This is a genomic window from Methylorubrum extorquens (assembly GCF_024169925.1).
Classification (GTDB): Bacteria; Pseudomonadota; Alphaproteobacteria; order Rhizobiales; family Beijerinckiaceae; genus Methylobacterium; species Methylobacterium extorquens_A.
In genome coordinates this window covers 2,650,836-3,098,138 of record NZ_JALJXF010000001.1, presented here as the reverse complement: position 1 = coordinate 3,098,138, position 447,303 = coordinate 2,650,836, and the positions used below count along the sequence as shown (strand labels likewise).

At 69.1% G+C, this 447,303-nt stretch carries 445 protein-coding genes, 2 tRNA genes and 1 pseudogene (2 of these 448 running past the window's edge); 215 read left to right on the top strand and 233 right to left on the bottom strand.

What is annotated here, in order from left to right; all coding sequences use genetic code 11:
• A protein-coding gene (gene mdoH, locus J2W78_RS14700; protein WP_253371640.1) for a glucans biosynthesis glucosyltransferase MdoH crosses the window boundary here: on the top strand, positions 1-464 show its 3' end. It extends 1,468 nt beyond the left edge of the window; the window shows 464 of its 1,932 coding nt (coding positions 1,469-1,932); its start codon lies beyond the left edge, outside the window; the stop codon is at positions 462-464.
• Positions 465-755: 291 nt separating this feature from the next.
• On the opposite strand, the gene J2W78_RS14695 is transcribed toward mdoH, so the two are convergent.
• Both J2W78_RS14695 and J2W78_RS14690 read right to left on the bottom strand, forming a co-directional pair.
• Complete coding sequence (locus tag J2W78_RS14695) at positions 756-1,220, bottom strand: hypothetical protein (protein ID WP_253371638.1); 465 nt, start codon at positions 1,218-1,220, stop codon at positions 756-758.
• A gap of 115 nt (positions 1,221-1,335) precedes the next feature.
• Positions 1,336-2,544, bottom strand: a complete 1,209-nt coding sequence (locus J2W78_RS14690) for a trans-sulfuration enzyme family protein (RefSeq protein WP_253371636.1) — start codon at positions 2,542-2,544, stop codon at positions 1,336-1,338.
• 200 nt (positions 2,545-2,744) lie between these two features.
• Here J2W78_RS14690 and J2W78_RS14685 point away from each other — a divergent pair, with 200 nt between their 5' ends.
• Positions 2,745-3,260: a TspO/MBR family protein gene (locus tag J2W78_RS14685; protein WP_253371634.1), complete on the top strand. Its 516-nt coding sequence runs from the start codon at positions 2,745-2,747 to the stop codon at positions 3,258-3,260.
• Between the two features lie 4 nt (positions 3,261-3,264).
• Here the strand turns inward: J2W78_RS14685 and J2W78_RS14680 are convergent, their stop codons facing one another.
• From J2W78_RS14680 to J2W78_RS14670, 3 genes are all read right to left on the bottom strand, one after another.
• Positions 3,265-3,630, bottom strand: a complete 366-nt coding sequence (locus J2W78_RS14680) for a response regulator (RefSeq protein WP_253371630.1) — start codon at positions 3,628-3,630, stop codon at positions 3,265-3,267.
• A 163-nt stretch (positions 3,631-3,793) separates the two neighbouring features.
• Positions 3,794-4,363, bottom strand: a complete 570-nt coding sequence (gene hpt, locus J2W78_RS14675; RefSeq protein WP_253371628.1) for a hypoxanthine phosphoribosyltransferase — start codon at positions 4,361-4,363, stop codon at positions 3,794-3,796.
• Positions 4,364-4,549: 186 nt separating this feature from the next.
• On the bottom strand, positions 4,550-5,299 hold the full coding sequence (locus J2W78_RS14670) for a zinc-ribbon domain-containing protein (protein ID WP_253371626.1): 750 nt from the start codon (positions 5,297-5,299) through the stop codon (positions 4,550-4,552).
• A 169-nt stretch (positions 5,300-5,468) separates the two neighbouring features.
• On the opposite strand from J2W78_RS14670, the gene ftsE reads away from it, so the two are divergent.
• The 3 genes from ftsE (at position 5,469) to J2W78_RS14655 (ending at position 8,093) form a co-directional block, all read left to right on the top strand.
• Positions 5,469-6,170 (top strand): cell division ATP-binding protein FtsE, encoded by a 702-nt coding sequence (gene ftsE / locus J2W78_RS14665; protein WP_253371624.1) that lies wholly within the window; start codon positions 5,469-5,471, stop codon positions 6,168-6,170.
• Positions 6,167-7,147: a cell division protein FtsX gene (locus J2W78_RS14660; RefSeq protein ID WP_253371622.1), complete on the top strand. Its 981-nt coding sequence runs from the start codon at positions 6,167-6,169 to the stop codon at positions 7,145-7,147. The genes ftsE and J2W78_RS14660 overlap by 4 nt, the downstream gene beginning before the upstream one ends.
• A gap of 241 nt (positions 7,148-7,388) precedes the next feature.
• Positions 7,389-8,093 carry a YdcF family protein gene (locus J2W78_RS14655; protein WP_253371620.1) on the top strand — a complete coding sequence of 235 codons (705 nt, stop codon included), beginning with the start codon at positions 7,389-7,391 and terminating at the stop codon, positions 8,091-8,093.
• Positions 8,094-8,192: 99 nt separating this feature from the next.
• Here J2W78_RS14655 and J2W78_RS14650 read toward each other — a convergent pair whose 3' ends face one another.
• Positions 8,193-8,567, bottom strand: a complete 375-nt coding sequence (locus J2W78_RS14650) for a response regulator (protein WP_253371618.1) — start codon at positions 8,565-8,567, stop codon at positions 8,193-8,195.
• Positions 8,568-8,854: 287 nt separating this feature from the next.
• Between J2W78_RS14650 and proB the strand changes: the two genes are divergently transcribed.
• From proB to rsfS, 4 genes are all read left to right on the top strand, one after another.
• Positions 8,855-9,988, top strand: a complete 1,134-nt coding sequence (proB, locus tag J2W78_RS14645) for a glutamate 5-kinase (RefSeq protein ID WP_253371616.1) — start codon at positions 8,855-8,857, stop codon at positions 9,986-9,988.
• A 139-nt stretch (positions 9,989-10,127) separates the two neighbouring features.
• Positions 10,128-11,426, top strand: coding sequence for a glutamate-5-semialdehyde dehydrogenase (locus tag J2W78_RS14640; protein WP_253371613.1), 1,299 nt, complete (start codon positions 10,128-10,130; stop codon positions 11,424-11,426).
• 55 nt (positions 11,427-11,481) lie between these two features.
• Positions 11,482-12,039 (top strand): nicotinate-nucleotide adenylyltransferase, encoded by a 558-nt coding sequence (locus J2W78_RS14635; RefSeq protein WP_253371611.1) that lies wholly within the window; start codon positions 11,482-11,484, stop codon positions 12,037-12,039.
• A gap of 273 nt (positions 12,040-12,312) precedes the next feature.
• Positions 12,313-12,615 (top strand): ribosome silencing factor, encoded by a 303-nt coding sequence (gene rsfS, locus J2W78_RS14630; protein ID WP_003600601.1) that lies wholly within the window; start codon positions 12,313-12,315, stop codon positions 12,613-12,615.
• Positions 12,616-12,686: 71 nt separating this feature from the next.
• Here the strand turns inward: rsfS and J2W78_RS14625 are convergent, their stop codons facing one another.
• The 5 genes from J2W78_RS14625 to J2W78_RS14605 all read right to left on the bottom strand — a co-directional run bounded on the left by J2W78_RS14625 (position 12,687) and on the right by J2W78_RS14605 (position 17,655).
• Positions 12,687-13,397, bottom strand: a complete 711-nt coding sequence (locus J2W78_RS14625; RefSeq protein ID WP_253371609.1) for a DUF4166 domain-containing protein — start codon at positions 13,395-13,397, stop codon at positions 12,687-12,689.
• Between the two features lie 53 nt (positions 13,398-13,450).
• Positions 13,451-14,011, bottom strand: a complete 561-nt coding sequence (locus tag J2W78_RS14620; RefSeq protein ID WP_253371606.1) for a GbsR/MarR family transcriptional regulator — start codon at positions 14,009-14,011, stop codon at positions 13,451-13,453.
• Between the two features lie 90 nt (positions 14,012-14,101).
• The gene (locus J2W78_RS14615; RefSeq protein WP_253371605.1) at positions 14,102-15,142 is read right to left on the bottom strand and encodes an aldose epimerase family protein; all 1,041 of its coding nucleotides are present in this window, start codon (positions 15,140-15,142) and stop codon (positions 14,102-14,104) included.
• Between the two features lie 81 nt (positions 15,143-15,223).
• Positions 15,224-17,014, bottom strand: coding sequence for an ABC transporter ATP-binding protein (locus J2W78_RS14610; protein ID WP_253371602.1), 1,791 nt, complete (start codon positions 17,012-17,014; stop codon positions 15,224-15,226).
• Positions 17,015-17,106: 92 nt separating this feature from the next.
• A complete protein-coding gene (locus tag J2W78_RS14605; protein WP_253371600.1) occupies positions 17,107-17,655 on the bottom strand; it encodes a Spy/CpxP family protein refolding chaperone in 549 nt (182 codons plus the stop codon).
• A gap of 218 nt (positions 17,656-17,873) precedes the next feature.
• On the opposite strand from J2W78_RS14605, the gene J2W78_RS14600 reads away from it, so the two are divergent.
• Positions 17,874-18,803: a metal ABC transporter substrate-binding protein gene (locus J2W78_RS14600; RefSeq protein ID WP_253371598.1), complete on the top strand. Its 930-nt coding sequence runs from the start codon at positions 17,874-17,876 to the stop codon at positions 18,801-18,803.
• Positions 18,804-18,807: 4 nt separating this feature from the next.
• Here the strand turns inward: J2W78_RS14600 and moaD are convergent, their stop codons facing one another.
• From moaD to J2W78_RS14580, 4 genes are all read right to left on the bottom strand, one after another.
• The gene (moaD, locus tag J2W78_RS14595; RefSeq protein WP_253371596.1) at positions 18,808-19,059 is read right to left on the bottom strand and encodes a molybdopterin converting factor subunit 1; all 252 of its coding nucleotides are present in this window, start codon (positions 19,057-19,059) and stop codon (positions 18,808-18,810) included.
• A 145-nt stretch (positions 19,060-19,204) separates the two neighbouring features.
• Positions 19,205-19,804, bottom strand: coding sequence for a CDP-diacylglycerol--glycerol-3-phosphate 3-phosphatidyltransferase (gene pgsA / locus J2W78_RS14590; protein ID WP_253371594.1), 600 nt, complete (start codon positions 19,802-19,804; stop codon positions 19,205-19,207).
• Between the two features lie 85 nt (positions 19,805-19,889).
• On the bottom strand, positions 19,890-21,938 hold the full coding sequence (gene uvrC / locus J2W78_RS14585; protein ID WP_253371592.1) for an excinuclease ABC subunit UvrC: 2,049 nt from the start codon (positions 21,936-21,938) through the stop codon (positions 19,890-19,892).
• 95 nt (positions 21,939-22,033) lie between these two features.
• Entirely contained in the window at positions 22,034-22,759 is a 726-nt protein-coding gene (locus J2W78_RS14580) for a protein phosphatase CheZ (RefSeq protein WP_253371590.1), read from the bottom strand.
• 231 nt (positions 22,760-22,990) lie between these two features.
• On the opposite strand from J2W78_RS14580, the gene J2W78_RS14575 reads away from it, so the two are divergent.
• On the top strand, positions 22,991-23,701 hold the full coding sequence (locus tag J2W78_RS14575) for a L,D-transpeptidase (protein ID WP_253374047.1): 711 nt from the start codon (positions 22,991-22,993) through the stop codon (positions 23,699-23,701).
• 79 nt (positions 23,702-23,780) lie between these two features.
• Here the strand turns inward: J2W78_RS14575 and J2W78_RS14570 are convergent, their stop codons facing one another.
• The 5 genes from J2W78_RS14570 to lgt form a co-directional block, all read right to left on the bottom strand.
• Positions 23,781-24,518, bottom strand: coding sequence for a DUF2076 domain-containing protein (locus J2W78_RS14570; protein WP_253371588.1), 738 nt, complete (start codon positions 24,516-24,518; stop codon positions 23,781-23,783).
• A 224-nt stretch (positions 24,519-24,742) separates the two neighbouring features.
• Positions 24,743-25,615, bottom strand: coding sequence for an outer membrane protein (locus J2W78_RS14565; protein WP_253371586.1), 873 nt, complete (start codon positions 25,613-25,615; stop codon positions 24,743-24,745).
• 396 nt (positions 25,616-26,011) lie between these two features.
• Complete coding sequence (pgeF, locus tag J2W78_RS14560; RefSeq protein WP_253371584.1) at positions 26,012-26,779, bottom strand: peptidoglycan editing factor PgeF; 768 nt, start codon at positions 26,777-26,779, stop codon at positions 26,012-26,014.
• 26 nt (positions 26,780-26,805) lie between these two features.
• Entirely contained in the window at positions 26,806-27,891 is a 1,086-nt protein-coding gene (locus tag J2W78_RS14555; RefSeq protein ID WP_253371582.1) for a class I SAM-dependent methyltransferase, read from the bottom strand.
• Between the two features lie 2 nt (positions 27,892-27,893).
• The gene (gene lgt, locus J2W78_RS14550; protein WP_253371580.1) at positions 27,894-28,784 is read right to left on the bottom strand and encodes a prolipoprotein diacylglyceryl transferase; all 891 of its coding nucleotides are present in this window, start codon (positions 28,782-28,784) and stop codon (positions 27,894-27,896) included.
• A 140-nt stretch (positions 28,785-28,924) separates the two neighbouring features.
• On the opposite strand from lgt, the gene J2W78_RS14545 reads away from it, so the two are divergent.
• The 3 genes from J2W78_RS14545 (at position 28,925) to J2W78_RS14535 (ending at position 32,608) form a co-directional block, all read left to right on the top strand.
• A complete protein-coding gene (locus J2W78_RS14545) occupies positions 28,925-29,605 on the top strand; it encodes an MgtC/SapB family protein (RefSeq protein WP_253371578.1) in 681 nt (226 codons plus the stop codon).
• Positions 29,606-29,708: 103 nt separating this feature from the next.
• Complete coding sequence (locus tag J2W78_RS14540) at positions 29,709-31,340, top strand: alpha-D-glucose phosphate-specific phosphoglucomutase (RefSeq protein ID WP_253371577.1); 1,632 nt, start codon at positions 29,709-29,711, stop codon at positions 31,338-31,340.
• On the top strand, positions 31,337-32,608 hold the full coding sequence (locus tag J2W78_RS14535) for a hypothetical protein (protein WP_253371575.1): 1,272 nt from the start codon (positions 31,337-31,339) through the stop codon (positions 32,606-32,608). Before J2W78_RS14540 ends, J2W78_RS14535 begins: the two co-directional genes overlap by 4 nt.
• 25 nt (positions 32,609-32,633) lie before the next feature.
• Here J2W78_RS14535 and J2W78_RS14530 read toward each other — a convergent pair whose 3' ends face one another.
• The 6 genes from J2W78_RS14530 to J2W78_RS14505 all read right to left on the bottom strand — a co-directional run bounded on the left by J2W78_RS14530 (position 32,634) and on the right by J2W78_RS14505 (position 38,708).
• Positions 32,634-33,539, bottom strand: a complete 906-nt coding sequence (locus tag J2W78_RS14530) for a cell wall hydrolase (protein WP_253371573.1) — start codon at positions 33,537-33,539, stop codon at positions 32,634-32,636.
• Between the two features lie 106 nt (positions 33,540-33,645).
• Positions 33,646-33,903 carry a hypothetical protein gene (locus J2W78_RS14525; RefSeq protein WP_253371571.1) on the bottom strand — a complete coding sequence of 86 codons (258 nt, stop codon included), beginning with the start codon at positions 33,901-33,903 and terminating at the stop codon, positions 33,646-33,648.
• A 188-nt stretch (positions 33,904-34,091) separates the two neighbouring features.
• Entirely contained in the window at positions 34,092-36,758 is a 2,667-nt protein-coding gene (ppdK, locus tag J2W78_RS14520) for a pyruvate, phosphate dikinase (RefSeq protein WP_253371569.1), read from the bottom strand.
• Positions 36,759-36,977: 219 nt separating this feature from the next.
• Positions 36,978-37,130, bottom strand: a complete 153-nt coding sequence (locus J2W78_RS14515) for a DUF3096 domain-containing protein (RefSeq protein ID WP_003599447.1) — start codon at positions 37,128-37,130, stop codon at positions 36,978-36,980.
• Between the two features lie 116 nt (positions 37,131-37,246).
• On the bottom strand, positions 37,247-37,897 hold the full coding sequence (locus J2W78_RS14510; RefSeq protein ID WP_253371567.1) for a hypothetical protein: 651 nt from the start codon (positions 37,895-37,897) through the stop codon (positions 37,247-37,249).
• A gap of 130 nt (positions 37,898-38,027) precedes the next feature.
• Positions 38,028-38,708: a L,D-transpeptidase gene (locus tag J2W78_RS14505; RefSeq protein ID WP_253371566.1), complete on the bottom strand. Its 681-nt coding sequence runs from the start codon at positions 38,706-38,708 to the stop codon at positions 38,028-38,030.
• Between the two features lie 189 nt (positions 38,709-38,897).
• On the opposite strand from J2W78_RS14505, the gene J2W78_RS14500 reads away from it, so the two are divergent.
• Positions 38,898-39,347, top strand: a complete 450-nt coding sequence (locus tag J2W78_RS14500; protein ID WP_253371564.1) for a VOC family protein — start codon at positions 38,898-38,900, stop codon at positions 39,345-39,347.
• 82 nt (positions 39,348-39,429) lie between these two features.
• Positions 39,430-39,690, top strand: coding sequence for a hypothetical protein (locus tag J2W78_RS14495; protein ID WP_253371562.1), 261 nt, complete (start codon positions 39,430-39,432; stop codon positions 39,688-39,690).
• Between the two features lie 57 nt (positions 39,691-39,747).
• On the opposite strand, the gene J2W78_RS14490 is transcribed toward J2W78_RS14495, so the two are convergent.
• Positions 39,748-40,197: a Crp/Fnr family transcriptional regulator gene (locus J2W78_RS14490; RefSeq protein WP_253371560.1), complete on the bottom strand. Its 450-nt coding sequence runs from the start codon at positions 40,195-40,197 to the stop codon at positions 39,748-39,750.
• Positions 40,198-40,792: 595 nt separating this feature from the next.
• Between J2W78_RS14490 and J2W78_RS14480 the strand changes: the two genes are divergently transcribed.
• Positions 40,793-40,981: a general stress protein gene (locus tag J2W78_RS14480; protein ID WP_012254235.1), complete on the top strand. Its 189-nt coding sequence runs from the start codon at positions 40,793-40,795 to the stop codon at positions 40,979-40,981.
• Positions 40,982-41,105: 124 nt separating this feature from the next.
• On the opposite strand, the gene J2W78_RS14475 is transcribed toward J2W78_RS14480, so the two are convergent.
• A complete protein-coding gene (locus J2W78_RS14475; protein WP_253374046.1) occupies positions 41,106-41,579 on the bottom strand; it encodes a MarR family winged helix-turn-helix transcriptional regulator in 474 nt (157 codons plus the stop codon).
• A gap of 124 nt (positions 41,580-41,703) precedes the next feature.
• Here J2W78_RS14475 and J2W78_RS14470 point away from each other — a divergent pair, with 124 nt between their 5' ends.
• Positions 41,704-42,483, top strand: coding sequence for a DUF1499 domain-containing protein (locus J2W78_RS14470; protein WP_253371556.1), 780 nt, complete (start codon positions 41,704-41,706; stop codon positions 42,481-42,483).
• A 120-nt stretch (positions 42,484-42,603) separates the two neighbouring features.
• On the opposite strand, the gene J2W78_RS14465 is transcribed toward J2W78_RS14470, so the two are convergent.
• On the bottom strand, positions 42,604-43,536 hold the full coding sequence (locus J2W78_RS14465; RefSeq protein ID WP_253371554.1) for an MBL fold metallo-hydrolase: 933 nt from the start codon (positions 43,534-43,536) through the stop codon (positions 42,604-42,606).
• A 107-nt stretch (positions 43,537-43,643) separates the two neighbouring features.
• Entirely contained in the window at positions 43,644-44,705 is a 1,062-nt protein-coding gene (locus J2W78_RS14460) for a DUF2865 domain-containing protein (protein WP_253371552.1), read from the bottom strand.
• Between the two features lie 701 nt (positions 44,706-45,406).
• Between J2W78_RS14460 and J2W78_RS14455 the strand changes: the two genes are divergently transcribed.
• The gene (locus J2W78_RS14455; protein WP_003599466.1) at positions 45,407-45,583 is read left to right on the top strand and encodes a DUF1328 domain-containing protein; all 177 of its coding nucleotides are present in this window, start codon (positions 45,407-45,409) and stop codon (positions 45,581-45,583) included.
• Positions 45,584-45,662: 79 nt separating this feature from the next.
• On the opposite strand, the gene J2W78_RS14450 is transcribed toward J2W78_RS14455, so the two are convergent.
• On the bottom strand, positions 45,663-45,884 hold the full coding sequence (locus tag J2W78_RS14450) for a NepR family anti-sigma factor (RefSeq protein ID WP_253371550.1): 222 nt from the start codon (positions 45,882-45,884) through the stop codon (positions 45,663-45,665).
• A 179-nt stretch (positions 45,885-46,063) separates the two neighbouring features.
• Here J2W78_RS14450 and J2W78_RS14445 point away from each other — a divergent pair, with 179 nt between their 5' ends.
• Both J2W78_RS14445 and J2W78_RS14440 read left to right on the top strand, forming a co-directional pair.
• A complete protein-coding gene (locus tag J2W78_RS14445) occupies positions 46,064-46,867 on the top strand; it encodes a response regulator (protein ID WP_060770309.1) in 804 nt (267 codons plus the stop codon).
• Positions 46,868-47,331: 464 nt separating this feature from the next.
• The gene (locus tag J2W78_RS14440) at positions 47,332-47,694 is read left to right on the top strand and encodes a hypothetical protein (RefSeq protein ID WP_253371548.1); all 363 of its coding nucleotides are present in this window, start codon (positions 47,332-47,334) and stop codon (positions 47,692-47,694) included.
• Positions 47,695-47,785: 91 nt separating this feature from the next.
• Here the strand turns inward: J2W78_RS14440 and J2W78_RS14435 are convergent, their stop codons facing one another.
• Positions 47,786-48,325, bottom strand: a complete 540-nt coding sequence (locus J2W78_RS14435) for a YkgJ family cysteine cluster protein (RefSeq protein WP_253371546.1) — start codon at positions 48,323-48,325, stop codon at positions 47,786-47,788.
• Between the two features lie 122 nt (positions 48,326-48,447).
• Between J2W78_RS14435 and J2W78_RS14430 the strand changes: the two genes are divergently transcribed.
• The 3 genes from J2W78_RS14430 to J2W78_RS14420 all read left to right on the top strand — a co-directional run bounded on the left by J2W78_RS14430 (position 48,448) and on the right by J2W78_RS14420 (position 51,328).
• Positions 48,448-49,839, top strand: a complete 1,392-nt coding sequence (locus J2W78_RS14430; RefSeq protein WP_253371544.1) for an aminotransferase — start codon at positions 48,448-48,450, stop codon at positions 49,837-49,839.
• Positions 49,840-50,160: 321 nt separating this feature from the next.
• A complete protein-coding gene (locus tag J2W78_RS14425; RefSeq protein ID WP_253371542.1) occupies positions 50,161-50,376 on the top strand; it encodes a hypothetical protein in 216 nt (71 codons plus the stop codon).
• 37 nt (positions 50,377-50,413) lie between these two features.
• On the top strand, positions 50,414-51,328 hold the full coding sequence (locus J2W78_RS14420) for a metallophosphoesterase (protein ID WP_253371540.1): 915 nt from the start codon (positions 50,414-50,416) through the stop codon (positions 51,326-51,328).
• Positions 51,329-51,344: 16 nt separating this feature from the next.
• Here J2W78_RS14420 and J2W78_RS14415 read toward each other — a convergent pair whose 3' ends face one another.
• The 6 genes from J2W78_RS14415 to J2W78_RS14390 all read right to left on the bottom strand — a co-directional run bounded on the left by J2W78_RS14415 (position 51,345) and on the right by J2W78_RS14390 (position 55,164).
• Positions 51,345-51,563 (bottom strand): hypothetical protein, encoded by a 219-nt coding sequence (locus J2W78_RS14415; protein ID WP_003599481.1) that lies wholly within the window; start codon positions 51,561-51,563, stop codon positions 51,345-51,347.
• Between the two features lie 56 nt (positions 51,564-51,619).
• The gene (locus tag J2W78_RS14410) at positions 51,620-52,057 is read right to left on the bottom strand and encodes a GNAT family N-acetyltransferase (protein WP_253371538.1); all 438 of its coding nucleotides are present in this window, start codon (positions 52,055-52,057) and stop codon (positions 51,620-51,622) included.
• Complete coding sequence (locus tag J2W78_RS14405) at positions 52,054-52,980, bottom strand: DNA-3-methyladenine glycosylase family protein (RefSeq protein ID WP_253371536.1); 927 nt, start codon at positions 52,978-52,980, stop codon at positions 52,054-52,056. The genes J2W78_RS14410 and J2W78_RS14405 overlap by 4 nt, the downstream gene beginning before the upstream one ends.
• 49 nt (positions 52,981-53,029) lie before the next feature.
• Positions 53,030-53,317 (bottom strand): hypothetical protein, encoded by a 288-nt coding sequence (locus J2W78_RS14400; protein ID WP_253371534.1) that lies wholly within the window; start codon positions 53,315-53,317, stop codon positions 53,030-53,032.
• A 207-nt stretch (positions 53,318-53,524) separates the two neighbouring features.
• Positions 53,525-54,679: a ribonuclease D gene (rnd, locus tag J2W78_RS14395; protein ID WP_253371531.1), complete on the bottom strand. Its 1,155-nt coding sequence runs from the start codon at positions 54,677-54,679 to the stop codon at positions 53,525-53,527.
• A 95-nt stretch (positions 54,680-54,774) separates the two neighbouring features.
• Positions 54,775-55,164: a hypothetical protein gene (locus J2W78_RS14390; protein ID WP_253374045.1), complete on the bottom strand. Its 390-nt coding sequence runs from the start codon at positions 55,162-55,164 to the stop codon at positions 54,775-54,777.
• Positions 55,165-55,332: 168 nt separating this feature from the next.
• Here J2W78_RS14390 and J2W78_RS14385 point away from each other — a divergent pair, with 168 nt between their 5' ends.
• Entirely contained in the window at positions 55,333-56,589 is a 1,257-nt protein-coding gene (locus J2W78_RS14385) for a D-alanyl-D-alanine carboxypeptidase family protein (RefSeq protein WP_437178542.1), read from the top strand.
• Positions 56,590-56,625: 36 nt separating this feature from the next.
• Here the strand turns inward: J2W78_RS14385 and J2W78_RS14380 are convergent, their stop codons facing one another.
• Complete coding sequence (locus J2W78_RS14380) at positions 56,626-58,527, bottom strand: AsmA family protein (protein WP_253371529.1); 1,902 nt, start codon at positions 58,525-58,527, stop codon at positions 56,626-56,628.
• Between the two features lie 369 nt (positions 58,528-58,896).
• On the opposite strand from J2W78_RS14380, the gene J2W78_RS14375 reads away from it, so the two are divergent.
• From J2W78_RS14375 to J2W78_RS14350, 6 genes are all read left to right on the top strand, one after another.
• A complete protein-coding gene (locus J2W78_RS14375) occupies positions 58,897-59,637 on the top strand; it encodes a CoA transferase subunit A (protein WP_253374043.1) in 741 nt (246 codons plus the stop codon).
• 107 nt (positions 59,638-59,744) lie between these two features.
• Entirely contained in the window at positions 59,745-60,404 is a 660-nt protein-coding gene (locus tag J2W78_RS14370; protein WP_253371527.1) for a 3-oxoacid CoA-transferase subunit B, read from the top strand.
• A gap of 171 nt (positions 60,405-60,575) precedes the next feature.
• Positions 60,576-60,983 carry a hypothetical protein gene (locus tag J2W78_RS14365; RefSeq protein WP_253371525.1) on the top strand — a complete coding sequence of 136 codons (408 nt, stop codon included), beginning with the start codon at positions 60,576-60,578 and terminating at the stop codon, positions 60,981-60,983.
• A 165-nt stretch (positions 60,984-61,148) separates the two neighbouring features.
• Positions 61,149-61,517: a hypothetical protein gene (locus J2W78_RS14360; protein WP_253371524.1), complete on the top strand. Its 369-nt coding sequence runs from the start codon at positions 61,149-61,151 to the stop codon at positions 61,515-61,517.
• A 39-nt stretch (positions 61,518-61,556) separates the two neighbouring features.
• Positions 61,557-62,927, top strand: coding sequence for a PepSY-associated TM helix domain-containing protein (locus J2W78_RS14355; protein ID WP_253371522.1), 1,371 nt, complete (start codon positions 61,557-61,559; stop codon positions 62,925-62,927).
• A 60-nt stretch (positions 62,928-62,987) separates the two neighbouring features.
• Complete coding sequence (locus J2W78_RS14350) at positions 62,988-65,318, top strand: TonB-dependent receptor family protein (RefSeq protein ID WP_253371520.1); 2,331 nt, start codon at positions 62,988-62,990, stop codon at positions 65,316-65,318.
• A gap of 68 nt (positions 65,319-65,386) precedes the next feature.
• Here the strand turns inward: J2W78_RS14350 and J2W78_RS14345 are convergent, their stop codons facing one another.
• Positions 65,387-66,337 carry a DUF6925 family protein gene (locus tag J2W78_RS14345; protein ID WP_437178543.1) on the bottom strand — a complete coding sequence of 317 codons (951 nt, stop codon included), beginning with the start codon at positions 66,335-66,337 and terminating at the stop codon, positions 65,387-65,389.
• Between the two features lie 30 nt (positions 66,338-66,367).
• Positions 66,368-67,933 (bottom strand): glutamine-hydrolyzing GMP synthase, encoded by a 1,566-nt coding sequence (gene guaA / locus J2W78_RS14340; protein ID WP_253371519.1) that lies wholly within the window; start codon positions 67,931-67,933, stop codon positions 66,368-66,370.
• 169 nt (positions 67,934-68,102) lie between these two features.
• On the opposite strand from guaA, the gene J2W78_RS14335 reads away from it, so the two are divergent.
• On the top strand, positions 68,103-68,330 hold the full coding sequence (locus J2W78_RS14335; RefSeq protein WP_056195039.1) for a hypothetical protein: 228 nt from the start codon (positions 68,103-68,105) through the stop codon (positions 68,328-68,330).
• A gap of 186 nt (positions 68,331-68,516) precedes the next feature.
• Here J2W78_RS14335 and J2W78_RS14330 read toward each other — a convergent pair whose 3' ends face one another.
• From J2W78_RS14330 to J2W78_RS14320, 3 genes are all read right to left on the bottom strand, one after another.
• Positions 68,517-69,128, bottom strand: a complete 612-nt coding sequence (locus tag J2W78_RS14330) for a phosphatase PAP2 family protein (protein WP_301288586.1) — start codon at positions 69,126-69,128, stop codon at positions 68,517-68,519.
• Positions 69,129-69,235: 107 nt separating this feature from the next.
• Positions 69,236-70,264, bottom strand: a complete 1,029-nt coding sequence (locus J2W78_RS14325; protein ID WP_253371515.1) for an alpha/beta hydrolase — start codon at positions 70,262-70,264, stop codon at positions 69,236-69,238.
• A 134-nt stretch (positions 70,265-70,398) separates the two neighbouring features.
• Positions 70,399-71,748 (bottom strand): RsmB/NOP family class I SAM-dependent RNA methyltransferase, encoded by a 1,350-nt coding sequence (locus tag J2W78_RS14320; RefSeq protein ID WP_253374041.1) that lies wholly within the window; start codon positions 71,746-71,748, stop codon positions 70,399-70,401.
• Between the two features lie 95 nt (positions 71,749-71,843).
• Between J2W78_RS14320 and J2W78_RS14315 the strand changes: the two genes are divergently transcribed.
• A complete protein-coding gene (locus J2W78_RS14315; RefSeq protein ID WP_253371513.1) occupies positions 71,844-72,032 on the top strand; it encodes a hypothetical protein in 189 nt (62 codons plus the stop codon).
• A gap of 22 nt (positions 72,033-72,054) precedes the next feature.
• On the opposite strand, the gene panE is transcribed toward J2W78_RS14315, so the two are convergent.
• Positions 72,055-72,993, bottom strand: coding sequence for a 2-dehydropantoate 2-reductase (gene panE / locus J2W78_RS14310; protein ID WP_253371511.1), 939 nt, complete (start codon positions 72,991-72,993; stop codon positions 72,055-72,057).
• 205 nt (positions 72,994-73,198) lie between these two features.
• On the opposite strand from panE, the gene J2W78_RS14305 reads away from it, so the two are divergent.
• Entirely contained in the window at positions 73,199-74,080 is an 882-nt protein-coding gene (locus tag J2W78_RS14305; RefSeq protein ID WP_253371509.1) for a hypothetical protein, read from the top strand.
• A 218-nt stretch (positions 74,081-74,298) separates the two neighbouring features.
• The gene (locus J2W78_RS14300) at positions 74,299-75,144 is read left to right on the top strand and encodes a hypothetical protein (RefSeq protein ID WP_253371507.1); all 846 of its coding nucleotides are present in this window, start codon (positions 74,299-74,301) and stop codon (positions 75,142-75,144) included.
• A gap of 510 nt (positions 75,145-75,654) precedes the next feature.
• On the opposite strand, the gene guaB is transcribed toward J2W78_RS14300, so the two are convergent.
• Positions 75,655-77,148: an IMP dehydrogenase gene (gene guaB, locus J2W78_RS14295; RefSeq protein WP_253371505.1), complete on the bottom strand. Its 1,494-nt coding sequence runs from the start codon at positions 77,146-77,148 to the stop codon at positions 75,655-75,657.
• A 264-nt stretch (positions 77,149-77,412) separates the two neighbouring features.
• Between guaB and J2W78_RS14290 the strand changes: the two genes are divergently transcribed.
• From J2W78_RS14290 to recN, 14 genes are all read left to right on the top strand, one after another.
• Complete coding sequence (locus J2W78_RS14290) at positions 77,413-78,579, top strand: FtsW/RodA/SpoVE family cell cycle protein (protein WP_253371503.1); 1,167 nt, start codon at positions 77,413-77,415, stop codon at positions 78,577-78,579.
• Positions 78,576-79,688 (top strand): undecaprenyldiphospho-muramoylpentapeptide beta-N-acetylglucosaminyltransferase, encoded by a 1,113-nt coding sequence (gene murG / locus J2W78_RS14285; protein WP_253371501.1) that lies wholly within the window; start codon positions 78,576-78,578, stop codon positions 79,686-79,688. The genes J2W78_RS14290 and murG overlap by 4 nt, the downstream gene beginning before the upstream one ends.
• 151 nt (positions 79,689-79,839) lie before the next feature.
• Positions 79,840-81,246: a UDP-N-acetylmuramate--L-alanine ligase gene (gene murC, locus J2W78_RS14280; protein ID WP_253371498.1), complete on the top strand. Its 1,407-nt coding sequence runs from the start codon at positions 79,840-79,842 to the stop codon at positions 81,244-81,246.
• 3 nt (positions 81,247-81,249) lie between these two features.
• Positions 81,250-81,693: an endonuclease domain-containing protein gene (locus J2W78_RS14275; RefSeq protein ID WP_253371497.1), complete on the top strand. Its 444-nt coding sequence runs from the start codon at positions 81,250-81,252 to the stop codon at positions 81,691-81,693.
• 93 nt (positions 81,694-81,786) lie between these two features.
• A complete protein-coding gene (gene murB, locus J2W78_RS14270; RefSeq protein ID WP_253371481.1) occupies positions 81,787-82,716 on the top strand; it encodes a UDP-N-acetylmuramate dehydrogenase in 930 nt (309 codons plus the stop codon).
• Positions 82,717-82,753: 37 nt separating this feature from the next.
• Positions 82,754-83,641 (top strand): SMI1/KNR4 family protein, encoded by an 888-nt coding sequence (locus J2W78_RS14265; RefSeq protein WP_253371479.1) that lies wholly within the window; start codon positions 82,754-82,756, stop codon positions 83,639-83,641.
• A gap of 62 nt (positions 83,642-83,703) precedes the next feature.
• Entirely contained in the window at positions 83,704-84,627 is a 924-nt protein-coding gene (locus J2W78_RS14260; protein ID WP_253371477.1) for a D-alanine--D-alanine ligase, read from the top strand.
• The gene (locus J2W78_RS14255) at positions 84,594-85,532 is read left to right on the top strand and encodes a cell division protein FtsQ/DivIB (RefSeq protein WP_253371475.1); all 939 of its coding nucleotides are present in this window, start codon (positions 84,594-84,596) and stop codon (positions 85,530-85,532) included. Before J2W78_RS14260 ends, J2W78_RS14255 begins: the two co-directional genes overlap by 34 nt.
• 62 nt (positions 85,533-85,594) lie before the next feature.
• Positions 85,595-86,917: a cell division protein FtsA gene (gene ftsA, locus J2W78_RS14250; protein ID WP_253371473.1), complete on the top strand. Its 1,323-nt coding sequence runs from the start codon at positions 85,595-85,597 to the stop codon at positions 86,915-86,917.
• Positions 86,918-87,123: 206 nt separating this feature from the next.
• A complete protein-coding gene (gene ftsZ, locus J2W78_RS14245) occupies positions 87,124-88,881 on the top strand; it encodes a cell division protein FtsZ (protein ID WP_253371471.1) in 1,758 nt (585 codons plus the stop codon).
• Positions 88,882-89,242: 361 nt separating this feature from the next.
• Complete coding sequence (lpxC, locus tag J2W78_RS14240) at positions 89,243-90,190, top strand: UDP-3-O-acyl-N-acetylglucosamine deacetylase (RefSeq protein ID WP_253371469.1); 948 nt, start codon at positions 89,243-89,245, stop codon at positions 90,188-90,190.
• 165 nt (positions 90,191-90,355) lie between these two features.
• Positions 90,356-91,231 (top strand): outer membrane protein assembly factor BamD, encoded by an 876-nt coding sequence (locus J2W78_RS14235; protein ID WP_253371467.1) that lies wholly within the window; start codon positions 90,356-90,358, stop codon positions 91,229-91,231.
• Positions 91,232-91,528: 297 nt separating this feature from the next.
• Positions 91,529-92,437, top strand: a complete 909-nt coding sequence (locus J2W78_RS14230; RefSeq protein ID WP_253371465.1) for a glycosyltransferase family 2 protein — start codon at positions 91,529-91,531, stop codon at positions 92,435-92,437.
• A 60-nt stretch (positions 92,438-92,497) separates the two neighbouring features.
• Positions 92,498-94,210: a DNA repair protein RecN gene (gene recN / locus J2W78_RS14225; RefSeq protein ID WP_253371463.1), complete on the top strand. Its 1,713-nt coding sequence runs from the start codon at positions 92,498-92,500 to the stop codon at positions 94,208-94,210.
• 95 nt (positions 94,211-94,305) lie between these two features.
• On the opposite strand, the gene J2W78_RS14220 is transcribed toward recN, so the two are convergent.
• From J2W78_RS14220 to J2W78_RS14200, 5 genes are all read right to left on the bottom strand, one after another.
• A complete protein-coding gene (locus J2W78_RS14220; protein WP_012254285.1) occupies positions 94,306-94,599 on the bottom strand; it encodes an RNA polymerase sigma factor region1.1 domain-containing protein in 294 nt (97 codons plus the stop codon).
• A gap of 71 nt (positions 94,600-94,670) precedes the next feature.
• Entirely contained in the window at positions 94,671-94,943 is a 273-nt protein-coding gene (locus J2W78_RS14215; protein WP_147018903.1) for a YiaA/YiaB family inner membrane protein, read from the bottom strand.
• 31 nt (positions 94,944-94,974) lie between these two features.
• A complete protein-coding gene (locus tag J2W78_RS14210; RefSeq protein WP_253371462.1) occupies positions 94,975-95,667 on the bottom strand; it encodes a PspA/IM30 family protein in 693 nt (230 codons plus the stop codon).
• 105 nt (positions 95,668-95,772) lie between these two features.
• On the bottom strand, positions 95,773-98,088 hold the full coding sequence (locus J2W78_RS14205; RefSeq protein ID WP_253371459.1) for an FdhF/YdeP family oxidoreductase: 2,316 nt from the start codon (positions 98,086-98,088) through the stop codon (positions 95,773-95,775).
• A 295-nt stretch (positions 98,089-98,383) separates the two neighbouring features.
• On the bottom strand, positions 98,384-99,460 hold the full coding sequence (locus J2W78_RS14200; protein ID WP_253371457.1) for a hypothetical protein: 1,077 nt from the start codon (positions 99,458-99,460) through the stop codon (positions 98,384-98,386).
• Between the two features lie 333 nt (positions 99,461-99,793).
• Here J2W78_RS14200 and dnaK point away from each other — a divergent pair, with 333 nt between their 5' ends.
• From dnaK to J2W78_RS14180, 4 genes are all read left to right on the top strand, one after another.
• On the top strand, positions 99,794-101,713 hold the full coding sequence (dnaK, locus tag J2W78_RS14195; protein WP_253371455.1) for a molecular chaperone DnaK: 1,920 nt from the start codon (positions 99,794-99,796) through the stop codon (positions 101,711-101,713).
• A gap of 249 nt (positions 101,714-101,962) precedes the next feature.
• A complete protein-coding gene (gene dnaJ / locus J2W78_RS14190) occupies positions 101,963-103,120 on the top strand; it encodes a molecular chaperone DnaJ (RefSeq protein WP_253374040.1) in 1,158 nt (385 codons plus the stop codon).
• A 158-nt stretch (positions 103,121-103,278) separates the two neighbouring features.
• Positions 103,279-103,935, top strand: a complete 657-nt coding sequence (locus tag J2W78_RS14185) for a class I SAM-dependent methyltransferase (RefSeq protein ID WP_253371453.1) — start codon at positions 103,279-103,281, stop codon at positions 103,933-103,935.
• 218 nt (positions 103,936-104,153) lie between these two features.
• A complete protein-coding gene (locus tag J2W78_RS14180) occupies positions 104,154-104,480 on the top strand; it encodes a hypothetical protein (protein ID WP_253371451.1) in 327 nt (108 codons plus the stop codon).
• Positions 104,481-104,502: 22 nt separating this feature from the next.
• Here J2W78_RS14180 and deoA read toward each other — a convergent pair whose 3' ends face one another.
• The 4 genes from deoA to cdd are packed head-to-tail and all read right to left on the bottom strand — an operon-like array spanning position 104,503 to position 107,793.
• Positions 104,503-105,813 (bottom strand): thymidine phosphorylase, encoded by a 1,311-nt coding sequence (gene deoA / locus J2W78_RS14175; protein WP_253371449.1) that lies wholly within the window; start codon positions 105,811-105,813, stop codon positions 104,503-104,505.
• Entirely contained in the window at positions 105,810-106,568 is a 759-nt protein-coding gene (gene deoC, locus J2W78_RS14170; protein ID WP_253371447.1) for a deoxyribose-phosphate aldolase, read from the bottom strand. The genes deoA and deoC overlap by 4 nt, the downstream gene beginning before the upstream one ends.
• Positions 106,569-106,577: 9 nt before the next feature.
• Complete coding sequence (locus tag J2W78_RS14165; protein WP_253371445.1) at positions 106,578-107,390, bottom strand: purine-nucleoside phosphorylase; 813 nt, start codon at positions 107,388-107,390, stop codon at positions 106,578-106,580.
• Positions 107,380-107,793 carry a cytidine deaminase gene (gene cdd, locus J2W78_RS14160; RefSeq protein WP_253371444.1) on the bottom strand — a complete coding sequence of 138 codons (414 nt, stop codon included), beginning with the start codon at positions 107,791-107,793 and terminating at the stop codon, positions 107,380-107,382. Before cdd ends, J2W78_RS14165 begins: the two co-directional genes overlap by 11 nt.
• A gap of 145 nt (positions 107,794-107,938) precedes the next feature.
• Here cdd and J2W78_RS14155 point away from each other — a divergent pair, with 145 nt between their 5' ends.
• Both J2W78_RS14155 and J2W78_RS14150 read left to right on the top strand, forming a co-directional pair.
• The gene (locus J2W78_RS14155; RefSeq protein WP_253371442.1) at positions 107,939-108,163 is read left to right on the top strand and encodes a DUF2093 domain-containing protein; all 225 of its coding nucleotides are present in this window, start codon (positions 107,939-107,941) and stop codon (positions 108,161-108,163) included.
• Positions 108,160-108,585: a hypothetical protein gene (locus J2W78_RS14150; RefSeq protein WP_253371440.1), complete on the top strand. Its 426-nt coding sequence runs from the start codon at positions 108,160-108,162 to the stop codon at positions 108,583-108,585. Before J2W78_RS14155 ends, J2W78_RS14150 begins: the two co-directional genes overlap by 4 nt.
• A 12-nt stretch (positions 108,586-108,597) precedes the next feature.
• On the opposite strand, the gene lpxK is transcribed toward J2W78_RS14150, so the two are convergent.
• The 3 genes from lpxK to J2W78_RS14135 are packed head-to-tail and all read right to left on the bottom strand — an operon-like array spanning position 108,598 to position 111,639.
• Positions 108,598-109,581: a tetraacyldisaccharide 4'-kinase gene (gene lpxK / locus J2W78_RS14145; RefSeq protein ID WP_253371438.1), complete on the bottom strand. Its 984-nt coding sequence runs from the start codon at positions 109,579-109,581 to the stop codon at positions 108,598-108,600.
• A 7-nt stretch (positions 109,582-109,588) separates the two neighbouring features.
• Entirely contained in the window at positions 109,589-110,893 is a 1,305-nt protein-coding gene (locus tag J2W78_RS14140) for a 3-deoxy-D-manno-octulosonic acid transferase (protein WP_253371436.1), read from the bottom strand.
• The gene (locus J2W78_RS14135) at positions 110,890-111,639 is read right to left on the bottom strand and encodes a lysophospholipid acyltransferase family protein (protein ID WP_253371434.1); all 750 of its coding nucleotides are present in this window, start codon (positions 111,637-111,639) and stop codon (positions 110,890-110,892) included. The genes J2W78_RS14140 and J2W78_RS14135 overlap by 4 nt, the downstream gene beginning before the upstream one ends.
• 224 nt (positions 111,640-111,863) lie before the next feature.
• On the opposite strand from J2W78_RS14135, the gene J2W78_RS14130 reads away from it, so the two are divergent.
• The gene (locus J2W78_RS14130) at positions 111,864-112,805 is read left to right on the top strand and encodes a metallophosphoesterase family protein (RefSeq protein WP_253371432.1); all 942 of its coding nucleotides are present in this window, start codon (positions 111,864-111,866) and stop codon (positions 112,803-112,805) included.
• A gap of 16 nt (positions 112,806-112,821) precedes the next feature.
• Here the strand turns inward: J2W78_RS14130 and J2W78_RS14125 are convergent, their stop codons facing one another.
• On the bottom strand, positions 112,822-113,298 hold the full coding sequence (locus tag J2W78_RS14125) for a response regulator (protein ID WP_003606671.1): 477 nt from the start codon (positions 113,296-113,298) through the stop codon (positions 112,822-112,824).
• A 381-nt stretch (positions 113,299-113,679) separates the two neighbouring features.
• On the opposite strand from J2W78_RS14125, the gene J2W78_RS24745 reads away from it, so the two are divergent.
• Both J2W78_RS24745 and J2W78_RS14110 read left to right on the top strand, forming a co-directional pair.
• Positions 113,680-114,519: a cold-shock protein gene (locus J2W78_RS24745; RefSeq protein WP_301288585.1), complete on the top strand. Its 840-nt coding sequence runs from the start codon at positions 113,680-113,682 to the stop codon at positions 114,517-114,519.
• 128 nt (positions 114,520-114,647) lie between these two features.
• On the top strand, positions 114,648-114,893 hold the full coding sequence (locus J2W78_RS14110) for a porin family protein (RefSeq protein WP_253371430.1): 246 nt from the start codon (positions 114,648-114,650) through the stop codon (positions 114,891-114,893).
• A gap of 36 nt (positions 114,894-114,929) precedes the next feature.
• Here J2W78_RS14110 and J2W78_RS14105 read toward each other — a convergent pair whose 3' ends face one another.
• Positions 114,930-116,339: a leucyl aminopeptidase family protein gene (locus J2W78_RS14105; protein WP_253371428.1), complete on the bottom strand. Its 1,410-nt coding sequence runs from the start codon at positions 116,337-116,339 to the stop codon at positions 114,930-114,932.
• Positions 116,340-116,436: 97 nt separating this feature from the next.
• Between J2W78_RS14105 and J2W78_RS14100 the strand changes: the two genes are divergently transcribed.
• The 5 genes from J2W78_RS14100 (at position 116,437) to J2W78_RS14080 (ending at position 121,279) form a co-directional block, all read left to right on the top strand.
• Positions 116,437-117,285: a tetratricopeptide repeat protein gene (locus J2W78_RS14100; protein ID WP_253371426.1), complete on the top strand. Its 849-nt coding sequence runs from the start codon at positions 116,437-116,439 to the stop codon at positions 117,283-117,285.
• A 185-nt stretch (positions 117,286-117,470) separates the two neighbouring features.
• Positions 117,471-117,776: a 50S ribosomal protein L28 gene (gene rpmB, locus J2W78_RS14095; protein WP_003599321.1), complete on the top strand. Its 306-nt coding sequence runs from the start codon at positions 117,471-117,473 to the stop codon at positions 117,774-117,776.
• Positions 117,777-117,887: 111 nt separating this feature from the next.
• Entirely contained in the window at positions 117,888-118,817 is a 930-nt protein-coding gene (locus tag J2W78_RS14090) for an AEC family transporter (RefSeq protein ID WP_253371424.1), read from the top strand.
• A gap of 109 nt (positions 118,818-118,926) precedes the next feature.
• Positions 118,927-120,630 carry a lysine--tRNA ligase gene (locus J2W78_RS14085; RefSeq protein ID WP_253371422.1) on the top strand — a complete coding sequence of 568 codons (1,704 nt, stop codon included), beginning with the start codon at positions 118,927-118,929 and terminating at the stop codon, positions 120,628-120,630.
• Between the two features lie 25 nt (positions 120,631-120,655).
• Complete coding sequence (locus J2W78_RS14080; RefSeq protein WP_253371420.1) at positions 120,656-121,279, top strand: tetratricopeptide repeat protein; 624 nt, start codon at positions 120,656-120,658, stop codon at positions 121,277-121,279.
• Between the two features lie 35 nt (positions 121,280-121,314).
• On the opposite strand, the gene J2W78_RS24900 is transcribed toward J2W78_RS14080, so the two are convergent.
• From J2W78_RS24900 to J2W78_RS14065, 3 genes are all read right to left on the bottom strand, one after another.
• Positions 121,315-121,530: a hypothetical protein gene (locus J2W78_RS24900; RefSeq protein ID WP_437178544.1), complete on the bottom strand. Its 216-nt coding sequence runs from the start codon at positions 121,528-121,530 to the stop codon at positions 121,315-121,317.
• Positions 121,530-121,742, bottom strand: coding sequence for a type II toxin-antitoxin system prevent-host-death family antitoxin (locus tag J2W78_RS14070; protein ID WP_253371417.1), 213 nt, complete (start codon positions 121,740-121,742; stop codon positions 121,530-121,532). Before J2W78_RS14070 ends, J2W78_RS24900 begins: the two co-directional genes overlap by 1 nt.
• Before the next feature lie 163 nt (positions 121,743-121,905).
• On the bottom strand, positions 121,906-122,295 hold the full coding sequence (locus tag J2W78_RS14065; protein ID WP_253371416.1) for a DUF2809 domain-containing protein: 390 nt from the start codon (positions 122,293-122,295) through the stop codon (positions 121,906-121,908).
• Between the two features lie 86 nt (positions 122,296-122,381).
• Between J2W78_RS14065 and prfB the strand changes: the two genes are divergently transcribed.
• Positions 122,382-123,510, top strand: a protein-coding gene (gene prfB / locus J2W78_RS14060) for a peptide chain release factor 2 (protein ID WP_253371414.1) whose coding sequence is annotated in 2 segments (ribosomal slippage) — positions 122,382-122,450 and positions 122,452-123,510 — 1,128 coding nt in all. Because the reading frame shifts where the segments join, the coding sequence is not laid out codon by codon here.
• A 148-nt stretch (positions 123,511-123,658) separates the two neighbouring features.
• On the opposite strand, the gene J2W78_RS14055 is transcribed toward prfB, so the two are convergent.
• Complete coding sequence (locus J2W78_RS14055) at positions 123,659-124,828, bottom strand: M23 family metallopeptidase (RefSeq protein ID WP_253371412.1); 1,170 nt, start codon at positions 124,826-124,828, stop codon at positions 123,659-123,661.
• 174 nt (positions 124,829-125,002) lie between these two features.
• Entirely contained in the window at positions 125,003-125,470 is a 468-nt protein-coding gene (locus J2W78_RS14050; RefSeq protein ID WP_253374039.1) for a peroxiredoxin, read from the bottom strand.
• 150 nt (positions 125,471-125,620) lie between these two features.
• Here J2W78_RS14050 and J2W78_RS14045 point away from each other — a divergent pair, with 150 nt between their 5' ends.
• Together J2W78_RS14045 and J2W78_RS14040 are read left to right on the top strand one after the other, a co-directional pair.
• Positions 125,621-129,070 (top strand): DUF3971 domain-containing protein, encoded by a 3,450-nt coding sequence (locus tag J2W78_RS14045; protein ID WP_253371411.1) that lies wholly within the window; start codon positions 125,621-125,623, stop codon positions 129,068-129,070.
• A 547-nt stretch (positions 129,071-129,617) separates the two neighbouring features.
• The gene (locus J2W78_RS14040) at positions 129,618-130,694 is read left to right on the top strand and encodes a fatty acid desaturase (protein ID WP_437178545.1); all 1,077 of its coding nucleotides are present in this window, start codon (positions 129,618-129,620) and stop codon (positions 130,692-130,694) included.
• Positions 130,695-130,736: 42 nt separating this feature from the next.
• On the opposite strand, the gene tyrS is transcribed toward J2W78_RS14040, so the two are convergent.
• Positions 130,737-132,008, bottom strand: a complete 1,272-nt coding sequence (gene tyrS / locus J2W78_RS14035; RefSeq protein WP_253371407.1) for a tyrosine--tRNA ligase — start codon at positions 132,006-132,008, stop codon at positions 130,737-130,739.
• A gap of 137 nt (positions 132,009-132,145) precedes the next feature.
• Here tyrS and J2W78_RS14030 point away from each other — a divergent pair, with 137 nt between their 5' ends.
• A complete protein-coding gene (locus J2W78_RS14030) occupies positions 132,146-133,279 on the top strand; it encodes an anhydro-N-acetylmuramic acid kinase (RefSeq protein WP_253371405.1) in 1,134 nt (377 codons plus the stop codon).
• A 10-nt stretch (positions 133,280-133,289) separates the two neighbouring features.
• Positions 133,290-133,913 carry a DUF3578 domain-containing protein gene (locus tag J2W78_RS14025; protein ID WP_253371402.1) on the top strand — a complete coding sequence of 208 codons (624 nt, stop codon included), beginning with the start codon at positions 133,290-133,292 and terminating at the stop codon, positions 133,911-133,913.
• Here J2W78_RS14025 and J2W78_RS14020 read toward each other — a convergent pair.
• Positions 133,907-134,200 (bottom strand): addiction module antidote protein, encoded by a 294-nt coding sequence (locus J2W78_RS14020; protein WP_253371400.1) that lies wholly within the window; start codon positions 134,198-134,200, stop codon positions 133,907-133,909. The two genes, J2W78_RS14025 and J2W78_RS14020, sit on opposite strands and share 7 nt — an antisense overlap.
• On the bottom strand, positions 134,197-134,499 hold the full coding sequence (locus J2W78_RS14015) for a type II toxin-antitoxin system RelE/ParE family toxin (RefSeq protein ID WP_253371398.1): 303 nt from the start codon (positions 134,497-134,499) through the stop codon (positions 134,197-134,199). Before J2W78_RS14015 ends, J2W78_RS14020 begins: the two co-directional genes overlap by 4 nt.
• Positions 134,500-134,629: 130 nt before the next feature.
• On the opposite strand from J2W78_RS14015, the gene aroC reads away from it, so the two are divergent.
• From aroC to J2W78_RS14000, 3 genes are all read left to right on the top strand, one after another.
• Entirely contained in the window at positions 134,630-135,730 is a 1,101-nt protein-coding gene (aroC, locus tag J2W78_RS14010; RefSeq protein ID WP_253371397.1) for a chorismate synthase, read from the top strand.
• A 35-nt stretch (positions 135,731-135,765) separates the two neighbouring features.
• Complete coding sequence (gene ribB / locus J2W78_RS14005; RefSeq protein ID WP_253371395.1) at positions 135,766-136,842, top strand: 3,4-dihydroxy-2-butanone-4-phosphate synthase; 1,077 nt, start codon at positions 135,766-135,768, stop codon at positions 136,840-136,842.
• A gap of 167 nt (positions 136,843-137,009) precedes the next feature.
• Positions 137,010-137,243, top strand: a complete 234-nt coding sequence (locus J2W78_RS14000) for a hypothetical protein (RefSeq protein WP_253371393.1) — start codon at positions 137,010-137,012, stop codon at positions 137,241-137,243.
• A 25-nt stretch (positions 137,244-137,268) separates the two neighbouring features.
• On the opposite strand, the gene J2W78_RS13995 is transcribed toward J2W78_RS14000, so the two are convergent.
• The gene (locus tag J2W78_RS13995; RefSeq protein WP_253371392.1) at positions 137,269-138,120 is read right to left on the bottom strand and encodes a histone deacetylase family protein; all 852 of its coding nucleotides are present in this window, start codon (positions 138,118-138,120) and stop codon (positions 137,269-137,271) included.
• 377 nt (positions 138,121-138,497) lie between these two features.
• Between J2W78_RS13995 and J2W78_RS13990 the strand changes: the two genes are divergently transcribed.
• From J2W78_RS13990 to J2W78_RS13960, 8 genes are all read left to right on the top strand, one after another.
• Complete coding sequence (locus J2W78_RS13990; RefSeq protein ID WP_253371389.1) at positions 138,498-139,136, top strand: L,D-transpeptidase; 639 nt, start codon at positions 138,498-138,500, stop codon at positions 139,134-139,136.
• Positions 139,137-139,308: 172 nt separating this feature from the next.
• Positions 139,309-139,767, top strand: coding sequence for a hypothetical protein (locus J2W78_RS13985; RefSeq protein ID WP_253371387.1), 459 nt, complete (start codon positions 139,309-139,311; stop codon positions 139,765-139,767).
• Positions 139,768-139,994: 227 nt separating this feature from the next.
• Positions 139,995-141,998 (top strand): acetyl-CoA carboxylase biotin carboxylase subunit, encoded by a 2,004-nt coding sequence (locus tag J2W78_RS13980; protein ID WP_253371384.1) that lies wholly within the window; start codon positions 139,995-139,997, stop codon positions 141,996-141,998.
• Between the two features lie 191 nt (positions 141,999-142,189).
• Entirely contained in the window at positions 142,190-142,312 is a 123-nt protein-coding gene (locus J2W78_RS24740; protein WP_301288584.1) for a hypothetical protein, read from the top strand.
• Positions 142,313-142,339: 27 nt separating this feature from the next.
• A complete protein-coding gene (locus J2W78_RS13975; protein ID WP_253371382.1) occupies positions 142,340-142,771 on the top strand; it encodes a gamma-glutamylcyclotransferase family protein in 432 nt (143 codons plus the stop codon).
• 366 nt (positions 142,772-143,137) lie between these two features.
• The gene (locus J2W78_RS13970) at positions 143,138-143,422 is read left to right on the top strand and encodes an acylphosphatase (RefSeq protein ID WP_253371379.1); all 285 of its coding nucleotides are present in this window, start codon (positions 143,138-143,140) and stop codon (positions 143,420-143,422) included.
• A 101-nt stretch (positions 143,423-143,523) separates the two neighbouring features.
• Entirely contained in the window at positions 143,524-144,237 is a 714-nt protein-coding gene (locus J2W78_RS13965; protein ID WP_253371377.1) for a DUF599 domain-containing protein, read from the top strand.
• Positions 144,227-144,490, top strand: coding sequence for a DUF3253 domain-containing protein (locus tag J2W78_RS13960; RefSeq protein ID WP_253371375.1), 264 nt, complete (start codon positions 144,227-144,229; stop codon positions 144,488-144,490). Before J2W78_RS13965 ends, J2W78_RS13960 begins: the two co-directional genes overlap by 11 nt.
• 7 nt (positions 144,491-144,497) lie before the next feature.
• Here the strand turns inward: J2W78_RS13960 and J2W78_RS13955 are convergent, their stop codons facing one another.
• The 4 genes from J2W78_RS13955 to epmA are packed head-to-tail and all read right to left on the bottom strand — an operon-like array spanning position 144,498 to position 148,082.
• Positions 144,498-145,295 carry a YdcF family protein gene (locus J2W78_RS13955; RefSeq protein WP_253371374.1) on the bottom strand — a complete coding sequence of 266 codons (798 nt, stop codon included), beginning with the start codon at positions 145,293-145,295 and terminating at the stop codon, positions 144,498-144,500.
• 50 nt (positions 145,296-145,345) lie between these two features.
• Entirely contained in the window at positions 145,346-145,969 is a 624-nt protein-coding gene (locus J2W78_RS13950) for a glutathione S-transferase family protein (RefSeq protein WP_253371372.1), read from the bottom strand.
• Entirely contained in the window at positions 145,966-147,027 is a 1,062-nt protein-coding gene (locus J2W78_RS13945; protein ID WP_253371370.1) for a lysine-2,3-aminomutase-like protein, read from the bottom strand. Before J2W78_RS13945 ends, J2W78_RS13950 begins: the two co-directional genes overlap by 4 nt.
• A complete protein-coding gene (gene epmA, locus J2W78_RS13940; RefSeq protein WP_253371368.1) occupies positions 147,024-148,082 on the bottom strand; it encodes an EF-P lysine aminoacylase EpmA in 1,059 nt (352 codons plus the stop codon). Before epmA ends, J2W78_RS13945 begins: the two co-directional genes overlap by 4 nt.
• Before the next feature lie 123 nt (positions 148,083-148,205).
• Here epmA and efp point away from each other — a divergent pair, with 123 nt between their 5' ends.
• Positions 148,206-148,772, top strand: a complete 567-nt coding sequence (gene efp, locus J2W78_RS13935; RefSeq protein ID WP_003599274.1) for an elongation factor P — start codon at positions 148,206-148,208, stop codon at positions 148,770-148,772.
• 3 nt (positions 148,773-148,775) lie between these two features.
• Here the strand turns inward: efp and J2W78_RS13930 are convergent, their stop codons facing one another.
• The gene (locus J2W78_RS13930; RefSeq protein ID WP_253371366.1) at positions 148,776-149,762 is read right to left on the bottom strand and encodes a heparan-alpha-glucosaminide N-acetyltransferase; all 987 of its coding nucleotides are present in this window, start codon (positions 149,760-149,762) and stop codon (positions 148,776-148,778) included.
• Positions 149,763-150,182: 420 nt separating this feature from the next.
• On the opposite strand from J2W78_RS13930, the gene J2W78_RS13925 reads away from it, so the two are divergent.
• Genes J2W78_RS13925 through J2W78_RS13900 form a run of 6 tightly spaced genes read left to right on the top strand, consistent with a single transcriptional unit; the run spans position 150,183 to position 156,509 of the window.
• On the top strand, positions 150,183-150,728 hold the full coding sequence (locus J2W78_RS13925) for a cold-shock protein (protein ID WP_253374038.1): 546 nt from the start codon (positions 150,183-150,185) through the stop codon (positions 150,726-150,728).
• A complete protein-coding gene (locus J2W78_RS13920) occupies positions 150,725-151,234 on the top strand; it encodes a DUF192 domain-containing protein (protein WP_253371364.1) in 510 nt (169 codons plus the stop codon). Before J2W78_RS13925 ends, J2W78_RS13920 begins: the two co-directional genes overlap by 4 nt.
• A gap of 2 nt (positions 151,235-151,236) precedes the next feature.
• On the top strand, positions 151,237-152,979 hold the full coding sequence (locus J2W78_RS13915) for a magnesium chelatase subunit D (protein ID WP_253371362.1): 1,743 nt from the start codon (positions 151,237-151,239) through the stop codon (positions 152,977-152,979).
• A gap of 8 nt (positions 152,980-152,987) precedes the next feature.
• Positions 152,988-153,896 carry an alpha/beta fold hydrolase BchO gene (gene bchO, locus J2W78_RS13910; protein ID WP_253371360.1) on the top strand — a complete coding sequence of 303 codons (909 nt, stop codon included), beginning with the start codon at positions 152,988-152,990 and terminating at the stop codon, positions 153,894-153,896.
• Positions 153,897-153,940: 44 nt separating this feature from the next.
• The gene (gene crtI, locus J2W78_RS13905) at positions 153,941-155,467 is read left to right on the top strand and encodes a phytoene desaturase family protein (RefSeq protein ID WP_253371358.1); all 1,527 of its coding nucleotides are present in this window, start codon (positions 153,941-153,943) and stop codon (positions 155,465-155,467) included.
• The gene (locus tag J2W78_RS13900) at positions 155,448-156,509 is read left to right on the top strand and encodes a phytoene/squalene synthase family protein (RefSeq protein ID WP_253371356.1); all 1,062 of its coding nucleotides are present in this window, start codon (positions 155,448-155,450) and stop codon (positions 156,507-156,509) included. Before crtI ends, J2W78_RS13900 begins: the two co-directional genes overlap by 20 nt.
• Before the next feature lie 84 nt (positions 156,510-156,593).
• Here J2W78_RS13900 and ureG read toward each other — a convergent pair whose 3' ends face one another.
• From ureG to J2W78_RS13865, 7 genes are all read right to left on the bottom strand, one after another.
• Positions 156,594-157,208 (bottom strand): urease accessory protein UreG, encoded by a 615-nt coding sequence (gene ureG, locus J2W78_RS13895; protein WP_253371354.1) that lies wholly within the window; start codon positions 157,206-157,208, stop codon positions 156,594-156,596.
• 16 nt (positions 157,209-157,224) lie between these two features.
• Positions 157,225-157,959 (bottom strand): urease accessory protein UreF, encoded by a 735-nt coding sequence (locus tag J2W78_RS13890; protein WP_437178546.1) that lies wholly within the window; start codon positions 157,957-157,959, stop codon positions 157,225-157,227.
• On the bottom strand, positions 157,892-158,383 hold the full coding sequence (locus tag J2W78_RS13885; RefSeq protein WP_253371351.1) for an urease accessory protein UreE: 492 nt from the start codon (positions 158,381-158,383) through the stop codon (positions 157,892-157,894). Before J2W78_RS13885 ends, J2W78_RS13890 begins: the two co-directional genes overlap by 68 nt.
• A 3-nt stretch (positions 158,384-158,386) precedes the next feature.
• Positions 158,387-160,114 carry an urease subunit alpha gene (gene ureC / locus J2W78_RS13880; RefSeq protein WP_253371349.1) on the bottom strand — a complete coding sequence of 576 codons (1,728 nt, stop codon included), beginning with the start codon at positions 160,112-160,114 and terminating at the stop codon, positions 158,387-158,389.
• Positions 160,115-160,116: 2 nt separating this feature from the next.
• Complete coding sequence (locus tag J2W78_RS13875) at positions 160,117-160,677, bottom strand: HD domain-containing protein (protein ID WP_253371347.1); 561 nt, start codon at positions 160,675-160,677, stop codon at positions 160,117-160,119.
• Positions 160,674-161,294, bottom strand: coding sequence for an urease subunit gamma (locus tag J2W78_RS13870; RefSeq protein WP_003600223.1), 621 nt, complete (start codon positions 161,292-161,294; stop codon positions 160,674-160,676). Before J2W78_RS13870 ends, J2W78_RS13875 begins: the two co-directional genes overlap by 4 nt.
• 98 nt (positions 161,295-161,392) lie before the next feature.
• On the bottom strand, positions 161,393-162,319 hold the full coding sequence (locus J2W78_RS13865) for an urease accessory protein UreD (RefSeq protein ID WP_253374037.1): 927 nt from the start codon (positions 162,317-162,319) through the stop codon (positions 161,393-161,395).
• Between the two features lie 209 nt (positions 162,320-162,528).
• Between J2W78_RS13865 and J2W78_RS13860 the strand changes: the two genes are divergently transcribed.
• Complete coding sequence (locus J2W78_RS13860; RefSeq protein WP_253371345.1) at positions 162,529-163,047, top strand: flavin reductase; 519 nt, start codon at positions 162,529-162,531, stop codon at positions 163,045-163,047.
• A 233-nt stretch (positions 163,048-163,280) separates the two neighbouring features.
• Here J2W78_RS13860 and J2W78_RS13855 read toward each other — a convergent pair whose 3' ends face one another.
• Together J2W78_RS13855 and J2W78_RS13850 are read right to left on the bottom strand one after the other, a co-directional pair.
• Positions 163,281-163,529 (bottom strand): hypothetical protein, encoded by a 249-nt coding sequence (locus tag J2W78_RS13855; protein ID WP_253371344.1) that lies wholly within the window; start codon positions 163,527-163,529, stop codon positions 163,281-163,283.
• A gap of 640 nt (positions 163,530-164,169) precedes the next feature.
• Positions 164,170-165,546, bottom strand: coding sequence for an 8-oxoguanine deaminase (locus tag J2W78_RS13850; protein ID WP_253371342.1), 1,377 nt, complete (start codon positions 165,544-165,546; stop codon positions 164,170-164,172).
• Between the two features lie 277 nt (positions 165,547-165,823).
• Between J2W78_RS13850 and J2W78_RS13845 the strand changes: the two genes are divergently transcribed.
• Positions 165,824-166,456: a hypothetical protein gene (locus J2W78_RS13845; RefSeq protein WP_253371340.1), complete on the top strand. Its 633-nt coding sequence runs from the start codon at positions 165,824-165,826 to the stop codon at positions 166,454-166,456.
• Between the two features lie 60 nt (positions 166,457-166,516).
• Here the strand turns inward: J2W78_RS13845 and J2W78_RS13840 are convergent, their stop codons facing one another.
• Complete coding sequence (locus J2W78_RS13840; protein ID WP_003600212.1) at positions 166,517-166,750, bottom strand: hypothetical protein; 234 nt, start codon at positions 166,748-166,750, stop codon at positions 166,517-166,519.
• A 531-nt stretch (positions 166,751-167,281) separates the two neighbouring features.
• Between J2W78_RS13840 and J2W78_RS13835 the strand changes: the two genes are divergently transcribed.
• Complete coding sequence (locus J2W78_RS13835; protein ID WP_253371338.1) at positions 167,282-168,295, top strand: NAD-dependent epimerase/dehydratase family protein; 1,014 nt, start codon at positions 167,282-167,284, stop codon at positions 168,293-168,295.
• Between the two features lie 232 nt (positions 168,296-168,527).
• The gene (locus J2W78_RS13830) at positions 168,528-169,844 is read left to right on the top strand and encodes a UDP-glucose dehydrogenase family protein (RefSeq protein WP_253371336.1); all 1,317 of its coding nucleotides are present in this window, start codon (positions 168,528-168,530) and stop codon (positions 169,842-169,844) included.
• Between the two features lie 133 nt (positions 169,845-169,977).
• Here J2W78_RS13830 and J2W78_RS13825 read toward each other — a convergent pair whose 3' ends face one another.
• Positions 169,978-170,322, bottom strand: coding sequence for a hypothetical protein (locus J2W78_RS13825; protein ID WP_253371334.1), 345 nt, complete (start codon positions 170,320-170,322; stop codon positions 169,978-169,980).
• Between the two features lie 722 nt (positions 170,323-171,044).
• Between J2W78_RS13825 and J2W78_RS13820 the strand changes: the two genes are divergently transcribed.
• Together J2W78_RS13820 and J2W78_RS13815 are read left to right on the top strand one after the other, a co-directional pair.
• A complete protein-coding gene (locus J2W78_RS13820; RefSeq protein ID WP_253371333.1) occupies positions 171,045-171,272 on the top strand; it encodes a hypothetical protein in 228 nt (75 codons plus the stop codon).
• Positions 171,273-171,581: 309 nt separating this feature from the next.
• Positions 171,582-171,854: a hypothetical protein gene (locus tag J2W78_RS13815; RefSeq protein ID WP_060770422.1), complete on the top strand. Its 273-nt coding sequence runs from the start codon at positions 171,582-171,584 to the stop codon at positions 171,852-171,854.
• Between the two features lie 55 nt (positions 171,855-171,909).
• Here the strand turns inward: J2W78_RS13815 and ilvA are convergent, their stop codons facing one another.
• Together ilvA and J2W78_RS13805 are read right to left on the bottom strand one after the other, a co-directional pair.
• Positions 171,910-173,442 (bottom strand): threonine ammonia-lyase, biosynthetic, encoded by a 1,533-nt coding sequence (gene ilvA, locus J2W78_RS13810; RefSeq protein ID WP_253371331.1) that lies wholly within the window; start codon positions 173,440-173,442, stop codon positions 171,910-171,912.
• 87 nt (positions 173,443-173,529) lie between these two features.
• A complete protein-coding gene (locus tag J2W78_RS13805) occupies positions 173,530-174,105 on the bottom strand; it encodes a PilZ domain-containing protein (protein ID WP_253371329.1) in 576 nt (191 codons plus the stop codon).
• Positions 174,106-174,558: 453 nt separating this feature from the next.
• On the opposite strand from J2W78_RS13805, the gene J2W78_RS13800 reads away from it, so the two are divergent.
• A complete protein-coding gene (locus tag J2W78_RS13800; RefSeq protein WP_253371327.1) occupies positions 174,559-174,777 on the top strand; it encodes a SlyX family protein in 219 nt (72 codons plus the stop codon).
• 231 nt (positions 174,778-175,008) lie between these two features.
• Here J2W78_RS13800 and dksA read toward each other — a convergent pair whose 3' ends face one another.
• The 3 genes from dksA to J2W78_RS13785 form a co-directional block, all read right to left on the bottom strand.
• Entirely contained in the window at positions 175,009-175,428 is a 420-nt protein-coding gene (dksA, locus tag J2W78_RS13795) for an RNA polymerase-binding protein DksA (protein ID WP_253371325.1), read from the bottom strand.
• A 254-nt stretch (positions 175,429-175,682) separates the two neighbouring features.
• Positions 175,683-176,702 carry a hypothetical protein gene (locus tag J2W78_RS13790; RefSeq protein WP_253371323.1) on the bottom strand — a complete coding sequence of 340 codons (1,020 nt, stop codon included), beginning with the start codon at positions 176,700-176,702 and terminating at the stop codon, positions 175,683-175,685.
• A gap of 1 nt (position 176,703) precedes the next feature.
• Positions 176,704-178,077, bottom strand: a complete 1,374-nt coding sequence (locus J2W78_RS13785) for an MBOAT family O-acyltransferase (protein WP_253371321.1) — start codon at positions 178,075-178,077, stop codon at positions 176,704-176,706.
• Positions 178,078-178,419: 342 nt separating this feature from the next.
• Here J2W78_RS13785 and J2W78_RS13780 point away from each other — a divergent pair, with 342 nt between their 5' ends.
• Complete coding sequence (locus tag J2W78_RS13780) at positions 178,420-178,716, top strand: GCG_CRPN prefix-to-repeats domain-containing protein (protein ID WP_253371319.1); 297 nt, start codon at positions 178,420-178,422, stop codon at positions 178,714-178,716.
• A gap of 44 nt (positions 178,717-178,760) precedes the next feature.
• Here J2W78_RS13780 and J2W78_RS13775 read toward each other — a convergent pair whose 3' ends face one another.
• Positions 178,761-179,201 (bottom strand): flagellar assembly protein FliX, encoded by a 441-nt coding sequence (locus tag J2W78_RS13775; RefSeq protein WP_253371318.1) that lies wholly within the window; start codon positions 179,199-179,201, stop codon positions 178,761-178,763.
• A gap of 254 nt (positions 179,202-179,455) precedes the next feature.
• Here J2W78_RS13775 and J2W78_RS13770 point away from each other — a divergent pair, with 254 nt between their 5' ends.
• From J2W78_RS13770 to J2W78_RS13755, 4 genes are all read left to right on the top strand, one after another.
• Positions 179,456-180,598, top strand: a complete 1,143-nt coding sequence (locus tag J2W78_RS13770) for a flagellar basal body P-ring protein FlgI (protein ID WP_253371316.1) — start codon at positions 179,456-179,458, stop codon at positions 180,596-180,598.
• 26 nt (positions 180,599-180,624) lie between these two features.
• Positions 180,625-180,984, top strand: a complete 360-nt coding sequence (locus J2W78_RS13765) for a rod-binding protein (protein WP_253371314.1) — start codon at positions 180,625-180,627, stop codon at positions 180,982-180,984.
• Positions 180,974-181,453: a hypothetical protein gene (locus tag J2W78_RS13760; protein ID WP_253371312.1), complete on the top strand. Its 480-nt coding sequence runs from the start codon at positions 180,974-180,976 to the stop codon at positions 181,451-181,453. Before J2W78_RS13765 ends, J2W78_RS13760 begins: the two co-directional genes overlap by 11 nt.
• A 335-nt stretch (positions 181,454-181,788) precedes the next feature.
• Positions 181,789-181,965 (top strand): hypothetical protein, encoded by a 177-nt coding sequence (locus J2W78_RS13755; protein ID WP_253371310.1) that lies wholly within the window; start codon positions 181,789-181,791, stop codon positions 181,963-181,965.
• 224 nt (positions 181,966-182,189) lie between these two features.
• Here the strand turns inward: J2W78_RS13755 and flgH are convergent, their stop codons facing one another.
• The 4 genes from flgH to flgF all read right to left on the bottom strand — a co-directional run bounded on the left by flgH (position 182,190) and on the right by flgF (position 185,681).
• Positions 182,190-182,942, bottom strand: a complete 753-nt coding sequence (gene flgH / locus J2W78_RS13750) for a flagellar basal body L-ring protein FlgH (protein ID WP_003606667.1) — start codon at positions 182,940-182,942, stop codon at positions 182,190-182,192.
• A gap of 56 nt (positions 182,943-182,998) precedes the next feature.
• Complete coding sequence (gene flgA / locus J2W78_RS13745; protein ID WP_253374036.1) at positions 182,999-184,045, bottom strand: flagellar basal body P-ring formation chaperone FlgA; 1,047 nt, start codon at positions 184,043-184,045, stop codon at positions 182,999-183,001.
• Between the two features lie 14 nt (positions 184,046-184,059).
• Positions 184,060-184,851 (bottom strand): flagellar basal-body rod protein FlgG, encoded by a 792-nt coding sequence (gene flgG / locus J2W78_RS13740; RefSeq protein ID WP_003606772.1) that lies wholly within the window; start codon positions 184,849-184,851, stop codon positions 184,060-184,062.
• An 89-nt stretch (positions 184,852-184,940) separates the two neighbouring features.
• Positions 184,941-185,681, bottom strand: coding sequence for a flagellar basal-body rod protein FlgF (flgF, locus tag J2W78_RS13735; RefSeq protein WP_253371308.1), 741 nt, complete (start codon positions 185,679-185,681; stop codon positions 184,941-184,943).
• Between the two features lie 273 nt (positions 185,682-185,954).
• Between flgF and fliL the strand changes: the two genes are divergently transcribed.
• The 4 genes from fliL (at position 185,955) to J2W78_RS13715 (ending at position 189,055) form a co-directional block, all read left to right on the top strand.
• On the top strand, positions 185,955-186,470 hold the full coding sequence (gene fliL / locus J2W78_RS13730) for a flagellar basal body-associated protein FliL (protein WP_253371306.1): 516 nt from the start codon (positions 185,955-185,957) through the stop codon (positions 186,468-186,470).
• 79 nt (positions 186,471-186,549) lie between these two features.
• On the top strand, positions 186,550-187,770 hold the full coding sequence (fliM, locus tag J2W78_RS13725) for a flagellar motor switch protein FliM (RefSeq protein WP_056195371.1): 1,221 nt from the start codon (positions 186,550-186,552) through the stop codon (positions 187,768-187,770).
• A 14-nt stretch (positions 187,771-187,784) separates the two neighbouring features.
• Positions 187,785-188,270, top strand: coding sequence for a DUF6468 domain-containing protein (locus J2W78_RS13720; protein ID WP_253371304.1), 486 nt, complete (start codon positions 187,785-187,787; stop codon positions 188,268-188,270).
• A complete protein-coding gene (locus J2W78_RS13715) occupies positions 188,267-189,055 on the top strand; it encodes a MotE family protein (protein WP_253371302.1) in 789 nt (262 codons plus the stop codon). Before J2W78_RS13720 ends, J2W78_RS13715 begins: the two co-directional genes overlap by 4 nt.
• Positions 189,056-189,058: 3 nt before the next feature.
• Here J2W78_RS13715 and J2W78_RS13710 read toward each other — a convergent pair whose 3' ends face one another.
• Positions 189,059-189,553 (bottom strand): glutathione peroxidase, encoded by a 495-nt coding sequence (locus tag J2W78_RS13710; RefSeq protein WP_253371300.1) that lies wholly within the window; start codon positions 189,551-189,553, stop codon positions 189,059-189,061.
• A 330-nt stretch (positions 189,554-189,883) separates the two neighbouring features.
• Here J2W78_RS13710 and J2W78_RS13705 point away from each other — a divergent pair, with 330 nt between their 5' ends.
• From J2W78_RS13705 to J2W78_RS13695, 3 genes are read left to right on the top strand one after another with little or no spacing between them, the layout of a single operon-like run.
• Positions 189,884-190,594 carry an invasion associated locus B family protein gene (locus tag J2W78_RS13705; RefSeq protein ID WP_253371298.1) on the top strand — a complete coding sequence of 237 codons (711 nt, stop codon included), beginning with the start codon at positions 189,884-189,886 and terminating at the stop codon, positions 190,592-190,594.
• Positions 190,595-190,641: 47 nt separating this feature from the next.
• On the top strand, positions 190,642-191,883 hold the full coding sequence (locus J2W78_RS13700) for a lytic murein transglycosylase (protein WP_253371296.1): 1,242 nt from the start codon (positions 190,642-190,644) through the stop codon (positions 191,881-191,883).
• Positions 191,884-191,886: 3 nt separating this feature from the next.
• Complete coding sequence (locus J2W78_RS13695) at positions 191,887-192,471, top strand: NAD(P)H-dependent oxidoreductase (protein WP_253371294.1); 585 nt, start codon at positions 191,887-191,889, stop codon at positions 192,469-192,471.
• 6 nt (positions 192,472-192,477) lie between these two features.
• On the opposite strand, the gene J2W78_RS13690 is transcribed toward J2W78_RS13695, so the two are convergent.
• On the bottom strand, positions 192,478-192,873 hold the full coding sequence (locus J2W78_RS13690) for a GFA family protein (RefSeq protein ID WP_253371292.1): 396 nt from the start codon (positions 192,871-192,873) through the stop codon (positions 192,478-192,480).
• 155 nt (positions 192,874-193,028) lie between these two features.
• The gene (locus tag J2W78_RS13685) at positions 193,029-194,372 is read right to left on the bottom strand and encodes a dicarboxylate/amino acid:cation symporter (RefSeq protein WP_253371290.1); all 1,344 of its coding nucleotides are present in this window, start codon (positions 194,370-194,372) and stop codon (positions 193,029-193,031) included.
• A gap of 311 nt (positions 194,373-194,683) precedes the next feature.
• On the opposite strand from J2W78_RS13685, the gene J2W78_RS13680 reads away from it, so the two are divergent.
• Complete coding sequence (locus J2W78_RS13680; RefSeq protein WP_253371288.1) at positions 194,684-196,561, top strand: sensor histidine kinase; 1,878 nt, start codon at positions 194,684-194,686, stop codon at positions 196,559-196,561.
• Positions 196,558-197,910 (top strand): sigma-54-dependent transcriptional regulator, encoded by a 1,353-nt coding sequence (locus J2W78_RS13675; protein WP_253371286.1) that lies wholly within the window; start codon positions 196,558-196,560, stop codon positions 197,908-197,910. The genes J2W78_RS13680 and J2W78_RS13675 overlap by 4 nt, the downstream gene beginning before the upstream one ends.
• Positions 197,911-198,026: 116 nt before the next feature.
• Here J2W78_RS13675 and J2W78_RS13670 read toward each other — a convergent pair whose 3' ends face one another.
• The 8 genes from J2W78_RS13670 to J2W78_RS13635 all read right to left on the bottom strand — a co-directional run bounded on the left by J2W78_RS13670 (position 198,027) and on the right by J2W78_RS13635 (position 208,201).
• Positions 198,027-199,085: a GGDEF domain-containing protein gene (locus J2W78_RS13670; RefSeq protein ID WP_253371284.1), complete on the bottom strand. Its 1,059-nt coding sequence runs from the start codon at positions 199,083-199,085 to the stop codon at positions 198,027-198,029.
• Positions 199,086-199,340: 255 nt separating this feature from the next.
• Positions 199,341-202,301 carry a bifunctional diguanylate cyclase/phosphodiesterase gene (locus tag J2W78_RS13665; protein WP_253371282.1) on the bottom strand — a complete coding sequence of 987 codons (2,961 nt, stop codon included), beginning with the start codon at positions 202,299-202,301 and terminating at the stop codon, positions 199,341-199,343.
• A 292-nt stretch (positions 202,302-202,593) separates the two neighbouring features.
• Positions 202,594-204,066, bottom strand: a complete 1,473-nt coding sequence (gene gatB / locus J2W78_RS13660) for an Asp-tRNA(Asn)/Glu-tRNA(Gln) amidotransferase subunit GatB (protein ID WP_253371280.1) — start codon at positions 204,064-204,066, stop codon at positions 202,594-202,596.
• 73 nt (positions 204,067-204,139) lie between these two features.
• The gene (locus J2W78_RS13655; RefSeq protein WP_253371278.1) at positions 204,140-204,922 is read right to left on the bottom strand and encodes a class I SAM-dependent methyltransferase; all 783 of its coding nucleotides are present in this window, start codon (positions 204,920-204,922) and stop codon (positions 204,140-204,142) included.
• A 155-nt stretch (positions 204,923-205,077) separates the two neighbouring features.
• Positions 205,078-205,965, bottom strand: coding sequence for a cation diffusion facilitator family transporter (locus J2W78_RS13650; RefSeq protein ID WP_253371276.1), 888 nt, complete (start codon positions 205,963-205,965; stop codon positions 205,078-205,080).
• Positions 205,966-206,038: 73 nt separating this feature from the next.
• Positions 206,039-206,290, bottom strand: coding sequence for a hypothetical protein (locus tag J2W78_RS13645; protein ID WP_253371275.1), 252 nt, complete (start codon positions 206,288-206,290; stop codon positions 206,039-206,041).
• A 32-nt stretch (positions 206,291-206,322) separates the two neighbouring features.
• Positions 206,323-206,571, bottom strand: coding sequence for a hypothetical protein (locus J2W78_RS13640; protein WP_253371273.1), 249 nt, complete (start codon positions 206,569-206,571; stop codon positions 206,323-206,325).
• A gap of 67 nt (positions 206,572-206,638) precedes the next feature.
• The gene (locus tag J2W78_RS13635) at positions 206,639-208,201 is read right to left on the bottom strand and encodes an FAD-dependent monooxygenase (RefSeq protein ID WP_253371271.1); all 1,563 of its coding nucleotides are present in this window, start codon (positions 208,199-208,201) and stop codon (positions 206,639-206,641) included.
• Between the two features lie 92 nt (positions 208,202-208,293).
• Between J2W78_RS13635 and queA the strand changes: the two genes are divergently transcribed.
• From queA to tgt, 3 genes are read left to right on the top strand one after another with little or no spacing between them, the layout of a single operon-like run.
• Positions 208,294-209,394, top strand: a complete 1,101-nt coding sequence (gene queA / locus J2W78_RS13630) for a tRNA preQ1(34) S-adenosylmethionine ribosyltransferase-isomerase QueA (RefSeq protein ID WP_253371270.1) — start codon at positions 208,294-208,296, stop codon at positions 209,392-209,394.
• The gene (locus J2W78_RS13625) at positions 209,391-210,233 is read left to right on the top strand and encodes a nucleotidyltransferase domain-containing protein (RefSeq protein ID WP_253371268.1); all 843 of its coding nucleotides are present in this window, start codon (positions 209,391-209,393) and stop codon (positions 210,231-210,233) included. The genes queA and J2W78_RS13625 overlap by 4 nt, the downstream gene beginning before the upstream one ends.
• Entirely contained in the window at positions 210,230-211,381 is a 1,152-nt protein-coding gene (tgt, locus tag J2W78_RS13620; protein ID WP_253371266.1) for a tRNA guanosine(34) transglycosylase Tgt, read from the top strand. Before J2W78_RS13625 ends, tgt begins: the two co-directional genes overlap by 4 nt.
• A 93-nt stretch (positions 211,382-211,474) precedes the next feature.
• Here tgt and J2W78_RS13615 read toward each other — a convergent pair whose 3' ends face one another.
• Together J2W78_RS13615 and J2W78_RS13610 are read right to left on the bottom strand one after the other, a co-directional pair.
• Entirely contained in the window at positions 211,475-211,732 is a 258-nt protein-coding gene (locus J2W78_RS13615; RefSeq protein WP_253371264.1) for a hypothetical protein, read from the bottom strand.
• A 240-nt stretch (positions 211,733-211,972) separates the two neighbouring features.
• Positions 211,973-213,040: a hypothetical protein gene (locus tag J2W78_RS13610; RefSeq protein ID WP_253371262.1), complete on the bottom strand. Its 1,068-nt coding sequence runs from the start codon at positions 213,038-213,040 to the stop codon at positions 211,973-211,975.
• Positions 213,041-213,174: 134 nt separating this feature from the next.
• On the opposite strand from J2W78_RS13610, the gene J2W78_RS13605 reads away from it, so the two are divergent.
• A tRNA-Lys gene (locus J2W78_RS13605) sits at positions 213,175-213,250 on the top strand.
• Between the two features lie 43 nt (positions 213,251-213,293).
• On the opposite strand, the gene J2W78_RS13600 is transcribed toward J2W78_RS13605, so the two are convergent.
• The gene (locus tag J2W78_RS13600; protein WP_253371260.1) at positions 213,294-213,614 is read right to left on the bottom strand and encodes a hypothetical protein; all 321 of its coding nucleotides are present in this window, start codon (positions 213,612-213,614) and stop codon (positions 213,294-213,296) included.
• Positions 213,615-213,954: 340 nt separating this feature from the next.
• Here J2W78_RS13600 and J2W78_RS13595 point away from each other — a divergent pair, with 340 nt between their 5' ends.
• The 4 genes from J2W78_RS13595 to J2W78_RS13580 all read left to right on the top strand — a co-directional run bounded on the left by J2W78_RS13595 (position 213,955) and on the right by J2W78_RS13580 (position 219,372).
• A complete protein-coding gene (locus tag J2W78_RS13595) occupies positions 213,955-215,289 on the top strand; it encodes a leucine-rich repeat-containing protein kinase family protein (RefSeq protein ID WP_253371258.1) in 1,335 nt (444 codons plus the stop codon).
• 99 nt (positions 215,290-215,388) lie between these two features.
• On the top strand, positions 215,389-216,927 hold the full coding sequence (locus J2W78_RS13590) for a CYTH and CHAD domain-containing protein (RefSeq protein WP_253371256.1): 1,539 nt from the start codon (positions 215,389-215,391) through the stop codon (positions 216,925-216,927).
• 123 nt (positions 216,928-217,050) lie between these two features.
• Positions 217,051-217,557, top strand: a complete 507-nt coding sequence (locus tag J2W78_RS13585) for a CYTH domain-containing protein (protein WP_253371254.1) — start codon at positions 217,051-217,053, stop codon at positions 217,555-217,557.
• An 87-nt stretch (positions 217,558-217,644) separates the two neighbouring features.
• On the top strand, positions 217,645-219,372 hold the full coding sequence (locus J2W78_RS13580; RefSeq protein ID WP_253371252.1) for an adenylate/guanylate cyclase domain-containing protein: 1,728 nt from the start codon (positions 217,645-217,647) through the stop codon (positions 219,370-219,372).
• A 12-nt stretch (positions 219,373-219,384) separates the two neighbouring features.
• Here J2W78_RS13580 and J2W78_RS13575 read toward each other — a convergent pair whose 3' ends face one another.
• The 3 genes from J2W78_RS13575 to J2W78_RS13565 form a co-directional block, all read right to left on the bottom strand.
• Positions 219,385-220,206, bottom strand: coding sequence for an alpha/beta fold hydrolase (locus J2W78_RS13575; RefSeq protein ID WP_253371251.1), 822 nt, complete (start codon positions 220,204-220,206; stop codon positions 219,385-219,387).
• A gap of 68 nt (positions 220,207-220,274) precedes the next feature.
• Positions 220,275-221,462, bottom strand: coding sequence for an L-dopachrome tautomerase-related protein (locus tag J2W78_RS13570; protein WP_253371248.1), 1,188 nt, complete (start codon positions 221,460-221,462; stop codon positions 220,275-220,277).
• Positions 221,463-221,555: 93 nt separating this feature from the next.
• Entirely contained in the window at positions 221,556-222,650 is a 1,095-nt protein-coding gene (locus J2W78_RS13565; RefSeq protein ID WP_253371246.1) for a catalase family protein, read from the bottom strand.
• 201 nt (positions 222,651-222,851) lie between these two features.
• Between J2W78_RS13565 and J2W78_RS13560 the strand changes: the two genes are divergently transcribed.
• Positions 222,852-223,094, top strand: coding sequence for a hypothetical protein (locus J2W78_RS13560; RefSeq protein ID WP_253371244.1), 243 nt, complete (start codon positions 222,852-222,854; stop codon positions 223,092-223,094).
• 80 nt (positions 223,095-223,174) lie between these two features.
• Here the strand turns inward: J2W78_RS13560 and J2W78_RS13555 are convergent, their stop codons facing one another.
• From J2W78_RS13555 to J2W78_RS13520, 8 genes are all read right to left on the bottom strand, one after another.
• Positions 223,175-225,307, bottom strand: coding sequence for a sodium-translocating pyrophosphatase (locus J2W78_RS13555; protein WP_253371242.1), 2,133 nt, complete (start codon positions 225,305-225,307; stop codon positions 223,175-223,177).
• A 348-nt stretch (positions 225,308-225,655) separates the two neighbouring features.
• Positions 225,656-226,027: a hypothetical protein gene (locus J2W78_RS13550; RefSeq protein WP_253371240.1), complete on the bottom strand. Its 372-nt coding sequence runs from the start codon at positions 226,025-226,027 to the stop codon at positions 225,656-225,658.
• Positions 226,028-226,094: 67 nt separating this feature from the next.
• The gene (locus tag J2W78_RS13545; RefSeq protein WP_253371238.1) at positions 226,095-227,693 is read right to left on the bottom strand and encodes a glycosyltransferase family 2 protein; all 1,599 of its coding nucleotides are present in this window, start codon (positions 227,691-227,693) and stop codon (positions 226,095-226,097) included.
• 2 nt (positions 227,694-227,695) lie between these two features.
• On the bottom strand, positions 227,696-228,124 hold the full coding sequence (locus J2W78_RS13540) for a hypothetical protein (protein WP_253371236.1): 429 nt from the start codon (positions 228,122-228,124) through the stop codon (positions 227,696-227,698).
• A 978-nt stretch (positions 228,125-229,102) separates the two neighbouring features.
• Entirely contained in the window at positions 229,103-229,450 is a 348-nt protein-coding gene (locus tag J2W78_RS13535) for a hypothetical protein (RefSeq protein ID WP_253371235.1), read from the bottom strand.
• A gap of 215 nt (positions 229,451-229,665) precedes the next feature.
• Positions 229,666-229,881 (bottom strand): hypothetical protein, encoded by a 216-nt coding sequence (locus tag J2W78_RS13530; RefSeq protein WP_253371233.1) that lies wholly within the window; start codon positions 229,879-229,881, stop codon positions 229,666-229,668.
• A gap of 216 nt (positions 229,882-230,097) precedes the next feature.
• Positions 230,098-231,318: an LL-diaminopimelate aminotransferase gene (locus J2W78_RS13525; protein WP_253371231.1), complete on the bottom strand. Its 1,221-nt coding sequence runs from the start codon at positions 231,316-231,318 to the stop codon at positions 230,098-230,100.
• 139 nt (positions 231,319-231,457) lie between these two features.
• Positions 231,458-231,823, bottom strand: a complete 366-nt coding sequence (locus J2W78_RS13520; RefSeq protein WP_253371229.1) for a hypothetical protein — start codon at positions 231,821-231,823, stop codon at positions 231,458-231,460.
• Between the two features lie 126 nt (positions 231,824-231,949).
• On the opposite strand from J2W78_RS13520, the gene J2W78_RS13515 reads away from it, so the two are divergent.
• On the top strand, positions 231,950-233,767 hold the full coding sequence (locus J2W78_RS13515; RefSeq protein ID WP_253371227.1) for a PHA/PHB synthase family protein: 1,818 nt from the start codon (positions 231,950-231,952) through the stop codon (positions 233,765-233,767).
• Positions 233,768-233,876: 109 nt separating this feature from the next.
• Positions 233,877-235,694, top strand: coding sequence for a YbaL family putative K(+) efflux transporter (gene ybaL, locus J2W78_RS13510; protein ID WP_253371226.1), 1,818 nt, complete (start codon positions 233,877-233,879; stop codon positions 235,692-235,694).
• Between the two features lie 113 nt (positions 235,695-235,807).
• On the opposite strand, the gene J2W78_RS13505 is transcribed toward ybaL, so the two are convergent.
• The 6 genes from J2W78_RS13505 to J2W78_RS13480 all read right to left on the bottom strand — a co-directional run bounded on the left by J2W78_RS13505 (position 235,808) and on the right by J2W78_RS13480 (position 243,198).
• Positions 235,808-236,926 carry a helix-turn-helix transcriptional regulator gene (locus tag J2W78_RS13505; protein ID WP_253371224.1) on the bottom strand — a complete coding sequence of 373 codons (1,119 nt, stop codon included), beginning with the start codon at positions 236,924-236,926 and terminating at the stop codon, positions 235,808-235,810.
• Between the two features lie 373 nt (positions 236,927-237,299).
• Positions 237,300-239,390, bottom strand: coding sequence for a glycine--tRNA ligase subunit beta (gene glyS / locus J2W78_RS13500; protein ID WP_253371222.1), 2,091 nt, complete (start codon positions 239,388-239,390; stop codon positions 237,300-237,302).
• A 171-nt stretch (positions 239,391-239,561) separates the two neighbouring features.
• On the bottom strand, positions 239,562-241,442 hold the full coding sequence (locus J2W78_RS13495) for a PhoX family protein (protein ID WP_253371220.1): 1,881 nt from the start codon (positions 241,440-241,442) through the stop codon (positions 239,562-239,564).
• Positions 241,443-241,535: 93 nt separating this feature from the next.
• On the bottom strand, positions 241,536-241,979 hold the full coding sequence (locus tag J2W78_RS13490) for a DUF3828 domain-containing protein (protein WP_253371219.1): 444 nt from the start codon (positions 241,977-241,979) through the stop codon (positions 241,536-241,538).
• 3 nt (positions 241,980-241,982) lie between these two features.
• Entirely contained in the window at positions 241,983-242,945 is a 963-nt protein-coding gene (locus J2W78_RS13485) for a glycine--tRNA ligase subunit alpha (RefSeq protein ID WP_253371217.1), read from the bottom strand.
• Between the two features lie 94 nt (positions 242,946-243,039).
• A complete protein-coding gene (locus J2W78_RS13480; RefSeq protein WP_253371215.1) occupies positions 243,040-243,198 on the bottom strand; it encodes a hypothetical protein in 159 nt (52 codons plus the stop codon).
• A 251-nt stretch (positions 243,199-243,449) separates the two neighbouring features.
• Here J2W78_RS13480 and J2W78_RS13475 point away from each other — a divergent pair, with 251 nt between their 5' ends.
• Positions 243,450-243,692 carry a hypothetical protein gene (locus J2W78_RS13475; RefSeq protein ID WP_253371212.1) on the top strand — a complete coding sequence of 81 codons (243 nt, stop codon included), beginning with the start codon at positions 243,450-243,452 and terminating at the stop codon, positions 243,690-243,692.
• 114 nt (positions 243,693-243,806) lie between these two features.
• On the opposite strand, the gene J2W78_RS13470 is transcribed toward J2W78_RS13475, so the two are convergent.
• The 5 genes from J2W78_RS13470 to J2W78_RS13450 all read right to left on the bottom strand — a co-directional run bounded on the left by J2W78_RS13470 (position 243,807) and on the right by J2W78_RS13450 (position 246,933).
• Complete coding sequence (locus J2W78_RS13470) at positions 243,807-244,370, bottom strand: TetR/AcrR family transcriptional regulator (RefSeq protein WP_253371210.1); 564 nt, start codon at positions 244,368-244,370, stop codon at positions 243,807-243,809.
• A gap of 3 nt (positions 244,371-244,373) precedes the next feature.
• Positions 244,374-244,838, bottom strand: coding sequence for a DUF1348 family protein (locus tag J2W78_RS13465; RefSeq protein WP_253371207.1), 465 nt, complete (start codon positions 244,836-244,838; stop codon positions 244,374-244,376).
• A 141-nt stretch (positions 244,839-244,979) separates the two neighbouring features.
• Entirely contained in the window at positions 244,980-245,840 is an 861-nt protein-coding gene (locus J2W78_RS13460; protein ID WP_253371205.1) for a S49 family peptidase, read from the bottom strand.
• Positions 245,841-245,963: 123 nt separating this feature from the next.
• A complete protein-coding gene (locus tag J2W78_RS13455) occupies positions 245,964-246,716 on the bottom strand; it encodes a tRNA1(Val) (adenine(37)-N6)-methyltransferase (RefSeq protein ID WP_253371202.1) in 753 nt (250 codons plus the stop codon).
• A complete protein-coding gene (locus J2W78_RS13450; RefSeq protein ID WP_253371201.1) occupies positions 246,706-246,933 on the bottom strand; it encodes a putative signal transducing protein in 228 nt (75 codons plus the stop codon). The genes J2W78_RS13455 and J2W78_RS13450 overlap by 11 nt, the downstream gene beginning before the upstream one ends.
• A gap of 193 nt (positions 246,934-247,126) precedes the next feature.
• Between J2W78_RS13450 and J2W78_RS13445 the strand changes: the two genes are divergently transcribed.
• Positions 247,127-248,149, top strand: coding sequence for a polyprenyl synthetase family protein (locus tag J2W78_RS13445; RefSeq protein ID WP_253371199.1), 1,023 nt, complete (start codon positions 247,127-247,129; stop codon positions 248,147-248,149).
• Between the two features lie 103 nt (positions 248,150-248,252).
• Here the strand turns inward: J2W78_RS13445 and J2W78_RS13440 are convergent, their stop codons facing one another.
• The 4 genes from J2W78_RS13440 to J2W78_RS13425 all read right to left on the bottom strand — a co-directional run bounded on the left by J2W78_RS13440 (position 248,253) and on the right by J2W78_RS13425 (position 251,999).
• Complete coding sequence (locus J2W78_RS13440; protein ID WP_253371197.1) at positions 248,253-249,128, bottom strand: 4-(cytidine 5'-diphospho)-2-C-methyl-D-erythritol kinase; 876 nt, start codon at positions 249,126-249,128, stop codon at positions 248,253-248,255.
• 262 nt (positions 249,129-249,390) lie between these two features.
• Complete coding sequence (locus J2W78_RS13435) at positions 249,391-251,286, bottom strand: tetratricopeptide repeat protein (RefSeq protein WP_253374035.1); 1,896 nt, start codon at positions 251,284-251,286, stop codon at positions 249,391-249,393.
• A 132-nt stretch (positions 251,287-251,418) separates the two neighbouring features.
• Complete coding sequence (locus J2W78_RS13430; protein WP_253371195.1) at positions 251,419-251,715, bottom strand: hypothetical protein; 297 nt, start codon at positions 251,713-251,715, stop codon at positions 251,419-251,421.
• A 71-nt stretch (positions 251,716-251,786) separates the two neighbouring features.
• A complete protein-coding gene (locus tag J2W78_RS13425) occupies positions 251,787-251,999 on the bottom strand; it encodes a hypothetical protein (protein WP_003597985.1) in 213 nt (70 codons plus the stop codon).
• Between the two features lie 395 nt (positions 252,000-252,394).
• Between J2W78_RS13425 and J2W78_RS13420 the strand changes: the two genes are divergently transcribed.
• Both J2W78_RS13420 and J2W78_RS13415 read left to right on the top strand, forming a co-directional pair.
• Positions 252,395-252,634, top strand: coding sequence for a hypothetical protein (locus J2W78_RS13420; RefSeq protein ID WP_253371193.1), 240 nt, complete (start codon positions 252,395-252,397; stop codon positions 252,632-252,634).
• 146 nt (positions 252,635-252,780) lie between these two features.
• A complete protein-coding gene (locus J2W78_RS13415) occupies positions 252,781-253,104 on the top strand; it encodes a hypothetical protein (protein ID WP_253371191.1) in 324 nt (107 codons plus the stop codon).
• A 50-nt stretch (positions 253,105-253,154) separates the two neighbouring features.
• Here the strand turns inward: J2W78_RS13415 and J2W78_RS13410 are convergent, their stop codons facing one another.
• Positions 253,155-254,489 carry an LLM class flavin-dependent oxidoreductase gene (locus J2W78_RS13410; protein ID WP_253371189.1) on the bottom strand — a complete coding sequence of 445 codons (1,335 nt, stop codon included), beginning with the start codon at positions 254,487-254,489 and terminating at the stop codon, positions 253,155-253,157.
• Positions 254,490-254,654: 165 nt separating this feature from the next.
• On the opposite strand from J2W78_RS13410, the gene J2W78_RS13405 reads away from it, so the two are divergent.
• From J2W78_RS13405 to J2W78_RS13390, 4 genes are all read left to right on the top strand, one after another.
• Entirely contained in the window at positions 254,655-255,623 is a 969-nt protein-coding gene (locus J2W78_RS13405) for an SPFH domain-containing protein (RefSeq protein ID WP_253371187.1), read from the top strand.
• Positions 255,624-255,829: 206 nt separating this feature from the next.
• Entirely contained in the window at positions 255,830-257,500 is a 1,671-nt protein-coding gene (locus J2W78_RS13400; protein WP_253371185.1) for a cyclic peptide export ABC transporter, read from the top strand.
• A 158-nt stretch (positions 257,501-257,658) separates the two neighbouring features.
• Positions 257,659-257,934, top strand: a complete 276-nt coding sequence (locus tag J2W78_RS13395) for a type II toxin-antitoxin system Phd/YefM family antitoxin (protein ID WP_253371183.1) — start codon at positions 257,659-257,661, stop codon at positions 257,932-257,934.
• Positions 257,931-258,332 carry a type II toxin-antitoxin system VapC family toxin gene (locus J2W78_RS13390; RefSeq protein WP_253371181.1) on the top strand — a complete coding sequence of 134 codons (402 nt, stop codon included), beginning with the start codon at positions 257,931-257,933 and terminating at the stop codon, positions 258,330-258,332. The genes J2W78_RS13395 and J2W78_RS13390 overlap by 4 nt, the downstream gene beginning before the upstream one ends.
• A gap of 67 nt (positions 258,333-258,399) precedes the next feature.
• Here J2W78_RS13390 and parE read toward each other — a convergent pair whose 3' ends face one another.
• A complete protein-coding gene (gene parE / locus J2W78_RS13385) occupies positions 258,400-260,463 on the bottom strand; it encodes a DNA topoisomerase IV subunit B (RefSeq protein WP_253371179.1) in 2,064 nt (687 codons plus the stop codon).
• 353 nt (positions 260,464-260,816) lie between these two features.
• Here parE and J2W78_RS13380 point away from each other — a divergent pair, with 353 nt between their 5' ends.
• Positions 260,817-261,008, top strand: coding sequence for a hypothetical protein (locus J2W78_RS13380; protein ID WP_253371178.1), 192 nt, complete (start codon positions 260,817-260,819; stop codon positions 261,006-261,008).
• Between the two features lie 24 nt (positions 261,009-261,032).
• Here J2W78_RS13380 and J2W78_RS13375 read toward each other — a convergent pair whose 3' ends face one another.
• From J2W78_RS13375 to J2W78_RS13360, 4 genes are all read right to left on the bottom strand, one after another.
• Entirely contained in the window at positions 261,033-262,073 is a 1,041-nt protein-coding gene (locus J2W78_RS13375) for a threonine aldolase family protein (RefSeq protein WP_253371177.1), read from the bottom strand.
• Positions 262,074-262,210: 137 nt separating this feature from the next.
• A complete protein-coding gene (locus J2W78_RS13370) occupies positions 262,211-263,977 on the bottom strand; it encodes an ABC transporter ATP-binding protein (RefSeq protein WP_253371176.1) in 1,767 nt (588 codons plus the stop codon).
• 205 nt (positions 263,978-264,182) lie between these two features.
• The gene (locus J2W78_RS13365) at positions 264,183-265,538 is read right to left on the bottom strand and encodes an MFS transporter (protein ID WP_253371175.1); all 1,356 of its coding nucleotides are present in this window, start codon (positions 265,536-265,538) and stop codon (positions 264,183-264,185) included.
• Positions 265,535-266,191: a PRC-barrel domain-containing protein gene (locus J2W78_RS13360; RefSeq protein ID WP_253371174.1), complete on the bottom strand. Its 657-nt coding sequence runs from the start codon at positions 266,189-266,191 to the stop codon at positions 265,535-265,537. The genes J2W78_RS13365 and J2W78_RS13360 overlap by 4 nt, the downstream gene beginning before the upstream one ends.
• Before the next feature lie 313 nt (positions 266,192-266,504).
• Between J2W78_RS13360 and J2W78_RS13355 the strand changes: the two genes are divergently transcribed.
• Positions 266,505-266,879 carry a hypothetical protein gene (locus J2W78_RS13355; RefSeq protein WP_253371173.1) on the top strand — a complete coding sequence of 125 codons (375 nt, stop codon included), beginning with the start codon at positions 266,505-266,507 and terminating at the stop codon, positions 266,877-266,879.
• A 79-nt stretch (positions 266,880-266,958) separates the two neighbouring features.
• Here J2W78_RS13355 and J2W78_RS13350 read toward each other — a convergent pair whose 3' ends face one another.
• Positions 266,959-267,399, bottom strand: a complete 441-nt coding sequence (locus J2W78_RS13350; protein WP_253371172.1) for a PRC-barrel domain-containing protein — start codon at positions 267,397-267,399, stop codon at positions 266,959-266,961.
• A 323-nt stretch (positions 267,400-267,722) separates the two neighbouring features.
• Here J2W78_RS13350 and J2W78_RS13345 point away from each other — a divergent pair, with 323 nt between their 5' ends.
• The gene (locus J2W78_RS13345) at positions 267,723-268,055 is read left to right on the top strand and encodes an SWIB/MDM2 domain-containing protein (RefSeq protein WP_253371171.1); all 333 of its coding nucleotides are present in this window, start codon (positions 267,723-267,725) and stop codon (positions 268,053-268,055) included.
• An 88-nt stretch (positions 268,056-268,143) separates the two neighbouring features.
• On the opposite strand, the gene J2W78_RS13340 is transcribed toward J2W78_RS13345, so the two are convergent.
• Together J2W78_RS13340 and J2W78_RS13335 are read right to left on the bottom strand one after the other, a co-directional pair.
• Positions 268,144-268,935, bottom strand: coding sequence for an SDR family NAD(P)-dependent oxidoreductase (locus J2W78_RS13340; RefSeq protein ID WP_253371170.1), 792 nt, complete (start codon positions 268,933-268,935; stop codon positions 268,144-268,146).
• Positions 268,936-269,017: 82 nt separating this feature from the next.
• Positions 269,018-270,397 carry an MFS transporter gene (locus J2W78_RS13335; protein ID WP_253371169.1) on the bottom strand — a complete coding sequence of 460 codons (1,380 nt, stop codon included), beginning with the start codon at positions 270,395-270,397 and terminating at the stop codon, positions 269,018-269,020.
• Between the two features lie 185 nt (positions 270,398-270,582).
• On the opposite strand from J2W78_RS13335, the gene J2W78_RS13330 reads away from it, so the two are divergent.
• Together J2W78_RS13330 and J2W78_RS13325 are read left to right on the top strand one after the other, a co-directional pair.
• Positions 270,583-271,602: an alpha/beta hydrolase gene (locus J2W78_RS13330; protein WP_301288578.1), complete on the top strand. Its 1,020-nt coding sequence runs from the start codon at positions 270,583-270,585 to the stop codon at positions 271,600-271,602.
• Positions 271,603-271,683: 81 nt separating this feature from the next.
• The gene (locus tag J2W78_RS13325; protein WP_253371168.1) at positions 271,684-272,553 is read left to right on the top strand and encodes an NAD(P)-dependent oxidoreductase; all 870 of its coding nucleotides are present in this window, start codon (positions 271,684-271,686) and stop codon (positions 272,551-272,553) included.
• Between the two features lie 50 nt (positions 272,554-272,603).
• On the opposite strand, the gene J2W78_RS13320 is transcribed toward J2W78_RS13325, so the two are convergent.
• Complete coding sequence (locus tag J2W78_RS13320; protein WP_253371167.1) at positions 272,604-273,311, bottom strand: glutathione binding-like protein; 708 nt, start codon at positions 273,309-273,311, stop codon at positions 272,604-272,606.
• 170 nt (positions 273,312-273,481) lie between these two features.
• Here J2W78_RS13320 and J2W78_RS13315 point away from each other — a divergent pair, with 170 nt between their 5' ends.
• The 3 genes from J2W78_RS13315 to J2W78_RS13305 all read left to right on the top strand — a co-directional run bounded on the left by J2W78_RS13315 (position 273,482) and on the right by J2W78_RS13305 (position 274,164).
• Positions 273,482-273,697, top strand: a complete 216-nt coding sequence (locus tag J2W78_RS13315) for a hypothetical protein (RefSeq protein ID WP_253371166.1) — start codon at positions 273,482-273,484, stop codon at positions 273,695-273,697.
• Positions 273,698-273,748: 51 nt separating this feature from the next.
• Positions 273,749-273,825: transfer RNA gene (locus J2W78_RS13310), tRNA-Pro, on the top strand.
• A 27-nt stretch (positions 273,826-273,852) separates the two neighbouring features.
• On the top strand, positions 273,853-274,164 hold the full coding sequence (locus J2W78_RS13305; protein ID WP_253371163.1) for an ETC complex I subunit: 312 nt from the start codon (positions 273,853-273,855) through the stop codon (positions 274,162-274,164).
• Between the two features lie 60 nt (positions 274,165-274,224).
• On the opposite strand, the gene J2W78_RS13300 is transcribed toward J2W78_RS13305, so the two are convergent.
• The 3 genes from J2W78_RS13300 to J2W78_RS13290 all read right to left on the bottom strand — a co-directional run bounded on the left by J2W78_RS13300 (position 274,225) and on the right by J2W78_RS13290 (position 276,743).
• A complete protein-coding gene (locus J2W78_RS13300) occupies positions 274,225-274,686 on the bottom strand; it encodes a nucleoside deaminase (RefSeq protein WP_253371162.1) in 462 nt (153 codons plus the stop codon).
• Positions 274,687-274,699: 13 nt separating this feature from the next.
• Complete coding sequence (locus J2W78_RS13295; protein WP_253371160.1) at positions 274,700-275,764, bottom strand: spore photoproduct lyase family protein; 1,065 nt, start codon at positions 275,762-275,764, stop codon at positions 274,700-274,702.
• Positions 275,765-275,942: 178 nt separating this feature from the next.
• Positions 275,943-276,743, bottom strand: coding sequence for an SHOCT domain-containing protein (locus J2W78_RS13290; RefSeq protein ID WP_253371158.1), 801 nt, complete (start codon positions 276,741-276,743; stop codon positions 275,943-275,945).
• A 227-nt stretch (positions 276,744-276,970) separates the two neighbouring features.
• On the opposite strand from J2W78_RS13290, the gene glgX reads away from it, so the two are divergent.
• From glgX to J2W78_RS13275, 3 genes are all read left to right on the top strand, one after another.
• A complete protein-coding gene (glgX, locus tag J2W78_RS13285) occupies positions 276,971-279,241 on the top strand; it encodes a glycogen debranching protein GlgX (RefSeq protein ID WP_253371156.1) in 2,271 nt (756 codons plus the stop codon).
• A 172-nt stretch (positions 279,242-279,413) separates the two neighbouring features.
• Positions 279,414-281,018, top strand: coding sequence for a hybrid sensor histidine kinase/response regulator (locus J2W78_RS13280; protein WP_253371154.1), 1,605 nt, complete (start codon positions 279,414-279,416; stop codon positions 281,016-281,018).
• 27 nt (positions 281,019-281,045) lie between these two features.
• Positions 281,046-281,363: a plasmid stabilization protein gene (locus J2W78_RS13275; protein ID WP_253371152.1), complete on the top strand. Its 318-nt coding sequence runs from the start codon at positions 281,046-281,048 to the stop codon at positions 281,361-281,363.
• Positions 281,364-281,414: 51 nt separating this feature from the next.
• Here J2W78_RS13275 and J2W78_RS13270 read toward each other — a convergent pair whose 3' ends face one another.
• Positions 281,415-282,629, bottom strand: coding sequence for an NADP-dependent isocitrate dehydrogenase (locus J2W78_RS13270; RefSeq protein ID WP_253371150.1), 1,215 nt, complete (start codon positions 282,627-282,629; stop codon positions 281,415-281,417).
• A 144-nt stretch (positions 282,630-282,773) separates the two neighbouring features.
• Positions 282,774-283,286: a hypothetical protein gene (locus tag J2W78_RS13265; protein WP_253371148.1), complete on the bottom strand. Its 513-nt coding sequence runs from the start codon at positions 283,284-283,286 to the stop codon at positions 282,774-282,776.
• A gap of 183 nt (positions 283,287-283,469) precedes the next feature.
• Between J2W78_RS13265 and J2W78_RS13260 the strand changes: the two genes are divergently transcribed.
• From J2W78_RS13260 to J2W78_RS13245, 4 genes are all read left to right on the top strand, one after another.
• Entirely contained in the window at positions 283,470-284,018 is a 549-nt protein-coding gene (locus J2W78_RS13260; RefSeq protein ID WP_133090371.1) for a formaldehyde-activating enzyme, read from the top strand.
• Between the two features lie 105 nt (positions 284,019-284,123).
• Positions 284,124-284,384, top strand: a complete 261-nt coding sequence (locus J2W78_RS13255) for a type II toxin-antitoxin system ParD family antitoxin (RefSeq protein ID WP_253371147.1) — start codon at positions 284,124-284,126, stop codon at positions 284,382-284,384.
• The gene (locus J2W78_RS13250) at positions 284,381-284,677 is read left to right on the top strand and encodes a type II toxin-antitoxin system RelE/ParE family toxin (RefSeq protein WP_253371145.1); all 297 of its coding nucleotides are present in this window, start codon (positions 284,381-284,383) and stop codon (positions 284,675-284,677) included. Before J2W78_RS13255 ends, J2W78_RS13250 begins: the two co-directional genes overlap by 4 nt.
• 31 nt (positions 284,678-284,708) lie before the next feature.
• Positions 284,709-285,446 (top strand): RNA methyltransferase, encoded by a 738-nt coding sequence (locus J2W78_RS13245; protein WP_253371143.1) that lies wholly within the window; start codon positions 284,709-284,711, stop codon positions 285,444-285,446.
• Between the two features lie 3 nt (positions 285,447-285,449).
• Here the strand turns inward: J2W78_RS13245 and J2W78_RS13240 are convergent, their stop codons facing one another.
• From J2W78_RS13240 to J2W78_RS13205, 8 genes are all read right to left on the bottom strand, one after another.
• Complete coding sequence (locus J2W78_RS13240) at positions 285,450-285,791, bottom strand: hypothetical protein (RefSeq protein ID WP_253371141.1); 342 nt, start codon at positions 285,789-285,791, stop codon at positions 285,450-285,452.
• Between the two features lie 29 nt (positions 285,792-285,820).
• On the bottom strand, positions 285,821-286,834 hold the full coding sequence (locus tag J2W78_RS13235; RefSeq protein ID WP_253371140.1) for a zinc-dependent alcohol dehydrogenase family protein: 1,014 nt from the start codon (positions 286,832-286,834) through the stop codon (positions 285,821-285,823).
• A gap of 119 nt (positions 286,835-286,953) precedes the next feature.
• Positions 286,954-288,639, bottom strand: a complete 1,686-nt coding sequence (locus tag J2W78_RS13230; RefSeq protein WP_253371138.1) for a methyl-accepting chemotaxis protein — start codon at positions 288,637-288,639, stop codon at positions 286,954-286,956.
• A 514-nt stretch (positions 288,640-289,153) separates the two neighbouring features.
• A complete protein-coding gene (locus J2W78_RS13225; RefSeq protein ID WP_253371136.1) occupies positions 289,154-289,702 on the bottom strand; it encodes a L,D-transpeptidase family protein in 549 nt (182 codons plus the stop codon).
• Between the two features lie 7 nt (positions 289,703-289,709).
• Positions 289,710-291,005 carry an O-acetylhomoserine aminocarboxypropyltransferase/cysteine synthase family protein gene (locus tag J2W78_RS13220; protein ID WP_253371134.1) on the bottom strand — a complete coding sequence of 432 codons (1,296 nt, stop codon included), beginning with the start codon at positions 291,003-291,005 and terminating at the stop codon, positions 289,710-289,712.
• Between the two features lie 140 nt (positions 291,006-291,145).
• Positions 291,146-291,532 carry a response regulator gene (locus J2W78_RS13215; protein WP_253371132.1) on the bottom strand — a complete coding sequence of 129 codons (387 nt, stop codon included), beginning with the start codon at positions 291,530-291,532 and terminating at the stop codon, positions 291,146-291,148.
• Between the two features lie 332 nt (positions 291,533-291,864).
• Positions 291,865-293,262, bottom strand: coding sequence for a heterodisulfide reductase-related iron-sulfur binding cluster (locus tag J2W78_RS13210; protein WP_253371130.1), 1,398 nt, complete (start codon positions 293,260-293,262; stop codon positions 291,865-291,867).
• A 156-nt stretch (positions 293,263-293,418) separates the two neighbouring features.
• On the bottom strand, positions 293,419-293,787 hold the full coding sequence (locus J2W78_RS13205) for a DUF6460 domain-containing protein (RefSeq protein ID WP_253371128.1): 369 nt from the start codon (positions 293,785-293,787) through the stop codon (positions 293,419-293,421).
• A gap of 222 nt (positions 293,788-294,009) precedes the next feature.
• On the opposite strand from J2W78_RS13205, the gene J2W78_RS13200 reads away from it, so the two are divergent.
• The 3 genes from J2W78_RS13200 to pdeM are packed head-to-tail and all read left to right on the top strand — an operon-like array spanning position 294,010 to position 298,271.
• A complete protein-coding gene (locus tag J2W78_RS13200; protein ID WP_253371126.1) occupies positions 294,010-294,960 on the top strand; it encodes an alpha/beta hydrolase in 951 nt (316 codons plus the stop codon).
• Positions 294,961-294,999: 39 nt separating this feature from the next.
• The gene (locus J2W78_RS13195; RefSeq protein ID WP_253371124.1) at positions 295,000-297,516 is read left to right on the top strand and encodes a ligase-associated DNA damage response DEXH box helicase; all 2,517 of its coding nucleotides are present in this window, start codon (positions 295,000-295,002) and stop codon (positions 297,514-297,516) included.
• A gap of 41 nt (positions 297,517-297,557) precedes the next feature.
• Complete coding sequence (pdeM, locus tag J2W78_RS13190; protein WP_253371122.1) at positions 297,558-298,271, top strand: ligase-associated DNA damage response endonuclease PdeM; 714 nt, start codon at positions 297,558-297,560, stop codon at positions 298,269-298,271.
• A 6-nt stretch (positions 298,272-298,277) separates the two neighbouring features.
• Here pdeM and J2W78_RS13185 read toward each other — a convergent pair whose 3' ends face one another.
• On the bottom strand, positions 298,278-298,715 hold the full coding sequence (locus tag J2W78_RS13185; RefSeq protein ID WP_253371120.1) for a DUF3429 domain-containing protein: 438 nt from the start codon (positions 298,713-298,715) through the stop codon (positions 298,278-298,280).
• Between the two features lie 301 nt (positions 298,716-299,016).
• Here J2W78_RS13185 and J2W78_RS13180 point away from each other — a divergent pair, with 301 nt between their 5' ends.
• From J2W78_RS13180 to J2W78_RS13170, 3 genes are all read left to right on the top strand, one after another.
• Positions 299,017-300,342 carry a chloride channel protein gene (locus tag J2W78_RS13180; protein WP_253371118.1) on the top strand — a complete coding sequence of 442 codons (1,326 nt, stop codon included), beginning with the start codon at positions 299,017-299,019 and terminating at the stop codon, positions 300,340-300,342.
• Between the two features lie 73 nt (positions 300,343-300,415).
• On the top strand, positions 300,416-300,595 hold the full coding sequence (locus J2W78_RS13175) for a DUF1328 domain-containing protein (RefSeq protein WP_056202595.1): 180 nt from the start codon (positions 300,416-300,418) through the stop codon (positions 300,593-300,595).
• Between the two features lie 17 nt (positions 300,596-300,612).
• The gene (locus J2W78_RS13170) at positions 300,613-301,458 is read left to right on the top strand and encodes an SDR family oxidoreductase (RefSeq protein ID WP_253371115.1); all 846 of its coding nucleotides are present in this window, start codon (positions 300,613-300,615) and stop codon (positions 301,456-301,458) included.
• A 76-nt stretch (positions 301,459-301,534) separates the two neighbouring features.
• On the opposite strand, the gene J2W78_RS13165 is transcribed toward J2W78_RS13170, so the two are convergent.
• The 4 genes from J2W78_RS13165 to ribH all read right to left on the bottom strand — a co-directional run bounded on the left by J2W78_RS13165 (position 301,535) and on the right by ribH (position 303,974).
• Positions 301,535-301,750 (bottom strand): hypothetical protein, encoded by a 216-nt coding sequence (locus J2W78_RS13165; RefSeq protein WP_253371114.1) that lies wholly within the window; start codon positions 301,748-301,750, stop codon positions 301,535-301,537.
• 201 nt (positions 301,751-301,951) lie between these two features.
• Positions 301,952-302,929 carry a thiamine-phosphate kinase gene (gene thiL, locus J2W78_RS13160; RefSeq protein ID WP_253371112.1) on the bottom strand — a complete coding sequence of 326 codons (978 nt, stop codon included), beginning with the start codon at positions 302,927-302,929 and terminating at the stop codon, positions 301,952-301,954.
• 5 nt (positions 302,930-302,934) lie between these two features.
• The gene (gene nusB / locus J2W78_RS13155; RefSeq protein ID WP_253371110.1) at positions 302,935-303,456 is read right to left on the bottom strand and encodes a transcription antitermination factor NusB; all 522 of its coding nucleotides are present in this window, start codon (positions 303,454-303,456) and stop codon (positions 302,935-302,937) included.
• Positions 303,453-303,974 (bottom strand): 6,7-dimethyl-8-ribityllumazine synthase, encoded by a 522-nt coding sequence (ribH, locus tag J2W78_RS13150; protein ID WP_253371109.1) that lies wholly within the window; start codon positions 303,972-303,974, stop codon positions 303,453-303,455. Before ribH ends, nusB begins: the two co-directional genes overlap by 4 nt.
• A gap of 541 nt (positions 303,975-304,515) precedes the next feature.
• On the opposite strand from ribH, the gene J2W78_RS13145 reads away from it, so the two are divergent.
• Together J2W78_RS13145 and J2W78_RS13140 are read left to right on the top strand one after the other, a co-directional pair.
• Positions 304,516-306,066: a UbiA family prenyltransferase gene (locus tag J2W78_RS13145; protein WP_253371107.1), complete on the top strand. Its 1,551-nt coding sequence runs from the start codon at positions 304,516-304,518 to the stop codon at positions 306,064-306,066.
• Positions 306,066-306,491: a GtrA family protein gene (locus J2W78_RS13140; protein WP_253371105.1), complete on the top strand. Its 426-nt coding sequence runs from the start codon at positions 306,066-306,068 to the stop codon at positions 306,489-306,491. Before J2W78_RS13145 ends, J2W78_RS13140 begins: the two co-directional genes overlap by 1 nt.
• Here J2W78_RS13140 and J2W78_RS13135 read toward each other — a convergent pair.
• A complete protein-coding gene (locus J2W78_RS13135; protein WP_253371103.1) occupies positions 306,479-307,699 on the bottom strand; it encodes a hypothetical protein in 1,221 nt (406 codons plus the stop codon). The genes J2W78_RS13140 and J2W78_RS13135 overlap by 13 nt on opposite strands.
• Before the next feature lie 294 nt (positions 307,700-307,993).
• On the opposite strand from J2W78_RS13135, the gene J2W78_RS13130 reads away from it, so the two are divergent.
• Entirely contained in the window at positions 307,994-308,515 is a 522-nt protein-coding gene (locus J2W78_RS13130) for a hypothetical protein (protein ID WP_253371101.1), read from the top strand.
• Between the two features lie 13 nt (positions 308,516-308,528).
• Here J2W78_RS13130 and J2W78_RS13125 read toward each other — a convergent pair whose 3' ends face one another.
• From J2W78_RS13125 to nrdR, 3 genes are read right to left on the bottom strand one after another with little or no spacing between them, the layout of a single operon-like run.
• The gene (locus tag J2W78_RS13125) at positions 308,529-309,167 is read right to left on the bottom strand and encodes a riboflavin synthase (protein ID WP_253371099.1); all 639 of its coding nucleotides are present in this window, start codon (positions 309,165-309,167) and stop codon (positions 308,529-308,531) included.
• A 1-nt stretch (position 309,168) separates the two neighbouring features.
• On the bottom strand, positions 309,169-310,245 hold the full coding sequence (ribD, locus tag J2W78_RS13120; protein WP_253374033.1) for a bifunctional diaminohydroxyphosphoribosylaminopyrimidine deaminase/5-amino-6-(5-phosphoribosylamino)uracil reductase RibD: 1,077 nt from the start codon (positions 310,243-310,245) through the stop codon (positions 309,169-309,171).
• 50 nt (positions 310,246-310,295) lie between these two features.
• Positions 310,296-310,853 (bottom strand): transcriptional regulator NrdR, encoded by a 558-nt coding sequence (nrdR, locus tag J2W78_RS13115; RefSeq protein WP_253371097.1) that lies wholly within the window; start codon positions 310,851-310,853, stop codon positions 310,296-310,298.
• A gap of 148 nt (positions 310,854-311,001) precedes the next feature.
• Between nrdR and J2W78_RS13110 the strand changes: the two genes are divergently transcribed.
• A complete protein-coding gene (locus tag J2W78_RS13110; RefSeq protein WP_253371095.1) occupies positions 311,002-311,193 on the top strand; it encodes a hypothetical protein in 192 nt (63 codons plus the stop codon).
• Between the two features lie 292 nt (positions 311,194-311,485).
• Here the strand turns inward: J2W78_RS13110 and glyA are convergent, their stop codons facing one another.
• The 8 genes from glyA to J2W78_RS13070 all read right to left on the bottom strand — a co-directional run bounded on the left by glyA (position 311,486) and on the right by J2W78_RS13070 (position 317,538).
• Positions 311,486-312,790, bottom strand: coding sequence for a serine hydroxymethyltransferase (glyA, locus tag J2W78_RS13105; RefSeq protein ID WP_253371093.1), 1,305 nt, complete (start codon positions 312,788-312,790; stop codon positions 311,486-311,488).
• Positions 312,791-313,157: 367 nt separating this feature from the next.
• Positions 313,158-313,643 carry a F0F1 ATP synthase subunit B family protein gene (locus J2W78_RS13100; RefSeq protein ID WP_253374032.1) on the bottom strand — a complete coding sequence of 162 codons (486 nt, stop codon included), beginning with the start codon at positions 313,641-313,643 and terminating at the stop codon, positions 313,158-313,160.
• 90 nt (positions 313,644-313,733) lie between these two features.
• Complete coding sequence (locus J2W78_RS13095; RefSeq protein ID WP_253371091.1) at positions 313,734-314,339, bottom strand: F0F1 ATP synthase subunit B family protein; 606 nt, start codon at positions 314,337-314,339, stop codon at positions 313,734-313,736.
• Positions 314,340-314,536: 197 nt separating this feature from the next.
• Positions 314,537-314,764 (bottom strand): F0F1 ATP synthase subunit C, encoded by a 228-nt coding sequence (locus J2W78_RS13090; RefSeq protein ID WP_003601125.1) that lies wholly within the window; start codon positions 314,762-314,764, stop codon positions 314,537-314,539.
• A 60-nt stretch (positions 314,765-314,824) separates the two neighbouring features.
• Complete coding sequence (locus J2W78_RS13085) at positions 314,825-315,580, bottom strand: F0F1 ATP synthase subunit A (protein ID WP_003601124.1); 756 nt, start codon at positions 315,578-315,580, stop codon at positions 314,825-314,827.
• 136 nt (positions 315,581-315,716) lie between these two features.
• Positions 315,717-316,070 carry an AtpZ/AtpI family protein gene (locus J2W78_RS13080; protein WP_253371089.1) on the bottom strand — a complete coding sequence of 118 codons (354 nt, stop codon included), beginning with the start codon at positions 316,068-316,070 and terminating at the stop codon, positions 315,717-315,719.
• 163 nt (positions 316,071-316,233) lie between these two features.
• Entirely contained in the window at positions 316,234-316,887 is a 654-nt protein-coding gene (locus J2W78_RS13075) for a DsbA family protein (protein WP_253371087.1), read from the bottom strand.
• Positions 316,888-317,061: 174 nt separating this feature from the next.
• Positions 317,062-317,538 (bottom strand): DUF721 domain-containing protein, encoded by a 477-nt coding sequence (locus tag J2W78_RS13070; RefSeq protein ID WP_253371085.1) that lies wholly within the window; start codon positions 317,536-317,538, stop codon positions 317,062-317,064.
• 171 nt (positions 317,539-317,709) lie between these two features.
• On the opposite strand from J2W78_RS13070, the gene mutY reads away from it, so the two are divergent.
• A complete protein-coding gene (mutY, locus tag J2W78_RS13065) occupies positions 317,710-318,924 on the top strand; it encodes an A/G-specific adenine glycosylase (protein WP_253371084.1) in 1,215 nt (404 codons plus the stop codon).
• A 58-nt stretch (positions 318,925-318,982) separates the two neighbouring features.
• Here mutY and J2W78_RS13060 read toward each other — a convergent pair whose 3' ends face one another.
• Positions 318,983-320,179, bottom strand: coding sequence for a site-specific DNA-methyltransferase (locus tag J2W78_RS13060; RefSeq protein WP_301288577.1), 1,197 nt, complete (start codon positions 320,177-320,179; stop codon positions 318,983-318,985).
• Positions 320,180-320,608: 429 nt separating this feature from the next.
• Between J2W78_RS13060 and J2W78_RS13055 the strand changes: the two genes are divergently transcribed.
• From J2W78_RS13055 to J2W78_RS13030, 6 genes are all read left to right on the top strand, one after another.
• Complete coding sequence (locus J2W78_RS13055; RefSeq protein ID WP_253371082.1) at positions 320,609-320,956, top strand: septal ring lytic transglycosylase RlpA family protein; 348 nt, start codon at positions 320,609-320,611, stop codon at positions 320,954-320,956.
• Positions 320,957-321,083: 127 nt separating this feature from the next.
• Positions 321,084-321,401, top strand: a complete 318-nt coding sequence (locus tag J2W78_RS13050; RefSeq protein ID WP_253371080.1) for a polyhydroxyalkanoic acid system family protein — start codon at positions 321,084-321,086, stop codon at positions 321,399-321,401.
• A gap of 107 nt (positions 321,402-321,508) precedes the next feature.
• Positions 321,509-321,730: a hypothetical protein gene (locus J2W78_RS13045; protein WP_253371078.1), complete on the top strand. Its 222-nt coding sequence runs from the start codon at positions 321,509-321,511 to the stop codon at positions 321,728-321,730.
• A gap of 155 nt (positions 321,731-321,885) precedes the next feature.
• Positions 321,886-323,709: an ABC-F family ATP-binding cassette domain-containing protein gene (locus tag J2W78_RS13040; protein ID WP_253371076.1), complete on the top strand. Its 1,824-nt coding sequence runs from the start codon at positions 321,886-321,888 to the stop codon at positions 323,707-323,709.
• 330 nt (positions 323,710-324,039) lie between these two features.
• Entirely contained in the window at positions 324,040-325,701 is a 1,662-nt protein-coding gene (locus tag J2W78_RS13035; RefSeq protein ID WP_253371074.1) for a porin, read from the top strand.
• 214 nt (positions 325,702-325,915) lie between these two features.
• Positions 325,916-327,916, top strand: coding sequence for a flagellar motor protein MotB (locus tag J2W78_RS13030; protein ID WP_253371072.1), 2,001 nt, complete (start codon positions 325,916-325,918; stop codon positions 327,914-327,916).
• Positions 327,917-328,179: 263 nt separating this feature from the next.
• Here J2W78_RS13030 and J2W78_RS13025 read toward each other — a convergent pair.
• Positions 328,180-329,412 (bottom strand): annotated as a pseudogene (locus J2W78_RS13025) (adenylate/guanylate cyclase domain-containing protein); the annotation flags it as partial.
• A gap of 139 nt (positions 329,413-329,551) precedes the next feature.
• Here J2W78_RS13025 and J2W78_RS13020 point away from each other — a divergent pair.
• Positions 329,552-330,145 (top strand): HD domain-containing protein, encoded by a 594-nt coding sequence (locus J2W78_RS13020; RefSeq protein ID WP_253371071.1) that lies wholly within the window; start codon positions 329,552-329,554, stop codon positions 330,143-330,145.
• Here J2W78_RS13020 and J2W78_RS13015 read toward each other — a convergent pair.
• A complete protein-coding gene (locus J2W78_RS13015; protein ID WP_253371069.1) occupies positions 330,135-332,459 on the bottom strand; it encodes a lytic transglycosylase domain-containing protein in 2,325 nt (774 codons plus the stop codon). The two genes, J2W78_RS13020 and J2W78_RS13015, sit on opposite strands and share 11 nt — an antisense overlap.
• Before the next feature lie 197 nt (positions 332,460-332,656).
• Between J2W78_RS13015 and dapA the strand changes: the two genes are divergently transcribed.
• Positions 332,657-333,547, top strand: coding sequence for a 4-hydroxy-tetrahydrodipicolinate synthase (dapA, locus tag J2W78_RS13010; protein ID WP_253371066.1), 891 nt, complete (start codon positions 332,657-332,659; stop codon positions 333,545-333,547).
• Between the two features lie 102 nt (positions 333,548-333,649).
• The gene (gene smpB, locus J2W78_RS13005) at positions 333,650-334,123 is read left to right on the top strand and encodes an SsrA-binding protein SmpB (protein WP_003602874.1); all 474 of its coding nucleotides are present in this window, start codon (positions 333,650-333,652) and stop codon (positions 334,121-334,123) included.
• 152 nt (positions 334,124-334,275) lie between these two features.
• On the opposite strand, the gene J2W78_RS13000 is transcribed toward smpB, so the two are convergent.
• The 5 genes from J2W78_RS13000 to rpoZ all read right to left on the bottom strand — a co-directional run bounded on the left by J2W78_RS13000 (position 334,276) and on the right by rpoZ (position 339,657).
• Positions 334,276-334,932, bottom strand: a complete 657-nt coding sequence (locus J2W78_RS13000) for a LabA-like NYN domain-containing protein (RefSeq protein ID WP_253371064.1) — start codon at positions 334,930-334,932, stop codon at positions 334,276-334,278.
• A 513-nt stretch (positions 334,933-335,445) separates the two neighbouring features.
• The gene (gene pyrE / locus J2W78_RS12995; RefSeq protein ID WP_253371063.1) at positions 335,446-336,036 is read right to left on the bottom strand and encodes an orotate phosphoribosyltransferase; all 591 of its coding nucleotides are present in this window, start codon (positions 336,034-336,036) and stop codon (positions 335,446-335,448) included.
• 152 nt (positions 336,037-336,188) lie between these two features.
• Positions 336,189-336,539 carry a hypothetical protein gene (locus tag J2W78_RS12990; RefSeq protein ID WP_253371061.1) on the bottom strand — a complete coding sequence of 117 codons (351 nt, stop codon included), beginning with the start codon at positions 336,537-336,539 and terminating at the stop codon, positions 336,189-336,191.
• 113 nt (positions 336,540-336,652) lie between these two features.
• The gene (locus tag J2W78_RS12985) at positions 336,653-338,884 is read right to left on the bottom strand and encodes a RelA/SpoT family protein (RefSeq protein ID WP_253371059.1); all 2,232 of its coding nucleotides are present in this window, start codon (positions 338,882-338,884) and stop codon (positions 336,653-336,655) included.
• Positions 338,885-339,246: 362 nt separating this feature from the next.
• The gene (gene rpoZ / locus J2W78_RS12980; protein WP_003602879.1) at positions 339,247-339,657 is read right to left on the bottom strand and encodes a DNA-directed RNA polymerase subunit omega; all 411 of its coding nucleotides are present in this window, start codon (positions 339,655-339,657) and stop codon (positions 339,247-339,249) included.
• Positions 339,658-339,860: 203 nt separating this feature from the next.
• Here rpoZ and J2W78_RS12975 point away from each other — a divergent pair, with 203 nt between their 5' ends.
• The 4 genes from J2W78_RS12975 to J2W78_RS12960 all read left to right on the top strand — a co-directional run bounded on the left by J2W78_RS12975 (position 339,861) and on the right by J2W78_RS12960 (position 342,689).
• A complete protein-coding gene (locus J2W78_RS12975; protein ID WP_253371057.1) occupies positions 339,861-340,427 on the top strand; it encodes a NifU family protein in 567 nt (188 codons plus the stop codon).
• A gap of 159 nt (positions 340,428-340,586) precedes the next feature.
• Complete coding sequence (gene tsaB, locus J2W78_RS12970; RefSeq protein WP_253371053.1) at positions 340,587-341,267, top strand: tRNA (adenosine(37)-N6)-threonylcarbamoyltransferase complex dimerization subunit type 1 TsaB; 681 nt, start codon at positions 340,587-340,589, stop codon at positions 341,265-341,267.
• A complete protein-coding gene (locus J2W78_RS12965) occupies positions 341,264-341,785 on the top strand; it encodes a GNAT family N-acetyltransferase (RefSeq protein WP_253371052.1) in 522 nt (173 codons plus the stop codon). Before tsaB ends, J2W78_RS12965 begins: the two co-directional genes overlap by 4 nt.
• Positions 341,786-341,810: 25 nt before the next feature.
• Positions 341,811-342,689 carry a lysophospholipid acyltransferase family protein gene (locus J2W78_RS12960; protein ID WP_253371051.1) on the top strand — a complete coding sequence of 293 codons (879 nt, stop codon included), beginning with the start codon at positions 341,811-341,813 and terminating at the stop codon, positions 342,687-342,689.
• A gap of 4 nt (positions 342,690-342,693) precedes the next feature.
• On the opposite strand, the gene J2W78_RS12955 is transcribed toward J2W78_RS12960, so the two are convergent.
• On the bottom strand, positions 342,694-343,134 hold the full coding sequence (locus tag J2W78_RS12955) for an MEKHLA domain-containing protein (RefSeq protein WP_253371050.1): 441 nt from the start codon (positions 343,132-343,134) through the stop codon (positions 342,694-342,696).
• A 116-nt stretch (positions 343,135-343,250) separates the two neighbouring features.
• Here J2W78_RS12955 and miaB point away from each other — a divergent pair, with 116 nt between their 5' ends.
• The 6 genes from miaB to J2W78_RS12925 all read left to right on the top strand — a co-directional run bounded on the left by miaB (position 343,251) and on the right by J2W78_RS12925 (position 350,122).
• Positions 343,251-344,591, top strand: a complete 1,341-nt coding sequence (gene miaB / locus J2W78_RS12950; protein ID WP_253371047.1) for a tRNA (N6-isopentenyl adenosine(37)-C2)-methylthiotransferase MiaB — start codon at positions 343,251-343,253, stop codon at positions 344,589-344,591.
• A gap of 36 nt (positions 344,592-344,627) precedes the next feature.
• Positions 344,628-345,734, top strand: a complete 1,107-nt coding sequence (locus J2W78_RS12945; protein WP_253371045.1) for a PhoH family protein — start codon at positions 344,628-344,630, stop codon at positions 345,732-345,734.
• Positions 345,735-345,750: 16 nt separating this feature from the next.
• A complete protein-coding gene (gene ybeY, locus J2W78_RS12940; protein ID WP_253371043.1) occupies positions 345,751-346,236 on the top strand; it encodes an rRNA maturation RNase YbeY in 486 nt (161 codons plus the stop codon).
• Between the two features lie 36 nt (positions 346,237-346,272).
• Positions 346,273-347,415, top strand: a complete 1,143-nt coding sequence (locus J2W78_RS12935) for a hemolysin family protein (protein ID WP_253371041.1) — start codon at positions 346,273-346,275, stop codon at positions 347,413-347,415.
• Positions 347,416-347,546: 131 nt separating this feature from the next.
• Positions 347,547-349,238 (top strand): apolipoprotein N-acyltransferase, encoded by a 1,692-nt coding sequence (gene lnt / locus J2W78_RS12930; RefSeq protein WP_253371039.1) that lies wholly within the window; start codon positions 347,547-347,549, stop codon positions 349,236-349,238.
• Between the two features lie 182 nt (positions 349,239-349,420).
• Positions 349,421-350,122: a BA14K family protein gene (locus J2W78_RS12925; protein WP_253371037.1), complete on the top strand. Its 702-nt coding sequence runs from the start codon at positions 349,421-349,423 to the stop codon at positions 350,120-350,122.
• Positions 350,123-350,227: 105 nt separating this feature from the next.
• Here J2W78_RS12925 and J2W78_RS12920 read toward each other — a convergent pair whose 3' ends face one another.
• Positions 350,228-351,820 carry a catalase gene (locus J2W78_RS12920; protein WP_253371035.1) on the bottom strand — a complete coding sequence of 531 codons (1,593 nt, stop codon included), beginning with the start codon at positions 351,818-351,820 and terminating at the stop codon, positions 350,228-350,230.
• 155 nt (positions 351,821-351,975) lie between these two features.
• Between J2W78_RS12920 and J2W78_RS12915 the strand changes: the two genes are divergently transcribed.
• The 3 genes from J2W78_RS12915 (at position 351,976) to J2W78_RS12905 (ending at position 354,463) form a co-directional block, all read left to right on the top strand.
• Positions 351,976-352,947: a LysR substrate-binding domain-containing protein gene (locus tag J2W78_RS12915; protein WP_253371033.1), complete on the top strand. Its 972-nt coding sequence runs from the start codon at positions 351,976-351,978 to the stop codon at positions 352,945-352,947.
• A gap of 119 nt (positions 352,948-353,066) precedes the next feature.
• A complete protein-coding gene (locus J2W78_RS12910; RefSeq protein WP_253371032.1) occupies positions 353,067-354,122 on the top strand; it encodes an AbrB family transcriptional regulator in 1,056 nt (351 codons plus the stop codon).
• On the top strand, positions 354,119-354,463 hold the full coding sequence (locus tag J2W78_RS12905; RefSeq protein ID WP_253371030.1) for a diacylglycerol kinase: 345 nt from the start codon (positions 354,119-354,121) through the stop codon (positions 354,461-354,463). The genes J2W78_RS12910 and J2W78_RS12905 overlap by 4 nt, the downstream gene beginning before the upstream one ends.
• An 86-nt stretch (positions 354,464-354,549) precedes the next feature.
• Here J2W78_RS12905 and J2W78_RS12900 read toward each other — a convergent pair whose 3' ends face one another.
• Together J2W78_RS12900 and J2W78_RS12895 are read right to left on the bottom strand one after the other, a co-directional pair.
• Positions 354,550-354,747 carry a hypothetical protein gene (locus tag J2W78_RS12900; RefSeq protein ID WP_253371028.1) on the bottom strand — a complete coding sequence of 66 codons (198 nt, stop codon included), beginning with the start codon at positions 354,745-354,747 and terminating at the stop codon, positions 354,550-354,552.
• Positions 354,744-354,944: a hypothetical protein gene (locus J2W78_RS12895; RefSeq protein ID WP_253371026.1), complete on the bottom strand. Its 201-nt coding sequence runs from the start codon at positions 354,942-354,944 to the stop codon at positions 354,744-354,746. Before J2W78_RS12895 ends, J2W78_RS12900 begins: the two co-directional genes overlap by 4 nt.
• A gap of 274 nt (positions 354,945-355,218) precedes the next feature.
• Here J2W78_RS12895 and J2W78_RS12890 point away from each other — a divergent pair, with 274 nt between their 5' ends.
• A complete protein-coding gene (locus J2W78_RS12890; protein ID WP_253371024.1) occupies positions 355,219-355,776 on the top strand; it encodes a metallophosphoesterase family protein in 558 nt (185 codons plus the stop codon).
• Between the two features lie 9 nt (positions 355,777-355,785).
• Here J2W78_RS12890 and murI read toward each other — a convergent pair whose 3' ends face one another.
• On the bottom strand, positions 355,786-356,661 hold the full coding sequence (gene murI, locus J2W78_RS12885; protein WP_253371023.1) for a glutamate racemase: 876 nt from the start codon (positions 356,659-356,661) through the stop codon (positions 355,786-355,788).
• Positions 356,662-356,882: 221 nt separating this feature from the next.
• Between murI and egtB the strand changes: the two genes are divergently transcribed.
• The 3 genes from egtB (at position 356,883) to J2W78_RS12870 (ending at position 359,732) form a co-directional block, all read left to right on the top strand.
• Positions 356,883-358,145: an ergothioneine biosynthesis protein EgtB gene (egtB, locus tag J2W78_RS12880; RefSeq protein WP_253371022.1), complete on the top strand. Its 1,263-nt coding sequence runs from the start codon at positions 356,883-356,885 to the stop codon at positions 358,143-358,145.
• A gap of 45 nt (positions 358,146-358,190) precedes the next feature.
• Entirely contained in the window at positions 358,191-359,168 is a 978-nt protein-coding gene (gene egtD, locus J2W78_RS12875; protein WP_253371020.1) for an L-histidine N(alpha)-methyltransferase, read from the top strand.
• Positions 359,169-359,306: 138 nt separating this feature from the next.
• Complete coding sequence (locus J2W78_RS12870; protein ID WP_253371018.1) at positions 359,307-359,732, top strand: DUF992 domain-containing protein; 426 nt, start codon at positions 359,307-359,309, stop codon at positions 359,730-359,732.
• A 10-nt stretch (positions 359,733-359,742) separates the two neighbouring features.
• On the opposite strand, the gene J2W78_RS12865 is transcribed toward J2W78_RS12870, so the two are convergent.
• Positions 359,743-360,183: a DUF779 domain-containing protein gene (locus tag J2W78_RS12865; protein WP_253371016.1), complete on the bottom strand. Its 441-nt coding sequence runs from the start codon at positions 360,181-360,183 to the stop codon at positions 359,743-359,745.
• A gap of 223 nt (positions 360,184-360,406) precedes the next feature.
• Between J2W78_RS12865 and J2W78_RS12860 the strand changes: the two genes are divergently transcribed.
• The 3 genes from J2W78_RS12860 (at position 360,407) to J2W78_RS12850 (ending at position 365,463) form a co-directional block, all read left to right on the top strand.
• Complete coding sequence (locus J2W78_RS12860; protein ID WP_253371014.1) at positions 360,407-363,094, top strand: nitrate reductase; 2,688 nt, start codon at positions 360,407-360,409, stop codon at positions 363,092-363,094.
• A 117-nt stretch (positions 363,095-363,211) separates the two neighbouring features.
• Entirely contained in the window at positions 363,212-364,669 is a 1,458-nt protein-coding gene (cysG, locus tag J2W78_RS12855; RefSeq protein ID WP_253371012.1) for a siroheme synthase CysG, read from the top strand.
• Positions 364,670-364,872: 203 nt separating this feature from the next.
• The gene (locus J2W78_RS12850) at positions 364,873-365,463 is read left to right on the top strand and encodes an SCO family protein (protein WP_253371010.1); all 591 of its coding nucleotides are present in this window, start codon (positions 364,873-364,875) and stop codon (positions 365,461-365,463) included.
• Here J2W78_RS12850 and J2W78_RS12845 read toward each other — a convergent pair.
• Positions 365,414-367,321 (bottom strand): glycosyltransferase family 2 protein, encoded by a 1,908-nt coding sequence (locus J2W78_RS12845; protein WP_437178547.1) that lies wholly within the window; start codon positions 367,319-367,321, stop codon positions 365,414-365,416. The two genes, J2W78_RS12850 and J2W78_RS12845, sit on opposite strands and share 50 nt — an antisense overlap.
• Before the next feature lie 89 nt (positions 367,322-367,410).
• Here J2W78_RS12845 and J2W78_RS12840 point away from each other — a divergent pair, with 89 nt between their 5' ends.
• Positions 367,411-368,340: a transporter substrate-binding domain-containing protein gene (locus tag J2W78_RS12840; protein WP_253371008.1), complete on the top strand. Its 930-nt coding sequence runs from the start codon at positions 367,411-367,413 to the stop codon at positions 368,338-368,340.
• Between the two features lie 95 nt (positions 368,341-368,435).
• Positions 368,436-368,648 (top strand): hypothetical protein, encoded by a 213-nt coding sequence (locus J2W78_RS12835; RefSeq protein ID WP_253371006.1) that lies wholly within the window; start codon positions 368,436-368,438, stop codon positions 368,646-368,648.
• 109 nt (positions 368,649-368,757) lie between these two features.
• Here the strand turns inward: J2W78_RS12835 and cobT are convergent, their stop codons facing one another.
• The 3 genes from cobT to J2W78_RS12820 all read right to left on the bottom strand — a co-directional run bounded on the left by cobT (position 368,758) and on the right by J2W78_RS12820 (position 372,820).
• Positions 368,758-370,665 carry a cobaltochelatase subunit CobT gene (cobT, locus tag J2W78_RS12830; protein ID WP_253371004.1) on the bottom strand — a complete coding sequence of 636 codons (1,908 nt, stop codon included), beginning with the start codon at positions 370,663-370,665 and terminating at the stop codon, positions 368,758-368,760.
• A gap of 120 nt (positions 370,666-370,785) precedes the next feature.
• Complete coding sequence (gene cobS / locus J2W78_RS12825; RefSeq protein WP_253371002.1) at positions 370,786-371,769, bottom strand: cobaltochelatase subunit CobS; 984 nt, start codon at positions 371,767-371,769, stop codon at positions 370,786-370,788.
• Between the two features lie 343 nt (positions 371,770-372,112).
• Positions 372,113-372,820 carry a J domain-containing protein gene (locus J2W78_RS12820; RefSeq protein WP_253371000.1) on the bottom strand — a complete coding sequence of 236 codons (708 nt, stop codon included), beginning with the start codon at positions 372,818-372,820 and terminating at the stop codon, positions 372,113-372,115.
• Between the two features lie 167 nt (positions 372,821-372,987).
• Between J2W78_RS12820 and J2W78_RS12815 the strand changes: the two genes are divergently transcribed.
• Positions 372,988-373,266: a BolA family protein gene (locus J2W78_RS12815; RefSeq protein ID WP_253370998.1), complete on the top strand. Its 279-nt coding sequence runs from the start codon at positions 372,988-372,990 to the stop codon at positions 373,264-373,266.
• Positions 373,267-373,300: 34 nt separating this feature from the next.
• Complete coding sequence (gene arfB / locus J2W78_RS12810; RefSeq protein WP_060770601.1) at positions 373,301-373,723, top strand: alternative ribosome rescue aminoacyl-tRNA hydrolase ArfB; 423 nt, start codon at positions 373,301-373,303, stop codon at positions 373,721-373,723.
• Between the two features lie 13 nt (positions 373,724-373,736).
• On the opposite strand, the gene J2W78_RS12805 is transcribed toward arfB, so the two are convergent.
• Both J2W78_RS12805 and J2W78_RS12800 read right to left on the bottom strand, forming a co-directional pair.
• Positions 373,737-374,495 (bottom strand): YoaK family protein, encoded by a 759-nt coding sequence (locus tag J2W78_RS12805; RefSeq protein WP_253370996.1) that lies wholly within the window; start codon positions 374,493-374,495, stop codon positions 373,737-373,739.
• A 35-nt stretch (positions 374,496-374,530) separates the two neighbouring features.
• The gene (locus J2W78_RS12800; protein ID WP_253370995.1) at positions 374,531-375,526 is read right to left on the bottom strand and encodes a class I SAM-dependent DNA methyltransferase; all 996 of its coding nucleotides are present in this window, start codon (positions 375,524-375,526) and stop codon (positions 374,531-374,533) included.
• A 45-nt stretch (positions 375,527-375,571) separates the two neighbouring features.
• Between J2W78_RS12800 and J2W78_RS12795 the strand changes: the two genes are divergently transcribed.
• The 3 genes from J2W78_RS12795 to J2W78_RS12785 are packed head-to-tail and all read left to right on the top strand — an operon-like array spanning position 375,572 to position 378,890.
• A complete protein-coding gene (locus J2W78_RS12795) occupies positions 375,572-376,630 on the top strand; it encodes a ligase-associated DNA damage response exonuclease (RefSeq protein WP_253370993.1) in 1,059 nt (352 codons plus the stop codon).
• Positions 376,627-378,411, top strand: coding sequence for a cisplatin damage response ATP-dependent DNA ligase (locus J2W78_RS12790; protein WP_253370992.1), 1,785 nt, complete (start codon positions 376,627-376,629; stop codon positions 378,409-378,411). Before J2W78_RS12795 ends, J2W78_RS12790 begins: the two co-directional genes overlap by 4 nt.
• Positions 378,408-378,890: a secondary thiamine-phosphate synthase enzyme YjbQ gene (locus J2W78_RS12785; RefSeq protein ID WP_253370990.1), complete on the top strand. Its 483-nt coding sequence runs from the start codon at positions 378,408-378,410 to the stop codon at positions 378,888-378,890. Before J2W78_RS12790 ends, J2W78_RS12785 begins: the two co-directional genes overlap by 4 nt.
• 6 nt (positions 378,891-378,896) lie before the next feature.
• Here the strand turns inward: J2W78_RS12785 and J2W78_RS12780 are convergent, their stop codons facing one another.
• Positions 378,897-379,343, bottom strand: a complete 447-nt coding sequence (locus J2W78_RS12780) for a DMT family transporter (RefSeq protein WP_253370988.1) — start codon at positions 379,341-379,343, stop codon at positions 378,897-378,899.
• Positions 379,344-379,464: 121 nt separating this feature from the next.
• Between J2W78_RS12780 and J2W78_RS12775 the strand changes: the two genes are divergently transcribed.
• Complete coding sequence (locus tag J2W78_RS12775) at positions 379,465-380,391, top strand: LysR family transcriptional regulator (RefSeq protein ID WP_253370986.1); 927 nt, start codon at positions 379,465-379,467, stop codon at positions 380,389-380,391.
• On the opposite strand, the gene J2W78_RS12770 is transcribed toward J2W78_RS12775, so the two are convergent.
• Positions 380,367-380,531, bottom strand: a complete 165-nt coding sequence (locus J2W78_RS12770; RefSeq protein WP_253370984.1) for a YqaE/Pmp3 family membrane protein — start codon at positions 380,529-380,531, stop codon at positions 380,367-380,369. The two genes, J2W78_RS12775 and J2W78_RS12770, sit on opposite strands and share 25 nt — an antisense overlap.
• Before the next feature lie 102 nt (positions 380,532-380,633).
• Complete coding sequence (locus J2W78_RS12765; protein ID WP_253370982.1) at positions 380,634-382,835, bottom strand: FAD-dependent oxidoreductase; 2,202 nt, start codon at positions 382,833-382,835, stop codon at positions 380,634-380,636.
• 121 nt (positions 382,836-382,956) lie between these two features.
• Here J2W78_RS12765 and J2W78_RS12760 point away from each other — a divergent pair, with 121 nt between their 5' ends.
• Positions 382,957-383,754 carry an EAL domain-containing protein gene (locus J2W78_RS12760; protein WP_253370980.1) on the top strand — a complete coding sequence of 266 codons (798 nt, stop codon included), beginning with the start codon at positions 382,957-382,959 and terminating at the stop codon, positions 383,752-383,754.
• 66 nt (positions 383,755-383,820) lie between these two features.
• On the opposite strand, the gene J2W78_RS12755 is transcribed toward J2W78_RS12760, so the two are convergent.
• From J2W78_RS12755 to J2W78_RS12745, 3 genes are all read right to left on the bottom strand, one after another.
• A complete protein-coding gene (locus J2W78_RS12755) occupies positions 383,821-384,318 on the bottom strand; it encodes a hypothetical protein (RefSeq protein ID WP_253370979.1) in 498 nt (165 codons plus the stop codon).
• A 127-nt stretch (positions 384,319-384,445) separates the two neighbouring features.
• Complete coding sequence (locus tag J2W78_RS12750; protein WP_253370977.1) at positions 384,446-385,654, bottom strand: acetyl-CoA C-acetyltransferase; 1,209 nt, start codon at positions 385,652-385,654, stop codon at positions 384,446-384,448.
• 72 nt (positions 385,655-385,726) lie between these two features.
• A complete protein-coding gene (locus J2W78_RS12745) occupies positions 385,727-387,517 on the bottom strand; it encodes an acyl-CoA dehydrogenase C-terminal domain-containing protein (protein WP_253370975.1) in 1,791 nt (596 codons plus the stop codon).
• A 310-nt stretch (positions 387,518-387,827) separates the two neighbouring features.
• Between J2W78_RS12745 and J2W78_RS12740 the strand changes: the two genes are divergently transcribed.
• Together J2W78_RS12740 and J2W78_RS12735 are read left to right on the top strand one after the other, a co-directional pair.
• Positions 387,828-391,157: a tetratricopeptide repeat protein gene (locus J2W78_RS12740; protein ID WP_253370972.1), complete on the top strand. Its 3,330-nt coding sequence runs from the start codon at positions 387,828-387,830 to the stop codon at positions 391,155-391,157.
• A 554-nt stretch (positions 391,158-391,711) separates the two neighbouring features.
• Positions 391,712-392,038, top strand: a complete 327-nt coding sequence (locus J2W78_RS12735) for a hypothetical protein (RefSeq protein ID WP_253370970.1) — start codon at positions 391,712-391,714, stop codon at positions 392,036-392,038.
• Positions 392,039-392,156: 118 nt separating this feature from the next.
• Here the strand turns inward: J2W78_RS12735 and J2W78_RS12730 are convergent, their stop codons facing one another.
• Complete coding sequence (locus tag J2W78_RS12730; RefSeq protein WP_253370968.1) at positions 392,157-393,101, bottom strand: alginate O-acetyltransferase AlgX-related protein; 945 nt, start codon at positions 393,099-393,101, stop codon at positions 392,157-392,159.
• A gap of 137 nt (positions 393,102-393,238) precedes the next feature.
• Between J2W78_RS12730 and J2W78_RS12725 the strand changes: the two genes are divergently transcribed.
• From J2W78_RS12725 to J2W78_RS12715, 3 genes are read left to right on the top strand one after another with little or no spacing between them, the layout of a single operon-like run.
• Complete coding sequence (locus tag J2W78_RS12725) at positions 393,239-393,757, top strand: 2'-5' RNA ligase family protein (protein WP_253370967.1); 519 nt, start codon at positions 393,239-393,241, stop codon at positions 393,755-393,757.
• Complete coding sequence (locus tag J2W78_RS12720) at positions 393,754-394,557, top strand: phosphatase PAP2 family protein (protein ID WP_253370965.1); 804 nt, start codon at positions 393,754-393,756, stop codon at positions 394,555-394,557. Before J2W78_RS12725 ends, J2W78_RS12720 begins: the two co-directional genes overlap by 4 nt.
• Before the next feature lie 56 nt (positions 394,558-394,613).
• Entirely contained in the window at positions 394,614-395,918 is a 1,305-nt protein-coding gene (locus J2W78_RS12715) for a Gfo/Idh/MocA family protein (RefSeq protein ID WP_253370963.1), read from the top strand.
• Positions 395,919-396,019: 101 nt separating this feature from the next.
• On the opposite strand, the gene J2W78_RS12710 is transcribed toward J2W78_RS12715, so the two are convergent.
• From J2W78_RS12710 to coxB, 12 genes are all read right to left on the bottom strand, one after another.
• Positions 396,020-396,166 (bottom strand): hypothetical protein, encoded by a 147-nt coding sequence (locus J2W78_RS12710; RefSeq protein ID WP_253370961.1) that lies wholly within the window; start codon positions 396,164-396,166, stop codon positions 396,020-396,022.
• 80 nt (positions 396,167-396,246) lie between these two features.
• Complete coding sequence (locus tag J2W78_RS12705; RefSeq protein ID WP_253370959.1) at positions 396,247-397,542, bottom strand: M16 family metallopeptidase; 1,296 nt, start codon at positions 397,540-397,542, stop codon at positions 396,247-396,249.
• Between the two features lie 192 nt (positions 397,543-397,734).
• The gene (thrC, locus tag J2W78_RS12700) at positions 397,735-399,147 is read right to left on the bottom strand and encodes a threonine synthase (protein ID WP_253370957.1); all 1,413 of its coding nucleotides are present in this window, start codon (positions 399,145-399,147) and stop codon (positions 397,735-397,737) included.
• Between the two features lie 85 nt (positions 399,148-399,232).
• Positions 399,233-399,661 (bottom strand): DUF4864 domain-containing protein, encoded by a 429-nt coding sequence (locus J2W78_RS12695; RefSeq protein ID WP_253370955.1) that lies wholly within the window; start codon positions 399,659-399,661, stop codon positions 399,233-399,235.
• Between the two features lie 83 nt (positions 399,662-399,744).
• A complete protein-coding gene (locus J2W78_RS12690) occupies positions 399,745-400,515 on the bottom strand; it encodes an SURF1 family protein (protein ID WP_253370953.1) in 771 nt (256 codons plus the stop codon).
• Entirely contained in the window at positions 400,516-400,890 is a 375-nt protein-coding gene (locus tag J2W78_RS12685; protein ID WP_253370951.1) for a DUF983 domain-containing protein, read from the bottom strand.
• A 126-nt stretch (positions 400,891-401,016) separates the two neighbouring features.
• On the bottom strand, positions 401,017-401,874 hold the full coding sequence (locus tag J2W78_RS12680; RefSeq protein WP_253370949.1) for a cytochrome c oxidase subunit 3: 858 nt from the start codon (positions 401,872-401,874) through the stop codon (positions 401,017-401,019).
• Positions 401,875-402,019: 145 nt separating this feature from the next.
• Complete coding sequence (locus J2W78_RS12675) at positions 402,020-402,628, bottom strand: cytochrome c oxidase assembly protein (RefSeq protein WP_253370947.1); 609 nt, start codon at positions 402,626-402,628, stop codon at positions 402,020-402,022.
• Between the two features lie 12 nt (positions 402,629-402,640).
• A complete protein-coding gene (locus J2W78_RS12670) occupies positions 402,641-402,805 on the bottom strand; it encodes a hypothetical protein (RefSeq protein WP_253370945.1) in 165 nt (54 codons plus the stop codon).
• Positions 402,806-402,813: 8 nt separating this feature from the next.
• Entirely contained in the window at positions 402,814-403,767 is a 954-nt protein-coding gene (locus tag J2W78_RS12665; RefSeq protein WP_253370943.1) for a heme o synthase, read from the bottom strand.
• 165 nt (positions 403,768-403,932) lie between these two features.
• Positions 403,933-405,561, bottom strand: a complete 1,629-nt coding sequence (ctaD, locus tag J2W78_RS12660; protein WP_253370941.1) for a cytochrome c oxidase subunit I — start codon at positions 405,559-405,561, stop codon at positions 403,933-403,935.
• 77 nt (positions 405,562-405,638) lie between these two features.
• Positions 405,639-406,478: a cytochrome c oxidase subunit II gene (gene coxB / locus J2W78_RS12655; RefSeq protein ID WP_253370939.1), complete on the bottom strand. Its 840-nt coding sequence runs from the start codon at positions 406,476-406,478 to the stop codon at positions 405,639-405,641.
• 255 nt (positions 406,479-406,733) lie between these two features.
• Here coxB and fdhD point away from each other — a divergent pair, with 255 nt between their 5' ends.
• The gene (gene fdhD / locus J2W78_RS12650; RefSeq protein ID WP_253370937.1) at positions 406,734-407,609 is read left to right on the top strand and encodes a formate dehydrogenase accessory sulfurtransferase FdhD; all 876 of its coding nucleotides are present in this window, start codon (positions 406,734-406,736) and stop codon (positions 407,607-407,609) included.
• Between the two features lie 25 nt (positions 407,610-407,634).
• Here the strand turns inward: fdhD and J2W78_RS12645 are convergent, their stop codons facing one another.
• Complete coding sequence (locus J2W78_RS12645; protein ID WP_253370935.1) at positions 407,635-408,651, bottom strand: hypothetical protein; 1,017 nt, start codon at positions 408,649-408,651, stop codon at positions 407,635-407,637.
• A 636-nt stretch (positions 408,652-409,287) separates the two neighbouring features.
• Here J2W78_RS12645 and gltB point away from each other — a divergent pair.
• Entirely contained in the window at positions 409,288-414,006 is a 4,719-nt protein-coding gene (gene gltB, locus J2W78_RS12640; RefSeq protein ID WP_253370933.1) for a glutamate synthase large subunit, read from the top strand.
• A 123-nt stretch (positions 414,007-414,129) separates the two neighbouring features.
• Entirely contained in the window at positions 414,130-415,563 is a 1,434-nt protein-coding gene (locus J2W78_RS12635; protein WP_253370931.1) for a glutamate synthase subunit beta, read from the top strand.
• Between the two features lie 78 nt (positions 415,564-415,641).
• On the opposite strand, the gene J2W78_RS12630 is transcribed toward J2W78_RS12635, so the two are convergent.
• The gene (locus tag J2W78_RS12630) at positions 415,642-416,589 is read right to left on the bottom strand and encodes an MBL fold metallo-hydrolase (protein WP_253370929.1); all 948 of its coding nucleotides are present in this window, start codon (positions 416,587-416,589) and stop codon (positions 415,642-415,644) included.
• A 178-nt stretch (positions 416,590-416,767) separates the two neighbouring features.
• On the opposite strand from J2W78_RS12630, the gene J2W78_RS12625 reads away from it, so the two are divergent.
• Together J2W78_RS12625 and J2W78_RS12620 are read left to right on the top strand one after the other, a co-directional pair.
• Positions 416,768-418,108 carry a sensor histidine kinase gene (locus J2W78_RS12625; protein ID WP_253370927.1) on the top strand — a complete coding sequence of 447 codons (1,341 nt, stop codon included), beginning with the start codon at positions 416,768-416,770 and terminating at the stop codon, positions 418,106-418,108.
• Positions 418,109-418,116: 8 nt separating this feature from the next.
• Positions 418,117-418,776 (top strand): response regulator, encoded by a 660-nt coding sequence (locus tag J2W78_RS12620; protein WP_253370925.1) that lies wholly within the window; start codon positions 418,117-418,119, stop codon positions 418,774-418,776.
• A gap of 24 nt (positions 418,777-418,800) precedes the next feature.
• Here J2W78_RS12620 and J2W78_RS12615 read toward each other — a convergent pair whose 3' ends face one another.
• The 3 genes from J2W78_RS12615 to galE all read right to left on the bottom strand — a co-directional run bounded on the left by J2W78_RS12615 (position 418,801) and on the right by galE (position 422,497).
• Positions 418,801-420,246, bottom strand: a complete 1,446-nt coding sequence (locus tag J2W78_RS12615) for an SGNH/GDSL hydrolase family protein (protein ID WP_253370923.1) — start codon at positions 420,244-420,246, stop codon at positions 418,801-418,803.
• A gap of 80 nt (positions 420,247-420,326) precedes the next feature.
• Positions 420,327-421,508, bottom strand: coding sequence for a lytic murein transglycosylase (locus J2W78_RS12610; RefSeq protein WP_253370921.1), 1,182 nt, complete (start codon positions 421,506-421,508; stop codon positions 420,327-420,329).
• The gene (gene galE, locus J2W78_RS12605; protein ID WP_253370919.1) at positions 421,505-422,497 is read right to left on the bottom strand and encodes a UDP-glucose 4-epimerase GalE; all 993 of its coding nucleotides are present in this window, start codon (positions 422,495-422,497) and stop codon (positions 421,505-421,507) included. The genes J2W78_RS12610 and galE overlap by 4 nt, the downstream gene beginning before the upstream one ends.
• Before the next feature lie 174 nt (positions 422,498-422,671).
• Between galE and galU the strand changes: the two genes are divergently transcribed.
• Positions 422,672-423,538 (top strand): UTP--glucose-1-phosphate uridylyltransferase GalU, encoded by an 867-nt coding sequence (galU, locus tag J2W78_RS12600; RefSeq protein ID WP_253370917.1) that lies wholly within the window; start codon positions 422,672-422,674, stop codon positions 423,536-423,538.
• Between the two features lie 241 nt (positions 423,539-423,779).
• Here the strand turns inward: galU and J2W78_RS12595 are convergent, their stop codons facing one another.
• The gene (locus J2W78_RS12595) at positions 423,780-424,676 is read right to left on the bottom strand and encodes an N-formylglutamate amidohydrolase (protein ID WP_253370915.1); all 897 of its coding nucleotides are present in this window, start codon (positions 424,674-424,676) and stop codon (positions 423,780-423,782) included.
• Positions 424,677-424,985: 309 nt separating this feature from the next.
• Between J2W78_RS12595 and cpdR the strand changes: the two genes are divergently transcribed.
• From cpdR to J2W78_RS12575, 4 genes are all read left to right on the top strand, one after another.
• Positions 424,986-425,342, top strand: coding sequence for a cell cycle two-component system response regulator CpdR (gene cpdR / locus J2W78_RS12590; RefSeq protein ID WP_003603128.1), 357 nt, complete (start codon positions 424,986-424,988; stop codon positions 425,340-425,342).
• Positions 425,343-425,464: 122 nt separating this feature from the next.
• Positions 425,465-425,722: a glutaredoxin 3 gene (grxC, locus tag J2W78_RS12585; protein WP_253370914.1), complete on the top strand. Its 258-nt coding sequence runs from the start codon at positions 425,465-425,467 to the stop codon at positions 425,720-425,722.
• Positions 425,719-426,564, top strand: coding sequence for a carbon-nitrogen hydrolase family protein (locus J2W78_RS12580; RefSeq protein ID WP_253370912.1), 846 nt, complete (start codon positions 425,719-425,721; stop codon positions 426,562-426,564). Before grxC ends, J2W78_RS12580 begins: the two co-directional genes overlap by 4 nt.
• A gap of 20 nt (positions 426,565-426,584) precedes the next feature.
• Positions 426,585-427,058 carry a DUF1178 family protein gene (locus J2W78_RS12575; RefSeq protein WP_253370910.1) on the top strand — a complete coding sequence of 158 codons (474 nt, stop codon included), beginning with the start codon at positions 426,585-426,587 and terminating at the stop codon, positions 427,056-427,058.
• A 231-nt stretch (positions 427,059-427,289) separates the two neighbouring features.
• Here the strand turns inward: J2W78_RS12575 and J2W78_RS12570 are convergent, their stop codons facing one another.
• From J2W78_RS12570 to argH, 3 genes are all read right to left on the bottom strand, one after another.
• Positions 427,290-427,964: an invasion associated locus b family protein gene (locus J2W78_RS12570; protein ID WP_253370907.1), complete on the bottom strand. Its 675-nt coding sequence runs from the start codon at positions 427,962-427,964 to the stop codon at positions 427,290-427,292.
• A 155-nt stretch (positions 427,965-428,119) separates the two neighbouring features.
• Positions 428,120-428,431, bottom strand: a complete 312-nt coding sequence (locus J2W78_RS12565; protein WP_253370906.1) for a hypothetical protein — start codon at positions 428,429-428,431, stop codon at positions 428,120-428,122.
• Between the two features lie 124 nt (positions 428,432-428,555).
• On the bottom strand, positions 428,556-429,947 hold the full coding sequence (gene argH / locus J2W78_RS12560; RefSeq protein WP_253370904.1) for an argininosuccinate lyase: 1,392 nt from the start codon (positions 429,945-429,947) through the stop codon (positions 428,556-428,558).
• 39 nt (positions 429,948-429,986) lie between these two features.
• Here argH and tlpA point away from each other — a divergent pair, with 39 nt between their 5' ends.
• The 3 genes from tlpA to J2W78_RS12545 all read left to right on the top strand — a co-directional run bounded on the left by tlpA (position 429,987) and on the right by J2W78_RS12545 (position 432,404).
• On the top strand, positions 429,987-430,640 hold the full coding sequence (gene tlpA, locus J2W78_RS12555; protein ID WP_253370902.1) for a thiol:disulfide interchange protein TlpA: 654 nt from the start codon (positions 429,987-429,989) through the stop codon (positions 430,638-430,640).
• Between the two features lie 89 nt (positions 430,641-430,729).
• The gene (gene nhaA, locus J2W78_RS12550; RefSeq protein ID WP_253370900.1) at positions 430,730-431,971 is read left to right on the top strand and encodes a Na+/H+ antiporter NhaA; all 1,242 of its coding nucleotides are present in this window, start codon (positions 430,730-430,732) and stop codon (positions 431,969-431,971) included.
• 85 nt (positions 431,972-432,056) lie between these two features.
• On the top strand, positions 432,057-432,404 hold the full coding sequence (locus J2W78_RS12545) for a PetM family of cytochrome b6f complex subunit 7 (RefSeq protein ID WP_253370898.1): 348 nt from the start codon (positions 432,057-432,059) through the stop codon (positions 432,402-432,404).
• Positions 432,405-432,440: 36 nt separating this feature from the next.
• Here J2W78_RS12545 and J2W78_RS12540 read toward each other — a convergent pair whose 3' ends face one another.
• Positions 432,441-432,836 (bottom strand): PRC-barrel domain-containing protein, encoded by a 396-nt coding sequence (locus J2W78_RS12540; protein WP_253370896.1) that lies wholly within the window; start codon positions 432,834-432,836, stop codon positions 432,441-432,443.
• Positions 432,837-432,952: 116 nt separating this feature from the next.
• Here J2W78_RS12540 and mepA point away from each other — a divergent pair, with 116 nt between their 5' ends.
• From mepA to J2W78_RS12525, 3 genes are all read left to right on the top strand, one after another.
• Positions 432,953-433,882, top strand: a complete 930-nt coding sequence (gene mepA, locus J2W78_RS12535) for a penicillin-insensitive murein endopeptidase (protein ID WP_253370893.1) — start codon at positions 432,953-432,955, stop codon at positions 433,880-433,882.
• Between the two features lie 90 nt (positions 433,883-433,972).
• Complete coding sequence (locus tag J2W78_RS12530; RefSeq protein WP_253370891.1) at positions 433,973-434,272, top strand: type II toxin-antitoxin system HigB family toxin; 300 nt, start codon at positions 433,973-433,975, stop codon at positions 434,270-434,272.
• Positions 434,269-434,712, top strand: a complete 444-nt coding sequence (locus J2W78_RS12525) for a helix-turn-helix domain-containing protein (RefSeq protein ID WP_253370889.1) — start codon at positions 434,269-434,271, stop codon at positions 434,710-434,712. Before J2W78_RS12530 ends, J2W78_RS12525 begins: the two co-directional genes overlap by 4 nt.
• Before the next feature lie 34 nt (positions 434,713-434,746).
• Here the strand turns inward: J2W78_RS12525 and msrA are convergent, their stop codons facing one another.
• Positions 434,747-435,406 (bottom strand): peptide-methionine (S)-S-oxide reductase MsrA, encoded by a 660-nt coding sequence (gene msrA, locus J2W78_RS12520; protein ID WP_253370887.1) that lies wholly within the window; start codon positions 435,404-435,406, stop codon positions 434,747-434,749.
• Positions 435,407-435,581: 175 nt separating this feature from the next.
• Here msrA and J2W78_RS12515 point away from each other — a divergent pair, with 175 nt between their 5' ends.
• Both J2W78_RS12515 and J2W78_RS12510 read left to right on the top strand, forming a co-directional pair.
• Positions 435,582-436,646 carry a PAS domain-containing protein gene (locus J2W78_RS12515; RefSeq protein WP_253370885.1) on the top strand — a complete coding sequence of 355 codons (1,065 nt, stop codon included), beginning with the start codon at positions 435,582-435,584 and terminating at the stop codon, positions 436,644-436,646.
• Positions 436,647-436,857: 211 nt separating this feature from the next.
• Positions 436,858-437,808, top strand: coding sequence for an IS110 family transposase (locus tag J2W78_RS12510; protein ID WP_253370883.1), 951 nt, complete (start codon positions 436,858-436,860; stop codon positions 437,806-437,808).
• Between the two features lie 189 nt (positions 437,809-437,997).
• On the opposite strand, the gene J2W78_RS12505 is transcribed toward J2W78_RS12510, so the two are convergent.
• Positions 437,998-438,252 carry a hypothetical protein gene (locus tag J2W78_RS12505; protein WP_253370881.1) on the bottom strand — a complete coding sequence of 85 codons (255 nt, stop codon included), beginning with the start codon at positions 438,250-438,252 and terminating at the stop codon, positions 437,998-438,000.
• 441 nt (positions 438,253-438,693) lie between these two features.
• Positions 438,694-439,380, bottom strand: coding sequence for an HAD family hydrolase (locus J2W78_RS12500; RefSeq protein ID WP_253370879.1), 687 nt, complete (start codon positions 439,378-439,380; stop codon positions 438,694-438,696).
• 77 nt (positions 439,381-439,457) lie between these two features.
• Here J2W78_RS12500 and J2W78_RS12495 point away from each other — a divergent pair, with 77 nt between their 5' ends.
• Positions 439,458-441,227 carry a carbamoyltransferase family protein gene (locus tag J2W78_RS12495; RefSeq protein ID WP_253370877.1) on the top strand — a complete coding sequence of 590 codons (1,770 nt, stop codon included), beginning with the start codon at positions 439,458-439,460 and terminating at the stop codon, positions 441,225-441,227.
• A 46-nt stretch (positions 441,228-441,273) separates the two neighbouring features.
• Here the strand turns inward: J2W78_RS12495 and J2W78_RS12490 are convergent, their stop codons facing one another.
• The 5 genes from J2W78_RS12490 to J2W78_RS12470 all read right to left on the bottom strand — a co-directional run bounded on the left by J2W78_RS12490 (position 441,274) and on the right by J2W78_RS12470 (position 445,372).
• Positions 441,274-441,612, bottom strand: a complete 339-nt coding sequence (locus tag J2W78_RS12490) for a hypothetical protein (protein ID WP_253370875.1) — start codon at positions 441,610-441,612, stop codon at positions 441,274-441,276.
• 97 nt (positions 441,613-441,709) lie between these two features.
• Positions 441,710-442,384 carry a haloacid dehalogenase type II gene (locus tag J2W78_RS12485; protein ID WP_253370874.1) on the bottom strand — a complete coding sequence of 225 codons (675 nt, stop codon included), beginning with the start codon at positions 442,382-442,384 and terminating at the stop codon, positions 441,710-441,712.
• Positions 442,385-442,421: 37 nt separating this feature from the next.
• Positions 442,422-443,951, bottom strand: coding sequence for a murein biosynthesis integral membrane protein MurJ (gene murJ, locus J2W78_RS12480; protein WP_253370872.1), 1,530 nt, complete (start codon positions 443,949-443,951; stop codon positions 442,422-442,424).
• 145 nt (positions 443,952-444,096) lie between these two features.
• Complete coding sequence (locus tag J2W78_RS12475; RefSeq protein WP_253370870.1) at positions 444,097-444,663, bottom strand: hypothetical protein; 567 nt, start codon at positions 444,661-444,663, stop codon at positions 444,097-444,099.
• Between the two features lie 109 nt (positions 444,664-444,772).
• Positions 444,773-445,372, bottom strand: coding sequence for a superoxide dismutase (locus J2W78_RS12470; protein WP_253370868.1), 600 nt, complete (start codon positions 445,370-445,372; stop codon positions 444,773-444,775).
• Between the two features lie 370 nt (positions 445,373-445,742).
• Between J2W78_RS12470 and J2W78_RS12465 the strand changes: the two genes are divergently transcribed.
• A complete protein-coding gene (locus J2W78_RS12465) occupies positions 445,743-446,735 on the top strand; it encodes a hypothetical protein (protein ID WP_253370867.1) in 993 nt (330 codons plus the stop codon).
• 69 nt (positions 446,736-446,804) lie between these two features.
• Here the strand turns inward: J2W78_RS12465 and J2W78_RS12460 are convergent, their stop codons facing one another.
• Positions 446,805-447,303, bottom strand: partial view of a sensor histidine kinase gene (locus J2W78_RS12460; RefSeq protein ID WP_253370865.1) — the final stretch only. 1,253 nt of this gene lie beyond the right edge of the window; the window shows 499 of its 1,752 coding nt (coding positions 1,254-1,752); its start codon lies beyond the right edge, outside the window; its stop codon occupies positions 446,805-446,807.

The following is a 447,303-nucleotide window of genomic DNA, read 5'->3' as shown; positions in this document are numbered from 1 at the left end:
CGATCTGGGTGCTGCTCTGGCCGGTGATGGCGCTGTTCGCGGCGGGCGCCGTGTTGACGACGCTGTTCGGGCGGGTGGTTCGCTGGGACACGCAATCGCGCGACGACCGCAGCGTGCCATGGCGAGAGGCGTTCCGCCTCCAGAGCGACGCGGTCGCGGCGGGTGGGGCGCTCGCGGTGCTGCTCGCCTTCGGAAGTTCCTGGCTCGCCTTGTGGATGGCGCCGGTCGCCCTCGCTCTGCTGACGAGCCCGCTCCAGAGCGTGTTCACCAGCAGCACCCGCCTCGGCCTCGGCTCGAAGGCGCTTGGCCTTTTCCTCACCGAGGACGACACGCGCCCGGCCCCTGAACTGCTCGAACTGCACCAGAGCCGCACCGCCGGTGCCGAGCCGGCCGCGATCACCGCCGCGCCGTCCCCTTGGCTCCCCGTCACCATCGACGAGGCGGGCGCGCAGACCCTGCGCTGAGCCTTCGGCGCCGGAGCGGATTCCGGTTCGGCGTCATGCGGGTTCCGGCTGATCTCTTTGGAAGCCCCCGATTCCCCTCTCCCCGCACGCGGAGAGTGGGCCATGTCTCCCCCTCTTTGGGGAGCGTGGCGAGGCGGCAGCCGAAGGTGAGGGGCCTGACCGGAAGACTCTCCTCCGAAACCGCCCCCTCACCTTCGCTCCGGCGACGCCTCCTCTGCCTGTCTGCACGCCCCGAAAGCGATCAATCGCTCTTTCGCAAGCCGAGAACGTGCCCACCGATGAACCGCCGGGCTACTTGCCCTCGAGCACCTCGATCGGATTGGTGCGCTGGGTGGGCGCAGGTTCACGGGTGAGTGCGCTCCCCCCCTTCCTGCCGCCGCTCGTCCCACCGCCGACATCAGACTTGGCCGTCGAGTCGAGGGCGGGCTCCGACGGGACCGTGCCGCTCGCCAGTTCGAGGCAGGTCAGCAGTTCCACGTAGGACGGGAAGCCGCCCGCCTGGAATTGCTGCGAGCACTGCGTCTTGGCCGGAGCCGGAAATTGGCTCCAGCGCTCCTTCAGATCCCGCTCGGCGCCGCGCTCGGAATTGAGGCAGGCATCGGCATTGGCGTTGTCGCTGAGCGTCTTCTGCACCCGCTGTGCCGATTGGCAGGTCGATTCGACGTCGAGCTTCGGCGGTCCGTCCTCGGCCTGCGCTGTGCCGCAGACGAGGCCGAGGGAGAAGGCGGCGAGGAGGAAAAGCGTACGGTTCATCATGACGGGTCGCGTCCCGGTGGGGCTCATCGCCCGACAACGCACGGAGCCCCGCAACGGCCACGCACCTTCCACAAAATTCGATCAAGGCGTCAGCCGGTCGGCCCAAATGCGCCGGTCAGACTCGCGCGCCCGTCAGAGCCGCGTCGAGATCGCGAAGCAGGTCGTCCGGATCCTCGATGCCGACGGAGAGGCGCAACAGGTCGGGCGGGCAGGGGGTACCCGGCCCCTCCACCGAGGCGCGGTGTTCGATGAGGCTCTCCACGCCGCCGAGCGAGGTCGCCCGCTTCCAGAGTGTCACCCGCGCGGCGGTCTCGATCGCCGCCGCCTCGCCGCCAGCCGCGCGGATCGAGAGCATGTAGCCGAACCCGCCCTGCATCTGCCGCGCGGCAACCGCGTGGCCGGGATGCTCGGGCAGCCCCGGATAGAGCACCGCGCTCACGAGCGGATGCGCGGCGAGCCGCTGCGCGAGATGAAGCGCCCCGGCGCTTTGGGCGGCGGCGCGCAGGGGCAGGGTGCGCAGACCCCGCATCAGCAGATAGGCCTCGAACGGGCCGAGGATCGCGCCCCAGCCGCCGCGGATCGCCACGAGACGATCCCAGAAGGCATCCTTGCGCGCCCCGGCCAGGACGCCGGCCACCACATCGGAATGGCCGTTCAGGATCTTGGTGGCCGAATGCATCACGATGTCGGCCCCGAGCGTCAGCGGCCGGGTGAGGATCGGGCTCGCGGCGGTCGAGTCGACGGCGACCCGCGCCCCGGCGGCGTGGGCGATCTCGGCGATTCGAGCGATGTCGGTGACCGTGCAGAGCGGGTTGCCCGGCGTCTCGATCCAGACGAGCCGGGTTTGGCCGGGCCGGATCGCGGCCCGCACGGCCTCGGGATCCTCCATCGGAACGAAATCGACCGCGAGATCGAGGCGCGGCGCCTCCTGCCGCAGCCAGCGACGCAGCCCCCAGTACATGACTTCGGGCGCGATCACGTGGTCGCCGCGCTCCAGCGCGCAGAACACGGTCGACGCCGCGGCCATGCCGGAGCCGAACAGCAGGGCGCCCGCTTCCGCCCGTTCGAGCGCGGCGATCACGTCCTCCGCCTCGCGCGTCGTGGCGTTGTCGGGCCGGGCGTAGATGAAACCGGAGCGGTAGGCGTTGTCGGGGTCGCGCAGATAGGTGGTCGAGAGATGGAGCGGCGGCACCACCGCCCGCGTCACCGGATCGATCCGGCCGAGCGCCTGCGCGGCCAGCGTCGCCGGGCGCCATTCCTCAGACGAAAGTGCCTCGGAGGAGGCTGCATCGGAATCGCCGTAAGGCACGTTGGACCGGCTCATGGGCTTCCTCGCTATGGAGCGTCGTCCCGAAAGGTGGCCACCGGCCTTCGGAAAATGGGTGATGCGAGAACACAAACCTCGATGATCGTCTTGGATATCGGATCCGAGACAATCATCGAGGTCGGGTCGAGATGTTGGCTTGAGCGAATCCGCAGGACCGGGCAAGGCGGAGAAATGAGCGACGGAGCTTTGCACAGCGCATGAGCGCACTGGACATCCCCGAGCGGCCGGCCCTGCCGCCGATCCCACGGCTCGCTGCCGCGATCCTCCCCGTCGTCTTGGTGACGGCGGTGGGGTCTCTCTCCACCGGCTCCAATATCGAGGAGTGGTACACGACGATCCGCAAGCCGGCCTTCAACCCGCCGAACTGGGTGTTTCCGCTGGCCTGGACCGTCCTCTACGCCTTGATCGCCGTTTCGCTCTGGCGGCTGCTCGGCGCGCGCCCAGTGCCAGGGCCGGCCCGGAAGGCGTGGTGGCTCGCGCTGGCCGCCTTCGGTGCACAACTCGTCCTCAATGCGGCCTGGACACCGGTTTTCTTCGCCGCCCACCAGCTCGGCCTCGCGCTGATCGTCGCGATCGCCATGCTCGTGATGATCCTGTGGACGATCCGCCTGTCGTGGCGCTTCGACCGGGCCGCAGCGTGGCTGCTCGTACCCTACGCCGCCTGGGTGGCCTTCGCCTGCCTGCTCAACGGCACGATCTGGCAGATGAATTGAGGCGCTACGCGGCCAGCGCCCGCATCACCGTGGAGCGCAGGTCGGCGAGCGAAAACGGCTTGGTCAGCACGTCGGTGACGATGGCGTCGAGGCCGCGGGCGCGCTCGCGCTGGTCGGCAAAGCCCGTCATCAGCAGGATCGTGAGATCGGGATAATCGCGCTTGGCCGCGAGCGACAGCGCGATGCCGTCCATCAGCGGCATGCGGATATCGGTCAACATCAGGTCGAAGCCGCCGCCGGCTTCCGACAGGCGATCCAGACCGTCGCTGCCGTCGATGGCCGTGACGACGGTGTGACCGTCCAATTCCAGTCCGCGCTTGAGGAAGCCGCGAACCGTATCCTCGTCATCCACGAGCAGGATGCGCGCCATGGTCGGGCGTCCTCTACCGTTCCTTCGATGTGGATCGTCGCGCCCGAGTGACCGCTGGGAAGCGCGGCCTGTCAAGCCTCATAGGCCGACAGAGTTCCATCGGCGGCCGATTTCGAGCAAGTATCGCGTTCTTATCAAGAATTTGCCTGACCGGGATTGGCGGTCAGGCGCCGCCGAACAGATCCGCGTCGCTGCTGTCGTAGTCGACCAAGCCGACGAAGGGGAGCTGGCGGAAGGCGTGGGCGGCATCCATGCCGTAGCCGACCACGAACACGTCCGGGCAGGTGAAGCCGACGAAATCCGCGTCGATCGTCACGGCACGCTTGCCCGGCTTCTCCAAGAGCACCGCGGTCAGCACGCGCTTGGCGCCGCGGGCCATCAACAGATCCTTGGCGAAGACGACGGTGCGGCCGGATTCGAGGATGTCGTCGACCAGCAGCACATCACGGCCGCGCACCTCGCTCTGAACGTCGCGCAGGATCTCGACTTGGCCCGAGGAGACGGTAGAGTTTCGGTAGCTGGAGAGATGCACGAACTCGACCTGCGGCGAGAGCCCAGCCCGGTGGAGCGACCGCAGCAGGTCGGCGGCGAACATGAAGCTGCCCTTGAGCACCGCGACGACGAGCAGGTTCTCGGGCTTGGCCGCGACGATCGCGTCGGCCAACTCTTCGTTGCGCTTGGCGATCGCCGCCTCGTCGAACAGGACACGGACGCGTTTCGATGCGGTGCTCATGCGGCTCGTGATGTCTTCGCTGAATCTCTGCGGCGCGAACCGCCCTCGGCCACGCCACGCTGCACCTTACCATGCGCAGCGGGCTCCGCCAGCGCTACGGACCCGCGCAGCCGAAGCGCCCGCTGCCGGATCGGCGCAATCCACAGATGTGAGTCCGCGCGCGACGACGGCTTTCCCAGGATTGCTCTAAGGGGACTCGCCGGCTCCCGCGCCGACGGCGGCTTCGTCCGAGAAGCGCACCTCGACCTGCCGACCCTTCTCCGGGGGAGCCGAGAGGCTCGCCTTGAACCGCGCCCGTTCGCCGGACTCCAGGGCTGCGCGCGGTCCCGGAACGGTCCAGCGGTAGAGCGACTGGCCCCCGGCGTCGCGGACCTCGACCTCGATCGCCGGCACGACGACGCGGTCTCGGGCAACCGCCACGAGGTCCCCCTCCACGACGAGCCGGGCGGGGTTGCTACCGTCGGCAGCGACCTGAAACGCGGCGATGTCGGTCAGATCGATGCCGCGCAAATTCACCGGCAGGCCGACGCGGGCGAACAGCCCCGCCGTCTGCGGCATCGCCCGCACGACGCTGGCGCGCCCGAGAAGCGCCAACGGCAGGGAGGCGGCGAGGACGAGAGCGGCAGCAAGCGCCGGGGAGAGCCGCCGGGCCGGGCGCTTTGGCTTGCCCCGTTTGGCGGGCTTCGCGGGGCTCGTCCGAGGGCGTGGCACCGGTTCGTCAGCCGGGGCCTCGGCCCTCGGCGCCGGCTCCGGCGGAGCGCTGGTCCCGGGCTCCTCGGCCGCCGACATCTCGTCGAACATCGCGGCCACCACCTCGTCGGACGAGATGAACCACGTCTCGCGGCAGGCCGCGCAGCGCACCGAGCGCCCGCTGGTGCCGACGCGGTCGGCATCGATACGATACTCGCTGGCGCAGGCCGGGCAGACGATCAGCATGGGATGGGTTAAGCCGCGTCGGTGTCAGGTCCCGGCAGCGGGTTGCCGCGCTCTCGAAAAGGACACAAACGTTGTCCCCGAGTAGGGTTAACCGGCGGTGAAGCCGGGTGTGGCACAGGGGGCCTGTGTCGCGTGCGAAGCGTGGAGTGAGCGGGCCTTGTCGGCTGGGATGAAAACGGGCAGCCTCCTGTCCGGCGCGGAGGAGCCCGTCGTCCGGTTCGAGAGCGTCGGCATGCGCTACGGCCTCGGGTCGGAGGTGCTGTCCGATGTGAGCTTCGAGATCGCGCCGCATTCCTTTCAATTCCTCACCGGCCCGTCAGGGGCGGGCAAGACGACGCTGCTGCGCCTGATCCTGCTCTCGGTGCGCCCGACCCGCGGCATCGTCTCGGTGTTCGGCCGGGAGGTGAGCGGCATCTCCAACGACGCACTCACGGGCCTGCGCCGCCGCATGGGCGTGGTATTCCAGGATTTCCGCCTGCTCGATCACCTGACGACCTACGAGAACGTGGCCCTGCCCCTGCGCGTGCAGGAGCGGGCGGAGGCGAGCTACCGGGCGGAGGTCGTCGAATTGCTGCGATGGGTGGGCCTGGGCGAGCGCATGCACGTCCTGCCGCCGCTGCTGTCGGGCGGCGAGAAGCAGCGCGCGGCGATCGCGCGGGCCCTGATCGCGCGGCCGGAACTGCTGCTGGCCGACGAGCCCACCGGCAACGTCGATCCGAGCCTCGCCCGGCGCCTGCTGCGGCTGTTCATGGAACTGAACCGGCTCGGCACCTCGGTGGTGATCGCCACCCACGATTACGGTTTGATGGATCTCGTCGAGGCACGCCGCATGGTGCTCGCCGACGGCCGGCTGCGGGTGGAAGCCCCATGACCGAGGTACGCTCCCCCGCCCGGACCGGTGCGGCCGCGGCGAAAGTAGCGGCGCCCGCGTCCGAGCCGCCGCTTCCGGCCAACCTGCGCCGCAACGCACCCCTGGTGCCGACCGATTCCGCCGCGAGCCGGGCACTTGCGGCGGTCATCGCCATCCTCACCTTCCTTGCGGCACTCTGCGCCGGTGCGGCGGAGATCGCCGTCTCCAGCGCCAGCCAGTGGCAGGGCAGCGTCGCGCAGGAGGTCACGGTGCAGATCCGGCCCGGAGCCGGGCGCGACATCGAGGCGGACGTGAAGCGGGCCGAGAGCCTCGCAAGCGCCGCGCCGGGCATCGCCGGGGCGCGCATCTTCTCGAAGGCGGAATCCGAGCGCCTGCTCGAACCCTGGCTCGGCAGCGGTCTCGACATGTCGGACCTGCCGGTACCACGCCTGATCGCGCTGACGCTCGCGAGCGACCGGAGCCCCGACCTCACCGCCCTGCGCGCCGCCCTCACCGACGCGCTTCCGGGCGTGGCGAGCCTTGACGACCACGCGCTCTGGCTCCAGCGCCTCTCGACCATGGCCAACACCTTCGCCGGCATCGGCATCGGCATCGTCCTTCTGGTCCTGTTCGCCACCGGGCTCGCCGTGGTCTTCGCCACCCGCGGCGCCATGGCCGGCAACCGCGAGGTTGTCGAGGTGCTGCACTTCGTGGGCGCCGACGACGACTACATCGCCAAGGCCTTCCAGAGCCGCTTCTTCCGCCTCGGCTTGAGGGGAGGGGCACTGGGTGCCGGCGCTGCGCTTCTGACCTGTGCGCTCGCGGGTCTGTTCGCCCGTATGTGGCGGTCCGGTCCGGCGGGCGAGGAGATCGAGGCGCTGTTCGGGACGTTCCAGATCGGCTGGCAAGGTTACGCGATCATCGTGCTCATCGGCGTGATCGCGTCCCTCGTCACGGCGGCCGTGTCTCGCTTCACCGTGCGCCGGTTCCTCCGATAGAGTCAGGTCGATCGAACCCGTTAACGTTTCGACAACCATTGGGAACCGAGAGTCCCGGCACCGAACCGTTCATGAGCCCCTGTTTTCGTCCGTCATGCTTCCGCGAGTGCCCCGCCGACAGGCGGCCGGCCGGGGCCGGCTCCCAAACGACTCGCCCTGCGAGTCCCAGTGCGAAGCGCTCGGATGGTCCTGGGCGGCGGACCCGTCGGCCCGCGCATCGTCGCAGCCCTGCGCATCTCGAATGACCGAAGCCCCTGCGCGGCCGCGGCGCGGCATCCATCTATTTCGGGCCTTCGTCGGCCTTTCCCTCCTCGGCCTGCTCGCGCTGGCGGGCGGCTTTCTTGCCTTCGTCGCGGAGGTCGAGCAGGCCGACCGGCCGAGCCTGGACGGCGTCGACGGCATCGTCGCCATGACCGGCGGCTCACAGCGCGTCGGCGATGCCATCGATCTCCTGGCGGAGGGCCATGGCCGGCGGCTGCTGATCTCCGGCGTCAACGAGCGCACCACCCGCGAGGAGATCGTGCGCCTCAACCCGTCACAGGAACCCTGGATCACCTGCTGCGTCGATCTCGATTATCGGGCGCGCAACACCATCGGCAACGCCATCGAGACCCGGCGCTGGATGCGTCGCCACAGCTTCGGCATCGTCGTGGTCGTGACCTCGAACTATCACATGCCGCGCACCCTGGTGGAGCTGCGGCACGCCCTGAAGGACGGCGAGACGCTGATCCCCTATCCGGTCGTCTCCGATGGGCTCGATGTCGGCCGCTGGTGGGCGGATCCGGCGGTCACCCGCCTGCTCGGCGCGGAATATCTCAAGTTCCTGGTCGCCTGGGGGCGGACCCGCTTCGAATCCGATCCGGAGCAGTCACGCTTCGCCGTGCTGATCGGGCGCCGCCAGCCTGTGAAGATCGTGGCCGAGCGACTGCTGCGCGAGGCGAACTGACAGTCGCGGCGGCCAGCCGATCCGAGTCGGAGCTTTCGAGACCCGCCCCGTCTTCGTTCGCCGGCGTCGGCCAGGCCGGAGACAGGCGGTGTGGAGAGGTCAGGCGGGGGTCATCATCCCGCTCAGCGCCCTCAGCACCGTATCGAACGCGACCGGCTTCTCGAATCTTGGAATCGCCGCGTACCTGTCCGGGAGGGCACCGGCATCGTAGCCCGTCACGAACACGAAGGACGCACCTCGGGCAATCAGCCGGTCGGCGACGACGTAGGCACGCTCACCCCTGAGATCGAGGTCGAGAATCGCGCCGTCCAGAGCGGCCTCGGAATCGAGGATCTGCAGGGCCGCCTCGACGCTGGCGACCGGGCCGTGGACGACGGCCCCGGCTTTCTGCAAACCCTGGCGCAATTCGTCGGCCCAGAAATAATCGTCCTCGACGATCAGGACGCGACGGCCCAGTAGGGCACGGACCGGCAACGAGGCACTCCCTGCTTTCCGATGCGGCCGAGAGGCACGCTGGCACGGCGTGAAAACGGTCTCCAGATGGGATCATACAGTTTTCACAACCTGAAGTGCGTCACTTTCCCTTGCGCACTATCCCCCCGCACCAAAAACACGCACAGGCTGTACCGCGCGGAATGCCGTGAAGGTCTCGCGCATGGGAGGGATCTGGCCAGGGCCGGGCGTTTGAGGCACAGGAACCGGCCTCGCACCGGCGATCACCAGATTCTCCGTAACGCCCAATTTTTCGTATCGACTGTCGCATGACCGTGGTCCGCCCTCCCGCTCTCGAAGATTTCCGCCGCGTCGTCGTGAAGGTGGGCTCGGCCCTCCTCGTGGATCGCGCGCGGGGACGCCTGCGGCACGCGTGGCTCGCCGCGCTCGCCGAGGACATCGCCGACCTGCATGGTCGCGGCGTCGATGTCGTGGTCGTCTCGTCCGGCGCCATCGCCCTCGGGCGCACGGTGCTGGGCCTTCCGCCCGGTGCGCTCCGCCTGGAGGAGAGCCAAGCTTCGGCCGCGGTCGGCCAGATCGCACTCGCCCGCTACTGGACCGAGGCGCTCGGTCACCACGACATCGTCGCGGGGCAGGTGCTGGTGACGCCGAAGGACACCGAGGAGCGCCGCCGCTACCTCAACGCCCGCGCGACCGTGCAGAAGCTCCTCGAAGTGCGCGCGGTCCCGGTCGTCAACGAGAACGACACGGTGGCGACCGCCGAGATCCGCTACGGAGACAACGACCGGCTGGCGGCGCGGGTCGCCACCATGATCGGCGCCGACGTTTTGGTGCTGTTCTCCGACATCGACGGCCTCTACACCGCGCCCCCCCACACCGATCCGCAGGCGCGGCACCTTCCGGTGATCGAGCGGGTGACCCCGGAGATCGAGGCGATGGCCGGGGGGCCCGCCTCCGAATTGTCCCGCGGCGGCATGCGCACAAAAGTCGAGGCGGCCAAGATCGCCGCCAGCGGCGGTACCCACATGGTCATCGCCGACGGGCGCGGAAAGAATCCGCTGCGCGTGGTCCGCGAGGGCGGACGCTGCTCGTGGTTCCTGTCGGGCTCGACCCCCACCGCCGCGCGCAAGACCTGGATCGCGGGCTCGCTGGACGCCTCCGGCATCCTCGTGGTCGATGCCGGCGCCGCCCGCGCGCTTCAGGGCGGGGCGAGCCTGCTGCCGGTGGGCGTCACCGCCATCGAGGGGAGCTTCGCCAAGGGTGACGCCGTGCTGATCCGCGACCCCGAAGGGCGCATCCTCGGGCGGGGGCTCGTCGCCTACGACAGCGCGGACGCCGCCGCCATTATCGGCCGCTCAAGCCGCGAGATCGCCGCCGCCTCGGTCCAGGCCGGGCGCACGGAGATGATCCACCGCGACGATCTTGCAATGATCGGAGCCTGACGTGGCCCGCTCCGGCAAGGCAACTTAACATCGACGCTTGTTCAACCCCAAGGCGATGTGCAAAGGGGCGCGGGAGGGTGCATATGCACTTGAATACTCACGCGCGCCGCCCCGGCGGCGCCAGACGGGAAGCGGGAACGTGCCTGTCCTGAATCTTAAGTCCGATCTCGCGGACGCCGACGACCTCGATACGATGATGGCCGGCATCGGAAAGCGCGCCCGCGCCGCCGGCCGGGCGATGGCGCTAGCGCCGGCGCAGACCAAGGATCTGGGCCTGCGTGCCATCGCCGATCAGATCCGCGCCAGCGCCCCGGCGATCCTGCGCGAGAACGCGCGGGACGTCTCCGCCGCGCAGGCCGCGGGCCTCACCAACGCGATCATCGACCGCCTGACCCTGGACGAGGGCCGCGTCACCGCGATCGCTGAGGCGGTGGAGAAGGTCGCGGGCCTCGCCGATCCGGTCGGGCGCCAGCTCGCCGCCTTCGAACGGCCGAACGGCCTCCTGATCGAGCGCATCTCGGTGCCCCTCGGCGTCGTCGGCGTCATCTTCGAGAGCCGCCCCAACGTGACCGCGGATGCCGGCGCGCTCTGCCTCAAGGCGGGCAATGCCGCCATCCTGCGCGCGGGCTCGGATTCGCACCGCACCGCGACCGCCATCGCGGCGGCGATGAGCGAAGGCCTCGCCCGCGCCGGCCTGCCCGCGGATGCGATCCAGCTCGTGCCGACCCGCGACCGGGCGGCGGTCGGCCTGATGCTCACCGGCCTCGGCGGCTGCGTCGACGTGATCGTGCCCCGCGGCGGGCGCAGCCTCGTGGAGCGCGTCCAGGCGGAGGCCAAGGTGCCGGTCTTCGCCCATCTCGACGGCATCTGCCACGTCTACGTGGCCGAGGGTGCCGACCTTGGCATGGCCCGCACCATCGTCCTCAACAGCAAGATGCGGCGCACCGGGATCTGCGGCGCCGCCGAGACGCTGCTTGTCGATGCGGCGGTCGCCAAGACCCACCTCAAGCCTCTGGTCGAGGCGCTGCTCGAATCCGGCTGCGCCGTGCGGGGCGACGCGGCGACGCAGGCCGCCGACCCGCGGGTGAGTGCGGCGACCGACGCGGATTGGCGCACCGAGTATCTCGACGCAATCATCTCCGCGAAGGTGGTGGATGGGCTCAACTCGGCCATCGCTCATATCGAGGCCAACGGCTCGCACCACACCGACGCGATCATCACCGACGACACCGAGGCCGCCACCCGCTTCCTCAACGAGGTCGATTCGGCGATCGTGACCCACAACGCCTCGACGCAGTTCGCCGATGGCGGCGAGTTCGGCTTCGGCGCCGAGATCGGCATCGCCACCGGGCGGATGCATGCCCGCGGCCCGGTCGGCGTCGAGCAGCTCACCACCTTCAAGTACCGGGTCCACGGCAGCGGCCAGACGCGGCCGTGACGCGCTGACGGCGGTTCCTCTGCGCGATCACAGACTACCGCCGGCCGCGCCCGGCATGCGGATCGGCCTCTACGGCGGTTCGTTCAACCCGGCGCATGCGGGGCACCTGCATGTCAGCCGCACCGCCCTGCGGCGCCTTCGGCTCGATCGGGTCTGGTGGCTCGTCACCCCCGGCAACCCGCTGAAGGACCATGGCGTGCTCGCCCCGCTGGACGAGCGAGTGGCGCAAGCGCGGGCGCTCGCCACCGATCCGCGCATCGCGGTCACCGGCTTCGAGGCGGAGATCGGCAGCCGCTACACCGCCGATACGCTGCGCTGGCTGGTCCGCCGCCGACCGGCCCTCCACTTCGTGTGGATCATGGGCGCGGATTCGCTCGGCACCTTCCATCGCTGGCGCCGTTTCGACGAGATCTTGTCGCTGATGCCCGTCGCGGTGATCGACCGTCCCGGTTACACGCTGAAGGCGCCTTCGGCGCGGGCGGCACAGACCTTCGGATCGGCCCGAATTCCAGAGGCGAACGCCCCCACCCTTGCGGTCCATCCCACACCAGCCTGGGCCTTCCTGCACGGGCCGCGTTCCGGGTTATCCTCAACCGCCTTGCGGACACGGTGACGGCGCCCTCTGCCAACGCGGCTCCGGGACGATCATGACCGCGCCGGCCGGGGTTTTGGCCATCCAATTGCGGCGCACGAGCCTTAGGGCGCTTCTTGCGCTTGAAAAGTGGGCCGAAAGCGGCCAATTTCAGCGCGTGGCGGGATCGCCGCGAATTGATCTTCAGGAACCGAGACCCTGTCCGCACACATTCCACACGTCGGTGTCAGCTTCGATGCCGAGCCTGCCTCCTCCGACGCGCTGAAGGCCCTGGCCCTCGGATGCCTCGATGAGATGAAGGCCGAGGAAACCGTCGAGATCGACCTCGCGGGCAAGACCTCGCTCGCCGATACGATGATCATCGCGTCCGGCCGCTCGCAGCGCCATGTCGGCTCGATCGCCGACAAGATCATCCAAGAGATGAAGGCCAAGGGATTCGGCAATGCCCGCGTCGAGGGCATGCCGGCCTGCGACTGGGTGCTGATCGATGCGGGCGACATCCTCGTCCACATCTTCCGCCCCGAAGTCCGCGGCTTCTATAACCTCGAGAAGATCTGGGGCGCCGACCGGCCGTCGGGCGCATTGCTCGCAGGTTAGCCCTTTCTTTTAGCATCGTCTTCTTCCGAAAGCCGGGGACCACCCCTCGGGACGATGCTCTGAACCCTCGATCAGGGCAGCGCGGCGGTGACCTCGTCGCGGGCCTCGACTTGGTCGCAGAACACCGCCTCCTGGCGCAGCAGCCGGCCGAGCCAGGCGTGGCGGATTTCCAGAATGAAGCGGAAGGCGCGGGCGCCGGTGGCGCCGTGGCTGACCGTCAGCGTGCCCGGCGTCAGCCATCGCGGCAGGATGAGCCGGAAGCCCGGCAAGTCGATGAAGTAGCGCTCGCTGCGAAACACCAGCGCCCGATCCTCGACCAGAACCCGCAGACTCATGCCGAGCCCGGCGCCGACCCGCTCCTCCAGCCCGGTCGGCCCCCGGAAGCGCTTGGCCGAGTGGATCGCCTGCGGGAAGCCGGAGCCGCGGGCGTAGAGCCGCGTCCAGATCTGGCCATTGCCGGCGCCGTCCTGAGTCACGGCCACAACGCTCGGCACGTTGGCGATCCGGGTCGTCGGCAGCGGCGCGCCGACGAGGCGCAGGGCCTGCGCGAGCAACCAGCCGAGCCGGGTCAGATGGGTCTCGACCACACGCCCGGCATAGACCGCGCTCTCACCCTCGCCGAGCCGCTTCGAGAAGCGCCGCCGCACGGCTGGCGGCAGCCGCGCCCAATCCGCCTCCGGCACCAGCGCGCGAAAGCGCAGGTCGAACAGTTCCGCCGGGCGAACCGGGCTCGCGGTCGGGGCTCTTGCGATAGGGACAGCAGCTTCGGCGGCGACGCGCATCAACGGCCTCCTCTAATACTCTCCCGGACGGCGGACGCCCGGCCGGCGGGGGATCAGGTCTCGGACTTCACGGGCAGGTAGCGGACGATGCGGCCGCCGAGCCGGATCAGCTTGGCCAGGGTGTTGTGGGGCACGTTCAGCATCTGCGCGTACCAGCCGTCGAGCGTCTGGGTGAAGTCGAGCATGGCCTTGAGCCGCCGCCCGGCCACGGCTCCGACCCGAGGGTCGCCCTCGGCCTCGGCCACACATTCCCGCAGGGCCTTGAGCGCCGGGTCGATCTCCCGCTCCTTGCGGCCGGCGGCGATGCGGGTGACCATCTCCCACAGATCCGTCTCGGCGACGAAGAAGTCCCGCCGCTCGCCCAGCACCGGCACACGCCGGATCAGGTTCCAGGCCGCCAATTCCTTCAGCGAGTTCGAGACGTTCGAGCGCGCGATGCCGAGCGTCCCCGCGATGTCCTCTGCCGCGAGCGGCTTGTCGGAGAGGTAGAGCAGGGCGTGGATCTGAGCGACGGAGCGGTTCACGCCCCACTGCCCACCGAGATCGCCCCAATGAAGGATGAACCGCTCCACCGCAGGCGCGAGGGTTTGCGGCTGGTCTGAAATTTCTGTCATGACAGAAATTTCAGACCAAATGAGATGGATGTCAAGCGCGCGGGTTCACGTCCGTCGCTTTCCTTGCACCGATACGGCCGCCCGTCCCGCTCACACAGCCGAGAACCGGTAGGTGGTGCTCGAGGTGAAGACCTCTCCCGGCCTCAGGACAGTGCTCGGAAAGTTCGGATGGTTCGGCGCATCCGGAAACCCCTGCGTCTCGAAGCAGACGCCGTCGCCCGAGCGGTAGGTACGGCCGGACGGGCCGACCAGCGAGCCGTCGAGATTGTTGCCGCTGTAGAGCTGCAGCGCCGGCTGGGTCGTCGCGACGTCGAGGCGCCGCCCGCTGGCTGGGCAAAGGCAGGAGGCGGCCGGGCGTAGCGTGCCGGCGGGGCCTCGCAGAGCGAAGGTATGGTCGTAGCCGCCCGCGATCACGATCTGCTCGTGGCCCTGCCGGATGCGCGCGCCGAGCGGGGTGGCTTCGCGGAAATCGAAAGGCGTTCCGGTGACCGGCGCGATGATTCCGGTCGGGATCTGCGTCGTGTCCGTCGGCGCGTAGGCGTCGGCGAAGATCTTCACGACGTGATCCATCACGTCGCCCGTGCCCTCGCCGGCGAGATCGAAGTAGCTGTGGTTGGTCAGGTTCAGCACCGTCGGCCGGTCGGTCTCGGCGCGGTAATCGATGCGCAGCGTTCCGGGCTCGGGCAGGCTGTAGACGACCTCCACGTCGAGATTGCCCGGAAAGCCCTCCTCGCCATCGGGGCTGCGCCGTCTCAGCACGATCCGCGTCTCGTCCGCCTCCGCCACCTTCCACAGGCGCTTGGCGAAACCCTTGGGACCGCCATGCATGGAGTTGGGCGGCTCGTTGATCGGCAGTTCGAAGGCGGTGCCGTCGAGGGTGAAGCGCCCCCTGGCGATGCGGTTGGCGTAACGCCCGGCAATCGCCCCGAAATGCGGGCTTACGGTCTCGTAGCCCTCCACCGTGTCGAGGGCGAGGACGACGTTGGCGCGGCGGCCCTCCCGGTCCGGCACCTCGATGGCGGTGAGAATCGCGCCGTAATCGATCACCTGAACCCGCAGATCGTCGCGCACGAGGGTGTGCCGCGTGACGCGCTCACCCGCCCGCGTCTTTCCGAATGGCTCTGGCCGCATTCCTGTCTCCCGCCGTGACCGGGAATTACGCGCGAGAGGCCGTGCGGGTCGCACGGGGCCGGTCGATTCATGCCACCGCTGTCAGACGGGGGCCGCCTGCGCTCTCGATACGCCGGAATCGTCCGACAATTGCAGCCGGTGGAGGCGTGCATAGGTCCCGCTTGCGGCCACCAACTCATCGTGGCGTCCGAGTTCGATCACCCGGCCCGCCTCCAGCACCGCGATGCGGCCCGCCTCGCGTACGGTCGAGAGGCGGTGGGCGATGACCAGCGTCGTGCGCCCGCGCATCAGCCGCTCCAGCGCCTCCTGCACGAGATGCTCGGATTCGGAATCGAGGGCGGAGGTCGCCTCGTCGAGGAGCAGGATCGGCGCGTTCTTGAGGAAGGCGCGGGCGAGCGAGATACGCTGGCGCTCGCCCCCCGAGAGCCGGCCGCCGCCCGGCCCGACCCGGAACGCGTAGCCCTCGCCCAGACGCGTGATGAAGCCGTGCGCCGCCGCGGCCCGCGCCGCCGCCTCGATCTCGTCCTGCGTCGCGCCGGGCCGGCCGAAGCCGATATTGGCGGCGACGGTGTCGTCGAACAGCACGACTTCCTGCGACACCACCGCGATCGCCGCGCGCAGGGAGGCGATGGTTACGTCGCGCACGTCGGTGCCGTCGATGAGAACCCGGCCCGCCGTCACGTCCTGAAGCCGGGGGACGAGGTTGAGCAGCGAGGATTTGCCCGAGCCGGAGCGACCGACCAGCGCCGTGGTCGAGCCCGCGGGCACCACGAGGTCGATGCCCTCCAGGGCGGGCGCGTCGGCCCGGTAGCGAAAATGCACGGCCTCGAAGCGGATCTCGCCCCGCGACACCGTGAGTGGACGGGCCGACGCGGATTCGCGGATCGTCGGCTGCTCGTCCATCAGGGCGAAGTAGCGCGTCAGCGCCGCCGCCGCCTCCTGAAGGATGGCGTTGAGGGTGCCGAGCGCCCGGGCCGGCTGCGCGGCGAGCAGGAGCGCGGCGACATAGCCGGTGAAGTCGCCGACGGTGCGGTCACCCGACATCACCCGCTGGCCCACCAGCACGAGCACGCCCGCCACCGCGAGACCGCCGCCGATCTCCATCAGCGGGTCGAGCCGGCCGCGCGCGTTGGCCGCCTTCATCTTGAGGCGGCGCACCTCGTCGAGCGCCTGGGCCGCGCGGTCCTTGAGATAGCCTTCCAGCGCGTAGGTCTTGGCGACGCGGGCGCCCTGGAGGCTCTCGGTGATGAGGCTCGCGGTCGCGCCCATCTGCTCCTGGGTCGTGGTCGAGACCTGGCGCAGCCGCTTGCCGATCCGGTTGACCGGGCCGGCGACAAGGGGGGCCGTGACCGCGGCGGCGAGCGTCAGCAGCGGGTCCATCCAGACCAGCGCGATCACGAGCGCGGCCAGCATCGCCACATCGCGCAGCAGCACCGTCGAGATGCGGGTCAGCGCCTCCTTGATGAAGGCGAAGTCGGTGGTAAAGCGCTGGGTGAAGGCCGCCGGGCTCTCGCGGCCGAGTTGGGCGAGGTCGGCATCGATCAGGTGGGCGTAGAGCGCGGCCTGCATGTCGGCCTCGACGCGGGTGACGACCCGGTTGGTCAGCACCGTCTGCCCGAACAGGGCGAAGCCGCGGGCGGATGTGACGGCGATGACGATGAGCGGGCCGTAGGCCAGCGCGCTCATGTCCTTGCGGTCGAACGCGTCGAAGGCGGCCTTGATGAGGGCCGGGTAGAGCCCCGTCGCCGCGCCGACGACGGTGATCAGCACGAGGACCACCGCGAGCGTCGCGCGGTGGGGTGAGAGCCATTCCCGCCAGAGCCGCCCGAGCAGGGGAAGGGTGTCGCCTCTCAGAAGCGGCCGGCGCGCCATCGTGTACCGTGTCTGTGCTGACCCCGGCCGGAACGACCGGAGCCCGCGGTGTTTGCCGCCGCGCGGCTCGCGGATCAAGCGACCGCTGTCCTTCAGTCGCGCTCGCCCCCGTGCCGGTGCCCGTGCTTGTGCGGTCCGCCGAAGGGGCGCATCGGCCGGGCGAGCACCATGGCGCGGCGCTTCTGGCCTTCGTCCAGGCTGGCGAAGAGCGGCGTGCTGGCATCGGCGAGCTTGCGCAGGGCTTCGCCACGAGCGGTGGCCGCGTCGGCCATGGCGCGGAGCGTGCCGGGGGCGTCGTCGACCATCCGGCCGCGCTCCCGCCGCGCCTCACGCTGGGCGGCGCGCTGCTTCGAGAGATCGCGCAGGGCCGTCTCGACCGGCGGCCATAGCTTCTCCTGCTCGGGGTTCAGCTTCAGTCCGGCATGCAGGCCGGCGAGGCGGGCATCGGCGAAGGCCGCTCGGTCCTCGGCCGAGAGCGCCGACCAGCGCCCGTGCCGATGGCCGTGGGGGCCGTCCGCGAAGGGGCCGCCCCAGTCGCCGGCATGCACCGCCGCGGACCCGAGGCCGGCCGCACCGAGGACCGCCAGCCCCGCCAGCAGGAGCCCGGCCCTGCTTCGCTTGCTCAGGTTCGGCTTGGTCATCACACACCCTCCACCGTTCAGGGGCCCTTGCCCCGACCCCGAGAGGATGGGTCCGCTCCGTCTCTCGCGTGTGTCCGCTCGTCTCCGGTTTGTGTCTGCTCCATGAAACCTTCTCCATGTTGGCAGCCCGGCACGTTCTGCGCTGCACAATCGCCACCCGGCTCTTGGCAATGTGATAATGTTACATTATCACCGCGGCTAAGCGGAGGAGTGTCGGTATGGGTTTGGGCGTGGGGCGCGGCGTCGCCATCGTTGTTCTGGTGCTGCTCGGCCTTGCGCCGTCGATGGCCGCGGCGGAGGGGGCGCGGCTGAAGGCAGTGGCGACCTTCTCGATCCTGGCCGACCTCGTTTCGCAGGTCGGCGGCGATCAGGTCGCCGTGACGAGCCTCGTCGGACCCGACGCCGACGCTCACGGCTACTCCCCAACGCCGGGCGACGCCCGCAAGCTGGCCGAGGCGAATCTCGTCGTCGTCAACGGCCTCGGCTTCGAGGGCTGGATCGAACGGCTGATCAAGGCCTCGGGCACCAAGGCGCCGGTCACCATCGCTTCGAAGGGGGTGAAGACGGTCGCGGGCAGCCACGACCACGATCACGCCGAGGATCACGGACACGATCACGGCGACCACCCCGATCCGCATGCCTGGCAGAACGTGGCGAATGCCAAGCTCTACGTCGCCAACATCCGCGACGGCCTCAGCGCCGCCGACCCGGACCACGCCTCGTTCTACGCCGCGAACGCCGCCGCCTACACGCAGAAGCTCGATGCGCTGGACGGGGAGATCCGCTCGGCGCTCGCCGGGATCCCGGAGGAGCGGCGACGCATCATCACCACGCACGATTCCTTCGGCTATTTCAGCGCCGCCTACGGCATGCGCTTCCTGGCGCCGCAGGGCATCTCCACGGATAGCGAGGCCGGTCCGAAGGACGTTGCCCGCATCATCCGCCAGATTCGCCGGGACAAGGTACCGGCGGTGTTCGTGGAAAGCATCGCCGACCCGCGGCTGATGCAGCAGATCGCCCGCGAGAGCGGTGCCAAGGTCGGCGGGCGGATCTACTCCGACGCGCTGAGCGCGCCGGGTGGGCCGGCGCCGGGCTATCTGGAGATGATGCGCGCCAACCTCAACGCGTTCCGGGACGCGCTGAGCTGAGGGCCTAACCGCCCGTCATCGGTGGGAAGAAGGCAATCTCCTGCGCTCCGGCGATGGCGCTGCCGGGCTTGGCGTGGACCCGGTCGATGGCGGCGCGCACCACGCCCTCGTTCTCGAAGGCGTAGGCGTATTCCTCGCCCCGTGTCTTCAGCCAGCCGATCAGGTCGGCGACGGTGGCGACGCCGTCGGGCGGGCTCACCGTCTCCTCGGGCTTGCCAACGCGCTCGCGCACCCAGGCGAAGTAGACGAGCTTCATCTTGGAATCGTCCTCGTTGATGTGAACGCGCAAAGGCGCCTGCGTGCCGTCATTGCGAGGCGGAGCCGAAGCAATCCAGGGCTCCGCTCTTTCCGGACATGCCGCGATCTGGATCGCTTCGCATTCGCTCGCGATGACGGGCGCTTCAGCGCGGATCGTCGATCACGTGCCGGATCCCGGCCCTCATGTAGTCCCAGCCGGTGTAGAGCGTGAGGGCGGCGGCGAGCCAGAGCAGAACGATGCCGGCGGTGAGACTGCCGGGAAGGACGGCGTCGCCGGCCGGGCCGGCGACGAGGAAGCCGAGGGCGATGAGCTGCACCGTCGTCTTCCACTTGGCGATGCGGCTGACCGGCAGGCCGACTTTCAGCTCCGCCAGATACTCGCGCAGGCCGGAAACCAGCACCTCGCGGCACAGGATGACGATGGCCGCCCAGAGCGACATGCCGGCGATAGTGCGGTCGGCGGCCAGCATGAGGAGGAGGGCGGCGACGAGGAGCTTGTCGGCAATGGGGTCGAGCATCCGCCCGAGCGCCGAACTCTGCGCCCAGGCGCGGGCGACGTAGCCGTCGAGATAGTCGGTGATCGCGGCGGCCACGAACACGCCGAAGGCGGTCCAGCGCGCGGCGAACTCGTCCGGCCAGAACAGCAGGACGACGACGACCGGCACCGCGACGAGGCGGCCGTAGGTGAGGCAGTTCGCGAGCGTCCAGGCCTGCGACCGGCGTCGGGGGAGGACGGCGTTCATCGGCGGGGTGAAATCATGGGCGGCCGGGGGCGTCAACCGCGTCGTCGCTGCATCGGGTGCGGGCTCTCTCGGCACGGGGCTCGGCTCAAGCATTGGCGTGGAAGAAGTCGTAGACCGCCCGCGCAGTGGCGGCGTTCACGCCGGGCGCCTTGGCGAGATCCTCCAAGGCGGCGCGTTCGATGGCTTTCACCGTCCCGAAATGGTGCAGCAGTGCGCGCTTGCGAGTGGGGCCGATCCCGGCGATCTCGTCGAGCGGGTTTTTCGTCATCTCCCGCTTGCGCCGTGCGCGGTGGGTGCCGATGGCGAAACGGTGGGCCTCGTCGCGTAGGCGCTGTACGAAATAGAGCACGGGATCGCGCGGCGGCAGCTTGAACGGGCTGCGGCCGGGGACGAAGAAGGTCTCGCGGCCGGCATCGCGGTCGCGGCCCTTGGCGATACCGACCAGGGGCACGCCGGTCACGCCAATCTCGGCGAGCGAGGCGCGGGCCGCCTCCAATTGTCCGGCGCCGCCGTCGATCAGCACGAGGTCGGGCCAGGCGGGGAAGGCATCGGGATCGTCCGGCACCTCGGCCACCGCCGGAACGGCTTGCTCCGGGGCCTGCGGCTCGCCGGCCTCGCCTTCCTGTGGCGTGCGCGGCGCCTCCTTGGCCAGCCGCTTGAAGCGGCGGGTCAGCACCTCGCGCATCATTCCGAAATCGTCGCCGGGGGTCAGTTCCTCCGACTTGATGTTGAAGGTGCGGTAATGCGTCTTCATGAAGCCGGTCGGCCCGGCGACGATCATGCCGCCGACTGCCGCCGTGCCGGAAATGTGCGAATTGTCGTAGACTTCGACCCGCCGCGGCGGCTTGTCGAGCCCGAAGGACTGGCCCAGCGCGACGAGGAGCTTGCCCTGCGAGGCGGTGTCGGCGAGCCGGCGCCCGAGCGCCTCCTTGGCGTTGCGTTGCGCGTACTCGACGAGGTTCTTGCGCTCGCCCCGCTGCGGCTGGTGGACCTCGACGCGGTGCTCGACCCGGCTCGAGAGGGCGGCGGCCACGAGTTCGGCATCCTCGATCGTGTGGCTGACGAGGACGAGCCGCGGGGCCGGCTTGTCGTCGTAGAACTGCGAAATGAACGAGGCCAGCACCTCGTCCACGCTCATGGAGCGGTCCGCCTTGGGGAAGTAGGCGCGGTTGCCCCAGTTCTGGAAGTTGCGGAAGAAGAACACCTCGATGCAGAACTGGCCCGCCTGCTCGTCGATGGCGAACACGTCGGCCTCCTCGACGCCTTGCGTGTTCACCCCCTGCACGCCCTGGATCGCCGAGAGTGCGGCGATCCGGTCGCGGAAACGCGCGGCACGCTCGAATTCGAGGGCTTCGGAGGCGCGCTGCATCTCCTCGCGCATCCGGTCCTTCACCGCGTTCGACTTGCCCGAGAGGAAGGCGCGGGCGCTGTCGGCGAGGGAGGTATAGTCGTCCAGGGCGATCTCGCCGGTGCAGGGGCCGGAGCAGCGCTTGATCTGATAGAGCAGGCAGGGCCGGGTGCGGTTCTCGTAATAGCTGTCCGAGCAGGTCCGCATCAGGAAGGCGCGCTGGAGCGCGTTGACGGTGCGGTTGACCGCCCAGACATTGGCGAAGGGACCGTAATAATTGCCCTTTCGGCGGCGTGCGCCGCGATGCTTGACGATCTGCGGCGCCGGCCCGTCGCTGGTCAGCAGGATGTAGGGGAACGACTTGTCGTCCCGCATCAGCACGTTGAAGCGCGGCTTCAGCTGCTTGATGAGGTTGGCCTCCAGCAGCAGCGCTTCCGTCTCGGTCGCCGTGGTGACGAACTCCATCGCCGCCGTCTGGGCGATCATCCGGGCGATGCGGTTGGAATGCGCCTGACCGCGGGCGTAGGAGCCGACGCGGGCCTTCAAGTTCTTGGCCTTGCCAACGTAGAGCACGTCGCCCTTGGCGTCGAACATCCGGTACACGCCCGGCGAGGTCGGCAGGGTCGACCAGAACCGGCGGATGATCTCGGCGCCCGCCTGGACGGCGCCGGGCTCGAAATCGAAGTCGATCTCGGGCGCCTCGTCGAGGGAGGCAGCCTCGGCCTCGTCCTCGTCGAACCCGTCGGGCGGGACGTCGTCGAAGGCGGATCGGGTCGCGCGGCTCATGGCCCCGATGTAAGCCGCGGCGATTCCGGTTGAAAGGGCCGCGGTCGCCTCAGCCAGGACAATCGCTCCAAGCGATGGCCCTGTGACGGGAAGCGTCAGTCGAACAGGGCGTCGATGTCCGACTGATCGACGTGACCGGGATCGTCCTGAAGCTTCGGGCCGTTGAGAAGCGAGCTCTCGTCGTTCTCATCGACAACGGCGGTCTCGACCGCGAGCAGGTCGCGGAAGCCTTCGAGCCCGCTCCAGGCCTCGATAACGCGGTCGAGATGCTCCTCGACGAATTTCAGCACGTTGACGATCTTGCTGATGCGCTGACCGGTCAGATCCTGGAAGTTGCAGGCCTCGTAGGCTGAGATCACGTTGTCGAGGATGCCGTCGACGTTCTCCTGGGCAGCCTTGGGCAGGCGCAGGCCGCGCATCATGTTGGCGTTGGTCTCGATCCGCTCGATGCTGCCGAGGATCGTCGAGGTGGCCTGCTCGGTCGATTCGACCACCGCATCGAGCTCGCCGGCAACGCGGCGCATGCCCTTGCCCGTGGTCTCGGAGCGGTGGAGGCTGGCGATCTCGCCCTTGGTGCGGGTGATCGCTTCCTTCATCACTTCGAGCTCGTGGCGCATCGCGAACGCATCGTTGAGCTCGCGGCGGCAGGCTTCGATGGTCTCGCCGGCACTGGCCTGGGTGATGCGGCGCAGGTCGTTGATCGCCGTCAGGATTTCGTCGAGCCGCGGATTCGGAGTTGCCTCGGCCGGAGCCGCAGAGACACCGGCCGCCGGAACGGGCAAGCCCAGGCTTTCCTCGATGCGGTAGCGCTTGGTGATCATCGGTCGGACAGGCCTTCGAGGTAAAATTTCGCCTGACACAATCCCGTGCACTGGTTTCGATTTGCTGAAAGTTTTCCGAGGAGCGGGGTCATTTACGGCCCGTTGACGACAACTCGGACTTAGCGGGGGCTCGAGCCCCGGAGGAAATGATTCACCACGTCCATTCATCGCCCGCAGGCACGACCCGGAAAAGACTTGCCGCATCACACGTGTGCAGAGCAGGGGCCGGGGATGCGGGCGAAGTGGGGCGGGGCGCTGGCGGCGCTCGCGGTGCTGGGGTCGAGCGTGGTGGCGCAGGCGGAGCCGGGCCGCTACGGCGGCGGCTTCATCGAGTTCCTGATGACGGGAGATGGGTCGAGCCCGGCCCGGCGCGCGTCGGTCGATGGCTACGGGGCTCTCGGCGAGCCGCGGCCGCTAGCCGTCCCGCAGCCGCGCGCCCGGTTCGCGGCGCTGCCGACGCGGCCGGCGCCTGAGGAGGGAATGATCGCGCGTACCGTCGATCCGCGCTTTTCCCGGCAGGTTGTGGCCTATGACGGGCCGGGTCGTGCGGGCCAAATCGTCATCGATACGAACGCCAAATATCTCTACCTGATCCAGCCGGAGGGCCGAGCGATCCGCTACGGCATCGGTGTCGGGCGGCCGGGCTTCGTCTGGACGGGTGCGAAGACGATCTCGGCCAAGCGGGAATGGCCGGATTGGACGCCGCCTGCCGAGATGCTGCGGCGGCGCCCGGACCTTCCGCGGCACATGGTGGGGGGCCCGGAGAACCCGCTTGGGGCCCGGGCAATGTACCTCGGCACCTCGCTCTACCGCATCCACGGCACGAACGAGCCGCACACGATCGGACAGAACGTGTCCTCGGGCTGCATCCGCATGATGAACGAGGACGTGATCGACCTCTACGAGCGGACGCCGGTGGGCACCCGTGTCGAGGTGATCTGACGCGATCTTACGAAAGCAGAAGCCCGGCGCCGTGGGAGCGGCGCCGGGCTTTGCAAGCATTCAAGACGTGCGGGCGGGATCAGGCCCAGTCGTCGTCCCCGCCATCGCCGAGGTCGCCACCGAAATCGTCGCCGCCGCCGCCGCCGAACGAGGCGTCTTGGAAGCCGCCGTCGCCGCCACCGAGCGCCGACCCGAGATCCTGATCGCCGCCGCCACCGAACATGCCGCCGCCGGTCTCACCGCCGGCCAAGCCCGCCGCGGAGGCGCTACCGAGTTGCGAGTGGCCGCCCGCGAAGGCATTGGAGAGGGCGCTGCCGAGCAACATGCCGCCCGCTGCACCGGCCGCCATCGGCAGGGCGGTCGCCAGGAAGCCGCCGCCGCGCGCGGGCTGCTGCGCCTGTCCGCCCCAAGGCCCACCCTGCGGAGCGCCACCGTAACCCGGCTGCGGACCGCCCTGCGGACCGCCATACCCGCCCTGCTGGCCGTAGCCACCCTGCGGGCCCCAGGCCTGTCCCGCCGGTGGCCGCTGCGGCTCGGAGCGCTGGCCGCCGCCGAAGATGCTCGACAGGAAGCCGCCGCCACCACCGCCGGCCGGCTGCGACTGAGCTTGCTGGCGCGCCTGTTCGAGCTGCTGGTTGAGGCTCTTGATCGCCTCTTCCTGTACGTAGATGAGCTGCGCCATGGCGTAGGGCGCGTAAGGCTGGTTGCGGAGCTTCTCGGCAATGAAGCGCTCCGCATCGGCGTCCCGGGCCTGGCCGGATGCCTGTTCGAGCCGCTGGAAGATGCCGTTGATGATGTCGCGTTCTTCGCTGTTCATGGAGCCGTCTCCCTGAGGCGCCGACGGCGTCGACACCGCGCGGCGGCTACGAGATGGGGACCTGTGGAGCTTTTGTCAGGGGGCCAGCGTCGATTCCCCGCTCGCGGCGGGGCGGTTCGTACCCAGGCGCCGCACGGAATGGCCATAAAAAAAGCCCGGCGCGAAGCCGGGCTTTTCTAAGGGAGGTCCGGCGGTCCGGTGAGGGACCGCCGAAGTTCCGGATACTAGTACGAGCCGAACTTGTAGTTCAGGCCGGCGCGGACGACGGCGAACTCGGTCTCGCGGACCTGCTGGCCACCGCTGACGAGCACGACGCCCGGGCTGGTCACGGAGACCGTACGGCCCTGGTTGTCGGTGGCGAAGGCGCCACGGCCGCCGGTGCCGCGGTCGAGGTTCACGTACAGACCTTCGACCTTCAGGGTCACGGCCGACGACTTGAAGAAGTTCAGGAACGAGTCGGTCGGGAGAGCGTACTCGATACCACCACCAGCGGCCCAACCGGTCTGGAAGTCGTTGCTCGACACGCCGGTGCCGAACTCACGACCGCCGCCGGAACCGTAGGCGAAGCCGCCGGTGCCGTACACGAGGGTGCGGTCGAAGGCGTAGCCGAGACGGCCGCGGACGGTGCCGAAGAAGTCGAGGCCCGAGAGACCGGCCGGGTTGAACACCTGCTGGGCGGCCAGCGGGCTGGTCGACAGGAAGCGGTTCCGGTCACGGCCGAAATCGGCGTACTGGGCGTCAGCCTCGACGCCGATCACGACGCCCGAGCCCGGGGTGAACTGGTAGTTGTAGCCGATCTGACCACCGCCGACGAAGCCCTCGTTGGACTCGCGGTTGTTGAAGGCCACCACGGCCGTGGTGCCCGGGGGCACGAGCAGGGAGGCCGGGCCGACGCCGATCACGGTCGGGACGCGGTCGTCCTGGGTGCCGAAGCCGTAACCGGCGTTGAAACCGGCGTAGAAGCCCGTCCAGGTGAACACCGGCACCGGCTGGAACACCGGCGGGGGAGCCGCGCGGCGCGGGAGGTCGGCAGCGAGCGCCGAACCGGCGAAGGCGATGCCGGCGATGGCCGTGCCGGCGCGAAGGAAGGATTTCATTACTCTGGTCCTCTCTGACTGTACCGATGCTTCCGGAGAAGCGAGGCGGCACGGTGCCCCGTATCTATGCCAGCATCTCGGAAGATGCTGTTGCGGCTTGACCACGCCGACCGTCTCGAAAGCGGCCCCTTTGTGGCGGTGGTCTTTGTCCGCCGTCGTTCCAACCGGGAAACGTTACCGAACGGCCAAGGTTCACATACGGCCGAGCTTTTTTTGGTGACGGTTCCGGACAGATTGTCGCAGGGGTGCAACCACGGCGTTCCGCGACGGGGAGAGGCTTACGATGGATGCAGTGCGGGATGCGAGTGCTTCAGCGCACAAAAGCCCGGCCGTAGGCACCCTTGCGGCCGGCGTTGCACGGATGCAACGATTTCTGTGGGATCTCCGAAAAAACCCCTACGGCGTCAATGCGATCGCCGAGATCAGGCGCCCGTAATCCGGTTCGCTCCGGTGCGTGGTACGGCGGAAACTATAGAACCGGTCGGGATCGGCGTAGGTGCATAAGCCGAGCGAGGTCGCCTCGCCGATCCCCGCCTGGGCCAGCCGCGCGAGAATGAAACCCGGCAGATCGAACTGCGCGTGGCCCGGCCGCCCTTCTTTGAAGAAGGCCTCGCAATCGGTCACCTCGGCCCGGAAGCGCTCGATGAAATCCAGACCGACCTCGTAGCAGGCTTGCGCGATCGTCGGCCCGAGGACAGCGACGATGCTCCGGCGTTCGGCACCGAGCGCCTCCATGGCCGCGACCGTCGCTTCGACCACGCCCCCGAGCGCGCCCTTCCAGCCGGCATGGGCCGCGCCGACGACGCGATTTTCCGGGTCGGCGAACAGGATCGGCCCGCAATCGGCCGTGGCGATGCCGAGCGCGAGGCCGGGCACGCGCGTCACCATGGCGTCCGCCTTCGGGCGCTCGGCCAGGGGGAAGGGCACTTCGACGGTCACGACCTCAGCCGAATGCACTTGGTAGAGGCTGACGAGATTCTCGCGCGGGAGCCCAAGCTGCGCGCACATCCGCGCCCGGTTCTCGGCGACCGTTACCGGATCGTCGTTCGAGCCGATCCCGCCGTTCAGCGAGGCGTAGAGCCCATCCGAGACGCCGCCCTGCCGAGTGAAGAAGGCGTGCCGGATGTAGGAGTGCGAGCTCAGCTCGGGCGCTTCGATGAACATGGTCTCGCAGACTTTCTCTGGAAGTCTCAGGAAGGGGGCGGAAGCGCCGGGAGCGGTCCGAGCGCGGGATGGCTGGCGCAGAGCACCTTGAACAGGGCGCCCATCCCGCGCGGGTCCGGGTCGGTCAGGCGAAAGGCGGCGGCGTCGATCGCCTGCGTCTGATCCGGCGTGGCGCGAGCCTTGAGCCGCTCGGCGCGCATCGCAAGGCCGAGCCCCAGCAGGAAATCGCGCTGCGTCACGGGGCCGTGCACGGCGGCGTCTTCCGCGGCCGCCGCGCGGGCCAGCGCGCCGAAATCGACGTGCAGCGTCAGGTCGGCCTCGCCGGGCCGGGCGAGCGGGTCGGCAAAGCGGTGGCCGGCAACCGCCTGGAAGGTGTCGCCGAAGCCGGGCTGGTCGTATCCGTAATCGATCGCGAGGAGGACGCCGCCCCGCGCGACGAGACGGCGGCCGAGATCGCGCATCACGGCGAGCCCCTGGCTCGGCAGGGTCAGCACCGCGCCTGCCGACGCCGGCGCCGTAAGACGCGGATCGGGCTCCGGGTCGAGGCCGAAGGCCAGGGCGTCGCCCTCCGGCGTCAGACCCACGCGGCGCTCGCACCATCCAAGCGCCGTCCGGACGAACTGGCGGGCGGGGAGGGCGTCGAAGAACTCGTTGGCGATGACGAGAAGCGGCGCATCCGGCAGGCTTGCCACCGAGTCGTGGAAGGTCGGCGCTGCGTCGGCGAGCCGGTCCGCCTGGAGCCCGCGCAACACCGGGCTGGTCTCGACGAGATGCAGCTCGAAGTCGCTGCCGGCCGCGCGCAGGGCCCGCAGCGCGTCGGCCATCAGCGTGCCGCGGCCGGGCCCGAGTTCGACGAGGCAGGGACGCACGCCCGTCGCCGGCATCATCGCCAGCACCGCGGCGGCCCAGGCGCCGACCAGCTCGCCGAACATCTGGCTGATCTCCGGCGCGGTGACGAAGTCGCCGGCCCGGCCGAAGGGATCGCGCGTGGCGTAGTAGCCGTGCAGCGGATGCCCGAGGCAGAGCGCCATGTAGCGGTCGAGGCCGAGCGGTCCGCTCGCGTGGATCTCCCGCGCCAGGATCGCCAGCAGCGGCGTCGCCTCGGGGCTCACGTTCAGATCTGCCCCGCTTCGGCCTGGATCTCCGGCCCCGTCTTCCGAGGCCGCGTCACCCCGCGGGCAGCAAGGACGATGTAGACGAGCCCGACCAGCGCCATCGGCACGCAGAGCAGCATCCCCATGGTCACGCCGCCGCCGAGCGCGTTGACGTCCTGCCCGAACAGGAAGCCGAGCTGCCGGTCCGGCTCGCGGAAGAATTCGCAGAAGGTTCGCGCCAGCGCGTAGCCGAGGACGAAGATGCCGCCGAGCAGCCCCGGCTTGCGGAAGCCGAAGCGGCGCACGGCGAGCGCCATGACCACGAACAGCAGCAAGCCTTCCGTCGCGGCCTCGAACAGCTGGCTCGGATAGCGCGGCACGTCGCCCCCGGTGGGGAAGACGACGGCGTAGGGGAAGTCCGGCGCGGCGCGCCCCCAGAGTTCGCCGTTCACGAAGTTGGCGATGCGGCCGAAGAACAGACCCACCGGCACCACCACCGCGGCGATGTCGAGCATGGTGTAGCCGTTGAGGCCGCGCGCCCGCGCAAAGAGCAGCAGCGCCAGAATCGCCCCGAGGAACCCGCCATGGAACGACATGCCGCCGTTGCGGATCGCCAGGATCTCCATCGGATGATCGAGATAGAGCGGCAGGTTGTAGAACAGCACGTAGCCGATCCGTCCGCCGAGCACGACGCCGAGCGCGACCCAGACGATCAGGTCGTCGATATCGGCGAGCGTCGGACGCCTGACCACGCCCCAGAGCGAATCCGCCGCGACCAGCCGGCGCGCATAGAACCAGCCGCCGACGAGCCCGGCGATGTAGGACAGGGCGTACCACTTGATCTCGACCGGTCCGATCGAGACCGCGACCGGATCGATGGCCGGGAAGGGGAGGGCAAGAAGCGGCGGCATCGACGGCCCACGAGCGGCTGACGGTTCTGGAATGCGCGCCGCATTGGACCCGTGCCGCCGGGGGCGTCAAGGCAGAGCCGTCGTTGCACGCCGGGAGAACTGGACGCACTCTCGGCCGCCCACGCGAATCGGGAGGAGCGATGCTCGGCAACGCGGAAATGGTGGCGCGCCTCGTGCTCGCGGGGGCGATGGGTAGCGTGATCGGCTTCGAGCGGGAGCGGCTGCTCTGGGCCGCGGGCCTGCGCACGCACATGCTGGTCTGCGTCGGCGCCTGCCTCTTCATGATCGTCTCGGCCTTCGGCTTCTCCGACGTGCTCGGACAGAAGAACGTCACCCTCGACCCCTCGCGCATCGCCGCGCAGGTCGTCTCCGGCATCGGCTTTCTCGGCGCAGGCACGATCCTCCTGCGCGGCGAGGTGGTGAAGGGGCTCACCACCGCCGCGAGCCTGTGGGCGGTGGCGGCCATCGGCCTCGCGGTCGGCGGCGGCCTCTACGTGGCGGGCATCGCGGCGACGATCCTCGTTGTCGGCATCCTCGCGGGCGTGAAGCCGATCGAGGAGAGCTGGCGCGACCGGTTGCGCACCCACACGCTCCACCTCACCGTGAAGGCCGGCAGCCTCTCGATCGACACGCTGCAGGACGCCACCGGCGAGCGGGCCTCGCGCGTGCGCCAGTTCGTGGTGCGCCCCGGCGGGGAAGAGGGGCTGGAGGAGGTGACGATCGCCTTCGTCCGGCTCTCGCAGACGAGCGTCGCGGCCATCGCGGAGCGCCTGCGGCAGAATCCGGCCGTGGTGACCGTCCGTCTCGGCTCCGACCGCTGATCGCCGCATCGGACGATACTGAAATCGGCATCGCAACCCTATACGAACCGGCAAACCGCGCTACGACGTGCGGAGTTTGTCCTTCGCGAGAATCGAGCGAACCATGGCGTCGAAGCGGGTTCCTACCAGCCCCTATCCGGACCAGAAGCCCGGCACCTCGGGCCTACGCAAGAAGGTGCCCGTCTTCCGGCAGCCGCACTACGTCCAGAACTTCGTCCAGGCGATCATCGACTGCATCCCCGACCGGAAGGGCGCGACCCTGGTGATCGGCGGCGACGGGCGCTTCTACAACGAGCAGGTGGTGCAGATCGCCCTGAAGATCGCCGCCGCCAACGGCTTCGGGCGGGTGCTGGTCGGGCAGAACGGCCTGCTCTCGACGCCGGCCGCGTCCTGCGTCATCCGCAAGCACGGCGCGGTCGGCGGCATCGTGCTGTCGGCGAGCCACAATCCCGGTGGGCCGGATGGCGATTTCGGCATCAAGTTCAACGGCAGCAACGGCGGCCCGGCGCCGGAAAACGTCACCGCTGCAATCTTCGAGCGCACCAAGGCGATCGGCGATTACCGCATCTCCGATGCGCCCGACCTCGACCTCGGCCGGATCGGCACGAGCGAGATCGACGGGATGACGGTGGAGGTGGTCAATCCGGTCGCCGATTACGCCGAGTTGATGCGCACGCTGTTCGACTTCGAGGCGCTCGCCAAGATGTTCGCCTCCGGCTTCCGGATGCGCTTCGACGCGCTCTCGGCGGTCACCGGCCCCTACGCCAAGGCAATCCTGGAAGGGGCGCTGGGCGCGGCGCCGGGCACCGTCGTCAACGGCGAACCCAAGCCCGATTTCGGGGGGCACCATCCCGACCCGAACCCGGTTCACGCTCACGAACTGTTCGACCTAATGCACGGGCCCGACGCGCCGGATTTCGGCGCGGCCTCCGATGGTGACGGCGACCGCAACATGATCGTGGCGCCCGGCCTCTTCGTCACGCCGAGCGACAGCCTCGCCATCCTCGCCGCCCACGCCCACCGCGCACCGGGCTATGCCGGGGGCCTTGCCGGCGTCGCCCGCTCGATGCCGACGAGCCGCGCGGTAGACCGCGTCGCCGCCGCGCTCAAGATCGAGGCGTTCGAGACCCCGACCGGCTGGAAGTTCTTCGGCAACCTCTTGGATGCCGGCCGCATCACGCTCTGTGGCGAGGAGAGCGCCGGCACCGGCTCGAACCACGTGCGCGAGAAGGACGGTTTGTGGGCGGTGCTGCTCTGGCTCAACATCCTGGCCGCGACCGGCAAGCCGGCGCAGGAGCTGGTGCGGGCGCATTGGGCCGCGTTCGGCCGCGACTACTACACCCGCCACGATTACGAGGAGATCGACTCCGGCGCCGCCAACCGGCTGATGGACGGGCTTCGCGCGAAGATCGGCTCTCTGCCGGGCACCCGGATCGGCGGCTTCACGGTGAAGGCGGCGGACGATTTCCGCTACGTCGATCCGGTCGACGGTTCGGTGACGGAGGCGCAGGGCGTGCGCGTGACCTTCGCGGAGGATGCACGCATCGTCTACCGCCTCTCGGGCACCGGCACCGCCGGGGCGACCCTGCGCGTCTACCTCGAGCGCTACGAAGCCGCCCCCGATCGGCTTGAACTGCCGGTGGCCGACGTGCTCGGGCCCGTGGTCGCGGTGGCGCGGGAACTGGCGGACATCGCGGCAATCACCGGCCGCGCGGAGCCGAGCGTCGTGACGTGACGCGAAGAGGTCGCGCGCGCGGGGCGGGGCTCGGCCTCGCCCTGCTGCTTGCGGCAGGGCTGCCCGCCCGCGCCACCGAGGTGATGCTCGGGTCTTCCCGCTTCGAGCTGCCCGCCGTGTTCGAGGGTTGGACGCGCCGGGAGGCCGGCGACGGCCTTGTGTTCGAGCGCGTCTTCGAGCCGACCACGCCGCGCGGGCGCAAGGGCGCCGCGATCCTGATCGTCGCCAAGCCGACGCCGGCCTCGGGCCGATTCGACGATACGTTCGGCGCCTTCGTCCGCAGCCTCAAGCAGATCCCGCCCGGTGAGAAGCCGCTCACGTCGAGGACGGGCGAAACCCTCGACGGGCACCGCATCCGCGTCGAGCAGCGCTGCTGCCGCACGGCCGACGGCCTCCGCATGGCGGCGTGGCATATCGGGATCGACACCAAGTCGAGCGAGCATTTCCTGATGCTCCTCACGCTTCAAACCGAACGCGAGCAGGAAAAGCCGATCCGCGAGGGGTTCGAAGCGCTGGTGGCCTCCTACCGCCCGGCCAAGGACGACCGCGGCCTCGCCCTCTCGCCGGCCCGGGGGGATGGCGGCCTCGACGGTCTCTACACGCGCACCAAGACGCAGCTCCGGCCCAACGCCTTCGGCGGGATGGACTTCACCGCGGATCAGGACACGCTGCTCTTCGACAAGGGCGGCCTCTACACCGCGGAGCTTCCGCGCGTCGGCGACATGACCGCCCATTGCCGATCCAAGCCGAAGAGCTGCGGCACCTACGCGCTGAAGGGTGGCTGGTTCTCCGCCGACCGCATCGAGCGGGTCGAGGTTGAGGACGGGTTCGGGCGCGTCACGCGCTCCGGCGAAGCGTTTTCCCGCACGAAGGACGGGCTGACCCTCGGCGACCATACCTACTTCGCGGTGCCGCCCTTCGCCGACGGGCACCGCTTCGACGGCACGTGGAACCACACCTTCGGATCGAGCGGCGCGATGGGCTCGGTCGGCGGCACGCACACCCTCGCCCTGACGCCCGACGGCCGCTTCACCCGCGAGGGCGGCGTCGGCTTCTCCTCCACCGGCGGTTCGATGGACGGCAGCACCGTCGTGGCCGGCCACAGTCGGCGGCCGGTGCGGAACGGCCGCTACACGGTCTCTGGTTACCGGCTGACCCTGACGGACGAAACCGGGGCCGAGGAGACGCTGAGCCTGTTCGCGCCCGACCGGGATTCGCACAAGCTGCTGGTGATCGGCGGCGCCAACTATCTTCGGAAGGGGCGGTGAGTGGAGACCCCGGCGTCGAACGGCATCACGTTTGGTTCGGCTTCAGCTGATAGAAGATGTGCCGGCCAATCATGTCCTTGCGCTTGAGCCGGCGCGACCAGCCGGGGCGGACGTAATCGGCGTGGTAGTGGGTCGCGCCGCCGACCTCGCTGACATAGGTGCGGCCGTCGATCACCGCGCTGGCGACGCGGGTCGCGCTGCGCCAGGATTCCGCATCGGTGATGCGCAGCGACTTGCCCTCGCAGGCGAAGGAGAACTGGCAACCCATGAAGCGGTGGCGGTTCTGGTAGACGACGCCGCAGACCGAGGACGGGTAGAGCCCGCTCTTGACGCGGTTCAGAATGACTTGTGCGACGGCGGCCTGACCCTCCTCGGGCTCGCTGCGCGCCTCGAAATAGACGGCCTCGGCGAGGCAGCGCTGCTCGCGGTCCATCGCATTCGGATCGATCAGGTCGGCATAATGGGACTTGGCCTCCGGCGCCGTCATCTGCGGATCGAGGGCGGAGGGGCCGCGGTCGAGACGAGCCGAGAAGCCGGGAAGCGCGAGGTTCGCCGCGGCGACCTCGATCGGGGTCGCGTCGGCGGGCGCCGGCGTCACCGAGGATAGCGCAACGGCGCGGGGCGTGGCGGGGGTGGCGCCGTCCGAGTCGGCGAGCGCGGGGAGTCCGTCCTCTCCCGGCTCGGCTTCATGGGAGGCGCCGGGCGCCACCAGACCGGCATCGATGACGTCGGGGCTCCACGTCGTGGAGGCGACCAGCGCGCTTGTCGCGGCAACATCCCGCTCGGACAGCCTCCCGGAGCGGAGCGTCGCGTCGGTGCCCGCGGTAGCGGTGAAGGAAACCAGCAGGCCGCTCGCCAGCATCCACGGCACCACGGCCGAGACGATCCAGCGGGGGCCAAGCCCCAGGCCTCGAACGCGCCTCGTACGCAACGCCGACACTCCACGCTCACGAGCGGCCGGAAGGCCTAGCTTAGACCAAGCCGGGGCGACCGTTCCTCATGAGCGGAGTTTAATCGCGAACGTGGTTGCCGGACGGTTAAGGGTTCGGGCGGACGTGTTGCCGGATCAGGCCGTTGACGAGAATCGCGGCGTAGCCGCTGCCGTTCTGGGCGGCGACGATCATCCGGCCCGCCTCGCGGTCGTTGCGGTCGGCCTCGAAGTAGACGAGCCCGGTCACACCGACCGCCGCGGTCAACGCAGCGATGATCCAGAGATAGGCCGCCTGCATCGCCCGGTGACCGGGAACGATGGCGCGATGATCGAGGAGGGCAGAGGGGGAGTCGGGGTGCGACATGCCTGGAAGTCCCGCGAATGCCCTGGTCGGAAGACCAATCGGCGCTCTCCGCGCTATGGACTCCGGCTAGCAGGTAACGTGCCCACGCGACACGGGTTCAGGCCGCTGTCCGCAAAATTATTGCGAAGCTTGCCCCACCTCCCGGAAGGCCCCCGCGGGTCATGCCCGCGGAGGCGTGGGTCGTTTTCTCAGGCGTCCTTGCCGAGGGCCGCCTGCGCCGCCGCGAGGCGGGCGATCGGCACGCGGAAGGGCGAGCAGGACACGTAGTCGAGTCCGACCTCCTGGCAGAAGGCGATCGAGGCCGGGTCACCGCCATGCTCGCCGCAGATGCCGAGCTTGAGCCCGGCGCGGGTTGCACGGCCGCGCTCGACGCCGATCCTCACCAACTCGCCGACGCCCTCCTGATCGATCGATACGAACGGATCGACCGCGAGAATGCCCTTCTGGGTGTAGGGCCCGAGGAAGGTCGCGGCATCGTCGCGAGAGATGCCGAGCGCCGTCTGGGTCAGGTCGTTGGTGCCGAAGGAGAAGAACTCCGCGGTCTCGGCGATCTCGCCGGCCTTGAGCGCGGCGCGGGGCAGCTCGATCATCGTGCCGACCTGATAGTCGAGCGTGGCGCCCGTCTCCTCCGACACGGCCTTGGCCATGGCGTCGATGCGGGCCTTGACGATGTCGAACTCCATCCGCGTGAACACCAGCGGCACCATCACCTCCGAGGTCACCGGGGCGCCGGTATCCTTGGCGGCCTGAATCGCGGCCTCGAAGATCGCGCGGGCCTGCATCTCCGCGATCTCGGGGAAGGCGATGGCGAGGCGGCAGCCGCGGAAGCCGAGCATCGGGTTGTGCTCGGAGAGTTCGCGGATGCGATTGCGGATCTTGTCCTCGCTGATGCCGGTGGCCGACATCACCTCGCGGATTTCCTCGTCCGTGTGCGGCAGGAACTCGTGCAGCGGCGGATCGAGCAGGCGGATCGTGACGGGCAGGCCCGACATGATCGTGAACAGCTCGACGAAGTCCTGCCGCTGGTAGGGGAGGATCTTGGCGAGCGCCGCGCGGCGGCCTTCGGTGTCGTCGGCGAGGATCATTTCGCGCACGGCGATGATCCGATCACCCTCGAAGAACATGTGCTCCGTGCGGCACAGGCCGATGCCCTCGGCGCCGAACTTGCGGGCGGCGCGGGCGTCGGCCGGGGTGTCGGCGTTGGTGCGGACCTTCATGGTGCGGACGGCGTCGGCCCACTCCATCAGGGCGGCGAAATCACCCGACAGCTCCGGCTGGAGCATCTTGACCTCGCCCTGGATCACCTGGCCGGTCGAGCCGTCGATGGTGATGACGTCGCCCGCCTTCAGGGTGACGCCGCCGACGGTGAGCGTCTGCGCCTTGTAGTCGATCCGGATCGAGCCGACGCCGGAGACGCAGGGCTTGCCCATGCCGCGGGCGACCACCGCCGCGTGGCTGGTCATGCCGCCGCGGGTGGTGAGGATGCCCTCGGCCGCGTGCATGCCGTGGATGTCCTCCGGCGAGGTCTCGATACGCACGAGGATGCAGCGGCGCTCGGCCTTCTTGGCGGTCTCGGCAGCTTCCGAGTTGAACACGATCTCGCCGACCGCCGCGCCGGGCGAAGCCGGCAGGCCGGTGGCGATGACCTTGCGCTCGGCATCCGGATCGATGGTCGGGTGCAGAAGCTGATCGAGCGCGCCGGGCTCGATGCGCTTGATCGCCTCTTTCTTCGAGATCAGGCCCTCGCCCGCGAGTTCCACGGCGATGCGCAGGGCCGCCTTGGCGGTGCGCTTGCCGTTGCGGGTCTGGAGCATCCAGAGCTTACCGCGCTCGATGGTGAACTCCATGTCCTGCATGTCGCGGTAATGCTTTTCGAGGATCCCGTAGATCCGCGTCAGCTCGGCGAAGCTCTCGGGCATCGCCTTTTCCATCGACGGCTTATCGGACTTCGCCTCCAGCCTCGCCTTCTCGGTGATGTCCTGCGGCGTGCGGATACCCGCCACCACGTCCTCGCCCTGGGCGTTGATGAGGAACTCGCCGTAGAGCGCGCTCTCGCCGGTGGAGGGGTTGCGGGTGAAGGCGACGCCAGTGGCCGAGGTGTCGCCCATGTTGCCGAACACCATGGCCTGGACGTTCACCGCCGTGCCCCAGCTCTCGGGGATCTGGTTCAGCTCGCGGTACTTCTTGGCCCGCGGGATCATCCAGGAATCGAACACCGCGCCGATCGCGCCCCAGAGCTGGTCCTCCGCCCCCTGCGGGAAGTCGGAGCCGTGCTCGTCGCGGACGATCTTCTTGTAGACGCCGATCAGGTGCTTCCAGTCATCGGCCTTCAGGTCGGTGTCGAGGGTGAGGCTCTTCTGCTCCTTGTAGTGCTCCAGCGCCTCCTCGAAGGCGTGGTGCTCCACGCCGAGCACGACGTTCGAGTACATCGTGATGAAGCGGCGGTAGGAATCGTAGGCGAAGCGCTCGTCCTCGGCGTCCTTGGCCAGGGCCTCGACGGTGGCGTCGTTGAGGCCGAGATTGAGCACCGTGTCCATCATGCCCGGCATCGAGGCCCGCGCACCGGAGCGGACCGAGACGAGCAACGGCTTTTCGGCATCGCCGAAGCGGCGGCCGGTGAGCGTGCCGACCTTGTCCAGGGCTTCCTTCACCGCGTCGGTGAGCTCGGCCGGGTAGGTCTCGCCATGCTGGTAGTAGTAGGTGCAGACTTCGGTGGTGATGGTGAAGCCGGGGGGAACCGGAAGGCCGAGATTTGACATCTCGGCGAGGTTCGCGCCCTTGCCGCCGAGCAGGTTGCGCATCGACGCCTCGCCCTCGGCCTTGCCATCACCGAAGGAATAGACCCATTTCGTCATCAGGCTCTCCGCTGGACGGATGTGGCGACCTTAGCGCCGTTCACGCGGGCGTGGCGCATCTCATGTCGCAGTGCAAGGATTAGCTTCGTGTCGCTCCGCGGCCGGGAGTGACGATGTGAAGGCGCTGTCAGGAACGAAAGTACGCACCTCATACGACAGGCACCTTCCGCGCGTTCAGCGCGTTTCGTCCGAGCCGCTTCGAGCGCCACGGGGCGCGGTTCAAGAAAAATGACGCAGCACACCCAGGCCGATCAACCCAACGACGATTAGGTAGACCGCGACGATATAGTTCAGGAGCCGCGGCGCGATCAGGATGAGGATGCCCGCCAGGATCGCGATGATCGGCTGCAGGTTCGACACGGTGATGGTCATGCGCACACTCCACGGCCAAGCTTGGCCGCACCGAAAAAATGCTCCGGCCCCGGCTGCGGTTCCTCACTCGGGACATCGAGCCGGGCGGTCTACGTCCGGTCAGCCCGTCCGGATCGTCAGTCCCTGTAGGCGTGACGCTCATAGAAGCGGACGTCGTCCCTTAGGATATCGTTGAGTCGCGATATCAACTGCGTGTCGCCGAGCATTTCCGATCTCTCGTCGTATCGTGGCGTCACGTTGATCTCGTGGTCGGGATTGATCGGCTGTTCCGCCAGCGCCGATAGGGAAGCGAAGAATACGTCCCGCCGATCATGACGGCCGATGAGGTCGAAGCACGACATATCGACACCGCCAAAATACGTTCTCGACATCAAATGCGTGTAGGTCGGAATACGCGCCATTTCCAAGACCGTCAGCTTGTTCTTTTTGATATATTGAAGGAGAATACCACCGGCATTATCGGGAACCGATTGGAAATAAAAATACGTCGACATCAATGCATCGACGGGATGGCGCAGCATCACGAATCGCCGCGCGTCAGGGATGCGCCGATATTTGTTGATGTGAAGATGACCGTAGACGCACTCAATGCCGGCCGGGATCGCGAAGTCGCGCGCGAAATAGCCGATCGGATCGAACGCCATCGGTAAGTCGACGCGGGGAGGCGCCTCGTCGTAATCGCGCAATAGACGCGCGCCATAGGTCTCCGTGAGGGCCATGCCCACGGATGAACCGCCCGCTTTCGGGTAATGCACGCCGATCAGCATCCAACGGCTCCTTCCTGCTCGATCCTGCGTCGCCGGATCGGCCATCCCCTGCCCGCGCACGGCCACGCCTCATAGGGAGGCTGACCGTCAGGGGCAGGATCCGAGGTGACAGTTAGATGCGAGGGCGTCCTCAGGCGCGATACTTGCCGCTGCGCTTCACGATCACACGGGCGCCGACTGGGACGCGCTCGTAGAGATCAACGATATCCTCGTTGAGCATGCGCACACAGCCCGAGGACATCTGCTCGCCGATGCTCCACGGCTCGTTGGTGCCGTGGATGCGAAACAGCGTGTCGCGGTTGCCGTTGTAAAGGTAGAGCGCCCGCGCGCCGAGCGGGTTATCGATGCCGCCCTTGCGCGAGCGCTCGATGCCCGGATTGAGCGAGACCATCGTCGTGGTGGGGCTCCAATCCGGCCACACGCCCTTGCGGCCGATGCGAGCGTCACCCTTCCAAGAGAAGCCGGCCTTGCCGACGCCGACGCCGTATTGGAGCGCCGTGCCGCCCTCCTGAACCAGGGCGAGATGACGCTTATCGATATCGACGACGATCGTGCCCGGCGCCTCAGGACCGCTATAGGCAACTTCCTGACGGCGGTACTTCGGGTCGATACGCGACCGATCGACCAGCGGCACGTCGAACGGCTTGTCGGGCATCGTACCGATGTACCAGGCCGCATCGTCGTCGCCTCCGGCCATCCGGCCCGGCTTCGAGGATTGGCAGGCCGCCAGCGGAATGAGGCAAAACGCGGCGAGCAAGACTCGACGGATGCTGGTGCGCGCCGTCTTATCAGCGGTTCGGGGGGCTGCCATCGCGGCTCCTGTCACCGCCGACGGGGGCGGGTTGGCGTTGCAAATCATCCGCCATGACTACCCGTCCTTGAGCGGATCGGGTGTGACTTCGAGGCCGCATCGGCGGAGGAACGTTGCCGTGAGGCCGTCTCGCCGCGGGCCTAGACCGCGTTATCTGCCGCACAAGATCGCGTGAGGAGGCGATGTCCCATGCCCGAGACCGAGACTGTGACCGAACTCGTTGTAGAAGCAGGCACCGACGTCGCATCACTGGCGCCGGCGATCCACCTCGACCATTGCGTGATCCACGTCTCCGACTGGGAGCGCTCGACGGCCTTCTACCGGGACGTGTTGCGGGCCGAGGTGATCCCGATCGGCAAAGGGGTCGCGTTCCGGTTTGGTGGGGTGCAGCTCAATGTGCACGGCCCCGGTCAAATCGGGTCACCGCGGGCGCGCGAGCCGGTGATGCCCGGAGGCAGCGATCTGTGCTTCCGCTGGTCGGGCTCGATTGAGGACGCGATGGCACATCTCGCAGCCCACGGCGTAGCGGTCGAACTCGGGCCGGTGGAGCGCAACGGCGCGGCGGGGCAAGGCGTGAGCGTCTACTTCCGTGATCCGGACGGCTCGCTCATGGAGTTCATCACCTATCCGACACCGTGAATGCACCGCGGATGGCGCAACCGGCGATGACGGCCGATCGTTGACCGATGGTGAGGGGCGGCGAGGGACGATGGAGCGAGCGATGCGACGCCTGACGATCACGACGCTGGCTCTGTCCGCAGCGATCCTACCAGCCGGTCCGGTCTGGGCCTTCGGCTCCGGTGGCGGGTCATCGGGCGAGGGCGACGGCTACCTGCGTCAGGAACTCCAGAATCCCGGCTATATCGAGCCGAGCCCCTATGCCTATCGCAACGGCTACCGGCCGAACGATCCGGGCGCCGAATACGAGGCGCGCCGACGGGGTTATCCGATCTACGGCCAGTGGGGCTGGAAGTATCGCTGAGCGTCCGCGTCGCTCACTTTCAGAAAGCGGCGTCGGACGCTCAGGTCTTCGATTAGCTCAAGCGTTGCCGACACGCTCGGCCAGGCGCTGATTGGTCTGCTCCAGACGCAGGGCGAGTTCGCGCATGACGGCGATGCTGATCTGCGGAAACTGCGCGAGCAATTCGATGAAGACGTCGCGGTCGATCCGCAGCGCCGTCGTCGCAATGTCTGCGGTGACGGTCGCCGAGCGCGGCTGATCGGCCAGGATGCCCATCTCGCCGACGAGAGCGTTGGGGCCGAGCAGGGCGAGACGGACCGGGCCAAACGGGCCATCGATCGACACCGCCGCCGATCCTTCGAGGATGAGATAGGCCGCGTCCGCCGCCTCACCGCGCGCGAAGAAGGCCTGTCCCGCCTCGAAATGCACCCGCTCGCTGGTGAAAGCGAGAAGCTTGAGGCGGGACGGCTCCACCTCGCGGAACAACGGCACCTGCCGCAGGGACATCACCTCGGTATCGAGGGTCATGGACTTACTCCGATGCGCCCCCCTGGGCGGCAGGCGGAAAGGGCCGCGGGTAGACGCACCTGCGAACCGTGTCAAAGTCGCGGTTCGCTTGCTTGCTGACGTCCTTGAAAATGAGATCCGACACGACCGCCTAATCGGCTCACGCGAACGGCAACATAATGCCGCAAGCACCGATCAACGCCGGGTCGAGAGTCCGATCTCGCCGGGACCCGGCTTCTCGCGCTTCGCGCTCGCATTCGGCTGCGGCGAATCCATGGGCTCCTCGTGCGTCTTGGGCGTCGGACTGTCTTCTGGGGCCGGCATGGCTGGCAGTGGCGTCCTATTCGGCTCGGGGGCAACCGCGCCTCTCGAGGCCGGGTCAGCCTTGGCTGCAAGCGAAGGCTTTACCATATATCTGTTCGTCATCCCGGTTCCTGTCGGCTGTGGATGGCCTGTGGAGACGCGTTCACAAGTCCGCGCAGTTCGTTGGCGTGTGCGGCGCTAACGTGTGGATGAGACAGGGGTTTCCCCGGACCCGGCGGTCGATACAGCCAAGGAACAATCGATTGGGATGAAGGTTGAGAAGGGTGTGAAGAGTTAGCCTGAGGAGGCGTTGATGGCATCTGGTAATTCCACCTCGAAGCGAGGTTTCGCTTCCATGAATATCGAACGGCAGCGCGAGATCGCTAGTAAGGGCGGTCGTTCCGTCCCGGCGGATAAGCGGTCGTTCTCGCAGGATCGTGAACTGGCCTCTTCGGCTGGCCGCAAGGGTGGTCAATCGACCGGCCGCACGGGCGAGGCTTAATCCGGCTGCGGCGGTGACGGGCGCGAGTTTCGTGCCCGACCGCCCAGCCTTCCTGAAACAAGAAATATAATTCCATTCGACAGGCGCCGAGGGCGTCTGTTTTTTTGGAGCTATGAGCGGACCTTTAGAGCGCGGCGTCCGAGCGAGCCAGTTCACGCCATTTGACGACCAGATCTTCGAACATGCGGAGATCGGCTTCGTCGAGCCGGCCCAGGGTGCGTGCGACATAGTCAGCCTGCGCCGCGATCCCGCGAGCAGCCACTCGTGCGCCGGCCTCCGTGAGATGAAGTGCGTGGGATCGGCGATCACCGGGGATCGGGCGACGCTCCACGAGACCGGCCTCGACAAGGCGGTCGATGAGGCCGGAGACGTTGCCCTTCGTGACGTAGAGCCGGGCCGCCAACTCCTGCTGCGTCAGCCCCTCACGCTCGCTCAACGTCGACAGCACATCGAATTGCGGGATCGACAGACCGAGTTCCCGCAACTCCGTCGCGACCGCTGCGGTGACCCGCCGGCTGAGACGGATGAACCTAAACCAGACCCGGAGCGGATCGACGGGTTCGGTGTTCGATACGGGGCGGTCTTGACGCTCGGACATGTCCGTCCAGCTTGTAGCAGAGGGATGCATCCCGGACAGCCGAGTGGCGCGCCCCACCCCCAGCCTGTAGACTGCCGGTCGGGTTATCCTCGTCTTCTTCTCTTCCTCATTCGTCTCCGGGGCCATGCGCCGTCAGCTTCTCGATGAACCGGTGACCCGGGCCGGCCGCTACGCGCGAACGCTCGCCTTGTTCTCCTTGATCGTGACCGCGATGGCGGTGCTGATCGTGCGCAGCCCGTCGGCGGAACCGTCAGCGGCCCTTGCCGTGCTGGGGGGCGGCGTCGCGCTCTCCGTCATCGCGGTGGCACTGGCCCTGTTCGCGATGGCGCGGGTCTGGCGGGAGGGCGCGGGCGGGCTCGGCGCCGCCGTCGGCGGGCTATTCGTTGCGAGCCTCGTTCTGGCCTATCCGGCCTATGCCGCGCTCAAGGGCGTGCGCTTGCCGGCATTGACCGATGTGACGACGGATACCGATCGCCCGCCCGCCTTCTCACGCTCGCGCCTTGCCTTCGCCGCCCGGGACGGCCGCTACCCGGCAGAACCCGGACCGGCGGCCCGAGAGGCGCAGCGAACGGCCTATCCGCAGATTGCACCGCTCACCCTCGACGTGGAGGCCGATGAAGCCTTCGAGCTGGCCCGCAAGGCGGCGGTGAACCGGAAGTGGCAGATCGTCGAGGCGATCCGGCCCGGCGGGCGGGTCGGCAACGGCCGCATCGAGGCGGTGGCCCATACCCGGATCCTGAACCTACCCGCCGACATCACCGTGCGGGTGCATCCGCGGGCCGACGGCGCGCGCATCGACGTGCGCTCGGCCTCCCGGCTCGGCGACCGCGACTTCGGCGACAATGCCGACCGCATCCGCTCCTATCTGGACGAGGTCGCCAACCTCGCCATCGCCCTGAAATAACGGCTCGAAGAATCCGGGCTTAGCGCATTATCCCGAAAGGTGGCCTCCGGCTTTCGGAAAAGACGATGCAACACCAAGGGACGAAAGCATCGTCCTGGATCCGATATCCAAGACAATGCTTCAGGCGGGGCGGAACGCTCCCCCAAGCAGGGGCGGGCCCTCGGTGACCGCGAGGCCCCGCTCCACCAGATCCTCGAGATGGGCAAAGACCGAGAGGGCCGCCGCACCCCGCAGATGCGGGGCGAGCCCCTGATAGACGGTGCCGACGATGGTCGCGATGTCGTGATCGCCCGCGGCCAGCCGGGCGCGGATCGCTGCCTCCCGTTGGCGGCGGTGAGCGGCGAGGCCGCGCACGAAGCGGCGCGGATCGCGCACGGGCCCGCCATGGCCCGGCCAGTACAGCGTCTCGCCCCGCTCCCGCAGCCGCTCCAGCGATACCATGTAGGCCCGCATCGACCCGTCGGGCGGCGCAACGATCGAGGTCGACCACGCCATGACGTGATCGCCGGAGAACAGCACGTTCTCCTCCGGCAGAGCGAAGGCGAGGTGGTTCATGGTGTGGCCGGGCGTGGCGACGGCGGTCAGCGTCCAGCCCTCGCCGGCCAGGCTCTCGCCGTCCGCCAATTCCCAGTCGGGCCGATGGTCGCGGTCGGCGCTGGCATCGAGGATGGGCAGCTCGTTCTCAGCGAGTTGCCGTGCGGCCCGGTGCGGACCGCAGCCGATGATCGGTGCGCCGGTCTGCGCCTGCAGGAGACGCGCACCCGGAGAATGGTCGCGGTGGGTGTGGGTGACGACGATGGCCGCCACCTCCTCGCCGTCGAGCGAGGCCAACACCCCCTCGACATGCCCGGCATCCGCCGGCCCCGGATCGATCACCGCGACCCGGCCGCGTCCGACGATGTAGGAGCAGGTGCCGCTCGCGGTGAATGGGCCGCCATTGGGGCAGATCCGCCGCCGCACGAGGGGGCTCAGCGCCTCCGTTTGCCCCGCGGCGGGCAGAGTGCTCTCGAAACCGGGGGAGGGGGCCTGCGCGTCCGCGGACGATTCACTCATAGACGACGGCTTCGATGCGACGAGGGTGACGCCCGCCTACGACAGCCCGGCGCTTTCGCCAACTCGTGGGGAAGAGTTCGTGGGGCCGCGTTCGTGGGGCCGAACGATCAATGCCCGAAGGGTGAGGGTGACACGACGCGAACCGCCCCGAACCCTTCGCCGCGCGAAACGACCGGCGCGAAACCGAAGGAAGCCCCGGCGGTCGGCAGGATCAGGATCTGCGCCTCGGCGACCTGCAGGCGTCGCGAGCCGTTCCCCTTCGCCCGCAGAGCTTCACGGAACGCAGCGGTCGCCGCATCGCGACGCATGGCGCCGACGCGATCCTCGATGGCGTTGCGATGCTGCCGGCTCAACGCGGCGACGCGGTAATCGACGAGCGCCGGCCCCGTGCGCGAGAGGCCCGCGACGAGATCCGCTCCCTCCTCCGACGCGACGACGTCGCCCGGACGCAGCGTTCGGTCCTCGGTCAACGGCATCAACAGGCCCACGGCGCCCGGCGGCTGACAGGAGCAGTTCTCGACGCGGGTGCGGCGGTAGAGGTTGGCAGTTGAGGCGCGCAGATAGGGTCGGCCGTCGAGGGCAACGGACTGCTCGAGTTCGCCCCGCCCCGGCGCTAGGGTGAACAATTCGGTCGGTGAATTGGGACAGGCCGCAGCGCAGGCCACCGCATGAACAGGGAGGTCGGCCCGCGCATGCAGGTGGCCGAGGGGGAAGATGTACCCGTCGCACCGGCGCATGCAGACGGTCCGCGTTCCGGCAGCGAAGGAGGCCGGAGACTCCACCCTTGCTCGGGCGCGAATGGGCGTCGAACGCATATCGAGGCGCCGCGTTCGTTGCACGAAGCGATGTCCGGCAACGCGCCGCATGTCGGGGAGGGACGCGTAGCGCCGGGGTGCCCTCGGGGCTGGCTTCGCGATCGTTGCGGGCGCGGGGCTTGCCGCCCCGAAGATCGTCTCGAACAGCCCGTTGAGCAGGCCGCGCTCCGAGGCACGCACCCTCGTCGTCGCGCTCATCATCCCGAAGCCGATCAGCAGACCTACGAGCGCGGTGGCGACGAGGCTGCGCCGCGGGCGCACTCGTGCTGCGCCGGTACCGCTCTTGGCCGCCCGTGTCTCGGCAACCCGTGTCTCGGCCACCCATGCGCCGGGTGCGCGCTTGCCGAACCCCATCGTTGCCGCCCCCGTAGATCCGGCGCGGTCGCCACGGAGACGAATCCGACCGGACGTTTCGCCCGAGATCCAGCTAGTCGGCCGTTCGAGGAGGGGACAATGTCGGCAAACCACGCAGGAATGGCTGCACCTGCGTTTTCACGGCGCGCCGAATTGCAAAGCATTGAGACGCCAGCCTCTTTCGATCCGTCTGGCGAACGGCGCGGCACATCGGCAGGCATCGTATCTGTGGACGGCTCGATGTCATGAAAAAAGCGCTGCCCGGTGGGACAGCGCTTGGGACGACCACATTCGGGCCGAACAAAAACGGCCGCGTCAGCGCCGGCGAACCGACTTCACGCGAACGGGGATGGGCTGGAGAACCGGTTGGGGTGACAGCGCCGAAACGAGCCGTGCAGCGGCCTCCAGAACGGCTTTCGCTTGAGCGATACCGGGGACGAGGATCTTTTTCTGTGCGGGCACGCCAAAGGCCTCCTTCACATCATCAAGTCTGAGTGTCGTCTGATCGTCTAGGGGTAAGATGGTGACGAACGGTCGAATTTGCCAGTCGGTTCCAGGGGCGTAGCACGGTCGCAGGCCCACCGTAACAAAGTGTTCACAGCCTTGGAAACGTACAAGGAACCTGCGACGAAAACTTGGCGTTATTGCTTCCAAGAGGACGCGGCACGGGCCGCGCCAGTTCTTTTAGAAGGAAGTTCGACATGCTCGGTTGGGCTGTTACGTTCCTGGTGGTTGCCCTCGTCGCGGCCCTGCTGGGCTTCGGCGGCATCGCCGGTACGGCCATGGAGGCCGCAAAGCTCGTCTTCTTCGTTGCGATCGTCCTGTTCGCGATCTCGGCCGTGATCGGCCTGATGCGCGGTCGTTCGCCGACTTTGTAGCCGTTCGCGACCATGACAAACGAGCCGCACCCGGCAGCGGGGGCGGCTCGCGCCGTTCAAGACGTAAAAAGATATCGGCTCAAGCGCTCGCCGAATCCTCCGGATTGGGTGCATCGTCTTCCAGGCGTGCGATCAGATCCCGAAAACGATCCGGGATCGGTTGTTGAACGACGGAGTCGTAAAGGGTGCGCAGGTGGGATCCGATGCGCCTTTGCGTCTGGTCATTCAAACCATTCTCGCTACGCCCTCGAGTGGGCCGGTCCCTGGAAGGGAACGCGCCGGCCGGCTCGTCCTCGTTCATGCTTTCAAGATCCCCTTGGCGCCACATCTGCCGCGATTGTCTTGCAGCTTGACATGAGTCATGGCTGCAGCAGCAACGCCGACATGCGGCTGGGGTTCCGCATAGGCCAGGAACGGACGTCGAGCCCCCGCGTTAGGGGCGCAGCGACAAACGAAGAGCAAAGAGGCTCAGGGGAACTCATGTCCACAGCACAACTGGTCGTGCAGCACCTTCCGTATCTGCGCCGTTATGCGCGCGCGCTCACGGGCAGTCAGGTGGCGGGCGATGCCTATGTCGCGGCCACCCTCGAAACGCTGGTCAACGAGCCCGAGACCCTCGGCCGCAGCACGAACGTCAAGGCCGACCTCTTTCGCGTCTTCACGCGGATTTGGAACTCGCTCTCCGTGAACGGCCACAGCGATCAGGTGCAGCACGACCTGCCGGCCGAGGTTCGGCTCGGCCAGATCACGCCGCTGCCTCGGCAGGCGTTCCTGCTCTCGTGCCTCGAAGGCTTCTCCGAGGAAGATGCGGGTGTGATCCTCGATGTGGACGTCTCCAAGGTGCGCGACCTCGTGGACGAGGCGGGCCGCGAGCTCGCCGCCGACATGGCCACGGAGATCCTCATCATCGAGGACGAGCCGCTGATCGCCATGGATCTGGAAGCCCTGGTCGAGGGCCTCGGCCACAACGTCATCGGTGTGGCGCGCACCCGCACCGAAGCGGTCAAGATCGCCTCCGAGAGCAAGCGCCCCGGCCTGATCCTGGCCGACATCCAGCTCGCCGACGGCTCGTCGGGCCTGGATGCGGTCAACGATCTGCTGAAGACCTTCGAGGTGCCGGTGATTTTCATCACGGCCTACCCTGAGCGCTTCCTCACCGGCGAGCGCCCCGAGCCTGCCTTCCTCATCGCCAAGCCGTTCCAACCTGCAAACGTGTCGGCCGTCATTAGCCAGGCGCTGTTCTTCCAGCAGAGCGCGCGCCGCCGCGAGGCGCACAGCGCCTGAACCTGAGCTTCAGAACGGAAACCGAGGGCGCCGACCAACAAGGCCGGCGCCCTTTTTTCGTGTGCAATTAGAACGTCTTGACGACCATCACTGGCCCGCAGAGTTCCCGCTGTGCATGCGCACGAAAAAACGGGCCGGACCATTGTCCGACCCGTGAAGAGGTTCCGGCCGATGCACAAGGGGAATGCGGGGAGGACCAGAGTGGCCGGGTGATTCTCTAACGGATGACTATCGGCCGGGTTCCGGACTCGGCGCCGAACCCATCACATTTTTCATCCACAGGTGCTTTTATATCACGACCATCCGGCGGCCGCCGCCTCCACCCGCCCGCCGCGTTGCGACAGCGTGCGCGCCCATCGAGCCTAGAATACTGATTTGATCCGAAGCGGGACAGTGAAGGAACCGGAGATCTGCAAGCAGCGTTGTGCTGACAACCTGTCAAGCTCCCATCGGAGATCGCAAAGATGCTTCGGACCGGCTTCGCCCTCGGTGTGAGTGTTCCCGCTGCGATCATGACACTGCTGCTTCTGCCGGTGGTTCGGCAGGAGGCCGATGCGATGGGGGCTCCGACGGCTCCGCGCGTCGCTTATGAGGCGCCGGCCACGCCGCTGCCGGGTATGCGCCCCTATTCCACCGCCCTCACCCCGATCCATGTGGCGACGGCGCCCCGCCCGTCCACGCGTTCGGAGTCGCTGCCGGCCCGCTCGGCTCAGGAAGAGTTGCCGGCCAAGCCCCGTCGCCTGACGCGGGAGGGCTGCGAGGCTCCGCTCAGCTCGCTCGTCGGGCCGGAAGCGCGCCGCATGGTCCCGGGCCGTTGCATGACCTGATACGTCCGAGCGGATTGGACAGGCAGGCCCGAGCCGCACCGGCATCAAGCTTCGGGAGCTGTAGGGTCGAATGCTTTAGCGACGGCTTGCCTCAAACCGGCTGCGAAACTTTCTCGACATCGGCGGTCATTCCCGCCGGTCCCATCCGCTCCCGGCCGACCAGACGGTCGCCGGGCTCGAAACTGCCGAGGGCCACGTCCCGATCCGGCAGGACGACCGTCGTCATTCTGTTGACGTGGACGAGCACGTAGCGCCGCAGCGGCAGTGACGCCGCAGCCCAGCGCCGCAACTGGTCGTGATAGGGCGCGCGCTTCCAAGCCCCCGCCTGACCGGGATCGACCTGAACGTTGAGGAAGCGGGTCACGGGATCGAGGCTGAGCACCATCTTGGCCCGATCCGGACGCCATTCCGGTCCGATCCAGACCTCCGTCATCCAGAGACAGTGGAAGGCCCGGCAATGGTCGGGCCGGTCTTCATGGATGCCGCAGCCTCCGCCGGAGCGGACATGCCGGCACCACCGCCCCGCCGGGCTCTCGACCGCGGGCACCTCGTAGACCTTGCAGCACAAGGTGCAGGGGCCGCAGGTGCGGCCCGGAGCGGGCACGGCGACGATGGTGGCCGGATCGAGCATCGCGAGCGAGTCGGTTGTGTTGATCGATGAGGCGAACGGCGCCTTCCTGCGGGAGATTGCGGCCGTTAGTGTGGCGGGGTTGCCGGCGCGCCCCGTCGGCGAAGACTTCCGGCTGCTGCATCATGCTGTCGAACATCGCCGCCCGCGACGTCGAGACCCTGATCCACCCCTACACCAACCTGTCCACCTTCCGGGAGACGGGCCCGCTGGTGCTGGAGCGAGGCCACGGCGTCTGGGTCTACGACACGGACGGGCGCCCCTATCTCGAAGGCATGGCCGGGCTGTGGTGCACGGCCCTGGGCTACGGCAACGAGGAGTTGGTCGAGGCCGCCGCCGATCAGATGGGCCGGCTGCCCTTCGCCCACCTGTTCTCAGGCCGCAGCCACGATCCGGCGATCGAGTTGGCCGAGACGCTGAAAGAGCTGATGCCGGTCCCGACTTCGAAGATCTTCTTCACGTCTTCAGGGTCGGAAGCCAACGACGCGCAGGTCAAGCTTCTCTGGTACATGAACAACGCGCTGGGGCGCCCGCGCAAGAAGAAGATCATCGCCCGCAAAAAGGGCTATCACGGCGTCACCGTCGCGACCGCCTCGCTCACGGGCCTTCCCGCCAACCACGCCGATTGGGACCTGCCGATCGACGGCTTTCTCCACGCCGCCTGCCCGCACCATTACCGCGGCGCCGAAGCCGGCGAGACCGAGGAAGCGTATTCGCAGCGCCTCGCGGCGGAACTCGAAGCGCAGATCCTTGCCGAGGACCCTGACACCGTCGCCGCCTTCTTCGCCGAACCGGTGATGGGGGCGGGCGGGGCCATCGTGCCGCCGGCCGGCTACTTCCCGGCGATCCAGGCGGTGCTCGACCGCTACGACGTGCGCCTCGTCGCCGACGAGGTGATCTGCGGCTTCGGCCGGCTCGGGACGTGGTTCGGCAGCGAGGCGCTCGGCATGCGCCCGAACACCCTCTCCTTCGCCAAGGCCTTGACCTCCGGCTACCTGCCGCTCGGCGGCATCAGCATCGACGAGCCACTCTACCGGGCGATGCTCGACGAGAGCGTCAAGCTCGGTGGCTTCGGCCACGGCACCACCTATTCCGGGCATCCCGTCGCCTGCGCCGTGGCCAATCGCGCGCTGCACATCTACCGGCGCGACCGCATCGTCGAGCGGGCCGGGGAGCGTGCACCGCATTTCCAGGCGGCTCTGGCCCGGCTGGCCGACCATCCCCTCGTCGGCGAGGCGCGGGGCATGGGGCTGATCGGCGGCATCGAGATCGTGGCCGACAAGCCTTCGAAGCGGCAGTTCGAGCCAAAGGCGGCGGTGGCGGCGCGCTGCGTCGCCTTCGCGCAGGACGAGGGTCTGATCGTGCGCTTCCTGGCCGGCGACCGCATCGCCGTCTGCCCCCCTCTGGTGATCGAGCCCGACGAGATCGACACCTTGTTCGAACGCCTGAGCCGCGCCCTGGATCGCACCGCGGCCTGGATCGCGCAGGAAGGCCTGCAACCCATGCCGGCCCGGTGAGAAGCGCATCCGGACGGCGGATCAAGTCACCGGCTCTTCGGGTGTAAATCCACGGGGGGCGTTGCAAGATGGGCCCCGCTGCAATGCACTATCGCGTGGCCGAAAAGCGACCATAGGCCGTGCCCGATTTGTCGCCTTGCGCGAAATTCGGGCTCATCCGCTGTCTTAAGCTTCCGTTCATGTCGTTGGGTCGATCACAGAAGGGACGGCATCTTCGCAATCTCGCCACGAGCGGGGTGTTGAAGGGTCGTCCTCGCCATGGTCGCGAGGCAGACGATCGAGCCACTGCGGTCGCCCCGACGCGCAAACAGGACAGGACCCATGTACGCCCCCAGCCGAACCCCGACCTTCGCGGCAGAGCCGGGCATCGCCCCCCCGGTGACCGTGGCCGGGGATCGCGAGAATTTCCGCCCCGTCGCCCTGCCGGCGCTCGCCGCCGCGGTCCATGTCGGCAGCGCTGCCACGAAAGCGGCCCGCGCCAAGGCCGAGGCCCGGAAGGCCGTTCGCTTCGTACACGAGGATGAGCCTGTCGATTGAGGCTTGACGCTGCCGCCGCGCCATCGGCTCTGGCGGCATGCTCATTCTTCCGACTCGCAGGCAGGTTCTCGGCGGATTCGGCGCCTCTGCGCTGACGCTCGGCTCCGGGGGCGCCTACGCCTTCATCGTCGAACCACGGTTCCGGCTCGCGCTGACCCGCTACGGCCTGACGCCGCCGGGGTGGGTTCCTGGGCACCGGCTGCGCATCGCGGTGCTTGCCGACATCCATGTCTGCGAGCCTTACATGCCGCTCGACCGGGTGGCCGAGATCGTGGCGGCGACGAACGCGCTCGCCCCCGACCTGATCCTCCTGCTCGGCGATTACCCGGCCGGCCGGAAGGTGACGTGGCACCGGGTGCCGCTCTCCGATTTTGCGCGGCTCGCCGAGGGTCTGCGCGCACCGCTCGGCACCTACGCCGTCCTCGGCAACCATGATTGGTGGGACGATCCGGAGGCAATGCGTGCGGGCAAGGGGCCCGTCGAGATCCGGCGGCTGCTCGAAGCGCGCGGCATCCCGGTTCTGGAGAACGACGCGGTTCGTCTGACGCATAGCGGCCGGCCGTTCTGGCTCGCCGGGCTCGCGGATCAGGAGCCGTTCCTCCCGCTCGGCAGCCGCCGGAGCCTCGCCGACCTTCCGGGCACGCTGGCGAAGGTGACGGATGCGGCGCCGGTGATCCTGATGGCGCACGAGCCCGACATCTTCGTGAACATGCCCGCCCGCGTCTCCCTCACGCTGTCGGGCCATACCCACGGCGGCCAGATCCGCGTGCTGGGCTACTCGCCGGTGCTACCCTCCCGTTACGGCCAGCGCTTCGCCTACGGCCATGTGGTCGAGGACGGGCGCCACCTCATCATCTCCGGCGGCCTTGGCGTCAGTGGGGTCGGCATCCGCTTCGGGGTGCCGCCGGAAATCGTCCTGATCGAACTCGGCGGCGAACCGCCCGCGGCCTGAAGAAATCCGCGCCCGCTCAGCCCTTCCGGCGCGGCGCCGCACCGACATGCAGGAAGCTGCGCTCGCCGGTCGCGGCTTCCGCGACGTGCTGGATGGTGTCGAGTAGCTGGGCGATCGGCCGCGGACCGGCATGGGGCGCCAGCGCGTCCGGTGCGACCCGGCGGGCGACGGTGCGCCCGGCCACGAGCTGCGCCTCGCTGAGGACATCGAAAGTACGGCCGACTCGTCGGTTCATCGCTCTCTCCGCTGAGCCCAACCGTGACGCCATCATGGTAAACGAGGCGTTAATGCTTACAGCACGAGGCGGTAGCGGCAGAAGTCGTCGGCCGCGACAAAGCGCTCGTAGAGTCGCCGGGCCTCCGCGTTCCCGGTTCGCGTGTGCCAGTAGAGCCGCGACCAGCCCCGTGCCTTGCCCCGATCGACGAGGTCGGCGATCAGCGCCCTGCCGATGCCGCCACCGCGCACCTCGGGCGCGACGAACAGATCCTCCAGGTAGCAGACCGGCGCGGTGGTCCATGTCCCTTCGTGCAGGACGTTGACCGTCATGCCGACGAGCGTCCCGTCCCGCTCCGCCAGCCGTGCGAACACGGGCGAGGCCGGATCGAGGATGCGGGCCCATGTCGCGGCGGTGACCGCCTCTGGCAGCGTCTCAGCGTAGAAGGCCAGGTAGCCGGCCCAGAGCCGGCGCCACCCGGCCTCGTCTTCGACGGCGGGATCACGGATCATCATGGCATCCTCCGCGCGGCGTCCTCGGCCCAGAGATGGATCGCCGCGTAGGCGCGCCAGGGCCGCCAGGCCGCCGCGCGGTCGAGAAGTGCCGGTCGGCTCGGCCGCCCGGCGCCGGTATCGAGGGCGCGCATCAACCCCACATCTCCCGCCGGGAAGGCATCGGCCTGCGCCAGGGCGCGCATGGCGACGTAATGCGCGGTCCAATCCCCGATGCCGGGCAGGGCCTTCAGCCGCGCGACCGTTTCATCGAGTCCGCCCCCGGATGCGAACAGATCCGGCGTGGCGAGCATCGCTGCGGCCAGCTCCTGGATCGCCCGGCCGCGGGTGCGGGGCATGTTGAGCACGAGTGAGATCTCGGCGTTCACGAGCTGCTCCGGCGTCGGGAACAGGTGGGTGAGACCGGGCTCACCCCCCCACGTCTTTCCGTCGAGGGGCGTGCCGAAACCCGCGACGAGGCGGCCGGCGAGACGCGTCGCGGCGGCGACCGAGACCTGCTGCCCGAGGATCGCCCGGACCGCCAGTTCGAACCCGTCGAAGGCACCCGGCATCCGCAGACCGGGCCGACGCGCCACGAGGGCGGCGGTGAAGGGATCGCGGCCGAGGCCGGCACCGATCGCCCGCGGGTTGGCGTCGAGATCGAACATCGCCCGCACCCGCGCGAGGATTCTTTGGTGGTCGTCCTCCGAGCCGAGGCCGCGGATGCGGACCGACAGAGCGCTCGCCTCCGGCGCGACGGAGAGGATGCCGTGGCGCCCATCAAGGACGAAGGTGCGGGAATAGCGGCCGGGCGTCACGGTTTCGACGCCGGGGCTGGCATGGTCAGCGAAGAAGCATTCGAGATGCGCCCAATCGTAGGGTTGGGGGCAGGCCAGGGTAAATTCGGCCCCGTCCTCTCGGGTTGCAGGCGTCGAGGTGCGCGTCATGGAACGGTGGGGAGCGTGGCAGTGAGTCGGCGCCACTGTTGAGCCGACGTCAGTCCAGCGCAACCGGTTCGGTGCTCTCGAACTCCGCGGCGTCGCCGACGAGGTCGGTGAGAGACACAGGCAAGCTCCGGGAATCCTTCAGATGCAAGGTCGCATCCGGCGTGATCCAGAGCGGGCGCAGGGCCGCGTGCCGGCCGGCGAGGCTGCCATGGGCGACCACGATGCCGTCACGGCGCTCGATGACGATCTTGTAGCGGACCGCGACCGGCTCGATCCCCTGAGCGGACAGGGTACCGCGGCCACTCAGAACCTGAAGGACTTCGTTCGGCTCGAACATGGGGAGAGGTCAGCGGCCGGGAATGAGAGGCAAAATGGCTTGCCACTTAATCCCGAACTACGGCACCTGCGTTCCGACGCCAAGGTGCCGCGATGACAGTTCCCCGCTTCTCCCAGCCAACGCAAGCCGTGGCAGCAGGCTCGGCGTAGAACGGAGCTGTTCGTCACGGCCGAGCCGTCAGGGCATCGCCCGCCGGACAGGGAACGCTTACGGCAGTTCGCGCACGGTGACCCGGCCGCGCTCGACCGAGAGCGCCATGCGGCCGTGCTTGAGCGCCAGGGCCTTGTCGCCGAACAGGGAGCGGCGCCAGCCCTGGAGCACGGCCACGTCCGCCGCGTCGTCCTCGGCGAGTGCTTCGAGGTCATCGACGGTGGCGATGATCTTGGGTGCCACGCCCTCGGCCTCGGCCACCGCCTTGAGCAGCACCTTGAGCAGATCGATCAGGGCGCCGTTGCCGCCGCCGCGGGCGCGGCTGCGCTCGGGCACGGCGATCTGCGACGGGTCGCGGGCGAAACCCCGCTCGACCGCGGCGAGAATCTCGGTGCCGGTGCGCGAGCGCTCGAATCCGGCGGGGATGGTGCGCAGGCGGCCCAGGGCCTCGACGCTGCGGGGGCCGGCGGTGGCGATGTCGATCACCGCCTCGTCCTTGAGGATGCGCCCGCGGGGCACGTTGCGGCTCTGCGCCTCCGCCTCGCGCCACGCCGCGACTTCCATCAGCACCGCGATCTCCCGTGGCTTGCGCATCCGCCCCGAGAGCCGGCGCCACGCCTGTGCGGGCTCGGCCTGATAGGTCTCCGGCGAGGTGAGGACCGCCATCTCCTCGTCCAGCCAGAGGCCGCGGTCGGTGCTCAGCAACTCGGCGGCGAGCACCTGATAGATCGTCACGAGATGGGTGACGTCCGACAGGGCGTAGGCGAGTTGCGCCTCGGACAGGGGACGCCGCGACCAGTCGGTGAAGCGGGAAGATTTGTCGATGCGCGCCTTAGCGACATCGTTGACCAGTTGCTCGTAGGAGACCGAGTCGCCATAGCCGCAAACCATGGCCGCGACCTGCGTGTCGAAGAACGGGTGCGGCAAGAGCCCGCCGAGCAGCCAGATGATCTCAAGATCCTGCCGGGCCGAGTGGAACACCTTCACGGTGCTCTCGTCGGCCATCAGGTCGAAGAACGGCTTGAGGTCGAGACCTTTCGCCAGTGGATCGACGAGGCAGGCAAATCCGTCGGGCCCGGCCATCTGGATCAGGCAGAGCTTCGGATAATAGGTCGTCTCGCGCATGAACTCCGTATCGACGGTCACGAACGGCTGCGCGGCGAGTTGGGTGCAGGCGTCGGACAGAGCCTGCGTTGCGGAGATCAGTTCCATAGAACCGGCTATACCGAAGGACGTGCGTCACCGCGAGCCGATGAGGGGCCTCTTGTCCCCACGCGATTGCGCTTCGCGACGAAAACTTCGCTCCTTCACGCAGCCCGACGGGGGATGCGCGCGCTCCGGGCCCTGCGCTGCGCCTCGGCGCGCGCGAGCAGCCAATCAAGGATACCGGTTTCGATCCGCGTGCCGGTGGCAGGCTCGGTGAGACGGCGGATGCGGTCGGCACGCAAGCCGCGATAAAGCCCGTGCGCCCGGTCGGTGCCACCGAGCAAGGTGCGGCCGGGGCCGAGCTTCAACTCACGCGCATCGAGCGTGCGGGTCGTCCAGGCGCCGCGGGCGTCCTCGTAGACGACCTCGAAACGGCCTTCGAGCGGCAGCGTGCGCCACGCGCCCTGCATCTCACTGTCCGAAGCCGGCGCAGGCGCACAACGGGAGCGGGAGGACGGCGCATCCGTGGGGTGAAAGCGTCGATATTTCATGGACTTGATATGGGATTTGCCATGGTTTTCCACAAGGATATGCATGCCCCTTCGGCGCGCTCATGACGCGCTGCGGGATCGAACTTTGCCTTCGATATCGAATTGTATCCGGGCTAAGGTCACGCTTGATCGGCGCGGGCGGCAAACGGGATCGTGGGAGAGGCCAGGATGAGTGAGAGACGGTTCCGAGCGGCGCGCTGGGCGCTCGCGGGAATGCTGGCCGCGGTCGTCAGTGCCTTTCTCCATCCGGCGCCCGCGCGCGCCCAAAGCTTCCAGACGGCGGCCGCGCACGCGATCCTGATCGATGCCGAGTCCGGCTCGGTGCTGTTCGAGAAGGCCGCCGACGAGCCGTTCTCCCCGGCGAGCATGGCTAAGCTGATGACGGCGGAAATCGTGTTCCGCGCCATCAAGGAGGGGCGTCTCTCCATGGACACCGAGTTCACGGTGACCGAGGACGCGTGGCGCCGCGGCGGAGCCGGGGGCGGCGGCTCGTCGATGTTCGCGCAGGTCAACAGCCGCATCAAGCTCTCCGACCTGCTGCGCGGCCTGATCGTACAGTCGGGCAACGACGCGGCGATCACCATCGCCGAGAACATGGCGGGCACCGAGGACGCCTTCGCCGGGATGATGAACCAGCGCGCCAAGGAGATCGGGCTGACGCGCTCGACCTTCCGCAACGCGACCGGCTACTCGGCCCCCGACCAGAAGGTGACCGCCCGCGACATGGCGCGGATCGGCCAGCACCTCATCGACACCTACCCCGAGTTCTACAAGATCTATTCCGAGCGCGAGTTCACCTGGAACAAGATCAAGCAGCAGAACCGCAACCCGCTCCTGACCCTCGATATCGGCGCCGACGGCCTGAAGACCGGCTATCTCGAAGAATCGGGCTACGCGCTCACCGGCTCTGCGGTGCAGAACGGCCAGCGGCTTATCATGGTGGTCTCGGGCCTCAAGACCGCGCGCGACCGCGCGGCGGAAGCCCGCAAGATGATGGAATGGGGGTTCCGTGCCTTCGAGCCGCGGCAGGTCTTCAACGCGAACGAGACGATCGCGGACGTCTCTGTCTTCGGCGGCGAGAAGGGCTCGCTGCCGGTGGTGGCCAACAAGCCGGTGCGCCTGCTGCTGCCGCGCGGCACCTCGGACCGGGTGACCGCCAAGGTGGTCTACCAGGGGCCGCTCGTTGCGCCGGTGGCGCAGGGCCGCGAGGTCGGCCGCCTGCGCGTCACCCGCGGTGACACCCTCGCCCTGGAGCAGCCGGTCTACGCCGGGGAGACGGTGGAGGCCGGCACCCTGTCGCAGCGAGCACTCGACGCGGCGCTGGAAGTCGGCACCGACCTCGTCCGCCGCGCCTTCGAGAAGGCCAAGGGCGGCAACGGCGCCGGCAGCACGTCCACGGCCGGTACGGCGAGCGGCAACTCCTGAGACCGACGCCCTGACCGGACGTCGCCGGTCCGGATGTCAGGGGGCGGTGTTCGAGGGCACGTAGGCGCGGATGCCAAGCGGCAGATCGGCGCCGGGCCTCTGGAAGGAATCGGGGGCGACAGGCGGGCGTGCCTCGCCCCCGGCCGGACGCGGCGCGGCGCTGGCCCGGACGCTCACGGCATCCCAGGGACCACCGATCTCGAACAGCGTGGCGGGGGTTGACGCCCCGTCGGCAGAGGCGGTCGCCCGCGACAGGATTTCGGCCCGCGCCTGGAAGCGGCGGTCGGCAAGGGCGACACGTCCGTTCAGGGACGCACCGAGGGTGCGGGAGGCAAGCCGGCCCTCGACGATCTCTCCGACGCCATCGGCGAACAGCAGGGTCACGGCGGCGTGTTCGAAGGGCGTCCGGCCGTTGCGCCGGGCCAGGGCCCCCGGCGCCACCGCGCCGCCGCGGTGGACCACATCGGCGAGATCGAGGCCGGACAGGGCGCCGTCCGCGCTCTCCAGCGCAACCCGGCCCGACACGGAACGGGCCAGGGCATCGACGTCGTGGCCGGCTCCCTCCAGCGCGAGACTGCCCCGCGTCGCCCCGAGCACCCAGCGGGACTGGCCGAGATCGTCCAGCAAGGCGCCAAGATCGAGCCCGTCGAAACTGCCCTGCGCCTTCACGCGGGTCAGGGCCGCGTCGCTCCCATCGGCCGCAAGCGAAACCCGACCTTTGACCATGCCGCCGCGTACGTTGGCGCGGCCGAGCGACGCCTCGATGCCGTCCTCGCGCACGAGAACGCTGGAGGCGAGATCCGTCATTTGCACCGGCCCGATCCGGGCATTGCCGGCGGAGATCCGCAGATCGAGGTCCCCCCCGGTGAAGGGACGCAAGGCGAGGGACCGGCCGCGCCAAGCTGCATCGTCGGTCCCACGATCGAAGCCTGTCAGGCGCAGAAGCCCAGCGAGCAACGGCGAGAGGTTGAGGTTCTCAGCGGCGAGCGTGGCCTGTACCGCGTTGCGCTGCGGGCCGAAGGTGGCCGAGCCGGCCCCCTCCAGCACGTTCCCGTCGCTGCGCACGGTGACGCTCGGAAACTGGATCTGGCCGGAGGCCGCCTCGAAGCTGCCCTCCACGGCGAAATCCTCGACGAAGGGCGACAGAGCGACACCTCCGCCGGTCAGGGCCAGCGTCTTGTGAAGGGATCGCGTCTGGAGGCTGCCAGTGCCCGAGGCCTTGAGGCCGTCGCGCAGGCTGCCGCTGCCTTCGGCGCTCAGCGAACCCGTCGGCCATGTCAGGGCGGCGGTGAACGGACTCTCGCCCCCGGAGAAGAGCGCGTAGGGACGCAGACCCGTGAGCGTGATCCGGGCGCTGCCATCGCCCCAGCGCAGCCCCCCATTCACCGCGAGGCTCTCGCTCCAGGCCGGCCAGGAGATCGTGAGATCGACGTCGCGGGCCGTCTGCAGCGTTCCGTCCCGCGGGTCGCGGCCCTTGAGCGCGCAGCGGGCGAGGATGATCCGTCGGGGCCGGTCACCGTCCTCGCCGGCGATGCTGTGGGTCAGACGCTCGGCCGCCGCGGACCAGCGGGTATCCCCCGCCTCCTGCGGCAGCACCAACTCCGAACCGTCGAGCGTCAGGGAATCGACCTCGACCCGGCCGGTGAGCAGGGCAGCGAGACCGAGTTGAAGCGACAGATTCCCGCCCGCAGCCAGCACCGGCCCGGCGGCATCGCCCTCGGTCAGGCGGATATCCTCGAACACGATCCGGGGGAGCGGCAGCAGCACGACCTCCGTGCGTCCCCGGGCGTCGAGCGCCACGCCCCAGCCCTGTTGCAGGCCCCGGCTGACGAAGCGGGCCGCGCCAGGAGCTTCGATCGACCAAGGCAGACAGGCAGACACCAACCCCGCAGCAACAAGTCCGAGTGCGAGGGTGGAAAAGGTGCGGCGCAGCGACATTGCACTCCGTGGGCAGGCGACGCGGATCGGATTCGGCCGAACCGCATCGGCGTGGCGAGCCGTGCGTTCCGAGTCCTTAGCCGGTTCCGGTCCTTCTGTCTCGCGACCGGGGGAAAGCCGGCCCGCAACGCGGTGGACGGCGCGGGCCGCCTCCTCGATGAGAGTCGGCCTCGCGCACCGGGCGAACGGTTACGGCGCGGGGTTTTTGCATTGCGCACAAATGCGTCGCCGGTTTGACGGAGCCCGCTTCGCGTTGCACACCCGGTCGCCATCGATCGGGAGCGCGGCCGGCCGCCGATTCTCGGACATTGTATCGTGGCCAACGAATCTTGGCCCGCCCTGGCGGAAGACGAGGAAGGGACGCTGTCGATGAAGAAGGTCTACCCGGATCCGAAGGCGGCGCTCGCCGGCCTCCTGCGCGACGGCATGACGATCATGGCCGGCGGCTTCGGCCTGTGCGGCATCCCGGACGAGTTGATCGACGCGATCCAGGCCTCCGGCGTGAAGAACCTGACCATCGTCTCGAACAATGCCGGCATCGACGGCGTGGGTCTCGGCAAGCTGCTCGACACCCGTCAGGTCAAGAAGATGATCTCGTCCTATGTCGGCGAGAACAAGGAATTCGCCCGCCAGTATCTCGGCGGCGAACTCGAGATCGAGTTCAACCCGCAGGGGACGCTGGCCGAGCGCATCCGCGCCGGCGGCGCCGGCATCCCGGCCTTCTTCACCAAGACCGGCGTCGGCACCAAGGTCGCCGAGGGCAAGGAAGTGCGCGAGTTCGACGGCGAGAGCTATGTGATGGAGCGCGGGCTGTTCGCGGATCTGGCCATCGTCCACGCCTGGAAGGGCGATACCGAGGGCAACCTCGTCTACCGGAAGACGGCGCGCAACTTCAATCCGATGATGGCCACCGCCGCGGAGGTGACGGTCGCGCAGGTCGAGCATCTCGTCGAGCCGGGCGAGATCGACCCCGACCACATCCACACGCCGGGCATCTTCATCGGCCGCATCCTCCACGTGCCGGCGCGCGAGAAGCGCATCGAGCAGCGCACCGTGCGCAAGCGCAAGGAGCCCCAGGCAGCAGCGGCGGCCGGCGGCGGCCAGATCTGATTCGACCATCGGCCGAGAGGCTATGAGCGCGACGGCGCGTCGCCGCCCCTGCGGCGGCTGGCGCATCGTCACCCCGAAGATGCGCCAACCGAGGGAACGTCAAGACAATGGCCTGGACCCGTGAGCAGATGGCGGAGCGCGCCGCCCGGGAGCTGGAAGACGGCTTCTACGTGAACCTCGGCATCGGCATTCCGACGCTGGTATCGAACTACATCCCCGAGGGCATGTCGGTGCAGTTGCAGTCCGAGAACGGCATGCTCGGCATGGGGCCGTTCCCCTACGAGGGCGAGGAGGATCCCGACCTCATCAATGCCGGCAAGCAGACCATTACCGCGCTGCCGACCACGAGCTACTTCTCCTCGGCCGACTCGTTCGGAATGATCCGCGGCGGACATATCGACCTGTCGATCCTCGGCGCGATGCAGGTGGCCCAGAACGGCGACCTCGCCAACTGGATGATCCCCGGCAAGATGGTGAAGGGGATGGGCGGGGCGATGGACCTCGTGGCCGGCGTCAAGAAGGTCGTCGTGGTGATGGAGCACGTCGCCAAGGGCAAGGACGGCTCGGAAGCACCCAAGCTCCTGAAGGCCTGCGACCTGCCGCTGACCGGGACGCAGGTGGTCGACATGGTCATCACCGATCTCGGCGTCTTCACCATCGACAAGAAGGGCGATGGCGGGATGACCCTGGTCGAACTCGCCGACGGTGTCACCGAGGATGAGATTCGCGCCAAGACCGAAGGGGACTTCGCCGTCGCCCTGAACTGAGACGCGAGGGCCGACAGGGGAGGCGGCCCGTTTCGGGACGCCTTCCACGCCCCCCGGCCGGGCATGGCTAAGCAGGCATTAATCGGGATCGTCGAAAGCTTCGCATCGACCGGACGGCGCCGTGAGAGCGCGCCGGTCGGGGAGCTTTCCGCGATACGAAGGTACCTGTGTATGCGTAGCGTTCCGGGAACGGACAACGTCATTCCCTTCCGTCGGCCTGCAGCCGCGCGGCAGGGCGCCATCAACGCGGCATTTGGAGCGGGCGAGCCTCCCCGCAGCCGGTCGAGGAGCGACCAGCGCAACCTGATGGATGCGGTCTATGCCACGGGCAGCCTGCGGGTTCCGGCGGACGACCGCGAGACCAAGCTCATCGCCTCGCGCCTGCAGGTCTACGGCTTCCTGACGATCGAGGAGATGGGCGAGGACGGTGGCTTGCGCCGCCTGCGGCCCTCCGAGGCGATCCGCGCCCGCTCCGAGCGGCCCTGGCGCCTGTCGAAGGCGAGCTACGGCGCGAGCCTCGCGGTGACGATTCCGTCCGTCGATGACTTCCTGTTCGAGCCGGCCGGCATGCCGGCCTGATTCCAGCGTCGCGAGACGCGCGCCACCCGCGCGTCCGCGTTAACCGGCCGCGCCAGCATCACGCCGGATATCGGATCCGGCACGGTGCTCGCGGCTCTTGTTTTGCATCATCTTTTTCCCAAAGCCGGTAGCCACCTTTCGGGATGATGCTCTAGAAGCGTGGCCATGCGCGAGCGCCCGCACCGATCCGTGCACGGCCGGGCGATCATCGGAGTGATCGCGCTCTACGCGCTTGTCATCCAGGCTTTCCTCACGGTTCTCGCGCCCGCCCTGCCGCGCTTTGAGGGCGGCGTCCTCTGCGCGGAGCATCTGGCGCCCTCCGGTACGCCGGCCGACGACGAGCAGCCCTGCGGCCATCACACCTGTTGCACGCAGGTCCAGGCGGTCCATCTCCTGCCGCTAGCGCAAGCCGCCTCCACCGTCGCGGTCTGGCCGCCGCGCGCCGCCCCCGTGCCGTGGTACGCCGCGGGGACGATCCAAGCCCGCGCACCGCCCGATCAGGGCAGCAGTCCCCGAGGTCCGCCCGCCGCCTGAGCCGATCGCCCCGATCCCTCAGACGCGGATTTCGAACCCATGCCTCCCACCCTGTCGGGCACCGGCGGCTTCACCGCCGCGCCGGCCCTGCGCGCCTCGCGCGATGCGGTCTACCGTGCCGTATGGCGCTGGCACTTCTATGCCGGCCTGCTCTGCCTGCCCTTCCTGATCCTGCTCTCGGCCACCGGCGCGCTCTACCTGTTCAAGGCCGAGATCAACGCGACCGTCTTCGCCCACCGCACGACGGTCGCGCCCTTGGGCCGAGCCCCGCTCGGGCCCGACCGCTTGATCTTCAACGCCATGCAGGCGGTGCCGGACGGCAATCCGCTCTCCTACACCGAGCCCGCCAGCCCCGCCGCCTCGGCCCTCGTGACCCTGGCCGAGGGTGGGGCCAAGTTGCTCGTCTACCTCGACCCCTATACCGGCGACGTGCTCGATCGGGTCGCCGCGGATCGCGAGTTCTTCGGGATCGTGCGCGGGCTGCACAGCCTCACCCTGTTCGGGACGGCGGCGAACGCCCTCATCGAGATCGTGGCCGGGTTCGCGATCATCCTCGTGGTGACCGGCGCCTATCTCTGGTGGCCGCAAGGGCAGGGTCGCGCCGTGAGCCTGCGCGAGACGCCGCGCCGCCGGGTCTGGTGGCGCGATCTTCACGCGGCCACCGGCCTGTTCGCCGGGGCGGGCCTGCTGTTTCTCGCGCTCACCGGTCTGCCCTGGTCGGTCTGGTGGGGGCAGGAATTGCGGGCGTGGTCGAACCGGGCCGGGCTCGGCCAGCCGGCCCAGCTCTGGGCCGGCAAGGCCGTCTCCACCGTGCCGATGGGCGCGCGGCTGGACAGTGCCGGCTGGGCGCTCGAAGACGCGCCGATGCCGCGATCGCCCCCCTCCGGAGCACCGTCCCTCGGCATCGACCGCGCGGTCGAGACCCTTCGCGACATGGCTCTGCCCGGCGGCTTCGAACTGGCGCTGCCTTTGACGGAGACCGGCGTCTACGCCGCCTCCGCCTATCCGCGCGACGTCACGGGTCAGCGCATGGTCTCCCTGGACCGGTACAGCGGACAGCCGATCATCGATGTGCGCTTCGCCGATCTCGGTCCCGTGGCGCGGGCGATCCAGTACGGCATCGGCATCCACAAGGGTGAGTTCTGGGGACGGGCGAACCAGTTCGCCATGCTCGCCTTCTGCCTCGGCACGATCCTGCTCTCGGTCACCGCCGCGGTGATGTGGTGGAAGCGACGCCCGGCCGGACGCCTCGGCACGCCGCCCTGGCCCCGGGACCGGCGCGTCGTCGCCACCGTCACCGCTCTGATGCTCGGCCTCGGCGCCCTGTTCCCGCTGACCGGCCTCGCGATCCTGGCCCTGATCGGCCTCGACCTCGCCGTCCAAGGCCTGCGCCCCGCCGCGCGCACCTGACGCCCGCCCTTCGCGGGCCGCCGCGGCCTGCCCCGATCTCACGATGCTACGAGCCGTCCCATGTGTTCCCACCCCGCCGCGCGCCGTGCCGCCTGGCTCTTCGCCGCTGCGCCGCTCACCCTGTCGGGGGCGGCCCCAGCCCAGACCGTCGGTGATTCCATCACCCTGGAGGAACTCGCCGTCACCGGCGAGGGCACGCCGCAGCGCCGAGCGGCGGCCGGGTCCGGTGCGACGGGCTTCGGGGTCTCCGGCCCGCCGGGTGCGGCCCCCCTCGCCATCGAGCGTCCGGCCGGGCAGGTCGTCACCGCGGTCGGGCGCGAGGGGACGATCGCCAACCGCCCCGCCACGTCCATCGGCACGGTGCTGCTCGACAGCCCCGGCGTGACCCTGCGCCAGGGCAATGGCGGGCGCGACGTGGTGATCTCGATCCGTGGCAACAACGCCCGCGCCACCGGCGTCACCCGCAACATGGTGGTGCTAGAGGACGGCTTCCCCGTCACCCAGCCCGACGGCGCCTCGCGCTTCGATCTGGTCGATCCCCGCGCCTATTCGCGCATCGACGTGTTCCGCGGGCCGCAATCGGCGCTGTTCGGCAATTTCGCCACCGGCGGTGCGCTCGCCTTCCGCACCCGCACCGGCCGCGAGATCAACGGCTACGAGGTCGGCATCGATGCCGGGAGCTTCGGCTACCTCAGCCACTACTACAGCGTCGGCGGCGTGAGCGGCCCGTTCGAGATCAGCCTCTTCGCCAGCGATGTGCGCGCCAACGGCTATCAGGACCATTCTTCCTACGACACCCAGACGATCAACCTGCTCGCGAGCTACACGCCGAGCCCCGACAACCGCTTCACCCTCAAGGTCATCAACAACGAGGTCACGGCCAACATCCCCGCCCGGGCCTCGCTCGACCAGTTCCGGATCAACCCGTACCAGCGCGGCTGCGACGCGGCGGCGACGGCAGCACCCGGCTGCACCACCTTCGGCCTCCTGGCGAACGGGGCCTTCGGCCCGCGGGTGCCGGTGACGGCGAGCGAGGGCGCGTTCCGCCGCAACGACCGGCGCACCATCGTCGCCGGGCGCTGGGAGCACGACATCGACGCGCAGACGGCGTGGCGGGTGCAGGTCGGCTTCGACGAGCGCAACTACAACCAGCCGTTCTACACGACCTCGGGACGCGGCAGCCTGCCGTCATACTTCGTGCAGACCGACCTGACCCGCCGCGGCGAGCTGTTCGGCCTGCCGGCCGTCGGCAGCGTGGCGCTCGCTTACAGCGCGGTCGACATCGCGGCCTCCGTCTACAACCGTGCGCCCTATGGCGGAGCCCGCCTCGGCGCCCTGATCGGGTTGCAGGAGGCGCTGCAATCGAACCTCGGCGGCCGGGCCCGGCTCGAACTCGAACTCGCACCGCAATGGACGGCGGTGGCCGGCATCGGCGCGGAGGAATCCAGCATCGTCGGGCGCAACCGCACCTTCGCGACGACGGCCGCCGACACGCTATCGACCCTGGCGCAGGCCGACCGCCGCTTCCTCAACGTCGCGCCGGAACTCGCCCTGGTCTACCGACCGGATCCGGATTGGGCCCTGCGCGGCCGGGTGGCCACCGGCTACGCGACGCCGTCCTTCTCGAGCATGTTCGTGAACGCCACCGGCCTGCCCGGCAACAACACCGACCTGAAGACGCAGGAGAATCTGGGCTTCGATCTTGGCACCGACTTCATGCCCTTCGAAGGGATGCGGCTCAGCCTCACCGGCTTCTACGAGTTTTTCCACAATGAGTTCGTCACGCAGTCGCCGGGGGCGGGCCTGCTGAACTACACCTTCAACGCGCCGGCCTCCGAGCATCGCGGCATCGAGGTCGGGGCCGATTGGACCTTCGCTCCGGGCTGGCGCGGGGTGCTGGCCTACACCTTCGACGATCAGGTCTACACCGATTACGTCGAGCAGCTCAGCGCCGCCGCGCTCACCGCCCGCTTCGACCGGACCGGCAATCGCATTCCCGGCGTGCCGGCGCATCAGCTTCTCGCACGGATCGGCTACGACGTGCCGGCCGGCGCCCTCGCCGGGCTCGGCGGCTTTGCCGAGGTGGTGGCACAGGACGGCTACTTCATCGACAACGCCAATTTCCTGAAGGTGCCGGGCTTCGCGATCCTGAACCTCAACATCCACTACGCAGCGCTGCTGCCGAACGGCTACGCCCGACGGATCGACCTGTACGGCGAGCTCCGCAACGTCTTCGACACGACCTATGTCAGTTCGGCCAACCCGCTGGCGAACACGCTCAACGCGGCGACCGGCGCCCAGAACGGCCGCGCCGCCCTCACCGGCACGACGGGCTCGATCTTCGCCGGGCCGCCGCGCACCTTCGTGGCGGGAATGAAGCTGTCGTTCTGAGGACGATCGTTTGCCCTGTGGCCTCGGCCGGCCCTCTCCGCGCATGGCGGAGAAGGCAGGCTCCGGCATCAAGCACGCTCGGCGGCGTCCTCGCCGCGGAGGAGACGAGCTTGCATCTCGGCGGCGCGGCGGGCCGATCGGGCGTGTCTCGGTGAGACGGCTTTCGACGGCGTCATCCCGCGCTTGACCGACAGGAGATCCGGATCGCCCCAGCGTTCCAGCAAGGCCTGGAAACCCGCGTGACGGGCGGGGTCGAAGGGAATACGGCAGCCCAACGCGTCCTTGTAGGAATGTGGCGGGTGCATTCCGCCGCAGGGCACGAAGCCGTCGGGGATCGGCGTCGTCGCCGCATGGGTGCGTCCGGCTCGCAGCAATTCGGGCAGAACATGCGTGTGCGGCCCCTCAGGACTCGTCTCGCCGGGGCCGGGGATCGGCGCATAGACTTCGATCCGGCCGATCCGCGTGCAGAAGATCCGGTGCGGGTTCATCGCCACGAGGCGCGGGCCGACTGGGCTGCCGGGAGCGAAGACCGGCCGGCCGACGCCGGCCCGCAGGCAGGCGACGGCCTCGGGGTCGCTCGTGCGAACGCAGGCATCGACCGCCAGCAGCCCGAGTCCCAGATCGAACAGGATCGCCGCCCGTTCCTCCGCGCGCGCCGCCTCCCTGTCGGGGCCGAGTTCGGTGACGACGCTCCGCCCGCTCATGGCGCAGGCGGATTCGGGCAGGCACAACGCCACGGCATGGTTGTAGCCGTCGGAGAAGCCGGTCTCGTAGGCAAAGGGCCTGAGATCGGCGGCCGGCGTCAGGGCGATGGCGCCGCGGGCGGTGGCGAGACCCATCCGCGCGTCGGGGAGCGGACACACCGACTCGCCGGCATCGCGCATGAACTCGGCGATGGCACCAAAGCTGCCGAGGCTCCAGGCGACATCAGCGTCGGCCAGGGCGCCGCGCAGCAGCGCTTCGACGTCAGCGGCCTCTGCCCATGGTGTCAGGGGCGCAGCCGGAAGACCGGACTCCATCGTGTGTGGTTCGATCGGGTGGATCCGGGATCACTCCCACTCGATCGTGCCGGGTGGCTTCGAGGTGATGTCGTAGGTCACCCGGTTGATGCCCTTCACCTCGTTGATGATCCGCGTGGCGACGCGGCCGAGGAAGGCCATGTCGAAGGGGTAGAAGTCGGCGGTCATGCCATCGACCGAAGTCACGGCGCGTAGCGCGCAGACGTGGTCGTAGGTACGCCCGTCGCCCATCACGCCCACCGTCTTCACCGGCAGGATCACCGCGAAGGCCTGCCAGATGGTGTCGTAGAGACCGGCCTGCCGGATCTCGTCGAGATAGATCGCGTCGGCCTTACGCAGGGCTTCCAGCTTCTCGCGCGTAATCATCCCCGGGCAGCGAATGGCGAGGCCCGGTCCGGGGAAGGGGTGGCGGCCGACGAAGCTCTCGGGCAGGCCGAGTTCCTTGCCCAGCAGGCGCACCTCGTCCTTGAACAGCTCCCGCAGGGGCTCCACCAGCTTCATGTTCATCCGCTCGGGCAGGCCGCCGACATTGTGGTGGCTCTTGATCGTCACGGAGGGACCGCCGGAGAAGGACACGCTCTCGATCACGTCCGGATAGAGCGTGCCTTGGGCGAGGAACGCGGCGCCGCCGATCTTGCCGGCCTCGGCCTCGAACACGTCGATGAACAGGCGGCCGATCGTCTTGCGCTTCACCTCGGGGTCATCGACGCCCTCGAGCGCGCCGATGAACAGATCCTGCGCCTGAACGTGGACGAGGGGGATGTTGTAGTGGTCGCGGAACAGGCGGACGACCTCGTCGCCTTCGCCGAGACGCATCAAGCCGTGATCGACGAAGACGCAGGTGAGCTGATCGCCGATCGCCTCGTGGATCAGCACGGCCGCGACCGAGGAATCGACGCCGCCGGAGAGGCCGCAGATCACCTTTTCCTTGCCGACCTGCTCGCGGATCTTGGCGATCGCCTCCTCGCGGTAGGTGCCCATGGTCCAGTCGCCGGAGCAGCCGGCGATGTCACGCACGAAGTTGCGGATCAGCAGCGCGCCGTGGGGCGTGTGATGCACCTCCGGATGGAACTGGACGGCGTAGTAATGGCGACCTTCGTCCGCCACCGCGGCGAAGGGCGCGTTGCGCGACATCGCGATGGTGGCAAAGCCCTCCGGCAGCTTCGTCACCCGGTCGCCGTGGCTCATCCAGACCGGGTACTTCTCGCCCGCGTGCCACACGCCCCGGAACAGCGGCGAGTCCGACACGATCTCGACCTCGGCACGGCCGAATTCGGCGTGGTGGCCGCCCTCGACCTCACCGCCGAGCTGGGCCGCCATGGTCTGCTGGCCGTAGCAGATGCCGAAGACCGGCACGCCGGATTCGAAAATCTTCTGCGGCGCGCGCGGCGACAAGTCCGTCGTGACCGATTCCGGGCCGCCGGAGAGGATCACCCCCTTGGGCCGGTGCGCATCGAAGGCGGCCTCGGCCTTCGTGAACGGCACGATCTCGCAATAGACACCCTCCTCGCGGACGCGGCGGGCGATGAGCTGCGTCACCTGGGAGCCGAAATCGACGATCAGGATCTTGTCGTGGTGGGAGGTGTCGATGGTCATGCTGCCTCGGGCCTTCTGCGATACCGGTTAGACGAGGCTTTGGGGCGGCGCAACGCGCGCGGAGTTCGGAGACATCGGCAGCAGTCCTCAGGTCGCTGCCGTTAATCTCACGTTCACGCTTTCGGGGCGACACGGCACGCCCCTCGAAACGGACAGGAGCCATCCGACCATGAGAGCAGCCCTCTTCGGAATCGCCGTCACGATCGCAGGTTTCGGCGCCGCCGCGCCGGCCCAGGCCCTCCCCCTTTCCGGCGCCGCTCCGCTGACGGACGGACTTTTCCAGCAGGCGCAGTACAGCCGGCGCGTCGTCCGCGGTCCGCGCTGCAAGACCGTCGTCACCAAGCGTCGTGGCCGGTTCGGCCGCGTGGTCATCACGCGCGAGCGCCGCTGCTTCTGATCACGGCGCCTCACTCAGAGCGACGAGCGGCCCCCGGAAACGGGGGCCGTTTTTGTTCGGCGTGCTCGCTATCGCGCGGAGCCGATCTTCGGGCGCCGTCCGCACCGGAAGGGAAGCCGCGGTCCCGAGCTTTTAGCCCGCTAGCGGCGGTGGAGCAGGGCTTTGCCTCGATAAACCGCGGTCCCGTCAGCCGTGTCGCCGAGCTTCATCCGTGAAGGGGCGGTGGCTGACCGCTTCGGCTGCGATACCGATCACGGCGCCGGCCATGACATCGGCGGGAAAATGCGCGCCGCGGACGACCTGTGTGGTCGCGATGGCGGCAGCGGCGCAGTAGGCCGGGGCCGCGAAGCCGGGATAGGCACGCGCTACCGATCGAGCCACGGCAACGCTCAGGGCTGCGTGCCCCGAGGGGAAGGACTGCCAGGGGCCATCGCCGGTCCCAGGCCGACCGCGCGAATAGAGCCCCTCGTCCATGAACACGTTGGGACGGGTGCGGTGGACCGTCCGCTTGATCGTCGTCTTCACGAGGCTCGCCACAATGCCCGCCGCGAGCATGTTCTGTCCCGCACGCGCGAGACGGCGGTCGCGGGCGACCATGCCAAGGGCAAGAGCCGTGGCCGATAGAGCGAAAAGAGCCTGCCAGCTGCCGATTTCGCTGGCCGATCCCATTGCTTGCACAGCCGGATGATCCTTCGCCCGCGCGAGCGAGACCCCGGATGCGACGTCGGCCACCTCAATGCCTGCGGCCACTCGCGTGGCTCGGGCGTGGATCGAACGTCTCGGTGTCTTCGCAAGCATGGCCCTAAACGCCCAGGACCGACAATCGTTCGCGGCACCGGACGCGTCCGCGAGCGGGCATCCGAAGCGCTGACCGGTGTCCGTGCGGAAGCGGTCACCGCCCGTCGCTACGACTTCAGCAGACCGTGGCCGCGCATCCAGGCCATGAACAGGGCGGGCCATGCCGCGGCGGGACTGCCCGGCACGCCGAGTCCGAAGCCGTGGCCGCCGCGCTCGAACAGGTGCATCTCGGCGGGCACCTTCGCCGCCCGCAGGGCGGCATACATCAGGAGCGGATGGTCGGTCACCGCGATGCGGTCGTCGGAGGCCTGGACCATGAAGACCGGCGGCGTGCGCTCGTTGACCTGAACCTCCACCGAGTAGGCCCGCCGCCGCGCATCGGGCGGGTCGTCGCCGACGAGCACCCGACGGCTCGACATGGTCCGGTCGAACGGCGCGCGCATGGTGACGATCGGGTAGATCAACCCGGCGAAGGAGGGGCGGGCGCTGAGGCCGTCCGCCTCGTCGGTGTCGTCGTAGAGATCCTGCTCGGCATCGGTCGCGGTCACGCCCATCAGGTGGCCGCCCGCGGAGAAGCCGAGCACGCCGATCCGGTCGGGGTCGAGGCCGTACTCCTCCGCCCGCCAGCGCACGAGGCGCATGGCCCGCTGCGCGTCCTGGCGCGGTGCGTCGGGGCCGTCGCGCCATTCCTCGCTCGGAAGCCGGTAGACCAGCACGAAGGCGGTGATGCCGGCGCGCGCCAACCATTGCCCGACCGGCAGACCCTCGTTGCCGATGTCGATGCGCAGATAGCCGCCGCCCGCCGCGATCAGGATGCCGGCACCGTTCGGGCGCTGGGGGCGGATCACGAGAAGGCAGGGTCGCACCACGCCGGTGATGACGCCGGTCAAGGTCTCGTCGAACCGATATTCCGAGCGGAACGGCCCGCCGCCGCCCGGAGGCAGGTCCGGCCATAGATCGATGATTTCGAGGTCGGAGCCGGGCGCGGATTTCGGCAGCGGCTGGACGACGTCGCCGGTCTGCGGACGCACCGGAAGACGCACGGCCGGGGGGACATCCGCCCCCTGCGCCCGCGCCTCGGCTCCGGTCAGCACCGCAGCCGTCCCCGCGAGCAGGGCTCGCCGGTGCAACGTCATGGTCTCGGCCTCGCCGTCATCGAAACTCCCGCCGCGACAATGCGCGGGAATCCCGTCCGTGGCGGCTGCCCCGGCCTATCCCCCGCGCGGTTCCGGGGACAACGGGATCAGCGCTCAACCGATCCGGCCCCGGATCAGCTTTTACGTGTCATTGTCGCGACATAGAAACCGTCGGTACCTGTGAGCGCCGGGCTCATCTGGATGCCGCGGGCCGTCTTGCGGACCCGCTCGTCGAGACCGGGAACGGAGGTGAGATCGGTCGCCACCGGCCGGATCGCCCGGCTGCGCTGGAGCAATCCGTCCACGGCGGCGTCGTTCTCCTCGGGCAGGAGCGAGCAGGTGACGTAGACGACGGTTCCACCGGGGCGCAGCAGACGGGCCGCCCGGTCGAGCACCTCGGCCTGCTCGGCGATCCGGCCGGCGAGGCTGCCCGGCCGCAGGCGCCACTTGGCGTCCGGGTTGCGGCGCCACGTGCCGGTGCCGGTGCAGGGGGCATCGACCAGAACCCGATCGACCGTGCCGTCGAGAGGCGCCAGCACGTCGGAGCGCGCCTTGCCGGTCCGCGGCGTGCGCACCTCGACCTGCGCTCCCGAGCGGCGCAGGCGCTCGTGGATCGGGGCGAGACGGCGCGGGTCGGCATCGGTGGCGATGATGTGAGCGGCGTTGCCGGTGATCGCGGCGAGCGCCAGCGACTTGCCGCCCCCGCCCGCGCAGAGATCGACGACGGTCTCGCCCGGCTTTGCCCCGGCGAGCAGGCTCGCGATCTGCGAACCCTCGTCCTGGATCTCGAATCCGCCTTCCAGGAAGAGCGGATCGACATGGAGCGCCGGGCCGCGCCCGTCCTCGCCGAGCGGAATGCGCAGGCCCAGCGCCGAGAGTGGCGTCATCTCGGGCGAGAGGTCGGCCAATGCCGCGAAGGCCTCTTCGCGGCTCTGCTTCAGGGTGTTGGCGCGGATGTCGAGCGGTGCCCGGCGGCCGAGCGCCCGCAGTTCGGGCAGCAGTGCATCGCCGAGCAGCGCGGTCAGCGAGGGCAGCACGAAGGCCGGCGCATCGCCGGCGACTTCGGGGGGCGCGTCGGCGAGGCTTCCCTCCGTCAGCCGCTTGCGCTCGTCCTCGGTCAGGGGAGGGGGGGCGAAGCGCGCCCCGTCGAACAGCGAGGCGATGCTGGTCTCGGCGAGGCCGCGCTGGAGGCGCAGCATGCCGATCACGATGGCCCGACCGTTCTCCGCGCCCATGACCCAGGCGGCAGAGGCCCGGCGCCGCAACCCGTCATAGACGAGGCTCGCGATCGCCGCCCGGTCGCCCGAACCGGCGAAGCGGTGAGCAAGCCCCCAATCCTTGAGGGCGTCGGCGGCCGGGCGGCGGCGCTCGGCGATGTCGTCGAGGATCTCGATGGCGGCGGAGAGGCGGGCGGAGGGGGTCAGGATCGGCTCCGGAAACGTTTCGTTAAACTTGCCGTGGTGCGGCCACGCTTGGACCCGCAGCCCGACACGATAAGGCCGAGCTTCCGGCACTTTGGACGTTCAGAACGGCACGATGGCCCTGTCCGTCAAGGACAAGTGAGGAAAGGACCCTTGTAATGCCGTCCGTGAACCTGAGTTTGAAGCCTCTGATGTGCGCGGGCCTGCTCGCGCTCACGCTTGCCGCCTGCTCCACCGCGCCGGCTGCGCCCAGCCTCGACCCGGTGCCGCCGCCCGCCCGCCGGCCCGACGCCAAGACGCAGCTCGAATACGGCAACCCGCCCCCGCCGCCGCCCGGCCGCTACTGACGAACGGCGCGGGCGGGGCGGATCAGGCCGCCTCGCGGGTGCGCCGGTGCTCGTAGGCCTTGAGATGCGTCAGCACCCGGGCGAGCACCGGCGTCTCCACGCCCTTGGACTGCCCGCGCGCGATCAGGTCGCCGATGATGTGGTCGGCCTCGATGCGGGCGCCGCCCTCGATGTCACGCAGCATCGAGGCGGTCATCGCCGAACCTTCCGCCGTCAGCATCTTGCGGGCGCCGGCGAAGACCTTCTCGCGGGCGGCGTTTCCGTTGGCGGCAGCCACCGCCTGGCACTCGTCGTGCAGCGCTTCGATGAAGGCCCGGCCGCCGGGCGCCGCGACGATGTCGCCGAGCGCCGAGCGCATGAGGGTCGTCGATCCCGCGAGCGTCGCGAGGAAGACCCACTTCTCCCACATCTCCAGCAGGATCTTGTCGCTGGCCCGCGGCTGGAACCGCACGCCCTCCATCTGCGCCTCGATGCGTCCGATCCGCTCGGAGCGCGACCCGTCGCGTTCGCCGTAGGTGAGGGTGTGCAGATCGGTCATCTGCCGGATCTCGCCGTCACCCGTTAGCGTCGCGACGATGGCGCAGCTTCCCCCCAGCACCCGGTCGGCGCCGAACGCCTGATCGAGCACGTCGAGGTGACGTAAGCCGTTGAGAATCGGCAGCACCGCCGTGTCGGCTCCGATGGCCGGGCCTACGTCCGCGACCACCGAGTCTAGGTCGTAGGCCTTGGCCGAGAGGAGGACGAGGTCGAACGGCCCGGCCCCGGCGAGCGCGTCCGCCGTCACGGTCTTCGGCGCGTCGATCCGGATGTCGCCAACCGGGCTGCGGACCGAGAGGCCCCGCGCCGCCAGCTTTTCTGCGCGCGCCGGGCGCACCAGAAACGTCACGTCCCGCCCGGCTTCCACGAGCCGCGCCCCGAAATAGCCGCCCGTCGCGCCAGCTCCGACCACGAGAATCCGCATCGTCCTCCCTTTCCTGCTGATTCCTCACATAGGCCGAAGCGGCGCCGCCCGCACCCCGCCGGAGGTGGGATGCGAGGGCGATTTTCGAGACGGCGGCGTGCCGCGCGCCACGATGGAATCGTAACGTTCCGGCCGCTAAGCTTGAATCCACCAGACGGCCCCTGCATTCCGCACCGGCGATTGCTGGCTTCCGCGGATTTCACCCATGCGCACCCTTCCGACCCTCGCCGTTCTGGTGGCCGGACTACTTCCCGCCCTCGTCGCACAGCCCGTTTCGGCCGCGGAACGTCAGCCTTTCGAAGTTGTGAAGGGGTGGGAAGTCGAGCGGACGGTCGGCGATACCAGTGCCAATCCTTGCATCATGACCCATGCCTACGAGGACAAGGACGACAACAACGCTGCCAATGCGGTCGTCTTCGCTCTCCGGGGCTCCTCGGCCGCGCTTGTGCTGGTCTATCAGGGATGGGACTTCGACAAGGAGGAGTCGGTCAAGGTGCCGCTTTTCCTCGACAAGAAGCCGATCAAGGTGAAGACGACCTGGATCGGCGACGGGAAGACCCTGCGCACCCAGCTGCCCGATAGCGTCGTTCCCGATCTGCTCGCGGCCAAGACCGTGATCCTGCGCTTCGAGGACAGCGACGCGGATTTCCGGATCCCGGATTTCGCGGCGGGCTACGAGTCCCTGCGGCGCTGCGATGCCACGCCGGCCAAGTCCGCCGCGGTTGCCGCCCCGGCTGCCCCCGCCGAACCGCCTGCGCCGTCGCAGCAGCGAATTGCGGCCTACGTGATCGGGCTGTCGGTGCAGCGCGTGCTGAAGGACTGTGACGTCTCCACCACCGGCAAGCAGCGCGCCGGCGTGGAAGCCAGGATGGCCGCGCTCCAGCCGGAGATGGCACCGATCGAAGCGCAGGTGCGCAGCGAATTGAAGCGCAACGGCGAGTCCTGCCCGGCGGCTGACAGGCAGGCGGACTTCCAGGAGATCCTGCGGAAGTTCGTCGAGCTGAGCCCCGAAGACTTGGTCGCCGCCCTGGAGAAGCAGCCTGCTCCGGAAAAGAGCCCGAACGCCCCCGCCGATCCGAAGCTGTGAGGCCCTGCGACCGCGAATACGGTGCGGGGCTTAGAATGAGGGAGGGCCGAACCGGCTTCTCGGGAGAGGCTCTTCTTCGCTCCTACCCATAAAACGCTGTGAGGGACGCCCGCTTCGAGGCTGGTTGTGCCGACGGGCTGCGGCTAGGCTTACCCGGCCGGCTGGCCATCCTGCATTCCGCGGGCGGCGAGGGCCGGCCGTCCCCGCGGAGATGTCGCGTGCGCCTCTCACCCGTCACGGCAGCGATGCTGGCGACGCTCCTCGGCGGCCCGCTTGCCGCGGCGGACCGTGCGCCGGTCGAGACCGTGCGCGGCTGGACGGTGGAGCGCCGTGGCGGCGAAACCAACTCGCCCAGCTGCCGGACGACCCACACCGAGACGAGTGCGCAGGGCGAACTCACCGGCCTCGTGATCGTCTCGATCGATCAGGGCGGGCTCACGCTCGCGGTCGCCGACCGGAACTGGGACTTCGCGGCGGGCGAGAGGTTCAGCGTGCCGCTTCTGCTCGACGGGAAGCCGGCCGGCGCGACGCTGATCTGGACCGGCGATGGCCAGATCCTGCGCACGGCGCTTCCGGAGACGATCGTGCCGGCCCTGCTGGAAGCGCGGGCACTGTCCCTGCGCTTCGCGGATGGCGACAGGGCGCTTATGGCTCCCGATCTCGCCGCCGCTCTCGCCGTTCTGCGACGCTGCGCGACCGTCGCTTCGAATCGGCCGACGGTCGCGGCCGAACCGCCGCTGCCGCCTCGCGCACGGATGGCCACCTATACGGTGGGCCTCGCCCTGCAGGGGGTGCTGCGGACCTGCGACGTGACGGCGACCGATGCGCAACGCTCCGCCGTCGATACGAAGATGGCGGCACTCCAGCCCGAAATGGCGCCCTACGAGACGGCGATGCGGGCGCAGGTCACGAAGTCCCGCGGCTTCACCTGCCCCACCGCCGACAAGGATGCGGAGTTTCAGGAGGCGCTGCGCCGGTTCATTACTTTAAGTCCGGACGAGTTCGCGACGGTGATCGACCAGCAAGCGGAAGCTCCCCCGGCCACGTCGGCCGTCAAACCGTAGCGTATTGTCGAAGCGATTTCGCGCGGCTCAAACCACGCCATCGAGCGTGTAGATCCGATTATGAGAAGCTTTTCTTGCACCGGCCGAAGTCGCCGCTCGAATTTCGGAGCGCCGGCAGACCATCGCGGCCGATGCATTCTTCCCAAAAATTTCTCTCCGCAGCCACCCCGAGGCCCGCGGAGACTTTTTACGGCCGAGCTTGATCTAAATTAAACCGTCAAACACTGGATTGCCCTACGCTTGTCTTCTTGCGGAGACTGACCATGCGGCGCATCCATTCTGCGTATCCGGCGGCAGCACAGGATCGCGCGGTCGCAGCCACGCTTTGCGTTCTGGTTTTCTTGGAATGTCTGACCCTGATCGCGAGCGTGATCTGGCTATGAGTGTCTCTCACAAAACGCCCGATGCGACGCCGTGCCCGGAACGGGGACGATCGGTGATTGGGCGTCTCTTGAGGCACTCTGAGTCCGGCGCCGCGAGATTCACCAACGGAATCTCGCGGCCCCGTCGTCAGGCGCGGCTCGGATAATTCGGGCTCTCGCGGGTGATCGTCACGTCGTGGACGTGGCTCTCGCGCAAGCCCGCATTGGTGATGCGCACGAACTGCGCCCGCTCCTGGAACTCCGGCACCGTCGGGGCGCCGACATAGCCCATCGCAGCCCGCAGGCCGCCGGCGAGCTGGTGCAGCACCGCCGCGACCGGGCCCTTGTAGGGCACCTGCCCCTCAATGCCCTCCGGCACGAGCTTGTGGGTGTCGTTGACCTCGGCCTGGAAGTAGCGGTCGGCCGAGCCGCGCGCCATCGCGCCGACCGAGCCCATGCCGCGGTAGCTCTTGTAGGAGCGGCCCTGGTAGAGGAACACCTCACCCGGCGCCTCGTCGGTGCCCGCCAGCAGCGAGCCCAGCATCGCCACCGAGGCACCCGCCGCGATCGCCTTGGCGAGGTCGCCCGAGAACTTGATGCCGCCGTCGGCGATCACCGGCACGTCGGCGCCATGCGCCGCCTCGACCGCCTCCATCAGCGCCGTGAGCTGCGGCACGCCGACACCGGCGACGATGCGGGTGGTGCAGATCGAGCCCGGTCCGATACCAACCTTGATCGCGTCGGCGCCCGCATCGATCAGGGCGCGAGCGCCCTCGGCGGTGGCGACGTTGCCGGCGATGATCTGCACGGCGTTGGAGAGCTGCTTCACCCGCGCCACGCTGTCGAGCACCTTGCGGGAATGGCCGTGGGCGGTATCGACTACGACCACGTCGCAGCCCGCATCGATCAGGCGCTCGGCCCGCTCGAAGCCGGCATCGCCCGTGGTGGTCGCCGCCGCGACCCGCAGCCGGCCTTGCTCATCCTTGACGGCGTTGGGGTAGGTGACCTGCTTCTCGATGTCCTTGACGGTGATGAGGCCGATGCAGCGGTAGTGGTCATCGACCACGAGCAGCTTCTCGATGCGGAATTGGTGCAGCAGGCGCTTGGCCTCGTCCTGCGTCACGCCCTCCCGCACGGTGATGAGCCGGTCGCGGGTCATCAGTTCGGCCACGGGCTGGCCGGCATTGGTCGCGAAGCGCACGTCGCGGTTCGTGAGGATGCCGACGAGCTTGCCGCGCGAGCCGTTGGGGCCGCGCTCGACCACCGGGATGCCGGAGATCCGGTTCTTCTTCATCACCTCGAACGCGTCGGCGAGCGTCTCGTCGGGGTGGATGGTGATCGGGTTGAGCACCATGCCCGACTCGTACTTCTTGACGAGGCGGACCTGCTCGGCCTGCTCGGCCGGCTCGAGGTTGCGGTGGATCACGCCGAGGCCGCCGTTCTGGGCCATGGCGATGGCCATGGGCGCCTCGGTGACGGTGTCCATCGCCGAGGCGATGATCGGCATGTTCAGCCGGATCGTGCGGGTGAGGCGGCTGGCGATGTCGACCTCGCCCGGCATGACCGAAGAGGCGGCGGGGCGCAGCAACACGTCGTCGAAGGTCAGGCCCTCGATGATCGAGTCAGCGCTGATACGAGCCATGGAAACCAACTCCGAGAGACGAGTGTTGCGCCGGGCCGGAAGGGTCCGGCCAGCGGGATCGGGTTGGCAGGGGCCAGTATCATGGGCGCCCGGCGCACGCAAAGCCGGCGCGTCCTTAGGCGGTGCATGGCTGACCGGCAATCCGCAACGCCCGGCAAATCTCGTCGCGGACGGCAAGACACCGTTAACCCTTACGTTCCACCATCCGGGCTGGCCGTCCGCGTCTCTTCGCGGGACCGGCCGGCTGGAGACGAGCCCCTCGCCATGATGTCGCGCGCCGAACGCAGCCCCCTCGCGGATTGGTGGTGGACGGTCGATCGCGGCCTGCTTGCGGGCCTCGGCTGCCTGATGGTGGCCGGCCTCGTCTTCCTGATGGGCGGCGGCCCGCCGGTGGCCGAGCGCATCGGCCTGCCGACCTTCTACTTCCTCAACCGGCAGGCGATGTATCTCGCCCCCACCATCCTGCTCATCATCGCCGTGTCGTTCCTGTCGGTTCGCCACATCCGGCGCTTCGCCCTGGTGACGTGGCTGCTCGGCGTGGTGCTGTGCGTCGCGGCCGGCAAGTTCGGCCCCGAGATCAAGGGCGCGCATCGCTGGATCCAGTTCGGCTCCTTCGGCCTCCAGCCCTCCGAATTCGTGAAGCCCGCCTTCGTGGTCGTCACCGCCTGGGCCTTCTCGGAGGGCGCCAACCGCCGCGACATGCCCGGCGTCATCTTCGCGTTCCTGCTGCTGCCGATGACCATCGTGCCGCTGATCCTTCAACCCGATTTCGGCCAGACCATGCTGATCACGATGGTGTGGTGCACGCTGTTCTTCGTCGCCGGGCTGCACTGGTTCTGGGTGGCGGGCCTCGGCTTTGCCGGCATGATCGGCGTGTTCACCGCCTACACCTTCCTCCATCACGTCCGCGAACGCATCAACCGCTTCATGGACCCGGAATCCGGCGACAGCTTCCAGGAGGTCTGGTCGCGCGAATCGTTCAATTCCGGCGGCTGGTTCGGCACAGGCCCCGGCGAGGGCGTGGCCAAGCGCCACCTGCCCGACGCGCATACCGACTTCATCTTCTCGGTGACCGGCGAGGAATTCGGCGTGCTGGTCTGCCTCGGCCTCGTCGCACTGTTCGCCTACATCGTCATCCGTGGGCTGAAGCTCGCGCGCCGCACCGACGACACCTTCACGAGGCTCGCCATCACCGGTCTGACCACGCTCTTCGGCCTCCAGGCCTGCATCAACATGGCGGTGAACACGCAGCTCATGCCGGCCAAGGGCATGACCCTGCCGTTCGTGTCCTACGGCGGCTCCTCGCTGATCTCGCTGGCGCTCGGCATGGGCTTCCTCGTGGCGCTCACCCGCAAGCGCCCCCGCACCACAGCGGTCAACCAACGTCCGCCCGGCACCATGCCGTCGGCCGTTCCGGGACTGATGCAGTGACCGTCTTCACGCCGCTCGTCCTCGTTTGTGCCGGTGGAACCGGTGGACACCTGTTCCCGGCCCAGAGCCTCGCCTACGCCCTGAAGGATCGTGGGATTCGCGTCGCACTCGCCACCGATGCCCGCGTCGATTCGATCGCGGGCGATTTCCCGGCGGAAGAGATCGTCACCATCGCCTCGGCCACGCCCTCGGGCCGCTCGGTGCTGCGCCGGGCCGGCGCCGTGGTCACGCTCGGCCGGGGCTTCGGTCAGGCGGCCCGCGCCGTGCGGCGGCTCAATCCGGCGGCGGTCGTCGGTTTCGGCGGCTATCCGACCGTGCCGCCGATGCTGGCGGCGCAGTTGCTGCGGGTGCCGACCATCCTGCACGAGCAGAACGCGGTGATGGGCCGGGCCAACGGTTTCCTCGCCAAGGGCGCGCGGGTCATCGCCACCGGTTTCAAGGAGGTGCGCGGCGTCCCCGAGAAGGCGACCGCGCGCCGCGTCCATACCGGCAACCCGATCCGACCGGCGGTGCTGGCCGTCGCCGAGACGCCCTATCCGGGTCTCGATGAAGGCTCTCCCCTGCGCCTCCTCGTGTTCGGCGGCAGCCAGGGCGCCCGCGTGATGAGCGAGGTCGTCCCGGCGGCAATCGAAAAATTACCGCAGGACCTTCGCGCCCGGCTCCACCTCGTGCAGCAGGCCCGGCCCGAGGATCTGACCGCAACGCAGAACCGCTACCTCGCCATGGGGCTCGGCGGCATCGAGGCGGCGCCGTTCTTCAAGGATCTGCCCGGCCGCATGGCCGCCGCCCATCTCGTGGTGGCCCGCTCCGGCGCCTCGACGGTCTCCGAACTCGCCGCCATCGGCCGGCCCGCCATCCTCGTGCCGCTGCCCGGCGCGCTGGATCAGGATCAGGCGGCCAATGCCGCGACGCTGGCCCAGATCGGCGCCGCGCTCTCGATTCCGCAGACCGCCTTCACCCCCGACAGACTCGCCGCCGAGTTGGTGGACCTCTTCGAGGCGCCGCGGAAATTGACCCAGGCCGCCGCTGCGGCCAAAACCGCCCGCATCCTCGACGCGGCCGACCGCCTCGCCGCGCTCGTCGCCGAGACGGCCGCGGCCGCAACTTGAAATCTGCGGCCAGCCCAAGAGGCTTGCCGCGTCCGGCGGACGACCGCCGCCCCGCAGTCGCGGGGGCGGACGACGACGATTCAGGATCGTCGAAGTCCGGAAGCGAGACGGCCGAGGCTCGCCGGAGCCGCGGACTCAAAAGGTTTTCGACATGAAGCTGCCCGAAAAGCTCGGCCCCATCCACTTCATCGGCATCGGCGGCATCGGCATGTCCGGCATCGCCGAGGTCATGGCCAATCTCGGCTATACGGTGCAGGGCTCGGATGCGAACGACAACGCCAACGTCCGGCGCCTCTCCGAGAACGGCATCCGCACCTTCGTCGGCCACCGGGCCGAGAACGTCGAGAACGCGGCCCTCGTCGTGGTCTCCACCGCGATCCGCCGCGACAATCCGGAGCTGATCGAGGCCCGCGAGCGCCGCCTGCCGGTGGTGCGCCGCGCCGAGATGCTGGCCGAGCTGATGCGCTTCAAGTCCTGCGTCGCGGTGGCCGGCACCCACGGCAAGACCACGACGACCTCGCTGGTCGCCACCCTGCTCGACGCCGGCAACCTCGACCCCACCGTCATCAACGGCGGCATCATCAACGCCTACGGCACCAATGCCCGCATGGGAGCCGGCGACTGGATGGTGGTGGAGGCCGACGAATCCGACGGCACCTTCCTCAAGCTGCCGGCCGATGTCGCCATCGTCACCAACATCGACCCCGAGCATCTTGATCATTTCGGCTCGTTCGAGGCGATCAAGGACGCGTTCCGGCGCTTCATCGACAACATCCCGTTCTACGGCTTTGCGGTGATGTGCATTGATCACCCGATCGTGCAGGATCTCGTCGGGCATATCGAGGACCGGCGCATCATCACCTACGGCGAGAACCCGCAGGCCGACGTGCGCCTCATCGACATCGACCTGAAGGGCGGCCAGAGCCGCTTCCGGGTCATGATCCGAGACCGCCGCCCCGGCTTCCGCATGGAGATCGAGGATCTCGTCCTGCCGATGCCCGGCCGTCACAACGCGCTCAACGCCACCGCGGCGCTGGCGGTGGCCCACGAACTCGGCGTGCCGGCGGACGCGATCCGCAAAGCGCTGGCCGGCTTCGGCGGTGTCAAGCGCCGCTTCACCCGCACGGGCGAGTGGAACGGCGCGACGATCTTCGACGATTACGGCCACCACCCGGTGGAGATCCAGGCGGTGCTGCGCGCGGCCCGCGCCTCGACCGACGGTCGGGTCATCGCCATCGTGCAGCCCCACCGCTACACCCGGCTTCAGTCGCTGTTCGAGGATTTCTGCACCTGCTTCAACGACGCCGACACGGTGATCGTCGCCCCCGTCTACGCGGCGGGCGAGGCACCGATCGAGGGCATCGACCGCGACTCGCTGATCGCCGGCCTGAAGGCCCGCGGCCACCGCGACGCCGTCGCCCTGGAGCGGCCGGAGGATCTGGCCCGGCTCGTGGCCAGCCGCGCCGGCGCCAACGACTACGTGGTGTGCCTCGGCGCCGGTACGATCACCCAGTGGGCCTATGCGCTGCCGGGCGAACTGGCGGCGTTGCAGGGGTGAGATGTGCGCTCCGCGGACGACGAGCGGAGGCAGTTTCGCAAACGGCTTCGGCATGACCAGACCGAGGCCGAGCGCCGTCTCTGGCTTCGTCTCCGCGACCGTCGTCTCGCCGGGTTCAAGTCCGTCCGGCAAGAGAGCATCGGCCGTTATGTGGCGGATTTCTGCTGCCGTGAGGCGAGGCTGATCGTCGAGTTGAACGGCAGCCAGCACGCGGACTGCGCCTATGACGCCGAGCGGGATGCGTGGCTGGTCGCGCGTGGCTACCGCGTCTTGCGCTTCTGGAATGCCGAGGTCATGACCAATACCCTTGGTGTGCTCGACACGATCCTCGCCGCACTTCCCCCATCTCCCCGCACGCGGGGAGAGGGTCGCGACGACCTCGTCGTCGGCGCGACGAGCCCGCAGGGCGATGGTGAGGGGGGCTTCTCAAGCGGAGCTGCCTCCTGATCCGCCCCCTCACCCTCGGCTGCCGCCTCGCTTCGGCGACGACGAGGTCGGCAAAGCCCTCTCCCCGCGTGCGGGGAGAGGGGGGAAACGGATATGACCGCGCACTCCCTTATCGACGACATTCGCGCCGCAGCGCCCGACCTCCGCGGCCGCATCCTCGAAAACCAGTCGCTCGCCGACCTCACGTGGTTCCGCGTCGGCGGGCCGGCGCAGGTGCTGTTCAGCCCGGCCGACGAGGAGGACCTGTCCGTGTTCCTCGCCGCCCTCGATCCATCGGTGCCGGTCACGGTGATCGGCCTCGGCTCGAACCTGATCGTGCGCGACGGCGGCATCCCCGGCGTGACGATCCGGCTCGGCGGCAAGGCCTTCGGCTCGGTCGAGATCGATGCGGAAAAAATCCGATCCGGCACCGCCGTGCCCGACATGCGGCTCGCCAAGGCGGCGGCGGAAGCCAGCCTCGATGGGCTCGCCTTCTTCCGCGGCATCCCCGGCTCCGTCGGCGGCGCGCTGCGCATGAACGCCGGGGCGCATGGCGGTGAGACCACCGACGTGCTGGTGGAGGTCCGCGGCATCGACCGGAAGGGCGAACTCCGCCGCTTCACCCATGCCGAGATGGGGTTCCGCTATCGCCATTCCTCGGCGCCCGACGACGTGATCTTCACGGGCGCGACCTTCCGCGGCCGCCCCGGCAACCGCGAAGAGATCGAGGCGGAGATGGAGCGGGTGACCGCGGCGCGCGAGGCCGCCCAGCCGATCCGCGAGCGCACCGGCGGCTCGACCTTCAAGAACCCGGCGGGCGGCAAGGCATGGCAGCTCATCGACGCCGCCGGCTGCCGCGGGCTGAGCCGCGGCGGGGCTCAGGTCTCGGAGATGCACTGCAACTTCCTGATCAACCGCGGCGGCGCCACCGCCACCGACATCGAGGGGCTCGGCGAGGAAGTGCGGCGCCGGGTGCGCGAGCATTCGGGCTTCGAACTGCACTGGGAGATCAAGCGGATCGGCGTCGAGGCGTCACCCGCCTGACGGATCGCCCGCGTCGAGACCGGAGGACGCATCGCCCATGGCTTCGACCGACCCCACGGCCCTGACCGAGCATCTCGGCAGGCTCGTCGACGACATCGCCGCCGCGGCCGATCGGGCCCGGACAGGCGGCGACATCCTGCGCCTGCGCGACCGGCTCAACCGTGAGTGGGACGGCGCGAAACCCGGTGCCCACCTTGCCCCGGAAACCTACGCGGCCCTGCGGCTTCGCTGCGAGGCCGCGCATACCCGCCTTACCGAACGCTTCGTCAGCCTCAGGGATTCCACCCCGCAGCCGGAGCCGCGCCTCCTCATCGATCCCGACGGCCCGACCGTCGCGACCTTTTTCGAGGCGGATACGCCGGCCGTGGATTGGGCGGCCGGGGCCGAGGCGGCGATCGGCGTGGCCGAAGCCCGCCTCGGGACGAGGCTACCCGAGACGCTCAAGGCGCTCTACCGGCGGCGGAACGGCGGGGCGACGGACTTCTTCCTCGCTACGGATACCCCCGACGCCCCCCTCGAATTCGAGGGCGACGCGGCGGTCCGCGAGGCCGACGAGGTCTGGCGGACGGTGCTGCCCGGCTTCGACCTGGCCGCCCTGGAGCGGCTGGAGAGCCTCGGCGCGGTCAGTGACGGCATCGACTTCGGCAGCGAGGACGAGTCCTGGCGCGCCGTGCTGCCGGAGATCGATCGCCTGATCGCGCTCAGCAATCACGGCTCCGACCTCTGGCTCTGCCTCGATTACGCGGACGCGGTCTTTGAACCGTCGGTGGTGCTGTTCGACGCGATCGCGCCGGATGGACCCGGCCGCATCACCTTCCGCCGCCCCGATTTCGCGCGCTTCTTCGACGGGCTGCGGCGGCACGGCATCACCGTCGAGGACGGCGTCGCCATGCGCGGCAGCCGGCTCCTCGGCGAGGAGGCCTGATTGTCTCGCCCAAACCATCGGGCGCCCATGGCGCCCAACCAGCCCTGAAAGGCTCGTATCCGATGTCCAAGCACGTCGCCGTCCTGATGGGCGGCTGGTCCTCCGAGCGAGAGATCTCGCTGCGCTCCGGCAACGCCTGCGCCGGGGCGCTGGAAGGGGAGGGGTATCGCGTCACCCGCGTCGATGTCGGGCCCGACATCGCCACGGTGCTGACCGACCTCAAGCCCGACGCGGCCCTCAACGCGCTCCACGGCCCGGCGGGCGAGGACGGCACGATCCAGGGCCTCCTGGAGATCCTGAAGATCCCCTACACCCATTCCGGCGTGCTGGCCTCGGCGCTCGCGATGCACAAGGAGCGTGCCAAAACGGTCATGAAAGCGGCCGGCGTGAGCGTGCCGGAGGGCCGGGTCGTTAACCGTCATGATGCGGCGAAGTCACACCCGTTAACCCCTCCCTATGTGGTGAAGCCGATCGCCGAGGGCTCCTCCATGGGGGTCATCATCGTGCGCGAGGAGCGCTCGCACCCGCCCCAGATCCTGGCCTCCGACGCGTGGGTCTACGGCGAGGAAGTCCTTGCAGAGACTTACGTTGCCGGCCGCGAGCTAACCTGCGCGGTGCTGGGCGACCGGGCGCTCGGAGTCACCGAGATCAAGCCCGTTTCGGGGGAGTGGTACGACTTCGACGCCAAGTACGCCGGGGGGGGGTCGATCCACGTCCTCCCCGCCGATCTTAAACTAAATATTTACCAGCGTGTCCAAGAGTTGGCGTTAACGGCGCATCAAGCACTGGGATGCCGTGGCGTCAGCCGTGCCGACCTTCGTTACGACGACACACCGGGTGGAACCGGTGCTCTCGTCGTCCTCGAGGTCAACACGCAGCCAGGGATGACCCAGACGAGCCTTGTGCCGGAGATCGCGGCCCACGCAGGCCAGAGTTTCGGTGAACTCGTCCGATGGATGGTGGAGGACGCTTCTCTCAACCGCTGAACGCAGCCGGTACCCCCGGCAGCGGCGGGATCCTCGCGGGCTTAAGGCTCCCGAAGATCCTCAGGCGGTTCTCGTCGGCGCGTCGGCTCCGGCCGGCGGTGCCGATCGAGGCACGCGTGCCGCGGCTCGCGGGCACGGCGCTGGTCGCCGGGCTTGCCGGCACCGTGGCGCTGACCGGCTTCGTCATGAGCGGGCGCTACGACAGCTTCGTCGCCGAGAACGGCCGGCCGCTCGACATCCTCGCCCGGATCGCCGGATTCGGCGTCGAGCGAGTGACCATCACCGGCCTGTCGCGGATGTACGAGCGCGAGGTACTGAGCACCGCCGGCATCGACTGGCGCTCCTCCGTGCCGTTCCTCGACGTCGATGGCGTGCGCGAACGCCTGCTCGCCGAGAAGCTGATCGCCAGCGCCTCCGTGCGTAAGCTCTACCCCAACGAAATCGTCATCAATCAGGTCGAGCGCGAGCCCGCCGCCCTGTGGCAGCAGAACGGCGAGATCCAGGTGATCGCCGCCGACGGCAAGGTGATCGATGACCTGCGCGACGAGCGCTACGTCAACCTGCCGCTCGTGGTCGGTTCGGGCGCTAACGAGCGCCTCAAGGAATATCTCGCGCTGATCGAGGCGGCGGGTCCGCTCGGATCGCGCATCCGCGCCGGCACCTATGTCTCCGGCCGGCGCTGGACGCTCAAGCTCGACGGCGTCGACATCCGCCTGCCCGAGGCCGACCCCGCCGAGGCGCTCGCCCGGCTGGTGCGGCTGGAGCGGGAGAGCAGGATTCTGGAGAAGGACATCATCGCGGTGGACCTGCGCATGGCCGATCGCGTCGTGGTGCGCCTGACCGAGGAGGCTGCGGCCGCCCGGGCCGAGAGCCGCAAGAAGCCGAAGAAGGGGACCGCGACATGAGCGCGTTCCGCCCCGCCGCACTCTCCTCCGTGTCCTGTCGCGTATCCGCCGAGTAGCGTCCGATGCAGACCCATCACGGCCTCACGCCGCGCCTGAAACCGCTCTCCGCCCGCCGGAGCGCGACCATGTCGGTGCTCGACATCGGCACCAGCAAGGTCGTTTGCCTCATCGCCGAGCTGCAGCCGGCCGAGGCGATGTCGACCCTGCGCGGGCGCACCCATCTCGCCCGCATCATCGGCATCGGCCACCAGCGCTCGCTCGGCCTCAAGGGCGGCGCCATCGTCGATCTGGAAGCCGCCGAGGGCGCGATCCGTCAGGCGGTCCACGCCGCCGAGCGGATGGCCAAGGCCGAGGTCCAGTCGGTCATCGTCAACATTTCCGGCGGGCGCATCGCCTCGCAGCATTTCGAGGCGCGGGTGAATGTCCGCTCCGGCACCGTCACCGGCTCCGACGTCGAGCGGGTTCTGGAGACCGCCAGCGCCCACGGCGTCAGCCCCGGCCGGGCCGTGCTGCACGCCCTGCCGACCGGCTACGCGCTGGACGGGCAGGGCGCGGTGATCGACCCGTCCGGCATGATCGGCAACGCGCTCGGCGTCGATCTCCACGTCGTCACAGCGGAAGCCGCTGCCGCGCGCAACCTGATGCTCGCGGTCGAGCACTGCCATCTCGGCGTCGATGCGGTGATCGCCACGCCCTACGCCGCCGGCCTCTCGGCACTGGTGGACGACGAGGCCGAACTCGGCTGCGCCGTGGTCGACATGGGCGGCGGCACCACCAGCGTCGGCGTCTTCATGGGCGGCCACCTCGTCCATTGCGACGCGGTCGCGGTCGGCGGCCATCACGTCACCATGGACATCGCCCGCGGGCTCTCAACGCGGGTCAACGTCGCCGAGCGGTTGAAGACCCTCTACGGCTCGGCCATCGCCACGGCCTCCGACGAGCGCGACATGATCGCCGTGCACGGCGTCGGCGAGGACGAGGGCGAGGCGCCCGGCCACGTGCCGCGCTCGCAGCTCGTGCGCATCGTCAAGCCGCGGGTCGAGGAGGTGCTCGAACTCGTGCGCGACCGCCTGCACAACGCGGGATTCGGCGCCCAGGCCGGCCGCCGGGTCGTGCTCACGGGCGGCGCCAGCCAGCTCGTCGGCCTGCCGGAGACGGCCCGCCGCATCCTTCAGGGACAGGTCCGGATCGGGCGCCCGCTCGGCATCCGCGGCCTGCCGGAAGCCGCCAAGGGGCCCGCCTTCTCGGCCTCGGTCGGCCTGCTGGTCTACCCGCAGGTGGCGCATGCGGAGCATTTCGAGCCGCGGGGGCAGGGCGCCTTCGCCGGCACGGGAACGGACGGCTACTTCTCGCGGGTCGGTCGCTGGATCCGGGAGAGTTTCTAGGGCGATGTCGCGCGAAACCGGTCCGGTTCGCGTGAAGACATCGTGTCGAGACAAGGACTTGGAGACGTCCCCGGCCTGACGGGGCAGGGAGCGGCTCCGAAAGAAACGACCCCGCGCCGCCGCGAGGCCAGCGCGGGACAAGCAAGACAGGGCAGGCGTCGCAAGGCGTCGTTCAGGCAATCAAAAGTCACGAAGGGCAAGACCACATGGCCATCTCTCTTCAGGCTCCGGACATCCGGGAACTCAAGCCCCGCATCACCGTGTTCGGCGTCGGCGGCGCGGGCGGCAACGCCGTCAACAACATGATCGAGTCGGGGCTGCTCGGCTGCGAGTTCGTCGTGGCGAACACCGACGCCCAGGCGCTCACCTCCTCGAAGGCCGAGCGGGTGATCCAGATGGGCATCGGCGTGACGCAAGGGCTCGGCGCCGGCTCGCACCCGGAAGTCGGCTCGGCGGCGGCCGAGGAGGTGATCGACGAGATCCGCGATCAGCTCTCGGGCGCACACATGGCCTTCATCACCGCCGGCATGGGCGGCGGCACCGGCACCGGTGCGGCTCCGGTCATCGCCCGCGCGGCGCGTGACATGGGCATCCTCACGGTCGGCGTCGTCACGAAGCCGTTCCAGTTCGAAGGCATGCGCCGGATGCGCACGGCCGAGGCCGGCATCCAGGAGCTTCAGGCGGCGGTCGATACCCTGATCGTCATCCCGAACCAGAACCTGTTCCGGGTCGCCAACGAGAAGACCACCTTCGCCGACGCCTTCGCGATGGCCGACCAGGTGCTCTACTCGGGTGTCGCCTGCATCACCGACCTCATGGTCAAGGAAGGCCTGATCAACCTCGACTTCGCCGACGTGCGCGCGATCATGCGCGGCATGGGCAAGGCGATGATGGGCACCGGCGAGGCCTCCGGCGAGAACCGCGCCAACCGCGCGGCGGAAGCCGCGATCGCCAACCCGCTCCTCGACGACGTGTCGATGAAGGGCGCGCGCGGCCTGCTGATCTCGATCACCGGCGGCTCCGACCTCACCCTCTACGAACTCGACGAAGCCGCCACCCGCATCCGCGAGGAGGTCGATTCGGACGCCAACATCATCCTCGGCGCCACCTTCGACGAGAGCCTCGACGGCATCATTCGCGTGTCGGTGGTGGCCACCGGCATCGAGCCGGCGCTGATCTCGGCCGATTCCCCGAACAACCCGGAGATCGCCCAGACCGAGCAGCGCATCGCCGAGGTCGCCGAGCGTCTGCGCTCCGAGGCCCGCGCCCGCGCTTCCGCCGCGCTGAGCCCGGCCTCGACGCACCAGCCGGCGCAGCAGGTCGCGCATCAGACGGCGTACCGCCCCGGCCCCGAGCCGCTGCTCGCCCCGAACGCGGGCCCGCGGCCCATGCTGTCGGAGCCGGTGGCGCCGGAGCCGATGCGCGCCGAGCCCGCCCCGGCGATGCACCACCACGATGTGGTGCTGACCCAGGCGCCGGCCCGCGCCGCCGTCCCGGCCTACGAGCCGCCTGCCCCCGCCCAGGCGCCGGAGCCCGCCCAGGCCGCGAACGGCCCCTACGTGCCGCCGCGTCCGCAGCTCGCCCGCCCGCCGCGCATGCCGCAAATCTCGGACCTGCCGCCCCACACCCAGGCGCAGATCCTCAAGAGCCGCGGCGAGGAGACCCAGCCGGAGCCGAGCCAGGATTCCAAGCGCATGACACTGCTGCGCCGGCTCGCGACCGTCGGCTTCGGCGGTCGCCGCGAGGAAGCCGAGGCCGCCCCGGTCCCTGCGCCCCGCGCCGCCGCGCCGGCTCCGGTCGCCGCGCCCCGCGTCGAGCCGGCCCTGCGGGCGCCCGCGCCCCAGGCCCCGCAGTACCGCCCCGCTCAGGGCAATCTGGACGCGCAGGGCCGTGCTCTGCCGCCGCGGATGATGGAAGACGACCAGCTCGAAATCCCGGCCTTCCTTCGCCGCCAAGCGAACTGAACCGAGAACTGAAACACGGATCGCCTGTGGATCGATGGGGGCAACTCGGCCTCCATCGACCCTCACTGGGGTATTTCGGCCACAGACCCGGAACCGCAAGGTTCCGGGTTTATCTACTTGTTAAGACACTGATCAGAAAATGCTTTTCAAAGATCGTGGCGAAACCGTGGCTGTAACAGATCGTAAGAATCCGTGATTTGGCCGGCCTGATTGCCACAGCTATACACGCTTCCGGAACGACAGAAGGCGCGGCTGGTCGATCGACTGCCAGCGCTCGCAGGGGCTTCAAGCAGCGGACGGACTTTCTCATACCGCCCCCCGAAACGGGTGCGCGGGAAGGATCCTGGCCGAGGGCTAAGGTATGCGGACGAACCAACAGACAACACTCAAAACGTCCGTGACCCTGACCGGAATCGGAGTCCACTCCGGCAACCCGGCAGAGATCACGCTCCACCCTGCCAAAGCCAACCACGGTATCGCGTTCCTCCGGACGGGCACGACCACCGGCAACGACCGGATCATCAAGGCCCACTTCGCCTGCGTCTCCGCCACCGAGCTGTGCACCGTCATCGGTGACGTCGAGACCGGCGCTGTCGCCACCATCGAGCACCTGATGTCGGCCCTCTACGGGCTCGGTGTCGACAACGCTCTGGTCGAGATCGACGGCCCCGAGATGCCGATCCTCGACGGCAGCGCCCGCCTCTTCGTTCAAGCCATCGACAGCGTCGGCCTTGCCCTCTGCGGCGCACCGCGCCGCTGGCTCAAGGTGCTTCAGCCCGTCCGTATCGAGGCCGGCCGCGCCTTCGCCGAACTCCGCCCGATCGACCGCGGCTTCCGCCTCGACGTGGAGATCGACTTCGAATCCCCGGTGATCGGCCGCTCGCGCAAGGCGATGGACCTGACCCCGGCCGCCTACCGCCGCGAGATCGCCCCCGCCCGCACCTTTGGCATGATGAAGGACGTGGAGCGCTACTGGAAGGCGGGCTTCGCGCTCGGCGCCTCCCTCGACAACACGGTCGCCGTCGGCGAGACCGCCGTCGTCAATCCGGAGGGCCTGCGCTTCTCGGACGAGTTCGTCCGTCACAAGTTCCTCGACGCGGTCGGCGATCTCGCGCTGGCCGGCCTGCCGCTTCAGGGCGCCTACCGCTCCTATTGCGGCGGCCACCGCATGAATGTCGGCATCCTCGAAGCCCTGTTCGCCGACCGCGCGAACTACGCCATCGTCGAGGGCCAGGGCACCCGCCGCGAGACCACCCGCACCGAATTCGGTGCCGGCCTCGGGATCGCCGCCTTCGCCGCCGAACTGTAACCCGGACGCCACATCGGCCCTCGATCCGCGTCGCAGGCGGAATACCTTAAAGGTTCCCTACGCCCTGCCGTTTTGACGCCCGAATCGACCGCCAACCGTAAAAGCCTGCGCGTAGGTCGCGCGCCGCCCTTCAAGCGGCCGGGCCTGACAGGGAAATTGACCGCGATGCCTGTGACCTTCCCGACCCGTGGCGCGATGGCGGCCGTGCTCCTCAGCCTCGGGCTCGGGCTCGGCGGCTGCGATGCCCTCGATCCGACCAACCTCTTCGCCGAGAAGTACAAGCCCGAGGCGATCCCGGACACGCCCGCGGACAAGCTCTACAGCGAGGGCTTGGCGAAGATGGAAGACAAGGATTACGAGAACGCCGCCAAGCAGTTCGATCAGCTCGACAAGCAGTACACCTATTCCGACTGGTCGCGGAAAGGCCTGCTGATGACGGCCTACGCGAACTACGAGGGTGCGAAGTACGACGAGGCCATCACCGCCTCGAAGCGCTACCTCCAGCGGCACCCGGCGAGCAAGGACGCGGCCTACGCCCAGTACCTGATGGCCATGTCGCAATATAAGCAGATCCCGGACGTGACCCGCGATCAGGAGCGTTCCGAGCGCGCCCTCATCGCCCTCCAGGAACTGGTGCAGAAGTACCCGACCTCCGAATACGCCGCCGACGCCAAGGCCAAGATCCAGATCACCCGCGACCAGCTCGCGGGCAAGGAGATGGAAGTCGGCCGCTTCTACCTCGAGAAGCGTGCCTTCCCGGCAGCGATCAACCGCTTCCGCGACGTGGTCAGCAAGTACCAGACGACCCGCCACGCCGAAGAGGCGCTGGAGCGTCTGGTCGAGGCCTACATGGCGCTCGGCCTGACCGGGGAGGCGCAGACCGCAGCCGCCGTGCTCGGTCACAACTTCCCCGACAGCCCCTGGTACCAGGATGCCTACAAGCTCCTGCAGACCGGCGGCCTCGAGCCGCGCGAGGAGAAGTCCTCCTGGCTCAGCAAGGTCTATCGCGGCGTGATCGGCAAGACCGCCGCCGCTGACTGACGGTGCGAGGGCATCGTCCCGGAGGACCGCCTCGGGCTTTCGGACGAAGATGATGCAGCAGTGAGAGCCCTGAGCATCGTCCCGAATCCGATATTCGGGACGATGCTCTCGCGTTCGCGACGACGGCGTGTGCGGGCCCCGATACGATCGGCCGATCCGCGTAGGAGATGCCCCCAGAGCCGCCTCGAAGGCGCGTTCGCCGTCATGGGGGAGGGGCCTCGCAGGCTTACGGTGAAGCCGCCCCATCCGTTTGCAATCCCGACCCGTCGGCGCAGATTCCAGGATACGCTGCCTGCCATGAAGGCCCTTCTGCGCTGGCGCAGAGCCCTTGCCGACCATACCCTGCGCAGGAAGCCCGACGCGGTGACTCTCGTGGCGATTGCCCGCAACGAGGGTCCCTATCTCGTCGAGTGGCTCGCTCACCATCTCGCGGTCGGATTCGATCGCATCGTCGTCTATGACAACGAGAGCCAGGACGACACCCGCGCCCTGTTCAAGGCGCTGAGCCCCCGCGATCTCCGGCTGCGGCGCGTTCCCTGGCCGTCTCCGCTCGACGATTCGGCGCAGGTGCTGGCCTATCACCACGCCCTCACGGGTCTTGCGACACCCTGGGTGATGTATCTCGACCTCGACGAGTTCCTCGTGCCGTTCGGCCATGCCGACATGGCCGGCCTGATCGGCTCGCTGCCCGAAGACGTATCGAGCCTGCACGTGAACTGGCGCGGTTTCGGCTCTTCCGGCCATACGCAGCCGGGCTACGGGCTGATCACCCGCGCCTTCACCCGCTGCGCTCCGCACGACTGGGGCAACCACTATCACTTCAAGACCCTGGCGCGTGCCAGAGACGTCTCGGCCGTGCGCATCCACGACGTCTGCCATCATCGCGGCCGGCGGGTGCTGTCGGACGGAAGGGGTTTTGCCAACACCTCGGACGGCACGTCGGACCGCGTCGTCTACGATGGCGTTCAGATCAACCACTACCAGTGCAAGACGCTGCCGGAATTCCAGGCGCGGATGCGGCGCGGGGATGCGAACTTCCCCAACCACCATCCCGGCCGCCTGCGCGACGATACGCTCGCGCGTTTCGAGGTGCTCGACCGCAACGAGACGGAGGACCACGCCATCCGTGCTTTCGAGGCGCCGTTCGAGTCCGAGTACCGGCGACTCTGTGCCATCCTCGGCCGGAATCCCGCACTTTCCGGGTGAAGTCTCCGTGGCTTGCGGCTAAACCCGCGCACAATCCAAAAGGGGCTCTGGCGCCGCTTCATGCTCGTCCAGCTCGCGATCCGCGACATCGTTCTGATCGACAAGCTCGAATTGACCTTCTCCGGGGGGCTCACCGTTCTCACGGGTGAGACCGGTGCGGGCAAGTCGATCCTGCTCGACGCGTTCGCCCTGGCGCTCGGGGGGCGCGGCGACGGCGGTCTCGTGCGGCAGGGCGAGGCGCAGGGCGGCGTCACCGCCGTGTTCGACGTGGCCCTCGACCATCCCGCCCGCGCCGTCGCGGCAGCCGCCGAGATCAACACCGACGGCGACCTGATCCTGCGCCGCACGCAATTCGCCGACGGGCGCACCCGCGCCTTCGTCAACGACCAGCCGGTCGGCGTGCAGACCATGCGGGCGATCGGTACGGCGCTCGTCGAGATCCACGGCCAGCACGACGACCGGGCCCTGGCCGAGCCCACCACCCACCGCAGCATCCTCGACGCGTTCGGCGGGCTTCAGGGCCCGCTCGCGCAGGTGGCGTCGGCCGCCAAACGCGTGCGCACCGCCCGCTCGACGCTGGCCGAGCAGCGCGAGCGGGTCGAAGCCGCGCAGAAGGAAGCCGATTTCCTCCGCCACGCGGTGGAGGAGCTGGGCCTTCTCGATCCGCAGGCGGGCGAGGAGGCCAAGCTCGCCGAGCGCCGCACGCTGATGCAGCAGGGCGAGAAGGTCGCCCGTGAGTTGAACGAGGCGCTCGATCTCGTCGGCGGCTCCGGCTCGCTCGTGCCGCATCTGTCATCCGCCGTGCGCCGCCTGGAGCGGCGCAGCGCCACGGTGCCGGCTCTGGTCGATCCGAGCATCGCCGCCCTCGATGCCGCGCTGGTGGCCCTCGACGAGGCGCGCGCCGCCCTCGATGCCGCGGTGCTCGCCGCCGAGTTCGATCCGCGCGAGTTGGAGCGGGTCGAGGAACGGCTCTTCGCCCTTCGGGCCGCGTCGCGAAAGTATTCGGTCCCGGCCGACGACCTCGCCGCCCTGCGCGGTCGCTACGATGCGGACGTTGCCGCCCTCGATGCCGGCGAGCAGGCGCTCGCCGGGCTCGAGGCCGAACTTGCGGCGGCGGAAGCGGCCTATGCCCAGGCGGCCAAACGGCTCGGCGACGGGCGTCGCAAGGCGGCCAAGGCGCTCGATGCGGCGGTGCAGGCCGAGCTGCCGCCGCTGAAGCTGGAGGGCGCCCGCTTCATCACGCAGATCACCGTAGACGAAGCCTCGCGCGATGCCGCCGGCACCGAGCGGGTCGAGTTCTGGGCCCAGACCAATCCCGGCACCCGCGCCGGTCCGATGATGAAGGTGGCGTCGGGCGGCGAGCTGTCCCGCTTCATGCTGGCGCTCAAGGTCGTGCTCGCCGGCAAAGGTTCGGCGCCGACGCTGATCTTCGACGAGATCGACACGGGCCTCGGCGGCGCGGTGGCCGACGCCATCGGCGCGCGGCTCGGCCGGCTCTCGGAGCAGGTTCAGGTGGTGGCCGTGACCCATGCGCCCCAGGTCGCCGCCCGCGCCGTGACGCATTTCCGCATCGCCAAGGATAGCGTGAAGGACGGTGCGAAGGGGAAGGCGCCCAAGGGCGCGGAGAAGGGCGCCGACCGGGTGACGACACGGGTGATCGGGCTCGCGGCGGATGCGCGCCGGGAAGAGATCGCCCGGATGCTGGCCGGCGCAACGGTCACCGACGAGGCGCGGGCGGCGGCGGCGCGGCTCCTGTTGGGAGCAGAGGGTTAGAGCATCATCCCGAAAGGTGGCTTCCGGCTTTCGGAAAAAGATGATGCAAAGATAAAAGGCCAGAGCATCGTCCTAGATCCGCCATCCAGGACGATCTAGTCGCCCTCGTCGAGTTCGATGCCGTACTCCGCCAGCACCCAGAAGATGGCTTCCAGATCGTCCGCCGTCACATCGCGCGGCGGCAGCGCCTCTTCGAGGTCGTCGTAGGTCAGCGAGCGGCGGCGCTCCGCATCCGCCTTGGCCAGCAAGCGATCGACCGTCATGCGGATGTCGGCCGGCAGGGCATCGTGGCTCGGCAGCACGATCCCGCCTGCCGGGCGCAGGGCGTCGCTGAGCAGGCGATCGATGATCGCCTGCCGTCGCGCATGAGCTCCGTCCGAACTGTCCATGCCACGGAATATGGACCGGCGCGGGCGCGCGTCGAGTCTCCCCCGGCCACCGTCTTGAATGACTCCCTGCATCACTCCTTGCCGACCGACATGAGCAGGCGCTCGGTGCGGGCATCCTCCAAGCGGTTGACCATGCGGCGGCCCTCGTGGACGTCGCGAAGCGTCTTGGTGGCGGTGATGCAGGACTGGACCAGCATCACCGTGCCCATGGCGAGATAGCCCTTCATCCAGAAGTCGAGGGGCATGAACAGGATGCCGAAACCGACGAGTGCGGCGGAGGCGACGAACGAGGCTTGGGTGAAGACGACCCAGGCGCCGGTATGCTGCGCAGTGTCTTGGGACATGGTGCAATTCCTTGGGACGAGGGAGGACGGATCAGGCGGAGGCGGCGCGGGCGGCCTCGGCGCGGCTTCGCAGGCGGGCGAGCACGTCGTCGGAGGAGGGGCGCGTCCGGGGGCCGAAACCCTCGCGTTCGAGGCGCTCGGCAAGGGTCTCCGCAGGCGTCTCGAGCGCGGCCAGCGCGTCGTCGGCATCCGTTGCCTCGGCCTGGATGCGCTGAAGCCGGGCCAGCGTCGCCTCGGCCTGCCGCAAGGTCGCGCGATCCGGCACGCTCTCCGTCCGGCGCAGACGCCGGACCGCCTCGGAGGCCGCCGCCACCCGCCGGCCGCGCTCCAGGGCCGCCTGCCGCCCCGTCGCGTCCGCAAGCACCGCACGCATCCGGGCCACCTCCGCCGCGAAGGTCGCCCGTGCCGCGCACAAGGCATCCCGCTCGGCTTCGAGGCTGGCGATCGCGTCGGCGGCCTCGCGGGCCAGATCCTCGCGGCCCGCCGCGAGCGCGGCCACGGCGCGGGTCTCCAGATCGGCGGCGCGTGCCTCGACCTGCGCCAGACGCCGCGCCTCCGCGCTATCCCCGGCCATGGCCGCGGCCAGCGTGCGTCGGCCGCGCTCCAAGTCGGCGGCGGTCTCGCGGATCTGCTGATCGAGCACGAGAAGGGCGTGGCGGTCGTGGGCCTCCTCGCAGGCCTGGGCGGCAGCACCGCGGGCGAGGGTTCGCAACAGCGTCAACATGGCATCACTCCGAGGGCGTGACCGCGTGGTCACACCCTCATGGATGCCTCCGGTTTGCACAGCGTACAAGTGACGTTTTGCACGCTGTACAATGCGGCTGGCTGCTCAGTCCGTCACGGCCAACACCGCTGCCCTGGCGACCCGCACGGGGATCGCCTTGGCGGCCGGCACCTTGGCCTGGGCATCGTGGTGCCAGAGGGGGATCAGCACGTTCAACTCCGGGTAGTAGCCGGCGCAATTGCCCGCGGGGATGTCGTATTTGACGATCCGCAGACCCTTCACCTCGCGGGCGAACTCGTCGGCGGCCTCGGTCACGACATCGACGGTCTCGCCGTCCGCGAGTTGAAGGCGTTCGATGTCGTTCTCGTTCATGAACAGCACTTGGCGGGTGCCTTTCACCCCGCGGAAGCGGTCGTGATAGCCGTAGATCGTGGTGTTGAACTGGTCGTTCGAGCGCAGCGTGATGAGGTCGAGCACGTCGCGCCGGTCGCTCTTCATGTCCGGGTCCATGTCGAGCCCATCCGGCGGCACGGCGAAGTTCGCCTTGCCGGTCGGCGTCTCCCATTTGCGCTCGCGGGCGGCGACCGGCTTGTGCTGGCCGCCGGGCTCGAACAGGCGCGCGTTGAAGTCCTTGAATTTCTCCGGGTACGTCGCTTCGATGGCGTCGCGTACCCGCGCATAATCGCCGACCCAGGCGTTCCAATCGACCTTGGGGTTGGCCGGCAGCGTCGCCTTGGCCAATTGCGCCACGATCCAGGGCTCGGAGCGCACATGGTCGCTCACCGGCCGGGCGACGCCGCGCGAGCCATGGAAGCAGGATGTCGAATCCTCCATCGACACGGCCTGCGGCCCGCTCGCCTGCTCGTCCACCTCGATCCGGCCGAGACAGGGCAGGATGTAGGCGATCTCGCCGCGCACGAGATGCGAGCGGTTGAGCTTGGTCGAGACTTGGACGGTGAGACGCAGCGAGCGCCAAACCTCCTCCATCCGCTTGGTGTCGGGGATCGCGCGGATGAAGTTGCCGCCGAGTCCGATGAACGCCTTCACCTTGCCTTCGAGAACGCCCTCGCAGGTCTCGATCGTGTTCATCCCCTTCTCGCGGGGCGGCTCGAAGCCGTACATTTCCTTGAGTTTATCGAGCGGCACCAGAGACGGCTCGTCGGCGATGCCGACGGTGCGCTGGCCCTGCACGTTCGAATGGCCGCGAACGGGGCAGATCCCGGCGCCGGGCCGACCGATGTTCCCACGCAGGAGCAGCAGGTTGACGAACATCTGCACCGTCTCGGTGCCGCGGCGATGCTGGGTCAGGCCCATGCCGTAGACGCCGATCACCGCCTGCGCGCGAGCGTAGACGGCAGCCGCCGCCTCCATCCCCTCGCGCCTCAGGCCGGACTTCGTCTCCAGCGCCGGCCATTCGAGCCGATCGCAGAATTTCTCGAATGCATCGAAGCCGTGGGTGTGCTCCGCGATGAAGTCGACGTCGAGGATGCGCGGACGCCCCTCGCTTTGCGCCTGCCGATCCATGGCGAACAGCGCCTTGCAGATGCCGCCGAGCGCCGCGATGTCGCCGCCGGCCTTCACCTGATGGTACTGCGTCGAGATCTGCGTCGAGGAACGGGTCAGCATCTCGACCGGCGATTGCGGATTGGTGAAGCGCTCCAGGCCACGCTCCCGCAGTGGGTTGAAGGTGATGATGGGCACGCCCCGGCGGCGGGCATCCTGCAGCGGGTGGAGCATCCGCGGCGCGTTCGAGCCGACATTCTGTCCGAAGAACAGGATCAAGTCGGTCGACTCGAAATCCTCCAGAATCGTGGTGCCGACGGGCACGCCGATCGATTGCGGCAGCGCCTTCGACGTCGATTCGTGGCACATGTTCGAGGAGTCGGGCAGGTTGTTGTTGCCGTACATCCGCGCGAACAGCGCGTACATGTAGCTCGTCTCCAGCGACGCACGGCCCGACGAGTAGAACACCGCCGATTTCGGGTCGGTCTCGCGCAAGGCCTTCAGCTCAGCGCCGATCTCCGCGAAGGCCTCTTCCCACGAGACGGAGACGTAGCGGTCGCGCTGCGAATCGTAGCGCAGCGGATGGGTGAGCCGGCCCTTCGCCTCGAGGTCGTAATCGGGCCAAGTCAGCAATTCGGTGACCGAGTGGCGCTCGAAGAAGTCGGGGCCGATCCGCTTGCGGGTCTGCTCCCAGGCAGTCGCCTTGGCGCCGTTCTCGCAATACTCGAACGTGGCGGGCTTAGCCGGCTTCGACCACGCGCAGGACACGCACATGAACCCGCCCGGCTTGTTCTGCTTCAACAGCATCGCCGCGCCGGAAGCCGGGATCTCCTCGCGGGTCAGAATGTCGACCAGCGACCGGGCTGATCCCCATCCCCCGGCCGGGTCGGTATAGGCTTCGATCTTCTGGTCGGGCATGGCCGGTCTCGCTGCGCGTGGACCTCCGGCCAACCTTCAGGCGAAACGCAGAGTTCCGCCCGTGCGACGATGCCTGCGGCGCTCTGCGAGGCACTCAGGGCGATCGCTCGAAGGCGATCACCCTGATCCTTAGCTGGCCTCAATCGCCGGCGCCCGCCTCCGCGGGCTCAGGCTTCCGCTTCGCTCAATGCTTTTCAGGACTGAAGTTCTGAAAAGCCCGCTCCGCGCGGCGCTCTTCGCGCTGCGAAGCCGCTAAAGCGGCTTCGAGCGTTGGCCCTGGCGAGGCGCCACGCGGCTACTGGTCGGCGAACGGCTCCGCCGCCTGAGCGTCGGGGTTCATCCCCTCCACCGGCACTCGGCTGCGGCGGGGACGCGCCGGAGCGTTCGCCGCCGTCGGCGTCGCGGTGTTGGCGCCGAGCCGCGTCGCGAGCGCGATCGCCCGCGCCTCGGTGAAGCGCAGGTGGCAGTAGCCATGCGCGCCCTCGCGGGCATAGGTCCGGCAAGCCTGCTCGCGGTCGGAGGAAAAGGCCGCCTGCTCCTGCACGATCGGGCGCACGTCGCCGCCCCGCGCCCGCTGGGTCATGATCTTGTAATTGTCCCGCACCGCCTTGTCGGCGACGCCGCGGGCAGTGTCGAATTCGCCCGCCTGCGGAAGCAGCGCGGCGGCGTTCGGTCCCCACAGGCCCGACGGCGTGGTCTCGCAATCCGCCGCCGTGAAGGTGCAGGCCGATCCCGAGCCGAGCGGCGTGGCGAGCACGCTGCCGTCGAGGATCTCGAAGCGCAGCGGGCATTCGGCGCTCGCCGTCGAGAAGCGTGAGACGCCCTGCGCGCGGCCCTCGGCGCTCAACGGCATCGGCTTGCCGCCATCGAGCTTCACCGTGCAGTTCTCGGTCGGCTGCGAGATCTTGGTGCCCGGCAGCGTCATTTGAGCGGTGTAGGCCGAGCCGCTCCGCTCGATCTTCAGCGATCCGTTCAGCCCGTTCAGAAGCAGGTCCTGACCCGCGACGTTGTCCTCGGCCGGCACCCGCAGCACCACGGGCTGGCGGGGCTGGGCCGGCGCGCTCGGCCGCGTCTCGGCGCCTTCGCCCGGCGCCGGGGTGCCCGGATCCATCGGTTGCGGCGGCGGCTGGACGGGCACGTTGCGCGGCGGCTGCGGAGGACGGGCCGCCCGCCCGATGCCGAACAGCTCCTCGAAGAAGTTCTGCGCCTGAGCCGGGGTGGCCGGGGCCACGGCCAAGCCGGCGAACACGAGCAACGCCCCCGTCGTAACGCGGATCGGACGAGACTTCTTCGCGAAAACCCTCTCGGACACGGGCACGAACATCAGGCGGTCGGCCTCCCGGTTTGACGCCACTTCACGGGCGGTATGCATGAGCCATAGGCCGGTGTCCTAGCACGTCACCCGTGGCGTGGACGTGGCAGCCTGGCAACAAACAAGCCTTCCTCTCGGCGCCGTACCTCGAAAAACAGCCTCGGCGCGGCGGAGGATGACGCCCGCCGCTCAACCGTCAGGCGCGTTCTTGCGGCGGCGTAGCCGTCTTCTTATATGCGGCGGGACACGGGACGAGGCCTTTCGAAGCACAGCCCGCCAGGGCGTTGCGCTTCGGACCATCCCGTTCTCAAACCAGATGTTTTCAACCGCCATGGGTCGAGCTGCTTCGGGGCTCGGCGGTCTGCTTGAAAAATCCAACAGAGGGATCCCACCATGGGTAAAGTGATCGGTATCGACCTCGGCACCACCAATTCCTGCGTGGCCGTCATGGAAGGCACGCAGCCGCGGGTCATCGAGAATGCGGAAGGCGCCCGCACCACCCCGTCCATCGTCGCCTTCACCGACGACGGGGAGCGCCTCGTCGGTCAGCCCGCCAAGCGGCAGGCCGTGACCAACCCGGAACGCACCTTCTTCGCGATCAAGCGTCTGATCGGCCGGACCTACGACGATCCGCTGACGCAGAAGGACAAGGGCCTCGTGCCCTACACCATCGCCCGCGGCGACAACGGCGACGCCTGGGTCGAGGCCGACGGCAAGAAGTATTCGCCCTCGCAGATCTCCGCCTTCACCCTTCAGAAGATGAAGGAGACGGCCGAGTCGCATCTCGGCCAGCCGGTGACGCAGGCCGTCATCACGGTGCCCGCCTACTTCAACGACGCCCAGCGTCAGGCCACCAAGGATGCCGGCAAGATCGCCGGCCTCGAAGTGCTGCGCATCATCAACGAGCCGACGGCGGCCGCTCTCGCCTACGGCCTCGACAAGAAGAAGGCCGGCACCATCGCGGTCTACGATCTCGGCGGCGGCACCTTCGACGTGTCGATCCTGGAGATCGGCGACGGCGTGTTCGAGGTGAAGTCCACCAACGGCGACACCTTCCTCGGTGGCGAGGACTTCGACAACCGCGTGGTCGAGTACCTGACCGCCGAGTTCAAGAAGGAACAGGGCATCGACCTAACCAAGGACAAGCTCGCCCTCCAGCGCCTCAAGGAGGCCGCCGAGAAGGCGAAGATCGAGCTGTCCTCGGCCACCCAGACCGAGATCAACCTGCCCTACATCACCGCCGACGCCTCCGGCCCGAAGCACCTCGCGCTCAAGCTCAGCCGCGCGAAGTTCGAGTCGCTGGTCGATGACCTCGTGCAGCGCACGATCGAGCCGTGCCGCAAGGCGCTCAAGGATGCCGGCGTCTCGGCCTCCGAGATCGACGAAGTCGTGCTCGTCGGCGGCCAGACCCGCATGCCCAAGGTGCAGGAGGTCGTGAAAGCGTTCTTCGGCAAGGAGCCCCACAAGGGCGTCAACCCGGACGAGGTCGTCGCCATCGGCGCCGCAGTCCAGGCCGGCGTGCTTCAGGGCGACGTGAAGGACGTGCTTCTCCTCGACGTCACCCCGCTCTCGCTCGGCATCGAGACGCTGGGCGGCGTGTTCACCCGCCTGATCGACCGCAACACCACGATCCCGACCAAGAAGTCCCAGGTCTTTTCGACGGCCGAGGACAACCAGAACGCGGTCACCATCCGGGTCTTCCAGGGTGAGCGCGAGATGGCGGCGGACAACAAGCTGCTCGGTCAGTTCGATCTCGTCGGCATCCCGCCGGCGCCCCGCGGCATGCCGCAGATCGAGGTGACCTTTGACATCGACGCCAACGGCATCGTCAACGTGACGGCCAAGGACAAGGCGACGAACAAGGAGCACCAGATCCGCATCCAGGCCTCGGGCGGCCTCTCCGACGCCGACATCGAGAAGATGGTCAAGGACGCCGAGGCGAATGCCGAGGCGGACAAGAAGCGCCGCGAGCTGGTCGAGGTGAAGAACCAGGGCGAGAGCCTGATCCACGCCACCGAGAAGTCGGTCGCGGAGTACGGCGACAAGGTCTCGGCCGCCGACAAGGGTGCCATCGAATCCGCCATCACCGCCCTGCGCTCCGCACTGGAAGGTGAGGACGCCGAGGGCATCAAGGCCAAGACCAACGACCTGATGCAGGCCTCGATGAAGCTCGGTGAGGCGATGTACGCTGCCTCGCAAACCGAGGGTGCGCCCGGCGCCGAAGGTGCCGCATCCACGGACGAGAAGAAGGACGACGTCATCGACGCCGACTTCCAGGAAGTGGACGAGAACGAGCGCAAGAAGCGCGCGTAAGTCCGCAAGGACGGTCCGGGAGCGGTGCGCCAGCGCCGCTCCCGACAATATTTCATCGTCATCGGCACGGACGGCTTGATCCTCGGGCAAGGCTCGGGGATCAACCATGCCGGGCTCCGATAGAAGCGAAGGTCGATCCGGCCAATCCCGTTCGAGTCGGGAGGCGGATCGCAGCGGCGCCGAAATCCGGCAGGAATGCTGGTCAGCGAGTCGGCAGCCGACGCGAACGAGAGGCTCCAGGGGCCGGGAATGTCGAAGCGGGACTATTACGAGGTCTTGGGTGTCACGAAGACCGTGACGGAGAGTGAGCTGAAGGTCGCCTTCCGCAAGCTCGCCATGGTCCATCACCCGGACCGCAATCCCGGCGACAAGGAAGCCGAGATCAAGTTCAAGGAAGTCAACGAGGCCTATCAGTGCCTCTCCGACGGCCAGAAGCGCGCGGCCTACGACCGGTTCGGTCACGCCGCCTTCAGCCAGGGCGGCGCGGGCGGCCCCGGATTCGGAAACGAGTTCGGCGACTTCATGTCAGACATCTTCGAGAACTTCTTCGGGGACGGGCGCGCCGCACCCGGCGGTGCGGCGGGACGCGGGCGCGGTGGTGCGCCGGGCCGCGAGCGCGGTTCAGACCTGCGCTACAACCTCGAAATCAGCCTCGAAGAGGCGTTCGCGGGCAAGACCGAAACCATCCGCATCCCGACCTCGATCGCCTGCGAAGTCTGCTCGGGCACGGGCGCCAAGGCCGGCTCGAAGCCGCGCACCTGCTCGACCTGCGGCGGCTACGGCCGGGTGCGGGCGGCACAAGGCTTCTTCGCCATCGAGCGGACCTGCCCGAACTGTCACGGCCGCGGCGAAGTCGTGGACGATCCCTGCACGGCCTGCTCCGGTGCGGGCCGGGTCAACCGCGAGCGCACGCTGTCGATCAACGTCCCGGCGGGTGTCGATGACGGCCTGCGCATCCGTCTCGCGGGCGAAGGCGAGAGCGGCATGCGCGGCGGGCCCTCGGGCGATCTCTACGTCTTCCTCTCGATCAAGCCGCACCCGTTCTTCCAGCGCGACGGGGCCGACCTGTTCTGCCGCGTGCCGATCTCGATGGTGACGGCGGCGCTGTCCGGCGAAATCACCGTGCCGGTGATCGACGGTTCGCAGACCCAGGTTCGCATCCCCGCCGGCACCCAGACGGGCAAGCAGTTCCGCATCAAGAGCAAGGGCATGCCGGTGCTGCGCTCGCGGGAGGTCGGCGACCTCTATATCCAGGTCTCGGTGGAGACGCCGCAGAATCTCACCAAGCGCCAGCGCGAGCTGTTGCAGGAGTTCGACCAGAGCGCCTCGGACGAGAACCACCCGGAAAGCGCCGGGTTTTTCTCGAAAGTGCGTGACTTCTTCGTGAGCGGCTCGACGCGGGCGTGATCGCCCGCGCCGCACCGGATCAAACCCCCTGTTCCACCGGTTATGACCGCGGCTTACCGCTGCGGTCCTGTGTCCAGCGTCGTAAGGCGAAGCTTGACTGCCTACGGGTTTTCGTCGTCTAGCCTGTTCGATCCATGATGAGCCGAGGACCTTCGGACGTGCCGCCGCTTCGCCGTTCCAGTGCCCGAGCCGTCTCCGCCGCACGCACCGTCCGTGAGCGCAAGGATCCGTTGGAGGACGAGGCGCGCTTTCTGCGCTCCTGGTTCGAACGCCCGCTCGTCACGGGCGCGGTGACACCCTCAGGCCGGATGCTGGCGCGCACCATGGCCGCCTATGCCGATCCGAACGTCAACGGACCTGTGATCGAACTCGGACCGGGCACCGGCCCCGTGACCGAGGCCCTGATCCGCCGCGGCTTCGATCAGGACCGACTCGTCCTCGTCGAGTTCAATCCCGATTTCTGCACGCTGCTGCGCCGCCGCTTCCCCGGCGTCACCGTGATCTGCGGCGATGCCTACCGGATTCGCGAGACGCTGCGCGACCGGCTCGGCAGCCCCTGCGCTGCCACGATTTCCAGCCTGCCCCTGTTCACCAAGCCGCTGGAGCAGCGCTTCGAACTGCTGCAAGGCGCCCACGACCTGATGCATCCGGGCGCGCCCTTCGTGCAGTTCACCTACGCCGTGGTGCCGCCGATTCCGGCGAAATGCGAGGCGGGCAGCTACACCGCGAGCCGCTCCAACCGCGTCTGGCTCAACCTGCCCCCGGCCCGCGTCTGGGTCTATCGGCGTCCCGAGCCGAAGGCCGGCGAACGCTGAGTTTCAAGGCGCCGCTGGACCAAGCCGGCTCGCGAAAAGCCACCGGCGGGCGCGCTCAATGGAAATCGTCGTGCTGAATCCCGGTTTCAGATCGTTCTCCGCAATCGGGTCGGGGCATGTTTCGCATTGTTGAAATATTGCTCAGTACCCGTTCATCCGCCGGCTCATAGCTTCGTCGTCAAGGCCGTTGGGACGGCCCGATGAACGGAGATCACACGATGTCGGATACATCCTCGGCGCGTCGAACCCGCTTCGCCTTCGCCGCACTCGCCCTGATGGCCGGTGGCCTGTTCGGCGGCAGCACCGCCAACGCCGCCCCGCTCGCGCCGGCTCCGGAAGCGGCTCTCGCCTCGGCGGCGACGGTCGAGACGGTGCAGTGGCAGCACCACCATTTCGGCCACCGTCACCATCCCCGCCATTGGGGCCACCGCCACCATCACCACGGCCACTGGGGGCATCACCGCCGGCACTGGGGCCACCGCCATCACCATCACGGCCACTGGGGCCATCACCGTCGGCATTGGGGCCACCGCCACCACTGGTAGGGCGTGAGGCGGGCGAAGCCGTTCAGCCCAGCCGCTCCAGTACGGTCTCGCGCGGCTCCCGCGGGGTTGCGCCGAGCCGGTAGGCCGCCCGCAGCGATACCGCCGCCCGCTCGGCGGCGGCATCGTCCGCGGCGTGGACGATGCCGATCGGATCGTTCGGGGACACCCGATCCCCCGGCCGCGCGAGACCGGTGAAGCCGACCCTTGGATCGATCGCATCCTGCGGCCGGGTACGCCCGCCGCCGAGGGCGATCACCGCGAGGCCGACGGCGCGGGTCTCCACTGATTCCACCACGCCCGCTTCCTGCGCCAGCACCGGCCGCACGACCGGCGCCCGCGGCAAGTGCCGGTCCGCCGCCTCGACGAAATCGCTGGGGCCGCCGAGCGCCGTCACCATCCGCGCGAAGACCTCGCAGCCGCGGCCCGATTCGAGCGCCGCCGTCAGTTGCCCCTCCGCCTCCGCGACGTTTGCAGCCAGCCCCCCGATCACCACCATCTCGGCCGCCAGCGCCAGTGTGACGGCGTGGAAGCGCGGTTCGCGGGCGCGGCCGGTGAGGTAGTCGACGGCATAGGCCACCTCGACCGCGTTGCCGGCGCAGGAAGCCAGCGGGGCATCCATGTCGGTGATGAGCGCGCGCGTGCGTAGGCCCGCCGCATTGGCGACCGTCACGATGCTCTCGGCGAGCGCTTGCGCATCGGCGCGGCTCGCCATGAAGGCACCGGAGCCGGTCTTCACATCCATGACGAGGCCCTGGAGCCCCGCCGCGAGCTTCTTGGACAGGATCGATGCGGTGATGAGATCGAGCGATTCCACCGTCCCGGTCACGTCGCGGATCGCGTACAGGCGCCGGTCGGCCGGCGCGAGGTCAGCGGTCTGGCCGATGATGGCGCAGCCGACTTCCGCCGTGACCTTGCGGAAGCGGTCGAGGCCCGGCGCCACATCGTAGCCGGGAATGCTCGCAAGCTTGTCCAGCGTGCCGCCGGTATGTCCGAGGCCGCGCCCGGAGATCATCGGCACGTAGCCGCCGCAGGCGGCCACCATCGCGGCAAGCGGCAGGCTCACGGTGTCGCCAACGCCGCCGGTGGAGTGCTTGTCGAGGACGGGGCCGGGCAGATCCCATGCGAGCACCGTGCCCGAATGTGTCATGGCGCGGGTCAGCGCCACGCGCTCGTCGAGCGGGAGGCCGCGAAAGAACACCGCCATGGCAAACGCCGCGGCCTGCCCCTCGGTGACCTCATCCCGCGTCAGCCCCTCGACGAAGCCGGCGATGTCGGCCTCGGACAGGACGCGTCCGTCGCGCTTGTCGCGGATGATCTCCTGGGGCAGCCTCATCGCGCATCCTCCCCGGCGCGAACGAGTTCGGCGTGGAGCGCGCTGGCACCGATGCGGAAAGTCGTCGGGCTCACCCAATCCGGCCCCATGATCCCGTCGGCGAGCGCGAGATACGCGGCGGCGTCCTCGACCCGGCGCAGACCGCCCGAGACCTTGAGCCCCACCGCTCGGCCGCTGCGCGCGCGGATCGTGCCCAGCATGATCTCGGCCGCCGGCAGCGTTGCCGAAACAGCCGTCTTGCCGGTGGAGGTCTTGATGAAATCAGCCCCGGCCTCAAGCGACAGGCGGCTCGCCTGCGCGATCAGGTCCGGGTCTTCGAGTTCGCCGGTCTCCAGGATCACCTTGAGGAGCCGGCCCGCGCAAGCCGCACGTACGGCCTCCACCATGGCGCGGGCGCTTTCCACGTCGCCGCGCATCAACGCGCGATAGGGCAGGACGAGGTCGATCTCGTCGGCGCCGTCCGCGAGCGTGGCCTGGGTCTCCGCCACCGTGCGCGCCACCGCCTCGCCGCCCTCCGGGAAGTTGACGACGGTGGCGACCCGCACGCCGCTTGCCCGAAGCGCACGGACCGAATCGGCAACAAATCGCGGCCAGACACAGACGGCCGCGACTCCGCTGGAGCGGGCTCTACCGCACAGGTCTTCGATGGAAGCGGCGGTGCAGGCGTCGCTGAGATCCGTGAGATCGAGCAGCGGCAGGGCGCGTCGCGCCACGCGCGCCGCATCCTGCGGGGGAAGGGGGGCTGAAGCGGTCATCGGCGTTCCTTACGCTTCGGGCAGTCGGCCGACGAAGCCGGTGGCGAGCCGAGCGAGATCCGCCCCGGCGCGGGCAGCCACCGCCTTTGTCTCGGCATGGTGCGGGTCGCCGCCCGCGATCCCCGCCGCGAGGTTGGTCACCACGGAGATCGCCGCCACGGGCATCCCGAGGAAACGGGCGAGGATCGTCTCCGGCACGGTGGACATGCCGACGAGGTCGGCGCCGAGAATCCCGGCCATGCGCACCTCGGCCGGCGTCTCGAAACTCGGCCCGGAGAACCATGCATAGACGCCGGCAGCTAGCGGCAGGCCGATCTCCTCGGCCGCCGCACTCAAGAGAGCACGCAAGTCCGGATCGTAGGCCTCCGTCATCGGCACGAAGCGGGCGTCGCTCGGCTCCCCGATCAGCGGGTTGAGGCCGGACAGGTTGATGTGGTCGGCCAGCATCACGAGGCGGCCGGGGCCGATTTCTGGGCGAAGCGAACCGGCCGCGTTGGTGAGCAGCAGCCGCGCCGCGCCGAGCGCCCGCGCGGCGGCCAGCGGCACCCTCATGGCAGCGGCATCGCCGGTCTCGTAGGCGTGGGTCCGCCCCTCGAATACGAGCACCGGCCGCCCCGCGAGACGCCCGCGATGCAGCCGCCCGCCATGGCCGCTGACGCCGGGGGCGGGAAAGCCTGGGATGGTCGCGTAGGCGAGGCTGCAGCGATCCTCGATCGCCTCGACCAGGGCGCCGAGTCCCGTCCCCGTGACGATCGCCAAGTCGTAGGGGCCGGCAAAGCCTTCCGCCCGCAGATAGGCGGTCGCCGCCTCGTCAGGCGCCATGGACGAAATGCTCCGGGCCGAAGGAGGCGGGCAGCAAGTGTTCCAGCGTGTAGCGCGCCCGCACGCCGTCGGGACCGGCTGAGAGGATCGGCGTGTCAGGCCGCGCGAACTCCCGGATGCGCTGGCGGCAGGCGCCGCAGGGCGTCACCGGGGCGGGACTGTCGGCCAGGACGAGAATCGCCCGGATCTGCCGGCCGCCGGCCGCGATCATCGCGGCGATGGCGCCGGCCTCGGCGCAGGTGCCGACCGGGTAGGCGGCATTCTCGACATTGCAGCCGGCATGGATGAGGCCGGTGTCGTCCACCAGCGCGGCGCCGACGGCAAAGCCCGAATAGGGCGCGTGCGCCTGTCCGCGCACGGAAGCGGCGGCCGCGAACAGGGCATCGAGATCGGGCTCGGTCACGGATGAGGCCTGAGCGGTTCGCGGTGCATCCTGCGGTTTGGCCCGAGGAAAGGGGCCCTGTCGAGGGGGGCAACGGTCGACAGAGGCGCGCACGGCTTCTAAGGCAGGCCGAGCGCGCGCGGGCGCGGCACCGGGAGCCCACACAATGCTCGGACGCTACGAACGGGGATCGACCGGCGGCGAGGCCAAGGTCGAGTACGGCGACGGCACCATGCGGGTGGTCAAGCCCGGCACCTACGTCCGCTGCGCCGTCACCGGCGAGCCGATCGCCCTCGACGCCCTGCGCTACTGGAACGTCGATCGCCAGGAGGCCTATGCCACCCCCGAGGCGGCGATGCAGCGCCTCAAGGAGACCGGCGCGGCGCGTTGACGGCACGACGGTCGTTCCGTCGCCCGGCTTCAACCGACTGGGTCGGGCTCGGCTTCCTCGGCGGGGCGGCGGGCCTCTTCTTCATCGCCGCCAGCGACTTCGGCGCAGTCATCACCGGGCTTTCGGCCGGCGAGGAATTGATCGAGGTCTCGAGCCACGCACCCGCGGCGCTGCCGGCGGCCGTCGGGCTCGGCGCCTTCGCGGCGATGCTGCTGCGGCGACGAGGGACGCCGCGCGGTGACACACAGCTCATGGCGGTCGCACTCGCCTGCATTCCGCTGATGCTCCTGCTGCCGATCCCGTACCTGCTGACGTGGCGGTCCGTGTTGCTCGACCACGGCTACGCGCAGTGCGAGACGGCCGTCGCCGGCCGGCGCAAAGTGTACCGCTGGGTTCGGGCCGATTCCGGCTCCTGCCGCTGAAAGGCGCCCGCGTCAGGCCTGGGCGAACGCTGCCGCGAGTTGCTGGCGAAGATGCGCTTCATCGGCGAAGGCGAGAGCGACCCGCAGTACCTCCACCGCCCCGCGCGCCTCAGCTGGCAGACGCACCGCATCCTTCTCCGTCGTGACCAGGCGAGCGCCCTCGCGCGCCGCGAGCGCCGACAAGGCTGCCCAATCCTCCGGCCGGTAGGGGTGATGGTCGGCAAAGGCCCGCTCCGCTACGATCTCGGCGCCCAGGCTCTGCAGCGTCTCGAAGAACTTCTGCGGACGGCCGATCCCGGCAAAGGCGACGACGCGGCAGCGGGCCCAGTCCGGTCCGGTTTCGGGCACGAGACGGGCGCGGTGGACCGGCAGGCCGCGCGCTTGCGCCTCCGCCGCCATCGCCTCGCCGGGGGGCCCCTCGCCGACCAGCACGAGGCCGGCGACATGGGGCCATTGCCGGGCCAGCGGCGCCCGCAGCGGCCCGGCGGGAAAGGGCAGACCGTTGCCGAGGCCAGCGCCGCCATCGACCACCGCGAGCGACAGCGTCTTGGTCAGGCTCGGATTCTGCAGGCCGTCATCCATGACGATCACGTCGGCGCCGGACGCGGCGCAGAGGTGGGCGCCGGCCGGACGGTCGCTGGCGACGATGGTGGGTGCGGCCCGCGCCAGCAGCAGCGGCTCGTCGCCGACCTCCGCCGCCCCGTGGCGTGCGGGATCGACGACGAGCGGCCCGGCGAGCCGGCCGCCATAGCCCCGGCTGAGCAGGGCGGGCGTTCGGCCGAGATCGCGCAGCAGGCGGACGAGGGCGAGCGCCGTCGGCGTCTTTCCGGCGCCGCCGAGGGTGAAGTTGCCGACGCACAGGACCGGGCAGGGCGGTGCCGCGCCGGGCCTGTCCATCCGGTTCGCGGTCAGGCCGCCATAGACCCGCCCGGCGGGAGCCAACAGCCGGGCGAGCGGATGCGTGGGCGGCCGGGACCAGAAGCCGGGCGGGCGCATCGCGGCCTCAGTCGCGCTCGCGGGCGGAGAGCTTCATCTGCACGACATAGGGTTCGAGCACTGCGAACGTGCGCCCCACCGCGCCCTCGAACGGCAGAAGCGCGGCCTGACCCTTGGCCCACATCGCCGCCAGCGCGCGCGGGTCGGCGACCAGTTCGCTGACGGCCTTCTGGAGTTCCGCCTCGTCGGTGACCGTGCGCGCGCCGCCCCTGGTGTCGAGTGCACCGTAGGGTTCGAGGAAGTTGTGGACATACGGGCCATGCAGGATCGCGCTGTCCAGGCGCACCGGCTCGATCGGGTTCTGGCCCCCGTGCGGCACCAGCGAGCCGCCGAGGAAGACCAGCGGGCAGAGCCGGTAGAATAGGCCGAGTTCGCCGATCGTGTCGGCGACGTAGAGGTCGATCGAGGGCAGCGGGCGTCCGCCCTTGGCGCGCCGGTTCACCCGTAGGCCGGCGGCGGCGGCGATCCGCGCCACCTCCTCGCCCCGCCGCGGATGGCGCGGCACGATCACCGTCAGCAGGCGCGGGAAACGTGCTTTGAGGCTGGCATGGACACGGGCGATCACCTCGTCCTCGCCGGAATGGGTGCTGGCCGCGACCCAGACGGGGCGATCCCCGATCATGTCGCCGAGGTAGGCGAGTTGCTGGGAATCGGCAGGTGGCACGGCCGAATCGTATTTGAGATTGCCGACGACGTTGATGCGCGGCGCACCGAGTCGGGCGAAGCGCTCCCCGTCCTCGCGGGTCTGGACGAGGCAGACCGCGATCCGAGCCAGCAGCGCCCGGGCGGTGTCGGGCGAACGCGTCCAGGCCTTGAACGAGCGCTCCGACATCCGGCCGTTGACGAGTACCAGCGGGATGCCCCGGCGGTGCAGCGACACGATGGTGTTGGGCCAGATCTCGGATTCGGCGACGATGGCGAGATCGGGCCGCCAATGCGCGAGGAAGCGCTCGATCCAGCGCGGCGCGTCGAGCGGCATGTATTGATGCACGGCGCCGGGGGGCAGGCGCTTGCTCAGCAGGTCGGCGGCGCTGCGCGTGCCGGTGGTTACGAGAACCGAGCAGCCGCGGGCGATCATGCCCTCGATGAGTCCGACGAGGGAGAGCGCTTCGCCGATGCTCGCCCCGTGCATCCAGACGAGATGGCCCACCGGCCGCGCCCGGCCGGGCAGACCACGGCGCTCCGGCAACCGCCCCGGATCCTCCTTGCCCCGGCGCGAGCGCCACGCCAGCAGCCCCGCCACGGCCGGCTCGCCGAGATAGAGGCCGTAGCGGTAGGCGCGCAGCGCAACGGGAAGCTTCGGGACCCTCACGCCGGGCTGCCCTGTGATGCGGGAGCGGACACGCCGCCGACCCGGTCCGGCCGGCCGACGAGGGTGTAGGCCCGGTCATGGACGCGGTTCAGTTCGGCCTGCACCCGCTGCCGCAGGGCATCGACGGCCTCGGGCGTGACCTCGCGGGGAACGAAGGTCGCCTCGCCGAACACCATCGCGCCGCGGCCGAAGGGCAGACCGAGGCAGGCCCGGTCCCAGGAATTGAAACGGATGTGCCGGCTCGTCACCACCGCCACCGGGACGATGGGCGCACCGGAGAAGCGCGCGAGCTGGATGATGCCGGCGTCGCAGACACGGGAGACCTTGGGCACGTCGGCTGAAAACGCGACGGTCTCGCCGCCCTTCAGCGCTTTGACCATGGCCCGCAGGCCCTCGGCGCCGCCCTTGGCACGGGCGTCCTTGACCGCGCGACCGCGGGCGCCGGACGCGCGCATCACCCGCACCCCCATCCGGGTCAGGGCCATGGTGTTGATGTTGCCGTCGGGCGAGCGGGAGATGATCGTGGCGACCCGATCCTGCGGGCGGCTCATGAACGAGATCATGATGTGCTGGCCATGCCACATCGCCGCGATGAAGGGGCCGAACGCATCGAGCCGCGCATAGGCGTCGGCCGGCTCCAGGCTGAAGCGGTTGGTGCGCCGGACGAGCCGGAGATAGCCCGAGGCCAGATGGCTGAGCACCCATTGGACGCTCGGCTTGCGGCCGATGGTCTTGATCAGGCCCATGGGTTCTGACCGCTCTGTCCCGATTCGCTCAATCGACCGACCGCCGGTCTCCCGCGCCGAACTGCGGGGTCGGCGGCTGTCTAGACCCGACCGTGCGGGGTACGCAACGGAGCGGCCCTCACATCGTCAGCTGGTTGACACGAAGCCAAACGGGCTCAGCGGCGCGATGCGGCAGGATGCCCGATATTGACGCCGGCCCGCGTTGCCGCGATGCGAGGCGGCGTATGTTCCGTCTTGCTCATCTCACCGATCCCCATGTCGGGCCGCTGCCGCGGCCGCGCCTGCGCCAGCTTCTCAGCAAGCGGGCGACCGGCTACGTGAACTGGCGCCGGGGCCGTGGACGCCACCACGACATGGACCTCCTGGGTGCCCTCGTGGCCGACCTGCACGGCCAGGCCGTCGACCACGTCGCCTGCACCGGCGACCTGTGCAATCTCGGCCTTCCGGATGAATGGGAGAGCGCTCGGGTGTTCCTCGAAGCGCTGGGTCCGGCGGACCGCGTGAGTTTCGTGCCGGGCAACCACGACGCCTATGTCCGCGGATCGCTGGAGGGGCTGCTTGCCGCTTGCGGCGGCTGGACGGAAGCCGACGATGGGCAGATCCGCCTCTTTCCCTACCTGCGGCGGCGCGGGCCGCTCGCCCTGGTGGGGCTGTCCTCGGCGATCCCGACCAAGCCGTTCGTCGCGAGCGGCCGGCTCGGGCCGGTGCAGATCGAGGCGGCCGAGCGCGTGCTGCGCGACCTCGCCCTGGCGCCGGATCGGCCCTGCCGGGTGGTGATGATCCACCACCCGCCCCATCCGGGCGGGGCGGCCTCGGGGCGCGAATTGAAGGATGCGGCCGCCTTCGCCGCGATGATCGGCCGGGCCGGGGCGGACCTGATCCTGCACGGGCACAACCATGTCGGCAGCGTGGCCCGGATCACCGGGCCCGACGGGCGGCAGGTGCCGGTGGTCGGCGCGCCCTCGGCCTCGGCGCGCACCCTGCTCACCAACCGGCGCGCCTCCTATTACCTCTACACGATCACGCCGGGCGAGAACGGCTTCCGGATCGCGGTGACCGAGCGCGGCCTCGACGAGGCCGGCGGCATCGGCGAGCTGTCCGGCTTCGACATCGAGACGCCGCCCGCCGACCGGATCGGACTGAACCATCGGCGGCGGCGCACCTGAACCGGCCCGGTTCGGGTCAGAGCGCGCCCATCTTCGACAGTCCGTTGGCCCGGGGCAGGGGCCGCAGCAGGCTCTTCACCTGCGAGAACGGCCGCGGCCGGTTGATCACCTCGTCGAGGCGCGACCACAGGGTCTTGGGCGAGAACGGCTTGGAGATGATCTCGTTGACGCCCAGCGCGATCGCACGATCGACCACGTTGCGGCGCGGCTGGGCCAGCATGAGGATGATCGGCACCGTCGGCGAAGGCGAAGTGGCCGGAGTTCTGGCGAGCCGGATGAACTCCTCGCCCGACAGGATCGCCAAGTCCCAATCGATGATGGTGAGGTCGGGCTTGCTCTCGGCGAGCACGCCGAGCGCCTCCGCGCCGTCGGGCGCCTCCAGCACGCGCTTGATGCCGACGCGCATCAGCATGTCGCGCACGATGCGGCGGATGTAGAGGCTCTCGTCCACGACGAGGGCGGAGAGATCCGGGAAAGTCGGAGTTGCGATCATCGGCAGCCGGTGCCCGGTTCGGATCCGGGCGGTTTCGCGGCGAGACTAGCTCCGTCGGGTTTGCGTTTTCCTAAAGCGCGGCCGCTCGCGCGGGAATCATGGGCGAGAATCGCCCCCCTCTGCGTGCCTTGCGTGCAAGCGGGATTCGGGGCCGGCGGCAACCCAAAGGGGGTACGTACGCAGTTTCACCGCGAAAATGAGGAGCCCGCAGCACGGATCGGTTAGAAGAACCTTGCGGTATGCGCGGGATTGCGTCAGACCTAAGGCATCGCTCCCGGTAGCCGCAGCCGGGGGGATGATAGTGCGGCGCGTCGGCTGTCTCGAGATAGCGCGCACGCGGTATTCGAGACTTGGCGAGCGGACGGTTTTTGCGAGCTTTCAATGGGACGTGGTCGTGATTTCAGGGGGCCGCAGAAGCGTGGCTTCGACGAGGGTGGTTCCGAGCCGCGTTGGCCCGACGAACTTCCCCCGGGCGGTGGTGACCGCTTCGGCGGCGGCGGTAGCGCCGGCGGCAACCGCTTCGGCGGCGGTGGTGGTGGTTTCGGCGGCGGCGGTGGCGGCTTCGACCGCGGCCCGGCGCGCGCGGCGGCTGCACCGACGGGACCGGAGCGTGATGCGACGGTCAAGTGGTTCAACAAGGAGAAGGGCTTCGGCTTCGTGGAGCTCGGCGACGGCTCCGGCGATGCCTTCCTCCACATCCGCGCAGTCGAGGCCGCCGGTCACGACGATCTCCTTCCCGGCACACGCCTGACGGTCCAGACCGCGCAGGGCCAGAAGGGCCCGCAGGTCACCGCAGTGAACAGCGTCGACACCTCCACGGCCGAGGAGGCTCCGCCCCGGCGCGAGGCTCCGCGCTTCGGTGGCGGCGGTGACCGCTTCGGCGGTGGCGGCGACCGTTTCGGCGGCGGTGGTGATCGCTTCGGCGGCGGTGGCGGCGACCGTTTCGGTGGCGGCGGCCGTGATCGCTTCGGTGGTGGCGGCGGCGGTGGCCGCGTCGCCTCCGGCCCGTCGGTCGAAATGACCGGCACCGTGAAGTGGTACGACCCGGCCAAGGGCTTTGGTTTCGTCTCGGTGAACGACGGCGGCAAGGACGTGTTCGTCCACCGTTCGGCGCTCTCCCGCGCCGGCCTCGACTCGCTGGCCGAAGGCCAGCAGGTCACCCTTGGCGTCGTCGAGGGCCAGAAGGGCCGCGAGGCCTCGAGCATCACCGTCGAGTATTGATCGACGAAGGGTCGCGCGGCGGCCCGAATGACAGCTTCCGAAGCGGCGGCCTCAGGGCCGCCGTTTTCGTTTGTCGAGTTGGCTGTTTCGGCTGGCTTCAGCCGGCAACGACGGTGAGGGAGAACGCGATGCGTCGGACCGTCAGCGTGCTCGGCCTGTTCCTCCTGTGCACGGCACCCGCCGCAGCAGAGGATTTTTCCGGCTTCTACGCGGGCGTGAATGCGGGCTGGGCGTTCGAACGCAGCGGAAGCCGGGATCCGTCCGTACCGGCGGCACCGGATGCGGCCAAGCCGGATGTGGGGCTTCCGCCAAGCGTGGCACGGGTTCAGGAGCGGCAAGTGCCGACTCCCCCGCATCCAACCGGGCGCCGCTGATCGGCGATCGCCGACGCCCCGTGGGAAAAAGAGCCGTCAGACGTCGCGGCCGTACCGCTCGGCCACCAGGGCGTAGGCGAGGCGGGCGGTCTGGACCTCGCCGCCCTCCGGCCGTCCGGGCTTGGTCGAGGGGTTCCAGCCGTAGAGGTCGAAATGCACGTGCGCCTTGGTCCGGCGCACGAAGCGGCGCAGGAACAGGGCGGCGGTGATCGCCCCGGCAAAGCCGCCGCCCGGCGCGTTGTTGAGGTCGGCGACCTTGGAATCGAGCAGGCTTGCATAGGGCGCGTGCAGGGGCAGGCGCCAGACCGGATCGTTGACGCGCAGGCCCGCCTCCGCGACCGCAGCCGCCAGTTCCTCGTCCTCGGTGAAGAAGGCCGGCAGATCGGGGCCCAGCGCCACCCGAGCGGCGCCGGTCAGGGTCGCGAAATCGAGGATGAGGTCCGGCTCCTCGGCATCGGCCAGCGCCAGTGCGTCGGCAAGGATCAGGCGCCCCTCCGCGTCGGTGTTGCCGACCTCGACGGTGAGGCCGGCGCGGGAGCGGATCACGTCGCCGGGCCGGAAGGCGTCGCCGGCGATGGCGTTCTCGACGCTCGGCACGATCAGCCGCAGCCAGACGGGCAGGCCGGCCCCCATGATCATCTCGGCCGCCGCCAGGGCCGCGGCAGCGCCGCCCATATCCTTCTTCATCAGCAGCATGTTGGAGGCCGGCTTGATGTCGAGCCCGCCGGTGTCGAACACGACGCCCTTGCCGACCAGCGTCACCCGCGGCGCGTCCTCGGCCCCCCAGGTCAGATCGATGAGGCGGGGCGCCCGCGGCGAGGCCACGCCCACCGCGTGGACGAGAGGGAACTCGTTTTCGAGTTCCTGGCCCACGGTGACGGAGACCGACGCGCCGAACCGCTCGCCCAGAGCCCGCACGGCGGCCTCGACCTCGGCCGGTCCGAGATCGTTCGCCGGCGTGTTGACGAGGTCGCGTCCGGCCGCGACCGCAACGGCCAGCCGTTCGATCGCCGCCGCGTCGATTCCATCCGGGGCGACGAGGCGCGGGCGGGGCTCGCCCGGCTTGCGGTAGCGCTCGAACCGGTAGCTGCCGAGCCGCCAAGCCAGCGCCGCCTCGCTCTCATCGAGACCGTCGCACGGCTCGAACCGGTAATCGCCGGGGGGCAGGGCACCCGGAAGCTTGCCGGCGAGAAAGCGGTCGCGACCGCCTGCTTTCGCGTTGCCCAGGCCGAACAGCACGCGGCCGAGCCCGCCGTCTTCTCCCGGCAGGAGGGCGACGCGGCCGGCCTTCGGCACAAAGCCGGTGGCCTCGGCAAAGCTGCGCTGGAGCGGCGGCAATCCGGCCGCGACGGCGTCCCATCCGTCTTCCGTCACGCAGCGGATCGGGACCGCGTCCGCGCCGGAATCGAGGAGAGAGGGACCGTGCTGGGTTCGAGGTGCGGACATGGAAAATAAGCTTAACCGGCCATTAGGGTTAACGCTCTATCACCCCGCCATCGGCAAGGCGCAAGCGCCGGCCGTGGCATTGGGGGGAGAGGACACCATGACCGGCATTGGCAGCGCGGCTCCGAGCCAGCCTGGAATGGTCCGGACACGGCGTCTGCTCGCCCTGACCCTCGTCGGCCTCGGGCTGGCCGGATGCCAGAGCCGCTCACCCGAGACGACCGGCTCGATCGGCAGCCCCAACCTGCTCGGCGCGAACCGTGCCGAACGCTCGCCCCGCGCCGAAATCGATGCCCTGGCCGCGCGCTACGACGCGGACCCGAACGACGTGCGCTCCGCCATGCGCTATGCCGCGGCCCTGCGGGCGACCGACCAGAAATCGCAAGCCGTGGCGGTGCTGCAGCAGGTCGCCCTGCGCAACCCGAAGGACAAGGTCGTGCTCGCCGCCTACGGCAAGAGCCTTGCCGACGCCGGCCGCTACCAGGAGGCCAACGAAGTCCTTCAGAACGCCCACAGCCCGGCCCAGCCCGATTGGCGCGTACTCTCGGCGCAGGGGATGGTGGCCGATGAGACCGGCGACCACGCCCGGGCCCAGGGCCTCTACGACACCGCCCTGAAGATCGCGCCGAACGAGCCGCGGATCCTGTCGAATCTCGGCCTGTCCTACGCACTCTCCCGCCGGCTCGACGACGCCGAGACGACCCTGCGCCTCGCCGTGGCCCAGCCGAAGGCCGATGCCCGCGTGCGCCAGAATCTCGCTCTGGTGCTCGGCCTCAAGGGCCGCTACGACGAGGCGGAGCAAGTGCTGGCTCAGGATCTCGGTCCGGCGGAAGCGGCGGCCAACATGCGCGAGATGCGCGCCATGGCAGCCCGCCGTGCGGCACCGAAGACGGCCCAGGCCGCCACTGCGACGCCGGGGCGGCAGCTCGCACGGTCGGCGATCCAGTAAAGCCTTCATCTTTGCCCGCCGACCTTGACGAAACCGGCGCATCTCCCCTATAGGCTCGCCACTTCCATAGGACTCCGCCGGTATCGATTGTCGCGAGGGTTCGACGCCCTCGGCGCGAGAGCCGTGTGGCATTGCCGAAACGCTTCAGCGCCGAGACCCGGCCTAACGTTGACAGGACTGTAACGATGTCGCGTCGCTGCGAACTCACGGGCAAGGCCGTTCAGGTCGGTCACCTCGTGAGCCACTCGAACCGGAAGACCAAGTGCCGGTTCCTGCCGAACCTCTGCAATGTCACGCTGCAGTCGGACACCCTCAACCGCCGCGTTCGCCTGCGCGTGACCGCCCACGCGCTCCGCTCGGTCGAGCATCGCGGCGGCCTCGATGCCTTCCTCGTGAAGGCCCGTGAGATCGAGCTGTCGCAGACGGCCCGCCTGCTCAAGCGCGAGATCGAGAAGAAGATCGCCGAGCCGGCCACGCCCGCCGCCGCGTAAGTCTTATCGGGCCGGCTTAACGCCTGAACGATCGTCCAACCGAATCGAGAGGCCACCGGATGCGCGGATCGCGCCCGGTGGCCTTTTCCGTTCGACAGGGTACCCCGGCCGATGACGGCGCTCACCCTCATCATCCCGATCTTCGGCCTCGTGCTGGTCGGCTGGCTCGCCTCGCTGACGAAGATCATCTCGGAGCGCGTCGGCGACGGGCTGTCCGAATACGTCTTCGCACTGGCGGTGCCGGCGCTCATCGTCTCGACGCTGACGCGGCCGGGCCTGTCGGGCGAGATCGCCTGGGGCTACTGGGCGAGCTATTTCGGCGGCGCCGCCATCGCCTGGGCCACCGGCTCGCTGATCGGGCGCCGCACCGAGGGCGTGGACCGGCGCGGCGCCGTGCTGCACGGCTTTGCCGCGAGCCAGTCGAACACCGTCTTCGTCGGCGTGCCGATGATTCTCCAGGCCTACGGCGAATCGGGCGCCTTCCCGCTGTTCATGCTGCTCGCCGTCCACTTGCCGCTGATGATGGGCGCGGCGACCTTCCTGATCGAATCGGAGGGCGGGCGTCCCCTAAGCCAGCGGCTGAAGGCGCTGGGCCTCGCGCTCGGTAAGAACCCGATCTTCCTGGCGCTCGCCGTCGGCATGGCGATGAAGGCCGCGGGCCTGTCCTTCACCGGCATCCCGAAGGCGCTGGTCGATTCGCTGGCCGGCACCGCTTCGACCTGCGCGCTGATCGCGCTCGGCGCCGGCCTCACCCGCTACAAGGTGCTGCACGACCTGCGCGGCGCCAGCATCGTCGCGGCCCTGAAGCTCGGCCTGCACCCACTCGCGGTCTACGGGCTCGCCTTCCATGTCTTCACCATGCCGCCGGCCTATGCCGGCGTCGCCGTGCTGTTCGCGGCGATGCCCGTGGGCATCAACGCCTACCTGCTGGCCGTGCGCTACAAGAGCGAGCAAGGCCTGGTCGCCGCGGCCGTGCTGGTTTCGACGCTGGCCGCGACCGCCACGACGGTAGGCTGGCTTCTGGTGCTCGGGCGCGGATGACCGGGCTGCGTTGACCCCGGCCCCCTCGCTCCATAGGTTGCCCGCTCTTGCGCCCCGGCCCGATCGGCCGGTGCGGCGCCCGTCCTGAACCCCGAAAAGCTCCCGTCCGATGTCCGCGCCCTTCCGTCTCGACCCCGACATTCTGGAGGCTGCCGCCTCCGCCGCCGCCTGGCCGTTCGACGAGGCGCGCAAGCTCGTGGCGCGGCTGGAGCGCAAGCCCAAGAGCGAGGTTCTGTTCGAGACCGGCTACGGCCCCTCGGGCCTGCCGCATATCGGCACCTTCGGCGAGGTCGCCCGCACCTCCATGGTGCGCCACGCCTTCCGCGTGCTGACCAAGGACGCGGTGCCGACCCGGCTGATCGCCTTCTCCGACGACATGGACGGCCTGCGCAAGGTTCCGGACAACGTGCCGAACCGCGAACGACTGCGCGAGGCCCTCAACCTGCCGCTGACCCAGGTGCCCGACCCGTTCGGCACCCATGACAGCTTCGGCGCGCACAACAACGCCGAGCTGCGCCGCTTTCTCGACGCCTTCGGTTTCGACTACGAGTTCCGTTCGGCCACCGAGTGCTACCGGGCCGGCCTCTTCGACGACACGCTCCGCCTCGTGCTGGAGCGCTACGAGGCGGTGATGGCGATCATGCTGCCCTCGCTGCGGGCCGAGCGCTCGGCGAGCTACTCGCCGTTCCTGCCGATCCACCCCGTAACCGGCCACGTGATGCAGGTGTCGATCGATGAGGTGCGCCCGAGCGCCGGCACCATCGTCTGGCGCGACCCGGCGACGAACGAGGCCTACGAGACTCCCGTGACGGGCGGCCACGTCAAGCTGCAATGGAAGCCCGATTGGGCGATGCGCTGGGTCGCACTCGGCATCGACTACGAGATGGCCGGCAAGGACCTGATCGATTCGGTCAAGCTCTCGGGCCAGATCGCCCGCGCGCTCGGCGCCGAGCCGCCGGAGGGGTTCAACTACGAACTCTTCCTCGACGAGAAGGGTCAGAAGATCTCGAAGTCGAAGGGCAACGGCCTGACCATCGACGAGTGGCTGACCTATGCCACGCCCGAATCGCTCGCGCTGTTCATGTACAACAAGCCGCGCGAGGCCAAGCGCCTGTTCTTCGACGTGATCCCGCGCCACGTCGATGAGTACGACAACTTCCTGGGCCGCTACGCGGGCCAGGAGGCGAAGCACCGGCTCGGCAACCCGGTCTGGCACCTGCACGCGGGCGCGCCGCCGGCCGTCGAGACCATCGACGAGGCCGGCACGACGCTCTCCTTCGGCATGCTCCTGAACCTCGTGGCGGTGGCCAATGCCGAGGACGAGGCGGTGCTGTGGGGCTTCATCCGCCGCTACGCGCCGAACGTCGGGCCGGAGACGCATCCGCGGCTCGCCGGGCTCGTGACGCGGGCTCTCGCCTATTATCGGGACTTCGTGCGCCCGGAAAAGCAGTACCGCCCCCCGACCGAGGAGGAGGCCGCGGCGCTCAGCGACCTGTCGCAGACGCTCGCCGAGCACGAGGACTCGACCGATCCGGAGGCGCTGCAGGCCATCGTCTACGAGGTCGGCCGGCGGCACTTCCCCGATCTCTCGGGCAAGGCCAAGAGCCCGGACGGTCGGCCCGGCGTCTCGAAGACGTGGTTCGCCTCGATCTACAACGTGCTGTTCGGCGAGGCGCAGGGGCCGCGCTTCGGCTCGTTCATCGCCCTCTACGGCGTGGCGGGCACGCGAGCGCTGATCGAGAAGGCGCTGAGCGGCGCGCTGGTGGCCGAGCATGCGGCCTTCCTCGAGAGCCGCAAGGCCGCAGCGGCGTAAGCGCGGGATGGGGCGGATGCGGAGGATGAGGGCATTGGCAGGCATCCTCGGCGTTCTCGCCACCCTGTTCGACACCTCCGCCTCGGCGCAGGTCGCGCAGGGCATCAAGGCTTATGCGCGCGGCGACTTCCCGGCGGCGATGCGCGCCTTCGAGGCAGGCGCGGCAAAGGGCGATCCCCAAGCCCTCTACAATCTCGGCGTCGCCTACGCGGAAGGGCGCGCCGTGCCGGCCGATCCGGCCCGCGCCCTCGGCTATTACCGGCAGGCGGCGGAGGGCGGCAGCGTGCTCGCCGCCTTCAACCTGGGCCAAGCCTATCGCAAGGGGCAGGGCGTTGCCGCCGACCCGGCGCAGGCCGCCCACTGGTACGAGCAGGCAGCCCAGGGCGGCCACTACAAGGCCGGCAACGAACTCGGTATCCTCTACATCGAGGGCAACGGCGTATCGCGCGACCCCGTCGAAGGCATGGCCTGGATCTACCCGGCCACCCACGCCTCGATCATGGACCCATCCGCCATGGCCAACGCGATCCAGGCGGCGGGCATGCTGAACGGCACACAGATCCAGGAAGCGCAAGCGCGGGGGAAGACGTACTTCCAGCGTTACATCGCGCCGAACCAAGCGGTGGTGCGAGCGATCTCCGGGCGTTGAGCCGTATTCAGGCTTGGCCGCAGGCGAAAAAACCTTCAGCTCGTCCACGGATTGATCACCGGCGCACCCGTCGGCTCGAAATCGGCCACGTTGCGGGTCACGACCGCCATCCCGTGCACCAGCGCCGTCGCGGCCAAGATGTAGAGGTCGCCGGCCTCGATAGCCTCAGCGAACGCTGCAACGCCGCGATCAGCCCGGCCGAGGCGAATCCTCCGCACCTCGGACAGGACGCAGGTGGCGAGAACGTACATCACGAAAAGTCGGCGGGCCGAGCTTCGACATCGATCCGCGGTGGCTCGAACGCGATCTCCGCCGCGCCCGGCATCGCCAAGACATCAGAGATGTTGCGCCGCTGCCCCGTGAGCCGTCGACACTCCGCGATGGTCAGCAGCACATGGGCCGGCTTGCCCCGATCGGTGATGAAGACGGGGCCCTGCTCGGTCGCCTTCTTAGCGCGGGTCACGTCCTGATTGAGTTCGCGACGGGAGAAGGTCGTGATGGTTACGACAGCACCTGAACAGACATTTTTTGAGTTGTAGGTTTGTTACTATGATTTCAACCTGTGGCCGACACGGGTTGGCGGACTGCTCCATCGGATCACGCAGACGGAGCGCTCCCAGCGGCGATCAACGCCGTCGCGTCGCCGCATCGAGCGTCGCTGCGAGCCCGATGCCAACGGCATAGGCGACCATGTTCCAGACCGAAAAAATACGCCCCAGCAGGAGCTGCCCCGCCAGCGTCAGGCGGAAGGCGTCGAGCCCCGGCGTGTGGATGAGGCGGAACAGCTCGACCAGCACCGCGGCGAGCAGGGCCACAGCGGCGAGCCGGCCGGTCGCGGCCCTCGGGCGGACGAAGGCGACGAGCCCGTAGACCATCGCGCCCCACAGGACCGAGCCTCCATACTTCACGACCTCCCTCGGCAGGCCGAGCGGCAACAGGCGCAGGCCGACGCCGGCGGCGATCACGGCGAGGGTGGCGGCCAGCAGGAGAAGGCGGCGTGATCGGAGGCTCGGCATCGCGGCGGTTTACAGGGCAGCGGTTTACAGGGCGGGAGGCGCCCGGTATCACCCCGGACCACACCGACAAACGAGTTTCACACCAGATGCGCGCCGAGATCGAACAGGCCTCGGATGCCGCCAAGCAGTCTATAGGGCTGCTGAGGAGGCATCTTTGACTGGGACACCGTCGATAAACGTCTCGCGGAGCTGAACGCGGCTTCCGAGAACCCCGACCTCTGGAACGATCCGGAGGCCGCACAGAAGGTCATGCGCGAGCGCCAGGAGCTCGACGAGGCCGTCACCGCGATCAAGAAGCTCGAACGCGATCTCGACGATGGCGCGACGCTGATCGAACTCGGCGAGATGGAAGGCGACCAGGCCTCCATCAACGAGGGCGAGGCCACGATCAAGGCGGTCGAGAAGGAAGCCGCGAGCCGTCAGGTCGAGACCCTGCTCTCGGGTGAGGCCGACGGCTTCGACACCTATCTCGAAGTCCATGCGGGCGCGGGCGGCACCGAGAGCCAGGACTGGGCCAACATGCTCCAGCGCATGTATGCCCGCTGGGCCGAGCGCCGGAAGTTCAAGGTCGAGATCGTCGAGATGACCGATGGTGAAGAGGCCGGGATCAAGGGCGCCACGCTCCTGATCAAGGGCCACAACGCCTATGGCTGGCTCAAGACCGAGTCGGGCGTGCACCGGCTCGTGCGGATCTCGCCCTACGATTCCAACGCGCGGCGGCACACCAGCTTCGCGTCGGTCTGGGTCTATCCGGTCGTCGATGACCGGATCGAGATCGAGATCAAGGAATCGGACTGCCGCATCGATACCTACCGGTCGTCGGGCGCGGGGGGCCAGCACGTCAACACGACCGATTCGGCGGTGCGCATCACGCACAACCCGACCGGCATCGTCGTGGCCTGCCAGCAGGAGCGCTCGCAGCACAAGAACCGGGCCACCGCCTGGAACATGCTGCGCGCCCGCCTCTACGAGGCCGAGCTGAAGAAGCGCGAGGAGAAGGCCAACGCCGAGGCGGCCTCGAAGACCGAGATCGGCTGGGGCCACCAGATCCGATCCTACGTGCTTCAGCCGTACCAGCTCGTGAAGGATCTGCGCACCGGCACGCAATCCACCGATCCGGACGAGGTGCTCGACGGCGACCTCGACCCGTTCATGGAAGCCTCGCTGGCGCAACGCGTGTTCGGCGGCAGCGAAGACGTCGCGGACATCGACTGATACGGTTTCCGCTCGATTCGAGCGGGAAGCTTATCAGTGAGCCCGCGCGGCACCTGAGCGGAGCCCAGATCCGCTATCCCGAAGGGATCGATCGGATCTGGTATGACGCCCCCTGTCTCCTCCCCGCGCGGGGAGGAGACAGGGGGCGTCAATCCGCGAAGTCGAGCTGCGCACCGGCCCGCAGGAACCGCTGCGGATCGACCGGCTCGCCATCGATGCGGGTCTCGTAATGCAGGTGGCTGCCGGTCGAGCGACCGGTCGAGCCGGCAAACCCGACCACACTCCCCGCCTCGACCCGCTGGCCGACCGAGACCGCGGTGCCGGAAAGATGCGCGTAGCGCGTGGCGAGGCCGCGGCCGTGATCGACCTCGACCATGTTGCCGTAACCGCCGGCATACTCGGCCGCCGTGATCCGCCCGGCGGCGGTGGCCCGGACCGGAGCGCCGGTCTCGGCACGCATATCCACGCCCGTGTGGAGCGCGTAGCCGCGGGTGAAGGGGTCGAGCCGGGCGCCGAAGCTGCTGGTGAAGGCAAGCTCGCCCGGAAGCGGCTGGCGGAAGGGGAGGGCGGCGGTCACCCGGCGCAGATGCGTCTCCTCCTCGATCTGGCGCCGAGCCTCGGCCAGCGCCTGCTCGAAGGCATCGGGCCCGAGCGGAACCAGCGGGCCGCCGACGCCGCCCGGAGGCGGATCGAACCGAGCCGGGGAGAGACCCGTGCGGGCGATCAGGTCGCGGAACCGCTCGGCGCTGCGCCCGGCCTCAAGAGCAAGGCCGGCCGCGGCGCGCGACTGAGCCTCGGTGATACGCTGGAGCGCACCCTCCAGGCGCGACAGGCGGGCGGATGCGGCGCGTCCGGCGGCCTCGGCCCGGTCCTCGCCGCCCATGCGCAGTTCCGGCGTCGGGAACGGCTTCTGGACACGGGCCGCGGGCTCCGCGACCGGGGCAGGCGGCGGCACATCGATGGGTGCTGCGGCCCCACCCAGCCCCGAGAGCAGCCCCTGGCGCTTCTCGATCAGGGCCTGCCGCTCGGTCAGGGCGGAGAGCCGGCTCTCGACGCTGCCGCGCTCCGCGTTGCGCTCGGCCGCCGCGCGGTCGAGGGCGCGCTGGAGGATGCCGATCCGCTCCTCGTAGGTGAACTGCATCGCGCTCTGGCGCGAAACGAAGCGGGCCAGCATCTCGTCGTGGAAGACGAGAGTATAGCTCGCGGCGGCCGCCCAGAGCGTCGAGACGGCGAACCCGAGGCCGAGCGCCCGGACGAGACGGCGCTGGGAGAGAGGGGAAAGGCCGGCACTGCGGCAGGCCTGAGCAGTCGATGGCATGGCACGTCGGACGTTCGAAGACGGGCCCGATCACAGACGATTAAGGTTAAGGAAGCCTCGCATTTCCGAGCGATCCGCCGCCCCGAAGGAGACAAGAAGCTTCCGCCTGCAACATTGCACCATCCCGAGAGCCGATGACCGTCTTTCGGGATGATGTCGGCGGGCGATCCGTCTTCAGGCCAATGCCTGAACCGCCGCCAGAACCTCCTCGACATGGCCCGGCACCTTCACCTTGTGCCAGATCCGCGCGATCCGCCCCTCGCGGTCGACGAGCAGGGTCGTACGCTCAACGCCCATATATTTTCGGCCGTACATGCTCTTCTCGACCCAGACGCCGTAAGCTTCCAGCATCGATTTGGCTTCGTCGGAGGCGAGCGGAAAGGTCAGCCCGTACTTCGTCCTGAATTTATCGTGACTTTTGACGGAATCCGGTGAGACCCCGACCACCTTCGCCTCGGCCACGGCGAAGGCCTCGCTCTGGGCGTTGAAGTTCTGCGCCTCGAGGGTGCAACCGCTCGTGTCGTCCTTGGGATAGAAATAAAGCACGACTTTGTGACCGCGTAGACTTTCGAGAGAGATGGTCTCTCCCCCCGCTCCGGGTAACGAGAACAGGGGTGCGGGATTGCCAGTTTCCAGCGGCATCTCGCCTTCCTTTCGGCCGATTGATGGTGTGCCTGACCCCATGCACGCAGACCTCCCGGGACGCCATGCCGGAGTGGTTCGAATCCTGAGGAAAGAGGCCGCGGCAAACGGACCTCCGCCCGAACCCACGGGTGCAGCAGCGAACGAGTGATGGATCAGGAAACGGCCAGGACCCTGCTCCAGGAGGCGGTCGAGGCGCCTGCGCCGCGCCAAGCGCGCCGCCGTCGGCGGCCGGTGCTGTGGTGCGCGCTGCTGCTCGTCTTCCTGCTCGGGCTCGGCGGCGGGCTCGTCGCCCTGCGATTGTCGCAGGGTCCGCTGCGCATCGACGGCCTGACGCATCAGGTCGCCGAGGCGGTGGCGGGCCGCTTCGGGCCGGGCTGGCGCGTGGCGTTGCGCGACAGCGCGCTCGAACTCGACAGCGAATCCTCGCTGGCACTCCGGGTCGGCGGGCTCGACATCTTCAATCCGGAGGGCGCGCTGGTGGTGCGCGCCCCGCTTGCCGTGGTCAGCCTCGATACGTGGAGTCTGCTGCGTCTTTCGGTCCAGCCGCGCTCCATCGAATTCCGCGACATCGAGATGACCGCCCTCGTCCACGACGATGGCTCCATCGCCTTCGCGGCCTCGTCACCGACGCTCGGGGAAGGGGCAGGGGAGGCAGCCAAGCCTCACACCCTGCCGAGCGTGGACGCCGCGCGCGGCACCGTCTCGCCGGTCTCGGCGGCGGTCGCCTCGATCTTCGGTGTGGTGCTCGATCCGGCCGGCGTCATCGGCGCCCTCGACCGGGCGCGGATCACCAACGGGCGCCTGACCCTCGTCGACGATGCCCGGCATCAGGCCACCTTCGAGCGGGTGAACGGCCTGTTCCGCCGCGGCACCAGCGACGATTCGCGGGTGTTCGAGCTGCGCATCGACGGGCCCAACGGCGAGTGGCGCTTCGGCGGGCGCGTCCACGAGGCGGGGGAGGGGCGGCGCGCGGGCGTCATCACCCTGGACGACCTGCCCGTCACCGACCTCCTGCTGCTGTCAGGCCACTCGAAGATGCCGGTGGAGACCGATCTCAAGTTCTCGGCCCGAGCCGACGTTTCGCTGTCGGGGGGGCGCATCGAAACGATGAAGGCCGAGGTGAAGACCGGCGGCGGCACGCTCCTCATCGATGAGAAGGACTTCAACCCGGTCGTCATCGACGAGTTGCGCGCCGAGGCGGGCTGGGACGAAGCGCGGCGCGCGCTGGCCATCTCCGCCATCGACTACAAGGGCGGCGGCAACGACGCGCACCTCACCGGCGCCTTCGCCATCGGCCCGCCCGGAGCCGAGGACGCTTGGACGCTCGATTTTTCAGGCAAGGATGCCCTGCTGCGCGGCGCCGCCCGCAGCGACCCGTCCTTCCGCGTCGGCGAGATCAGCGGGCGGATCACCGGCCGGGCGGGGGGCGTGAACATCGAGTCGATCGCGCTGGCGGGCGACGGCCTGCACGGCCGCCTGAGCGGGACGGTCGGCACGCGGGCCGACGACGAGGGCATCACCCTGCACATCGTCGCCAACGACACCGACGGCCGCAAGGCCATGCGGCTCTGGCCCGAGAACATCGCGCCGGGCGTGCGCAACTACCTCGTGGACGAGCTGCGCGGCGGACGGCTCGATCAGGCCGACATCCAGATCGACATGAGCGGACCGGAACTCGCTGCGGCGACCCGCGGTGACCCAATGCCGGATGCCGCGCTCAACGTGACCTTCGCGGTCTCGGATGCCAGCCTGAACGTCTCTCAGGATGCGCCGCCGCTGAGCCACGGCCGGGTCACCGGCACGATCACCGGCCGCAGCACGACGATCCAGAACGCCACCGCCGAGATCCGCCTTTCCGACACGCGGGCCCTGACGATCTCGGACGCCTCCTTCCTGATCCGCGATCCGCAGCCGGACAAGATCATCGCTCATCTCGGCCTGCGGCTGTCCGGCTCGGTCGATTCGCTGGCCGCACTCCTCGAAACCCCGATGTTCAAGGGGCTCACCGGCGCCGACATCGATCCGGCCACGCTGAAGGGCAAGGCGGACCTGCGCCTCGACGTGCCGATCAACCTCAAACACGTGCCCGATCTCGCCGAGATGCCGGTGACGCTGACCGGCTCCGTCACCGAATTCAGCATGGACAAGGCGGTCGGCAAGGACCGTTTCGAAGCGGGCCGCTTCACGCTCTCCTTCGACCGCAGCGGCTTCGCCCTCAAGGGCGACGGGCGGCTGCTCGGTGCCGCCGTTGCCATCGACCTGAAACAGCCCAAGCCCGGCGCCCCCGGCGAGGCGGTGGTGAGCCTGAATCTCGACGACGCCTTCCGGGCAAAGCGCGGGCTGCCCACCGCGCCCCAGCTCGGCGGCGTCATTCCGGCCCGCGTCGTGGTGCCGGTGGGGCGCCCCGCCTCCGCCGGAAAGCCGCCGGCCCGGGTCGAGGCTGACCTGACCCGCGCCTCGATCAACGGGCTGATGCCCGGCTGGACCAAGCCCGCGGGCAAGGCCGGGCGCCTCGGCTTCACCTTGGTGGAGGCGGCGGGCGGCGGCATGGAGCTGCGCGACATCACCCTCGACGCCGCGCCCGCGCTCGCCCGCGGCAGCGCCACGATCTCGGCCGAGGGCAATCTGGAGCGGGCGGACCTGACCGCGCTCAAGCTCTCGCCGGGCGACGACATGCGCGTCAGCCTCGACCGGGCCGGCTCGACCTACAAGGTCGCGGTGAAGGGCGCCGTCGTCGATGCGCGGCCCTTCCTCAAGGGCATGACGGACGACGGCAAAAGCAACAAGGATCCCGGCAAGGACATCGAGGCGGATATCGCCGCCAACATCATCTCCGGCTTCAACGGCGAGTCCCTCACCAACGCGACGCTGAAGGCGAGCTTCAAGGGGGGGGATCTGCGCGCCGCCCAGTTCAAGGGTCGTTTCGGCGGGGCACCGCTCAGTGCCGTGGTCCGAAGCGAGCGCGGCGCACCGCTGCTGACCCTCGACTCCGCCGATTCCGGTTCGACGCTGCGCTTCCTCGACATCTACAAGCGGATGTATGGCGGGCGGCTCGCGCTCAACATCTACCTCAACGACGGCCCGCAGGCCGGCGTTGTCCAGATCAAGGATTTCGCCCTGCGCAACGAGCCGGCCCTGTCGAGCATCGTCGCCCAGGCGCCGCCGCCCTCGGACGGACGGCGGGCGGCCCCCAACGCCAATGACGTCAACTTCGACAAGATGCGCGCGAACTTCACCCGCAACGGCCCGCGGGTGAGCTTTTCCGACGCGGCGATCTCGAACGCGGCGATGGGCTTCACCGCCGGCGGCTGGCTCGACACCGCCAAGGAGCGCACGCAGATCGACGGCACCTTCGTGCCGCTCTACGGGCTCAACAACGTGGTGGCGCAGGTGCCTTTGTTCGGGCCTCTGCTCGCGGGCGGCAGCAACGAGGGCCTGTTCGCGGTGAACTTCAACGTCTCGGGGCCGATTGCCAAACCGACGGTCAACGTGAACCCGCTCTCGGCGGTCGCCCCCGGCTTCCTGCGCAAGCTCTTCGGCGCCGGCAGTGGCGACGCCTTCGCGACCGGCGCCACGCAGGAAGGGCCGGAACGGTAGGATCCGGAGCCGAGGCCCTCCGACCGCCTGGAGAGCCCGGTCGAGGTGGGGGCGGATGACATCCGAACTGCGCCGAGAGCGGCCTCGAACGGGCGCGACGCGACACAACAGCGCTGGGTGACAGCGACCCTCATCGAGCGCGTTGAGCCTCATGAGGCACGCGCAGGAGCCCGCATCGAAAACCGACGCGGATCGGAGGCGGAACGGTGCTTCAAGTCGCGCCTTTCCAAGGTTCGGCCTTTCGCATACGGCCTTGAGGCCAACCGGTTTGTACGGCCTGACCGGTAACCGCGTCCGAGCCCGGCGCTCATCGCAGCGATATCGAAGGGCGGGGAAGAGATTTTTTCGACGTAATTCCCTGCGAGGTCATGGCGCGCGGCTGAGTGGGTCGCACCCTCCGAGCGGCTCGCCCCCAACGTCGATGAAGACCCGTCCGGACCGTGGAAACGGGACCGACGGCATCGGCCTCGTCCGCATCACGCGGTCGGTTCCTTCGCACGCCTATCCCGCCTCGCAAGGCGTTCGACGAACAGGATTGCCGGCCACTGTGATTGCCACACCATCGAACCCGACCGCGACAGGCCGGCACGCGGACGAGGCCTCCCGGACCGACGACGCGCGGCTCGCGCGCGAGGTGGCCCGGCACTGCGCCGCGTTCCGCGAACCGATTCCCCGGATGGCCCTTCGGCAGGTGGCCGATACGCTGCTTCCCTACCTGATCCTCTGTGCCGCCATGCTCGTCGCGGCGGCGAACGGCTACGCGCTTCTCGCCCTGCCGCTGGCCGTGCCGGCGGGCGGTCTCCTGGTGAGGCTCTTCATCATCCAGCACGATTGCGGGCACGGCTCGTTTCTGCCGTCACGCCGCGGCAACGATGGGCTCGGTCGCGCCCTGAGCCTGCTGACGGTGACGCCCTACGACAGCTGGAAGCGCGCCCATGCCCTGCATCACGCCACCACCGGCGATCTCAGCCGCCGCGGCACCGGCGATGTCCATACCCTGACCGTGCGCGAGTACCTCGCGCTGCCGCGCTGGGGCCGGCTGCGCTACCGGCTTTACCGCAATCCGTTCATCCTGATCGTGCTCGGCTCTCCGATCAACTTCCTCATCCTGCAGCGCCTGCCCTCCGGCGTGGGCCTCCCGTGGCGGACGGCGTGGCGCGACGTGCTGGCACTCGACGCCGTGCTCCTCACCGCCCTGGCGGTGCTGGCGCTGGCAGTCGGCGGCATCGGGCCGGTGCTCTGGGTGTTCCTGCCGGTGATCACCATCGCCGCCTGGATCGGAGGCTGGTTGTTCTATGTCCAGCACCAGTACGAGGAGACCGTCTGGGAAGAGGCCGACGCCTGGGATTTTCACCGCGTGGCGCTCGGCGGCAGTTCCTACTACGCGCTGCCGCGGGTTCTGCAGTGGTTCACCGGCAATGTCGGCCTGCACCACGTGCACCACCTCAACAGCCGCATCCCGAACTACCGCTTGCAGGAATGCCTCGACGGCCACGAGGTTCTCGGGCGGGTGGGCCGCCTGACCCTGCGCGAGAGCCTGCGCTGCCTGAAGCTGGCGCTCTGGGACGAAGAAGCGCGCAAGATGGTCGGCTTCGCCCGCGTGCGCGGGCTTCAGGCCGCCTGAGGGGCACGGGGCGCAGTCCCCCGTACCGGTCGGGCGGAGCGGCTATTCCGGCCGCAGCAGCACGTGCTTCTTGCGTCCGAACGAAAGCTTGATCACGCCCTCCGCCGTCAGGTCTTCGGTCCGCAACACCGCCTTCTCGTCGCTCACCTGTACGTCGTTGACCCGCAAGCCGCCGCCCTTGATCTGGCGGCGCGCCTCGCTGGTCGAGGGGACGAGCTTGGCGTAGTCCGGGCCGAAAGCGGTGAGCACGCCAAGTCCCGCCTCGATCACCGCGGACGGCACGGGAATGGTCGGTAGGGATTGCGCCAGCGTGCCCTCGACGAAGGTCTTGCGGGCGGTCTCGGCGGCAGCCGAGGCTGCCGCCGCGCCGTGCATGAGCGCCGTCGCCTCGGTGGCGAGGATCGTCTTGGCCTCGTTGATATCAGCGCCCTGAAGCGCGGCGAGGCGCTCGATCTCAGGCAGCGGCAGCAGTGTGAACAGCTTGAGGAAGCGCCCAACATCGGCGTCCTCGGTGTTCCGCCAGAACTGCCAGTAATCGTAAGGCGAGAGCATCCCGGCATCGAGCCAGACGGCACCGGCCGCGGTCTTGCCCATCTTGGCGCCAGACGACGTGGTCAGCAGCGGGCAGGTCAGGGCGTAGAGCTGCGGCGTGCCCATGCGGCGGCCGAGATCGATGCCGTTGACGATGTTGCCCCACTGGTCCGACCCGCCCATCTGCAGGCGGGTGCCGAGGCGGCGATTCAGCTCCACGAAGTCGTAGGATTGCAGGATCATGTAGTTGAATTCGAGGAACGACAACTCCTGGTCGCGCTCCAGCCGCATCCGCACGCTGTCCATCGACATCATGCGGTTGACCGAGAAATGCCGGCCGATGTCGCGCAGCATCTCGATGTAGTTGAGCTTCGTCAGCCACTCGGCGTTGTCGACCATGACCGCCCCGTTGCCGTCCTCGCCGAAGGAGAGGAAGCGGGAGAAGGTCTGCTTGATCCCGTCCTTGTTGGCCTCGATCTGCTCCAGCGTCAGGATCTTGCGCGCCTCGTCGCGCCCCGAGGGATCGCCGACGCGGGTGGTGCCGCCGCCCATCAGCACGACCGGCCGGCCGCCGGTCTGCTGCAGCCAGTGCAGCATCATGATCGAGAGCAGGTGGCCGACATGGAGCGAGGCCGCCGTGCAATCGTAGCCGGTATAGGTCGTCAGCCCCCCTTCCGCCGCCAGCGCGTCGATGCCGGCGAGATCCGAGGCCTGATGGATGTAGCCGCGCTCCTGCAGCACCCGGATGAAGTCGGATTTCGGCGCGAAGCTCTCGGCGGTCATCGTGATCGGTCTCGGATGGTTTGGCGGCGCGACAGGGGCGCGGCCGGAATGCTATCCCGCGAGGGGAAGCGCTCGCGCGGGCTCTTAGCAGGGCAGGCTGCGAAAGGCACGAGCCGGAACGGCGGAGAGGGGCGGCCATGGCGATGAAGCGCGCGATCGGCCTGATGAGCGGCACGTCTCTCGACGGGATCGACGTAGCGCTGATCGAGAGCGACGGCGAGCACATCCGCCTCGTCAAATCCGCCAACGGCTTCGTCGCACCGCTCGGGCCGACGGGCTATCGCGGCTACGGCGAGGCCGAGAAGGCGCTGCTGCGCGAGGCGACCCGTGACGCGGAAGGGCTGCGGACGCGCACCGACCGGCCGGGACGCCTCGCGGAGGCGGAAGCGTTCGTCACCCGCGCCCATGCCGAGGCCATCGAAGCGTTCCTGGCGGAGCACGATCTTCGGCCCGAGGATATCGACGTCGTCGGCTTCCACGGCCAGACGGTGATCCACCGGCCGAAGCTCGGGCTTACGGTTCAGGTGGGCGACGGCGCGGCCCTGGCCAAGCGCCTCGGCATCCGCGTCGTGTCCGACATGCGCGCCAACGATGTGGCGCAGGGCGGGCAGGGCGCGCCGCTGGTGCCGGTGTTCCACAGGGCGCTGGCCGAGGCCGCGGGAATCGCCGGCCCGCTCGGCATCCTCAACATCGGCGGGCTCGCCAACGTCACCCTGATCGATTCGAGCGGTACCCTGCTCGCCTTCGATACGGGGCCGGGCAACGGCCCGATCAACGACTGGATGAAGGAGCGGGTGGGCCAGGATTTCGATGAGGGCGGCGCCACCGCCGCCCGCGGCACGGTGGACGACGATCTGCTCGAAAACCTGCTCGGCCACCCGCTGATCCGGCGCGCGCCACCGAAATCGCTGGACCGCAACTGGTTCTCGCACCGGCTCGCCGGCTACCTCACGGTCGAGGATGGCGCGGCGACGCTGACGGCCTTCAGCGCCCACGCGGTCGCCCGCAGCCTCAGTTTCGCCAGCGAACACCCGACCCGCTGGATCGTCGGGGGCGGAGGCGCGAAGAACCGCACGCTGATGGCGATGCTGGAACGGCTCCTCGACGCCGAGGTGCTGAACGCGGACGACATCGGCTGGTCCTCCGACTTTCTGGAGGCGCAGGCCTTCGCCTATCTCGCGCTGCGCGCTCTGGAAGGCCTGCCGCTCACCTACCCGACGACCACGGGCGTCGCCGCGCCGGTTACCGGCGGGGTCGTTTCCGAGCCGTGAGCCTCGCCCGTTGAGTCTTGGCCACGCCCTGCGCCGCATCGTCGAGGAATACCCGCTCGCGCGCACCGATCCGCCGGCCGGGCATCCGCTCGCGCACGTGATCCGAAAAGGCGCGCCCGACGAGCTGCGCCGGGCGCTGGCGCCGCTCGACGGGCCGTTCCTCGTCAAGGGCAGCCCCGGCCGCGGCAGCCATTGGGCCGCGGTGCCGTGGCTCGCGGTGTTCGACCCCGCCGTGACCACCAGCGCCACAAGCGGCTACTATCTCGTCTACCTGTTCCCGGCGCATCGCGAGGCGGTGCATCTCTCGCTGGCGCAAGGGACGGTGGCGGCGATCCGCGAGCACGGGCCGCGCTCGGGCGAGCATCTGCGCGCCAGCGGAGCCCGGCTGCGCGAACGGCTCTCGGATTTCTCGGATGTCATGCCGGTTCCGGCGATCACACTCGGCACCGCAGGCGAGTTGCCCGAGGGCTACGAGGCCGCCCACATCCTCGGCCTGACCTACGAGCTGGCCGAACTCGGCGACGAGCGGCGCCTGCACGCCGACCTCGCCAACGGCCTCGCCGCCTATCGGGCGCTGAAGGCGCGGGGTGGGCTCGACGGCAACGTCACGGCGCAACACCGAGCCGATCAGTGAGGAAAAGCGACCGAAGCCGTAAGTCGGACGTTCAACGCATTGAGGACGCGCAAAGCCGTATCCAGGCTCGGATTGCCGTCATCCGACAACGCCCGATAAAGACTCTCCCGCGACAAACCCGTCTCGCGAGCGATTTGGGTCATACCGCGCGCGCGCGCCGCGACACCGAGCGCCCGGCGAAACAGCGCGGCATCTCCCTCCTCGATGGCAGCAGCCAGATACTCGGCAACCGCCTCATCGCTATCAAGGAATTCGGCAGAGTCGTAGGGGCTGGTTTCCGTCATCATTCCGTTCCGTCCAGCATCGTCGCCAGGGTCTTCGCTCGGGAAATGTCGCGCTTCTGACTCGCCTTGTCCCCTCCGCACAGCAACACGACCAGGGTCTTTCCACGATACGTAAAGTAGACGCGGTAGCCCGGTCCGTAGTCGATCCGCATTTCGCTGACGCCACCGCCGACCGATTTCGCGTCACCTTCATGGCCGAGTGCGAGGCGATCGATCCGCAAGGCGATCCGTGCCTTCGCGCGATCGTCCCGAAGCCCCTTGAGCCAATCCGCGAACGTTCGGGTGCGGATGATGTCCGGCATCTCAAACTGTAGTCCATAGGCTACGATCAGGCAACATCTCGATCCGCAAGTGGACGGGTAGCGCCTCTCGTTGGTTCGGGGATCGGCCAAATTTGTGCGGGCCGGCATCCCGCGCTAAGGCACGCGCGCCATGTCGCACAACACCTTCGGCCACCTGTTCCGCGTCACCACCTTCGGCGAGAGCCACGGGGTGGCGCTCGGCTGCGTGGTGGATGGTTGCCCGCCCGGCCTCGCACTCGAAGCCGAGGAGATTCAGGCGGAACTCGACCGGCGCAAGCCCGGCCAGTCGCGCTTCACCACCCAGCGGCGCGAGCCCGATCAGGTGAAGATCCTGTCCGGCGTGTTCAGCGACGACCGCACCGGCGGGCGTCAGCTCACCACCGGCACGCCGATCGCGCTGATGATCGAGAACACCGACCAGCGCTCAAAAGACTATTCGGAAATTCGCGACAGCTACCGCCCCGGCCACGCTGACTTCACCTATGACGCGAAGTACGGCATCCGCGATTACCGCGGCGGGGGACGCTCCTCGGCGCGGGAGACCGCGGCGCGGGTCGCGGCCGGCGCCGTCGCCCGCAAGGTCATCCCCGGTATCACCATCCGCGCCGCCCTCGTGCAGATGGGGCCGCATGCCATCGACCGCGCGAACTGGGACTGGGAGCAGGTCGGCCAAAATCCGTTCTTCTGCCCCGACGCGAAGGCGGCGGCACTCTACGAGACCTATCTCGACGAAATCCGAAAGGACGGCTCCTCGGTCGGCGCGGTGATCGAGGTGACCGCCGAGGGCGTACCGCCCGGACTCGGCGCACCGATCTACGGCAAGCTCGACGCGGATCTCGCCGCGGCGATGATGTCGATCAACGCGGTCAAGGGCGTCGAGATCGGCGACGGCTTCGCCGCCGCGGCTCTGCGCGGCGAGGACAATGCCGACGAGATGCGCGCCGGCAATGACGGCCGCCCGCGCTTCCTCGCCAACCATGCCGGCGGTATCCTGGGCGGCATCTCGTCGGGCGAGCCGGTCGTGGTACGCTTTGCCGTGAAGCCGACCTCCTCGATCCTGACCCCGCGCCGGAGCGTGAACCGCGATGGGGCCGAGATCGACCTCATCACCAAGGGCCGTCACGACCCCTGCGTCGGCATCCGCGCCGTCCCCGTTGCCGAGGCGATGATGGCCTGCGTGCTGGCCGACCATTATCTTCGCCATCGCGGGCAGAACGGCGAACGCGCCTGACTGCTCCTTTCGAACCGCTGAACGAGACGAAGCCCGTGCCCCATTGCAGCGTCACCGAGGCCATCGAAGCCTTCGCCCGCGGCGAGATCGTGGTCGTCACCGACGACGACGACCGCGAGAACGAGGGCGACCTCGTCGTCGCCGCCTCGCTCTGCACGCCGGAGAAGATGGCGTTCATCATCCGCAACACCTGCGGCATCGTCTGCGCGCCGATCACCCTGGACGAGGCGCGCCGTCTCCACCTCGACCCGATGGTGGCCTCGAACGATGCGCCGCTCGGCACCGCCTTCACCGTCACGGTGGACGTGCGTCACGGCCTCACCACCGGCATCTCGGCTGAGCAGCGCTGCAACACCGTTCGTGCGCTGGCCAACGGCAACATGGGCGCGGGCGACTTCGTGCGGCCCGGCCACGTCTTTCCGCTCATCGCCCGCGACGGCGGCGTGCTGATGCGCTCCGGGCATACGGAAGCGGCGGTCGATCTGTGCAAGCTCGCCGGTCTGCCGCCGGTGGGCGTGATCTGCGAACTCGCCAACGACGACGGCACCGTGATGAAGGGGCCGCAGATCGATGCGTTTTCCGAGCAGCACAGCCTCAAGCGCGTCTCGGTGGCCGATCTCATCGCCTACCGGCAGGCCCGCGACCGGCTGGTCGAGCGGGTCGGCTCCTTCCCGGTCAAGACCGAGTTCGGCGCGATGACCGGCTACGCCTATGTCACGCCGTTCGAGCCGATCCAGCAATTCGCCTTCGTCCACGGCGCCATCGGCGACGGCCGCAACGTGCCGGTGCGCCTGCACCGCTCGAACGTCGTCGCCGACGTGATCGAGGGCGGCGGGCAAATCGAGAGCGTGATGCGGCGCTTTGCCAAGGAAGGCCGCGGCATCCTCGTCTACCTGCGTGACGGCACGGCGGGCGTCCCGCTCAACCGGTACGCTGAGGAGGGCGCGGAGGCGCAGCGCGTGCGCCAGTGGCGCGAGGTGGGTCTGGGCGCGCAGATCCTGCGCGACCTCGGCGTCGTCTCGATCCGCAACCTGTCCTCGTCGTCGCGCTCCTATGTCGGCCTGTCGGGCTTCGGCATCGAGCTGGTGAGCGAGGAACCGCTGGAAGGCTAAGCGGCTGCGCGCGCCGACGGGGTGCCCCTCTCCCCGCGTGGGGGCGAGGGGATGCGCACCGAGTTCGGCGCTCACTCGGACACTCGTTTCACCTCTTGCGGCCAAGCGCGGCCGTTCCCAGGTCCTGTAAGGCGGCGACATCGCTGCACAACGGAAGGGAGCACCGCATGGCCCTCGTCCCCTGTCCCGCCTGCGATCACCGCGTCTCGGAGAAAGCCCTCGCTTGCCCCTCCTGCGGGCATCCCGGCCGTGCCGCCGACCGGCACGGGGTCGTGCCGGCGCTGAGCCGCGTCGCCGGAACCTACGTGTCGGCGAACGCCGTGACCGGAGCGATCCTCGGCAGCGTGATGTTCCTCAGCGTCGCCGCCGTGCTCATCACCCTGATCCTCGCCCACCGATAGGCCGATCGAGCCGGGGCGGTGCCCGTCACCGCCCCATCAGTGCATCCATGTGCGCGGCGACCGAGCGGGCGAGCCCGTCGAGGCTGTAGCCGCCCTCCAGGATCGAGACGATGCGCCCGCCCGCGTGCCGGTCGGCGACCTCCATCAGCCGCCGCGTGGCCCAGCCGAAATCCGCCTCCTCGAGCTGGATGTTGGCCAGCGGATCGAGCTTGTGTGCGTCGAACCCGGCCGAGATCACGATGAGATCCGGCGCGAAGGCGTCGAGCCGTGGCAGGATGCGCGCCTCGAACGCCTCGCGAAACAATTCGCTGCCGTCGAACGCCTTGAGCGGCGCGTTGACGATGGTGTCGTGGTCGCCGCGCTCACCCGTGGCGCCGGAGCCCGGAAACAGCGGCATCTGGTGGGTCGAGGCGTACATCACGGTCTTGTCGGCCCAGAAGATGTCCTGCGAGCCGTTGCCGTGGTGGACATCCCAATCCACCAGCGCGACGCGCGTGGCGCCGAATGCCTTCTGGGCGTGGCGCACGGCGATCGCCGCGTGGTTGAACAGGCAGAAGCCCATGGCGCGTTCGCGTTCGGCGTGGTGGCCGGGCGGGCGCATGGCGACGAAGGCGTTGGCGCACTCGCCCTTCATCACCGCATCGACCGCGTGGTTCGATCCACCGATGGCGTGCAGGCAGGTATTGAGCGAACCCGGCGACATCAGCGTGTCGCCGTCGATCTGGAAGAAGCCCTCGTCCGGCGAGGCCGCGACGATGGTCTCGACGAAGGAGGCCGGGTGGACGAGTTCGGCGGTCGCCGCCTCGGCTTTGGGCGCGTGGCAGCGCACGAGGGCGGCGAAGCGCTCGTTCTCGAGCGCGCGCTCGACCGCCTGCATGCGGGCGGGCCGCTCGGGATGGCCGGTCGGGACCGCGTGTTCGACGGCGCTCGGATGGGTGACGTAGAGGGTGCTCAGGGCCGTTTCTCCCGGTGCCCAAGACGGTGATGCCCGTTCGGGCGCCCCGCCTCGTCACCTGCCGCCCTGCGAAAGCGGGGCGAGCGTGTTGCTGCCGATGCGGCGTGTCCGATCTTCCGCCGGACCTGCCACCGCGCTCGCTGTCTCGAACTTGTCGATCTTGTCGCCCGCGCGCAACAGCGCAAACCGGGACAGGCGCGCGGATCGATCTCGTCCACAACCGGCCGTGCCACGGTCCAAGCTTGGCCACAAACGATCCTTCAACCTGCGGTGGTTTCTTCGAACGACCGCCCCCCGTCATGCGCGCTTCACCCGCCCTCGCTCTTCTCGTGGGGCTCGTGCCCCTGGCGGCCTGCCAGTCACAGACGGCGCAGGTCGCTCCACCCGTCCCCGTGGTTGCCGAATTGCCCGCCGTTCCCCCGCTGCCGCCGGGGCCGGAGCGGGATGCGGCCTGGATGAAGCTGGCGCCGAAAGCCCCGCTCGATCCGGCTCTGGCCCGCACCACCGTGGATTTCGCGACCCGCGAGCCCGTCGGCACCCTCGTCGTCGAGACGGCCGAGCGGCGGCTCTACCTCGTGCAGCCCGGCGGAAAGGCGATGCGCTACCCCGTCTCGATCGGCCGGGCAGGAGCCGAATGGACCGGACGGGCCGAGATCGACCGCAAGCTCGAATGGCCGGACTGGAACCCGGCCCCGGAGATGATCGGCCGCCACCCGGATCTGCCGCCGCGCCTGGAGGGCGGCCCGTTCAGCCCGATCGGCGCCCGCGCGCTCTATCTCGCTCAGAACCGCAAGGACACGCTCTACCGTATCCACGGCACCAACGAGCCGGAGACGATCGGGCAGGCGGTCTCCTCCGGCTGCATCCGCATGCTCAACGAGGACGTGATGGACCTCTACGAGCGCGTGCCGGTCGGGACGAAGGTCGTGGTTCGCTGAAGAGAGTCTTACTTTCGCAAAGCAAGCTTTTCGAAAGGCTCAATCGTGAGCAGCCGTTTACCTGAACACGGGTTCAGATTTAGCCATTAACCTCTTCGAGCGTTGTCGGTCCGTAATGTCAGCACAGACACGAACGAACACCGGCAACGACGAACTCGAAAGGCACCAGACCATGACCAACACTGCGCTTGAACTGTTCTGCACCCGCATCGTCGACGCCGGCAGCCTGAACCAGGACGACGTTCGCGAACTCGCCCGCGACATCCTCCCCGACGGCATCATGGGCCGCGACGAGGCCGACCTGCTGCTGGCGCTCGACCGCGCCGTCACCGACACCCACGAGGGCTTCTCCGCCTTCGTCACCGCGGAAGTCGTGAACTTCGCCGTCTACGGCGAGCGCCCCACCGGCATCATCACCCGCGAGATGTCCGCGTGGCTCTCTGCCTCCATCGCCGGCCGCAAGGGCCCGACGGCGCTTGGCAGCCGCATCGCCATGGAGATCGTGCGCGAGGCCGAGACCAGCGACGAGACGCTGATCGCCTTTGCCCTCAAGGCCAAGAGTGCCACCGCCAAGAACGCGGCCGCTAAGTCCGTCGCGTGCCGCACCGGTCGCCTGCCCTGCGCTGCATGATGAATTCAGTTTTGAGGCCCGATGCGGCGACGGCATCGGCCCTGCGGCCAGCATCCGGGCACCGTCGAAATTCGAATTGACCGCTCTTCAATCGGATTTCATCGAAGCCGGCCTTTTGGGGAGTGGCGCACAGCTTCCGTCTCTCGCGCAACTGCTTTATCGGGATGCGTTCGGGCTTGCCTTCGGGAGGGGCAGGCCGAGACAGTCTCCCTCAAGAAGCGGCTGCGATGTTCGATAAGATCCTGATTGCCAACCGGGGCGAAATCGCCTGCCGCATCATCAAGACGGCCCGGAAGATGGGCATCAAGACGGTGGCGGTCTATTCGGACGCCGACCGTGATGCGGTCCACGTCGCCATGGCCGACGAGGCGGTGCATATCGGCCCGGCACCCGCCGCGCAGTCCTATCTCTTGATCGACAAGATTATCGACGCCTGCAAGCAGACCGGCGCCCAGGCGGTCCATCCGGGCTACGGCTTTCTCTCCGAGCGCGAGGCGTTCCCGAAGGCGCTGGCCGAGGCCGGCATCGTCTTCATCGGCCCAAATCCCGGCGCCATCGCCGCCATGGGCGACAAGATCGAATCGAAGAAGGCCGCAGCCGCGGCCACCGTCTCGACGGTGCCGGGCTTCCTCGGCGTGATCGAGAGCCCTGAGCACGCCGTGACCATCGCCGACGAGATCGGCTATCCGGTGATGATCAAGGCATCGGCCGGCGGCGGCGGCAAGGGCATGCGCATCGCCGAATCGGCCGACGAGGTCGCCGAGGGCTTCGCCCGCGCCAAGTCCGAGGCCTCGTCCTCGTTCGGCGACGACCGGGTGTTCGTGGAAAAGTTCATCACCGACCCGCGCCACATCGAGATCCAGGTGATCGGCGACAAGCACGGCAACGTGATCTATCTCGGCGAGCGCGAGTGCTCGATCCAGCGCCGCAACCAGAAGGTCATCGAAGAGGCGCCGTCGCCGCTCCTCGACGAGGAGACCCGCCGCAAGATGGGCGAACAGGCCGTCGCCCTCGCCAAGGCCGTGAACTACGACTCCGCCGGCACCGTGGAGTTCGTCGCCGGCCAGGACAAGTCGTTCTACTTCCTCGAAATGAACACCCGCCTTCAGGTGGAGCACCCGGTCACCGAGATGATCACCGGGCTCGACCTCGTCGAGCTGATGATCCGGGTGGCCGCCGGAGAGCCGCTGCCGCTGACGCAAGCCGAGGTGAAGCTCGACGGCTGGGCGGTCGAGAGCCGCGTCTATGCCGAGGATCCGACCCGCAACTTCCTGCCGTCGATCGGCCGGCTCACCACCTACCAGCCGCCGGAGGAAGGCCCGCTCGGCGGGGCGACCGTGCGCAACGATACCGGTGTGGAGGAGGGCGGCGAGATCGCGATCCACTACGATCCGATGATCGCCAAGCTCGTCACCTGGGCGCCGACCCGCCTGGAAGCCATCGACGCGCAGGCGACCGCGCTCGACGCCTTCGCCATCGAGGGCATCCGCCACAACATCCCCTTCCTCGCCACCCTGATGGCCCATCCCCGCTGGCGCGAAGGCAGGCTCTCGACGGGCTTCATCAAGGAGGAGTTCCCGGAGGGCTTCATCGCACCCGAGCCTGAGGGGCCGGTGGCCCATCGGCTCGCGGCGGTCGCGGCGGCGATCGACCACAAGCTCAACATCCGCAAGCGCGGCATCTCCGGCCAGATGCGCGATCCGAGCCTTCTGACCTTCCAACGCGAGCGCGTGGTGGTGCTCTCCGGCCAGCGCTTCAACGTCACCGTCGAGACCGCGGGCAACGACCTTGTCGTCACCTTCGACGACGGCACGGTCGCCCCGGTGCGCAGCGACTGGCGCCCCGGCGCGCCGGTCTGGAGCGGCACGGTCGGCGACCAGTCGATCGCGATCCAGGTGCGCCCGCTCCTCAACGGCGTGTTCCTGCAGCACGCGGGCGCGGCGGCGGAAGCGCGGGTCTTCACCCGCCGCGAGGCCGAACTCGCCGACCTGATGCCGGTCAAGGAGAATGCCGGCTCCGGCAAGCAACTCCTTTGCCCGATGCCCGGCCTGGTCAAGCAGATCATGGTCACCGAGGGCCAGGAGGTGAAGAACGGCGAGCCGCTGGCCATCGTCGAGGCGATGAAGATGGAGAACGTGCTGCGCGCCGAGCGCGACGGCACCGTCTCCAAGATCGCCGCCAAGGAAGGCGACAGCCTCGCGGTCGATGCGGTGATCCTGGAATTCGCCTGATCGGACCAGCGACCGTCCGTCGCCGTGGCGTTGATCGTCCTCGGCGGCGTAAAGCCGGTCACCGCCATGAGCTTCGGTGCCGCGACTGCGCCGTCGCTCAGCTTCGGAACGATCGCGTCCGCCGTGTTTTGAATTTCAACCGCGGCAGGATTGCATTGGAACGGCAGACGGATTCTCAGAAGCCTTCTGCCATGAGTTCCGGCGAGATCTTCGTTACCTTCGCGATCCCCGCCGTCGTCCTGTCGATGGCTTATCTCGCCATGCTTGCCAACGAGCGGGCCGTGAAGCGCGAGTATCGGACACCCGGCGCGTAGGCGCGCCGCCCCCTCTGCCGAAAAGCCATGCCCCTCTATTTCGCCTACGGCGCCAACATGGACGCCGCCGCCATGGCCCAGCGCTGCCCGGCCTCGCGGCTGATCGGGCGCGGGCGCCTGCCGCGGCACCGCTTCATCATCATGCGCGAGGGCTGGGCCTCCGTGGTCCGCGCGCCGGGCGCCACCGTGTGGGGCGTGCTGTGGGAACTCGCGCTCTCCGACGTACCGGCCCTCGACCGCTACGAGGGCGTGGCGAGCGGCCTCTACGTGAAGGCGTATCAGCCGATCGTCGGCGATGGCGGCACGAAACGCGCCCTGATCTATCTCGGCCGCAGCGGAGCCGGCGGCCTGCCGCGGCCGGGCTATCTCGAAGCCGTGCTCGCGGCGGGGCAGGCGGCGCAACTGCCCGGCCCCTACCTCCAGGAAATCCGCGGCTGGCAGCGCCGCACTCCGGCCTGATCGGCGCGACGCGCACGACCCGAAGCGACCCTTGGCACTTGAACGGCGCAGTTCCGGCCGGAGCGTCCTCGAAAAACCTGATCGGCAGTCGGCTCTCCGCCGCGCTGCTTCGGCAACTGCGTCGGCGGCGTGCTCGTCATCTCGTAACAAATCCGGTTGATCCCTTCGGGGTGGCGGATTTGGGCCTCGCTCGAGCGCCGCGCGGGCTGAGCGATACGCTTTTCGCTTCGATCAAGCGGAAAGCGTATCGCTGGCGTGGTATCTCACCAACCGACCGCAGGCGGCGATCGCGCGCCGCCATGACAACCCCATAGCCGGGAGCGAGAGGCGCCCGGCTCCGGCAAGGAACCGGGAGTCCCCTCCATCTTGAGCACCGACAGCAAGACCATCCGCCTCGTGATCCGCGGCCGTGTGCAAGGCGTGTCCTACCGGGCCTGGACCAAGAAGCAGGCGGACCGGCACGGCGTCGCAGGCTGGGTCCGCAATCGGCCCGACCGGACCGTCGAAGCACTGTTCTCCGGCCCCGCCGAGTCGGTCGATGCGCTGCTCGCCGCGTGCCGGCGCGGTCCGTTCGCGGCGCGCGTCGACGGCATCGAGGTGAGCGAGGAGGCCGTGCCCGCCCCGATCACGGGTTTCGAGATCCGCGCGTAGACATATCGAGGGCTTGCCCACCGGGCCTTCGGCCTGTAGCCGCCGGAGCAGCATGCCCATCCGGACCGGCAAGACGACACCGCGATGACGACGCCCTGACCATGTGGGACCTCCACGCCTTTTCCCCGCTCGACTTCGCGGCGCTCGTCTTCTTCGTGGCGTCCTGGGTCGGCTACAGCCTCGCCGTGCAGCGGCGGCGGGGCAGCCGGCTGAGCCTCAGCCAAATCATGAACCGGCAGCGGCACCGATGGGCCGCCCAGATGATCACCCGCGACAACCGCGTGGTGGACACGACGATCAACGCCTCGCTTCAGAACGGCACGGCCTTCTTCGCCTCCACCTCGCTGATCGCGCTCGGCTCGGTGCTGACGCTCTCGCGCTCGGGTGACGACGTGCTCAACCTGTTCTCCGCACTCCCCTTCGGGGCGGGGACGACCCGCCAGACCTGGGAGATCAAGGTCGCCGGGCTCGCGGTGGTGTTCGTCTACGCCTTCTTCAAGTTCGCCTGGGCCTACCGTCTGTTCAACTACGGCGCGATCCTCATCGGCGCGGTGCCGCCCAAGGGCTCGGGCGCCTCCGAGGCGGTGATGCTCCGCGCCGCCGAGCGGGCCGGGGCGATGAACGTGGCCGCGGGCTCGCATTTCGCCAAAGGCCAGCGTGCTTTCCTGTTCGCGCTGGCCTATCTCGGCTGGTTCGTGAGCGCGCCGGTTCTGATGCTTGCCACCGCCAGCGTTGTCTGGGTGATGTGGCAGCGCCAGTTCTCCTCGCGGATTCGCGCCTTTCTGCTCGCCGAGGAAGACTTGCATGGCCGATGAAGCCGCGATCGAAGAGACGATGCTGCGGCTCGTGAACGAGCGCGGAGCGGACAAGACCTGCTGCCCCTCCGAGATCGCCCGCGCGCTCGGGGGCCCGCATCCCGATGGCTGGAGCCCGTTGATGCAGCCGGTCCGCCGCGTCGCCGTGCGGCTGACGAAGGAAGGCCGGGTGCAAATCATGCGCAAGGGCAAGCCGGTGGACGATCCCGACGATTTTCGTGGGATCTATCGCTTGAGCCTGCCGCGGGCGTGACGGCGGCTCACGGCGCCGGCATCACCGCGTCGGTGTAGCCGGTGAGCCGGTACGCGATCATGCCGATCCACTCCTTCACGCCGATATCGAGTTCCGCCAGACCGGTGGAGGCGAAGCTGGCGAGGCGATACGCGTCGCGCGGCCAGTTGGTGCGGTAATCGACCGGGTAGGCGGTGACGTCGAAGCCGGCCTTGCGGAAGCAGCCCATCGAGCGCGGCATGTGCCAAGCTGAGGTGACGAGGAGCCAGCGCTCGCCGGGCTTCGGCTGCACCATCCGCGCGGAGAACACCGCGTTCTCATGCGTGTTGCGCGATTGCTGCTCCAGGATCAGGCGGTTGCGCGGCACGCCGAGGGTGTCGGCGTAGCGGCTGACGATCTCCGCCTCCGAGACCGCGTCCTCGCGGGTGCTGCCGGCGCCCCCGGAGAAGACGAGGCGCGCCTGCGGATAGCGCCGGGCAAGGTCGGCCAGCGCAATGGCCCGCTCGCCAGCCTCGTTGACGGTGATCTGGTCACGGCCGATCGAGGTGTCGGCCTCGACCGTCCCGCCGAGCACGACGATGCCGGTGACCGGCGTGCCGTCATCGGTGAAGCTCGGAAACCGGTTCTCCAACGGCGCCAGCGTCCAGGCCGAAAGCGGCGAGAGCCCGGCGACCAGGAGCCCAATGAGGCCCGCGACCGTGAGAACCCGTCCGACCCCGCGGCCGACCTCGGTGAAGAGCAGCAGGCAGCCGAGAAGCCCCAGCAGGATCAGGAAGTTCGACGGCGTGAGGACGAAGAAGATCAGCTTCGAGAGCGGGAAGAACATCGTCTTCTTTCGTCCGGGGTTCGACACAGGCTGACCTCCGCCGGGAAAAGTCAGGTGAGCGGCAGCGACAGAACGGCCGAGGTGGCGGGCCGTTGCGCGAGCAGGCTCAACCAGCGGCGGATGTTCGGGCGCTCCTCCCGCTCCAGCGGCAGCTGGAACCAGCGGTTCGCCGCGAGCCCGACGGCGATGTCGGCGATGGAGAAGTGCTCGCCAGCAACAAAGGGCGTCTCCGCGAGATGCTGGTCGAGCAGGGCGGCACAGCGCTCGGACCCGGCCCGCGACGCCTCGATCAGCCGCGCGTCCTGCTTGTCGGGGGCGACGCGCACGAGTTGGAGGAAGGCGTCGCGCATCGTCGGGGTGAAGGCGGTGGCCTGCCAATCGAGCCACTGGTCGATCAGCGCGCGGGCGCGGGGCGCCTCCGGCAGGGCCAGCGGGCCGCCATGGGCGTAGGCGAGGTAGCGCAGGATCGCATTCGACTCCCAGAGGACGAAGCCATCCTCCTCCAGCGTCGGCACGAGGCCGTTGGGATTCATCGCGCGGTAAGCGGCGTCGCCGACGATGCCGTGGGCGCCGCCCGCCTCGATGTGTTCGTAGGCCAGACCCAGCTCGTCGAGCGCCCAGAGCGCCTTCTGGACGTTTCCGGAGCTGGCCCGCCCCCACAGCTTCAGCGTCATCCTCGGTCCTCGTCGTCGCTCTTCGGGGGATAGGCGTGAACGGCCCCACTCGGATCGGTCACACGCCAGGACGCGCCCGCGGCGTCAAGGTAGCCCGGCCCCACCGGCACCTTGCCGTGGCCGCCGGGAATGTCGAGCACGTAGAGCGGCTGGGCGAGGCCGGAGAGGCGACCGCGCAAGGCTCGCATCAGCGCCTGCCCCTCCGGCAGCTCCGTGCGCAGATGGCCGGTGCCCGGCGCGAGGTCGCCGTGGTGGAGGTAGTAGGGCTTGATCCGGTTCTCGACGAAGCGGCGCATCAGGGCTTCCAGCGTCTCCGCATCGTCGTTGACGCCGCGCAGGAGCACGCTCTGGCTCACCATCGGGATTCCGGCATCGACCAGCCGGGCGATGGCGCCCTGCGCGGCCGGCGTGAACTCGCGCGGATGGTTGGCGTGGAGCGCCACGAACACCGCGCCGGAAAAGCCCTTGAGGGCAGAGACCAGGGCCGCATCGACGCGGGCGGGCTCGACCACGGGGACGCGGGTGTGGAAGCGCAGCACCCGCACATGCGGGATCGCGCCGAGCGCCTCCGCGATCGCCGCGAGCCGCCGGGGCGAGAGGGCGAAGGGGTCGCCCCCCGTCACTACCACCTCCCAGATCTCCGGGTGGGCGGCGATGTAGCCGTAGGCTTCCGCCAACTCCGCCTCGCCGAGCGAACCTTGGCCGGCGGGCCCGACGCGCTCGCGGCGGAAGCAGAAGCGGCAATAGACTGGGCAGATGTGCAGCGGCTTCAGCAGCACCCGGTCGGGATAGCGGTGGACGATGCCGGGCACCGCCTCGTGCGCGTCGTCGCCGATCGGGTCGGCGCGTTCCTCGGCCCGCGTCTCGATCTCCTCCGCACGCGGCACGAATTGGCGGGCGATCGGGTCGCCGGGGTCGTTGGCGTCGATCAACTCGGCCATGTCGGCGGTCACCGAGACGGCGTAGCGCGCCGCGACCCGCTCCAGGGCGGGGAGGGCGGCTGCATCCACCAGCCCGGCACGGGCCAGCGCGGTGGCGCTCTTCAGGACGAGGCTCACCGCGACCGGTTCCGGGTGACCGGTGTCCAGATCACGTCGTCGATGCGCGGTGCGCCGGTGGCCAGCATCACCAGCCGGTCGAAGCCAAGCGCGATGCCGCTCGCCTCGGGCATCACCGCCAGCGCTTCCAGAAAGTCTTCGTCGATGGGGTAGCGCTCGCCGTAGACGCGAGCCTTCTCCGCCATCTCCGCCTCGAAGCGGCGGCGCTGCTCCGCCGGGTCCGTGAGTTCGCCGAAGGCGTTGGCGAGTTCCACGCCGCAGGCATAGAGTTCGAAGCGTTCGGCAACGCGCGGGTCGCGCGGGCTCGGCCGGGCGAGCGCCGCCTCGCTCACCGGGTACTCGCACAGGACTGTCGGGCGCCCCTGGCCGAGATGCGGCTCGATCAGCCCGACGAGGACGCGGCTGAACAGGTCGGCCCAGGTGTCGTCCGGCGCCACCCGCAGGCCGCGGGTCATCACCGCATCGGCGAGGCCATCGCGGTCCGTCGCGCCGTCGGGCGAGACCGTGGCGAGGAGGTCGATGGCCGCAAAGCGCTGGAACGCCTCCGCCAGGGTCAGCCGCTCGAAGGGTGCGAACGGATCGGCCTCGCGCCCGCGGAAGGTGAGGCGCCGGGCGCCCGCGGTTTCGGCGGCAAGCGCCAGCAGGGCGGCGCAATCCTGCATCAGCGCGTCGTAGGGCTCGCCCGCACGATACCATTCGAGCATCGTGAATTCGGGATGATGCAAGGCGCCGCGCTCGCGGTTGCGGAAGACGTGGGCGAGGCTGAACAGGCGCGGCTCGCCCGCCGCCAGCAGCTTCTTGCAGGCGAATTCCGGCGAGGTGTGGAGGTAGAGCGGCTCGCGGCCGCCATCGGGCAGGATCGCCTCCGTGGCGAAGGCGGAGAGATGCGCTTCGTTGCCGGGCGAGACTTGCAACGCGGCGGCCTCGACCTCGACGAAGTCACGCTCCGAAAACCACGCCCGAAGCCCCGCCAGGATGCGGTTGCGGGTAAGCAGCAGAGGCCGGCGATCCGCATGGAGGCCGGGATGCCACCAGGGCGAAGACTCGTGACTCACGCGAAAACAGCCTCCGGCTGGCAACCGAGCCGCGGATAGGGTAGGGCCTCGCGGATGATTCCGCTCATCCGGCCGAGACGCCGGTGAAGAGCCGCCGTTCTCGTCAAGCCAAGGTCCACGCTCGTGAAAGTGATCGCCAGTACCCTTCGCAAGGGCAACGTCGTCGATAAGGACGGCAAGCTCTACGTCATCCTGACGGCGGAGAACATCCACCCCGGCAAGGGCACACCGGTGACGCAGCTCGACATGCGCCGCATCACCGACGGCGTGAAGATCTCCGAGCGCTACCGCACCACCGAGCAGGTCGAGCGCGCCTTCGTCGAGGACCGCGACCACACCTTCCTGTACCAGGACGGCGAGGGGTATCACTTCATGAACCCCGAGAGCTACGAGCAGATCGCCGTGCCCGCGGACGTGGTCGGCGACGCCGCCCCCTACCTGCAGGAGGGCATGACCGTGACCCTCTCGACCCATAACGGCGTGCCGCTGACCATCGAGCTGCCGCAGCGCATGACCTTCGAGATCGTCGAGACCGAGCCGGTCACCAAGGGCCAGACCGCCTCCTCGTCCTACAAGCCGGCGCTCCTGTCGAACGGCGTGAAGACCTCGGTGCCGCCGCATGTCAGCACCGGCACCCGCGTCGTCATCATGACGGCGGACGGCTCCTACGTGGAGCGCGCCAAGGACTAACGTTTACGGCGGGGCCGCGGTGCCTTCCGCGGCCTCGTAGCAAAGCTGCGAGAGCCCCTGCGCCTTCGCTCGTTCCTCCGCAGAATAGGGCTTGCCCGAGCCCCAGAGCCCCTCCCGCCGTAGGGCTTCCGCCGTGCAGCGGGCGGCGATCCGGCAAGCCTCCGCCTCGCCGCCGGTGCGGGTGCAGTTGCCGACGTAATCCTTGCGGAAGTTCGCGAGCCCCGCCTTCGGATGCGGCCCGGTCAGCGTGACGAGGCCGGTGAACAGGGCGAGCAAAGCCGGCTGGTGGACGAGATAGACCGCAAGGCTGTGCCGCCCGGCAAAGGCTGCCCCGCGCGCCACGGCGCTCCGGGCCCGCCAACGGCCGAGCCACGATCCGGCCAAAGCCGGCCGCGCGATCCGGGCGAGCGCGATCCCGGCCAGTACCATCCCGAACCAGGGAAACAGCGGCACCCAATCGTTGGTGTCCGGCAGGCCCCGGCCGAGGCCTAGAAAATAGAGTTCCGGCGCATCGAGCAGGGGATGGGCCACGATGCGGGGCGCCGCCAGCACGGCGGCGGCCGCGAGCGCCGTCACCGGGGCCGGCAGGAATACGAAGGGCAGGCCGAGCACGCTCGAGACGGCGATGCAGTGCAGGATGCCGAAGAAGATGTAGCTCTGCGGAAACGCGATCCACGTCGCCCCCGTGATGAGGAGCGCCGCCCCGCCGATCCGCGCGAGCCGGAGGGCGAAGGGCCGCCAGCGCACGCCGTCGCCGTTGGCGAGCACGAGGCCGATGCCCACCAGCAGCAGGAAGGAGCCTGCGATGCCGTGTGCCGCGAGCCGTCCCGGCGGGGTCAGCGCGAAGTTCTGCGGCGTGAGTTGCAGGAAGCCCAGATCCCACAGCCCGTGATAGGCCGCCATCGCCGCGAGCGCCGCGCCCCGGGCCAGATCGAGGGCATCGATCCGCCGGCTCGAACGGGGGGGCGTGAATGCGGAGGAGGCAGGCATAGCCGCGCCCTATCACTGTTCCCCGGCCGAGGCGAAGGGCGCGCGCAGGAGCCGCTGCCCGTTGCAGAGGCAGCCTTGCGGCCATTCGAATCAGCTCGATGCGAGACCGCACCCAAGCCGACGGCGGCGCGGGTGATCCTAAGCCGTTGTCCGGCCATGCTCTCCCGGCCCGGATCGACACTAGATCAGTTGATCGGGCGGGCAATCGGGCGCGTGGGCAATGCGGCATTGACGCCATGCAACCGAAAAATGATCACTTGCACTGTCCCGTTGCCGGCCAAACGGGCTTCCCGCGTAATCTGACTTTGTTAACGTAGCGCCGGGATTGCGCCGCGCGATTCGGCACGGGTTGCTTACATGTCGAACGAACACGAACTGAGTGCCGTCGGGCTTCGTATGCCGGAGACGCGAGACCGCGCGATGGAGCGTGAGAGCGAGGACGAGCGTCCGGCCGAACTCTTGGAGGTCGCCGGGCGCATCAAGTGGTTCGACGTCTCGAAGGGCTTCGGCTTCATCGTGCCGGATGACGGCTCGGCGGACGTGCTGCTGCACATCACCTGCCTGCGGCGGGACGGGCACCAGGCCGCGAGCGAAGGCGCGCGGATCGTGGTCGAAGCGGTGCAGCGCGCCCGCGGCTGGCAGGCCTTCCGGGTGCTCTCGCTCGATCAATCGACCGCGCTCCACCCCTCCGAACTGCCGATGGCACGTACCCACGAAGTCGTCATACCGACGAGTGGCCTGGAACGCGCGGTGGTGAAGTGGTTCAATCGCCTGCGCGGCTTCGGCTTTCTCAGCCGCGGCGACGACACGCCGGACATCTTCGTGCACATGGAGACCCTGCGCCGCTACGGTATCGCCGAGCTGAAGCCCGGCGAGGAGGTGATGGTGCGCTACGGCGACGGCTCGAAGGGTGCTATGGCGGCGGAAGTCCGCCTCGTCGACGGGGCGCTTCCGGCTTCCCATTGACGGTGATCCGCGTGCCCGTGCTTCCCTCTGCGTCAAAGCTTTTGCGCCTCGCCGCCTGCCTCGCTGCGCTGGCGGCTTTGCCGGTGCTCCCGCTCCGTGCGCAGGAGGCGGCCCCCGCCGCGCAGGCCGCGACCGAGCCGCTCGGTGTCGTCGCCAAGAATGGGCGCCACGCCTTCCAGGTCGAGGTGATGCGCACCGATGCGCAGCGCGCCAAGGGGCTGATGTACCGCCGCTCCATGGCCGCCGACCACGGCATGCTGTTCGATTTCGAGCGGCCGGCGCCGGCCACGATGTGGATGAAGAACACCTACCTCTCGCTCGACATGGTGTTCATCCGCTCCGACGGCTCGATCGCCCGGATCGCCCCGGATACCGAGCCGCTCTCGACCAAGGTGATCCCGTCGGGCGAGCCGGTTCTCGCGGTGCTCGAACTCAACGCCGGCACCGCCGCCAAGCTCGGCATCCGCGCCGGCGACCGGGTCGAGCACCCGATGTTCAAGCGCTAGCCGTGACGGCCCCGGAACCCGACGATCCGGCCGGGGCCTGGACCGATGCGCTGCGCGCCGCCGCCCTGTTCGCCGCCGACCCGCACGGCCTCGGCGGGATCGTGGTTCGGGCCGGGGCGGGTCCGGTGCGCGACCTCTGGCTCGATGGTCTCCGCGCCCTGCTCACCGGCCCGGTGCGGCGGATGCCGCCGGGCATCGCCGACGACCGTTTGATCGGCGGCCTCGACCTGCCCGCCACCCTGCGCGCCGGCCGCCCGGTGATCCAGCGCGGCCTGCTGGCGGAGGCCGATGGCGGGGTCGTCGTGGTGCCGATGGCCGAACGCCTCGAGCGCGGCACCGTCGCCCGGCTCGCGGGCGCCCTCGACACCGGCACGCTGGCGCTGGAACGCGACGGCCTCGCCGCGCGGCTCCCGGCCCGGTTCGGCCTCGTGCTGCTCGATGAGGGCCAAGAGGAAGAGACCGTCGCGGAGTCGCTCGCCGACCGGCTGGCACTCCGCATCGACCTCACCGGCGTGAGCCTGCGGGATGCGAACGTAGACCCTGCCCATCCCAACGGCGAAGCGGCTAAAGAAGCGAACCAACCCGCGCCCGACGCGACGGCCACCCTCTGCGCCATTGCGGAAGCCTTCGGCATCGCCTCGCTGCGGGCGCCGCTTCTCGCCCTGCGGATCGCCCGGATCATCGCCGGGAAGGCCGGCCGCGACGAACCGAACGAGGCCGACCTGATCGAGGCCGCCCGCCTCGTCCTGGCGCCGCGGGCGACGCGCCTGCCCGCACCGCCGCCGGCCGAGCAAGAGGCGCCGGAGCCACCGCCGCCGGAGCCGCCGCAGGACACCGACCGAACGCCGGAGGACGCGCCTGAGCGCGCGGACGCAACGCCAAGAGAACCCGACGAGACGGTGCTCGACGCGGTCCGCGCCGCCCTCCCGAAGGACTTGCTCGCCCGGCTCCTTGCCGGCGGCCCGCCGCTGCGGACGGGCGCAGCCGGACGGATGGGGGCGGCCTCCGCCTCGCCGCTCACGGGCCGCCCGGTCGGAAGCCGTCCCGGTGATCCGCGCCGGGGACGGCTCGACCTGATCGCGACCCTGCGCGCCGCAGCCCCGTGGCAGCGTCTGCGCCGGGGCGAAGCCGATCCGTGCCGCGTCCTCGTCACCCCGGAGGATTTCCGGATTCGACGGCTGAAGCGGCGCAGCGAGACGACGACGATCTTCTGCGTCGATGCCTCCGGCTCGGCGGCGCTCGAACGGCTGGCGGAGGCCAAGGGCGCCGTCGAACTCCTGCTCGCCGAGGCCTATGTCCGGCGCGACCGCATCGCCCTTGTCGCCTTCCGCGGCGCGCGGGCCGAGACCGTGCTGCCGCCGACGCGCTCCCTGGTCAGGGCCAAGCGCGTTCTCGCGGGTCTGCCCGGCGGAGGCGGCACGCCGCTCGCCGCCGGGCTCGACACCGCCGCCGCCCTGGCCCTCGGCATCCGGCGCGCGGGCGGCAGCCCGGTCATCGTCCTGCTCACCGACGGGCGCGCCAATGTCGCCCGCTCCGGCCTCGGCGGCCGGGCGCTGGCCGGCGAGGAGGCTTTGGCCGCCGCCCGCGTGCTTCGGGTGCAGGCGCTTCCCATCCTCGTGATCGACACCGGCGCTCGGCCCGACGGGGCACGCGGCCTCGCCGAGGCGGCGCAGGGGCGTTACTGTCCGCTGCCCCATGCCGATGCGGGCAGCGTCAGCGCGGCGGTGCGCGCCGCCACAGCCTGAGGCCCGCTTTGCCCTTGCCCTTGAACGACGACCGGCCGGATTGGGAGCGCGACGGCCGCGATTGGCCGCACCGGGCGGCGAGCCGCTTCGTGGAGGCCGCGGGCCTGCGCTGGCACGTGCAGGAATTCGGCGATCCCGACGCACCCGGCCTGCTGCTCCTACACGGCACCGGCGCCGCGACCCATTCGTGGCGCGGGCTGGCGCCGCTCCTGGCGCAGGGCGGCTTTCGCGTCGTGGCGCCCGATCTGCCGGGCCACGGCTTCACCGATCCGCTTCCCCCCCGCCGGCTCTCCCTGCCGGGCATGGCCGAGGCGGTCGGAGACCTCGTCACCGCTCTCGGTTCGACCCCACGGCTCGCCATCGGCCATTCGGCGGGTGCGGCGATTCTCGCGCGGATGTGCCTCGACCGGCGCATCGCCCCCGACCTGCTGGTGGCGCTCAACGGCGCGCTGACGCCGTTTCCGGGCGTCGCCAGCTTCCTCTTCCCCGGCATCGCCCGGATGCTGTTCCTGAACCCCGTGACCCCCAAAATCTTCGCCTGGAGCGCCGACCGGGCGGCGGTGCGCCGGCTGATCGACGGCACCGGCTCGCGCCTCGACCCGCAGGGGCTCGACCTCTACCGGCGGCTGTTCACCCGGCCCGGCCATGTCTCGGGTGCGCTTGGCATGATGGCGAACTGGGATCTTCCGGCGCTCGCCCGCGACCTGCCGCGGATTGAGACCCGCACCCTGCTGATCGTCGGCGGGGACGACAAGGCGATCAAGCCGGACGATTCCTTCGCATTGCGCGAGCGGCTGCGGAACGCCCGCGTCGAGCTGTTGCGCGGGCTCGGCCACCTTGCCCACGAGGAGGCGCCGGAGCGGGTGGCGGAGATCATTCTGGCGGAAGCGGAGGCCATTCGCGCCGCAGTCCCCTGAGACGCCTCTTGCGCTGACGAAAATCCCAGCCATAGTGTCAACCTATGTTGACACTCGCCGACAAACCGATTGTCGCGTCCGGCCCCAATGCCCGGCCGCATGCGATCGTGATCGGGGCCGGCTTCGGCGGGCTGGCGGCGGCGGTTCGGCTCGGCGCCCGCGGCTATCGCGTCACCGTTCTGGAGCGGCTCGACCAACCGGGCGGCCGCGCCCGCGTCCACCGTCAGGACGGCTTCACCTTCGATGCAGGGCCGACCATCGTCACCGCGCCGTTCCTGTTCGAGGAGCTGTGGCGGCTGTGCGGGCGGGACATGCACGAGGACGTGACCCTCGTGCCGATGCAGCCGTTCTACCGCATCCGCTTCGAGGACGGGCAGAGCTTCGCCTATAGCGGCGACCGCGCGGCGATGCGGGCCGAGGTCGCCCGCTTCTCGGCCGAAGACGTGGCCGGCTACGAGCGGTTCATGGCCCATAGCGAGGCCGTTTGCCGGATGGGCTTCGAGGAACTCGGCCACGTCCCGTTCGGCAGTCTCGGCTCGATGCTGCGGATCGCGCCGGACCTCCTGCGCCTCTCGGGTCACCGCAGCGTCTACGACGTGGTGTCCCGCTTCATCCGCGACGAGCGGCTGCGCACCATCTTCAGCTTCCATCCCCTGCTCATCGGCGGCAACCCGTTCCGCGCCAGCGGGATCTACTGCCTGATCGCCCATCTGGAGCGGCAATGGGGTGTCCACTTCGCCATGGGCGGCACCGGGCGGCTGGTGGACGGGCTCTGCGGCTTGATCCGGGGGCAGGGCGGCAGCATCCGCTGCGGTGAGGATGTTGCTCGCATCCGCGTCGAGGGCGCGCGGGCGACCGGCGTCGTGATGGCGGGCGGAGAGACCATCCCCGCCGACATCGTCGTCTCGAACGCCGATTCCGCCTTCACCTACGGCACGCTGCTCGGCGGCCGGACCCGGCGCTGGAGCAAGCGGCGTCTGGCGCGTGCCTCGTCCTCCATGGGGCTGTTCGTCTGGTACTTCGGCACCCGGAAGAAATACCCGGAGGTCGATCACCACATGATCCTGATGGGCCCACGCTATCGCGGCCTGCTGCAGGACATCTTCGACGCCAAGCACTTGGCGGAGGATTTCAGCCTCTACCTTCACCGCCCGACCGCGACCGACCCGCTGCTCGCCCCGCCGGGGCACGACGCGTTCTACGTGCTGGCGCCGGTGCCGAACCTCGAAGGCGGCCAGGATTGGGCGCAGCTTGCCGAGCCTTACCGCCAGCGGATCGCCCGCTTCCTCGAAGGCTCGGTGCTGCCGGGCCTCTCCGACGCCCTCGTCACCTCGCGGGTGACGACGCCGCAGGACTTTTCCCAAGACTTCCTGAGCTTCCGCGGCTCCGGGTTCGGACTGGAGCCGGTGCTGACGCAATCGGCTTGGTTCCGTCCGCACAACCGCTCGGAAGACGTGGCGAACCTCTTCCTCGTCGGCGCGGGGACGCATCCCGGCGCCGGTCTGCCGGGTGTGCTGTCCTCGGCCCGTGTTCTCGATTCCGTGGTGCCGGATGCCCGTGTTCGTGCCTGATCCCTCCACCGCCAGCGCGGCCGACCTCTCCGCCTGCCGGGCCGCGATCCGCGCCGGCTCCAAGAGCTTCTTCGCGGCCTCGCTGCTGTTGCCGCCCTCGGTGCGGGTCTCGGCCTACGGCCTCTACGCCTTCTGCCGTCTCTCCGACGACGCGGTGGACGAGTCGGGCGGCAACCGTGCCGCAGCCCTCGCCCGCCTGGAGCGGCGGCTGACCGCGGCTTGTGCCGGCCGGCCCCACAACCACCCGGCCGACCGGGCGCTCGCCGATGTGCTCGCCCGCCACGCAATCCCGGACGCCCTGCCGCGGGCGCTGCTCGAAGGACTGGCCTGGGACACGCAAGGCCGGCGCTACGACACCCTGCCGGAGCTGGCCGCCTACGCCGCCCGGGTCGCGGGCGCGGTCGGGGCGATGATGACGCTGGTGATGGGCGTGCGCGACGGCCCGGCGCTCGCCCGCGCCTGCGATCTCGGCGTGGCCATGCAATTCACCAACATCGCCCGCGACGTCGGCGAGGATGCCCGCGCCGGGCGCCTCTACCTGCCGCGCGCATGGCTCGACGCGGCGGGTATCGATGCGAACGCGTTTCTCGCCAATCCCCAGCTCGGCCCCTGCCTGCAGCGGGTGGTGGCCGATCTGCTGGCCGCGGCCGACGAACTCTATGCGCGCGCCGAGCCCGGCATCGCCGCGCTCCCCTTGAGCTGCCGCCCGGCGATCCGCGCGGCCGGCCTGATCTACGCGGAGATCGGCCGCGCCGTGGAGGCGAACGGGCTCGATTCGGTCACCCAGCGCGCCCGCGTCACCGGTGCGCGCAAGGCCGGGCTGCTGGCCGCCGCCCTCCTGCCCGCGGGCAACCGACGGGGCCTGCCGGCGCCGCCTCTGCCCGAGACCGCCTTCCTCGTGGAGGCCGTGACGCACCATCCGGTCCCGGCCGCGCGCCGCCTGCCGCCGTGGTGGAACGTGTCGGGGCAGGTCGTGCGGGTGCTCGACCTGATCGAAGCGCTGGAAGAGCGCGACGCCTTCCGCCGCTCGGCCGCGTCGTGAAGTAAACGGGTGCAGCCGGGTCCCCCTCTCCCCGCGTGCGGGGAGAGGGGATGCACTCACCCGATCAGGTCTCGCGAACCGACGTCACCCCAACCCGCCGGCCTCTACGATGAAACGGGCCACCGTATCCGCCCCGTGCCCGTCGCGCAGGGAGGCGAACACGTAGGGCCGCGCGCCGCGCATCCGCTGGGTGTCGGCCTCCATCACCGAGAGGTCGGCGCCGACGAGCGGGGCGAGGTCGGTCTTGTTGACGATGAGCAAGTCCGAGCGGGTGATCCCGGGGCCGCCCTTGCGCGGGATCTTCTCGCCGCCCGCCACGTCGATGACGTAAAGGGTGAGATCGGCCAGCTCCGGCGAGAAGGTCGCCGCGAGGTTGTCGCCGCCGGATTCGATCAGCACGAGGTCGAGCTTCGGGAAGCGGCGGCGCATCTCGGCCACCGCCGCGAGGTTGATCGAGGCATCCTCGCGGATCGCCGTGTGCGGGCAGCCCCCGGTCTCGACGCCGAGGATGCGCTCCTCGGGCAGCGCCCCGGCCACCGTGAGGATCCGCGCATCCTCCTTGGTGTAGATGTCGTTGGTGATCGCGCAGATCTCGTAGGTGTCGCGGAAGCGGCGGCACAGCTGCTCCATCAGCGCGGTCTTGCCGGAGCCGACGGGTCCGCCGATGCCGACGCGCAGGGGTCCGTTCACGGATGCCATGGCTTCCAAAAAATCCTCAGGAGCGGAAGATGCGGGAATACTGCGTCTCGTGCCGGAAGGAACCAAGATCGAGCCGCAGGGTCGCGCTGCCGAGCGCGTCGAGCCCGGCCCCCTGCAGCGACGCGGCCATTCCGGCGATGCGGGGGGTGAGCGCGGCGAGAATCGTCGTGCCCGCGCTCTGGCCGACGGGCGCCACCCGCAGCGCCGCCGAGACGAGGTTCTGGACGAAGGCGAGGCCGTAGGCCGCCACCGTCGCCTCCCGCACGACGCCGTGCGCGCCCGCCGCCGCGCCGACGGCGACGGGGTAGGCGACCTTGACGTCGAGCCGCTCGGCGACCGTCGAGAGGGCGGGGCAGGGCCAGGCCCGCAGGGTCGCATCCAGGAAGCTGCGCCCCTGCTGGCTCGTTTCCAAGTGGAGTTCGCGGGAGGGGGCGAGCGCGAGGGCGAGGTCGTTGATCTCGGCCAACCCCGCTTCGTCTCCGGCCTCAGTAGCGCGATGCGCGGCGGCGCAGAGGATCATGTCGTTGCGCCCCGCGCCCCGCTCCAGCACGTCGGCGAGCCAGTCGGCGAGGGTGGCGGCGTCCCGCACGTCGCCGCACTCCACTGCCCATTCGAGCCCGTGCGAATAGGCGAAGGCACCGACCGGATAGGTCGGCGAGAGCCACGCCATCAGCCGCAGGGCGTCAATCATGGGTGTGCGGGTGCCCGTGCGAATGCCCGTGACCGTGGTCATGCCCATGCCCGCCGGCATAGGCGCCACCCTCGGGCCGGAACGGACGGGTCACCGGCTCGGCGCTCCCGCCCAAACCCCGCACCATTTCGGCGAGCACGTGGTCGTGGCCGATCCAGACCGCGTCCTCGCCGATCTCGGCGGGGATGTGCCGGTTGCCGATATGCCAGATCAGCCGCTTGAGGGCATGCGGGGAGGGCGCGCGGATCTCCAGCAGCGCCTCGGGCGCCGCCTCGACCCAGACGAGCCGCCCATCCTCCAGCGCGAGGGCGTCGCCGTCATCGAGCACGGTGGCCTCGGCGAGGTCGAGCAGGAACGCGGTGCCGCCGACGCCCCGCATCACCATGCGGCGGCGGTGCCGGTCGTTCGAATCGAGCACGATGCGGTCGACGATCTCGCCGGAACCGAGACGGTCGCGGCGGATGACGCGGGTGGCGCGGATCATGGTTCAGAACAGGAAGTAGCGCTGCGCCATCGGCAGAACCTCCGCCGGCTCGCAGACCAGCAATTCACCGTCGGCGCGCACGTCGTAGGTCTCGGGGTCGATCTCGATAGTGGGGGTCGCGTCGTTGAGGATCATGCTCTTCTTCGAGATCCCGCCGCGGACGTTCTCCACCGCCACCAGCTCCTTGGAAACGCGCAGCCGCTCCTTCACGCCGTCCTCGAGCGCTGCCCGCGAGACGAAGGTGAGCGCGGTGGCAAAAGGCGCGCGGCCGTAGGCGCCGAACATCGGGCGGTAATGCACCGGCTGCGGCGTCGGGATCGAGGCGTTGGGGTCGCCCATCGGCGCGGTGGCGATCATACCGCCCTTGAGCACGAGGTCCGGCTTCACCCCGAAGAAGGCGGGCGTCCACAGCACGAGGTCGGCGAGCTTGCCCGGCTCCACCGAGCCGATGTGCCGCGACACGCCATGCGCGATGGCCGGGTTGATCGTGTATTTCGCCACGTAGCGTCGGGCGCGCAAATTGTCGTTGCCCGAGGCATCTCCGGGCAGAGCGCCGCGCTGGCGCTTCATCTTGTCCGCCGTCTGCCATGTGCGGATCACGACCTCGCCGACCCGGCCCATGGCCTGACTGTCGGACGACATCATCGAGAGCGCGCCGATATCGTGCAGGATGTCCTCGGCCGCGATGGTCTCCTTGCGGATGCGGCTCTCGGCGAAGGCGAGGTCTTCGGGAATCGACGGGTCGAGGTGGTGGCACACCATCAGCATGTCGAGATGCTCGTCGATGGTGTTCTTCGTGAAGGGCCGCGTCGGGTTCGTCGACGACGGGAGCACATTCGCCAAGCCGGCCACCCGCATGATGTCCGGCGCGTGGCCGCCGCCCGCGCCTTCGGTGTGGAAGGCGTGGATGGTGCGGCCCTTGAAGGCGGCGATCGTGTCCTCGACGAAGCCCGACTCGTTGAGCGTGTCGGTGTGGATCATGACCTGCACGTCGAACGCGTCGGCCACCGAGAGGCAGTTGTCGATTGCGGCGGGCGTCGTGCCCCAATCCTCATGCAGCTTCATCGCGCAGGCGCCGGCCCGGATCATTTCCTCCAGCGCGCCGGGCACCGAGGCATTGCCCTTGCCCGCAAAGGCGAGGTTCATCGGGAAGGCATCCGCCGCCTCGATCATCCGGGCGATGTGCCAGGGGCCGGGCGTGCAGGTGGTGGCGAAGGTGCCGTGTGCCGGCCCGGTGCCGCCACCCAGCATCGTCGTGACGCCGGAGCAGAGCGCCTCCTCGATCTGCTGCGGGCAGATGAAGTGGATGTGGCTGTCGAAGCCGCCCGCCGTGAGGATCTTGCCCTCGCCGGCGATCACCTCGGTACCGGGGCCGACGACGATGTCGACATTCGCCTGAACGTCCGGGTTGCCGGCCTTTCCGAGCTTGAAGATACGACCACGGACGATGCCGACATCGCATTTCACGATACCCCAATGGTCGAGCACGACCGCGTTGGTGATGACGGTATCGACGGCGCCTTCGGCGTTTGTCGCCTGCGACTGGCCCATCCCGTCGCGGATCACCTTGCCGCCGCCGAACTTCACCTCCTCGCCGTAGGTCGTGAGATCGCGCTCGACCTCGATCTCGAGGCTGGTGTCGGCCAAGCGAATACGGTCGCCGGTGGTCGGCCCGAACATGGCGGCATAGGCCGCGCGGGGGAGGGCGGCGGGCTTGCGGGTGTCGGCCATTTCTAAAGAGTCCTTCTCGCCTCGGCGACGGTGCGGTCGAAGCGATCTTCCAGGGCGGCGTTGGTGCCGCGGCAGCCCGCCACGACTTCTTCCGCCCAGGCGATGTAGTCGGCGATCCGCTGCCGCTCCCAGCCTTCCGGCGGGCTCGCCGTCAGGGAGCGGAGATTGCTGGTCTTGTCGGCGACCTTGATCGCCTTGGCACCCGCCGACTTATGCGGCGCCCCCTCGACCTGTCGGCGCTTGCGCTCCGCTTTGGGGAGAGCCTTGTCGTCCGTCACCTCCGCGACGAGGGCGGCCACGCGCGGGCCAAACAGCCGATCCAACTCCTCGCGGTCGGTCTGCGTGTCCTCGAGCGTGTCATGGAGCCAGCCGGCGGCCACGAGGGCGGCATCGGGTTCCCCCATTGTCTCGGCGAGAAGGCACGCGACCTCCGCCAGATGGTTGAGGTAGGGCTCGCGGGCGGCGCCCTTCCTCTGCTGGTCCGCATGCCGGCGGGCTGCGAAATCGGCCGCCCGGGACACGAGCGCCACGTCCTCCCGGTAAGTCGGACCGAGCCCGGTCACAGCGGCCCCATCACGTCGCCGCGGAAGCCGTAGACCTTCCGGTCGCCCGAGAGCGGCACCAGCGCCACCTCGCGGGTCGAGCCCGGCTCGAAGCGCACCGCCGTGCCCGGGGCGATGTCGAGGCGCTGGCCGCGGGCCTTGTCGCGGTCGAACACGAGACCGGGATTGGCCTCGAAGAAATGGTAGTGCGAACCGACCTGGATCGGGCGGTCCCCGGTATTGGCGACCTCGATCACCGTGCGCGGCGCGCCTGCGTTGAAGACGATCTCGCCGGGAAGCGTCGTCACCGTGCCCGGCACGTCCGCCGAGGGTGCGCCGCGGATCGGGTGGTGGACGGTCACGAGCTTGGTACCGTCTGGGAAGGTCGCCTCGACCTGGATGTCGTGGATCATCTCCGGCACCCCCTCCATCACCTGGGAGGCATCGAGGACGCGGGCGCCGGCCTGCATCAGCTCGGCGACGGAGCGCCCGTCGCGGGCGCCCTCCACCACGAAGTCGGTGATGAGGGCGATCGCCTCCGGATGGTTGAGTTTCACCCCCCGCGCCAGCCGGTTGCGGGCGACCTGGGCGGCCATGGCGACGAGGAGCTTGTCTTTCTCGCGGGGCGTGAGGAGCAAGGCGTGCGTCCTGGGTTGAGAGTCGGCCGGGCCTGAAGGTCCGCCGAGCAAGGATCATGCTCGGCCTGAGGTCAAGCTGGTCAGGAAGGTCAAGCTGGTCAGGTCTGCCACACGCGCGGCATCGGCTGCCCGCGCCATGCGGCGAGGAAGCGGGCGGCGCCGTCGCGCAAGGGTGCGACGGTGGGGGCCAGCATCCGCACGGCGAGATGGCCGTTCCAGGCGCTCGCCCCGGCCTCGACCTGCGCCGGCAGGGCGTCGAGGAGGGCGCGGGCCTCGTCGAGCCGGCCCTCCGCACGCGGCGACAGGTCGAGGATCGTCGCCAGTGCGCGGGCCCCGCCGCCGATCGCCCGGCGGCCCATGAGAGCCGTGACCGCTCCGTCGAGGCGCAGGCTGTCGGCGTAGACGAGGCGGCCGTCGCGGCGGATGCGCCAGCGATCCTCGAACAGGGCCTCTCCCAGGGTCTCGCCACGGGCGGCACGGCCAAGTACAGCGATCTCGGCGACAAGCAGCGACGCGTCGGGTGCAAGATCCGCCTCGAAGCGGCGCACCAGCCGGGCACGGTGGAACAGGATCGTCTCCTGCGGCAGCCAATCGAGCCGCCCGCCCGCGCCGACGCTGACCCGGTTGACGATCTCGGCACAGGGGCCGTCCGAGCGGTAGATCTTCTCCGCTGCGGTCGTGGTCAGCACGCAGGCCGCGCCCGGTTCGACCGTCACCGACACCGCGAACACATCGCCGCAGGCAACGCCGCCGCCGGTGTTGACCAGCACCCCCTCCAGCATCCGCTCGGCGCCCTGGCGGGGACAGCGCAGGCGCAAGGGGCCGCTCTCGGCGAGATCGACGATCCGCGTCGGCGCGTCCGCGGCCGTTCCGGCCGGGGCGACGCGCAGATCCACCGCGCCCTGCGAGCGCTGGCGGGACAGGGCGGGGCGGAGCGGTTCGGCAGGGATCGGACGGCCTCCGGCGAAGCGGGTGCCGGCTTCATCGGCCACCGGAGCCCCGGTCCGCAAGGTGGCGGGCACCACCGGTCCGGTTCCATCCCGCACCGATCTTCGGCATCGAACGCGCAGGGAGCAGGCAGCGTCGACCATTTCCGGCTATCAGAGAGTTGCTCTTCCTCTTGACCGGAGCGGCCGGAACGCCCACCGCGTCATCGTTTCAAGGGCGTTCAACCGAGCCTTGCGACGTCCTGCTCAACGATCGGGACCTCATCCGGCCCCGAGAGGCGACCGTCATGACTTCATCCAACTCCGAAGCCGTGTCTGCCTCGGCCTACCGCGAAGCGATGGCTCAGATCGCGAGCGCGGTGCATCTGGTGACCACGGACGGGCCCGGCGGCCGGATGGGTCTCACGGCGACGTCGGTGTGCAGCGTCAGCGACGGACCGCCAACACTGCTGGTCTGCCTCAACCGCGGCTCGTCCGCCTATCCCGCCTTCCGGCACAACGGCGTGTTGTGCATCAACACGCTCACGGCAGCCCACGAGAGCCTCGCCGCCGATTTCGCCGGCCGGGTGCGCCAGGGCGCGCGCTTCGATGGGACGGTCTGGCGCACGCTGCGAACCGGGGCTCCGGTGCTGCCGGATGCCCTCGTCGCCTTTGATTGCCGGATCGTCGATCGCCACGAGGTCGGCACGCATGACGTGCTGATCTGCGAAGTCGAAGCGCTCACCGGGACCGGCGGCGGCGCCAGCCTGCTTTATGCCGGGCGGCACTACCGCGTGCTGCCGCGCCCGGATTCCAAGGACGATTGATAATCCTTAGACGGGCGGAAAGCAGGCCGCGTCTCTGAGCGCGGAGCAGGCTTATCTCGCAACGGCCCTCGATCGAGGCGCAGCACCAGCGTCCTTGAAGCTCGCCGCGACGTCTCCCGCAGTCTAAAGGTGCCGGGGATCGACGGCTCGCGCGTGCTTCGAGACCGAGCTTGCGCCCGGCCGCTCGGCCAGGAGCGGACGGGCCTCCCGAAGCAACGCCGCGTAACAGACGCTCAGCGCTCGTAGTGGCGCGCGCGGGCGGTGTTGGCGTTGAAGGTGCTGCGGGCCGGACGCTGCGACGCGACCAAACCGGGATCGCGATCCGGAACGCCGAACAGGTTCAGCCCCTCGGCCGAGCGGGGCACGCTGCCGGTCGTTTCCGGCTGCTGCGCCCCGGCCATCCGGCCCCGGTCGCCAGCGAAGGCGCCACCCGCCGAGACAGTGAGCGCGATGAGTGCGGCGGAGAAGATGCGTACGGACATTTTGTTGTCTCCCGAACGAGGTGTTTCGGTCAGGGAGTTAAGCACGACAGAAGCAGGATGCTCACAGAATTTGTGCAGCCGTGTCCGACAAATAGCCACAACATGCACACGATATGGGCACTGGAAGAACCCCGCGGAGTCTTCGACCAACGAGCGAGAGCGCAACGCAAAATATGATGTATATTTTTCAGTTACTTAATAGAAAAATGGAAAGGCTGCCTGATCCCTTGGCATGTGGCATGATCCTTTCCCATTATGTGTGGGCGGACACGGAGCGCGTTGCTGACGGGATTACCCGAGCGGCATTCCGTTGAGAATCACCAGGGTGGCCGCGATCACCCCTTTCAGCCGACCATCGCCCCGATCTGCGCCTGCAGTTCGCCGGTGGGCGAAATACCCTACCCGGACGCACGAGGCCGAATGGCACCTGCTTGATCGGACTGTCGTGCTTGACGGTCGCCGGCCGGCGGCGGGCGTCACGACCGAAGCCGTCGAGATCGTTGGGAATGGATCGGAGCCGGTCGCGACGCAGGACCTCCACCCCGACATCGGCGAGAATTTTTTACGCCGGGCTCACCCTGCCGAAGCCCGCTTTCCTCGACGTGGTGCCCCTCGTGGCCAGCCCTTGGCGCGACCAGACCTATCGTGGAAGCTGATCGTCGCCGAACAGGGACCGGGCGAGCCGCGAATGATCCTCGCGCAGGCGTCCGGTCTCGAGGCCGAGCGGCTGCCCGTCGATCACCCGCCACGCGCCCGCGACCATGACCCGGTCGGCCCGGTGGGCGCCGCACAGCACGAGCGCCGCGAGCGGATCGTGGGCGCCGGAGAAGCGCAGTTCGTCCAGGGTGAACAGGGCCAGATCCGCCTCCCGGCCGGGCTCGATCCGGCCGATGTCGTCGCGCCCGAGGCAGCGGGCCGAGCCCTCTGTCGCCCAGCGCAAGGCATCGAGATGGGTCACCGCCTCGGCGCCGTAGGTCAGGCGGTTGATCATCAGGGCGTGGCGCACGCCCTCCATCAGGTTCGAACTGTCGTTGGAGGCCGAGCCGTCGACGCCGAGGCCGACGGGCGAGCCCGCCGCCTCCAACTCGCAGGTCCGGCACTGGCCCGAGGCCAGCACCATGTTCGAGGTCGGGCAATGGCACACGCCGACGCCCGCCGCGCCGAGGCGCCTCACCTCGTCATCGTTGAAATGGATGCCGTGGGCGAGCCAGGCCCGCGAGGTCATCCAGCCGACCTCTTCAAGATAGTCCACCGGTCGCTGCCCGAACGCCTCCAGGCAGAAGGCGTTCTCGTCACGGGTCTCGCCGAGATGAGTGTGGAGCGGGCAATCGTAGCGCTCGGCCAGCACGGCGCTCTCGCGCATCAGCCGCTTGGTGACGGCAAAGGGTGAGCAGGGGGCGAGCCCGATCCGCACCATCGCACCGGGCGCGGGATCGTGGAACAGGCGCAGCACCCGCTCGCTGTCGGCGAGGATCGTGTCGTCGTCCTGCACCAGCGCCTTGGGCGGAAGGCCGCCCTCTTCCTGCGACAGGCTCATCGAGCCGCGGGTGACGACGGCGCGGATGCCGAGGCGGCGCGCCTCCTCGACCTGGATGTCGACGGCGTTCTCCAGCCCTTGCGGGAACAGGTAGTGATGGTCGCCCGCCGTGGTGCAGCCGGACAGCAGCAACTCGGTGTAGGCGAGCCGCGTGGCAAGCCGGAACGCCTCCGGCGTCAGCCGTCCCCAGATGCCGTAGAGCGCCTGAAGCCAGGGAAACAGCGGCTTGTTGATTGCCGCCGGATGGGCGCGTGTCAGCGTCTGGAAGAAGTGGTGATGCGTGTTGACGAGGCCGGGGATGACGACGTGCCGCCCGGCCTCGAACGTCTCGTCCACCGGCGCGGAGGGCTGCCCGCCGGCCGGAACCCGTTCGGCGATGCGGCTGCCCTCGACGACCACGCCCCCGCCGGCTCCCTCCGCCAGAATCGCCAGGGGATCGCGTATCCAGAGGCGCCGCGCCGCCGTGCCATCCGCTGCCATGCCGACTCCCGAGATCTTCGAAGGTGAGACCGGACCCGTTACCGCTCCGGCTGCATCGAGCGGCAGAATTAGAGGTTGAGACGGCGAGGAGAAACCGGCTTGCCGACGATCAGGGGGGCGAAAGAGGCGAATGCGCTGCGCGGTTTGATACATGGATCTATGGACGCCGCGCAGGGGTGCCCCTATTCTTACGAACGCTTCCGCGGCGGGTGCCTGTGCAACCGGCGTGAAAGCCTAAGGCCGGCGTTGTCCTTCTCCGACCCCGAGAGGATTTTCCATGTCGCGCGGCATCCGCTTTCCGACCCTTCTCCTCGTGCTCGGCACGATGCTGACGGCATCCCCCTCGGGCGCCCAGGACAAGCCTGCCGGTCAATGGACCGATCCACCGGCCAAGGTGGATACGCCGGCGATGAACGCCGCGGCGAAACCGGCCGCGACCCCTGCGAAAATCGACGAGCCCAGGGTCTCGGCCCGCCCCGAGGCGCGCCCAATGCGACGCACGGCCAAGATCCGGCGGGAACGGATCCGGACAGCCACGAGCCGCGCCAGGCCGATACGACAGGTAGCAGTGGAGGTGTCGCGGAAAGCGGAGCGTCCACCGAGCAGGCGTATCGTGGCCCGCATGACGCCGCCACCGCGGACGACGAGGGTCACGGGACGCCGCCCGAGTCCGGTCTACGGGTCCATCGCGCCCGACGCCCCGGCCTATGTCTATTACGAACAGCGCCGCTTCGGGGCCGCCGGGAGCAGACCGCGCGATCTCGGTCTGCCTCCAGAGGGCGGACCGGCTTACCGGACCGTCGGGATGCGGGGAGACGGCCACCTCGTCATGCGCTGGCGCGGACCGGGCGTGCCGACCGGCTTCGTGATCAACCACCCATCTCCGTTCGACCAATTCGGTGAGGAATAAGGTGGTCGGCCCCACCCTTCGACGAGGCGGAGCCTTGGTCTTGAAGACGTGAGGCGCGCTTCAGCGAGCGCGGCCGGGGCGAGCCGGCTCGAACACGATGCGGCGGTGATAGGCGCACCAGCTCTTACCATCGGCGACCGGAGCCCCGCAGCACACGGCCTGGTCACTCGGCTCACCGATGATGAACTTGCAGACGAAGGTACCGGATTGCGCGAAGGGGACACGAAGATCGGCGGAGGGTTCGGCAATCGCATCGGCCTCACCGACTTGCGGCAGGCGGAAAAGCTGGTTCATCGTGCGGACACTCGGTGTTCGAACTCGCTGGACCCAAGCGAGGGGCGGCACAGCGCCCTGGGCCTGGACGGATGTTTCGGCCGGCCCATGCGTCTCACATGATCCGTACGACGACGGTCAGTCCCGGCGGAGTGCGGGACCGACGTCGCGAGCGGGCGCAAGACGAAGGTCGGCTGATAGTCTGGCGTAAGTATACCTGATTTCCCGATAAACAACCCCTAAGCCGGCGCGACAGCTGCGCGCTGGAAGCAGGGTTACCCTGTTCACCGGGTGAAAGGCAGGCGGCCACTTGCCTGAAAAACCCTGTGAAAACGATAATCAACGTTGAGACACAACGTTCCCAACCCCGCCGGCGACCCACCGCACGACGGGTCATCGCGTTCCTTGCGACGCGGACGGGCGGAAGCTATCCCGCTGCGGAGTGCCTCATGAAAATCCCCGTCACCGATCGTGTCTCCTCTTGGCACGGCGGCGCAGCGGGCATTGAGTGAAAGGCACGAATCCTTTGGAAGACGGCGCACCGGGCCCCGCATGCATGCTCTCGTCACGGGCTCGGCCGGCTTCATCGGCCACGCGCTGAGCCGCCGCTTGCTGGCGGCGGGCTTCGGCGTGACGGGGTTCGACGGCCTCTCGCCCTATTACGATGTCGGTCTGAAGCGAGCCCGGCACGCGGATCTCGCCCGATATCCCGGCTTCGAGGCGGTCGAGGCGCGGCTCGAGACGCCCGGCGCGCTCCTCGACGTGATGGCGCGGGTCAAGCCGAACCTCGTCTTCCATCTCGCGGCACAGGCGGGCGTTCGCTACAGCCTCATCGACCCCGGCGCCTATGTCGAGGCGAACCTCGTCGGCTTCGCCAACCTGCTGGAGGCGGTGCGCGCGCACCCCGTCAAGCACCTGCTCGTCGCCTCGACCAGTTCGGCCTATGGCGGCAATGCGAGCGTCCCGTTCCGCGAGACCGACCGTGCGGTCTCGCCGCTCACCCTCTATGCCGCCTCGAAACTCGCCAACGAGGCGATGGCGCATTCCTACGCCCACCTGTTCAGTGTGCCGACGACCGCGTTCCGCTTCTTTACGGTCTACGGACCGTGGGGGCGGCCGGACATGGCCCTGTTCCTGTTCACCCGGAAGATCCTGGCGGGCGAGCCGATCGAGGTGTTCGGCGAGGGGGCGGCGGAGCGCGATTTCACCTTCATCGACGATCTCATCGACGCGATCGTCGCGCTGGCGGAGTGCCCGCCGCCGATGCCGTCCGCGGGTGGCCCGGTCTCGGCCGCCGACACCCTGAGCACGGTCGCGCCCTATCGTCTGGTCAATATCGGCGGCGGCCGTCCGGTCCGGCTCGATGCCATGATCGGCGCCCTGGAGACGGCCCTCGGGCGCAAAGCCGAGCGCGTGCTGAAGCCGCTGCCGCCCGGCGACGTGATCCGCACCCATGCGAGCCCCGACTTGCTGCGCGACCTCGTCGGCCGCTTGCCCGAGACGCCGCTGGAGACCGGCATCCCCGCCTTCGTGAGGTGGTATCTCGACTATTACGGGGACCCATAGAGCCCTTGCGGGCCGGCGCCTGCGGGGACGAGGCACTGGATGGCGCATCGCTCCGCCCTTGTTCCCGAAAACGGATCACAGCCTTTCGGGCTCTTACCTTCCCCGGATGCGCCCACACCGGCCACGCTGAGCGAATTGCCCGCACCGGAAAATATGCCGACCCTCGTGACGGGCGGTCTCCTCGACAGTTCTCGAGGATCAGGATCCGCCGCTTCAGGGAGACGGACCACCGATGCGCATCGCGATGATTGGCTCGGGCTATGTCGGCCTCGTGTCGGGCGCCTGCCTCGCCGATTTCGGCCACGAGGTCGTCTGCATCGACAAGGATCCCGGCAAGATCGCCGCCCTCAACGAGGGCCGCATGCCGATCTACGAGCCCGGCCTCGACACCCTCGTCGCCGAGAACGTCCGCGCCAAACGCCTCACCTTCTCCACCGACCTCAGACCCGCCGTGGCGAGCGCCCAGGCCGTGTTCATCGCGGTCGGCACCCCGTCCCGCCGCGGCGACGGCTTTGCCGACCTCTCCTACGTCACCGCCGCGGCCCGCGAGATCGCCGAGGCGCTGACCGGCTACGCCGTGGTCGTCACCAAATCGACCGTCCCCGTCGGCACCGGCGACGAGGTCGAGCGCATCATTCGCGAGGCCCGGCCCGACCTCGACGTCGGCGTGGCCTCCAACCCCGAATTCCTGCGCGAGGGCGCGGCGATCGACGACTTCAAGCGGCCCGACCGCATCGTCATCGGCGCCGAGGACAACCGAGTGGCCGCCGTGATGCAGGAGGTCTACCGCCCGCTCTACCTCAACGCCGCGCCGATCCTGCTCACCGGGCGGCGGACGGCCGAGCTGACCAAGTACGCCGCCAACGCGTTCCTGGCCACGAAGATCACCTTCATCAACGAGATCGCGGATCTGTGCGAGCAGGTCGGCGCCAACGTGCAGGAGGTCGCCCGCGGCATCGGCCTCGACAACCGCATCGGCTCCAAGTTCCTGCATGCCGGGCCGGGCTATGGCGGCTCGTGCTTCCCGAAGGACACGCTGGCGCTGGTGAAGACGGCGCAAGATTACGGCACGCCGGTTCGGATCGTCGAAACGGTGGTGGCGGTCAACGATCAGCGGAAGCGGGCGATGGCGCGCAAGGTGATCGCGGCCTGCGGCGGCAGCGTCCGGGGCAAGCGGGTGGCGCTCCTGGGTCTGACGTTCAAGCCGAACACCGACGACATGCGCGACGCGCCCTCGCTGTCGATCATCGCCGGGTTGCAGGATGCGGGCGCGCAGATCGTCGCCTACGATCCGGAGGGGATGGAGCAGGCCCGGTCTCTGCTGCAGGGCGTCGCTTACGCCGAGGACGCCTATGCCTGCGCGGAAGGGGCGGACGCGCTGGTGATCGTGACCGAGTGGAACGCGTTCCGGGCGCTGGATCTCGCCCGACTGAAGAGCCTGATGCGCGCCCCGGTCCTTGTCGATCTCCGCAACGTCTACGCACCGGAAGAGGCCCGCCGCCAAGGCCTTCGCCATGTCGGCGTCGGCGCCCTGGCCCTCTACGATTGACCCGGCCGTCGTTCGATCCGTCCGCGGAGCAACAGCCCGAAAGCCGGAGACCACCTTTCGGGACGATGCTTTAGCCTTCTAATTTTGCATCGTCTTTTTCCGAAAGCCGGGGACCACCTTTCGGGACGATGCTCTATCGCGCCGCGCGGCGGGCTAGCAGGAGATGCATCCCCTGCGCCGCGAGCCCTCCGGCCACCGCCGCGCCGCCCTTCACCAGAAAATCGACGAGCCGGCCATGCCGGCTCACGGTCAGGCCCTGTGCCGCCTCAAGCCCCCCGGCGAGCGCGACGGCCGCAACGAGCGCCCATCCCCAACGTCGCGGATAGGAGAGCACGAGCAGGAAGCCGAACAGCGCGTAGGCGCCGGCCCGCTCCAGGGTCGGCGAAGCCAGGACCGGACGCGCCTCGAGCGGCGAAAGCGTCACGGCGACGAGGCCGATGGCCACGATCCATGCCATCAGGCGAACAAGCGTCAGCATAGGATCTCGTGCGCGCAAGCCGGCACCAAGGTCAAGCATGCCGGTCGAGCGCGCCGTGGAAGCCCCGATGCCGCCGATCAGGTTTACTCCACCGATGCGGCGATCAGCGAGAAGATCAGACCGAGGGCGAGGTTGCAGGCGAGCAGGATCACGAACAGGGTCATGGCCGCGTCACGCCGTGCAGGACAGAACGACGGTGGGCCAGCGGGAACGGCACGAGGCCTCGTGGCGCATCCGGCGGGCGCGTCGTGCTCCGGACCGGGCCCCGCCTGCCGACGGAACCGCCATCCTCGGAGCGAGCCTGCCGTACAGCGCCGAGTGCCGGGAGGCATGGAACAAGGCAGTATACGATCCGAATGATCGAGGCGGCCCAGGCGGCGACGACGATCTTCGGCATCTTTCCCCTCACGACATCTCACGTTTCGCAAGAAGCGGGTTAGCCTTGGCTGTTTGCGAGCATGTTGCGTCAAATGTTGCGTTGAGTGCACGCCGGGTCGGATGCGGTGACGGGCGGGCCGTCATGCGCTGCGAAGCTCAGAAATGTCATTAGAGATGCCTGCGGCTACTTAAGTGCAAATGATGCCGGATATCCCTAATTTGGAGGATGCAATTGTCCCGAAATCGTTGCCTGCTACGTCCCGAGGGGAACGGGCCGCAGTGAGACCGGGGCGCGCCAAGGGGGCGCCGGCTGCGGCGCGGTGCCCCCCCGAGGGGGACGAGTCATGATGAGGAATGGGGCGGTTCATCCGCGTTGGGTCCTGCGCAGGGACGAGCGGCGGACCGGGCGATACGACGGCGACAAGGTGGTGCGGTGGATCGCACGCCCGACGCTGATGAAGGGGCGCAAGAAGGGATCGGCCACAGCCGACGCGGAGGACGGCACGGGAAGCTACGCGCCGCCGTCCCGGCCGAACGGATACGGCGGCCTGCGGATCGTCTCCGACTCTTGATGTGACGGGAGAGGTCAGGGGAAGCGCCGATTCCATGGGGCACGCGCTCGATTCCCTCGCACGGAGCCCCAGTGCACAATCAGGCCACCGCAGCGCGGATGTCTTGCAATCACGGTCGGCGTGCGACGCTCATGTCGAAGCCGGCCGAGGACCGGGATGGTTTCCGCACCGGTTCCGGGACGGTTTCCGCAGGATCCGTGAGGATTTACGCTACCCTCGACCTGGGAATCCCTTGGCAAGCTCTTCGGCGCGGTACATGCTCGTCTTCGAAAGCCGCCGGACAACGCGGCGGCATCGGAGGGTCGTCCCATGCTCGCCGCCAACCGCTTGGTCAAATCGGCCTGGATCGCCGTCGATGTCACCAAGGAGCGCACCGAACGGGTGCTCGTAGTCGAGGCCTATATCGCCGTCAGTCCACTGGAGAAGAACTTCGACGCCCACCGCTACGACAAGGTCGTGGAGGATGTGCGCCGCGTTCTCGCCGAGCATCCCGAGATCGACCGTGCCTCGATCCTGAGCATGCACCGGGATGCCGGCTGCACGGCCCTGTTCCGCAGCCAGCCCGCACCCGCCACGGCGTGACCGGTCCTCTCCGGCGTATCGGTCGCCGCCGGCCCTCGCCCGGCGGGACGGTGCGTCAGTGGCCGGCCGCGCCGATGCCATTGTCGAGGAACAGCCGGTAGGCCGGGTTGTCGGTTTCGTCGACATAGGGATAGGCGAGCGCTTCGAGGGCGGCGTCGAAACGGGCGCGCTCCACCGCCGGCACCTCGATCCCGGCGAGCACACGGCCGTAATCGGCGCCGTGATTGCGGTAATGGAACAGGCTGATGTTGAAGCCGTCGCCGAGTGCTTCGAGGAACTTCATCAGCGCGCCCGGCCGCTCGGGGAACTGGAAGCGGTAGAGCCGCTCGTCGGCAAGCCCCTGGGCGCGCCCGCCCACCATGTAGCGGACATGGACCTTGGCCATCTCGTTATCGCTCATGTCGGCGACACGGTAGCCGGCACTTTCCAGGGCGGCGATCAGGTCGCGCTTCTCGGACTTGCCCCCGGGCAGGTTGATGCCGACGAAGATGCGCGCGTCACTGCCTTGCGCGTAGCGGTAGTTGAATTCGGTGATCGCGCGGGGGCCGAGCGCCCCGATGAAGGCGCGGTAGGCGCCGGGCCGCTCGGGGATGGTGACGCCGAGCAGCACCTCACGCTCCTCGCCGATCTCCGCCCGCTCGGCGATATGGCGCAGACGGTCGAAGTTGAGGTTTGCGCCCGACGAGATCGCCACCAGCGGCCCGGCGCCGGGGTTCCGTGCAGACCAGGCCTTGGCCCCGGCCAGACTCAGCGCTCCCGACGGCTCGGAGATCGCGCGGGTGTCGTCGAAGATGTCCTTGACGGCGGCACACATCGCGTCGGTATCGACGGTGATGACTGCGTCGAGATGCTCGCGGCAGAGGCGGAAGGTTTCCTCGCCGGCCTGCCGCACCGCGACGCCGTCGGCGAACAGGCCGACGCTCGGCAGAATCACCCGGTCGCCCGCCCGGATCGCCTCGGACATGGTGGCAGCGTCGTCCGGCTCGACGCCGATCACCTTCGTCTCGGGCCGCAGGTACTTCACGAAGGTGGCGATACCGGCGGCCAACCCACCGCCGCCGATCGGCACGAAGATCGCCTCGATCGGCCCGGTATGCTGATGCAGGATCTCCATGCCGATCGTACCCTGTCCGGCGATCACTTCGGGATCGTCGAACGGGTGCAGGAAGGTCAGGCCCCACTGGGCTTCGAGGCGCCGAGCCTCCGCCAGAGCCTCGTCGAAGGCGTCGCCGTGCAGCACCACCTCGGCGCCCCGCGCCCGGCAGGCATCGACCTTGATCGCAGGCGTCGTGCGCGGCATCACGATCACCGCCCGCACGCCGAGCTTGGCCGCGGCCAGCGCCACGCCCTGCGCGTGATTACCGGCCGAGGCGCAGATCACGCCGCTCTCGAGCCGCTCCTTCGGCAGCGACGCCATCTTGTTGTAGGCGCCGCGCAGCTTGAACGAGAAGACCGGCTGGAGATCCTCGCGCTTGAGCAGCACGGGGCGGCCAAGCCGTTTCGTCAGGCGGGGCATCGGATCGAGGGGGCTCTCGATCGCCACGTCGTAGACGCGGGCGGAGAGGATCTTCTTGATGTAGTCGGTCACGGGCAGGCTTTCGGCCGCGTCATCGGGCAGGGCACGCCCGGCACTTAGTCCTTCCGCGGCCGGGATGCGAGGGGAGAGGCTGCACCGTCAGAGTCGGATCCCGGCATGAACCTGCCCCGGATCGAAGGGAAAGACGAAGGCGGCGCCGATGCCGTCGCGGAAGATGCGCACCACCTGCGCGGCCGTGCCGCCGATGGTGATGCGCGCCCCGCGCGCGAGCGTGTGATCGAGCGCCAGTGCCGCGCCGGACGCCGAGATGTTGATGAGCCGACCCGGCAGGACGCGACCGTCGTCGAGGGTCACGAGCACGTCCTTGCGCGCCGGGTTGATCCGCGGATGCGCCCGCTCCGCCTCGAAGGTCCGCCCCTGCTCGCGGGCCAGCGCCAGCATGGTGCGGGCAACCTCGGCCGCCCGCTGCCGGGATGCCATGAGGCGGACGACGAACAGGTTGTCACCGCTGCTGACGACGCGGGCCTCGATCTGCCCGATGTAGCGGATGCTGCAGGTGAGCGGCTCATCGATCGCCGGATCGGAAGCCGAGCGGAAAGTGATTCCGTCCCGCGAAAGATCCTGCGTCACCGCGTAGAAGTCGGGCTGCCGCCGGCTCCAACAGAGCGCAGGGAGAAACACCGTATGAATGTTGGAGGCTGGACGCTCGATCATGGTGCCATGTGTCATCGTTGCGCAACACTGGCCTCATGACCCTGAAGGGAAAACATCGAGATTTCTTCGATTTTTCCAAAAATTCAGCGGGCTATTTGGCGGATCGAGCGCTCAAATGCGAACACAAGCCACTGGGATTTACGGTTGGTCCGATCATACTTTTCTTGAGATCGAAGGGGATCGACTTCGGGCAAATTCGGCCAATGCCAGCCCGATCATCGACAAAATCTATACACGACAGTCATGTCGGCACACGAACAAGATGCCAACACCAACATGAGATAGAATTCGACGGCGCGATCTCAGACCGTATGAGTCCGGCCCTCATCTGATAGCCATTCCGAGGGAGCATAACGCTCATGCTCGCATCCGATGGTGAACGGGACGGGGTTCATCCACCCCTTTCGTCAGAGCCAGTTGTCAGGCAGCGGCCGCTCCAGGCATGATTGGGCGATGAGCGAACTTCCGCCCGACACCGATCGCCTTGCACGTCTCGAAATTCGGCTGACCGAGCAGGAGACCGTGATCGAGGATCTGAACGCGGCCATCACCGCGCAGTGGAAGGTGATCGACCGGCTCACCCGGCAGCTCGGCCGGTTGCAGGAGCAAGTCGAGGACAGCGCCTTCCGGAGCGCCAGCGGCGCACCGGAGCCGCCACCACCGCATTACTGATGCGGGTCGGCTCCGTGCGGGCAGGGGAGGGCGACCTGCATCCGCCTATCGGGCCGGGCGAGCGCGAATGCTGATATCGGCCCGCGCCGTACTGCTATCCCCGTGCAGGGTCGCACCGCGGTCGATCGGTGGGGTGATACGGTTTCCGCTTGATCCAAACGGGAACCGCATCAGCAAGCCTGCGCGGCACCTGAGGCGGGACAGCGCTGAGGAACGCCGGAGCGCGCCGGGTCAGTCGTCGCGATAGACGCGCTCGCGGCGCTCGTGGCGTTCCTGCGCTTCCAGCGACAGAGTCGCGATCGGCCGCGCATCGAGTCGCTTGAGCGAGATCGGCTCGCCGGTCTCCTCGCAGAAGCCGTAGGAGCCATCCTCCAGCCGGGACAGGGCCGCATCGATCTTGCTCGTCAGCTTGCGCTGGCGGTCGCGGGCCCGCAACTCGATCGCCCGATCCGTCTCCGAGGAGGCGCGGTCGGCGATATCCGGATGATTCTCGTTCTCGCTTTGAAGCGCGGTGAGAGTCCCCTGCGCCTCGCGCAGGATCTCGCTCTTCCAATTGAGCAGCTTGCGCCGGAAATACTCGCGCTGCCGCTCATTCATGAAGGGCTCGTCGTCGGAGGGCCTGTAGCCGTCCTCGATCGTGACCTTCGCCATCGTCTTATCCTCGCGCTCCCTGCCGGTTAGCGGCGATCGTCGGCGAGGCTATAATCGAGCCGGGCAAGCTCTACAACGCGCGGATGCCGCCTCGCACGATCTCGCGTAAAAAGCTCTCGCGATGCGGCAAAGACGACACGCTTAGGTGGCCCCCGACCCGACATCAGGTTGAGCCGGCGAATTCGCTGTCGCAGGCGCACGGTGTACGCTGCTCTCGAAGGCAGGGATGTGTTCGACGATGAGGCCATCCCGCTTCAGGGCACACCGCGCAGCCGGATGAGGGCGGCGGCGATCTCGTCAGCCAGGGGGCGGGCGAGGGCGTGCCGGTAATGGGTCTGATCGAAGAACAAGCCGGGATCGTGGAGGGCCGGCCGCTCGCGACGCGCGTCGATGAGCGCGCTGCGTCCGTGCCGCTGCAGCGCCGCCGCCGCTGCATTCCGGCACGCAGCCTCGGCGTGGGCGCGCGGCGTGCCGGGCCGGGGGAGGCCGGCGGCGTAGACCGGCGGGAACACCATGACCACGGCGGTCTCGGCCGTCAGTGCGGCGAGGGCGGTGGCCAGACGGTCCGCGGCGGGAAAGTCCGGCCCGGCCTTGCCCGGAGCGACCACGTCGGGGACCGGTGTTTCGCGCGCGGCGCGGGCGCGTTCGTCATCGAGGGCACCGAACCTCAGGTAATCTAGTTCGTAGTCCCACCAGCCGTCGGCGACCGCGCGCCTGGCGCGCGCGCCGACGAGCCAGCCGACGCGGCCGGCGACCTCCTGCGCCACGGACACGCGCAGGAGACCCCGGAGATAGGAGAGCGGATCGGAGCTGTAGAGCCAGAACGGGAACGGCCTGTCGCTGGGCAGCGCCGGATCGCCGGTGCACCACGCGTCGTCCACGGAGAGGATCACGGCCTTCGGCGCCGGATGGTGGCGCAGAAACCAACCGAGCAGTGCGAGTTGCTCTCCGGGGCCGGTTCCGGGCACGGAGAGCTGAACGAAGGGAATGCCGGTCGCCGCCGTAAGCCGCGCGGGCTCGATCAGCTGGATGTGGGAATTGCCGAACACCGCCCCCGCGAAAGCCGGGTCGCGCCCGCGTGACGCGGCGGCGGTGCGCGGGCCCTGCGGGCGCACGGCGCCGGCAGAGAATAGGGTCGAGCGCCCGCTGTCGTAGGGATCGATCAGGAAGGCGAGCGCGAGGTAGCCCGCGATGAGGCCGATTGCGGTGCGCCCGAACAGGCGCGCGAAGGCCGCCCATTCCCGCGGCCCAGTACTGCCGAAGACGGATGCCATCTCAGAACTGGAAGTAGATGAATTCGTAGTTCGCATCGTCCCCGATCCTGAGGAGCACGACGACGAACAACAGGCCGAAGGCGGCGGCGAGCCAGCGATTCGGCGGCAGGCGGTGCACGGCGGCCCAGGCGGTGGGGCCGATCATCGCGACGGCGGCGGCAATCGCGATGGTGCGCCACTTGAAGCCCGTTCCCGCGGGGGCCAACCCCAACAGCCCCTTGTAGATCGCCAAAGCCGCCTCGAACGAGGATGCACGGAACAGAACCCAGGTCAGGATCACGAATCCGGCCGTCAGCGCCCAGCCGAGGAGATGCGGTAGCCGTCCGCCCGCCCGGCGCCAGAGCACACCCGCCCCGAGGCCCACACCGTGGGCAGCGCCCCAGGCGACGAAGGTCAAGCCCGCCCCGTGCCAGAGGCCGCCCAGCGTCATGGTGGCGAACAGCGCGCCGACCTGCATCGCGAGGCCGCGGCGGTTTCCGCCAAGAGCGATGTAGAGGTAGTCGCGCAGGAAGCGCGACAGCGTCATGTGCCAGCGCCGCCAGAAGTCGCGCAGCGAAGTGGCGCGGTAGGGCACGTCGAAATTCTGCGGCAGCACGATGCCGAACAGGAGCGCGAGGCCGAGCGCCATGTCGGTGTAGCCGGAGAAGTCGAAATAGATCTGGAAGTTAAAGCCGAGCGTCGCCTGCCACGCCTCGGCCATCGTCACCGCCTTGCCGGCGGCGGCCGCCTGGAACACCGGGTTGACGTAACCTGAGAGCGGATCGCCGAGGAACACCTTCTTGGTGAGGCCCACGGTCAGCAGCATCAACCCGCGCCCGATCCGCTCGGCGGCGTCGGGGCGCGCATAGGGGCGCTCCTCGAACTGGTGCATGATCTCGCTCCAGCGCACGAGCGGGCCGGCGAGAACCTGCGGGAAGAAGGCGATGTAGAGGGCGTAGCGGGTGAGCCCGAAGGCCGGCGCGCGCCCGGCCCTGAGGTCCGTTAGGTACATGATGTGGTGGAAGGTGAAGAACGAGATCCCGAGCGGCAGGGCGAGATCGATCCGCGGGAGATCGATGCCGGGGATCAGGTCGGCGAGATCGGTGAGGAAGCCGAGATACTTGAAGGCGCCGAGCACCGCGAGGTTGCCCGCGAGCGCCACCGGAAACAGCCAGCCGGTGCGGTCCCGCGGCAGGGCGCGGGCCACGAGCCAGTTCACGCCGATGGAGGCGAGGAGCAGCGGCAGGAAGCGCCAATCCCACCACGCGTAGAAGACGAAGGACAGCCCGACGAGAAGCGGCAGCCGCGCCTGCGGCCGATAGCGCTCGGCGGCGGCGTGCAGCACCAGCGCGGCCGGGAGGAAGGCGAGCAGAAAGACGAAGGAGTTGAACAGCATCGCGGCGCGGACGATTCCCTTGGCGATCCGGCGAGACCGGCGCGCGCCCGCTCACGCGGGCAGCCTTGTCGGAGATCGGAGCGGGGCCGTCAATCGCGCCGAGACACTGAGCGGAAGGGACGGCAGCATCCTCGCAGAGTCTGCGGCTTGGGTAAGGCGCTTGGCAGCCACCCGACAAGCAACGGAAGCCCCCTTCACCCATCACATCGATGTGTACTGCGCTCGCGAACAGTGATCGCACAGCACCGCGGGAGGCGGGGATCCAGTCAGCTTCGGTTCATCGAGGCAAACCTAGCTTCCGGCATCGGCCGTCTATTCCGGCCGCAACGGAGAAATCGTACGATGACGCACGCGAAGGCGTTCGCATTGGCTGCGGTGATCGCCGGCAGCCTCGGTGTCGCGGGCAGCGCTCAGGCGGCGCCCTTCAGCCCCGCGCCCCTCGCGACCACGACGGACAACGCGCTCGTGGAGCGCACCGCCGGTGGCTGCGGGCCGGGCTTCCACCCCAATCCCTGGGGCATCTGCCGCCCGAACTGGGGTCCACGGCGCTACTGGGGCGGCCCGCCCCCCGGATATTATCGCCCGCGGCCGCTCTACCGGCCCTACGGCTATTACCGACCGCGACCCTATTACTGGTGATCGTGCGGGCCGGACCTCGAAAAGGGGTCCGGCCCTTTTCGTGTTCAGGCGCCGCGCGCCGCTTCGAGCTTGGCGAGTTCCACCGCGGCGCGCAGTTCGATCTCGGCCACCAGCCCGTCGAGGCGGGGATCGCCGCTCTCCGCATTCCGCTCGGCGAGGCGGCCGGCGATGGCCTGAAGGTCGCGCGTCGCCACCCGGCCGCCGATCAGCGCGGCTTTCAGCCGGTCGAGCCCGTCGAGCAGGTCGTGCCCGCGCTGCACCGAGCGGCGGCGGCGCTCCTTCTGCGCGTCGGCCCCGTCCTGGCCCTGGAGCGTGAGGAGGGCGTCGAGCCCGGTGAGCATGCCGGTCTGGCTCGCGCCCGCGGTCGCCGCCCGAGGCGTCTCTTCCGCGCCCGTCGCTGGGGCGAAGGCGCCCGGCGCGGCGGCGCGGCGGGTGGCGTTGAGCGCACCCGCGGCGGCCGCGGCAAAGCGTGTGTCGACGCGCATGATGGTTCGAAACCTTCTCGCACCCGCCGATGCACGGCGGGTGCCGATCTCCGAAGACATCGGCCGACAGGGTTAAGCGCCGGTAAACAGCCCGGCAGAAGCTGCCGGGGCGGCAGGAAACGCTCTCGTCCCTCACGCCGCTCCGGCAGCACCGAAAAAGAAAAACTTGCCTACTATCAATACCTTATGGTTTGGCACGGCCCTGGCAGAGATCGAACCGGCGTAAAGTCGCCTGGTCCGGCTGCCGAGTTCCGATGCCCCTGCCTCGTCCCCTGTCTCCTGCCCTGTTCGCCCGCCGTCTCGTCGCGGTGCTCGCCTGCCTCGCGGTCCTGCTTCCGCCGGCCCCCGCCAGCGCCCTGTCGCGGGTCAAGGATCTTGCCGCCGTCGAGGGCGTGCGCACCAACCAGCTCGTCGGCTACGGCATCGTGGTCGGCCTCAACGGCACCGGCGACACCCTCAACAACATCCCCTTCACCAAGCAGTCCCTGCAGGCGATGCTGGAGAGGCTCGGTATCAACACCCGCGGCGCGACCATGCGCACCCAGAACCTCGCGGCGGTGATGGTGACGGCCAACCTCCCCCCCTTCGCGACTCAGGGCACGCATATCGACGTGACGGTCTCCTCGCTCGGCGATGCCAAGTCGCTTCAGGGCGGCACGCTGGTGGCGACGTCCCTGCTCGGCGCCGACGGTGAGATCTACGCCCTGGCGCAGGGCTCGGTCGCGATCGCCGGCTTTGCGGCGGAGGGCGAGGCCGCCAAGATCACCCGCGGCGTGCCGACCAACGGGCGCATCTCCAACGGCGCGCTGGTCGAGCGCGAGATGGCGTTCAAGCTCAACGAGGCGCGCTCGCTGCGGCTGTCGCTGCGCAACCCCGACTTCACCACCGCCAAGCGGATCGCTTCGGCGATCAACGACTTCATGGGTGCCGACACCGCCGAGCCGACCGACCCGGCGACGATCACTCTCCAGATTCCGGCCAAGTACCGCGGCAACATGATCCGCCTCATCACCGAGGTCGAGCAGCTCAAGGTCGAACCCGACCAGACCGCGCGCGTCGTGGTGGACGAGCGCTCCGGCATCATCGTGATGGGCCGCGACGTGCGCGTCTCTACGGTCGCCATCGCGCAAGGCAACCTCACGGTGACGATCACCGAGCAGCCGATGGTGAGCCAGCCCGCGCCGCTGTCGAACGGCCAGACCGCGGTGGTGCCGCGCACCGGGGTGAAGGTGGATACCGGCGACAGCAACAAGCTCGCCCTGGTGAAGGAGGGCGTGAGCCTGCGCGAACTCGTCGACGGCCTCAACGCCCTCGGCGTCGGCCCGCGCGACCTGATCTCGATCCTTCAAGCGATCAAGACGGCCGGCGCGCTCCAGGCCGACATCGAGCTGATGTAACTTTTTTTGGATTGGGAGATCGCACCATGCTGCCCCTCGCAACCTTCGCGGCGTCGGCCGCCGTCGGCGTCGGCAAGAACCTGCTCAACACGCTCGCGAAAACCGACGCGAACACGATAGATGCGGCCAAGTCCACCGCCTCGACCAAGGCGCGCAAGACCGCCGACGACTTCGAGAAGATGTTCCTGGAGGACAGCCTGGAGAAGCTGACGCAGAGCGAGGGCACCGACGGCCCCCTCGGCGAGAACGGCACCGGCGGCGGCGTCTGGCGCTCGATGATGACCAAGGAATACGCCAACGCCATCGTGAAGACCGGCGGCGTCGGCATCAGCAATCAGGTCTATTCCGAGATGATGCGCATGCAGGAGGCGGGCAATGGCCGCTGATCGGACCCTCGCCCTGCGCCTCACCGACCGCCCCTCGGCCCAGACCTTCGTGCGCGGGCTGCTCGCCACCATGATCGAGCTGGAAGCGGTGCTGACCCGCGAGAGCGACGGCGTGCGGGCTGGGCGCATCGCCCAGGCGCTGACGGACTCCGTGTCGAAATCCGAACTCGCCTCCGCCTACATGAACGGCCTGGAGGCGGCCAAGGCCAACGCGATCGCGCTCGCCCGCTTCGCACCGGAGGGGCTCGAGGCGCTGAAAGCGGCCCAGCATCGCTTCGCCGCCGTGGTGGAAACCAACCAACAGGTGCTCGCCACCGCCCGCGCCGTCTCCGAGGGGCTGATCAAGGCGCTGGCCGAGGAAGTCGCCAAAGCGCGCACGCCCACCGTCTACGGCCGTCCCTCCCTCTCGCCCTCGCCCTACGGTCGCGGTCCGCAGGGCGGCCCGCTGGTGTTCTCGCGCAGCCTGTAAGCATCGGCGACACGGTCCGGGGCTGCGATGACGCCCCGGCGGTCGCCGTGCGACATCGACCTCGTATGGCCTGGCATCGATGGGGCGAGAAACCGGACGCGAGCGGACAACGCCGCCTCGGCGGAGCCGGGCCCTGAGTGCGCGCCATCCCGCGGCGCTACGGCCGGCTCACGAACGCTTTTCGCTCGCGAAGCCGTGAAGTGGCATCGTTCCGAAGCCCGTCAAAGACTTGTGAAAACTTGCCGCAGCGCGGTGTGATATCTAAGCGCGATCTTCCGGAACCTTTTCATCCGCGCGCCGCTTGCCCCCGAACACAATCATCGGAGGAAATGGCGATGTCGAACGACGTGCTAATTCCGCTGCTCGCCATCGTCACCATTGTCCTCGTCGCGGCCTTCGCGATCTGGCAGCGGGGCCGGGTGGCGCAGTCGAAGAACGACCCGCACCGCTCGGCCTTCACCGAGGCCCACGGCGAAGCACCGCGCCCGAACCGGCCCGGCACCGAGCACTGACGCGTCCGGAGCCGCGCCCCGAACGGAGGCCGGCTTTCGGAAGACGACGATGCGGAACAACAGGCGAGAGCCGCGTCCTGGATCCGATATCCAAGGCGCGGCTCTCGCTTTTCGCTTGGGGAGGGCGCCGGCTCCCTCCTTTTGGAAGCGCTTCAGCGAGCGCCCGGTCACCGCTCATGTCCCCATCGGGCACGGCGATGGGGCGGGCGCTTCGCGAGAGCCGATCAGAACGGCAGCAGGATATCCACGAGCTGCTGGCCGTAGCGGGGCTGCTGCACGTCGGTGATCTGGCCACGGCCGCCATAGGCGATGCGGGCCTGCGCGATCTTGCTCGAATCGATGGTGTTGTCCGACTCGATGTCCTCGGGCCGCACCACGCCGGCCACGATCAGCTCGCGCACCTCGAAATTGATGCGGATTTCCTGCTTGCCTTCGACCACGAGGTTGCCGTTGGGCAGCACCTGCGTGACGACCGCGGCGACGTTGGTGGTCACCGTCTCGGCGCGCTGAACCGAGCCGGCCCCGTCGCTCGACGAGGTCGAGGTGCCGTTGATGAGCTTGTCCGGAGCGATGCCGGCCGCGGCCACGCCCGCGCTGTTCTCCAGGCCGAAGGCGTTGGGCAGGCCGAAGCCTTCCGCGTTGGTGCGCGAGCGCTTGGTCTCGTTGTTGAGGTTGGCCCGGTCGGTCACGTTGACCTTGATGGTGAGCAGGTCGCCGATCCGCGCGGCGCGCTGATCCTTGAAGAAGGCCCGCGAACCCGTGCGCCACAGGGAGTTCGGCGCGTAGGAGACAGGGCTCGTGTCGGGCATCGCCATGCGCACCGGCCGGTAGCCGGGCTGGGCGGTCGGGTCCTCGATCGCCGAGAGCGTCGGCGTGGCGCCGACTTGCGAGAGGCGGTCCACGGTGTTGCAGGCGCCAAGCGGCGCGAGCGCCAGGATCACGGCGAGGCGGGAGAGACGGGGACGGCGAGCGGTCATCGGATGGGTCCGGCGCTGGCGGGAAGGGGAGAGAGACGGAAGGGAGGAGGCGCGGTTCACGGGGCCGCGCTGGCCTGAAGGATCGGCTGAGGCTGCGAGATCGGGCCCACCGAGACCCGCCCCGGGGCGATCACCACGGCCTGCAGCACCTTCTTCGAGGCGGCATTCGTCACCGAGACGCTGGCGCCGAGCCGGCCGCTCTCGTTGGCGATGCCGCGCAGCGACAGCGACACGCCGGGGGTTTCGAACACGATGGCGACGCTGTCGCCGCGGGCGACGAGATCGGGCGGCGCCACGTCGCCGGAGCGCAGGACGGCGCCGGCGCTGAGGGGACGCTGCGCCACCTGCCCGACGACCAGGGTCGGCGCGCCCTGCACGTCGTTGGGCACGCCGTCGCGCGGGCGGCGCTCGACGGTGAGGTCGGCGCTGGCGACCGCCTCGCCGCGATTGAGGCTGCGGGTCAGCACCGCGACCTCGCGGGTCTCGACCGCCACGCCGGCGACCCGCAGCGAGGCCTGACGCTCGCCGAGCACCACGAGGCCGGCGACCCGGCGCGTCCGCGGATCGTAGGTGACATCGACCGCCGCCGCCTGCCCGTCGAGATCGAGCGGGGCGAGCAGCATCGGCGCATCGCCGTCGAGGCGCACCGAGAGGGATTTCTGATCGAGGCCGTAACCGGTCTCCAGCGCGCGCTTGAGCGCCGCCTCGATCTCCGTCGCCCCGACCCGGCGGGCAGCACGCTGCACCGTCACCTGGACCCACCCGCCGGTCTCGATTCCGGTCAGGCCGAGGGAGGCCGCCGCCTCGATGATCCGGCGTGCCTGGATCGTGCCGACCGCGCCGAGGGCCGGCGCCCGGAACAGCGCGCGGGCGGCAAGCTCGGCGGGGGCGCCTTCCACGAGGTCGCCGAAGCTGAGGGTGTCGCCGCGGGCGGTGACGTCGCCCCGCAGGCGCAGCGTCGTGCCGGCGGCCATGAGCGGCAGGGTGAACAGGGTCACCGCGAGGAAGGCGGCCAGCGCGAGGACGGTCCGGCCGATCACGCCGCGGGAGAGCGGGGTGACGGCCAGCGGGACGGGACGGCGGATCGGCCGGAGGGCGTGCATCACGGGTCGAATCCTCAGCCGCGGAACATCTGCGAGGTGGTGGAGAGCATCTGGTCGGCGGCGGTGACGACCTTGGAGTTCATCTCGTAGGCGCGCTGCGCCGCGATCAGCGACGAGATCTCGGTGACCGCGTTGACGTTGGCTTCTTCGAGGTAGCGCTGCTGCAGATTGCCGAAGCCTTCCGAGCCCGGCAGGCCGGTGATGGCGGGGCCCGAGGCCGCGGTCTCGACGAACAGGTTGTCGCCGATCGATTCGAGGCCGACCTTGTTGACGAAGCGGGCGAGCTGGAACTGGCCGAGCGCCTGCGGCGCGGTCTGGCCGGGCATGGTCGCTTGCACCGCGCCGGTGGCCGAGATTGTCACCGAGGTCGCGGTGTTGGGCACCGTCACGCCCGGATCGAGAAGGTAGCCGTCGCGGGTGACCATCTGCCCTTGCGCGTCGAGGTCGAACGAACCGTCGCGGCTATAGGCGGTGCGCCCATCCGGCAGGCGGACGCGAAACAGGCCCTCGCCGCGGATCGCGACGTCGTAATCCTTCTCGGTCTGCGCCAGCGGCCCCTGGCTCATCGCACGGGCGGTCGAGGTGGTCTTCACGCCCGAGCCCAGCGCGAGGCCGGCAGGCAGCATCGTGTTCTGGTCCGAGGTCGAGGAGCCGGAGCGACGCAGGTTCTGGTAGAGCAGATCCTGGAAATGCACCTGCTGGCGCTTGTAGCCGGTGGTGCGCAGGTTCGCGATGTTGTTCGAGATGACCTGAACGTTGAGTTCCTGGGCCGCCATGCCCGTGGCGGCGGCGTAGAGGGCGCGCATCGGCGTCGGTCCTTAGAGCGCTTTCCGACGAAGTGGAGGCCGGTTCGTCGAGAGAAAGCGTGACAAAACAGAAGGCTAGAGCCGGTGTGTCAGGCGACGTCGGCGAGACGGCGGATCGCCGTGCCGCGCAGTTCGTCGAGGCGCGAGATCACGCTCGAGACCATCGAGTAGGTGCGGTTCACATCCATCAGCCGGGTCATCTCCACCACCGGCTTCACGTTGGAGCGCTCCAGCGCGCCGGGCTCCAGATGGACACCGGGGCCGGCGGGCCGCGCGGGCGCCTCGGACGAGAACAGGTTGGCGCCCTCCGACTTCAGCGCCTGCGCGTTGGCGAAGGTGACGAGGCGCAGCCGGCCGCGGATGCCGAGATTGGTCGAGATCGTGCCGTCGGGGGCGATGGCGAGCCCCGTCTCCTGCTGCCCGATGGTGATCGGGCCGCCGTCGCCCTGCACCGCATGGCCGTCCGAGGTGACGAGGTTGCCGGTGGCGTCGAGTTCGAAGGCGCCGTTGCGAGTGTAGCGCAGGCCCTGTGGCGTCTGGACGGTGAGGAAGGCGTCGCCTCGCAGGGCCACGTGCATCGGGTTGCTGTCGGACTCCACCGGCCCCTGCGTCAGGTCGAGCGGGGTGCCCTGGTCGATGACGTAGGAGACGCGGCGGTCGGTTCGCTGGAAGCTGTCGGCGGAGGCCACCGGCATCAGATATTCCTGGAAGCGGGCCGAGCGCGCCTTGAAGCCGGTGGTCGAGACGTTGGCCATGTTGTTGGCGATGACGTCGAGTTCGCGAGCCAGGGCGGTCTGGGCGGAGACTCCGACGAAGAGCGCGTTCTGCATGGTGTGCCTCGGATGGCGACGGGTTCGTGCTCTCCACCGCAGGGGCCGTGCCAATCCCGAAAACTTGGTTTTTACCTTAATGATCAGTGGTTTGTTGGAAGCTGAGCCCTGGACCGACCCCAGCCCGCCGCGGGACGGCGGCAAGTCCGACCCGGCAAGTTCTGCCGCCTTAACCGAAGGTTAACCACGTCGGCCGAGAACGGAGGCAAGGGGATTGCGCGCCGCGCGCGAGCCCCGCCCACCGCCCCGACCCGGTTTGCCGACGAGCAGAACATGGCCAAGAAGCCGAAGAAGGCGCCCGCGGCGGACGGCGAGGAGGGCTCAGGCGAAGCGCCGAAGTCCAAGAAGAAGCTCATCATCATCGCGGCCGCGGTGCTGCTGCTCGGCGGCGGCGGGGGCGGGTTCTTCTTCATGAAGAGCCGGGCCGCGCATGCCGATCACGGCGAGCACGGGGCCGAGAAGCTCGACCCGAAGGCGCAGGCGGTGTTCCTCGACATGCGCGACATGCTGGTGAACCTGAGCCCTGATCCGGGGGCGACCAAGGCCAACGTGCTCAAGCTGCGCGTCGCGCTGGAGCTGAAGGACGCCAAGGTCGAGGCGACGGTCAAGCCGCTGATGCCGCGGGTCGAGGACGCCTTCCAGACCTACCTGCGCGAGATCCGGGCGAGCGATCTGGCCGGCTCCGCCGGCCTCTACCGCCTGCGCGAGGAATTGCTGCGGCGGGTCAACATCGCGCTGCACCCGGCCAAGGCCGAGGCGGTGCTGTTCAAGGACGTGATCGTTCAGTGAACCGCGCGGCCATCCCGTCCCGAAACACAGATCTCTCCGAATCCCCCTTTCGTAAGATAGACGCGAGCGCGCGACAGGCATGATCGGCCCCGAGGACGAGCTGGAGGACGATTGGGCGGCCGCCTTTGCCGAGCAGGGCGGCGAGGGCGGTGGCGGCGACGCGTCGCTGGCTGAGGAGTGGGGCGCGGCGCTCGCCGAGCAGGGCACGACCAAGAGTGCGGGCGACGTCGCCGCCGAATGGGCGACGATGATCGAGGACGGGGAGACCGAGAATCTCCCCGAACTCGCCGGCAACGACCGCATCCTGAATCAGGACGAGATCGACGGCGTCCTCGGCTTCTCGCTACGCGAACTCTCCGCCTCCGGCGCGGGGGGCGTGCGCGCCATCGTCGATTCGGGCGTCGTCCAGTACGAACGTCTGCCGATGCTGGAAATCGTCTTCGACCGGATGATCCGGTTGCTGTCGACGTCCTTACGCAACTTCTTCCAGGACAACGTCGAGGTGACCCTCGACAACATCACCTCGGTCCGCTTCGGCGACTATCTCAACGCGATCCCGTTGCCGACCCTGCTCGGCGTGTTCAAGGCCGATTCCTGGGAGGGCTCGGGCCTCGTCACTGTCGAGCAGACGCTCGCCTACTCGACCATGGATCTGCTGCTGGGGGGCAAACGCGGCGGCTCGTCGAGCCGGCTCGACGGGCGGCCCTTCACCACGATCGAGATGAGCCTCGTGCGCCGCCTCGTCGAGATCATCCTCACCGACCTCGAACTGTCGTTCCAGCCGCTTTCGCCGGTGCGCTTCGGCATCGACCGGATCGAGACCAACCCGCGCTTCGCCACCATCACCCGGCCCGGCAATGCCGCGATCCTGATCACGCTCAAGCTCGACATGGACGGGCGCGGCGGCGGGATGCAGATCCTGTTCCCCTACGCGACGGTAGAGCCGATCCGTGATCTGCTGATGCAGAGCTTCATGGGCGAGCGGCTCGGGCGCGATCAGGTCTGGGAGAGCCACCTCGCCACCGAGATCTGGCAGGCGGATGTGGACATGGAGGCGGTGCTGCACGAGGTCACGCTGCCCCTGAAGCGGGTGCTCAACCTCAAGGTCGGCGACACGCTGATGTTCGACCGCAAGCCTTCCGACCTCATCACCGTGCGTTGCGGCGACTGGGCGCTGACGCAAGGGCGGATCGGCCGGATCGACGACGCGATCGCGGTGCAGATCGCCCGGCCGCTGCGGCAGTCCCGCACAACGCTGCAGGCCTACGAGATCTCGATGCAGAACCGTAACGACGGGTAGCGGCAGGGAAGACCATGATGACCTTCTTCGTCTCGATGGCCGCCGACGTGCTCGTCGCCGTTCTTCTGGTTGCCACCATCGCCTCCTCGGTGAAGCTGTCGGGGCGCATCAACCGGCTCAAGGCGGACGAGGCGGCCCTGCGCTCCACCATCGGCGACCTCATGGTGGCGAGCGCCACCGCCGAGCGGGCCATCGCCGGCCTGCGCGCCACCCTCGACGAGTGCGACCGGACGCTGACCGAGCGTCTCGCCGGTGCCGAGCGCACCAGCACCGATCTCGCCGCGCATGTGCAGGCGGGGGAGAGCGTCATCAGCCGCATCGCGGCCATCGTCGGCCAAGCGCGGACCACCGCCACGGCAGCGCCCGCCGCCGCGCCGCGTCCGGTGGCCGTCGAGTCCGTGCCCGCCATCGGCAACGGCGAGCGCGTCGGCGCGGCACTCGCCGCGGCCCAGGCTCTGTCCGAACGCGCCCTCGATCGCCTCCGGGCCAGGGCCGCATGACCCTTCCCGCGCGCCGACTCGCACGTCTCGCGAGCCTTCCGGCGCGCCCCTTCCGGCTGCGCCTGATCGACGCCGTGACCCTGGCGGCGATCGGGCTTCTCGTGCTCAAGCTCACCGCGCTGGTCGCCGCAGACGAGCCGGCGCCCGGCGCGCCGCTGCCGGATTTCGCCCGTGTGCTGGCCAAGGCACGCACCAATTACGAGCCAACCGACCCGACGACCACGGGCTCCGTCTCGGCGCCGCCGAAGAAGGCGGAACCCGCCCCGCCGCCGGTCTACCAGCCGCAGGTGCAGGAGCCGGTGTCGGACAGCGAGCGGGCGATCCTGGAAAAGCTCGCGGCACGCCGCGACACCCTCAAGCAACGCCGTGACGAACTCGACCTGCGCGAGCAGATGCTCAAGGACGCCGAGCGCAAGCTCGAAACCGGTGTCGCCGACCTGAAGGGGGCCGAGGACAAGGTCGGGTCCGAGGGGACCAAGCGCGCCGAGGCCGAGAAGGCCGGGATGAAGGGCATCGTCCTCATGTACGAGACGATGAAGCCGAAGGACGCGGCTCGGGTCTTCGACCGCCTGAACCTCGAAACGCTGGTGCCGATCGTGCTGGCGATGAACCCGCGCAAGATGGCCGAGGTGCTGGCCCTGATGGGCTCGGACCCCGCCGAGAAGCTAACCGTGGCGCTTGCCAACCGCGCCCGCGGCGTTGAGGCGCCGCAGGCATCCGCCGCGATCCCCGGCCTCCCCCCCGGCGAGTTGCCGGCGATCGATCCGGCGCGGGCGGGGCGGTAAGGGTTACTCGCCCGCCTCTGCCAGGGCCCGCTCGATCGTGCCGTCCAAGGCCTCGGGCTTCGTTGACGGCGAGAAGCGGCCGATCACCCGGCCGTCCCGGCCGATCAGGAACTTCGTGAAGTTCCACTTGATGGCTTGCGTGCCGAACAGGCCGGGCTTCTCGCGCTTGAGATCGACGTAGAGCGGGTCGGCGCCGGGGCCGTTGACCTCGACCTTGGCGAGGACCGGAAAGGTCACGTCGTAGGTCAGCGAGCAGAACTGCTCGATGGCGGCGGCATCGCCCGGCTCCTGGGCGCCGAACTGGTTGCAGGGCAGGCCGAGCACCACGAGGCCACGGGCACGATGGCGCCGCCACAGGGTCTCGAGGCCCTGATATTGCGGTGTGAACCCGCATTTCGAGGCGGTGTTGACCACCAGGACCACCTTGCCGCGGTATTGCGACAGGGGATGGGGGACACCGCGCGCATCGCGCGGGACGTGATCGTAGAGGCTGCTCATGACCGTTTCCAACGCCATCGATTGCTCAATAGTCCCACCTTCAGATGCGATATTGTCCTGATTTTCGTGGAATCATTCCAGGCTCGACCGCAAAGTCCATTGTCGCAGTGCTGTGCGGCGTTCATGCAATTGCATCCTCGGGCAAGCGGAGCTAGAGCGCTAGCCGCCGAAGTGGATACGGTTCGGCACAATAGAGCACGATAAAACAAGGGCTTAGTGGTTTTCACGACCCGCCTGCCGCGCCGCTGTCCCCGCAAGGGAGACGATCGGTGCTGTAGCGTTTTGTGAGGTACCCCCAGAGCCCCGGACGACACTCGCAGGAGCTCCACCATGCCGTCCCTGTCTCGCGGAACCGCGTCCTCCACGGCGCTTCTGCTCGCCGGATTGATGGCCCTGGTCGGGCCGGACATGGCCGTCGCTCAGGATGGCGCCGCCGAGACCGCTCCGGAGGCCGCCCCCGCCGAGCCGGCCGCGCGACCGAAGCCGCGCCCGCGCAAGCCGGCCCCGAAGAAGGAAGAGGCGAAAGAGCCGGCGAGCGCCGCCCCCTCCGGTACGGTGCTGGAGCCCGCGGCCGCCTCCGGATCGGCCCAGTGGCCCCCCGGCGCCAGCTCGGTCAGCGAGAGCTACGGCGATTGGACGATGAACTGCAACCGCGCCGAGGCGCGCACCGATTGCGTGATCATCCAGTCGCAGGGTGATCGACGCACGGGCAAGCGGCTGTTCAGCCTCGAGTTGAGGCCGCCCAAGGACGGGAAGAGCGAGGGGCTGATCCTGATGCCGTTCGGCCTTCAGATCGAGCCCGGCGTCTCGTTCAAGCTCGACGACCGGCAACTCGGCAAGGGTGCGCCCTACTCGTTCTGCGTCAGCGACGGCTGCCTGGTGCCGGTCAGCCTGCCGACGCTGGCCACCGACACGATGAAGACGGCGACCAGCCTCACCATCTCGGCGACGAAGCCGGACGCCAAGGAGCCGACGATCATCACCGTGCCGCTCTCCGGCTTCGCCGCTGCCTTCGCCCGGGCGAGCGCCTTCGGAAGCTGACGCGCCCGGCCTCGCGATCAGCCGGAGAAATGGTTAAGGCTGCCCCGATGCAGCCCTCTGCCAAAGCGCTCCTTCTCGCCACCGCGATCCTCGCCGGGCCGATCCCGGCGCGGGCCGAGGCACCGACCGATCCGGCGCCGCCGGATTTCGCGCGCTGCCTCGGTGAGTTGAAGACGCTCGCCGAGGAGCGCGGCGTGCCCCGGACGGTGACCGGGCCGGCCCTGTCGGGGGTCGCACCCGATCCGGCCGTGGTGCCGGCGACCCGATCGCAGGCCGAGTTCGTGAAGCCGGTCTGGGAGTATATCGAGGCGAGCGTCACGCCGGAGCGGATCGCGACGGGCCAAGCCAAGCTCGCCCAGTGGTCCGAAGTTCTCGGGCGGATCGAGGCGGCCTACGGCGTCGATCGGCATGTTCTCGTCGCCTTCTGGGGCGTCGAGTCGAATTACGGGGCCGCCCTCGAAGGCTCCGGCATCCGTCCCGTCGTGCCGGCGCTGGCGACGCTGGCCTGTGGCGATCCCGCCCGGCCCGGCCTGTGGCGCGACGAACTCGTCGCGGCCCTGAAGATTCTCGCCGACGGCGATGCCGACGCGGAACGGATGCGCGGATCCTGGGCCGGCGCCATGGGCCATACCCAGTTCATGCCGACCGCCTTCCTGCGCCACGCGGTCGATTTCGACGGCGACGGCCGGCGCGACATCTGGCACTCGGTGCCTGACGCGCTCGCCTCGACCGCCAATTTCCTGAAGCAGTCCGGCTGGCGCGCGGGCGAGGGCTGGGGCTCTGAGGTCCTGCTGCCGGACGGGTTTGATTACCGGCTCGCCGACGAGACCACCGAGCGGCCCTTCTCCGAATGGCGGACGCTCGGCCTTAAGTCCACCAACGGCACCTTCCCTGACGATGCGGAGCGCCGCGCCGCCCTGCTGCTGCCGACGGGGGCAAAGGGGCCGGCCTTCCTGCTGGAGCCGAACTTCCGGGTAATCCTGCGCTACAACACGGCGCTCGCCTACGCGCTCACCGTGGCCCACCTCTCCGACCGGCTGCGTGGCGCGCCCGGTTTCACCCGCGACTGGCCGCGGAGCGACCGCATGCTCACGACCGAGGAGTGCACCGACCTTCAGACGAGGCTCACGACGCTGGGCCATCCAGCCGGCGGCGCCGACGGCAAAATCGGCCCCAAGACCCGCGCCGCGATCCGCGCCTTTCAGGAAGCGAAGGGCCTCGTGCCCGACGGCTACGCCGATGCCGCGCTACTCGACCGGGTGCGGACGGCGGACGCGCCGGCCCCTTAGCCGATGCGCGTCCTGCTGGTCCATTGCCATCCCCGCCGCGACAGCTTCAACGCGGCGCTGCGCGACACCGCCGCCGCGGCGCTCGAAGCGGCGGGCCACCGGGTCGAACGGCTCGATCTCTACGAGGAGAACTTCGATCCGCGGCTGAGAGCGGAGGAGCGGGGCGCCTATTACGACGAGGGCGCCGAGCGGCCGGACATCGCCGGCCATGTCGCCGCCCTGCGCCGGGCCGAGGCGCTGGTCCTCGTCTACCCGACATGGTGGTTCGGGCCGCCGGCCATGCTGAAGGGCTGGTTCGACCGAGTCTGGCTGCCCGGCGTGGCCTTCGCGCTGGGTGGCGCGAAGGTGCTTCAGCCGCGCCTCACCAACATCCGCAGGATCGCGGTGGTGACGACCTACGGCTCGCCGCGCTGGCTGCTCTGGCTCGTCGGCTGGCCCGATTGGCGGCTGTTCCGCTTCGGCATCCGCCCACTCTGCGCCCGGCGCTGCCGGCTCGACTGGATCGCGCTCACCGGCATGGACGGAGCCACGGAGCCGATGCGCGCGCGTTTCGTCGAGCGGGTTCGCCGACGGCTGAGCGCGTTCTGAGCGACCTCAGCCAGCCGGAAACCGCTCGAAGCTCGGCAGCCGGTGCGCCTCCTCCATCCAGGCGAGGCGTTCGGCCACCTGGATATGCACCTGCGGCGGCAGGGCTTCGGGCGTGTCGAGGGTGCCGGTCAGCACGTCGATCATGCCCGGCAGCATCTGCTCGTTGACGTAGAACAGGCTGGTCCCGCATCGCCCGCAGAAATGCCGCCGTCCGTGCTCGGAGGAGGCGTAGACGGAGGGCTCGCCGGAGATCGTCACGCGCTCGGCCGGCACCATCGCCCAGCCGACCATCGGCGCACCGGAATGGCGCCGGCAATCCGAGCAGTGGCAGAGCGCGCTATGGGCCACCTCGGTCGGCATCTCGTAGGTGATGGCCTCGCAATGGCAGCGTCCCTTAAGCATGAAACCTCCCTAAATCGCGACGCAGTGCCGCGACGCGCCGGTCTATAGAGCCTGGGGTGTGTCCCGAAAAGCGAGAAACCGCGGCAGCCCTATTCCGGCTGCCGCGGCTCCCATACCGGACGAAGGACGCAGGACGGTGCGCCCTCCTGACCGGATCACTCAGCCGGCTGGAGGACCGGGGCGAGGGCCGCCTCGGCGATCGGCTTGCCACCCAGCGCGGCGTGAAGCTTGGCCTCGTCGACCTCACCTTCCCAGCGGGCGACGACGATGCAGGCCACCGCGTTGCCGATGAAGTTGGTGAGGGCGCGGCACTCCGACATGAAGCGGTCGATGCCGAGGATCAGCGCCATGCCGACGACCGGCACGGAGGGGACGACGGCGAGCGTCGCGGCCAGCGTGATGAAGCCCGAGCCGGTCACGCCCGCCGCACCCTTCGAGGAGAGCATGGCAACCAGCAGAAGCAGGATCTGCTCGCCGTAGGTGATCGGGGTGTCGGTGGCCTGGGCGATGAACAGCGCCGCCATCGTCATGTAGATGTTGGTGCCGTCGAGGTTGAACGAGTAGCCGGTCGGGACCACGAGGCCGACGACGGGACGCGAGCAGCCGGCCTTCTCCATCTTGTCGATGAGCGAGGGCAGGGCCGACTCCGAGGAGGAGGTGCCGAGCACCAGCATCAGCTCTTCCTTGATGTAGCGGATGAGCTTGAGGATGGAGAAGCCGTTGTAGCGGGCGACCGCGCCGAGCACGCCGAGCACGAAGATCGCCGAGGTCAGGTAGAAGGCGCCGACGAGGTAGGCGAGGTTGGCGAGCGACGAGATGCCGTACTTGCCGATGGTGAAGGCCATCGCGCCGAAGGCGCCGATGGGGGCGACCTTCATGATGATGTTGACGACGCCGAAGATGGCCTCCGACATCACCTTGATGATGTCGAGCACCGGCTTGCCACGCTCGCCGAGGAAGGCGAGGCCGAAGCCGAACAGCACCGAGAAGAACAGAACCTGGAGGATCTCACCGCCCGCGAACGCGCCGACCGCCGTGGTCGGGATGATGTTCATCAGGAAGTCGGCGATGTTCTGCTCCTTGGCCTTGCCGGCATAGGTCGCGACCGCCTTCGGATCGAGCGAGTTCGGGTCGATATGCAGGCCGTGGCCGGGCTGGAGGATGTTGGCGACGATGAGGCCGACGATCAGCGCCAGCGTCGAGAAGGTAATGAAGTAGACGAGCGCCTTGCCGCCGACGCGGCCGACCTTTTCGAGGTTCGTCATGCCGGCGATGCCGGAGACCACGGTGAGGAAGATCACCGGCGCGATGATCATCTTGACGAGCTTGATGAAGGCATCGCCGAGCGGCTTCATGTCGGCGCCGAGCTTCGGGTAGAAATGCCCGAGGGCAATGCCGATGGCGACGGCGACCAGCACCTGGAAGTACAGCGTGCGGTAGAGCGGCTTGGGTGCGGGCGGCGCGTGAGGCGCGGTCAATGGGGACGGCACGGTGGCCATGGGCGTTGCTCCCTGTCGGACGATGGACGGTCCGTCGGATCGGTTCGTCGAACGCCTCCCAGGGAGGATTCCGGTACCGTCCGCTCTTGTTTTTGGCCTCTCGGCACACAGCTCTGCAGTTCAGTCATGGCTGCGTTACGATCAGGGAATGGCAACCGGCATGCCAATTCTTCGGCGGTGATAACTTTTTGTTAAAGCACTGAAATGAATGATATTTCACGTTCGCACGCACAAGGCGTCGGAAGGCCGGTTGCGGTGAACCGCACGCAGGGTCCCGGATCGTTCCGGAATTTCGGACTGGATTTGCCGCGGTGATCGTCGCCGCTCCGCTGTCCGCGAAGGATTACCGCCGCGCGCTCGTGGTGGTGGCGGGGCTCGCCGCTCTCGTGCTGGCGGGTTGGCTCGGCGGGCGGGTGGCGGAGCGGTGGGCGCTCGCCGATCTGAGGCGTTCGGCCTCCTCGACCCTCGGGCTCCAAGTCGCGGCGCTTCGGGCCGAGATGCAAACGCAGAGTTCACTGCCGCTCGCGCTCGCCGCGGACCCCGAAATCTCCCGCGTCGTGGAACCCATACCCGAACGCAGCCTCGTGGAGGGGGTGAACGATCGCCTCGCGCAAATCGCCGAGGCGACCGGTGCGGCCGTGATCTACGTGATCAGCGCCGACGGCGTGACGGTCGCCGCGAGCAACGCCACGGCCGAGAAGAGCTTCATCGGCCGCGACTACGGCTTTCGCCCGTATTTCAAGGAATCGATGGCGACCGGCTCCGGCTCGCAATTCGCCCTCGGCACGGTCAGCGGCCGGCCGGGCTACTATCTCGCCCGCCGGCTGCCCCGCGCAGCCGGAGTCGTCGTCGTCAAAATCGAGTTCGACGCGATCGAGGCGGCGTGGCGTGCGAGCCGCGAGAGCGTGTTCGTCACCGATGCCCGCGGCATCGTGCTGGTGGCGAGCGAGTCGAGCTGGCGCTTCAAGGCGCTGCGCACCGTCGATGAGGCGGAGCGCAAGCGCATCCGCGAAGCACTCGAGTTCGGCGAGGCGCCGCTCTCGCCTCTGCCGCTCTACGCGGCCTCGGATGCAGGTGACCTCGTGCGGGTCGGCAGCGGCGCCAAGCCCGCTTGGCCGGCGCTGATGCTCGACGCCCCGATCCCCGGAACGGAATGGCGCCTCCACACCCTGACCCCGATCGCCGCCGCGGTTCAGCGCGAGCGGGCGCAGGGGCGGGTGATCGCCCTGCTGACGACGAGTCTCGCCTGGGCAGGGCTCGCCATGCTGATGGGCCGGCGGCGGCGGATGCGGACCCGGCTTGCCGAGGCCGCCGCCCGGCGCGAAGAGCTGGAGGCACGGGTGGCCGAACGCACGCACGCGCTCAGCGAGGCCAACCGGCAGCTTCTCGCGGAAATCGAGGAGCGCCGCCGCGCCGAGGCCGAGCGCGAGCGCCTCGGCCGCGAACTGGCTCAGGCCGGGCGGCTCGCAGCACTCGGGCAATTCGCGGCCAGCATGGCTCACGAGATCAACCAGCCGCTCGCCGCGATCCGCTCCTATGCCGACAACACCGCGATCCTCGTGCGCCGCGGGCGCATCGAGGATGCGGCGGAGAACGTCTCCGCGATCGGTCGGCTGACCGAGCGCATCGGCACGCTGACCCGCCAGCTCAAGGGCTTCGCCCGCCGCGCCTCGGGCCGGCGCGAGCCGGTGCGCCTCGCCGACATCGTCCGCGGAAGCCTCGAAGTCGTCTCCTGGCGCGCCGCGCAAGCCGGCATCGCCCTTGATGCGCCGCCGCCTGCGCCTGATCTCGCCGTGCTCGGCGACGGGCCACGCCTGGAACAGGTCGTCGTCAACCTGCTGCAGAACGCCCTCGATGCCGTGACCGGCCGTCCGGAGCCGTGGATCACCCTACGGGTCGAGGCCAGCGAGGCGCGGATTGCCGTCGAGGTCGCCGATAATGGACCGGGCATTCCGGAAGCCGTGCGGGCGCAGGTGTTCGATCCGTTCTTCACCACGAAATCCGAAGGGCTCGGGCTCGGTCTGGCGATCTGCCGCGGCATCGTCGAGGAGTGCGGCGGAACGCTCGGGCTGCGCTCGGGCGTCGAGGGCACGACCTTCCGGATGGAGTTGACCCGCGCCCCGGCCCCGGCGGACGAGGCGGGGCACAAGCGGAACGCAAAGCCGGTCGGGAGCCTGGAGGCGATATGAGCAACGAGCCGGACGGCGCCGCCGAGCGGATCGTCTTCATCGACGACGAGGAGGATGTGCGGCGCGCCAACCGCCAGAGCCTCGAACTCGACGGTTTCCGGGTCGAAACCTTCGAAGCGGCCGAGCCCGCGCTCGCGGCGATCCGGGCCGAACCGCCGGGGGTGGTCGTCACCGACGTGCGCCTGCCGGGCCTCGACGGGCGCGCCCTGTTCGAGCGAATCCGGGCCGAGGACCCCGATCTGCCCGTGATCCTCATCACCGGGCACGGCGACATCTCGATGGCGGTCGCCGCGATGCGCTCGGGCGCCTACGACTTCCTCGCCAAGCCCTACCCGGCCGAAGCGTTGATGGGTTCGGTGCGCCGCGCCCTCGACCGCCGACGGCTCATTCTGGAAAACCGCCGGCTCATCGCCCGGCTCGACGCGGCGATCGAGGAGGATCCCGCCTTCCTCGGCATCTCGCCGGAGATCGTGCGCCTGCGCCGCCTCGTCCGCGACGTGGCCGGTGCCGACGTCGATGTGCTCGTCCTCGGCGAGACGGGCTCCGGCAAGGAGGTGGTGGCCAACGCCCTGCACCGCTGGAGCCGGCGGGCCTCGAAGAACTTCGTCGCGATGAATTGCGGCGCGCTGCCCGACAGCGTGGTGGAGAGCGAACTCTTCGGCCACGAGGCCGGCGCCTTCACCGGAGCGCTCAAGCGCCGGGTCGGGCGCATCGAGCACGCGCAGGGCGGCACGCTGTTCCTCGACGAGATCGAGAGCATGCCGCTGGCGCTTCAGGTGAAGTTGCTGCGGGTGCTGCAGGAGCGGGTGGTCGAGCCGCTGGGCACTAACGAGCAGCGGCCGGTCGATATGCGGGTCGTCTCGGCCACCAAGGTCGATCTCGGCCAGGAGGCCGCCGCCGGCACGTTCCGCGACGACCTCTTCCACCGGCTCAACGTGGTGACGGTCGTGATCCCACCCCTGCGGGAGCGGCGGGAAGACATCCTGCTGCTGTTCCAGCACTTCCTGGCCCGCGCCGCCGCCCGGTTCGGCCGCGAGGCGCCCCCCGTGACGGCGGCGGTGCGCGACCACCTCCTGCGCCATTCCTGGCCGGGCAACGTGCGCGAACTCGATCATTTCGCCGAACGCTGCGCGCTGGGTCTTGCGGGCCAGGCCGCCCCGGAGGCGGCGCCGACGGCGGTTCTCAGCCTGTCCGAACAGGTCGAGCGGTTCGAGCGCGGCCTGATCCGCGAGGAGCTGATCATGGCCGGCGGCGACGTGCGGGGGGCCGCTGAATCCCTCGGCGTCCCGCGAAAAACCCTCTACGACAAGATCGCCCGCTACGGCCTCGCGCCGACCGACTTCCGCTAGAGCATCGTCCCGAAAGGTGGTCCCCGGCTTTCGGAAAGAGACGATGCAAAGTCAGAAGGCTCGAGCATCGGCCCCGGATCCGATATCCAGGACGATGCTCTGATTGCCGCGAGACCTCACGTGACCGCAGCCCGCGGCGTCGGGCAGACGCGGTCGCGGCCGGTCCGCTTGGCCTCGTAGAGCGCGCGGTCGGCCCGCTCGATCACATCGCGGGCGGCCTCGCCCGGCCGGTACTGTGCGACGCCGGCCGAGATCGTGACCTGTGCCAGGACATCGCCGGTGCCGCGCTTGACCAGCCGCTGGCCCCGCAGCCGGCTGCAGATCTCTTGGGCGAGCGCGACGCCGGCACCGATGTCGGCCTCGCCGAGCACGATCGCGAATTCCTCGCCGCCGTAGCGCGCGGCGAGGTCGCGATCCGTCGTCTTCGCGCTGAGCAACCGTCCGACGAGGCGCAGCACCTGATCACCGAAGCGGTGGCCGTGCCGGTCGTTGAGACCCTTGAAGTGGTCGATGTCGAGCATGAGCAGGGAGAAGGTGCTGCCGGAATCGATCCGGGTCCGGGCGATCGAGTCGCGCAGGAACCCGTCGAAGGCCTTGCGGTTGGCAAGCCCCGTCAGCGCATCGGTCGCCGCCGCGCGCTGCGTATCGACGAGATCCTTGTGCAGCTTGGCGATGTAGGCGGCGGAGGCCGAGAGCTGCTCTTCGAGCAAGTGGTTTCGGGTCTGCGCCTGCTCGGTCTCGCCGATGAGCGCGACGAGCGCCGTCATCAGCTCATCGGCGGTCGGACGCGCATTCAGGCGGCCGGACCAATGGGTCAGGGCATCACCATAGCCGGCAAGCGCCCTCCGGCTGCCCGCGACGCGTTCCGCCAGGGCACCGGCCGCTTCCGCGAGCCGGCCGGCCCCGTCGAGCACGGAGGCCTCCGACGCGGTCGCGGCGATGCAGGTGTCGTAGAGCGCGCTCGCCTGCTCCTCGGTCAGCGTCCCACCGGGTGCAAGGCAGGGCGCGAGGCGTTCACTCAGCGGTGGATTGGCACCGGTGAAGAAGACGTGCAGCAATTCGTAGTTCCGCGGGGAGGGCGGCAGGGCATGCTCCCGGAGCGCCTCCCAGGCGCGGTGCGCAGGAGCCAGGGCGCGGTCGAGGTCCGGATCCGCCTGCTGCATCTGTCCCGGCATCACCGCCCCTCGAGCGCTGTCCGACGAAGCGGGTCCCGGTTCGTCGAAAGAAAGCGCGGCAAAACAAGAGGATCGAGCGGTGCCCGACCCAACGTGGGCGGGCACCGCTCTCACCCGCGACGTCACGACTGAAGGGATAGCCGATTACTCTTAAATTTCAGCCTTTCCCGTCAACGTACCGGTTCGCTCTCCGCTGAGGACTTACACACATCCGTCCTCGACAGGTACCGCCGTCGAGCCTCCTCGCGCATCGGCTCACGCCGCCGCCCACTCCGCGACGAGTATCATGGCCTCCGCGGCGGGCAGCGGCCGGCCGAGCAGGAAGCCCTGCACCTCGGTGCAGCCCTTGCGCCGCACCCGCGCCAACTGCTTCTGCGTCTCCACGCCCTCGGCGGTGATGGCCATGCCGAGACGCTCACCCAAGCCTACGACCGCCCGCACCACGGCCGCCGCCACAGGCTCGTCGATGTCGCGGACGAAGGAGCGGTCGATCTTGATCTTGTCGAATGGGAACCGGCACAGGTAGCTTAGCGACGAGTAGCCGGTGCCGAAATCGTCGAGCGCGATCCGCACGCCCATGGCGCGCAGGCGGTGGAGGCAGCCGATCACGGCCTCCGCATCCTGTATCAGCACGCTCTCGGTGATCTCCAGTTCGAGCCGGTCGGCCCGCAGGCCCGAGGCCGCGAGCGCGCGCACGACGCTCTGCTCCAGCCCGGGCTTGCGGAACTGCACCGCCGAGACGTTGACCGCGACCCGCAGATCGCCCGGCCACGAGGCCGCCTCGCGGCAGGCCTCGTGCAGCGCCCAGGCGCCGAGTTGGGTGATGAGGCCGGTCTCCTCCGCCAGCGGAATGAAGGTGCCCGGCGAGACCGGACCGCGCACCGGATGATCCCAGCGCAGCAGCGCCTCGAAGCCCTGCGCCGCCCCGTCCGCGAGGGCGAAGATCGGTTGGTAGTGCAGCGCGAACCCGCCGGAGCGGATCGACTCGCGCATGTCGATCTCCAGCAGGTTGCGGGTCGCAACCGCGAGATCCATCCCGCTCTCGTAGAAGCGGAAGGTGTTGCGCCCGGAATCCTTGGCCCGGTAGAGGGCGATGTCGGCGTTCTTGAACAGGGTATCGGCGCTGTCGCCGTGCTTCGGCCAGACCGCCACGCCGATGCTGATGCCGACGGTGGCGGCGGGGCCGCCAAGATCGACCGGCCGGCCGGCGGCCTGGGTCAACCGGCGGGTGACGGCGGCGATGCGGCGGGGCTCACCCCGGCCCGGCAGGATGATGGCGAACTCGTCGCCGCCGAGCCGGGCCACCACGTCGTCATCGCGCAAGGCACCGCGGAGGCGGCCCGCGACGACGCGGAGCAAAGCGTCGCCCGCGGGATGGCCGAAGGTGTCGTTGACCGCCTTGAAGCGGTCGAGGTCGCAGCACAGCACCGCCACCCAGCCGCCGTCGCGCCGGGCCCCGTCGATCTCACGGCTCAGGGTTTCCTGGAACAGCCGGCGATTGGGCAGCCCGGTGAGCGCGTCGTAGCGGGCCATGTGCTCGATCAGCGCCTGGGCGCGCTTGCGCTCGGTCGCGTCGGCGACGGTGCCCTCGAACCAGACCGGCTTGCCCTCAGCGTCGCGCACGACCCAGGCGGTCTCCGCGACCCAGATGCGCTCGCCGCCGACGTGACGGCGCACCTCGGACACGAAATCCTCGACATGGCCCTCCGTCTCCAGAGATTTCAGGAAGGCGGCGTGCCGGCCCGGCTCGACATACCAATCGTGGTTGAAGCCCTCGGCCGGCGCGAGCCCGCCGTCATAGCCGTGCAGCCGGGCCAGCGCCCGGTTGGCCTGGACGATGCCGCCGTCGAGCCGGGCACGGTAAACGCCGATCACCGCGTTCTGGAACAAGGACTGGTAGTCGGTCTCGGCCGAGCGCAGGGCCGCTTCGCCCTGGCGGCGCTCGGTCAGGTCGGTGTAGGTGCAGACGAGGCCGCCGGAGGCCATCGGCGCGAGCCGCGTCTCCAAGATCGTCCCGTTGGGCCGCGTGCCCTCGTAGCTCTGTATCCCGGACGGAGGCGCACCGCGTTCCAGCCATTCCCGGGTTTCGGGCGGGGCCGTGCGGAACTCGCCGCGCTGCGCGAAGTGACGCCTGACCATCTCGAAGGACGCGCCCTCGTGCAGAACCTCGTCCGACAGGTCGAGAAGGTCGCGGGCGCGCTGGTTGTGGACCTGGACCCGGTCGTCCGGGCCGATCATCACGAGGCCCTGGTCCATCGCTTCGAGGGTGGCGCGCATCGCCTCGCCCGTCTGGCGCAGGCGCTGCTCGGAATGGACCAGTTCGGTCACGTCGAGGCAGACGCCGAAGATCGAGACGAGACGACCGGACTCGTCGTGCTCGCCGAGCCCGTGCACGGCCACAACCCGCACCTCGCCGTCGGGACGGAGGAGGCGGGAGCGGTGCTCGTAGCCTCCGCTGGAGCTCCGGCCGCGACCGGCGAGTGCCGCATCGATGGAAGCCCGGACCCGCACGAGGTCGTCCGGATGGTAGAAGCCGAAATGCGTTTCGAGCGGCAGCGTCGCGAGTCCGGCGTTGCGCCCGAAGATCCGGGCGATCCCTTCCGACCAAGCGATGGTGCGGCCGGCGACGTCGATCCGCCAGTGGCCGAAGGCGGCGATGCGCTCGGCCATGGCGTGCGCCGCCTCGGTCACCCGCAGGCGCGCTTCCCATTCCACGAGACGCGCCTCCGCCTGCCAGCGTTCCGCCGCTTCGGCCTCGCTCGCCAGTCGGGCTTCGTCCAGTCGGAGATGCGCCTCGGCGACGAGCGCCAACTCCTGCAGGATCCGCACTTGGTCGGGTGAGAAATCGTGCCGCGGCACCCGATCCATCAGGCACATCGTGCCGATGGGCCGGCCGGCCTCCGAAGTGATCGCCAGACCCGCGTAGAAGCGGGCATGCGGCGCGCCGACGACGAGGGGAGAGCGGACGAAGCGCTCGTCGCGGATCAGATCCGGCACCACGAGGGCATCGCCGCGCTGCCGCCGGATCGTGTGATTGCAGAAGGCGCCCTCGCGGTCGATGCCGTCATCCTCGACACCGTAGCGGGCGCGAAAACGGAAGCGATCCTCGTCGACGAGTGCGATCGCCGCCATGGGAACGGCAAAGAATTCGGCGGCGGAGCGGCACAGGGCCTCGAGATGGCTCTCCAGGCCGGTCGCCCCCGGTACGCGCCGCACAAGTGCGGCGGCTCCACGGTCTCTGGGTGGCACCGGACGGGACGCTGTCATAGCTTGGCTTCCCCACAGGCGCCGGACCAAAACCGGCACCCGAGGCTTGTGGAATGAAGCGAAACGTCTCAGCTCGAGGTTAAAGGACGTTCGATGGCCGATGCTAATCCCGGAAAGGTCTTTTTCCCCGCCCGGGCGTCCTGATGCGGTCCTGATCGCCGGCCGCCAACCGCAAATTTCTTCGACGGCGGCCCGAAATCGCTATTTGCCGCGAAATCCCACGCGCGATTAGGCTCCGGCCCTACTCGATACCGAGCTTGTCCTTCAGCAGCGCATTGACGGCCGCCGGGTTGGCCTTGCCACCGGTCGCCTTCATGGTCTGGCCGACGAACCAGCCGAGCAGGGTCGGCTTGGCCTTGGCCTGCTCGACCTTGTCGGGGTTGGCGGCGATGATGGCGTCCACCGCCGCCTCGATGGCTCCGGTATCGGTGACCTGCTTCATGCCGCGGGTCTCGACGATTTCGCGCGGGTCGCCGCCTTCGGACCAGACGATCTCGAACAGATCCTTGGCGATCTTGCCCGAGATCACGCCGTCGCCGATCAGATCGACGATGCCCCCGAGCTGCTCGGCGGAGACCGGCGTTTCCTCGATGCTGCGCCCCTCCTTGTTGAGACGGCCGAACAGCTCGTTGATGACCCAGTTCGCGGCGGCCTTGCCGTCGCGTCCGCGGGCCACCGCCTCGAAGTAGTCGGCCGAGGCGCGCTCGGCGACGAGCACGCCAGCATCGTAGGCGCTGAGGCCGAAATCTTTGATGAAGCGCGCCTTCTTGGCGTCCGGCAGTTCCGGCAGGCCCGAGGCCAGCGCATCGACGTAGGCCTGATCGAATTCGAGCGGCAGGAGGTCGGGATCGGGGAAGTAGCGATAGTCGTGCGCCTCTTCCTTCGAGCGCATCGAGCGGGTCTCGCCCTTGGCCGGGTCGTAGAGGCGCGTCTCCTGATCAATCTTGCCGCCATCCTCTAGGATCGCGATCTGGCGGCGCGCCTCGGTCTCGATGGCCTGGCCGATGAAGCGGATCGAGTTGACGTTCTTGATCTCGCAGCGCGTGCCGAGCGGCTCGCCGGGGCGGCGCACGGAGACGTTCACGTCGGCGCGGAGATTCCCCTTCTCCATGTCGCCGTCGCAGGTGCCGAGGTAGCGCAGAATCGTGCGCAGCTTCGTCACGTAGGCCCTGGCCTCCTCCGAGGAGCGCAGATCGGGCCGGGAGACGATCTCCATCAGCGCCACGCCGGAGCGGTTGAGATCGACGAAGCTCTTGGTCGGATCCTGATCGTGCAGGGACTTGCCGGCATCCTGCTCGAGGTGCAACCGCTCGACGCCGACCGTGATCGACTCGCCCTCGGGCAGATCGACCAGCACCTCGCCCTCACCGACGATCGGGTCCTTGTACTGCGAGATCTGGTAACCCTGCGGCAGGTCCGGGTAGAAGTAGTTCTTCCGGTCGAACACCGAGCGGTGATTGATCTTAGCCTTCAGGCCGAGGCCGGTGCGCACGGCCTGGGCGACGCATTCCTCGTTGATGACCGGCAGCATGCCGGGCATGGCCGCATCGACCAGCGAAACGTGGTCGTTGGGCTCGCCGCCGAAGGCGGTGGACGCGCCGGAGAACAGCTTGGAGCGGCTCGTGACCTGAGCGTGGATCTCCATGCCAATCACGACCTCCCAGTCGTGCAGGCCGCCCTTGATGAGCTTCTTCGGATCGACGCGCTCGGTCATTCTCTTCGACTTCAGTGCCGGCACCGCCGGATCGGCGCCTGTCCGAGTGTGTAGGGAGCCCGTGCCGGACGGGTCAAGCGGGTGAAGCGGCGCCGGGCCGCTGCGCGGCAAGCGTCACGGCCGGGCCGTTCACGAAGTCGGGGTCGTCGGCGATGATCGTCGTCTCGGTCAGCCCGTGATGGGCGAGCACCCGGATGAGGTCGGGCAGCTCGATCCAGCGGGTCCGGCCCTGGTTGCCGCCCCAGAAGGTGGCGAGCCCGCGGTCGCGATAGGTCAGTTCGTGCAGGGTGAGGCGCAAGCCCTCGTGCTCGACGGCACGCGGCACGTGGCGGCGCAGGCGCGCCTGCGGGGCGTAGTAATGCGTCCAGATGAACAACCGGTCGGAGCGCGCGGCGGCGAGCCGGATCAGTTCGAGCGGGTCGAGCATGTGATAGAGGATGCCGCAGGCGAAGATCAGGTCGTAGCGCGGCCCCGGCGCGGCGAGATGCCGGCTGACGTCGCCGAGCAGGAAGGTCGAACGGTTGAGGCCGGCGATGTTCTTGACGATGAGCGACTTGAGGAAGGCCTCCGAGTTCGACTCCACCGCCGTGACGCTGCCCGCCCCCAGCGCTTCGAGCTGGCAGGTATGGGCCCCTTCGAGGGGCCCGAGTTCGAGGATGTCGTAGCCGTCGAATCGCCCGTCGCGTCCCAGGATCTCCGCCGCCTGCCGCGGGCGCGGATCGGCACGGAAGCCCGGCAGCCCGCCGCCGACCGGCAGATCGGGCACGAGTTCGCTGAGATCGCTCGCCCAGCGGCCGTCGAACAGGTCGTAGGCGTTGCGGTGGCTCGGTGTGGAGGTGAGAAAGACCCGCTTCATGAGGGTCCCTATAACCGGGGGACGGGGCCAGCGTCTCGCCCGAAGCCGGCTTCATACAATATCCACGGGATCCCTTCGGGATGGCGGATGCCGACTTCGCTCGAGCGCCGCGCCGGCTGCATTACGACCTCTGCTTCGATCGAGCGGAAACCGTCTCAGATCACGGGGACGCCGCGCAGCTTGGCCTGATCGCTCGGCTCGACATGGATCACCACCACCGCGCCCTCGATCCCCGCCTCGATCACCCCCTCCAGCCGGTCGCAGATCGCGTGGGATTCGAACACGGTCATCTCGCCCGGCACGACGAGGTGGAAATCGATGAAGGTGGCGCTGCCGGCATGGCGGGTGCGCACGTCGTGGGCCTCCAGGGCGCCCTCGCTGTGAGCCGAGATCAGGGCGCGGATGCGCGTGACCATTTCAGGTGAGGCGGCCTGATCCATCAGGCCGTTGACCGAATCGCGCACCATCGTCCAGCCCGACCAGAGGATGTTGAGGGCGACGAGGCCCGCCACCACGGGATCGAGCACCGGCGTTCCCGTGGCGAGGACGAACCCGAGGCCGATCAGCACGCCGCCGGAGGTCACCACGTCGGCGAGGATATGGCGGGCATCGGCCAACAGGGCGGGCGAGCGCAGCCGCCGGCCGTGTCGGAACAGCAGCATCGCCCAGACCGCGTTGATGACGGTGGCGACGCCGTTGACGGCGAGCCCCAGCGCGGGCGCGTCGAGCGGCTTCGGGTCAAGGATGCCGAAATACGCCTCGCGCAGGATCAGCAGGGCGGCGACGATGACCAGAGCGCCCTCGATCACCGCGGAGAAGTACTCCGCCTTGTGGTGTCCGTAGGGGTGGTCCTCGTCGGCCGGCTGCGCGGCGACGCGCACGGCCAGGAAGGCACAGGCCGCGGCCACGACGTTGATGATGCTCTCCAGCGCGTCGGAATAGAGCGCGAGGCTGCCGGTGAGCCAATAGGCGGCGAATTTCAGCGCCGTGACGAGCACGCCGACGGCGGCGCTCGCCAGGGCAGCCTTTTCGGTTCCTGTCATGCAGCTCAAGGGGGTGGGGAGGGGACGGCCCCGCCCTTACGATCCGTGGCCCCGGAAGGCCACGGCAAAGGTTTTAGCTCGGGCTATCGCCGTCCCGGTCGGCCGCCTGCGCGGAGGCGGGCAGGCGACCGCGGGCGACCTCCTTGGCCCGGCTGCGTTCGGCCTTTTCGCGGGCACGCTGCGCCCGGCGGGCGTAGTTGCGGCTGATCCAGCCGAAGCTCGACCGCGCGGCCAGCTCGTCGAAGCGAGAGGCCTCCCGCTCCCAGTAGCGCACGAGTTGCGCGTCGAGCGTCTCGTGCGGCGGTTGTCTGCCGGTTTCGGTCATGGCACGACGATCCCTGTGGCCGGCGGCACGGCTCACGCTTCCGGTGTGGGCGGCGTGTCGGTCTCCTCGACCACCAGCGCCTCCGCATCACCCCGGAAGCTGCCGGGTCCGACGTCGCCGGTGGGGTGGCCCGGCGTGCCGAAGGGCTTGCTCGGATAGGCCTCCTCGAAGCGGCGGCGGGCATCATCCGCATTCTCGGCCTTGAGAGTGATCCGCGGCGTTTCCGGAAGCGGCCACCGCGGATCGGCGGGATCGCGCGGGCTTATGGCAAACCAAGTCATCGTGGGCAGCGTCCTTACGTCGAATCGGGCCCTCAACGCGCGAAGAGGCGCCTCGGCTGCACTGGGTTCAGGCCGATCCCAATTCTTTCAGGTAGTGCGCCGCGGCATCCTGGTCGGCGGCGGCCGCCGCGAGGCCGACATACCCGTCGGGGCGCACCAGATGCAGGCGCCCCGGCTCGGGGTTCGTTCGCGGAATGGGCTGAATTAGACCGGGGAAACGGGCGGCGAGCGCCGTCCCGCGCTCGGCATCCGCCGCGTAAAGAACGAAGCGCGGGTCGGCGCCCGCGCCCGGCGGCGGGCCGGCCGCATTCTCCGGCCGCCAGCGCCGGCCGGCGCCGGTGCCGACCGAGAGCGGGGAGGCGGGGTAGCCGATCGCGATCTCGCTCATCGTCGCCGCCATCCGGCGCCGCACGGCGTGAACGCCGAGGAGCCAATGCAGCGCGCGGTTGCGGACGGCCTGGGCGAGGGGGTGGGTGAGCGTCGCCATGGCGGTGAGCCGCCCGGCATTGCGCAGGACGATCTCGCCGACGGCGTTGCGCTCCGAACTGTAGCTGTCGAGGAGTCTCGGCGCGGCCGCGCCGCGCCGCACCAGGGCGAGCTTCCAAGCGAGGTTCACCGCGTCCTGCATGCCGGTGTTCATGCCCTGGCCGCCAGCCGGGCTGTGGATATGCGCGGCGTCCCCCGCCAGGAACACACGGCCCCGGCCGTACTCCGAGACCTTCCGCTCGTGGATGCGGAAGCGGCTGAGCCAGACCGGATCGGACACCCGGATGCCGGGCCCGGCCCGCGCGGCGACCAGGGCCTGCACCTCGGCCAGCGTCGGATCGGGCCGCGGCTGGCCGTCCGCGCGTCCCACCGTGGCGACCACCCGCGCCCGGCCGCCGGGGATCGGAAAGATCACGAACGGCCCGTCCCGGTGGAGATAGACCGCGATCCTGTCGTTAGAGCCGTGCCCGACCACGTTGGGTCGGATCACGCCTCTATCCTCTTGTTTTGAGGCGCTTTCTTTCGACGAACCGGAAACCACTTCGTCGGAAAGCGCTCTAGGCGGGGCGCCTGCGCCGTCGAGGCGGATATCGGCGAGCAGCCACTCGTCGCCCTGCGCCGTGCCGCGGAAGGGCAGGCCGAGCCCATGGCGCACGACGCTGTGGGCGCCGTCGCAGCCAATCAGGAAGGCCGCCGCCGCCCGCTCCTCGCGCCCGTCGGCGTGGGAGAGCCGTGCCTCCACCCCGTCGGGCGTCTGCGAGAAGACCGTGAGTTCGACCTCGCGCTCGACCGCGACCCCGAAGCCGCGCAGGTGCTCGGCCAGCAGCCGCTCGGTGTCGCTCTGCGGGATCATCAGCCCGAAGGCGTAGGGGCTGGCGATGTCGGAGAAGTCCGGGCCGCCGAGCACCCGGCCGCCGCCGCGCAGGGTCGCACCGCGGGCGCGCAGACCCGCCGCGAGGAAGGCCTCGGTGCAGCCCATCCGGTCCATCAATTCGAGGGTGCGCGACCAGACGACGAGGGCCTTCGAGGTCTGCGTCGCCTGTGGCGCGCGGTCGATCAGCCGGACGCCGACGCCGTAGCGTGCCAGCTCGCAGGCGAGCGTCAGGCCGACCGGCCCGGCGCCGACGATGAGGACGTCTGCCATTGGCGGTGCCTCCGGTGTCATGCTGCTCCGGCCGGCTTCTGCGATCAATCCGCCATTTGCGTCGGGCGCCCATCCGTGCTGATGGCCCTGGGATGCGTGTGGACCTGTTCGATTTCGAGTTGCCGGAGGCGGCGATCGCCCTGCGGCCGGCGAGCCCGCGCGACGCGAGCCGCCTGCTCGTGGTGCGCCCCGGCGCCCCTCTGGCGGATCGCGGCGTGCGCGACCTGCCCGCCCTGCTGAGCCCCGGCGACGCCCTCGTCTTCAATGACACGCGGGTGATCCCCGCGCGCCTTTCCGGCATCCGCCATCGGGCCGGCGGCTCGGGGCAGCGCTGCGAGGCGATGCTGCATCTGCGCGAGGCGCCCGACCGCTGGCGCGCCTTCGCTCGGCCCGCCAAGCGCCTCGCCCCCGGCGACCGCATCCGCTTCGGCGGCGAGGGCACCAGCCAAGGAGCCGGCGAAGTCTGCGCTCTAGCCGGGCTCGACGCCACGGTGGAGGAACGGGGGGAGGGCGGCGAGATCCTGCTGCGCTTCGACCTGTCCGGGCCGGCGCTCGACGAGGCCATTGCCGGGCTCGGCGCCCTGCCGCTGCCCCCCTACATCGCCGGCAAGCGACCCACCGACGCGAGGGACACGACCGACTACCAGACCGTCTATGCCCGCGAGCCCGGGGCGGTGGCCGCCCCCACCGCCGGCCTGCACTTTTCCGACGCGCTGCTCGCGGGCATCGACGCGGCGGGGATCGAGCGGGTCCACCTCACCCTGCATGTCGGGGCCGGCACCTTCCTCCCCGTGAAGGCGGACGATACCGACGCCCACCGGATGCACGCCGAGATCGGCCTCCTCGATGCCGCGACCGCCGCGCGGCTCAACGCCGTGCGGGCGCGGGGCAACCGGGTCGTCGCTGTCGGCACCACCGCCCTACGGCTGCTGGAGAGCGCGGCCGGGCCCGACGGCACGATCCGCCCGTTCTCCGGGGCCACCGACATCTTCATCACGCCGGGCTACCGCTTCCGCGCGGTCGATGCCCTGGTGACGAACTTCCACCTGCCGCGCTCGACCCTGTTCATGCTGGTCTCGGCCTTTGCCGGCCTCGACACCATGCGCGCGGCCTATGCCCACGCGATCCAAACCGGCTATCGCTTCTACTCCTACGGCGATGCCAGCCTGCTGTTTCCGGAGCGCGCACCATGAGCAGCCGGCGCCCGCCGCTCCGGGTCGATGTCGCCCGCACCGTCGATCGCTTCCTCGGCCTGATGGCGAGCGCGGGCGGCCCCAAGCTGCGCGGGCTCTACCTCGTCGGCTCGGTGGCGCTGGGCGATTTCCGGCCCGGCCGCAGCAACATCGATTTCGTCGCCCTCCTCGACGGCCCCCTTAGCGAGGCGGAGACGGACGCGCTGGCGCGGGTCCACGCCGCCCTGGCGCGCGCCGGCGGGCCGCCTTTCGACGGGTTCTACTTGGCCGTCGAGGCCCTGCGGCACCCACCGGAACCCGACGCCGTCGTGCCCTTCAGCCTGGACGGGCAGCTTCGCAGCGGCGAGCCCTGCCGCGGGGTGAACCCGGCCACCTGGCGCTGCCTCGCCCGGTCGAGCCGACCGATCCTCGGGGCGACGCCGGCGGCGCTGAACATCGCCGACGACGACGCGACGCTGCACGCCTACGGCCTCGCCCATCTCGAAACCCATTGGCGCCCCTGGCTCGCGCATCACGAGACGGCGCTGGCCGGCAAGGCGCCAGACGATGCCGGCGATGCGGGGGCCCTCGAATGGGGCGTGCTGGGGGTGGGCCGCATCATCGAGACCCTCGCCAGCGGCCGGATCGTCTCGAAGACCGAGGCCGGACGCCGCCTGACGGCCCTGCTGCCGAAGCCCTATCACGAGGCGGTCGAGGACGCCCTGGCGGCCCGTTTCGGCGACTTGGAGGAGGTGTCGCAGGCGACGATGCGAGCGGGCCTCGATGCGATGCGTTTCCTGATCGATGCCGCACCGGGCTATCTCGCCCGCCCCGAGCCTCCCACATCCCCGGACCGATGACCGAACCGCTCGCTCCCCCGACCGACTTCTCCTTCACGGTCTCCGCCACCGACGGCCAGGCCCGCACGGGACATATCTCAACGACGCGTGGAAGAATCCGCACGCCGGCCTTCATGCCGGTGGGCACCGCCGCGACCGTCAAGGCGATGTACGCGGATCAGGTGCGCGATCTGGGTGCCGACGTGGTGCTCGGCAACACCTACCACCTGATGCTGCGACCCGGTGCCGAGCGGATGGCGCGGCTCGGCGGCCTCCACCGCTTCATGCGATGGGACGGCCCGATCCTCACCGATTCCGGCGGCTTCCAGGTGATGTCGCTCTCCGCGCTCCGGAAGATCGACGAGGAGGGCGTCACCTTCCGCTCGCATATCGACGGGACCGCCCACCGGATGAGCCCGGAGCGCTCCATCGAGATCCAAGGCCTGCTTGGCTCCGACATCCAGATGCAGCTCGACGAATGCGTGCGCCTGCCGGCCGAGCGGCCGGAGATCGAGAAGGCGATGCACCTGTCCCTGCGCTGGGCCGAGCGCTGCCGCGTCGCCTTCGGCGAGCAGCCGGGCAAGGCACTGTTCGGCATCGTCCAGGGCGGGGACGTGCCCGAATTGCGCGTCGAGAGCGCGCGGGCGCTGACCGATCTCGGCCTCAAGGGCTACGCCATCGGCGGGCTTGCCGTCGGCGAGCCGCAGGCGGTGATGCTGGCGATGATCGAGACGGTGGAGCCGTATCTGCCGTCCGCCAAGCCGCGCTACCTCATGGGCGTCGGCACCCCCGACGACCTGATGCAGTCGGTGATGCGCGGCATCGACATGTTCGATTGCGTGATGCCGACCCGCGCCGGCCGCCACGGCCTCGCCTATACGAGGCACGGCCGGATCAACCTGCGCAACGCCCGCCATGCCGAGGACACCCGGCCCCTGGACGAGGCCTCGGACTGCCCGGCGGCGCGGGATTATTCGCGCGCCTATCTCCACCACCTCGTCCGTTCCGACGAGATCCTGGGGATGATGCTGCTGACCTGGAACAACCTCGCCTATTATCAGGCGCTGATGGCCGGCATGCGCGCGGCGATTGCGGCCGGGCGGCTCGCGGATTTCGTCGCCGAGACCAAGGAAGGCTGGGCGCGGGCGGAGGCCGCCGCGAAGGGCTGACGATGCTCGAGGTTTCTGTTTTGACGCGCATTCTTTCGACGAACCGGTGACCACTTCGTCGAGGTGCGCTCTGAACCGAGCCCGTCGCCGGCCTCAGCGGAGGTCGGCGCGCTTCTGGGCCTTGTTGTAGCTGGTGATGGCCGCTTGGCAGCCCGGCGAGAGCTTGGCCTTGTTCTGCTTGAAGCAGGCGCGCACCTCGGTGCTGTCGGGCGCGAACTCGCCGCAATAGCTCAGGTAATCCCCGGTGCAGTGCTGCCGCAGGGCGTCGCGGTCCCCCGCCGGTGACGCCGCCGGGCCGGCCAGAGCCGCGCTCGTGGCAATCATCAGGGCGATGGCTGTGCGTGCGATCATGGGACTCTCTGCAACTCCGATATCACGGCTGCCGTTCGCCTCCGCTTTCGGGGCGGGCGCGGCAGGAGGACGACCCGGCATGGCTGGGCCGCGGGGTGTAGAGCCTGCCGATCGGGCGAGAGTGCGGCCGGCTCGTGGCAGGCCAAGCCACACGGGCCAAGCCACGTATCCGCCACCGAGAACCACCCGTTCCGGGCGCAGTTCATCGATTCTTCGTCCGAGGCGGCGTCCTGCTCCGGCCTACGGCGCGTGCGCCAGAACCCGGTAGGTGCCCTCGGGATCGTCGCGCCCGGTCGCCTGGGCCGCCTTTAGGCCGGCCACGATCCGGCCTGCGATCGGCAGCCGGTAATGCAGCGGATCCCAGTAGTTCGCGTCCTGCGCCGTGATCGGCGACGGGATGCGGAAATCGACCACGGTCGCGCCGTGCGCGGCGCCGATCCGCGTCACCTGCGTCTTGCAGGCGGCCTCCCGCGCCGCAGCGAGCGAGCCGGGCGCAGCCTGCTGCGAGACGTGGACGGGCGGGAAGACTAGAAGCGTCAGGGTCTCGGGCGGGGCCTGCGCCAGGAGCGCGTCGAGCCAGCCGAGTGCCGGCATCGGCGCGTCGGCGGGCGTCGGCCGGTAGTCCGGCGCAGCCTCGGCGGCGGCCTGGATCGCCTGCGCGTTCCGGATATGCGCCTGCGCGCGGGCCGCGTCGTACAGCGCCTCGGGCGGGGTGAAGACCGCGTAGCCGTTGCCTGCAAGCCGCGCGCGCACGAGCCCGAGCCGGTGCAATGCGCCCTCGACGGCGGTGCCGAGGCTCTGCCAGTTCACCTGCCGCAGGGCGTCCCACAGGGTAATGCGTCCGTAGAGCCACGCGGGAAAGGCGCGGAATGTCAGGCGGCGCTCGGCCGCATCCGGCTCGCACCATGTCGGGTCGATGCCGAACAGCAGCGTCGTCGGCCGCTCGTGGCGCAGGTAGAGCCGGGCCAGCTCGCTCTGCTCGTAGGGGGTCGCCGCATTCATCGACAGGTTGGCGAAGCGCCCCGCGAAGGCGTGGCCGAGATCCGCCGGGTCGAGCAGGCGCAGGGTCGAGGTGCCGAACACCGCCGCGTCGTAGGCGCCGCTGCGCGCGATCTGCGGGTACATAAAGCGCTGGTTGCCATCCATCAACGGCCCCTGCACCCGCCCCGGCCCGGCCCGCAATCCGTAGGGGTCGAGGGCGGCCACGAAGCCGATGCAGACAGCGCCGAGAACCGCCGCCACACTCAGGAACAGCAAGACGAAGCGACGCCATTCCGGCGGCGCACCCGCCGGGTTCGCTCTCGTCATCGGGTTTCGTATCGACTCAGCGGTTGGCACCATGCGGAAGCCGTGTTGACCCTCCCGGCCCGACCCCCTATTGCGAGCCCCACGCCCCGAGCGCAACCGGCCCGCCCCACGGCGGCCCTGCGCGAACCGGGTGCGAGCGCGTAGCTCAGTTGGTAGAGCAACGGACTTTTAATCTGTAGGTCCTGGGTTCGAGTCCCAGCGCGCTCACCATCGATCTTGCTTCGCCATCGCCTTGATCGTAGGGCCAATGCGATCAATCCAGGCATTTCTCGAAGTAGATTTGCCGGATGCGCTCCTTGTCGTCGAAACCGGCACTGCGGGAGCTGAGGAGTTCCGGCCCGTCCGGCACCCGGCCGAAGCTTTTATCGGACAGATCGACCACGAAGCCGCGTTCGCCCGTGTAGAGCCCTTCTCTGTTCTTCACGTTGACCGACCCGCAGATCAGGGATGCGCCGCTGTGGCGCAGCACCGTGACCTTCGCGTCCGGGTTCTTGAGGTGCTGTTCGATCAGGCCAATCACCGTTCGGGTGCTCTCGGCGCCGATCGCCTTGTCGGTGCCGTCCTCCACCGTCACGGCGCGGGCCTCCCCAGGGGCGAGCAAGAAGCCGCCAGCAGCAGCGGCCAAATAGATGACAGCATAACAGACTGAAGCTGATCGCAGTGCCCATGCCGCCATAACTGTGTCTCCCTGCTTATTATGTTTCGCTCAACGTCGCGGCAATGCTGCTCTGACTGATTGAGACGCATGGAAATCCCGCCGAACGTTACGATGGCACGTCTTTCGGAGGCAGGAAATGTCCCGAGAGATGCCTGGGGACGGCATGAAGCCGGTTCCGTCGCCCCCTCCCTTGAAGGCGCTTGATCGCCGGCCGCCGCGCGGTCATCCCGGCGGGAAAGCTCCGCGCGAGATCCCTATGAACACCCCACCGCCCCCCACGCTGCACGCACTCCGCCGCGGCCACTTCGCCGGGGCCAAAGTGCTGCGCCTCAGCGGAAAACTCGAAGAATTCCCGCCCGAAATCTTCGGCCTCGCCGACACTCTGGAACTGCTGGATCTGAGCGATTGCGGCCTCACCGAACTCCCGGACGACTTCGGCCGGCTCAAGCGGCTGCGCGTCCTGTTCTGCTCGGGCAACCGCTTCGAACGACTGCCGCCCGCCCTCGGGGATTGCCCGGCGCTGAGCCAGGTCGGGTTCCGCGCCACCGGCTTGCGGGAGGTGCCGGGCGAGGCGCTGCCGCCGGCCCTGCGCTGGCTCACGCTGACCGATAACCGGATCGCGCATCTGCCCGACGCCCTCGGCCGGCGCCCGCACCTGCAGAAGCTGATGCTGGCGGGAAACCGGCTGGAGGCGCTGCCCGCCTCGCTCGAAGGCGCGCAAAACCTCGAATTGCTGCGCCTCTCCGCCAACTGCTTCGACGCGCTGCCCGCGTGGCTGACGGCGCTGCCGCGGCTCGCCTGGATCGCCTGGGCCGGCAATCCACTCGACGGCGATCCGGCGCCGGCCCGCGTGCCGCAGGTGCCGTGGGAGGCGCTGGCAGTCGGCCCGTGCCTCGGCGAGGGTGCCTCGGGGCGGATCCACCGGGCGCTGTGGCGTCGGCCGGACGGGGAGGCGGCGGTTGCGGTGAAACTGTTCAAGGGCCGCATGACCAGCGACGGCCTGCCCGAACAAGAGATGGCGGCCTGCCTCGCCGCCGGCCGGCATCCCCACCTCACCGGCGCGCTGGGGCGGATCGAGGGGCATCCGGACGGGGTGCAGGGGCTCTTGATGCCGCTGATCCCGGAGGGCTGGCGGGTCCTGGCCGGATCGCCGAGCCTGGAAAGCTGCAGCCGCGACGTCTACGCGCCGGACTTCGCCCTGCCGCCGGAGACGGCCCTGCGCATCGCGGCCGGCGTGGCGCGGGCGGCCGCCCATCTTCACGGAAGCGGCGTGCTCCACGGCGACCTCTACGGGCACAACACCCTTTGGGACGGGGGCGCGGGCGAGGCGGTACTGAGCGATTTCGGGGCCGCCTCGGTGCTGCCGCCCGGCGAGGCCGGCGCCCCCTGGCAGCGGATCGAGACCCGCGCCTGGGGCATCCTGCTCGGCGAATTGCTCGACCATTGCGCGACCGAACCCGCCGACATCGCAGGCTTGCGCGCGCTGGAGCAGGCCTGCCGGCAGGCCGATCCGCGGGCGCGACCGTCGATGGCGGAGGTTGTGCGCACCATATCCCCGCATCTGTCGCTGGATCGTCACATGGATGCGTGATCCATCGCGGGTTCCGCCGCGTTGTGCCTGTCCCGGACGATGCGGCAGGATGCAGGCTCGCATCCGCCACAACCCTTAAGAGGAGCAGGACGAAACCGCATGAGCGACCCGCGCGAGATCGAGCTGAAGCTGGAATGCGAGCCCTCCGACCTCGCCGTCCTGCAGGATCATCCGCTCCTGCGGGAGGCAGCGGTGCAGGGGGAGGCCGCGCTCGCCTCCGTCTACTTCGACACGCCGGACCGGCAGTTGCACGCAGCCGGCCTCGGCCTGCGGGTGCGCGAGAGCGAGGGGCGCTTCGTCCAGACTCTCAAGGCCGAGGGCGACGGCCTGTTCGACCGGCCGGAATGGGAGCAGCCGGTCGAGAGCTCCGAGCCGGACCGGGCGGCGCTCGCCGACACGCCGTTCGCGCGCCGCATCGCGGCCGACGCCGCGCTGGAGCCGCTCTTCACCACCCGGATCACCCGGCGGACCTACCTCGTCGAGCAGGGTGAGTCCCGTATCGAGGTCGCCCTCGACACCGGCCGGATCGAGGCACCCGCCGCCGGCGACCGCATCCTGTCGATCTGCGAGATCGAGCTCGAATTGAAGGCGGGAATCGCAAGCGACGTGTTCGCCCTCGCCTACGCCGTCGCCGCCCTCGTGCCGGTGCGGCTCGGGGTGCGCAGCAAGGCCGAGCGCGGCTACGCGCTGGCCGCCGGCAAGATCGACCGGGTGCGCAAGTCAGAGCCCGTGCCGCTGCGCAACGACATGAGCGCGGCCGACGCGTTCCGCGCCGTCGCTCATGCCTGCCTGCGCCACATGCGCATCAACGAGGACATCCTGCTCCAGAGCCGCGACGCCGAGGCGCTGCACCAGATGCGCGTCGCGATCCGACGCCTGCGCTCGGCGTTTTCGCTGTTCGGAGACCTCGTGGACGACCCGCTTGGCGTTCGCATCCGCGCCGAGTTGAAGGCGATGACCGAGCCGCTGGGCCGGGGGCGCAACCTCGATGTCTTCCTCGCCACCATTCTGCCGGCCGAGCGCGAGCGGCATCCCGACGAGACCGGGCTGCTCGGCATCGAGCGGCAACTCGAAGACGAGCGCGCGAAGGCTTATGACGACATCGCCAAGCTGCTGCGCTCCGATGCGTGGCGGATGCTGCTGCTCGACCTCATCGGCTGGATCAATGCCGGCCCCTGGCTGCGGGACGAGAGCCCCGGCCGCGTCGCCCTGCGCGCGGAGCCGGCCCGCGTCTTCGCCGCCCGCGAACTCGACCGGCGGCGGCGGCAGGTGAAGCGGCGCGGGCGCCATCTCGACGACCTCGACCCCGAGGAGCGCCACCGGGTGCGCATCGCCGCCAAGAAGCTGCGCTACGGCGCGGAGTTCTTCGCGCCCCTGTTTCCCGGCAAGAAAGCGGGCAAGCGGCACGGCGCCTTCGGCAAGGCGCTCTCCGACCTGCAGGACCATCTCGGCGCGCTCAACGACATCGCCACCGGCCACGAACTGATGCGGGACCTGACGGTCGAGCCGACCGGCGCCACGACGCTGTTCGCCGCCGGGATGACGGCGGCCGATATCGAGGCGCGCAGCCGCAAGCTCCTGGAGGAAGCGGCCGAGGCGCACGAGGATCTCGTCGACACCAAGCCGTTCTGGCGTTGAGGTTACCCCGAATCGCGAGAGGGCGATACGCGGGAGGCGATGGCGCTCAACCTGTGAGTACCGTAAGGCGGGGCGACGGAAGGGGGCGGGGAGACATCCCGCCGCCAGGATCCTTTTGTATCGATGCGTTTCGAGGTCGAGCGAAAATTCCTCGTGGCCGATGACGGCTGGAAGGCGGGCGTCGTCAGCCGGCGCCGGCTGACCGACGGGCTGATCGGGCAGTTCGACACCGGCAAGGTGCGGGTTCGGCTCGACGAGGACCGGGCGTGGCTCACCATCAAAGGCGCGCGCGTCGGCCTCGGCCGGCCGGAATACGAGTACGAGATTCCGCGGGCGGACGCGGAATCGATGATGAGCCTCGTCTGCGACACCTGCTTCATCGAGAAGACGCGCCATTGCGTGCCGCATGCCGGGCTCGTCTGGGAGGTCGATGTCTATGGCGGGAGTCTGGCCGGGATGGTCCTGGCCGAGGTGGAGCTGGAGCACGAGGCCCAGGCGTTCGAGCGTCCGGCCTGGCTCGGCCGCGAAGTGACCGGGGACCCGCGCTTCCGCCAATCGGCGCTGCTGCGCCGCTTCGGCGAGGCCGGGCGCGGCGTCACCTTGGACGAGGTGCTGGCCGCCCCGCCGTGAGGGGCGGGCGACCATACGGTTTCGTTGCCGCCTCGGACCGCGCTATGAAGGCTGCGGAAGAGTCTCTCAAGCAAGGGATCGGGGGCGGTGGGGCAGGCGGCGCGTCCGGGCTTTGGCCGCCTCTTCCGTCTGCGCATGTCCACTTGGCCCACCTTCCGTCAGCTTCGTCTCGGCAGCGGCCTCGTGCTGTTCGCCTATGTCCTCACGCACCTGCTCTGCCACGCGCTGGGCAACATCTCGCTCGATGCGCTGGAGACCGGGCTCGCGGTGAAGGTCGCGCTCTGGCGCACGCCGCCCGCGCTGATCCTCCTCTACGGGGCTCTTCTCCTCCACCTCGTCCTCGGGCTTCACGCCTTCTACGAGCGGCGCTTCTACCGGGTGCGGCCGGCCGAGACCGCGCAGCTTCTGCTCGGCCTTGCCGTCCCCTTGCTCCTGCTCAGCCATGTCGTCGGCACGCGCCTCGCATGGAGCGTGGAAGGGCTCGACCGAGGCTATGCGCAGATTCTCTACGCCACCTGGGTCGCCGCACCGGGCCAGGGGATGATGCAGGCGGCGGGCCTCGTCGTGGCGTGGCTGCACGGCTGCTTCGGGCTTTACTTCTGGCTCAGGCTGAAGCGCGGCTTTCCCCGCGCCGCGCCCTGGCTGCTCGCGGGCGCAGTGCTGGTGCCGGTGCTGGCGCTCCTCGGTTTGGTGCAGGGTGGACGCAGCGTCGCGGCACTTGCCGCCGATGCCGCATGGCGGGTGCAGGAACTCGGGCCGACCCATCTCGGCCTGGCCGAGCAGACCGAACGGCTGGGGGCGATCCGGCGCGGGCTGTTCTCGGTCTACCTGGCCGCGCTCGCCCTCGTCCTGCTCGCGCGCGGCGCCCGCACCCTCGCCGAGACGCGGGGCGGCTTCGTGCGCATCGGCTATCCCGACGGGCGCACCGTCCGCATGCCGCGGGGGAGCAGCGTCTTGGAGGCGAGCCGACGCGGCCGCATCCCGCATGCGAGCGTCTGCGGCGGGCGCGGCCGCTGCTCGACCTGCCGCATCCGGGTCGTCGATACGGAGCGCAGCCGACCCCTGCCGGAACCGGAACGGGCGGAGCGCCTCGTCCTCGACCGCATCAGCGCGAGCCCCGGCATCCGGCTCGCATGCCAGCTCCGGCCCGACCGCGACCTCACCGTCGCGCCGCTGTTCACGCCGCAGGCCCGCGCCGCGTCCGCGCGTGATCCGGAGCGGGCCGCGACCGGCGAGGAGCGGTTCGTCGTCGTGCTGTTCGCCGACCTGCGCGGCTCGACCCGGTTCGCGGAGGAGCACCTGCCCTACGACACCGTCTTCGTCATCGGCCGCTTCCTCGGCGCGGTCGGCCGGGCGGTGCGCGAGGCGGGCGGCTCGGTGAACCAGCATCTCGGCGACGGGCTGATGGCGATCTTCGGCCTCGATCGCGATCCGAAGCACGCGGCCCGCGATGCCCTGAAGGCCGTCGACGGCATCGCCCGCCACGTCGAGCAGCTCAACCGCATGCTCGCCGCCGATCTCGGCGAGCGCCTGCGCTACGGCGTCGGCCTGCATGCGGGCATGGCCATCGTCGGCGAGTTCGGGGACGAGACCGAATCTCGCTTCACGGTCCTTGGCGACACGGTCAACGTCGCCGCCCGTCTCGAGGGTCTGACCGGGCCGATGCGGCAGGTCGCGATCGTCTCGGAAGCCGTCTACGAGGCCGCGGGCCTCAGCACCGACACCCTTCAGGAGCTGACGCTGACGGGGCGCGCCCAACCGCTCAGGGCGCGCCTGATCGGTGCCGACGCGTCGGCCGCGCTTCAGGACGGCTGATCGGTCCAACCTCTACGCGCGCAGGAACGCCAAGAGATCCTCGGTCAGCCGGTCTTTGTGGGTGAACGGAATGGCGTGCGGCGCGCCCGCGTAGACTTCGAGACGGGCGCCGGGAATGGCATCCGCCGCGGCCTTGCCGCTGATGTCGAAGGGCACCGTCTGATCGCCATCGCCGTGGATGACCAGGGTCGGCACCCGGAACGCCGCCATGTCGGCGCGGAAATCGGTCCCGCCGAAGGCGTGCACGCAATCGACCGTCGCCTTTGGCGAGGCTCGCATCGCCAGCAGCCCCGTCCAGGCCATCAGCTCCGACGAGGCCGGCGAGGAGAGCAGCCCGGCGCCGAAGAAGCTCTTGACGAAGTTCGACCAGAAATGCGGCCGGTCCTTCTCGATCGCCTCGATCATCCCCTCGAAAACGCTGGCATCGACGCCGTCGGGATGATCGGGCGTCTTGGCAAGCATTGGCGTCACCGCGGAGACGAGCACCGCGCGCGCCACTCGTGCGCCGCCATGGCGCGAGAGGTAGCGGGCGATCTCGCCGCCGCCCATCGAGAAGCCGACGAGCGTCACCTCCTGAAGGTCGAGCCCGTCGAGCACGGCCTTCAGGTCGTCGGCGAAGGTGTCGTAGTCGTAGCCGCTCCAGGGCTGGTCCGAGCGCCCGAACCCGCGCCGGTCGTAGGCGATGGTGCGAAAGCCCGCCTGGGTCAGGGCCGGCTGCTGATACTCCCACATGTCGGCATCGAGCGGCCAGCCGTGGATCAGCACGACCGGAGGCCCGCTGCCCCAATCCTTGTAGAAGAGGCGCGTCGCGTCCCTGGTCTCGATGAAGGGCATGCCGGTCTCCTTGAACGGGGGACGCGGACGCGCCCCCCTTTGGTCCGTCGGGGTCGGAGAGGGTCGGCTCAACGGCCCGGAGCGGTCTTGGTCGAGCCGGTGGCGTCGGAAGCGGGCGGCTTGATCGCCCACAGCTCGGTTGGCAGGCTCAGCGGCGCGCCGGGCTTGTAATCGGCCGAATCCTGGATGTGCGAGGTGGTGACGTAGATCGTCCCGTCCGGTCCTTCGCTGAAGGTGTCGGGCCAGCGCAGGCTCGGGTCCTGCACCAACGTCGTCAGGCCGTCCTTGCCGCCGGCGAGGTCGCGCACCTTCACCGCGTTGTCCTGGGGCGAGGTCACGTACATCCGCCCGTCGCGGCGGGCGATCAGCAGGCCGTCGGCAACGCCGTTCTCGCCGACCTTCGCCACCTTGCCCGAGAGGCTCTTGTCGGTGAGCGTGTCGGGCACCATCGAGGCGGCGGCCCAGCCGGTGAGCGCATCGGTCGGCAGGCTGTAGAGCGTCTTGCCCTTGATCGCCTGCCAGTAGAGCGTCTTGCCGTCGTTCGAGAGGGCGATGCCGTCGGCGGAGAACGCCACGCCGCGCCCGTCGGGACGGCGCAGCGGCTTGCCGTCGTAGCTCACGGTCACCGAGGTGTCGGGCATGGTCGAGGGATCACCCGAGAGAATGCGCTTGGCCGAGCCGCTGTCGAGATCGACGACGATCAGCGCGCCCTCGGCACCGGAATCGGTGAGGTAGGCGGTCTTGCCGTCCGGCGAGATCCGAACGTCGTTGAGGTAGGAGGCCTGGAGCACCGTGCTGGTGTCGAAGGGAATCGTCTTGATCACCTTGTTGGTCTTCAGGTCGATCCCGACGAGTTTTGGGCCGTCCTTGATCACATGCGCCATGGCGGGGGCCGCAGCATCCACCACCCAGAGCCGGTCCTGCCCGTCGGCGACGACGCTCTGCACGCAGACGAAATGGTCCTTCGGCGAGAGTTCGTCGGCCCGTGCGTTGCGCCACGCGTTCCATTGGTCGTCGGGGAAGGGGACGGGCTTGCCGTCCTTCAACTCAGCCACCGAGACCGGCGCATCCTCACTCCAGCGCGGGAAGTTGACGAAGATGCGCCCGTCGCGGGCCACCGTGATGCCGGTGACCTGATGCTCGAAGCTGGCGACCTTGGTGAGCGTGGCTTTTCCCTCCTGCGCTCGGGCGGGGAGGGGGCTCGCCATCGTGCCCGCGAGGAGGGCTACGGCAAGGGCGGTCAGGGTTCTGGTCATGGTCGGGCAGCCTTGGGCGAAAGCATCGGTCGCAGTTGTCCGTCGGAACCCCGGCGCGGTCGGCCGGGGTCCTTCACGAAACCGTTGCCCCCGTCAGGCCGGCACCTCCTCGATCGAGCCCGGCTCCGCTTCCGGCACGCGGTTGCGCTCGTGGCGGAAGCGGGAGAGGGCCTGATAGGTCTTCAATCGTGCCCGCATCAGCGAACCGAGGGGGCGGTGCGCCGCAAGGCTGTGGGCAGGGCGGAAGGAGAGCACGTCGTCGGCGTAGTGGCGACGCGCTTCGCTGAACGCGTCCTGCGCCGGCAGAACGAGGCGGGCGACGGTGCGGTAGGGGCTCAGCGCCTCGTCCCAGCGCTTCGAGGCGTCCTCGACCGGCATGTCGTCGAGGTTCAGGCAGAGTTGGACGCGGATTTCGAACACCGCCTCGCGGCCTTCGAGATAGCTCAGCACCGCGTGGCGGAAGACGTTCCCGTCCTCGCTGCCGGTGTCGAGCCGCTCGTCGGCGAGCGCCGCTTGGGCCGGGGAAGCGGGAAAGGCCGCGAGCTTGGCAACGTGGTCGCCGTAGCGGAGCGCGGCCTGCGAGTAGTACGGCTCGGCCAGTGGATGGTGCGGCACGTGGCCGAAGAAGTCGAGGAGCGGCGAACTCTCGCCCTTCACCGATTTCACCACCCCGTCGAGCACCCGCGCGCCCTGTGAAACCGCCGCTTTCACCGCTTCCGGCGCGGAGGTTGCGGCCTCCAGCTGCTTCATGCTGCCTAAGAAACCCTTGGCATCGGGATTGGGAAAGACCGGCCCGGTGGCGAACACGAAGTCCTGGGTCGGCGCATCGTGGCCGGGCAGCTTGTCGCCCTCGACGCCGAGCACTTTGATCGCCATGCCGCGGTGGGTCGAGACGCGGTCCTTCAGGAGTTCGCCGGCCCCTTGCGCGAAGCGCACGATGACGGAATGCGTGCCGGCCTTCGCGAACAGGCCCTGCGCCAATTCGGGCGGAAGGTTCGGGAGAATTTCCAGCTCGCCGACGGCAACGCCGCTGATCTTGGCGTGCGACGCCCGCACCGCGTGCCCGTAGCGCTCGGCGGTGATCTCGCTCTCGTGGGTCATCGAGGCGATGATCCGATCGATGATCTCGTTCTCGTCGGGGCTCGGCGTCTCGATACCGTCGTGGTAGCGAATCGGTGCGGCGCTCATGGAATTTCTCGCGTCTCAGCAGATCTGAGAGAGTGAACCGGGGGAACGCGTGAAAGTTCGGACCGAACCCCGGCCTGCAACTTCTCATCGCGCATCTTTGATGAACCGGATGGCGGCGCGAGTTCCGACCCGGAGTTCGCTGGAACGGTTCAGGTTCGCTCGCCGTTACAGGCGCAGATTTATCCCAATCGGAGGATTGTCATGCGCAAATCCCTTCTCGCCGCCGCCGCTCTCCTGACGCTCGCCGGGGCCTCGGGCGCCGTGGCCCAGACCACCGTGATCGAGCGCGACGCTCCGGATCGGGTCGTGGTGGATCGCGCGCCCAGCAGTTCCTCGACCACGGTCGAGCGGCGCGAGCATTCGGATGGCTGCTCCAGCAAGACGGTGACGAAGGAAAACGACATGGGCGACCGCAAGACGGTCACCAAGGAGAACTGCGACTGATTCGTTCGGAGTTTCGGTCCTGAAAACGAAGAACCCGCCGCGGAGGACCGCGGCGGGTTCTTCTTTTGTGATGGTCGGTTTCAGGCGTGCGCGAGCACGGCGAGCAGAAGCAGCGCGATGATGTTGGTGATCTTGATCGCCGGGTTCACGGCGGGGCCCGCCGTGTCCTTGTAGGGGTCGCCGACGGTGTCGCCGGTCACGGCCGCCTTGTGCGCGTCCGAGCCCTTGCCGCCGTGGTGGCCGTCTTCGATGTACTTCTTGGCGTTGTCCCAGGCGCCGCCGCCCGAGGTCATCGAGATCGCGACGTAGAGACCGGTCAGGATCACACCGAGCAGCGAAGCGCCGACCGTGGCGAAAGCCTGTGACTTGCCCGCGATCGCCTGGATCACGAAGAAGATCACGATCGGCGACAGCACCGGCAGCAGCGAGGGGAGGATCATCTCCTTGATCGCCGCCCGGGTCAGCATGTCCACCGCGCGGCCGTAATCCGGCCGGTCGGTGCCCTGCATGATGCCGGGCTTGGCCCGGAACTGGCGGCGCACCTCCTCGACCACAGCGCCGGCAGCACGCCCGACCGCCGTCATCGCCATGCCCGCGAACAGGAACGGGATCAGGCCGCCGAGCAGCAGGCCAACGACGACGAAGGGGTTGGAGAGCGAGAAATCGACGCTCACGCCCTGGAAGAAGCGGTACTGCGTCGGGCTAGCATTGGCGATGAAGTAGTTCAGGTCCGAGGTGTAGGCGGCGAACAGCACCAGGGCGCCGAGACCCGCCGAGCCGATGGCGTAGCCCTTGGTGACGGCCTTGGTGGTGTTGCCGACCGCATCGAGCGCATCCGTCGCCTTACGTACGTCCGGGGGTAGGCCCGCCATCTCGGCGATGCCGCCCGCGTTGTCGGTGACCGGACCGAAGGCATCGAGCGCCACGATGAAGCCCGCCAGCGCCAACATCGCGGTCACAGCGATGGCGATGCCGAACAGGCCGGCGAGCGCATAGGTCGCGATGATGCCCGCCACGATGACCAGGGCCGGCAGCGCCGTCGATTCGAGCGAGATCGCGAGCCCCTGGATCACGTTGGTGCCGTGCCCGGTGACGGAGGCCGTGGCGATCGACTTCACCGGCCGGAAGTTCGTGCCGGTATAGTACTCGGTGATGACGACGATCAGCGCCGTGATGACGAGGCCGAGCACCGCGCAGGCCAACAGGGCGCCTGAGGTGAAGGTCACGCCGGTATTGGTGGTGAAGCTGGTCGAGAAGCCGCCGAACAGGGCGAAGTTCACCGCGGCGATGGCGGCGATCGAGAGCACGCCCGCCGCGATCAGGCCCTTGTAGAGCGCGCCCATGATCGACTGGTTGGCACCGAGCTTCACCGCGTAGGTGCCGGCGATCGACGTGACGATGCAGGCCGCCCCGATGGCGAGCGGGTAGATCATCATCGCTTCGAGCACGGGCGCGTTGCCGGCGAAGAAGATCGCGGCGAGCACCATGGTGGCGACCACGGTCACCGCGTAGGTCTCGAACAGGTCCGCGGCCATGCCGGCGCAGTCGCCGACATTGTCGCCCACGTTGTCGGCGATGGTGGCGGGGTTGCGCGGATCATCTTCCGGAATACCGGCTTCGACCTTGCCGACGAGATCGCCGCCGACATCGGCGCCTTTGGTGAAGATGCCGCCGCCCAGCCGCGCGAAGATCGAGATCAGCGAGGCGCCAAAGCCCAAAGCCACCAGCGCGTCGATGACTTCGCGGCTTCCCGGCGCCAGCCCGGCGCCCCGGGTGAGGAACAGGTAGTAGAGCGCGACGCCGAGCAGCGCGAGGCCCGCCACCAGCATGCCGGTGACCGCACCGGACTTGAAGGCGACCTCCAGCCCGCCGCCGAGCGACTGCGTGGCGGCCTGCGCCGTGCGGACGTTGGCGCGAACCGAGACGTTCATGCCGATGAAGCCGGCTGCGCCCGAGAGCACCGCGCCGATCAGGAAGCCGATGGCGACCTTGATGCCGAGAAAGTAGGCGAGAAAGACGAAGAGGACGACGCCGACGATCCCGATCGTGGCGTATTGGCGCCTGAGATAAGCCTGCGCACCCTCGGCGATGGCGCCTGCGATTTCCTGCATGCGCTGGGTGCCGGCATCGCGTCGCATTACGTCACGGATAGTCACGACACCGTAGGCAACGGCGCAGAGCCCGCCCACGATGATCAGCAAAAGTGCGGTCATGCGTGCGTCCTTAGATTTTTGATTGTGGTTTGCCGAGCCCGGCCGGAATGGCCGTCGGACGTTGCTGCGACGTTGCTCGGCTTCAGGCGCCCTCCCTCGAGAACCTGAACTTAACTGCCAAACTTCGGCGTCCAGCGCAAATGCCTCGTGCCGTTGAGAACCTTTCGAAACGGCCAAGACGCAAAATAATGACAAGTTTCGTGTTATTGCAGTGCAATCTCTGCGGCGCCAGGCACGAACAAGGAACCGCTTCCGCGTTCCTTCCGGCCAGTTCCGACGCGGATCTTTCCCTCTGTCGGCGCAGAGTATCGGGGGCCGGGAGCGCCTCGGAGGCCGCCCGGTTTCGGCTCAGCTCGTGAAGCCGGAGGCATCGACGGTCAGTGCCGACGATGAGCCGCTTTCAGCCACCTGCCGGCGCAGATGCCGGTTCTCGTCCTCGAGACGCGCATGAGCCTTTTCGCCGTCGCGCAGCGTCGCTAGGAGGTGATCGTTGAGCACCATCGTTCGCTGCCGATCCCCGACGGCGATCGACACCTGAATGAGGGCGGCCTCACGCTCGGCAACGAGCCTCTCCCGATCCTGTAGGAATCGGCGCATGGCCCGCACCGCCGTCCGGTTGCTGCTCTCGAGGATCGCCAGCCGATGGTCGGCCACCGCCAGCCGGCGCTGCGTTTCGCGCAACAGCGCCTGGATCGCCTCGCAATCGGTGTCGGACGTCACGACGACTCCTACGCCCTCATCCGTCGTCGGAATTCGCGTGAGGAGGGCACGCCCCCGCTGAAGCAGGTCACGCAGCGGCATCGGAGCCCCCCAGCGACGCGCGCATCGGCGGCGATGCACCGGGATCGCCCTGATCCGAGCGGCGTGTCCCCGGCGTCAACGTGCCGGCGAGCCGGCTCTCGAGACGACCGATCTGCGCGGCATGGTGGCGATACTCCGCCGACGCGCGCAGCCATGCCAGCAGCGGCGCCATCTCTGCGGGCGCGCGCGGCGTCTCAATGACGGACAAGGGTTCCTCCAGACCGAGCCATTCGTGACGAGCCGCGGCCTCGATCCAGTTCGATGCGAGCGGGGCGTCCTCGTCCATGAACAACAGGCCGGACAGGAACAGGACCCGCTGTATCATCACGGTCGAGATCTCGACATGGCATTCGCCGACGATCTCCGGATAGACGCGCCCGCCGAAGCTGCCAGTCGCGACCGTCTCGCCGCCCCTGCGATAGGAGCTGTGCGAGGCGAGACAACCCAGAGCGGACATGCGCGCGACCTGACGAGCGATCTTCTCGGGAACGAAGACATCCGGGGCCATCAGCAATGCGACGTAGGCGCCGCGGGCCGCCGTGAGCCCAAGGCGAAGGCGGGCGGGAAGCCGCGGCTCCGGCGTCGGCCGCAGCACCCGGTCACAGCCGCCTCGGCCGAGGGCGGTGAGGACCGAGGGGTCTCCGACCAGGATCATCTCGTCCGGCGGCCGGGTCTGGCCCTCCACGCTGTCGATCGTGCGGCGTGCGGCCTCAAGATCGGTTCCGACATCGATGACCACCGAGACCGAGGCCTCCGCAGCACAGCTGCGCGCCATCCGGTCGGCCCGATCGGCGACCCGTCGGTTCGGACTCCGGTAGCGCAGGAAGTCGCCGGTCCGCCTCAGGAAGCGCTCCCGGCTTCCGTCCACCACCGCGGCCTCGACCTCGCTCGTCTCGTCGAGCACGTCGCTCCAGAAGGCGCTGTTCTCGGACAAGGCATCGCGGCGGTGGGAGCCCTGATCCGGATGGAGCCGCGAACGCAGGAGGCAGTGCGGAACGTGGACGAAATGGGCCTCGCGGGTCAGCCTCCACCACATCCGGTAGTCCTGGGTGTAGGGATAGCGCGTATCGAAGCCGCCGACGCGCAGAAGCAGATCGCGGGCAATCAGGATCGTGCAGCCGTTGATCAGTCCCTCGTAGAAGGCGAGCCGCGGGTTGAGCGCCAGCGCAGCGGGGTCGAGCCGCTGCTCGCCGGTGATGCAGCCCGCCGCGTCGATCCAAGACAGATCGGAGAACAGGCAGACGTCTTCACGGTCGAGCGTGTCGAGGATCCTGACCTGCCGCTCGGTCTTCCCAGGCTCGAACAGGTCGTCGTGCGACAGCCAGGAGAACAGGCGGCCGGAGGCGTGGGCAAGGGCGGTGTTGAGCGCGACCGCCACCCCCATATTGGGCTGCTGCAGGGTACGGATGCGGTCGCCGAAGGCGCGCGCGACGGCCAAAGTCTGCCCATCGTCGTCGGAGCCGTCATCGACGACGATGATCTCCGTCTCCGGATGGCTCTGGCACAGTGCGCTCTCGATCGCCTCGCCGAGATAGTTCGCGCCGTTGTGGACGGGAATCGCGATGGTGACGCTGCGGTCGCCCAAGCCTACCCCTCTTCCATCGGGGCCGGCGCCCGGCGCGTCCGATCGAAGGTGCTGGTCAGTTCCCCCCCGAGCTCGACCGCCTCGAGAATCAAGGCCGGCACGTCGATCACGGCCCGCTCGTTGAAGCCGAAATCGGTGAAGCTCTCGTAGGTCGGAACATGGTACCGGCGCGGCGGGGCGCGGCCGGTGACGAGAAAGATGGTGTGGGAGCCGATGGGACGGACGAGGCAGGTCCCGTCGTTCAGTTCCGGCCCCATCGTGATCGACGGAATGTCCTCACTGAAGATGAGATCGTCCGCCCCCGCGAACAGGGCTTGGTAGACGCTCGGACTCGCGACCCGGTGCCGCCGGCCTCCGAAAACCAGCCAGACATCCGGACTGTCCGGCGCCGACAAGCGCAGGCCATCGAGGTCGTCACGCAACGTGTACACGACGTACCTCGCAAGCCTCGCACCATGCCCACCGAGCGCCGACGGCGGACCGGAGGCTCGCCTCGGCCCGACCGACTCGGCTGCCTTGATCGCGGCCGCGGGATCGGATCCGGCCCACCTGCACGATCAGGCTCGCGTTGATTCGAAAGGCTGGTGCGAGGCGCATGACCGATCGGAAAGTGTGGGAGATCGCTTCACTGCCGCCGGGATGGTGCCGGCCCGATCGGCTGCGATCACGATCGGGGAGATAGCGGAGTCGTGCCGGCATCTCAAGTTTCATAGGTTAGTACGAAGGTATCCTGAAAGCCTCATGGCCGCCGACGGCTCACAATTTCGAATAGATATCAGGTTTCATCCAAACTTTCCGACATAACTCTGATGACACTTTATCGATCCGCTTCCATTATGCGATACAGATGAAAGACGCTATTGCCGCAAATGACGCGTGATCGAAAATTGCGTGGAATCGGTGATGTCCGGCAAAGTGGAGGCCCGAACATACCTTCTGGTTGCCCAACTTCGCTTCGTGGCCTGCAGCCACCAAGAGCAAGGGCAATCGTCGCCAAGGGAACAGGTGCCGCAACAAGCAACCCCCTTGCCGGCACGCGCCGGCCTTCGGCTCTTCACAAAGAAGCGATGAAGCCGATCTGATGCGATCAGGCACAAATGACCGGAAATTCGGAAATCGCCGTTGATGCCTGTCCCCGATACCCGGCCAAAAAACGTTATCGAAATCGGCGCATAGGACTTGGCGCAGCGCATTCTCGGGACATTCGCGCCGGATCCTCGGCCGCAGAGACTCTGTCAGAAAGGTACGACCGAGGGGATGCACGAGCGCGTTCCCCGCGCATCTCCCGACGGCCGGCTCAGGAGAAAGCATCTCGATCCCAGACCGCGTGCGACCTGCCCCTCGTGGAGAACGCCGCGCGCCCGGCTGCATTCGGCCGGATCGTCAGGCGGGCGCCTCGAGCAGGCACCTCAGCGCAGCGGCGGAGCCCGGTAGGCGGGGGCCAGGACGTAGCCGTCCGAGGCACGGCGCGGACCCTGCGGCGTCGCGATGAGAACGTTGCCGTAATAATCGTTGCCGGTGAGCCCGAAACCGCCGCCATTCATCACGGTCGGCACCGGCACGGCACCGATGGCGCGCAGATCCTGACCGTCGGTGCTGATCGGCGGACCCCGGAAGCGGCCGCTCTCGGGATCGACCTCGTACACCGTCGGCCCGCGCGCATCGCCGTAGGGGCGATCCTGCAAGCTCTGCGCAGCAACCCCCTGGGCGACGAGCCCGAAAAGGGAGGCGGCAAGGAGGAGGCGGGCACGGGCCATGGGCTTGCTCCGTCGTCGGCGCACTCTTCGGACCGGAGCGACGGCCGCTCCGACCCGTGAGAACGCATTGAAACAGGACATGAGCCGATCCGGATTGCCGCGCAATCGGGATCGGCTCGGACTGACGTCTCGAGGGTGCGATCAGACCCCGGAACGTGACAAGGAAACGTTGACGTGCGGACGCCTGTCGCTCCCGGCTCTCGGCAAACGTCGCCTCAGCCCTTCGACTGCAGGACAGCGCGCGGTTCGCGCACCATGGGGCTGCAATCGGACTTGTAGGCGTTCAACGGGAGCGACGTCGAGCTGCAGGAATAGGCCTCCTCGGGCGAGGGGGCGGGCACGGGATCGCGCGCCACGATCGGGTGGGGCGCACAGGCTCCGACGGCGGCGCCGGCGAGCGCCAGGGCGGCGAAGAGCTTCAGGCGGCGCATGCGGAACCTCGAAACGCGTCCGTCCGCCGGGACAACCGGCGGCAAAACCGGAGACGACCCTGCGGATACGGGCGGTCACTGACAAGCTTCCCCCGCCCGATGCCCACTCGGACAGGGCCGATTGCCGGGCCCTGTCGCCCCGCCGCAACAACGTTCGGGGCGATTCGTCCGGTCGCGCCGCTCCCACCCACCGGCCGGGAGCGGCGCCAGGCGATACTAGACAGCCTTCTGCAACGGCACGACGTTGTGGAGCGTGCGGTCTGCGTTATCGAAGAAGCGGCGGACGTTGCGGGCCGCCTGCCGGATGCGCTGCTCGTTCTCGACAAGCGCGATGCGGACGTAATCGTCCCCGTGCTCGCCGAAGCCGATCCCCGGCGCCACGGCGACATCCGACTTTTCGAGAAGCAGCTTCGAGAATTCCAGACTGCCGAGCTCCCGGAATTTTTCCGGGATCGGCACCCAGGCGAACATCGAGGCTTCCGGCGTCGGCAGCTTCCAGCCGGCCTTGCCGAAGGACTCGACCAGGGCGTCGCGACGCTTCTTGTAGGTCGCACGCATCTCCTTGATGCAGTCGTCCGGCCCGTTGAGCGCGGCGGTGGCCGCCACCTGGATCGGCGTGAAGGCGCCGTAATCGAGGTAGGACTTCACCCGCGTCAGCGCCGCGAGCAGGCGCTCGTTGCCGACGGCAAAGCCCATGCGCCAGCCCGCCATCGAGAAGGTCTTCGACAGCGAGGTGAACTCCACGGTGCAGTCGATCGCGCCCGGTACCTGCAGCACGGAGGGCGGCGGGTTGTTGTCGTCGAAATAGACCTCGGCATAGGCCAGATCCGAGAGCAGAATCAGCTCGTGCTTCTTCGCGAAGGCCACGAGATCCCGGTAGAAGTCGAGGCTCGCGACATAGGCCGTCGGGTTCGAGGGGTAGCAGACGACGAGCGCCACGGGCTTCGGGATCGAGTGGGCGACCGCCTTCTCGAGTGCCGGGAACATCGCCGGGGTCGGCTCGGCGGGCACGGAGCGGATCACGCCGCCGGCCATCAGGAAGCCGAAGGCGTGGATCGGGTAGCTCGGGTTCGGCACCAGCACCACGTCGCCGGGCGCCGTGATCGCCTGGGCCATGTTGGCGAAGCCCTCTTTCGAGCCGAGCGTCGCCACGACCTGCGTGTCCGGGTTGAGGCTCACCCCGAAGCGGCGCTGGTAGTAGCCGGCCTGGGCGCGGCGCAGGCCGGCAATGCCCTTGGAGGCGGAGTAGCGATCGGTGCGCGGCTTGCCGGCGGTCTCGACGAGTTTCTCGATGACGTGGCGCGGGGCGTCGAGATCGGGATTGCCCATGCCGAGATCGATGATGTCGGCGCCGCGGGCTCGGGCGGCGGCCTTGATCCGGTTCACCTGCTCGAAGACGTAAGGCGGAAGGCGCTTGATGCGGTGGAAATCGGTCATGGCGTCGGTCTGTCCGGTGTCGCGGAACTGATCCTCCCGCGAGGATGCGTCGGCGGTGAGGAGCCTGCCTGTTTACCATCGACGCGTTCGAGCGCCGACTGAAAAATCGCGATGCCCCGCCGGGATCGGGGCGGAACGCTCACTCAACCGGGTTGGGTGCGAGCCCCTGGGCGGCATTCTTGGCTGCCCCTTCCGCCGCGCGTCCCTTGGACTCGTTGCGGTTGCGCGCACCCTCCAACTCGGCCTGCAGGGCGCTCTGTCCGGCCGAATTGCGGGCGCGGACGGCGCGACGGGGCGCCGATTCGCCCACCGGCATGTAACTCGCATCGCTCTTGCGGGATTGCGCCACGAAATCGGGCGCCTCCACCGGCTTGATGCCGGACCCCGCACCGACCATCGCCGCCTTCAGCGGGTTCACGTCGGCCGAACAGCCGCCGGTCGCCGCCGCGGCGGCAAAAACCGGCAAGGCGATCGCAATGGCGCGGACGGTGCGGCGCACGGTCATGACAACGGTCTGAAAATGGAGCCTGGGGCGGGCGACATTGGCTGGGTGGAGCGTTAATTTGTCGGAAACGAGGCTCGGACCGTCACTAGGGGCGGGATGCGGGCGGACCTTGGGAGGACGTGTCGCGTGGCCACGGAGCGGACGAGGCCGGCAACGCCGGATTTCGAGACCATCGCGCACAACGCGAATCAACTGGCGGAGGTGTTCAGGCAATCGGCCGCCGCCTCGCTGAAGCCGTTCGAGCAAGCGGGCCAGGGCGCCTTGCTTCCGGGCGCGAAACTTCAGGGCGCCGACGAGATCGACGAGATGACCCGCACCCTCACGCGGGTCGCTGAGACGTGGATGAAAGATCCCGAGAAGGCGCTCCAGGCCCAGACCAAGCTCGGCCAATCCTTCGCCGCACTCTGGGCCTCGACCCTGACCCGAATGCAGGGGGCCGTCACCGAGCCGATCGTCCAGCCCCCACCCACGGACAAGCGCTTCGCCCACGCCGATTGGAGCGCGAACCCGGTCTTCGACCTGATCAAGCAGAGCTACCTGCTGCTCGGCCGCTGGGCCGAGGAGATGGTCGAGACGGCCGACGGCATCGACGAGCACACCCGCCACAAGGCCGAGTTCTACCTGCGCCAATTGCTCTCGGCCTATTCGCCCTCGAACTTCGTGATGACGAACCCCGAGCTCCTGCGCCAGACGCTGGAGGAAGGGGGCGCCAACCTGATGCGCGGCATGAAGATGTTGCAGGAGGATCTGGAAGCCGGCGGCGGCCAGCTTCGGGTGCGGCAGACGGACCTTTCCGCCTTCACCTTCGGCAAGGACGTGGCGGTGACCCCCGGCGAGGTCATTTTCCGCAACGACCTGATGGAGTTGATCCAGTACGCGCCGATGACCGAGACGGTCCTGAAGCGACCGTTGCTGATCGTGCCGCCGTGGATCAACAAGTTCTACATCCTCGATCTCAACCCGAAGAAGAGCCTCATCGGCTGGATGGTGTCTCAGGGCATCACGGTGTTCGTGATCTCCTGGGTGAACCCGGACGAGCGCCACCGCGACAAGGACTTCGAGTCCTACATGCGTGAGGGCATCGAGACCGCCATCGACATGATCGGCGTGGCGACCGGCGAGACCGATGTCGCGGCGGCGGGCTACTGCGTCGGCGGCACCCTGCTCGCCGTCACCCTGGCCTACCAGGCGGCGACGGGCAATCGCCGGATCAAGAGCTCGACCTTCCTCACCACGCAGGTCGATTTCACCCATGCCGGCGACCTCAAGGTGTTCGCCGACGAGGGGCAGATCAAGGCGATCGAGGAGCGGATGGCCGAGAACGGCTACCTCGAAGGCGCGCGCATGGCCAACGCCTTCAACATGCTCAGGCCCAACGACCTGATCTGGTCCTACGTCGTCAACAACTACGTGCGCGGCAAGGCGCCGGCCGCCTTCGATCTGCTCTACTGGAACGCGGACGCCACGCGGATGCCGGCGGCCAACCACTCGTTCTACCTGCGCAACTGCTACCTCAACAACACGCTGGCCAAGGGGCAGATGGTGCTCGGCAACGTGCGCCTCGATCTCAAGAAGGTGAAGGTGCCGGTCTTCAACCTCGCCACCCGCGAGGACCACATCGCCCCGGCGCTCTCGGTCTTCGAAGGGTCGGCCAAGTTCGGCGGCAAGGTCGATTACGTGCTGGCGGGTTCGGGCCACATCGCCGGCGTCGTCGCCCCGCCGGGCCCTAAGGCCAAGTACGGCTTCCGCACCGGCGGCCCGGCCCGAGGCCGGTTCGAGGATTGGGTCGAGGCGGCCACGGAGCATCCCGGCTCGTGGTGGCCCTACTGGTTCAAGTGGCTCGAAGAGCAGGCACCCGAGCGCGTGCCCGCCCGCATTCCCGGAGAGGGGGCGCTGCCCTCCCTCGCGCCGGCACCGGGCACCTATGTCCGCATGAAGGCGTGACGGATCGACGGGAACCGTGCACCCGCAGCATCGCCGTTGCGGACACGGGACCGTGATTTGCCTTATCTGATCCTGGGGCCGGCTCCGGCCCCAGGAGGACAGAAGCGCGTTGCAGCACGCCACCGAACTCATCTCGATCATCGCGCTGGGGCTGGTCTGCGCATTCATCGGCGGCATGCTGGCGCAGCGGATGCGGCTTCCGCCGCTTGTCGGCTACCTCGTGGCCGGCATCGCCATCGGACCGTTCACGCCGGGTTTCGTCGGCAACCCGGCGCTTGCGAGCCAACTTGCCGAACTCGGCGTCATCCTGCTGATGTTCGGTGTCGGGCTTCACTTCTCCATCGGTGACCTGCTGGCCGTCCGCACCATCGCCCTGCCCGGCGCGGTCGTGCAGATCACGGTGGCGACGGCCATGGGCGCCGGGCTCGCCTGGGGCTTCGGCTGGGGGGCCGGGGCGGGCCTCGTCTTCGGGCTGGCGCTCTCGGTGGCGAGCACCGTCGTGCTGCTGCGGGCGCTCGAAGGGCAGGGACTTCTCGATTCGGACAAGGGCCGCATCGCCGTCGGCTGGCTGATCGTCGAGGATCTCGCCATGGTGGTGGCCCTCGTGCTGCTGCCAGCGCTCGCGCCCTCGCTCGGCGGCGAGGCGATGCAGGCCGCCGGCCATCACGGCCCGCCCGAGCACGGCCTATGGGTGACGCTCGCGCTGACCCTCGCCAAGGTCGGCGTCTTCGTCGCCGTGATGCTCGTCGGCGGGCGGCGCCTCATTCCCTACCTGCTGGGGCTGGCCGCCCGCACCGGCTCGCGGGAGCTGTTCACCCTGGCGGTGCTGGCGAGCGCCGTCGGCATCGCCTACGCCTCCTCCGAGCTGTTCGGCGTCTCCTTCGCGCTTGGCGCCTTCTTCGCCGGGATGGTGCTCGCCGAATCCGATCTCAGCCATCAGGCGGCGGCCGATTCCCTGCCGTTGCAGGACGCCTTCGCGGTGCTGTTCTTCGTCTCGGTCGGCATGTTGTTCGATCCGGGCATCGTCCTGCGTGAGCCGCTCTCGATCCTCGGCGTGGTCAGCGTCATCGTGCTGGGCAAGTCGCTGGCAGCCGTCGCCATCGTGCTCGCCTTCGGTCACCCCGTCGGCACGGCGCTCACCATCGCCGCGAGCCTCGCGCAGATCGGCGAGTTCTCGTTCATCCTCGCCGGTCTCGGCATCTCGCTGGGACTGCTGCCAGAGGAGGGACGCGACCTGATCCTCGGCGGCGCGCTGCTGTCGATCACCCTCAATCCGCTGTTCTTCGCGACGTCCGCCCGGGTGTCGCGCTGGCTCGGCGAGCGGCCGGAGCTGCGCCGCCGCCTGGAGCGCCGCGCCGCCGGACCGCTGCCGGTCAATGCGGCCGCGTCCGGCCTGAGCGGCCACGCGGTGATCATCGGCTACGGTCGTGTCGGAAGCGCCATCGGCAAGGCGTTGCAGGATTGGAACCTGCCCTTCGTGGTGGTGGAGCGCGACCGGCGCCGGGTCGAGGAGTTGCGCGCCCAGGGCGTGCCGGCGGTGTTCGGCGACGCCACGGCGCCCGGCATCCTGGAGGCCGCCGACATCGGCTCCGCCCGCCTCGTCGTCGTGGCGACACCCGACCCACATCAGGCCAGACGCCTGCTCGCCAAGGCACGGGCGACCAATCCCGGCATCGACAGCGTGGTGCGGACCCATAGCGACAGCGAGCGTCGCCGGTTGGAGGAGGATGGCGTTGGCCTCGTCCTGATGGCCGAGCGGGAGCTGGCACTCGGTATGATGACCTATGCCCTGCGCAGCCTCGGCGTGCGCGAGGGCGAGGCACGGCTGTTCGTGGATTCGAGCCGCTCGGAGAGCCAGGGCACGCCGGTCGCCGAACCGGAGCAGCCCGCCCCCGAACTGCGCCAGCGCCGGGACGAGCCGGAATAGGGACTCGCTCGTTAAAGCATCATCCCGAAAGCTGGCTGCCGGCTTTCGGAAGAAGATGATGCAAAAACAAAAGGCTAGAGCATCGTCGTGGATCCGATATCCAGGACGATGCTCTAGAGACTGTCGAGACGGGTGATGAACACTGCCAACTCGCTCTGCCGACGGATCGCGAGCTTGCCGTAGACCGCCTTGAGCTGGCTGCGCACCGTGCTCTCGCCGACGGCGAACTGCTCGGCCACCTCCCGCGGCGCCGCACCTCGGCCGACCAGGGCCGCGACCCGCGCCTCGGCTCGGGTGAGACCGAGTTGTTCCAGCATCGGTTCGATCGGACGCGTGCTCGGCGCGAGCAGGTCGCGCAGGAGTAGGACCATGCCGCCCCCGAGCCCGGCGCCGGCCACCGGAAACGGATCGCTGCCGCGCAAGGGGAGCGCTTCGACGTAGAGCGGGCGCCCGCCGCCCCTGCGGCGCAGGAGGAGCGTATCCTGCCGCCGCCAAGTGCTTTCCGACAATGTGCGCTCCGGCAGAACATCCGCCAGGAAGTGACCGAAGCGCGCACTCTCGGCAGGCTCCGCCGCCGCCGGCACGGTGCCGGTGCGCAGGGCGAGGTAACCTGCCGCCAACCCTTCCGCCGCCGGGCTGACGAGCCGGACCCGGCCGCGGGAATCGAGGACGACGATGCCCGCCCGCATGCGCTCCAGGGCGGAGGACAGCCCCTCCGCCTCCCGGCGCATGTCGGCGACGAGCGCCGTCAGCCGGAAGGCGCGGATGACATGCGGGCCGACGAGCCCCAGCCGCTCGATCTCGACGCCCTCGAACGGCCCCCTGCGCACGTCGCGTGGGGCGCTGAACGACAGGGTGTGGCGGTCCATCGGGTCGGCGCCGACATAGGCGCAGAGATTACCGAGGCGATGCCGGTCGATGAAGTGCTGGAAAAACGGATCGGCGCGCTTCTCCTCCGCCGTGAGGTACATCTCATCGCAGGTGACCGTGCCCGGCCGCATGATGCCCCGCTCCCGGCCGAGGCGGATGCGCGTGTCGTGCTGCCACCAGCCGCCGACGCCGTAATCGAGGTTCACGTCAGCGATCCGCTCGGAGGCCAGCGTCTGCGCCGTGCGCGCGGGATCGTGGGAGACGATCACCGCACCGCGCGCCCCGACCGCATCGGCGATCCCGTCAAGCGCGCCGGACCACGTCTCGGGGTCGAGGGCGGCCGCATAGCACGCGTCGATCAAGGCAAGAGGCTCGAAACCCGACATCGACCGGCACTGCGTGGACACTGCTCAAGTTTGAAGCACGTTTCGACCCGAACGGTCGTTGCCCGCGAGCAACAATCCGGCAGCTTGAGCATGTTTTGGCCGCTCGACACGCGACTTGAGGTTATATCACCGCAATTCAACCGGACGATTTTCGTCAGCAAAGCCCGTGACCGTGATGCGAGAACCGCATTTCGTCACAGCAAAGCGATCGACGACGATTTCGATCACGGCGCGGCGGCACCCTTCAAGGCGCCGCTCCCCCCGAACTGGGCAAGACCCTTTTGCGCATGCGCGATGACGACCGGCGTGCGGCACTCGACAACCGACGCCGGAGACCAAGCCTCGCCGGTCAGCCTTCGATGCGCGAGAAGTCGGCCACCTCGCGGGTGGCCGCGCGGAGTGCGTTGAGGAGCAGGAGCCGGTTCCTGCGCAGGGCCGGATCGTCGGCGTTGACGGTGACCCCTTCGAAGAACGCGTCCACCGGCGCCCGCAGCCGCGACAGCGCCCGCATCGCACCGGCGAAATCCTCGGCCGCCACCGCAGCGGACGCCTCCTGCCGCGCCTCGGCAAGCGCCTCGGCGAGCGCGCGCTCCTCCGGCTGGCCGGAGGCCGCGAGACCCGCATCGGGGGCCTCGTCGTAGGCGCGGCCGTCCTTCTTCTCCTCGATGCGCAGGATGTTGGCCGCGCGCTTGTAGCCGGCGAGCAGGTTCCGTCCGTCATCCGTGCTCAGGAACGCGCCCAACGCCTCGACGCGGCGGACGACGAGCAGGAGGTCGTCCTGGCCAGAGAGCGCGAACACCGCATCGATCAGGTCGTGGCGGGCGCCCTGGTCGCGCAGGTAGACTTTGAGACGGTCGGCGAAGAAGGCGAGGAGATCCGCGGTGCGTTCGTCGCTCCCGCTCGCGAACCGGCCTTGCAGCAGAGGGGCCAGCGATAGCCGCAGCGACCGTTCGATCACGGCGCGGATCACGCCCAAAGCCGCCCGCCGCAACGCGAACGGGTCCTTGCTCCCCGTCGGCTTCTCGTCGATCGACCAGAAGCCCGCGAGGGTGTCGAGTTTATCAGCCAGCGCCACGGCGATGGAAACCGGATCGGTCGGCACGCGGTCGCTCGGACCGATCGGCTTATAATGCTCCTCAATGGCCGCGGCGACGCTGTCGTGCTCGCCCTGGAGCGCCGCGTACTTGCGGCCCATCAGGCCCTGCAATTCCGGAAACTCGCCAACCATCTCGGTGACGAGGTCGGCCTTGGCGAGCCGAGCCGCGCGCTCGGCCAAAGCCGGGTCGGCGCCCACCAGCGGCGCGATTTCCTTTGCGAGCGCAGCGATGCGGGCGACGCGCTCGCCTTGCGTGCCGAGCTTCTCGTGGAAGACGATCGAATCGAGCTTGGGGAGGCGGTCTTCGAGCTTCGTCGCCTTGTCGGTCTCCCAGAAGAAGCGTGCGTCCGAGAGGCGGGCCCGCACCACGCGCTCGTTGCCGGCGGTGATCGCCACGCCGCCATCGGAGGCGACGAGATTCGAGACCAGCACGAAGGCCGGCGCCAATTCCTCCGAGCCGGATTTGCGCAGCACGAAGCACTTCTGGTTGGCGCGGATCGTCGCGCGGATCGCCTCTGCCGGGATCTCGAGGAAGCGCTCCTCGAACGAACCCATCAGCACCACGGGCCGCTCCACCAGCCCGGCCACCTCTTCCAACAGGCCCTCGTCCTCCACGAGGTCGAGGCCGCGGGCGAAGGCGAGATCCTTGGCGTCGTGCAGGATGATGTCCTTGCGCCGGTCGGCATCGAGGATCACGTCGGCGCGCTCCAGCGCCGGCACGTAATCGTCGAAGCGGCGCACCTCGAACGGTTCGGGCGCGAGGAAACGGTGGCCGCTCGTGACCGTGCCGGCGGTGATGCCGTCGACCGAGAACGGCACGACCTCCGGTGTCTCGGTCTCGGGGCCGAAGGTGGCGACGATGGATTGCAGCGGGCGCACCCAGCGCAAGCTTCCGGGCTGCGCCGAGGCCGCGCCCCAGCGCATCGATTTCGGCCAGGGGAAGCTCTTGATGATGCCCGGTAGGATCTCGGCCAGCACGTCCAGCGTCTCGCGGCCGGGCCGCTCGATCACCGCGAGGTAGAACGCGCCCTTCTTCGGATCGGTGACGGTGGTGGCCTGATCGAGGCTCGCGAGCCCCGCGCTCTTCAGGAAGCCCTGCACGGCCGCCTCGGGCGCGCCGACGCGGGGGCCGCGCCGTTCCTCGCGCACCGCCTCGCCGCGGGCGGGCAGCCCGGCGACATGCAGCGCCAGCCGCCGCGGCGTCGCGAACGCCTTGGCGCCCTCGTAGAGGAAACCGCGCTCGACCAGCGCGTCGGTGACGAGCTTCTTCAGATCCTCGGCCGCACGCCGCTGCATGCGCGCGGGGATCTCTTCGGAGCGGAGTTCGAGCAGAAGGTCAGGCATGCGCGCGGGAATAGCCGCCCGCTCGGGCCGCGTCGAGACGGGAGATGGGCTCGGTCTGTCACCGCCGTTCGTTCGTCATCGCGAGCATCGGCGAGCGGTCCAGAGCGCGACCGCTCCGAGATCGTGCGGAGCCCTGGAACGCTTGCGCCGAGCCTCGCGATCTCAGCCCCGTTACCCGATCCGCCCGCCCCCCACCCGCCGCACCGCCACGACGGACGGCCGCGGCGGCAGGTCCGGCGTGAAATCCGGCCAGCGGGTCGAGGGAGTCTCGAAGGAGCCGAGCGCCCCTTCCTCGTCAGGCTCGCCGGGGTGCTGGACGGCGACGAAGAAGGTCTCGTCGTCGGGGGTGAAGCAGGGGCCGCACATCTCGGCGCCCACCGGCACCCGCAGGAAGTGGCGCGCGGTGCCCCGGCGGGGGCCTCCCGTCTCCACCGCCCAGATGCCGTCGGCCCGGCCGGTGGCGCGGCGGTTGTTGCCGTCGGTGGCGATCCAGAGGCGGCCGCGCCCGTCGAAGGTGCAGTTGTCGGGCATGCCGAACCAGCCGTTCTCGGTGGTGAGCGCGGAAAAGCTCGCTTTCACCTCGGGCTTGGCCGGATCGCCGCAGCGCACCAGTACCTCCCAGCGGAAGGTCTCGGCGCCGTGGTCGGTGCCGTCGGGGGCCATCTCGATGACGTGGCCGAAGGCGTTGGGGCCACGCGGGTTGGCGGGCTCCTCCTGATCGGCGGTGCGCTTTCCGTTGTTGGTCAGCATCACGTAGACGCGGCCGGTGCGCGGGTTGGCTTCGATGTCCTCGGGACGGTCCATCGGCGTGGCGCCGAGTCGTTTGGCGGCGCGGCGGGTCTCGATCAGCACGTCGGCTTGGGCTTCGAAGCCGTTGGCGGCATCGAGTCCGTTCGCTCCGTGTACCAGCGGCAGCCAGCGGCCTGTGCCGTCGGGTTCGAACCGGGCGACGCTGAGGGTGCCGGAATCGAGCAGGTCGGCGTTGGCGCCGCGCTCGGCCTGCACCCGGCCCTCGCTGACGAAGCGGTAGACATGCTGGAAGCGCTCGTCGTCGCCGAGATAGACGACGTAGCGGCCGTCGAGCGTGCGGGCACCCGCCGCGCCCTCGTGCTTGAAACGGCCGAGCGCCGTGCGCTTCTTCGGGGTCGAGCCCGGATCGAACGGATCGATCTCGACCACCCAGCCGAACCGGTTCGGCTCGTTCGGCGCCTGGGCGAGGTCGAAGCGGGGATGGAAGCGGCTCCAGGCATATTGCGGGTTGCCGAGGCCGATCGCCTTCGCGTTGCCGGCCTCGGCATGTCCCGGAGGAAGAGTCCCGGAAAAGTAGTAGTTTATGTTCTCCTCGCCCGAGAGCCACGTGCCCCAGGGCGTGACGCCGCCCGAGCAGTTGTTGATGGTGCCGAGCACGCGCCGGCCGCTCGGGTCGGCCTCGGTCATGAGGCGGGGATGGCCGGCCGCCGGGCCGGTGAGATCCATCGGGGTCTGCGCTGTGATGCGCCGCGTGTAGGGTGAGCCGATCACCGGGCGCCACGCTTCCGCCTCGCGAACGATCTCGACCACTGAGCCGCCATGGGCCGCCATCTCGACCGCGACCTGTTCCGGGCTCAAGGCCGCGATCACGCCCTTGCGGTCGCGGGCACCGAGACCGGGAAACATCAGCTCGGCATTGGTGTATTCGTGGTTGACCACGAGCAGACCGCGACGGCCGTTTTCGTCGAGCGGAATGAAGCCGACGAAGTCGTTGTTGTAGCCGAACTGGCGCTCCTGGGCTCGGGCGCTCTGCTTCCTCGGGTCGAAGGCCGGCGCGTCGGCAAACAGCGGGTCGCCCCAGCGCAGCAGGGGTTTGGCCTCGTAGCCCTCGGCCACGTGCAGGTGCTCATCGACGCCCGCGGCGAGTTCAGGGAAATCGAAGGCCGAAGCGTCGGCGGCAAGCGCCTGCGGCGCGATTCCGGCGGCGAGCGCGACGGCCAGCGAGCCGCGCATCAGGTCGCGCCGGGAGAAGCGGTGGGCGATCACCGCGTCGAGGGTGGGGGCGTCGGGCGTGTCGGACATCGGGCGCGTCTCATCAGCCTTCGGGAGGCGGCGCGCCTACGCCCCTCCGATGTCGCTTCGATGACGGAACGGTTTCGTGTGCGCGGCGGAGCGCTATTGAAGCGGCGCGGAGAGGAGGGCGACGAGATCCCAGGTCTCGCCCTTCAGCGAGCGGACGTTGGCGATCTTCCACGTGCCGGCCTCGCGCACGAGGTTGTAGCGCAGCTCCTGCGGCCCGCCGTTGCGGAAGGTCGCCCGCACCTCGGCCCGGTCGCCCTCGTTGGAGAGCGGCGCGAGCGTCAAGGACTTGGCGAAGCCCGGCTCGGTGTCCTGGCCGTTGACGTGAAAGGCGAAACCGAGGCGTCCGACCTCGCCCCCCGCCTCGCGCTGGTCGCGCTCATAGAGCACGCGCAGGCCCTTCGCGTAGAAGCGCACCGCATTGATGTCGTCCGCCGCGTAGAAGGCCCGCACCGTCGCGACCGGATCGATCACGGATTGCGCAAGGACCGGACCGGCGAGAAGCCCGAGGGCCAGAGCCAAGAGGGCGCGGCGGCGCACCGTTCAGGCCGCAGCGGCGCGATCGCTGGCAGGGTCGCCGGAATGCCCGCCGGCCTCGGTCTTCAACCATGCGGCGCCGCAGGCCTTGGCCAGTTCGCGGACACGCAGGATGTAGCTCTGACGCTCGGTGACCGAGATCACGCCGCGGGCGTCGAGCAGGTTGAAGACGTGGCTCGCCTTGATGCACTGGTCGTAGGCCGGCTGCACGATGCGGTGGCGCGCACCCTCGGACTCGGGCGCGCCGGCTTCGAGATAGAGGCGGCAGGCCTTCTCCGCGTCGGCGAAGTGGCGGAACAGCATCGCCGTGTCGGCGGCCTCGAAGTTGTGGCGCGAATATTCCTGCTCGGCTTGGAGGAAGACGTCGCCATAGGTGACCCGCTCGTCACCCTCGCCGCCGTTGAAGTTGAGATCGTAGACGTTCTCGACACCCTGCACGTACATGGCGAGGCGTTCGAGGCCATAGGTCAGCTCGCCGGCCACCGGCGCGCACTCGAAGCCGGCGACCTGCTGGAAGTAGGTGAACTGGCTCACCTCCATCCCGTCGCACCAGCATTCCCAACCCAGACCCCAGGCGCCGAGCGTCGGGCTCTCCCAATCGTCCTCGACGAAGCGGATGTCGTGGAGCTTGAGATCGACGCCGATCGCCTCCAGCGAGGCAAGGTAGAGCTCTTGGAGGTTCGGCGGGTTCGGCTTCAGGATCACCTGAAACTGGTAGTAGTGCTGCAGCCGGTTCGGGTTCTCGCCGTAGCGCCCGTCCTTCGGCCGCCGCGAGGGCTGAACGTAGGCCGCCTTCCAGGGCCTCGGACCGAGGGCCCGCAGGGTCGTGGCCGGGTGAAATGTGCCGGCGCCGACCTCCATGTCGTAGGGCTGGAGGATCACGCAGCCTTTGGCCGCCCAGAAGCGCTGCAGGGTGAGGATCAGGCCCTGGAACGAGCGTGTGGGCGAAAGGTCGGCGTCGCTCGGCATGGAAGGTCCGACAGGAGGAAAGCTGCCGGACCGTTTAAGAGCGGGGGGCGGGGTGTCAAGCGAGGTCGCTACCGGATCCGCCCCCGGTCTTCATCTAGCCGCGGGGCGTGGAGCGGGTGAAGTTCCGCTTGGCCGTCCGGTCCTTCGGCACGGCCTGGATCGCCGGCTTGTCCGCCAGCAACTGCTTCACGCGGTCGTTGAAGTCGGTCGCTGACACGGGGCGTGCGCCACCCTTGTCCGAGGAATAAGCCATAGTCGGTCTCCGCCTGAACGCCCAAAGCACGGGATTGCGCGGAGGGTCTCCCTCATATGGGGCGCCGGCCGCCATTTGCGAGGCCGAGGGCCGAACGGGGCCGTTGGCGATGCCCCGGTGCGCCCCGACACATCATTTTGCAGGCCATCGCCGCAAAGCGGGAACGGCAAAGGTTTCTGCCAAGTTAAGACGGCAAATGAACAGCCACGCTCCAGCCCTCACGGCGAGCGGTTAACACTTTCGGACAGATCATGCGCACGGGTTTGACTGTTTTCGCCGCCCTCGTCGCGGCCTCGCTCGCCACCACGTCGCTCATGATGGGCGCCTCGAACGCTCTCGCTACGTCGGACGGTAGCGACATCGTCGAGAAGACGGTGGCGGTGACGCCCGTCGAGATCGCGCCGGTCGCGGCCATGCCCGCCGCTGAGTCCTGCGCACGCAAGGTCCGGGTGGTTTACTCCGGCTACAACGCCCCAGCCGGCTGCGCGCGCTGAGCCGAGAGCATCGTCCCGAACGGTGGTTGCCGGCTTTCGGAAAAAGATGATGCAAAAACAAGTGCCGAGAGCATCGTCCTGGATCCATCATCCAGGACGATGCTCGAAAGCGGCTCAGGGGCGGGCGAGACATCGCGCCCGCAATCCGGCGAGGATCCGCTCGAACACCTCCGGTCGATCCAGGGCGCGGGCCAGCACTACTGCCCCCTGAATGCCGCCGACAGCCTCTTCGGCAAGCGGGCCGGCTGAGGCGAAGGCGTGCCCCGCCCGGCCCAGCACCTCGGTCAGAGCTTCGACCCAGCGGGCGAAGTAGTCCCGTAGACGGGCCGCGAAACGGTCGCGAGCGTCACTTAGGCTCAAGGCCCCGACCAAGCAGACCCGGCGGCCTGAGCGGAAATAGTCGGAGACCGTCGCAAACATCGCCGCCACGGCCGCTGCCGGATCGTCCGCCTCCCGCAGGGGGCGGAAGACGTTGGCCTCGAACCAGCCGTCGATCTCGGCGAGCACGGCGCCCGCCATCTCCTCCTTCCCGCCGGGAAAGAAGTGGTAGAGGCTGCCCTTGCCGAGCCCCGTCGCCTTCGAGATCAACGAGAGGCTCGCGCCCTCGTAGCCGTGCTCGCGAAACACCTCCGCGAGCAACGGCAGCACGTCGGCCCGTTCGGCGACGGTACGGGCCACGCCCTACAGCCCCAGATCGCTCAAGGACGGGTGATCGTCCGGGCGACGGCCGAGCGGCCAGTGATACTTCCGGTCGGATTCGGCGATCGGCAGGTCGTTGATGGAAGCGATCCGGTGGCGCATCAGGCCCGCCTCGTCGAACTCCCAGTTCTCGTTGCCGTAAGAGCGGAACCACTGTCCGCTGTCGTCGCGCCACTCGTAGGCGAAGCGCACGGCGATCCGGTTGCCCTGTTGCGCCCAGACCTCCTTGATGAGCCGGTACTCCAACTCGCGCGCCCACTTGCGGCGCAGGAACGCCGCGATCTCCTCGCGGCCCCGGACGAACTCCGCGCGGTTCCGCCAGACGCTGTCGGGCGTGTAGGCGAGGGCGACGCGCTCTGGATCGCGGCTGTTCCAGGCATCCTCCGCCATGCGCGCCTTCTGCGCAGCGGTCTCGTCGGTGAAGGGCGGCAACGGGGGGCGCGACATGGCAGGACTTTCCTGTACCGATCAGTACGATCAATACCGATCGGTACAGGCGTTCTCGCGCGCTGACAATCCTGCTTTCGAAGCCATCTCGGGCGGATTTCAATCGTGGCCCGAACCGGACCGCGCGCCTTCGTACTCTGCTTACAACCCGAGCCGCGCCCAGGCTGCACGCTCCTCCACCGCCGCGATCAGCGCGTCGGGGAGCCCGGCCGCGGTCTGGCCCGGCCCGGCGCGGCGGAGCAGGCGGGCGAGCCAGGAGCCGCGGGTCTCGGCCACGAGCCGCAGGTCAACCTTCTCGCCGTAGCGGGCGCGCAGGGTGCCGCGCAGGTCGCCGAGCGCATCGACGAGGCCGAGGTCGAGCGCCTGCCGTCCGGTCCAGACCGCGCCGGTGAACAAGTCGCGGCTGGCGTCGAGCGTCGCCCGGCGCTCGCGCACGAGGCCGGAGAACAGGGCCTGCACGTCGGCTTGGATCTCCTTCAGCCGGGCGATGTCCTGCGGGTTCTCGGGGCGGAACGGGTCGAGCATCGCCTTCGCCTCACCCTGGGTGTGGACGCGCCGCTCGATGCCGATGCGCTCGATCAGCCGGTCGAAGCCGAAGCCGGCCGAGACCACGCCGATGGAGCCGACGAGCGAGGCGGGATCGGCGACGATCTCGTCGGCAGCGCAGGCGATCATGTAGCCGCCCGAGGCCGCGGCATCCTCGACGAAGGCGAAGACCTTGATCTCCTTCTCCGCCGCCAGCGCTCGGATGCGCCGATAGATCAGGTGCGATTGCACCGGCGAGCCGCCGGGGGAGTTGATGACGAGCGCCACCGCCGACAGGCCCGGCATGGTGAAGGCGCGCTCCAGACTCGGCGCGACCGTGCCGATGGAGAGGCCCGGCCGGATCGGCGAGACGGCGCCGATCGCTCCGCTCAGGCGCACAACGGCGACCCGCGGCGGAGTCTCGCGGAAGCGGCGGGGCAGGAAGCGGCGCATCCAGGTCGGGACGGTCAGCGGCATGGCGGCCTTTTTCGAGAACGCGCGGGAGCACGGCCTCCTGGGAGGCAGGCCATTCTCCGTTACCAGGACGCCGCCGGCCGATCCATTGCGACGACGGACGCCCGCTTCGACCGGGATTTGGCTTTACGGCGCCGGCCAGGGATCGCCCCGGTGCAGGGCCTCGGCTTCCGGGGTGAAGCGCCCGGCCTCGTCCTGAAGCACCAGCGGCGGCAGCAGGCGAAACGGGGCGCGGCTGCCCTTTACGGCCGCGATCAGCACGCGGATCGCCGGCCGATCGGCCCGCCCGTGAACCGGGCGGACGGCGCAATCGCCGAAGCGTCCGCGCAGGGCGTCGAGGCAGGCGGGCAGGGCGTCGGCCCGGTGGATCAGGCCGAGCCGTCCGCCGGGGCGCAGAAGGTCGGCGCAGGTTCTGAGCCACCGATCGAGCCCGCCGGCTGCGAAGCTGTGAGCCGAGGCTTTTTGCGGGGCGGGGGAGGGGCGGTGTGCGCCCTCCTCGAAGAAGGGTGGGTTGGTCAGCACGATGTCGGCGCTGTCCGGCTCCAGGCCCGACGCCCGGCGCTGTGCTCCCGGCGCCAGGATATCCGCCTCGATCACCGCGACACGGGCGTCGAGTCCGTTCGCCGCCACATTCTCGCGGGCGAGGGCGACGAGGTCGGGATCACGCTCGACCAGCACCACGCGGCACGCGTCCGACACCCGTGCCACCGCGAGCCCCACCGCGCCGGTGGACGCGCCGAGGTCGTAGAGCGTGGCGCCAGGGTCGGGGACGAGGAGGCGGGCGAGCAGCACCGCGTCGGTGCCGGCGCGGTGGGCGCCGCGGGGCGGCTGGCGCAGCCTCAAGCGACCGCCGAGGAAAGCATCCGGCTCAGTGCTCATCGCGCAGTTCGGCGGACAGGCCGGCATCGGTCAGGATGCGGCGGGCCTGCGGCGCATGGTCGTCAGGCACCAGCAGGCGCCGGCCGAACACGCCGATCGACCCTTCCAGCGCGCTCATATGCTCGTCGGCGACGAAAAGCGGGACGCCCGCCTCTTCGAGAAGCGACCGCGCGAAGCCGATGAGGACGATGTCGTTGCTGCGGATCAGTTCCTTCACGGCATCATCACCCTTCGGCTGCATCCGGTGGCCGGGCGCGCGGCCTCTCGGCTCGTAACATTGTCCACGCTCTTGCGCAGCCGTGCGGCACGACCGCGTGTTGCCCTGCCGCCGGCCCCGTGCGACAGGGGCAGCCGCGGGGCAGGGGTTCCGGCAGGGTGCCGGTCGAGAGTTTTTCCGGAGGCATCGCGCTTTGGGCGTCGTCGTTACCCTCGATGAAGGCCGCTCCGATCCGGAGGCCAGCCTCACCGACCTCGTGAGCCTCGTCGCGGCCGGGATGGAGCGGGTGAACGCGACGATCCTGTCGCGCACCGGCTCCGACGTGGCGATGATCCCCGAGGTCGCCAACCACCTGATCGCGTCGGGCGGCAAGCGCCTGCGCCCGATCCTGACGCTCGCCTGCGCCGATCTCTGCGATTATTCCAGCGGCGACGGCGCGGTGAAGCTCGCCGCCGCGGTCGAGTTCATGCACACCGCCACCCTCCTCCACGACGACGTGGTGGACGAGAGCGACATGCGCCGCGGCCGCGTCGCCGCACGCATTAAGTGGGGCAACGAGGCGAGCGTGCTCGTCGGCGACTTCCTGCTGGGCCAAGCCTTCCGCATGATGGTCGAGGTGGGCTCCTTGCGCGCCCTCGACATCCTGTCGGCGGCGGCCACCGTCATCGCCGAGGGCGAGGTGATGCAGCTCACCGCCGCCAAGAACATCGAGACGAGCGAGGACGAGTATCTCGCGGTGATCCGCGGCAAGACCGCGGAGCTGTTCGCGGCGGCCTGCGAGGTCGGTCCCGTCCTGGCCGGGCGGCCAGACTCCGAGCAGGCGGCCTGCCGCGCCTACGGCATGAATCTCGGTATCGCCTTCCAGCTCATCGACGACGTGCTCGATTACGGCGGCACCAGCGCGGCGCTCGGCAAGAATGTCGGCGACGATTTCCGCGAGGGCAAGATCACCCTGCCGATCGTGCTGGCGCTTCGCCGCGGTTCGGACGACGAGCGCGCCTTCTGGCGCCGCACCCTCGAACGGGAGGATCTGGCGGAGGGCGATCTCCAGCAGGCGCTGGCCATCCTGAGCCGCCATCACGCCCTCGACGACACGATCGCGCGCGCGCGCCACTACGGTGACCAGGCCCGCGCGGCTTTGGACCCGTTCCCGCAGGGGCCGATGAAGGCTGCCCTGCTGCAGGTGGTCGATTTCTGCATCGCCCGGGCGCACTGAGTGTCTCACACGAAACTCCCGCTGAGCCGTCATCCCCAGAGGTAGAACGGTCAGCGATCGGGAGCTTCGTGAGGTACTCCGAGGCGCCCGCGGAAGGGCCACATCAGGCGAGGCGCGTCGGCTCGACCCACCAGCCCGGCTGTGCCGTGCGGATCGCTCCGGCCGCCGTCTCCGCCGCCCCATCATCCGAAAAGATCGCGAACACGGTCGCGCCGGATCCCGACATTCGCGCGAGCCGGCACCGGGCCTGCGCCCGCAGCAGCGCCAGCGCCTCGCCGATCACGGGGGCGACGGTGAGGGCCGGCGCCTCCAGATCGTTGCGGGCCGGGGCGATGGCGCCAAGCACGGCGTCGGCATCGAGGCCCGCACCGACGACCGGATGCTCGGCCCCGTCGAGCCGCTGACCGACCGCGAGGCCGAGCGCCTTGAAGACCGGGGCTGTCGCCACCGGCACGCCGGGATTGACCAGCACCGCCGACAGGGATGCGAGGCCGAGTACCGGCCCGATTTCCTCGCCCGCGCCGCGCATCATTCGCGCCCGCGGATCGAGGCAGACCGGCACGTCGGCGCCGGTCGCCCGCGCCGCGGCGATCACGGCTGGGTGGTCGAGGGTGAGTCCGTTCGATTCCGCGAGCAACCGCAGGGCGGCGGCCGCGTCCGACGAGCCGCCGCCGATCCCGGCCGCGACGGGCAGTTGCTTGTGAAGCCGGAATGCGCCGAGCCTCAGGCCGTCCACGCCCGCAGCGAGGTGGCGGGCGGCACGCAGGACGAGGTTGTCGTCGAGCGGTCCCGCCGGCCCGGCGGTGGGGCCGGAGATGTCGAGAGACAGATCTGGGCCCGGCACCAGCTCCAGCGTGTCGGCGACATCGGCGAAGGCCACGAGGCTTTCGAGCGCATGGTAGCCGTCCCCCGGCCGGCGGCCGAGCACGTGAAGGGTCAGGTTGATCTTGGCCGGAGCGCGGGTGGTGAGCAGGGACACGAAGGCTCTCGGCCGAAGGGGCAGGGGATGCGCCCTGCCTTAGGCGGACAGCCGAGAACGAGCAAGACGACGGCCGGACCGTTGGAAGGCCAATCCAAGCCTGCATCCTCAGCCTGAGGTGCCGCAGCGAAGCGGAGGCTTCGAAGGATCGTCCCGACGTCGCGGGAACCGGAGGATCCGTCGAAGTCCGCGGTCGCAGTCAGGTCAGGACGAGGCGGCCGGTGGGATTGACCCCATGCCGGGCCGCTTCGCTTGCGGTGCTTTACTTACCCGGCTTCTTGTCCGCCGCCCCCGGCGGCTCGCTCGGGGCGGGGGCGCCCTTCGGCAGTTCCGGGTTCTCCGCGTTGTGCGGCGCCGCCACGGGAGCGGGCACGGTCTGCGCCGGGTCCTGCACGGGCGGATTCTCGGCGGTGGCGGTCGGCTTGTCCGGCTCGGGCAGACCGTCCTTCAGCTTGGCGTTGATCTTGGTGAGTTCTTCAGGCTCGGGGTTGAGATCCTTGGCGTGCTGCCACTGGAACTTGCCTTCGAGCCGCCGGCCGGTGCGCCAGTAGGCATCGCCGAGGTGGTCGTTGATGGTCGGGTCGCCCGGCTTCAGCTCGACCGCCTTCTCCAGCTCGCGCACCGCGTCGTCCCACCGGCCGAGGCGGAAATAGGCCCAGCCGAGGCTGTCGATGATCATGCCGTCACGCGGAGAGAGATCGACGGCCTGCTTCAGCATGGTGAAGCTGTCGTCGATGTTCATGTTCCGATCGACCCAGGAATAGGCGAGGTAGTTGAGAACCTGCGCCTTGGCGTTCGGCTGGGTCGGCGGAACGAGGCTGAGCGCCTTCTTGAGGTCGGCCTCGGCCTTCTGCCACTCGCCGGCCCGCTCGTAGGCCGTGCCGCGGAAGTAGAACAGCGTCCAGTTGTTGGCCTCGCGGCCGGGCTCGATCAGATTGATCGCGCGGGTATAGGTCTCGGTTGCCTCGGCGAACTTTTTACGCGCGCGCTGCACGTTGCCCAAGGCCGAGATGACGTCGACGTTGTCGGGGTGCGCCTTGAGCACGGTGTCGAGGTGCTGGAGCGCCTCGTCGCCGCGGCCCAATTGCTCGAGGTTAAGACCGATCTGGATGTCGGCGTTGAGCTTGAGCGGCGAGGAGGCCGGGATCTGCGCATAGGCCTCGTTCGAGCGCTCGACCTGCTTCATGCGGTCGAGGGCGTCGGCGAGCGTCAGCCGGCCCACGGCGTGGTCGGGGGCGAGGTAGAGCGCGAGCCGCAGGTAGACCACCGCGGGAAGCTCGTCGCCCTGCGTCGAGCCGGCCGAGCCAAGCCCGTACAGCACTTCCGCCGCGCCCTCCTGGGCGGAGGCGATCAAGGGGGCGAGGGGCTTGCCGGCCTTCAGCTTGTCGAGGGCGTCCACCACAAGCGGGTGACGCGGCATCACCTTCTCGAACTCGCTGTAGGCGTCGATGGCGAGATCGGTGCGGCCGATGCCGGCCTCGAAGCGGGCATAGCCGTCGACGATGCGCAGGGTGTTGTGGTCGGCGTCGTAGGCCGCCTTCAGCTTGCGCTCGGCCTCCGCCCGGTCACCGATGACCGAGGCGATCAGCCCGGCATGGTAGTCGCGGAAGACGTTGAAATAACGCTCGCCGCGCAGGCGGTTCAGCGTCTCGTAGGCGCGCTTGCCGTCGCCCGCGCCGGCATAGGCCCAGGCGGTGAGCAGCGTCCCGGTGAGGTCGGCGGCCGCACCCCGGCCGCTGCGGCCGAAGCTCTGGCGGGCGGGGCCGTACTGGCCGGCCTTGAGCTGGCGGACGCCGAGGGCGAGCTGGGCGAGGCCGTTCGAGCTTTCGCGGGTGGCGAGCCGCTCGGCGGCGCGGAAGGCGTCGGTCATGGCGCCGTCGGCGAGAAGCGACACGAAGGCGCGCTCCAGAAGCTCGGCGTTGCGCGGATCGCCCTTCACCGCCTCGCGGTAGTAGCTCGCGGCAGCGGCCGTGTCCTTCGAGGCACCGGCGATGTAGGCGGAGAGGAAGTTGCCCTCGAGCGATTCCGCCGGCTCATACTCGGAGAGTGGTGAGGATTCCCGCGGCTGCATGGAAGCGGCCGGCAGGGTGCCGAGACCGGTCGAAGCAAGCAGCAGGGTGAGCGCGGTGGCGCTCCGGCGGGCGGCGTATCCGAACATGGGCACCAGTCACGGCTCCTTCGCGGGCCCGACGGACGGAGCTTCCTCCGGCCGGTCCCGGTTTGGCGGGGGACACTGTACTCTTCCCGCCATGTCCGCAAGGCGAAAGGATGGCGCGGGGGAGGGGGCCGCTCAGGTGCCGTCGCCGAGCTCGGCGCGGGCATCTTCCACGAGTTGGGCGAGGCCGGCATCGACCTCCTCGCCCAGAAGCGCCCGCTCCGCTGCGGTCAAATCCTTCGCCCAGGCGCCGCTGCCGAACCCCTCGCGGCATCGCACGCGCTCGGCCTCGATGAAGGCTTGGGTTTCCTCGGGCCGCTCGCGCATCGCATGCATGAAGCCGAACCAGGCCGTGCGCTCGACCACCGCGAGGCGGGCCCGCAGGCCCACTGCGACGGCGCGCGCCGGATCGACCGTTTCATCCTCTGTCATCGGTGCCTCCCAAAGCATCGCCCCGCAGGGTCGTTGCCGTCCTTCGGAAGATGACTGCGCGAAAGCGAAACCTATCGAGGCTTCCGCTGTTCGCAGCGCGTCTTCACATAGGTGTCGGCGCCCGAGCCATGGCCCGCGCTCGCGGCCAGGACCGGGCCCTGGATCAGGCATTCCTGAAGTGTGTGGGCCGGACCGATGATGACGTCCAGAGCGGTCTCCCGCGAGCAATCGGGCATCTGAACGCTGGACGCACAGATCAAGGCGACGACGAGGATGGAATTCATGGGGCCGGCCTCCCTGCCGGGGATGTTCTTCGCGTGATCGGAACGCGCGACGCTCCGGCGAACCTTTGCGACCGGCGGGTCAGCGATCGAACGTGCTGCCCGCTGGGCGAAACCGGAGAACACCCCGAAAAGCTGCCCCGAGCCGATGCGTCACAGCAGCCCGGTCGTGTTTTGCCGAGCGGGATGTCTGCGCTCCGATCTGGCCAGATGCCCCGTCCCACGTCGTTCCGGCCCATGAGGCACGATCGACAGCGCAGCGGCAGGCTCTAGCTAAGTCATTGACTTTTCACGTGTTTCCCGCACCATCAAAAGGTTGCCCCAAAAAAGTCGCAAGAGGGTCCTGTCTTCGCGGGGATCGGACAAGTCGTGACCGGCGTCGTAACAGGGAGGCCGCAATGTCTTTCGATATCGTTCTGACGCAATCTGCGCAGGAAATCGCCGCGAGAAGTGGTGTTCTTCCCGCTCTCGAAGAACGGACGCGGGGCGAAATCGCAGAACTACCCGGCGAAGGGCTCGAAGAACTCGAGCGCCGCCTGTTTCATGCTTTCGCGCTCGACGACGGGACGGAGGTGATCTGCTCGTTGACGGCCGATGGCGCCGTGCGGATCGATGCCTGCGAGGCCGAGGCGGCGTGATCCTTCTCTCGGAACCGTGAAGGGCAGGCCCGGATTGCTCCTCCCGCTTGGAGTGCCCGCCGAAACGCGCGCCATCGACCGCCTTCCGACGGTTCGCGGCGAACGGGTCGCTTGCGGCACAGCCCCACATCTGGCGAGGAGGAGACATGTCCCAGGAGACCGTCGGCGTCGAAGCCGACTTCACGAGCCGTGAAGCGGCCCACGCCGCCAAGGATCGCCTCGTGCGGGCGGGGTTCGCCCGCAACAGCATCGATATCGACCGCGAGGGCGACACCTACATCGTCCATCTGCCGACGCGGGAGGCGAACCGGCAAAGGGCCGCGCGCATCCTGCGGGGCCGCGCCGTGATCGAGAGCGCCAAGAGCACCGGCTGGGCCGCCGCCGACACGCTCGGCAGCAATCGCCTGCTGACCCTCGGCCTCGCGGCGCTCGTAGGCTTTACGATCTACGGGATGACGAACCGGCGCTGACCCGAGCCGATCGGCTCTCCGCGGGACCGTCGATGGGTTCGGCGGGGAGCCTATCGCGTCTCGAAGAAGCGGTTGCCCGGCCGCTCCAGGCCGAGATGGTCGCGCAGGGTCGTGCCCTCGTATTCCGTGCGGAACAGGCCGCGCCGCTGGAGTTCGGGCACCACGCCCGCGCAGACATCGTCGAGCCCTTCCGGCACGAAGGGGAACATCACGTTGAATCCGTCGCAGGCCTCCCCCTCCAGCCACTCCCCCATCCTGTCGGCGATCTGCTCCGGGGTGCCGACGAAGCTGAGCCCGCCATAGCCGCCGACGCGGCGGGCAAGTTCGCGCACCGTCGCGCCCGTGCGGCGGGCATAGTCCACGATCTGCGCCTGTCCGCTCTTGCTCGCATTCGATTCGGGGATCTCGGGCAGCGGCGCGTCGAGGTCGAAGCCGGTGGCATCCGTGCCGAGGCGGACCGAGAGGTTGGCAAGCCCGCTCTCGACCGGCACCAGCGCGTCGAGCTGCGCCTTCTTCTCCTTCGCCTCCGCCTCCGTGCCGCCGACGACGACGAAGGCGCCGGGCAGGATTTTGAGGGCGTCGCGGGACCGGCCGGCCGCTGCCATCCGGCCCTTCACGTCGGCGTAGAACTTCTGGCCGGCCTCCAGCGACGAGGCGGAGCCGAACACCATCTCGGCGGTCTCCGCCGCGATCTGGCGCCCGGCCTCGGAGGCACCGGCTTGCACGATCACCGGCCAGCCCTGCACCGGCCGCGCGACGTTGAGCGGCCCCTTCACCTTCAGGAATTCGCCCTGGTGGTTCAGCGTGTGGAGTTTTTCGGGATCGAAGAACAACCCCTGCTCGACATCGCGGACGAAGGCGTCGTCGCCCCAGGAATCCCACAGCCCGGTGACGACCTCGTAGAACTCGCGGGCCCGGGCGTAGCGGGTGGCGTGGTCGAGATGCGCGTCGCGGCCGAAGTTCAGCGCCTCGTCCGGGTTGCCGGAGGTAACAAGGTTCCAGCCGGCGCGTCCCTTCGAGATATGGTCGAGCGAGGCGAACTTGCGGGCCACATGGTAGGGCTCATTGTAGGTGGTGGAGGCGGTGGCGATCAGGCCGATCCGCTCCGTCACCATGGCGAGCGCGGGCAGCAGCGTCAGCGGGTCGAACGAGGTGACGGTGGCCGAGCGCTTCAGCGCCTCCATCGGCATGTTCATCACCGCCAGATGGTCGGCCATGAAGAAGGCATCGAACTTGGCCGCTTCCAGGGTGCGAGCGAAGCGCACGAGGTGGTCGAGGTTGAAGTTCGCGTCCGGAAAGCCGCCGGGATAGCGCCACCACGCGGTGTGGATGCCGATGGGACGCATGAAGGCGCCGAGATGGAGTTGTTTCCGAGGTTCACTCAACGGGGTTCTCCGATCGCATCAAGCCTTCGGTGCCGCCGATATGGTGCGCCGGCTCGGCCCGGCATCATCACCCATGAACGCGAGTTTCGCGGATGCCGCCACCCTAGGATTGAACGCCTCGCCTTCGTAAGGTTCGGGCCGCACGGAGATACGAGGGAAGCGAGCATGGCTGGAGCGAGCGTCACGCAGGATGTGCCCTATCGCGCCCTGAACGGCTGGCTGGCGCTCTCCATCGCCATCCCCTGCCTCGCGCTGGCGGCCCTGAGCTTCCTCGGCGGCGGCGTGCTGGTGCTCGGCCGCGGCAGCGTCGGGCCTGCCTTCCTGCTGGTCTCAGGCGTGGCGCTCGCCATCGGGATCGTGCTGCTGGCCGGGCTCATCACCCTCAAGCCGCGGCAGGCGGCGGTGCTGACCCTGTTCGGGCGCTATCACGGCACCATCGCCCGCGACGGCTTCTGGTGGCGCAACCCGCTGACCGCCGTGGCCAAGGTCTCGCTCGCCACGGAGGCGCACGAGACGAAGATCATCACGGTCAACGACCTGATGGGCAACCCGATCACCATCGCGGCGGCCGCGATCTGGCGGGTGCAGGACGCCGCGCGCGCCACCTTCGACGTCGGCAGCTACCATGACTTCGTTTCGCTCCAGGCGGAAGCGGCCCTGCGCAACATCGCCTCGACCCGGCCCTACGACCACGAGGAGGCGGAGAATGTCGGCGACGAGGCGGGCGATGCCAAGCGCCGGCTCGCCGAGAAGGCCACCCGCGTCGCCTCGCTCCGGGCCGACCGCGACGCCATCCACGCCGACCTGATCACCGAACTCGGCCAGCGGGCCGCGGTGGCGGGCGTGGTGGTCGAGGACGTGCGGATCACCCATCTCGCTTACGCACCGGAGATCGCGGGCGCGATGCTCAAGCGCCAGCAGGCCGGCGCCATCATCGCCGCCCGCCGCCAAATCGTGGAGGGCGCGGTCGCCATCGTGCGCGACACCATCGCGAGGCTGGAACAGCCGGAGGACGGCCATGCCGGCATCGTCTTCGACGATCAGGGCCGCGCGAGCATGGCGCAGAACATGCTCATCATGATCGTGGGGGACCGCGAGGCGACGCCGGTGGTGAGCGTCGGGGCGAAGCCGTAGCGCCCTTCAGCGCGAGAGCCGAAGGGGATCGTGTCGGCGAATCACGCCTGTCATCCAAGTATCGTCGAAGCGAGAATTTGCAAAACCCATCCCGGTGATGGGTGACCTGTGCCGGATCGGCATTTCACCGTCACCAAACCTATCCTTACTGCCAACACCCCAGTCATCGCAGCAGGCGGTGACCTCACTTGGAGGAATCGGCAGGCATGGGGCAGGACGGCGCAATCCTTCGTCACTTCAGGCATGACGCGATCCGGCTGCTGCGGCCGGTCTGGCCGTTGGTCGCCGTCGCGACGGCGCTGGGTTCCATCGGCGGGCTCGCCACCGCTGCCGCGCTCGCCAAGATCAACCAAGCCTTCTACGGCGAGGGGGGGCTCGCCGACGGCGTGTTGCTGGCCTTTGCCGGATTTGCGGCCTTAAGCGTGGTCGGCACCTTCGCAGCCAGCCTCGGCAATGCCTATGCGGGGGGCCGCATCCAGGCGGCGCTCAGCCGCGACCTCACCGACAAGATCCTGACGGCGCCGATCGAGCGGATCGAGCGCCTGGGCAAGCACAAGCTGCTCGCCTCGCTCCAAGGCGACGTCAGCACCATCTTCACGGCCATCGCATTCCTCTCGCCGATCGTGGTCGCCGCCGGAACGCTGATCAGCTGCGGGGCCTACATGATCCTCCTGTCACCCGCCCTCTCGGCGGTGACGGCGGCGGTCCTGATCCTCGAGAGCCTCGGCGCGAACGCCCTGCGCCGGACTATGCTCCGGCACTTCGAGGAGGTCCGCAAGAACCGCGAGGCGACCCAGAAGCACTACCTCACCCTGACAGAGGCGGCGAAGGAGCTGCGCATCGGCCGCGAACGCCGGCTTCACCTCCGCAACGTCGCGCTCAAGGCCTGCATCGAGCAGGCGCGCCACCTGATGACGCGGATCGCCGTCATCCAGCAATCGCTGTCGATGCTGAACCAATCAACCAACTTCCTGCTGTTCGCCGGTCTCATCGCCTACAAGGTTCTGGCCGGCATCAGCGCCGCCGAACTCTCCGGCTTCGTGCTCGTGCTGCTCTACATCCAGGCGCCGATCGCGCAGCTCATCCATTTCGTGCCGATGATCGGGCAGGCCCAGGTGGCCTACCGGCGCATCGCCGAGTTCACGGAAGAGGGAGCGGAGGCGGAAGCCGAGCTTCTCACCGCCGCGCCGTCGGAGCCGGCCCGCCGCATCCGCGAGATCACCCTGCGCGGCGTGAGCCACGGCTTCCCGGCGGCCGGGGACAAAGCGCCCTTCACCCTCGGCCCGCTCGACCTGACGATCCGTGCCGGCGAGATCCTGTTCATCGTCGGCGAGAACGGCTCGGGCAAGACGACGCTGATCAAGCTCCTGCTCGGCCTCTACCCGCCGCAAGCCGGGGACATCCTGCTCGACGGCGTGCCGGTGACGGCGGGGACGCGCGACGCCTACCGCCAGCACTTCTCGGCGATCTTCTTCGACTACCACCTGTTCGACGAGTTGCTTCCCACTGACGGCACCGGCCCGGAGGCCGCCCGGCCCCTGCTGGAACGGCTCGATCTCGCCGAGAAGGTCGATGTCGGCGAGGGGCGCTTCTCCACCACCGATCTCTCGACCGGCCAGCGCAAGCGCCTCGCCCTGGTCCAGGCGGTTCTCGAAGGACGCCCGGTTCTCGTGCTGGACGAGTGGGCGGCGGAGCAGGACCCGACCTTCCGGCGCCGGTTCTACGAGGAACTCCTGCCGGACCTGCGCCGCGCCGGACGAACGCTCATCGTCATCAGCCACGACGACCGCTACTTCGCCGCCGCCGACCGGGTGCTGCACCTCGCGGATGGGCGGATCGTGGAGATCACCGAGAAGGCGATGGCCGAGCCAGCCTGACCGTACGGCGAAGCTGGATGGCGCTGTGGTACGGTGCGGCGGCGGTCTGATCCAGCCGCCTCACGATACTGATGAAGGGCGGGAGCTTCCGGCGCTGGCATGACAGCACCTCTTCAGTGTACGCATCTTGCGTACACTCGTGCTCCTGAAGGGTTGCGATGAGCGAACCGAAACCGTACGGCGCGCCGGAACCGCAACGGCTCGGAGTGCGCGAGTTCCGGGGCAACATGGCCGGCTTTCTGCGCCAGGTTCGGGAGGGACGCTCGTTCCTCATCATGTCCCGCAACGAAATCGTCGCCGAGCTTCGGCCGCCCGCAGCCCCAATCCGCCCCGGACGCCAACCTGGAACGCTGCGCGGCCAGATCCGCATGGCCCCCGACTTCGACACACTCCCGCCCGATCTCCTCGCGGCGATGGAGGGCGAGGCGGAGTGAAGCTCCTCCTCGATACGCACGCCCTTCTCTGGTGGCTGAGCGATGACCCGCGGCTGGAGCAGCAGGCGCGCACGTTGATCGCCGATTCGCACACCAGCGTCCTGGCCAGCGCCGTCTCGCTCTGGGAGATCGTCGTCAAGGTTCGGATCGGGAAGCTCGATGCCGAGATCGATGCGATCGTTGGGGCGATCGGGCGACAAGGTTTCACGATCCTACCGATCGACCCAGCCCATCTCACGGCGCTGGCCGGCCTTCAGCGCCTGACGGATCACCGCGATCCGTTCGATCACCTGCTCATCGCGCAAGCGATCGCGGAAGGCGCGACGCTCCTGTCGGAGGATCGCAACATGCCGCGCTATCCGGTCACCCTCCTGACCTGCTCGGACGGGCCGGGCTGACGGGGCAGGTGCTTCGAGGCGCATCGATCGCGACAGGCCGTTCCGCCCGTCGCGATGCCGGAGCGGATCAGATATCCAACTCCGTCCCGTCCGCGAACGACGCCCGCTCGGTGATGAAGGCGAAGCGGGCCTCGGGCTTGTTGCCCATCAGGCGCTCCACCGTATCGCCGGTCGATTCCCGCGCCTCGTCGAGGATCGCAACGCGCAGGAGCGTGCGCTTCCTCGGGTCCATCGTCGTCTCCTTCAACTGCGCCGGCATCATCTCGCCGAGGCCCTTGAAGCGGCCGATCTCGACCTTGCCGTTCTTGAACACGGTCTTGATGATCCGCTCCTTGTCCGCGTCGTCGCGGGCATAGGCCGATTTCGCGCCCTGGCTGATCCGGTAGAGCGGCGGGATCGCGAGGTAGAGATGCCCCTTGTCGATCAGCTTGGGCATCTGCCGGTAGAAGAAGGTGATGAGGAGCGAGGCGATGTGGGCGCCGTCCACATCCGCGTCGGTCATGATGATGACCTTCTCGTAGCGCAGATCCCCCTCACGGAAATTCGCGCCGGTGCCGCAGCCGAGCGCCAGCGTCAGGTCCGAGATGAGCTGGTTGGCCCCGAGCTTGTCGCGGCTGGCGGACGCCACGTTCAGGATTTTCCCACGCAAGGGGAGAATGGCCTGAGTCGTGCGGTCCCGCGCCTGCTTGGCGGAGCCGCCGGCCGAGTCGCCCTCGACGATGAAGATCTCCGAGCGTTCCGTGCCGGCGGCCGAGCAATCGGCGAGCTTGCCGGGCAGGCGCAGCTTGCGGGTCGCGCTCTTGCGGGCGACCTCCTTCTCCTGGCGGCGGCGCAGACGCTCCTCCGCCCGGTCGATCACCCAGTCGAGCAGCTTGTTGGCCTGGGCGGGCGAGGCCGCGAGCCAGTGGTCGAAGGCATCGCGCACCGCCGTCTCGACGATGCGGGAAGCCTCGACCGTCGCGAGCTTGTCCTTGGTCTGGCCCTGGAATTCCGGCTCGCGGATGAAGACCGAGAGCATCGAGGCGCAGGTCGCCATCACGTCGTCGGTGGTCACCGCCGTCATGCGCTTGGCTTGGTTCACGCGCTCGGCGTGTTCGCGCAGGGCTCGCAGCAGCGCGACGCGCAGACCCGCCTCGTGGGTGCCGCCCTCCGGCGTCGGGATCGTGTTGCAGTAGGAATGCGAGACGCCGTCATCGGCCACCGTCCAGGCCACCGCCCATTCGAGCGAACCGTGCGAGCTGGGCTTCGTGATCTTCCCCGAGAAGATGGAATCGAGGACGAGCTCCTTCCCCTCGATGTCGCGAGCGAGATAGTCCGAGAGGCCGCCGGGAAAACGGTGCACCGCCTCAGCCGGAACATCTTCCAGCCCTTCGAGCAGGGCAGGGGCGCAGCGCCAGCGGATCTCGACGCCGCCGAACAGGTAGGCCTTGGAACGGGCCATCTTGAATAGGCGGCGCGGATCGAACTTGAGCGAGCCGAAGATCTGCGCGTCGGGGTGGAACCGCACCCGCGTGCCGCGCCGGTTCTGCACCCGCCCGATCGTCTCCAGGCTTCCCTGCGCATGGCCGCGGGAGAACGTCTGGCGATAGAGGGTCTGGTTGCGGGCGACCTCGACCTCGAGCACGTCCGAGAGCGCGTTGACCACCGAGATGCCGACGCCGTGCAGGCCGCCCGAGGTCTCGTAGACCTTCGAGTCGAATTTACCGCCCGCGTGCAGCGTGGTCATGATGACCTCGAGCGCCGACTTGCCGGGGAATTTCGGGTGGGGATCGACGGGAATGCCGCGACCGTTATCGGTGACGACGAGAGAGCCCGATTCCTCCAGTTCCACCTCGATGAAGCTGGCGTGGCCCGCGACCGCCTCGTCCATCGAGTTGTCGATCACCTCGGCGAAGAGGTGATGCAGCGCCCGCTCGTCGGTGCCGCCGATATACATGCCGGGCCGGCGCCGCACCGGCTCCAACCCCTCCAGCACCTCGATCGCCGAGGCGTCGTAGCCGGCCTCCGCCGTTTCCGGCACCGGAGATTGCGCCGGAGTCGGCGCCACGGGGGTGAGGCGGCGGCGGCGCTCGGCCTCCGCGGCGGGAGGCTTGGCACCGGGTCCGAACAGGTCGCGTGCCGGATCGCTCACGCGACGGCTCCTCGAATCGGGTCGGAGACGGGCTGCATGGCTCTTCATACCTTCGTTGTATCGGAACAAACAGGAAACAAAAAGCCTCCTGTCCGCTTCCGCCGGTCGCAGTACCACGATGGCCGGCCGTGTTCGAAGCCCGACCGTCCTGCCAAGCCCGGCGCAGTGTCATCTCAGTGATGCGGGCGGATGGTTAAGAGTGCCTCTCGAAGCCTGCGCCGGGCGGCAATCCTGCGGCCGAAACGAGGCAGCGAAACGTTAAGAGGGCGTGGCCCAGGATGGCAGTGGGAACAGAAGACGGTTTCCGGACGTTAACTCGCCAAGGTCAGCTTGACCGTAAGGGAGCCACGCCGATGACCCCCGCCGCCGCCCAAGCGCGTCACCTCTCCCTCATGCGCCTGGAACAGGCCGCAGGCCAAGCCTTTGGCTACACCGACGAGCCCGAGCCGACCGCATCCCGTTCGACGATGCTGCTCTCGTCATCGGGTTTTGCCATCGCCACCGTGGCGACGGCTCTGGCGGCCACCATCACCTACCTCGTCTGATCGGGCCGATATCCGTCACAACGATCACGCCGCCGCGGGCAGGGCGCAGAGGCGAATGTCTCGCGCCAGCGCATCGACCCGCGCCGGCTCCGAGTCCCAGGCGAACATGAAGCGGGACGCCCCGCCGATGAAGCCGTAGAACTGCCAGCCACGGGCGCGCAGCGCCTCTTGAACCGGGGCAGGCAGGTTCAGGAACACGCCGTTGGCCTCTACCGGTGCCGCGAGCGAGATTCCCGGCACGTCGGCAATCCCCCGCACGAGCCTGTGGGCGCACGCGTTAGCGTGTCGGGCGTTGTCGAGCCACACCCCGCTTTCCAGCATGCCGACCCAGGGGGCCGAGAGGTAGCGCATCTTCGAGGCGAGCTGGCCCGCCTGCTTGCAGCGATAGTCGAAATCCTCCGCGAGCCCGCGGTCGAAGAAGATCACGGCCTCGCCCACCGCCATGCCGTTCTTGGTGCCTCCGAAGCAGAGGACGTCAACGCCGGCCTTCCAGGTCAACTCGGCCGGGGAGGCGTCGAGCGAGGCGCAGGCATTGGCGAAGCGCGCGCCGTCCATGTGCAGGCGCAGGCCCGATGCGCGGCAGACGGCCGAGATCGCCGCAATCTCGTCAAGGGAGTAGACCCGCCCCGTCTCCGTCGCCTGGGTCAGCGTGACGGCTCGCGGTTTCGGGAAATGGATATCGCTGCGCTTGCCAGAGATCGTCCGCACGACCTCGGGGGTAAGCTTCCCGTCATCGGTGGCGGCGGTGAGCAGCTTCGAGCCATTGGAGAAGAATTCTGGCGCGCCGCATTCGTCGGTCTCGATATGCGCCGAGTCGGCGCAGATCACGCTGTGGTAGGATTGGCAGAGCGAGGCCAGCGCCAGCGAGTTGGCGGCCGTGCCGTTGAAAACGAAGAAGACCTCGCAATCGGTCTCGAACAGCCGCCGGAAACCGTCGGCGGCGGCCTGCGTCCAGGTATCGGCGCCGTAGGCGGGAGCGTGCCCGGCATTGGCCGCCTGCATCGCGGCGAGAGCCTCTGGGCAGATCCCGGCGTAGTTGTCGCTGGCGAATTGCTGCTCGGCCACGGCACGCTCCGGCTTCATATCGGCAAAAAACAAGGCCGGGCGGTGAGGGATCCGCCCGGCCTCATGACAGCTATGTCGATCCACCGGCCGGTTTTTGCACCCCTCCCGCCCGACGAGCAGAGATGCAGCCGCTGATGTCAGGCCGCGGCGAGCGACATCGACATCGATTCCTTCTTCATCAGCTCGCGGTAGAAACCGTCGAGATGGGTCAGCTTCTCCGGCGAGCCGTCCTGCACGATGCGCCCGCCCTCCAGCACGACAATCCGATCGAAGTCCTTCAGCGTCGAGAGCCGGTGGGCGATGGCGATCACCGTGCGGCCCTTCATCAGGTTGGCGAGCGCTGCACGGATCGCCTCCTCGGATTCCGCGTCGAGAGCCGATGTCGCCTCGTCGAGGAGCAGGATCGGCGAGTCCTTCAGGATGGCGCGGGCGATGGCGATGCGCTGGCGCTGGCCGCCGGAGAGCTTCACGCCACGGTCGCCGACGATGGTGTCGAAGCCTTCCGGCAGGGACTGGATGAAGTCGGTGCAGTGGGCCGCTTCCGCCGCCTTCCACACCTCCTCGTCGGTCGCGTCGGGCCGGCCGTAGCGGATGTTCTCGCGCAAGGACCGGTGGAACATCGACACGTCCTGCGGCACCACCGTGATCGCCTCGCGCAAGCTCTCCTGCGTGACGCGGTTGATGTCCTGACCGTTGATGAGGATGCGCCCGCCCTGCACCTCGTAGAAGCGCTGGATCAGTGAGAACAGGGTCGACTTGCCGCCACCCGACTTGCCGACCAGCCCCACCGTTTGCCCCGCCGGAATCAGCAGGTCGAAATCGGAGAAGACGGTGCGCCCGTCGGGATAGCTGAAGGCGACGTGGTCGAAATGCATCTCGGCGCCGGTCTGGCCGATGAGCTTCTCCGCCTCCGGATGATCGACCAGTTCGTGCGGCTGGAGCAGGGTGTGCAGCGCCTCCGACAGGCGGGCCGTGTGCTGGGTCGCGTCCACAAGCGCGACCGCGAGGTCGCGGGTGGCGGCGAGGATGCGGATGCCCAGCGTGCAGACGAGCACGACCTGACCGGTGGTGGCCTGACCGGCCTCCCACATCTTGATCGACCAGTAGAGTAGGCCGAGGATCGAGATCACGGTCAGGATGGCGTGGGTGATGCGCAGCTTCTCGAGGTAGAGGAGCGAGGAGCGGCGCGCCCGCATCTCGGAGCCGATGGTGCCGTCGAAGCGCACGAACTCGCGGTTGAACGCGGAGAAGGCGCGTACCAGCGGCATGTTGCCGACGAGATCGACCATCTCGCCATCGACGCTCGCGGCCTTGGCGGCGAAGTCGTGGTGCAGCGGCTTGCCGGCGGAGGCCATCTTGAACATCAGCAGCACGACCGCGGCGAAGATGCCAGCGAGCACGAGTGCCATCGTGAGGTTCACGGTGCCGATGTAGATGATCGAGAGCACGGCCGCGACGCAGGGCGGCATCACGTTGAACGTGAACATGTTCTCGACGGTGAAAATCGCGTTCGACGTCGCGGTGATGCGCGAGGCCAGCGTACCGGGCTGGCGGTCGGCGAAGAAGGACGGGGCATGGCCCGTCATATGGCGGAAGAGATCCCGGCGGATGTCGCCGGTCACGCCGACGAAGGTGAAAGCCCCAACCAGCGCCGCGACGCGCCAGAGCAGGTTGTCGGCGGCGATGAAGCCGATCAGCACCGCCAGAGCCGTCCAGACCTGCCCCGCGCTCGGTCCCTTGCCGAGGGCATCGACCACGCCCTTCAGCGCGTAATCGGTCGAGACCGAGAAGGACACTGCACCGAGCACCGAGAAGAGAATCACGAGATGCGGGACGATCCGGCGCCTGAGATAGCGCCCGACGAAGGCCCCCGGTCTGTTGGCGTATTGGCAGAGATCTTCCATCGCGATCGTCAGTCCCGATTCGATCAGACCCGCTGGGCGCCGATTGTGGCTGGAGGGCGCACAGGGCACCCGTTAACCGCAACGCGAAGCGTCGCCTTATGTTTCAAGCAAGCGCGGCTTTCCGCCGGGTACCTCGGCGAAGCTGAACCGCGCTTAAGCGGATGTGCGGCGAAAAAGTGATTCCAACCCCGTCGGCCGGCGCAGGTCAAGACGGGTCGTGCCCCTCGTCCCCGTTCCTGCGCCGGGTCTCCGGCATGATCAGGAGGACGAGGGCGAGGCCGGCGGCACCGACGATGGCGAGGCCCAGGAACGCGGTGCGGCTGCCGAGTTCGTCGGCCATGAAGCCGGCGAGCGCCGTGGAGAGGGCAGCGCCGATGCCCATGCCGGTCCCGACCGCCCCGAGTGCGGTGTTGAACCGGCCGGTGCCGCGGGTGACGTCGGAGACGATCAGCGGGACCATGACGCCGAGGACGGAGGCCGAGATGCCGTCGAAGACCTGGATCGCCACCATCCAGTACGGGTCGCTGACGAAGGCGAAGAGCAGGCCGCGGACGGGCAGGGCCGCAAAACCGATCACGAGAAGCGGCTTTCGCCCCCAGCTTTGGGCGAGGCGCCCGACGAAGGGGGCGGTGAGCGCGAGCACCGCCTGCGGAACCATGATGCAGGCGGCCACCAGGGCCGTGGCGGTCTCGCTGGCACGCAGGGTCATGACGCTGCCGACCAGTGGCAGCATCGCGGCGTTGGCCAGGAAGAACAGCACCATGCAGGCGGCAAAGCAGAGGAGCGCCCGGTTCTTCAGAAGCGCCGAGACGCCGCCGGCCTCCCGCGGTTCCGGCGCCTGGGCGGCGGGCCGGGGCCTGCCCGCTTCCACGGCGCGTCCCGACGGGATGAACGACAGCGACACCAGGGCCGGGATCACCAGCACGCCCGCGAGATAGAACACCGCGTTGTTCGAGAGGTAATAGCCGATGGCGCCCATGCCGGCGGCGCCCAGCGCGTTGCCGACCGCCGAGAAGCTTGCGTTGCGCCCCAGCCGCTCGCCGGCCCGTGCATGGCCGACGAGGCCGATGGAGATCGCGGCAATGGCAGGGGTCAGCACGCAGCTCGCCGCCGAGTGGATCGCCATAGCGAGCATCACGACGAGATAGGTCGGGAACGCGGCCAGCATCACGGCGCTCGCGCCGACCCAGAAGGCCGAGAAGCCGGCGGCGAAGCGCTTCGAGCGGGAGGCATCGACGAAGGCGCCGCCCGGCATCTGCCCGAGCAGGCTGACGAGGCTGCCCACGGTGAGCGCGAGACCGATATCCGACTGCGTCCACTTCTGCTGGGTGAAGTAGACAGCCAGGAAGGGCCCGAACCCCGTCTGCAGGTTGGCGATGAAGAACGTGAATGCGTCGAGGCCGTAGGTCGCCCGGCGCGACGGATCGGCGGGACCGGGCGTGCTCGGTCGGCTCGCGCGCCGCGCCGGACGGGAGCCGCCGCGCTCGCGAAGGTCGGTGCGATGGATGTCGCGCTCGCGCGCCGGATAGGCGCGCCGTTCCGTCACCGGGCTTGCCGTCATTTGTCCGGCGTCTTCTCCTGTGGCCGGTCCGGGGCCTTTTCGGACGGAGCGACAGGCTTCTCGGCGGCGGAGGCGTCACCTTCCGGCGAGACGGCGCCGGTGCTCGCGGCGCCCGGGCTGGCGGCCCCGAGCACGACGATCGGGTCGCCGGACTTGTATTCGGGCGAGACGCGGACCTGATTGCGGTTGAGCTGGAGCGTGAGGCGCCCGACCTTGCCCTCGGTGGTGAACTTCAGGACGCGCCAATCCACCGCGATCTTGCGAGAGCCGACTCCGAGAAAGCCGCCGAAATCGATCACCGCGGCGCGGGGACGTCCGTCGCGGTCGATGATGACGTCGATGATCCGGCCGAGATCGTCGCCGTTCATGGCGCGGACGCTCTTACCAAGCAGGCTCTCGTAATCCTGGGTGTCGAGCACCACTGCCGGGGTGCCGCCCCCCTGCGACGGTGTCACGGCACCGTTCGGCGTGGCCACGACGGGGGCGGCGGGCGCCGGTGTCGGTGCCGTCGTCGGCGCGACGGCCGGGGGCGTGGAGCCTGCTGGGGGAGGCGAGATCTCGCCGGGAGCGCCCGAGGAGCCGTCCGCGGCCATGGCCGCCGTGGCGAGGAGGGCGATCGCCGGTGTCACGATCGGCCGGATCAGTCTGAGCACCCGTACTACCTCTCGACAGTCTGAAAGATCCGCATGCCGGCCTCGACGAGCCGACGCCCCCCGGATGTAATGGGGCGGGCGGACGCATCGTCCATGCCCGGCAACCACGGCGAAGTTGTGGATGCGGCAGAAAAGCCGTCTAGATCGCCCCGCCGCAACTGGGCGGACACGCGCACCGGCCGTCTGGTTTTCGCCAAAACCCTGGCTTAGAGGGGTGCGGGAAATCTTAACGCTACCGCCCCTTGGCCGGGTCACCGGCTAGGCTCTTACACGAGCCGAGGGCCGGGGGCGGCCGTTACGAGGACAAGACTTCATGTTCGACCCGTCGAGACTCTGCGCCGCGGCCCTTCTTGCAGCGGCCCTGGGCGGCTGCCAGGCGCTCGGCGGCGGCGGCGGCGTGATGCCGGAAACCGATCTCGGTCCGCCGCCTTCCGCCCGCGGCACGCTGCCCGGCCGCCCCCTGCGCAGCGCCCAGACCGACGACGACGGTCGTCCGCTCGCCGCCGCCCCGACCCGCACTCTGGAGCTGCCGAAGAACATCCGCGGCGAAACCCGCACCGCCGATGACGGCCCGCGCCGCATCCGCAGGGAGGAGATCGACGGCGAGACCACGTCGCGGACGAGTTCCGGCGGCCTCTCGCCCCAGATGGGATCGGCCGGCAGCGTCGGCCTCGGCGGCAAGTTCTAAAAAGATCTCACGAAACGCACCATCGCCGCCCGGCCCCTCTGCGGGCGCGGCGGAACGACCGGCGTTTCGCGAGGTCCACTCAGGCGGTCGGCGCCTTGCGGCCGCCCCAGTGATCGTTGAGGCGCCCTCCGAAACGGGGATCGTCGAACGGATTTTCGCCGGGCCCCTGGGTCGGCGCGCCTTCGAGATCGGCGGGGTCGATATCGACGACGTATCCGCCGAGTTCGACCGAATAGGTCAGGGCGTTCCACGGCAGGGGATGGTGCGTTTCGCCGAAGCCGAGAAAGCCGCCGAAGGACAGGACGGCATACGCGACCTGTCCCGACACCTTGTCGACCATGAAATTGTGAACGCTGCCGAGGTGGCGCCCGGTGCTGTCATAGACCGGGGTGCCCTCGACCTTGTCCGAGGCGATCAAGCGGGGGGTCTCGTCGGTCGCGACCCCTTCGCCCGACGTCGGGTCCAGTTCCAGCGTTCCCAGCTTTCGAAGGGCCCGCTCTTCGGGCAGATCCGTCGGCATCCACGTCTCCAGCATGTTCCCGAAGGGCCCCCGGCAGGCCCGCGATCCGGGTGTGTAGCGTGAATGCGAGGTGGCCAGCACGGTTCCCGCCCGGGCGGGAGTCGGACGGCGGGATCACCGGAACCCCGCCGCGGTCGGCGCGAAAAAATCCCTCGGACAGTGGATTGGCCTGCGGAAAGGTCCGCTGATCTGTGGATGGACACCGCGGCGGCGCTGATCTCCACTTGGAACGGGCGCGGCACCGCTTAGTTGTTGCTCCTCAGTGCCCCGATGCCTCTCGGCCTCGTGTCACGAATCGCCGGTCCGCAGGACGGAGGGAAACCATGGCTACCAAGACGACGGAGAAGAAGGCGGCTGCGCCCAAGAGTGCCCCGAAGAAGGAGACCGCCACGAAGGCCGCCTCCGGCACCAAGCCCAACGCGCTTCAGCAGCCCCTGAAGCCGTCTCCCGAACTCGCCGCCATTGTCGGCGACAATCCCCTGCCGCGCGGCGAAGTCGTCAGCAAGGTGTGGGAGCACATCAAAAAGCACAATCTCCAGAACCCGGAGAACAAGCGCGAGATTCTCGCCGACGAGAAGCTCAAAAAGATCTTCGGCAAGGACAAGTGCTCGATGTTCGAGATGAACAAGCACCTCGCCGCACACCTGAAGTCCTGATTTGAAGGAACCGTTCGCGGGCCGTCCCTCGGAGTACGGCGCCGGTCAGTCCGGCCCGTACGTCCGGTGGGCTCGGGAGCGGTGAGCTTCAGGCGATGCCGCGCAGCACGCCGCCATCGACCCGCAGGGCCGCCCCCGTGGTGGCGCTCGCGGCGGGCGTGCACAGATAGGCGACCATGTTCGCCACCTCCTCCGGCTGCGCGAGGCGCTTCAGGAGCGAGGTCGGGCGGTTCTCAGCGATGAAGGCGCGGCCTTTGGCCTCCAGATCGCCGTCGCCCCCTCCCATCGATTCGAGAAAATCCGCGACGCCCTCGGTCATGGTCGGGCCGGGAAGTACGCTGTTGACGGTGACGCCGCTGCCGCCCACCGTCTCGGCAAGACCGCGGGAGACAGCGAGCTGCGCCGTCTTCGTCACGCCGTAATGGACCATCTCGGGCGGGATGTTGACGCCCGACTCGCTGGCGATGAAGACGATCCGTCCCCAGCCGCGCTCGACCATGCCGGGCCCGTAGGCCCGCGCGAGGCGGATGCCGCTCATCACGTTCACCTCGAAGAAGCGGCGCCACTCGGCATCGGCGATTTCGAAGAACGGCTTCGGCTCGAAGATGCCGGCATTGTTGACCAGGATGTCGACCCGCGGCAGGGCGGCGAGGAGTTCGCCCGTCCCCTCCTCGGTGCCCACATCGCCGATGCCGGCGATGAATTCGCCTTCGGGCACCTCGCCGCGCAGACGCGTGATGGCCGCCTCCACCCGCTCGCCGGTGCGGCCGTTGACGGCGACATAGGCGCCGAGCCGGGCCAGTTCGCGGGCCACCGCGTAGCCGATGCCGCCGGTGGAGCCGGTGACGAGGGCGCTGCGCCCCTTCAGGTCGATGTCCATCCTCCGCCTCCGTTGGCCGTGATCGTCCCTGTCGTGACGTCAACGCACGAGCCGGAGCTTGGTGCTGAACGGAGATGCGGGATCAAGGCCCCGTCCGCCGCAGGCCGCTCGCCAGGGCGCCTGCCAGCGCCAGGGTGACGGCGCACCACAGGGTGACGGCGAAGGCGCCCGCCGGACCACCGGGGACGAGGCCGAACAGCACGGCGACCAGTGCCGCGCCGAGGGACTGGCCGACGAGCCGGGCGCTCGCCTGCATGCCGCTGGCGCCACCGCTGCGCTCCCGCGGTGCGCTGGTGATGATGACCTTGTTGTTGGGCGACTGGAACAGCCCGAAACCGATCCCCGACAGCGTCAGCCGCCAGACGATGTCGAAGGTCGTCGGCGCCTCCGGCAGAAGCGCCAGCGCCGCCATCCCGGCGGCGAGCAGGACGAGGCCGAGGCTTCCGAGCAGTCCCGGCGGGAAGCGGTCGGCGAGCCGGCCGGCAAAGGGCGACATCGCCGCGATGGCGAGCGGCCACGGCGTCATCAGGAAGCCGGTTCGAGTCTCCGAGAAGCCGAGGGCGTCGTGGAAGTAGAAGGGCAGGGCGACGTAGGCGACCATCTGCGCCGCGAAGGAGCAGACCGAGGCCACCATCGACAGGGCGAAGGCCGGAATCCGTAGGAGGTCGAGCGGCAGCAGCGGCTCCGCGAGCCGGATCTGGCTGCGCACGAAGACGATGCCGACCACGACCGCGGCGGCGATTGCGGCCACGGCGAGCCCGCGGGTCTCCGGATCGGCCAGAGCATCGAGACCGACGATCAGCAGCCCGACGGTGAGGGCGTTGAGACTCGCGCTCCATAGGTCGAAGCGCCGGGCGGAGCGGGGGGTTCGCGGCAGCGTGCGCGCTCCGACCGCCAGCGCGACGAGCCCGACCGGCAGGTTGACGAGAAACAGCCAGGGCCAGGCCGCGACCGAGAGGATCGCGGCGGCAACCGTCGGCCCGGCGGCGGAGGCCACCGCCACGATGAGCGCGACGTTGCCGACGCCGCGCCCGATCAGCCGGGTCGGATAGATGAACCGCACCAGAGCGATGTTGACGCTCATGATCCCGGCCGCGCCCAGCCCTTGGGCGACCCGCGCAGCGGTGAGGCTTGCAAGGTTCGGCGAGACCGCGCAGGCGAGCGAGGCGACGGTGAAGACGGCAAGACCGCCAAGATAAACCCGGCGGTAGCCCCAGATCTCGCCGAGCGTGGCGAGCGGCAGCAAGGCGGCAGTGACCGCGATCTGGTAGGCACTGACGACGAAGATTGCCTCGGAGGCCGGCACATCGAGGTCCCGCGCGATCACCGGCAGGGCGACGTTGACGATCGCTCCGTCGAGCACCGCCATGGAAATGGCGAGCGCCATGGCGCAGAGCGCCAGGAGCCGCTCCCTCGGCGGAAGGCCGTCGCCGGCCCTATCTCCGGCCTTCGGCGCCGTCACCGTCGATCATCCGGTGCTTGCAGGCGGGCGATCCGCCCTATCTGTCTCTCACCGGAGGCTGCGCCGTTCGCGCGCCCCCGGAAACCGCGCCAGAGCCGATGCGCGCGTTTTGTGTCTGCATCGTCCGGTTTCGAAAGCCGGCGACCACCTTTCGGGACGATGCTCGAGCCGGAGACGAAGTGTCCATGCGTGCCCACCCGATCCTCGCACCTTGCCTCGCGTTATGTCTCGCGCTGACGCCGTTGCTGGCGCCCGCAGCCCATGCCGAGGAGCCGTCGCCGCTTGGCATCGGCCTCGAAGGCTTCGCCTATCCGTTTCCGGTGCGCTTCCTGCCGCTGAGCCGCGACGGCGACGCGCAGCGCCTCGCCTACATGGATGTGCCGGCCGCCGACAACGCCAACGGACGCACGGTGCTGCTGCTCCACGGGCGCAACTTCCCGTCGAGCTACTGGGAACCGGTGATCCGCAACCTGTCGAATGCCGGTTACCGCGTCGTGGTCCCCGATCAGCTCGGCTTCGGCAAGTCCTCCAAACCGGTCGGCGCCTTCACTTTCGACCGGATGGCCGCCGACACCCTGGCGCTCGCCGACAGCCTGAAGATCCAGCGGTTCGACATCGTGGCGCATTCCATGGGCGGCATGCTCGCGGTGCGGATGGCCCGCAATTATCCGCAGCGGGTCAACAGCCTCGTGCTGGAAGCGCCGATCGGCCTGGAGGATTATCGCTTCACCGTCCCGCCGGTCTCCGACGAGACCCTGATGGCCCGCGAGGCCGACCTGACGGCGGAGACCTACCGCAAGCAGCTGATGACGAGCTACGCGCTGTCGCTTCCCGCCTCGGCCATCGAGCCGTTCGTGTCGATCCGCGAACGGGTGAAGGGTTCGGGCGAGTATCCCCGCTGGCTCAAGTCGTTCGTGAACTCCTACCAGATGATCTGGGGCCAGCCGGTCGTCCACGAGATCCCGCTCGTGAAGGCGCCGACCCTGTTCATCATGGGCGCGAACGACCACAACGCCCCCGGCAAGGGCTTCGCGCCGACGGAGGTGCGCTCCAGCATGGGCGACAACACGGGCCACGCCCGCGCGCTCGCCGGCCGGATGCCGAACGGAAAAGCCGAGGTCCTCAACAATGTCGGCCACCTCGTCCACATGGAGGCGACCGACATGTTCAACACGCTGACGCTGGAATTCCTCAACACGCACTGATCGCTCGACCGTTCGCGACCCATCGCCCGCCGGGGCGTCCCCCCCGGACGGCGACGTGGCAGCAAATCCGGAGTTTCAAATATGGATGTCGGTTTCATCGGGCTCGGCCGCATGGGCCGGGTCATGGCGGCACGGCTCGTCGCGGCGGGCCACCGGGTGCGGGTGTGGAACCGTTCGCCGGACGCGGCGAGGGCGATCGAGGGCGCCGAGCCCGTGGGAAGCGCCGCGGAGGCCTTCGCGGGCGACGCGGCGATCACCATGCTCGCCGACGACGCGGCCCTGCGCGCCGTCACCATCGAGGGCGGGCTGCTCGATTCCGGGCAGCGGCCCGGCATCCATGTCGGAATGTCCACGATCTCGGTGGCGCTCGCCAGGGAACTGGCGGCGGTCCACGGACGCGCGGGCGTGGCTTACGTTTCCGCACCGGTCTTCGGCCGGCCGGACGCGGCGGAGAAGGGGGCGCTGAACATCATCGCCGCAGGGGATGATGCGGCGATCGGGCGGGTGCAGCCGCTTTTCGACGCCATGGGCAGCAAGACCTGGCGCTTCGGCACGGAGCCGGAGAAGGCCAATGCCGTCAAGCTCGCCGGCAACTTCATGCTGGTCTCGGCCATCGAGGCGATGGGCGAGGCGGCCGCGTTCGCGGAGGGGCACGGCATCGCCGGGGCCGACGTGCTGGAGATGCTCACGAGTACGCTGTTCGCCTCGCCGGTCTACAAGAATTACGGCGCGATGATCATGGAGGGGCGCTACGAGCCGCCGGGCTTCACCATGCGGCTCGGCCTCAAGGATGTCCGCCTCGCTTTGGCTGCGGGCGAGGCGGTCAACGTGCCGATGCCGTTCGCCAGCGTGCTGCGCGACAACCTCCTCGACGCCATCGCCCACGGCGACGGCGACAAGGATTTTGCCGGACTCGCCACGGTGGCCGCCCGGCGCAGCGGGCGGTCGTGACTCTCACGAGAGACCCGCCGCGGTGGGTCTCGCGTGAGGCACTGTCGGCTTCAGCGCTTGGTGTTCGTCGCGGTCTGGCCGAACATCACGCGCTTGGCGTCCTCGCTCATCGGCTGACCGTGGTTCGGGTTGACCTCGGCCGCGCGGGCATAGGCGGCCTTGGTGGCGGGTCGCTCCCTGATCGCCTCGAACCAGCGCTTCAGATGGGGGTGGTCGTCGAGGCGCTGGCCCTGCTTCTCCCACGGCACGATCCAGGGGTAGGCCGCCATGTCGGCGATGGTGTAATCGGCGCCCGCAACGAATTCGCGGTCGGCGAGCCGCCGGTCGAGAACGCCGTAGAGCCGGTTCGTCTCCTTGACGTAGCGGTCGATGGCGTAGGGGATCTTCTCCGGCGCGTATTGCGAGAAGTGGTGATTCTGGCCGAGCATCGGCCCGAGGCCGCCCATCTGCCAGAACAGCCATTGCAGGGTCTCCGCCCGGCCGCGCAGGTCGGCGGGGAGGAAGCGTCCGGTCTTTTCCGCGAGATAGAGCAGGATCGCGCCCGACTCGAACAGCGAGACCGGCGCACCGCCCTCGGCCGGCTCGTGATCGACGATGGCCGGCATGCGGTTGTTCGGGGCGATCTTCAGGAAGGCCGGCTCGAACTGCGCGCCGTTGCCGATGTCCGCCGGGTGGATCGTGTAGGGGAGGCCGGCCTCCTCCAGGAACATCGTCACCTTGTGGCCGTTCGGGGTCGGCCAGTAATGCAAGTCGATCATCGCGACACCTTGTCTCCGCGCCCGCGAGAGCAGGGGCTCCGGACTGCGGCGAAGTGGGAATGTCGGGGGATCCGATCAAGCCGCGGCCGATCCCTCGCGTTGTGCCGATCGGCTGAGGACGTCCTTTACCTTTTCCGTGCTGAGCTGCCGGCACGCGGGGAGGGCGGTTCATGGTCTCGGCAATCTCGACGAGTTCGGCGGGCCTGAGCGCGGCCATGCAACGCTTCGATGGGGCAGCATCGCGCATCGCCTCACCGCAATCCGCCGCCGAGCCGGTCACGGCCGTCACGGAGCTGGCTTCGGCCTCGCTTGGTGTTTCCATCAACACCGCCGTGCTGAAATCCTCGATCGAGAGCGAGAAACGCGTCCTCGACATTCTGGTGTGACGAGCGGCGCCTTGCCGGCCGGGGGCCGAGGGGGTATCTCCCTCACAGCGTCGGGGTGTAGCGCAGTCTGGTAGCGCATCTGCTTTGGGAGCAGAGGGTCGTAGGTTCGAATCCTATCGCCCCGACCATACCTTCCCCGGAGACGTCGCCGTCCGATGCCGAGCGCCCGCATCTACCGTCCCGCCAAGGATCCCACGCAGTCCGGGCTCGCCCGCACCAAGCAGTGGGTGCTGGAGTTCGACCAGACCGAACCGCGCGAGACCGACCCGCTGATGGGCTGGACCGGCTCCGCCGACATGCTGCAGCAGGTGCGGCTCGAATTCGACACCTCGGACGAGGCGGTGGCCTACGCCAAGGCTTCGGGCATCGCCTATCGCGTCGAGGAGACGCCGCCGCCGATCGCGCGCAAGGGCCTCTCCTACTCCGACAACTTCAAGTTCAACCGCACGGCACCCTGGACGCACTGAGCGCCGCTCACGATACGCCCGCCGCAGCGGGCGTTTCGCGAGGCATTCTGAACCCCGTATTCAGCGTCCCTTCCGCTCCGCCCAGGCGCGGTAGGGGTTCGGTTCGTCGGCGAGCGGGTGATGGCGCACCTGCATCGGCTGCTCTTCCAGCGGCCGGCACAACTCGGCATAGATCCCGGCACTGAGCATGCCCTCAGCTTCCGCCTCCTCGGCGGTGAAGGCAAAGTAACCCTGCTTGACCCCAGCCAGGCGCATCGCCGCATGGCACATCGGGCAGGGCCGCCCGCTGGCGTAGACGATGCAATCGTCGAGCTTGGGCCGGCCGAGCCGCTGGCTCGCCTCCCGCAGGGCCACCATCTCGGCATGATCGGTCGGATCGTTGGTGCGGTGGATGCGGTTGGCCACGCGTGCCACGACCTCGCCCTCCCGCACGATCACCGCACCATAGGGGCGGCCACCCTCGGCGACGTTGGCGAGCGCGAGTCTGGTCGCCTCGCGCAGATAGCTCTCGTGATCCGGCATTCGTTTCCTTCCTTCAGAACGCGTAGCGCACCCGGCAATAGGGCATCCGCTCGGCGAGCAGCGCCTTGAACCGGGCGAGCCACTTTCCCTTCCAGCCGGTCCGGTAGCGCAGATTTTCGCCGCCGCCCTCCGAGCGCTTGGCCTCCTGGATGTCCGGCCGCCAGAGCAGATCCTCGGCCTTGGGGTGCCAGCCGAGATTGACCGCGTGCAGCCCGGCATTGTGCGTCAGCATGATGATCTCGCAGGCGAGCTGGCCCTTGGCCGCGTCCGAGATCATCCCGTCGATCTCGTCGAACAGGGCCGCCCAATCCGCCTCCCAGCCCTCGTAGAGGATCACGGGCGAGAAATTGACGTGGACCTCGTAGCCGGCCCGCAGAAAGTCGTCGATCGCGGCGATCCGCTCGGGGATCGGGGCGGTGCGCACATCGACGACCCGCGCGATCCGCGCCGGCATCAGCGAGAAGCGGATGCGGGTGCGGCCTCGCGGATCGTAGGCGAGGAGATCGCGGTTCACGGCCTTCGTCGCGAACGAGCCCTTGGCGTTGGGAATTGCGCGGAATTGCGCGACGAGATCGCGGACGTTGTCGCAGATCATCGCGTCGGCCGAGAGGTCGCCGTTCTCGCCGAGATCGTAGACCCAGGCCTCTGGGTCGATCTGATCGGGCTTCGGCAGCGGGCCTTGCTTGGCTGCATGTCGGGTGATCGCCGCGCAGACCGCATCGACGTTCACGAACAGCGAGATCGGGTTAGAAAACCCCTTGCGGCGCGGCACGTAGCAGTAGGCGCAGGCCATCGCGCAGCCGTTCGAGGTCGAGGGCGCGATGAAGTGGGCGGAACGGCCGTTGGGCCGCATCGCGAGCCCCTTCTTGACGCCGAGCACCAGCGTCGATCGCTTGATCCGCACCCAGTCCTCGACCGAGCCGGCATTGCCGTGCAGTTCCGGGATGTTCCAGTGTGACGGGACCTCGATCCGCTCTGCGTTCGGATAGCGGGCCAGGATCTCACGCCCGCGCGGATAGTCGGCGACCGCCGGCTCGTGGAAGATGCGGTCGATGTCGATGAGGTCGCGCGGGGCCATGGCCTGAATCTAGGGCGAGAGCGGCCTTCCGGCGGGGCCTGCGGCGACAGGCCGTCGTGTCATCCCAAATTCGGTTGATCCCTTCGGGATGGCGAATTTCAGCTTCGGCGGGATCCCACCTCAGTCGCCGCGCGGACTTGCTGATCCGGTCCCCGCTTGGATCGAGCGGATAACCGAATCAGAGCCGCGCCAGCAGCTCCGCCTTCTTGGCGGAGAACTCCCCTTCGGTCAGCACGCCTTTCTTGTGCAGATCGGCCAGCCGTTCGAGGATCGAGAGGATGTCGGCCGGGCCTGCACCCGTGGGGGCACCGGAGGGGGCGGCGTTCGGCCGGCTGGCGGCCGGCACCGACGGAACCGGGCTGGCCACGGGGGCGACCGATGACGACGCGAACGCGGCAGCGCTCGCATCCGCCGACGGTCTGGGCGCCGACGGCGCCGCCGCCGCATCCCGCTCGACCGGCGTCAGATCTTCCAGCATGAAGCTCCCCTGCGGCCCGCTGAAACGCAGCGAGGAGGTGCCGCCCTGCTGCTGGCTCGCTCCGGTCACGAGGCGGTCCCCGGTGTCGTAGAGGGTGAGCCGCCCGTCGGTCTCGATGGCGAGGCGCCGCCGCTCGGGGAAGAAGGCGTACCGCGTCGCGTTCTGTGCGCCCGCGCTCGACGGCAGCCCCAGTTCGTCCGGCCACCAATTGCCCGAAGCCGCTTCCTCGCGGAAGCCGGAGAGCGGCAGGGCTGCGGCGAGTTCGGTGCACAGGGCATCGACCTGCGCCTTCAGGGCATGGTCGTTCATGCGCCCGACCATCACCATGCCGCCACGCGACCACTGGCCGAAGCCGCCGAGATCGGGGTGATCGAACTGGGCCATGTTGCCCTGTCCCGCCTGGAGCGCGCGCAGCAGATGGCGTACCGCCTCCAGGCTGACGCCGTGCCGCTCAGCCAGCGCTTGAAGCCCGGCGGGCCGATGCTCGGGGTCTTCGATCATGGGCGATGGTCCCCCCTCGAACCTGTCCGTGTCGATCGATGAGGGGTCTTGCAACGCGAGCCCCCACCGTGAGTTTCGTCCAAGGCCTACCACATCCGCAGCGGCGCGCAGCGGATCGGGAAAAATTTGCTGCGTCGCGTCAGACGACACGGAGCTTCGCCGTTCCGTGCACGTTCAGAGTCCGGCTGGACCCGCGGGGACCGCCATAAGTGAGAATGGGACGATCGATGGCCGATACCGACAGGACTGCGACGCCGAGGCCGCGCACATCGCGCACGCGTATCCGCGAAGGCTCGCCGCATCCCCGCGGTGCGACCTGGGATGGCCGCGGCGTGAACTTCGCGCTGTTCTCGGCCCATGCCACGAAGGTCGAGCTGTGCCTGTTCGACGATGCCGGCGAGAACGAGATCGAGCGCATTGAGCTGCCCGAGTACACCGACGAGGTCTGGCACGGCTATCTGCCGGATGCGCGGCCCGGAACGATCTACGGCTACCGCGTCCACGGCCCCTACGAGCCCGAGGCCGGCCACCGCTTCAACCCGAACAAGCTCCTCATCGACCCCTATGCCAAGGGTCTGGTCGGCACGATCCAGTGGAACCCGGCCCTGTTCGGCTACAAGATGGAGACGGGCGACGACCTCACCTTCGATGAGCGCGATTCGGCCCCCTACACCCGCCGCTCCCGTGTGATCGACCCGGCCTTCACCTGGGGCCGGGACGTGAAGCCCCGCGTGCCGTGGGAGCGCACGATCATCTACGAGACCCACGTCAAGGGCTTCACCAAGCTGCACCCGGCCGTGCCCGAGAAGCTGCGCGGCACCTATGCCGGCCTCGGCAACCCGGCGGTGCTCGACTACATCAAGAGCCTGGGCATCACCTCGGTCGAGCTGCTGCCGGTGCATTCCTTCGTGCAGGACGACTACCTGCAGCAGAAGGACCTCATCAATTACTGGGGCTACAACACCATCTCGTTCTTCACCCCCGCCCGGCGCTATGCGGCCGTGCCGGATTTTGCCTTCTCCGAGTTCAAGGAGATGGTGGCGCGCATGCACGGCGCCGGCCTCGAGGTGATCCTCGACGTAGTCTACAACCACACGGCCGAGGGCAACGAGAAGGGCCCGACCCTGTCGTTCAAGGGCGTCGACAACGCCTCCTACTACCGGCTGCTGCCGAACCAGCCGCGCTACTACATCAACGACACCGGCACCGGGAACACCTTCAACCTCTCGCATCCCCGCGTGCTGCAGCTCGTCACGGACTCGCTCCGTTATTGGGCGACCGAGATGCGGGTCGATGGCTTCCGCTTCGATCTGGCGACGATTCTCGGCCGCGAACCCTACGGCTTCGACGAAGGCGGCGGCTTCCTCGACACCTGCCGCCAGGATCCGGTGCTCAACGACGTCAAGCTCATCGCCGAGCCGTGGGATTGCGGCCCCGGCGGCTATCAGGTCGGCGGCTTCCCGCCGGGCTGGGCCGAGTGGAACGACCGGTTCCGCGACGACGTGCGCGGCTATTGGAAGGGCGATGCCGGGCTGCTGCCGGGGCTCGCCTCGCGCATCACCGCCTCGGCCGACAAGTTCAACAAGCGCGGGCGCCGGCCCTGGGCTTCGGTGAACTTCATCACAGCCCATGACGGCTTCACGCTGAACGATACGGTCTCGTACAACGAGAAGCACAACGAGGCGAACGAGGAGGGCAACCGCGACGGGCACGGCCACAACCTCTCCTACAATTACGGTGTCGAGGGCCCGACCGACGATCCCGAGATCCGCTCGGTGCGCCTGCGCCAGATGCGCAACATGCTGGCCACCCTGTTCCTGTCGAAGGGCACGCCGATGCTGCTCGCCGGCGACGAGTTCGCCCGCACGCAGAAGGGCAACAACAACGCCTATTGCCAGGACAACGAGGTGAGCTGGGTCGATTGGGGCGCCATCGGCGAGGAGGAGCGGGATCTGGCCGAGTTCACGCAGCGCCTGATTCTGCTGCGCAACGCCCTGCCGATGCTGTCGCGCGGTCGCTTCGTCACGGGCGCCTATGACGAGGAGTTCGGCGTCAAGGACGTGACTTGGCTCACGCCGACCGGCACCGAGATGAGCCCGGAGAACTGGAACGACGGCAACTCGCGGACGCTGGCCGTGCTGCTCGACGGGCGCGCCCAGGCGAGCGGCATCCACAAGCGCGGCGGCGATGCCACGCTGCTCTTGTTCTACAACGCCTATCACGACGTGGTGGACTTTACCTTCCCCGAGGCGCCGGGCGGCACCTCTTGGACGCGGCTGCTCGATACCAACCTGCCCGACAGCCAGGAGGTGGAAAGCTTCGCGGTCGGCGAGAGCTACTCGGTCACGGGCCGCTCGATGCTGATGTTCGTCCTCAAACCCGTCGAGAACGAGGACGAGGAGCACAGCGACATGGAGCGCTCCTACCAGTACGTGATGCAGGCCTTCGAGCGGGCGAATGTCGAGAGCGTGAGCTTCGGCATCGACGAGGAGGCCTGACGGTGCGGGCGAGGGGCCGCTCGCCACAAGCGGCCCCTGCCGATTTCGATGGGCTCCGGAGCCTCTGCGCTCCGGAGCCTCTTTCCTTCCCGCAGCCTTATCTTACGCTCTGCCTCGCGGATGCGCCGGCCGTGCCGGCAGCCTCCCGAGACTTGTCACGCCGCGGGTTTGCATGACCGACAACATCCCCGAAAAACGACCCCACGGCGCCCATCCCAGTGTCGAGGCAGGTCCGGAAGGCCGCGAATTCGAGTCCGGCAGCGGCATCTTCTTCGCCGCCGTCGCAATGACGCGCATGCCGATGGTGGTGGTCGATCCGAACCGGGACGACCACCCGATCGTGTTCGTCAACCAAGCCTTCCTCGAAATGACCGGCTACGCGCGGGACGAGGTGATCGGCCGCAACTGCCGCTTCCTCCAAGGCCCCGAGACCGATCCGGCGACGCGGGCGCAGGTGCGCGAGGCCGTCGCGGCGCGGCGCGACATGGCCACCGAGATCCTCAACTACCGCAAGGATGGCTCGAGCTTCTGGAACGCGCTGTTCGTGAGCCCGGTTTACAACGCCGCCGGGGACCTCCTGTACTTCTTCGGCTCGCAGCTCGACATCACCCGCCGCCGGATGGCGGAGGAATCGCTGCATCAAGCCCAGAAGATGGAGGCGATCGGCCAGCTCACCGGCGGCATCGCCCACGACTTCAACAACCTGCTCCAGGTGATCCTGGGCTACGCCGATTCGCTGGCGACCAACCTGGATCGGCAGGACGCCGACAGGGGCCGCATGGGGCGCGCGGTCGGCAATATCCGCGAGGCGGCCGAGCGGGCCTCGACCCTGACGCAGCAACTGCTCGCCTTTGCCCGCAAGCAGCGCCTCGACGGCCGCACCCTCAACCTCAACGACCTCGTCGCCGAGATGAAGGAGCTGGCCGGGCGCACGCTCGGCGACGCGGTGACGATCGAGACCGATCTCGCCCTCGACCTCTGGCCGTGCCGGATCGACCGGACTCAAGCCGAGGTCGCCCTGCTCAACGTGCTCATCAACGCCCGCGACGCGATGCCGGAGGGCGGGCGCGTCACCATCACGACCCGCAATGCGGAATCCGGCCGGCCGGACGGTTCGGGCCGGCTCGTGAGCGTCGCGGTGACCGATACGGGCGCCGGCATCCCCTCGGACATGCTGGCACGGGTGATGGACCCGTTCTTCACCACCAAGGAGGAGGGGAAAGGCACGGGGCTCGGCCTTTCGATGGTCTACGGTTTCGCCAAACAATCCGGCGGCTTCGCGCAGATCGAGTCGGTGATGGGGGAGGGGACGACCGTGCGTCTCGCGTTCCCGGCGAGCGACGAGGCCAGTGCGCCGGAGAGCACGGCACCGGCGGCCGTTGTCGAGGAGCGGCCGGGCACGGAAACGATCCTGATCGTGGACGACCGCGCCGACGTCGCCGAACTCGCCCGGGCGATCCTGCGCGATTACGGCTACGGCACGCTGATGGCCCGCCACGGCCGCGAGGCCCTAGAGATCCTGAACGACCACCCGGAGATCGACCTGCTGTTCTCCGACCTGATCATGCCCGGCGGCATGGACGGCCTGACGCTCGCCCGCGAGGCGCGCCGCCGCCACCCCGATCTGAAAATCCTGCTCACCACCGGCTATGCCGAAGCCAGCCTGGAGCGAACCGGGATCGAGCGTCCGGAGTTCGACATCCTGAACAAGCCGTACCGCCGGGCCGAGCTGATCCGGAGAGTGCGGGCGGCCATCGACGCGCCGGGCCAGAGCTGACCGGCGCGGGCAGATCGGGAGAGCACCATGGCTCAGGGCGACAAGTCGAAATACACCGACAAACAAGTCCGCAAGGCGGAGCACATCGCCGAATCCTACGAGTCCCGCGGCGTGCCGGAAAAGGAAGCGGAAGCCCGCGCCTGGGCGACCGTCAACAAGGACGACGGCGGCGGCAAGAAGCCCGGCGGCTTGGGCCGCGGCAAGGCGACCGACCATCCCGCCGCGCACAAGGGCGGCCGCAGCGGCGGCACCGCCTCGGCTTCGCGCACGAAGGAGCAGCGCTCCGCCTCGGCCAAGAAGGCAGCCGAGACGCGCAAGCGGAATGCGGCGAAGAAGGCCGGCTGAGATTTCTCAACCCTCCCCCCTCGGTGGGGGGAGGGCGGTGAGGCTGGGGCCTCAGACGGCCATCGCCGTCTTCAGGTTCTCGTCGACCTTGTCGAGGAAGCCGTCGGTGGTGAGCCACTTCTGGTCCGGGCCGACGAGGAGGGCGAGATCCTTCGTCATGTGACCGGCCTCGACCGTATCGACGCAGACCTTCTCAAGGGTCGCGGCGAACTTTGCGAGATCGCCGTTGTCATCGAGCTTGGCCCGGTGCGACAGGCCGCGGGTCCAGGCGAAGATCGAGGCGATCGAGTTGGTCGAGGTCGCCTTGCCCTTCTGGTGCTCGCGGTAGTGGCGCGTCACGGTGCCGTGGGCGGCCTCTGCCTCGACGGTCTGGCCGTCCGGCGTCATCAGCACCGAGGTCATCAGGCCGAGCGAGCCGAAGCCCTGCGCCGCCGTGTCCGACTGCACGTCGCCGTCGTAGTTCTTGCAGGCCCAGACGTAGCCACCCGACCACTTCAGGCACGAGGCCACCATGTCGTCGATCAGGCGGTGCTCGTAGACGAGGCCGAGCGACTGGAACTTCGACTTGAACTCCTCGTCGAACACCTTTTGGAACAGATCCTTGAAGCGGCCGTCATAGACCTTGAGGATGGTGTTCTTGGTGGACAGGTAGACCGGGTATTTGCGGGCCAAGCCATAGTTGAACGAGGCCCGGGCGAAATCGATGATCGACTGGTCGAGGTTGTACATCGACATCGCGACGCCGGCGTCGGGGAACTTGAACACTTCCTTCTCGATGACGGTGCCGTCGTCACCCTCGAACTTGATCGTCAGGCGGCCCTTACCCGGCACCTTGAAGTCGGTGGCGCGGTACTGGTCGCCGTAGGCGTGGCGGCCGATGACGAAGGGCTGGGTCCAGCCGGGCACGAGGCGCGGGACGTTGGAGCAGATGATCGGCTCGCGGAAGATGACGCCGCCGAGGATGTTGCGGATCGTGCCGTTGGGCGAACGCCACATCTCCTTGAGCTTGAACTCTTCAACGCGGGCCTCGTCCGGCGTGATCGTGGCGCATTTCACGCCCACGCCGTGGCGCTTGATCGCCTCGGCCGCATCGACCGTCACCTGATCGTTCGTCGCGTCGCGGTGCTCGACGCCGAGATCGTAATAGTCGAGATCGAGATCGAGGTAGGGGTGGATGAGCTTGTTCTTGATCTCCGCCCAGATGATCCGGGTCATCTCGTCGCCGTCGAGCTCGACGACCGGATTGGCCACCTTGATCTTCGCCATGTCGGTCCCTCAGTTGCCCGGTGCCGCGCGCCCGGCCGGCTGCCCTTCGCGCGTCTCTCCGGAACCCTGTCGCCGCCCCTATAACGCAGCGCAGCAAGGCGACAAAGCCGGGCTCGAAGTGCCGGTTTCGGATGCGCGAAACTGTTACCCGCCCCTGCGGAACGGCAGCAGGCCGCGCAGGCGAAATCCGAGCCAGATCAGGATGGCGAGGGCGATCAGGTTCAGCGCGAGGGTGAAATCCTCCCGCGGAGCCAGCGAGAGGGCGTAGCCGCCCTTGCGCGCTGCATCGAACTGCCACCCGAGCACGAGCCCGCCCTCGGCAGGCGCGCGAAGAAAGACGTCGGCGAGCAGCCAGCCGCTCGCCGAGATACGGACGGTGAGCCCTGCGCTCACGAACCAGATCACCTGAGCGAGCTGCACCGGTACGGAGAGGGTGTAGCCCCAGCGTCGGTCCTGCCACAGCGCCACTCCCGCGACCACGCTCGCCGCCAGCACGAGACCGATGAACAGCACACCGGGCAGCAGCGTGAGCGGCACCGCGGCACCGGTCTGCATCAGGTCGTGCAGGAAGGCCCAGAGGCCGACGAGGCCGCCCTGGATCTCAATCAGCGCCACGACGGTGCGCAGGCCGTCGCGGTCGTTTCCAGTCTCCGTCATGGGAGGCGGGCATAAACGACGCGCCGTGCCGCGGCCACCCGGCGCGGTCACCGGCCAAAGCGAGTGTCGCTCCCGCGCAAGAGCGCACGCCACGGCCGCGCTAAGCGGCCTGGACAAACCCGGCCGGCGCTGCGACGACCCGCGGCGTCAAGACAAACGGCCGATCACGAGGAAGGACACACCATGAGCGACCGCATCATCCTGCGCGCCGGCGAGGCCCTCGTCGCGGGCGGCCCGCCCAACACCGCGTCCGAACCCGAGGTCATCATCGGCGAGCTCGACGGGCCGGTCGGCACCGCGCTCGCCACCCTCACCGGCGATCAGGTCGTCGGCCATAGCCGCGTCTTCGCGCTCCTGAACACCGATATCATGGTCCGCCCGGTGACGCTGTGCGTCTCCAAGGTGAGCGTGACCGAGAACAAATACACCTCGATCCTGATGGGCACGGTCCAGTATGCCATCGCCAACGGCGTGCTCGATGCGGTGCGGGCCGGCTACATCCCCAAGGAGAAGGCCAACGACCTCGGCATCATCTGCTCGGTCTGGCTCAGCCCCGGCGTGATCCAGGACGAGAACATCGACCACAAGGCGTTGTTCGAGATCCAGCGCAAGGGCATGACCGAGGCGATCCGCAAGGCCATGACCAACGAGCCCTCGATCGACTGGCTCCTCGAGAACCAGGATAAGATCGTGCACAAGTACTACCAGATGGGCCTCGACGGTAAGATCTGAGAATTTTGGAACGCGCGTCGGTGGCCTTGCCATCGGCGCGCATTCCTTTGCGTCACACCCGATAACAGTTATCCTCCCGCTTCCGCAGCGACGGGAGCAGCGACGATGCCGAGTAGCGCCGATCTCGGAACCCGCCTCGAAAGCTATGTCACTTCGCTTGTGAAGGAGGGCCGCTACGGCTCTCGCAGCGAGGTTCTTCGCGAGGGCGTGCGCTTGGTCGAGGAGCGCGAGAAGCGCCTATCGCTGCTCGATGCGGCCCTGGCCCGCGGCACCGCCGATGCCGACGCCGGCCGGGTGACACCGGCCGAAGACGTCAAGGCGCGATTGATCGCCAAATACGAATCAATGTCCGGCCCGGATGCATGATCGTCGTCTTCACCGCCGAGGCTGAAGCCGATCTGGAGCGCATCGGTGACTTCATGGCCGAGGACAATCCGCGCCGGGCGGCCAGCTTCGTCACCGAATTGGTCGAGCGGTGCCTGCAACTCGCCGAGTTTCCCGAAAGCTTTCCGCTGGTACCGCTTCACGCGGATAGCGGCGTGCGGCGGCGCTCCTACGGTTCCTACCTCATCTTCTACCGGGCGCGCAGCGAGCGGATCGAGATCCTGCACGTCATGAGTGGGGTGCGAGATTGGGAATCGCTGCTCTTCCCGGATTGAGGCTGTGATCGCGGCGTGCGAGAGGGCGGCCATGAGCGCCCCCGTCGTCATCCTGGTCGAGCCGCAACTTGCCGAGAACATCGGCATGACCGCCCGCGCCATGGCGAATTTCGGTCTGTCCGAGTTGCGCTTGGTGGCGCCCAAGAACGGCTGGCCGAAGAAGGGCGTGCGTGAGGCGGCGTCCGGCGCGACGTACGTGCTCGATGGGGCTAAGGTCTATGCCACGCTGCCGGAGGCCATCGCCGACCTGCATGGTCTCCTCGCTACCACCGCCCGCGAGCGCGGGCAGATGAAGCGGGTCTTCGCCCCCGAGGACGCCATGACGGCCACCGCCGAGCGAATCGGCCGCGGCGAGCGGATCGGGCTGATGTTCGGGCGCGAGCGGGTGGGCTTGAGCAACGACGAGGTGTCGCTGGCCGACGCTATCGTCACCTTCCCGGTGACGGAGGAATTTCCCTCGCTCAACCTCGCCCAGGCCGTGCTGCTGATGGGCTACGAGTGGCGCCGCGCCGCCGGCCTCGCCACCCTGCGCTTCTCCGGCGAAATGCTCTCGCCGCCCGCCACCCGCGAAGCGATGCTCTCGCTGTTTGCGAGCCTTGAGGAGACTCTGGCGGGCGCCGGCTTCTACCCGCCGGAGAAGCAGGAGATCATCGCCCGCAACATGCGCGACATGCTCCACCGCATGGCGATGACCGAGCAGGACGTGCGCACCTTCCGCGGGGCGCTGCGGGCGCTGAACCGAACGGCTCGCAAGAGCGACGAGGCGTAGGGCTTACCGCTGCACGAGTCCGAAGCGCGTCAGGCAGACATGCTTGGCGAGAGATGCGGGTGCGATCGGCACCGCGGGCGTCGTCCCGTAGGGTTCTCCGGTGGCGGTGTCCTCAGGCGCGCGAAAGGCGCCGGGGACGTAGGTGGTCTCGCACTGCTCGAACTTGTTGCAGACAGCGAGCTTGGTGCAGATCGTCCGGCCTGCCTGCTCGTAGACGTAGTAGGTCGCCCCGGAATAGGGCGGCCGGGGGAAGGACTCGGTCCGCACCGTCGTGACGTCCCCGGCGCTCGCCGCCACCGGCGATACGAGGGCCGCGAGAAGTCCCCATCCGACGCCTGCGCGCATCACCCGCCCCTTCCCCCGACGCCCGAGCATCAATCGATCCGGATCACGATCTTGCCGACATGCGCAGCCTCGGCCAAGGCTTTGAGGGCGCTGGGCGCCTCGTCGAAAGCGTAGACCCGGTCGATCACCGGCTTGATCCCGTGTAGGGCGATCGAGCGGTTCATGTCCTCGAACATCTCCCGTGGGCCGACGGCGACGCCGCGCACGATGCAGCTCGCGCCGAGGATCGCCAGCGGGTCGAACGCCTCGCCCTGGGCCAGCAGGCCGATCAAGCCGATATGCCCGCCGGGCCGGGTCGAGGCGATGGAACGCGGAAGCGTCCCGGTGCCGCCGACCTCGACCACGTGATCGACGCCTGTTCCGCCGGTCAGCCGGCGCACCTCGCTCTCCCAATCGGGATGGGCGCGATAGTTGATGGTCTCGTGCGCGCCGAGCGCGCGGGCCCGCTCCAGTTTGGCATCGCTCGACGAGGTCGCGATGACCCGCGCCCCGGCCGCGTGGGCGAGCTGGATCGCGAAGATCGAGACGCCGCCGGTGCCGAGCGTCAGCACCGTTTCGCCGGCCCGCAGAGCTTTCAGCCCGTAGAGTGCATTCCAGGCCGTCACAGCCGCGCAGGGCAAAGTCGCCCCTTCCTCGAAGCTGAGATGATCGGGCAGCGTGACCAACCCGTCCTCGTCGAACACCTGATACTCGGTCAGCACCCCGTCGATGGCGCCGCCGAGCGCGGTCTGCCACGTGTCGGGTACCTGCGCGCCGCCGAGCCAGCTCTGGGAGAAGATGCCGGCGACCCGCTCGCCGCCGGTGAAGCGGCGCACGCCGTCGCCCAGCGCGACGATCTCGCCGGCCCCGTCCGAGAGCGGGATCAACCGGTCGAGATTGACCGCGAACGGGTAACGGCCCTGGCAGATCAGCAGGTCGCGGTAATTGAGGGAAGCCGCACGGATTCGCACCAGAACCTGCCCGCGGCCCGGTTCGGGTGTCGGGCGCTCGGCACTCTTCCAACTGTCGAGGCCGGCGGCGGCGGACATCTCGTAGGCGCGCATGGCGGTCTCTCCTGCGGTTTCGCATCTGGGTCGGACGCAGGCGAATATGGGAAAGAGGCCGCCGGAAGGCGACCTCTTCGTCACGACACGCCAGCCCGTCCCCCGGGCTCCGGCCTCGTTTAGGCTGCCCGCACCGTCGCCAGGAAGCGGCTCACTTCCGCCGAGAGCTGCTCGGACTGGCGCGACAACTCGGAGGCCGCGCCGAGCACTTGGCCCGCCGCCGCGCCGGTCTCTTCGGAGGCGCGGGCAACGCCGGCGATGTTGCTCGTCACCTCGGCCGTGCCGGTCGAGGCTTGGGAGACGTTGCGCACGATTTCCTGCGTCGCCGCGCCCTGCTGCTCGACCGCCGCGGCGATGCCGGTGGCGACGCCGTTGATCTCGCGGATGCGGCCGGAAATGCCGCCGATGGCCGAGACCGCCTGATCGGTCGCGACCTGGATCGTGCCGATCTGCTGCGCGATTTCGCTGGTTGCCCGCGCGGTCTGGTTGGCGAGTTCCTTGACCTCGGCGGCGACCACCGCGAAGCCGCGGCCAGCCTCCCCGGCACGGGCCGCCTCGATGGTGGCGTTGAGCGCCAACAGGTTGGTCTGTCCGGCAATCGTCGAGATCATCGACACCACGTCGCCGATCTTGGCAGCCGCGCTCGACAGGTTCTGGACCAGACCGGCGGTCTGGTCGGCTTCGCCGACCGCAGCCTGGGCGAGGTCGGACGAACTGGCCACCTGCCGGCCGATCTCGTGCACGGAGGCGCCGAGTTCCTCCGCTGCGGCCGCGACGGTCCCCACATTGGTCGCCGCCTCTTCGGCCGCGGAGGCCACGGTGACGGATTGCGAGGCCGTCTCGTCGGCGGTTCCCGACATGGTCTTGGCCGTCGCCTGCAACTCGGTCGCCGCCGAGGTCACGCTGCCGATGATCCCGCCGACGGCCGCCTCGAAGCTGTCGGCCATCGCCCGCATCGCGGCCTTCCGCTGCTCCTCGGCCGAAGCGCGGGCGAGCGCCGTCTCGGCTTCCAGGGCACGGGTGCGGATCAGGTTATCCTTGAACACCTGGACGGCGGCGGCCATCGCACCGATCTCGTCCCGGCGCTGACGGTACGGCACGGGTGTCTCGACGTCGCCCGCAGCGAGCGAACCCATCATGCCGGTGATGCCGGTGATCGGCCGCGAGATCCGCAGAAGGCCGAACGCCATCGCAAAGAGGGCGAAGAGCACGGCGATGGCCATCGTGACGATCGCGGCGATCGAAGCGGTCTCGACATTGCCGACCGCGGCGGATGCGTCGCGCGTGGAGCCGTCGCGATTGAGGGTGATCGCGCGGGCGATCACTTCGCTCGCTTGGCCGTACACGGAGAGCAGGCCCGGTCCGACCAGTTCCGCCATGGCCTCCCGCTGCTGGCCCCGCTCCATCATCGCGATGATATGACGGCTCGCCTCATCGTAGCGGGACCACAGCTCGGAAAACTGCGTGTAGAGTGCGCGCTCCTCCGGGGACGAGATCAGGGGCTCGTAGCGCTTGCGCGCCGCCGCCATGTCGGCCACCGCCCGCTCGTAAAGGTTCCGGTTCGCAACCAGCGCCTCGGGATCGATCGATGTCGTGACGATCCGATACTGCCGCAGGCGCATCTGGCTTGCAGCCGTCCCCATCTCGTTGACGGCGACGACGGATGGAAGCCAGTTGGTGGCAACCGCATCGACACCTCGGCGGATCGACGACAGCTCCATGAGGGATACGGCGCCCTGGCCGATCGTAATGAGCGTGACCCCGCCGAACAGGGCAACGAGAGCAGCTTTGAGAGAGAAGCGCATCGGAGGGGAGAGGCGCGTAAGATGCTGAAGTGTCCGCCGCGCACGGATCATCCAGGTCTGCTGACAAAAAAGTGATAAATGAAATTTCTTAACGAGAGGATTAAAATGACCCCTCCCGTTACTTGGGACAAGCCTCTCTCAGCGGGTCGAAGATGCTACTTAAGTCGCAGCTTTCTTCAGTTGCAGGCTATGGGTGACGTAGACCAGCTCTGAACTCTATCAATATGTGTCTTTCGCAACCGAGCGATTTATGGATTAGTTTTCTCAGTAACTGAAATCATCATATGAAATTCGGTCGATTTTCTGACCATAAGCAATGGGTAAGGCACGTTTTTGCGAAACAAAATGATCGCAAAAATCCAACGTCGGAGACCAAGGCGCAGCAAACAATATCGACTTGGAAGTATTTGGAGGCCCGCATCCGACGCAATTAGTCAGTCGGTAGGTGTACCCCGGCGTCGAGCGCAGATCCTCTTCCGTCGATCCATCGTGCCAGCCGCGTAAGCCGCAATGGTCAGGGTCTGATCTCGATCGGCGTGCCGACATCCACGCGGGCGTAGATTGCGCGCATCTCGGCATTGGTGACGCCGACGCAGCCCTGGGTCCAGTCCCTCAGCCGATGCAGGTGGCCGAGCCAGGAAAAGCCGTTCATCAGCCCGTGGATCATGATGTCCCCGCCGGGCGGATAGCCTCCGGCCCGTGCCACCGCCGCATCGGCCGGGGAAGGGTAGGACACCTTGAGCGAGAGATGGGCGACGCTACGCGGATTGCGGAACGCGATCGCATAGACGCCCTCGGGCGTGCGCCCGTCGCCTTCGCGCGCCTTGTGCCCTTCCGGCGCGAAACCGAGCGACACCGGGTAGGTCGCGAGCACACGCCCCTCGCGCAGCAGGGTCAGCCGGCGCGCCGCCTTCTCCACGAGAACGCGGTCGGCGCGCTCGGCCTCGGCCACCAGCGGGGGCTCGGTGCGGCCGACTTGCAGGAAGTCGGCGAGGACGACGGCACCGGAGCCGAGGACGGCGAGGCCTCCGATCACCGCAGCGATGCGCCCGCGCCGTCCCATCGCGGCGTTAGCCGATCTTCGCGAGGGCCTGCTCGATATCGGCGATGAGATCCTCGGGATCCTCCAGGCCGATCGAGAGACGTACGGTCTCGGGGCCGACGCAGGCCGCCGCGCGCTCCTCGGGGCGGAGCTGACGATGGGTCGTGGTGGCCGGATGGATCACGAGCGACTTGATCTCGCCGATGTTCACGAGGTGCGAGACCAGTTCCAGGTTCGCGATGAACGCCAGGGCCGCCGGCTCGCCGCCCTTCAGCGCGAAGGTGAAGATCGAGCCCGGCCCCTGCGGCACGTAGCGGTTGGCCAGCGCCTCGCCCTTCTGGCCGGGAAGCGCCGGGTAGCTCACCCACTCCACGGCCGGATGGTCCTTGAGGTAGGCGGCCACCGCCTTGGCGTTGGCGCAGTGGCGGGCCATTCGCAGCGGCAGGGTCTCGATGCCGGTGAGCGTGAGGAAGGCATTCATCGGCGAGAGGCCGGGGCCGAGGTCGCGTAGGCCGAACAGGCGGCAAGCCACGGCAAAGCTGATCTCGGGAAAGCGATCGCTGACGATCAGCCCGTCATAGTCCGGCCAGGGATCGTTGATGAGGTTGTAGCGCGAGCCCTGCGCCTTCCAATCGAAGGTGCCGGCATCGCAGATCATGCCGCCGATCACCTGGCCCGAGCCGCCGAGGAACTTCGAGGTCGAGTGGACCACGATGTCGGCGCCGTACTCGATCGGGCGGATCAGGGCGGGCGAGGCCAGAGTGTTGTCGATGACGAGCGGCAGGCCGTGGCGCTTGGCGACCGCGGCGATGCGCTCGATATCCATCACCGTAGCGCAGGGATTGACGATCGATTCGCAGATGATCGCCTTGGTCTGCGGCGTGATCGCGGCCTCGAACGCCTCCGGCGTCAGGTCCGCGGCGAAGTGCGGCGTCAGGTCGTAGCGCCCTTCGAGGCGGCGCATCAGGCCGAGCGAGCCGCCGAACAGACGCGGGGAGGCGACATAGGCGTCGCCCGTTTGCATCAGCGTCATCATCACCAGCAGCACCGCCGACTGCCCGGACGAGACGGCGACCGCCGCCTTGGCACCCTCCAATGCGGCAACCCGGCGCTCGAGCGCGGCGACCGTCGGGTTCGAGCCGCGCGAATAGGAGAAGCCGGTCTTGCGCATGGCGAAGATGTCGGCGGCCTGCTCGGTCGAGTCGAAGACGAAGCCGTTGGTGAAGTAGATCGGCTGCACCCGCGCGCCGGTGGCGGGATCGGGGGCGGCGCCCGCATGGACCGCCTGCGTGGCGAAGCGGAGGGTTTTTGGCTCGGCGGTCATGGCGGGACCTGAACTGATCGGTCTGTCGGCGCGCGGAGTACGCCGCTCTCACGCGCCTTCTGCCGCGAAACGACCCGCGGCGAAACCCGCGATTGGCCCCTGCGCGCATCGGCCATGCGCGCAACGTCTGCGGAACGCGGTCAGGCCGCGCTCTTGAGGCAGGCCTTGAGGGTGCGCACGAGCATGGTCGGCGCGTAGGGCTTGGGGATGAAGCGTGCGCCGTCGGGCATGTCGCCGGGGCCGGGGGTTCCCATGCCTGAGACGATCAGCACCGGGATCTCCGGCCAGCGGTGGGCGACGAGGCGGGCCAGAGCGAAGCCGTCCATCGAGCCCATCGGCATGTCGACATCGGTCATGACGATCCCGACATCGGGCCGGCCCTCCAGCAGGTCGAGCGCCTTGTCGGCATGATGCGCTTCGATGACGTTGAACCCGGCCTCCGCCAGCGTGTCGGAGGCCTCCATCAGCAGCAGACCGTCATCTTCGACGAGGAGGACGACGGGCGACTCTGTCGGGTTCTCTGTCATAAGCCTGCAAACGATTTCGGACCGACACTGGTTGCGGGCCTAATTCGCACCTGCAGCGAGGTCAAGGAAGGGATGACCCGCAATTGTGCAGAGCGGGATAGTCAACCTTGACCTTACATCGACCGGCGATGACCCCGATTGCCTCGCAATTGCGGGGCGGCGAGCGTCGGTCCGATGCCCTGTCAATTGGTCTCATACCAAATCCGTTTGATCCCTTCGGGATGGCGGATTTGGGCTTCGGCGGGATCCCATCGCGCTGGCGCGATCAACACCCTCCTCAAGCGCCGCGCGGGCTTGATGATACGGTCCCCGCTTGGATCAAGCGAACCGTATCAGGCATGCGCCGGGACGGGTGCCGGCCGCACCGACAGATGCGCCAGCGCCTCCGGCCGCGGCCCGCCGGTCGCCCAGTCGAGCAGTTCGACCGTATGCAGGATCGGGATGTCGGTGCCCTTCCCGATCTGGGTCGCGCAGCCGATGTTGCCGGTGGCGATGATGTCGGGCCGGACGCGCTCGATGTTGGCGACCTTGCGGTCACGCAACCGGGCGGCGATCTCCGGCTGGAGGATGTTGTAGGTGCCGGCCGAGCCGCAGCAGATGTGGCCCTCCGGCACGTCCTTGACCGTGAAGCCCGCCTTCTTGAGGAGGGTCTTCGGTTCGGTGCGGATGGCCTGCCCGTGCTGCATCGAGCAGGCGGAATGATAGGCGACCACGAGGTCGGTATCCTCCACCGGCGGCAGCAGGCCGATCTCGGCCATGTACTCGGTCACGTCCCTCGCGAGACCTGAGACCCGCGCAGCCTTCTCGGCATAGGCCGGGTCGTCTCGGAACATGAAGCCGTAATCCTTGATCGTCGTGCCGCAGCCGGACGCGGTGACGACGATGGCATCGAGGCCGGGCCCGTCCATCTCGGCGATCCAGGCGTCGATCGTGCGTTTGGCGTGGCCGTGGGCGTTGTTCTCCTTGCCCATGTGGTGGGTCAGTGCGCCGCAGCAGCCCTCGCCCTTGGGCAGGACCACCTCGACCCCGTGGCGGTTGAGCAGGCGGATCGCCGCCTCGTTGAAGTCCGGCCGCAGCACGCTCTGGGCGCAGCCGCGCAGCAGCGCGACCCGGCCGCGGCGTTTGGCCGGCGCCTTGTCCTCACCGGTCTGGAAGAGGTCGCTGATCTCCTGCGCCGACGTGTCGGCGGGGAAGGTGCCGGGCCGGTCGGTGCGGTTGCGGTTCGGCAGTTGCGCCGGGGCGAGGTCAAGCATCGCCGCGAGCCGGTTGCCGACCCGCGGCAGACGGGCGACCAGCGGCCGGAACGGCGACCCGATCTTGGCCGCGAGCAAGGCAAGCCGGAAGCGGTTCGGGTAGGGCAGGACGAAGGCCAGCACCGCGCGCAAGGCGCGGTCGGAGAGCGGGCGCGCGTAGGTCTTCTCGATATGCGTGCGGGCGTGATCGACGAGATGCATGTAGTGCACGCCCGACGGACAGGTCGTCATGCAGGACAGGCACGAGAGGCAGCGATCGACGTGCTTGACCACCTCGCGGCTCGCCGGCTTGCCGCCCTCCAGCATGTCCTTGATGAGGTAGATGCGGCCGCGGGGTGAATCGAGTTCGTCGCCGAGCAGGAGGTAGGTCGGGCAGGTCGCGGTGCAGAATCCGCAATGCACACAGGTGCGCAGGATCTTCTCCGAGGCCGCCATGGCGGGGTCGGCGAGCTGCTCGGGGGCGAAATTGGTCTGCACGACACGCCTCGATGCGGTTTCTTGCTTCTCGCTCGAGTCTTAGAACCGTTCGCGCGGGCGAGGCAATCGGAACGGTTCTAACCTGTTGCTGTGTCGCACGTCCTCACACCGAGGGCCGGCGCGCCGGTCCGGAGGGATCGACCCGGCGAGCCGGCGTCACCGGTCCCGCGAGACGGTGAGCACGCGGGCGATCAACCAGATCGGCACCACCACCACCGCGCCCGCGAGGATCCAGCGGCCGAAATCGTGGAAGGTGTCGAGCCCGAGTTCGATCAAGGAGCGGGTGAAATCGTAGAGCTGCCAGAACAGCAGGCCCGGCGTCAGGCCGAACATCGCCATCACCGCACCGACGAGCACGGACAGGAACAGGAGCTTCACGAACACCGCCGCGGGCGAGCCGCCGAGGAAGCGGTTGAGGCCGGAGCGTCGGCGGGGGGCCCCATAGCGCGGCTCGACGCGCGGATCGGCCGGGTAGGCGCCGGAGTCGAGCGGGGCGCGGCGCCGCGAGTCGTGATCGCCGATCATTCTGCCGATATCCTTGCTGGGCCTTGGCACGATGGGTCGTGGCACCCTCGCAACGGCGTTGCTGCTTCGCCACACCTCTGCGAAACCGGGACGCCGCCGCATCATTCGACGCATTCGGGGTAGCAGCCAGATGGCATCCTCGAACGTTCCGCTCAAGATGGCAGGCTTCATCCGGCCCTGCCGGCTCCCGTTGACCCGATAAAGCGCGACCTGATTCCGGCCATGATCGACCACGCTCTGTTCGACCCGGCGACCATCGATGCCGAGACGAAGGCGCTCAATGCCGAGATCGTGGCCGCCCACGCCGCCCAGGCCGACCCATGGTCGCTGCCGATCGAGCAGGTGCGCGCGCGCCGCCGGGCGGGCACGCAGGCCTCCCCCGCCATGCCGCGCAGCCCGCGCGCCGAGACCCTGACCATCGAAGGGCCCGCCGGCCCGCTGGCACTGCGGGTGATCCGCCCGCAGGGTAAGGCACGGGGCGCCTACCTGCACATCCACCGGGGCGGCTGGGTCTGGGGCGCGGCCGACGAGCAGGACCCCTGGCTCGAGCGTATCGCCGACACCTGCGGCTTCGTCTGCCTCTCGGTCGAGTACCGGCTGGCGCCGGAGCATCCCTATCCCGCCGCGCTCGAGGATTGCGAGGCCGCCGCCCTCTGGCTCGCCGGCCCAGGCCGGGCGGAACTCGGCGTCCACGCCCTGACCATCGGCGGCGAATCCGTCGGCGCGCATCTCGCGGTGATGACGCTGCTGCGCCTGCGCGACCGGCACAACCTGCCCCGCGCCTTCCGCGGCGCCAACCTCAATGCCGGCTTCTTCGATCTCGGCTTGACCCCGAGCGTGCGGCTGTGGGGTGAGGAACGCCTCGTCATCAACACCACCGACCTCAAGCGCTTCGCCGACGGCTACGTGCGTGAGGGCATCGACCGGCGCCGGCCCGACGTGTCACCGCTCTACGCCGACCTGAAGGGTCTGCCGCCGGCCCTGTTCACCGTCGGCACCGCCGATCCGCTGCTCGACGACACACTCTACATGTCGGCCCGATGGGCGGCGGCCAACAATGGCGGCCACACCGCGGTCTATGCCGGCGGCTGCCACGTCTTCGTGCGCTACCCCAGCGCGCTGACCGAACGGGCCCTGGAGCTGATCGACCGCTTCCTGATGGCGCTGGCGTGACGCGGTGACGCCGCGCCGCGCACGTTCTACCTGAGCCGGGTGCCTGCGCCCCCAGACCTTCCGCCGCGCTTTTCCGCGTGGTTCGCCTCCCGCGGCTGGTCCCCCCGCCCGCACCAGCTCGAATTGCTCGCGACCGTCCGGGGTGGATCGTCGGCGCTGCTCGTCGCCCCCACGGGAGCGGGCAAGACGCTGGCCGGCTTCCTGCCGAGCCTGGTCGAGCTGAGCGAGCGGCAAGGGAGTAAGAATGGGAGCAAGGGCAGCAAGGCGAAGGGGCTCCACACCCTCTACGTCTCGCCGCTCAAGGCGCTTGCGGTCGATATCGCCCGCAACCTCGAAGCGCCGATCGAGGGCATGGAACTGCCGGTCACGGTCGAGACCCGCACCGGCGACACGCCCGCACACAAGCGCGCGCGCCAGATCCAGCGCCCGCCCGACATCCTGCTCACCACGCCCGAACAGCTCTCGCTGCTGCTCGCCCACCGCGAGGCGGAGGCGTTCTTCGCCGGGCTGAAGACGGTCGTGCTCGACGAGCTGCACGCGCTCGTCACCTCGAAGCGCGGCGATCTCCTCGCCCTCGCCCTCGCCCGCGTGCGACGGCTGGCGCCGGAGGCCCGCGCCATCGGCCTCTCGGCCACCGTGCGCGAGCCGGACGAACTGCGAAAGTACCTCGTCGGTCAGGTGCCGGGCGAGGACCGCCGGGCCGAGCTCGTCGTGGTGAAGGGCGGCGCTAAGCCCGACCTGCACATGCTCGAAGTGAACCGCACGCTCCCGCTCGCCGGCCACACCGCGTGGCACTCAATGCCGGCGATCTACGACCTGATCCGGGCGCACCGCATGGTGCTCGTCTTCGTCAACACCCGGCTCCAGGCCGAGTACACCTTCCAGGAGCTGTGGCGGCTCAACGACGACACCTTAGCCATCGCCCTGCATCACGGCTCGCTCGACGCCACGCAGCGACGCCGGGTCGAGGCGGCGATGGCGGCGGGGCAGTTGCGCGCCATCGTCTGCACCGCGACGCTCGATCTCGGCATCGACTGGGGCGATGTCGATCTCGTGGTCAATCTCGGCGCGCCGAAGGGCGCGAGCCGGATCATGCAGCGGATCGGCCGGGCCAACCACCGCATGGACGAGCCCTCGAAGGCCTATCTCGTCCCCGGCAACCGCTTCGAGATGCTGGAGTGCCGCGCGGCTCTCGACGCGGTGGGGGAGGCGGCCCAGGACACCCCCGACGCCCGCCTCGGCGCCCCCGACGTGCTCGCCCAGCACGTGCTCGGCATGGCCTGCGCCGACGCCTTCGATCCCCTCGAACTCTACGACGAGGTGATTTCGGCCGCGCCCTACGCGACGTTGAGCTGGGAGGATTTTGAGGCAGTGGTCGATTACGTCGCCACCGGCGGCTACGCATTGCGCGCCTACGAGCGCTTCGCCAAGATCCTGCGGGGCGCCGACGGCAAGTGGCGGGTGCGGGACGCGCGGGTGGCGCAGCAATACCGCATGAACATCGGCACCATCGTCGAATCGACCCACATCAAGGTGCGCATGGCCCGCAGCCTGCGCGCCAAGCCCGGAACCGTGCTGCCGAAGGGCGGGCGGACGCTCGGCGAGATCGAGGAGGATTTCGCCGAGACGCTCACCGTCGGCGACACCTTCCTGTTCGCGGGTGAGGTGTTGCGCTTCGAGGGGCTGGCCGAGGATGAATGCCTCGTCACGCGGGCCGGGCCCGGCACCGATCCGGCGATTCCCTCCTATGCCGGCTCGAAGTTCCCGCTCTCGACCTTCCTCGCCGCCCGCGTGCGGGCGATCATCGCCGACCCGTTCGAGTGGGACCGCCTGCCACGCCAACTCGCGGATTACCTCGCGCAGCAGCGCCGCCACTCCGTGTTGCCGGGCGAGCGCGACCTGCTGGTCGAGACCTTTTCGCGGGCCGGGCGCCACTACCTCACGGCTTTCCCGTTCGAGGGGCGGCTCGCCCACCAGACGCTCGGCATGCTGCTGACCCGGCGCCTGGAGCGCGCCCGGCTGCGCCCGCTCGGGTTTGCCGCCAACGATTACGGCATCGCCATCTGGTGCACGAAGGATCTGAGCGAGCGCGCCGCCCTCTCGCCCGGCTTCATGGAGGCCCTGTTCGACGAGGACATGCTCGGCGACGACTTGGAGGCCTGGCTCGACGAGTCGGCGATGATGAAGCGCACCTTCCGGCAATGCGCGGTGATCGCCGGGCTGATCGAGCGGCGCTTTCCCGGCCAGAAGAAGACCGGCCGGCAGGTCACGATCTCGACCGACCTGATCTACGACGTGCTGCGCCGCCACCAGCCCGACCACCTGCTCCTGCGCGCCGCGCGGCAGGATGCGGCAACCGGACTCCTCGACGTGACCCGCCTCGGCATGATGCTGAGGCGGATCCGGGGGCGAATCACCCATAGGGCGCTCGACCGGGTCTCGCCGCTCTCCGTATCCGTCATGCTCGAAATCGGGCGCGAGCGGGTCTACGGAGAGGGGGCCGACGAGATCCTGGCCGAGGCCGAAGCCGAGCTTCTCCAAGAGGCGCTCGGCTGACGCGGCGTGCCGCCTCCTCCACGAAGCTTGGGAAGACAACGTTGGCACTCGGCCAGAGACTCGAGAAGACCGTGAAGGGCACCGACCTTGCGCTCGCCGGGGAGGCGCTGAGCCTCGACCGAACCGGCGCCCTGTGGCTGCCCGAACACCGCACCCTGGTGGTGTCGGACCTCCATCTGGAGAAGGGCTCGTCCTTCGCCGCCCGCTCGGGCCAGTTCCTGCCGCCCTACGACACCCGCGAGACCCTGAGCCTTCTGCACGAGGTGATCCAGCGGCTCGATCCGGCCTGCGTGGTCGCGCTCGGCGATTCCTTCCACGATGCCCGCGGCCCCGAGCGGATGGAGCCCGGCGACCGGGCAATGATCGCCGCGCTTCAGGAAGGCCGCGACTGGGTCTGGATCGCCGGCAACCACGACGCGGCGGTGAGCGAGGGCGTCGGCGGGCGCTACTGTGAGACGGTCTCCGTCGGCGGCCTGACGTTGCGGCACGAGCCGCTGGCAGGCGCCGAAGCAGGCGAGATCGCCGGCCACCTGCACCCCTGCGGAAAGGTCACCATGCGTGGCCGCTCGGTGCGCCGCCGCTGCTTCGTGAGCGACGGACACCGCCTCGTCATGCCGGCCTTCGGCGCCTACACGGGCGGCCTCAACGTGCGCGACGCCGTCTTCGAGCCGCTCTTCCCGAAGGGGTTTACGGCCTACCTGCTCGGGGACGGGCGCGTCTTCGCCATCGGCCGGACGATGCTCGGGCGGGATTGAACCGGGTCACGCTGCCACCAACAGCGCCGCGCCTGCGACCGCCGACAGGGCCAGCCGCAGGCGGCCCATCCAGACCGGGACCATGCCGCGGCGGGGAAGGTCCTGATCGACGATGCCCCAAAGCAGCACGAGCGCGCCGAGGATCCGGAGATCCCAGGGCGGCGGCGCGGCGAGCGCCGCCCAGGCGAGCAGCGAAGGCACGATCGCGAGTCCGTAATCGCGCCAGCCCGCATCCCGAGCCGCCGCCGCGCCCCAGCGGATGCCGCCGAGGAACGAAGCGATCACCGCCCCGTAGGCCGAGAGGATGGTGCGCGGCGACAGGCCGATGGTGCCGAGCCCGACATCCGTGCCGCTGACCGAAAGGGCCGCAAAGCCCACGAACGGAATCAACCCCGCGATACCGAGAAGGACCGCGCTCGCGGGTACCGTGGTCAGCCGCCCCATGCCGTCTCCCTGGCTGCTTGCCGCGCGGCCCGGTTCGGCCGGATCCGCGCCTTGCCCGCGTCGACTGCCGGCGACTCGAGACCCCGCATGGGTCACCGGAAGCCGGGGATGTCATGAAGCTTTCTAAACGCGCAGATCCTCATCCATCCCGCAACCGGGACCATTTGTTGCAGCGCCCGGTGTCATCCTCCCCATTGGAGGGGACGTTCGGGCCGGATCATCGCTCGGCAGCGATGGCCCTGCGCCGATTTCACGGGCAGGGTGTGGGCGACACGGCCCATCCCTTGCCTGATCCATCCCGATGCCGCTGCGACCCACGGACCTGAGACCAGCCCTGTCGCGGCTGCGCGGTGCCTCCGGCGATGCGTGGACGACCTGGCGCCGACGGAGCCTGTTCCTGGCAGGCGGCGTCTGCGTCGGCCTCGCCGCGGTGCTGATGGCCAAGGCGGCCGATGCGGCGCAGGAGGTGTTCCACCATGGGCTCCACGTCTCGCCCGCCCTGGCGCTTCTGCTGTGCCCGGCCGGCTTCGCGCTCGCCGCGTGGCTCGCCCGCGCCGTCTTCCCGAATGCGCAGGGCTCGGGCATCCCGCAGGTGATCGCCGCCCGCGCCCTGGATGCCGGGCCCGCGCGCGATGCGCTGGTCTCGCTCAAGGTCGCGGCGGGCAAGATCGTCGTGATGTGCCTCGGCCTCCTGTGCGGCGCCTCGATCGGCCGCGAGGGGCCGACCGTGCAGGTCGGCGCGGCGATCATGGCCGCCTTCGGGACTTTGAGCCCGGAGCGGATGCGGGGCCTGCTGCTCGCGGGCGGTGCGGCCGGGGTGGCGGCGGCCTTCAACACGCCGCTGGCCGGCATCGTCTTCGGCATCGAGGAACTCGGCCGGGCCTATGACAGCCGCGGCAGCGCGCTGATCGTCGCCACCATCGTCGCCGCCGGACTGACCTCGCTCGCGATCCTCGGCGACTACAGCTATTTCGGCACGTCGGACGCGCAACTCTCGCTGGCCGCCGGCTGGCTCGCGGTGCCGCTGCTCGGCGTCGCGGGCGGCCTCGCAGGCGGATTGTTCAGCCGCATCGTCATCGCATTCGGCCGCGGCCTGCCGGGACGGGCGGGCGCGATGATCGGGCGCCATCCCGTGCTGTTCGCGACCTTGTGCGGGCTCGGGGTCGCCCTGTGCGGGCTCGCCTCCGGCGGCACCGTCTACGGCACCGGCTACGAGGAGGCGCGGGCCCTCCTCCATGCCGGGGGCGACCCGCGCTGGGACTTCGCCCCACTCAAGTTCCTGGCGACCGTCCTGTCCTCGATCAGCGGCATTCCCGGCGGTCTGTTCGCGCCGTCGCTGGCCGTCGGCGCCGGGCTGGGCGCGGAGGCGAGCCTGTTCCTGCCGGGCGTGCCGGTCGGCGCGCTGGTGCTGATCGGCATGACCGCCTACCTCACCGGCGTGCTCCAGGCGCCGATCACCTCCTTCGTCATCGTCACGGAGATGACCCAGAACCACGCGATGATGATCCCGCTGATGCTGGCGGCGCTGATCGCGGATGCGGTGTCGAAGCTGGTTTGCCGCGGCGGCCTCTATCACACCCTGGCGGAGGTGCTGGTGCGTCGGGCGGCCGGAGAACGAAGCGCGTAAAGCGCGGGCCGCGACGGAACGCCGCCGGCCCATTGACCGTTACTGCTCCGCTTTTGTTTCGGAGTGAACTGCCATGACGCTTCTCAAATGGGCCGCCATCGCCTTCGTGATCTCGCTCGTCGCCGGCGGCCTCGGCTTCACCGGCATCGCCTCCGGCGCGAGTTCGATCGCCCGCATCCTGTTCGGCCTCTTCCTCGTGCTCGCCATCGTCATCGTGGTGATCGCGCTGGCCATCGGTCAGGCGGTGTTCTGAGCCGCCGGCTCGATCCCGTGCGCCTCGACGGTCGCACCGCCCTCGTCACCGGCGCCTCCTCCGGGATCGGCGCCGAGACGGCCCTGGGGCTCGCCCGCCTCGGGGCGCGGGTGGGCCTCGTCGGGCGCGACCGTGAGCGCACGGAACGCGCCGCCGCGCATCTGCGCCGGGAGACCGGCGGCGCGGCGGATGTCTTTCTCGCCGACCTGTCGAGCCAAGCCGAAATCCGCCGGCTCGCGGGCGAGGTAAGCGCGCGCTACCCCGCCCTCGACCTCCTCGTGAACAATGCCGGCGCGATCTTCTCGGAGCGCCACGTCACGGTCGATGGCATCGAGCGGACCTGGGCCCTCGACCATCTCGCCTACGTGCTGCTGACGCACGAATTGCGTCGCCCGCTCGAAGCTGCACCCCGCGCCCGCATCGTCAACCTCGCCTCCGCCGCCCATACCCGCGGGCGCATCGACTTCGACGACCTCGGCGGCGAGCGCCGCTATTCGGCGATGAAAGCCTACGCCCAGGCCAAGCTCGGCAACGTGCTGTTCACCACTGCGCTCGCCCGGCGTCTGGCGGTCGGCGGCATCACCGTCAACGCGGTGCATCCGGGCGTCGTGGCGAGTGACTTTGCCAAGAACACGAGGGGCGGGCTCGGCTTCGCCTGGAGCCTGATCCGCCCGTTCCTGATCTCGACCGAGGCCGGCGCCAAGACCTCGCTCCACGTCGCCACCGCGCCCGAACTCGACGGCGTGAGCGGGCGATACTTCGCCAAGAGCCGCGAGACCGCCTCGTCCGCCCTCAGCCGGAACGAGGCGTTGCAGGAGCGGGTCTGGGCCCTGAGCCGGCGCCAAGCCGGCATCGAGACCTGACCCGGTCTCCGGGCGGACACCGTCGTGTCCCTCGAAGAATGCCCGCCGCCGCAATCGGGCGTTCCGTGAGGCAGGCCTACTCGGCCCCCTTCTTCGTGTTGTTCTCCTTGCTCTTCTGCATGTGGGCGCGACGGTTCTCTTCGAACTCGTCGACGCTCGACTGATTTTTCGTCGCCGCGCTCGCAGGCTCGGCTTTGCTCCCCTTGGCGCTTTCGGCCTGTACGATCGTGGGCAGAGCTGCGGCACCGGCCACGACGGCGGCAGCGATCAGGAACTTGGAAACATGCTGCATCAGTAAGATCTCCTGTGTCGACCCAAATATAATGCAGCACTCCCGAACCGACGCAACGGATAACTGCACAATGCAGCAATTTATAAAAATATTATAATCTTATATTGTCACGCGACGAATGTGTATTTCTCAAAATCGAGTCGTCAGAACAGAACTTCGGCCTCGCACTGCCTGATTCACGCAGTCAGCGGCGTCGGCATGTCAGAAGTGGCTGAACGAGGCGCGCGCGAAATCCATCGCGCGCCCGTGCGCATCGCGAAAGCGCGGCGGTCCGTCGCCGGCTTCCACGGTGCCGATCTCGGCCACGGGCACCCCGGCGGCCCGCGCCTCGGCCAGGAGCGCGCTCACGGAATCGGGCGGCACCGCACAGAGGATCTCGTAGTCGTCCCCGCCGGTCAGGGCCGTATCGATCCGGCGTGCATCGCCGGCGATGGCCGCCTGCGCCGCCGGTGAGAGCGGCACCCCCGGTACGTCGATCCGGGCGGTCAGGCCGGTGCCATCGAACATCTTCGTCAGATCGCCCGCAAGTCCGTCCGAGACATCCATGGACGCGCGGGCGTGGCGACGCAGCACGGGGACGAGCGCCAGCCGCGGGCGCGGGTGAAGGTAGCGATCGAGGAGCGTATCGCGGTGAAGCGGTGCCAGCGCGGGATCGGGCACGAGCCGCAGGGCGAGGCCCAAAGCCGCGTCGCCGATGGTGCCGCTGACGCAGAGCCGGTCGCCGGCCCGCGCCGCCTGCCGCCGCAGGATTGCGCCCGTCGGCACCTCGCCGAAGGCGGTCACGCCGATGAGCGCCGGGCCGCCGGAGCGCACGGTGTCGCCGCCCAGCAGTAGGCAGCCATGGGCGCGGCTCGCCATGCCGAGACCCTCGGCGAAATCCGCGAGCCACGCTTCGGTCCAGTCGTCCGGCAGAGCGAGGGTCAGGAGGAAGCCGCGCGGGCTGGCGCCCTTGGCGGCCAGATCCGACAGGTTCACGCCGAGCGCCTTGGCAGCGATGGAGCCGGGCGGGTCGTCGGGGAAGTAATGCACGCCGGCCACGATGGCGTCGGTCGTCACCACGAGGTCGTGGCCAGGCGTCGGTGTCAGGCTCGCAGCGTCGTCACGCAGGCCTTCGGCGCCGGGGCCGCTGAGCGGCGCGAAGTAGCGCGCGATCAGCGCCTCCTCGCCCGCGCGCGCCATGCCGGTCAGCCCTTCTTCGCCGTCACCGGGCCGGGGGCGGCCGGGATGCCGAACTCGGTGGAGCGCACCTCGCGCCCGACCCGGTCGAGCACCGCGTTGACCATGCCGGGCTCGTCACCGCCGTAGAAGCTGTAGGCGACCTCGACATATTGCGAGATCGCGGCGCGGGCCGGCACGTCGCGGCGGAACATCAGTTCGTAGGCGCCCGCCCGCAGGATCGCGCGCAGCACGGCTTCCAGCCGCCGCAGAGGCCAGCCCTTGGCCAGCGCCGCATCGAGCTTCGGGTCGATGGCGCGCTGCTCCTCCACGGCGCCGCGGAGCACGTCGCGGAAGAACGCGATCTCGGCCGGCGGGTGGACGACGCCGTCGATCTCCTGACCGATCCAGAACGCCTCGAACTCGGCGAGCGCCTCAATCACGCCCTTGTCCGAGATCTCCATCTCGTAGAGCGCCTGCACCACGGAGAGGCGGGCGCCGGTGCGGGCGTTCGGCTTCGGCTGGGCCGGTGTCGCGGCAGGTTCAGTCATCGGGCGGGTTCCAGGTTGGCGGCGCGCTTGATGGCGAGGAGGCTCAGAGCCGCCTCCGCGGCACCGCCGCCCTTGTTCATCTCGGAGACCCGGGCGCGGGCGAGCGCCTGCTCCATGGTCTCCACGGTGAGGATGCCGTTGCCGAGCGGCAGGTGCTCGGCCACGGAAAGGTCCATCAGCGCGCGGGCGCTCTCGCCCGCGACGATGTCGTAGTGGCCGGTCTCGCCGCGGATGACGCAGCCGAGCGCGACCGCCGCATCGTAGGGGCCGCCGGCCTTGCGGCCGGCTTCCATCAGGATCGCGATGGCGGCGGGGATCTCAAGCGCACCCGGCACCGTGAAGACCCGCGCCTCGGCGCCGACCGCCTCGATCGCTGCGCGGGCGCCCGCCAACAATTCGTCGGCGATGTCGTCGTAGTAGCGCGCCTCCACCACCAGCACGCGGGTGCCAGCGAGACTTTCGAGGATGCTCTCGGACGTATCCTTGGGCGCGTCCGCGTCCCGGCGTTGGGAGACCATGCGACTGTCGTTCCGGGGCGAGTTCACGAATGTTCGGGGCGGGCCGGAGGGTTAGCGCAAGTGCCGCGGGCTCCACAAGCGGCACGGGACGCAGGCCGGACAATTGCTCGAAGAGCGACGACGCCCCCGCCGGGCGCGAAGAGCGCCGCGCGGAGCGAAAACGAAGGTCGCTAGAACATCGTCCTGGATACCGGATCCAGGACGATGTTCTAGCCTTTTGTTTTTGCATCATCTTTTTCCGAAAGCCGGAAGCCACCTTTCAGGATGATGCTCCAGCGCTTGAGGCCGGACGGGAAACGGCGTGATCGCCTGCGAGCGAGCATTTCGTACGCGGCGCAGGCCCGGTGTGCCGGAGCGGCGACAGGCGCATTTCAGCGGAAATGGAAAGGTTTGATCAATCAAATGGAGCCGAAGTCTCGCCGCCACAACCTGTGATGACATCCATTAACCCGCCCGAAGTCGATCCCGGCGATAGATTGTCGAACGCAAGGTTGCGGGCGCTCGACCATCGATCCCGCACTGGAAACGGGGGTTATCCAGCATGGCGACGGCGCACGCGCAAAGGGTGGAGACGGCTCCGATCCTGATCGAGGACGGGGTCTCGGCCCCGCGGCCGGTGCCGCTGGTGATCGACCTCGACGGCACACTGCTGCGCACCGATCTGCTGCTGGAAGGGATCATCGCGCTGCTGCGGCGCAACCCGCTGATGCTGCTCCTGATGCTGCTGTGGCTGCCGCGGGGCCGGGCCTTCTTCAAGCGCCGCATCGCGGAAGGCGCCGTGCTCGACGTCGCGACCCTGCCGGCCAACGCGGCGCTGCTCGCGCATATCGAGGCGCAAAAGGCTGCGGGCCAGCCCATCGTGCTCGCCACCGCCGCCGACGAGCTGATGGCGCTGCGCGCCCTGCGGCGCTTTCCCGTCTTCGACCGGGTGGTCGCGAGCGACGGGGTGCGGAACCTCAAAGGGGAGGCCAAGGCCGCGCAGCTCCGGACGCTCTACCCGCAGGGCTTCGACTACGCGGGGGATGCCGCGGCAGACCTTCCGGTCTGGGCCGCAGCCCGGCGGGTGATCGTCGTGGGCGCCTCCGGTCCCGTGCTCCGCGCGGCGCGGCGGCTCGGCAAGGGGCTGGGCAAGCCGGTCGAGGAATTTCCCGCCGCCTCGCGTTCGCGCGCGCTGCTCAAGGCCCTGCGCCTGCACCAATGGGCCAAGAACGCCCTGGTCTTCCTCCCGCTCGTCCTCGGCGGCCGGGCAGGGGAGGCGCAGGCCTGGGGGAGCGCAGGTCTGGCCTTCCTCGCGCTCGGGCTCGTCGCCTCGGCAAGCTACCTGCTGAACGATCTGCTCGACCTCTCCCACGACCGGGCACACTGGTCGAAGCGCGAGCGCCCCCTGGCGAGCGGCCGGCTTCCGATCGCAACCGGTCTGGCGGCGCTGGTGCTCGGCCTCGCGGGCGGATTGGCGGTTGCGGCCTGGGCCGGGGCGGCGGTGCTGACCGGCGTGCTCGCCTATCTCGCCCTGACGCTGACTTACTCCGCGTGGCTGAAGCGGGTGCCGATGCTCGACGCGCTGACGCTCGGGAGCCTGTTCTCGCTGCGCATCGCGGTCGGCGTCGCGGCGGTCTCGGTGGCGTGGTCGCCCTGGCTCCTGACTTTCTCGATGTTCCTGTTCACCTCGCTGTCCTTCGCCAAGCGCCACACCGAGCTGCGCGGGGCTGTGCGGCGGGGGCAGGCCGGCACCATTGCCGGGCGCGGCTATGAGCCGGCGGACGAGCCGGTGGTGCTCGCCTTCGGCATCGCCTCCGGGCTCGCCAGCGTCGTCATCTTCATCCTGTATCTCGCCAACGAGGCGTTCCGCCACGCCGTGCTTGCCGCGCCGCTGGCCCTGTGGAGCTTCCCGCTGATCCTCGTCCTGTTCATGGGCCGGGTCTGGTTGCTGGCGGGCCGCGACGCGCTCCACGACGACCCGGTCGCCTTCGCGGTCAAGGACCGCCCGAGCCTCGTGCTCGCCGGCGTGGCCGGTCTCGCCTTCGCGGTGGCGGCCTTCGGCCTGCCGCCCGCTCTCCTGCCCAGCCTCCCGCCGCAGGGGTTGGTGCCGTGATGAGAAGCGAGGTCGTCCGCTTCCTGATCGCAGGCGGCTCGGCGGCGGCGATCAACTGGCTCGCCCGGATTCTGCTCTCCCTGGTGCTGCCGTTCGAGGCGGCCCTGATCGTGGCCTACGGCATCGGCATGGCCGCCGGCTTCTGGCTCTACCGCGCCTTCGTGTTCCGGGCGGCTGCGCGCGGCTCGCTGCGAGGACAGCTTGCCCTGTTCCTCGCGGTCAACGCCATCGGCGCCGCCGTCGTCCTCGCGGTCAGCACGCTGATGATCGACGGCCTGAAAGGCCTGCTGCCGGATCTAAAGCCGGCCGCGCGCCAAGCCCTCGGCCACGGCGTCGGCATCGCCGTCGGCGCTGTGGCGAACTATCTCGGCCACCGGCTCCTCACCTTCGCCTCGGGCCCGCGCGCCGCGCCTCAGAGCCTGTAGAGCGAGAGCAGCGTCACAACGGCGAGGTTGGCGACGACGCCCCAGGTGACGAGGATCGGCAGGGCGGCGAAAGCTGCCGGGCGTTCCCCGCGCACCATCAGCACGATCAGGATCGGCAGCCAATCGAGGGCGTAGCGCTGGGTCGCGATCTGCTCGGCGCCGTTCGAGTGGTAGAACAAGGTGATCCCGGCGATGACCGCGATGGTCGCCGCCCCGGCGGCGAAGACCCGGTCGAGCCGCGCGTAGAAGACCAGCAGCAGCCAAGGGCTCGCCACGAGTAGTGCCGTGCCGGCCTTGTCGAAGCCGACGAGTTCCGTCAGCCGAGGGCCGCCAAACTCGAAATGAATTCCCTGAAGGAACAGGTAGAGCATGTTGAACAGCAGGTAATCGCGCGAGAACAGGCCGCCCTCGGTGATACGCCGCCAGATGAAGCTCTCCTGGCCGGGATTGTGGATGAAGGCGTAGCCGGTCTCGAACGGGCTTCCGAAGCGCGCGGCGTTGTAGGCGCAGTAGACGGCGAGGGCGGCCGCGACGAACAGGCCCGCCAGCATCGCGGATTTCGCCACCGAGGCCGGGTTCGCCAGTAGCGGGCGCCCGCGGGGCAGAGCGAGAACCAGCAGGAACAGCGGGTAGAAGATCGCCATCTGCCGGCACAGGAAGGCGAGGCCGACGAACAATCCGGCGAGCGGCAGCGAACCCCGACAGATCACCGCCCAAAGGCTCAGCGTCATCATCAGGAAGCCGACGGTCTGGGAGAAGAACCAGACGCCATCGGAGCGTAGCGTGACCTGATAGAGCGGGCTCGCGAAGGCGAGCGCGGCCAGCAGCCACAACGCCTGCCCGCGCTCGACCTCCAGCGCGCGGAAGATGCGGCTCCAGGCCAAGAGGCTCAGGGCCGACAGGCCCAAACCGAGAAGCACGAAGCCCTTGAAGCCGGGAAATCCGAACAGGGCCACGAACGGCGTCAGCAGCAGTGCCGGCAGGGGCGGGAAGATGATGTAGGTGCGCCCCTCGAACACGGCGCAATCGATCTCGGGGCAGCGCTCGACCCAGAGCCGGCCGTGCAGGAACGCGTCGGCGAGCGCCCCGTGCGAGTTGAAGCCGGCATCGCGCAGCGCCCCCCGCCCCAGAAGGAGGGCGAGGAGGAGGGCACCGCTCAGCGCGGTCAGCACCGCCAGCACCCGGTCGCGGGGTCCTGTAACCGTCATGGTGGCCACCGCCCTCTCACGAAACGATCCCGAATCGACACGGGAGATTTGATGGGAAGGGTTAAGTCTTCCTCACGAATAAGCCAGTGGGCCTCCTCGCGAAGACTGATCGAGCCGCAGACGCATCCCGTGCTCACCCGACGTGGAGGCCGACCGGCGCGATGCGCCGGCTCGTTCTGCCTCCTTGAAAAGGTTTCCGCCGATCTGGGACGGTGGTGCATTGCCGAGGACAGGGACTGACGGCAAGTCTCGCCGCGGCTCGCTCACGACGAAGGGGGCCGGCAGGGGATATTCATGACGATCGGATCGGCGAAATTCTTAGGCAGCGCAGCGCTCGCCTTCTTTCTGCTGGCCGGCAGCGCCGCCCTCGCCAAGAAAGTCACGGTCGTCCCCGGTGATCGGCCGATTTCCGTCGAAATCCCGGCCGCGTGGAAGGTCACCACGATCGACCGTGGCGTCCAGGCCCGGACTGCGGATGAGGAAATCTACCTCTGGTTCGAGAGCTACAAGCCCGCCCAGTTCCAGACCCTGCTCGGCGAGCACAACGCCTACTTCAAGGAGCAAGGCGTCAAGGTGACCGGCGAAGGCCAGTCGAAGGAGGTCGATTTCCCGACCTACAGCCTCAAGGTCACCGAGGTTCCGGCGACCTACGAGAACAAGCCGACGGTGCTGCGCTACCTCTCTGTCGTGCCGAAATCCGATGGCCAGCGCCATTTGCTGGTGAGCTACTGGGCCTCGCCGGAGGGCGACAAGAAGTACGACGCCGAGACGAACCAGATCATGAACAGTCTCGCCGCCTCCTACGACGCCAAGTAAGCCGGGCCGGTCCTCACGCCGGCAACAACCCGCGCGTCTCGGCGAGGCGCGCGGCGTAACGGGCCAGCAGATCGACCTCCAGGTTGATCCGATCCCCCGTGCGGCGCTCCTCCCAGGTCGTGACGGAGAGGCTGTGCGGGATCAGCAGCACCGAGAAGTCGTGGCCCGAGACCGCGTTGACGGTGAGCGAGGTGCCGTCGAGGCAGATCGAGCCCTTCTCGGCGATGAAGCCGGCGAGCGCCGCCGGCGCCCGCAGGGTGAAGCGCTCGCTCGCGCCCCAGGGGTTGTCCTCGCCGGTCACGGTCTCGCGCACAAGGATCTCGGCGATGCCGTCGACATGGCCGGTGACGAGGTGGCCGCCGAGTTCGTCGCCAAGCTTGAGCGAGCGTTCGAGGTTGAGCCGCGTGCCCTCGCGCCATGTGCCGACGGTGGTGCGGGCCAGGGTTTCGGCGGCGGCATCGACCGAAAAGCGGCAGCCCGTCCCGTGCGGCTCCACCGCGACGGCGGTCAGGCAGGGGCCGGAGCAGGCAATCGAGGCGCCGAGCGCGATGCCGGCGGGATCGTAGGCGCTTTCGATCACGATCCGGCGCAGGCGCTCCGAGCCCTCCACCGAGACGACGCGGCCGACATCGCTGACGAGTCCGGTGAACATCTCAGATCCTCTCGTAGGTGACCGCCGTGTCGGGGCCGAAGTCGCGGGCCTCGACCTCGGTGAAGGTGCCGTCGGCGAGGCGGCGGGCGAGGTTGGCCCCGAGCGCCGGCAAGCCGCCGGCCTCGCCCAGCGTGACGGGGCCGGTGATGAGCGTGCAAGCATCGATGAGATCGTGCGCCGCGAGCGCGTCGGCAAGCGCCGGCCCGCCCTCGCTGCAGATCCGGGTCAGACCACGCTCCGCCAGTGCGGTCAGCGCGGCGGGCAGATCGATACGGCCCCCCGCGTCAGTGGGGACGAAGGCGATCTCGACGCCGAAGGAAGCGAGCATCCGCCGGGCATGGGCCGGGGCGCCGCGCCCGGTCAGAACCAGCGTCGGCAGGTCGCGGGCCCCGCGCACGAGATGGCTGGCGGGGTTGAGGCGCAAAGTCGAGTCGAGCACGACCCGCAGCGGCAAACGCCCGGCGAGCCCCGGCAGCCGCACTGTCAGCGAAGGGTCATCGGCGCGGGCGGTGCCGATGCCGACCATGATCGCGTCGGCATGTGCCCGCCACAGATGCACCGCGCCGTCCGCGATCGGACCCGTGATCTTCAGCCGCTCGCCGGTCGAGGGGGCGGCGAAGCCGTCGCGGGTACGGGCGAGCTTGAGGTGCAGGCTCGGGCGACCCCGCGTCACGCGGGCGAAATGGCCGCGATGATCGCGGGCGGCCTCCTCGCGCAGCAGGCCGGTCTCGACCGTGATCCCGGCAGCGCGCAAACCCGCGTGGCCCCGCCCGGCGACACGCGGATCGGGATCCTCGATCGCGGTGACGACGCGGGCGATTCCGGCGGCGATGGTCGCGTCGGTGCAGGGCGGCGTGCGGCCGTGATGCGAGCAGGGCTCGAGGGTGACGTAGAGCGTGGCGCCGCGCGCGGCCTCGCCGGCCATGGCGAGGGCCAGCGGCTCCGCATGCGGGCGTCCGCCAACCGCCGTCACCGCCTGCCCGACGATGCGGCCCCCGGCCACGACGACGGCGCCGACGCTCGGATTCGGCCAAGTCCGGCCGAGATTGCGCCGCCCCAGCGCGAGGGCGAGGCGCATGGCGCGGCGATCGAGAGCTTCCTGCTCGGACACGTCCACGGCTCGCCCTGTCACGCCCGCTTCCGGGCCGGACGGCCGCGGCGCGGGGCAGCCGCCGCCTCGTCGGACGGGGCGGGCACAGCCTGCTCATCTTCGGGAAGGGCGCCTTCGCCCTCCAATCGCTCGCCGAGGGTGCCGAGCAGATCCTGGAAGTCCTGGGCCTCGCGGAAATTCTTGTAGACCGAGGCGAAGCGGACATAGGCGACGTCGTCGAGCCCCTTCAGGCCCTCCATCACCGCCTCGCCGATGGCCTCGCTGGTGACCTCGCCCTCGCCGCCGCTCTCCAGGCGCCGGGTGATGCCGCTGACGAGGCGCTCCACCCGCTCGGGATCGACGGTGCGCTTGCGCAGCGCCACGTCGATCGAGCGCTGGAGCTTGTCGCGATCGAAAGGCACGCGCTTGCCCGAGCGCTTGAGCACGACGAGTTCGCGCAACTGCACCCGCTCGAAGGTCGTGAAGCGGCCGCCGCAATCCGGGCAGACGCGGCGGCGACGGATCGCAGAGGAATCCTCGCTCGGCCGCGAATCCTTCACCTGGGTGTCGGGACCTCCGCAGAACGGACACCGCATCGCGCGCTCACCACCTCGTCCCGGACACTCTCGAAAGCCGCCCCTCTCTGCCCCACCCGCCGCTCAATTGCCAGAAGTGGGATTGCTCGGAACGGGCGCGGCAGGCGTCGCCCCCCGTCGCCGGGATCGGCGCGAAAGAGGGCACGGCGTGCGGCTGTTGTCGGTCCGGCACCACGTCGGCGCGGGTCAGACGGTCGAATTGGAGGAAGAACACCGGCTCAGCGGCGTCGAGGGCCCATTTGAGACGGCAGTGGCCGATGAGCGGGCAGGGGTCGCGGCGCTCATCGGCCACCGTGCCTTCCCCCTCCAGATCGGCGACAGAGCCACCCGAACGGCCTGAGTCGCGATCTGGGCGCCCCGCTCGGCCGACGACAGATGCATCCGCAGAAGCCGGCCGTAATCCGTGTAGAGCGAGAGAGGCAGGGTCGCCCTCCCGAGCGATGCCGCGCAACTTTCGGGCGAAGGACGGCTCGGCCCACATCATTTCAAGGATGCCAGGACGGTACACCCCACGAGACGATAAACCTTACGTGGATCAAGTTTGAGGCCGCCCCGAAACGACAGCGGCCGCGGATCGGGGGATCCGCGGCCGCACCGGCCCGCGTGGCGGGCCGAATGTGCTTCGAGCAGGCTCAGGCGTAGATCGGGAACCGATCGGTGAGGGCGTGGACCTTCTCCTTCACCGCCGCCTCGACCGTGGCGTCGCCGCCATCGCCCTTCTCGGCGATGCCGTCGAGCACCTGAACGATCAGCGAGCCGACCTGCTTGAATTCGGCGACGCCGAAGCCGCGGGTGGTGCTGGCCGGCGTGCCCAGACGGATGCCGGAGGTGATCGTCGGCTTCTGCGGATCGAACGGCACGCCGTTCTTGTTGCAGGTGATGTCGGCCCGCGACAGGGCCGCCTCGGCCGCCTTGCCGGTCAGGCCCTTCTTTTGAAGGTCGACCAACATCAGGTGGTTGTCGGTGCCGCCGGAGGTGATGTCGTAGCCGCCCGAGATGATGGTGTCGGCGAGCGCCTTGGCGTTGTCGATGACCTGCTTGGCGTAGATCTTGAACTCGGGCTTCAGCGCCTCGCCGAAAGCCACCGCCTTGGCGGCGATGACGTGCATCAGCGGGCCGCCCTGGAGACCGGGGAAGATCGCCGAGTTGAACTTCTTGGCCAGCGCCTCGTCGTTCGTCAGGATCATGCCGCCGCGCGGGCCGCGCAGGGTCTTGTGCGTCGTCGTGGTGGCGACGTGCGCGTGCGGGAACGGCGAGGGATGCAGACCCGCGGCGACGAGGCCGGCGAAGTGGGCCATGTCGACGAAGAAGTAGGCGCCGACGGAATCGGCGATCTCACGGAACTTGGCGAAGTCCCAGTGACGCGGGTAGCCCGAGCCGCCGGCGATGATCACCTTCGGCTTGTGCTCCTTGGCGAGACGCTCGACCTGCTCCATGTCGATGCGCTGATCCTCACGGCGCACGGTGTAGGAGACCGGCTTGAACCACTTGCCCGAGACGTTCGGGGGGGCGCCGTGGGTGAGGTGGCCGCCGGCGGCGAGGTCGAGGCCGAGGAAGGTGTCGCCGGGCTGCATGAGCGCCATGAACACGCCCTGGTTCGCCTGGGAGCCGGAATTCGGCTGCACGTTGGCGAAGCCGCAGCCGAACAGGCGCTTGGCCCGATCGATGGCGAGTTCCTCGGCGATGTCCACGAACTGGCAACCGCCGTAGTAGCGCCGGCCCGGATAGCCCTCGGCGTACTTGTTGGTCAGAACCGAGCCCTGCGCTTCGAGCACGGCGCGCGAGACGATGTTCTCGGACGCGATCAGCTCGATCTCGTGCTGCTGCCGGCCAAGCTCCTGCGAGATGGCCTTGGCGATCTCGGGATCGGTCTCGGCGAGATGAGACGAGAAGAAGGTGTCGAGGTCGGTGTTGTCGGTCGCAGTTCCGGCGCTCATGAGCGTAGCCTCTTTTCGTTGTTTACGGGCAAACCCACCCGTTCTCCCGTCGGCGTTCACGGGGGTGTTTTTCAGGCACTATTCGTACACGCCGCGGCACCACAGGCCAAGCACAGGTGATTTTTCGCCTGTCTTCAAAATTTTTAACGGGACCGGCCCCGCTCTGCGGCACCGCAGCGCATCGGGCCGACCCCACACACGAAAACACCCGGCAGGGCCGGGTGTCGCAGGACCGATCAAGTCGGTGAGTGGCCGGCCCCGCGAACGAGCCCGAGAACCGTAGCGGCTCCGATCGACGCCGCTTGCCGATTCACGCCCTCTCCTTGCCGAAACACGGCAGGGGCCCGTTCGATCGGCGGCGTCAGGCTCAGGCCTGAAGACGGCTCTTCACGTCGCCGAGGCTGGCGCGGAGGAGATCCTGGGCGGCCGCGCCCTGGAGTCGCTCACGCAGCAGCGTCTCGGAGACCTTCACGGCTGCGTCGGCGGCCGCGGCGCGAACCTGGGCGGAGGCCTGCGCCTCGGCTTGGGCGATCTTGGCCTCGGCGCCCTTGGTGCGGCGTGCCACGAAATCGTTGAGGCGGGCATGGCCCTCGGCGGCGATGCGCTCGGCGTCCTCGCGGGCACCGGCGATGATGGCCTCGGCCTCGCGCTCGGCCTCCGTGCGGCGGCGCTTGTAGTCGGCGAGCACGGCCGCGGCTTCTTCACGCAGGCGGCGGGCTTCGTCGAGCTCGTGGCGCACGCGCTTGGCGCGGCTGTCGAGCCCGTTGGTCATCATCGAGAAGCCGCCGACCCGCCAGACGATGACCAGGAACGCCACGAAGGCGACGGCGACCCAGAATTCCGCGGTCAACAACATGTCGGTCTCAAACCCTTGATCGGCCCTCGGCCCGTCGGGCCGGGGCGGGGTCGGATGGGAGGGGCCGGCAACGGGCCGGCCCTCGGATCAGTGTACGGCGGGCGTCGCGTCGAGGGCGCGGTTCAGGCTCGCTTGGTCGGGGGCCTGGCCGGTCAGCCGCTCGACGATCGCCGAGGCGGTCTCGCCGGCGATCGCGCGGACGTTGCCCATGGCTTCCGTCGTGCGCGTGCGGATGGTCGCCTCGGAGGCGGCGAGCCGCTGGTTCAGCTCGGCCTCGAGCAACTTGCGCTTGGCGTCGGCCTCGGCCGAGAGGGTGTTGCGGGTCTCCTGGGCGATGGCCTGCGCCTTCGCCTGGGCCTCGCGCAGAGACTTCTCGTAGGCGGCGCCGGCGGCGTCGGCCTCGGTCTTCATCCGCTGCGCCTCGGTCAGATCGGACGAGAGCCGGCCGGCGCGGTCGCCGAGGATCGCCTCGATGCGCGGCAGCGCGACCTTGGACATCAGGTAGTAGAGCAGGCCGAAGGCCAGCGCGAGCCAGATCAACTGCGAGAGAAAGGTGTGGCTCTCGAAGGGCGGAAAGGCGCTGCCATGGCCGCCGGAGGGCTGCTCGGTATGGGTGTGCGGGCTTCCCGCCGGGACGATCGTCGTGTCCGCGTTCGGGGAGGGGGTCGTGAGGGGATTCTTCTGCTCGGCCATGGCCCTGTCCGGTGACGTCGGAAGGCCGGCTCCGCGGGCGGAGCGGCCGGATCGGAGTCTCTCAAGAAACCTCCGCTGCGCCGCCGTGTCGAAGGACGGAAGACCGAGCAGAGGAGGTTTCGCGAGACACTCTCAACGAGCGGGGGAGCGCGGGGCGGGCCCTGTGGCCGGCCCGCGCTCCCCCGGAGAACGACGCGTCAGACGGCGAAGAGGAGCAGCAGCGCGACGAGCAGCGAGAAGATGCCGAGCGCCTCGGTGAGCGCGAAGCCCAGGAGGAGGTTGGTACGCTGGCTATCGGCGGCCGACGGGTTGCGCAGGGCGCCCGCGTAGAACTGGCCGAACAGGTTGCCGAGGCCGATGCTGGCGCCCGCCATGCCGAGGCAGGCGAGACCGGCGCCGATGTACTTCGCAGCGACGGGATCCATGAAACACTCCTGAAGTTCGAACGGGGTTCGTTGAGGGCGGAAGGGTCCGGCCGGGACGGATCAGTGGCCGGGGTGGAGGGCGTCGGCGAGATAGACCGCCGTCAGCGTCGCGAAGACGTAAGCCTGAAGGGCCGCGACGAGGAACTCGAGAGCCGTCAGCGCGATGGTGAGCGCGAGCGGCAAGGGCGAGAGCACGCCCCAGGCACCGGCAACCAAGAGCTGGACCACGAAGAAGGCGAAGATCTTCAGCGCGATGTGGCCGGCCAGGATGTTGGCGAAGAGACGAACCGAGAGGCTGATCGGCCGCGACAGGAACGACACGATCTCGATCGGCACCATGATGAGCAGCAGCGGCTTCGGCACGCCCGACGGCACGAACACGCCGAGGAAGTGGGTGCCGTGCTTGGCGACGCCATAGATCACCACGGTCAGAATCACGACCAGCGCGAGGCCGAAGGTGACGATCAGGTGGCTGGTCACCGCGAAGGCGTAGGGGATCATCCCGAGCAGGTTCAGGATGAGCACGAACATGAACAGAGAGAACACGAGCGGCAGGAAGCGCTTGCCGTCCTCGCCGGTCGCCTGGTGCACCGTATCGGCGATGAATTCGTAGAGCGTCTCGGCCAGCGCTTGGAGGCGGCCCGGAACCACGGAGCGCCCGGAGGTCGCCACGATGGTCAGCAGCGCGATGATGCCCACCGCGGCGAACATGTAGAGAGCCGATTGCGTGAACGCGAGCTGCTGGTTGCCGATGTGACCCAGCGAGACGAGCGGCTGCAGCTCGAACTGGTGGATCGGGTCGATACTGACCGCCATGTGCCCGCTTCCGCCCCTTTGTGTGCCGCGCGAGGAAGCCTGTGCGGCTCCCGTCTATCGCGCGTCGCCCTTACACGATGCCGGGCGAGTCTCAAGACCCTTGAGGCGACTTGGAGACCCTGACCGGCGTTCTTTCTCAGTTTTTCTTGGCGCTGAAGCCGCTGACCCGCATGACGTTGTAGATCCCCGTCACGAAGCCCAGCATCAGCAGCACGATCATGCCCCACGGCTTGGTGCCGAAGAGATGATCGACGATGTAGCCGAGGATTCCCCCGGCGATCACGCCCGCGATGAACTCGGTCGAGAGCCGCATGGCCTGACCGAGCGGGGCTGGCCCGCCGGACGTGCCGGTGCGCGCAAGCTTGTCGGGCGCGGCGTTGGGCCGCCTGCCTTCGAGCTGCGTCTCGAGACGCTTCAGCCTCGCGGAGAGATCGCCGTCGGCGGGAGCCTTTTCCGGCCCGCTCCCGTCACCTGCCGGGCCGCCGCTCACGGGCGACCCCACACGTCGTGGGGAGCGGAGGGAAAGGTTTCACCCCCTCGGCGCGGCGCACCATAGTTTCGCCAACCTTGAGTGTCAAGGCGGCCAAAATGCCCACTAAGCTGTTGATGGAACAACATAATTTTTGATTTTTCCACGGCTTTCGGAAGCCGGATCAGGCCCCCAGGATCGGCTTGATGATCTTCTCCATTTCCTCGATCGAGAGGGCACCGGAGCGCTTCTCGCCGTTGATGAAGAAGGTCGGCGTCGATTCGACCTTGAGGGTGTCGAGGCCGCGGGTCTTGACCGCGTTGATGGCGGCGTAGGTCTTCTGGTCCTTGAGGCAGGCCTCGAACTTCTCCTTCGAGAACCCGGCCTGACGCAGAAGCTGCTCCAGGGCATCGACGGGCGATTGCGGCTTGCGCACGAAAGCCCAGTTCTGCTGCTGGTCGAACAGCAGATCGGTGATCGGGTAGTATTTCGCCTCGCCGTCGCAGCGGGCGAGCATGAAGGCGGCGGTGGCGAGCGGATCGAGCGGGAACTCGCGCAGGGTGAAGCGCACCTTGCCGGTGTCGATATAGCGCTCCTTCAGCACCGGCCACGTCGTCGCGTGGAAGTGCGCGCAGTGCGAGCAGGTCATCGAAGCGTATTCGATGATCGTCACCTTGGCGTCCGCCGGCCCGAGCCAGACATCGCCGAGGGGGCCGGGCTGCATCAGCGCGGCCGTGTCGGCCGATTGCGCCAGCGCCTCGAGGGTCAGGCGGGGGAGCAGGGCGGCGGTGCCGAGGGCAAGGCCGGTCAGTTTCAGGGCGTCGCGCCGGGTGATCATGGCAGGGGCGGGCTCCGTTCGCGGGCCGCAACCGGCCCGATACCGCGCGAGGATAGGACGGAATGGCTCCGTCCGGCCGGGGGACGCGTCGCCGCACGGCCTTTCACGAGCCGCTTATCACGCTGCGCCGCCGCCCGCACGTTCTTCGATTTGCGCTTTGCGTGATCCGCGCCGCTATCGCCGCGCCACCACGGCGATGCCGAGCCGGTCGAGGGCGTCGCGCAGGCGCTCCTCCTCGATTCTCGCCACCGCCAGCGCCACCTCGCCGCGCCGCGCCGGGTCGAGAGCCTTTTGCGGGGCGCGGCGTGTCGCCCGATGCACGCGGTCCTGGCGCATGACGATCTTGCCGATGCAGGCCCAGCCGTAATGCGCGTTGACGCGCTGGATCACGATCGGCGCGAGATGCTGGAGTTCGAGGGCGAAGGCGCCCTCCACCCGCACCACCAGCGTGCCGGGCTCCGGCCGCCCCTCCGCATCGCGGCGGGCGCGGCGCGGCCATTCGAGCTTGACCGGCTGGCAGGCCTCGGAGAGCCGCGCGCCCACGATGTCCGGCCACGCGGCGAGGATGTCGGACGAGGCGAAGCCCTGCGCGGCAAACGCCGGACCGATGCAGCCCTCGATCAGTTCGCTCAGCGGTTTGACGCGCGCCATCGGCACTCCGGAACACCAGGGTCGTGCGGCAGGCGCGTCCCTGTCGCGAACCTACCCGAATTGCGGTCCGCACGGGAGTCGGGAGCGGCATGTGGGGGGAGCGACGGCACAGCCGCGTCACATTTCGGCAAGGCGCTGTTTTCGCGGCCGCGCTCCCGCTATGGACGCTTCATGCCCGCCGCCTCGGCCGCCGACCTCCTCGCTTGGTACGATCGCCACCGCCGGGCACTGCCCTGGCGGGCGCTGCCGGGCGAAGAGGCGCATCCCTATCGGGTCTGGCTCTCCGAGGTGATGCTGCAACAGACCACGGTGACGGCGGTCAAACCGTACTTCGAAAAATTCCTGACGCTATTTCCGAGCGTATCGGCGCTCGCGGCCGCGCCGGAAGAGGCGGTGATGTCGGCCTGGGCCGGGCTCGGCTACTATTCCCGCGCCCGCAACCTGCATGCCTGCGCCAAGGCGGTGACGGCCGCGGGCGGGTTTCCCGACACCGAGGACGGCCTGCGCAAGCTGCCCGGCATCGGCGCCTACACGGCCGGCGCCATCGCCGCCATCGCCTTCGACCGCCCGGCGGCGGCGGTCGATGGGAATGTCGAGCGGGTGATGAGCCGGCTGCACGCCATCGAGACGCCGCTCCCCGCCGCCCGCGCGCAGATCCGCCTATTCACGCAGGCCCTGGTGCCGGACCGGCGGCCGGGCGATTTCGCGCAGGCGCTGATGGATCTCGGCGCGACGCTGTGCACTCCGAAGCGCCCGGCCTGTGCCCTGTGCCCCTGGATGCGGCCCTGCCGCGCCCGCGCCGAGGGTTTGCAGGAGACGTTTCCGCGCAAAGTGAAGAAGGAGAAGGGGATCTTGCGCAAGGGCGCGGCCTTCGTCGCGCTGCGGGCCGGCGACGAGGCGGTCCTGCTGCGCACCCGGCCGCCGGAGGGCCTGCTCGGCGCCATGGCCGAACCGCCGACCAGCGATTGGCTGCCCGATTACGATCCCGCCAAGGGCCTGCTCGACGCGCCGCTCGATGCCCGCTGGAAGCGCCTGCCCGGCGTGGTGAAGCACGGCTTCACCCATTTCCCGCTCGAACTCACAGTTTTTCTCGCCCGCGTCGCGGCGGACACGAAGCCGCCGGAGGGAATGCGCTTCACCCCCCGCGACGCGCTCGAAACCGAGCCGCTGCCCGGTGCGATGAAGAAGGTGCTCGTCCACGCGTTCACCGGCCCGGTTCCCGTGGCCGCGCCGAAGCCGGCGCCGGTCCGCGAACCCGATCTGGCCACGATCCCGGAACCCGAGCCGCCGCCGCGGCGCGGGCCGATCCCGAAACCCGCCTCGTCGCGGCCCTCGGATCTGGCGCGGATCGTCAAGAAAGCGCCCAAACCCGTTCGGACGCGATGATGCAGGGCTCCGCCCTGCACCCGCGAAAGGACGTGTCCCTTCGAAAACTCGACGATCGCTATGCTCCGGTCCGGGCCCGCATCTCGCTGCGGTAATCGTCGATGCAGACGAGTTTTCCGCCGCGCTCGGCGTGCCAGAAGGTCCAACCGTTGCAGGCGGGCAGGCCCTGCACCAGGGCGCCGACCTTGTGGATCGATCCCATCGCCGGTCCGACGCTGAGTTGGCCGTCCGGCCGCACCGTCGCCCGGAAGCGACGGCGCTCGTCGGTCAGCGTCTCGCCGGGGCGCACATGCCCCGCCTCGACCACGCTGAGGAACGGGATGCGCGGCTCGGCCCGTTTCGGGGTGGCGAGCGCCAGCGAGGCGGCGGACAGCGTCTCGATACCAGCGATCCGGGCCCGCGCCGCAGCGGCGTAGGTCGGGTCGCGCTCGCAGCCGATGAAGTGGCGCCCGAGACGCTTGGCCACCGCGCCGGTCGTGCCGGTGCCGAAGAACGGGTCGAGCACCACGTCACCGGGATTGGTCGCCGCCATGAGGGTGCGGGCCAGGAGCGCTTCCGGCTTCTGGGTCGGGTGGACCTTGCGGCCCGCCACGTCCTTCAGCCTTTCCTCACCCGTGCAGAGCGGGATGAACCAGTCCGAGCGCATCTGAAGGTCTTCGTTGCCGGCCTTCAGGGCATCGTAATGGAAAGTGTACTTCGCCTGCGGCGAGCGCGAGGCCCAGATCAGGGTCTCGTGCGCGTTGGTGAAGCGCTTGCCGCGGAAGTTCGGCATCGGGTTGGCCTTGCGCCAGACGATGTCATTCAGGATCCAGTAACCGAGATCCTGCAACGCGCTGCCGACCCGGAAGATGTTGTGGTACGAACCGATCACCCACAGCGTGGCGTTCGGCTTCATCACGCGGCGCGCGGCCTTCAGCCAAGCGCGGGTGAAGTCGTCATAGGCGGAAAAGCTGGAGAACTTGTCCCAGTCGTCGTCGACGGCATCGACCACGCTCTGGTCGGGACGGGTCAGTCCCGCCTCGCCGAGTTGGAGGTTGTAGGGCGGGTCGGCGAAGACACAGTCGACGCTTTCCGCCGGAAGACGGTCCATGGCGGCGATACAGTCGCCGACCAGGATTTCGTCGAGGGGTAAGGTGCTGGGAAGACGCTGAACGGAGGGTGCGAGACCCATCCGCGGCGCCGACGCGATCCGCCCGGTACGCGAGACTTGATTCCGGGCGGTGGCGCCGACGACCGCGGTACGCGGGGAAGCCATGGCAAACACCGGTTACGCGACTGACAACCGGACCATGCCCCGATCACGGTAAAGGTCGCGTTTGCCGTCGCCGTATGGTTGCGTCTCGATATGGGGCGGCAGTTTTTGCCGGGCTTCGCCATGCATGGAATGCACGGCTGCAGTGCCACTCGGGCAAGTGCGCGCGAAGCTTTGTCAAGGCTTTCCCTGCCGGACGTGGAGCCCCCCTGAATTTTTACGCGACAAGTTTTGTGAATATCGAATGGCTGAGCGTCAACGTTGCGCCAAGCAATCAATTCTTACTACGACGGAAAACCCCGAAACCGCGATCGATATTCTGACTGCAGCCGCATGCTGAAGCGCAAAATCCCCGTCTTATTTTAGCCGGGATCGGGCTCATTTTCCGCGCCGCTCACAACACGTCGCAAAAGCAAGGGAATGCGATCCTCGATGAAGGTTTCCAACCGGACCGCTGCCGTCTGCCTCGCCACCGTCATCGGCGCCCTCACGGCGCTGCCCGCCCAGGCCCAGGGTGGCCGGGCTTCCTGGTACGGAAGCGGCAAGAAGACGGCCAATGGCGAGCGGTTCAATCCCAACGGTTACACCGCCGCCCATCGTAGCCTGCCCTTCGGCACCCGTGTTCGCGTCACGAACAAGTCCAACGGCCGCTCGGTCGTGGTGCGCATCAACGATCGCGGCCCATTCGTCGGCGGCCGGGTGATCGATCTGGCCCGCGGCTCGGCCCGCGCCATCGGCATGTCGGGCGTCAGCTACGTCTCGCTCAACGTGGTGCGCTGAAGCGAGCACCGCATCCGTTCCATCCGGCGTTGCCGGGGAACCGCCCCCTTCCCATCTTCGTCTCAACCGATGACACGCAGGCCCGGAACGCTTTTCGATCCGGGCTGCAGAGGGATGAGGAGACGAGATGGCGAAGCCGATGGTGGTCGAGATTCCGCATGAACTCGGCCGCGACGAGGCCCGGCGGCGCATCGACGAGGGCACCGTTCGCGTGCGCGAGGCGCTCGGCAAGAGCGGCATCGCCATCAACACCCTGGCCTGGACCGGTGACCGGCTCGACTACTCGGTCACGGCCATGACCCAGACCGTGGACGGCCAGATCGATGTCGGCCAGGACGTGGTGCGCGTCGAGGTGCGCATGCCGCTGCTGCTCGCGATGTTCGCCCAGAAGATCCAGAAGATCGTCGGCAAGGAGGGCAACAAGCTCCTCCTGACCAAGAAATAGCCCGGGCCGGGACAGTGCGGGGACCGGGCGGCGGGAACCGGCTCCGCGACGCCTCGTTGGCGTGACACGGCGGCACGGTGCCCGCCGCCAGCGAGGCTTCGACACCTATGGCCAATCCCGGATCGATCCCGGAGACCCCCGTGCCCGGCCCCGAGACGCCTGGACCGGCGACGCCCGACTCCCCCCAGATCCCCGAGCCTGGTCCCGGCCCGGAAATCCCCGGCGGAACGCCCGTCGAGGCACCCGGCACCACACCGGCCGAGATTCCCGTCGAGAGCCCCGGCCTGCCGGATTCGACGCCGACCGGCCCTGCCAACCCGACCGCCTGAGCGCGTCAGCCGAAGCAGCGACGGCTCCGCGCATCGCGGAAGCCTGAATACGCGGAGGCGGCGCCGACAACCGGGGCCGTCGCTTTCCGGCGATCGTCCAGAAGGCGCGGTCCACTTGCGTTGTTCCGGGCTGCGGCTGCTGCCATAAGCCCGGCATGGCCGCTCCCCCGCTTCTCACCCTCCAAGACGTCGCGCTCACCTTCGGCGGAACCCCGCTGATCGAGCGCGCCGAGTTGACGATCGCGCCCGGCGAGCGCGCCTGCCTCGTCGGCCGCAACGGCTCGGGCAAATCGACCCTGATGCGCATCGCCGCCGGCTTGGTCGAGCCGGACCGGGCCGTGCGGTTCGTGCAGCCCGGCACCACCATCCGCTACCTCGCGCAGGAGCCGGACTTCTCCGGCTTCGAGACGACGCTGGCCTTCGCGGAAGCCGGCCTCGCACCGGGCGACGACGCGCACCGCGCCCGCTATCTCCTGGAGAGTCTGGGTCTCGACGGCACGGAGAACCCCCAGCGCCTGTCGGGCGGCGAAGCGCGCCGAGCCGCGCTTGCCCAGGCGCTCGCGCCCGAGCCCGATATCCTGCTGCTGGACGAGCCGACCAACCATCTCGACCTTCCCGCCATCGAGTGGCTGGAATCCGAGCTGAAGCGCACGCGCTCGGCCCTCGTCCTCATCAGCCACGACCGCCGCTTTCTTTCGGGCCTGTCGCGATCCACCGTCTGGCTCGACCGCGGCGTGACACGCCGGATCGAGCAGGGTTTCTCGAGCTTCGAGGCGTGGCGCGACGCCTTCTTCGAGGAGGAGGAGCGCGACAAACACAAGCTCGACCGCAAGATCGCCGACGAGGAGCACTGGCTGCGCTACGGCGTCACCGCCCGGCGCAAGCGCAACGTGCGCCGCCTCTCCGACCTGCAGAGCCTGCGCAAGCAGAGCCGCGACCACCGCCGCCCGGTCGGGCAGGCGGTGCTGACGGCCAGCGAGGGCGAGGCGTCCGGCACGCTGATCGCGGAAGCCCGGCACGTCTCGAAATCCTACGGCGAGCGCCGGATCGTCCACGACCTGTCCCTGCGCGTGCTGCGCGGCGACCGACTCGGCATCGTCGGTCCGAACGGGGCGGGCAAGACCACGCTGATCAACCTGCTGACCGGCGCGCTCGCGCCCGACTCGGGCGAGATGCGCCTCGGCACCAGTCTGAACATGGTCCATCTCGATCAGGCCCGTGCAGTGCTGGAGGGGAGCGCGACCGTCACGGAGGTGCTGACCGGTGGCAGCGGCGACAGCGTCACGGTGGGCGGGCGCAGCCGCCACGTCATCGGCTACCTCAAGGACTTCCTGTTCGCGCCCGAACAGGCGCGCACGCCCGTGAGCGTGCTCTCGGGCGGCGAGCGCAACCGGCTGTTGATCGCCCGGGCGCTCGCTCAGCCCTCGAACCTCCTCGTGCTCGACGAGCCCACCAACGACCTCGACCTCGAAACCCTCGACCTGCTCCAAGAGATGCTCGGCGACTATGCGGGCACTTTAATTCTAGTGAGCCACGACCGCGACTTCCTCGACCGGGTGGCCGGCACCGTGCTGGTCAGCGAGGGGGAGGGGCGCTGGGTCGAGTATGCCGGCGGCTATTCCGACATGCTTTCCCAGCGCGGGCGCGGCGTCGAGGCACGCAGCGACGGGCGGGAGAAGCCCGCCCGCGAGCGGGCGGAGCCGCGGGAGAAGGCGACACGTGCCGAAGCGGCTCCGGCCCGGACCAAGCTCAACTTCAAGGAGCAGCACGAGCTGAAGACCTTGCCGGTGCGCATGGCCGAGTTGGAGACGGGGATCGCCAAACTGCGCGAGGTCCTGTCCGATTCCGGCCTGTATGGCCGCGATCCCGGCCGCTTCCAGAAGGCGACCGCGATGCTGGGCGCGGCGGAAGCCGAACTCGCCGCCGCCGAAGAGCGCTGGCTGACCCTGGAGATGCAGCGCGAGGCCCAGAACGGCTGATCGAGCCCGAAATGATCCGGCTCGTCGCACCCGGATCCGTGGAAAACTTTTGCGTTTGAGCCGGGATTAAGTTGCGAGGCTGCAACAGAGTGCAGGGAAGCTACTCTGTGTCAGCTCCAAGACAGTCATCTCTGTTGCCCGTACGGCCACGCTCGCTCATGGTGCCGCTGCGGACGGGACAACCCCGCTGCGGCTTGGCCGACAACCCGGTTGGGAAGGGCCAGGCTCCAAGGGAAACAAGGACGGGCCAGAACGACCACGGACATCGTGGGCGCCCGGCCAAAACAGAAGTCCGATCCCGTGGGTCTCGAAACTTCTGGAGGGTATACCATGAAGCTCGTGAAGAGCCTTCTCCTTGGATCGGCAGCGGGGCTGGCCGTCGTGGGTGGGGCTCAGGCCGCCGACCTGCCGGTGAAGAAGGCCGTTCCAATCGAGTACGTCCGCGTCTGCACGGCCTACGGCGCGGGCTTCTTCTATATTCCCGGTACCGATACCTGCCTGCGTGTCTCCGGCCGCGCCCGCGCCGAGTACGGCTATATCGGCAGCGACAACCGCGACATCCCCGGCGGCGGCGACATCTCGGGCTTCACGGGCCTTGCCCGCTTCAACTTCGATGCCCGCACCCAGACCGGCTACGGCACCCTGCGCGCCTTCCTGCGCCTCGACGCCGCGAGCCGCACCGGCAACACGAAGTATTCCTCCGGCACGAACCTGCGCGGCGCCTACGCCTTCTCCGGCACCGGCCAGGACCAGCTCGGCCGCGTTCAGAACTTCATCAACGTCGACAAGGCGTTCGTGCAGTTCGCCGGCCTTACTGCCGGTCGCGCCTCCTCGTTCTTCGACTTCTACGCCCACGACTTCGAGATCATCGGCTCGTCGCTGGGCTCCGATCTGCCGTCCACCAACCTGCTCGCCTACACCCAGAAGTTCGGTGAGGGCTGGTCCGTGACGCTGTCGATGGAAGACCCGAACTACCGCAAGAACCCGCTCTACTCCGACGCGGCCGGCGCGACGGGCCTCGTCCCCGGCCAGGCCGGTCTGAACAACGTGTTCACCACGGCGCCGACGCCGATCATCCTCGGCACCAACGCCGCGGGCAACGCCACCGCCGTGGCCTTCGTCGACGCCGTGCAGCGCTCGCGCCTGCCCGACTTCGTCGGCTCGCTGCGCTACGACGCCGCCTGGGGCTCGGCCCAGTTCTCGGCCGCCGTCAAGGACATCAACACCGGCGGCTTCATCGCCGGGTCCTCGGTCGGCGTCCCCGGCACCGGCGGCGTGCTGGCCACCAACACCGCGGCGGCCCTGGCGGCACGCGGCATCAACGCCGGCGCGCAGACCGAATACGGCTGGGCCGTCCAGGGTGGCATGAAGTTCAACCTGCCCTTCATCGCTCCCGGCGATGGCCTCTACCTCCAGGGTGCCTACGGCGAGGGTGCCTCGTTCTACACCGGCATCAACCGCTTCACCGCCGGCTACCTGAGCAACGCCTCGGTCTACGCGGGCAACCCGTTCAACCAGTACCTCTCCGACGCCGTAGTCAACCCGCTGACCGGCCGCATCGAACTGTCCAACAGCTTCACGGCGGTGGCGTCCTACCTCCACTACTGGTCACCCGAGTGGCGTTCGGCCTTCTACGCCAGCTACGGCGAGATCTGGTTCTCCCAGGGCGCCCGTCAGGCCATCAGCCAGGCGAACTCGGTGGTCGGCGCGGCCTCGACTGTGGCTCCGCCCTCCTACCTCACCAACGCCGTCGGCTACAGCCTCAGCCCCGCCCTGCGTGACACCTATCAGGTCGTCACCGGCGCGAGCCTGATCTGGTCGCCGGTCAAGGATCTCGATATCGGCGTCGAGGGCCAGTACATCAAAACCGGCGTCAAGAACGGTCGCGTCTCCGACAGCGACAAGGGTGGCTTCGTGAACAACATCCCGACCCGCACGGTCAGCAGCGAGGACGTGTTCCAGGCCCGCTTCCGGGTGCAGCGCGACTTCTAAGCCGAACCGGCACCCCGCCCGCGCGGGGGCCGGACACGACGGACACCTTCCAGACCCCGGCCTCGCGGCCGGGGTTTTTTGTTGATCGACAACCGATCGAAACGCGGGCAGGCACGAATCAGCGCCCGTCGGCGCGAGACGGGCGTGGCCTTCAAAGCGCCCCGATGGGCCTGTCTTCTGGCCACCATCGCCGGCCGCCGAGGAGGTCGAGCCCATGTCCAAGCTTTCGGAAATACCGCCTTCGCCGATACCGCCGCCCGGCCGCTCGCCCCGGTCTCGACTGATTCGGGCCGGCTGGATCGCCGGCCTTCCGCTTCTGGCCCTGATCGCCGCAGCGGCTTATTTCGGCATGCTGCGGGTCACGGAACGCCTCGAGCGGGAGGCCGCGGCGATCGCCGCCGCGACCGGCGAGGGACAGCCCGAGCCCTGGCTGCGCGTCTCGGTGACGGGCCGCGACCTGACCGCGACGGGCGAAGCACCGGAAGCCTCCCAGCGCGAGGCGTTCGTCGGTCGGCTGGCCGCCATCGACGGCATTCGCCGCCTCACCGACCGGACCGGTGTGATCGAGGACGTGTCCCCCTTCGTCTGGTCGGTGGAGCGCCCCGCCACCGGTCGCGTCGAGGCCACCGGCAGCCGACCGGCCGAGGTCGGCGCCTTCGAGCTGGCGCAGCGCCTGAAGCCGGCCCTGCCGCGTGACGCCACCTTGAGCGACCATGCCCGAGCGGCGCGGGGCGCCCCGCGCGACTTCCCCGACGCCGCGGCCTTTGCCGTGGAGCGGCTTCAGGATCTCACCACCGGCGCCGTCGCCACGCTCAACGACACCGTGATCTCGATCCGCGGCGAAGCGGCGAGCCTGGCCGCCTACGACGCCCTGCGCACGGCGCTGGCGACCCCACCGCAGGGCTACACTCTCGGTACGATCGAGATCACGCCGCCGGTCATCGGAGACTTCCGGTTCGGCGTCTCCCGCCGGCCGGACGGCAGCCTCGAACTGAACGGCCACGTCGCCTCGGAAAGCGCCCGCGAGGAAATCCGTGCCGCCGCCGCGGACGCCGCGGAGGGGGCCGCCATCGATGATCGCCTGCGCGACGCCCGAGGCCTGCCGCAGGGCATCGACGGCCCGGCATTGATGCGCTTCGTATTCCAGCTTTCGGGCCTGCTGCACGAGGGACGCGTCAGCTTCGAGGGGGCGGCGGTTTCGGTCGAGGGCAATGCGCTCGATGCCGGAGCGGTCACCGAGGCGCAGACGCTGATGCGCGACGCCCGGCCCTCCGGCATCGCCGCGGGCCGGGTGACGCTCACCGCTCAGCCCATTGTCCCTTACGTCCTGCGGATCCGCCGCGGCAGCGACAGCGTCACGGTAAGCGGCCATCTGCCGGATCGGGCGACGCGCGAGGCGCTGCTGGCCCGGCTCAATCCGCGCTTCTTCCGCGAATCGATCCAGGACCGTACCCGCCTGGCCGACGGTGCCCCGGCCGGTCTGGCCACAGCGCTCGCGGCGGCGGTCGATCCGTTCTCGACGCTGGCGAGCGGGGAACTGACGATCACCGGCACCAGCCTGCGCCTGACCGGCACCAGCCTCTATCCGGAGAGCGCCGCCCGCCTCGCTCAGTCCCTGCCGAAGGCGATGCCGGCAGGCTGGAACGCCACGGTGTCCGTTGCTTCGGACGCGGCCCCCGCGGCGACGACTGAGATGGGCCCGTGCGGACAGCGCCTTGCCGAGCGCACCGCCGGGCATCCGCTGCGCTTTGCTCCGGGCAGCACGGCGCTCGCGCCCGAATTCTACCCGGTGCTCGATGCGGTGGCGGCGCTGGCACGCGCCTGCCCCGCCGAACGGATCGAGGTCGTAGGCCATCTCGATCCGGCCGGGGCGAAGCCGGACGCGCCGGCCGATCCGGTCGCCGAGGAGGCCGCGAAGGAAACGGCACCCAAACCCGCCAAGGCGGAGGCGAAGACGGACACGAAATCCGGCAAGGCCATCAAGGGCAAGGCGGAGACGAAGGAGGCGGCCAAGCCCGCACCGAAACCTGAGCCGAAGCCCGAGAAGACCGAGGCCGAGCGGGCGGATGCCGGCGCCGACCTTGCGCGGGCACGGGCGCTCGCGGTGGTGGATTACCTCCAGAAAGCCGGCGTGCCGCTGGAGCGCACCGCCGCGCCGACGGGCGTCGCACCGCTCTCCGACCGTCAGGGAATCGGCCTCAGCCTACGCTCGTGATCGGGCTCGTCTCCTCGCTCTGGCCCGCGCTGGCGGCGGCGCTGCTGCTCGGCCTCGCCGTCGGCACGCTGACCGGCCTGCCGCGGAGCAGCTTCACCCTGGCTGCGGCCGGCCTTCTCCTCGTCGGCCTCGCCATCCTGGCCGCCCTGGCGGCGCTCCGAACCGTGCCCGGCGCGCCCGGCCTGTGGATCGAGACGGGTGCGCTGCTGCTGGGAGCCTATCTTGCGGGCTGCGCCCTGGGCGGTCTCGGGCGCTCCGTCTCCGGCCGCCGGCTCTGATGCGTCGGCCTCCTCCGCCGCCAGCCCCCAGATCCGCTGCTTGCGCCCGACGCCGCGCAGGGCGAATTCGCCGACGGGGACGAGCGCCGCTCCGCAACGCCGGGCGAAGGCATCCGAGAGGAGCAGCGAGCGCTCCAACCCGTCGCAGAGCCGCTCGATCCGGCTCGCCTCGTTGACCGCCCGGCCGATCACCGTGAAGTCGAGGCGCCGGTCGGTGCCAACATTGCCGGAGACGACGCGCCCGTAATGCAGCACGATGTCCGCCTCCAGGGGCGGCAGCCCGTCCCGGAGGCGGGACGCGTTCAGCCGGGCATTGCGGGCGAGCGCCTCGCGCGCCGCATCGAGCGCCCCGGTGCAGGCCGGGCAGGCGAGGGCGTCCGGCTCGGCCACGGGGAAGACGGCGAGAAAGCCGTCACCGAGGAACTTCGAGATCTCGCCGCCGTGGCGCTGCACCGGCTCGCCCAGCGCATCGAAATGCTCGTTGAGCCAGCCCACCACTTTCAGGGGATCGTCGCGGTCCGCCACCGCCGTGAAGCCGCGCAGGTCCGCGAGCAGGATCGCGGCGTGGACCACCGTGCCCTGGCCGCGCCGCATCTCGCCGGCGAGCACCCGCGCGCCCGTCGCCGGTCCGAGGTAGGTGTCGAGCATCTCGCGCATCGCGTGCGACAGGCTGAGCTTGGCCGTGACAAGGGCAATCACCGGCACGAGCCCGGCCACGGCCGCCTGCTCCACCTCGGTGAAGCCGCCGGGCCGGTCGGTCGCAAACGAGATGCCGACGCCCGCCATGGCGCTGCCGGGCGCGAAGGCGGCGGCATGGAGCAGGTAATCGGTGGCGCCCGCCTGTCTGAGTTCGTTCAGCAACGGAAGGTCGGGGCAGCCGTTCGAGCGCTCGAGCCGCCAGCGCACAAAGGCGAGGTCGTTCGCCTGCAGCCAGCCAACGGGGCTTCGGAAGAAGGTATCCTCGCCCTCCGGGCCGTGCACGGTCGGGAACACCGCCATGCCCTCCCCACGCCGCCACGCGAGGCTCACCCCGCGGAACAGGGGATCGATCACCGGCACCGCGAGGCTGAGGCGCCAGAGTGGGAGACCGGCCGTGACCAGAGCCTCGCAGAACTCCGCGATGATGGCCTCCGCCTCGTCGGACTCCGTCGCCCGCGCGATCAGGCGAGCTTCGATGCCGCGGAGGGCGGGGGCTGAGATCGAGTCCGTGACGGCCATGGCGACCCCACTCTATCGGCGCCCATGCGGCGATCCAAAAGCATAGGGATCGATGCCCTGTGGGAAATCGACCGCACAGCCGCCTTGCCCGGACGCTTCGAACCCTTCAACCGTTCCGCACAATGCCGGGAACAACGACATGGACGACGCTACCGATATCGCGAGCCGATTTGCGTTCCTTAGCGAAATCGACGGTCTCAAGGCGGTGCTGCGCCAGAACCGTACCATCAGCGAGCGCCGACGCGAGAACTCGGCCGAGCATTCGTGGCATCTGGCGATGTTCGCGCTCGTTCTCGGGGATCTCGCACCCGGTCTCGACCTGAACCGCGTCGTCGCGATGCTGCTCGTGCACGACATCGTCGAGGTCGATGCCGGCGACGTGCCGATCCACAGCGCCTACGATTCCGTTGCCCTGGCGCGGGTCGAGGCGGTCGCGGCGGAGCGGATCTTCGGGCTCCTGCCGGAACCGCAGCGGGATCGCTTCCTGGGGCTTTGGCGGGAATTCGAGGCGGTGGAGACGGTGGAGGCCCGGTTCGCCAAGGCGCTCGACCGGCTCCAGCCGCTGCTGCTCAACACGCTGACCGAGGGCGGTACCTGGGCCGAGAACGGCCTGACCGAGGCGCAAGTGATGGCGCGCTACCGGCCGGTGATCGAGCGCGGCATCCCCGGCCTCTGGCCCTTCGTGGAAGCGCTGGTCCGCCGCCACTACCAGGGTCACGACACTACGGCGTGACCGGCTGGGCCTCGGCGCTAACGGCGGTGCGAGCGCCGCGGGCGAGGTCGCGCTCGATCAGGAGCGCGCTCTTGCCGTCGAGGCGGTTGCGGTAGACCTGCAGGTTCTCCATCACCCGCTGCACGTAGTTGCGCGTCTCGGTGAAGGGGATGCGCTCGACCCAGTCGATCGGATCGACATCGGGGCGGCGCGGATCGCCGTAGGCATCGACCCACTTCTTCACGTTGCCGCCGCCCGCGTTGTAGGAGGCGAAGGCGAGGACGTAGGAGCCCTTCCAATCCTCCATCAGCTCGCCGAGATGGGCCTGGCCCAGCCGCGCATTGTAGGCGGGATCGCTGGTGAGCCGGTCCGTTTCGTAAGACGTCGAGACGCGCTTGGCCGTGCGCTGGGCGGTGGCCGGCATCATCTGCATCAGGCCGCGCGCGCCGACACCGGACTGGGCGCGGGGATCGAATTGGCTCTCCTGCCGGGCGATGGCGAAGACCATGGCCCGCTCGACCTGCGGCACCGCGGTGAAGGTCTCGTAATCGGGGATACCGATGGTCGGGTAGGCATGGGTGTCCAGTGCCAGCCCCCTCTGCGTGGCGAGCTTGCCGATGGAGACCAGCGCCCGCGCGTCGCGCATCGCCACCGCGGTCTCACCGAGCGCGTTGACCTGCGCCTCCTCGGTGAGCGAGCGGGCGGCGTCGATGTAGAGCGGCAGCGCCAGTTCCTTCATCTGGGCGGCGGCCAGAAGCTTCAGGCCGCGCATGAAGAGCCGATCGTCGAAGGCGGCGCGGGCCGTCGGGCTCAGCTCGGCGGCCCGGCGCAGGGGCAGGCTGTGCTGGCCGAGCCGGGCGCGGGCGAGCTGCCCGTAATAGGCGATCGGCTGAAGCGCGGCCCGCTCGTAGAAAGCCTTCGATTCGATGGTCTTGCCCGCAGCCTCCGCCGCGCGGCCCTGCCAATAGGCGGCGCGCGCCAGCGAGATTGGTGTCTCGGCGACACTCGCGGCTTGCGCGAAGTGCCGCTCGGCCGCGGCCGGATCGGCCATGAAGCGCAACGCGATCCAGCCGGCGTGGAACTCGGCCTCGATCCGCTTCTCGGAGGTGCGGGCGGAATGCGCGGCGGCCACCGCGTAAGCGGTCTTGGACTCACCCGCATCCATCAGCTTGCGGGCGACGATGCGGCGCTCGACCCACCACGTGTCACCGTCGGCGAGCACCTCGGGGTTGGTGGGCGCGGAGAGCAGCACCTTGGCCGCCTCGGGCGCCTTGTCGGCGCGGCGGAAGTACTGTGCGCGCGAGAGCAGATAGGACGAATCGTTGCGCAGCGACGGCGGCACCGCCGCGAGGGCGGCCGCTGCCCCGGCCTTGCCCTGCACCGCCCGGCGGGCGCGCACGAGGCTGGCATAGGATCCGCCGGCATAGTCGGCGGCGCGGGCAGCAGTGACCCAATCCTCCTTCAGGAGGGCACGCTCCATCCGGTAGCGGTGGTCGATCACCGTGAGCACGCCGGGGAAGGCGTCGGTGACCTTCGCTTCCAGGCTGCGCCCGAAACTCTCCTCGCGCCAGAGATCGTGCACGAGTTCGGCGGCGTCCGCATCGAGCCCGTCGGCACGCAGAGCCAGCGCCAGAGCGAATTTGCCCGGCGCGCTGATGGGCTTGGCGCTTGCGAAATAGGCGCGCACCAAGCCTGAACTCTTCCGCTCGGTGAGCAGCCGCTCCTCGGCCCGGCGGCGCAGCAGGGGGCCAGCCGGCCAATCGGGGTTGGCGCGCGAGAAGGCGACGACCCGCTCGAAGCTGACGCCGGCGCCCGCGCGGATCGCGACCCATTCGAGCAGCGCCCGCGCCGCCGGATCGGAGAATCCGGCGGCGAGCCGATCGCCGTCGGAGACCTTGCCCTTGCGATAGAGGTCGATCGTCTCGCGGAGTTGGCCGAGATCGGTCTCGCCGAAGGCGACCGGCCGGGCCGGATCCGGCACCTCGGGGGAGGGGGCGGCCGGGGACACGGCGGCATCGGGCAGCGGGAAGGCGACCGGGCCGTCCGCTTCGGTGGAGGCGTAGGACGACGCCGCGGCGGGCAGCGGCTTGTCGGACGCCGCCTCGCCGGAACTCGGATCGAGGCGCAGCGCATCCGCCGCGACGGGATCCGAGGCAGGACCCTGGCCGTCGCTCGGCTGCCCGGCGGGCGCGGTGGCGTCACTCGCGGGGGCGGCAGGGGCGGAGGCCGGTTGCGGGTTGCGGAGTTCGATGGCCCCGCCGCGCTGTGGCAGCACGGCCGTGCCGGACAGCAGCAGGCCGAGGAGCAGGGGCAGGGAGCGTGTGGGCAACGCCATGATCTGAGACACCCCGACCGGAGGCCAAGCCTTAAGCTGGGCCCCGGTCCGTTAAGATGGCATTAACTGCGCAAGCGAAGCGTTTGCGCGCGGACGGGGGAGGGCCTATGTCTCGCGCGTCCCAAGCGCGGCCCGCGCGGCGGCAGCCGCCGGGGCACGCCGGAAGACAGGCAAGAAGAACGGCCGGGAACGCCAGGATGACCGATACCCACGCCCGCCTTCGCGGCTCGATGACCGCGCTCGCGACCCCCTTCCGCGACGGCGAGTTCGACGAGGCGGCCTTCCGGAAATTCGTGAACTGGCAGATCGAGCAGGGCACCCACGCCCTGGTTCCGACCGGCACCACCGGCGAGAGCCCGACGCTGAGCCACACCGAGCACGACCGGGTGGTCGAGGTCTGCGTCGCCGAGGCCGCCGGCCGGGTGCCGGTGATCGCGGGCGCCGGCTCGAACTCGACGCGGGAGGCCGTCGCGCGGGCGCGTCATGCTGAGAGCGTCGGCGCGGATGCGGTGCTCACCGTCACGCCCTACTACAACAAGCCGACGCAGGAGGGGATGTACGCACACTTCAAGGCGGTGAACGACGCCGTCGGCATCCCGATCATCATCTACAATATCCCCGGCCGGTCCGTGGTCGACATGAGCGTCGACACCATGAAGCGGCTGTTCGAATTGAAGAACATTGCCGGCGTGAAGGATGCCACGGCCAAGATCGACCGTGTCAGCCTCCAGCGACAGGCTTTGGGAGAAGACTTCATCCAGCTTTCTGGCGAAGATGCGACGGCGCTCGGCTTCAATGCCCATGGCGGGGTCGGCTGCATCTCCGTGGTCTCGAATGTCGCACCCCGGCTCTGCGCCGATCTTCAGGAAGCGACGCTGGCGGGCGATTACGCCAAGGCCCTGAAGATCCAGGACCGGCTGATGCCGCTGCACGTGCAGATGTTCTACGAATCGAACCCGGTGCCGGCGAAATACGCTCTCTCGCGCCTCGGGCTGATGTCGGAGGAGGTGCGCCTGCCGCTGGTGCCGGCGACGGAGGGCTGCCGCCGGGCGGTCGATGCCGCGCTCGAGCATGCCGGCCTGATCTGACGCCGTCGGATTGATCCGAGAAGATCCGGCGCGAAGCCTCGCCGGAGAACGTGGCGGTCCCCATATCGGTGGACCGCCGCCCGATCACGAACCTGAAGACGAATGGCACCCAAACCCGATCCCGGCCGGCGCGTCGTCGCCGACAACCGCTCCGCCCGCTACCACTACGCGATCGAGGACACGCTCGAGGCCGGCATCGCGCTGACCGGCACCGAGGTGAAGTCGCTGCGCGGCGGCAAGGCGACGATCGGTGAGTCCTATGCCGGGCCGTCCGGCAACGACCTGATGCTGTTCAACGCCTATATTCCGGAATATCTGGAGGCGAACCGCTTCAACCACGACACCAAGCGGCCCCGCCGCCTGCTGCTGCACCGCCGCCAGATCAACAAGCTGATCGGCGCCACCCAGCGCCAGGGCTACACGGTGATTCCGTTGAAGATCTACTTCAACGACAAGGGCCGGGCGAAGGTCGAGCTGGGCCTCGGCAAGGGCAAGCAGCTCCACGACAAGCGCGAGAGCGTCAAGCAGCGCGACTGGGATCGCGACAAGGCCCGCCTGATGCGTGACAAGGGCTGATCCGGTTTACCATTGATCGCTTCGGGCTCAGCCCGCTCCCGTCATCGCGAGGTGGAGCCGAAGCGACCTGTCCGGATCGGGCAGGTCGCTGGATCGCTGCTGACGGCGAGGGGCGTTCGCCCGTCACCGCGATAAGAGCCCCGAAGTGCCGCTCAGCCTTCCGCTTCCTCGTCGGACGCGCCGGGGCGGATGCCGTAGCGGCTCTCGAGACCGGGGTTGGGGCGGGGCGTGCGCTCAGCGAACTCGCGGCGGGGGCCGTCGCCGGGAGCGCGGGTAGTGCGCTCGCTCGGGTCGCGGCCGATCCGGCTCGCGAGATGTGCGAGATCGATGAACTCGTCCGCTTGGCGGCGCAGGTCGTCGGCGATCATCGCCGGCTGGGTCTGGATCGTCGAGACGACGGAGACGCGAACGCCACGGCGCTGGATCGCCTCCACGAGCGAGCGGAAATCACCGTCCCCGGAGAACAGCACCATGTGGTCGATGTGGGGGGCGAGTTCGAGCGCGTCGATGGCGAGCTCGATATCCATGTTGCCCTTAATCTTGCGGCGCCCGGCGGAGTCGGTGAATTCCTTCACAGGCTTGGTGACGACCCGGTAACCGTTATAGTCGAGCCAATCGATCAGCGGGCGGATCGAGGAATACTCCTGATCCTCGATCATTGCTGTGTAATAAAAAGCCCGAATGAGGTTGTCGCGGGCCTGAAAATCCTTGAGAAGACGCTTGTAATCAATATCGAAACCAAGCGCCTTCGTGGTCGCGTACAAATTCGCGCCGTCGATAAAGACTGCGGTCCGTTGCTTATCGCTCATCGACTGATCCGTGTGCTTGAGATGGCAGCAATTATTTCTGGAAATTCAGACATGAATGCAGTACATGAAATCGTAGATTCAATGCGCTGCCGAAGTCCGGCATCCCTGCACTCTCGACGGATAGCAGCCTTCGTGTTCCGAAACACGCTTTCGTCCGAAAGAGCGTGATCCGGCCAGCGGGCTCGCGGCGTCGGAGAGTTGCAGGGCTCGGAACAGCGTAGCAGACACCGGCCCGAGCCGCCCCTTTGGTGACCGAGCAGGCAATCCCTGTCAAGCGCCAGAAAGAGTTAAGGCCGCCAGCGTCAAATTTAACCGAAGATGATTGTCCGCAACCGAGAGCGTATTCTACGAATTCATTTTTGCACTAACGGTTGCGACACAGCGTCTTTAGGGGCGCACCGTCGAGTTTACATACTTGAAGTTGCTGCACGAGCCCAATTGACATGAGCTGCCCGCACGGAAACTTCCCAGCCCCACCAAACCGTCTCATGCCGCGAGCCTTCATGCCCCGTCTCAGGGCTTCGGCAGCGCCCGGCTGCCCGGCTTGACCGGAGGGATGGCGGCAAGTTCCGGGGGGAGGGCGTCCGGCGCATAGGCCGGGATGTCGAGCGTGACCAGGGACAGAAGCGGCAACCCGATCTCGCCCCGGCCGCCCGAACGGTCGATCAGGCAGGCAGCGCCGACCACCTCGCCCTCCTCGTCCTTCAGCGAAGCCAGGCACTCCCGGGCGGAGAGGCCCGTCGTCACGATGTCCTCGACGATGACGGCGCGGGTGCCGGCGGGAATCGAGAAGCCGCGGCGCAGGGTGAAGGGACCACCGGGGTCGCGCTCGACGAAGATCGCCTTGGCGCCGAGATGGCGGGCGGTCTCGTAGCCGGGGATGATGCCGCCGATGGCCGGAGAGACCACGATATCGATCCGGCCGAAGCGGGCGGTGATGCTTTCGGCCAATGCCCGGCACAGCCGCTCGGTGCGCGCGGGATCGGAGAAGATCGTCATCTTCTGCAGGAAAGTGGGCGAGCGCAGGCCGGAGCTGAGGATGAAGTGCCCCTGCAGCAGGGCCCCTGCGGAACGGAACTCTTCGAGGACTTCTTCCGGCGTCATGGTCACCTGCTCGCCAAACCGTGTTCCGCTGCTTCTTGCAGCGGCGCAAGCGGGGCGCAAGCCGAAGGCCGAGCCATCGTCCGGGACGACGGCTGCCGATCTGCGGACGATGACGATCCGACGGGCAGGATCGGGTCCGCGTCGCCGAAACCCTAGTTCCGGACGCGCAGAGGGTCCCGGCGCCGATCGGGACGGGTCTCGTAGGCGGGCGGAGGATAGGACGCGTCGTAGACCGGCCCATCATAGCAGGGATCGTAGGACCGGGGCAGGAGCGCGCCGAGCTGCACGCCCTCGCTTCCACCGCGCTGGATCATCGTGCGCATGCCCGGCTGCAGCTTGTCGTCATCCAGATCGTCGGGATGGGCGGGGACGAGCGGCAGACCCTCCGCGCCGCCCCGCTGGAGCATCGTCCGCATGCCGGGTTGCAGGCCCTGCGCGCCGGCCTCCTGAGCGAGCGGGATCCCGAGCGCGAGGATGACGGGGGTGACCAGGGAAAGCTTCATGACGGTCGCTCCGGAAAAGCGCGGCGTAGGCCCTGCCGTCCATAGGCTGGTCCGATGACGGAATGACGTGTCCCGGCATCGGTTCCGGCAAGCGACGCCCGCAGGAGCGACCGTCAGCCGTTCACCCGCTCGACGCGGCTCACCGAGCGCTTGCCACGCAGGTCCGCGACGATGGCGGTGAGGTGCTTCAGGTCCGGCACCGACAGGTCGATGGAGATGTCGGTGAAGTCCTGCGTGCGGCGTTTCATCGAAACATTGTCGATGTTGCCGTCATGCTCGGCGATCACTTGGGCGATCTGTGCCAGCGTGCCGGGCTCGTTGATCGATTCGAGCGCGAGCTTGGCGGGGAAGCGCTCCTGCGAGCCTTCCACGTCCCAGCGCACGTCGAGCCAGCGCTCGGGCTCGTTGTCGAAGGCGGCGAGCGCGGCCGACTGGATCGGATAGATCGTCACGCCGACGCCGGGCGTGAGGATGCCGACGATGCGATCCCCCGGCAGGGCACCGCCATTGGGGGCAAAGCTCACCGGCAGGTCGCCGGCCAGCCCGCGGATCGGGATGCTGGCCGAGGCCGAGGCGCCGTCGGCCTCGCCGGAGAAGGTCAGCCGCATGGTCTGGTCCTTGGAACGGGTGAGGCGCCCCGCCGCCCCGTTGGCCGCCGGACCGCCGCTCGCCCCCGCGCGCCGCTCCTCCTTGAAGTCGGGATAAACGGCCTTCACCACGTCGCCGGAGAACATCTCGCCGCGCCCGACGGCGGCAAACACGTCCTCGGTGCTCGCGCGGGCGAGCCGGGGCAGGGCGCCGCGCAGCTTCTCCTCGGAGAAGCTCTTGCCCGCCCGCTCGAAGGCCCGGTCGAGGATCTGGCGGCCGAGCCCGGCATATTGCCGCCGCACAGCAGCGCGGGTCGCCCGACGGATCGCGGCGCGGGCCTTGCCGGTGACGACGAGGGATTCCCAGGCGGCCGGCGGCGAAGCGCCATCGGAGCGGGCGATCTCGACCTCGTCGCCGTTGGCGAGTTCGTGCAGCAGGGGCGCGAGCCGGCCGTTGATCTTGGCGCCCACCGCCGTGTTGCCGACATCGGTGTGCACCGCATAGGCGAAGTCGATCGGCGTGGCGCCCCGCGGCAGGGCGATGAGGCGGCCCTTGGGCGTGAAGCAGAACACCTGATCCTGGAACAGCTCCAGCTTGGTGTGCTCCAGAAACTCCTCCGGCGAATCGCCCTCGGCCAGCAGCTCGATGGTGCGGCGTAGCCATTGGTAGGCGCCGCTCTCGGTGGCGAGCCGGGGATGGACCTCGCCCTCCACGCCCTCCTTGCCGGCCTCCTTGTAATGCGCGTGGGCGGCGATGCCGTATTCGGCGATCTCGTCCATCTCGGCGGTGCGGATCTGCAGCTCGACGCGCTGGCGCTTCGGGCCGATAACCGTGGTGTGGATCGAGCGGTAATCGTTCTGCTTGGGCGTCGAGACGTAGTCCTTGTAGCGGCCCGGCACCATCGGCCAGCTCGTATGCACCACGCCGAGCGCCGCGTAGCACTCGGCCAGGGTGCCGACGATCACGCGGAAGCCGACGATGTCGGAGAGCTGCTCGAAGGCGACCGACTTGCGCTCCATCTTCGACCAGATCGAGAACGGCTTCTTCAGCCGCCCTTTCACCTGAGCGGCGATACCCCGCGCGGCGAGCCGGGCGGTGAGGTCGTGCTCGATGCTCTCGATGACGCTGCCGGATTTCGCCGAGAGGTCTTCGAGCCGCTTGGTGATGGTGGCGTAGACCTCCGGCTTCAGCGTGCGAAACGAGAGGTCTTCCAGTTCGTCGCGCAGCTCCTGCATACCCATGCGGCCGGCGAGCGGCGCGTAGATGTCGAGGGTCTCCTCGGCGATCCGCGCCCGCTTGTCGTCGCGCATGAAGTGGAGGGTGCGCATATTGTGCAGGCGGTCGGCGAGCTTGACCAGAAGCACCCGCACGTCTTCGGCCACCGCGAGCAGCAGCTTGCGGAAGTTCTCGCCCTGCACCGCCCGCTTCGAGACGAGGTCGAGGCGCTTGAGCTTGGTCAGCCCGTCGACCAGCGCGCCGATCTCGGAACCGAAGATCTCGCGGATCTCGTCGAGGGTCGCGGCGGTGTCCTCGACGGTGTCGTGCAGGACGGCCGCAACGATGGTCGCGTCGTCGAGGCGCAGGTCGGTGAGGATGGCGGCGACTTCGAGGGGATGGGCGAAGAACGGACCGCCCGAGGCGCGTTTCTGCGTGCCGTGCGCCCGCATGGCATAGACGTAGGCGCGGTTGAGAAGCGCCTCGTTCGCGGTCGGGTTGTAGCGCTTGACCCGCTCGACGAGTTCATACTGGCGCATCATCCGCCGAAGGATCCTGCTCTCGATCTGCTCGGTGTCGTTCACAACACGCCCGCTGCGCCGCCGTGCCCAAGGGGCGACGATCGGCGATCGGGCGTTTCGTGCGGCACTCTCAAGGGGGCCCGGCCCGGACGGACGCGGTCGCTCGCCCGACACCTTCCTGCATCGGCACGCGTTTGCCCAGACCCATGGCGTCGCGGGCAAAGCGCGACGGCTCCGCCGCTCCCGCATGGACGCCAGGACGGGGCTTTACCCCGAAAGCCGGCCAGCGGCGCAACACGTCGGAGACGGAGCGAAACACGAGAACGCCCGCCGCTCGGGGACCGAGGGCGGGCGTGAATCGTGACGCGGAGCGCGAAGAGAGCTTACTCGCCCTCGTCGTCGGTCTCGGTCGGGGGCGCAAGGTTCTCGAGACCGCGGAGGAGATCCTCCTCGCTCATGAAGTCGAACTGCACGTTCTTGTCGTCTGAGGAAGACTGGGGCGCCACCGCCGCGGCGGCGGGCGAGCTCGAGAGGAGCGGCACGGTCTCGGCCTCGGGCTCGTCCACCTCGACGTATTTCTGCATCGAGTGGATGAGCTGCTCCTTCAGATCCTCCGCCGTGATGGTCTCGTCGCCGATCTCGCGAAGGGCCACGACGGGGTTCTTGTCGCGGTCGCGCTCCACGGTCAGCGGGGCGCCGGCGGCAAGCAGGCGGGCCCGGTGGCTGGCGAGCAGGACCAGCTCGAAGCGGTTCTCGACCTTCTCGATGCAGTCTTCGACGGTGACGCGAGCCATGCGAGGCGGCTCCTTCCTCAGGCGCGGATACGAACGATATGCGTGATGAACGGGCTTCTTACACCGGTTATCGCTGTCCAACAAGTCGCGGGAGCGGTTGAGAATCCGTCCCTGTCGGTCCACATGGAAAGCGGTGCCGGTCCAACCCGGCACCGATCCCGGCCGGCCTTGAACCGGCGCCAGCGGACCCGAGGATTCTCCACATGTTCATTCAGACCGAAGCCACGCCGAACCCCGCCACGCTCAAGTTCCTGCCCGGTCGCGTCGTGCTGACCGACGGGACCTTCGAGGCCCGCGACACCGCCAGCGCCGAGCGCTCGCCGCTCGCCACCGCCTTGTTCGCGGTGCCCGGCGTCTCGGGCGTCTATTTCGGGCACGACTTCATCTCCGTCACCAAGGCCGACGGCGTGAACGAGTGGCCGCAGGTGAAGCCCGCCGTGCTTGGCGCGATCATGGACCACTTCCAGTCCGGCCGCCCGGTGCTGGCCGAGGGCACGGCGCTCGCGGAAGAAGAAACGGAAGAGTTCTACGACGAGGCCGACCACGACACCGTGGCCACCATCAAGGACCTGCTTGAGACCCGCGTGCGTCCGGCGGTGGCCGGCGACGGCGGTGACATCACCTTCCGCGGCTACCGCGAGGGCATCGTCTACCTCGAGATGAAGGGCGCCTGCTCGGGCTGCCCGTCCTCCACCGCGACCCTGCGCCAGGGCGTGCAGAATCTGTTCCGCCACTTCCTCCCCTCCGTGCGGGAAGTGCAGGCGATCTGATCGACGGCCCGGCCGCCCGGTTTTCCCCTGGCATCGGCGCAACACCGCACCGCTTCCTTGGGGAGGTCGGCCGTGGATGCGCTGACGGGGAGGGCGGTTTTGTCCTATGATTAGCCGGAAGGCGGGCGCTTGCGGCCCGCCGCCGGATGGAATCGACGTTTGCGCATCCTTGCCATCGATACGGCGCTTGAAGCCTGCGCGGCCTGCGTGGCTACGGACGACAGCGACGACCTGCTCGCCGAGGAGTCGATGCCGCTCGTACGCGGCCATGCCGAGGCACTGCTGCCGCTGATCGAGCGGGTCATGGCCCGGGTCGAGGGCGGCTTCGAGGGTCTCGACCGGGTCGCAGTCACGGTCGGGCCCGGGAGCTATACGGGCTTGCGCGTCGGCATCTCCGCTGCCCGCGCCATCGGGCTCGCCACCGGCATTCCGGTGGTGGGCGTGACCACCCTGTCCGCCCTGCTCGCGCCGCAGCTCGCCCTCAACGGCGACGACACGGTGGTCGCCGCGATCGACGCGCGCCACGGCGCCGTCTACCTCCAGGCCATGAGCGTGACGGAAGGCACGGTGATCCCACCCCGTCACATCGCTCTCGACGAGGCGGTGAGCCTGCTCGGCGGACGGCGGGCGATCCTCACCGGCTCCGGCGCTCCCGCGCTCGCGGCGGCGGCCGCGGCCGCCGGCATTACCGTCGAGGTCGCCGAGACCGGCGCGCCGCAGATCGCCTGGGTCGCCTCGCTCGGACTCGTGGCCGATCCGGACCAGGCGCTGCCGCGCCCCCTCTACCTGCGCGGGCCCGACGCCCAGCCGCAGCATCATGCGAGGCTCGCAAGGGCATGACGCGGACCGTCTCCCCGTTCTGGCCGCTCGATTGGTGGTCCGCATGGTGGGACGCCTGGGGCTCCGTGCCCTACGTCGCGCCGCTGCGGGATGCCGGACAGGCGTCCGACCTGGAAAAGCTGCACGCCACCGCCTTCGCCCGCCCCTGGGCGGCCCACGAATTCGAGCGGATGCTGTGCGAGCGCTCGACCGAGGCGCATGCCCTGCGCCGGGGCAACGCGCTGCTGGGCTTCGTGCTGTCACGTAAAGCCGTGGACGAGGCGGAGATCCTCACCATCGTTCTGGCGCCCTCCGCCCGTGGCGGCGGCCACAGCCACCGGCTCCTGCGCGAGCACCTGACCGCTTTGGCCTATGCCGGCATCCGCACCGTCCATCTCGAAGTCGACGAGGGCAATACGCCGGCCCTGAAGCTCTACACCCACCACGGCTTCCTCAAGGTCGGCGAGCGCAAGGGCTACTACCCGCTGCCCGACGGCAGTCGGGCCACGGCGCTGACCATGAGCGCGACGCTGTCGTGAGGTTTCGCGGGAGCGCATCCGCCCGATGACGCGCGTCGGCATCGGCCTCCGCCTCTTCGTCCAGGCGCTGGCCTTCCTGATCGTGATCGTGCCGCACTGGCTCAGCCTGCGCTTCGGCCGGGGACGGCTCGCGGCGCGCATCGCGGCGCTGTTCCACCGCCTGTTCCTGCGCCTGTTCTCCGTTCGGGTGATCCAGAGCGGCACGCCGCCACCGCCGGGCGAGCCGGCGCTCGTGCTGTCGAACCACGTCTCCTGGCTCGACATCGTCGCGCTCGGCTCGCTGCGCCCGCTCTCCTTCGTGGCCAAGTCGGAAATCGCAGGCTGGCCGCTGATCGGTATGCTGGCCAAGCTCCAACGCACGGTCTTCATCGAGCGGGCCAAGCGCACGGCGACCGCCCACGTCAACGCCACGGTCGGGCAACGGCTCGCGGACGGCGACCTGATCGTGCTGTTCGCCGAGGGCACCACCGGCGATGGCCTGCGCCTGCTGCCGTTCCGCTCCTCGCTGGTCGGCGCCGCCCGGACGGCGCTGACGGCGGAAACCGGCGGGCTCGCGCGCATCCGGCTCCAGCCCTTGGCGCTGGGCTACCCGCGCCGCAACGGCCTGCCGGTGACCCGTGTCGAGCGGCCGGAGATCGCGTGGTACGGCGACATGGAACTCGCGCCGCATCTCGCCCTGTTCGCGGCTCGCGGGCCCATCGACGTACACGTGAACTGGGGCGCGCCGATCGCCTTCGAGGCCGCCACCGACCGCAAAGTCGCCACCGCCCAGGCCGAGGCCGCCGTGCGGCAGGGTCTGCGCCAGATCCATCTCGGCGGGGCCGCCCCCCGCCCGGCGCCGGCGGCGCCGGAAACGATTGGGGAGGGCGCCGACGTCTCGGCGCCGGGCATCGCCGCGGTGTGACCGTTCAGGCCGGCATCGGGAAAGTCGCCGCTTGGCCGCGAACGATCCCGCCCTCATCCACGAGTTGCCAGACGATGCCGTCGGTGACCGGGAAGCGCCGCCCGTCCTTGGCAACGCGAACGCCCGCATAATCCGAGACGAACCCGTCGCGGGCGACCGCGTCGAGCAGGCGCTGCCGCTCGGCCCGCTCCGGCGCCTCGGCCGAAAGCCGCGAGGGCATGCCGACGATGTCATCCCAGCCGTAGCCGAAGGCCCGCTGCACCACCCGGTTGGCATAGACGAAGAGCGGGTCGGCGCTCCTGTCGTGGGCCAGCACGGCGAAGGGCGCCTGCGCGTAGAGCCAGTCTGGCCCGAGATCCGGCTCAGGGATGAGCGGGCGGCCGACGAGGCGCAGGAAGCTGCCGGTCAGCAGGGCGAAGAAGGCGGGATCTTCGGCGAGCCTCACGGGCGGACCTTTTCGAAGAAGCAAGAGAATCGTGTCGGCGTTCGAACCGTGATAGAGGGCCTGTCGAGCAAAAAGTCCTCAAAAATTCACCGCCCACCGGCGGCAGGGTTGCGATCTTGAAGAAAGCCTACGTTAAGTCCTACGGCTGCCAGATGAACGCCTACGACGCCGGCCGCATGGCCGACGTGCTGGCGGCCGAGGGCTACAGCGCGACGGACTCGGTCGAGGAGGCCGACGTCGTCGTCCTCAACACCTGCCACATCCGCGAGAAGGCCGCCGAGAAGGTCTATTCCGAACTCGGGCGCCTACGTGTGCTCAAGGGCGAGCGCGCCGAGAGCGGGCAGGACACCCGCATCGTGGTGGCGGGCTGCGTCGCGCAGGCGGAAGGCCGCGAGATTTTGTCCCGTGCACCGGCTGTGGACGTGGTGGTGGGCCCGCAGAGCTATCACCGCCTGCCGGACCTGCTGCGCCAGTCGCGCGAGACCCGCGTCGTCGACACCGAGTTTCCGGCCGAGGACAAGTTCGACCACCTGCCGGCCCGGCGCAACCGCGGCGTCACCGGCTTCCTGACCGTGCAGGAGGGCTGCGACAAGTTCTGCGCCTTCTGCGTCGTGCCCTATACCCGCGGTGCGGAGGTCTCGCGCTCGGTGGCGGCGGTGGTGGACGAAGCGCGCCGCCTCGTCGAGGGTGGGGTGCGCGAAATCACCCTCATTGGCCAGAACGTCAACGCCTATCACGGCGATGGGCCGGATGGCGCCCCCGCGACGCTCGGCCACCTAATGGACGCGCTCTCCGCGGTGCCGGGCCTCCTGCGCCTGCGCTACACCACGAGCCACCCGAACGATTTCGCCGACGATCTCATCGCCGCGCACGAAACAAACCCGCTGGTGATGCCATACCTGCATCTGCCGGTGCAGTCGGGCTCGGACCGCATCCTCCAGGCGATGAACCGGCGCCACACGGGTGACGCCTACCGCCGGCTGATCGAGCGCATCCGGAATGCGCGGCCCGACATCGCCCTGTCCTCGGACTTCATCGTCGGCTTCCCCGGCGAGACCGATGCCGACTTCGCCGAGACCCTACGGCTCGTCTCCGACGTCGGCTTTTCGGCGGCGTTCTCGTTCAAGTACAGCCCGCGGGCCGGCACGCCCGCGGCGGAGCGCGAGGATGCGGTGCCGGAGGCGGTGAAGACCGAGCGGCTCGCCGCCCTCCAAGACCTCCTCGACCGTCAGCGCCACGCCTACAACGCGGCGAGCGTCGGCACGCTCACCGAGATCCTGGTCGAGAAGACCGGCCGGCATCCGGGCCAGGTCGCGGGCAAGACGCCGCACCTCCAGGCGGTGCAGTTCGATGCGCCCGCCTCCACCATCGGCACGGTGGTGCCGGTGCGCATCACGCGGGCGGGCTCCAACAGCCTGTTCGGCGAAGCGCTGGAGGGTGCGGCGGCGGCCGCGTGACCTATATGAGGCCCATCACCATGCCGGATCTCTCGCGTGCCGATTGACGTTGCGTCCGCCCGTGGCCCTGCTGGCCGCAACAACCGCCCCTCACCGGGGCGTCCGGGTCTCGCCGAAGTTGTGGAGGTCTCGCTCACCTTCGACGACAACCGCCTCGCCAGTCTCGTCTTCGGTCAGTACGACCAAAACGTCGCCCATATCGAGCGACGGCTCGGCATCACCGGCACGGCGCTCGGCAACCACCTCGTGGTCAAGGGCACGCCTGAGGCTGCCGAGAAGGCACGCCGCGTGTTCGAGCGGCTCTACACGCGGGTGCAGAAGGCCGGCACGACCCTGACACTGGGCGACGTCGACGGGGTGATCCAAGAGGTCACCGTGCAGGGCAACCTGTTCCCCTCCGCCGAGATCGTCGCAGATAATGGCCGCGAGCAATTCGAGCAGATCGCCACCCGCAAGCGCGGCGCCGTGCGCGCCCGCAACGCGGCGCAGAGCGACTACATCAAGCTCCTGCGAGCCAACGAACTCGTCTTCGCCGAAGGCCCCGCCGGCACCGGCAAGACCTGGCTCGCGGTCGGCCACGCCGTCTCGATGCTGGAGCAGGGCCATGCCGAGCGGCTGATCCTGTCGCGCCCGGCGGTCGAGGCCGGCGAGCGGCTCGGCTTCCTGCCCGGCGACATGCGTGAGAAGGTCGATCCGTATCTTCGACCGATCTACGATGCGCTCTACGACTTCATGGAGGCGCGCCACGTCGATCGCGGCCTTCAGACCGGCATCATCGAGATCGCCCCGCTCGCCTTCATGCGCGGGCGCACGCTGACCAATGCCGTGGTGCTGCTCGATGAGGCGCAGAACACGACCTCGATGCAGATGAAGATGTTCCTGACCCGATTGGGCGAGAACTCGCGCATGATCATCACCGGCGATCCGAGCCAGATCGACCTGCCGCCGGGCCAGAAATCCGGCCTCGTCGAGGCGGTGAACGTGCTCGACGGCGTCGAGGGCATCGGCCGCGTGCGCTTCCGCGACGTGGACGTGGTGCGCCACGATCTCGTGCGCCGCATCGTCACGGCCTACGAGTCCGCCGCCCACGGCGAGGGCGAGGCCGACCGCAACCCGAACCCGCGGCGCCGGCCGCTGGCGTGAGCCTGCACCGACCGACATGAGCGACAACGAGATCGACATCGCCGTCGAGGATGCGCGCTGGGAACAGGCGATCCCCGAACTGGAGGCGTTCACGCTGCGGGCCGTCGAGGCGGGATTGGCAATTCTGCCCGATTCGGCCGCCGGCCCCGTCGAAGTGAGCGTCCTGCTCGCCGACGACGCCACCGTTCAAGCCCTCAACCGCACATGGCGGAACAAGGATAAACCCACCAACGTGTTATCGTTTCCGGCCGCGGAGCAACCGTCCCAGCCCGGTCTGGCACGGCCGCTGGGCGACGTGGTTCTTGCGTATGACACGCTCGTGCGCGAGAGTGCGGAGCAGTCGAAGCCCTTCGAGCACCATTTCGCCCACCTCCTCGTTCATGGCACCCTTCACCTTCTCGGACAGGACCATGAGACCGGCGAGGCCGAGGCCGACGCCATGGAGGCGCTCGAGGTCGCCGCGCTCCGCGCGCTCGGCATTCCGAACCCTTACGACGACTGAACTCCGGCACTCCCGCCGTATCCAGCCTAGAGACCCATGACCAACGACCGAAGTCGCGGCGCGGCCCTGGCCGCGCCAGCCGCGGACGCCGAACCGCCCCCACGCGAGGCGTGGTACGATCGTCTGCTGAACGTCTTCCAAATGCGTCCGCGCGACTCCCTGCGCACCGACATCGAGGAGGCCCTGGCCGAGCCCGGCACGGGTGAGGACGCCTTTTCTCCCCTCGAGCGCGCCATGCTCAAGAACGTGCTCGGCCTGCACAAGGTGCGCGTCGACGATGTGATGCTGCCCCGCGCCGACATCGTGGCAGTGGCCAGCGACACCAGCCTCGGCGATCTCCTGAAGCTGTTCCGCACCGCCGGCCATTCGCGCCTGCCGGTCTACGGCGAAACCCTCGACGATCCCCGCGGCATGGTCCACATCCGCGACTTCGTGGAATACCTCGCCACCCAGGCGGAAGCCGCGCCGCGCCGGGCCGCGCCGCAGCCCGTGGTCACCGGCGCCGAGGCCAAGCCGACGCCGCGCCCGCGCCGCACGGCTTCCGCCCGCGGCGCGCTGCGCAGCCTCGATCTCGGCAAGGTCGATCTTACCGCAACCCTTGCCTCCACCCGGATCCAGCGTCCGGTGCTGTTCGTCCCGCCCTCCATGCCGGCCATCGATCTGCTGGTGCGGATGCAGGCCACGCGCACCCACATGGCGCTGGTCATCGACGAGTATGGCGGCACCGATGGGCTGATCTCGATCGAGGATCTGATCGAGATGGTCGTCGGCGACATCGAGGATGAGCACGACGTGGCCGAGGGCCAGCTCGTCAACCGCATGGAAGGCGAGACGGAGGCATACATCGCCGACGCCCGCGCCGGCCTCGCGGAGGTGTCGGCGGCCACCGGCCTCGACCTCGCCGCCGCCTTCGGGGAACTCGCGGAAGAAATCGACACGATCGGCGGCCTGATCGTCACCCTGGCTGGCCGGGTTCCGAAGCGCGGTGAGCGAATTCCCGGCCCCGACGACCTCGAATTCGAGGTGCTCGACGCCGACCCCCGGCGGGTCAAGCGGATCAAGCTCCAGCGCGCGCAGGCCAAGATCGGCACCGTGGTGCCGCTCGCCCTACCACCGCCCCGCCCGGCACCGCACGCACCCGACACGGACACCGCGCAGGTCGCTGAATCCGGCCGGTAAAGCATCGTCCTGAAAGGCGGCCTCCGGCTTTCGGGAACGAGACGGCGCGAGCAAGGCTGGCGCATTCCGACGACGTGTTCATCGCAAGGAATGCACCTCATGCTAACGATCACGAGACAAAGCGACACGGCATGACCGCTCCGCTCGGCGCCGGAATAGGCTCGGCCGCGGCACGGATCGGCCTCCTCGAGGCCATCGCGCACCGGATCATCCTGAGCCACGGCTGGACGCGGGCGGCGATCGCCGTCGCGGCCGGCGCCTGCGGCGCGCTGGCGATGCCGCCCTATGGCCTGTTCCCCGCGCTCGTCGTGTCGCTCTCGATCGCCGTCTGGTTGATTGACGGCGCGGCGATCGATGGCTCCGGCCGGCGCACGGTGTGGGTCTGCGCCGGGATCGGCTGGGCCTGGGGCTTTGGCTACTTCACCGCCGGACTGTGGTGGCTCGGCGCCGCCTTCCTCGTGGAAGCGGACCAGTTCGCCTGGGCGCTGCCGCTCGGCGTCGTCGGCCTGCCGGCGGTGCTCGCCCTGTTCTGCGCCGCGGGCTTTGCCCTCGCGCGCCTCGTCTGGTCGCGGGGGGCCGCCCGCATCGCGGCGCTCGCCTTCGGGCTCGCGGCCGCCGAGTGGCTACGCGGGCATATCCTGACGGGCTTTCCCTGGAACACGCTGGGCATGGCGCTTGGGGGCAACCTCTGGATGATGCAGGCCGCCTCGCTCGTCGGCCTCTACGGACTGACCCTGCTCGCGGTGCTGATCGCCGCCGCGCCCGCGACGCTCGCCACCGGCGCGACACCGCGGGGCCGGTTCGGGCCGGCTCTGGCAGGCCTCGCAGCGCTCGCGGGGCTTGCCGCCTACGGCGCAGGGCGCGTGCCCGCCGCGCCCGATCCGACCGTGGCGGGCGTGCGCCTGAGGCTGATCCAGCCCAACATCCCGCAGGACGACAAGTTCGGCTCGGAGAACCGCGAGCGGATCGTCGGCAAGTATCTCGAACTCAGCGACCGCGCCCTCTCGCCCGACCGCACCGGCATCGCCGACGTCACTCACCTGATCTGGCCGGAATCGGCCTTTCCGTTCCTAATCCAGCGCGACCCGCAGGCGCTCGGGCGGATCGGCGCGGCTTTGCCCGAGGGCAAGCAACTCATCGCCGGCGCCGCACGGGTGCGCGAGCTGCCCGATGGCGAGCGGCTGACCCGCGAGAACGCCGTCTTCTTCAACTCGATCCTGACGATCGGCGCGGGCGGGCGCTTCGGCGACCTCTACGACAAGGTCCACCTCGTCCCCTTCGGCGAATACCTGCCGGGGCCGCTCGATGCGCTGCTGCGGGCGGTGGGTCTGCGCCAGTTCGTCTCCATCCCCGGTGGCTTCACCGCAGGTGATCGCGCCGGCCAGCGCATCCTCAACGTGCCGGGCCTGCCGCCGGTCGCGGCGACGATCTGCTACGAGGCGATCTTCCCCGGCGCGATCCTGCCGCCCGATCCGGCCGAGGGTGCGCCCGCCGTACCGGGGCTGATCCTCAACCTCACCAACGATGCGTGGTTCGGCGACACGCCGGGCCCGCGCCAGCACTTCGCGCAGAGTCGGCTGCGGGCGGTGGAGGAGGGGTTGCCGCTGGTGCGCGACGCCAATTCCGGCATCTCGGCGGTGGTCGATGCCCATGGCCGGATCGTCGCGAGCCTCCCGCTCGGCATCGAGAGCGTACTCGATGCGAATTTGCCGGCAAGGCTGCCCGGACGGACCCTCTACGCCGCCTTCGGCGATCTGCCGTTCGGGGCCGGCCTCATCGGTTGCCTCCTGATCGCACTCGCCGCGCGCCGCCGTCGTACTTAACGGCCAAGGTTAGATCGGAGAGCTTTCAAGACGCCCGCGCGCGAATGGCGACGCATGCGCGACATTCGAGCAATCTTGGCCGTAGGATCATCCGTCATCGCCCGGCGTTCTTAAGATAACGGCCCATTTTTCGCCGGTGGAAACCGGTGCAGGCCATTCTCTCGAACTCCAAGGGAATGACGATGAAACAGATCTTCCTGGCCTCGGCCGTCCTTGCGGGCGCCCTGGCCTATCTTCCGGCGAGCGCGGACGCGCGGCCGATCGGTGTCGGCGGCTCCGGCGGCCTCGGCGGCGGCAACTTCCGCAGCGCGCTCGGCGCAGGTGGCGTGAGCGGGTTCGGCCGCGGCGGTGGCGGCGGCTTTGCCGGGGGCGGCTTCCGCGGCGGTGGAGCCGGTCTGGCCGGTGGTGGGTTCCGGGGCGGCGGCGCCGGCCTCGCCGGAGGCGGCTTCCGAGGCGGTGGCTTTGCCGGTCGCCCTGGGTTCGGCGTTGGTCGTCCCGGCTTCGGCAACGGCGTCGCGGGCGTGCGGCCCGGCTTCGGCAATCGCGGCTACTACGGCGGCAACCGCTGGCGCAATGCCGGCTTCTATCGCCGGGGTTACGGCTACGGCGGTCTCGGGCTCGGCCTGGGGGTCGGCGCCGGTCTCGGCCTCGCGGCAGGTGGCCTCTACGGCGGCGGCTACGGATATCCGGGTTATGGCTACGGCGGCTACGACGAGGGTTACTACGCGCCGGCCGGCTATTACGGCACCGAAACGGTGACGACCGGTGTCGCGCCCGGCGGTGACGACGACTTGGTCGCCGAGTGCGCCCGCCGCTTCAAGACCTACGATCCGCAGACGCAGACCTACGCCGTTCGTCGCGGCGTGCGCCGCTCTTGCCCGTAAGGTTCTGAGACGATGGGAGCATTGATGCTCCCATCTTCTTCTCAAGAAAAACCCCGCCCGACCTGATGGTCGAGCGGGGTTTTTTACGTCGTTGGGTTCTTGGCCTTACTCGGCGGCGACCTTGTGCGAGGCGGTGCTGCCGTCGGTGTAGGTCTCTGCCTGGAGGCGCTTGTGCGGGGCGGCACGGCCGGGGAGGGGTGGCAGGGCCTTGGCCTTCTCCAGATCGATCCCGGCTCCTTCCGCGACGCGGCGGCCGTAATCCTCATCGGCGTGCCAGAAGTGCCAGACCATCCGAAGCTGGATGGCTTCCGGGCACTGCTTCATGTCGCCGACGAGATTGGCGATCAGATCCTCGCGCTCCCAATCCTGGAACGAGCGGTAGCGCACACCGGCCTGGGTGTAGTCGTCCTCGGTCCGCGAGGTCTGGTAGCGGCCGAGATTCCCGCTGACCGGCTGGTGGTAGTCGCGTGCCGGCTTGGGCGCCTCGCGCAGACCCTCGCCGAGGGTCGACGGCTCGTAGTTAATGTGCCGGTTCTGGCCCGTCCCATCGACGCCGTAGGTCATCTGGCCATCGCGCTGGTTCGAATAGACCTTCACACCGGGCTGCGGCGCGTTGATCGGCAGCTGCAGGTAGTTGGCGCCGACGCGGTAGCGCTGCGTGTCCGAGTAGGACAGCGTCCGGCCCTGCAGCATCTTGTCGTCCGAGAAGTCGATGCCGTCCACGAGCACGCCCGTGCCGAAGGCCGACTGCTCGACTTCCGCGAAGAAGTTGTCCGGCACGCGGTCGAGAACCATGCGGCCGACCGGCAGCAGCGGGAAGTCTTCGACCGGCCACAGCTTGGTGTCGTCGAGCGGATCGAACGACAGGTGGTCGTTCGGGCCGTCGGGCATGATCTGCACGCAGAATTCCCACTCGGGGAAGTTGCCGGCGCTGATGTTGTCGTAGAGGTCACGCGTCGCGTGGCCGACGTCCTTGCCCTGAATCTCCGCCGCCTGGGCCGAGGTCAGGTTGCGGACGCCCTGCTTGGGCTCCCAGTGGAACTTGCAGAGCACGGCCTCGCCCTGGTCGTTGACCAGCTTGTAGGTGTTGACGCCCGAGCCTTCCATCTCGCGATAGTTGGCCGGAATGCCCCACGGCGACTTCAGGTGAGTCACCATGTGGATCGCTTCGGGGTGCTGCGCCACGAAGTCGAAGAAGCGCCATGCCTCCTGGCGGTTCGTCACCGGATCCGGCTTGAACGCGTGGATCATGTCGGGGAACTTGATCGCGTCGCGGATGAAGAAGACCTTGAGGTTGTTGCCCACGAGGTCCCAGTTGCCCTCGACAGTCTTGAACTTCACCGCAAAGCCGCGCGGGTCGCGCGCGGTCTCGGGCGATTCCTTGGCACCGGCCACGGTGGAGAAGCGCACGAACATCGGCGTCTTCACACCGGTCTCGTTCAGCACGCGGGCGCGGGTGTACTTGGAAGCCGGCTCGTTGCCGATCTTGCCGTAGGCCTCGAAGTAGCCGTGCGCGCCGGCGCCGCGGGCATGCACCACACGCTCCGGAATCCGCTCGCGGTCGAAATGGGTGATCTTCTCGATAAACTGGTAGTTCTCGAGCGTCGCCGGCCCCCGCTCTCCGACCGTGCGCGTGCTCTGGTTGTCGCGGACCGGATGGCCCTGGCGGGTCGTCAGAATCGGGCGGTTCTCGCTCATGCGTCACTCTCTCTTTGAAACATCGGATGGTGCGGTCGGCCAGCGCAGGCGAGAGCCAGCGGGCCGAAACCTGGAACCATTCTCGCTCGCAGGTATGACCCAGGCATGACCCATTGGCAAATGCATCATTACAAACGACGTGATAGATGCAGCCTATGAACCTGTCCGGACTCTCCCTGCGCGATCTCGAATATGTCGTCGCCGTCGCCGACGAGGGGCATTTCGGCCGGGCCGCCGAACGCTGCAACGTGAGCCAGCCGACGCTGTCCGTACAGGTGCGCAAACTCGAGAATGCGCTCGGGCTGACCTTGTTCGAGCGGTCCAACCGTCGCGTGTTGCTGACGGTCGCGGGGCAGGGGATCGTGCGGCAGGCCCGCGTGGTGCTCGGCGAGGCGCAGCGCCTGCTGGCGCTCGCCGTCGAGGGGCGCGGCTCGCCGCTCACCGGCCGGCTGGTGCTGGCCGCGATCCAGACGCTGGGGCCCTACTACTTCCCCCTGGTTTTGCGCCTGCTGCGCCAGGAATTTCCGCTTCTGACGCTGGCGCTCAGCGAGGCGCGCACCGCCGAGATCCTCGATGGCTTGCGTGATGGGCGCATCGACGCGGCCCTGGTGTCCCTGCCGGTCGCGGCTTCGGGGCTTACCCTCTCGCCGCTCTTCGTCGAGCCGTTCCGGCTCGCCTGCCCGGTGGACCACGCCTTCGCCCAGGGTGCGCCGCCGCGGGCGGAAAACCTGAGCGGTCCGGACCTGCTGCTGCTCGACGAGGGCAATTGCCTGCGCGATCAGACCATCGCCGCCTGCGGCACCCTGCGTGGCGCGGGCCGGCACGCCACGAGCCTCGAAACCCTGCGCTCGATGGTGGCGGCGGGCGCCGGCTATACCCTGATTCCGGCCTTGGCGATTCCCTCCGGCCCCGATCCGACCGGGCTGACGGTGGTGCGCAACTTCGAGGGAGAGGGCCCCGGCCGCACCCTGGCTCTGGCATGGCGTTCCAGCGATCCGCGAGCGGCGGGCCTCGCGCATCTGGCGGCCTTCTTCCGGGCGCACGCGCCGCCCGGCACCGCCGCCTGCCGGGAGGATGAGGCCTACGGTGTCCCACCGCCCGGCGGGCGGGAGCGGTGGACCGCCTGAGACCACCGCCGGGGTCGGCGCCCCGGCCCCGTGCCGTGACAGTTCGGGGAAGAGCGTGTAGCGCGGGCCACGCGCGGTTCCTCTCCCGTCTTCCCCCGCGCGATCCAGCATCCAGGCCCGTGCCCGAGACCCGCATCCTCCTGCGCTGGGCGGCGCTCGTCGCCGTCTCGGCCGCTCTCGCCTACGGCTTGAGCCGCGCGCATTTTCCCGCCGCCTTCCTCCTCGGGCCGATGCTCGCCGCGATCGCCTTCGGGGTTCGCGGCGCTGGACTCTCGCTCGGCCGGCCGCTCTTCCTGGCGGCCCAGGCGGCGATCGGCTGCCTCGTCGCCCGCTCCGCAACCACCGAGATCGCCGCGACCCTGCGCGAGGACGGGTTCATCATCCTCGCGGTCGTCGGTGTGACGGTCGCGGCCGGCGCGCTCACCGGGCTGGCGCTCACGCGGCTGCGCGTCCTGCCCGGCACGACGGCGGCCTGGGGCTCATCGCCGGGCGGAGCCGCCGCCATGGTGGCGATGGCGGAGGATTACGGCGCCGATCCGCGCTTGGTCGCGTTCATGCAGTACGTACGCGTCGCCGCCGTGGTGCTCTCGGCCTCGCTCGCCGCGCGCCTCCTCGCCGACGTCGCCGGCCCGTCCGGCGCGGGCGCTCCCGGCGAGACATGGAGCTGGCCCGGCCTCGCGGCGACGATCGCGGTCGCCGCCGCCGGGTTCGGCCTCGCGTCGCTGCTGCGGCTGCCCTCCGCCCCCCTGATCGGGCCGATGCTGCTCGGCGCGGGCCTGCACGCTGCCGGCCTTCTCGACATCGCCTTGCCCGCGCCGGTGCTCGATACGGCCTACGCGGCGGTCGGCTGGTATGTCGGGCTGCGCTTCAACCGGCGCACCCTGGAAGAGACGCTCCACGCGCTGCCGGGGGTGCTGGCGGCGACCATCGGGATCATCCTGCTCTGCGGCGTCTGGGCCTGGATCCTCACCCACTGGCTCCCGATCGATTTCCTGACCGCCTTCCTGGCCACCAGTCCGGGCGGGCTCGATTCGGTGGCGATCATCGCCGTCGGCTCGCGGGTCGACGTGTCGTTCGTGCTGGCGGTGCAGACCCTGCGCCTGTTCGTCGTGCTGGCGACCGGCCCGATCCTCGCCAAGTGGATCGCCCGGGCGGTTCCAGGGGAGGGGCCGTGACCGCGCTCTACCTCGCCTTCCTGAATTCCTGGCGCGGCCTCGTCCATGGCGGTCGCACCGAACGGGCGGTCCGGCTCGAACTCGTCCTGCTGGCGCTCGGCCTGCCCGTGGCGCTCGTTCTCGGCGGCAGCCTGTGGGTGCGGGTGGCACTCATCGCCAGCCTGCTGCTGATGCTCGGGGCGGAACTCCTGAACACCGCGATCGAGAAGCTGTGCGACCACCTCCATCCCGACCGGCACGAGCGGATCGGCATCGTGAAGGATCTGGCCTCGGCCGGAGCGTTCCTAACGCAGGTCATCGCCGCCCTGATCTGGGCTGCCGCGGTAATCGACAGATTCTAGAGCATCATCCCGAAAGCTGGTTGCCGGCTTTCGGAAAAAGACGATGCAATAACAAAAGCCCAGAGCATCATTTTCGATGCCGGCCGTCAGCCGTCTTCCTGCTCGCTCCAGACAGCCCAGGTACCGCCGAACAGGGTGGCCGCGATGACGATCCACAGGCCGGCCCTGCCGACCAGATCGAGCAGCCACGCATGGACCGCCGAGAAGCCGAGGTTCAAGGCGCAATCCAGCACGCCGAGATAGAGAGACAGCGCCAGAAGCGCGACGGCGAAAGGCCGGCTCATCGATCCTCCGTCTCCTTCCAGAGGGCCCAGGCCCCCGCGAACACCATCGTCCCGATCAGAAGGCGCATCCCGGTATGGCCGATCCGGTCGAGAAGCCACGCATGGACGGCGGACAGGCTCACGTCCAGCATCCATCCCCACGCCGTCAGGATCACGGCAATGGCGACGACAATGAGGATTTTTGTCCAGACCGGCATGGCAGCCGCGCTAGCACGTTTGTGCAGGTGAGCCGAGCGACACAGGTGACACTTCGCCACAAGTCCTCTGAAAAATCCTGCGCATTTCGACACATCCGCCGGGGAACCTGCCCCATTCATGTGGTTCCGGACAGCAGATCGGCAGAATTGTACCTTTTGTTGTTGTTCGCGACAGAGACCCTGCGGCGTCGAGCGAGTTGGGATCGTGGTGCACGCGAGGCCGGCTCCTCCCCTCCGAGCCCAACGACACCTCTCACATCTTCGTGAAGAACGAATGGCAACCCTCTTCATCGCCGACACCCATTTCGGCGACGCCCGGCTCGTCGAGCGTCGCCGAACCGGCTTCACTTCGGTGGAGGCGCATGACGAGGCGCTGATCGCCCGCTGGAACGCGCGGGTCGGCGCGGCGGACGAGGTCTGGCATCTCGGCGACTTCGCTGCCCATGCGAGCCGCGACCATTGCGCCAGCGTTTTCGCCCGGCTGAACGGTATCAAGCGGCTGGTGCGGGGCAACCACGACAGCAATCGCGTGCTCGACCTACCCTGGGCCGAGTCGCCGGTGGAAAGCGTCCGGATTTCGGTGACCGACGAGACCGGCCAGTCCTGGCGGCTGTTCCTGGCGCACTACGCCCACCGCGCTTGGCCCGGCCTGTGGCGCGAGACCCGCCACCTCTACGGACACACCCACGCGACGTTACCCGACACCACCCGCTCCTGCGATGTCGGCGTCGATGCCTGGGATTTTTCGCCGGTCGGTCTCGCGGAGATCATCGCCCGGCAAGATGAGGCGACGCTGGTGCCGGAGGAACTGGCAGCGTGGGCGATGCGCTGACGGCCCGTCTCAGCACACCGTCAGCGGCATCGCCTCGACCACCGTCTCGGACAGGCCCCGCCGCTCCAGCGAGCGGCCGAGCGCCGGGTTGAGCCCGGCCCCGCCCGTGAACACGGCGCAGGCGGGCGGCGCGTCGAGCGCGTGCGCGGGCATCTCGCCGAGAAGCTGGATCACCCGGCGGGCGATGGCGGGAGCCGGGTCGATCCAAGTGACCGGCCAGGGGGCGAGACGCTCGAAGCGGGGCAGCAGCAGCGGGTAGTGGGTGCAGGAGAGGCAGACCACGTCGGTGCGTCGTCCATCCGCCCCTTCCACGAAGCAGGGTCCGATCTCGGCCAGGATCGCCGCGTCCGAGACCGGCTCGCCGGCCATCTCGGCCTCGGCGTAGCCCGCGAGGTTCTTCGAGCCTACCAGCGTCACGGCACAATCGCCCGCGAAGTTCGCGACGAGATCGTGGGTATAGGCCCGCGCCACGGTGCCGGGGGTGGCGAGTAGGGAGATGACGCGGCTCCGCGTCAGCGCGGCGGCCGGCTTGATCGGCGGCACCACGCCGACGAAGGGCGTGACGAAGCGCTGGCGCAGCGCCGGCAGCACCAGGGTCGAGGCGGTGTTACAGGCGATCACCACGAGGTCGGGGGCGTGACGCAGGAGCAGTCGCTCCATCACCGCGATCACCCGCGCCACCAGCCGTTCCTCGGTCAGGGCACCGTAGGGGAAGGCCGCGTCGTCGGCGGCGTAGACGTAGGACGCATCCGGACGGGCGCGGCGCACCTGATCCAGCACGGTGAGACCGCCGAGGCCGGAATCGAAGACGAGGATGACCGGCTGAGAATTCTGCGCCGGCAACGCCGCCGAAAGGGTCGCCCCTGCCATCAGATCGATCCGCATCACCGCCGCCCGGGCTCGCGCATCCCTAGAAACCGTGGGGCGTCGAGTGTCCGTCCGCGACGGTTAAGGACACCTCACTGCGGCTGCAAAAAGGCTGCGCTCCGGGCGATGGCGGCCGCAGGTGCGACAAGGGGTGCGACGAACAGCTTGGCGGGCCTCCACGTTGTCAGACGACATTCGGCGTCTATTTCCGGCGCGCAACGGAGGAAGAGATTCCAACAATGGCAGCCGGTGCAGCACGTCTCACCCACCCTGAGCGCGGCGCGGCCTTCCCGCCGCCCCCGCTCGACGCCCGACCGATCGACCGCGACGCCTGGATCGCCGCGTTCCGCACCGTGCGCGACGAGACCGAGCGGCGCGCCGCCCCGCTCTCGCCCGAGGATCAGCAGATCCAGTCGATGGAGGATGCGAGCCCGACCAAGTGGCACCGGGCGCACACGACGTGGTTCTTCGAGCAGTTCCTGCTGCGCGAGCACCTGCCGGGCTACGCCATCTACGACGAGCGCCTGCACTACCTGTTCAACTCGTACTACGTGCAGGCCGGCCCGCGGCAGCCGCGCTTCCTGCGCGGGATGATCACCCGGCCGACCACGGCGGAGACCGCCGCCTACCGCACCCATGTCGACCGCGCGGTGACGGTGTGGCTGCGCGAAACCTCGGACGAGGCATTGGAGCGCGCGCTGCCGATCCTGGAGATCGGCCTCTACCACGAGCAGCAGCATCAGGAGTTGATGCTCACCGACATCCTGCACGCCTTCGCGCAGAACCCGCTCGATCCCGTCTACGATACGGGCTGGGCGATGCCCAACGCGCAGGCAAGCGCCGGCAAGGTTGCTCTCGAAAGAGGCATCACCCGGATCGGCCATGACGGGCACGGTTTTGCCTTCGACAACGAGAGTCCGCGCCACGACGTGCTGATGCTCGGCGCCACCATCGACCGCGGCCTCGTGACGAACCGCGACTGGCTCGCCTTCATCGAAGACGGCGGCTACGCGCGGCCCGAGCTGTGGCTCAACGAGGGCTGGCTCTGCGTCCAGCGCGAGGGCTGGGAGGCGCCGGGCTACTGGCGCCGGGATGACGAGCGTTGGTCGATGATGTCGCTCGCCGGCCGTAAGGCCGTCGATCCGGCCGCGCCCGTCACCCATGTCAGCTACTTCGAGGCCGACGCCTATGCCCGCTGGGCCGGCCGCGATCTGCCAACGGAGGCCGAGTGGGAGGTCGCCGCCCGCGACGGCCTGATCGACGATGCCTTCGGCCTCGTCTGGCAATGGACCCGGAGCGCCTACGGCCCCTATCCGGGCTACCGCCCGGTCTCCGGTGCGCTCGGCGAGTACAACGGCAAGTTCATGTCGAGCCAGTACGTGCTGCGCGGCGCCTCGGTCGCGACGCCGGACGGGCATGCGCGGGCCGGCTACCGCAACTTCTTCTACCCGCACCAGCGCTGGCAGTTCACCGGCCTGCGGCTCGCCGACGCGCAGGGCTGATCCCCCGCCTCGTCCTCAACCCTCCCGCGGTCCCGGAGTAAGCCTTTGACGATCGACCCCCGCCTGACGGCATCGAGCCCCGCCGCCCCCATCTCCGAGAACGGCCTGTTCCTGGCCGATGTCTGGGACGGGCTCGGCACGAGCCCGAAGGCGCTGCCGGCAAAGTATTTCTACGACGCCGCCGGCTCCGCCCTGTTCGAGCAGATCACCGTCCTGCCGGAATACTACCCGACCCGGACGGAGCTCGGCATCCTCGATGCGCGCGGCCCCGAGATCGCCGCCCTGGTGCCGGAGGGTGCGGCGCTGGTCGAGTTCGGCAGCGGCTCGACCGCGAAGCTGCGGCGTCTGCTGCGGCACCTGCCGAGCCTCTCGGCCTATCTCCCCGTCGATGTGTCGGGCGAGTTCCTGCGCGAACAGGCCGAGACCCTGCGCGGCGACTTTCCCGATCTTACCGTCGAGCCGGTGGTCGCCGACTTCACCCGCGCCTTCGCCCTGCCCGACGGCTTCGGCGAGCGGCCTCTGGCAGGCTTCTTCCCCGGCTCGACCATCGGCAATTTCGAGCCCGGCGAGGCGACCCGCCTCCTCGATGTGTTCGGCCGCATCCTCGGACCGGGCGCGACGCTGGTGCTCGGCGTCGATCTCGTGAAGGACCGGGCCGTGCTGGAGGCGGCCTACGATGACGCGGCCGGGGTCACGGCCGCGTTCAACCTCAATCTTCTCCACCGCATCAATCGCGAACTCGACGGCGAGATCAGCCTCGAAGACTTCACGCACCGGGCCTTCTTCAACGAGGCGGCCTCGCGCATCGAGATGCATCTCGTCAGCCGTCGGGCGCAGACTGTGCGCGTGGCCGGCCGCAGCTTCGCCTTCGCAGAGGGCGAATCGATCCACACCGAGAACAGCTACAAATATACCCTCGACGGGTTCCGGGCGCTCGCCGCCCGTGCCGGCTGGGCCTCGCTCGAGGCCTGGACCGACCCGGACGGGCTGTTCTCGGTCCACGCCCTGCAGCGCGAGGCGTAAGCCGGGCCTTTGATTGCGTGATCGCGGTGCCCGACGAAACAATCGGGCATCGCCACAACATCGGCCGGCAATGCGGGCCGATCATGGTCACGGCAACGCTTCCTCGGGGAGGCGACCCTTCCATGCGGAGCCGTTTCCATGCGCACGATCCTCGCCGCCCTTGTTGCCATGACCCTCGCCACCGCCGCCGACGCGCGCACGATTGATGCCACCGCTGAGGGCAGGGTGGCGGGAACGCTGACCTGCGAGACCCGCACCGATCTCGGGCTCGTCTTCGGCACGGCGCGGGTCGCCGCCTGCACCTTCGTCACCGGGGACGGCCGGCGCCAGCCCTACGCCGCGCTGCTTCCGCCGCGTGAGGGCGAGGCGGGTCCGCGCATCCTGGCATGGCGGGTGATCACCGCCGACGGGACGAGCCGCCCCGGCCTCCTCGATGGCAGCTTCAACGGTGACGCCGCGGGCGCCCTGCATGGCACCGCGGCACGCCTCGCACCGCTCGACGCGACGACGGAGACGGACCTCCGCCTCGCCGCGGAAAGCCGCACGGAGATCGGCCTGCGCTGACGGGCTGCGCCTACAATCGGCAGGCGCCGGACAACGCCTCGTTCTCCGCCTGCGTGAACAGCCGCGAGCGGACGTGGAAGCGCTTCTCGCGGCCGTTCTCGAGCGAGAACATGCCGCCGCGGCCGGGCACCACATCGAGCATGATGTGGGTGTGCTTCCAGACTTCGAACTGCGAGCGCGAGATGAAGAAGTCCGCGCCGCCGACCCGACCGAGATGCACGTCGCCGTCGCTCGTGATGAAGTCGCCCACGGGGTAGCACATCGGCGAGGAGCCGTCGCAGCAGCCGCCGGACTGGTGGAACATCACCGGGCCGTACTCCGACTTGAGTTCCTCGATCAGTTCGAGCGCCGCGGGCGTCGCGGTCACCCGCAGGGGCGTGCCGGCATTGTCCGCCTGTTCGGCGGTGACGGGATCGATCCGCTCGGGCTGGGGGCTCGCGGACTCGCTCATGGTGTTCGTCTCCCTGATCGTTCTCTCGTGGTTATCTGAGGCCGGGCCGGCGGATATCCATGAGCCCAGAAGCGCCACCGAGGATAGCAGGCGAGGATCGGCCCGAACCATCTTAAACGGCTTGGACTTTCGGCCACCGTCGGCGGTGTGCGAGCGAGCGGCCCGACTTTTGCGATCTCGGGCGAAACGTCCGTGTGGCGAAAAGATCCGCCGAGGATTCGCGATGTCTCAGCCCGCCCCCGATCTCGCCGCGCCCGCGGTGAAGACGACCTGCCCCTATTGCGGCGTCGGCTGCGGCGTACTTGCGACGCCGGACGGCCAGGGCGGCGTCGCGATCGCGGGCGATCCCGAGCATCCCGCGAATTTCGGCCGCCTCTGCTCCAAGGGCTCGGCGCTCGGCGAGACCGTCGATCTCGGCGACCGGCTGCTCGTCCCGACCGTCGATGGCCAGACCGCGACCTGGGAGGGCGCGCTCGGCACGGTCGCCGGGGGCTTGAGGCGGATCGCCGAGCAGCACGGGCCGGACGCGATCGCCTTCTACCTGTCGGGCCAGATCCTGACCGAGGACTATTACGTCGCCAACAAGCTGGCCAAGGGCTTCCTCGGCACGCCGCATGTCGACACCAATTCGCGGCTGTGCATGTCGAGCGCCGTCGCCGCCCACCGCCGCGCCTTCGGCTCCGACACCGTGCCCGGCTGCTACGAAGATCTCGACGAGGCCGACCTGATCGTGCTCGTCGGCTCCAATACCGCGTGGTGCCACCCGATCCTGTTTCGCCGCATGGTCGATGCGCGCAACAGCCGCGGCACCCGGATCGTCACCGTCGATCCCCGCCGGACGCAGACCGGGGAGGAGGCCGACCTGCATCTCGGCCTCCAGCCCGGCACCGATTCCGCGCTGTTCTCCGGTTTGCTTGCCTATCTGGCCGGACAGGCCAAGCTCGACGGACACTTCATCGAGGCGCACACCGCCGGCTTCGAGGGCGCTCTGGAGCGCGCCCGGCAGATCGCGCCGGATGTCGCCGCCACCGCCCGCGCCACGGGGCTGGCGGAAGCCGACGTGCAGGCCTTCTTCGAACTGTTCGCGAAGACGAAGCGGGTCGTCACCGCCTTCAGCCAGGGGGCGAACCAGTCGGCCCAGGGCACCGACAAGGGCAACGCCATCATCAACTGCCATCTCGCCACTGGGCGGATCGGACAGCCCGGCATGGGGCCGCTCTCGCTCACCGGCCAGCCCAACGCCATGGGCGGGCGCGAGGTCGGGGGCTTGGCCAACATGCTGGCCGCTCACATGCACTTCGCCCCCGAGGAGGTGGACCGGGTGCGCCGCTTCTGGAAGGCGCCCAACATCATCACCGGCGAGGGGATGAAGGCGGTGGCCCTCTTCGAGGCGATCGAGCGGGGCAAGATCAAGGCGCTGTGGGTGATCGGCACCAATCCGCTCGTCTCGATGCCGCGGGCCGACCGGATCCGCGAAGCGATCCAGGGGCTCGACCTCTACGTCGTCTCGGAGGCCGTCGCCACCAGCGACAGCGCCCGCGCGACGGGCAAGAAGACCGTGCTGCTGCCGGCGCTCGCCTGGGGCGAGAAGGACGGCACGGTGACGAACTCCGAGCGGCGCATCTCGCGCCAGCGCGCCTTCCTGAAGGCGCCGGGGCAGGCGCGGGCCGATTGGGCGATCCTGTGCGACGTCGCCCGCCGCCTCGGCCATGGCGAGGCCTTCGCCTACAAGTCCGCCGCCGACATCTTCCGCGAGCACGCCGCGCTCTCGGCCTTCGAGAACGAGGGCACCCGCGATTTCGACCTCGGCGGCCTCGCCGAGATGAGCGACCGCGGCTACGATGCCCATCGGCCGATACAGTGGCCGGTGCCGAAGCGCGGAGCGGACGGGAAGAAGGGCCGCGCCCGGCTCTTCGCCGACGGGCGCTTCTACACCTTCGATCAGCGCGCCCGCTTCGTTGCCGTGCAGCCGCCCGCCCTGGCGCAGCCGGTGACCGCCGAGCGCCCGCTCGTGCTCAACACCGGCCGCATCCGCGACCACTGGCACACCATGACCCGCACGGGCAAAAGCCAGCGCCTCTCGGGGCACCGCGCCGTGCCCTTCGTCGAGATCCACCCCGACGACGCCGCCCGCTACCGCCTGAATGACGGGGGATTTGCGCGCATCACCACCGATCTCGGCAGCGCGATCCTCGAAGTGACGGTGACGGACGCCGTTCTGCCGGGCTCGATCTTCGCGCCGATGCACTGGTCTGACATGACCGCCTCTCACGGGCGCGCGGCGGCGCTGGCCCGCGGCATCCCCGATCCGGTCTCGGGCCAGCCCGAACTGAAGGCGACGCCGGCCTCCGTCGAGGCGGTGGCTTACCGCTCCCGCGGCTACCTGCTGACGCGCGACGCCCAGGCGGCCCCCGCCGGCTGGTGGTGGGCACGGGCGACCGTCTCCGGCGGCTCCGGTCTCCTCTTCGCGACAGGGGAGGGCTCGCGGGAGATGGCTTTGTCCGTGCGCGGGATGTTCCCCGGCCACGAACTGGCCGAGTACGTCGATCATGCCCGCGGACTCTACCGCTGCGTCGTCACGCGCGGCGACCGCCTCGTGGCCGCGCTCAGTGTGGCGCCGGGGGATCGGCGGCCGGATTGGGAACTCGCCAAGGCGGTATTCGCCGCCCCCGACATCGACGCCATCGACCGGCGCACCCTGCTCTCGGGCCGGGCGGCGACGGCCTCGGCCGGTCCGGTGGTCTGCGCCTGCCACGGCGTCGGACTCGACGTCATCACCGCAACCATCGCCGCCGGGGCCGGCTCGGTCGAGGCGGTGGGCGCGGCCTGCAAGGCGGGAACGAATTGCGGCTCATGCATCCCTGAGATCCGCAAGCTTCTCGCACCGGCGCTTGCGCGCAGCGCCGCGTAGGCGCAGTTTTCAGGTTCTCCGTCCCACTCTCGCCCTCTTCCTGAGGTGCTGCAAAGCAGCCTCGGCGCGGATGAGCGAGGCGGACCGGACCCCTGAGTCGAGTCGTACACAAAGACCATGAGCACGCCCCGCCAACCCCGCGAAACCCGCGCCGGCCTCGAGCCGCTGGCGGTGCTCCCCGTGTTCGTGCCGCTCCAGGACAAGCGCGCCGTGCTCGCCGGCTCCAATGGCGGCGCCCCCTGGAAGGTGAAACTGCTGGCCGCCGCCGGCGCGCGGGTCGATGTCTATGCCGAAGAGCCGAGCGAGGAGTTGCGCGGCGTGCCGGCCGAGATCGCCGCCGGCTCGGTGATCCTGCACGAGCGCCGCTGGACCCCGGAAGACCTGAAGGGCGCGGCCTTCGCCATCGGCGCCATGGAGGACGAGACTGACTGCGTTGCCTTCGTCGCGGCGGCACGCGCGGCCGGGGCCATCGTCAATGCGGTCGACCGGCCGCATCTGTGCGACGTGAAGTTCGGCGCCATCGTCAACCGCTCGCCGCTCGTCGTCGGCATCTCGACCGAGGGCGCCGCCCCGGTCTTCGGGCAGACGGTGCGGGCACGCATCGAGGCGATGCTGCCGCGCGGCTTCAAGCACTGGGTCGGCGCCGCCCGCGACTGGCGCGAGGCGGTCTCGGCCCGCTTCCACGGTTTTGCCGAGCGGCGCGGCTTCTGGGAGCGCTTCACCGACCGCGCCTTCGCCGAGCCGGACCGCACGCCGACCGAGGCCGACCTCGCCGACCTGATGGGTCAGGCCGAGGCGCTGCCCCTCGGCGGCGCGGTGACGCTTGTCGGCGCCGGGCCGGGTGACGCCGAACTCCTCACCCTCAAGGCCCTGCGAAGCTTACGCAACGCCGACGTGATCCTCTACGACGACCTCGTCGCCCCCGAGATCCTCGACTATGCCCGCCGCGAGGCCCGCACCATGCTGGTCGGCAAGACCGGCCACGGCCCCTCCTGCCGCCAGGACGACATCAACGCGCTGATGGTCTCGCTGGCCAAATCCGGCAAGCAGGTGGTGCGGCTGAAATCCGGTGACCCGCTCGTCTTCGGGCGGGCCGGCGAGGAGATCGAGGCCTGCGAGGCGGCAGGCATTCCCTGCACCATCGTGCCCGGCGTCAGCGCGGCGCAGGGGGCGGCGGCGGCGCTCGGCGTATCGTTGACCCATCGCGACGCGGCCCGGCGCCTGCAATTCGTCACCGGTCACGACCGGCGCGGGGCGCTACCCGAGGATCTGAACTGGGGCGCGCTCGCCGATCGCAGCGTCACCACCGTGGTCTACATGCCCAAGCGCACGCTGCGCGCCCTGCTGGAGCGGGCCATCGCCGAGGGGCTCGCACCCGAGACGCCGGCCCTCGTCGTGTTCAACGCGACCCGAGCCAAGCAGGCAACAGTGGCCGGCACCGCCGCCGACCTCGCCGAGCGGGTCGAGGCCTCCGGGCTCGAAGGGCCGGCGCTCCTGATGGTCGGCGAGGCCCTGCGCCGGCACAACGCACGCAGCGTGGATCGGGACGTCGAGATCCGGGCGGAAGCTTCCTGAACCTCCTGTACAGGCCCCGCGCGACTGCAGGCCTTGCGGCCTCTCGCGGGCTTGCGGCCCGCCCCGGCTCTGTGATGTGAGGGGCATTGCCCCGATACGCTCGGACCGCCGCTTCCCTTATCGGCGATGCCATGGGTCGGGGCATTTTCATGCGGCCGCCTCGCCCGTCGCGCCGCCTCCACAGACACGCCTTCGAGGGCCCCATGCGTCCGTCCCGCAGCGTTCTCCTACCGCTCGCCGCCTTCGTGGCCGGCCTCGTGGCGATCTCCGTCGCGCTGGTGATGACGCTGGTGCCGCAGCATCCGCAGAGCGGCCCGAGTGGCATCGGCGGTCCCTTCACCCTGGTGAACCAGGACGGCGCGACGGTCAGCGAGCGCGATTTCGCCGACAAGCCCTACCTGATGTTCTTCGGCTTCACCCATTGCCCCGACGTCTGCCCGACCACGCTCCAGCAGATCAGCGACGTGCTGGCAGCGCTCGGCCCCAAGGCGGATGCGATGAAGGTCGCCTTCGTCAGCGTCGACCCCGAGCGCGACACGCCCGCATCGCTGAAGACCTACCTGTCGAGCTTCGACCCGCGCATCGTCGGCCTCACCGGCAGCTCGGAGCAGGTCGCGGCGACGGTCAAGACGTTCCGCGCCTACGCCAAGAAGGTGCCGAGTTCGAGCGGCGACTACACGATGGAGCACACCGCGCTCGTCTACCTGATGGACGCCCGCAACGGCTTCGTCGGCGCGGTCAACCTCAGCCGGCCGGCGGCGGAGACGGCGGCGGAACTGTCGAAGCGGATCTAACAGCACCCGGCGGGCGCCGCCCCAGCGCTCCCGTGCGGGAGGTGCGGGCCAGCCCGTGCTCGGTCTTGTCCCAGCGGTGCGGGTCGCGCAGCCACTCGACCATCGCCATCCACGCCGCGAGGCTGACCAGCAGATGGTAGAGCGGCAGCAGCAGGACGAAGGGCAGGAGATCGCCCCAGCCCCGCCGCAGGCAGCCGATGAAGCCGGGCAGCCACATCGCCGCAAGGCCGGCGAAGAAGATGGTCCAGGCCCCGGCCCGGGTGAGATGCGCCAGCACGGTGTCGTCGGCCGGCACGAGGAACAGCTCCCCGAGGCTGCCCGCCATCAGGAACGGGTAGAACAACGCCGAGGCGACCGTGCCGGGTACGAAGGCCAGGGCGCACAGGGTCTCCGCCGCCCCGAGACGGCGATAGACCGCGCGCGGGCGCCGGCCGTGGGTGAAGCTGGTCTGCAAAAAACCCTTCATCCACCGGGTGCGCTGGCGCAGCCAAGCCTTCAGCCGCCTCGGCGCCTCCTCGTAGGTGGAACTCGGCAGATCGCCGACCCGGTAACCCGCCAAGGCGAGGCGCAAGCCGAGATCGGCATCCTCGGTCACGTTCCAGGCATCCCATCCGTGCAGCGACCGGAGCACCCGCGTTCGGAAATGCGTCGAGGTTCCGCCGAGCGGGATCGGCATCCGCCACGCCGCCAGCGCCGGAGCCAGCACGTCGAACAAGGCGGCGTACTCGATCGCGAACAGTCGGGGCAGCAGCCCGTCCCCCTCGTTGTCGATGACGAGGCGGCCCTGGAGGCAGGCGATCGAAGGGGGTGACCACGCAAACAGCGTGGCTGCGCGCCGGAGCTGATCGGGCTCGATCACGTCCTCCGCGTCGAACACGACGAGATACGTGCCGCGGGCCAGCGGCAGCGCCGCGTTCAGGGCCCGCGGCTTGGTGCGCGGTTGGCCCGGCGGCACCGTCACGATCTCGAACCGGGTCGGCAGCGGAATGGCGCGGAGCGCTGCGGCGGTCTCCGCATCGTCGGCCTCCAGCAGGAACTTGATGTCGAGCTTGGCCGCCGGATAATCGAGCCGCGCCAGCGTCCGCACGAGGCGCGGCACCACCGCCGCCTCCCGGTAGAGGGCGACGAGCACCGTGTAGGTCGGAAGCGCGGCATCGGTGAGGAGCACGGGCCGCATCCCGAAGGGTCTGGCCGCTCCGGTACCCACCGCAGCGAGGCGGAAGGTCAGCAGCGCCAGCATCAGGGCCTGGACCAGCGCCAGCAGAACGAAGCCGATGACGCTGGGCAGACGGACGAGCCCGACGAAGAGCGCGAGCGCGGTGCCTCCGAGCGCAAGGTCGAGGGCATGAGGGCCCGGCCGGCAGGACCATTCGGGTCGCAGACGGCCCAGGGCATCGGACGCCTCCGAGGCGATGCCGGCACCGTGCTGAGCGAACACCGCCAGCCTGAGGCGCGTCGGCGTCGTCACGGCCGGCCGCGACTCCAAGCGCTCCACGGCCCGGATCAAACGGGCGATGGCCGGGCCATGAGGCGCGGTGACGACCAGGGCGGCCGAACCGGGAGCGAGCAGTGCGGCGCCGACGACGAGGCAGTGCGGATAGCGCAGGCCGTCGCCGAGCCGGATCGGGGCATCGAGGAACACCGTCCCGAGCCGCCGGGCCAGGGCCCGGTAGAACGCGTCCTCGGAGACCAGACCCTCGTTCAGCAGGGCGGTCGCTGCATCCGTCCCGCAGCGGCGGGCGACGGCGCTCGCCCGGTCCAGCACACGTGGCGACACGCCTTCGCCAGCGAGGAAGGCGATCTCGGCCGGCCACTGGCCGGAATCCGACGTATCGGCCGCGCCCGTGCCCGCTTTCACGGGGACAGCGGGCGCTTGGGCGTGACTTCCATCGGCAAGGTCGAACAGGGGGCGGCTCCCCGCAGCCCCACGCCGTGCTAGGGAAAGGTATGGGCTTCGACCTTTCCACGGACGTGTATCGCTCCGCCGCCTCAACCCCTGCGTCAAGACGGTGGCGGGCCTTGCCCGCCGCGATCGCGGGTGTTCTGCTGAGCCTACTCGCAGGCGTTGCACAGGCACAACAGCCTGCTCCCCCCGTCGGCGAGCCTCCCTCCGTGGTCATTCCGAATTTTTGGAATCCCCGAGCCCGCGGCGAGCGGGTCGAGGCGCCCCAGACCGGGCGGGCGGTGCGATTCATGACCGACGACGAGTTTCCGCCGCTGCATTTCGCAGGGCCCGACGGGACGCCGACCGGCTTTGCCGTGGAACTCGCCCGCGCGGTCTGCGAGCGGCTGACGGTGATGTGCACGGTGCAGGCGCGCCGCTTCGACACGCTGCTCGATGCGCTGGCGGACAAGCAGGGCGACGTGGTGGCCGCCGCCATTCCCCTGACGCCGGCCCTGCGCGCGCGCTTCCTGGCGACGCGGCCCTACTTCCGCTGGCCCGCCCGCTTCATCGCCCGCAAGGACCGCAGCCTGCCCGCCCCCTCGGCGACCGCACTCGCCGGGCGGAGCATCGGAATCGTCGAGGGCAGCGCCCACGAAGCCTTTCTCAAGGCCTTCTTCCCCAACGCCACGCGAAAGACCTTCACCGATCTCTCGGCGGCCCAGAGCGCGCTCAAGCGCGGCGAGGTCGAGTATCTGTTCGCCGACGGCCTGAGCCTCGCGCTCTGGCTGAACGGCCAGGAGGCGGAAGGCTGCTGCGCCACGTCCGGCGGCGACTACCTCGAGAACCGCTATTTCGGCGAGGGCATCGGCTTCGTCACCCGCACCGAGGACGCGGCACTGGCCCGCGCCCTCGACGACGCGTTGCAGCGGGTGTGGGACGACGGGAAGTACGCCGAGCTGTATCTGCGATTTTTTCCGGTCAGTCCGTTCTGACCCGCCGCGGATCGCCCTACCTGTCGGGAAGGGCGAAGACCCTCACGGAGAACTGCGAATCCCGGCCCGTACAAGGCCCGAATGGAACATCGAGAATGCGCAAGCCGTACAGCACCTCATCCGGGAAGGCGCGCCACCGCGTCGGAGACGTCAGCAAGACGCGGCCGGATGGCGACCTCACCTCGGAACGGAGAAGCAAGATCGCGCTGAGCCGCTTCTCCTACAGCGGCGGCTACGACGGCTTCGAAGGACGGATGATCCTGAAACCCGAGATGCGGCGGAGCGGCTGTCCGGACGGCTCCCGCTGACGCTTCTCATTCCGGCCGCCGCGGGCGCTGGACCCTGATTGACAGCCCCTAGGACAAAGACGGACGGGTCGGCTCCGACAGGCGAGCAGCGCCCTTCGGAACCGCCCGTTCAGCGCCGCCCGGCCACCCGTTTCATCCCGCCGCCGCGTGACGCGCCGGTGTTCTCCTCGAACAGCTCGGCGAGCTTTTCCGTCATCGCGCCGCCGAGTTCCTCGGCGTCGATGATCGTCACGGCGCGGCGGTAGTAGCGCGTCACGTCGTGGCCGATGCCGATGGCGAGCAGTTCGACCGGCGAGCGGGTCTCGATCTCCTCGATCATGTAGCGCAGGTGGCGTTCGAGATAGTTGCCGGGGTTGACCGACAGCGTCGAGTCATCGACCGGCGCCCCGTCGGAGATCACCATCAGAATGCGGCGCTGCTCCGGCCGCGCCAGCAGGCGCTTGTGGGCCCAATCCAGCGCCTCGCCGTCGATGTTCTCCTTCAGGAGCCCCTCGCGCATCATCAGCCCGAGGTTTTTCCGCGCACGGCGCCAGGGGGCGTCGGCGCTCTTGTAGATGATGTGGCGCAGGTCGTTGAGGCGGCCGGGGGCGGGTGGCTTGCCGCCGGCGAGCCACGCCTCGCGGGACTGGCCGCCCTTCCAGGCGCGGGTGGTGAAGCCGAGAATCTCGACCTTCACGCCGCAGCGCTCCAGCGTGCGGGCCAGAATGTCGGCGCAGGTCGCGGCCACGGTGATCGGGCGCCCGCGCATCGAGCCGGAATTGTCGAGCAGCAGCGTGACCACGGTGTCGCGGAAGTCGGTATCCTTCTCCTGCTTGAAGGAGAGCGGCTGGAACGGGTCGGTGACGACGCGCACGAGCCGGGCCGGATCGAGCTGGCCCTCTTCGAGGTCGAAGTCCCAGGCACGGCTCTGCTGCGCCAGCAGGCGGCGCTGGAGACGGTTGGCGAGGCGGCCGACGACGCCCTGAAGGTGGGCGAGCTGCTTGTCGAGATAGCTGCGCAGGCGCGCGAGTTCCTCGGCGTCGCACAGATCCTCGGCCTCGACGGTCTCGTCGAAGCGCGGGTTGTAGACCTTGTAGTCCGGGCCGGTCCGCTCGTTGCCGCGCTGGCTCGGCGGCCGCCAGGATTCGGAGGCCTCCTCGGACTCCGCATCCTCGGCCTCCTCCGGCAGCTCGCCGGAGGGGGCGTCGGCGGATTCGGTGGCGCCCTCGTCGAGTTCGTCGGTGGCCTCGTCGGTCACTTCGATCTCGGCGCGGTCGCCCTGGCTCTGCTCCTCCGCCTCGCCCTCGCTCGGCTGCTGCTCGTCGTCCTGGGCTTGGTTCTCGTCCTCGTCGCTCTCGTCGTCCTGATCGAGGGGCGTCTCGTCGGCCATATCGAGGGAGGAGAGGAGATCGCGCACCGAGCGGGCAAAGCTGCGCTGGTTCTCAAGCGAGCCGAGCAATCCGTCGAGGTTCTTGCCGGCGCGGGCCTCGATATGCTCGCGCCACAGCTCGACGATCCGGGCCGCAGCCGGCGGCGGCTTCTGCCCGGTGAGGCGCTCGCGCACCATCAGCGCCACGGCATCCTCCATCGGTGCGTCGGCGCGGTCGGTGATGTTCTCGTACTTGCCGCCGCGGTGGTAGCGGTCCTCCAGCATTGCGGTGATGTTGGCGGCCACGCCGTCCAGGCGGCGCGAACCGATCGCCTCGACGCGCGCCTGCTCGACTGCATCGTAGACCGCACGCGCCGCGGCGTTGTCGGGGGCGAGGCGGCGGTGGACGCTCGTGTCGTGGCAGCCGAGGCGTAGCGCCATCGAATCGGAGTGGCCGCGCAGGATCGCCGCGTCCTCGGACGTGATCCGCCGGGTCGGCTCCGGCAGGCGCGCCTTGTCGCCGATCAGCGCCGGCCGATCGCTGGCATAGGTGACCTCGATGTCGGGCCGCTTGGCGATGGCGCGCAGGCAGCCGGCCACCGAGCGCTTCAGCGGCTCGGCGCCGGGCTCCTTGCGGTCGCCGGTCTTGGGGCGGTTGGTCAGGGCCATATCTTCGCGGACGCCACCGGATCGAGTTCGGAGGCCCGGCCGGGGGATCGCCCCCGGTCACGGGGAGAGAGGCGCCGTCCCCGCCGCACGCCGAGCGCGGGCGGGGACGCCACCGTCAGGTCAGCTCAAGGCGACGTTGAGCGCGCTCTCGGGCAGCTCCTTGCCGAAGGCGCGCTGGTAGAATTCGGCCACGAGCGGCCGCTCCAGCTCGTCGCACTTGTTGAGGAACGTCACCCGGAAGGCGAAGCCGATATCGCGGAAGATGTCGGCGTTCTCGGCCCAGGTGATGACCGTGCGCGGGCTCATCACGGTCGAGAGGTCGCCGTTCATGAACGCGTTGCGGGTGAGGTCGGCCACGCGCACCATCCGGCTCACCGTGTCGCGCCCACCCTCGTTCTGGTAATGCGGCGACTTCGAGAGAACGATGTCGACCTCGCGGTCGTGCGGCAGGTAGTTCAACGTGGTGACGATCGACCAGCGGTCCATCTGGCCCTGGTTGATCTGCTGCGTGCCATGATAGAGGCCGGACGTGTCACCGAGGCCGACCGTGTTGGCGGTGGCGAACAGGCGGAAGCCCGGATGCGGGCGGATGACGCGCTTCTGGTCGAGCAGGGTCAGGCGGCCGGAAAGTTCCAGCACGCGCTGGATCACGAACATCACGTCGGGGCGGCCGGCATCGTACTCGTCGAAGACGAGCGCGACGTTGTTCTGCAGCGCCCAGGGCAGGATCCCGTCCTGGAACGCGGTGACCTGCTTGCCTTCCTTCAGGACGATGGCGTCCTTGCCGACGAGGTCGATGCGCGAGACGTGGCTGTCGAGGTTGATCCGGATGCAGGGCCAGTTCAGCCGTGCCGCGACCTGCTCGATATGCGTGGACTTGCCGGTGCCGTGATAGCCGGTGACCATCACGCGACGGTTCCGGGCAAAGCCCGCCAGGATCGACAGCGTCGTCTCCCGGTCGAAGATATAGTCCGGATCGAGATCCGGCACGTGCTCCTCGGGCTCGGAATAGGCCGGCACCTTCAGGTCGAGGTCGATGCCGAACACCTCGCGGACGGAAACCTGGCGGTCGGGCAGGGAGGCGGGCGTTTCGTCAGACAGCATACGGAACCTCATCGGGGCGGCCGGGACGGGCAAGACGCCCACACGACCACGCTTTCAATCGTCACTCACCTGCCGGTCGGCCCGCGGGCAAGCGGGTGGATGTCTTCCTTAATCGCCGCCCCTCGGCATCGCCAAGGGGGCTCAGCCAGAAAGAAGGCTCGGCGAGGAGAAGGGTTCATCCGGGGAAGCCGGCTTCACGAGGAAGCGGTATCCGGGAAATATAGGGCGCGCGCGGACATTTGCTGCCCCACCCGCCGCCGGACGGACCGGCATTCGGTGCATTGCCCGTTCGGATCGCCGGCTTTGCACCCGGCTCAGTGACGGCAAGGGAGGGCAGCGCGGGTCAGCATAGCCCGGCGCCGCGCAGGATGTCGTGGGCGCGGATGATGTCGCGCAAGCGCTCCTCGAAGGAGCGGTCGCCGCCGTTGGCATCGGGGTGGAAGCGCTTCACCAGTGTCTTGTACTGCGCCTTGATCGCCGCGGTGTCGGCGTTCTCGTCGAGCCCCATCACGTCGAGCGCCTTGCGCACCGCCGCCGAGTGGCGCGGACGCTGCGGCTCCGGCTCGGCCTGACGCCGGCCCGCCGCCCCGCCGCCGACCCCGTTCGCCCGCAGGATGCCCAGCGGATCGGCATAGGCCCAATCCCGCTCGGCCTCGGGCTGGCCGCCCTTTGCCCCTTTGGCCTTACCCTCGGCCGTGGCGGCGGCCGCGTTCATACCCATCGACCATGTCGGCCGATGGCCGATGATCGCATCCTTCTGGTAGGCTTCGACCGCGGCATCGTTCATGCCGTCGAAGTAGTTGTATGAGGCGTTGTAGGCGCGCACGTGGTCGATGCAGAAGCGCCAGTACTGCCCCTCCTGCTTGCGTCCCTTGGGCGCGCGGTAGAGGCCGGGATGGGTGCAGCCCTCCGCCTCGCAGCCCGCCTCGGCCGTGGCCGCACCGGCCTTCGCGCGCGCGCCGGCCTTCGCCCCCGTCTTCGCTCCCGGCTTGGGATCGTCACAGGTCGGCTTGATACGGATGCGGTCGAACAGCGGCGAGTTGAGATCCATGACGGGCCGATTATGAGGGGCGGACGCGCCGACGAAAAGGCCGTCGGGCCTGATGCCGCATGCATCGATCCGGGGTTGACGCTTTTGTGCCGGGACCGCGCCGGGCAAACGCCTCCGACACAGGGCCGAAGCACGGCCCAAGCGCTACCGTTCGCAGCGAGGACACCATGACCGGGACCCTGAAGGACTGGATCGCCGGGCGCCTGGAGGCCGAGTTGGCACCGACGGCGCTCAATGTGACCGACGAGTCGCACCTCCATGCCGGCCATTCCGGCGCCCGGCCGGAGGGTGAGACCCATTTCCGGCTCGATGTCGTCTCGGCGGCCTTCGAGGGAAAAAGCCGGGTCGAACGCCACCGGATCGTCAACGGCCTTCTCGACGAGGCCTTCAAGCGCGGGCTGCACGCGCTTGCGGTGCGGGCCCGGACGCCGGGCGAGGCCGGTTGAGGCCGAACGGCCCGATCAAGGAAGGGAAGCCGCCGTGGCGCTCCAGTGCACGCCGCTGATCGAGATCGACGAGGCCGAACTCGAGGAGACGTTCGTGCGCGCCTCGGGTCCGGGCGGGCAGAACGTCAACAAGCTGTCCACCGCGGTGCAGCTCCGCTTCGATGTGCGCCGTTCCCGCAGCCTGCCCGATGCCGTGGCGGTGCGGCTGATGCGGCTCGCCGGCCGGCGCCTGACGGGAGAGGGGGTGCTCGTCATCAACGCCCAGCGCTTCCGCACGCAGGAGCGCAACCGGGCCGATGCCCGCGAACGGCTCGCGGCGCTGGTGGCGGAAGCGGCGGTGCCGCCGACGCCGCGCCGCGCCACTCGGCCGACGCTGGCCTCGAAGAAGCGGCGCCTCGACGAAAAAAGCCGCCGCAGCAGCGTCAAGCGGCTGCGCGGCGGCCCTGGGGACGATTGACGGTCGCCGCGTATCAGCTCGCGGCGGGAACGGTCGCCGTCGGCTTCGCCTCCGGATGCGCGTCGGGCTGCGGAGCCGCCACGCCGGAAACGTAGGGCGTGTCCTTGAGCAGGACCGTCAGCACCAGCGAGACCACAGCCAGCAGCGCCGCGAGGCTGGCCGGGAACAGGAAGGCCCGCTCACCGTACCAGCCGTGCAGGAAGCCGCCGATCACGGCGCCCGTGCTGAGCGCGCCCCAGAGCGGCGCCTGCAGCCAGAACGAGGGGTTTGGCTTGTGCAGGATCAGGTTGGCGATGCCCGCACCGAAGCGCACCACCGTTCCCGTGACGTAGGTGATGGCGAGGCTACGGCCCGCCTCATCCTGGAGCGTCGCGTTCTGGATGCCGAGCGCCAGCACGATCGGGTAGGCGTGGAGCGGGAACGCCGTGGTGCCGAACGGGACGAACAGGCCGATGGCGAACAGCACCGCCTGGATGATGAGCAGGACCGAGAGCCGGAACCGGCCGGACCAGGCCGCGATCAGCGTGCCGATGCAGGCGCCGAAGCAGAACAGCGCGATCACGCTGGCGAACCGGGTGGTGCCGTCCCAGTCGAAGCCGGCGACGGCCACGCCGAACCGCGTGGTGTTGCCGCTCATGAACGACATGAAGAGCTGGGAGAATTCGAGGAAGCCGATCGAGTCGGCGGCCCCCGCGGTGCCTGCGAGCATGAGTGCGATGGGTACACGTGTCACGGGACTTGCCGGAAAGGCCTTGTTCGACTCGTCAGCCATCGGTTCCTCTAATGTTGCTGCGCAGCACAACGGTATTACGGCTGTCCGGTTGCGTCCATTGCACCGCCTGGGATCAAGTGTTTGTGTAGGATTAAGATGCGCCCCGGCACGTCCGCCTTCCTTTGGCGCCGAATGGCCGCCGGGCGCATCTCGGCAATGGCCAGATGAGCCTGCTCGGCCGCCTCTCGCAGGTAGGTGTCGGCATGGGCGTAGCGCCCGTCGGCACCGAGCGCGACGCCCGTTTCCTCCGGTTGCGGCGATTGAACGGTGAAGGCGGCCAGCCCGCCGGGCCGCAGCACGCGGGCCATCCCGGACAGGGCCGACGTCAAATCCGCCAGATAGATGAAGACGTCCGCGGCCACGATCAGGTCGGCGGAGGCCTCCGGTTCGCTCGATAGGAATGTGACGAGGTCGGCTTCGGCGAGGCGCTCGTAGAGCCCGGTGCGGCCGGCCAGCGCCAGCATGGCGGGGGAGAGGTCGCAACCGGCCAGACGTCCCACCCGGCCCGCGAGCGCCCGCCCCATCAGACCGGTGCCGCAGCCGAGATCGAGCCCGTTCGGGAAGTGTTGCGGCGCACCGCTCGGGTCCGGCCGCGCCAGCGCGTCGAGAGCCGCGACCATCAACGCCGGCCCGCAATAGCCGAGTTCGTCCACGAGATGCCGTTCGAAGCGCGGGGCGTAGCCGTCGAACAGGGCGCGGACATAGGCCGGCGAGATCGCCGCGAGCGCGTCGCCCCCGCCCAGCGCGGCGAGATGCAGGCGGCTTCCGAGCGCATCCTCCGGATCGAGCTCGAGCGCCCGCCCGAAGGCCGCGAGCGCCGCCCGCCGGTCGGTCGCGTCGCGGCTCTGCCCGAACACGGTCTCGCGGGCGCGACCGAGCAGAAACCATGCGGGTGCGTAGCCGGGAGCGCGTTCCAGCGCCTGCTCCGCCATCTCCGCCGCCCCGGCGGGGTCGTCCTCGATGAGACAGGCCTCGGCATAGGCGTAGCGGCGGTCGGCGAGGAGATCACCGGAGGAGCGCTGTCGGGACATCGTGCGTTTGCGGCGGTGAGAAACCTCCGCCCTATATCCCGGACGATGTCGCAGCGCGCCTCCGATCTCCTCACCCTGACCCGCGAGGGCCTCTACTGTCCGCTCGGGCGCTTTCACGTCGATCCGACGCATCCCGTCGAGCGGGCGCTGATCACCCACGGCCATGCCGACCACGCCCGCGCCGGCCACGGCACGGTGCTGGCCACGCCCGAGACCCTGCGGATCATGGCCGTGCGCTACGGCGAGGACTTTTGTACCGCCCGCCAGGAGGCGCGGCTCGGCGACCGCATGCGGATCGGCGATGTCACCGTGTTCTTCGCCCCCGCCGGGCATGTGCTCGGCTCGGCGCAGATCGCCATCGAGCGCGAGGGCAAACGCATCGTCGTCTCCGGCGACTATAAGCGCGCCCCCGATCCGACTTGCCTGCCGTTCGAAGTGGTGCCCTGCGACGTGTTCATCACCGAGGCCACCTTCGGCCTGCCGGTCTTCCGCCATCCCGATACGCGGGGCGAGGTGCGCAAGCTGATCGACTCGGTGACGCTGTTTCCCGAGCGCGCCCACATCGTCGGCGCCTACGCGCTGGGCAAGGCGCAGCGGGTGATGGCGCTGCTGCGCGAAGAGGGCTGGGACCGGCCGATCCACCTGCACGGGGCGATGGAGAAACTGACCGAACTCTACAAGCGGGAGGGCGTACCGCTCGGCGAGACGCCGAAGGTGGCCGCCGCCGACCGGAAGACCCTGCACGGCGCCATCGTGCTCTGCCCGCCCTCCTCGATCCAGGATGTGTGGTCGCGCAAGTTCCCCGATCCGGTCACCGCCTTCGCCTCGGGCTGGATGCGGGTGCGCGCCCGCGCCCGACAGAAGGGCGTCGAGCTGCCGCTCGTCATCTCCGACCATTCCGACTGGCCGGACCTCTGCCGGACGATCCTCGACACGGGGGCCGAGGAGGTCTGGGTGACGCATGGCCAGGAGGATGCGCTGGTGCATTGGTGCGGCACGCTCGGCATCCGAGCCAAGCCGCTGCACCTCTTAGGGTATGGCGACGACGGCGAGGCCGAGCTCGATCCGGGACACGACCCGCGGATGGAGGAGGCTTCGGCGTGAACGATTTCGCCCACCTCCTCGACCGCCTCGCCTACGAGCCGCGCCGCAACGCCAAGCTGCGCCTGCTCCAGGATTTCTTCGCCGGCACCCCCGACCCGGAGCGCGGCTGGGCGCTCGCCGCCATGACCGGCGGCCTCACCTTCCGCGAGGCCAAGCCGGCACTGATCCGCGGGCTGGTGGAAGAGCGCATCGATCCGGTGCTGTTCGCACTCTCGCACAACTACGTGGGCGATCTCGCCGAGACCACCGCACTGATCTGGCCGGGGCCGGAGGAGGCCCCCTCTCCCCGCACGCGGGGAGAGGATCGCGACGACAGGGTCGCCGGAGCCCTTTCCCCGCACGCGGGGAGAGGGGATGCGCCGGCCATCGGCCACAACAACCCGCCGCCCTCCGTTCCCACCCTCGCCGAAGTCGTCGAAACCCTCGCCACCACCCCGAAGCGCGAACTGCCGCAGCATCTGGCAGGCTGGCTCGACGCGCTCGACGAGACCGGGCGCTGGGCGCTCCTGAAACTCGTCACCGGCAACCTGCGCGTCGGCGTCTCGGCCCGTCTTGCCAAGACGGCGGTCGGCGCGCTCGGCGGCCACGAGGCCGATGCGGTCGAGGAGGTCTGGCACGGGCTCAAGCCGCCCTATACCGAGCTGTTCGCCTGGGTGGAGGGACGGGGCGAGCGGCCGGAGAGCCGCAACCCGGCCCCGTTCCGCCCGCCGATGCTCTCGCACCCGGTTGAGGAGTTCGAAGACCTGGACAAGCTCGAACCGGAGGCGTTCTCGGCGGAGTGGAAATGGGACGGCATCCGCGTCCAGCTCGCGGGTGGACGCGATGCCCAAGGCCGGCAGGTGCAGAAGGTCTACTCGCGCACCGGCGAGGACATCTCCGAGGCCTTCCCCGATCTCGCCGAGGCGATCACCTTCGAGGGCGCCCTCGACGGCGAGCTGCTGATCCTGCGGGAAGGCCGCGTCCAGAGCTTCAACGTGCTCCAGCAACGGCTCAACCGGAAGGCGGTGACGGGCAAGCTGCTCGACGAGTTCCCCGCCCATGTCCGCGCCTACGACGTGCTGTCGGCCGAGGGCGAGGATCTGCGGGGCCTGCCCTTCGGCGAGCGCAGGCCCCGGCTGGAGGCCCTGGTGCGGCGGCTCGACCATGCTCGCATCGATCTCTCGCCGCTCGTGAACTTCGCGACCTGGGACGAGGTGGCCGCCGCCCGCGCCGACCCGGCCTCCGCAGGTGCGGGCGCGGATGCCGACGCCATCGAGGGCGTGATGCTCAAGCGGCGCAACAGCCCCTACCTGCCCGGCCGCCCCAAGGGCCCGTGGTGGAAGTGGAAGCGCGAGCCCTACGTGGTCGACGCGGTGATGATGTACGCCCAGCGCGGCCACGGGAAGCGCTCGTCCTTCTACTCGGACTACACCTTCGGCTGCTGGCGCGAGGGGACCGAGGGCGAGGAGCTGGTGCCGGTCGGCAAGGCCTATCACGGCTTCACCGATGCCGAGCTGCAAAAGCTCGACCGCTACGTCCGCAACCACACCACCAAGCGTTTCGGCCCGGTGCGCGAGGTCGCCTACGGCCGCGAGGCCGGGCTCGTGCTGGAGATCGCGTTCGAGGGCGTGCAGCGCTCGACCCGGCACAAGTCGGGCGTGGCGATGCGCTTCCCCCGCGTCAGCCGCATCCGCTGGGACAAGCCAGCCGCGGAGGCTGACCGGATCGAGGTGCTGGAACGGATTCTGGCGCGCGGCGAGCGCGAGGTCGCGCCGGGCGCAAGTATGGAGACGTCGGAATGAGGCAGTCTGGCAGAAGTGCTGGAAAGATCGGGCCGCTCGACGGTTTCTCGGCCGGGGACGTGACCCGGCAGGCGAGCGCGCGGATCACGGTCGCGACGCCCGGCCCCGGCTTCACCGATGTCACCGAAGCGGTGGCTGATTTCGTGGCGCAGAGCGGCCTCCGCTCCGGCCTCGTCAGCGTGTTCTGCCGGCACACCTCGGCCTCGCTGACGATCCAGGAGAACGCCGACCCCGATGTGCGCGTGGATCTGATGACCGCGCTCGACGGGTTCGCGCCCCGCCACGGTCAGTACGTCCACGGCCTGGAGGGGCCGGACGACATGCCCGCCCATATCCGCACGATGGTGACCGATTCGGGCCTCACCATCCCCGTGCGCGACGGCCGCCTCGCGCTGGGGACGTGGCAGGGGATCTACCTGATCGAGCACCGCGACCGCGGCCACCGGCGGGAGATTGCGCTGCACGCCGTCGGCGCGTGACGCCCGTCAGCGGCGGATCAGGATCACGCCGCCGACGAGCAGGGCGACGCCGATCAGGCGCGGCCCGTCGAGGGAGCGCTGGGCGAGGCCCATCCAGCCGAAATGGTCGAAGGTGACCGAGGCGAGCATCTGCCCGGCGACGAGCAGCGCGATGAAGGCCGCCGCGCCAAGTTGCGGCACGAGAACGATGGCCAACCCGATGAAAAGCGCGCCGAACAGGCCGCCGCTCCAGGCCCACCCCGGCACCCGCGCGGCCACGCCCGCCGCGGGGACGGGATCGCGCAGGGCCAAAACCAGCAGCGCCATGCAGGCGAGGCCGACGGCGTAGCTCGCGAAGCCGGCCCAGGCCGCCGACCCGAGTTCCGCCCGCAGGCGCGTGTTCAGCACCTGCTGCACGACGATGCTGATGCCCGCGCCGAGCGCGAGGAGGGAGGGAAGCAGGAGACGGAACATCGGCCCTCGGCCTCATTGATGGGTGCAGGCAGGCGCCTGGCACAACGCGGCCGGTGCATTGACGCCCGCGAAGCTCCATGACGTCAAATGCCTCGAACGGCGCAGTCCATGCAGATGAGGCATGATGAACCCGGCCCATCTCGATCTGTTTCGTGCGGTGCTGCGCCACGGCGGCATGACGCGGGCCGCTGCGGCGCTCGGCATCGGCCAGCCGCATGTCAGCCGCGCCATCGCGCAGCTTGAGACCGATCTCGGATTTGCGCTGTTCGTGCGCGGCCACGGCGCCGCCCTGCCGACGCAAGAGGGCGAAGCCTTCGCTCGCGAGGTCGAGCGGACCTATGCCGGGCTCGATGCCCTGCGCGAGGCCGCAAGCCGGATTCGTGATCTCGGCACCGGTCCGCTCCGCGTCGCCTGCCAGCCCTCGCTGGCGTCGCGCCTGCTGCCCCGCGCCATCCGCGATCTGAACGGGGAACATCCCGGCATCCACGTCGCGGTGCTGGTGCCGAGCCCCGAAACGATCTGGTCCTGGGTGGCATCGGGGCAATGCGATGTCGGCCTCGCGCGGTGGCGTCCGGGCCATGAAGGGGTGGCCAGCGAACCCTTCCTCGCCGCCGATGCGGTATGCGCGCTGCCCCGCGGGCATGCCTTGGCGCGCAAGACGACCATCACGGTCGCGGACCTCGCGAACGAGCCGTTGATCGCGGGCGCACCAGGTGTGTTTCAGGAGAGGGTCGAGGCGGCGTTTGCGGAGGCCGGCATCGCGCCGGCCTTCAGCTTCACCGCGCAATACACGGCGGCGCGGTGCGGCCTCGTGGCCGAAGGCCTAGGCGTGGCCATCGTCGATCCGCTACCGGCGCGCAACCTCGCCGGCCTGCCGATCGTGCTGCGGCCGTTCCGACCGCGTCTGTCCATCGAGACGGTGATGATGCACCCGGCGGGTCGCCCGCCGGGCCGGATTGCCGCACGCCTGATGGATCACCTGAGGGCGCAGCGCGACGCCCTCGGGCTGGGGATGGGATCCGGTCAGCGGTCGCTCAGCAGCAGGTAGAGCGCGTGGAGCGAGCCCGGTAGGTAGAACAGCAGGCAGAGCAGGATGTTGAAGAGGAATTGAATCCCGAATCCATGCGTCATCAGCACCGAGATCGGCGGCAGGAAGAACGCGATCAGGATCTTGATGAGGCTCGACAAAGGGACACTCCGGTTCGCTCACTGCGGTCGGGCGGTGAACGAAAGCGGAGCCGTTCGGTTCCGCATGCCGGCCCTCCCCATAAGGGAGAGCCGGCCGGATCGTTACGCCACCTGCCTCAAGGCGTCGTAGAAGCGCCCCCCGGACTCGGCCATTGCCAGGAGGTTGTCCGGCGGGGTGAAACGGGCGCCGTGCCGGGCTTCGAGCCCACGGGCCAGTTCCACGAACGCCCCCGCGCCCATGAAGTCGATGTAGGAGAGCGCGCCGCCGGTGAACGGGGCGAAGCCGAAGCCGAGGATCGAGCCGACATCCGCCTCGCGCGGATCGGTCACCACCCCCTCCTGCATCGTGCGGGCCGCCTCCAGCGCCTGCACCACGAGGAAGCGGTGCTTCAGCTCCTCCACGTCGATCCCCTCCGGCTCGAGCCGGTTCGGCTGGATCTCGGCAAGCCCCGGCCAGAGCTTCTTCTGGCCGCCCTCGGGATAATCGTAGAAGCCGCGCTTGTTCTTGCGCCCGAGCCGGCCATGCGTCTCGACCATCGCGACGAGGAGCCGCTTCTGATCCGGATCGACGGCGCCCTCGCCGAGCTGCGCCTCGGTCGCCCGCATGATCTTGAGGCCGAGATCGAGCGCCACCTCGTCGTTGAGCGAGAGCGGGCCGACCGGCATGCCGGCCATCCGCGCTACGTTCTCGATCATCGCCGGGGGCACGCCCTCGGCGAGCATCTTGTGGCCCTCCTGGATGTAGGCGAGCACGCAGCGGTTGGCGAAGAAGCCGCGGGAATCGTTGACGACGATGCCGGTCTTCTTGATCGCGCGGACGTAGTCGAGGGCGGTGGCCACCGCGCGGTCGCCGGTCTGGTTGCCACGGATGATCTCCACGAGCAGCATCTTCTCGACCGGCGAGAAGAAGTGGATGCCGACGAACTGCTGCGGCCGCTTCGAGGTCTGGGCGAGCCCTGAGATCGGCAGGGTCGAGGTGTTGGAGGCGAAGATCGCGTGCTCCGGCAACGCGGCCTCGACCTTCGCGATCACCTCGGCCTTGACCCTCGGGTCCTCGAACACCGCCTCGATCACGAGGTCGCAATCGGACAGGGCGCCGTAATCGGGCGTCGCGGTGATGCGGGCGAGAAGGGCGTCGCGGTCGGCGGTCTTGGCCTTGCCGCGGTTGATCTGGCCGGTGATGAGCTTGTGGCAATGCGCCTTGCCGGAATCGGCCGCCTCCTGATCGCGGTCGATCAGCACGACCTCCATCCCGGCCTGCGCCGTGACGTAGGCGATGCCCGCGCCCATGAAACCGGCACCGATGACGCCGACCTTGCCGACCTTCGTCGCCTCCACGTCCTTCGGGCGGCGGGCGCCCTTGTTGATCTCGCCCATGGAGATGAACAGGGTGCGGATCATCGCCTGCGCCTCCTTGGTGCGCAGGATGTGGGCGAAGTAGCGACTCTCGACCCGGAGGCCGAGATCCATCGGCAGTTGCAGGCCTTCGTAGACCGAAGCCAGGATCGCCTTGGCGGCGGGGTAGTTGTCGTGGGTCTCGCGGCGGTAGATCGCGTTGGCCGGCGGCCAGATCATCATGCCGGCGGGCGAGTAGACCTTGCCGGAGGGCGCCTTGAACTTCGGCACGTCCCAGGGGGCCACCGCCGAGCCGCCCTCGCGGATCCAGGCCTTGGCCCGCTCGACGATCTCCGCGGCCGGGGCGACGGCGTGGGCCAGCCCCATATTCTTGGCCATGAGCGAACGGATCTGCTCGCCCTTGAACAGCATCTGCAACGCGTCGCCGGTCTGCATCAGACGGGACACGCGCTGGGTGCCGCCGCCGCCGGGGAACAGGCCGACCTTGATCTCGGGCAGGCCGACACGGGTCTTGTCGTCGTCGGCGAGCACCCGGTGATGGCAGGCCAGCGCCAGCTCGAACGCGCCGCCGAGGCACAGGCCGTGCACCGCCGCCGCGAACGGCTTGCCGCAGGTCTCCAGCTTGCGGAACACGAGGCTGAGACGGCGCGACTCCTCGAAGAAGTGGCGCATGGCGATTTCCTCGCCCTCACTCGCCTTCAACCGCTCGTACTCGACCCCGAGGCCCTGGAGCATGGTGAGGTCGGCGCCGCCGGAGAAGTTGTTCTTTCCCGAGACGATGACGCAGCCCTTGATCGCCTCGTCGGCGACGACCGCGTCGACGATCCGTTCCAGTTCCGCCATCACCTCCATGGTGATGACGTTCATCGAACGGCCCGGCATATCCCAGGTCGCGAGCGCGATGCCGTCGGCATCGGTCTCGAAGCGGAAATTCTCGGTTGCGGTCATCGCGGAGCCTCGAAGGAAAAGAGCCTGGCCGTATCGGAATTTTAACAAGGAGGGCTCGTCATGGCGGATGCAACGGGTGCGCGATCAGCCCCGGCTCTCCACACCAAACTCCAGACGGATCATGAAGACGGACGCCGGACCGCGAACCGCTTGCCGAGCCTGCCGCGACGGGGCGGATCTCGACTTTACCTTCACCATGGCCTTCCAGCCCATCGTCGACGTCGCCAACGCGCGCGTCTGGGGCTACGAGGCGCTGGTGCGCGGACCGGCCGGCGAGTCCGCCGGCTCGATCCTGTCTCGGGTGACCGAGGAGACGCTCTACCGGTTCGATCAGGCGGCGCGGGTCAAGGCGATCGAACTGGCCGGCCGCCTGTTCCCGCCGGGCGGCGACACCAAGTTGTCGATCAACTTCATGCCGAACGCGGTCTACGAGCCGGCGGCCTGCATCCGCGCCTCGCTGGAGGCCGCCCGCCGGGTCGGCTTCGACAACGGGCGCCTCAACTTCGAGTTCACCGAAAACGAGCGCTTCCAAGACATCACCCATGTCCAGCGCATCGTCACGGAGTACCGGCGGCAGGGCTTCCTCACGGCGCTCGACGATTTCGGCGCAGGCTATGCCGGCCTCGGCCTGCTGGCCAATTTCCGCCCGGACCTCATCAAGATCGACATGGATCTCGTGCGCGGCATCGATGCGGATGCCGGACGCCGCACCATCGTCGGCGGCATCACCCAGATCGCGCGGGCGCTCGGCGTCGCGGTGATCGCCGAGGGCATCGAGACCACGGCCGAGGCCGAGGCGCTGCACGGCCTCGGCATCGACCTGCTGCAGGGCTACCACTTCGCCCGTCCGGCGCTGGAGGCCCTGCCGCCGGTGGCGGGCTTCGCGGCCGACGGCGCAGGGGTGAAGCGCGTCGCCTGACGCCCTTTCCCCGAAGCTGCCCGCCGCGCCGCTCATCCTCAAGCCCTCACTCGCCGACTTGCGCGCCTACTTGGCCGGCGTCGGCATGCCACCGGGCAGGCCGCCCGGGGCGCCGCCGGTCTGGTCGCTGGCGGCGGCGAGCGTCAGCATGTTCAAGAGCCGCGTCACCACCGCCTGCGAGAGCAGATTCACCTCCGACTTCGGGTCGGCGTTGACGGCCTGGAACTTCTGGTAGGTCTTGTCCTCGTAGATCTTGTCGAGCTCCTTCAGCTCGTCGAGGCTGAACTTGTCGGCATACTGCTTGGACAGGCCGTCGAGCAGCTCCTTGCGCTGCTTATCGAACTCGGCCTTGGCCTCCTTGCGCACCTTCTCGGCCTTGTCCTCGGGCATGGTGGAGACGGTCTTCTCGAGCGCGCCGCCGAAGCCGGTGTCGAGGTTCTTCAGCACCGTCTTCTCGGTGAGCTTGGTGGCCACAGCGAGCTTGTCCGCGTTGTCGTCGGCCTGCGCCGCAAGCGGCAGGACCAGCACGGCGGCGAGGCAGAGGGCGGCTTTCGTCATCTTCATCGTGGCGTTTCTCCCATTGGCGTTCTGGGGCCGCCCCGGTCGAAAAGGGCGCGGCGTGAGAGGCCCTTAGCAGCGTTTGCGCGCCGATGGCAGGGTCAGGGCGGCGGCGTGACGCCGCCCGGTCCGATCACACCCGCTCGATGATCGTCGCGGTGCCCATGCCGGCGCCGATGCACAGGGTGACGAGCGCCCGCTCCTTGCCGGTGCGCTCCAGCTCGTCGAGCACGGTGCCGAGGATCATCGCCCCGGTGGCCCCGAGCGGATGGCCCATGGCGATGGCGCCGCCGTTGACGTTGACCCGCGTCGGGTCGAGGTCGAAGGCTTGCTGGAAGCGAAGCACCACCGAGGCGAAAGCCTCGTTGATCTCGAAAAGGTCGATGTCGGACAGGCTCATGCCGGCCCGCGCCAGCACCTTCCGCGTGACGTCGACCGGCCCCGTCAGCATCAGCGCCGGATCGGAGCCGATGTTGGCGAACGCCCGGATGCGGGCACGCGGCCGCAGGCCTGCCGCGTCGCCGGCCTCGCGCGAACCGATCAGGACAGCTGCCGCGCCGTCCACGATGCCCGAAGAGTTGCCGGCATGGTGGACGTGCTCCACGGCCTCGACATCCGGATGGGCATCGACGGCGACGGCGTCGAAGCCGCCCATCTGGCCCATCTGCACGAAGGAGGCCTTCAGGCTCGCCAGCGATTGCATGTCGGTGGTCGGCCGCATGTGCTCGTCGCGGTCGAGCAGGGTGATGCCGTTGATGTCCCGCACCGGCACGACCGAGTTCTCGAACAGGCCCTCGTTCCAGGACCGGGCCGAGCGCTTCTGAGACTCGACGGCGTAGGCGTCGCAATCGTCGCGGGTGAAGCCGTACTTCGTGGCGATCAGGTCGGCCGAGACGCCTTGCGGCATGAAGTAGGATTTGACTGCGATCGCCGGATCGACCGGCCAGGCGCCGCCCGAGGCGCCGAGGCCGATGCGGCTCATCGACTCGACGCCGCCCCCCACGGTGAGGTCGTGCTGGCCGGCCATGACCTGCGCGGCGGCGAAGTTGATGGCGTCGAGGCCGGAGGCGCAGAAGCGGTTGATCTGCACGCCCGGCACATGGGTTCCGTAATCGGCCACCAGCGCCGCAGCACGGGCGATGTCGCCGCCGGCCTCGCCGACCGGATCGACGCAGCCGAGCACCACGTCGTCGACCTGCCGCGTGTCGAACCCGTTGCGGTCCTTGAGGGCGCGCAAAGCCGTTTCCGCCAGGCGGAGCGCCGTCACCTCGTGCAGCGAGCCGTCCGGCTTGCCACGCCCGCGGGGGGTGCGGACGTGATCGTAGATGTAGGCCTCGGTCATCGTGCGCTTCCTCGTATCCCCGGTCGCCAGCATCTCCCTCTCCCACGGAGGGGAGAGGGTTTTCGGCAGCGTTTAAAACGCCTCGGCCGGCAGCGCCATGGTGGTCTCGGCGCCGGCCTTGATCCGTGCGAGGCGAAGGCCCGTCTCCGGCAGCATCCGCTCCATGAAGAAACGGCCGAGTACGAGCTTGGCGTCCATCCGCTCGGCGTCGGCGCCCTCCGCCTTCTTGGCGAGGGCCGCCTTGGCGATCCTGCCCCACATGTAGCCCAGCACGACCTGCCCCAGCAGGTGCATCAGGTCGGTGGCGGCGGCGCCCGCGTTGTCGGGCTTCGAGAAGGCGTTCTGCATCAGCCACATCACCGCGGCCTGGAGGTCGTTCAGTGCGGGCTGGAGCGGCGCGACGAAGGGCTTCATCCCCTCGTCCTCGCCGTGGTCCTTGATGAAGGTCTGCACCTCGGTGAGGAAGGCCATCATCGCCCGGCCGCCGTCCTTGGGCAGCTTGCGGCCGATGAGGTCCATGGCCTGGATGCCGTTGGCACCCTCGTAGATCATGGCGATGCGGGCATCGCGTACGAACTGCGACATACCCCATTCCTCGACATAGCCGTGGCCGCCGAACATCTGCTGCGCCTCGACCGCGTTGACAAAGCCCCGGTCGGTCAGCACGCCCTTCACCACCGGCGTCATCAGGCCCAGCATGTCCTCGGCCGCCTGCCGCTCGGCCGCATCCTGCGAGCGGTGGGCGATGTCGGAGTTGAGGGCGGTCCAGAGCATGAGCGCGCGCGCCGCCTCGTTGAAGGCGCGGATCTGCATCAGGGTGCGGCGCACGTCCGGGTGGACGATGATCGGGTCGGCGGCCTTGTCCGGTGCCTTGGCTCCGGTGAGCGAGCGGCCCTGGAGACGCTCCTGCGCGTAGGCGACCGCGTTCTGGTAGGCGGCCTCAGACTGGCCGAGCCCCTGGACGCCGACGGCCAGCCGCGCCTCGTTCATCATCACGAACATCGCGGCCAGACCGCGGTTCGCCTCACCGACGAGCCAGCCCTTCGCCCCGTCGTAGTTCATCACGCAGGTGGAGTTCGCGTGGATGCCCATCTTGTGCTCGATCGAGCCGCAGGCGACCGCGTTGCGCTCGCCCACGGAGCCGTCCGCGTTCACGAGGAACTTTGGCACCACGAACAGCGAGATGCCCTTGGTGCCCGACGGCGCGCCCTCGATGCGGGCGATGACGAGGTGGACGATGTTCTCCGACAGGTCGTGCTCGCCCGCCGAGATGAAGATCTTGGTGCCGGTGAGGCTGTAGGAACCGTCGCCGTTGGGAACCGCCTTGGTCTTCAGCAGGCCCAGATCCGTGCCGCAATGCGGCTCGGTGAGGTTCATGGTGCCGGTCCAGGCGCCCTCGACCATCTTCGGCAGGTAGGTCGTCTTCTGCTCCTGCGAGCCGTGGACGAGCAGCGCGGCGATCGCCCCCTGCGTCAGGCCGGGATACATGCTGAGCGCGAGATTGGCGCCGGAGACGAACTCCTGCATCGCCGTGTTGAGCACGTGCGGCAGGCCCTGGCCGCCGAACTCCTCGGGGATCGACAGGCCCATCCAGCCGCCGGCGGCGTAGGCGTCGTAGGCCGCCTTGAAGCCCTTCGGCGTGGCGACGCTGCCATCCTCCCGGCGGGTGCACCCCTCCCGGTCGCCGGACAGGTTCAGCGGTGCGAACACCTCCCCCGCGAGCCGGCCGCCCTCGCTCAGCACCGCCTGGGCCACGTCGGCGGAGGCGTCGGCGAAGCCGGGGAGATTGTCGTACCGATGGATCGCGAGAACGTCGTTGAGGAGGAACAGGGTGTCCTCGACCGGGGCCCGGTAGCTCGGCATCGCGTCAGCCTCCCGCATCTTTTTAAGGCGAGCCGCACCGATTCGGCGGGCTCCGATCCTCGATAGTTCATATGTAAACTATCCTGCGGCGGCTTCGCAAGAGCCGGCCGGTTCGGTCCCCGGTGCGACCCGCGCGCCACCATGCAGGCCCGTCCCGGAAAAGCGCGGCCCTTCGCTCACACCCTTAACCAAGCATTTACCAAGAATGGAAAAGGTCGTCGCAGTCCGAACCGCAGTCCGCCGCTTCACGCCTCGCGCGAAACGTTGGTCCGCCGGGCACCGGAAGCCGCCGACTTCGGATCTCCGCGAGATGAAACAGACTGCCCCGATCAGCCTCGACAGCTTCGACCCGGAGGTACTCGCGGCTGCCCGCGAGGTCGCCCGGCGAGCGGGGGTGCCGCTGGAGAGCTGGATCGCCTCGGTGGCGACGCCCGACCCGTCGAAGCCGGGCCCGAGGCGGCGGCGCGCGGATGCCGTGCCCCAGGCCAGGGAGGCCGGCGCCGAGACGGCCCGGCAGGTCGGAGGCCGGGCGACGGAGAAGGCGCCCGCACCCACCCCACGGAAGGACGGGCCGCAGCACAAGCGCCGGGAGGCCGCTCACGCCGCCGAGGCTCCGGAGACGACGTCGCTCGAAGCCTCGCTCGGCGCGATGATGCGGCGGCTCGATGCCCTCGACCGCTCGATCAGCCAGGAGCGCGAGGCGTCCAAGGCCGACGCCGCCCGGATGATCGGCGAGATCGAGGCGCGGCTGACCACGGCCCGCCAGCTGGCGGCGCCGGAAATGATCGCCGGACGCATCGCCGACATCGAACGCAAGATGGGCGAGATCGCCGGCCAGCTCGACACGCCCCGGCCGCTCGGCCGGCGCGGGCGCCCGCTCGCCAGCGAGGTCCGCGATGCCGTCGCCGAGGTGCGCCGCCGCCAGCGCGAGCTGGAAGAGGGCATCGCCGAATGGAACGCCGCCAGCGCGGGAGAACCGAAGGACGGCCCCGCGCCGCTTTCGGTGACGCAGGCCGAGGAAAGGTCCGGCCAGGAGCCGTCCCCGGCAGTCGCCGAACTGCAGCGCGAGACGAACCGGCTGCGCGACGCGCTCGGCGGCCTCGCCACCGGCCGCGACGTGAGCGAGCTGGAGCAGACCATGCAGGCCGTCGCCAGCGACCTCCAGCGGGCGCGCGCACCGCAGGAACTCGCCGCCATCGCGGCACCGGTCGAGCTGATGCGCCTCCAAGTGGAGCGGATCGCCGAAGACGTGGCGGACAACGTCCACGCCCGCATCGCGGGTGAGGTGGAGCGCTTGGCCGGGAAGGTCGATGCCGTCCTCTCCGGCGCCTTGTCCGGCCCGGCCGACCAGAGCGCCCTCGACGCCGTCTTCCGCGAACTCGACGAGATCCGCCGCCTCGTGGCGTCCCTGGCGGGGCCGGAGCGGATCCAGAGCCTCGCCCAGGGCGTGCAGGCGATCAGCGCCCAGATCGCACAGCTCCAACGGGACGAGGATGCGGGCATCGCCACCCTCAAGCCGCTGCTGGAGGAGATCCGCGGCGAGCTGAAGGCGCCCGATTCATCCCGCGAGATTCCCGGCGCGCTTCTCGGACGCTTCGAGGCGCTCGCCGAGCGGCTCGACGGGGCCGAGACCGGCTCCGTCGGCGAGCTGATCGAGCGGCTCGAAGGGGTGGCCGAAAAGGTCGATCGTGTCAGCGCGGGCGGCAACGGGCTCGATGCCCTCGAAAGCCACGTCCTCGCCCTGGCGAGCCGCCTCGAAGCGCCGCGCGACACCGACCCGGCCGTGGCGCGCCTCGAGCGCTCCATGGGCGACCTGCTCGCCCAGGTCACGGCCCTGCGCAACGGAACCGATCTGGAGGCCACCGTCGCGCATGCGGTCCGCGAGGCCGTGGCCGGCTCGGCCGCCCCGCCTGCGGCCGGTGGCGGTTTCGAGCTGTTGCGGGCCGATCTCGCCGAGATGCGGGCGAGCCAGAAGGGCGCGGACCAGCGCCTCCAATCGACGATGGAGGGCGTCCAGACGGTGCTGATGCGGCTGAGCGAGCAGCTCGACCGTACCCTGACCTCGTCCGCGGCACTCACCGCCGCCGCCCCGCAGGAGCGCACGCCCGTCGCGTTGACCTCTGCCGAGAGCGTCGATCAGGAGCGCGTCGCGCACGAGCGCCCCGCAGCCCCGAAGCCAGCCGCCCAGCCGTCTTCTCAGCAGTCTTCCCACAACCTCCCCCGCCCGAACCGGACTGCGCCGTCCGACGAGGTCGGCGGGGCGGAAGCGAGCCGCCTGTCCGAAGAGCTGCTGGAGCCCGGTGCCGGCCGGCCCGGACCCGGCCGCCCGGCCACGCCGGAAGCGAGCCCCGCTGCCGCCGGCGGCGCCGACATCAAGACGAGCTTCATCGCCGCCGCGCGCCGTGCCGCACAGGCGGCGCAGACCGAAGCGGCCTCCGAGGCCCCGCTGACGGCGCGCCTGCGCGACAAGGTCGCCCCGGCCCGCGTGCCGGGCGCGGAGACGACGCCGCTTTCGCGGATCCGCGGTGCCCTCGACGGCCGCCGCCGCACGCTCCTGCTCGGCCTTGCCGCCGTGGTGCTGGCGCTCGGCGCCTACCAAGCCTTCCACGCGGGCAAGGGCGCTCCGACCGTCGACCCGGCGGCACCGGAGGCCCGTCCGGTGGCGAGCACCGCGCCGGCGGCCTCCGCCGACACCACCGTGAGCCGCACCGAGACCACGGCCGAGCCTGCGCAGGCGGCGTCTTCACAGGCTCAGGCTGCGTCCGCGACCGCCCCCCAGATCGGGACATCGGCCCAAGGCGGAGCCCAGACGACGCCCGATCCGGCGACGACCCAATCCATCGCCGAGCCGAAAGCCGCGACGGCCAAGCGCGGCTTGCCCCAGGTCGCAGGCATGAGCGTGCTCGGCCCCGACCTCACCGGCCTGCCGCCGGCCCTGTCCAAGCTCAAGCAGGACGCGCTCGACGGCGACGGCGCCGCGGTCTGGGAACTCGCCTCCCGCGAGGCCGAGGGCCGGGGCGTGACCCGCGACCTCGCGATCGCCGCCAAGCTCTACGAGCGGCTCGCCAATGCCGGCTACGCGCCGGCTCAGTTCAAGGTCGGCAACGCCTACGAGAAGGGCTCGGGCGTGGTCCGGGACATCGAAAGGGCGAAGGGCTGGTACGGCCGCGCCGCGGATCAGGGCAACATCCGCGCGATGCACAACCTCGCCGTGATGCATGCCGAGAACCCGGCGGCCAACGGCAAGGCGGACTTCGTGACCGCCGCGAACGCCTTCCGCCGGGCCGCGGAACACGGGGTGCGCGACAGCCAGTACAACCTGGCCGTGCTCTACGCCCGTGGCCTCGGCGTCGGGCAGGATCTCGTCCAATCCTATCTCTGGTTCTCGGCCGCCGCCATCCAGGGGGACCAGGAAGCGGGCCGCAAGCGGGACGAGGTCGCCGCCAAGCTCTCGCCGAAGGATCTCGCCGAGGCCAAGAGCCTCGCCTCGGGCTTCAAGGCGAAGCCCGTCGATCCGGCCGCGAACGAGTCGCCGTCCCAGAAGGCCACCGCCGCAGCGGGGATGTCCCTGATGGGCGCGCCGTCACCCGGCATGCCGACCGCCGCGTCGCAATCGGCGCAGAAGCGTTTTGGGGTCTGATACGGTTTCTGCTTGATTCAAGCGGGGACCGTATCGGCAAGCCCGCGCGGCGCTCGAGCGAAGCCCAAATCCGCTATCCCGACGGGATCAACCGGATTTGGTATGAAAGACGCCGAGCCGACGCCGGCAGGCACGGCGTTACGGCTCTGCAAGAAAGGCCGCGTTCCCGACGGGAACGCGGCCTTTCTCGTCTTCGCTGTCCGACAAGTCCCAGCCTGCGCAGACCAAAAAACGAGCCGGCGGATGGGCACGAAACCGTACACGCGCAGGCTCGATGTCCAGTTCACCGGTGAGCACCTGAGAGCGCCAACCTCAGTGAGCGGCCCGACGGTGAGGCTCATGCCATCAGCCGTGCGCCGGGACCCCGCCAAGCCTACTCGTATCTCTATTGTACGGCCGAGTATCCATTTTAATCCGTTCTAATATAATTATATTTCTTCGGATTAAAATATATCACAATATTGTGCTCAAACACACTTTCCTTGGGCGATTTGCATGTTACTTGTGCTCTTGCTTCGAAATTAATCGGCAATTGAACACGAGAGGAGCAGAACATGCTGCGCTTTGCATCATACGCATCCGTCCTCCTTCTTGCGTTCGCGACCACGGTGGCACCGGTCGCGGCGCAGTCGGCCCGCGCCAAGAAGGGAACTTGGACCGCGCTGCCGTCGCAAATCGTCCCGCCGGAACCAGCCCGCATCGCCAATGGCGGCTTCGGCGCGCTTCCGCTCGCGGTGGGTGGCCCGTCCGGCTACTGCGACATCGTCGTGAAGCGGGGCGGCGGTAATCCGACCCAGGACATGACCGGCTCGATCGGCCACGCGAAAAGCTACCAAGCCGGCGGCGGCGGCCCGGCCCGCCAGCGGGTGTGCTCGCGCTAGAGCATCATCCCGAAAGGTGGCTTCCGGATTTCGGAAAAAGGTGATGCAAAAACAATAGCCTAGAGCATCGCTTGAGCCAGCATTCGGCGCTCCTCACCTCGAGGGGCGCCGTTCTGCCTCAGACCAACGGCGCCATCTCCGCCTGACGCGCCGGCTTCTCCATCCCCGGCTTCTCGTAGGCCGCGACGTCGAAATCGTCGCTCGGGATGCGGACGAGGAAGCGCTCGGCCATCTCGAACATCAGGATGTCGGGGCGCACCCGCTCGACGTAGCCCCAGTCGATGCTGGACGACCAGATGAAGTGCATCTCGCGGAAGGTCTCGGCGAGGAAGCTGGTCAGCATGATCGGCGCGAAATGCGCATAGGAATCCCCGAACAGCACCAGGGTGCGCGGGTCGGCCTGGGGGGAGGGGTTCCGGTAGATGACGTGGGCGCCGACATGGAGGTCGCCCGCCCGGCCTTCCGCCTCGTAAGACTCGACGAGCGGACTCGCATAGGCGCGTGACGCGTCGCGGTGCACCGCCCAGTTCACCACCGTCTCCCGCGGCCGGTCGGGCAGTTTGTCGCCGAGATCCCACAGCCCGTCATGGGGAAAGCGCGGGCGCTCGGCGATATCGGGCGGCGCCACGGCACCGCAGGCCCGCAGCAGCGCCCGGCACGCGATCAGGCATCCCTCGTAGGTCCAGTGCGAATCGGTGCGGCGGTAGAGCGGTTCCGCCCCGTCACGGGCGGCACGCAGGGGCGCGACGAGATCGACGAAGCCGCCCATCCGGTCGAGACGGCGGGCGAGCCGCCGGGCCGGCGACAGGCGCGCGTCGTAGTCGAGGTCGAGCGTGCGGTCGTCGTAGACCGAGAGCTTTTCCGGCACGATGGTGTGGATGTAGCGGATGCCGAGCGCCTGGGCGCGAGCGGACCGCGCCTCGATCAGCCGCGCCCAGCGGCGCAGGTGCCACCACACGGCGAGCGAGCGCCGGTATTGGAGGAGCACCCCGTTGGTGCCCCCGATCAGGAACAGCCATCCGTCGCGTCCCCGGTGGACGATCTCTCTCTTCCTGCGGGCCATGGCAGTGTCCTAGACGCAGCTAGGCCGGCTGAACAGCGCAGGCGCATCACACGTCGCCGGCTGGAACCTTCCCTGCGCCGCGCCATCTTGCTCGGACCCGCGCCGGGCGCCCCGGCCTCGACCGAGAGTTCAAAGCGTTGCCCGAGCCCGCCCCGCTGATCCTGACCCTGCAGATGGACGAGGCGGCCTTCGCCACCTTCGACGGTTTGCGGCGGCGGCATTTCCCCGAGGCGCTGAACCACATTCCCGCCCACGCGACGCTGTTCCACCACCTGCCGGGCGTGGAGGCGGCGGGCGTGGCCGAGACGGTGACGGCGCTGGCCCGCACGCAAGCCGCACCGGAAGTCGCTGTGACGGGCGTGCGCTTCACCGGGCGCGGCGTTGCCTACGCGCTGGAATCGGACGCGTTGTCCGCGTTCCGCCAGCGGGTCGCGGCAGCGTTCCGTGATCGTCTCACGGCGCAGGATCGGCAGGGCTGGCGCCCGCACGTCACCGTGCAGAACAAGGTCGCCCCCGAGACCGCCCGCGCGCTGCACGCCGCGCTGGCCCAGGACTTCGAACCTTCGCACTTCCGGGCACCGGGCGTGCTGCTATGGCGTTATCTCGGCGGCCCGTGGGAGCGGGTCGCCACGATCGCATTCGGGGATGCGGCATGAGACTGCCCGGTATCGCACGCACCGGCGGCGGCGCCCTCTGGCGCGGCTCGTCCGCCGTCTGGCTGCGGCTTCACCTCAACGAGGTCGGGCCGCTGGTCTCGCTGCTTCTCGTCAGCACCCTCGGCTACGGCTTCTTCGCGCTCGCCCGCGAGGTCGGCGAAGGATCGACCGCCGCCCTCGACCGCAAGATCCTGCTCGGGTTGCGCAACCCCGCCGACCTCTCGGACCCGCTCGGGCCCGCTTGGCTGGAGGAGGCGATGCGCGACATCACCGGATGGGGCAGCGTCGTCACCATCGTGTTCCTCACGGCGGCGGCGGTGATCTACCTCGCGCTCTCCGGCCGGCGGCGCGTCGCGGTGTTCGTGCTGGCCGCCGTCGGCGGCGGTGAAGCCGTCTCGACGGTGCTCAAGCTGTTCTACCACCGCCCCCGGCCCGACCTCGTGCCGCACGGCATGGAGGTGTTCACGGCGAGCTTCCCGTCGGGCCACGCGATGATGTCGGCGATCGCCTACCTCACGCTCGCGACCCTGCTCGCCCGCGTCGAGCGGCGGCGCAGCGTGAAAGCGTTGATGCTGGCGCTCGGCATCGGGATGACGGTGCTGGTCGGCATCAGCCGCGTCTATCTCGGCGTACATTGGCCGAGCGATGTGGTGGCGGGCTGGTGCGTCGGCGCCGCCTGGGCGGCCCTGTGCTGGTTCGTCGCGCTCCAGCTCCAGCGCCGGGGCGAGGTGGAGGATCCCGATCCGACACCCGCATCGACCGGTCCCGGCCAGCTCAAAGGGACCTCCGCGCCGGGCTGACGCGTTCCGGCCTCGTGCCCGCAAGGCACCTGATCAGCAAGGCCGGAAATCCTGTCATGAGCGACGACCTCCAACTGTCCCGGCGCCTCCTTCTCGCGGGCGGCGCCGGCCTGACCGGCGCGGCCCTCGGCCTCGGCGGGGGTGCGCGGGCCGCCGGCGCACCGGCTCCCTCGGTGCCGGCCGATACCGGTGCGGTTCAGGGCGACCGGATCGCCTTCCCGAACTGGCGCGATTCCGGCGACGCGCCGCCCCCGCCGCCGCCCGCGCCGATGCCTCCGTCCGAGCGGGTCGGCTTCGCCATCGTCGGGCTCGGGCGCCTGAGCCTGGAGGAAATCCTTCCGGCCTTCGGTGAAGCCAAGAAAGCGAAGGTCGTCGCGCTGATGTCGGGCTCGCCCGAGAAAGCCGGGCTCACGGCGGCGCAGTACGGCATCCCCGCGGACGCGATCTATGCCTACGACCAGTGGGACCGGCTGAAGGCCAACCCCGCGGTCAAGGCGGTCTACATCGTCACGCCGAACGGCTTGCACCGGGACAACGTGCTGGCCGCCGCGGGCGCGGGCAAGCACGTGCTGTGCGAGAAGCCGATGGCAAACACATCGGCCGAAGCGCAGGAGATGATCGAGGCCTGCCACAAGGCCGGCGTCAAGCTGATGATCGCCTATCGCTGCCAGTACGAGCCGTTCAACCGCGAGGTGGCGCGGCTCGCCCGCTCGGGCGAGTTCGGGCGGGTGAAGATGGTCGAAGCCTTCAACGGACAGACCACGGCGCTGCCCGAGCAGTGGCGCCTGCGCAAGGCGCTCGCGGGCGGCGGGGCGCTGCCGGATATCGGCCTCTATTGCCTCAACGGCGTGCGGGCGCTGCTCGGCGAGGAGCCGGTCTCGATCCAGGCGCAGATCGTCACGCCCGAGAACGATCCGCGCTTCAAGGAGGTCGAGGAGAGCGTCGCCTTCACGCTCCGCTTCCCCTCCGGCGTGATCGCGCAATGCGGCACGAGCTACGGCGTCCACGAGAGCCGCGAATTGCGGGTCCACACGACGGGCGGCTCGCTCGATCTGCACAACGCCTTCGCCTATCGCGGCCAGCGTCTCACCATCGCCCACCGCGAGGGCAGCCACGTCCAACGCGACGAGCCGGTGCTGACGCCCAAGAACCAGTTCGCGCTCGAACTCGATCACATGGCCGAGTGCATCCTGGCCGACCGCCGCCCCCGCACGCCCGGCGAGGAGGGCTTGCAGGACATGATCCTGATGGAAGCGATCTACGCGGCGGCCCGCTCCGGCCAGCCCGTCACGGTCGGACCGCTCGCGGGGACGGGGCAGGGGGCCGATGCGACGCGGGGACCGGCGCTGGAGGAAAAGTAACGCCGCTTCCGAGTATCGCTTCGGCGCAGCGCACCCCTCTCACCGCACGCGGCAAGGGGGGTGGCCGCGTTCAAACCGAGAAGAGGCCCACGCGGCGACGCCTACTCCCCCCAGCGCACGAACAGCGCAATGGCAACGATGGCGAGGATGGCGAGCAGCCACGCCTCGCCCACGGTCAGCGCATAGGCGAGCAGACCGAAGAAGCCGAGGGCGATGCCGAGCATGGTCGCGACGGCGACGGGGTTCATGGCGGGTGGTTTTTATCGACGGGATCGGGGTCCGGCGCCCTCCGGGGCACCGGACTTCACAACTCTGAGGTAGGGCGGCGTCAGGCCGTCTGAAGGGCCGACGCGACACGCGCCAGCGACGGCAAGCCCTTCACCGGGCCGATGGCGGCCAGGGTCGGGGCGCCGCGCAGCAGAGCGCGGCCGGCCGCGCGCACATGCTCGACCTCGACCGCATCGACCTTGGCGATCAATTCCTGCGGCGGGATCACCCGGCCCCAGGCAAGAAGCTGGCGGGCGTTGCGCTCGATGCGACCGCCCGGCGTCTCGAGGGCAGTGAGCAGGGAAACCTTGAGCTGGGCCTTGGCACGGGCGAGTTCGGCCGCGTCGAGCCGCTCCGCCGCCTCGCGGGTGGTGGCGATGGTGACATCGACGAGTTCGGCCAGATCCGCACCCGAGGTGCCGGCGCCGATGCCGAACAGGCCGCAATCGTTGAAGGGCCAGTGGAAGGCCTGGATGTCGTAGGCGAGGCCGCGGGTCTCGCGCACCTCGTGCCAGAGCCGCGAGGTCAGCCCGCCGCCGAGCACCTGCGAGAACAGATGAAGCGCGTAGTAGCCGTCGTCTCGGAAGGAGAGGCCGGGCAGGCCGAGGACGAGATTGGCCTGTTCGAGCCGCTTCTGCATCCGCCGCTCGCCGCCGCCGTAGAGGCCGGGCACGGCCGGAGGTGCCGCGACGGGCTTCAGGGCGCCGAAATGGCGCTCGGCCGCCTCCACGATCTCGGCATGTTCCACCGCGCCGGCGGCGGCGAGCACCATGCGCTCGGGCACGTATTCGCGGGCGATGTAGGCCTCGATCGCGGCACGGTCGAAGCTCTGGATCGTCTCGGGCCGGCCCAGGATCGGCCGGCCGATCGGCTGGTCGGGGAAGGCCGTCTCGATGAAGGCGTCGTAGACGACGTCGTCGGGCGTATCTTCGACCGCCGCGTATTCCTGAAGGATGACGCCCTTCTCGCGGGCCAGCTCGCCCGCGTCGAAGACCGAGCGGGTGAGAATGTCGCCGAGCACGTCGAGGGCCACGCCCGCATCCTCGCCGAGCACCCGCGCGGTGTAGCTCGTGCTCTCGGTGCTGGTGGCGGCGTTGATCTCGCCGCCGACATTCTCGATATCCTCGGCGATCTTCCGGGCCGAGCGCGTCGCCGTGCCCTTGAAGGCCATGTGCTCGATCAGGTGGCTGAGCCCGTGCTCGTCCGGCCGCTCGTGCCGCGAGCCCGCCCCGACCCAGACGCCGAGCGTGGCGGTGGCAACGCCGGGGATCGTCTCGGTGGCGACGGTCAGGCCGTTATCGAGCCGGCTGACGGTGAGGCCGGGCGAGGCGCCGAAGGTCGAGAAATGCTGGTTCATGCAAACTCCGATCGATCCCTGCGTCATGCGGAGCGCGTCTCCGCTCGGATACTGCGCAGGCTCGATGGGATCGCCCCGGCCCTGTCGGACCGGGATGGCCCCGTTTCCGTATCAATGTCTCTCACGCAACGCCCGTTGCACCGCCGCAGCCGAAACGGCGACGGTCGGGGCCGGGACGTTTGGTGAGGCCACTCAAGCGCCGCGCGTGATGCGGGCGTGTTCGGTGATGTAGCGCTCGATCGCGGCCTGATCGCCCGCGAGGTTCGCCACCGTCTCCGGCCGGGTCATCAGTTCGGCGAGGTGGGGCGGCAGCGCCGGGCGCCCGCCACCGGTCGCCTGGGAGACCGCATCCGGGAATTTGGCGGGGTGCGCGGTGGCCAGCGCCACGACCGGGGTGGCCGGATCCTTCTCCAAGAGCCGGCGGGCGGCGCGCACGCCGATGGCGCTGTGGGGATCGAGCACGAGGCCGGTCTTGCGATAGGTGCCGGCGATCTCGTCCACCACGTCGGGCTCGCGCACGGCGGTCGCGTCGAACTCGTCGCGTACGGTTCCCAGCACCTCGGGGCTGAGCGAGAACCCGCCCGACTGCTTCAGACCCGCCATCAGGCGGCCGAGCGCGGAAGCATCGCGGCCCAACGCCTCGAACAGCAGACGCTCGAAGTTCGAGGAGATCTGGATGTCCATGGAGGGCGAGGTCGTTGGCTGCACGCCGCGGGGCTCGTAGGCCCCGTGCTCCAGGGTGCGGGCCAGGATGTCGTTGGCGTTGGTGCCGATCATCAGCCGCTCGATCGGCAGGCCCATCCGCTTGGCAACCCAGCCGGCGAGGATGTCGCCGAAATTGCCGGTCGGCACGGCGAACGACACCTTTCGGTGCGGGGCGCCGAGCGCCACGGCGCTCGTGAAGTAGTAGACGGTCTGCGCGGCAACGCGGGCCCAATTGATCGAGTTGACGCCCGAGAGCTTCACCCGGTCGGCGAAGTCGCCGTGCTGGAACATGGCCTTCACGATGTTCTGGCAATCGTCGAAATTGCCGTCGATGGCGAGCGCGTGGACGTTCGGCGCGTTGACCGTGGTCATCTGCCGGCGCTGCACCTCCGAGACACGGCCGTGCGGAAACAGGATGAACACGTCGACCTGATCGAGACCCTTGAAGGCCTCGACCGCGGCACTGCCCGTATCGCCCGAAGTCGCGCCGACGATGGTGGCGCGGCCGCCCTTCTGGCGCAGAACGTAATCCATCAGCCGCCCGAGGAGCTGCATCGCTACGTCCTTGAACGCGAGCGTCGGCCCGTGAAACAGCTCCATCAGGAACAGGTTGTCGTCGATCTGGGTGAGCGGGCAGATCGCCGGATGGCGGAAGGTGGCGTAGGCCGCCTCGATCATCCCGTCGAGCGCGTCGTCCGGAATCTCGCCGTCGATGAGCGGGCGCAGCACACGCTTGGCCACCTCGGCGTAGCGCATGCCGGCAAAGCCCGCGATCTCCGCACGGTCGATCTGCGGCCAGCTCTCGGGCACGTAGAGACCGCCGTCGCGGGCGAGGCCGGCGAGCAGCGCATCGGAAAAGCTCAAGGGCGCGGCGGCGCCGCGGGTCGAGACGTGCAGCAAGGATGCCTCCGGGAAGGCGCTCCCTCTACACGATCGATTCGGCCGTGTCGAAGCGGGGCCGGATCGGTTTCTTACATCGGCGGCGTCAAACCTTCTCCCCCGGCGCCTTCTTCAACTGGCACCCGGTGATGCGCCACTGGCCGTCGGCCTGACGCTGCAGCGTGTAGAGCGCCACCCAATCGAGGCCGGCCTCGTCCTGGAGGCTCAGTCCTTGAGTAATCTCGCCTTGAGCGATCTCGTCCTCGCTCATCTCCCGCATCGTTTCGAAGCGATAGCTGCGCGGCCGTAGGACCGGGGCGTAGCCCTTCGCCACCATGGCGATGAAGGTCTCGGCCGAGGGAAACAGGTTGCGGATCTGCGGTGCGGCTTCGGCGTAGGCGCCCGCCGCGTCGTTGCGGCGGAAGGCCTCGATCTGCCGGTCGATGGTGGCGCGGGCGGCATTGCGGGCCGCGTCGTCGGCCTGGGCCGCAGCGCCGGTCAGAACGAGGAAGAGAAGGCTGAAAACGGTGCGCATCGAAGGGCACTCCGCGGATCTCACCGCGGGAGGCTCTTCCCGCGCGTGCTGCCGGACCTTCGGCATCACGCGGGCCAACGCCGTCAGCCGGCCTTCGGCTCCGCCGGATCATGCAACCGCCGCCACGCGAAAACGGAAAAGACGCCGATCAGGCAGGCGGCGATGCCGAACCACGTGAAGGCGTATTGCAGGTGGTTGTTCGGCAGATCGACCCGAAGCTGTCCGCCGCGGGGCCAGCCACCGGGGTTTGCCGTCCCGTCCGCCTCGATCAGGTAAGGGGCGACATTCGTGAGATTGCGGGCGGCGCTGATGCCGGGGATGTCGCGGGTGAACCACGCATCGCGCTTCGGGTCGGATTCCGGCACGAACATTGTGCGGGTCTCGCTCGCCCGCAGCATGCCGGTCACCGTCGCCGCGCCTGCGACCTGACCGGCAGCGCGGTCCTCGGGGCGCTTCAACTCGGTCGGCACGAAGCCGCGGTTGATCAGGATGGTCGTCCCGTCGTCGCGCTTGAGCGGCGTGATGACGTAGAAGCCCTGGAGCGCCCGGCCGGGCTCGCCCGGTGCCAGACCGTGTACCAGGGTCTCCTTATCGTGCAGGAAGGTGCCACGCGCCTGCACCCGGCTGAACTCGTCGGCTTTCGCGTCCCATTCGTCGAACGGGGGAGGACCGGCCGGTGGCTCGGCGTGCGAGCGCTCGACGATGCGGGCGATCAGCGCCTCCTTCTCGCTCTTGCGGGCCAATTGCCACGTGCCGAGACCGAGCAGGATCGCGAGGCAGATCAGGACCGCGAGGCTCAGGCCCCACAGGCTGCGCAGGCGGGCGCTTCGCTCGGTCGAGGACAAAGCGGCCATCTAGCGGAAGCGCCCCTGCGCGGCCTTGTTGGCGAACTGGACTGCCGCGAGCAGCCCCTTGAGCGGGCGCACCAGAGCCAAGCTCAGGCCTATAGCGAGGCTGCCGGCAACGAGGGCGTGGACCCAGACCGGCGGCTCGTAGGTGATCTCCATCCACAGGGCCATGCCGACGACGACGAAGCCGGTGATCGACATCACGAAGAAGGCCGGACCGTCCGCGGAATCGAACGCGGAGAAGTCCTGGCCGCAGGCCTCGCAGGCGGGCTTCACGGCGAGGAAGCCCTTGAACAGATGGCCCTCGCCGCAGGCGGGGCAGCGCCCGCGCAGGCCCGTCGCGATCGGGGAGGGGGGCGGATTCGTGGCGGTTCGGCTCAAGGGATGCTCCTCGCTGTTCGCCCGTATGGTGTAACGGACGGCACGCCGCACGTGAAAAAGGGCGGCTCACGCCGCCCTTTAGGGTTGCCGCCCAAGCAGGGCGGCGGATGCTGTCGGCTTGGCCCGTCAGTGGGCCGCGCCGCCGGCGCCGGCGCCCCAGACGTAGATGGCGGCGAACAGGAACAGCCACACCACGTCGACGAAGTGCCAGTACCAAGCGGCGAACTCGAAGCCGAGATGCTGCTTGGGGGTGAAGTCACCCTGGTAGGTGCGCAGCAGGCAGACGGCCAGGAAGATCGTGCCGATGATGACGTGGGCGCCGTGGAAGCCCGTCGCCATGAAGAAGGTCGCCGAGTAGATCGAGCCCGAGAAGCCGAAATGGGCGTGGGCGTACTCGTAGGCTTGGCAGGCGGTGAACAGCACACCGAGGATGATGGTCAGCCACAGGCCGTACTTCAGGCCCTTGCGGTCGCCGTGCAGCAGGGCGTGGTGGGCCCAGGTCACGGTGGTGCCCGAGGTGAGCAGGATCAGGGTGTTGAGGAGCGGCAGGTGCCAGGGGTCGAAGGCTTCGATGCCCTTCGGCGGCCACATGCCGCCGGTGAACTCGACGCGCTGCGGCTGGATCGGGTCGGCGGTGTAGATCGCGGCCTCGAAATAGGCCCAGAACCACGCCACGAAGAACATCACCTCGGAGGCGATGAACATGATCATGCCGTAGCGGTGATGGAGCTGGACGACGCGGGTGTGGTCGCCGGAATTCGCCTCGTGGGTGACGTCGCGCCACCACGATAGCATGGTGTAGAGCACGCCGAGCGTGCCGGCGCCGAACACGTAGGGGCCGATGGCGAGGCCGCCCGCGGAGAGACCCTTCATCCAGAAGACGGCGCCGAACGCCATCAGGAACCCGGAGAACGCGCCCAGCAGCGGCCACGGGCTCGGGTTGATGATGTGGTAGTCGTGGTTCTTGGCGTGCGCCCCGGCCATCGCAATGGTTCTCCCTCAGCCCTTGCCCGTCACCGCCTGACGGCCGGGCCCTGTTGCCTTGGAGGTCCGGTGGACCGGACCTCGGTTGAAAACCCTCTACTGCGGCGGTCGCGCCATTGTCACGCTTGGCCCGCCGCTTGAACCCTCAAAAGTTGCGCGTGGCGGCGGGTTTGGCCACCTCGGCCACCGGCGCACCGTTCTTCGAAGGGTAGTAGGTGTAGGACAGCGTCATCTCCGAGAGTTCGCCGATGTCCGGATCCTTGCGCAGGGCCGGATCGACGTAGAACACCAGCGGGAATTCGGCCGATTCGCCCGGCTGCAACGTGTGCTCGTCGAAGCAGAAGCACTGCACCTTGACGAAGAAGCTGCCCATTAGGTCCGGCTGCACGTTGAACACGGCGATGCCGGTCGAGGCAGCGGGGCCGGTATTCGTCACCTTGAAGAACACGGTCGCCGTCTGGCCGGGCACGGCCTCGACCCGCGACTGCTCCGGCTGGAAGCGCCAGGACAGGTTCTTCGACACGTTGGTGTCGAAACGGACGGTCACCGGGGCGAGTGCCTCGCCCGTCGGCGCGGAGGGCGCGGCGCCGACGAGCGGCGTGCCGTTGAAGCCGGTCGCCTTGCAGAACATGGAGTAGAGCGGCGCCGAGACGGCGGCGAGGCCGCCCATGCCGAGCACGACGCCCGCACAGGCAAGCACGGTCCAGCGCGTGCCGCGCACCGCCTGTTTCTGCCTCTCACCCACATTCGTCATCGGGTCACGCCTTCAGAGAGGCCGTTGCAGGATCTGCGGCCCGAGCTTGGCGATCGTCAGCACGAAGAACAGCAGCACCAGGGCGCCTAGAGTCAGGGCGATGGCGACCGAGCGCTTGCGGCGGGTCTTGGCCTCCTCCGCCGTCAGCGGACGAATTCCTTCGGGGAGATCGGACATGGCGGGCCTCACGCTGCGACCGCGCGGAACAATCCGAGCCCCTGCTCGGCGAGCAGCGCCGAGAAGAGCAGGAACAGGTAGAGGATGGAGAAGGCGAACAGGCCCATCGCCGCCTTGCGCTCGGGCTCACCCTCGCGCAGCCGGTAGACCTGCACCGCGCCCGCCAGCATGCCGATCCCGCCGAGCACGCCGACAACGGCGTAGAGCCAGCCGCCGAAGCCGAGCCAAACCGGCACGAGAGCCAGTGGTGCGAGGACCAGGGAGTACCACACGATCTGGCGGCGGGTGGAATCCGGGCCGGCGACGTTCGGCATCATCGGGATGCCGGCGCGGGCGTATTCTCCGCTCTTCACGAGCGCCAGCGCCCAGAAATGCGGCGGCGTCCAGATGAAGATGATCGCGAACAGCACCAGCGACTCGATGCCGACATGACCGGTCACTGCCGCCTGGCCCACCACCGGGGGGAGGGCACCGGCGGCACCACCGATGACGATGTTCTGCGCGGTCGCCCGCTTAAGCCACATCGAGTAGATCACGGCGTAGAACACGATGGTGAAGGCGAGAAGCCCCGCGGCGAGCCAGTTCGAGGCAAGCCCGAGGATCAGCACCGAGCCGACCGACAGGACGATGCCGAAGGCCAGGGCCTCGTCGGGGCGGATGCGCCCATCTGGGATCGGACGCTTGGCGGTGCGGGTCATCAGCGCGTCGATGTCGGCGTCCCACCACATGTTGAGGCAGCCCGAGGCGCCGGCCCCGACGGCGATCATCAACAGCGAGATCGCCGCGATCACCGGGTTCACGGTGGCATCCGAGACCACCATGCCGACGAGCGCGGTGAAGATGACGAGCACCATCACCCGCGGCTTCAGCAGGGCGAAGAAGTCGGAAACCTCGCCCCCCGCGGCGGGGGAGAACGACGCGGTGCCGGCGTCGGCGCTCAGGCTGTTCGACAGGCTCGTCATGGAAACCGTGCTCTGACGCTTGTTCTGATGTTTTCGAAGGTCTTCGGATCGCGCCGTTCGTGGCGCCGCCCTTTGCGGGAGGCCTCGCTCAAGCGGTGAGAGGCCTCCGGGAAAGAGCGAGGACCGCCGGGGCGGTCCTCGCGATCTTCGGTTTTTGCTCCGCCCTTAGTGGGCCGGCTCGTCGACGATCTTGGGGAGCGTCTCGAACTGGTGGAAGGGCGGGGGCGAGGAGAGGGTCCATTCCAGGGTGGTGGCACCCTCGCCCCACGGATTGTCCGCAGCGCGGGTCTTGGAGCGGAAGGCCAGGACGATGCCGATGACGAACACGATCATGCTCAGGGCGAAGACGTGACCGCCGAGCGTCGCGACCTTGTGCCAGCCGGCGAAGGCCTCCGGATAGTCGGCGTAGCGACGCGGCATGCCGGCCAGACCCAGGAAGTGCATCGGGAAGAACAGGACGTTCGCACCGATGAAGGCCAGCCAGAAGTGCAGCTTGCCCGCCCATTCCGGGATGACGTGGCCGGTCATCTTCGGGAACCAGTAGTAGATACCGGCGAAGATGATGAACACGGCGCCGAGCGAGAGCACGTAGTGGAAGTGCGCCACGACGTAATAGGTGTCGTGCAGGTACTTATCGACCGAGGAGTTCGCGAGCACGACGCCGGTGACGCCGCCGACCGTGAACAGGAAGATGAAGCCCACCGCCCAGTGCATCGCCGCGGTGAAGCGGATCGAACCGCCCCACATCGTCGCGATCCAGGAGAAGATCTTCACGCCGGTCGGCACCGCGATCACCATGGTCGCGAAGACGAAGTAGGACTGCGTCTGGAGCGACAGGCCGACGGTGTACATGTGGTGGGCCCACACGACGAAGCCGACGACGCCGATGGCGACCATGGCGTAGGCCATGGCGAGGTAGCCGAAGACGGGCTTGCGCGAGAAGGTGGCGATGATGTGCGAGACGATGCCGAAGGCCGGCAGGATCATCACGTACACTTCGGGGTGACCGAAGAACCAGAACAGGTGCTGGTAGAGCACCGGATCGCCGCCGCCGGCCGGATCGAAGAAGGTGGTGCCGAAGTTGCGGTCGGTGAGCAGCATTGTGATCGCGCCGGCCAGAACCGGGAGCGACAGGAGCAGCAGGAAGGCGGTGACCAGCTCGGCCCAGGCAAACAGCGGCATCTTGTGCAGCGTCATGCCGGGGGCGCGCATGTTGAGGATGGTGGTGATGAAGTTGATCGCGCCGAGGATCGAGCCCGCACCGGCGAGGTGGAGCGAGAAGATCGCGAAATCGACCGCCGGGCCGGGGTGGCCGGCCGAGGAGGAGAGCGGCGGGTAGACGGTCCAGCCGGTGCCCGCGCCGCTGGCGCCGGGCGAGCCCTCGACGAACAGCGAGCAGAGCAGGCAGGCGAAGCCCGACACCGTCAGCCAGAACGAGACGTTGTTCATCCGCGGGAAGGCCATGTCCGGCGCGCCGATCATCAGCGGGACGAACCAGTTGCCGAAGCCGCCGATGAGGGCGGGCATCACCATGAAGAACACCATGATGAGGCCGTGGCCGGTGACGAACACGTTGTAGGTCGCCGGGTTGGAGAAGTACTGGAGCCCCGGCTCTTCCATCTCCATGCGGATGCCGAACGACAGGAACGCGCCGATGATGCCCGCCATGAAGGCGAAGATCAGGTAGAGCGTGCCGATGTCCTTGTGGTTCGTCGAGAGGAACCAGCGGGAGAAGAAGGAGGGCTTGTGGTCGTGGTGGGCGTCATGCCCGGCATGTGCTGTGGCGGTGGCCATCGATCCTTGCCTTAATCAGATGTCTGTCGCCTCTGGCGAAGGGAGATCCGGCCGGCGCGTGCCGGCCCGGAGAAGCGTCAGCGGGCGTCCGCGAGGCGCGCGCCGTTGTCGATCGCGGCGTACTTGGTCTTCGCCTCGGTCAGCCATTCGGCATAGGCCTGCTCGCTGACCACGCGCACGGTGATCGGCATGTAGGCGTGGCGGGCGCCGCACAGCTCGGAGCACTGGCCGTGATAGGTGCCCTCGCGGTCGGCCTTGAACCACCACTGGTTCAGACGGCCGGGGATCGCGTCGATCTTGCCGCCGAAGGAGGGGATCGCCCAGGAGTGGATGACGTCGTCGGAGGTGACCTGCACCTTCACGACTTTGCCGACCGGGATGACCATGTCGTTGTCGGTCGCGAGCAGCTTCGGCTGCTGCTCCTCATCGACGTTCGCGTCGAAGGTGAAGCCGCCCTTGTCGCCCTCGGCCGGGTAGACGTAGGACCAGTACCACGCGTGGCCGACCACCTTGACCACGATGTCGGCCTTCGGGTCCGAAAGCTGCGTGCGCAGGGTGCGGAACGAGGGGATCGCCACCGCCACGAGGATCAGGACCGGGATGATGGTCCAGGCCACCTCGATCGCCGTGTTGTGCGTGGTGCGCGACGGCGTGGGGTTCGTCTTCTCGTTGAACTTGAAGATGCAGTAGAGAATGAGACCGAGAACGAAGACCGAGATCGCGAACGCAATCCAGTGCAGTCCGTGCTCGAAGCTGAGGAGGTCAGCGGCCTCGGCCGTGACCGGTATCTGGCGGCTCATCTGCCACGGCTCGGGCTGACCGATGCCGGCCGCGAGAGCGGAGGAGGACGAACCGAGGAGAGCGCCGAACGCGGCGAGCCCCCACGATAACCGATGTTGCGCCTGCGTCGTCCGCATGTCCCCGCTTGGCTCCCCTGGTGCCTATGGTTTGTTTGCCCTTGAATTTGCCGACCCGCGTCGCAAATCCCAGAACTGCCCAATCGTGTCGCGGGCCTTGCCGGTTCCGGCGTGACCGTGTCGCTGCCGGATGGGCGGTTGCGACGTAGAACCATACTGATCAAAAAACCGCAACCACAACAGCGCCCCCAAGCGTCGCTTGGACGCGGGATCAGGGTTGCGCAGCGGGCAATTTGGCTGCCTCTGGGGATACGGATGCAGGACGTCGGCGGAAAACCTCAACGAGAAGCCGGGGATGACTTCGGCGCGGGCGAACCCGCGACGTCGGTCAAGGTCGGAACATTCGTCGTTGCCTACGACGCGCCCGAGGCGCGGCCCGATTCCCGCGCGCTGGCCGTGGAGATGCCGGTCAACGTCGTCTACGGCACCGTGCCCTACGCCGTGATGATGCTGACGCCGGCCGATCTCGAGGATTTCGCCTACGGCTTCAGCCTGACCGAGGGCGTGATCGAGGCGCCCGACGAGATCCGCGGCGTCACCGTCGAGCCCGGCGAGGGTGGCCTGAGGCTGCTGGTCGATCTGGCTCCGGGGCGGCTTCGCGAGCATCTTGCCCGCAAGCGCGCGATCAGCGGACGCACCGGCTGCGGCGTTTGCGGCATCGAGGATCTCGCCGCCCTGCCGATTGCCCGGCCCCGCTCCGGCACGGGCCCACAGGTGACGCTGGCGGCGATCCAGACGGCGCTGACCGCCCTATCGGACCGTCAGAGGCTCAACCGGGAGACGCGCGCGGTCCACGCGGCCGGATGGGCGGACCTCGACGGTTCGCTGCTGGCGGTGCGCGAGGATGTCGGCCGCCACAATGCTTTGGATAAGTGCATCGGCGCGTTGCTGCGCCAGGGCGTGCGGCCGGACGAGGGCTTTCTCGTCATCACCAGCCGTTGCTCCTTCGAGATGGCGGAGAAGGCCGCGAGCCTCGGCGCCTCCGTGCTGGTGGCGATCTCAGCGCCGACCTCGCTCGCGATCGAGCGGGCGCGCTGCCACGACATGACGCTCTGCGCCATCGCCCGCTCGGACACGCTGACCGTGTTCTCGGGGCGCGAGCGGCTGATCCTGACCGGGGAGGGCGGCTGAGCCGCGCCACCCCGGATCGATCACCTTACTCGGTGCCGCCAGCCTCGCCGGTGCCGCCGGGAACGACCGTGGCCCCGCCGATCACCCGCACGTTCTTGCGCGGACCGTCGGCCGGAGGATCCTGCCAGCCCTTTCCGGCGGCCGGCTTCGACTCAGCGGTCTTCGTGGCGTCCTTGACGGGCTCCGGCTTCGCGGCGTCAGTCTTCGTCTCGGCCTTGCCGGTTTCAGGCCGGGGCTCACCCACCTTCGGCTCGACCGCCTTGGCTTCCTTCGTCTCCCCCTTGTCCCGCTCGATCTTGGCAGCAGGCGTCATCGCGGGCGACGCGGGCGAACCGGACCGCAGCGAGGGCTCCGGAGCCGTCGGGGCAATGTGTGCCTGGGACGGCAGCTTGGGCGTCGGGGCAGTCCGGGCCGCCGCGCGCCGGGGCGGCTCGGAGCGGGTTGCCGCATCCGGATTGACGCCGAGGGGGTTGGCGTCCGGCCGTGCGGCCGGCGGCACGCGCTCGGACCGGGCCGCGCTCCGCTCGCTGCCGAGCGGAGCACCGCGCAGACCGGGAACGGAGGGGATGTCGGCGGGGGGCACGATCCGCTCGGCCTCGCGGATCGGACGGCGCGGGCGCATGTCGTCCTCGGTCCAGCCATAGCCGGGCGCTGCCGGGCGGACGCGGTCGGACGGATAGTAGACGCCGCCGAGCGGTTCGCGCCCGATGACGTCGCCCTCGCGGGCATCGACCACGAGCCGCACGCGCTGGCCGCGCGGGCTCGTCGCCTCCACACGGTAGTTCCGCCCGTCGTAGCGGGGACGTCCGATCTCGGAGAAGCCGCGATCGCGCAGGTCATCGACGACCTCGCGGGACGGCAACAGGCCGTCATCCTCGAGGTAGACCGCCCGCGGCGGCCCATAGATCTCACGGTAGAAGCCCTGGGCGGCAGCGGGCTGCAGGCCGGCGCCGGACAGGAGCGCGGCAAGAAGGCCGAAGCCGAGGCCGCGACGCAGTGCCGCTCTCGTGACCCCACCGGGGGCGTGACGGCTCGAAGCCATAGGGACCTCTCGAACCAAGCTGTGCAGAAGAAGAGGCAGAAGAAGTAAGAAAGTCCCGGGAGCCCGCTGTTGATCGCGGGTCCCCCGGCGTCACGGCAGACGCATCCCCGCATTCCTTCCGTGCCGGCAAGGTTTTCTAAACGGTTGATTGGGGCGACATTGCGAACCGACCCGGAACCTGCCAGTGCCATTGTCGTGACGCAGTGCTGCCCGGCACGCGTCCGCCCGCCGGGACGAAGCCGAGGGACGGGCGCGTTGCGCGTATCCGAGGCATGTTCAAAAGGCCGGCGGCGGTGGTCGGCGGCCCCTTGCTGGAATGAATGAAATCTGGCAACGTCCACTTATAGGACAGCAAGACTGTCCCATTTGTCGTGCTTGGCCGTCGGGCCGGCTTTGGGGATCCATCACGTGATCGACGTGACGTCCGAACGAGCTGAGAAACCGGTGACCGTCGAGGCGATCCGGGCGAGCGCCGGCTGAACAAGCCGGAGCTTCAGCCCGCGGGTTGGCGGGCGATTCCGGCAGGATGAACCTGACCCCACCCGACTCGGTATAAAATAGGCGGCGGCCCGGGCACCGACGGTGTACGGGCACGAAACATGCTCGCATGCGGGCAGGGTCGGAGATGTGCGGACGATGCGTGAAATCCCGTCTGAGCTGTCGGTGTCGGTCATGAACGGCGAGAAAGCCGCGCCGTCGCGCGCCGGCGCCGCGCCGCTGATCCTGCGCGACCCCGCCCTTCCCGCGGCCGAAGGCGCCTACAACCCCGCTCATGAGCGCGACGCCTGCGGCGTCGGCTTCGTCGCGGACATGCACGACCGGCGCAGCCACGCCATCGTCCAGCAGGGTCTCAAGATCCTGGAGAACATCGACCACCGCGGCGCGGTCGGCGCCGACCCGACCATGGGCGATGGCTGCGGCATCCTCACCCAGATCCCGCACGGCTTCTTCTCCGAGGAATGCTCGCGCCTCGGCTTCGAGCTGCCGCCCGCCGGCCAGTACGCCATCGGCCAGTTCTTCCTGCCGAAGGCGGAGGATGCCCGCGCCAGCATCGAGGCGATCGTCGAGAAGACGCTGGCCGACGAGGGCCTGCCGCTGCTGGGCTGGCGCGACGTGCCCGTCGATTCGGCCGATCTCGGCAAGGCCGTGAAGGAGACCGAGCCGCATCACCGGCAGGTCTTCATCGGCTGCCCGGCCAGCGTCACCGATCAGGACGCGTTCGAGCGGCGCGCCTACATCGCCCGCAAGGTGATCTCGAACCAGGTCTACGGCCTCGAAGACGAGCGCGTGAAGGCGTTCTATCCCGTCTCCGTGTCGAGCCGGACCATCGTCTACAAGGGCATGGTGCTCGTACACCAGCTCGGCCACTACTATCTCGACCTCAAGGATCCGCGCTTCGTCTCGGCGCTGGCGCTCGTCCACCAGCGCTTCGCCACCAACACCTTCCCGACCTGGCGCCTGTCGCACCCCTATCGGATGGTCGCGCATAACGGCGAGATCAACACGCTGCGCGGCAACGTGAACTGGATGGCCGCGCGCCAGGCCAGCGTTGATTCCGAGCTGTTCGGCAACGACATCTCGAAGCTCTGGCCGATCTCCTACGAGGGCCAGTCCGACACCGCCTGCTTCGACAACGCCCTCGAATTCCTCGTGGCCGGCGGCTACTCGCTCGCGCACGCGATGATGATGCTGATCCCGGAGGCCTGGGCCGGCAACCCGCTGATGAGCGAGGAGCGGCGCGCCTTCTACGAGTATCACGCCGCCCTGATGGAGCCGTGGGACGGGCCGGCGGCCGTCGCCTTCACCGACGGGCGCCAGATCGGCGCCACCCTCGACCGCAACGGCCTGCGCCCGGCCCGCTACATCGTCACCGATGACGGGCTCGTTGTGCTCGCCTCCGAGATGGGCGTGCTCCCGATCCCCGACGAGAAGATCGTCCAGTCCTGGCGCCTGCAGCCGGGCCGAATGCTGCTGATCGATCTGGAGAAGGGCCGCATTGTCTCCGACGAGGAGATCAAGGGCGAGCTGGCTTCCGCGCACCCCTATGCCGAGTGGGTGAAGAACACCCAGATCGTGCTGGAGGAGCTGCACCCGATCCAGCCGCGGGCCTCGCGCACGGACGTGCCCCTGCTCGATCGCCAGCAGGCCTTCGGCTACACCCAGGAAGACCTCAAGCTGCTCATGGCCCCCATGGCCGTGACCGGCCAGGAGGCCGTCGGCTCGATGGGCTCGGACACGCCGCTCTCGGCGCTCTCCGACAAGCCGAAGCTGCTCTACACCTACTTCAAGCAGAACTTCGCGCAGGTCACGAACCCGCCGATCGACCCGATCCGCGAGGAGGCCGTGATGAGCCTCGTCTCGTTCATCGGACCGCGTCCGAACCTGCTGGATATGGAAGGTGCCTCGCGCCGCAAGCGGCTCGAAGTGCGCCAGCCGATCCTGACCAACGGCGACCTCGAGAAGATCCGCTCGATCTCCCACTTCGAGGACCGCTTCGACACCCGCACCCTCGACATCACCTACGCGGCCGAATCCGGCGCGGGAGCGATGGAGGGTGCGCTCGATCGCCTGTGCGACCGAGCCGAGGTCGCGGTGCGCGGCGGCTACAACATCATCATCCTGTCGGACCGCATGGTCGGGCCGGACCGCATCCCGATCCCGGCTTTGCTCGCGACCGCAGCCGTGCACAACTACCTGATCCGCAAGGGGCTTCGCACCTCGGTCGGCCTCGTGGTCGAGTCGGGCGAGCCGCGCGAGGTGCATCACTTCGCCTGTCTGGCCGGCTACGGCGCGGAGGCCATCAACCCCTATCTCGCCTTCGAGACGCTGATCGCGATGAAGGGCGAATTCCCGCCGGACCTGACCAACGACGAGATCGTCTACCGCTACATCAAGTCGATCGATAAGGGCCTGCTCAAGGTGATGTCCAAGATGGGCATCTCGACCTACCAGTCCTATTGCGGCGCGCAGATCTTCGACGCGATCGGCCTGAACTCGGATTTCGTGGCCAAGGACTTCTTCGGCACGGCGACGACGGTCGAGGGCATCGGCATGGCCGAGGTCGCCCAGGAGACGGCGCTTCGCCACCAGGATGCCTTCGGGGACGCCCCGATCTACCGCAACGCGCTCGATGTCGGCGGCGAGTACGCCTACCGCCTGCGCGGCGAGACCCACACCTGGACGCCCGACACCGTTGCGACGCTGCAGCACGCGGTGCGCCTCAATGCTGCCGAGCGCTACCGTGAATACGCCCGGCTGGTGAACGAGCAGGAGAACCACCTCAAGACCCTGCGCGGCCTGTTCCGGATCAAGACCGCCGCCGATCTCGGCCGCCAGCCGGTCGACATCTCGGCGGTCGAGCCGGCCTCCGAGATCGTCAAGCGCTTCGCCACGGGCGCAATGTCCTACGGGTCGATCTCGAAGGAGGCGCACGAGACGCTGGCGATCGCCATGAACTCGTTCGGCGGTCGCTCGAACTCGGGTGAGGGCGGCGAGGAGCCGCGCCGGTTCATCACCGGTCCGGACGGGCGTTCGCGCCGCTCGGCGATCAAGCAGGTCGCCTCGGGCCGCTTCGGCGTCACCACCGAGTATCTCGTCAACGCCGACATGATGCAGATCAAGGTCTCGCAGGGCGCCAAGCCCGGCGAGGGCGGACAGCTGCCCGGCCATAAGGTCGATGCCAAGATCGCCAAGGTCCGCTACGCGACCCCGGGCGTTGGCCTGATCTCGCCGCCGCCGCACCACGACATCTACTCGATCGAGGATCTGGCCCAGCTCATCTTCGACCTGAAGAACGTGAACCCGGCTGCCGACGTCTCAGTGAAGCTGGTCTCCGAGGTCGGCGTCGGCACGGTCGCGGCGGGCGTCGCCAAGGCGCGCGCGGACCACATCACGATCTCGGGCTTCGACGGCGGAACGGGTGCCGCCCCGCTCACCTCGATCAAGCACGCGGGCGGACCCTGGGAGACGGGTCTGGCCGAGACGCAGCAGACGCTGGTGATGAACGGCCTGCGCGGCCGTGTCGCGCTCCAGGCCGACGGTGGCATCCGCACCGGCAAGGACGTGATGATCGCGGTGCTGCTCGGCGCCGACCAGATCGGCTTCTCGACCGCGCCGCTGATCGCGGCCGGCTGCATCATGATGCGCAAGTGCCACCTCAACACCTGCCCCGTGGGTGTCGCGACCCAGGACCCGGTGCTGAGGAAGCGCTTCAAGGGCACACCGGAGCACGTCATCAACTACTTCTTTTTCGTGGCCGAAGAGCTGCGGGAGTTGATGGCGGCGATGGGCTTCACGAAGTTGGAGGACCTGATCGGCCGCTCCGACCTCCTCGACAAGCTCGAGGCGATCGAGCACTGGAAGGCCCGCGGCCTCGATTTCTCGAAGCTGTTCCACCGGCCGAATGTCGGGCCGGAGGTGGCGATCCGTCACGTCGAGACGCAGCACCACCCGATCGATACGGTGCTCGACCGCCGCCTGATCGCGGGCGCCGAAGGGGCCATCGAGACCGGCGAGCCGGTGATCCTCACCGATGTGATCCGCAACTCGGATCGCGCGGCGGGCGCCATGCTCTCCGGCGCGGTGGCCAAGCGCCACGGCCATGAAGGGCTTCCCGACGACACCATCGTGGTCAAGCTCAACGGCACCGCCGGGCAGAGCTTCGGCGCATGGCTCGCCGCGGGCGTCACCCTCGACCTCACCGGCCACGGCAACGACTATGTCGGCAAGGGCCTGTCGGGCGGCAAGCTGATCATCCGTCCGAGCGAGGCGCTGAAGGCGCCCCCCGCCCGCACGATCATGGCCGGCAACACCGTGCTCTACGGCGCGATCGCGGGCGAGTGCTACATCCGCGGTGCGGCGGGCGAACGCTTCGCCGTGCGCAACTCGGGCGCCATCACGGTCGTCGAAGGCATGGGCGACCATGGCTGCGAGTACATGACCGGCGGCGTGGTGGTCTCCATCGGCGTGACGGGGCGCAACTTCGCGGCCGGCATGTCCGGCGGCATCGCCTACGTGCTCGACGAGGACGGTTCGTTCCGCGACCGCTGCAACCTGTCGATGGTCGATCTGGAGCCGGTCGAGGAGGAGGACGACCTCATGCGCCGCTTCCACCAGGACGGCGACCTGGAGACCAAGGGCCGGGTCGACATCCTCGCGGACATGTCGGGCCATGACGAGGAGCGCCTGTCGCAGCTCCTCACCAACCACATGAAGTATACGGGTTCGCCGAGGGCCAAGCAGATCCTCGACGAGTGGGCGGCGTTCCGCACCAAGTTCGTCAAGGTGATGCCGGTCGAGTACCGCCGGGCGCTGCGCGAGATGGAAATGGCGCGCATGCCGGTGGCGGCGGAGTAACCAAGCGTCATCAAGGCGGGCCATACCGGTCGGCGGCAGGACGCCGCCGACCGGTTCACAGTGATGCCGGGCAGACGGCAAGGCCGCGTGATCGAGAGATCCGCGCCTGCGAAGGACTGATCGATGGGCAAGGTCACCGGGTTTCTCGAATTCGACCGGCAGGAGCAGAAGTATCAGCTCGCCGCCGACCGCGTGCGGCACTTCCGCGAATTCACGCTGCCGCTCGACGAGCACGACCTGTCCAAACAGGCCGCGCGCTGCATGGATTGCGGCATCCCGTTCTGCCACGGGCCGACCGGCTGCCCTGTCCACAACCAGATCCCGGACTGGAACGACCTCGTCTACCAGTCGGACTGGGAGGAGGCCGCGCGCAACCTCCACTCCACCAACAACTTCCCCGAATTCACCGGCCGCATCTGCCCCGCGCCCTGCGAGGAAGCCTGCACCCTGAACCTCGAGAACCAGCCGGTCGCCATCAAGACGATCGAGCAGGCGATCGCGGACCGTGCCTGGAACATGGGCTGGGTGAAGCCCGAGCCCTCGGCGAACCGCACCGGCAAGCGCGTGGCGGTGATCGGCTCCGGCCCGGCCGGCATGGCGGCGGCTCAGCAGCTCGCCCGCGTCGGCCACGATGTCCACGTCTACGAGCGCGAGCCCAAGGCCGGCGGCCTGCTGCGCTACGGCATCCCCGACTTCAAGATGGAGAAGCGCCACATCGACCGGCGCGTGAAGCAGATGGAAGCCGAGGGCGTCGTCTTCCACTACAAGGCCAATATCGGGGTCAACGTCCCCTTGGAGGACCTGACGAGCCAGTTCGACGCCGTGCTGTTCTGCGGTGGCGCCGAGGATCCGCGCAACCCGCAGCTTCCGGGCCAGGAACTCGACGGCGTGCACTACGCCATGCCCTTCCTCGTGCAGTCGAACCGCCGGGTCGGCGCCGAGCCGATGCCGGGCAACGGCGAGTTGCCGATCCTGGCCGCTGGCAAGAACGTCGTCGTCATCGGCGGCGGCGACACGGCCTCGGATTGCGTCGGCACCTCGTTCCGCCAGGGCGCGCTCTCGGTGACGCAGCTCGACATCCGCCCGCGCCCGCCGGAGCGCGAGGACAAGCTGACGGTATGGCCCTATTGGCCGACCAAGATGCGCACCTCGTCGAGCCAGGCGGAGGGCGCCGAGCGCGAGTTCCAGGCCGCGACCCTGCGCCTGGAGGGCAACCGCAAGGGTCAACTCACCGGCGTGGTCTGCGCCCGCGTCGATGAGCGGCGCCAGCCGATCGAGGGCAGCGAGTTCGTGCTGCCGGCCGACCTCGTCTTCATGGCGATCGGCTTCGCCGGCTCGGTGCAGAAGGGTCTGGTCGCGGAATCGGGCGTGGCCGTCGACAAGCGCGGCAACATCACCGCCAACGATCAGGACTACCTGACCTCGAACCCGAAGATCTACGTCGCGGGCGATATGCGCCGCGGCCAGTCCCTGGTGGTCTGGGCGATCCGCGAGGGCCGTCAGGCCGCCCGCTCGATCGACGAGGCGCTGATGGGCGCGACCGTCCTGCCGCGGTAAGCGGCGTCGCATCGGACGAGACACGAACAATCGGGGCCATCGCCGCTGGCGGTGGCCCTTTTCGTTTGATCCGAAGGATCACCGGGATAAACCGTCGGCGCCCCCGCCCTCACGGACTTCCCAGCGGTAGCCCGCTCCCTCGCGCGTGATCCGGCCTCGGTTCGCAAGGTGCATCCCGGCGACATCCAGCCCCTCGCTGGCAGCTCGGTCGAAGATGCGGCGGCGGGTGGTGATCGCTTCCGCTGGATCGGCATCCCAGACCACGGTCCAGTCCGGATGCGGCACCTGCAACAGGCGGGAGTGGAGGGTGTCGCCCCAGATCAGAAGCCGCTCGGGTCCGTCCTCGATCAGCACGCCCGCATGGCCGGGGGTGTGCCCCGGCAGCGGCAGGAACGAGACGCCGGGGGCGAGGTCGGCCCCGCCGGAGACGCGGCGCACCCGGCCGGCATAGGCGGCCAGCACAGCCTGCGCCGTGTGGAAGAACAGGCCCATCGCGGAGGGCGCACGGGAACGCGCACCGGAATCCGACCAGTAGGCGGCCTCGCGCTCCTGAAGCACCAGTTCGGCGTTGGCGAAGCGGGCGCGGCCATCGCCTGTCAGCAGGCCGCCCGCATGGTCGGCGTGGAGGTGGGTCAGCCATACGGTTTCGATCTGGTCGGGCCGCAACCCTTCCGCCGCGAGAGCCGCCGTCACCCGGTCGAAGCCCGGCCCGAAGACCGTTCCGCAGCCGGCATCGAGCAATCCGTGCCATGCGCCGCGCCGGATCAGGAACGCGTTGACCGGTTCCGGCGAGGGCCCTTTCGGCGGCAAGCCGGCCTGGGCGAGCAGGGCACCTCCGGCCTCGCTGTCGGCGCCGGGGATCATGGCGGGCTCGAGCGGAAAGAGGCCGTCGCGAAGCGGCGTGACGGTGAAGGCGCCGACGCGATAAGCGGGGACGGAGGCCGCTGCCCGCGACTCGGGAAACCGAAGGATCGGGAGGCAAGCGCCCGCGGCGAGGACGGATCGACGGGTCGGCAAAGGGAGCATCGGCGGCAATCCGGGTGAGGGGAAGGGCGATCGAAATGCTGCGCCGCCTCGTCACCGCCGCCCAGGGAATGGCTCCCGCTTCCACGCGGGCATTTTTCCCGACATCCCTCCGTTCCCCTTGCGCCCTGGGCAGCGGCCGGTGCCATCTTGGGCGACGCTCCGCTTCACGGTCGCCCCGATGAGCCTGCCCGCGCATCTCGCCCTGCGCCTTCTGATCGTGACCCTGCTCTGTCTGGCGGGCGCCATCGCCTTGACCCTTTGGGACGCGCGCGGCGTCCTGCGCGGCGAGGCGGCCGTGTCGGCGGAGCGGATCGCCGCAGCGCTTGCCCGGCAACCGGGGCTCGGCAGCGTTGGGCCGGCGGCGCTGCCGGTCGGCGAGCCTCAGGCCGAGCCGGCAGTCCTGATGGTGTTGCCGGGCATCTGCGCCGAGATCCGCCTCGGCAGCGAAGTACCTCGGCGGATCTGCGGCGATTGGGACGGACTCGGCACGGCCCCGGCCTGGGTCACGGCTGCCCTTTCGGCCAGAGCCCTCGGAGATCCGGCCGTCCGCGAGATCGTCTATCGCGGACGCCGTCTCGGAACCGTCGCGGCTTGGCCCGATCCCGGCGCGGCCGCGGGCCGGGCGTGGCGGCAGGTGCGGTTCGCGGGCGGCCTCGCCCTCTCGCTCGCCGGAGCGACGGCGCTGCTCGGCTGGCTCGCCGCCGCCGGCCTCGTCGCGCCCGCGGGACGGATCGTGCGCCACCTGGACGGCTTCGATGCCGGCGCGTCCCGTCCGCCCCTGCCGCGCTTCAGGGCGGCGGAGTTCGACCGGATCGCCACCGCCCTCGACGCGCTCGCCGGGCGGCTTGCCCGAACCGAAAGCGAGCGGACCGCGCTGATGCAGCGGCTCGTGCAAGTGCAGGAAGACGAGCGGCAGAGCCTCGCCCGTGACCTGCACGACGCGTTCGGCCAATGCCTCGCCGCCGCTGGGGCGCTTGCAGCCTCAATCGAGGCCGGCGCGCCGACGGACCGCGCGGATCTGCGCGCCGATGCGCGGGGCATCGAGGCGGTCGTCGCCTCCATGCGCGAGAGCCTGCGCGGCGCCCTGGCCCAACTTGAACTCCCCGACTTTGCCGGGATCGGCTTGGGCGACGGTATCCGTGGCCTCGTCTCCGACTGGCGGGCGCGGCTACGGGCCGGGCCGAGTTTGCACCTCGATGCGGAGGGCGACTGGTCGGGCCTATCCGACGAGGCGTCGGCGAGCCTCTATCGGATCACGCAGGAATTGCTGACCAACGCCCTGCGGCACGGGCGGCCGAGCCGCATCTTCCTGCGACTTCAGCGCACCGGCACCGGGGGCGGGATCGTCACGCTGACCGTGGACGACGACGGCGGAGGTGACGCCGCCCGCGCGACAAGTGCCTCCGGCCGCGGACTTCCCGGCATCCGCGCCCGGCTCGCCGCCCTCGGCGGCCAACTCTCGCTTACCGGGAACGGCAACGGCATCCGCGCCCGCGTCACCGTTCCGGTTCACGGTTGAGGCGGGCGATGACGACCATCCTCCTCGTCGATGACCATCCCGTCGTACGGGAGGGCTATCGGCGCCTGTTCGAACGGCAGCCGGGTTTCGCGGTCGTGGCCGAAGCCGCCACCGCGGCGGAGGCCTACCGCCTCTACAAGGCGCAGAGGCCGGACCTCGTGATCCTCGACCTGTCGCTGCCGGGGCCGAGCGGCATCGAGGCGATCCGGCATATCCGGCAATGGGACGGCGCGGCCCGCATCCTCGTCTTCAGCATGCGCACCGGCGCCGCCATCGCGCGTCAAGCCTTCGCGGCGGGGGCCAGCGGCTATGTCAGCAAGGCGAGCGCCCCACGCGAATTGCTGGAAGCGGCTGCGGGCGTGCTGCGCGGAGCGCGGGCCATGAGCGCCGACATCGCCCTGGCGATCGCGCAGGACGAGGTGGCCGGCGGGCGCAGCAGCCTCGACGAACTCAGCCCGCGCGAGGTCGAGATCCTCGGCATGACGGCGGCGGGTGCGACGGCGCAGAGCATCGCCGAGGCGCTGTGCCTCAGCCTCAAGACGGTCCAGAACAATCTCTCGCTGATCCGGGCCAAGCTGGGCGCCCGCACGGACGCCCATCTGGTCTGGATCGCCGTCGGCGCCGGGCTCGTGGCAACCCCGCACGGCCCACCTGCCGCCGAAAGCTGATCCATCGCGGTAAGGCGAAGGGCCTTACCCCGGCGGCCAGCGGAAATCGTCCGCTCGGCCCGGCTGGGGCAGGGGGGCGGCGCCGCGCTGCAGGCTGCGCTCGCGGGTGCCGGTGGCATCCCCCTCCTGCGGACGTGCGGTAAGGAGCGTCCCGCCCGGCGAGGTCTCGGTGCGGCCGAGCGGCACCACCGGCCCCGCCGCGGGCTTGACCGGCAGGCTCGGGATACCCGGCGGCTCGGGCAGGCTCGGCAGCATCGCGGTGATCTTGCGATCGATCGCCGCCGTGTCGTCGACGCCCAATCCGGCACCGCCCTCGCCGGGCGTGGCGGCGATCGCGGCGGCGGGCTGCTCGGAGGGCAGGCCGCCCTTCTCCCCCATCAGGCGCTTCAGCTCCACGTCGGCGAAGTGGGCGACCTTGCGCGCGCCGGCGGCGGTGAAGTGGATCCCGTCCGAGGTGCGCAGCCGCGCCTCCTGGCCATCCACGTCGGGCCCCGAAGCGGTGAAGCGGTTGCGGTCGTCCACGAAGCCCTGCCAGACCTCGGCATAGGATTGGCCGGCCCGTTGCACCCGCTCGCGCACGAGATCGTTGATGGCGGCGAAGTCGCGGCTCAGGCTCTCGCTGCGGACCGGCGGCAGGCCGACCCAGATCAGCGGCACCTTGTGCTCGGCAAACACCCTCGCGACCTCATCGACCCGCGCGGCGTAGATCTCGCGCCACTTGTCGGACAGGGCCTCGACGCTCTGGTCGCCCTCGCGGATCGCCTGCCGGTCGTTCAAGCCGACCATCATCAGGGCGTAGGAGACTTTGGGCGTGGTCTTGAGAAAATCCTCGGCCGCCTTGGCCCAATCCACCAGATCCTTGCGCACGAGGCCGCTATCGGCCTTCGAGCGGTCGAGCACGGCGACCTCGGCATTGTCGGAGAACGCGTCATCGACGCCCTTGGCGAGGTAGCCCGCGAGCGAGTCGCCGAACACGGCGATCTGCGTCGTCGGCGCCGCCTTCGGCACCTTGGCCTTGGGCTGCGCCACCGCGGGGGCGGGGCTCGGCCGGCGGCGCCGGGCGGCCCGCTCCTCGTCCGAGCGGCCGGCCGTGGCGGGGGCGGCGGCGGGCGCACGCGGGCGCGACGGCCGGGCATAGCCCGGCGGCGCCTGCGGCGGCGGGGTCGGCTGGGCGCGCGGCTGGTCCTCCCACGGCCAGTAGAACTGGCGCGGTGCCTCCTGTGGCGGGGCGGCCCGGCGGGCGGGGGCCCGGCCATAGCCGTACTCGTCGGCATAGGCGCCACGGGCCCGGCGCCGCGGCGGCGCGGCGTAGGGATCGGCCGCGGGCGCGTCGTAGCTGTCGCCCCATTGTGCCGCCGCCGGCTGCGGCAGGACGGACCACGCCGCCGTGAGCCAGAGGGCGGCGAGGAGAAGGCCGAGGATCGCAGGGGAGCGCGGGAACGCGGTGCGATCGGTCGGGCGGCGTTGCATGCGCGAAGCCTCGATCGAAGGGGAGGGGCCGGAAGACCGACCCGAAGTCCCGACAGGATAACGCGAGGAAGCCGGCGCGTCTAAGGCCGTCCCTCCAGACGCTCCAGAAGGGCGGGCCGGGCGTAGCCATCGGCGGGCAGGCCTTCGCGGATCTGGTACTGCCGCACCGCCTCGCGCAGCTTCGGGCCGGCGCGTCCATCCTGTTCGCCGGCATAGAGCCCCTGAGCGGCGAGCCCCGCCTGGAGACGCTTGAGGCCCGGCCCGTCGAGGCGGGCGGCGCCGTTGGGCCAGGGCGCGGCAAGTGCCGGGCCGCCGGCCAGCCGGTCGGCGAGGTGGCCCACCGCCAGCGCGTAGGAATCGCTGGTGTTGTAGCCGCGGATCACCTCGAAATTGTCGGTGATGAGGAAGACCGGGCTCCCGAGCCCGCCCGGCAGGAACAGGCTGGCCTCGCCACCCGTCGGCAGGGGCTTGCCGTCGGTGCGGCGCACCCCACGGGCGGCGAAGTCGGCGAGCGGGCCGCGGGAGCGGGTCAGGTCGAAATCCTTCGGCAGGCTGACCTCGTAGCCCCAGGACAGGCCGGGCTTCCAGCCGAGCGATTGCAGGTAATGCGCGATGGAGGCCAGGGAATCGGCCTCGGAGCGCCAGATGTCGCGCCGCCCGTCGCCGTCGAAATCGACCGCCTCCCGCAGGTAGACCGAGGGCAGGAACTGCACCTGCCCCATGGCACCGGCCCAGGAGCCGACCATCCGCGCCGGCTCGATGTCGCCGTTCTCGAGGATCTGGAGGGCGGCCAGCAGCTCGTCGCGAAACAGGCTGCCACGGTGGCGGGCGTGGGCGAGGCTCGCCAGCGCGCGGATCGTCGGCAGGGCGCCGGCGCTGGCACCGAAATCCGACTCGACTCCCCAGAAGGCCAACACGACCGAGCGCGGCACGCCGGTCTTCGCTTCGATGGCGGCGAGGGTGGCGGCGAGGCGCTTCCCCTGCGCCTGGCCCCTGGCGATGCGGGTACCCGAGACCGCGCCGACGAGGTAGTCCCAGACCGGCCGGCTGAACTCGCTCTGGCGGCGGGTGCGGGCAACCACGTCCGGGTCCGGCCCTTGCACGCCGGCAAACGCCGCCTCGAAGGTCTTTTGCGAGACGCCGCGGGCCGTGGCGTCGGGGCGCAGGGACGCGACGAAGGCGGAGAAGTCGCCGTCCTGCGCCTGGGCCGCCCCCCCCAACAGCGCGAGCGCGAGGATGAGGGCGGCGCGGGGCGCTCTCACCGCCGGTTCCGCTTCGCCAGGGTGTCCTCCCAGGCGAGCGCCTGGGCGACGATGGCGTCGAGGTCGTCGTGCTTCGGGGTCCAGCCGAGTTCGTTGCGGATGCGGTCGGCGCCCGCGATGATCTGGGCGGGGTCACCGGCACGGCGGGGCGACAGCCGCACCTCGAAGTCGCGGCCGGAGATGCGCTTGACCACCTCCACGACCTCCAGAACCGAGTAGCCCCGGCCGTAGCCGCAATTGACGGTCAGGCTGTCGCCACCGCCGCGCAGGTGGTCGAGCACGACCATGTGGGCCTGGGCCAGATCCGAAACCTGGATGTAGTCGCGCAGGCAGGAGCCGTCGCGGGTGGGATAGTCGGTGCCGAACACCTCCAGATGCGTGCGCTGGCCGAGGGCCGCCTGCGTCGCGGCCTTGATGAGATGGGTGGCGGCCGGCATCGATTGCCCGGAACGCCCGCGCGGATCGGCCCCGGCCACGTTGAAGTAGCGCAGCACCCCGTAGGTGAAGCCGTGCGCGGCGGCGGCGTCCGCCAGCATCCACTCGCTCATCAGCTTCGAGCGGCCGTAGGGGTTGATCGGGTTCGTTGCCAGGGACTCGGGCACCGGCACGATCTCGGGCTCGCCGTAGACGGCCGCCGTCGAGGAGAAGATGAAGTGCCGCACGTTCGTGCGCGCGGCCGTCTCGATCAGCGCGCGGGTCTTCACGGTGTTGGCGAGGTAGTAGCCCAGCGGGTCGGAGACCGATTCCGGCACGACGATCTTGGCCGCGAAATGCGCGACCGCGTCGATCTGGTGTCGCAGGATCGTCTCGGTCACGAGGGCTTGATCGGCGACATCGCCGACGACGAGACGCACTTCCGGAGGCAGGGCCCAGTCGTAACCGGTCGAGAGATCGTCGAGGACCACCACCTCCTCATGCCCGGCATCGACAAGCGCGAGCACCATGTGGCTGCCGATATAGCCGGCGCCGCCCGTGACCAGAACCGCCATCGCCTACCCCCGATCCGTCTTCTGCCACCCGGCAGCGCAGGTTTCCGCCATGTTTAATGACGAAATCCTGCCAATCCCAACCCAAGCGGGGCTGTTAGCGGCCGCCTGCGTGCTATTTGATCCCCTGTCGATCAGGGCTCGCCCCGACAAACGCCAAAAAACGGGTCCCGCCACATGAAACGAATTCGCAAGGCCGTCCTTCCCGTCGCGGGCCTCGGCACGCGCTTCCTGCCGGCCACCAAGGCCGTGCCGAAGGAGATGCTCACCGTCGTCGACCGCCCGGTCGTCCAGCACGTCGTCGACGAGGCGCGCGAGGCCGGCATCGAGCACTTCATCTTCGTCACCGGCCGCGGTAAGGCGGTGATCGAAGACCATTTCGACATCGCGTTCGAATTGGACCACACACTGCAGGAGCGCGGCAAGCAGGCGGCCTACGAAGAGTTGAAGAAGGACCTGCCCAAGGCCGGCCAGACCAGCTTCACCCGGCAACAGGCGCCGCTCGGCCTCGGCCATGCCGTGTGGTGCGCTCGCGAGATCGTCGGCGACGAGCCCTTCGCCGTGCTGCTGCCCGACATGCTAAGCCGCGGCTGCATGGGCCAGATGCTCAAGGCCTACGAGCAGCATGGCGGCAACGTCATCGCCGTGGAGGAGGTGAAGCCCGAGGAGACGCATCAGTACGGCATCGTCGCCGTCGGCGAGACCTTCGGCCAGACCTTCGAGATCACCGGCATGGTCGAGAAGCCCAAGCCCGGCACCGCGCCTTCGAACTACATCATCTCCGGCCGCTACATCCTCCAGCCCGAGATCTTCTCGATCCTGGAGCGGGGCGAGACCGGTGCCGGCGGCGAGATTCAGCTCACCGACGCGATGATCCGGCTGGCCGAGCAGCAGAGGTTCTACGGGATGCGCTACGACGGGCGCACCTACGACACCGGGTCCAAGATCGGCTTCCTCACCGCCAACCTCGCCTACGGCCTGGAGCGGCCGGAACTGGCCGATGCGCTGAAAGCGGAAATCCGCACGTTGCTCGGCGAGGCCTGATCCGGTTCCATACGCACGCGTCGGGCAGATATGCGCGGCGCACATGTGAAAACGTTATCGTCGCTCTTGCGATTTGTGCAGCGCGATGCGATTTGTGCATTGCGAGATCGCGATGGCGTCGCGGTCCCGCAGCCCTTCTTGGGCGTTTCCTCCCTAGACTTCGGGCCGTCCTTCGGGGCGGCCTTTTTTTGTCTAAAGCGTGCAGCCCGAAGGACCGGATGCAGCACCCCGGTCCGAGGGCTTACTCGGCCGCGATGCGGTGGGACGGCAGCTCGACCGTCTCGAGGGCGACGCCAGCAATGACCTCGGCGAGATGGTCCGCCAGCGTCGCGAAGCCGGCCGTCAGCGCCAGCGACTGCTCGTTCATGTAGAGCGCCCGGTTGATCTCGATCTGGAGCGCGTGCCGCCCGAGACCGGGCTCGCCGTAATGCTCGGTGATGAAGCCGCCGGCATAGGGCTTGTTGCGCACCACCTTGTAGCCCAGAGCCCGCAGCCGGCTCTCGAACCCATCGACCAGCGAGGGCTGGCAGGCCGTGCCGAAGCGGTCGCCGAGCACGAAGTCGGCCTGGGCGCTCTCGTCGCGCCCGAGGCTCGAGGACGGCATCGAGTGGCAATCGATCAGGAACGACCGGCCGAAGGTCCGCGCCGTGCGGTGGATTAGGCCGCGCAGGGTCCGGTGATACGGCTTGTAGAGCGACTCGATGCGCCGCACCGCCTCCTCCACCGGCAGCCGCTCCCGGTAGATCTCCTGACCGTCGGCGACGATGCGCGGCACCGTGCCCAGGCCTCCGGCCACCCGCATCGAGCGGGTGTTGGCGAAGGAGGGCAGGCGGCCGGCGAACATCCGGGGGTCGAGTTCGTAGGGCTCGCGGTTCACGTCGAGATAAGCGCGGGGGAAGTTCGCCCGCATCAGGGGCGCGCCGAGGCCGACGACCGCAGCGAACAGCCGGTCGACATGGGCATCCTCCGAGCGGCGCAGGGCCAGCGCGTCGAGCCGGGAGGAGGCAAGGAAGGAGGCGGGGTAATGCGCGCCGGAATGAGGCGTGTTGAACACGAAGGGAATCGCGTGCTGCGCCGGCTCGTCCACGGCGAAGGGTGGATCGAACGCCTCGGGGCCGTCTGGCTGTGATGGGCTCATCGAGACGCGGGGGCCTGAGCGTGGCACGGAAGGGACATCACGCCACTTTGCGGCGACGCGCCGGCCCTGTCCACCATGCGCCGCACAGAGCGGGGAGGGGAGCGGAACAGCGCCCTGCGATTGTCGGGTGCGTCGCGACACCGGTCGCGTTTAACGCTCTGTTTACCAAGCCGACGCTTTATGAAATGAACACCCACCGAGCATCTCTCGCAAAGCGCCGGCCGCGCTGTCATGCCCACAAGCGGCATGGTAGCGACCGGGCGTTATCCTGAGACACTCCAAGGCGCATGGGCACCGGGACGCCGTTCGATGAAGATCCTGCTCGCGGAAGACGACAACGACATGCGCCGGTTTCTGGCCAAGGCGCTCCAGAACGCCGGCTATGACGTGCTGTCCTTCGATAACGGCCTGTCCGCCTACAATCGCCTGCGCGAGGAGCCGTTCGAGCTTCTCCTGACCGACATCGTCATGCCGGAGATGGACGGCATCGAGCTGGCGCGCCGCGCCACCGAGCTCGATCCCGACATCAAGGTGATGTTCATCACGGGTTTCGCCGCCGTGGCGCTGAATCCGGATTCAAAGGCGCCGAAGGATGCGAAGGTGCTCTCGAAGCCCTTCCACCTGCGCGACCTCGTCAACGAGGTCGAGAAGCTGCTGGCCGCCTAAGGGCCGCCTGAGCGGAGAGCCGGCGCGGCGATCGTCCGACGCTGTGTCCCTTCCGCAGTAGGAAGATCCTCGCGGCTCGCCTATATCCGTCGCCTCTCCCCACTCGGGCACGCGACGGACCCATGCAGCCGGTCACGATCTACACCACGGCCTGGTGCCCCTATTGCTCAGCGGCCAAGAGCCTGCTGCGCGAAAAGGGCGTGTCCTTCAGCGAGGTCGACGTCGAAAAGACGGCGGGCGCCCGCGCGACCATGGTCCAGCGGGCCGGCGGACGTACCTCGGTGCCGCAGATCTTCGTCGGCGACCGGCATGTCGGCGGCTGCGACGACCTCTACGCCCTGGAGCGGGCGGGCGATCTCGATCCGCTGCTCGCGGCATGACGGATCTGTCCGACAGCAAGCCCTTCATCGCCGCCTGCGTGCAGATGCGCGGCGGGCGCGATCCGGCCGTCAACCGCGAGGCCGCCGTGCAGGCGGTGCGCGAGGCGGCCCGCCGGGGTGCGGCCTATGTGCAGACTCCGGAGACGACCTCGCTGATCGAGCGCGACCGCGCCGCCCTGTTCGAGAAGGTCGGGCCGCAGGAGAGCGACGCCACGCTCGCCGCCCTCCGCGAGGTCGCGCGGGCGGAAAAGATCGTCCTGCAGATCGGCTCGCTGGCGATCCGCGCGGGCGAGAAGATCGCCAACCGCGCCTTCCTGATCGACGCCGCGGGCGAGATCCAGGCTGCTTACGACAAGCTCCACCTCTACGACGTCGATCTGCCCAACGGCGAGAGCTGGCGCGAATCGGCGACCTATTCCGGCGGTGATTGCGCCGTGGTCGCGCAGACGCCGCTTGCCAGCCTCGGGCTGACGATCTGCTACGACATCCGCTTTCCCGCCCTCTACCGGGCGCTGGCCGAGGCCGGCGCCACGGTGATGACGGCACCGGCCTGCTTCACCCGCCAGACCGGCGAAGCGCACTGGCACATCCTGCAGCGGGCGCGCGCCATCGAGACCGGCTCGTTCATGATCTCGGCGGCGCAGGGCGGGCGGCACGAGGACGGACGCGAGACCTTCGGCCACTCGCTCATCATCGATCCCTGGGGCCGCATCCTCGCCGAGGCCGAGGGCGACGCGCCGGGCATCATTCTCGCCGAGATCAACCTCGCGCGGGTCGCGGATGCACGCGCCCGCATTCCCACCCTGTCCCATGCGCGCCGCTTCAGCGTGCGCCGCGCCTGAACCCTCCCCATCTCTCCTTCATGATCCGCTTCACACTCGCCTGCGATTCGGGCCACCGGTTCGAAAGCTGGTTTCCCTCCAACGCGGCCTATGACGAGCAGTCCGCCCGCGGCCTCGTCACCTGCCCGATCTGCGACTCGGCCAGGGTCGCCAAGGCGCCGATGGCCCCGGCGGTGGCACGGACCGACCGTGGCCGGGCCGAGGCGCCCGCACCGCAGCTTCCGGTTCCGACGGCGCCGCCGGAGGTACCGATGCCGCTGCTCGCCGCCGAGCCGGAGCGCCAGTTGCGCGCCCTACTGCGGGCCGTGCGCGAGCACGTCGTCTCGACCGCCGAGCATGTCGGCGACCGCTTCGCCGACGAGGCGCGGGCGATCCATTACGGCGATGCGGAGGGGCGCCCGATCTACGGCGAGGCAAGCCCGAAGGAGGCGGCGGCGCTGGTCGAGGAAGGCATCGAGGTCATGCCCCTGCCGCCCCCCGACGACCGGCACTGACGTCCGGACGGAGGGAGGGAGCTCATACCAAATCCGGCTGATCCCTTCGGGATAGCGGATTTGGACATCGCTCAGGAGCCGCGCGGGCTTGCTGACACGGTCCCCGCTTCAATCAAGTGGAAACCGTATCAGTCGCGTCTTCGATCGCGAGACCGCCCCGTCCGTTCGCGACGATCCCGGATCAGCCCGCCCGCGCGAAAGGCCGGCGATGCGGCCCGCCGATATGTTGATCTATTTGCACTCTTCGCGTGCGCGCTTGAGCGCATCGGCGAAGCCGCCGAGCGCATACTCGTCCTGAGTCGGCTTGCCGCGCTGGGAGGTCGTGCGGACCGTCGCGGTCTGGGTCCGGCTCATCTCCGTGACGATGCGCGGCTCGTCGGCTTGGTTCTGGATCCAGGCGTTCTCGTCCTTCGCCACGAGGCCGTAGCGGGTGCTGCCGACCGTGAGGTAGGGGTCGCTCGGGGTGGCGGCCGCGCCAGGCTTTGCTTGCGCGGCGGCGGGCTTGGGCTTGAAGCCGAGCATCACCGCGATCTCCCCCTGGGCACCGCCCTTGGGGAAGGTGACGAACAGGTAGCCGGTGTCGCGCGCGAGCGTCTTGGGGCTGCGGGTCGTCGGCTGGGCGATGACGTAGCAGAGCTTGTCGCGGCCCTGGGCGCCGTTGGTGAAGACGTTCCAGTCGCCGAACACCGCCAGCGGCACCGCCTGCTGCATCCCCGGCGGCAGCGCCGAACTCTTCGGCTGGCGGCGGCTCGACCGGGCGAGGATGATTTCCGCACCCTGTAGGCCCTCCTGCGCCAGGGCGCGCCCGGACGGGCCGGGCAGAGCCGTGGCAGCCAGCACGAGGGCCGCGAGGGCGCAGCCGGTACGGGGGGCAGGATGAACGATCGGAAGGCGGTGCCGCTGCATCTGGACTCGGGTGTACGGACGGCCGGGCCGGCCATCTTCACGCGCCGTCAGGATGACGGGCCGCAGCGGAACAGGAAACCCCCGCCCGCTCCGATTAACCGAAAACGGCCATGGGCCGCACCCGCTGACGCGGCCAGCCACTCTCGGACGCGGTGTCAGGCCGCCCGGATTTCCGCAGCCAGCGTCGCAGCGGCCAGGGCCGCCGCGGGCAGGTCGATCGACGGATCGATCGCGGGAAGACGGATCTCGACCGCCGACGGGAGGGCGCCGGGCGCCGGCTCGACAGGCTTGGGCTGCGCCGGCTTCGCCGGATCGTTGTAGGGCGTGTTGTAGGCCTTGCGGATCGAGGCCCAGAAGGCGCCCCGTTCCGCATCGGTGAGCCGTGCGAGGCGCGCATCGATGACCGCCATCGCCTCCGCGGCCAGGGCCGGCGTCTCTTCGACGGTGATCCAACTCTCAACGTTCATCGCAACGTTCATCGACGGCACTCCGCGGGTTCGACGGTCGGCGGGTTCGACGGTCGGATAGCCAAGCTCAGTTAGCTGAATCCTGAACGCCGCATTTTCCGTGCCTGTTCCCGCGGGGTTGTCCCTACTTCTCCACAGGGCCGAGCTTTTCCAGCCAGCCTTCCGCCTGCCGGCGCACGTTGTCCGGCGCGGTGCCGCCGTAGCTGGTGCGGCTCGCCACGGAGTTCTCGACGCCGAGAACGGCGAAGACGGCGTCCGTGATGCCCGGCTCGATCGCCTGCATGGCCTCGAGGGAGAGCTCTTCCAGCCCGATCCCGCGCTCGGAGGCCGCCGCGACGACGCGGCCGGTGACGTGGTGGGCCTGCCGGAACGGCATGTTCAGTTCGCGCACCAGCCAGTCGGCGAGATCGGTCGCGGTGGCGTAGCCCGAGCCGGCCGCGCGCTTGAGCGTCTCGGCCACGGGCTCGAGGTCGCGCACCATGCCGGCCATCGCGGCAAGGCACAGCGAGAGCGATTGCAGGGCGTCGAAGGTGCCTTCCTTGTCCTCCTGCATGTCCTTCGAATAGGCGAGCGGCAGCCCCTTCATCACGATGAGAAGGCCTGTGAGCGCGCCGATGATGCGGCCCGCCTTGGCGCGCACGAGTTCGGCAGCGTCGGGGTTGCGCTTCTGCGGCATGATCGACGAGCCGGTGGTGAAGCCGTCCGACAGCCGCACGAAGCCGAACTGCGCCGAGGTCCACACCACCAGCTCCTCGGCGAAGCGCGAGAGGTGGACCGCGCAGATCGAGGCCGCCGAGAGCGATTCCAACGCAAAGTCGCGGTCGGCCACCGAATCGAGCGAGTTCGCCGTCGGCCGGTCGAAGCCCAGCGCCGCCGCCGTAGCGTGCCGGTCGATCGGGAAGGAGGTGCCGGCGAGTGCCGCGGCGCCGAGCGGGCATTCGTTGAGCCGGGCGCGGGCGTCGCGGAACCGGCCGCGGTCGCGCGCCAGCATCTCGACATAGGCGAGGCAGTGATGGCCGAAGGTAACGGGCTGGGCCGATTGCAGGTGGGTGAAGCCCGGCATCACCGTTCCGGCATGCTTCACCGCCGTCTCGGCCAGCGCCCGCTGGAGGTCGGCAACCTGCGCGTCGAGGGCGTCGAGGGTGTCGCGCACCCACAGCCGCATGTCGGTGGCGACCTGATCGTTGCGCGAGCGGGCGGTGTGCAGGCGCCCGGCGGCGGGGCCGACGATCTCGGTCAGGCGGCTCTCCACCGCCATGTGGATGTCCTCCAACTCGCGCCGGAAGACGAATTCGCCGCGCGCGATCTCCGCCTCGACGGACTTGAGCCCGGCTTCGATGGCTGCCACATCCTCGGCCGGCAGGATGCCTTGACGGCCCAGCATCGCGACATGCGCCAGCGAGCCGCGGATGTCCTGGGACGCGAGCCGCCTGTCGAACCCGATGGAGGCGTTGATCTCCTCCATGATCTCGGCCGGGCCGCTGGCGAAGCGTCCACCCCACATCCGGTTGCTCATGGCTGATCCCACCTTCCGCACGCGAAACGAGGTTCGGCCGTGACGGCGACCCCGAAAATTCTCACTGTGAGCCTTGCCGCGGGCGGCGTGCTCGCCGCCGTCCTCGTCGGCGGCCTCGCCCTATACGGGACGGGCTCGAACCTCGGCAACCTCGCGGCCTCCGGCCCCTGCGCCGAAGCTGCCCCGGTGGCGGCCCGGCTCGCGCCGCTGGCCCGCGGCGACGTCGCCGCTTTCGACGCGTCCGCCGCCCCGAAGCCGGCACCCGCCGTGGCCTTCAAGGGCCCGGACGGCGCGCCGACCGATCTCGCGTCCTTGCGCGGGAAACGGCTCCTGGTGAACCTCTGGGCGACGTGGTGCGCCCCCTGCAAGGCGGAGATGCCGGCCCTCGACCGCCTTCAGGCGGAACTCGGCGGCGACCGCTTTCAAGTGGTGGCGATCAATGTCGAGACGCGCAACCTCGACAAGCCGCCCGCCTGGTTCAAGGCCAACGGCATCGCGCACCTGACCTATTACGGCGACCCCGAGGGCAAGGTACTGCCGGTGATCCAGTCGGCGGTCGGCTCCACGGGGCTGCCGACGACGATGCTGATCGACGCCAAGGGCTGCACGCTCGGCGTGATGAAGGGGCCGGCCGAATGGTCGGGCGAGGACGGCAGGCGGCTGATCAAGGCGGCGCTGGCGGAATCCTCCTGATTTTCCAAGGTGCGTGATTTCTCAAGGCGCGTGATTTTCCAAGCCAGCCGGATTGCGGTGCCGGCCCGGGGCGGGCAACGGGTCAGGGCATGAAGCCGCCACCTCCCGCCGTCCGGGCGCTCCCACTCCGTCTGCAACGCTCGTATTCGGCGACGCGCCGCTTCCTCACGAACGAGGCGGCCGGCGGCCTCGTGCTCATGGCCGCGGCGGGTGCGGCGCTCGTGGTCGCCAATTCGCCCCTGGCGCAGGCCTACCACGACCTCCTTCACATCCATCTCGGGCCCTTGAGCCTGATGCACTGGATCAACGACGGCCTGATGGTCGTGTTCTTCCTGCTGGTCGGTCTCGAGATCAAGCGGGAGGGGCTGGACGGGCGCCTGCGCACTTGGCCCGACCGGGTGCTGCCGGGGCTTGCCGCCGCGGCGGGCATGGCCGTGCCGGCTCTGGTCTACCTCGCTTTCAACGCCGGGCAGCCGACAGCGCGGGGCTGGGCGATCCCCGCCGCCACCGACATCGCCTTCGCGCTGGGCGTGCTCGCGCTGCTGGGCTCGCGCGTGCCCATCTCGCTCAAGATCTTCCTGTCGGCGGTGGCCATCGTCGACGATCTCGGCGCCGTGGTGATCATCGCGCTGTTCTATACGGGGCAGCTCGACGCAACGATGCTGGCAGCCTCGGCCGGGATGCTGGCCGTGCTGTTCGCCCTCAACCGGCTCGGTGTGCGCGTGCTCCTGCCCTATGCGCTCGCGGGCCTCGTCCTCTGGGTGTTCGTCCTACGCTCCGGCGTTCACGCCACCGTGGCCGGGGTGCTGCTCGCCCTGTTCGTGCCGATCCGCCCGAGTCCGGGCCGACCGGAGGACACGACCTCGCCCCTTCACCGCCTGGAACACGCCCTGACGCCCTGGGTCTCGTTCCTGATCGTGCCGATTTTCGGCTTCGCCAATGCCGGGGTGACGCTCCTCGGCTTGCCGACGCGGGCCTTGATCGAGCCCGTGACCCTCGGCGTCGCGCTCGGCCTGTTCATCGGCAAGCAAGTCGGCATCTTCGCGAGCGTGCGGCTCGCCGCCGCGTTCGGCCTCGTTTCCCGCCCGGCGGGGGCGACCTGGGTCCAGGTCTACGGCGTCGCGCTCCTTTGCGGCATCGGCTTCACAATGAGCCTGTTCATCGGCGCGCTCGCCTTCACGGATGGCCTGCACGAGACCGAGACCAAGCTCGGCGTGCTGGGCGGCTCGCTGCTCTCGGCGCTGTTCGGTGCCGTGGTGCTCGCCCGGGCGGGCACGCGGGAGGCGAAGCCGCGCCGGGACCTCGGAGCCGGGTCCGACCGCTTGCCTTGACCTCCGGCCTCGGCCTACTCAGGCCGGAAGCGTCGCGGTGGCAGGTGGTCCGTCCTCCGGCCCGCCATCCCGCGCGAGGGCGAACATGCTGCGAACCGTTTCCCGTTTCCTCGGACTGCCGTTCTTCAGCCGGGCGCTCGGGCTCGTGGTGATGGCGGCGGGCTTCGTGCAGCTCTGCTACGACGGCGCCCGCTCCATCGCCAATAACGGCCTGCGCGTCACGAGCCTTGCCGAACTGATCCAATCCCTGCCGCAGGAGCGGATCACCGCCCTCGGAACCGCGATCCGGCAGGCGGCGCCCTGGGCGGATGCGGTGCTGCTGACCCCGCTCGGCCTCGTTCCGGCGGCCCTGTTCGGGCTCGGCCTCGGGGCGGTTCTGGTCTGGCTCGGCCAGCCCCCACGGGAGCCGATCGGGTTCCTGACCCGGCCGTAGGGCATCGTCCCGAACGCTGCCTTGCTTTAGCTGTCCTCAAATCCCCCAATACGGCGCCGCGTTGTAGTAGCGGTGGACGTGCTCTTCCCACGCTCGCTCGTCCTCCGGGTCGCCGCCCTCCGGCGAGCGGGCGGGCGCGTCGCGCAACTGCGCCTCGGTGATGTCGACGACGTAGGCGTCGAGTCCGGTATCGTAGCGCAGCACCGCCCAGGGCAGCGTGTAGTACTCTTCGCCCATGCCCAAGAAGCCGCCGAAGCTCATCACCGCGTAGGCGACGCGGCCGGAGCGCTTGTCGAGCATCAGCCGCTCGATGCGGCCGACCTTGCTCCCGTCGACCCGGCGCACTTCGGTGCCGATGACGCGATCGCTGGCGATCAGGCTGCGGGGCGGGGGCGCTGCATTGGCCGCAGCTTCGGAACGGACCGGATCCATGGCGATCATCCTGCAACGTTGTTACAGCTTGCCATAAAAAACGCCCATGCGGCCGGGCACGTTCCGGCCAGCCCCGCCCACACTCTTGCCCCACCATACCGGACGAGCCACCGCGCATGCCGCTGACCCGCCTGACACTCCCTGCCCTCGCGCTTGCCCTCCCGGCGCTGCTGAGCCCGGCCGCGGCGCAGGACCGCGGCAGCGTCAACCCGAAGCCGCTGCCGCCGCTCGCCAACCCGAACGATCCCTCGACGCCGGCCAAGGCCCTGTTCGGCCGCGTGACGGGCCCGACCGGAGGGCCGGCGCGGCCGTTCGGCTCCTACGCGAAGGGTTGTTTCTCCGGCGGCGAGGCGCTGCCCCTCGACGGGGCGACCTGGCAGGTGATGCGGCCCTCCCGCAACCGGATGTGGGGCACACCCCATCTCGTCGATTTCATCGAGCGGCTGGCCGCCCGCGCGCCGCAGGCCGGATGGCCGGGCCTTCTCGTCGGCGACATGTCGCAGCCCCGCGGCGGGCCGATGCTGACGGGCCACGCCTCGCACCAGCTGGGCCTCGACGTGGACGTCTGGCTCACCCCGATGCCGGACCACCGCATGACCCGGGCCGAGCGCGAGGAGACCTCGGCCACCGACATGGTGCGCTCGGACCGGCTCGACATCGACCCCGACGTCTGGACGCGCCAGCATACCGGGCTGATCCGCATGACCGCCAAGCAGCCGGAGGTGGCGCGCATCTTCGTGAACGCGGCGATCAAGAAGGCCCTGTGCCGCGAGGCGGGTGGGGATCGCGGCTGGCTTACCAAGGTGCGCCCGATGTACGGGCACAACTACCACTACCATATCCGCCTCGCCTGCCCAGCCGGCGACGGCGCCTGTGACGACCAGGCGCCCCCGCCCTCCGGCGACGGCTGCGGTTCCGAACTCGATTACTGGTTCAGCGCGGCGGTACTGAACCCGCCCAAGCCGAAGACGCCGCCGAAACCCCGCCCGCCGATGACGCTCGCCGGCCTGCCCGACGCTTGCAGGGCGGTGCTGCACGCGCGGTAGGACGACGTTCGCCCTGTGAGGCACGAATCTGGCAGAGCAGGGGCCTGACGAGGTGCTTGTTCCCAATGATGGAACATGCTAGCCGTTGTCATGCAGATCGTCGCCAAACGAACGCTCCGCACCTTCTGGGAGGCGCATCCGCGATCGCGGAGCGGTTTGTCCGACTGGTACACGAAGGTCAGCACCGCGGACTGGTCCGGCCCCGAGGACATCAAGGCCGCGTTCGGCAAGGGCGTGGACTTCGTCGGCGACAATCGCATCATCTTCGACATTCGCCGCAATGAATTTCGCCTGATCGTACATGTGTCCTATCGGTATCGGCGAGTGCTCATCAAATTCGTCGGCACCCACGCTGAGTACGATCGGATTGATCCGGAGACGGTAGGATGATGGATGTCAGGGCCATCCGGAACGACGACGATCTGACTTGGGCTCTCGGAGAGATCGAACCGTACTTCGCGCGGGAGCCCGCGTTCGGCACGCCGGAGGCGGAGCGCTTCGACGTGCTGACGACGCTGATCGAAGCCTACGAAAACCGGCATTACCCGATCCCGGAGAGCGATCCGATCGAGCTTCTGCAATACGCGATCGAGCATCTGGGTCGCAGCCAAGCGGACTTGGCTGAACTGCTCGGCTCACGGTCGCGGGCATCGGAAATCCTCGGCCGCAAGCGCGGGATGACGCTGGATCAGATCCGGGTCGTCAGCGAGGCTTGGAAGATCCCGATTGCCGCGTTGGCCAAGCCTTACCCAATCGGTTTGGAAGGGGCTCCGCGTCGCCAGCGCACCGAGAGTAAGCGTACCAAGAGCAAGTCTTCGGCAGCCGCCTGATACCACTTCCCGCTTTGACCGAGCGAAAACCGTATCACTCCGCCGCGAGGCCGACCCCGACGGGGCAGGACACGCCGGTGCCGCCGAGCCCGCAATAGCCGCCGGGATTCTTGGCGAGATATTGCTGGTGGTACTCTTCCGCGAAATAGAAGGTCTCGAGCGGGACGATCTCCGTCGTGATCGGCCCGTAGCCCCGTGCGTCGAGCGCCTGCGCATAGGCGTCGCGAACCGACCGGGCCGTCGCGGCCTGGGCCTCGCTGCCTGTGTAGATGCCGGAGCGGTACTGGGTGCCGACATCGTTGCCCTGGCGGTACCCTTGCGTCGGGTTGTGGCTCTCGAAGAAGGTCTTGAGCACGGCCTCCAGCGTCAGCACGGCGGTGTCGTAGGCAACCAGGACGACCTCGTTGTGTCCCGTGAGCCCGGAGCAGACCTCCTCGTAGGTCGGGTTGGGTGTGGTGCCCCCGGCATAGCCCACGGCGGTGACATGGATGCCCTGGGGCAGTTCCCAGAACTTGCGCTCGGCGCCCCAGAAGCAGCCGAGCCCGAGCACGATCGTCTCGACGCCCTCCGGATAGGGCCCCTTCAGGGGATGGCCGTTGACGAAATGACGCTCGGCGGTCGGCAGGGGATGAGGCCGGCCGGGAAGCACTTCGGACGGGCCCGGCATCTCGGGCCGCTTGCGGAACAGAAGCATCGCTGTGTCCTCTGATGATGGCGGAGCGTGGCGCACGGCCGGAGCACCGGTGTGCGTCCCGCTCGATTTCGCTTGATATGGTCATCGCCGTCTGCTTTGGCGACAGGGTCAGGTGAGGCCGCGCCCTCGGCGGCTCCGGCCGCGCCATTCGCGCCTGAGGAGCGATCGGGAACAGATGGAGCCCGGCGACGACTGGCAACTGACGGCGCGCGTTCGGGCCAGCGCCCGTTCCGGCAAGGGCGATCCCTTCGCGGCGGCCGTGCGGGCCACGCGGATGGCGATGATCATCACGGATCCGCGCCAGCTCGACAATCCGATCATCTACACCAACGACGCGTTCCTGCGGCTCACCGGGTACACGCGGCTGGAAGTGACGGGCCGTAATTGCCGCTTCCTGCAGGGGCCCGGCACCGATCTCGACGCGGTGGCGCGGATCCGTGCGGCGGTCGATGCCGAGCAGGACGTGAACGAAGAACTCCTGAACTATCGCAAGGACGGTTCGACCTTCCACAACGCGCTGTACATCAGCCCCGTCCACGACGAGGACGGCACCCTCCTGTTCTACTTCGCCTCGCAGTTCGACGTGAGCGAGCGCCACGCGCTCGCCGCCGAGCGCGACCGGACGCGGACCGCCCGCGACGCGAACGCCCTGCTGCTGCGCGAGATCGGACATCGCGCCCGCAACGATCTCCAGATGATCTCGGCCATGCTGACGCTTCAGAGCAGCAACAGCGCCGAGCCGGCGGTTCGCGCGGCGCTCGGCGAGGCGATCGGGCGCATCGATGCCCTGGCCACGCTCTATCGCCAATCCGCCCCGGCGGAGGAGAGCGCGGGCCACGATCTTTCCGATCTTGTCCGCGAGATCGCCGAGATCGTGGTAGAGGCCTCGGGCCGACGCGACATCGCGCTTGCGCTCGATCTCGCACCGCTTCGCGTCCGGCCCGAGGTGGCGGGACCGCTCGCGCTCATCGTCAACGAGGTTGTCTCCAACGCCGTCCGGCACGCGTTCCCGGCCCGGGCCGGACGGCTCACCGTCCGCATCACCCGCGATGGGACGGATGTCACGGTGACCGTGGAGGATGACGGAATCGGTCTGAGCGCGGCGGGCGACGGCAGCTTCGAGGCGACGCTGATCGATGTTCTGAGCCGGCAGATCGGCGGTGCGATCCGCGTCCGGCCGCGCGATCCGGCGGGCACCGCCGTCGAACTCCGCTTCCCGGCCGAGCGTATCGGGGCCTGATACGGTTTCCTGTACCTGAGGGCTGGCCGTGCTTTGATACGGCCTGGGCGTCTGGCGATCTGACGGTTTCCGGGTCCGTGACGATGACACCGGCTTTGCCGTCGTGGCGCGACCGTCAAACGGCACGATCCCGGACGCCCTGTCTTGCGTATTCCGAACAATCGGTTGGGTCCCGCTGCGGCGGGCACCCGCGTACAGGACAGGATCCGCCATGCTCAGCCTCGTACCGGTGGCCGGCATCGATGTCGGCAAGCACTTCCTCGACCTCGGGTTCCATCCCGCCGCCAAGCCGCTCCGGTGTGACAACACCCCGGCCGGCATCGAACGCCTGATCGCCGCCCTGCGCCCGCGCGGCGTCCTGCGCGTCGCCCTGGAGGCGATCGGTCCCTATGCCCATCCCGTCACGGTCGCCCTGGCCGAGGCTGGCTTTGCGGTCGCCCTGGTCGATCCGCGCCGGGTCCGGGCCTTCCGCACGGCTGAAGGACAGATCGCCAAGACCGACCGGCTGGACGCAGCCCTCATCGCGCGCTTTGCTCAGCGCATGCCCGAGCACCTGCACCCCGCGCCCGCGCTCGATCAGGTCCGGCTCAAGGCGCTCTCGACCCGTCGGCGCCAGATCACCGAGCTGATCGCCATGGAGAAGACGCGTCTCGCCCAGGCCCTCGATCCCCTGGTGGCCGACAGTCACCGGACGGTGATCAAGACCCTGGAGGGCGCCTGCGCGGCCATTGAGGCGGAACTCGACCAGCGCATCAGCGCCGATCCGGCCCTCGCCCGCAGGCGCGTGATCCTCACCTCGATCCCGGGCATCGCCCGGCGCATCGCCACCGTGTTGATCACCGACATGCCCGAACTCGGAGCCCTCGACCGCAAGGCCGCGGCGAGTCTGGCCGGCATGGCGCCCCACCCGACCCAGAGCGGCGGACATCCCGGACGCCACGCCATCGCGGGCGGTCGACCGTGTCTGCGAACCGCGTTCTACATGGCCGGCATGGTCGCGGCCCGAACCTGCCCGACCTTCAAGCTCCCTTACCGGGCCATGCGAGACGCGGGCAAACCCGCCAAGGTCGCCATCGTCGCCACCGGCCGACGCCTCGTCGTCCTCGCCAACGCCCTCCTCAAGGACGACAAAACCTTCGCTGAAAGCAACCTCATGGCTTGACCCGCAATACAGTCGCCGCTTGATCCAAGCGGGGACCGTATCAGAAAGCCCGCGCGGCGCTTGAACGAGGTCCAGATCCGCCTTCCCGAAGGGATCCGCCGGATTTGGTGAGAAACGAACGCCGCAAAAACAAGCCGGCGGCCCGAATCGGCGCCGCCGGCTGTCTTGCACACGGATTGTCGCGGAAGGTCACACCACCGCGCGCAGGCGCGGCTGGCGGCCTTTCTCGCGCGCCGCGCGGGCCGCTTGCTCCACGGTGCGGAACAGCGTGCCGTCGAGCCCATCGAAGCGGCGCTCGGACGAGAAGAAGCGGACACCACCACGCTCGGGCACGGCGATGCCGGCGGTGATGTCGCCGATCTCGATCACGCGGGCGGGGGTCGCGTCCGCGACGGAAAGGTCGAGCGCGTCATCGTCGAGGTAAGCGGTCTGGACACGGGTCATGACGGGGTGAACTCCTGCGGCCTTCGTCGGCCGGTTATCGGCAAGGCGTTCGTGGGCGCTGCCCTAGCCCACGGATGTGACTGTCTGCCGACAACACCCCCACGCCCGGCCGCTCCATCCGCCGGTAAGTCTCGAATTCTTCCAAATAAAGAGGCTATTCAAGGCCAGTCCTCCTCTCTCGCGAGGACCACGGCGCAAATGCGTCGTGATGCATTAGCGTTTGATAACGCGGCGCAAGCTTGCCACTACAAATCACCGCGGCGCGAAGTCGTTCGCACGTCCTAAAGATGAGGTGTCTAACCCCGACCGTCAACGGAATGTTCTTTCGAAGTTCAGCTTGACAGGGAAAGATCGCGCCGCGATTCGAGCGTTCCGCGGCGCGTCTCGCCTGTCGGGCAAGGGCTTAGGCCGAGCCAAGCAAACCCTGGGCCGAAGCTGGTCTCATGCCCCGGCGACGATGCGCCCGAGATCGGCATGCGCCGAGAACACCGCGGCGGCCCCGGCATCGAGGAGATCCCGCCCGGCCCGGTCGTGGCCCCAATGCCCACCGCCGGTGAAGCCGACGACGCGCATTCCCGCAGCGCAGGCCGCCTGCACACCCGGCACACTGTCCTCGATCACGAGGCAGTTTTCCGGCGCGATGCCCATCCGCTCCGCCGCGAACAGGAACAGGTCCGGGAACGGTTTTCCGCGCGCCACCTGCGCGGAGGAGAAGACGCGCCCCTCGAACAGCGGCAGCAGGCCGGTGAGCGAGAGCGAGCGGCGCAGCCGCACGGGGTCGCTGCTGGAGGCGACGCAGAACGGTAGCCGGAGGCCGCCCACGGCATCCGCGATGCCGGCCATGGCAGCTAGCTCCGCCTCGAAGGCTGTAAGCGTCTCCGCCTTCACCCGCTCGACGAAGCCGTCCGGGGCCGTGATCCCGTCCTCTCGGGCGACGCGCTCCATGATCGAGGTCATGGACGTGCCGGCAAACCGCTTGCGCACGCTGTCGAGGCCGATGGCGAGCCCGATCCCGTTGAGCCCGCGCGTCAGGGTCGCGAGACTGATCGGCTCGCTGTCGATCAGCACGCCGTCGCAGTCGAAGATCACGAGGGCGAGGGGAGGCGAGGCGGGGAAGGCGTCCGTCATCGGCGGCCCGTCTCGCATGGCAACCGGAGCACCGCAACGCGGTTGTCGCCTCGCGTGCCGGCGTGTAGCCCGGCAGCATGCGCACCTATCTCGGCCTCGCCACGACCTTCCACGATCCGGCGCTCGCCCTCGTCGGGCCGGACGGGACCGTGCTGTTCGCCGAGGCCGCCGAGCGCTACCTGCAATACAAGCGCGCCCCGAACTGCGAGCCCGATCCCGGCACCCGCATGGCGGGCCTGCTGAAGCGGCACGTGCCCGAGGGGACGGACCTCGTCATCGCCACCTCCTGGGGCGAGCAGTTCTCGGAGTTTCTCAAAGGGCAGGCGGCGTCCGGCGCCTTCGAGCTGCCGGCGCTGGCCGAGCACCCCTCCACCCTCAACCGCTCCTTCGTGCCTGAGCGGGCCGAGCGCGTCTTCATCGCCGATCTCCACGCCATGCAGGCGCGGGCCGGCAACGGCACGGTGCTGGCGCTCGACAACGAAACCCGCGGGCTCAGCGGCAAGCCGCGGGCGACCATCGCCGGGCGGCGGCGCTACGCCCACCATCTGGCGCATGCCGCCTACGCCCTTTGGAGCGGCCCGTTCGAGGAGGCGACCGCGCTCATCGTCGATGGCATGGGCGAGACCGGCGCGGCGGCAATCTACCGCCTGAAGGACGGCCGGATCGAGGAGGTGCGGCGCCAGCGCGGGCGCGGCTCGGTCGGCTTCCTCTACGGGCTCGTTACGGATCTTGCCGGTTTCGACCAGATCAAGGGCGAGGAATGGAAGATCATGGGGCTGGCGCCCTATGGACGGACCGACCCCGACCTGATGGCGCTGCTGCGTCGCCTCTACGCGGTCGAAGAGGGCCGCCTGAAATTTGCCAACGAGGCCACCGTGCAAGCGGTCGCCGCCGAGGTCCTTGCGCGGCGCCCGGCCAACGTCGGCGAGCAGGGTTGGGCCGACCTCGCCCGCTGCGGCCAGGACATCTTCTCCGAACTCATGGACGTGCTGGTGGCCGAGGCGTGGCGGCTGGCGCCATCCGAGAATCTTGTCATCGCCGGCGGTTGCGGGCTCAACTCGTCCTACAACGGCCGGGTGCTCGGGCGCTCGGGCTTCCGGCGTCTGCACGTCCCCTCGGCCCCGGCCGACGACGGCAACGCCATCGGCGCCGCGTGGCTGGCGCTGGCCGAGGACGATCCCGACTGGAAGGGGCCGAAGCGCGAGACGCGCCCGCTCACGCCTTATCTCGGCTCGACCGTTTCGACCGAGCCGCTGGAGCGCATGGCCGAGTGGGAGCCCCGCGCCCGTCGCCTCGGCCACGCGGGCGTGACACGGGAGGCGGCCAAGATCCTGGCCGAGGGCGGGCTCGTCGGCTGGGTGCAGGGCCGGGCGGAGTTCGGACCGCGTTCGCTCGGCAACCGCTCGATCCTCGCCGACCCGCGCCCGGCCCATGCCAAGGCATCGCTCAACGCCAAGGTGAAGTACCGCGAGGCGTTCCGCCCGTTCGCGCCCTCGATCCTGGCCGAGGCGGGGCCCGATTGGTTCGAAGACTACGCCGACAGCCCCTACATGGAGCGCACGCTGGTGTGGCGCGAGGCGGTGCGGGATGGGGTGCCGGCGGTGGTCCACGCCGACGGCACCGGCCGGCTGCAGAGTGTCACCCGCGAGCGCAACCCGGCCTACGCGACCTTGATCGAAGCGTTCGCGGATCTGACCGGCGTGCCGATCCTGCTCAACACCAGCTTCAACGTGATGGGCAAGCCGATCCTCCACACGGCGGAGGACGCGATCCTGATGTTCTACACCACCGGGCTCGACGCCATCGTGGTCGAAGATTGGATCCTGACGAAAAAGGCGCCCGCCTGAGGCGGACGCCCTTCATCGTGCTGCGGGGCGGGGGGATGCGAAGACGTTACTCGCAGACCTCGACCCGGCGGTAGGTGAACTCGACCTCGTCGAGCCACACCTTGCGGCGCTCGTAGTGGCAGATGGGGCCCCGGCGCGGCGGCGGCGCCACGTAGACCGGTTCCTCCTCAACATAGACCCGCCGCGCGGGCGGCGGGGGCGGGGCTCCATTGTTGAGAAGCGCGCCGACGGCGAGGCCGCCGATGACGCCGGCCGCGGCGCCACCGATCAGGGCTCCGTTGCGGCCGTCGCGAGCGGAAACCGGAGCGGCGGAGAGGACGGCAGCGCCGAGAAGCGCCGCGCAGATGCCCTTGCGGGCAAGAATGGAAAGAGACAGGGCGGGCACGAGAACCGATCCTTCGAGCAACCGGATAAATCAGGCACGTGAGCCCGAATTAATCCGGTCAAGCTTAAGGATTGGCGAACGCCCCGTTGCCGGCGGTTCAGATCACCTCGTCGAGGCTCTTCACGACCGCGCGAGGCGGCTGGTCGGGGTACTCGTCGGGCTGCCCCTTCCGGTTCACCCACACCGCATCGAAGCCGAAGGCGGTGGCCCCCGCGATGTCCCAGCGGTTCGAGGAAAAGAACACCACACGGTTCCGGTCGGTGACGAGTTGGTCGAGAACCATCTGGTAGGCGGCGGGCGCCGTCTTGAAGGTTTGGATGGGATCGACCGAAAGCACCGCGTCGAGCCGCTCGCCCAGGCCGGACGAGGCCACCGCCCGCTCCAGCATCGCGGTGTTGCCGTTGGAGAACAGGGCCGTCTTCGCGCCGTGCTCATGGAAGCGGTCCAGCACGCCGGGCACCTCGTCGTAGGCGTCGAGATCGCGATAGGCGTCGAGGAGTTTTTCGCGGAATGCCGGATCGATCTCGGGGTGCCGCGCCAGCGCGAAATCGAGGGCGCGCTCGGTGAGGTCCCAGAAGCTAACGTAGCGGCCCATCAGGCCGTGCACCCAGGAGTATTCGAGCTGCTTGGTTCGCCACAGCTCCGAGAGGTTTTCCGCCTGAGGCCCGAGCGCGCCGGCATGGCGCGCGACCGCCGAGTGCACGTCGAACAGCGTGCCGTAGGCATCGAAAACGGCGTAGCTTTCGCCGGGGCGGAGATCGGGGAGGGCCATACCGGGTGAGATGAGGCGCGGAACCGATCCGGAAAGCCTACCTGCGGCGCAATCGCACGCCGAACGCGCCCATCACCGCGAGCAGGGTGCCGGCATAGGCGAGCGCCCCGGCCAAGCCGAGGAGCGCCAGCACCGCGATCTCGCGCAGATGGGGCAGGGGGGGCACGATCCGCTCGGCGAAGGGCAGGCCGTAGACGGCGAGCGCCGCCAGCACCGCGCTCGCCACGAAGACCGCGATGACGGTGATGCCGAGGACCCGCCCCGGCGCGGTCCAGCCGCGGCGCAGCGCCAGCCCGTAGAGCAGGGCGAGGTTGATCCACTGGGCGATGGCGGTGGCGAGCGCGAGGCCGGCAACGCCGTAGGGACCGGTCAGCACGAGCTTGAGCGCGACGTTGACGGCGATCGCTGTGAGCGAGGCGTAGAGCGGCGTCGTCGTGTCCTGCCGGGCGTTGAAGCTCGCCACGGCCGAGCGCACCATCACCACGGCGGGTAGAGCGAGCCCATAGGCCGCGAGCACCGAGGCCGCGCGGGCGGCGTCTTCGGCGGTGAAGGCGCCGCGCTGGAACAGCGCCGCCATGATCAGCCCCGGTAGCGTCAGGAAGGCGATCGTGAAGGGGGCCGAGAGCGCCAGCGAGAAGCCTGCGGCCCGGTTCTGCGCCGCGTGGGCACCGGCCACGTCGCCCGCGGCGATGCGCCGGCTCATCTCGGGCAGGAGCACCGTCCCGGCGGCGATGGCGATGACGCCGAAGGGCAGTTGGTAGAGCCGGTCGGCGTAGTACAGCGCGGAAACCGCACCGGTCGGCAGAAAGCTCGCGATGATGGTGTCGGCGAAGGTCGCGATCTGGAAGCCGGCCGAGCCGATCACGGCGGGCCCCAGGATCTTGAAGAACCGGATCATGTCGGGATCGCGCAACGTGGGCTTCGTCAGCCGCGGCGCGTAGGCCCGCGCCCGCGCATCCCACCACACCAGCGCGAATTGTAGAACGCCCGAGACCGAGACGCCCCAGGCCGCGGCAGTGGCCGCGTTGGGGAACAGGAAGGCCAGCGCCAGCGCCGCCAGCATCGAGAGGTTGAGCAGCACCGGCGCGCCGGCCGCGGCGGCAAAGCGCCGGTGCGCGTTGAGGATGCCGGAGAACAGCGTCACCAGCGTCATGAACAGCAGGTAGGGGAAGGTGATCCGCGTGAGGCTGACCGCCAGCGCGAACCGCTCCCCGTCCGCGGAGAAGCCCGGGGCCAGCGCCCGCACGATCCAGGGCATCGCCGGAAGCGCGAGAGCGAGCAGCGCCACCTGCACGATCAGCATCAGGGTGAAGACACGGTCGGCGAAGCGGGCGGCGGCATCCTCGGCCCCCGCCTGTTCCAGATGGGTGTAGGCCGGCACGAAGGCGGTGTTGAACGCCCCCTCGCCGAAGATCGCGCGAAAGTGGTTCGGCAGGCGGAAGGCGACGACGAAGGCATCTGCCATCGGCCCGGCCCCCATCACGGCGGCGGTGACCACGTCGCGGGCAAAGCCCGTGACCCGCGAGACCAGCGTCCAGCCGCCGACGGAGAGGATCGAGCGGATCATGTTTTTCGCGGTTGACCCCGTGCGGGCGAGGAGGCGAGCGATGCTTGATCTCTATCCCGCCCTGTCTTGGCAGTAAGCCTATGGGGCAAGGCGCGACAATGGCCGTGGAGTCACGGCAACTCTGAAAAGCCACCGGCCGGCAGGCCTACGGCTCCAGGCCGAGCTGCCGCCGGAACTCCTCCAAAGGCAGAGGTGGAGGCGACGCCCGAGGCTCCTCGATCATGCTAGCCGCTGGCGGCTGCCATGGGCCGTTCGCTTCCACGACCCACTGGCCATTGCCCAACATTGCAATCAGGCGTGAACCGCCAGTGCCTTTAAAGACCATGCCCCAGACCGGATGCTCCGAACCCCAAAGCGTCGAGGCGGTGTCAGGCATGTAGAATGTCGGGCCGACGTTGAGCGTCAATTCGGGGACGATCGCACCGTGGGTCACCCGCGCGATCACCGTCATGCAGAGATCATCCCGACAATCGGCCTCGATCCTCAGGATGAGCAACTGGCCTGGCTGCCAGGAGATATCGAGCGCCTTGGTGCCGGCAAGCGCCGCTTCGGCGTCATGAGGCCGCTCCCTCCTGAGCATCGCGGCGACAAGATCTTTCAGGTTATCTGGGACAGGCGAGTTGATGAGAACCGGCCCGGACCCGCCCTGAACCGCATTCGGTACGCCTAGGCTCAGAAACGTCGCCAGCAAGAGTCCGCAGCGCCAGTTCACCGTGCCTCCGCACCGATCTTGCAACGATCAACAAACGAAATGCTGCATTCCAGAAAACAAAAGCCGCCCCGTCGGTAAACGGGGCGGCGGCATCAAACCTCGAAGCGGATCAGGCCTTCGCTTCGCCGTACAGCTTCTCGACGTACTCCCAGTTCACGAGGTTCTCGATGAACGCCTTGAGGTAGTCGGGGCGGCGGTTGCGGTAGTCGATGTAGTAGGAGTGCTCCCACACGTCGACGCCGAGGATCGGGGTCGCGCCGTGGACCAGCGGGTTCTCGCCGTTCGGGGTCTTCAGGATGGCGAGCTTGCCGTCCTTGACCGCGAGCCACGCCCAGCCGGAGCCGAACTGGCCGACGCCGGCCTGGATGAAGTCGGCCTTGAACTTCTCGTAGCCGCCGAGATCCTCGTCGATCTTCTGAGCGAGCGCCGCCGGGGGCTGGCCGCCGCCGTTGGGCTTCATCCAGTTCCAGAAGTGGAGGTGGTTGTAGTGCTGGCCGGCGTTGTTGAAGAGCGCCTGATTGGTGTTGTAGCTCGCCTTGACGATCTCCTCGACGCTCTTGCCGGCGAGGTCGGTGCCTTCGAGCAGCTTGTTGCCGGTATCGACATAGGCCTTGTGGTGCTTGTCGTGGTGGAACTCGAGGGTTTCCTTCGACATGTAGGGCCCCAGCGCGTCGTAGGCGTAGGGCAGCACGGGCAGGGTGAACGTCATGCGTGTCTCCTGGGTTGTCCGGGTCTCGCGGGGAGCGGAGGCGAAGCGCGCAAGGTCGTTCGAAGCGCGCGGCCGGCGAGGTGACGCGCGGGTAGGTAAGTCGGGGGACCGGGCTCGGCAACGCCAGCGGAGCCGTATCCGTGCGCATGTGACCGATCGGAGCACGGCATCCACCGTTTTACGGAAGGCATCGGCCGCCGCGCTCGCCCGATCCCGTGCGTGAGGACACCGCGAGGCGGGCACTCGGTTGTGCATGGAGCGACGGAAAGGCCGGTTCCCGCGCGAGGCGTGGCCGTGCGATTTTGCAATGAGCGGGCGGGGAGTTATCCTGTCGTCATCACGCCGCCCGCGACAGTCAGTCGAGAGTACCATGGTCGTCGCGCTGCTCGCGCTCAGTTCCGTCATGATCCTCGGTGGCGTTGCCGCCGTGGTCCAGGGCTTTCCCTACGTCCGGCTGGAGAGCGGGCTGGCGATGGTGATCGGCGGCTCGACCGCGGCCTCGGCCGGTGTGGTCCTGCTCGGGCTGACGGCCATCGTGCACCGCCTGCGCACCCTTCACGGCGCCGTCGAGAGCTTGCGCGAGGCATCCCCCCAGCCGAGCATCCCGGCCGCAACGCCCGCCGGGGGCGTGCCCTGGGAGGTGTCGTCAGCGGAGGCGCCGGCCTTCACCGCTCCCGAGGTTTCGCCGCCGGAGCGGCCCTCGCTCGCCGGTATGGGCCTGGCAGGTGCGGGTGCGGCCGGCCTCGCGGGGCTGTCGATCGGCGCGCTGCGGCCGGGTGCGCGCGGCTCCGAACCGGTTTTCGAGGATCCGACGCTTTCGGCCGAACCGCAGCCGAGCGCCGCCGAGCCGCTGCTGCCCAACCTGCTGCCGGAGGCCGCGCCGCCGCATGCGAGCGATGACGACCTGTTCCGCGTGTCCGAGCCCGCGCGCGAACCCGAGCGGGCGCCGGCCTTTCCCGCACCCGAGCCGGTGACGCTCCCGAACCTCATCGCCGAGGAGCGGGACGAGGCACGGATCGCCGCCCAGACACCGGCGGCCGAACCGATCGGCCTGCGCTCCTTCCTCGACGAGCCGACGCCCGCGCCGGCCCCGGAAGCGCTGCCTGAGCCGGAGGCCGTGGCGCCTGCACCGCAGGAGATCACGGCTCACGAAACGGGGGCCGAGGCCTCCGAGCCGGAGGCGAGTGCTCCGGAGGAGCGGCACGCGGTCGGCTCCTACGCATCGGGCGCCAACACCTACGTGATGTTCTCCGATGGCTCGATCGAGGCGGATACGCCGCGCGGCCGCTTCACCTTCGCCTCGCTCGACGAACTGAAGAGCTTCGTCAATGCCGGGGGCGAGGAGGCTCGGGGCGCGGCCTGAGGGCTGCGCGTCCCTGCCGACGCCATAACGCGCACAACGCCACCGTCACCCGATGGCACGCCGGCCCCTTCACGCCAGGGGGTTGAGCGCCGGGTTTCGTGCGGGCAGGGGCGCGGCGAGCGTGAGATGGAACCCTTCGGGCGCGTAGTCGGTGGTGATCTGCGCCTGAACCTGCGCGGTCAGCACCCGTTGCAGCAGGCGTGAACCGAAGCCCTGGCGGGTCGGCGGGGCGACGAGGGGGCCGCCACTCTCGCGCCAATCGAGGTGCAGCATGCCGGCCTCGATCCTCCATGTGATCGCGACCCGGCCGCGCCCGGTCGAGAGCGCGCCGTACTTGGCGGCGTTGGTGGTCAATTCGTGGATCGCCATGCCGATCGGCACGGCGATCTCGGAGGGCAGGTCCACGGCCGGGCCATCGAGGACGATGCGCAGGTCCGGCGAGGTCTCGGTCTCGCTCTCGGCATAGGGCATCAGTTCGGAGGCGAGCAGGTCGCGCAGGCTCGCCGTCTGCCACGTCGCCTCGGTGAGCACGCTGTGGGTGTGGGCGAGCGACTTGATGCGGCCGACG

Coding starts and splice junctions, on each gene's coding strand:
- J2W78_RS13650 (WP_253371276.1), bottom strand. CDS start 205,965: ATGACAGGAACCGAAAAGGCTGCCCTGGCGAGCGCCGCCGTCGGCGTG.
- J2W78_RS14625 (WP_253371609.1), bottom strand. CDS start 13,397: ATGCGCGTCGCCGCCGAAGCTGCTGTCCCTATCGCAAGAGCCCCGACC.
- J2W78_RS13140 (WP_253371105.1), top strand. CDS start 306,066: ATGAGAAGCGAGGTCGTCCGCTTCCTGATCGCAGGCGGCTCGGCGGCG.
- J2W78_RS14425 (WP_253371542.1), top strand. CDS start 50,161: ATGTACGCCCCCAGCCGAACCCCGACCTTCGCGGCAGAGCCGGGCATC.
- J2W78_RS13950 (WP_253371372.1), bottom strand. CDS start 145,969: ATGACGCTGAAGCTGTGGGGGCGGGCCAGCTCCGGAAACGTCCAGAAG.
- lpxK (WP_253371438.1), bottom strand. CDS start 109,581: ATGCGCCCGCCCGGCTTCTGGTCCCGGCCGCCCACGCATCCGCTCGCC.
- J2W78_RS12695 (WP_253370955.1), bottom strand. CDS start 399,661: ATGCGCACCGTTTTCAGCCTTCTCTTCCTCGTTCTGACCGGCGCTGCG.
- J2W78_RS12575 (WP_253370910.1), top strand. CDS start 426,585: ATGATCCGCTTCACACTCGCCTGCGATTCGGGCCACCGGTTCGAAAGC.
- J2W78_RS13530 (WP_253371233.1), bottom strand. CDS start 229,881: ATGCGCCGCCTGAAGCTCTTCGCCGCCCTGGCGCTCGCCGGCGCCGCC.
- J2W78_RS13030 (WP_253371072.1), top strand. CDS start 325,916: ATGTCCAAGCTTTCGGAAATACCGCCTTCGCCGATACCGCCGCCCGGC.
- pyrE (WP_253371063.1), bottom strand. CDS start 336,036: ATGACGCCGGAAGAAGTCCTCGAAGAGTTCCGTTCCGCAGGGGCCCTG.
- J2W78_RS13575 (WP_253371251.1), bottom strand. CDS start 220,206: ATGCCCTTCATCGAGACCAGGGACGCGACGCGCCTCTTCTACAAGGAT.
- ftsA (WP_253371473.1), top strand. CDS start 85,595: ATGCAGACCCATCACGGCCTCACGCCGCGCCTGAAACCGCTCTCCGCC.
- J2W78_RS14090 (WP_253371424.1), top strand. CDS start 117,888: ATGACGGCGCTCACCCTCATCATCCCGATCTTCGGCCTCGTGCTGGTC.
- rnd (WP_253371531.1), bottom strand. CDS start 54,679: ATGGAACTGATCTCCGCAACGCAGGCTCTGTCCGACGCCTGCACCCAA.
- J2W78_RS13320 (WP_253371167.1), bottom strand. CDS start 273,311: ATGATCGACTTGCATTACTGGCCGACCCCGAACGGCCACAAGGTGACG.
- J2W78_RS13380 (WP_253371178.1), top strand. CDS start 260,817: ATGACCCCCGCCGCCGCCCAAGCGCGTCACCTCTCCCTCATGCGCCTG.
- J2W78_RS14365 (WP_253371525.1), top strand. CDS start 60,576: ATGCGTAGCGTTCCGGGAACGGACAACGTCATTCCCTTCCGTCGGCCT.
- glyA (WP_253371093.1), bottom strand. CDS start 312,790: ATGAGCGCCGGAACTGCGACCGACAACACCGACCTCGACACCTTCTTC.
- ybeY (WP_253371043.1), top strand. CDS start 345,751: ATGAGCGACAACGAGATCGACATCGCCGTCGAGGATGCGCGCTGGGAA.
- J2W78_RS14445 (WP_060770309.1), top strand. CDS start 46,064: ATGTCCACAGCACAACTGGTCGTGCAGCACCTTCCGTATCTGCGCCGT.
- J2W78_RS13325 (WP_253371168.1), top strand. CDS start 271,684: ATGGATGTCGGTTTCATCGGGCTCGGCCGCATGGGCCGGGTCATGGCG.
- J2W78_RS14020 (WP_253371400.1), bottom strand. CDS start 134,200: ATGATGACGGAAACCAGCCCCTACGACTCTGCCGAATTCCTTGATAGC.
- J2W78_RS13595 (WP_253371258.1), top strand. CDS start 213,955: ATGAACACCCCACCGCCCCCCACGCTGCACGCACTCCGCCGCGGCCAC.
- J2W78_RS13425 (WP_003597985.1), bottom strand. CDS start 251,999: ATGAATTCCATCCTCGTCGTCGCCTTGATCTGTGCGTCCAGCGTTCAG.
- J2W78_RS13415 (WP_253371191.1), top strand. CDS start 252,781: ATGTCCCAGGAGACCGTCGGCGTCGAAGCCGACTTCACGAGCCGTGAA.
- cobS (WP_253371002.1), bottom strand. CDS start 371,769: ATGCTGTCTGACGAAACGCCCGCCTCCCTGCCCGACCGCCAGGTTTCC.
- J2W78_RS12775 (WP_253370986.1), top strand. CDS start 379,465: ATGATGAACCCGGCCCATCTCGATCTGTTTCGTGCGGTGCTGCGCCAC.
- J2W78_RS24745 (WP_301288585.1), top strand. CDS start 113,680: ATGGGACGTGGTCGTGATTTCAGGGGGCCGCAGAAGCGTGGCTTCGAC.
- J2W78_RS14165 (WP_253371445.1), bottom strand. CDS start 107,390: ATGGCGCCTGACGAGGCGGCGACCGCCTATCTGCGGGCGGAAGGCTTT.
- J2W78_RS13000 (WP_253371064.1), bottom strand. CDS start 334,932: ATGAGCGATAAGCAACGGACCGCAGTCTTTATCGACGGCGCGAATTTG.
- J2W78_RS13300 (WP_253371162.1), bottom strand. CDS start 274,686: ATGCCGGATCACGAGAGCTATCTGCGCGAGGCGACCAGACTCGCGCTC.
- J2W78_RS12745 (WP_253370975.1), bottom strand. CDS start 387,517: ATGCCGAGCTACCGGGCCCCGGTCGAGGACACCCTGTTCCTCCTCAAC.
- J2W78_RS14080 (WP_253371420.1), top strand. CDS start 120,656: ATGAGGGCATTGGCAGGCATCCTCGGCGTTCTCGCCACCCTGTTCGAC.
- J2W78_RS14620 (WP_253371606.1), bottom strand. CDS start 14,011: ATGACAGAAATTTCAGACCAGCCGCAAACCCTCGCGCCTGCGGTGGAG.
- J2W78_RS13610 (WP_253371262.1), bottom strand. CDS start 213,040: ATGACGAGAGCGAACCCGGCGGGTGCGCCGCCGGAATGGCGTCGCTTC.
- lnt (WP_253371039.1), top strand. CDS start 347,547: ATGACCGCTCCGCTCGGCGCCGGAATAGGCTCGGCCGCGGCACGGATC.
- J2W78_RS13775 (WP_253371318.1), bottom strand. CDS start 179,201: ATGCGCGTCGACACACGCTTTGCCGCGGCCGCCGCGGGTGCGCTCAAC.
- J2W78_RS13165 (WP_253371114.1), bottom strand. CDS start 301,750: ATGCAGCATGTTTCCAAGTTCCTGATCGCTGCCGCCGTCGTGGCCGGT.
- J2W78_RS14085 (WP_253371422.1), top strand. CDS start 118,927: ATGTCCGCGCCCTTCCGTCTCGACCCCGACATTCTGGAGGCTGCCGCC.
- galE (WP_253370919.1), bottom strand. CDS start 422,497: ATGGCGGTTCTGGTCACGGGCGGCGCCGGCTATATCGGCAGCCACATG.
- J2W78_RS14570 (WP_253371588.1), bottom strand. CDS start 24,518: ATGAACAGCGAAGAACGCGACATCATCAACGGCATCTTCCAGCGGCTC.
- J2W78_RS14110 (WP_253371430.1), top strand. CDS start 114,648: ATGCGTCGGACCGTCAGCGTGCTCGGCCTGTTCCTCCTGTGCACGGCA.
- J2W78_RS12680 (WP_253370949.1), bottom strand. CDS start 401,874: ATGGCCGGGGCGCACGCCAAGAACCACGACTACCACATCATCAACCCG.
- J2W78_RS12985 (WP_253371059.1), bottom strand. CDS start 338,884: ATGATGCGCCAGTATGAACTCGTCGAGCGGGTCAAGCGCTACAACCCG.
- J2W78_RS12505 (WP_253370881.1), bottom strand. CDS start 438,252: ATGACCCGTGTCCAGACCGCTTACCTCGACGATGACGCGCTCGACCTT.
- J2W78_RS14215 (WP_147018903.1), bottom strand. CDS start 94,943: ATGTCCCAAGACACTGCGCAGCATACCGGCGCCTGGGTCGTCTTCACC.
- smpB (WP_003602874.1), top strand. CDS start 333,650: ATGGCACCCAAACCCGATCCCGGCCGGCGCGTCGTCGCCGACAACCGC.
- dnaK (WP_253371455.1), top strand. CDS start 99,794: ATGGGTAAAGTGATCGGTATCGACCTCGGCACCACCAATTCCTGCGTG.
- J2W78_RS14315 (WP_253371513.1), top strand. CDS start 71,844: ATGCCGTCCGTGAACCTGAGTTTGAAGCCTCTGATGTGCGCGGGCCTG.
- J2W78_RS14400 (WP_253371534.1), bottom strand. CDS start 53,317: ATGTTCGAGCCGAACGAAGTCCTTCAGGTTCTGAGTGGCCGCGGTACC.
- J2W78_RS12675 (WP_253370947.1), bottom strand. CDS start 402,628: ATGACGAATGTGGGTGAGAGGCAGAAACAGGCGGTGCGCGGCACGCGC.
- hpt (WP_253371628.1), bottom strand. CDS start 4,363: ATGAGCACCGCATCGAAACGCGTCCGTGTCCTGTTCGACGAGGCGGCG.
- J2W78_RS12615 (WP_253370923.1), bottom strand. CDS start 420,246: ATGCAACGCCGCCCGACCGATCGCACCGCGTTCCCGCGCTCCCCTGCG.
- J2W78_RS13925 (WP_253374038.1), top strand. CDS start 150,183: ATGGAGCGTGAGAGCGAGGACGAGCGTCCGGCCGAACTCTTGGAGGTC.
- J2W78_RS12895 (WP_253371026.1), bottom strand. CDS start 354,944: ATGCCGGTCTGGACAAAAATCCTCATTGTCGTCGCCATTGCCGTGATC.
- J2W78_RS13230 (WP_253371138.1), bottom strand. CDS start 288,639: ATGCGCTTCTCTCTCAAAGCTGCTCTCGTTGCCCTGTTCGGCGGGGTC.
- murJ (WP_253370872.1), bottom strand. CDS start 443,951: ATGATCCGCTCGATCCTCTCCGTCGGCGGCTGGACGCTGGTCTCGCGG.
- J2W78_RS13780 (WP_253371319.1), top strand. CDS start 178,420: ATGACGCACGCGAAGGCGTTCGCATTGGCTGCGGTGATCGCCGGCAGC.
- J2W78_RS13345 (WP_253371171.1), top strand. CDS start 267,723: ATGGCTACCAAGACGACGGAGAAGAAGGCGGCTGCGCCCAAGAGTGCC.
- J2W78_RS12525 (WP_253370889.1), top strand. CDS start 434,269: ATGATGGATGTCAGGGCCATCCGGAACGACGACGATCTGACTTGGGCT.
- J2W78_RS12620 (WP_253370925.1), top strand. CDS start 418,117: ATGACGACCATCCTCCTCGTCGATGACCATCCCGTCGTACGGGAGGGC.
- J2W78_RS12750 (WP_253370977.1), bottom strand. CDS start 385,654: ATGACCGAGGCCTACATCTACGATCACGTCCGCACCCCCCGCGGGCGT.
- rpmB (WP_003599321.1), top strand. CDS start 117,471: ATGTCGCGTCGCTGCGAACTCACGGGCAAGGCCGTTCAGGTCGGTCAC.
- J2W78_RS14580 (WP_253371590.1), bottom strand. CDS start 22,759: ATGATCACCAAGCGCTACCGCATCGAGGAAAGCCTGGGCTTGCCCGTT.
- J2W78_RS14380 (WP_253371529.1), bottom strand. CDS start 58,527: ATGTCGCTGCGCCGCACCTTTTCCACCCTCGCACTCGGACTTGTTGCT.
- J2W78_RS24900 (WP_437178544.1), bottom strand. CDS start 121,530: ATGTACGTTCTCGCCACCTGCGTCCTGTCCGAGGTGCGGAGGATTCGC.
- ftsE (WP_253371624.1), top strand. CDS start 5,469: ATGAAAACGGGCAGCCTCCTGTCCGGCGCGGAGGAGCCCGTCGTCCGG.
- J2W78_RS14565 (WP_253371586.1), bottom strand. CDS start 25,615: ATGAAATCCTTCCTTCGCGCCGGCACGGCCATCGCCGGCATCGCCTTC.
- J2W78_RS14600 (WP_253371598.1), top strand. CDS start 17,874: ATGGGTTTGGGCGTGGGGCGCGGCGTCGCCATCGTTGTTCTGGTGCTG.
- lpxC (WP_253371469.1), top strand. CDS start 89,243: ATGCGGACGAACCAACAGACAACACTCAAAACGTCCGTGACCCTGACC.
- J2W78_RS14030 (WP_253371405.1), top strand. CDS start 132,146: ATGGCGATGAAGCGCGCGATCGGCCTGATGAGCGGCACGTCTCTCGAC.
- gltB (WP_253370933.1), top strand. CDS start 409,288: ATGCGTGAAATCCCGTCTGAGCTGTCGGTGTCGGTCATGAACGGCGAG.
- J2W78_RS13960 (WP_253371375.1), top strand. CDS start 144,227: ATGGCCGATGAAGCCGCGATCGAAGAGACGATGCTGCGGCTCGTGAAC.
- J2W78_RS13705 (WP_253371298.1), top strand. CDS start 189,884: ATGCCGTCCCTGTCTCGCGGAACCGCGTCCTCCACGGCGCTTCTGCTC.
- J2W78_RS24740 (WP_301288584.1), top strand. CDS start 142,190: ATGAGTTCCGGCGAGATCTTCGTTACCTTCGCGATCCCCGCCGTCGTC.
- J2W78_RS14670 (WP_253371626.1), bottom strand. CDS start 5,299: ATGCTGATCGTCTGCCCGGCCTGCGCCAGCGAGTATCGTATCGATGCC.
- fdhD (WP_253370937.1), top strand. CDS start 406,734: ATGCAGGACGTCGGCGGAAAACCTCAACGAGAAGCCGGGGATGACTTC.
- dnaJ (WP_253374040.1), top strand. CDS start 101,963: ATGTCGAAGCGGGACTATTACGAGGTCTTGGGTGTCACGAAGACCGTG.
- J2W78_RS13800 (WP_253371327.1), top strand. CDS start 174,559: ATGAGCGAACTTCCGCCCGACACCGATCGCCTTGCACGTCTCGAAATT.
- J2W78_RS13395 (WP_253371183.1), top strand. CDS start 257,659: ATGAGCGAACCGAAACCGTACGGCGCGCCGGAACCGCAACGGCTCGGA.
- J2W78_RS12915 (WP_253371033.1), top strand. CDS start 351,976: ATGAACCTGTCCGGACTCTCCCTGCGCGATCTCGAATATGTCGTCGCC.
- J2W78_RS13045 (WP_253371078.1), top strand. CDS start 321,509: ATGGCCAATCCCGGATCGATCCCGGAGACCCCCGTGCCCGGCCCCGAG.
- cobT (WP_253371004.1), bottom strand. CDS start 370,665: ATGGCCCTGACCAACCGCCCCAAGACCGGCGACCGCAAGGAGCCCGGC.
- J2W78_RS13885 (WP_253371351.1), bottom strand. CDS start 158,383: ATGATCCGCGCCACCCGCGTCATCCGCCGCGACCGTCTCGGTTCCGGC.
- J2W78_RS13090 (WP_003601125.1), bottom strand. CDS start 314,764: ATGGATCCCGTCGCTGCGAAGTACATCGGCGCCGGTCTCGCCTGCCTC.
- J2W78_RS13060 (WP_301288577.1), bottom strand. CDS start 320,179: ATGGCTTCCCCGCGTACCGCGGTCGTCGGCGCCACCGCCCGGAATCAA.
- galU (WP_253370917.1), top strand. CDS start 422,672: ATGAAACGAATTCGCAAGGCCGTCCTTCCCGTCGCGGGCCTCGGCACG.
- nusB (WP_253371110.1), bottom strand. CDS start 303,456: ATGACTGAACCTGCCGCGACACCGGCCCAGCCGAAGCCGAACGCCCGC.
- J2W78_RS14540 (WP_253371577.1), top strand. CDS start 29,709: ATGGCGTCGAAGCGGGTTCCTACCAGCCCCTATCCGGACCAGAAGCCC.
- J2W78_RS14525 (WP_253371571.1), bottom strand. CDS start 33,903: ATGTCGCACCCCGACTCCCCCTCTGCCCTCCTCGATCATCGCGCCATC.
- J2W78_RS14325 (WP_253371515.1), bottom strand. CDS start 70,264: ATGACGTTGCACCGGCGAGCCCTGCTCGCGGGGACGGCTGCGGTGCTG.
- J2W78_RS12645 (WP_253370935.1), bottom strand. CDS start 408,651: ATGGCTTCGAGCCGTCACGCCCCCGGTGGGGTCACGAGAGCGGCACTG.
- ctaD (WP_253370941.1), bottom strand. CDS start 405,561: ATGGCCACCGCCACAGCACATGCCGGGCATGACGCCCACCACGACCAC.
- J2W78_RS14470 (WP_253371556.1), top strand. CDS start 41,704: ATGCGCCGTCAGCTTCTCGATGAACCGGTGACCCGGGCCGGCCGCTAC.
- J2W78_RS12815 (WP_253370998.1), top strand. CDS start 372,988: ATGACCGGGACCCTGAAGGACTGGATCGCCGGGCGCCTGGAGGCCGAG.
- J2W78_RS13655 (WP_253371278.1), bottom strand. CDS start 204,922: ATGAAGCGGGTCTTTCTCACCTCCACACCGAGCCACCGCAACGCCTAC.
- ribH (WP_253371109.1), bottom strand. CDS start 303,974: ATGGTCTCCCAACGCCGGGACGCGGACGCGCCCAAGGATACGTCCGAG.
- J2W78_RS14405 (WP_253371536.1), bottom strand. CDS start 52,980: ATGACGCGCACCTCGACGCCTGCAACCCGAGAGGACGGGGCCGAATTT.
- J2W78_RS12795 (WP_253370993.1), top strand. CDS start 375,572: ATGTCGCAGCGCGCCTCCGATCTCCTCACCCTGACCCGCGAGGGCCTC.
- J2W78_RS14440 (WP_253371548.1), top strand. CDS start 47,332: ATGCTTCGGACCGGCTTCGCCCTCGGTGTGAGTGTTCCCGCTGCGATC.
- J2W78_RS12485 (WP_253370874.1), bottom strand. CDS start 442,384: ATGGCCCTCCCCGATCTCCGCCCCGGCGAAAGCTACGCCGTTTTCGAT.
- J2W78_RS14130 (WP_253371432.1), top strand. CDS start 111,864: ATGTTCCGTCTTGCTCATCTCACCGATCCCCATGTCGGGCCGCTGCCG.
- msrA (WP_253370887.1), bottom strand. CDS start 435,406: ATGCTTCTGTTCCGCAAGCGGCCCGAGATGCCGGGCCCGTCCGAAGTG.
- J2W78_RS13640 (WP_253371273.1), bottom strand. CDS start 206,571: ATGACTTGGTTTGCCATAAGCCCGCGCGATCCCGCCGATCCGCGGTGG.
- J2W78_RS13430 (WP_253371195.1), bottom strand. CDS start 251,715: ATGACAGAGGATGAAACGGTCGATCCGGCGCGCGCCGTCGCAGTGGGC.
- J2W78_RS13760 (WP_253371312.1), top strand. CDS start 180,974: ATGGCCGCTGATCGGACCCTCGCCCTGCGCCTCACCGACCGCCCCTCG.
- J2W78_RS12870 (WP_253371018.1), top strand. CDS start 359,307: ATGCGCACGATCCTCGCCGCCCTTGTTGCCATGACCCTCGCCACCGCC.
- J2W78_RS13820 (WP_253371333.1), top strand. CDS start 171,045: ATGATGAGGAATGGGGCGGTTCATCCGCGTTGGGTCCTGCGCAGGGAC.
- J2W78_RS14230 (WP_253371465.1), top strand. CDS start 91,529: ATGAAGGCCCTTCTGCGCTGGCGCAGAGCCCTTGCCGACCATACCCTG.
- rpoZ (WP_003602879.1), bottom strand. CDS start 339,657: ATGGCTCGCGTCACCGTCGAAGACTGCATCGAGAAGGTCGAGAACCGC.
- J2W78_RS13125 (WP_253371099.1), bottom strand. CDS start 309,167: ATGTTCACCGGACTCGTCAGCGATGTCGGCCGCGTCGTCTCGGTGGAG.
- J2W78_RS13520 (WP_253371229.1), bottom strand. CDS start 231,823: ATGACCGTGCGCCGCACCGTCCGCGCCATTGCGATCGCCTTGCCGGTT.
- glyS (WP_253371222.1), bottom strand. CDS start 239,390: ATGCCTGACCTTCTGCTCGAACTCCGCTCCGAAGAGATCCCCGCGCGC.
- J2W78_RS13180 (WP_253371118.1), top strand. CDS start 299,017: ATGCCGCTGCGACCCACGGACCTGAGACCAGCCCTGTCGCGGCTGCGC.
- J2W78_RS13145 (WP_253371107.1), top strand. CDS start 304,516: ATGGCGACGGCGCACGCGCAAAGGGTGGAGACGGCTCCGATCCTGATC.
- J2W78_RS12735 (WP_253370970.1), top strand. CDS start 391,712: ATGCTGCGCTTTGCATCATACGCATCCGTCCTCCTTCTTGCGTTCGCG.
- J2W78_RS14220 (WP_012254285.1), bottom strand. CDS start 94,599: ATGGACAGTTCGGACGGAGCTCATGCGCGACGGCAGGCGATCATCGAT.
- tgt (WP_253371266.1), top strand. CDS start 210,230: ATGACCGAACCGCTCGCTCCCCCGACCGACTTCTCCTTCACGGTCTCC.
- J2W78_RS12530 (WP_253370891.1), top strand. CDS start 433,973: ATGCAGATCGTCGCCAAACGAACGCTCCGCACCTTCTGGGAGGCGCAT.
- J2W78_RS13220 (WP_253371134.1), bottom strand. CDS start 291,005: ATGACCGCCGAGCCAAAAACCCTCCGCTTCGCCACGCAGGCGGTCCAT.
- dapA (WP_253371066.1), top strand. CDS start 332,657: ATGACCGATACCCACGCCCGCCTTCGCGGCTCGATGACCGCGCTCGCG.
- pgsA (WP_253371594.1), bottom strand. CDS start 19,804: ATGAACGCCGTCCTCCCCCGACGCCGGTCGCAGGCCTGGACGCTCGCG.
- J2W78_RS14015 (WP_253371398.1), bottom strand. CDS start 134,499: ATGCCGGACATCATCCGCACCCGAACGTTCGCGGATTGGCTCAAGGGG.
- J2W78_RS14455 (WP_003599466.1), top strand. CDS start 45,407: ATGCTCGGTTGGGCTGTTACGTTCCTGGTGGTTGCCCTCGTCGCGGCC.
- J2W78_RS12580 (WP_253370912.1), top strand. CDS start 425,719: ATGACGGATCTGTCCGACAGCAAGCCCTTCATCGCCGCCTGCGTGCAG.
- murI (WP_253371023.1), bottom strand. CDS start 356,661: ATGCGGATCGATCTGATGGCAGGGGCGACCCTTTCGGCGGCGTTGCCG.
- J2W78_RS13700 (WP_253371296.1), top strand. CDS start 190,642: ATGCAGCCCTCTGCCAAAGCGCTCCTTCTCGCCACCGCGATCCTCGCC.
- J2W78_RS14100 (WP_253371426.1), top strand. CDS start 116,437: ATGACCGGCATTGGCAGCGCGGCTCCGAGCCAGCCTGGAATGGTCCGG.
- flgA (WP_253374036.1), bottom strand. CDS start 184,045: ATGCACGCCCTCCGGCCGATCCGCCGTCCCGTCCCGCTGGCCGTCACC.
- J2W78_RS14045 (WP_253371411.1), top strand. CDS start 125,621: ATGGATCAGGAAACGGCCAGGACCCTGCTCCAGGAGGCGGTCGAGGCG.
- J2W78_RS13460 (WP_253371205.1), bottom strand. CDS start 245,840: ATGCCGCTGACCGTCCCGACCTGGATGCGCCGCTTCCTGCCCCGCCGC.
- J2W78_RS14610 (WP_253371602.1), bottom strand. CDS start 17,014: ATGGCGCGCCGGCCGCTTCTGAGAGGCGACACCCTTCCCCTGCTCGGG.
- J2W78_RS13260 (WP_133090371.1), top strand. CDS start 283,470: ATGAGCGACCGCATCATCCTGCGCGCCGGCGAGGCCCTCGTCGCGGGC.
- J2W78_RS12730 (WP_253370968.1), bottom strand. CDS start 393,101: ATGGCCCGCAGGAAGAGAGAGATCGTCCACCGGGGACGCGACGGATGG.
- rsfS (WP_003600601.1), top strand. CDS start 12,313: ATGAAGGCCGAGGAAACCGTCGAGATCGACCTCGCGGGCAAGACCTCG.
- J2W78_RS14660 (WP_253371622.1), top strand. CDS start 6,167: ATGACCGAGGTACGCTCCCCCGCCCGGACCGGTGCGGCCGCGGCGAAA.
- deoC (WP_253371447.1), bottom strand. CDS start 106,568: ATGACCGCTTCAGCCCCCCTTCCCCCGCAGGATGCGGCGCGCGTGGCG.
- J2W78_RS13455 (WP_253371202.1), bottom strand. CDS start 246,716: ATGAGCACTGAGCCGGATGCTTTCCTCGGCGGTCGCTTGAGGCTGCGC.
- J2W78_RS14105 (WP_253371428.1), bottom strand. CDS start 116,339: ATGTCCGCACCTCGAACCCAGCACGGTCCCTCTCTCCTCGATTCCGGC.
- J2W78_RS13130 (WP_253371101.1), top strand. CDS start 307,994: ATGACGATCGGATCGGCGAAATTCTTAGGCAGCGCAGCGCTCGCCTTC.
- J2W78_RS13715 (WP_253371302.1), top strand. CDS start 188,267: ATGACCCTTCCCGCGCGCCGACTCGCACGTCTCGCGAGCCTTCCGGCG.
- J2W78_RS14210 (WP_253371462.1), bottom strand. CDS start 95,667: ATGTTGACGCTGTTGCGAACCCTCGCCCGCGGTGCTGCCGCCCAGGCC.
- J2W78_RS12860 (WP_253371014.1), top strand. CDS start 360,407: ATGTCTCAGCCCGCCCCCGATCTCGCCGCGCCCGCGGTGAAGACGACC.
- J2W78_RS14490 (WP_253371560.1), bottom strand. CDS start 40,197: ATGACCCTCGATACCGAGGTGATGTCCCTGCGGCAGGTGCCGTTGTTC.
- J2W78_RS14655 (WP_253371620.1), top strand. CDS start 7,389: ATGACCGAAGCCCCTGCGCGGCCGCGGCGCGGCATCCATCTATTTCGG.
- J2W78_RS13785 (WP_253371321.1), bottom strand. CDS start 178,077: ATGCTGTTCAACTCCTTCGTCTTTCTGCTCGCCTTCCTCCCGGCCGCG.
- J2W78_RS14235 (WP_253371467.1), top strand. CDS start 90,356: ATGCCTGTGACCTTCCCGACCCGTGGCGCGATGGCGGCCGTGCTCCTC.
- J2W78_RS14460 (WP_253371552.1), bottom strand. CDS start 44,705: ATGGGGTTCGGCAAGCGCGCACCCGGCGCATGGGTGGCCGAGACACGG.
- J2W78_RS13255 (WP_253371147.1), top strand. CDS start 284,124: ATGCCGAGTAGCGCCGATCTCGGAACCCGCCTCGAAAGCTATGTCACT.
- J2W78_RS14345 (WP_437178543.1), bottom strand. CDS start 66,337: ATGGAGTCCGGTCTTCCGGCTGCGCCCCTGACACCATGGGCAGAGGCC.
- J2W78_RS13420 (WP_253371193.1), top strand. CDS start 252,395: ATGTCTTTCGATATCGTTCTGACGCAATCTGCGCAGGAAATCGCCGCG.
- J2W78_RS13205 (WP_253371128.1), bottom strand. CDS start 293,787: ATGATCGGCGATCACGACTCGCGGCGCCGCGCCCCGCTCGACTCCGGC.
- J2W78_RS12670 (WP_253370945.1), bottom strand. CDS start 402,805: ATGTCCGATCTCCCCGAAGGAATTCGTCCGCTGACGGCGGAGGAGGCC.
- J2W78_RS13570 (WP_253371248.1), bottom strand. CDS start 221,462: ATGACCAGAACCCTGACCGCCCTTGCCGTAGCCCTCCTCGCGGGCACG.
- J2W78_RS13965 (WP_253371377.1), top strand. CDS start 143,524: ATGTGGGACCTCCACGCCTTTTCCCCGCTCGACTTCGCGGCGCTCGTC.
- ureC (WP_253371349.1), bottom strand. CDS start 160,114: ATGGCCGACACCCGCAAGCCCGCCGCCCTCCCCCGCGCGGCCTATGCC.
- J2W78_RS12800 (WP_253370995.1), bottom strand. CDS start 375,526: ATGTCCCGACAGCGCTCCTCCGGTGATCTCCTCGCCGACCGCCGCTAC.
- nhaA (WP_253370900.1), top strand. CDS start 430,730: ATGAAGCCGCCACCTCCCGCCGTCCGGGCGCTCCCACTCCGTCTGCAA.
- J2W78_RS13710 (WP_253371300.1), bottom strand. CDS start 189,553: ATGAGCAGCCTCTACGATCACGTCCCGCGCGATGCGCGCGGTGTCCCC.
- grxC (WP_253370914.1), top strand. CDS start 425,465: ATGCAGCCGGTCACGATCTACACCACGGCCTGGTGCCCCTATTGCTCA.
- J2W78_RS14575 (WP_253374047.1), top strand. CDS start 22,991: ATGCGGGCGAAGTGGGGCGGGGCGCTGGCGGCGCTCGCGGTGCTGGGG.
- J2W78_RS13585 (WP_253371254.1), top strand. CDS start 217,051: ATGCGTTTCGAGGTCGAGCGAAAATTCCTCGTGGCCGATGACGGCTGG.
- J2W78_RS12960 (WP_253371051.1), top strand. CDS start 341,811: ATGACGCGCGTCGGCATCGGCCTCCGCCTCTTCGTCCAGGCGCTGGCC.
- J2W78_RS13930 (WP_253371366.1), bottom strand. CDS start 149,762: ATGCCTGCCTCCTCCGCATTCACGCCCCCCCGTTCGAGCCGGCGGATC.
- J2W78_RS12510 (WP_253370883.1), top strand. CDS start 436,858: ATGCTCAGCCTCGTACCGGTGGCCGGCATCGATGTCGGCAAGCACTTC.
- J2W78_RS13305 (WP_253371163.1), top strand. CDS start 273,853: ATGCCGAGCGCCCGCATCTACCGTCCCGCCAAGGATCCCACGCAGTCC.
- J2W78_RS13980 (WP_253371384.1), top strand. CDS start 139,995: ATGTTCGATAAGATCCTGATTGCCAACCGGGGCGAAATCGCCTGCCGC.
- J2W78_RS14545 (WP_253371578.1), top strand. CDS start 28,925: ATGCTCGGCAACGCGGAAATGGTGGCGCGCCTCGTGCTCGCGGGGGCG.
- J2W78_RS13040 (WP_253371076.1), top strand. CDS start 321,886: ATGGCCGCTCCCCCGCTTCTCACCCTCCAAGACGTCGCGCTCACCTTC.
- J2W78_RS13350 (WP_253371172.1), bottom strand. CDS start 267,399: ATGCCGACGGATCTGCCCGAAGAGCGGGCCCTTCGAAAGCTGGGAACG.
- pgeF (WP_253371584.1), bottom strand. CDS start 26,779: ATGTTCATCGAAGCGCCCGAGCTGAGCTCGCACTCCTACATCCGGCAC.
- tyrS (WP_253371407.1), bottom strand. CDS start 132,008: ATGACCGCCGAGAGCTTCGCGCCGAAATCCGACTTCATCCGGGTGCTG.
- gatB (WP_253371280.1), bottom strand. CDS start 204,066: ATGACCGAGCGCGTCGATCCGAAGAAGCTCATCAAGGGCGGCCTGCAC.
- J2W78_RS13790 (WP_253371323.1), bottom strand. CDS start 176,702: ATGGCATCCGTCTTCGGCAGTACTGGGCCGCGGGAATGGGCGGCCTTC.
- J2W78_RS14180 (WP_253371451.1), top strand. CDS start 104,154: ATGTCGGATACATCCTCGGCGCGTCGAACCCGCTTCGCCTTCGCCGCA.
- ribD (WP_253374033.1), bottom strand. CDS start 310,245: ATGCGCCTCGCCCTCGCGCTGGGGCGGCGCAATCTCGGCCGGACTTGG.
- J2W78_RS14355 (WP_253371522.1), top strand. CDS start 61,557: ATGCCTCCCACCCTGTCGGGCACCGGCGGCTTCACCGCCGCGCCGGCC.
- J2W78_RS14000 (WP_253371393.1), top strand. CDS start 137,010: ATGGCCCTCGTCCCCTGTCCCGCCTGCGATCACCGCGTCTCGGAGAAA.
- J2W78_RS12890 (WP_253371024.1), top strand. CDS start 355,219: ATGGCAACCCTCTTCATCGCCGACACCCATTTCGGCGACGCCCGGCTC.
- J2W78_RS13890 (WP_437178546.1), bottom strand. CDS start 157,959: ATGCCGGCGGGCATGGGCATGACCACGGTCACGGGCATTCGCACGGGC.
- J2W78_RS14695 (WP_253371638.1), bottom strand. CDS start 1,220: ATGATGAACCGTACGCTTTTCCTCCTCGCCGCCTTCTCCCTCGGCCTC.
- moaD (WP_253371596.1), bottom strand. CDS start 19,059: ATGAAGCTCGTCTACTTCGCCTGGGTGCGCGAGCGCGTTGGCAAGCCC.
- J2W78_RS12515 (WP_253370885.1), top strand. CDS start 435,582: ATGGAGCCCGGCGACGACTGGCAACTGACGGCGCGCGTTCGGGCCAGC.
- J2W78_RS13365 (WP_253371175.1), bottom strand. CDS start 265,538: ATGACGGCAAGCCCGGTGACGGAACGGCGCGCCTATCCGGCGCGCGAG.
- queA (WP_253371270.1), top strand. CDS start 208,294: ATGCGTGTGGACCTGTTCGATTTCGAGTTGCCGGAGGCGGCGATCGCC.
- recN (WP_253371463.1), top strand. CDS start 92,498: ATGCTCGTCCAGCTCGCGATCCGCGACATCGTTCTGATCGACAAGCTC.
- J2W78_RS13635 (WP_253371271.1), bottom strand. CDS start 208,201: ATGGCAGACGTCCTCATCGTCGGCGCCGGGCCGGTCGGCCTGACGCTC.
- J2W78_RS13765 (WP_253371314.1), top strand. CDS start 180,625: ATGCTGCCCCTCGCAACCTTCGCGGCGTCGGCCGCCGTCGGCGTCGGC.
- J2W78_RS13860 (WP_253371345.1), top strand. CDS start 162,529: ATGACTTCATCCAACTCCGAAGCCGTGTCTGCCTCGGCCTACCGCGAA.
- J2W78_RS13995 (WP_253371392.1), bottom strand. CDS start 138,120: ATGCAGGCGGTCGAGCGCGCGCTCGAGAACGAGCGCTTCGCCGCCCTC.
- J2W78_RS13525 (WP_253371231.1), bottom strand. CDS start 231,318: ATGACCGATTTCCACCGCATCAAGCGCCTTCCGCCTTACGTCTTCGAG.
- J2W78_RS12625 (WP_253370927.1), top strand. CDS start 416,768: ATGAGCCTGCCCGCGCATCTCGCCCTGCGCCTTCTGATCGTGACCCTG.
- J2W78_RS12840 (WP_253371008.1), top strand. CDS start 367,411: ATGGGCTTCGACCTTTCCACGGACGTGTATCGCTCCGCCGCCTCAACC.
- J2W78_RS14465 (WP_253371554.1), bottom strand. CDS start 43,536: ATGAGTGAATCGTCCGCGGACGCGCAGGCCCCCTCCCCCGGTTTCGAG.
- J2W78_RS14420 (WP_253371540.1), top strand. CDS start 50,414: ATGCTCATTCTTCCGACTCGCAGGCAGGTTCTCGGCGGATTCGGCGCC.
- J2W78_RS13095 (WP_253371091.1), bottom strand. CDS start 314,339: ATGGCCGAGCAGAAGAATCCCCTCACGACCCCCTCCCCGAACGCGGAC.
- thiL (WP_253371112.1), bottom strand. CDS start 302,929: ATGGCGCGCGCGGGCGAGGAGGCGCTGATCGCGCGCTACTTCGCGCCG.
- fliM (WP_056195371.1), top strand. CDS start 186,550: ATGATCGGCCCCGAGGACGAGCTGGAGGACGATTGGGCGGCCGCCTTT.
- J2W78_RS13560 (WP_253371244.1), top strand. CDS start 222,852: ATGCGCAAATCCCTTCTCGCCGCCGCCGCTCTCCTGACGCTCGCCGGG.
- J2W78_RS13085 (WP_003601124.1), bottom strand. CDS start 315,580: ATGGCGGTCAGTATCGACCCGATCCACCAGTTCGAGCTGCAGCCGCTC.
- J2W78_RS14370 (WP_253371527.1), top strand. CDS start 59,745: ATGGCCTGGACCCGTGAGCAGATGGCGGAGCGCGCCGCCCGGGAGCTG.
- J2W78_RS12710 (WP_253370961.1), bottom strand. CDS start 396,166: ATGAACCCCGTCGCCGTCGCGACCATGCTCGGCATCGCCCTCGGCTTC.
- J2W78_RS13240 (WP_253371141.1), bottom strand. CDS start 285,791: ATGCGCGCAGGCGTCGGATGGGGACTTCTCGCGGCCCTCGTATCGCCG.
- J2W78_RS13480 (WP_253371215.1), bottom strand. CDS start 243,198: ATGGCTTATTCCTCGGACAAGGGTGGCGCACGCCCCGTGTCAGCGACC.
- J2W78_RS13830 (WP_253371336.1), top strand. CDS start 168,528: ATGCGCATCGCGATGATTGGCTCGGGCTATGTCGGCCTCGTGTCGGGC.
- J2W78_RS12990 (WP_253371061.1), bottom strand. CDS start 336,539: ATGAAGCTTTCCCTGGTCACCCCCGTCATCCTCGCGCTCGGGATCCCG.
- J2W78_RS13675 (WP_253371286.1), top strand. CDS start 196,558: ATGAGCAACGAGCCGGACGGCGCCGCCGAGCGGATCGTCTTCATCGAC.
- J2W78_RS14125 (WP_003606671.1), bottom strand. CDS start 113,298: ATGATCGCAACTCCGACTTTCCCGGATCTCTCCGCCCTCGTCGTGGAC.
- J2W78_RS14605 (WP_253371600.1), bottom strand. CDS start 17,655: ATGACCAAGCCGAACCTGAGCAAGCGAAGCAGGGCCGGGCTCCTGCTG.
- J2W78_RS13690 (WP_253371292.1), bottom strand. CDS start 192,873: ATGCTTAAGGGACGCTGCCATTGCGAGGCCATCACCTACGAGATGCCG.
- J2W78_RS14500 (WP_253371564.1), top strand. CDS start 38,898: ATGCCCGAGACCGAGACTGTGACCGAACTCGTTGTAGAAGCAGGCACC.
- J2W78_RS13235 (WP_253371140.1), bottom strand. CDS start 286,834: ATGCGCGCCTACGAGATGTCCGCCGCCGCCGGCCTCGACAGTTGGAAG.
- J2W78_RS13535 (WP_253371235.1), bottom strand. CDS start 229,450: ATGGCCCGTGCCCGCCTCCTCCTTGCCGCCTCCCTTTTCGGGCTCGTC.
- J2W78_RS14305 (WP_253371509.1), top strand. CDS start 73,199: ATGCGCACCCTTCCGACCCTCGCCGTTCTGGTGGCCGGACTACTTCCC.
- J2W78_RS13685 (WP_253371290.1), bottom strand. CDS start 194,372: ATGGCCACCGTGCCGTCCCCATTGACCGCGCCTCACGCGCCGCCCGCA.
- J2W78_RS14505 (WP_253371566.1), bottom strand. CDS start 38,708: ATGGCAGCCCCCCGAACCGCTGATAAGACGGCGCGCACCAGCATCCGT.
- J2W78_RS13015 (WP_253371069.1), bottom strand. CDS start 332,459: ATGGCGTTGCCCACACGCTCCCTGCCCCTGCTCCTCGGCCTGCTGCTG.
- cpdR (WP_003603128.1), top strand. CDS start 424,986: ATGAAGATCCTGCTCGCGGAAGACGACAACGACATGCGCCGGTTTCTG.
- J2W78_RS14260 (WP_253371477.1), top strand. CDS start 83,704: ATGTCCAAGCACGTCGCCGTCCTGATGGGCGGCTGGTCCTCCGAGCGA.
- J2W78_RS13615 (WP_253371264.1), bottom strand. CDS start 211,732: ATGATCGCACGCACAGCCATCGCCCTGATGATTGCCACGAGCGCGGCT.
- J2W78_RS13825 (WP_253371334.1), bottom strand. CDS start 170,322: ATGCTGACGCTTGTTCGCCTGATGGCATGGATCGTGGCCATCGGCCTC.
- J2W78_RS13135 (WP_253371103.1), bottom strand. CDS start 307,699: ATGACGGTTACAGGACCCCGCGACCGGGTGCTGGCGGTGCTGACCGCG.
- guaA (WP_253371519.1), bottom strand. CDS start 67,933: ATGACCATCGACACCTCCCACCACGACAAGATCCTGATCGTCGATTTC.
- guaB (WP_253371505.1), bottom strand. CDS start 77,148: ATGGCTCGTATCAGCGCTGACTCGATCATCGAGGGCCTGACCTTCGAC.
- J2W78_RS12705 (WP_253370959.1), bottom strand. CDS start 397,542: ATGAACCAGCATTTCTCGACCTTCGGCGCCTCGCCCGGCCTCACCGTC.
- J2W78_RS13465 (WP_253371207.1), bottom strand. CDS start 244,838: ATGTCGCGCCCCCCGTTGCCGCCCTTCACCGACGAGACCGCTGCGCAG.
- J2W78_RS13720 (WP_253371304.1), top strand. CDS start 187,785: ATGATGACCTTCTTCGTCTCGATGGCCGCCGACGTGCTCGTCGCCGTT.
- J2W78_RS13645 (WP_253371275.1), bottom strand. CDS start 206,290: ATGACCGAAACCGGCAGACAACCGCCGCACGAGACGCTCGACGCGCAA.
- J2W78_RS13050 (WP_253371080.1), top strand. CDS start 321,084: ATGGCGAAGCCGATGGTGGTCGAGATTCCGCATGAACTCGGCCGCGAC.
- J2W78_RS12540 (WP_253370896.1), bottom strand. CDS start 432,836: ATGGATCCGGTCCGTTCCGAAGCTGCGGCCAATGCAGCGCCCCCGCCC.
- J2W78_RS12760 (WP_253370980.1), top strand. CDS start 382,957: ATGAAGACGGACGCCGGACCGCGAACCGCTTGCCGAGCCTGCCGCGAC.
- J2W78_RS14680 (WP_253371630.1), bottom strand. CDS start 3,630: ATGGCGCGCATCCTGCTCGTGGATGACGAGGATACGGTTCGCGGCTTC.
- J2W78_RS12495 (WP_253370877.1), top strand. CDS start 439,458: ATGCGCACCTATCTCGGCCTCGCCACGACCTTCCACGATCCGGCGCTC.
- J2W78_RS13215 (WP_253371132.1), bottom strand. CDS start 291,532: ATGACAGAGAACCCGACAGAGTCGCCCGTCGTCCTCCTCGTCGAAGAT.
- J2W78_RS13225 (WP_253371136.1), bottom strand. CDS start 289,702: ATGGGACGGCGCGGGCGCATCGCTGCGGTGATCGGAGGCCTCGCCGTC.
- J2W78_RS14510 (WP_253371567.1), bottom strand. CDS start 37,897: ATGCTGATCGGCGTGCATTACCCGAAAGCGGGCGGTTCATCCGTGGGC.
- J2W78_RS12545 (WP_253370898.1), top strand. CDS start 432,057: ATGCTGCGAACCGTTTCCCGTTTCCTCGGACTGCCGTTCTTCAGCCGG.
- J2W78_RS13265 (WP_253371148.1), bottom strand. CDS start 283,286: ATGACGGAGACTGGAAACGACCGCGACGGCCTGCGCACCGTCGTGGCG.
- J2W78_RS14515 (WP_003599447.1), bottom strand. CDS start 37,130: ATGACCATCACCGTGTCGAACCTGCAGCCGATCATCGCGATCCTGGCG.
- J2W78_RS14265 (WP_253371479.1), top strand. CDS start 82,754: ATGGCTTCGACCGACCCCACGGCCCTGACCGAGCATCTCGGCAGGCTC.
- J2W78_RS12720 (WP_253370965.1), top strand. CDS start 393,754: ATGAGACTGCCCGGTATCGCACGCACCGGCGGCGGCGCCCTCTGGCGC.
- J2W78_RS13565 (WP_253371246.1), bottom strand. CDS start 222,650: ATGAGCGCCGCACCGATTCGCTACCACGACGGTATCGAGACGCCGAGC.
- J2W78_RS12835 (WP_253371006.1), top strand. CDS start 368,436: ATGCGCAAGCCGTACAGCACCTCATCCGGGAAGGCGCGCCACCGCGTC.
- crtI (WP_253371358.1), top strand. CDS start 153,941: ATGTTGACACTCGCCGACAAACCGATTGTCGCGTCCGGCCCCAATGCC.
- J2W78_RS13370 (WP_253371176.1), bottom strand. CDS start 263,977: ATGGAAGATCTCTGCCAATACGCCAACAGACCGGGGGCCTTCGTCGGG.
- J2W78_RS14390 (WP_253374045.1), bottom strand. CDS start 55,164: ATGAAATATCGACGCTTTCACCCCACGGATGCGCCGTCCTCCCGCTCC.
- J2W78_RS12975 (WP_253371057.1), top strand. CDS start 339,861: ATGTTCATTCAGACCGAAGCCACGCCGAACCCCGCCACGCTCAAGTTC.
- J2W78_RS13075 (WP_253371087.1), bottom strand. CDS start 316,887: ATGATCACCCGGCGCGACGCCCTGAAACTGACCGGCCTTGCCCTCGGC.
- J2W78_RS14200 (WP_253371457.1), bottom strand. CDS start 99,460: ATGCATACCGCCCGTGAAGTGGCGTCAAACCGGGAGGCCGACCGCCTG.
- ftsZ (WP_253371471.1), top strand. CDS start 87,124: ATGGCCATCTCTCTTCAGGCTCCGGACATCCGGGAACTCAAGCCCCGC.
- J2W78_RS12630 (WP_253370929.1), bottom strand. CDS start 416,589: ATGCTCCCTTTGCCGACCCGTCGATCCGTCCTCGCCGCGGGCGCTTGC.
- J2W78_RS12765 (WP_253370982.1), bottom strand. CDS start 382,835: ATGACCGCAACCGAGAATTTCCGCTTCGAGACCGATGCCGACGGCATC.
- fliL (WP_253371306.1), top strand. CDS start 185,955: ATGGCCAAGAAGCCGAAGAAGGCGCCCGCGGCGGACGGCGAGGAGGGC.
- coxB (WP_253370939.1), bottom strand. CDS start 406,478: ATGCGGACGACGCAGGCGCAACATCGGTTATCGTGGGGGCTCGCCGCG.
- J2W78_RS13055 (WP_253371082.1), top strand. CDS start 320,609: ATGAAGGTTTCCAACCGGACCGCTGCCGTCTGCCTCGCCACCGTCATC.
- J2W78_RS13315 (WP_253371166.1), top strand. CDS start 273,482: ATGGTCTCGGCAATCTCGACGAGTTCGGCGGGCCTGAGCGCGGCCATG.
- J2W78_RS13185 (WP_253371120.1), bottom strand. CDS start 298,715: ATGGGGCGGCTGACCACGGTACCCGCGAGCGCGGTCCTTCTCGGTATC.
- J2W78_RS13840 (WP_003600212.1), bottom strand. CDS start 166,750: ATGAACCAGCTTTTCCGCCTGCCGCAAGTCGGTGAGGCCGATGCGATT.
- J2W78_RS13270 (WP_253371150.1), bottom strand. CDS start 282,629: ATGGCGAAGATCAAGGTGGCCAATCCGGTCGTCGAGCTCGACGGCGAC.
- J2W78_RS13670 (WP_253371284.1), bottom strand. CDS start 199,085: ATGCCGGGACAGATGCAGCAGGCGGATCCGGACCTCGACCGCGCCCTG.
- J2W78_RS12780 (WP_253370988.1), bottom strand. CDS start 379,343: ATGTTCCGTCTCCTGCTTCCCTCCCTCCTCGCGCTCGGCGCGGGCATC.
- aroC (WP_253371397.1), top strand. CDS start 134,630: ATGTCGCACAACACCTTCGGCCACCTGTTCCGCGTCACCACCTTCGGC.
- J2W78_RS13355 (WP_253371173.1), top strand. CDS start 266,505: ATGTTCGACCCGTCGAGACTCTGCGCCGCGGCCCTTCTTGCAGCGGCC.
- J2W78_RS14635 (WP_253371611.1), top strand. CDS start 11,482: ATGCGGATCGGCCTCTACGGCGGTTCGTTCAACCCGGCGCATGCGGGG.
- J2W78_RS14205 (WP_253371459.1), bottom strand. CDS start 98,088: ATGCCCGACCAGAAGATCGAAGCCTATACCGACCCGGCCGGGGGATGG.
- flgF (WP_253371308.1), bottom strand. CDS start 185,681: ATGCAGAACGCGCTCTTCGTCGGAGTCTCCGCCCAGACCGCCCTGGCT.
- J2W78_RS14475 (WP_253374046.1), bottom strand. CDS start 41,579: ATGTCCGAGCGTCAAGACCGCCCCGTATCGAACACCGAACCCGTCGAT.
- J2W78_RS12755 (WP_253370979.1), bottom strand. CDS start 384,318: ATGAAGATGACGAAAGCCGCCCTCTGCCTCGCCGCCGTGCTGGTCCTG.
- J2W78_RS13625 (WP_253371268.1), top strand. CDS start 209,391: ATGAGCAGCCGGCGCCCGCCGCTCCGGGTCGATGTCGCCCGCACCGTC.
- J2W78_RS14050 (WP_253374039.1), bottom strand. CDS start 125,470: ATGCCGCTGGAAACTGGCAATCCCGCACCCCTGTTCTCGTTACCCGGA.
- J2W78_RS13975 (WP_253371382.1), top strand. CDS start 142,340: ATGCCCCTCTATTTCGCCTACGGCGCCAACATGGACGCCGCCGCCATG.
- ppdK (WP_253371569.1), bottom strand. CDS start 36,758: ATGACGAAATGGGTCTATTCCTTCGGTGATGGCAAGGCCGAGGGCGAG.
- J2W78_RS13695 (WP_253371294.1), top strand. CDS start 191,887: ATGCGCGTCCTGCTGGTCCATTGCCATCCCCGCCGCGACAGCTTCAAC.
- J2W78_RS13475 (WP_253371212.1), top strand. CDS start 243,450: ATGCGCACGGGTTTGACTGTTTTCGCCGCCCTCGTCGCGGCCTCGCTC.
- J2W78_RS13280 (WP_253371154.1), top strand. CDS start 279,414: ATGACCGACAACATCCCCGAAAAACGACCCCACGGCGCCCATCCCAGT.
- J2W78_RS14615 (WP_253371605.1), bottom strand. CDS start 15,142: ATGCGGCCAGAGCCATTCGGAAAGACGCGGGCGGGTGAGCGCGTCACG.
- J2W78_RS13400 (WP_253371185.1), top strand. CDS start 255,830: ATGGGGCAGGACGGCGCAATCCTTCGTCACTTCAGGCATGACGCGATC.
- J2W78_RS12570 (WP_253370907.1), bottom strand. CDS start 427,964: ATGCAGCGGCACCGCCTTCCGATCGTTCATCCTGCCCCCCGTACCGGC.
- murB (WP_253371481.1), top strand. CDS start 81,787: ATGACCGCGCACTCCCTTATCGACGACATTCGCGCCGCAGCGCCCGAC.
- J2W78_RS12565 (WP_253370906.1), bottom strand. CDS start 428,431: ATGAACGTTGAGAGTTGGATCACCGTCGAAGAGACGCCGGCCCTGGCC.
- J2W78_RS13805 (WP_253371329.1), bottom strand. CDS start 174,105: ATGATCGAGCGTCCAGCCTCCAACATTCATACGGTGTTTCTCCCTGCG.
- J2W78_RS14480 (WP_012254235.1), top strand. CDS start 40,793: ATGGCATCTGGTAATTCCACCTCGAAGCGAGGTTTCGCTTCCATGAAT.
- J2W78_RS14430 (WP_253371544.1), top strand. CDS start 48,448: ATGCTGTCGAACATCGCCGCCCGCGACGTCGAGACCCTGATCCACCCC.
- J2W78_RS13020 (WP_253371071.1), top strand. CDS start 329,552: ATGGACGACGCTACCGATATCGCGAGCCGATTTGCGTTCCTTAGCGAA.
- J2W78_RS12965 (WP_253371052.1), top strand. CDS start 341,264: ATGACGCGGACCGTCTCCCCGTTCTGGCCGCTCGATTGGTGGTCCGCA.
- J2W78_RS12920 (WP_253371035.1), bottom strand. CDS start 351,820: ATGAGCGAGAACCGCCCGATTCTGACGACCCGCCAGGGCCATCCGGTC.
- J2W78_RS13250 (WP_253371145.1), top strand. CDS start 284,381: ATGATCGTCGTCTTCACCGCCGAGGCTGAAGCCGATCTGGAGCGCATC.
- J2W78_RS14495 (WP_253371562.1), top strand. CDS start 39,430: ATGCGACGCCTGACGATCACGACGCTGGCTCTGTCCGCAGCGATCCTA.
- J2W78_RS13755 (WP_253371310.1), top strand. CDS start 181,789: ATGTCGAACGACGTGCTAATTCCGCTGCTCGCCATCGTCACCATTGTC.
- murC (WP_253371498.1), top strand. CDS start 79,840: ATGAAGCTGCCCGAAAAGCTCGGCCCCATCCACTTCATCGGCATCGGC.
- J2W78_RS12925 (WP_253371037.1), top strand. CDS start 349,421: ATGAAACAGATCTTCCTGGCCTCGGCCGTCCTTGCGGGCGCCCTGGCC.
- J2W78_RS13245 (WP_253371143.1), top strand. CDS start 284,709: ATGAGCGCCCCCGTCGTCATCCTGGTCGAGCCGCAACTTGCCGAGAAC.
- J2W78_RS13275 (WP_253371152.1), top strand. CDS start 281,046: ATGGCTCAGGGCGACAAGTCGAAATACACCGACAAACAAGTCCGCAAG.
- J2W78_RS13845 (WP_253371340.1), top strand. CDS start 165,824: ATGTCGCGCGGCATCCGCTTTCCGACCCTTCTCCTCGTGCTCGGCACG.
- J2W78_RS12595 (WP_253370915.1), bottom strand. CDS start 424,676: ATGAGCCCATCACAGCCAGACGGCCCCGAGGCGTTCGATCCACCCTTC.
- J2W78_RS13175 (WP_056202595.1), top strand. CDS start 300,416: ATGACGCTTCTCAAATGGGCCGCCATCGCCTTCGTGATCTCGCTCGTC.
- J2W78_RS12465 (WP_253370867.1), top strand. CDS start 445,743: ATGGTCGTCGCGCTGCTCGCGCTCAGTTCCGTCATGATCCTCGGTGGC.
- J2W78_RS12805 (WP_253370996.1), bottom strand. CDS start 374,495: ATGGCTGACGAGTCGAACAAGGCCTTTCCGGCAAGTCCCGTGACACGT.
- J2W78_RS13555 (WP_253371242.1), bottom strand. CDS start 225,307: ATGACCGCACTTTTGCTGATCATCGTGGGCGGGCTCTGCGCCGTTGCC.
- J2W78_RS12470 (WP_253370868.1), bottom strand. CDS start 445,372: ATGACGTTCACCCTGCCCGTGCTGCCCTACGCCTACGACGCGCTGGGG.
- J2W78_RS13485 (WP_253371217.1), bottom strand. CDS start 242,945: ATGCCGAGCGACGCCGACCTTTCGCCCACACGCTCGTTCCAGGGCCTG.
- J2W78_RS14435 (WP_253371546.1), bottom strand. CDS start 48,325: ATGCTCGATCCGGCCACCATCGTCGCCGTGCCCGCTCCGGGCCGCACC.
- J2W78_RS12820 (WP_253371000.1), bottom strand. CDS start 372,820: ATGGATCTCAACTCGCCGCTGTTCGACCGCATCCGTATCAAGCCGACC.
- J2W78_RS13590 (WP_253371256.1), top strand. CDS start 215,389: ATGAGCGACCCGCGCGAGATCGAGCTGAAGCTGGAATGCGAGCCCTCC.
- J2W78_RS14375 (WP_253374043.1), top strand. CDS start 58,897: ATGAAGAAGGTCTACCCGGATCCGAAGGCGGCGCTCGCCGGCCTCCTG.
- J2W78_RS14135 (WP_253371434.1), bottom strand. CDS start 111,639: ATGGGCCTGATCAAGACCATCGGCCGCAAGCCGAGCGTCCAATGGGTG.
- glgX (WP_253371156.1), top strand. CDS start 276,971: ATGGCCGATACCGACAGGACTGCGACGCCGAGGCCGCGCACATCGCGC.
- J2W78_RS13815 (WP_060770422.1), top strand. CDS start 171,582: ATGCTCGCCGCCAACCGCTTGGTCAAATCGGCCTGGATCGCCGTCGAT.
- J2W78_RS13290 (WP_253371158.1), bottom strand. CDS start 276,743: ATGATCGAAGACCCCGAGCATCGGCCCGCCGGGCTTCAAGCGCTGGCT.
- flgH (WP_003606667.1), bottom strand. CDS start 182,942: ATGACCGCTCGCCGTCCCCGTCTCTCCCGCCTCGCCGTGATCCTGGCG.
- J2W78_RS12900 (WP_253371028.1), bottom strand. CDS start 354,747: ATGAGCCGGCCTTTCGCCGTCGCGCTTCTGGCGCTGTCTCTCTATCTC.
- dksA (WP_253371325.1), bottom strand. CDS start 175,428: ATGGCGAAGGTCACGATCGAGGACGGCTACAGGCCCTCCGACGACGAG.
- mepA (WP_253370893.1), top strand. CDS start 432,953: ATGCCGCTGACCCGCCTGACACTCCCTGCCCTCGCGCTTGCCCTCCCG.
- uvrC (WP_253371592.1), bottom strand. CDS start 21,938: ATGAGCCGCGCGACCCGATCCGCCTTCGACGACGTCCCGCCCGACGGG.
- J2W78_RS13330 (WP_301288578.1), top strand. CDS start 270,583: ATGCGTGCCCACCCGATCCTCGCACCTTGCCTCGCGTTATGTCTCGCG.
- J2W78_RS13855 (WP_253371344.1), bottom strand. CDS start 163,529: ATGTCCGTACGCATCTTCTCCGCCGCACTCATCGCGCTCACTGTCTCG.
- J2W78_RS13035 (WP_253371074.1), top strand. CDS start 324,040: ATGAAGCTCGTGAAGAGCCTTCTCCTTGGATCGGCAGCGGGGCTGGCC.
- J2W78_RS12935 (WP_253371041.1), top strand. CDS start 346,273: ATGACCAACGACCGAAGTCGCGGCGCGGCCCTGGCCGCGCCAGCCGCG.
- J2W78_RS14055 (WP_253371412.1), bottom strand. CDS start 124,828: ATGCCATCGACTGCTCAGGCCTGCCGCAGTGCCGGCCTTTCCCCTCTC.
- lgt (WP_253371580.1), bottom strand. CDS start 28,784: ATGCCGCCGCTTCTTGCCCTCCCCTTCCCGGCCATCGATCCGGTCGCG.
- J2W78_RS13985 (WP_253371387.1), top strand. CDS start 139,309: ATGACCAACACTGCGCTTGAACTGTTCTGCACCCGCATCGTCGACGCC.
- egtB (WP_253371022.1), top strand. CDS start 356,883: ATGGCAGCCGGTGCAGCACGTCTCACCCACCCTGAGCGCGGCGCGGCC.
- J2W78_RS14410 (WP_253371538.1), bottom strand. CDS start 52,057: ATGATGATCCGTGATCCCGCCGTCGAAGACGAGGCCGGGTGGCGCCGG.
- J2W78_RS12865 (WP_253371016.1), bottom strand. CDS start 360,183: ATGAGCGAGTCCGCGAGCCCCCAGCCCGAGCGGATCGATCCCGTCACC.
- J2W78_RS13770 (WP_253371316.1), top strand. CDS start 179,456: ATGCCCCTGCCTCGTCCCCTGTCTCCTGCCCTGTTCGCCCGCCGTCTC.
- J2W78_RS13070 (WP_253371085.1), bottom strand. CDS start 317,538: ATGGCGCGCGTCAAACCGCTGAGCGAACTGATCGAGGGCTGCATCGGT.
- J2W78_RS14330 (WP_301288586.1), bottom strand. CDS start 69,128: ATGCTTGCGAAGACACCGAGACGTTCGATCCACGCCCGAGCCACGCGA.
- J2W78_RS13955 (WP_253371374.1), bottom strand. CDS start 145,295: ATGTTCTTCCCGCTCTCGAAGCTGATCTTCTTCGTCCTCACGCCGTCG.
- mutY (WP_253371084.1), top strand. CDS start 317,710: ATGCCCGCCGCCTCGGCCGCCGACCTCCTCGCTTGGTACGATCGCCAC.
- J2W78_RS13495 (WP_253371220.1), bottom strand. CDS start 241,442: ATGTCCGACACGCCCGACGCCCCCACCCTCGACGCGGTGATCGCCCAC.
- J2W78_RS14385 (WP_437178542.1), top strand. CDS start 55,333: ATGAGTGAGAGACGGTTCCGAGCGGCGCGCTGGGCGCTCGCGGGAATG.
- J2W78_RS13340 (WP_253371170.1), bottom strand. CDS start 268,935: ATGGACATCGACCTGAAGGGGCGCAGCGCCCTCGTCACCGGCTCCACC.
- flgG (WP_003606772.1), bottom strand. CDS start 184,851: ATGCGCGCCCTCTACGCCGCCGCCACGGGCATGGCGGCCCAGGAACTC.
- cysG (WP_253371012.1), top strand. CDS start 363,212: ATGAGCACGCCCCGCCAACCCCGCGAAACCCGCGCCGGCCTCGAGCCG.
- J2W78_RS13835 (WP_253371338.1), top strand. CDS start 167,282: ATGCATGCTCTCGTCACGGGCTCGGCCGGCTTCATCGGCCACGCGCTG.
- J2W78_RS14360 (WP_253371524.1), top strand. CDS start 61,149: ATGCGCGAGCGCCCGCACCGATCCGTGCACGGCCGGGCGATCATCGGA.
- panE (WP_253371511.1), bottom strand. CDS start 72,993: ATGCGGATTCTCGTGGTCGGAGCTGGCGCGACGGGCGGCTATTTCGGG.
- J2W78_RS14415 (WP_003599481.1), bottom strand. CDS start 51,563: ATGAACCGACGAGTCGGCCGTACTTTCGATGTCCTCAGCGAGGCGCAG.
- J2W78_RS14155 (WP_253371442.1), top strand. CDS start 107,939: ATGCTCGGACGCTACGAACGGGGATCGACCGGCGGCGAGGCCAAGGTC.
- J2W78_RS14690 (WP_253371636.1), bottom strand. CDS start 2,544: ATGAGCCGGTCCAACGTGCCTTACGGCGATTCCGATGCAGCCTCCTCC.
- J2W78_RS13200 (WP_253371126.1), top strand. CDS start 294,010: ATGATCGACCACGCTCTGTTCGACCCGGCGACCATCGATGCCGAGACG.
- nrdR (WP_253371097.1), bottom strand. CDS start 310,853: ATGCGGTGTCCGTTCTGCGGAGGTCCCGACACCCAGGTGAAGGATTCG.
- J2W78_RS14255 (WP_253371475.1), top strand. CDS start 84,594: ATGGATGGTGGAGGACGCTTCTCTCAACCGCTGAACGCAGCCGGTACC.
- J2W78_RS14065 (WP_253371416.1), bottom strand. CDS start 122,295: ATGCCGAGCCTCCGATCACGCCGCCTTCTCCTGCTGGCCGCCACCCTC.
- J2W78_RS13435 (WP_253374035.1), bottom strand. CDS start 251,286: ATGTTCGGATACGCCGCCCGCCGGAGCGCCACCGCGCTCACCCTGCTG.
- J2W78_RS13990 (WP_253371389.1), top strand. CDS start 138,498: ATGCGCGCTTCACCCGCCCTCGCTCTTCTCGTGGGGCTCGTGCCCCTG.
- proB (WP_253371616.1), top strand. CDS start 8,855: ATGACCGTGGTCCGCCCTCCCGCTCTCGAAGATTTCCGCCGCGTCGTC.
- J2W78_RS13900 (WP_253371356.1), top strand. CDS start 155,448: ATGCCCGTGTTCGTGCCTGATCCCTCCACCGCCAGCGCGGCCGACCTC.
- J2W78_RS12785 (WP_253370990.1), top strand. CDS start 378,408: ATGAGGCAGTCTGGCAGAAGTGCTGGAAAGATCGGGCCGCTCGACGGT.
- J2W78_RS14350 (WP_253371520.1), top strand. CDS start 62,988: ATGTGTTCCCACCCCGCCGCGCGCCGTGCCGCCTGGCTCTTCGCCGCT.
- J2W78_RS14290 (WP_253371503.1), top strand. CDS start 77,413: ATGATGTCGCGCGCCGAACGCAGCCCCCTCGCGGATTGGTGGTGGACG.
- J2W78_RS12715 (WP_253370963.1), top strand. CDS start 394,614: ATGAGCGACGACCTCCAACTGTCCCGGCGCCTCCTTCTCGCGGGCGGC.
- J2W78_RS12740 (WP_253370972.1), top strand. CDS start 387,828: ATGAAACAGACTGCCCCGATCAGCCTCGACAGCTTCGACCCGGAGGTA.
- J2W78_RS14685 (WP_253371634.1), top strand. CDS start 2,745: ATGAGCGCACTGGACATCCCCGAGCGGCCGGCCCTGCCGCCGATCCCA.
- J2W78_RS13295 (WP_253371160.1), bottom strand. CDS start 275,764: ATGGCCCCGCGCGACCTCATCGACATCGACCGCATCTTCCACGAGCCG.
- argH (WP_253370904.1), bottom strand. CDS start 429,947: ATGAGCAACCGGATGTGGGGTGGACGCTTCGCCAGCGGCCCGGCCGAG.
- J2W78_RS13405 (WP_253371187.1), top strand. CDS start 254,655: ATGGCTGGAGCGAGCGTCACGCAGGATGTGCCCTATCGCGCCCTGAAC.
- deoA (WP_253371449.1), bottom strand. CDS start 105,813: ATGAGGCTGCCCCAGGAGATCATCCGCGACAAGCGCGACGGACGCGTC.
- J2W78_RS14450 (WP_253371550.1), bottom strand. CDS start 45,884: ATGAACGAGGACGAGCCGGCCGGCGCGTTCCCTTCCAGGGACCGGCCC.
- J2W78_RS12635 (WP_253370931.1), top strand. CDS start 414,130: ATGGGCAAGGTCACCGGGTTTCTCGAATTCGACCGGCAGGAGCAGAAG.
- J2W78_RS14335 (WP_056195039.1), top strand. CDS start 68,103: ATGAGAGCAGCCCTCTTCGGAATCGCCGTCACGATCGCAGGTTTCGGC.
- J2W78_RS12690 (WP_253370953.1), bottom strand. CDS start 400,515: ATGGCCGCTTTGTCCTCGACCGAGCGAAGCGCCCGCCTGCGCAGCCTG.
- J2W78_RS12850 (WP_253371010.1), top strand. CDS start 364,873: ATGCGTCCGTCCCGCAGCGTTCTCCTACCGCTCGCCGCCTTCGTGGCC.
- ureG (WP_253371354.1), bottom strand. CDS start 157,208: ATGGCATCCGTGAACGGACCCCTGCGCGTCGGCATCGGCGGACCCGTC.
- J2W78_RS12665 (WP_253370943.1), bottom strand. CDS start 403,767: ATGACGAGCCTGTCGAACAGCCTGAGCGCCGACGCCGGCACCGCGTCG.
- J2W78_RS12500 (WP_253370879.1), bottom strand. CDS start 439,380: ATGACGGACGCCTTCCCCGCCTCGCCTCCCCTCGCCCTCGTGATCTTC.
- J2W78_RS13850 (WP_253371342.1), bottom strand. CDS start 165,546: ATGGCAGCGGATGGCACGGCGGCGCGGCGCCTCTGGATACGCGATCCC.